General features: G+C 40.6%; 359 protein-coding genes, 1 pseudogene and 1 riboswitch (1 of these 361 cut by a window edge). Of the genes and pseudogenes, 154 read left to right on the top strand and 206 right to left on the bottom strand.

Going from position 1 to position 461,373, the window contains the following annotated elements; genetic code table 11:
• A protein-coding gene (locus QNM16_RS12020) for a M24 family metallopeptidase (RefSeq protein WP_284020707.1) crosses the window boundary here: on the top strand, positions 1 to 696 show its 3' portion. It extends 657 nt beyond the left edge of the window; the window shows 696 of its 1,353 coding nt (coding positions 658-1,353); its start codon lies beyond the left edge, outside the window; the stop codon is at positions 694 to 696.
• A gap of 70 nt (positions 697 to 766) precedes the next feature.
• On the opposite strand, the gene QNM16_RS12015 is transcribed toward QNM16_RS12020, so the two are convergent.
• The 3 genes from QNM16_RS12015 to QNM16_RS12005 are packed head-to-tail and all read right to left on the bottom strand — an operon-like array spanning position 767 to position 2,076.
• Positions 767 to 1,414 carry a DUF6058 family natural product biosynthesis protein gene (locus QNM16_RS12015; protein ID WP_284020706.1) on the bottom strand — a complete coding sequence of 216 codons (648 nt, stop codon included), beginning with the start codon at positions 1,412 to 1,414 and terminating at the stop codon, positions 767 to 769.
• Between the two features lies 1 nt (position 1,415).
• Positions 1,416 to 1,742, bottom strand: a complete 327-nt coding sequence (locus tag QNM16_RS12010; protein ID WP_284020705.1) for an antibiotic biosynthesis monooxygenase family protein — start codon at positions 1,740 to 1,742, stop codon at positions 1,416 to 1,418.
• Between the two features lies 1 nt (position 1,743).
• Positions 1,744 to 2,076: an NIPSNAP family protein gene (locus QNM16_RS12005; RefSeq protein ID WP_284020704.1), complete on the bottom strand. Its 333-nt coding sequence runs from the start codon at positions 2,074 to 2,076 to the stop codon at positions 1,744 to 1,746.
• 84 nt (positions 2,077 to 2,160) lie between these two features.
• Here QNM16_RS12005 and QNM16_RS12000 point away from each other — a divergent pair, with 84 nt between their 5' ends.
• Both QNM16_RS12000 and QNM16_RS11995 read left to right on the top strand, forming a co-directional pair.
• Positions 2,161 to 2,850: an ArsR/SmtB family transcription factor gene (locus QNM16_RS12000; protein ID WP_284020703.1), complete on the top strand. Its 690-nt coding sequence runs from the start codon at positions 2,161 to 2,163 to the stop codon at positions 2,848 to 2,850.
• 190 nt (positions 2,851 to 3,040) lie between these two features.
• The gene (locus tag QNM16_RS11995; RefSeq protein ID WP_284020702.1) at positions 3,041 to 4,108 is read left to right on the top strand and encodes an esterase-like activity of phytase family protein; all 1,068 of its coding nucleotides are present in this window, start codon (positions 3,041 to 3,043) and stop codon (positions 4,106 to 4,108) included.
• A 581-nt stretch (positions 4,109 to 4,689) separates the two neighbouring features.
• On the opposite strand, the gene QNM16_RS11990 is transcribed toward QNM16_RS11995, so the two are convergent.
• The 8 genes from QNM16_RS11990 to QNM16_RS11955 all read right to left on the bottom strand — a co-directional run bounded on the left by QNM16_RS11990 (position 4,690) and on the right by QNM16_RS11955 (position 13,177).
• On the bottom strand, positions 4,690 to 5,505 hold the full coding sequence (locus QNM16_RS11990; RefSeq protein WP_284020701.1) for a DUF4437 domain-containing protein: 816 nt from the start codon (positions 5,503 to 5,505) through the stop codon (positions 4,690 to 4,692).
• Between the two features lie 286 nt (positions 5,506 to 5,791).
• The gene (locus QNM16_RS11985; protein ID WP_284020700.1) at positions 5,792 to 6,301 is read right to left on the bottom strand and encodes a phosphoribosyl-AMP cyclohydrolase; all 510 of its coding nucleotides are present in this window, start codon (positions 6,299 to 6,301) and stop codon (positions 5,792 to 5,794) included.
• A gap of 367 nt (positions 6,302 to 6,668) precedes the next feature.
• Positions 6,669 to 7,652 (bottom strand): acyl-CoA desaturase, encoded by a 984-nt coding sequence (locus QNM16_RS11980; RefSeq protein ID WP_336620309.1) that lies wholly within the window; start codon positions 7,650 to 7,652, stop codon positions 6,669 to 6,671.
• Between the two features lie 73 nt (positions 7,653 to 7,725).
• A complete protein-coding gene (locus QNM16_RS11975; RefSeq protein ID WP_284020698.1) occupies positions 7,726 to 9,798 on the bottom strand; it encodes an EAL domain-containing protein in 2,073 nt (690 codons plus the stop codon).
• A gap of 86 nt (positions 9,799 to 9,884) precedes the next feature.
• A complete protein-coding gene (locus QNM16_RS11970) occupies positions 9,885 to 10,175 on the bottom strand; it encodes a hypothetical protein (RefSeq protein ID WP_284020697.1) in 291 nt (96 codons plus the stop codon).
• Between the two features lie 40 nt (positions 10,176 to 10,215).
• Positions 10,216 to 10,902 carry a tRNA (adenosine(37)-N6)-threonylcarbamoyltransferase complex dimerization subunit type 1 TsaB gene (gene tsaB / locus QNM16_RS11965; RefSeq protein WP_284020696.1) on the bottom strand — a complete coding sequence of 229 codons (687 nt, stop codon included), beginning with the start codon at positions 10,900 to 10,902 and terminating at the stop codon, positions 10,216 to 10,218.
• Complete coding sequence (locus QNM16_RS11960) at positions 10,892 to 12,814, bottom strand: ATP-dependent DNA helicase (protein WP_417709790.1); 1,923 nt, start codon at positions 12,812 to 12,814, stop codon at positions 10,892 to 10,894. The genes tsaB and QNM16_RS11960 overlap by 11 nt, the downstream gene beginning before the upstream one ends.
• Before the next feature lie 132 nt (positions 12,815 to 12,946).
• Positions 12,947 to 13,177, bottom strand: a complete 231-nt coding sequence (locus QNM16_RS11955; protein ID WP_284020695.1) for a hypothetical protein — start codon at positions 13,175 to 13,177, stop codon at positions 12,947 to 12,949.
• Positions 13,178 to 13,522: 345 nt separating this feature from the next.
• On the opposite strand from QNM16_RS11955, the gene hisG reads away from it, so the two are divergent.
• The 13 genes from hisG (at position 13,523) to QNM16_RS11890 (ending at position 25,594) form a co-directional block, all read left to right on the top strand.
• Positions 13,523 to 14,422, top strand: coding sequence for an ATP phosphoribosyltransferase (gene hisG / locus QNM16_RS11950; protein ID WP_284020694.1), 900 nt, complete (start codon positions 13,523 to 13,525; stop codon positions 14,420 to 14,422).
• 3 nt (positions 14,423 to 14,425) lie between these two features.
• Entirely contained in the window at positions 14,426 to 15,721 is a 1,296-nt protein-coding gene (gene hisD / locus QNM16_RS11945; protein ID WP_284020693.1) for a histidinol dehydrogenase, read from the top strand.
• Entirely contained in the window at positions 15,721 to 16,770 is a 1,050-nt protein-coding gene (gene hisC / locus QNM16_RS11940) for a histidinol-phosphate transaminase (RefSeq protein ID WP_284020692.1), read from the top strand. The genes hisD and hisC overlap by 1 nt, the downstream gene beginning before the upstream one ends.
• Before the next feature lie 9 nt (positions 16,771 to 16,779).
• Entirely contained in the window at positions 16,780 to 17,841 is a 1,062-nt protein-coding gene (gene hisB / locus QNM16_RS11935; RefSeq protein ID WP_284020691.1) for a bifunctional histidinol-phosphatase/imidazoleglycerol-phosphate dehydratase HisB, read from the top strand.
• Entirely contained in the window at positions 17,838 to 18,428 is a 591-nt protein-coding gene (gene hisH, locus QNM16_RS11930) for an imidazole glycerol phosphate synthase subunit HisH (RefSeq protein ID WP_284020690.1), read from the top strand. Before hisB ends, hisH begins: the two co-directional genes overlap by 4 nt.
• Before the next feature lie 12 nt (positions 18,429 to 18,440).
• Entirely contained in the window at positions 18,441 to 19,175 is a 735-nt protein-coding gene (locus QNM16_RS11925) for a 1-(5-phosphoribosyl)-5-[(5-phosphoribosylamino)methylideneamino] imidazole-4-carboxamide isomerase (protein WP_284020689.1), read from the top strand.
• The gene (hisF, locus tag QNM16_RS11920; RefSeq protein ID WP_284020688.1) at positions 19,157 to 19,930 is read left to right on the top strand and encodes an imidazole glycerol phosphate synthase subunit HisF; all 774 of its coding nucleotides are present in this window, start codon (positions 19,157 to 19,159) and stop codon (positions 19,928 to 19,930) included. Before QNM16_RS11925 ends, hisF begins: the two co-directional genes overlap by 19 nt.
• The gene (hisIE, locus tag QNM16_RS11915) at positions 19,927 to 20,538 is read left to right on the top strand and encodes a bifunctional phosphoribosyl-AMP cyclohydrolase/phosphoribosyl-ATP diphosphatase HisIE (RefSeq protein ID WP_284020687.1); all 612 of its coding nucleotides are present in this window, start codon (positions 19,927 to 19,929) and stop codon (positions 20,536 to 20,538) included. The genes hisF and hisIE overlap by 4 nt, the downstream gene beginning before the upstream one ends.
• Positions 20,539 to 20,596: 58 nt before the next feature.
• Positions 20,597 to 21,094, top strand: a complete 498-nt coding sequence (locus QNM16_RS11910; protein ID WP_284020686.1) for a hypothetical protein — start codon at positions 20,597 to 20,599, stop codon at positions 21,092 to 21,094.
• A gap of 438 nt (positions 21,095 to 21,532) precedes the next feature.
• The gene (glf, locus tag QNM16_RS11905; protein WP_284020685.1) at positions 21,533 to 22,651 is read left to right on the top strand and encodes a UDP-galactopyranose mutase; all 1,119 of its coding nucleotides are present in this window, start codon (positions 21,533 to 21,535) and stop codon (positions 22,649 to 22,651) included.
• 3 nt (positions 22,652 to 22,654) lie between these two features.
• The gene (locus QNM16_RS11900; protein WP_284020684.1) at positions 22,655 to 23,677 is read left to right on the top strand and encodes a glycosyltransferase; all 1,023 of its coding nucleotides are present in this window, start codon (positions 22,655 to 22,657) and stop codon (positions 23,675 to 23,677) included.
• Between the two features lie 387 nt (positions 23,678 to 24,064).
• On the top strand, positions 24,065 to 24,217 hold the full coding sequence (locus QNM16_RS11895) for a hypothetical protein (RefSeq protein ID WP_155731913.1): 153 nt from the start codon (positions 24,065 to 24,067) through the stop codon (positions 24,215 to 24,217).
• Positions 24,218 to 25,042: 825 nt separating this feature from the next.
• The gene (locus QNM16_RS11890; protein ID WP_237136634.1) at positions 25,043 to 25,594 is read left to right on the top strand and encodes a YkvA family protein; all 552 of its coding nucleotides are present in this window, start codon (positions 25,043 to 25,045) and stop codon (positions 25,592 to 25,594) included.
• Between the two features lie 49 nt (positions 25,595 to 25,643).
• Here QNM16_RS11890 and QNM16_RS11885 read toward each other — a convergent pair whose 3' ends face one another.
• Positions 25,644 to 27,422 carry a M61 family metallopeptidase gene (locus QNM16_RS11885; RefSeq protein ID WP_284020683.1) on the bottom strand — a complete coding sequence of 593 codons (1,779 nt, stop codon included), beginning with the start codon at positions 27,420 to 27,422 and terminating at the stop codon, positions 25,644 to 25,646.
• A gap of 176 nt (positions 27,423 to 27,598) precedes the next feature.
• On the opposite strand from QNM16_RS11885, the gene QNM16_RS11880 reads away from it, so the two are divergent.
• The 8 genes from QNM16_RS11880 to ilvN all read left to right on the top strand — a co-directional run bounded on the left by QNM16_RS11880 (position 27,599) and on the right by ilvN (position 37,439).
• Positions 27,599 to 29,131 carry a diguanylate cyclase gene (locus QNM16_RS11880; RefSeq protein ID WP_284020682.1) on the top strand — a complete coding sequence of 511 codons (1,533 nt, stop codon included), beginning with the start codon at positions 27,599 to 27,601 and terminating at the stop codon, positions 29,129 to 29,131.
• A gap of 14 nt (positions 29,132 to 29,145) precedes the next feature.
• The gene (gene ppnN / locus QNM16_RS11875) at positions 29,146 to 30,489 is read left to right on the top strand and encodes a nucleotide 5'-monophosphate nucleosidase PpnN (RefSeq protein WP_284020681.1); all 1,344 of its coding nucleotides are present in this window, start codon (positions 29,146 to 29,148) and stop codon (positions 30,487 to 30,489) included.
• 112 nt (positions 30,490 to 30,601) lie between these two features.
• A complete protein-coding gene (gene xni, locus QNM16_RS11870) occupies positions 30,602 to 31,369 on the top strand; it encodes a flap endonuclease Xni (protein WP_284020680.1) in 768 nt (255 codons plus the stop codon).
• Between the two features lie 78 nt (positions 31,370 to 31,447).
• Complete coding sequence (locus QNM16_RS11865) at positions 31,448 to 31,843, top strand: DUF3192 domain-containing protein (protein ID WP_237136630.1); 396 nt, start codon at positions 31,448 to 31,450, stop codon at positions 31,841 to 31,843.
• Positions 31,833 to 33,518 carry a hypothetical protein gene (locus tag QNM16_RS11860; protein WP_284020679.1) on the top strand — a complete coding sequence of 562 codons (1,686 nt, stop codon included), beginning with the start codon at positions 31,833 to 31,835 and terminating at the stop codon, positions 33,516 to 33,518. The genes QNM16_RS11865 and QNM16_RS11860 overlap by 11 nt, the downstream gene beginning before the upstream one ends.
• Before the next feature lie 201 nt (positions 33,519 to 33,719).
• Entirely contained in the window at positions 33,720 to 34,727 is a 1,008-nt protein-coding gene (locus QNM16_RS11855; RefSeq protein WP_284020678.1) for an isocitrate dehydrogenase, read from the top strand.
• 493 nt (positions 34,728 to 35,220) lie between these two features.
• Positions 35,221 to 36,942, top strand: coding sequence for an acetolactate synthase 3 large subunit (locus QNM16_RS11850; protein WP_284020677.1), 1,722 nt, complete (start codon positions 35,221 to 35,223; stop codon positions 36,940 to 36,942).
• Positions 36,942 to 37,439: an acetolactate synthase small subunit gene (ilvN, locus tag QNM16_RS11845; protein ID WP_063363718.1), complete on the top strand. Its 498-nt coding sequence runs from the start codon at positions 36,942 to 36,944 to the stop codon at positions 37,437 to 37,439. The genes QNM16_RS11850 and ilvN overlap by 1 nt, the downstream gene beginning before the upstream one ends.
• Positions 37,440 to 37,623: 184 nt before the next feature.
• Here the strand turns inward: ilvN and hupB are convergent, their stop codons facing one another.
• The 14 genes from hupB to QNM16_RS11775 all read right to left on the bottom strand — a co-directional run bounded on the left by hupB (position 37,624) and on the right by QNM16_RS11775 (position 48,495).
• Positions 37,624 to 37,899, bottom strand: a complete 276-nt coding sequence (gene hupB / locus QNM16_RS11840) for a nucleoid-associated protein HU-beta (protein ID WP_023397797.1) — start codon at positions 37,897 to 37,899, stop codon at positions 37,624 to 37,626.
• A 150-nt stretch (positions 37,900 to 38,049) separates the two neighbouring features.
• Entirely contained in the window at positions 38,050 to 38,568 is a 519-nt protein-coding gene (locus QNM16_RS11835; protein ID WP_284020676.1) for a DUF2878 domain-containing protein, read from the bottom strand.
• A complete protein-coding gene (locus QNM16_RS11830; protein WP_284020675.1) occupies positions 38,540 to 39,805 on the bottom strand; it encodes a cyclopropane-fatty-acyl-phospholipid synthase family protein in 1,266 nt (421 codons plus the stop codon). The genes QNM16_RS11835 and QNM16_RS11830 overlap by 29 nt, the downstream gene beginning before the upstream one ends.
• A gap of 1 nt (position 39,806) precedes the next feature.
• Positions 39,807 to 40,532 (bottom strand): DUF1365 domain-containing protein, encoded by a 726-nt coding sequence (locus QNM16_RS11825; protein WP_284020674.1) that lies wholly within the window; start codon positions 40,530 to 40,532, stop codon positions 39,807 to 39,809.
• Positions 40,529 to 41,782 (bottom strand): NAD(P)/FAD-dependent oxidoreductase, encoded by a 1,254-nt coding sequence (locus QNM16_RS11820; protein ID WP_284020673.1) that lies wholly within the window; start codon positions 41,780 to 41,782, stop codon positions 40,529 to 40,531. Before QNM16_RS11820 ends, QNM16_RS11825 begins: the two co-directional genes overlap by 4 nt.
• On the bottom strand, positions 41,779 to 42,492 hold the full coding sequence (locus tag QNM16_RS11815; RefSeq protein ID WP_284020672.1) for an SDR family NAD(P)-dependent oxidoreductase: 714 nt from the start codon (positions 42,490 to 42,492) through the stop codon (positions 41,779 to 41,781). The genes QNM16_RS11820 and QNM16_RS11815 overlap by 4 nt, the downstream gene beginning before the upstream one ends.
• Positions 42,493 to 42,494: 2 nt before the next feature.
• Positions 42,495 to 42,920, bottom strand: coding sequence for a nuclear transport factor 2 family protein (locus tag QNM16_RS11810; RefSeq protein ID WP_336620303.1), 426 nt, complete (start codon positions 42,918 to 42,920; stop codon positions 42,495 to 42,497).
• Positions 42,921 to 42,922: 2 nt separating this feature from the next.
• Positions 42,923 to 44,305, bottom strand: a complete 1,383-nt coding sequence (gene phrB / locus QNM16_RS11805; protein WP_284020671.1) for a deoxyribodipyrimidine photo-lyase — start codon at positions 44,303 to 44,305, stop codon at positions 42,923 to 42,925.
• Complete coding sequence (locus tag QNM16_RS11800; RefSeq protein WP_284020670.1) at positions 44,302 to 45,258, bottom strand: YbgA family protein; 957 nt, start codon at positions 45,256 to 45,258, stop codon at positions 44,302 to 44,304. Before QNM16_RS11800 ends, phrB begins: the two co-directional genes overlap by 4 nt.
• A gap of 14 nt (positions 45,259 to 45,272) precedes the next feature.
• The gene (locus QNM16_RS11795) at positions 45,273 to 45,953 is read right to left on the bottom strand and encodes a ChrR family anti-sigma-E factor (protein ID WP_284020669.1); all 681 of its coding nucleotides are present in this window, start codon (positions 45,951 to 45,953) and stop codon (positions 45,273 to 45,275) included.
• On the bottom strand, positions 45,946 to 46,569 hold the full coding sequence (locus QNM16_RS11790) for a sigma-70 family RNA polymerase sigma factor (RefSeq protein ID WP_284020668.1): 624 nt from the start codon (positions 46,567 to 46,569) through the stop codon (positions 45,946 to 45,948). The genes QNM16_RS11795 and QNM16_RS11790 overlap by 8 nt, the downstream gene beginning before the upstream one ends.
• A 58-nt stretch (positions 46,570 to 46,627) precedes the next feature.
• Positions 46,628 to 47,200, bottom strand: a complete 573-nt coding sequence (locus QNM16_RS11785) for an LON peptidase substrate-binding domain-containing protein (RefSeq protein ID WP_284020667.1) — start codon at positions 47,198 to 47,200, stop codon at positions 46,628 to 46,630.
• A gap of 106 nt (positions 47,201 to 47,306) precedes the next feature.
• Positions 47,307 to 47,612, bottom strand: coding sequence for an MGMT family protein (locus QNM16_RS11780; protein WP_284020666.1), 306 nt, complete (start codon positions 47,610 to 47,612; stop codon positions 47,307 to 47,309).
• On the bottom strand, positions 47,605 to 48,495 hold the full coding sequence (locus QNM16_RS11775) for a LysR family transcriptional regulator (RefSeq protein ID WP_284020665.1): 891 nt from the start codon (positions 48,493 to 48,495) through the stop codon (positions 47,605 to 47,607). Before QNM16_RS11775 ends, QNM16_RS11780 begins: the two co-directional genes overlap by 8 nt.
• A 107-nt stretch (positions 48,496 to 48,602) precedes the next feature.
• Here QNM16_RS11775 and QNM16_RS11770 point away from each other — a divergent pair, with 107 nt between their 5' ends.
• Together QNM16_RS11770 and QNM16_RS11765 are read left to right on the top strand one after the other, a co-directional pair.
• Positions 48,603 to 49,682, top strand: a complete 1,080-nt coding sequence (locus tag QNM16_RS11770; RefSeq protein ID WP_284020664.1) for an efflux RND transporter periplasmic adaptor subunit — start codon at positions 48,603 to 48,605, stop codon at positions 49,680 to 49,682.
• 2 nt (positions 49,683 to 49,684) lie between these two features.
• On the top strand, positions 49,685 to 52,747 hold the full coding sequence (locus QNM16_RS11765; protein ID WP_284020663.1) for an efflux RND transporter permease subunit: 3,063 nt from the start codon (positions 49,685 to 49,687) through the stop codon (positions 52,745 to 52,747).
• Between the two features lie 36 nt (positions 52,748 to 52,783).
• On the opposite strand, the gene rluF is transcribed toward QNM16_RS11765, so the two are convergent.
• From rluF to QNM16_RS11710, 11 genes are all read right to left on the bottom strand, one after another.
• A complete protein-coding gene (rluF, locus tag QNM16_RS11760) occupies positions 52,784 to 53,680 on the bottom strand; it encodes a 23S rRNA pseudouridine(2604) synthase RluF (protein ID WP_284020662.1) in 897 nt (298 codons plus the stop codon).
• 119 nt (positions 53,681 to 53,799) lie between these two features.
• Positions 53,800 to 54,888, bottom strand: coding sequence for an ABC transporter substrate-binding protein (locus QNM16_RS11755; protein WP_284020661.1), 1,089 nt, complete (start codon positions 54,886 to 54,888; stop codon positions 53,800 to 53,802).
• On the bottom strand, positions 54,889 to 55,980 hold the full coding sequence (locus tag QNM16_RS11750; RefSeq protein WP_284020660.1) for a DUF418 domain-containing protein: 1,092 nt from the start codon (positions 55,978 to 55,980) through the stop codon (positions 54,889 to 54,891).
• The gene (locus QNM16_RS11745; RefSeq protein ID WP_284020659.1) at positions 55,980 to 57,197 is read right to left on the bottom strand and encodes an EAL and HDOD domain-containing protein; all 1,218 of its coding nucleotides are present in this window, start codon (positions 57,195 to 57,197) and stop codon (positions 55,980 to 55,982) included. The genes QNM16_RS11750 and QNM16_RS11745 overlap by 1 nt, the downstream gene beginning before the upstream one ends.
• A gap of 142 nt (positions 57,198 to 57,339) precedes the next feature.
• On the bottom strand, positions 57,340 to 58,869 hold the full coding sequence (locus QNM16_RS11740) for a glycogen synthase (protein ID WP_284020658.1): 1,530 nt from the start codon (positions 58,867 to 58,869) through the stop codon (positions 57,340 to 57,342).
• 9 nt (positions 58,870 to 58,878) lie between these two features.
• Complete coding sequence (glgC, locus tag QNM16_RS11735) at positions 58,879 to 60,177, bottom strand: glucose-1-phosphate adenylyltransferase (protein ID WP_284020657.1); 1,299 nt, start codon at positions 60,175 to 60,177, stop codon at positions 58,879 to 58,881.
• A 30-nt stretch (positions 60,178 to 60,207) separates the two neighbouring features.
• Positions 60,208 to 62,691 carry a glycogen/starch/alpha-glucan phosphorylase gene (locus QNM16_RS11730; RefSeq protein ID WP_284020656.1) on the bottom strand — a complete coding sequence of 828 codons (2,484 nt, stop codon included), beginning with the start codon at positions 62,689 to 62,691 and terminating at the stop codon, positions 60,208 to 60,210.
• A complete protein-coding gene (gene glgX, locus QNM16_RS11725) occupies positions 62,684 to 64,735 on the bottom strand; it encodes a glycogen debranching protein GlgX (RefSeq protein WP_284020655.1) in 2,052 nt (683 codons plus the stop codon). The genes QNM16_RS11730 and glgX overlap by 8 nt, the downstream gene beginning before the upstream one ends.
• Before the next feature lie 2 nt (positions 64,736 to 64,737).
• Positions 64,738 to 66,975 carry a 1,4-alpha-glucan branching protein GlgB gene (gene glgB / locus QNM16_RS11720; RefSeq protein ID WP_284020654.1) on the bottom strand — a complete coding sequence of 746 codons (2,238 nt, stop codon included), beginning with the start codon at positions 66,973 to 66,975 and terminating at the stop codon, positions 64,738 to 64,740.
• A complete protein-coding gene (gene malQ, locus QNM16_RS11715) occupies positions 66,972 to 68,963 on the bottom strand; it encodes a 4-alpha-glucanotransferase (RefSeq protein ID WP_284020653.1) in 1,992 nt (663 codons plus the stop codon). Before malQ ends, glgB begins: the two co-directional genes overlap by 4 nt.
• Positions 68,964 to 68,969: 6 nt before the next feature.
• Complete coding sequence (locus QNM16_RS11710) at positions 68,970 to 69,272, bottom strand: isoamylase early set domain-containing protein (RefSeq protein WP_063363692.1); 303 nt, start codon at positions 69,270 to 69,272, stop codon at positions 68,970 to 68,972.
• Between the two features lie 457 nt (positions 69,273 to 69,729).
• Between QNM16_RS11710 and QNM16_RS11705 the strand changes: the two genes are divergently transcribed.
• Complete coding sequence (locus QNM16_RS11705) at positions 69,730 to 71,643, top strand: putative bifunctional diguanylate cyclase/phosphodiesterase (protein WP_284020652.1); 1,914 nt, start codon at positions 69,730 to 69,732, stop codon at positions 71,641 to 71,643.
• On the opposite strand, the gene QNM16_RS11700 is transcribed toward QNM16_RS11705, so the two are convergent.
• Positions 71,640 to 72,068: an Lrp/AsnC family transcriptional regulator gene (locus tag QNM16_RS11700; protein ID WP_046358116.1), complete on the bottom strand. Its 429-nt coding sequence runs from the start codon at positions 72,066 to 72,068 to the stop codon at positions 71,640 to 71,642. The two genes, QNM16_RS11705 and QNM16_RS11700, sit on opposite strands and share 4 nt — an antisense overlap.
• Positions 72,069 to 72,219: 151 nt before the next feature.
• Here QNM16_RS11700 and QNM16_RS11695 point away from each other — a divergent pair, with 151 nt between their 5' ends.
• The 6 genes from QNM16_RS11695 to QNM16_RS11670 all read left to right on the top strand — a co-directional run bounded on the left by QNM16_RS11695 (position 72,220) and on the right by QNM16_RS11670 (position 78,422).
• Positions 72,220 to 73,425 carry an aspartate aminotransferase family protein gene (locus QNM16_RS11695; RefSeq protein ID WP_284020651.1) on the top strand — a complete coding sequence of 402 codons (1,206 nt, stop codon included), beginning with the start codon at positions 72,220 to 72,222 and terminating at the stop codon, positions 73,423 to 73,425.
• A 37-nt stretch (positions 73,426 to 73,462) separates the two neighbouring features.
• Positions 73,463 to 74,488: an arginine N-succinyltransferase gene (gene astA, locus QNM16_RS11690; RefSeq protein ID WP_284020650.1), complete on the top strand. Its 1,026-nt coding sequence runs from the start codon at positions 73,463 to 73,465 to the stop codon at positions 74,486 to 74,488.
• 71 nt (positions 74,489 to 74,559) lie between these two features.
• Positions 74,560 to 75,363, top strand: coding sequence for a DUF1338 domain-containing protein (locus tag QNM16_RS11685; RefSeq protein ID WP_284020649.1), 804 nt, complete (start codon positions 74,560 to 74,562; stop codon positions 75,361 to 75,363).
• 161 nt (positions 75,364 to 75,524) lie between these two features.
• Positions 75,525 to 76,295, top strand: a complete 771-nt coding sequence (locus tag QNM16_RS11680; protein ID WP_284020648.1) for a helix-turn-helix domain-containing protein — start codon at positions 75,525 to 75,527, stop codon at positions 76,293 to 76,295.
• Positions 76,292 to 77,122, top strand: coding sequence for a polyphosphate kinase 2 family protein (locus QNM16_RS11675; protein WP_284020647.1), 831 nt, complete (start codon positions 76,292 to 76,294; stop codon positions 77,120 to 77,122). Before QNM16_RS11680 ends, QNM16_RS11675 begins: the two co-directional genes overlap by 4 nt.
• Position 77,123: 1 nt before the next feature.
• The gene (locus QNM16_RS11670; protein ID WP_284020646.1) at positions 77,124 to 78,422 is read left to right on the top strand and encodes a DUF2252 family protein; all 1,299 of its coding nucleotides are present in this window, start codon (positions 77,124 to 77,126) and stop codon (positions 78,420 to 78,422) included.
• Here QNM16_RS11670 and QNM16_RS11665 read toward each other — a convergent pair.
• Complete coding sequence (locus QNM16_RS11665; protein ID WP_284020645.1) at positions 78,399 to 79,352, bottom strand: ribonuclease Z; 954 nt, start codon at positions 79,350 to 79,352, stop codon at positions 78,399 to 78,401. The two genes, QNM16_RS11670 and QNM16_RS11665, sit on opposite strands and share 24 nt — an antisense overlap.
• A gap of 77 nt (positions 79,353 to 79,429) precedes the next feature.
• Between QNM16_RS11665 and QNM16_RS11660 the strand changes: the two genes are divergently transcribed.
• The 6 genes from QNM16_RS11660 (at position 79,430) to zapE (ending at position 84,635) form a co-directional block, all read left to right on the top strand.
• Positions 79,430 to 79,963: an isochorismatase family protein gene (locus QNM16_RS11660; protein ID WP_284020644.1), complete on the top strand. Its 534-nt coding sequence runs from the start codon at positions 79,430 to 79,432 to the stop codon at positions 79,961 to 79,963.
• A gap of 49 nt (positions 79,964 to 80,012) precedes the next feature.
• A complete protein-coding gene (locus QNM16_RS11655) occupies positions 80,013 to 80,276 on the top strand; it encodes a DUF3081 family protein (RefSeq protein WP_284020643.1) in 264 nt (87 codons plus the stop codon).
• A gap of 52 nt (positions 80,277 to 80,328) precedes the next feature.
• Complete coding sequence (locus QNM16_RS11650) at positions 80,329 to 80,586, top strand: hypothetical protein (protein ID WP_284020642.1); 258 nt, start codon at positions 80,329 to 80,331, stop codon at positions 80,584 to 80,586.
• 209 nt (positions 80,587 to 80,795) lie between these two features.
• On the top strand, positions 80,796 to 82,403 hold the full coding sequence (locus QNM16_RS11645; protein WP_284021222.1) for an AbgT family transporter: 1,608 nt from the start codon (positions 80,796 to 80,798) through the stop codon (positions 82,401 to 82,403).
• Between the two features lie 317 nt (positions 82,404 to 82,720).
• Entirely contained in the window at positions 82,721 to 83,356 is a 636-nt protein-coding gene (locus tag QNM16_RS11640) for a glutathione S-transferase family protein (protein ID WP_284020641.1), read from the top strand.
• Between the two features lie 196 nt (positions 83,357 to 83,552).
• The gene (zapE, locus tag QNM16_RS11635) at positions 83,553 to 84,635 is read left to right on the top strand and encodes a cell division protein ZapE (RefSeq protein ID WP_284020640.1); all 1,083 of its coding nucleotides are present in this window, start codon (positions 83,553 to 83,555) and stop codon (positions 84,633 to 84,635) included.
• 80 nt (positions 84,636 to 84,715) lie between these two features.
• Here the strand turns inward: zapE and QNM16_RS11630 are convergent, their stop codons facing one another.
• Together QNM16_RS11630 and dapA are read right to left on the bottom strand one after the other, a co-directional pair.
• Positions 84,716 to 86,014 (bottom strand): DEAD/DEAH box helicase, encoded by a 1,299-nt coding sequence (locus tag QNM16_RS11630; protein WP_237136590.1) that lies wholly within the window; start codon positions 86,012 to 86,014, stop codon positions 84,716 to 84,718.
• 57 nt (positions 86,015 to 86,071) lie between these two features.
• Complete coding sequence (dapA, locus tag QNM16_RS11625; RefSeq protein ID WP_284020639.1) at positions 86,072 to 86,986, bottom strand: 4-hydroxy-tetrahydrodipicolinate synthase; 915 nt, start codon at positions 86,984 to 86,986, stop codon at positions 86,072 to 86,074.
• A 149-nt stretch (positions 86,987 to 87,135) separates the two neighbouring features.
• Here dapA and QNM16_RS11620 point away from each other — a divergent pair, with 149 nt between their 5' ends.
• A complete protein-coding gene (locus tag QNM16_RS11620; protein ID WP_284020638.1) occupies positions 87,136 to 87,789 on the top strand; it encodes a DUF6058 family natural product biosynthesis protein in 654 nt (217 codons plus the stop codon).
• Positions 87,790 to 87,898: 109 nt separating this feature from the next.
• On the opposite strand, the gene QNM16_RS11615 is transcribed toward QNM16_RS11620, so the two are convergent.
• Positions 87,899 to 88,174, bottom strand: coding sequence for a hypothetical protein (locus QNM16_RS11615; protein WP_284020637.1), 276 nt, complete (start codon positions 88,172 to 88,174; stop codon positions 87,899 to 87,901).
• 190 nt (positions 88,175 to 88,364) lie between these two features.
• On the opposite strand from QNM16_RS11615, the gene QNM16_RS11610 reads away from it, so the two are divergent.
• The gene (locus tag QNM16_RS11610) at positions 88,365 to 88,622 is read left to right on the top strand and encodes a type B 50S ribosomal protein L31 (RefSeq protein WP_063363675.1); all 258 of its coding nucleotides are present in this window, start codon (positions 88,365 to 88,367) and stop codon (positions 88,620 to 88,622) included.
• Between the two features lie 99 nt (positions 88,623 to 88,721).
• A complete protein-coding gene (gene ykgO / locus QNM16_RS11605) occupies positions 88,722 to 88,859 on the top strand; it encodes a type B 50S ribosomal protein L36 (RefSeq protein WP_080672543.1) in 138 nt (45 codons plus the stop codon).
• A gap of 132 nt (positions 88,860 to 88,991) precedes the next feature.
• Here ykgO and QNM16_RS11600 read toward each other — a convergent pair whose 3' ends face one another.
• The gene (locus tag QNM16_RS11600; RefSeq protein ID WP_284020636.1) at positions 88,992 to 93,047 is read right to left on the bottom strand and encodes a rhombosortase-dependent cadherin domain-containing protein; all 4,056 of its coding nucleotides are present in this window, start codon (positions 93,045 to 93,047) and stop codon (positions 88,992 to 88,994) included.
• A 270-nt stretch (positions 93,048 to 93,317) separates the two neighbouring features.
• The gene (locus QNM16_RS11595; RefSeq protein ID WP_284020635.1) at positions 93,318 to 93,704 is read right to left on the bottom strand and encodes a cytochrome b562; all 387 of its coding nucleotides are present in this window, start codon (positions 93,702 to 93,704) and stop codon (positions 93,318 to 93,320) included.
• 109 nt (positions 93,705 to 93,813) lie between these two features.
• Between QNM16_RS11595 and QNM16_RS11590 the strand changes: the two genes are divergently transcribed.
• A complete protein-coding gene (locus QNM16_RS11590; RefSeq protein WP_284020634.1) occupies positions 93,814 to 94,863 on the top strand; it encodes an ABC transporter substrate-binding protein in 1,050 nt (349 codons plus the stop codon).
• A 190-nt stretch (positions 94,864 to 95,053) separates the two neighbouring features.
• A complete protein-coding gene (locus QNM16_RS11585) occupies positions 95,054 to 96,706 on the top strand; it encodes a S8 family serine peptidase (protein WP_284020633.1) in 1,653 nt (550 codons plus the stop codon).
• On the opposite strand, the gene QNM16_RS11580 is transcribed toward QNM16_RS11585, so the two are convergent.
• The 6 genes from QNM16_RS11580 to dnaK form a co-directional block, all read right to left on the bottom strand.
• On the bottom strand, positions 96,703 to 97,533 hold the full coding sequence (locus QNM16_RS11580; protein ID WP_284020632.1) for an EamA family transporter: 831 nt from the start codon (positions 97,531 to 97,533) through the stop codon (positions 96,703 to 96,705). The two genes, QNM16_RS11585 and QNM16_RS11580, sit on opposite strands and share 4 nt — an antisense overlap.
• A 9-nt stretch (positions 97,534 to 97,542) precedes the next feature.
• Complete coding sequence (locus QNM16_RS11575; RefSeq protein ID WP_284020631.1) at positions 97,543 to 98,496, bottom strand: phosphotransferase; 954 nt, start codon at positions 98,494 to 98,496, stop codon at positions 97,543 to 97,545.
• Positions 98,497 to 98,581: 85 nt separating this feature from the next.
• Positions 98,582 to 100,834 carry an acyl-CoA dehydrogenase gene (locus QNM16_RS11570; protein ID WP_284020630.1) on the bottom strand — a complete coding sequence of 751 codons (2,253 nt, stop codon included), beginning with the start codon at positions 100,832 to 100,834 and terminating at the stop codon, positions 98,582 to 98,584.
• A gap of 211 nt (positions 100,835 to 101,045) precedes the next feature.
• On the bottom strand, positions 101,046 to 101,504 hold the full coding sequence (ybaK, locus tag QNM16_RS11565; RefSeq protein ID WP_284020629.1) for a Cys-tRNA(Pro) deacylase: 459 nt from the start codon (positions 101,502 to 101,504) through the stop codon (positions 101,046 to 101,048).
• A gap of 522 nt (positions 101,505 to 102,026) precedes the next feature.
• Positions 102,027 to 103,163, bottom strand: a complete 1,137-nt coding sequence (gene dnaJ, locus QNM16_RS11560; protein WP_039610309.1) for a molecular chaperone DnaJ — start codon at positions 103,161 to 103,163, stop codon at positions 102,027 to 102,029.
• A gap of 119 nt (positions 103,164 to 103,282) precedes the next feature.
• Positions 103,283 to 105,211 (bottom strand): molecular chaperone DnaK, encoded by a 1,929-nt coding sequence (dnaK, locus tag QNM16_RS11555; RefSeq protein ID WP_284020628.1) that lies wholly within the window; start codon positions 105,209 to 105,211, stop codon positions 103,283 to 103,285.
• A 218-nt stretch (positions 105,212 to 105,429) separates the two neighbouring features.
• On the opposite strand from dnaK, the gene QNM16_RS11550 reads away from it, so the two are divergent.
• From QNM16_RS11550 to QNM16_RS11535, 4 genes are read left to right on the top strand one after another with little or no spacing between them, the layout of a single operon-like run.
• Positions 105,430 to 106,239 (top strand): thioesterase family protein, encoded by an 810-nt coding sequence (locus QNM16_RS11550; RefSeq protein WP_284020627.1) that lies wholly within the window; start codon positions 105,430 to 105,432, stop codon positions 106,237 to 106,239.
• Between the two features lie 45 nt (positions 106,240 to 106,284).
• Positions 106,285 to 107,505: a paraquat-inducible protein A gene (locus QNM16_RS11545; RefSeq protein ID WP_336620302.1), complete on the top strand. Its 1,221-nt coding sequence runs from the start codon at positions 106,285 to 106,287 to the stop codon at positions 107,503 to 107,505.
• The gene (gene pqiB, locus QNM16_RS11540) at positions 107,498 to 109,153 is read left to right on the top strand and encodes an intermembrane transport protein PqiB (RefSeq protein WP_284020626.1); all 1,656 of its coding nucleotides are present in this window, start codon (positions 107,498 to 107,500) and stop codon (positions 109,151 to 109,153) included. Before QNM16_RS11545 ends, pqiB begins: the two co-directional genes overlap by 8 nt.
• The gene (locus tag QNM16_RS11535) at positions 109,150 to 109,743 is read left to right on the top strand and encodes a PqiC family protein (protein ID WP_284020625.1); all 594 of its coding nucleotides are present in this window, start codon (positions 109,150 to 109,152) and stop codon (positions 109,741 to 109,743) included. The genes pqiB and QNM16_RS11535 overlap by 4 nt, the downstream gene beginning before the upstream one ends.
• Here QNM16_RS11535 and QNM16_RS11530 read toward each other — a convergent pair.
• Both QNM16_RS11530 and QNM16_RS11525 read right to left on the bottom strand, forming a co-directional pair.
• Positions 109,736 to 110,251 (bottom strand): GNAT family N-acetyltransferase, encoded by a 516-nt coding sequence (locus QNM16_RS11530; RefSeq protein ID WP_284020624.1) that lies wholly within the window; start codon positions 110,249 to 110,251, stop codon positions 109,736 to 109,738. The two genes, QNM16_RS11535 and QNM16_RS11530, sit on opposite strands and share 8 nt — an antisense overlap.
• Before the next feature lie 86 nt (positions 110,252 to 110,337).
• Positions 110,338 to 113,202 (bottom strand): insulinase family protein, encoded by a 2,865-nt coding sequence (locus QNM16_RS11525; protein ID WP_284020623.1) that lies wholly within the window; start codon positions 113,200 to 113,202, stop codon positions 110,338 to 110,340.
• A 340-nt stretch (positions 113,203 to 113,542) separates the two neighbouring features.
• On the opposite strand from QNM16_RS11525, the gene QNM16_RS11520 reads away from it, so the two are divergent.
• Entirely contained in the window at positions 113,543 to 113,731 is a 189-nt protein-coding gene (locus tag QNM16_RS11520; RefSeq protein WP_284020622.1) for a hypothetical protein, read from the top strand.
• Between the two features lie 64 nt (positions 113,732 to 113,795).
• Entirely contained in the window at positions 113,796 to 115,379 is a 1,584-nt protein-coding gene (ushA, locus tag QNM16_RS11515; RefSeq protein ID WP_284020621.1) for a bifunctional UDP-sugar hydrolase/5'-nucleotidase UshA, read from the top strand.
• 53 nt (positions 115,380 to 115,432) lie between these two features.
• On the opposite strand, the gene QNM16_RS11510 is transcribed toward ushA, so the two are convergent.
• Together QNM16_RS11510 and QNM16_RS11505 are read right to left on the bottom strand one after the other, a co-directional pair.
• The gene (locus QNM16_RS11510) at positions 115,433 to 116,356 is read right to left on the bottom strand and encodes a hypothetical protein (protein ID WP_284020620.1); all 924 of its coding nucleotides are present in this window, start codon (positions 116,354 to 116,356) and stop codon (positions 115,433 to 115,435) included.
• A 2-nt stretch (positions 116,357 to 116,358) separates the two neighbouring features.
• Positions 116,359 to 117,243, bottom strand: a complete 885-nt coding sequence (locus QNM16_RS11505) for a type 2 periplasmic-binding domain-containing protein (protein ID WP_284020619.1) — start codon at positions 117,241 to 117,243, stop codon at positions 116,359 to 116,361.
• A 221-nt stretch (positions 117,244 to 117,464) separates the two neighbouring features.
• Between QNM16_RS11505 and QNM16_RS11500 the strand changes: the two genes are divergently transcribed.
• Entirely contained in the window at positions 117,465 to 118,316 is an 852-nt protein-coding gene (locus QNM16_RS11500; protein ID WP_284020618.1) for a S1/P1 nuclease, read from the top strand.
• A 44-nt stretch (positions 118,317 to 118,360) separates the two neighbouring features.
• Positions 118,361 to 121,519 (top strand): TonB-dependent receptor, encoded by a 3,159-nt coding sequence (locus QNM16_RS11495; protein WP_284020617.1) that lies wholly within the window; start codon positions 118,361 to 118,363, stop codon positions 121,517 to 121,519.
• A gap of 223 nt (positions 121,520 to 121,742) precedes the next feature.
• Here QNM16_RS11495 and QNM16_RS11490 read toward each other — a convergent pair whose 3' ends face one another.
• Positions 121,743 to 122,186, bottom strand: coding sequence for a MarR family winged helix-turn-helix transcriptional regulator (locus tag QNM16_RS11490; protein ID WP_284020616.1), 444 nt, complete (start codon positions 122,184 to 122,186; stop codon positions 121,743 to 121,745).
• Between the two features lie 118 nt (positions 122,187 to 122,304).
• On the opposite strand from QNM16_RS11490, the gene hmgA reads away from it, so the two are divergent.
• Together hmgA and maiA are read left to right on the top strand one after the other, a co-directional pair.
• Positions 122,305 to 123,600 carry a homogentisate 1,2-dioxygenase gene (hmgA, locus tag QNM16_RS11485; RefSeq protein WP_284020615.1) on the top strand — a complete coding sequence of 432 codons (1,296 nt, stop codon included), beginning with the start codon at positions 122,305 to 122,307 and terminating at the stop codon, positions 123,598 to 123,600.
• 75 nt (positions 123,601 to 123,675) lie between these two features.
• Positions 123,676 to 124,302 (top strand): maleylacetoacetate isomerase, encoded by a 627-nt coding sequence (maiA, locus tag QNM16_RS11480; RefSeq protein ID WP_284020614.1) that lies wholly within the window; start codon positions 123,676 to 123,678, stop codon positions 124,300 to 124,302.
• Between the two features lie 20 nt (positions 124,303 to 124,322).
• Here the strand turns inward: maiA and QNM16_RS11475 are convergent, their stop codons facing one another.
• Complete coding sequence (locus QNM16_RS11475; protein WP_237136562.1) at positions 124,323 to 124,553, bottom strand: TIGR02647 family protein; 231 nt, start codon at positions 124,551 to 124,553, stop codon at positions 124,323 to 124,325.
• 180 nt (positions 124,554 to 124,733) lie between these two features.
• Between QNM16_RS11475 and QNM16_RS26455 the strand changes: the two genes are divergently transcribed.
• Both QNM16_RS26455 and QNM16_RS11470 read left to right on the top strand, forming a co-directional pair.
• Positions 124,734 to 125,030, top strand: coding sequence for a DUF1496 domain-containing protein (locus QNM16_RS26455; RefSeq protein ID WP_369291499.1), 297 nt, complete (start codon positions 124,734 to 124,736; stop codon positions 125,028 to 125,030).
• Positions 125,031 to 125,055: 25 nt separating this feature from the next.
• Positions 125,056 to 125,307 (top strand): VF530 family protein, encoded by a 252-nt coding sequence (locus tag QNM16_RS11470; RefSeq protein WP_284020613.1) that lies wholly within the window; start codon positions 125,056 to 125,058, stop codon positions 125,305 to 125,307.
• Between the two features lie 27 nt (positions 125,308 to 125,334).
• On the opposite strand, the gene QNM16_RS11465 is transcribed toward QNM16_RS11470, so the two are convergent.
• From QNM16_RS11465 to QNM16_RS11455, 3 genes are all read right to left on the bottom strand, one after another.
• On the bottom strand, positions 125,335 to 126,048 hold the full coding sequence (locus QNM16_RS11465; RefSeq protein ID WP_284020612.1) for a substrate-binding periplasmic protein: 714 nt from the start codon (positions 126,046 to 126,048) through the stop codon (positions 125,335 to 125,337).
• Positions 126,049 to 126,201: 153 nt separating this feature from the next.
• Entirely contained in the window at positions 126,202 to 127,314 is a 1,113-nt protein-coding gene (locus QNM16_RS11460; protein WP_284020611.1) for an arginase family protein, read from the bottom strand.
• A 284-nt stretch (positions 127,315 to 127,598) separates the two neighbouring features.
• Complete coding sequence (locus QNM16_RS11455; RefSeq protein WP_284020610.1) at positions 127,599 to 128,378, bottom strand: DUF2189 domain-containing protein; 780 nt, start codon at positions 128,376 to 128,378, stop codon at positions 127,599 to 127,601.
• 258 nt (positions 128,379 to 128,636) lie between these two features.
• Between QNM16_RS11455 and udp the strand changes: the two genes are divergently transcribed.
• Complete coding sequence (gene udp, locus QNM16_RS11450) at positions 128,637 to 129,401, top strand: uridine phosphorylase (protein ID WP_039610291.1); 765 nt, start codon at positions 128,637 to 128,639, stop codon at positions 129,399 to 129,401.
• Between the two features lie 18 nt (positions 129,402 to 129,419).
• Here the strand turns inward: udp and cdd are convergent, their stop codons facing one another.
• The 3 genes from cdd to ppc all read right to left on the bottom strand — a co-directional run bounded on the left by cdd (position 129,420) and on the right by ppc (position 133,509).
• The gene (gene cdd / locus QNM16_RS11445) at positions 129,420 to 130,274 is read right to left on the bottom strand and encodes a cytidine deaminase (protein ID WP_284020609.1); all 855 of its coding nucleotides are present in this window, start codon (positions 130,272 to 130,274) and stop codon (positions 129,420 to 129,422) included.
• 43 nt (positions 130,275 to 130,317) lie between these two features.
• Positions 130,318 to 130,686: a hypothetical protein gene (locus QNM16_RS11440; RefSeq protein ID WP_284020608.1), complete on the bottom strand. Its 369-nt coding sequence runs from the start codon at positions 130,684 to 130,686 to the stop codon at positions 130,318 to 130,320.
• Positions 130,687 to 130,875: 189 nt separating this feature from the next.
• On the bottom strand, positions 130,876 to 133,509 hold the full coding sequence (gene ppc, locus QNM16_RS11435) for a phosphoenolpyruvate carboxylase (RefSeq protein ID WP_284020607.1): 2,634 nt from the start codon (positions 133,507 to 133,509) through the stop codon (positions 130,876 to 130,878).
• A gap of 201 nt (positions 133,510 to 133,710) precedes the next feature.
• On the opposite strand from ppc, the gene QNM16_RS11430 reads away from it, so the two are divergent.
• On the top strand, positions 133,711 to 134,430 hold the full coding sequence (locus QNM16_RS11430; RefSeq protein WP_284020606.1) for an SDR family NAD(P)-dependent oxidoreductase: 720 nt from the start codon (positions 133,711 to 133,713) through the stop codon (positions 134,428 to 134,430).
• A gap of 4 nt (positions 134,431 to 134,434) precedes the next feature.
• Positions 134,435 to 135,067, top strand: coding sequence for a flavin reductase family protein (locus QNM16_RS11425; protein ID WP_284020605.1), 633 nt, complete (start codon positions 134,435 to 134,437; stop codon positions 135,065 to 135,067).
• Between the two features lie 65 nt (positions 135,068 to 135,132).
• On the opposite strand, the gene QNM16_RS11420 is transcribed toward QNM16_RS11425, so the two are convergent.
• Positions 135,133 to 135,942: a DUF6279 family lipoprotein gene (locus QNM16_RS11420; protein ID WP_284020604.1), complete on the bottom strand. Its 810-nt coding sequence runs from the start codon at positions 135,940 to 135,942 to the stop codon at positions 135,133 to 135,135.
• A 314-nt stretch (positions 135,943 to 136,256) separates the two neighbouring features.
• On the opposite strand from QNM16_RS11420, the gene QNM16_RS11415 reads away from it, so the two are divergent.
• Positions 136,257 to 136,982, top strand: a complete 726-nt coding sequence (locus tag QNM16_RS11415; protein ID WP_284020603.1) for a tetratricopeptide repeat protein — start codon at positions 136,257 to 136,259, stop codon at positions 136,980 to 136,982.
• Positions 136,983 to 136,992: 10 nt separating this feature from the next.
• Here the strand turns inward: QNM16_RS11415 and QNM16_RS11410 are convergent.
• Positions 136,993 to 138,387 (bottom strand): annotated as a pseudogene (locus QNM16_RS11410) (aldehyde dehydrogenase family protein); the annotation flags it as partial.
• 433 nt (positions 138,388 to 138,820) lie between these two features.
• Between QNM16_RS11410 and QNM16_RS11405 the strand changes: the two are divergent.
• Positions 138,821 to 140,818, top strand: coding sequence for a hypothetical protein (locus QNM16_RS11405; protein WP_284020602.1), 1,998 nt, complete (start codon positions 138,821 to 138,823; stop codon positions 140,816 to 140,818).
• A 624-nt stretch (positions 140,819 to 141,442) separates the two neighbouring features.
• On the opposite strand, the gene QNM16_RS11400 is transcribed toward QNM16_RS11405, so the two are convergent.
• The 10 genes from QNM16_RS11400 to QNM16_RS11355 all read right to left on the bottom strand — a co-directional run bounded on the left by QNM16_RS11400 (position 141,443) and on the right by QNM16_RS11355 (position 152,711).
• Positions 141,443 to 142,897, bottom strand: coding sequence for an SLC13 family permease (locus tag QNM16_RS11400; protein WP_284020601.1), 1,455 nt, complete (start codon positions 142,895 to 142,897; stop codon positions 141,443 to 141,445).
• A gap of 170 nt (positions 142,898 to 143,067) precedes the next feature.
• Complete coding sequence (locus tag QNM16_RS11395) at positions 143,068 to 144,585, bottom strand: M28 family metallopeptidase (protein ID WP_284020600.1); 1,518 nt, start codon at positions 144,583 to 144,585, stop codon at positions 143,068 to 143,070.
• A gap of 61 nt (positions 144,586 to 144,646) precedes the next feature.
• On the bottom strand, positions 144,647 to 146,818 hold the full coding sequence (locus QNM16_RS11390; RefSeq protein WP_284020599.1) for a M4 family metallopeptidase: 2,172 nt from the start codon (positions 146,816 to 146,818) through the stop codon (positions 144,647 to 144,649).
• A 383-nt stretch (positions 146,819 to 147,201) separates the two neighbouring features.
• Complete coding sequence (locus QNM16_RS11385) at positions 147,202 to 149,193, bottom strand: TonB-dependent receptor plug domain-containing protein (RefSeq protein WP_284020598.1); 1,992 nt, start codon at positions 149,191 to 149,193, stop codon at positions 147,202 to 147,204.
• A gap of 134 nt (positions 149,194 to 149,327) precedes the next feature.
• The gene (locus tag QNM16_RS11380) at positions 149,328 to 149,588 is read right to left on the bottom strand and encodes a CBU_0592 family membrane protein (RefSeq protein WP_063363753.1); all 261 of its coding nucleotides are present in this window, start codon (positions 149,586 to 149,588) and stop codon (positions 149,328 to 149,330) included.
• A 155-nt stretch (positions 149,589 to 149,743) separates the two neighbouring features.
• Positions 149,744 to 149,995 (bottom strand): hypothetical protein, encoded by a 252-nt coding sequence (locus QNM16_RS11375; RefSeq protein WP_284020597.1) that lies wholly within the window; start codon positions 149,993 to 149,995, stop codon positions 149,744 to 149,746.
• Complete coding sequence (locus tag QNM16_RS11370; RefSeq protein ID WP_284020596.1) at positions 149,996 to 150,400, bottom strand: DUF1761 domain-containing protein; 405 nt, start codon at positions 150,398 to 150,400, stop codon at positions 149,996 to 149,998.
• Positions 150,401 to 150,476: 76 nt separating this feature from the next.
• Complete coding sequence (locus QNM16_RS11365; protein WP_284020595.1) at positions 150,477 to 150,998, bottom strand: response regulator transcription factor; 522 nt, start codon at positions 150,996 to 150,998, stop codon at positions 150,477 to 150,479.
• A complete protein-coding gene (locus QNM16_RS11360) occupies positions 150,995 to 152,230 on the bottom strand; it encodes a sensor histidine kinase (RefSeq protein ID WP_284020594.1) in 1,236 nt (411 codons plus the stop codon). Before QNM16_RS11360 ends, QNM16_RS11365 begins: the two co-directional genes overlap by 4 nt.
• Positions 152,231 to 152,312: 82 nt before the next feature.
• Positions 152,313 to 152,711, bottom strand: coding sequence for a nuclear transport factor 2 family protein (locus QNM16_RS11355; protein WP_284020593.1), 399 nt, complete (start codon positions 152,709 to 152,711; stop codon positions 152,313 to 152,315).
• A 138-nt stretch (positions 152,712 to 152,849) separates the two neighbouring features.
• On the opposite strand from QNM16_RS11355, the gene QNM16_RS11350 reads away from it, so the two are divergent.
• Positions 152,850 to 153,923 carry a ketoacyl-ACP synthase III gene (locus QNM16_RS11350; protein WP_284020592.1) on the top strand — a complete coding sequence of 358 codons (1,074 nt, stop codon included), beginning with the start codon at positions 152,850 to 152,852 and terminating at the stop codon, positions 153,921 to 153,923.
• Between the two features lie 276 nt (positions 153,924 to 154,199).
• Positions 154,200 to 155,675 (top strand): aminoacyl-histidine dipeptidase, encoded by a 1,476-nt coding sequence (locus tag QNM16_RS11345; RefSeq protein ID WP_284021220.1) that lies wholly within the window; start codon positions 154,200 to 154,202, stop codon positions 155,673 to 155,675.
• Between the two features lie 38 nt (positions 155,676 to 155,713).
• Here QNM16_RS11345 and QNM16_RS11340 read toward each other — a convergent pair whose 3' ends face one another.
• Together QNM16_RS11340 and QNM16_RS11335 are read right to left on the bottom strand one after the other, a co-directional pair.
• Positions 155,714 to 157,078 (bottom strand): leucyl aminopeptidase family protein, encoded by a 1,365-nt coding sequence (locus QNM16_RS11340; RefSeq protein WP_284020591.1) that lies wholly within the window; start codon positions 157,076 to 157,078, stop codon positions 155,714 to 155,716.
• A 148-nt stretch (positions 157,079 to 157,226) separates the two neighbouring features.
• Positions 157,227 to 157,592 carry a hypothetical protein gene (locus QNM16_RS11335; protein ID WP_284020590.1) on the bottom strand — a complete coding sequence of 122 codons (366 nt, stop codon included), beginning with the start codon at positions 157,590 to 157,592 and terminating at the stop codon, positions 157,227 to 157,229.
• A 457-nt stretch (positions 157,593 to 158,049) separates the two neighbouring features.
• Here QNM16_RS11335 and QNM16_RS11330 point away from each other — a divergent pair, with 457 nt between their 5' ends.
• Positions 158,050 to 160,671: a TonB-dependent receptor plug domain-containing protein gene (locus QNM16_RS11330; protein ID WP_284020589.1), complete on the top strand. Its 2,622-nt coding sequence runs from the start codon at positions 158,050 to 158,052 to the stop codon at positions 160,669 to 160,671.
• Positions 160,672 to 160,759: 88 nt separating this feature from the next.
• Positions 160,760 to 162,199 (top strand): tetratricopeptide repeat-containing sulfotransferase family protein, encoded by a 1,440-nt coding sequence (locus tag QNM16_RS11325; protein WP_284020588.1) that lies wholly within the window; start codon positions 160,760 to 160,762, stop codon positions 162,197 to 162,199.
• A gap of 20 nt (positions 162,200 to 162,219) precedes the next feature.
• On the opposite strand, the gene QNM16_RS11320 is transcribed toward QNM16_RS11325, so the two are convergent.
• Positions 162,220 to 163,125 (bottom strand): alpha/beta fold hydrolase, encoded by a 906-nt coding sequence (locus QNM16_RS11320; protein ID WP_417709751.1) that lies wholly within the window; start codon positions 163,123 to 163,125, stop codon positions 162,220 to 162,222.
• 123 nt (positions 163,126 to 163,248) lie between these two features.
• Here QNM16_RS11320 and rlmF point away from each other — a divergent pair, with 123 nt between their 5' ends.
• Positions 163,249 to 164,115: a 23S rRNA (adenine(1618)-N(6))-methyltransferase RlmF gene (gene rlmF / locus QNM16_RS11315; protein WP_284021218.1), complete on the top strand. Its 867-nt coding sequence runs from the start codon at positions 163,249 to 163,251 to the stop codon at positions 164,113 to 164,115.
• A gap of 27 nt (positions 164,116 to 164,142) precedes the next feature.
• Here rlmF and QNM16_RS11310 read toward each other — a convergent pair whose 3' ends face one another.
• The 6 genes from QNM16_RS11310 to QNM16_RS11285 all read right to left on the bottom strand — a co-directional run bounded on the left by QNM16_RS11310 (position 164,143) and on the right by QNM16_RS11285 (position 170,812).
• A complete protein-coding gene (locus QNM16_RS11310; RefSeq protein ID WP_284020587.1) occupies positions 164,143 to 166,569 on the bottom strand; it encodes a PAS domain-containing hybrid sensor histidine kinase/response regulator in 2,427 nt (808 codons plus the stop codon).
• A gap of 123 nt (positions 166,570 to 166,692) precedes the next feature.
• Entirely contained in the window at positions 166,693 to 168,021 is a 1,329-nt protein-coding gene (locus QNM16_RS11305; RefSeq protein ID WP_284020586.1) for an ATP-binding protein, read from the bottom strand.
• A gap of 52 nt (positions 168,022 to 168,073) precedes the next feature.
• Complete coding sequence (locus QNM16_RS11300; protein WP_063363620.1) at positions 168,074 to 168,655, bottom strand: thymidine kinase; 582 nt, start codon at positions 168,653 to 168,655, stop codon at positions 168,074 to 168,076.
• Positions 168,656 to 168,718: 63 nt separating this feature from the next.
• A complete protein-coding gene (locus tag QNM16_RS11295) occupies positions 168,719 to 169,441 on the bottom strand; it encodes a substrate-binding periplasmic protein (protein WP_284020585.1) in 723 nt (240 codons plus the stop codon).
• A 237-nt stretch (positions 169,442 to 169,678) separates the two neighbouring features.
• Positions 169,679 to 170,287 carry a superoxide dismutase gene (locus tag QNM16_RS11290; RefSeq protein ID WP_284020584.1) on the bottom strand — a complete coding sequence of 203 codons (609 nt, stop codon included), beginning with the start codon at positions 170,285 to 170,287 and terminating at the stop codon, positions 169,679 to 169,681.
• Positions 170,288 to 170,305: 18 nt separating this feature from the next.
• Positions 170,306 to 170,812 carry a hypothetical protein gene (locus tag QNM16_RS11285; RefSeq protein ID WP_284020583.1) on the bottom strand — a complete coding sequence of 169 codons (507 nt, stop codon included), beginning with the start codon at positions 170,810 to 170,812 and terminating at the stop codon, positions 170,306 to 170,308.
• A gap of 298 nt (positions 170,813 to 171,110) precedes the next feature.
• Between QNM16_RS11285 and bfr (QNM16_RS11280) the strand changes: the two genes are divergently transcribed.
• Entirely contained in the window at positions 171,111 to 171,581 is a 471-nt protein-coding gene (gene bfr, locus QNM16_RS11280; protein WP_039610271.1) for a bacterioferritin, read from the top strand.
• Between the two features lie 12 nt (positions 171,582 to 171,593).
• Positions 171,594 to 172,058 carry a bacterioferritin gene (bfr, locus tag QNM16_RS11275; protein WP_063363616.1) on the top strand — a complete coding sequence of 155 codons (465 nt, stop codon included), beginning with the start codon at positions 171,594 to 171,596 and terminating at the stop codon, positions 172,056 to 172,058.
• Positions 172,059 to 172,114: 56 nt separating this feature from the next.
• Here the strand turns inward: bfr (QNM16_RS11275) and QNM16_RS11270 are convergent, their stop codons facing one another.
• From QNM16_RS11270 to QNM16_RS11240, 7 genes are all read right to left on the bottom strand, one after another.
• Complete coding sequence (locus QNM16_RS11270) at positions 172,115 to 172,309, bottom strand: (2Fe-2S)-binding protein (RefSeq protein WP_023397915.1); 195 nt, start codon at positions 172,307 to 172,309, stop codon at positions 172,115 to 172,117.
• 352 nt (positions 172,310 to 172,661) lie between these two features.
• Positions 172,662 to 188,906, bottom strand: a complete 16,245-nt coding sequence (locus QNM16_RS11265) for a tandem-95 repeat protein (RefSeq protein WP_284020582.1) — start codon at positions 188,904 to 188,906, stop codon at positions 172,662 to 172,664.
• Positions 188,907 to 189,687: 781 nt separating this feature from the next.
• Positions 189,688 to 192,477 carry a response regulator gene (locus tag QNM16_RS11260; RefSeq protein ID WP_284020581.1) on the bottom strand — a complete coding sequence of 930 codons (2,790 nt, stop codon included), beginning with the start codon at positions 192,475 to 192,477 and terminating at the stop codon, positions 189,688 to 189,690.
• A gap of 58 nt (positions 192,478 to 192,535) precedes the next feature.
• Positions 192,536 to 193,426, bottom strand: a complete 891-nt coding sequence (locus QNM16_RS11255) for a cation diffusion facilitator family transporter (RefSeq protein ID WP_284020580.1) — start codon at positions 193,424 to 193,426, stop codon at positions 192,536 to 192,538.
• Positions 193,427 to 193,573: 147 nt separating this feature from the next.
• Positions 193,574 to 194,743 (bottom strand): NERD domain-containing protein, encoded by a 1,170-nt coding sequence (locus QNM16_RS11250; RefSeq protein WP_284020579.1) that lies wholly within the window; start codon positions 194,741 to 194,743, stop codon positions 193,574 to 193,576.
• 51 nt (positions 194,744 to 194,794) lie between these two features.
• Positions 194,795 to 195,784 (bottom strand): WD40 repeat domain-containing protein, encoded by a 990-nt coding sequence (locus tag QNM16_RS11245; RefSeq protein ID WP_284020578.1) that lies wholly within the window; start codon positions 195,782 to 195,784, stop codon positions 194,795 to 194,797.
• A gap of 147 nt (positions 195,785 to 195,931) precedes the next feature.
• Entirely contained in the window at positions 195,932 to 196,930 is a 999-nt protein-coding gene (locus QNM16_RS11240; RefSeq protein ID WP_284020577.1) for a WD40 repeat domain-containing protein, read from the bottom strand.
• Positions 196,931 to 197,734: 804 nt separating this feature from the next.
• On the opposite strand from QNM16_RS11240, the gene QNM16_RS11235 reads away from it, so the two are divergent.
• Positions 197,735 to 199,099 carry a YncE family protein gene (locus QNM16_RS11235; protein WP_284020576.1) on the top strand — a complete coding sequence of 455 codons (1,365 nt, stop codon included), beginning with the start codon at positions 197,735 to 197,737 and terminating at the stop codon, positions 199,097 to 199,099.
• A gap of 284 nt (positions 199,100 to 199,383) precedes the next feature.
• On the opposite strand, the gene QNM16_RS11230 is transcribed toward QNM16_RS11235, so the two are convergent.
• The 3 genes from QNM16_RS11230 to QNM16_RS11220 all read right to left on the bottom strand — a co-directional run bounded on the left by QNM16_RS11230 (position 199,384) and on the right by QNM16_RS11220 (position 203,283).
• On the bottom strand, positions 199,384 to 200,871 hold the full coding sequence (locus tag QNM16_RS11230) for a trehalase family glycosidase (RefSeq protein ID WP_284020575.1): 1,488 nt from the start codon (positions 200,869 to 200,871) through the stop codon (positions 199,384 to 199,386).
• Between the two features lie 14 nt (positions 200,872 to 200,885).
• Positions 200,886 to 202,127, bottom strand: coding sequence for an MFS transporter (locus QNM16_RS11225; RefSeq protein ID WP_284020574.1), 1,242 nt, complete (start codon positions 202,125 to 202,127; stop codon positions 200,886 to 200,888).
• A 148-nt stretch (positions 202,128 to 202,275) separates the two neighbouring features.
• Positions 202,276 to 203,283, bottom strand: a complete 1,008-nt coding sequence (locus QNM16_RS11220) for a LacI family DNA-binding transcriptional regulator (protein WP_284020573.1) — start codon at positions 203,281 to 203,283, stop codon at positions 202,276 to 202,278.
• Between the two features lie 480 nt (positions 203,284 to 203,763).
• Here QNM16_RS11220 and QNM16_RS11215 point away from each other — a divergent pair, with 480 nt between their 5' ends.
• Together QNM16_RS11215 and QNM16_RS11210 are read left to right on the top strand one after the other, a co-directional pair.
• The gene (locus QNM16_RS11215) at positions 203,764 to 205,983 is read left to right on the top strand and encodes a TonB-dependent receptor (RefSeq protein ID WP_284021217.1); all 2,220 of its coding nucleotides are present in this window, start codon (positions 203,764 to 203,766) and stop codon (positions 205,981 to 205,983) included.
• A 257-nt stretch (positions 205,984 to 206,240) separates the two neighbouring features.
• Positions 206,241 to 206,432 carry a hypothetical protein gene (locus QNM16_RS11210; protein WP_284020572.1) on the top strand — a complete coding sequence of 64 codons (192 nt, stop codon included), beginning with the start codon at positions 206,241 to 206,243 and terminating at the stop codon, positions 206,430 to 206,432.
• A gap of 42 nt (positions 206,433 to 206,474) precedes the next feature.
• Here QNM16_RS11210 and QNM16_RS11205 read toward each other — a convergent pair whose 3' ends face one another.
• The 8 genes from QNM16_RS11205 to QNM16_RS11170 all read right to left on the bottom strand — a co-directional run bounded on the left by QNM16_RS11205 (position 206,475) and on the right by QNM16_RS11170 (position 215,519).
• A complete protein-coding gene (locus QNM16_RS11205) occupies positions 206,475 to 208,169 on the bottom strand; it encodes a phospholipase C/P1 nuclease family protein (protein ID WP_284020571.1) in 1,695 nt (564 codons plus the stop codon).
• A gap of 144 nt (positions 208,170 to 208,313) precedes the next feature.
• The gene (locus QNM16_RS11200; RefSeq protein ID WP_284020570.1) at positions 208,314 to 209,006 is read right to left on the bottom strand and encodes an aspartate/glutamate racemase family protein; all 693 of its coding nucleotides are present in this window, start codon (positions 209,004 to 209,006) and stop codon (positions 208,314 to 208,316) included.
• Positions 209,007 to 209,201: 195 nt separating this feature from the next.
• Positions 209,202 to 209,795, bottom strand: a complete 594-nt coding sequence (locus QNM16_RS11195) for a hypothetical protein (protein ID WP_284020569.1) — start codon at positions 209,793 to 209,795, stop codon at positions 209,202 to 209,204.
• A 192-nt stretch (positions 209,796 to 209,987) separates the two neighbouring features.
• Entirely contained in the window at positions 209,988 to 210,596 is a 609-nt protein-coding gene (locus QNM16_RS11190) for a hypothetical protein (protein ID WP_284020568.1), read from the bottom strand.
• A gap of 290 nt (positions 210,597 to 210,886) precedes the next feature.
• Positions 210,887 to 211,906, bottom strand: a complete 1,020-nt coding sequence (gene ltaE, locus QNM16_RS11185) for a low-specificity L-threonine aldolase (RefSeq protein ID WP_284020567.1) — start codon at positions 211,904 to 211,906, stop codon at positions 210,887 to 210,889.
• A gap of 126 nt (positions 211,907 to 212,032) precedes the next feature.
• Entirely contained in the window at positions 212,033 to 212,530 is a 498-nt protein-coding gene (locus QNM16_RS11180) for a cupin domain-containing protein (protein WP_284020566.1), read from the bottom strand.
• 91 nt (positions 212,531 to 212,621) lie between these two features.
• The gene (locus QNM16_RS11175) at positions 212,622 to 213,128 is read right to left on the bottom strand and encodes a DUF2938 domain-containing protein (protein WP_284020565.1); all 507 of its coding nucleotides are present in this window, start codon (positions 213,126 to 213,128) and stop codon (positions 212,622 to 212,624) included.
• A gap of 150 nt (positions 213,129 to 213,278) precedes the next feature.
• Positions 213,279 to 215,519 (bottom strand): response regulator, encoded by a 2,241-nt coding sequence (locus QNM16_RS11170; protein ID WP_284020564.1) that lies wholly within the window; start codon positions 215,517 to 215,519, stop codon positions 213,279 to 213,281.
• Positions 215,520 to 215,965: 446 nt separating this feature from the next.
• Between QNM16_RS11170 and QNM16_RS11165 the strand changes: the two genes are divergently transcribed.
• The 3 genes from QNM16_RS11165 (at position 215,966) to QNM16_RS11155 (ending at position 218,672) form a co-directional block, all read left to right on the top strand.
• Positions 215,966 to 216,400: a hypothetical protein gene (locus QNM16_RS11165; protein WP_284020563.1), complete on the top strand. Its 435-nt coding sequence runs from the start codon at positions 215,966 to 215,968 to the stop codon at positions 216,398 to 216,400.
• A gap of 258 nt (positions 216,401 to 216,658) precedes the next feature.
• Positions 216,659 to 217,090 carry a BLUF domain-containing protein gene (locus tag QNM16_RS11160; RefSeq protein ID WP_284020562.1) on the top strand — a complete coding sequence of 144 codons (432 nt, stop codon included), beginning with the start codon at positions 216,659 to 216,661 and terminating at the stop codon, positions 217,088 to 217,090.
• A gap of 163 nt (positions 217,091 to 217,253) precedes the next feature.
• Positions 217,254 to 218,672 carry an EAL domain-containing protein gene (locus QNM16_RS11155; protein ID WP_284020561.1) on the top strand — a complete coding sequence of 473 codons (1,419 nt, stop codon included), beginning with the start codon at positions 217,254 to 217,256 and terminating at the stop codon, positions 218,670 to 218,672.
• A gap of 66 nt (positions 218,673 to 218,738) precedes the next feature.
• Here the strand turns inward: QNM16_RS11155 and QNM16_RS11150 are convergent, their stop codons facing one another.
• From QNM16_RS11150 to QNM16_RS11140, 3 genes are all read right to left on the bottom strand, one after another.
• Positions 218,739 to 219,899, bottom strand: coding sequence for a tetratricopeptide repeat protein (locus QNM16_RS11150; RefSeq protein ID WP_284020560.1), 1,161 nt, complete (start codon positions 219,897 to 219,899; stop codon positions 218,739 to 218,741).
• Between the two features lie 362 nt (positions 219,900 to 220,261).
• A complete protein-coding gene (locus QNM16_RS11145; protein ID WP_284020559.1) occupies positions 220,262 to 223,063 on the bottom strand; it encodes a tetratricopeptide repeat protein in 2,802 nt (933 codons plus the stop codon).
• A 366-nt stretch (positions 223,064 to 223,429) separates the two neighbouring features.
• Entirely contained in the window at positions 223,430 to 224,320 is an 891-nt protein-coding gene (locus QNM16_RS11140; protein ID WP_284020558.1) for a LysR substrate-binding domain-containing protein, read from the bottom strand.
• A 112-nt stretch (positions 224,321 to 224,432) separates the two neighbouring features.
• Between QNM16_RS11140 and QNM16_RS11135 the strand changes: the two genes are divergently transcribed.
• Complete coding sequence (locus QNM16_RS11135) at positions 224,433 to 224,738, top strand: hypothetical protein (RefSeq protein ID WP_284020557.1); 306 nt, start codon at positions 224,433 to 224,435, stop codon at positions 224,736 to 224,738.
• Between the two features lie 125 nt (positions 224,739 to 224,863).
• Here the strand turns inward: QNM16_RS11135 and QNM16_RS11130 are convergent, their stop codons facing one another.
• A complete protein-coding gene (locus QNM16_RS11130; RefSeq protein ID WP_284020556.1) occupies positions 224,864 to 225,982 on the bottom strand; it encodes a DUF1570 domain-containing protein in 1,119 nt (372 codons plus the stop codon).
• Positions 225,983 to 226,300: 318 nt separating this feature from the next.
• Between QNM16_RS11130 and QNM16_RS11125 the strand changes: the two genes are divergently transcribed.
• From QNM16_RS11125 to QNM16_RS11115, 3 genes are all read left to right on the top strand, one after another.
• Entirely contained in the window at positions 226,301 to 226,447 is a 147-nt protein-coding gene (locus QNM16_RS11125; protein ID WP_284020555.1) for a hypothetical protein, read from the top strand.
• Between the two features lie 128 nt (positions 226,448 to 226,575).
• Positions 226,576 to 226,722 (top strand): hypothetical protein, encoded by a 147-nt coding sequence (locus QNM16_RS11120; protein ID WP_284020554.1) that lies wholly within the window; start codon positions 226,576 to 226,578, stop codon positions 226,720 to 226,722.
• A 506-nt stretch (positions 226,723 to 227,228) separates the two neighbouring features.
• Positions 227,229 to 227,381: a hypothetical protein gene (locus QNM16_RS11115; RefSeq protein ID WP_284020553.1), complete on the top strand. Its 153-nt coding sequence runs from the start codon at positions 227,229 to 227,231 to the stop codon at positions 227,379 to 227,381.
• A gap of 351 nt (positions 227,382 to 227,732) precedes the next feature.
• On the opposite strand, the gene QNM16_RS11110 is transcribed toward QNM16_RS11115, so the two are convergent.
• Positions 227,733 to 228,101, bottom strand: a complete 369-nt coding sequence (locus QNM16_RS11110) for a hypothetical protein (RefSeq protein WP_284020552.1) — start codon at positions 228,099 to 228,101, stop codon at positions 227,733 to 227,735.
• Positions 228,102 to 228,424: 323 nt separating this feature from the next.
• Here QNM16_RS11110 and QNM16_RS11105 point away from each other — a divergent pair, with 323 nt between their 5' ends.
• The 3 genes from QNM16_RS11105 to QNM16_RS11095 all read left to right on the top strand — a co-directional run bounded on the left by QNM16_RS11105 (position 228,425) and on the right by QNM16_RS11095 (position 235,382).
• Positions 228,425 to 230,335, top strand: a complete 1,911-nt coding sequence (locus QNM16_RS11105) for a S9 family peptidase (protein ID WP_284020551.1) — start codon at positions 228,425 to 228,427, stop codon at positions 230,333 to 230,335.
• A gap of 691 nt (positions 230,336 to 231,026) precedes the next feature.
• Entirely contained in the window at positions 231,027 to 231,308 is a 282-nt protein-coding gene (locus QNM16_RS11100; RefSeq protein ID WP_284020550.1) for a GIY-YIG nuclease family protein, read from the top strand.
• A gap of 909 nt (positions 231,309 to 232,217) precedes the next feature.
• Positions 232,218 to 235,382, top strand: a complete 3,165-nt coding sequence (locus QNM16_RS11095) for a DUF3427 domain-containing protein (protein ID WP_284020549.1) — start codon at positions 232,218 to 232,220, stop codon at positions 235,380 to 235,382.
• Position 235,383: 1 nt separating this feature from the next.
• On the opposite strand, the gene QNM16_RS11090 is transcribed toward QNM16_RS11095, so the two are convergent.
• The 6 genes from QNM16_RS11090 to QNM16_RS11065 form a co-directional block, all read right to left on the bottom strand.
• Positions 235,384 to 235,650: a hypothetical protein gene (locus QNM16_RS11090; RefSeq protein ID WP_284020548.1), complete on the bottom strand. Its 267-nt coding sequence runs from the start codon at positions 235,648 to 235,650 to the stop codon at positions 235,384 to 235,386.
• Positions 235,651 to 235,674: 24 nt separating this feature from the next.
• Entirely contained in the window at positions 235,675 to 236,451 is a 777-nt protein-coding gene (locus tag QNM16_RS11085; protein ID WP_284020547.1) for a BRO-N domain-containing protein, read from the bottom strand.
• A gap of 9 nt (positions 236,452 to 236,460) precedes the next feature.
• Positions 236,461 to 238,065: an anti-phage dCTP deaminase gene (locus QNM16_RS11080; RefSeq protein WP_284020546.1), complete on the bottom strand. Its 1,605-nt coding sequence runs from the start codon at positions 238,063 to 238,065 to the stop codon at positions 236,461 to 236,463.
• A gap of 12 nt (positions 238,066 to 238,077) precedes the next feature.
• Positions 238,078 to 241,110, bottom strand: a complete 3,033-nt coding sequence (locus QNM16_RS11075; RefSeq protein ID WP_284020545.1) for a DEAD/DEAH box helicase family protein — start codon at positions 241,108 to 241,110, stop codon at positions 238,078 to 238,080.
• 4 nt (positions 241,111 to 241,114) lie between these two features.
• A complete protein-coding gene (locus QNM16_RS11070) occupies positions 241,115 to 241,717 on the bottom strand; it encodes a class I SAM-dependent methyltransferase (RefSeq protein ID WP_284020544.1) in 603 nt (200 codons plus the stop codon).
• 1,413 nt (positions 241,718 to 243,130) lie between these two features.
• Positions 243,131 to 244,633 (bottom strand): calcium-binding protein, encoded by a 1,503-nt coding sequence (locus tag QNM16_RS11065; RefSeq protein WP_284020543.1) that lies wholly within the window; start codon positions 244,631 to 244,633, stop codon positions 243,131 to 243,133.
• A gap of 419 nt (positions 244,634 to 245,052) precedes the next feature.
• Between QNM16_RS11065 and QNM16_RS11060 the strand changes: the two genes are divergently transcribed.
• Together QNM16_RS11060 and QNM16_RS11055 are read left to right on the top strand one after the other, a co-directional pair.
• Positions 245,053 to 245,997 carry a sensor histidine kinase gene (locus QNM16_RS11060; protein WP_284020542.1) on the top strand — a complete coding sequence of 315 codons (945 nt, stop codon included), beginning with the start codon at positions 245,053 to 245,055 and terminating at the stop codon, positions 245,995 to 245,997.
• On the top strand, positions 245,997 to 246,554 hold the full coding sequence (locus QNM16_RS11055) for a heme NO-binding domain-containing protein (protein ID WP_284020541.1): 558 nt from the start codon (positions 245,997 to 245,999) through the stop codon (positions 246,552 to 246,554). Before QNM16_RS11060 ends, QNM16_RS11055 begins: the two co-directional genes overlap by 1 nt.
• A 5-nt stretch (positions 246,555 to 246,559) precedes the next feature.
• On the opposite strand, the gene QNM16_RS11050 is transcribed toward QNM16_RS11055, so the two are convergent.
• Complete coding sequence (locus QNM16_RS11050; protein ID WP_284020540.1) at positions 246,560 to 247,138, bottom strand: hypothetical protein; 579 nt, start codon at positions 247,136 to 247,138, stop codon at positions 246,560 to 246,562.
• Between the two features lie 1,102 nt (positions 247,139 to 248,240).
• On the opposite strand from QNM16_RS11050, the gene QNM16_RS11045 reads away from it, so the two are divergent.
• On the top strand, positions 248,241 to 248,645 hold the full coding sequence (locus QNM16_RS11045; RefSeq protein ID WP_284020539.1) for a helix-turn-helix domain-containing protein: 405 nt from the start codon (positions 248,241 to 248,243) through the stop codon (positions 248,643 to 248,645).
• 833 nt (positions 248,646 to 249,478) lie between these two features.
• Here QNM16_RS11045 and QNM16_RS11040 read toward each other — a convergent pair.
• From QNM16_RS11040 to QNM16_RS11000, 9 genes are all read right to left on the bottom strand, one after another.
• Positions 249,479 to 252,574 (bottom strand): efflux RND transporter permease subunit, encoded by a 3,096-nt coding sequence (locus tag QNM16_RS11040; protein ID WP_284020538.1) that lies wholly within the window; start codon positions 252,572 to 252,574, stop codon positions 249,479 to 249,481.
• The gene (locus tag QNM16_RS11035; RefSeq protein ID WP_284020537.1) at positions 252,571 to 253,641 is read right to left on the bottom strand and encodes an efflux RND transporter periplasmic adaptor subunit; all 1,071 of its coding nucleotides are present in this window, start codon (positions 253,639 to 253,641) and stop codon (positions 252,571 to 252,573) included. Before QNM16_RS11035 ends, QNM16_RS11040 begins: the two co-directional genes overlap by 4 nt.
• A gap of 267 nt (positions 253,642 to 253,908) precedes the next feature.
• A complete protein-coding gene (locus QNM16_RS11030) occupies positions 253,909 to 254,733 on the bottom strand; it encodes a formyltransferase family protein (RefSeq protein WP_284020536.1) in 825 nt (274 codons plus the stop codon).
• Entirely contained in the window at positions 254,733 to 255,848 is a 1,116-nt protein-coding gene (locus tag QNM16_RS11025; protein WP_284020535.1) for an acyl-CoA dehydrogenase family protein, read from the bottom strand. The genes QNM16_RS11030 and QNM16_RS11025 overlap by 1 nt, the downstream gene beginning before the upstream one ends.
• A complete protein-coding gene (locus tag QNM16_RS11020) occupies positions 255,845 to 256,291 on the bottom strand; it encodes a type II toxin-antitoxin system RatA family toxin (RefSeq protein WP_284020534.1) in 447 nt (148 codons plus the stop codon). The genes QNM16_RS11025 and QNM16_RS11020 overlap by 4 nt, the downstream gene beginning before the upstream one ends.
• A 9-nt stretch (positions 256,292 to 256,300) precedes the next feature.
• Positions 256,301 to 257,524, bottom strand: a complete 1,224-nt coding sequence (locus QNM16_RS11015; protein ID WP_284020533.1) for an aspartate aminotransferase family protein — start codon at positions 257,522 to 257,524, stop codon at positions 256,301 to 256,303.
• A gap of 1 nt (position 257,525) precedes the next feature.
• On the bottom strand, positions 257,526 to 258,539 hold the full coding sequence (locus tag QNM16_RS11010; protein ID WP_284020532.1) for an SDR family oxidoreductase: 1,014 nt from the start codon (positions 258,537 to 258,539) through the stop codon (positions 257,526 to 257,528).
• 304 nt (positions 258,540 to 258,843) lie between these two features.
• Positions 258,844 to 260,730 (bottom strand): M6 family metalloprotease domain-containing protein, encoded by a 1,887-nt coding sequence (locus tag QNM16_RS11005; protein WP_284020531.1) that lies wholly within the window; start codon positions 260,728 to 260,730, stop codon positions 258,844 to 258,846.
• A 74-nt stretch (positions 260,731 to 260,804) separates the two neighbouring features.
• Complete coding sequence (locus tag QNM16_RS11000) at positions 260,805 to 261,851, bottom strand: tetratricopeptide repeat protein (protein ID WP_284020530.1); 1,047 nt, start codon at positions 261,849 to 261,851, stop codon at positions 260,805 to 260,807.
• Positions 261,852 to 262,546: 695 nt separating this feature from the next.
• On the opposite strand from QNM16_RS11000, the gene nudB reads away from it, so the two are divergent.
• Positions 262,547 to 262,975, top strand: coding sequence for a dihydroneopterin triphosphate diphosphatase (gene nudB / locus QNM16_RS10995; RefSeq protein ID WP_284020529.1), 429 nt, complete (start codon positions 262,547 to 262,549; stop codon positions 262,973 to 262,975).
• Between the two features lie 24 nt (positions 262,976 to 262,999).
• On the opposite strand, the gene QNM16_RS10990 is transcribed toward nudB, so the two are convergent.
• Positions 263,000 to 263,620 carry a class I SAM-dependent methyltransferase gene (locus QNM16_RS10990; RefSeq protein WP_284020528.1) on the bottom strand — a complete coding sequence of 207 codons (621 nt, stop codon included), beginning with the start codon at positions 263,618 to 263,620 and terminating at the stop codon, positions 263,000 to 263,002.
• A gap of 202 nt (positions 263,621 to 263,822) precedes the next feature.
• Here QNM16_RS10990 and QNM16_RS10985 point away from each other — a divergent pair, with 202 nt between their 5' ends.
• Together QNM16_RS10985 and QNM16_RS10980 are read left to right on the top strand one after the other, a co-directional pair.
• A complete protein-coding gene (locus QNM16_RS10985) occupies positions 263,823 to 264,776 on the top strand; it encodes an SPFH domain-containing protein (RefSeq protein ID WP_063360469.1) in 954 nt (317 codons plus the stop codon).
• Positions 264,777 to 264,779: 3 nt separating this feature from the next.
• Positions 264,780 to 265,235, top strand: coding sequence for an NfeD family protein (locus tag QNM16_RS10980; protein ID WP_284020527.1), 456 nt, complete (start codon positions 264,780 to 264,782; stop codon positions 265,233 to 265,235).
• Positions 265,236 to 265,474: 239 nt separating this feature from the next.
• Here the strand turns inward: QNM16_RS10980 and QNM16_RS10975 are convergent, their stop codons facing one another.
• The gene (locus tag QNM16_RS10975) at positions 265,475 to 265,795 is read right to left on the bottom strand and encodes a helix-turn-helix transcriptional regulator (protein WP_237139430.1); all 321 of its coding nucleotides are present in this window, start codon (positions 265,793 to 265,795) and stop codon (positions 265,475 to 265,477) included.
• Positions 265,796 to 265,951: 156 nt separating this feature from the next.
• On the opposite strand from QNM16_RS10975, the gene QNM16_RS10970 reads away from it, so the two are divergent.
• The 3 genes from QNM16_RS10970 to QNM16_RS10960 are packed head-to-tail and all read left to right on the top strand — an operon-like array spanning position 265,952 to position 267,014.
• Positions 265,952 to 266,281, top strand: coding sequence for a helix-turn-helix domain-containing protein (locus QNM16_RS10970; RefSeq protein WP_284020526.1), 330 nt, complete (start codon positions 265,952 to 265,954; stop codon positions 266,279 to 266,281).
• Positions 266,271 to 266,399 carry a hypothetical protein gene (locus QNM16_RS10965; RefSeq protein WP_284020525.1) on the top strand — a complete coding sequence of 43 codons (129 nt, stop codon included), beginning with the start codon at positions 266,271 to 266,273 and terminating at the stop codon, positions 266,397 to 266,399. Before QNM16_RS10970 ends, QNM16_RS10965 begins: the two co-directional genes overlap by 11 nt.
• A gap of 9 nt (positions 266,400 to 266,408) precedes the next feature.
• Positions 266,409 to 267,014 carry a hypothetical protein gene (locus tag QNM16_RS10960; protein WP_284020524.1) on the top strand — a complete coding sequence of 202 codons (606 nt, stop codon included), beginning with the start codon at positions 266,409 to 266,411 and terminating at the stop codon, positions 267,012 to 267,014.
• A 325-nt stretch (positions 267,015 to 267,339) separates the two neighbouring features.
• Here QNM16_RS10960 and QNM16_RS10955 read toward each other — a convergent pair whose 3' ends face one another.
• From QNM16_RS10955 to QNM16_RS10940, 4 genes are all read right to left on the bottom strand, one after another.
• Positions 267,340 to 268,257 carry an SDR family NAD(P)-dependent oxidoreductase gene (locus tag QNM16_RS10955; protein ID WP_284020523.1) on the bottom strand — a complete coding sequence of 306 codons (918 nt, stop codon included), beginning with the start codon at positions 268,255 to 268,257 and terminating at the stop codon, positions 267,340 to 267,342.
• Positions 268,258 to 268,378: 121 nt separating this feature from the next.
• The gene (locus QNM16_RS10950) at positions 268,379 to 269,233 is read right to left on the bottom strand and encodes an AraC family transcriptional regulator (RefSeq protein ID WP_284020522.1); all 855 of its coding nucleotides are present in this window, start codon (positions 269,231 to 269,233) and stop codon (positions 268,379 to 268,381) included.
• Positions 269,234 to 269,254: 21 nt separating this feature from the next.
• Positions 269,255 to 269,752 (bottom strand): SRPBCC family protein, encoded by a 498-nt coding sequence (locus QNM16_RS10945; RefSeq protein ID WP_284020521.1) that lies wholly within the window; start codon positions 269,750 to 269,752, stop codon positions 269,255 to 269,257.
• 159 nt (positions 269,753 to 269,911) lie between these two features.
• Positions 269,912 to 271,018, bottom strand: coding sequence for an SGNH/GDSL hydrolase family protein (locus QNM16_RS10940; protein WP_284020520.1), 1,107 nt, complete (start codon positions 271,016 to 271,018; stop codon positions 269,912 to 269,914).
• Positions 271,019 to 271,259: 241 nt separating this feature from the next.
• On the opposite strand from QNM16_RS10940, the gene QNM16_RS10935 reads away from it, so the two are divergent.
• The 3 genes from QNM16_RS10935 (at position 271,260) to QNM16_RS10925 (ending at position 275,434) form a co-directional block, all read left to right on the top strand.
• Complete coding sequence (locus QNM16_RS10935) at positions 271,260 to 271,955, top strand: response regulator transcription factor (protein WP_039610219.1); 696 nt, start codon at positions 271,260 to 271,262, stop codon at positions 271,953 to 271,955.
• Positions 271,942 to 273,279, top strand: coding sequence for a HAMP domain-containing sensor histidine kinase (locus QNM16_RS10930; protein ID WP_284020519.1), 1,338 nt, complete (start codon positions 271,942 to 271,944; stop codon positions 273,277 to 273,279). The genes QNM16_RS10935 and QNM16_RS10930 overlap by 14 nt, the downstream gene beginning before the upstream one ends.
• 139 nt (positions 273,280 to 273,418) lie before the next feature.
• Complete coding sequence (locus tag QNM16_RS10925; RefSeq protein ID WP_284020518.1) at positions 273,419 to 275,434, top strand: TonB-dependent receptor domain-containing protein; 2,016 nt, start codon at positions 273,419 to 273,421, stop codon at positions 275,432 to 275,434.
• 70 nt (positions 275,435 to 275,504) lie between these two features.
• Here QNM16_RS10925 and QNM16_RS10920 read toward each other — a convergent pair whose 3' ends face one another.
• Positions 275,505 to 277,445 carry a RecQ family ATP-dependent DNA helicase gene (locus QNM16_RS10920; protein WP_284020517.1) on the bottom strand — a complete coding sequence of 647 codons (1,941 nt, stop codon included), beginning with the start codon at positions 277,443 to 277,445 and terminating at the stop codon, positions 275,505 to 275,507.
• Between the two features lie 288 nt (positions 277,446 to 277,733).
• Here QNM16_RS10920 and QNM16_RS10915 point away from each other — a divergent pair, with 288 nt between their 5' ends.
• Positions 277,734 to 278,159, top strand: a complete 426-nt coding sequence (locus QNM16_RS10915; protein WP_284020516.1) for a GNAT family N-acetyltransferase — start codon at positions 277,734 to 277,736, stop codon at positions 278,157 to 278,159.
• Positions 278,160 to 278,194: 35 nt separating this feature from the next.
• On the top strand, positions 278,195 to 278,896 hold the full coding sequence (locus QNM16_RS10910) for a hypothetical protein (RefSeq protein WP_284020515.1): 702 nt from the start codon (positions 278,195 to 278,197) through the stop codon (positions 278,894 to 278,896).
• A gap of 191 nt (positions 278,897 to 279,087) precedes the next feature.
• Here the strand turns inward: QNM16_RS10910 and QNM16_RS10905 are convergent, their stop codons facing one another.
• The gene (locus tag QNM16_RS10905) at positions 279,088 to 279,612 is read right to left on the bottom strand and encodes a hypothetical protein (protein WP_284020514.1); all 525 of its coding nucleotides are present in this window, start codon (positions 279,610 to 279,612) and stop codon (positions 279,088 to 279,090) included.
• A 1,481-nt stretch (positions 279,613 to 281,093) separates the two neighbouring features.
• Here QNM16_RS10905 and QNM16_RS10900 point away from each other — a divergent pair.
• The 6 genes from QNM16_RS10900 to QNM16_RS10875 all read left to right on the top strand — a co-directional run bounded on the left by QNM16_RS10900 (position 281,094) and on the right by QNM16_RS10875 (position 288,724).
• The gene (locus tag QNM16_RS10900) at positions 281,094 to 281,645 is read left to right on the top strand and encodes a GGDEF domain-containing protein (protein ID WP_284020513.1); all 552 of its coding nucleotides are present in this window, start codon (positions 281,094 to 281,096) and stop codon (positions 281,643 to 281,645) included.
• A 151-nt stretch (positions 281,646 to 281,796) separates the two neighbouring features.
• Complete coding sequence (locus QNM16_RS10895) at positions 281,797 to 281,970, top strand: hypothetical protein (RefSeq protein WP_284020512.1); 174 nt, start codon at positions 281,797 to 281,799, stop codon at positions 281,968 to 281,970.
• A 231-nt stretch (positions 281,971 to 282,201) separates the two neighbouring features.
• The gene (locus tag QNM16_RS10890) at positions 282,202 to 282,396 is read left to right on the top strand and encodes a hypothetical protein (RefSeq protein ID WP_284020511.1); all 195 of its coding nucleotides are present in this window, start codon (positions 282,202 to 282,204) and stop codon (positions 282,394 to 282,396) included.
• Between the two features lie 209 nt (positions 282,397 to 282,605).
• The gene (locus tag QNM16_RS10885; RefSeq protein ID WP_284020510.1) at positions 282,606 to 285,890 is read left to right on the top strand and encodes a sensor histidine kinase; all 3,285 of its coding nucleotides are present in this window, start codon (positions 282,606 to 282,608) and stop codon (positions 285,888 to 285,890) included.
• Positions 285,891 to 286,090: 200 nt separating this feature from the next.
• Complete coding sequence (locus QNM16_RS10880; protein ID WP_284020509.1) at positions 286,091 to 287,746, top strand: tannase/feruloyl esterase family alpha/beta hydrolase; 1,656 nt, start codon at positions 286,091 to 286,093, stop codon at positions 287,744 to 287,746.
• 621 nt (positions 287,747 to 288,367) lie between these two features.
• Entirely contained in the window at positions 288,368 to 288,724 is a 357-nt protein-coding gene (locus tag QNM16_RS10875; RefSeq protein ID WP_284020508.1) for a ribosome recycling factor family protein, read from the top strand.
• Between the two features lie 79 nt (positions 288,725 to 288,803).
• Here the strand turns inward: QNM16_RS10875 and QNM16_RS10870 are convergent, their stop codons facing one another.
• The 6 genes from QNM16_RS10870 to QNM16_RS10845 form a co-directional block, all read right to left on the bottom strand.
• Positions 288,804 to 289,334 (bottom strand): GNAT family N-acetyltransferase, encoded by a 531-nt coding sequence (locus tag QNM16_RS10870; protein WP_284020507.1) that lies wholly within the window; start codon positions 289,332 to 289,334, stop codon positions 288,804 to 288,806.
• A gap of 220 nt (positions 289,335 to 289,554) precedes the next feature.
• Positions 289,555 to 290,364 carry an alpha/beta hydrolase gene (locus QNM16_RS10865; protein WP_417709971.1) on the bottom strand — a complete coding sequence of 270 codons (810 nt, stop codon included), beginning with the start codon at positions 290,362 to 290,364 and terminating at the stop codon, positions 289,555 to 289,557.
• A 224-nt stretch (positions 290,365 to 290,588) separates the two neighbouring features.
• Positions 290,589 to 291,389, bottom strand: a complete 801-nt coding sequence (locus QNM16_RS10860; protein WP_284020505.1) for an alpha/beta hydrolase — start codon at positions 291,387 to 291,389, stop codon at positions 290,589 to 290,591.
• A gap of 99 nt (positions 291,390 to 291,488) precedes the next feature.
• Positions 291,489 to 292,091, bottom strand: coding sequence for a hypothetical protein (locus QNM16_RS10855; protein WP_284020504.1), 603 nt, complete (start codon positions 292,089 to 292,091; stop codon positions 291,489 to 291,491).
• Between the two features lie 504 nt (positions 292,092 to 292,595).
• A complete protein-coding gene (locus QNM16_RS10850) occupies positions 292,596 to 292,997 on the bottom strand; it encodes a DUF4177 domain-containing protein (protein ID WP_284020503.1) in 402 nt (133 codons plus the stop codon).
• Positions 292,998 to 293,393: 396 nt separating this feature from the next.
• On the bottom strand, positions 293,394 to 294,359 hold the full coding sequence (locus QNM16_RS10845; RefSeq protein WP_284020502.1) for a nucleoside hydrolase: 966 nt from the start codon (positions 294,357 to 294,359) through the stop codon (positions 293,394 to 293,396).
• Positions 294,360 to 294,920: 561 nt separating this feature from the next.
• Positions 294,921 to 295,003, top strand: a riboswitch (cyclic di-GMP riboswitch).
• 231 nt (positions 295,004 to 295,234) lie between these two features.
• Between QNM16_RS10845 and QNM16_RS10840 the strand changes: the two genes are divergently transcribed.
• The 3 genes from QNM16_RS10840 to QNM16_RS10830 are packed head-to-tail and all read left to right on the top strand — an operon-like array spanning position 295,235 to position 301,470.
• Positions 295,235 to 297,031, top strand: a complete 1,797-nt coding sequence (locus tag QNM16_RS10840) for a cellulose binding domain-containing protein (protein ID WP_284020501.1) — start codon at positions 295,235 to 295,237, stop codon at positions 297,029 to 297,031.
• A gap of 12 nt (positions 297,032 to 297,043) precedes the next feature.
• On the top strand, positions 297,044 to 300,214 hold the full coding sequence (locus QNM16_RS10835; RefSeq protein ID WP_284020500.1) for a DUF1592 domain-containing protein: 3,171 nt from the start codon (positions 297,044 to 297,046) through the stop codon (positions 300,212 to 300,214).
• A gap of 29 nt (positions 300,215 to 300,243) precedes the next feature.
• Entirely contained in the window at positions 300,244 to 301,470 is a 1,227-nt protein-coding gene (locus QNM16_RS10830) for a DUF1552 domain-containing protein (protein WP_284020499.1), read from the top strand.
• A gap of 939 nt (positions 301,471 to 302,409) precedes the next feature.
• Here the strand turns inward: QNM16_RS10830 and QNM16_RS10825 are convergent.
• Together QNM16_RS10825 and QNM16_RS10820 are read right to left on the bottom strand one after the other, a co-directional pair.
• Positions 302,410 to 303,117: a zinc ribbon domain-containing protein gene (locus QNM16_RS10825; RefSeq protein WP_284020498.1), complete on the bottom strand. Its 708-nt coding sequence runs from the start codon at positions 303,115 to 303,117 to the stop codon at positions 302,410 to 302,412.
• A 906-nt stretch (positions 303,118 to 304,023) separates the two neighbouring features.
• Positions 304,024 to 304,521, bottom strand: a complete 498-nt coding sequence (locus tag QNM16_RS10820; RefSeq protein WP_284020497.1) for a lipocalin-like domain-containing protein — start codon at positions 304,519 to 304,521, stop codon at positions 304,024 to 304,026.
• Between the two features lie 600 nt (positions 304,522 to 305,121).
• On the opposite strand from QNM16_RS10820, the gene QNM16_RS10815 reads away from it, so the two are divergent.
• Positions 305,122 to 307,704, top strand: a complete 2,583-nt coding sequence (locus tag QNM16_RS10815) for a M1 family metallopeptidase (RefSeq protein WP_284020496.1) — start codon at positions 305,122 to 305,124, stop codon at positions 307,702 to 307,704.
• A gap of 620 nt (positions 307,705 to 308,324) precedes the next feature.
• On the opposite strand, the gene QNM16_RS10810 is transcribed toward QNM16_RS10815, so the two are convergent.
• Positions 308,325 to 308,921, bottom strand: a complete 597-nt coding sequence (locus QNM16_RS10810) for a hypothetical protein (protein ID WP_284020495.1) — start codon at positions 308,919 to 308,921, stop codon at positions 308,325 to 308,327.
• 348 nt (positions 308,922 to 309,269) lie between these two features.
• Between QNM16_RS10810 and QNM16_RS10805 the strand changes: the two genes are divergently transcribed.
• Positions 309,270 to 310,184, top strand: a complete 915-nt coding sequence (locus tag QNM16_RS10805; RefSeq protein WP_284020494.1) for a formylglycine-generating enzyme family protein — start codon at positions 309,270 to 309,272, stop codon at positions 310,182 to 310,184.
• 16 nt (positions 310,185 to 310,200) lie between these two features.
• Here QNM16_RS10805 and QNM16_RS10800 read toward each other — a convergent pair whose 3' ends face one another.
• The 3 genes from QNM16_RS10800 to QNM16_RS10790 form a co-directional block, all read right to left on the bottom strand.
• Positions 310,201 to 312,270, bottom strand: coding sequence for a hypothetical protein (locus tag QNM16_RS10800; RefSeq protein ID WP_284020493.1), 2,070 nt, complete (start codon positions 312,268 to 312,270; stop codon positions 310,201 to 310,203).
• Between the two features lie 20 nt (positions 312,271 to 312,290).
• Positions 312,291 to 313,007, bottom strand: coding sequence for a hypothetical protein (locus tag QNM16_RS10795; RefSeq protein ID WP_284020492.1), 717 nt, complete (start codon positions 313,005 to 313,007; stop codon positions 312,291 to 312,293).
• Between the two features lie 218 nt (positions 313,008 to 313,225).
• Positions 313,226 to 313,861: an ABC transporter substrate-binding protein gene (locus QNM16_RS10790; protein WP_284020491.1), complete on the bottom strand. Its 636-nt coding sequence runs from the start codon at positions 313,859 to 313,861 to the stop codon at positions 313,226 to 313,228.
• A gap of 241 nt (positions 313,862 to 314,102) precedes the next feature.
• Here QNM16_RS10790 and QNM16_RS10785 point away from each other — a divergent pair, with 241 nt between their 5' ends.
• Positions 314,103 to 314,624 carry an acyloxyacyl hydrolase gene (locus QNM16_RS10785; RefSeq protein ID WP_284020490.1) on the top strand — a complete coding sequence of 174 codons (522 nt, stop codon included), beginning with the start codon at positions 314,103 to 314,105 and terminating at the stop codon, positions 314,622 to 314,624.
• 36 nt (positions 314,625 to 314,660) lie between these two features.
• Here the strand turns inward: QNM16_RS10785 and QNM16_RS10780 are convergent, their stop codons facing one another.
• Genes QNM16_RS10780 through QNM16_RS10765 form a run of 4 tightly spaced genes read right to left on the bottom strand, consistent with a single transcriptional unit; the run spans position 314,661 to position 321,435 of the window.
• Positions 314,661 to 315,668, bottom strand: a complete 1,008-nt coding sequence (locus tag QNM16_RS10780) for a zinc-binding dehydrogenase (RefSeq protein WP_046356489.1) — start codon at positions 315,666 to 315,668, stop codon at positions 314,661 to 314,663.
• 38 nt (positions 315,669 to 315,706) lie between these two features.
• Positions 315,707 to 317,125 carry a TolC family protein gene (locus QNM16_RS10775; RefSeq protein WP_284020489.1) on the bottom strand — a complete coding sequence of 473 codons (1,419 nt, stop codon included), beginning with the start codon at positions 317,123 to 317,125 and terminating at the stop codon, positions 315,707 to 315,709.
• 2 nt (positions 317,126 to 317,127) lie between these two features.
• The gene (locus QNM16_RS10770) at positions 317,128 to 320,256 is read right to left on the bottom strand and encodes an efflux RND transporter permease subunit (protein WP_284020488.1); all 3,129 of its coding nucleotides are present in this window, start codon (positions 320,254 to 320,256) and stop codon (positions 317,128 to 317,130) included.
• 9 nt (positions 320,257 to 320,265) lie between these two features.
• Positions 320,266 to 321,435, bottom strand: coding sequence for an efflux RND transporter periplasmic adaptor subunit (locus QNM16_RS10765; protein ID WP_284020487.1), 1,170 nt, complete (start codon positions 321,433 to 321,435; stop codon positions 320,266 to 320,268).
• Between the two features lie 124 nt (positions 321,436 to 321,559).
• Here QNM16_RS10765 and QNM16_RS10760 point away from each other — a divergent pair, with 124 nt between their 5' ends.
• Positions 321,560 to 322,507: a LysR family transcriptional regulator gene (locus tag QNM16_RS10760; RefSeq protein ID WP_063368287.1), complete on the top strand. Its 948-nt coding sequence runs from the start codon at positions 321,560 to 321,562 to the stop codon at positions 322,505 to 322,507.
• A gap of 66 nt (positions 322,508 to 322,573) precedes the next feature.
• Here QNM16_RS10760 and QNM16_RS10755 read toward each other — a convergent pair whose 3' ends face one another.
• The gene (locus tag QNM16_RS10755) at positions 322,574 to 324,634 is read right to left on the bottom strand and encodes a winged helix-turn-helix domain-containing protein (protein WP_284020486.1); all 2,061 of its coding nucleotides are present in this window, start codon (positions 324,632 to 324,634) and stop codon (positions 322,574 to 322,576) included.
• A gap of 171 nt (positions 324,635 to 324,805) precedes the next feature.
• Between QNM16_RS10755 and QNM16_RS10750 the strand changes: the two genes are divergently transcribed.
• On the top strand, positions 324,806 to 326,065 hold the full coding sequence (locus tag QNM16_RS10750) for an alpha/beta hydrolase-fold protein (RefSeq protein WP_284020485.1): 1,260 nt from the start codon (positions 324,806 to 324,808) through the stop codon (positions 326,063 to 326,065).
• A gap of 77 nt (positions 326,066 to 326,142) precedes the next feature.
• On the opposite strand, the gene QNM16_RS10745 is transcribed toward QNM16_RS10750, so the two are convergent.
• Positions 326,143 to 326,316 carry a hypothetical protein gene (locus tag QNM16_RS10745; RefSeq protein ID WP_284020484.1) on the bottom strand — a complete coding sequence of 58 codons (174 nt, stop codon included), beginning with the start codon at positions 326,314 to 326,316 and terminating at the stop codon, positions 326,143 to 326,145.
• 176 nt (positions 326,317 to 326,492) lie between these two features.
• Between QNM16_RS10745 and QNM16_RS10740 the strand changes: the two genes are divergently transcribed.
• A complete protein-coding gene (locus QNM16_RS10740; protein WP_284020483.1) occupies positions 326,493 to 327,683 on the top strand; it encodes a DUF418 domain-containing protein in 1,191 nt (396 codons plus the stop codon).
• A gap of 52 nt (positions 327,684 to 327,735) precedes the next feature.
• On the opposite strand, the gene QNM16_RS10735 is transcribed toward QNM16_RS10740, so the two are convergent.
• The 4 genes from QNM16_RS10735 to QNM16_RS10720 form a co-directional block, all read right to left on the bottom strand.
• Positions 327,736 to 330,507, bottom strand: a complete 2,772-nt coding sequence (locus QNM16_RS10735; protein WP_284020482.1) for an Ig-like domain-containing protein — start codon at positions 330,505 to 330,507, stop codon at positions 327,736 to 327,738.
• Between the two features lie 106 nt (positions 330,508 to 330,613).
• Entirely contained in the window at positions 330,614 to 333,256 is a 2,643-nt protein-coding gene (locus QNM16_RS10730; RefSeq protein WP_284020481.1) for a glycosyl hydrolase family 18 protein, read from the bottom strand.
• Positions 333,257 to 333,280: 24 nt separating this feature from the next.
• On the bottom strand, positions 333,281 to 334,891 hold the full coding sequence (locus tag QNM16_RS10725) for a lytic polysaccharide monooxygenase (protein ID WP_284020480.1): 1,611 nt from the start codon (positions 334,889 to 334,891) through the stop codon (positions 333,281 to 333,283).
• A gap of 66 nt (positions 334,892 to 334,957) precedes the next feature.
• Positions 334,958 to 338,128 (bottom strand): glycosyl hydrolase family 18 protein, encoded by a 3,171-nt coding sequence (locus QNM16_RS10720; protein ID WP_284020479.1) that lies wholly within the window; start codon positions 338,126 to 338,128, stop codon positions 334,958 to 334,960.
• A gap of 717 nt (positions 338,129 to 338,845) precedes the next feature.
• On the opposite strand from QNM16_RS10720, the gene QNM16_RS10715 reads away from it, so the two are divergent.
• Complete coding sequence (locus QNM16_RS10715; protein WP_284020478.1) at positions 338,846 to 339,256, top strand: DM13 domain-containing protein; 411 nt, start codon at positions 338,846 to 338,848, stop codon at positions 339,254 to 339,256.
• Positions 339,257 to 339,302: 46 nt separating this feature from the next.
• Here QNM16_RS10715 and QNM16_RS10710 read toward each other — a convergent pair whose 3' ends face one another.
• From QNM16_RS10710 to ahpC, 6 genes are all read right to left on the bottom strand, one after another.
• Complete coding sequence (locus tag QNM16_RS10710; RefSeq protein ID WP_284020477.1) at positions 339,303 to 340,100, bottom strand: hypothetical protein; 798 nt, start codon at positions 340,098 to 340,100, stop codon at positions 339,303 to 339,305.
• A gap of 495 nt (positions 340,101 to 340,595) precedes the next feature.
• Positions 340,596 to 341,270 (bottom strand): hypothetical protein, encoded by a 675-nt coding sequence (locus QNM16_RS10705; RefSeq protein WP_284020476.1) that lies wholly within the window; start codon positions 341,268 to 341,270, stop codon positions 340,596 to 340,598.
• Positions 341,271 to 341,468: 198 nt separating this feature from the next.
• Positions 341,469 to 342,218 (bottom strand): hypothetical protein, encoded by a 750-nt coding sequence (locus QNM16_RS10700; protein ID WP_284020475.1) that lies wholly within the window; start codon positions 342,216 to 342,218, stop codon positions 341,469 to 341,471.
• Between the two features lie 22 nt (positions 342,219 to 342,240).
• A complete protein-coding gene (locus QNM16_RS10695; RefSeq protein WP_284020474.1) occupies positions 342,241 to 344,073 on the bottom strand; it encodes a motility associated factor glycosyltransferase family protein in 1,833 nt (610 codons plus the stop codon).
• A gap of 306 nt (positions 344,074 to 344,379) precedes the next feature.
• On the bottom strand, positions 344,380 to 345,948 hold the full coding sequence (gene ahpF / locus QNM16_RS10690; RefSeq protein ID WP_284020473.1) for an alkyl hydroperoxide reductase subunit F: 1,569 nt from the start codon (positions 345,946 to 345,948) through the stop codon (positions 344,380 to 344,382).
• Between the two features lie 107 nt (positions 345,949 to 346,055).
• Positions 346,056 to 346,625 (bottom strand): alkyl hydroperoxide reductase subunit C, encoded by a 570-nt coding sequence (ahpC, locus tag QNM16_RS10685; protein ID WP_284020472.1) that lies wholly within the window; start codon positions 346,623 to 346,625, stop codon positions 346,056 to 346,058.
• A 241-nt stretch (positions 346,626 to 346,866) separates the two neighbouring features.
• Between ahpC and QNM16_RS10680 the strand changes: the two genes are divergently transcribed.
• From QNM16_RS10680 to QNM16_RS10660, 5 genes are all read left to right on the top strand, one after another.
• Complete coding sequence (locus QNM16_RS10680) at positions 346,867 to 347,289, top strand: DUF3429 domain-containing protein (protein WP_284020471.1); 423 nt, start codon at positions 346,867 to 346,869, stop codon at positions 347,287 to 347,289.
• Between the two features lie 293 nt (positions 347,290 to 347,582).
• Positions 347,583 to 348,425, top strand: coding sequence for a GGDEF domain-containing protein (locus tag QNM16_RS10675; RefSeq protein ID WP_284020470.1), 843 nt, complete (start codon positions 347,583 to 347,585; stop codon positions 348,423 to 348,425).
• 203 nt (positions 348,426 to 348,628) lie between these two features.
• The gene (locus QNM16_RS10670) at positions 348,629 to 349,714 is read left to right on the top strand and encodes a methyl-accepting chemotaxis protein (protein ID WP_284020469.1); all 1,086 of its coding nucleotides are present in this window, start codon (positions 348,629 to 348,631) and stop codon (positions 349,712 to 349,714) included.
• Positions 349,715 to 349,814: 100 nt separating this feature from the next.
• A complete protein-coding gene (locus QNM16_RS10665) occupies positions 349,815 to 350,597 on the top strand; it encodes a class I SAM-dependent methyltransferase (protein WP_284020468.1) in 783 nt (260 codons plus the stop codon).
• Between the two features lie 177 nt (positions 350,598 to 350,774).
• Positions 350,775 to 351,626 (top strand): EamA family transporter, encoded by an 852-nt coding sequence (locus QNM16_RS10660; protein ID WP_284020467.1) that lies wholly within the window; start codon positions 350,775 to 350,777, stop codon positions 351,624 to 351,626.
• Between the two features lie 35 nt (positions 351,627 to 351,661).
• Here the strand turns inward: QNM16_RS10660 and QNM16_RS10655 are convergent, their stop codons facing one another.
• The gene (locus QNM16_RS10655; RefSeq protein WP_284020466.1) at positions 351,662 to 354,139 is read right to left on the bottom strand and encodes a S9 family peptidase; all 2,478 of its coding nucleotides are present in this window, start codon (positions 354,137 to 354,139) and stop codon (positions 351,662 to 351,664) included.
• Between the two features lie 213 nt (positions 354,140 to 354,352).
• On the opposite strand from QNM16_RS10655, the gene QNM16_RS10650 reads away from it, so the two are divergent.
• The 6 genes from QNM16_RS10650 to QNM16_RS10625 all read left to right on the top strand — a co-directional run bounded on the left by QNM16_RS10650 (position 354,353) and on the right by QNM16_RS10625 (position 363,791).
• Entirely contained in the window at positions 354,353 to 355,366 is a 1,014-nt protein-coding gene (locus QNM16_RS10650) for a LacI family DNA-binding transcriptional regulator (protein ID WP_284020465.1), read from the top strand.
• Positions 355,367 to 356,602, top strand: coding sequence for a glycosyltransferase (locus tag QNM16_RS10645; RefSeq protein ID WP_284020464.1), 1,236 nt, complete (start codon positions 355,367 to 355,369; stop codon positions 356,600 to 356,602).
• Between the two features lie 272 nt (positions 356,603 to 356,874).
• Positions 356,875 to 358,101, top strand: coding sequence for a threonine/serine exporter family protein (locus tag QNM16_RS10640; RefSeq protein ID WP_211035311.1), 1,227 nt, complete (start codon positions 356,875 to 356,877; stop codon positions 358,099 to 358,101).
• Positions 358,102 to 358,695: 594 nt separating this feature from the next.
• Positions 358,696 to 361,263 (top strand): TonB-dependent receptor, encoded by a 2,568-nt coding sequence (locus QNM16_RS10635; protein WP_284020463.1) that lies wholly within the window; start codon positions 358,696 to 358,698, stop codon positions 361,261 to 361,263.
• A 294-nt stretch (positions 361,264 to 361,557) separates the two neighbouring features.
• Positions 361,558 to 362,907, top strand: coding sequence for a TonB family protein (locus QNM16_RS10630; RefSeq protein ID WP_284020462.1), 1,350 nt, complete (start codon positions 361,558 to 361,560; stop codon positions 362,905 to 362,907).
• A gap of 254 nt (positions 362,908 to 363,161) precedes the next feature.
• A complete protein-coding gene (locus tag QNM16_RS10625; RefSeq protein ID WP_284020461.1) occupies positions 363,162 to 363,791 on the top strand; it encodes a GNAT family N-acetyltransferase in 630 nt (209 codons plus the stop codon).
• 385 nt (positions 363,792 to 364,176) lie between these two features.
• On the opposite strand, the gene QNM16_RS10620 is transcribed toward QNM16_RS10625, so the two are convergent.
• The gene (locus QNM16_RS10620) at positions 364,177 to 365,433 is read right to left on the bottom strand and encodes an amidohydrolase family protein (RefSeq protein WP_284020460.1); all 1,257 of its coding nucleotides are present in this window, start codon (positions 365,431 to 365,433) and stop codon (positions 364,177 to 364,179) included.
• Positions 365,434 to 365,455: 22 nt separating this feature from the next.
• Positions 365,456 to 366,049: a GIN domain-containing protein gene (locus QNM16_RS10615; RefSeq protein ID WP_284020459.1), complete on the bottom strand. Its 594-nt coding sequence runs from the start codon at positions 366,047 to 366,049 to the stop codon at positions 365,456 to 365,458.
• A gap of 481 nt (positions 366,050 to 366,530) precedes the next feature.
• Here QNM16_RS10615 and QNM16_RS10610 point away from each other — a divergent pair, with 481 nt between their 5' ends.
• Positions 366,531 to 366,998 carry a hypothetical protein gene (locus QNM16_RS10610; RefSeq protein WP_284020458.1) on the top strand — a complete coding sequence of 156 codons (468 nt, stop codon included), beginning with the start codon at positions 366,531 to 366,533 and terminating at the stop codon, positions 366,996 to 366,998.
• Positions 366,999 to 367,125: 127 nt separating this feature from the next.
• On the opposite strand, the gene QNM16_RS10605 is transcribed toward QNM16_RS10610, so the two are convergent.
• On the bottom strand, positions 367,126 to 368,103 hold the full coding sequence (locus QNM16_RS10605; RefSeq protein ID WP_284020457.1) for a haloalkane dehalogenase: 978 nt from the start codon (positions 368,101 to 368,103) through the stop codon (positions 367,126 to 367,128).
• Positions 368,104 to 368,233: 130 nt separating this feature from the next.
• Between QNM16_RS10605 and QNM16_RS10600 the strand changes: the two genes are divergently transcribed.
• On the top strand, positions 368,234 to 368,839 hold the full coding sequence (locus QNM16_RS10600; protein WP_284020456.1) for a TetR/AcrR family transcriptional regulator: 606 nt from the start codon (positions 368,234 to 368,236) through the stop codon (positions 368,837 to 368,839).
• Between the two features lies 1 nt (position 368,840).
• On the opposite strand, the gene QNM16_RS10595 is transcribed toward QNM16_RS10600, so the two are convergent.
• Positions 368,841 to 369,419, bottom strand: coding sequence for a hypothetical protein (locus tag QNM16_RS10595; RefSeq protein WP_284020455.1), 579 nt, complete (start codon positions 369,417 to 369,419; stop codon positions 368,841 to 368,843).
• Between the two features lie 81 nt (positions 369,420 to 369,500).
• On the bottom strand, positions 369,501 to 371,564 hold the full coding sequence (locus QNM16_RS10590) for a winged helix-turn-helix domain-containing protein (protein ID WP_284020454.1): 2,064 nt from the start codon (positions 371,562 to 371,564) through the stop codon (positions 369,501 to 369,503).
• Positions 371,565 to 371,767: 203 nt separating this feature from the next.
• Here QNM16_RS10590 and QNM16_RS10585 point away from each other — a divergent pair, with 203 nt between their 5' ends.
• On the top strand, positions 371,768 to 374,410 hold the full coding sequence (locus QNM16_RS10585) for a TonB-dependent receptor (RefSeq protein ID WP_284020453.1): 2,643 nt from the start codon (positions 371,768 to 371,770) through the stop codon (positions 374,408 to 374,410).
• Positions 374,411 to 374,669: 259 nt separating this feature from the next.
• The gene (locus QNM16_RS10580; protein WP_284020452.1) at positions 374,670 to 376,733 is read left to right on the top strand and encodes a S9 family peptidase; all 2,064 of its coding nucleotides are present in this window, start codon (positions 374,670 to 374,672) and stop codon (positions 376,731 to 376,733) included.
• Positions 376,734 to 377,000: 267 nt separating this feature from the next.
• Here the strand turns inward: QNM16_RS10580 and QNM16_RS10575 are convergent, their stop codons facing one another.
• Entirely contained in the window at positions 377,001 to 378,260 is a 1,260-nt protein-coding gene (locus tag QNM16_RS10575; protein WP_284020451.1) for an adenylate/guanylate cyclase domain-containing protein, read from the bottom strand.
• 187 nt (positions 378,261 to 378,447) lie between these two features.
• On the opposite strand from QNM16_RS10575, the gene QNM16_RS10570 reads away from it, so the two are divergent.
• Positions 378,448 to 380,325, top strand: coding sequence for a transcriptional regulator (locus tag QNM16_RS10570; RefSeq protein WP_284020450.1), 1,878 nt, complete (start codon positions 378,448 to 378,450; stop codon positions 380,323 to 380,325).
• A 4-nt stretch (positions 380,326 to 380,329) separates the two neighbouring features.
• On the opposite strand, the gene QNM16_RS10565 is transcribed toward QNM16_RS10570, so the two are convergent.
• Both QNM16_RS10565 and QNM16_RS10560 read right to left on the bottom strand, forming a co-directional pair.
• Positions 380,330 to 381,994: an SUMF1/EgtB/PvdO family nonheme iron enzyme gene (locus QNM16_RS10565; RefSeq protein ID WP_284020449.1), complete on the bottom strand. Its 1,665-nt coding sequence runs from the start codon at positions 381,992 to 381,994 to the stop codon at positions 380,330 to 380,332.
• A gap of 234 nt (positions 381,995 to 382,228) precedes the next feature.
• Entirely contained in the window at positions 382,229 to 384,805 is a 2,577-nt protein-coding gene (locus QNM16_RS10560; RefSeq protein WP_284020448.1) for a serine hydrolase, read from the bottom strand.
• 232 nt (positions 384,806 to 385,037) lie between these two features.
• Here QNM16_RS10560 and QNM16_RS10555 point away from each other — a divergent pair, with 232 nt between their 5' ends.
• From QNM16_RS10555 to QNM16_RS10540, 4 genes are all read left to right on the top strand, one after another.
• The gene (locus QNM16_RS10555) at positions 385,038 to 385,778 is read left to right on the top strand and encodes an alpha/beta hydrolase (protein WP_284020447.1); all 741 of its coding nucleotides are present in this window, start codon (positions 385,038 to 385,040) and stop codon (positions 385,776 to 385,778) included.
• A gap of 75 nt (positions 385,779 to 385,853) precedes the next feature.
• Entirely contained in the window at positions 385,854 to 386,360 is a 507-nt protein-coding gene (locus QNM16_RS10550) for a YdcF family protein (RefSeq protein ID WP_284020446.1), read from the top strand.
• A gap of 292 nt (positions 386,361 to 386,652) precedes the next feature.
• Complete coding sequence (locus tag QNM16_RS10545) at positions 386,653 to 387,603, top strand: hypothetical protein (RefSeq protein WP_284020445.1); 951 nt, start codon at positions 386,653 to 386,655, stop codon at positions 387,601 to 387,603.
• A 175-nt stretch (positions 387,604 to 387,778) separates the two neighbouring features.
• Positions 387,779 to 388,288: a hypothetical protein gene (locus tag QNM16_RS10540; RefSeq protein WP_284020444.1), complete on the top strand. Its 510-nt coding sequence runs from the start codon at positions 387,779 to 387,781 to the stop codon at positions 388,286 to 388,288.
• A 198-nt stretch (positions 388,289 to 388,486) separates the two neighbouring features.
• Here the strand turns inward: QNM16_RS10540 and QNM16_RS10535 are convergent, their stop codons facing one another.
• From QNM16_RS10535 to QNM16_RS10525, 3 genes are all read right to left on the bottom strand, one after another.
• Entirely contained in the window at positions 388,487 to 388,849 is a 363-nt protein-coding gene (locus QNM16_RS10535) for a hypothetical protein (RefSeq protein ID WP_284020443.1), read from the bottom strand.
• An 87-nt stretch (positions 388,850 to 388,936) separates the two neighbouring features.
• Positions 388,937 to 389,119 (bottom strand): hypothetical protein, encoded by a 183-nt coding sequence (locus QNM16_RS10530; protein ID WP_284020442.1) that lies wholly within the window; start codon positions 389,117 to 389,119, stop codon positions 388,937 to 388,939.
• A 115-nt stretch (positions 389,120 to 389,234) separates the two neighbouring features.
• A complete protein-coding gene (locus QNM16_RS10525) occupies positions 389,235 to 390,680 on the bottom strand; it encodes a serine hydrolase domain-containing protein (RefSeq protein ID WP_284020441.1) in 1,446 nt (481 codons plus the stop codon).
• Between the two features lie 347 nt (positions 390,681 to 391,027).
• Here QNM16_RS10525 and QNM16_RS10520 point away from each other — a divergent pair, with 347 nt between their 5' ends.
• Both QNM16_RS10520 and QNM16_RS10515 read left to right on the top strand, forming a co-directional pair.
• Positions 391,028 to 393,070 carry a DUF1800 domain-containing protein gene (locus tag QNM16_RS10520; RefSeq protein ID WP_284020440.1) on the top strand — a complete coding sequence of 681 codons (2,043 nt, stop codon included), beginning with the start codon at positions 391,028 to 391,030 and terminating at the stop codon, positions 393,068 to 393,070.
• Between the two features lie 11 nt (positions 393,071 to 393,081).
• Positions 393,082 to 394,434 carry a DUF1501 domain-containing protein gene (locus QNM16_RS10515; RefSeq protein ID WP_284020439.1) on the top strand — a complete coding sequence of 451 codons (1,353 nt, stop codon included), beginning with the start codon at positions 393,082 to 393,084 and terminating at the stop codon, positions 394,432 to 394,434.
• Positions 394,435 to 394,471: 37 nt separating this feature from the next.
• Here the strand turns inward: QNM16_RS10515 and QNM16_RS10510 are convergent, their stop codons facing one another.
• From QNM16_RS10510 to QNM16_RS10500, 3 genes are all read right to left on the bottom strand, one after another.
• Positions 394,472 to 395,377: a histone deacetylase family protein gene (locus tag QNM16_RS10510; protein ID WP_284020438.1), complete on the bottom strand. Its 906-nt coding sequence runs from the start codon at positions 395,375 to 395,377 to the stop codon at positions 394,472 to 394,474.
• A 173-nt stretch (positions 395,378 to 395,550) separates the two neighbouring features.
• Positions 395,551 to 396,009, bottom strand: coding sequence for a hypothetical protein (locus QNM16_RS10505; RefSeq protein ID WP_284020437.1), 459 nt, complete (start codon positions 396,007 to 396,009; stop codon positions 395,551 to 395,553).
• Between the two features lie 229 nt (positions 396,010 to 396,238).
• Positions 396,239 to 396,841 (bottom strand): LysE family translocator, encoded by a 603-nt coding sequence (locus tag QNM16_RS10500; RefSeq protein ID WP_284020436.1) that lies wholly within the window; start codon positions 396,839 to 396,841, stop codon positions 396,239 to 396,241.
• Positions 396,842 to 396,940: 99 nt separating this feature from the next.
• Between QNM16_RS10500 and QNM16_RS10495 the strand changes: the two genes are divergently transcribed.
• Complete coding sequence (locus QNM16_RS10495; protein WP_284020435.1) at positions 396,941 to 397,822, top strand: LysR family transcriptional regulator; 882 nt, start codon at positions 396,941 to 396,943, stop codon at positions 397,820 to 397,822.
• Here QNM16_RS10495 and exaC read toward each other — a convergent pair.
• Entirely contained in the window at positions 397,819 to 399,339 is a 1,521-nt protein-coding gene (exaC, locus tag QNM16_RS10490) for an acetaldehyde dehydrogenase ExaC (protein ID WP_284020434.1), read from the bottom strand. The two genes, QNM16_RS10495 and exaC, sit on opposite strands and share 4 nt — an antisense overlap.
• 153 nt (positions 399,340 to 399,492) lie before the next feature.
• On the opposite strand from exaC, the gene QNM16_RS10485 reads away from it, so the two are divergent.
• On the top strand, positions 399,493 to 400,404 hold the full coding sequence (locus tag QNM16_RS10485) for a helix-turn-helix domain-containing protein (protein ID WP_284020433.1): 912 nt from the start codon (positions 399,493 to 399,495) through the stop codon (positions 400,402 to 400,404).
• On the opposite strand, the gene QNM16_RS10480 is transcribed toward QNM16_RS10485, so the two are convergent.
• Complete coding sequence (locus QNM16_RS10480; protein ID WP_284020432.1) at positions 400,401 to 400,856, bottom strand: flavodoxin family protein; 456 nt, start codon at positions 400,854 to 400,856, stop codon at positions 400,401 to 400,403. The two genes, QNM16_RS10485 and QNM16_RS10480, sit on opposite strands and share 4 nt — an antisense overlap.
• Positions 400,857 to 400,941: 85 nt before the next feature.
• Here QNM16_RS10480 and soxR point away from each other — a divergent pair, with 85 nt between their 5' ends.
• On the top strand, positions 400,942 to 401,424 hold the full coding sequence (gene soxR / locus QNM16_RS10475) for a redox-sensitive transcriptional activator SoxR (RefSeq protein WP_284020431.1): 483 nt from the start codon (positions 400,942 to 400,944) through the stop codon (positions 401,422 to 401,424).
• Between the two features lie 33 nt (positions 401,425 to 401,457).
• Entirely contained in the window at positions 401,458 to 403,239 is a 1,782-nt protein-coding gene (locus QNM16_RS10470; RefSeq protein ID WP_284020430.1) for a DUF885 domain-containing protein, read from the top strand.
• Positions 403,240 to 403,319: 80 nt separating this feature from the next.
• On the opposite strand, the gene QNM16_RS10465 is transcribed toward QNM16_RS10470, so the two are convergent.
• On the bottom strand, positions 403,320 to 403,757 hold the full coding sequence (locus QNM16_RS10465; protein ID WP_284020429.1) for a hypothetical protein: 438 nt from the start codon (positions 403,755 to 403,757) through the stop codon (positions 403,320 to 403,322).
• Positions 403,758 to 403,768: 11 nt separating this feature from the next.
• Positions 403,769 to 405,577: a S8 family serine peptidase gene (locus QNM16_RS10460; RefSeq protein ID WP_284020428.1), complete on the bottom strand. Its 1,809-nt coding sequence runs from the start codon at positions 405,575 to 405,577 to the stop codon at positions 403,769 to 403,771.
• A gap of 293 nt (positions 405,578 to 405,870) precedes the next feature.
• On the opposite strand from QNM16_RS10460, the gene QNM16_RS10455 reads away from it, so the two are divergent.
• Positions 405,871 to 407,340 (top strand): alpha/beta hydrolase, encoded by a 1,470-nt coding sequence (locus tag QNM16_RS10455; RefSeq protein WP_284020427.1) that lies wholly within the window; start codon positions 405,871 to 405,873, stop codon positions 407,338 to 407,340.
• A 110-nt stretch (positions 407,341 to 407,450) separates the two neighbouring features.
• On the opposite strand, the gene QNM16_RS10450 is transcribed toward QNM16_RS10455, so the two are convergent.
• Positions 407,451 to 407,867 carry an MAPEG family protein gene (locus tag QNM16_RS10450; RefSeq protein WP_284020426.1) on the bottom strand — a complete coding sequence of 139 codons (417 nt, stop codon included), beginning with the start codon at positions 407,865 to 407,867 and terminating at the stop codon, positions 407,451 to 407,453.
• 95 nt (positions 407,868 to 407,962) lie between these two features.
• On the opposite strand from QNM16_RS10450, the gene QNM16_RS10445 reads away from it, so the two are divergent.
• On the top strand, positions 407,963 to 408,934 hold the full coding sequence (locus QNM16_RS10445; protein WP_284020425.1) for a GlxA family transcriptional regulator: 972 nt from the start codon (positions 407,963 to 407,965) through the stop codon (positions 408,932 to 408,934).
• A gap of 89 nt (positions 408,935 to 409,023) precedes the next feature.
• A complete protein-coding gene (locus QNM16_RS10440; RefSeq protein ID WP_284020424.1) occupies positions 409,024 to 410,193 on the top strand; it encodes an acetyltransferase domain-containing protein in 1,170 nt (389 codons plus the stop codon).
• A gap of 1 nt (position 410,194) precedes the next feature.
• Here QNM16_RS10440 and QNM16_RS10435 read toward each other — a convergent pair whose 3' ends face one another.
• Together QNM16_RS10435 and QNM16_RS10430 are read right to left on the bottom strand one after the other, a co-directional pair.
• Positions 410,195 to 410,662, bottom strand: a complete 468-nt coding sequence (locus QNM16_RS10435) for a hypothetical protein (RefSeq protein WP_284020423.1) — start codon at positions 410,660 to 410,662, stop codon at positions 410,195 to 410,197.
• A gap of 40 nt (positions 410,663 to 410,702) precedes the next feature.
• Positions 410,703 to 411,503 (bottom strand): PhzF family phenazine biosynthesis protein, encoded by an 801-nt coding sequence (locus tag QNM16_RS10430; RefSeq protein WP_284020422.1) that lies wholly within the window; start codon positions 411,501 to 411,503, stop codon positions 410,703 to 410,705.
• Between the two features lie 181 nt (positions 411,504 to 411,684).
• Between QNM16_RS10430 and QNM16_RS10425 the strand changes: the two genes are divergently transcribed.
• The 5 genes from QNM16_RS10425 to QNM16_RS10405 are packed head-to-tail and all read left to right on the top strand — an operon-like array spanning position 411,685 to position 415,755.
• A complete protein-coding gene (locus QNM16_RS10425; protein ID WP_284020421.1) occupies positions 411,685 to 413,775 on the top strand; it encodes a T6SS phospholipase effector Tle1-like catalytic domain-containing protein in 2,091 nt (696 codons plus the stop codon).
• Complete coding sequence (locus QNM16_RS10420) at positions 413,760 to 414,284, top strand: DUF2931 domain-containing protein (protein ID WP_284020420.1); 525 nt, start codon at positions 413,760 to 413,762, stop codon at positions 414,282 to 414,284. The genes QNM16_RS10425 and QNM16_RS10420 overlap by 16 nt, the downstream gene beginning before the upstream one ends.
• Before the next feature lie 34 nt (positions 414,285 to 414,318).
• Positions 414,319 to 414,843 (top strand): hypothetical protein, encoded by a 525-nt coding sequence (locus tag QNM16_RS10415; protein WP_284020419.1) that lies wholly within the window; start codon positions 414,319 to 414,321, stop codon positions 414,841 to 414,843.
• Positions 414,844 to 414,876: 33 nt separating this feature from the next.
• Complete coding sequence (locus tag QNM16_RS10410) at positions 414,877 to 415,401, top strand: DUF2931 domain-containing protein (RefSeq protein ID WP_284020418.1); 525 nt, start codon at positions 414,877 to 414,879, stop codon at positions 415,399 to 415,401.
• A 27-nt stretch (positions 415,402 to 415,428) separates the two neighbouring features.
• Positions 415,429 to 415,755 (top strand): hypothetical protein, encoded by a 327-nt coding sequence (locus QNM16_RS10405; RefSeq protein WP_284020417.1) that lies wholly within the window; start codon positions 415,429 to 415,431, stop codon positions 415,753 to 415,755.
• 169 nt (positions 415,756 to 415,924) lie between these two features.
• Here the strand turns inward: QNM16_RS10405 and cspE are convergent, their stop codons facing one another.
• The 7 genes from cspE to QNM16_RS10370 all read right to left on the bottom strand — a co-directional run bounded on the left by cspE (position 415,925) and on the right by QNM16_RS10370 (position 422,149).
• Positions 415,925 to 416,134, bottom strand: coding sequence for a transcription antiterminator/RNA stability regulator CspE (cspE, locus tag QNM16_RS10400; RefSeq protein ID WP_023398163.1), 210 nt, complete (start codon positions 416,132 to 416,134; stop codon positions 415,925 to 415,927).
• 322 nt (positions 416,135 to 416,456) lie between these two features.
• Positions 416,457 to 416,756, bottom strand: coding sequence for a hypothetical protein (locus QNM16_RS10395; protein WP_284020416.1), 300 nt, complete (start codon positions 416,754 to 416,756; stop codon positions 416,457 to 416,459).
• 58 nt (positions 416,757 to 416,814) lie between these two features.
• The gene (locus QNM16_RS10390; protein ID WP_284020415.1) at positions 416,815 to 417,252 is read right to left on the bottom strand and encodes an N-acetyltransferase; all 438 of its coding nucleotides are present in this window, start codon (positions 417,250 to 417,252) and stop codon (positions 416,815 to 416,817) included.
• A 55-nt stretch (positions 417,253 to 417,307) separates the two neighbouring features.
• On the bottom strand, positions 417,308 to 417,970 hold the full coding sequence (locus QNM16_RS10385; RefSeq protein WP_284020414.1) for a C39 family peptidase: 663 nt from the start codon (positions 417,968 to 417,970) through the stop codon (positions 417,308 to 417,310).
• A gap of 279 nt (positions 417,971 to 418,249) precedes the next feature.
• Entirely contained in the window at positions 418,250 to 419,878 is a 1,629-nt protein-coding gene (locus QNM16_RS10380; protein WP_284020413.1) for a methyl-accepting chemotaxis protein, read from the bottom strand.
• Positions 419,879 to 420,430: 552 nt separating this feature from the next.
• Positions 420,431 to 420,784 (bottom strand): DUF5329 family protein, encoded by a 354-nt coding sequence (locus QNM16_RS10375; RefSeq protein WP_284020412.1) that lies wholly within the window; start codon positions 420,782 to 420,784, stop codon positions 420,431 to 420,433.
• A gap of 159 nt (positions 420,785 to 420,943) precedes the next feature.
• Positions 420,944 to 422,149: a YncE family protein gene (locus QNM16_RS10370; protein WP_284020411.1), complete on the bottom strand. Its 1,206-nt coding sequence runs from the start codon at positions 422,147 to 422,149 to the stop codon at positions 420,944 to 420,946.
• 591 nt (positions 422,150 to 422,740) lie between these two features.
• On the opposite strand from QNM16_RS10370, the gene QNM16_RS10365 reads away from it, so the two are divergent.
• Both QNM16_RS10365 and QNM16_RS10360 read left to right on the top strand, forming a co-directional pair.
• Complete coding sequence (locus QNM16_RS10365) at positions 422,741 to 423,565, top strand: serine hydrolase domain-containing protein (protein ID WP_284020410.1); 825 nt, start codon at positions 422,741 to 422,743, stop codon at positions 423,563 to 423,565.
• Entirely contained in the window at positions 423,541 to 424,371 is an 831-nt protein-coding gene (locus QNM16_RS10360; protein WP_284020409.1) for a hypothetical protein, read from the top strand. The genes QNM16_RS10365 and QNM16_RS10360 overlap by 25 nt, the downstream gene beginning before the upstream one ends.
• Before the next feature lie 61 nt (positions 424,372 to 424,432).
• Here the strand turns inward: QNM16_RS10360 and QNM16_RS10355 are convergent, their stop codons facing one another.
• Both QNM16_RS10355 and QNM16_RS10350 read right to left on the bottom strand, forming a co-directional pair.
• A complete protein-coding gene (locus QNM16_RS10355) occupies positions 424,433 to 426,967 on the bottom strand; it encodes an ABC transporter permease (protein ID WP_284020408.1) in 2,535 nt (844 codons plus the stop codon).
• The gene (locus QNM16_RS10350) at positions 426,964 to 427,614 is read right to left on the bottom strand and encodes an ABC transporter ATP-binding protein (RefSeq protein ID WP_284020407.1); all 651 of its coding nucleotides are present in this window, start codon (positions 427,612 to 427,614) and stop codon (positions 426,964 to 426,966) included. Before QNM16_RS10350 ends, QNM16_RS10355 begins: the two co-directional genes overlap by 4 nt.
• Positions 427,615 to 427,985: 371 nt before the next feature.
• Here QNM16_RS10350 and QNM16_RS10345 point away from each other — a divergent pair, with 371 nt between their 5' ends.
• The gene (locus QNM16_RS10345; RefSeq protein WP_284020406.1) at positions 427,986 to 428,351 is read left to right on the top strand and encodes a DUF805 domain-containing protein; all 366 of its coding nucleotides are present in this window, start codon (positions 427,986 to 427,988) and stop codon (positions 428,349 to 428,351) included.
• Positions 428,352 to 428,828: 477 nt separating this feature from the next.
• Here QNM16_RS10345 and bamE read toward each other — a convergent pair whose 3' ends face one another.
• Positions 428,829 to 429,194: an outer membrane protein assembly factor BamE domain-containing protein gene (bamE, locus tag QNM16_RS10340; RefSeq protein WP_063362697.1), complete on the bottom strand. Its 366-nt coding sequence runs from the start codon at positions 429,192 to 429,194 to the stop codon at positions 428,829 to 428,831.
• Between the two features lie 364 nt (positions 429,195 to 429,558).
• Between bamE and QNM16_RS10335 the strand changes: the two genes are divergently transcribed.
• The 3 genes from QNM16_RS10335 to QNM16_RS10325 all read left to right on the top strand — a co-directional run bounded on the left by QNM16_RS10335 (position 429,559) and on the right by QNM16_RS10325 (position 433,445).
• Entirely contained in the window at positions 429,559 to 430,551 is a 993-nt protein-coding gene (locus QNM16_RS10335) for a hypothetical protein (RefSeq protein WP_284020405.1), read from the top strand.
• A gap of 217 nt (positions 430,552 to 430,768) precedes the next feature.
• Positions 430,769 to 432,157 carry an ATP-dependent RNA helicase DbpA gene (gene dbpA, locus QNM16_RS10330; protein WP_284020404.1) on the top strand — a complete coding sequence of 463 codons (1,389 nt, stop codon included), beginning with the start codon at positions 430,769 to 430,771 and terminating at the stop codon, positions 432,155 to 432,157.
• A 970-nt stretch (positions 432,158 to 433,127) separates the two neighbouring features.
• Entirely contained in the window at positions 433,128 to 433,445 is a 318-nt protein-coding gene (locus QNM16_RS10325; RefSeq protein ID WP_284020403.1) for a helix-turn-helix domain-containing protein, read from the top strand.
• 20 nt (positions 433,446 to 433,465) lie between these two features.
• Here QNM16_RS10325 and QNM16_RS10320 read toward each other — a convergent pair whose 3' ends face one another.
• Positions 433,466 to 434,362 (bottom strand): response regulator, encoded by an 897-nt coding sequence (locus QNM16_RS10320; protein WP_284020402.1) that lies wholly within the window; start codon positions 434,360 to 434,362, stop codon positions 433,466 to 433,468.
• 220 nt (positions 434,363 to 434,582) lie between these two features.
• On the opposite strand from QNM16_RS10320, the gene QNM16_RS10315 reads away from it, so the two are divergent.
• Positions 434,583 to 435,251 (top strand): chromosome partitioning protein ParA, encoded by a 669-nt coding sequence (locus QNM16_RS10315; RefSeq protein ID WP_284020401.1) that lies wholly within the window; start codon positions 434,583 to 434,585, stop codon positions 435,249 to 435,251.
• Positions 435,252 to 435,308: 57 nt separating this feature from the next.
• Here QNM16_RS10315 and QNM16_RS10310 read toward each other — a convergent pair whose 3' ends face one another.
• The 4 genes from QNM16_RS10310 to QNM16_RS10295 all read right to left on the bottom strand — a co-directional run bounded on the left by QNM16_RS10310 (position 435,309) and on the right by QNM16_RS10295 (position 442,123).
• Positions 435,309 to 438,431, bottom strand: coding sequence for an efflux RND transporter permease subunit (locus QNM16_RS10310; RefSeq protein ID WP_284020400.1), 3,123 nt, complete (start codon positions 438,429 to 438,431; stop codon positions 435,309 to 435,311).
• Positions 438,432 to 438,436: 5 nt separating this feature from the next.
• Positions 438,437 to 439,516 (bottom strand): efflux RND transporter periplasmic adaptor subunit, encoded by a 1,080-nt coding sequence (locus QNM16_RS10305; RefSeq protein ID WP_284020399.1) that lies wholly within the window; start codon positions 439,514 to 439,516, stop codon positions 438,437 to 438,439.
• Between the two features lie 198 nt (positions 439,517 to 439,714).
• A complete protein-coding gene (locus tag QNM16_RS10300) occupies positions 439,715 to 440,920 on the bottom strand; it encodes an alkaline phosphatase family protein (RefSeq protein ID WP_284020398.1) in 1,206 nt (401 codons plus the stop codon).
• Positions 440,921 to 441,082: 162 nt separating this feature from the next.
• Entirely contained in the window at positions 441,083 to 442,123 is a 1,041-nt protein-coding gene (locus QNM16_RS10295) for a S66 family peptidase (protein ID WP_284020397.1), read from the bottom strand.
• Positions 442,124 to 442,442: 319 nt separating this feature from the next.
• Between QNM16_RS10295 and QNM16_RS10290 the strand changes: the two genes are divergently transcribed.
• Positions 442,443 to 445,898, top strand: coding sequence for a PKD domain-containing protein (locus QNM16_RS10290; protein ID WP_284020396.1), 3,456 nt, complete (start codon positions 442,443 to 442,445; stop codon positions 445,896 to 445,898).
• Between the two features lie 107 nt (positions 445,899 to 446,005).
• A complete protein-coding gene (locus QNM16_RS10285; protein ID WP_284020395.1) occupies positions 446,006 to 446,638 on the top strand; it encodes a hypothetical protein in 633 nt (210 codons plus the stop codon).
• A 36-nt stretch (positions 446,639 to 446,674) separates the two neighbouring features.
• Here QNM16_RS10285 and QNM16_RS10280 read toward each other — a convergent pair whose 3' ends face one another.
• From QNM16_RS10280 to QNM16_RS10230, 11 genes are all read right to left on the bottom strand, one after another.
• Positions 446,675 to 447,301: a LysE family translocator gene (locus tag QNM16_RS10280; RefSeq protein ID WP_284020394.1), complete on the bottom strand. Its 627-nt coding sequence runs from the start codon at positions 447,299 to 447,301 to the stop codon at positions 446,675 to 446,677.
• A gap of 493 nt (positions 447,302 to 447,794) precedes the next feature.
• Positions 447,795 to 448,232: a hypothetical protein gene (locus tag QNM16_RS10275; RefSeq protein WP_284020393.1), complete on the bottom strand. Its 438-nt coding sequence runs from the start codon at positions 448,230 to 448,232 to the stop codon at positions 447,795 to 447,797.
• A gap of 1,123 nt (positions 448,233 to 449,355) precedes the next feature.
• The gene (locus QNM16_RS10270) at positions 449,356 to 450,117 is read right to left on the bottom strand and encodes a hypothetical protein (protein ID WP_284020392.1); all 762 of its coding nucleotides are present in this window, start codon (positions 450,115 to 450,117) and stop codon (positions 449,356 to 449,358) included.
• Between the two features lie 365 nt (positions 450,118 to 450,482).
• Positions 450,483 to 452,705, bottom strand: a complete 2,223-nt coding sequence (locus QNM16_RS10265) for a DUF6351 family protein (protein ID WP_284020391.1) — start codon at positions 452,703 to 452,705, stop codon at positions 450,483 to 450,485.
• A 292-nt stretch (positions 452,706 to 452,997) separates the two neighbouring features.
• Positions 452,998 to 453,579, bottom strand: coding sequence for a hypothetical protein (locus QNM16_RS10260; RefSeq protein ID WP_284020390.1), 582 nt, complete (start codon positions 453,577 to 453,579; stop codon positions 452,998 to 453,000).
• Between the two features lie 45 nt (positions 453,580 to 453,624).
• Complete coding sequence (locus QNM16_RS10255; RefSeq protein ID WP_284020389.1) at positions 453,625 to 454,254, bottom strand: hypothetical protein; 630 nt, start codon at positions 454,252 to 454,254, stop codon at positions 453,625 to 453,627.
• Positions 454,255 to 454,472: 218 nt separating this feature from the next.
• Entirely contained in the window at positions 454,473 to 456,965 is a 2,493-nt protein-coding gene (locus QNM16_RS10250; protein ID WP_284020388.1) for a TonB-dependent receptor, read from the bottom strand.
• A gap of 267 nt (positions 456,966 to 457,232) precedes the next feature.
• The gene (locus tag QNM16_RS10245; protein ID WP_284020387.1) at positions 457,233 to 457,934 is read right to left on the bottom strand and encodes a helix-turn-helix transcriptional regulator; all 702 of its coding nucleotides are present in this window, start codon (positions 457,932 to 457,934) and stop codon (positions 457,233 to 457,235) included.
• Between the two features lie 16 nt (positions 457,935 to 457,950).
• A complete protein-coding gene (locus QNM16_RS10240; protein WP_284020386.1) occupies positions 457,951 to 458,265 on the bottom strand; it encodes an antibiotic biosynthesis monooxygenase family protein in 315 nt (104 codons plus the stop codon).
• Positions 458,266 to 458,503: 238 nt separating this feature from the next.
• Positions 458,504 to 459,454, bottom strand: a complete 951-nt coding sequence (locus tag QNM16_RS10235) for a hypothetical protein (RefSeq protein WP_284020385.1) — start codon at positions 459,452 to 459,454, stop codon at positions 458,504 to 458,506.
• Positions 459,455 to 460,089: 635 nt separating this feature from the next.
• The coding region (locus tag QNM16_RS10230; protein ID WP_284020384.1) for a DUF1554 domain-containing protein at positions 460,090 to 461,373 on the bottom strand (1,284 nt) is incomplete at its 5' end.

Genomic DNA, 461,373 nt, shown 5'->3' with positions numbered 1-461,373 from the left:
GAAGCATTCTCGAATAAAGTGATCACCCCTGGGGTCACAACAACAACAGATGTTGAGTGGTATCTTCGTGAACGTTTTGAAGAGTTGCAGTTGCGACCTTGGTTCCAACCTTATGTGAATATTCAGCGTCGTGGTGATAACCCAGCAAAAAATGAAGTGTTTATGGGCAAATACAATCGCGTTATTTTACCCGGAGACATTATTCATACTGATGTTGGCATATGCTATTTAAATCAATGTACGGATACACAAGAGATGGGCTATGTTTTAAAACTTAATGAAACAGACGTGCCAAAAGGACTGAAAAATGCTATGTCGGTAGGCAATCGCTGGCAAGATATCCTCACAGATAACTTTAAAACTGGGCTAACGGGCAATCAGATTTTGGCCGAGACCATCAAAGATAGCCAAGCTGCTAATATTATCAGTAGTACTTACACGCACCCTCTGGGTTTTGTAGGTCATGCTCCGGGCCCAACAATTGGTATGTGGGATAACCAAGGTCCAACCCCAATTCAAGGTGACTGGAAGCTATATCCAAATACAGTTTACGCAATTGAAGGCAACATTAAGGTGCAATTGCCAGAATGGGATAATCAATGGATCCAAGTCAAACTGGAACAAGATGCTGTGTTCGACGGTAAACAAGTTTGGTATTTGGCTGGTAGACAGACCAAATGGCATTTAATTAGATAAGGCTTAACTAAGCCTTTTTCACGAAAAACACAGAGCCACTTTGAGTGGCTTTGTGTTTTATTCATAAACCTCAACGAGATAAACTTTCTAACCGCGCTAACAATTGATGCTGTTGAGACAAGGCACGTTCGTGCGGCGCAAATTGACTCCCCACCTTTTCTAAACAGCGTAGTGCTCGCGACAAATGTGCTTGTTCTGTGACACATAAAGATGCTTTATCCAGTAAAGTACGGATGGTTGTCACCGCCAGCTCTTTACTTAAAATATCAAACGGTAACCCACTTTTCGTACACACACCATAGGTTCCGGCTAAAAAATGAGGCCACTGCTGTGCAATAAATTCATCAAATTCAGTCATGATTTCATTATCATCCAACCAAAACACATCTTCTGATAATTTGTCTTTTGCTTGATAAAATAACCGAGAAAATTCGGCAAATGCTTCTTGCTCTGAATCAAAACTATTGCATTTATGTAACCAACCTGCGTAGGCTTTTGGGTAAAATTTCACAATCTGATGATTATCATGGCAGCCAAAAAAAGAATTGCACGTAAGTGACATATCAAGCCTGTAAGAAGCTTGTGGCATCATAGAAAGTACTTGTAACTGAGTAAACTTTGACACTGGCATACTACTGCTATTCAACAATTCTAATTCAGTATAAAAATGCTCCGTTAAATACTTAATCAGTGCCAAGTTGCAGGCTTTGCTCTGCATTTTAGACCTCATTTGAAGCCGTCATATTGCTCATATCATAATCTCTGATAACGTTAGCAACACGTAATCTAAAATCCACGAATAACTCAGCTTTGCCTAGTGCCTGAGCACGCTTGTGTTCAAATTGTTCTCGCCAGCCCAAGACCGATTCTTTATTATCCCAAAACGATAAAGATAAATAGCGGTTTGGGTAAGAAACATTGACAAAGCGCTCAATCGAAATGAAACCTGCTTGTTTAACAAGCAAGTTTTTAAGCTCAGCCGCAATATCAAAATAGGCATCATTACTCTCAGGTTTTAGAGTGACTTCAAATATAACTGCAACCATCTTACATTCCTCCAATTTGCTTTAATGTACTCTCGACGCCACTGAGAAAGTAGCGTCTTTCGTGTAAAATAAAACTCTCTTGTCGCGCAAATTCAAAGTTTGCTTTAGCTTGTTCATCAGCTCTTAATCTGAAGCGGTATGCTTCGTATTCAGCAAGGCTGGTAAATGCAATCAGGCCATAAGCTCGCTTATTATCCCCTTCGTAAGGCATAAAGTAGCCAATCAGCTCGCCCCCCAACCTAGGAATAATTTCGCTCCAATTCATGGAGTACTGATTAAATTGCGCTAATTTATTTGGGTCGATTTCGTATTCTATAAAACAGGTCATATACATTAGATTTGCTTCCTTTATTGTTTTGAGGCAGTCTAACGCTTTGAAAATGTTATGCTTCGATGCACATCGAACTATTAAGAAGTTATGGAACCAAATATATCTCTCGTCGCCGGGTTAATTGCAGATCCTGCTCGCTCAAAAATGTTGATGGCCCTGATGGGTGGAAAAGCTTTGACTGCAACCGAGCTATCTGTAGAAGCAGAAATCACTGCGCAAACAACCAGTAGTCACCTCGGGAAATTAGTCGACGGCAAGCTATTACAAGTTCGAAAGCAAGGTCGGCATAAGTATTTTCAATTAAAAGGGCAGCACGTTGCTGCGATGCTAGAGCAACTACTGATTATAACTTCCCTATCTAAACCACAAACAGCCACAGGCCCGAGTGATCCTAGACTACAATTTGCAAGAGTGTGTTATGACCATTTAGCCGGTGAATTGGGCGTTAAACTTTATGACGCATTAGTATCTGCGGATATGCTTCAAGATTTTGGAGAACAATCTGTTCTCACAGATAAAGGTAAAGAACACTTCAGTAACTTAGGCGTTGATGTCGCAGCCTTTGAAAAAGCGAAACGACCTATTTGTAAATCCTGCCTAGATTGGAGTGAGAGAAGAAACCACTTAGCTGGCAGTTTAGGAAAGTGGATATTGGATTTCACATTTAAAAAGAAATGGGCAGAAAGAGACTTAGATAGTCGCGCTATTTCATTCTCGGCCAAAGGGCTGAAATCTTTCCGTGAAACATTTTTAATAAATCCTGATGTCCAGAATTAACCCGTATTTACTCTGCAGCATGTAATGGGTGCATTTGCAATCCAGCGACGCGTTGCCCAGAGCCACACGAAAATACACCTAATTCACCATAAAAAGTTTAAATTAACTAATTTTTTATTCGTTTTGTGGTGCAAACTTAACGTTACCCGCGTATATTCCTCGGTTCTATTTCATTTGTTGATAAAACATTATGCGCAATTATTTATTCTTGGCCTTGTTCGCCCCCTTTTTTACTTACTCAAACACGATTGAACTTTCCTATTTAGATGAGTTCATTGTACCTGCTGACTTAAAGGTCGATGGAGACTCTGTAGGTGGCTTATCAAGTATCGAATACGCCAATGGCAAATATCTGATGATAGCGGATGATGCTGACAAACCAAGGTACTTCACTGCAAATATTCAAATAAAAGACAACAAATTTAAAAGTGTAAAGGTTGAAAAGTCTGTCCAACTCATTGATAAAAATAATCCATCCGTTGTCGCAGATCCCGAAAGCCTGAGAGCACTGCCAAATAATAGCGGTATCGCTTGGAGTAGTGAAGGCAGTATAAAATACAACAAAGCACCGGCTGTGTTTTTGCAAACAAGCACTGGTTTGACTCAGTTTGAGCTACCAAGCATGTTTGATATCAATAAATCATCGGGCCCTAGGCATAATGCCGTATTCGAAGGGCTAACAATTGCCCCTTCTGGAAAAGGAATGTGGGTATCAATGGAAGGCCCGCTTAAACAAGATGGTAAAAAAGCAACTATCAAGCATGGCAGTATGCTCCGTATTTCTTATTTTGACTTTGCTTCAAAACAAATGCAAAAACAGTTTGCTTACTTCCTAGAGCCTATGGTTAATCGACCTGAAGCAAAGCCTGATGCATTTCGCACAACTGGCCTTGTCGAAATTTTACAAACCGATGAGCATCAATTTTTGACCATGGAGCGTTCTTACACAGCAGGTATTCCTGATGGCGGAAATAGCGTTAGTATTTTCCTCATTGATATCAAACATGCAACCGACACATCACAACTAGAATCATTAAAAACAGGTAAATATCAAGCTGCGAAAAAAACCTTGGTATTAGATATGGAGTCAATAAAACATCAACTGGGCTCAAAACACATCGATAATATAGAAGGTATGACATTTGGCCCTTTGCTTTCAAATGGAAACCCAAGCTTATTAATGGTATCTGACAATAACTTTAACATTCATGGCAAGCAACTTAGTCAGATTTTATTGTTTGAAGTAAATAATAAATAAATTGAATGCCAAAAATGATTTGCCAGTCAAGAGTGAGCAACATAACTTTGCTGGCAAATCATAAGCAATATGAAAAAACGGATGTAGCTTTAACGCTATGCGAGTTATTACCTTAGTCTTTGCCACTGCTATTGAGTAACCTCTTTCGACATAAAAAGTCATAAACTATGTTCAGCCCGAGTAAAACGAACCCTGCAATAAGACACATCCCGACAAAATCTAAATATCTAAAATTGCAATGCAATTCATGTTGTTGATTAAAGTCAGCACCTATGAGTGTCGGTATTAGAATATCGATTATCTACAGTCCAAAGAACAGACGCCAGAGCTTTTGCGACTTATAACGATAACGAACCCGTTTGTTCCACTCGTTAGATAGTTCTTACACTTCACCCGCACGAAGCACGTCCTAACTCAAGCATTGAGCCATATGTAGCTTATGGTTTTTTCTTTACTCAGTGAAGTAAGTTTTAGGTGAAAATATCAATTTGTGGCATACGCAGCGCACGACTAGAAACCTTCTATCATCTTTTTGGAACAAGTACAGGCTTAGTACCTTGGTTTAACGAAGCGCCTTGCCTTCAATAAACTTCAAATTGACCATTCGCTCGAATGTAAAAAATCGCATCCTCGTTACTGCTATTCGTTATAACGTGCTCAAATTCTGCGGTAGAGCCAATGTAACTCCCTTCGCTAAGGGTAATTTTCGTTTGTTCATTAGACTGATATGCTACTCTGCCAGCAATCAATACAGCCCTAAACTCTTTGGCTTTACTCGATATAACGCCACTAAATTTTGCAGGGAGCTTAATCATCACTCCTCTCGTGGCTGAATAGCTTCCCCACAGGAAAGCGTGCTCTACCCCAGTCGTTTTAATGTGCTTTATCGTTTTTTGATCAGACCAAACAATATTGTTTTTATGCAGGTTAAGAGGTATTTCACCACTATTAAACGCTTGCTTAGAAGGTTTTACCAAGTAAGGACCTGAATCAATTTCAAGATAAATCATATTGGTGTTACCGTTTGCGGCAGTTATGTGCGACTCGCCTGCGGGTTGAGTCCAAAATGACCCTTTCGACATCCACATTTTTTCAGCGCTCGGATCATCATTGTGCAATAACCCGTCAATGACCACGCCACGATACAGGATATTGTGAATATGCGACGGAGACTCAAACCCTTTGTTAAAACGCACCAACATACCTGTAGCAGTATTTTGTGTTCTATCCCCCCATAAATTCACGGCGCCTGGACTCAACTTGCCCCTTAAAGGGTTCAGATACCCCCACTCTAATTTCTCTGTAGTAACTACCTCTGACACACGCGCACTTGCTGAAAGTTCAAGCGATAGCGCCACAATTGAAAAACAAAACAAAATTGAAAAAACTGGTCGCATACATCTATCTTATATTGACTTTGAAGCCACTATCTTATGGTAAACTCCAACCTAGGATAAGCGCATAAAAACTATAAACACTTTCAAAAAAAGGCAGATAATAACCTCACGCACAGCAAATCATTGCTGAGCGCCATGAATAACGATTACTTAGCAAACTTCTATTTTGTATTTTGGTTAAAGCCAAATAGACAACATAAAAAGCTTAAGGTCTATAAGAATTGATGAACAAGATAACTGTCTAATGCCTATATTAAACAGATATTAGACAGTAGTAATCAGCCGTTTATAGCTTGAAAGGAAGTGAAGAATGATGAAGGTTAATCTTTACATTACCTTCTTTATCTTTAATATAGCCAAATGAATACTCTACTTTGATTTCTTCGCCGTTTTTCTTTGTAAAGTAGTAATTACCCATCGACATAGCCGAATCACCATCAGTAATTATCCCTTCGTTTTCCCAACGAACTTTGACATAAGGGGCTAATGCAAAGCCTTTATCTTCCGCCAAATCTTGACCTACAAAGTAAGACAATGCCTCTTTTTGAGTGCCTCTAAATTGATCAACTGACGCCAAAGTCGGCTTAAATAATACCTGACCGTCATTAAATGCATAAAACTGTTCTAAATGCTTCACTGCCGCTTTTTTCGGATTTTTCGCTTGCCCGATTTTTACGATCCCTTCACCCCAGCCTTTTTGCGCAGCTTCTACTTCAACCGTCGTAATTGGCGCAGCTTGCGCACTCAAAGACACTAATGACGCAATTGCCAGAGACAATGTAGCTAACTTAATCATGAAACTCTCCTTTTGAATGTTCTTTATTTTTTATTGCTAGTTAAACCTGATCACAATATGTGCAATCAATTTTAAGGGCTCGTTAAACCTATTACCCTAATGCGAGTATCACCTCCTCGCTCAAAAGGACTACAGTAAAAGGCTCACCCATTGTCGTTAAAAATAAGTTATATAACAATTAACTTTATGTAATATTACAAAGTTTCACGATTAATGGATTCAAATAAAGAAATGGAGAAAAAACTCTACAAAATTATATAAAAAAGATTCATCTTGGTTGATTCGTTATTACGGATGCCAGCAAACAAGCTCTGTGGGATTAAACATCTTGGTCATAAAGCTTGAATTCATTCAATGTAGAAGTTGATTAAGTGTCTTTACGAAGAAACTGAGCAACTTTGCAATCTTCAGGGGTCCGTTCAATCCGATTGTGCATATTGTTAGACACGTTCACTAATTCAGTGCGCACAGGTAGCTGCTTAGGTAATTTGATATTTTTTACGACGCCAAGGTTATGCAAAGCATTTAACACCCACCAACCGGGGTCCGGTTCATCATTGTAAAGTCCTAACATGGCAGATCCTGGGTAAGCATGGTGATTGTTGTGCCACGCTTCTCCCATTGACAAAAACCCTGCCACTCTGATGTTGTGCCCTTGTACTGCAGCTCCTTCAACTTCCCAAGTTTTATCACCTTGGTTGTGCGCAAAATACCCTATCAACCAATGACCTCCAACAGATACGACAATCCTTACTGAAATACCCCATACCAGCCAAGCAAACCCGCCATACATATACAAAGGCACAGCTAAAATTAACTGCTGAAACATCCATGATTTTTCGAGTAATTGATAAAACCGATTTTTAGATACTCTATCCTCTATTTCGAATGTAGGCGGATGATTTAATACAAGATCACAATTTAGCTGCCACCAAGCATCTTTTATTATCGTTGAACCGTGTAATAAATAATCATGACATTTCTTTTGTCTTTGCGCCCAATCTCTCAGATCATGTTGGATCATCATACCAATGGGACCCGCCATACCGACTAACACGCCCAAATATACAAATAGATACTCCATCCATTTAGGACACTCGTATGAACGGTGAATAAGCAATCGATGCATGCCAAGAGAATGCCCTAAGCATAAAGTAATTGCTGTAAGAATTATAAAGATAAAAACTGAAGAAAATGAAATGAAGAAAGGGGCAATCAAAACTGTTAATGCTAAGTGTGTCAAGAACCAAATAGACTTTGCAGGATTCCACTTTACAAAGCCATAATATGCACTTGTGACACTTTGAGAGCTAACCCTTTGCGTATTCAATACAACACCCTGTAATTCCATCATCTTAATACTGTTCTAATTTTTTATGTCATAGTACCTTAAATTTAGGCTTAATATAAAATTAAACAGCTACCTACTCTTCAACAGGCTCGCCTTTATCTTTTGCTGTATTGTCGGTGTGAACTGAATCACCTTTGGTCATATACAAATAAATGGCTTCTTCAATCGGCATCGCTTTGAAATATAAAAAACCCTGTACGCACTCAATGTGAGATTGCTTTACAACTTTCTCTTCGTCGGTGGTTTCTACCCCTTCGGCCACCAGCTTAAAACCTAATTTAGAAATCATCTCAGACAAGTTGGTATATAACGAAATCGATTTACTGTTTAATTGTTCAGGCAATAAGCTGCGATCTAACTTAATGGTTTCAATATTTAGCTTAGATAAAACAGACAGACAAGAATATCCTGTGCCGAAATCATCCATTGCACAGTCAATTTTATTCTTTTTCAAAGCATCAACTATGGTCACGGTTTTATTAAAGTCTTCAATATAACTAGACTCAAGTAGCTCAACTTCAACCTGACCAGGAAACTTAGCAAAAGCCTTAATGATCCGGCGATACCCTCCCGTTAAGAGGTTTTGCGGTGAGATATTAAAGCTGATTTTTGGCTTTAATCCATGTTTCGCAAACTGCTCTAAGTCTATCTCTAGCTGGTCAATGACGTAGTTGTCAATAATGTGTAGTAAGTTATGCTGCTCAAGAGTTTCTAAAAACCATGGACCAGATACAGTTTTATCTTTATTTGTCAGCCTTAATAGGGCCTCAAAACCGACAACCTGCTTGTTATAAGGATTAATTTTAGGCTGATAAAATAACGTCAAAGCGCCTTGATTGAGTGCTTCCGTCACTTCTTTTAAGCTGTGTGCATTTATTTGCTCTTTTCTTTGTGTTTCACTAAAAGAGCCTTCCGCCCCCTCTTCAATCAACCGCCCAGCCGTGTAACGCTTCATCAATACATCGAGCGCTTTACCTGATAAGTTATTGTCTCTATTCGCTTTCAAAAATGGAAAATAAATCAACGCATTAATTAGCACTAAGCCCACTTGCAGTACAATACCTTTCACGCTTTCTGTTAGCAGCCAACCATTTACAAAAATAGGGGTAAACCATGGTATTTCATCGGCATACTCAACTGACACAAAACCACTATAAAATGCAAAATAAGCGATAGAGGCGTTCACTAATGGGCATAGTAAAAACGGTAACAATATGTACGGATTAAATACAATCGGTAACGCATAAATCATTACCTCGCTAATATTAAATAACGCGAGCGGTGAAGAAATGGCTGCAATGCGCTTTTCATGCTGTCCATTTTTCAAAAACATAGCAGCAACAATCAAGCCCCAAAGACATCCCGTACCGCCCAAGATCACAAAGCCAGTGAAAAAGTTATAACTGATTAAATCCGGTAAAACGTAATAACCAGTCAACTCACTAGATACGAGTAACTGATAGGTATTATCCCCATGAACACCTATAAACCACAGCAAGTGAGAAATTATCAATTGCATGGATAACTTTTCAAATACATTCCAATGCGGATTAAGGGCCTTAAGTACCTCAACAATGGCTTCGGCTGCTAAATCAATGTAAGGGAAAAGCAAGAGCACTACACTGGTTACAATGAGGTAAGGTAATATTAAGTTAAGGTGTTTACGTAAAAATAAGCTGATTGAGCTCACGCCAACTAGACGAAACACTCTCAACCGCTCCAAATAAGACAGGAAATAGCAACAAACGACGGGCATCAGTAGAGAATATAAGGCGCCCATACGATGATTGATAGCCAAATCACCGTCAGAAATAGTGATGTATCCTGTAGTCGCAGTAAAGCAAGTAAAGACCAATATTGGACTAGCGATTGAATGGACTTTTAAGTTTTTAGATAAGTAATAACTAAAGGACATCAAGGTTAATACAGGGAATATCCCCCATACCAATACATTAAAGTCTTCTAAAAATTGATGCTCAACCCCCTTCATGGAAATGTTAAGCCACTGATTGATAAGTGTTATAAGCGAGGCAACGATGAAAAACGGAATTAACGCAATATAGCCTTCACGCAGCGAAAGTATCACTGTATTTGAAGAAATTTTAAATGCATATTGGTTAAATTTATTAAGCAACGTTCTTGTCACAACTCTGTTTTTCTTTTTACATTACCCCAATAAATTTAGATTACAATCGGTTCTTGCATTTTTTTACTGAAAATAATTCAACCTGATCAAGCGTATATATCAACACCAATGAGAGATTGAATTTCGGAACGTCTATTTTCGTTTTGTACGGAGGAGTATGCTTGAACAGCTTTACCTGAATTGAAGGTAGGTTGGTCATATATGACCGAACGCTTATCTTGTTGAAACTGCTCGGCCAACTTGATGCCTTGAGGGCTGAACTTTATATCACTAATTGGGTTAGTAATATCATTAGAGCGCGCATTCTCCTGAGTTTTAACAACTTTGGAGTTAAATTGATAAGTGTCCTGATTTTGAACAACTTGATTAATCCGCATTACACGCGCCTATATCTGTGCCTAATATAAGGATAGTGCTTTATTCTCTACCTGGCAACTTCTTCCAAGTAACGGTATCTCGCACATAGTGAGGCTGCGCATCTTGAGCCGCAACTGTATCACCATTGGTAAATCCAATATCTCCAATTGCCAACATAAATTGCGCATTAGGCAGCGAAACTGACTCAATGACAGAAACGTTTAAGCGTTTCGCATCGTCAGAATAAGTCTGCCATCCAGTGCCTACACCTTTTACCCCGTTAAAATCCTCATTGATGGTTTCAGGCTTAATCACAATTTCATCTTGTTTAGCAATTGCATTTCCCTGCTCGTCTGTACCAAAGTGACCAAGGTAAATCTCGCCCATACGCGCATCTATAGCACTTATAACTTCTTTGCAGTCTTGTGTTTGGAGCGCTTCTTGCGCCATGGCTTGTAAGGTAGACACACCATATAATTTTAACCCTGCAGAATATGCAAGGCCTTGTGCTACGGCTACACCTATTCTAACACCAGTAAAGCTACCTGGGCCGCGACCATAAATAATGCCGTCTAAGTCTTTCAAAGAGCAATTTGCTTCAGATAATAACGCATCTACAAGTGGCAGAATTTTCTGACTGTGTTGCTGTGGACACACTTCAAAGTGAGTAAAAGTATTACCTTTGAAGTGAAGGGCAAGACTCAAAGCTTCTGTAGAAGCATCTATGGCTAGCAAATTATGTTTCATGTTTATCGATGTTCTCTAAAAAATTCAATGCCTTCTCCAAATCCCGCGTACGCGTCATAGGTGGAAGACTTTTAATAAACGTTTCGCCGTATTTTCTCGTAACTAAACGATTATCGCAAATAATAAGCACGCCTTTATCAGATCTATCTCGGATTAAGCGCCCTACTCCTTGCTTTAATGCAATGACAGCCTGCGGTAATTGAATATCCTCAAAAGGCTCTTTACCACTGAGCTCTGCATCTTTCATTTTAGCTTGTAGCAGCGGATCATCTGGAGAAGTGAAAGGCAGCTTGTCAATAACAACACAACTTAAAGCATCCCCTCGCACATCTACTCCTTCCCAAAACGAAGCGGTTCCAAGCAAAACAGCGTTACCATGACGAATAAACTGTTCGAGTATTATGCGCTTTGACGACTGCCCTTGCATAAAGACGGGGTACTCAGTCGCAGTGCTGATCCCCTCATACACCAGATGCATGACTCGATAACTAGTGAAAAGTAAAAATGTGCGCCCCTCGGCTGCATTAATAACCGACTTTGCTATTTTAACCAAAGAGTGCGGCATGAGCTCATCTTTGGTCTCAGGTAAATATCGAGGCAAGCACAATAATGCTTGCTTTTGATAATCAAACGGACTGTCAACAATCTTGTGAAAATCCGGTTTTAAACCAAGGCTTGCATTAAAATGGTCAAGTTTATTGTCAACTGACAACGTCGCTGAGGTAAAGACGAAACCAGCCTCTGTTTTTTTAACTAGTTCCTGAAAACGGTTTGACACATCCAATGGAGTGATGTGAATGGTCACAAATCGACGCGTAGTTTCAAACCAATAACTATAGCCTGTTTGAGCAACATCAAACGCCCGCTCCATTTGACCTTTAAACGCCAAAACACGCTCAAATGGGTGCTCAATTTTGTCACTGCGGTCAAGGCAAAGTTTGAGCACTTTATACAAGAAATCTAAATTGCCAATCACTCGGTGCAGCGCCTCACAGATTACTTTATCTTTAAGTGCCTCTCGCCAATCTCCACGAGCGCCATCACCGCCAAATACCAGCCTTAAATCAGCAATACTGGTGGTTAACTTATTGAGCGTTTTCCCCAATTGCAGCATATCAGGCATATCACTAAGATAAATAACACGAATGTCATTAACTAAATCATTTAGCTGCTTTGTACTGATTGACTCACCAAAATAATCACTCGCAATCTCGTTTACCTGATGTGCTTCATCAAAAACATAGGTATCAGCAGTTGGCATCAACTCAGCAAAGCCAGAATCCTTAACTGCCATATCAGCAAAGAATAAATGATGGTTTATCACGACCAAATCAGCGTCCATCGCTTTAAGGCGAGCTTTGCGTATATAGCATTCAGAAAAATCTGGGCACTCTTTCCCTAAGCAGTTATCTGCGGTGGAGCTGACATAGGGTAAAACTTTTGCATCTTCCTCTATACCAACGCAATCAGCGAGGTCACCACTTTGCGTTTCTGTTGCAAACTTCGCAACCATTGCAAGTTGATGCATAACGTCAGGATCGTCTGTTGGCACATGAGCAACATGTTGATTTAAACGATAAGTACACAAATAGTTTGCACGGCCTTTAAGCAGTGCTGTTTTACGCCCTTTGCCAAGCGCTTTTAAAAGGTTTGGCAAATCTCTGTGATACAGCTGTTCTTGAAGGGCTTTTGATCCAGTAGAAATAACAATTTTTTTGGTATTTATTAGTGCAGGAACAAGGTACGCGAATGTTTTACCAGTACCGGTACCAGCTTCTACCACACATTGACCACCGTTTTTGACTATATCGTCAATCGCAACAGCCATTTCAATTTGAGGTTGCCTTGGTTGGTATCCACTAAAATGATTAGCAAGTGGACCGGTCTTTGAGAAGTACTGTTCTATGGACAAAGAAAAATATTACCTGACTAAATAACTCAGGCAATTCTAATTTTAAATCAAAGCGAGAGCAAGGCGCCCTTTCAACTCAGCCCTTGTTTTTATGTTAGATTATTAAATTAACGCGCGCTTTTTTTGCTTAAACTAGGCCCAAGTATCCAGATGTTTTTCATCATCTGAGCTGTTAGTATTTTCATCATCGTCATCAGGAGGCAACTCCCGCTGGTGTTTTAATTCACTATCTACAATATTAGCTTGAGATTTCCCTTTGATCTTTTCAGCTTTGTTATCAAGCACACCGACTATTTTAAACGGCCCATTATGTGCAACTTTTAATCGAACAATAGGTGCCATGTAAGGCTTAAAAACATCCATAAGCTTATCCTCCAACGAAATAAACTACTGAGCTATATACTTATTATCGGCAGCTATAAAGTATTCTTTATTTATTTTCAAAAAGTACTTGCATGCTTTGGCAATTTCATGATTATCTATAAAAAGTTAATCGAATTGCAGAAATATTTACAAACAGGTAAGAACATGCTTTTAAATCTGACAGCAGTACATCATCACCATCATACATCGGGATAGCCTGTCAGGTATTTCGCTGGTGGGTTATTCCTAAAAGGAACCTCCGGCGAATCATTCAACGTATTTAAAATTTATTTCGCCCTGAGGTTCCCTCGGGGTTTTTCGTTTTTGAATATTAGGAAATAAATTATGAATACATCTAATCGCTTACGTATCGCAATCCAAAAGTCAGGCAGATTATCAAAAGACTGCCAATCCTTACTAAAACAACTTGGCGTTAAGCTAAATTTGCGTGAACAACGCTTAATCGCACACTCAACAAATATGCCAATCGATGTACTTCGTGTCCGTGATGACGACATCCCTGGCTTGGTAATGGACGGCGTATGTGACTTAGGTATTGTTGGTGAAAACGTACTGGTCGAAACGCAAGCAGAGCGAGAGCGCGCAGGCCAATCCAACGCGGTTAAAAAACTGTCGAAACTTGATTTTGGTTATTGCAGACTGGCACTTGCTTGGCCACAAGAGCTAGGTGCGCAGTCAAAAGATTGGTTTAACGGTAAACGCATTGCCACCACCTACCCTGAAATTCTTAAGCAATATCTTGTTAAAGAAAATATCGATGCCAGCGTGGTTATGCTGACAGGTTCAGTTGAAGTTGCGCCTCGAGCAGGCCTTGCAGATGCAATTTGCGACCTAGTCTCAACAGGTGCAACGCTCGAAGCAAACGGCTTAATGCAAGGTGATACGATTTTAGAATCAAATGCATGCCTAATCCAAAATGCAAACCTGAATGACGACAGTAAGCTGTCCCTAATCAACAAGTTACTACCGCGTTTAAAAGGCGTGCGCCAAGCCAAAGAAAGTAAATACATCATGCTACACGCACCAAAAGCAAAGCTTGAAGAAGTTTGCGAATTGCTACCAGGTACAGGTCAACCAACGCTGTTATCACTTGCTGGCAGTGAAGACTATGTTGCCCTACACATGGTAAGTAGTGAAACATTATTTTGGGAAACTATGGAAGAGTTAAAAGCACTTGGTGCGAACTCTATCCTCGTCATGCCAATCGAAAAAATGATGGAGTAACTTATGCTAGTTTGGGATCAACTTGACCAACAAGCACAGCAAGCAATACTCACTCGCCCTGCCGTTAGTGCAGGTGCGGGAGTGCAAGCAGCAGTCGAAGACATCATTGACAGCGTGCGTCAAAAAGGCGATCAAGCTTTATTGGAAATGGCCAAGCAGTTTGATAACCGTCAATCGGATAGATTACGAGTGCCTGAAGATGAAATCACACAAAGTGAATTTCAACTAAGCAATGAGCTAAAAAGTGCCATTGATCAAGCTTACAACAATGTACGCGCATTTCACGAGCTGCAACTACCAGTGCCTAAACAACTCGAAACGCAGCCGGGTGTTGTATGCGAGCTAAAATATCAAGCCATTGATGCTGTGGGGATATACGTACCGGGCGGCAGCGCACCTTTACCCTCTTCCGTATTAATGCAAGGTGTCTGCGCACAGCTAAGTGGTGCAAACACTGTGGTACTCGCGACCCCTGTGAAAGGCGAAGAGTCAATCCACCCTGCTATTTTATATGCAGCAAAAAAATGCGGTATAAACATCATCATAGAAAGCGGTGGCGCAGGTGTGATTGCAGCCATGGCACTGGGCACTGAGAGTGTACCAAAAGTGGATAAGGTGTTCGGTCCAGGTAATGCGTATGTCACCATGGCAAAGCAACTGTTATCCCAGTCTGTCCCTGGCTTTGCTATCGACATGCCTGCAGGTCCATCAGAAGTACTGGTCATCGCAGATGAAAACGCTAACCCCGCTTTTGCTGCAGCTGATTTACTATCACAAGCTGAGCACGGCGCTGACTCTCAAGTATTACTGCTAAGTGATAGTGAAGCCTTTATCACTGAAGTAGAAGCTGAAATCGCAAGACAACTGGCTGAATTATCTCGAGCTGAAATCGCAAAACAAGCCATGAACAACAGTGCGCTGGTGTTAGTTGAATCAATCGATAAAGCCTTTGAATTATCTGCTGAATATGGTCCAGAGCACTTAATACTGCAATTAAGAGATGCGCAGTCTCGTGTTGATTTAGTGAAAAACGCAGGCTCTGTCTTTGTCGGCGACTACACGCCCGAGTCCGCTGGCGACTATGCATCAGGAACCAACCACGTACTACCAACGTATGGTTACTCTAAAACTTATTCCAGTTTAAATTTAATGGACTTTTTTAGAACCTATACCGTTCAGTCAATCACTAAACAGGGCTTGTCTGATTTAAGTAAGGCTATCTTGCCGTTAGCAGAAGCCGAAGGACTTGATGCACACGCCAATGCCGTTGCAATTAGATTAAATGGTGGAAAACAATAATGGCTACTTCATTGCTACCAAAAAATATCGAGAGCTTGAAAGCATATAGCTCAGCAAAGAGTGAAAAGCTTACAGGAAATACATGGTTAAATGCCAACGAGAGTCCATTTAGTAAAAGCATTAAGGTTTCTATTGAAGATTTAAATCGCTACCCAGAGCCTCAACCAGAATCCGTAATTAACGCATATAGTGAGTATGCACAATTGTCGCCAGCTCAGGTGTTGATGACCCGAGGTGCCGATGAAGGCATTGAGCTATTAATGCGCACTTTTTGTGAACCAGCCAAAGACACTATCGCCATTTTTACACCAACTTACGGTATGTACAAAGTCTCAGCTGATACGCAAAACATCGCCATTAATACGCTGTCTCAAGATCAATTAAAAGAAGCGCAAATCAGCGAACTAAGCTTACTTATCGGCGACGCTAAACTGGTATTTATTTGTAATCCAAATAACCCAACTGGCAGCTTAACTCCGGTAGATAAAGTTGCAGCGCTAGCCAAAGCACTTGAAAACTCTGCACTAGTCGTCGTGGATGAAGCGTATATTGAGTTTGCGCCAGAGCAAAGTGCTGTGTCTTTGCTTCAAGATTTCAATAATGTCGTGGTGCTAAGAACCCTTTCTAAAGCGTTTGCCCTCGCAGGGCTTAGAACAGGTTTCTTGTTGGCCAATGATGCAGTATTAAACCCTGTACGCAAAGTCATCGCGCCCTACCCGGTATCAACCGCAGTGGCAAAAATAGCAGAACAGGCACTGTCTGTAGATGCAATCACGCAAATGCGCCGACAGGTCAATATTTTAAATAGTAATAAAGCGAAATTAAAAACATGGCTGAGTAACTCACCTAAAGTCACTCAGGTCCTTTGCGGTGAGGGCAATTTTGTCACGCTGCAGTTAAGCGACAAAACACTTATCGAACAAGCAATGAAAGCCGGCACCATTATGCGCCCGTTTACACTATTTGGTGAAGACAACTGGCTCAGAATATCTATCGGCAGCGAGCAAGAATTAGAACAAGTCAAACTTTGGCTAGAGCAAAGCGAGTAAGGAAGTAAAATGAGTACGCCATATCTATTCATCGACCGTGATGGCACATTAATTGAAGAACCAGTCACAGACAAGCAGGTAGATAGCCTAGAAAAATTAGCGCTTCTGCCTAATGTGATCCCAGCCATGCTGGCTTTGCAAAGCGCAGGATACCGTCTTGTCATGGTATCTAACCAAGACGGGTTGGGCACAAACAGCTTCCCTGAAGAAGACTTTGCCGCACCGCACAATAAAATGATGGAAATCTTCTCATCACAAGGCATTAAGTTTGACGAAGTACTGATTTGTCCGCACTTTGACGAAGACAACTGTGATTGCCGCAAGCCAAAAACCGGTCTTCTTACTTCTATTATGCGCTCAGGTAAAGTCGACCTAGCTCGCTCTTATGTGATTGGGGATCGCCAAACAGACATCCAACTTGCGCAAAATCTTTGTATTCAAGGCATCTTGTACGATGGTGATTGGAACAAAATCGTCACCGAGCTGACCACGCAAAACCGTCAAGCCAGCGTGATCAGAAATACCAAAGAGACACAGATCTCCGTTGCAGCAAACCTAGACCAAACTGCCAATGGCGAAATTAATACAGGCCTTGGTTTTTTCGACCACATGCTTGATCAGATCCGTACCCACGCCAATATTGGTCTTGAAATAAAGGCTAAGGGCGATTTACACATAGATGAGCACCACTTAGTCGAAGATGTCGGTATCGCACTTGGTCAAGTATTAAGAGAAGCACTTGGCACTAAATCACAAATCGCACGATACGGCTTTGCCTTGCCGATGGATGAATGTAAGGCGGAGTGCCAATTAGATTTATCCGGCCGTGCATCATTTGTACTCAACGCCAACTTTAGTCGTGAAAATGTTGGTGACTTAGATGTGCAGATGGTCGAACACTTTTTTAAGTCGCTATCAGATAATGCCCAAGTAAGCCTAATACTAAGTGTCTCTGACGGCAACTGCCACCACCAAGTTGAAGGCTTATTCAAGGCATTTTCTCGCGCTTTAAGAATGGCCATAGCCAAAGATACGTCTCAACTTACTGCTAGCTCAAAGGGGTGTTTATGATAGCCATAATTAATACCGGATGTGCCAATATCAACTCTGTACGCTTTGCTTTCGAGCGTTTGGGCGTGACACCTGAAGTGTTATCTGATCCAAATCAGTTAGCTAAGTTTGACCGCGCTGTCCTGCCAGGTGTTGGCCATGCCAATGTGGCCATCAAGCGCTTGAACGAGCAAGGTTGGAAAGAAGCCATTAACGCCTACCAAAGGCCCCTAATGGGCATTTGTTTAGGTATGCAAATGCTTTGTGATTACAGTGAAGAGGGTGATGTCACGGGGCTTGGGATCATCGATGGCAGTATTAAAGCACTGCAAACCGGTGATTTAACGAGTCCACACATGGGTTGGAACAACATCAATGTCACCAAGGCACATCCATTAACACAGGGGCTCAGTAATGACGATCAGGTTTATTTTGTGCACAGCTTTGCCCATGAGCTCAACGACACAACGCTCGCGAGCTGCGAGTACGGACAAGCATTTTCTGCCATCATCGCTAAAGATAACTACGCAGGCATGCAATTTCACCCAGAAAAAAGCGCCAAAGTGGGCGCACAGCTTTTAACTAATTTTATGCAATGGCAAGTTTAATAAGGAACGAACATGATAATTCCAGCACTAGATGTTTTAGATAGCCAAATTGTTCGCCTCTATCAGGGCAAGTACGATACAGCGCAATTTTACCCGTTTGACTTGCAAACCCGCTTGCATGAATACCAAAATGCAGGGGCAATAAAATTACACCTTGTTGATTTAGAAGGCGCACGCGATCCAAGTAAAAAGCAGTGGCAACAAATTCAAGCAGCGACAAGTAAACTGGATACACCATATCAAGTAGGTGGTGGGATCCGCGCTTATGAAGATATAAAGCAATGGCTTAAAGCAGGTACAAACCAAGTGGTTATTGGATCATTAGCCGTTGACCAAAAAGAGCAATTAGCTCAGTGGATCCAAGAGTTTGGTGCGGAACGTTTTGTCATTGCATTAGATGTAAATAAAACAGAAAATGGCTGGTCAGTTGCTACGCACGGCTGGCAAAGCGACTCTAGCGTTTCATTATTTGAGTTAATCGACTTTTATCTGGCATTAGGCGTTTACGACTTCTTGTGTACGGATATAAGTAAAGACGGCACAATGACCGGCCCTTCGTTTGAGCTGTATCAGCAAATTGTGCAATACAGTCCAGCTGCAAAAGTACAAGCTTCTGGCGGTGTAAGCTCATTAGACGACATCAAACAGCTAATTGAAATTGGCGTCGCAGGTATCATCTTAGGTAAATCCTTATTAGATGGCGCATTTAGTGTTGAGGAGGCAATTGCATGTTATCGAAACGCATAATCCCCTGCCTTGATGTGAAGAATGGCCAAGTCGTTAAAGGGGTCAAGTTTAAGCAGCACGAGGTAGTTGGCGATATTATTGAACTCGCTAAGCTATACAGTGAGCAAGGCGCTGACGAACTAGTTTTTTATGAGATCAGTGCCAGCGTAGAAAAACGCTTACTTGATTTAACTTGGGTCAGAGACATCGCCAAAAATATTGACATTCCTTTTTGTGTTGCTGGTGGTATTAAATCAGTAGCAGATGCCGCAAAAGTGTTAGAGCAAGGCGCTGATAAAATTTCAATTAATAGTCCTGCTATTGCAAGGCCTGAACTTATCAAAGAACTACATGATGAGTTCGGCAAGCAATGCGTGGTTGTCGGCGTTGATAGTTTTTATGATGATAAAAGTGGTGAGTATTTAGTGTATCAGCTAACCGGCGACCCGAACGCTGCCAGCCAAACACGCTATAAAACACAGGAATGGATCCAGCGAGTGCAAGATTTAGGTGCTGGTGAAATCGTACTAAATTGTATGAATCAAGATGGTGTTCGCAAAGGCTATGATTTGTCTCAACTAAGGGAAATGAGAGCGCTTTGTGACATCCCGCTTATTGCATCAGGTGGTGCAGGTAAAGAGCAAGATTTTGTGGATGTATTTAAACAAGCTAATGTGGATGGTGCGTTGGCTGCCAGTGTTTTCCACAAACAAGTGATTGAAATACCAAAGCTAAAACAATATTTAAAAGATAATAAGGTAGCGACAAGATTATGAAATTAACGCCGGACAACATCAGCGAAGTTGACTTTGGTAAATCAGAGTTAATTCCAGCCATAGTACAAGATTACGCAACTGGCGTGATCTTGATGCAAGGCTTCATGAACTTGGAAGCGCTACAAGTGACTTTTGAGAAAAAGCTTGTCACTTTTTACTCACGCTCTAAATCTCGACTGTGGACTAAAGGCGAGTCATCAAATAATGTGCTTAAACTTGTTGAAGCGCACACTGACTGCGACAAAGACAGCATTTTAATTCTTGCAAATCCAGCGGGGCCAACTTGCCATTTAGGTACTGAAAGCTGTTTTGAAGATGCCAAACCAGATCTTGCCTTTTTAGGTACTTTAGAAAAAGTCATCAAAGAGCGCAAAAACGCCGACCCTGAGTCGAGCTACACAGCATCACTCTTCGCAAAAGATTTAAGTCGTAGCTGTCAAAAAGTTGGGGAAGAAGGTGTAGAAGTGGCTCTCGCTGCCATGAAGCAAGATAAAGAAGAATTGCTTAACGAATCTGCAGATTTAATTTACCACCTGTTAGTACTTTTACAACGAACTGATCTCAACTTATCTCAAGTTGTCGAGACATTAGCCAAAAGGCATCAATAACCTACCTCATCCCAAATGACCATGGTATGCTTAGGGAAAATTTGAAAAGGAAGCTGCCATGGTTTTTCGCAACCTATTTTACTCTATTGGTTTTATCACGTTAGTTGGCTGTAATACATTGCCAAATGACGTAGAAAAAAAAGTTGAAAACATGACTGACTGTGAAAAAGTCAATGCACTTATCACAGGTGCTGGAGATGGCTTTTCTATATTGAAAGGCAGCGAAATAAACGGCAAATTAATGAAGAGCTGGCGACCTAAAGCGCATTTAATTGAAGATAGTTGCCAAATTAACTTGTATACAAGCGGTAATACAGCCTACGAATGCAATAAAGCGTTTGCAGGTAAAACACAAGCGTTAGTTAGATTCGAACAAGTGAACGAAAAACTTAAAACTTGCTTAAGTCCAGACTGGGAAGAGAAGCAGCACTTTGGTAAAGAAAGTAGCCGTTCGACATTTACCAGTGAACTATCAGAGACAAAAGTCGCAGTCAATTTTGGTACTACTTTAGATAAGCAAAAGCCTTGGGCAGTTAGCTTAGAAATTGTCAAATAATCTGTTGGTAAATCATTATGATTAAAGACAGTCATCATTGAATGCTCAAACGGCCAAAAATATGCCCACCAGTTAGCAGGCGCTCGCAAAAACGCCCGCTAACTCAAACATATTAAATTTTGCAAAATAATAAAGAATACTTACAGCCAAAAACCAATACCGCACTCATAGACATAGTTCCAACAACTCACCCGCTTTTCAATATTGATCTTTTAACACTGCACCTAAAAGTATAAAAGGGCAAAAATGCGCCAATACAAAGCATATAAAAATCTATACTTAACCGTATTAAATCATGAAGATATGAATACAGTTTGCTTATTGCTCGACAGCCATCTTTCAAACTAATAATTTACAACTAATAACGTTTAATGACTCTCGATTATGGTATCATCCGATTTTGCTATCTTCGAAATAAATAAAGCGAGGCTAATTCGAATGAAAGACACTCAATACGACTATCTTATAGTCGGTGCTGGTTTGTTTGGTGCAGTGTTTGCCCGAGAAGCTACGGATCAAGGAAAAAAAGTATTGGTGATTGACAAGCGCAATCATACTGGTGGCAATATTTATTGCGAGAATGTAGAAGGTGTCAACGTACATAAATACGGCGCGCATATTTTTCACACCAGTAATGAAGAGGTTTGGGCTTACGTAAATCGCTTTGTTTCATTTAATCACTATGTGAACTCCCCTGTCGCACGTTATGAAGATAAGCTATATAACTTGCCTTTTAACATGAATACTTTCTATCAATTGTGGGGCGTCACAACACCACAAGAAGCAAAAGATAAAATTGCTGAAGAGCGCGCGCCTTATGCAGACTTAGACCCACAAAATCTTGAGGAACAGGCTTTATTCTTAGGCGGTAAAGACTTATATGAAAAATTGATTAAAGGCTATACTGAAAAGCAATGGGGGCGACCAGCCACTCAGATCCCTTCGTTCATTATTAAGCGGTTACCTTTTAGATTTACTTTCGATAATAACTATTTTAATGACTTATACCAGGGCATCCCAATCGGAGGCTACAATGCGCTCACTGATGCACTGCTTGAAGGTGTCGAAGTAAGAACTGGCGTAAACTATTTTGAAAACGCTCAGCAGTACAATGAACTAGCTGACAAAGTACTCTACACAGGTAAGATCGATGAATTTTTTGATTGTCAATTCGGTCAGTTAGAATATCGAAGTCTACACTTTGAAACTGAAGTGTTAGATCAAGAAAACTATCAAGGCAATGCAGTAGTTAACTACACTGAGCGTGATGTACCTTATACCCGTATTCTTGAACATAAGCATTTTGAATTTGGCACACAAGAAAAAACGGTAGTAACTAAAGAATACCCGCATGAATTTAGTAAAGATAACGAACCTTACTACCCAATCAATGATGAAACAAATAATGCGCTTTTAGCCCGCTATCAAGAACTGGCTAAAACCGAGCCTTACGTTAATAAGTTTATCTTTGGTGGCAGACTAGCAAATTACAAATACTATGACATGGATGACACAATTGAAGCGGCATTAGCACTTACTGCTCAGGAGCTTGTATAAATTATGACTAAGAAGGTATACATAGCTCGAAACTACCGCTCTAAGTTTGATGCAGCAGGCAAAGCCAAAATGGACTGTGAGACCATCTTGGAGAATAACGGCTGGAAGAATATTGGATTTAAGCAAACTTGGATAGCCAATTCTATACTAGGCACATTAATTAGTGCTTTAGGTGTGACTTGGGCTATCTTAAGGTTAAAGTCTGGCAGTACCGTCTGCTTACAGTATCCATTCAATAAGTTTTACGGATATTGCTTGTGGGGCGCAAAGCTTAAAAAGAGTAAAGTTATTACCTTAGTCCACGACCTTAAAAGTTTAAAAGGTAAATACGGACACTCAGACAAAGAAGTCAATTTACTAAAACAATCAGATCAGCTGATTGTACACAATGATAAAATGGCTGCTTGGTTTACAGAGCAAAACTTTAATGCTGAAATAGCGAATATCGAAGCATTTGACTATTTGCACACTGATAACCCAGACGCCAAAAGAACTGAGACTGACTACAATGCAATACGCATTGTGTTTGCTGGTAATATGGGGCCGTTTATATACGAACTCGACGGCCTAGATCGCGGTAATTTCAAATTCGATTTATACGGTGTTGGCTATGATGAGAAAAAAATCAAAAACATCAACGATACCGTGCTGGACTACAAGGGGTGCTTCCCTTCCAATGAAGTTATCGACCATATTGATGGCGATTTTGGCCTTGTTTGGTATGGCAACACGTTAGATTCATGCGATGGTGTTACAGGTAAATATTTAATGTACAACAATCCGCATAAACTCTCGTTATACTTATTATGTGATATGCCAATCATCATTTGGGACAAAGCTGCAATGGCTGACTTTGTTGAAAAGGAAGGCATTGGTTTTAGCATAAGCTCTTTACGTGATATTAAGCAACGCCTTGCAGAGCTCACTCCTGAACAAATAGAACAGATGAAACAAAATGTTCAGCGCGTAAAAGCAGATGTTCAATCAGGTCAGTACCTTTCTCGAGCATTAAACAAGCTGTCGTAAATCTTTTACATCAAAGCTTTTCATTGACTCTTTCTATATTGAAAGAGTCAATAACAATGAGTGACTAACAGACTCTACTACTCTCCTTAATGCTAGTGCCTTACAGGCATAACTTCCCGTATAGCAAAATAGCTCCATAGAATAACGCTTCAGTATTGCTGAACAAGCAAAAGATTAATTTATCCACAAAATAATTAAAATTTGGAATAAGCAGAATATTGATTAATCAAACAAGCATGCTAACTTAAAATTTACACTGATGCGGTAAATGTTGCACTGCGTGACTTATCTGCTTTCGCTTTAGCACACGCTAACTGCACTACAAGCTTAATATGTGCATCCATTTAAGTGTATTTTTTATTTATTAAATTAGGAAAGGAAATAATCATGTTAAAACTAAATAAAAGAAAACTAAAAAATTTGTCGGATGATAAGCAATTAGTAGATAAAAAAATGACGCCGTTTATTGCTGGTGGTGTAACGACTAGTCGCTCCTGGTGTTGGACAACAGGGCTATGTACTGATACTAAATTGTGCTAAATAGAAGCGCCAAATATATAGATAATTTTATTTAAATAATTCCCCAATGCTGAGGAGGAAGAACCTCCTCATTTAAAGAGGTTGCCCTTGATTTACATATCGCCACGACAAGCTACCACCAGCAGCCCAATACAGTATGGCTTGCACCGCAATTAAGCATAAATTCGACGAACAAGTTAATTTGGCAGCCCCCAATGTGTCTGAACGCCCCTTAAAATTCTAATTTCCCCTGTGTTGCCAGCTGTTAATCTAGCAGGGCCATCAGTTGGATTACTTAAGGGTTGCGAAGTAACTACAATTTTCCAACAGAATTCCCTAGACCCAATATACTACCTACCCGCAGAGTCTAATATATGTAGTCGAAAACTTTAATCCACTGTGGCAATTGAAAGGCTCTCTGCGCCAAGCACTCTACCTTCTACACACGGGAGGAGGCAGTAAACCAATGAATAAACATAATATGCTAATTTTCATTTTTCTATCCTTAATTCAATGCTTAACAATTCTTTCTCTCCCTTGAGTAATGGTTCAATTCAATGTGGAAAGTACGCTCCTACACCAAGAACTGACTATTAAATTTTACATTTAACCTAATTCAAAATTAAAAAACAGGACTTTTTTCTCCCAAAATGCTTTTTATTTACTAAGATATTTATATAGTTGAACACTACTCAACCATCTTTTGACTTTTTTTCAATTATTGTTAATTTGAGCTTAAATTAGTGATGAATTAATGGCATAGTGTCGTTACTAAAGTAGGTAATTACATACCTTGTAATACCTGACGGATATAAAAATAATTTTAAAGTGCGTAAGGGAGAAATAATGTCCATCCAAGTAAATTTTGAACTCACAGATATCGACTTAGAGCATTTTCGTTCAATGATGCAATCAGCAATCGAACGCAGTACTCACCTCAGTGAAGAAGAGATTATCACCAAAGCCCGCGAACTTGTTGAACAAATGGAAGGCACTAACGTACCTGAGTTCGTTAGAACAAGAATGATGTCTTTATCAGCTCTTATAGACGCAGTTCAAGATGAAGAATGGCAAATGCCTGAAGATGAAAAGAAAGAAATCATGCTATCTTTAGCCTACTTTGGCGAACCAGAAGATATCGTACCAGACAATGTACCTGTACTAGGTTACATCGATGACGCAATTATGATTGAGCTCGTTCTTCAAGATTTATCTTTAGACCTTAAAGCATACCGTGAGTTCTGTGGCTTTAGAGCAACGGAAGAAGCCAGACGAGGCGACCACGCAAAAGTGAACCGTGAAAGCTGGTTAGCAAGTACACGTGCACAAATACGCTCTTCAATGAGAAGAAACCGTTCAGGATCAAAAGGCTCACGCTTTTTCTCTCGTATCATGTAAAACATAGAGCGAACAGCATAAAGGGGAACAAATTTGTTCCCCTATTTTTTTATCTAGCATTGGGGTGGGTCACGCCTAACCAAGCTTTGTAAAGTTTAGCCTGTCTCGGTGTTGGAGAATATACGGCCCTCACAACTTTACTCCTACTCCCCTGTTCACCTAGCTTGAGCTTTGTAGTCATTAACTTATCGCGGCGAATAAAATCAACTTCAACTGTTTTCCTAGGTTCAAACAAGGCAAGTGTATTCGGCAAGTCTTTACGAACATGATGCTTATTAAATGCAACTATTTTATCACCAGCCGTCAAACCAGCCTGCCACGCACTTCCTCCACGAGCTACATGTGTCAACTCTAACAGTTGACCAACACTTCTAGCAGCGCCATCTATGCTCGCGACGATAACCGTATCATTAGGATAAACATGTTCTAACCCCACTTTTGCGAACAAAGCATCAAAATCGATGAGCGCAGGACTATCTATATACGTAGCCCACCACTCTTTATAATCATGCCCACTCACCTGATTTAAGATCTGTTTAACATCATCACTATTATATGAATTAGGTAGCTTATGTTGCTTATAAAGCTCACTATGAACATCTCTATAGCTCACTTTTCCATCACTTCTATCAATTAAATCAATATCGAGCGCCATAGAAACCAACGCCCCTTCAAGATAAATATTTGTACTAAAATTTTTGCCATGATCGCCAGATTGATTGATCCATTTGTCATAACTGGTGTGTGCCACTGACTGCACCTCTCGCCCAGGTGTTTTCAGGTGCCGATTAAGGGTGCTTGTGAGTGATTTATAAAATTCTTGATTGGTTGTGATGCCTGCACTGAGTAGTAAGTAGTTCTCTAAATAACTGGTTGAGCCTTCAACTAACCACAATAAATCACTATAGTTAATATCTACATAGTCGTAAGGTACCAATCCATCAGGCCGATAATTTTTTACATTCCAAATGTGGATAAACTCATGAGCGGCTGTAGAAATGAAGCCGATATAATCATCCCTAGACGCGAATTTATCTCTGTGACGCTGAATGATCGTAGAATTTAAATGCTCTGTAGCCCCTCTTGCACCGCTAGTTGCATGCACCATAAAAACATATCTTTCATAAGGATAATCATGCCAAATCAAGCTGCCTGTTTTAACGAGCTTTTTTAAGTCCCTAATCATTAGTTCTACGTCGTAATTCCCTTCTCCCCAAATGACCAGTTCATAGTCTCGGCCATCAACCGTATATTTATAAAGTTGATTTATCCCTGTTTCAATTGGCGAGTCGAGTAAGACATCATAATTACTCGCTTTGAAGCTATGTTTAGAATCGGCAAAATCCATTCCAGATACTGAGCGCCACTCGCTAGGAACTTCTAGATTTACTTTTACAGGCTCTTGTCTAAACGAATCGCTAAACATAAAAAAACCCGATGCGTCAATAAAAGCATGCGTGTCGTCTATGTGCCGAGACCTGAGCCCTAATTCATTTGCATATACTTGATAAGAAACGATCACTTCAGTTGGCTTATCAAGATGTATACGCCAAGTATTTTTATCGATTTTATGCCAGTTTAATGCCTTTCCTGACAGGTTGTTGGCAGAAAAAAAACGAATACCATTGGCCATATTCAATATTTCATACCGCCCAGTTCGCCAGTCAGGTAATTGAACGTCGATATAAGATTGCGCTGTTTTGGGAAAACTTACCTCTACTTGCCCAAGGTGATGCTCTGGCTCTGTAATTGATAATGTGTAATTTACATTTGCATAGGATAAATGACTGGCTAAAGCCAAAGTTGTAAAGAATAAATTTCTTGTCATAAGCGATAAAAAAATAAATAGTTTTCTTAAAATTAGCAAAATTCTTTATACTAGAGTTAATAAATTCGTTGAATCGACAAGATAAAAAACCAAGTTGAACCTCAAATTCTCCCACATTTTTCAGTTATTTGATGTAAACTTGCAATTGATATAGTAAATAAAGACGTTGGATTTTTGTGACTGATAAAACTGTACTATTGGAAAAGAAACTTTCTCAGGCCATCTCTGCTAGAAAAGCGCTTGAAGAAGCGAAAAAGACGCAGGTTTCGATGTTATCGGACTTTGCGACGCGCTTATCTTTCAGTTGTAGAGGCCAAGATGTCGCACTAGATAATCAGCTCGCCAAGTTTAGAAGTGCCTTGAACAAGGGCATGGAAATTGAGCAGATCACTCCACTCATTGAAACAGCAATAACACAACTAAAACAACAAGAAGCTGTTTACGAAACCAATGAGCGCGCGCTCACAACACACATTCAGTCCGCAGGTAAACAATTACAAAAACTTAAAGGTCTGCCTGATGACACCCGCCGCAGACTTCGTCATGTACTCGATCACGAGCTTAGCGATGTTAAATCTGTCGCAGAGTTTATTCCATTGCTTGAAAAGATTTTGCAATTTTATATGCAAACCCTTCAAGCAAAGGCAGCCCCAGAATTTAACGCTTCACAAAGTAATCCAGAACTCGCCATAGAGCTTCTATCTTTGACCAATGAGTTAGTGTTCGAAGAAGATGTCTCCGAGCAAATAAAACAAATAAAGCAAAGCCTCTCATCCGATGATACCGTGGACTCTTTGCTAGATAACGCGGTCAATATTATCCGCATATTTGCCAAGTCTATTGCACGCGAGCGACAATCTGCACAAGGCTTTTTAGTTTCGTTAAATCAAACTCTTGAAGAGCTCCACAAATCTATTGTTGAAACAACAAGTCAATCGAAGTCAGTAAACCAAGAAGTCTCTGCTTTAAATAAACGTATCGAAGAGAAAATCGCCACGTTAAATACTCAAACACAGCAAGCAACATCAATCACAGAGCTAAAACAACTTGTTGATAATGAGCTTAAAGAACTGAGTAAAGATTTGATTGAGCGAGAAAGTATCGAGCGCCGTGATAAAGAAGTACTATTGCAAAGCTTTGATAAGATTAATGATCGCATAAACTTACTTGAAACCAAGGTCACTAATTATAAAAAGCGTCTTAACGAACAGAAGTTTAAAAGTTTGCTCGATGGGCTTACTAAGTTGCCTAATCGTGCCGCATTTGATGATAGATATAATCAAGAATTTCACTTGTTCGAAGTTCACAATAGTGACGTGACACTCGTCGTCATAGATGTAGACCATTTCAAGTCAATTAATGACAAATATGGTCATAGCGCCGGTGATAAAACCTTACAAGTAATTGCAAGAGCACTTAAAAAGTCTATTAGAAAAGCTGACTTTATTGCCCGTTATGGCGGCGAAGAGTTTGTTTTATTAATGCCGGGCATGCCGTTAAGCTCGGCTCAAAGCCCACTGGAAAAAATACGTAACACGGTGAAAGCTATTCCTTTTAAATTTAAAGAAAAGGAAGTTCAGATCACAATTTCGCTTGGCGCAACACAGCTTAAAAAAGGCGATACAACGCTATCGGCATTTGACCGTGCGGATAACGCCTTGTATGACGCTAAAAACTCAGGTAGAGATAAACTTTGCATTAGAGAATAACATGGAGAATGCCTATGCATGTACAGCTAAACCCCACTGGAGTTCTTAATTTATTATCGCAACTAGAAGTCGACTTGTTACAACAGTCATCCACTTTTGAAAGGTATCAATTATTTAGAAACTGCGTTTTAGCTGTTCTCAACGTAGGAAGTCATACAGACTCAAGCTATGAAATATACCGCAAGTTTGAGGATTTTAACGTCAAATTGGTTGCGCGCGAGCGCGGTATAAAAATCGAGCTAACAAACCCGCCTGAGTCTGCTTTTGTTGATGGCAAAATTATCAACGGGATCCACGAACACATATTCTCTGTTATTCGCGACATTTTATTCATTTGTCAACGACACCAAGATAGCCTGATTGACCCCAAAGAAATTACCCACATGGTATTTGACATGTTACGAAATGCTGATGCCTTAGAGGTCAATACAGATCCTAATATGGTGGTATGCTGGGGTGGTCACTCGATTAACGAGCAAGAATATAAATACACTAAAGAAGTAGGCTACCAACTCGGCCTGAGAGGGTTAAACATCTGTACAGGTTGCGGGCCAGGCGCGATGAAGGGGCCAATGAAAGGCGCTACAATTGGCCATGCTAAACAACGTATCACCAACAACCGTTATTTGGGCCTTACAGAACCCAGCATCATCGCAGCAGAACCGCCAAACCCAATCGTCAATGAACTGGTCATTTTACCAGATATTGAAAAACGACTGGAAGCGTTTGTTAGAGCTGCACATGCCATTATTATTTTCCCAGGTGGCGCGGGTACATCAGAAGAACTGCTTTATTTACTTGGGATCTTGCTCCACCCTGAAAATAAAAAGCAAGTTTTGCCAGTGATCTTAACGGGCCCCTCCTCTAGCGCGGCCTATTTTGACGAAATAGCAAAATTTGTTGAAAAAACTTTGGGTAAAGAAGCACTCGATAAATTTGAAATCATCATTGATGACCCTGAACGTGTAGCAAAATACATTAAATCTGAAATGCCCAATGTAAGAGAATACAGAAAGTCGGAAGGTGATGCTTACTATTTTAACTGGACACTTAAAATTGAAGAACCCTTTCAAATGCCTTTCGAACCAACGCATGAGAACATGGCCTCACTCAACTTACACCTAAATCAGCCCAAAGAAATACTTGCAGCAAATCTAAGACGCGCTTTTTCAGGGATCGTTGCTGGAAATGTTAAAGACAACGGTGTAAAAGCGATTAAACAATATGGCCCTTATATTCTGTCAGGTGACAAATCACTTATGACAGATATGGATAAGCTGCTACAAGCTTTTGTTAGCCAAGGACGAATGAAATTGCCGGGCAGCAAATACGAGCCCTGCTATAAAATTCAGGCTTAGGTAAAGCATACCTCTAAGCTCATTGAACAAAACCAATATGGGGCGATGAACTCTCATTGCCCCTCTGTTATAATCCCCACACAAGCAACCTATTGTTAATTAAATTATATTTATGGCTCACTTACTTCTGATTGACGCACTTAACCTTATTCGTCGTATTTATGCTGTTGATTGCGAACAAGCTGGGCTGACAGATGAGCAAATCATTAAAAGCTGCACCCAAAGGGTAAAAAATGCGACCCGAAAATTACTAAAAACATCTCAAGCAAGCCACGCTATTGCCGTATTTGATGGCGACAGAAGCTGGCGATATCACCTTTATCCACAATACAAAGCAACTAGAAAGCCCATGCCTAGCGCACTAAAAACCAATTTAGAAATAGTTGCAACAGGTTTTACTGAGCACAATGTCAAAGCATATTTTCCTTTGCAGGATGAAGCGGATGATATTCTTGCTACTTTGGCTTTTAAAGCAGCCAGCCACGGCGTTAGCTCTACTATAGTGTCGACAGATAAAGGTTTTTTACCTTTAATCAGTGAACATATTAGTATTTATGACTATTTTAAGCAGCAAAACATACATGCAGATGATGTAGAGAAAAAGTTTTCCATAGATAAAAATAAACTGCATGATTTTTGGGGCCTAATGGGCGATAAGACCAATGATATTCCCGGCGTAAAAGGAGTTGGCAAAAAGACAGCGATCGATGTGTTAAGTGAATTTGGTTCTGTTGAGAGCGCACTTGAAAGCCAGAGCCTTAATGCAACTGCGAGAAAGAAAATCGAATCTGATATCGATAACTTTATTTTAAGCAAATCACTTGTGGCACTCAGGACTGATATTGAAGTTGGCTTTACTTTAAAAGAACTTAGGCTGTAGTTATTGCGTTAAACTCAAATTACTTGTTATAGATACATGCTTCAGATAACCTTAGCGTGCTGTATTCAGGTGACTTAAATGATAAAAAAAGTTCTACAATATATATTTCTTGGACTCGCCGTTTACGCGGGTATTGTCTATCTTGTTATCAACTTTTATAAAGATGATCCAAGGGCCATGCTCTGGAAAGATAGAGAAGCATTCAATAAAAGGTTTATCAGTAAGCTAAGGCCTGATACAAAAATGAATCTAGAGGCCGTGTTAGATAATTTAGGAAGCCCAGACCTTACTTATGTAAAATCTGATGACGATACCGTATTTCAAATTGTGTATTACAGAACACAACTAATGAAGCCTGATGGCATTACCACACAAGATGAGTGCACCGGTTTGCTGTTTAAAAATGGTCAACTTATTTTGTGGGGTGCAGGTGCCATAGTAGCTTACGAGAAAGCGCTCACCAATGACGAATAATAAAGACGTAACTAAACAACTGTTTGAACTGGTAAATAAAACTGAGCAAATACTGAGGCTATACTATAACAAGCAAAAATGGCCAAGTATTTTCCCAACCCTTGCTGAGTTAGCACAGCTATATACCGAAACATACCAGCACAGCCCAAATGCACTCCATAGCTACCTATCGTTACACTTTAAGCAATTATCTCCAACTACTAACCTTGTCGTGAAAAAGTGCATACTTGTTTGTATGATTGCGCAAGGCCATGGTTACTCCCATAAAATCCGCCAAGAGCTCCTTGTTGCCTGCTTGGCCAGTTTCCTATGTGTCAAGAATGAAAGTGATAAGCTACTTAGTGATCAACCATTAACTGAACAAGGTAAGAAGATATGGAAAGTCAGGTATCAACTTGCTGTAAAAGTGCTGGAGCATGGCGGTTCAATCAATAAGCAAGCCGCAAGAATAATGCCTAGGTTGCACCCGTACTGTGAAACATTAAAGAGCAAACGTAATACACCTTTATATGACAACATCACCTTAATTGTCGCCATAGCGCAAATTATTGCAACGTCACTGATAAAAAAAGCCACACCTAACGTCTTAGCTCAAGCAGTAAAAAAGCTGTATTTGGCAAGCAAAGATGAATTCACTCGCGATACATTAAATAAGCTCGCAACTCAGTTTAATCACTTTCCCGTTGGCTGCACAACTCAGTATCGCGGGCAAACAGCGCTTTTATTGCAAGTTAATGGCAAAAATCAAATAATTTGCACCTTTAAAGATAAAAAAATAGACCGACTAGTTAAAACACAACACCCTCTAAGACTTGAATACAGACCTTTTAAAACTGCAGATAAGCACTTGCTATTTAAAGTGTGGAGTCACATAGAGCCACAAATACTAGAAGCTGATAATGATGCATTTGAATCTACGTATTCAGTAATAGACAAGCTCGGTAAAAACAGTTTTGGTAGCTTTAGAGCGATAGAAAAAACCATTGCGCCTTTTCCATATATTGAACAAGCGCTGCAGCAAGCAGCCAAACAATATAATCGCGAATCACAAAAAGGCGCAAACACACGACACTGCTTAACGATGGTTGGGCTCGACACTGCCAGCTTACTATGCCAACGAGTGCTCATAGAGCAGGTTATTTCTCAATTGAAACACCCTTTTGCTTTGGATATTTGGCATAAGTATCAACAACTCGCTCTGATCCTCGCGACATTAACAAAACAAGCCTATGGACAAGACTATGAAAGTGTTCTTTCTCCAATCAGTGCTGTTATTGCCTTTATGCTCAAACACCATGATATAGACATTAAACGCTTTACTTGTGTTAGTGAGCAAATTGACGATAGCACACCATATTCTCTGGCAAGATTATTTGGCTTCTTAGAATTCAACTCCGCCAAATTGGACGAATATTTTACTCATCATTTTGATAGCAGCGCCCCCCATAACGCATTTATACAGTCTGAAAAGGAAAAGCATAATGCATTAAGTGAAGAAGCGAAGACATTTGTCGCTATAAAGGTACTGGCGATGCAATGCAGCAGCGCATATTTTGAGCCCACTAGTTGGCAACGCCTTGTTTTAGAAAATCAAATAAGTATGTTTGGTTGGCGCGATGAGGCACAGCTGAACGACGCAATACTCGAGCTATCTTTATACAGTGTGATTGAATAATATTTATTCTATAAATATAGAATATAACAGACATAACTATGATTTATGCCTTTTTATCATTCCTTGCTGGAATATCTATGAATAAATTGCTATAAAACGCGCTTAATTTTTCAAGCGAACACACACTTTTTATTTGATTGACTACAATAAACAAGTCCTTCTTTTATGTGTGTACAATTTATTTTGATAAAGGAAAACTAAATGGCTAAGCAAACAGTTACCGTTATTCGTGGTGATGGTATCGGTCCAAGCATCATCGACTCAGCAATTGAAATTTTAAACGCAGCAGGCTGTGACTTCGAATACGAATATGTTGACGCGGGTCTTGCAGCGCTAGAGAAAACGGGTGAACTTCTTCCACCTGAAACCCTAGAAGCAATTGAGCGCAACAAGCTTACATTAAAAGGTCCTTTAACAACGCCAGTAGGTGAAGGTTTCACATCTATCAATGTAACTTTACGTAAGCAGTTTGGCCTTTACGCAAACGTACGCCCAGTTAAGTCTTTCGAAGGCACACAAGCGCGTTATGACAACATTGACATCATTACAGTACGTGAAAACACACAAGGTATGTACTCAGGCTTAGGCCAAGTAACATCAGAGGATGGTACAGAAGCTGAAGCAATGTCTAAAATTACACGTGAAGGTGCAGAAAAGATTGTTACTTTCGCATACGAGCTAGCGCAGCGCGAGGGTCGTAAGAAGGTAACTGCTGTTCATAAAGCAAACATCTTAAAGTCAACTTCAGGCCTATTCCTTAAAGTTGCACGTGAAGTGGGTGAGCGTTTCCCTGACATCGAGTCTGCAGAAATGATCGTTGATGCAACTTGTATGAAACTGGTTATGAACCCAGATGAATTTGACGTTGTAGTTACAACTAACCTATTTGGTGACATCATCTCTGATCTATGTGCAGGTCTAGTTGGTGGCTTAGGTATGGCTCCGGGCGCAAACATTGGTGAAAATGCGGCAATCTTCGAAGCAGTACACGGAAGTGCTCCTGACATCGCGGGTAAAAACCTTGCAAACCCAACGTCTGTTATCCTAGCGTCTATTCAGATGTTAGAGTACTTGGATATGGGTGAAACAGCTGAGCGTATTCGCAGCGCTGTTGCAGATGTGATCAAATCAGGAGATCGCACAACTCGTGACCTTGGTGGTAACCACGGCACAACAGACTTTACAAAAGCTGTAATTGAGCGTCTATAACAACGCTTCTGAATAAGATAGCGCGTTTTGCGCTATCTTCTAGACATACACCCACCTAAACTTCTTACTATCCCCCCTATTCCAATTAATACAATTTGCTCTTAATTCTAACTCGCTGAAAAACAACCTATTTCACAACATAAATGCATATTTAATCATTGCGTTTTAAAAACTAGAAACTCAATAAATTATGCTTATTTACTGGATTTTATAAACTGAAATACTACCTTTCAAATTTATCAACACGAAAAAGGGTTATATTATGCAAACAAAAGCCACACACCCTTGACAGAAACATCGATTGCCCTTTAAATAAACAGTGTTTAAATAATTTAGTAGATTTGAAATGACTTTAATTAAGCTTGTACAAATGGTTCTCGTGGTGGTCTTAGTGTTAAGTCCATAGGGGCCTGTGTGAGTATACGCTTTCATCGACCCCGCAAAATGCGGGGTTTTTTTATGCCAAGATTTGGCTTGGCTGAGGAATGAGGTAATGAATGAGCAATTTAATGGCTCCGAGTTAGTTGTAAAGGCGCTTAAAGATTTAGAGGTAGAGTTCATATTTGGCTATCCAGGTGGGTCTGTGTTGGACTTATATGATGCATTATTCGAGCAAAGCGATGTTGAACATATTCTGGTACGCCACGAACAGGCTGCTACACATATGGCTGATGGGTACTCACGCGCTACCGGAAAAACAGGCGTAGTTTTAGCAACTTCAGGGCCAGGTGCAACAAACTGCATAACAGGTATTGCAACAGCTTACATGGACTCCATCCCTATGGTTGTATTATCAGGCCAAGTTCCCTCCAGTCTAATTGGTGATGATGCATTTCAAGAAACAGATATAGTTGGCTGCTCTAGACCAATTGTAAAACACAGCTTTAACTGTCGAAATGCAGAGGACATTCCCGCGATCTTATCTAAAGCATTTTATTTAGCCAGTAGCGGGCGACCTGGGCCTGTAGTCGTTGAACTGCCAAAAGACGTATTAAATCCTCAAATTAAATTCAACTATGTAATGCCTCAACAGCTAGATATGAGAACTTATAATCCGAGTAAAAAAGGCCATACGAAGCAAATAAAGAAAGCCGTTGAAGCAATTTTACAAGCCAAAAAACTGGTTATTTATTCTGGTGGTGGGATCATCTTGTCAAATACGTCGGGCAAGCTTACTGAGCTTGTGGAAAAGCTTAACGCGCCTATTACAAATACACTTATGGGGTTAGGGGGAGTAAGTGGGAACCATCCAAACTTCATCGGTATGTTAGGCATGCATGGCTCTTTAGAAGCCAACAAAGCAATGGCCAATGCGGACACCATATTAGCTCTAGGGGCAAGATTTGATGACCGAGTAACAAATAACGTTGAAAAGTTTTGTCCCAATGCAAAAATAGTCCACGTTGACGTTGATCCGACATCTATATCTAAAACTATTCAGGCTCATATACCGGTCGTAGGTTGTTTGGACACCGTATTAAGTCAGCTTTTAGAAGGCATAGATCAAAGTAACATAGCTATAGATCGGAGCGCTCAAGAAACTTGGTGGCAAGATATTACATTATGGCGTGAAATGAAGTGCTTAGACTTTGAAACCGAGAAAGATAAAATTAAGCCACAAACCGTTATCCAAAAACTACATGCGATCACAAATGGCAATGCATACATCACTTCAGATGTTGGCCAGCACCAAATGTTCGCGGCGCAATATTACCCGTTTAAAAACCCTCGTCAGTGGATCAATTCTGGCGGTCTCGGCACCATGGGCTTTGGGCTACCTGCTGCAATGGGTGTCAAAGTCGCTTTTCCACAAGATGAAGTAGTATGCGTCACGGGTGACGGCTCTATTCAAATGAACATCCAAGAGTTATCAACTTGCTTGCAATACGGTTTAAACGTAAAAGTTGTCTCGCTCAATAACCGCTCTTTAGGCATGGTAAGACAATGGCAAGACATGCTTTACGATGGGCGCCACTCTAGTTCTTATATGGAATCCTTACCGGATTTTGTGGCTTTAGCCCAAAGCTATGGACATATTGGGATCCGCGTTGATCATCCAGATGAGCTTGATGATGCATTAGAAAAAGCATTTTCGATTGAAGATCGCTTGGTGTTTTTAGACATTCGTGTAGATGAGAGTGAACATGTATATCCAATGCAGATTAAACATGGTGCAGTTGATGAAATGTGGTTGAAAAAAGGGGTGAAAGTATAATGCGACGTATATTAGCAATCTTATTAGAAAACGAGCCAGGCGCCCTATCGAGAATAGTTGGCCTTTTCTCTCAAAGAGCATATAACATAGATAGCTTGACCGTTGGCACAACTGATGACAAAACACTCTCTCGAATCACTATCACAACACATGGAGATGATAGAGTAGTCGAACAGATCACAAAACAAGTTAATAAACTGGTTGATGTTCTGAAAGTGTTCGACTTAACCGAAATCAATCACATCGAGCGCGAGCTTTTAATGGTTAAGGTATTCACTAGGAACGAAGCAATGAGAGCCGCTGTAACACGTGTTAGTGACGTTTTCGGTGCCACCATTGTAGATATGGGAAAGCAAAGCTATACGCTTCAGCTAGCCAGCAGTACGGATAAAATAGAGAGCTTTTTAGATATGTTACGCCACGAAAGCGACTTAATCGAACTTGTCAGATCTGGTGCAGTTGGTATTGGCAGAGGCGACAAAGCGCTTAAGAGCTGAGGACATACTGTTTCGTTTTAGCGCGGGTCATAGTGCCCGTTATAACGACGCAAGTTTTGATTAGAGTTTCTATTAAATTTATACGCCAAATATGAGCGGTATTTAAACTAAAAAAAGAGCCGTTAGGCTCTTTTTTTAGCGTTGGCTTCAAGTAAAACTCAAAGCCAAATGATTCATTGGTTTACTATAAGTTAACCTGATCTTTTAAGCCTTTACCCGCTTTAAAGCTTGGGATATTTGCCGCTGGGATTTGAATCTCAGCACCAGTTTGTGGGTTACGACCAGTACGTGCAGCACGCTCTTTTACAGAGAAAGTACCAAAACCAACTAGTGCTACTGAGTCGCCTTCTTTTAGAGCTTCAGTTACAGCACTAGTTAAAGCGTCTAATGCACGGCCAGCTGCCGTCTTAGAGATATCAGCGTCGTTCGCGATCTTTTCAACTAGTTGAGCTTTGTTCATTTTAAAATTCCTATATTTTTTATTTTCTGCCGGAGCAAATTCTATGTTTATTCATTTTAACCATGAGTGCAAGACAAAATTCAACTATATTCGAAATTAATCAAAGAAATTGTGCTTGTACCGTATGTATTTAGCTAAAAAGGGAACTATTTAGCTCAATACCTCACCATTACGTCTGATATGGGATTGGGCATCTAGCCAACGCAAACATTCGAAACCGACAAACCATATTGCCCCATATACAACCCAGAAAATCCACAGTGGCTCTAAAGTAGACAAAATCTCTACCTTAGAGCCCGCAAAATAACTGCCAGGTGTGCACAACCAAACGATGGGTGCACGATACTTCAATGGCAAATGGAAAAGCTTATTTAGAGACTCTCTAAATGAAAACAATAACGCAAGCCATAACAATAAAAGCCATACTGGAATAACAGCGGGACCATAATCGATAACACCTACGGTTATCGCAACCACCTCAATGGTCATCCCCACGGATAAACCAACTAACACAAACTTTACATCTCTAGTCTTAGCGGGGCTGAGCGCGAACATTAAGGCAACTGTAACAAGCACGACGGGTAGCGACTCTTCTTTTAAGAAAAAAACGGCAAACCAAGCCAACTGAAACAAAACAAAATTAATAACGACAGAATACTTTTTCATCATCACTTACAAACCTTGGCTTTCTCGCAACTAGATGTACTGCACTTGTCGCTCTTTGCTTAAAACCACCTTCGCAATAACACAAGTAAAATTCCCAAAGTCTGTAAAAACGTTGGTCAAACTTTTGTTTGTCTAAAGACGGCCACGCCTTATCAAAACGCTCTCGCCAATCATACAAAGTTTTGGCGTAATGTAAGCCGATGTCTTTTATAGAATGAACGACCAAATCAGTGCTATTGCAAATCTGTTTGCTCATTTCAGTGACAGAAGGTAAACACCCACCCGGGAAAATATACTGCTGAATAAAATCAGAGTTCTTCAAATAATGCTGATAACGCTGGCAAGCAATCGTAATAGCCTGTATGAGCATAATGCCATCTGCTTTAAGTAAACTACTGCATTTTTCAAAAAAGCCTGGTAAGTATTCATGACCTACAGCTTCAATCATTTCAATTGATACAAGCTTGTCGAATTTACCATTTAGCTCTCTGTAGTCATCTTTTAATAGCGTAACTTGCCCCTCTAACCCCAACTCAGCAATTTTTTCACTGACGTAGGCGTGCTGTTCTTCAGAAATCGTCGTTGTCGTCACCTTACAACCATAATGTTGCGCAGCATAAATTGCAAAAGCCCCCCACCCGGTTCCAATTTCAATTACGTGGTCGCTTTTTTGTAAGTCGACTTGCTCGCATATTTCTTTAAGTTTATGCTGCTGAGCCTGCTCTAAGGACGAATCATGAGTAGGATATACAGCGCTTGAATACAGCATTTCTTCACTCAAAAATGAGCTATATAAATCATTACCCAAATCATAATGAGCAACTATATTTTTCTTTGAACCAGACTTTGTATTACGATTTTTGAAGTGTGTGACTTTATTAAATAAGCCAGAGATTAGTGCGAATTTTTTTTCAAATGCATCTAGCACGTCCTGATTAACTACAAAAATCTCTATTAACTTAGTTAAATCAGAACAGCTCCAATGACCGAGTATATAAGATTCGCCAGCACCAACGCTGCCACCCAATGCAAACTTATTATACATTTGGTTGGACTGAACATGTATAACGGTACTGTCGTCGCTACTTTGGTCGCCAAAAGAAAATTCTTGTCCACCATCGATTAATTTTATGTGTCCCCAAGTGATTTGTTCAAACGCTTTTAAAACCAAGGTTCTGCACATCTTTGTTAAAAAGCTGTCACTGCTCTCACTAGTATAGGATTGTGTCGTTTTTTCCATCTTACAAACTTCCAGGATGACTGATAAAAGGAACTCGCTTCAAAAAAAGCTTTAACGCTTGCCAATAAATGCCCTTTAGTATTGAAAAGGTCATCGCCGGGAACTGCTTTAATAAATTACTAATAGAATGCTTTTCTAACGGCACTCTACGCAGTCTTAAAGTCGCGTCAAATAAGAGTTCACGCTCTTTTTTGTTCTCGATATGTACAAAGGCATGTTGCGCTGGTGCTTTGATATGCCAATGATATTCCATATCTAAATTCATGAAAGGTGATACGTGAAAGGTCTTTTCAAAGTTCACTTTTTTTCCAAGAGGCACGAGGTAATAATGTCTCTCATTCCATGGAGTGTTACTGACTTCGGCCAACATGTGAGTATATTCGCCATCTTCCTTGGAAAAAAAATAAAAGTTTACTGGGCTAAAATAATACCCAAAACATCGGCACTGCCCCATTAAATAAACTTTACTGTCAGATGCATCCACACCTAACGCCACACTTTTATCTAATGCACGTTGCTTCAAACTACCAGCAGACCCATCTAAATAATCAGCCTGTTCAAAACGTAGTAGCTTTTTCCCCTTGGTGCCAAATAAAGGATGAATATCATCGAGCTGATTTAATTCATCCAAATCGATACACATCATATACATAGGATATCTGAAGTTATGTTCAGAAACTGCAAAGCGACGATGCCTAACATCTCCTAAATAGATGGCGCTATTCAAAATGCCACTCCCAGCTTTTTGGCAACGTCAACTGCGCTACGAACACCATCTTCATGGAAGCCATTAAACCAATAAGCACCGCAAAAATAAGTACGATTTACACCATCTACTTCAGACTTTCTTTTTTGCGCACGAATACTTTGTGTATTAAATACAGGGTGATAATAAGTAAACTTTTGAATTACTCTCTCTTGATCAATCTGACTATCATTGTTCAACGTCACGCAGTACTGCTGTGAGGATGATAGCCCTTGAAGAATATTCATCTGATAAGTCACACTAGCAGGGCGAGTTTGGCTTTCGTCTAACGCATAATTCCAGCTCGCCCAAGCAGCTCTTCGTTTAGGTAGAAGTGACACGTCAGTGTGCAAAACGACGCTATTTGGCGTATACGGGATTGCACCGAGCACCTCACGTTCAATCTCAGTGGCATCTCCAAGCAGCTTCAGGGCTTGATCTGAGTGGCACGCAAAAACGACTTCGTCGAACTTTTCCGTATTGCCATCTTGAAACGAAATTTCAACATAGTCGTCATGCCGAACAACTGTCTTGATGTCCGTATTTAACTTGATCTTATCTCTGTAAGATTCCGTTAACGGGTCAATATATTGTTTTGAACCGCCCGGAATAACATACCATTGAGGACGACCTGCAACATCCAACAAGCCGTGGTTATAAAAAAACTGGATAAAAAACTGTATTTCAAAATCCAGCATACCTTTTAAACTGGTGGACCAAATTGCAGCGCCCATGGGCAAGATATAGTGCTTTTTGAAAAAATCATCAAACCCATGTGCGTTTAAAAAGTCTCCCAGGTTTATGTAATTAGAGTAATCACCGCTGTGATATAAATCTTTTGATAGCCGATTAAACTTAACAATGCTATACAAAAACCGCCAAAACTTAAGTGACAAAATATTGCGTTTTTGCGCGAATAACGAGAAAAAAGTGTGACCATTATATTCAAAGTCTTTATCTGCCGTTTTCACACTAAAACTCATTTGTGTTGGCTTGCGCCCAACACCTATTTGATCAAGCAGCTTTTCAAATAAAGGATAAGTACGGTCATTAAATACGATAAAGCCGGTGTCGATGCCTTTTGTGCCCTCGGGGGTGTCAACATCGATAGTCGCAGTGTGACCACCTAACCTATCTTCTTTCTCAAATACGGTAATATTGTATTTTTTATTCAGTAAGTAGGCTGCACTGAGTCCAGAGATCCCAGTTCCTATTATTGCAATATTTTTCAACGTTTTATCCTTTTTGCTAACGGCAGCCACCAGTTAAATGGTAGTAATGAAAATAACTTTAAAAACAAAGTAAAGCGCCTTGGAAAATGCACTTCTTTTTTACGTTTTAATACACCTTGATATATTCTCTCTGATGCCTGCTCTACAGTGACTAAACAAGGCATAGGGAAATCGTTTTTATTAGTTAATGGTGTTTCTACAAAACCAGGGTGCACCAAAGTCACATCAATACCTTGGAGTTCAACCTGCATAACACGCGTTAAATAGCTTAATGCCGCTTTTGACGCACCGTAAGCTTGCGCACGGGGCAGCGGCAAAAAGCTCGCGCTAGAACTGACTATAACGAGTTGTCCACCAGACTTAATTTTCGGGATGAAAGCTTCTAAGCAATACCCTGTCGCTATCAGGTTGGCATGAATAACTCGTTCAAACAATGCAGAATTAAAGTTATTCGCATCGTCTATATATTCGCAAACCCCAGCATTTAGAATTATTATATCTTGCGCTTCTATTTTGCTGGCAGCATCGAAAACTTGCTCTTTGTCTGTCATGTCAAACCTTGAAGTGCTGACGCCACTTGATTCGAACTTCGACAGTTTTTCTTGATTCCTTCCGCACGCTATCACCATTGCAGATTTGGCGTAACGATTAACTAAGGCTTCTCCAATTCCAGACGTCGCGCCGGTTATTAGTACACTCTTCGCTTCCATATTTACGACACCGCCCTTTTTTCTAACGTTTTGATCACGCTACCTAGTACAGGTATATTTCGGTAAAGCAAAGCGCCTACATCAAAGTAATCTCTATGATTTATTACTTTAGAACCTTTAAAGGTAAGATGGCTATGGCCCGCGACTATGATATTTTTCTTATTATTAAGTTTGCTGTGGGAAAAATGCATCTCCCAATATAAAAAACCCTTATTATCTACAACATAATGCTCTTTTATATCAAAAGAAATTGAACTTACATTTGCATACAAATTCTCAAAATATTTAGTCAGTGCTTCAATTCCTTCGACTTTATGCAACGGATCTGAAAATACCACACTGTCATCGTAAATGTTTTTTAATAAGTTTAGATTTTTGTCTGAAAGCTGATTATATATATCTACGAAATTGTTAAGGTGCTGTTCCATTTCTATACCTTAAATGCATCAAGCGCCCTGGCTCTTGCTTCTTTATGTTCAACGATTGGTGCCGTATAACACTGCCTACCAACGGCGTTAATATAATCATGTGGAAAATGAATATACTTCGCTGGCACCCATTCTAATTCATGGATATATTTACGAATAAAAGTACCGTCAGGATCAAACTTTTCGCTTTGGGTTATTGGATTAAAGATTCTGAAATATGGTTGGGCATCACAACCTGTGCTTGCAGCCCACTGCCAGCCCCCATTGTTTGCTGCTAAATCGCCATCAATCAACTTGCTCATGAAATATGCTTCACCCTTGCGCCAATCAATAAGCAAATGTTTAGTTAAAAAGCTAGCGACAATCATTCTAAGTCGGTTATGCATCCAACCAGTTTGATTTAGCTGGCGCATAGCCGCATCTACGATTGGATAACCAGTATTGCCTTCACACCAAGCTGTATACGCATTTTCATCATCTAACCATTGTACGGCATTATATTTTTCGTTGAAGTTTTTACTTTTACAAAGTTTAGGAAATATAAACATCAAGTGTCTATAAAACTCTCTCCAAAGCAATTCGTTAATATAAGTAAAAGCTGATAATTTGGTTCTATATAAAACATCGGGTATCCTCTGCTGAATTCTGGCAATTAAGTCAGTGGCAGATATTATCCCTAGAGCCAAATAAGGGCTTAATCCAGATGTACCTTTAATGCTAGGTATATCTCTATATTCACTATATTCGTTTATTTTATCTTCTAAAAACTGTTCAATAACCTGTGAAAGTACAGCATCATCTACAGGCCATTTATCAGATAGTCCATTTGAAGTTAATAAAGTAGGAGTTTGCCACGGAATAGACTCGCCAACTGGGCGAATAAATTCGCTTATTTTAAATATATATTGCGAGTACTGAGCTAACCATGCTTTTTTAAATGGTGTAAAAACCTTAAACATTTCGCCGCCTTTAGTCACAATACTGCCTGGGGAGCAAAGTACATCTCCATCATATAAGTGCAACTGTGCACCCAACGATGCGCAGCTTGTGTCACGGTCTAGCTCATTAATTTCATACTCTCTGTTGGCAAAAATTTGAGTGAAGCTATGCTCGTTTATAAACGCTTCAAGCTTACTCGGTAAAACATCAAAAGACTCTCCATTAATAACATGAAGCTTAATACCCAGCTTTGCTAACTCGTTACCAAGGTAATCTACTCGCCTTTTTACCAAATCAATTTGGATCTCACTTGTATTGTGTAATTGCCATTGTTTTTCACAAACAAAAAACAGCGCCTCAGTGGCGCCGTTGTTAATTGCGTCTTCAAGCGCTTGGTTACCTGATAACCGTAAATCGCGCCTGAACCAAAAAAGTACCTTACTCAAATTGCGAACCTTAATTTTAAATCATGTGGATACGGGTCAAAGTACACCTGCTGTTCCAAGTACGATTTTGGGTGTACACGTAAATGGTGCTTGAGTAGCGTCAAAGGCACATTTAGTGGCACTAACCCCATTCTGTACTCCTCAATTGCTTCCACCATCTCGGATTTTTCAATACCTGATAACTCGTTTTTGAAGTAACCTTGCAAATGTGCAAGTGTATTTGCTTGCGCTTTTCGACTAGCAGGCTTTTTAAGTGCCGCCATTAATCCTGCTATATATTCGTCGGCTACAAGCATTGGCTCTTTCGGATCCCCTTCAGCAAGCAAACGCCCAAGTTTTCTATACGCGGCATAATTATGGCTCATCAAAAGGTATTTATGTTTAGCGTGAAACTCAGTCAACATATGTTTGTTAACCTCGCCTCCAACCAGTTCTTGCCATGATTTGTAAACAAAAACACGCATCACAAAATTTTCACGTAAATGAACGTCATTTAGCCTACCGTTTTCTTCGCATGGTAATAATGGGTTGTGACGCATGATTTCGGCAGCGAACGCACCTATGCCTTCTGCAGTGGCCCCAGTTCCAGTGTCGTTGTAGACTTTGACTCTTTCCATACCACAACTTGGACTTTTGGCACAAAATACAAACCCTGAAAGTTCTTTAGCTTTTGTCTGAGCAATTTTTTTACCATACTCAGTTAACTTTGGACCAACATCATTAGACCCGTCAGGGCGACACACTTTAATGGTGTCACCGAATCGAACCTGGCGTATGGTGTCGCGGGGAATCGGCATACCTATCGCAACTTCAGGGCAAAATTTTACGAATTCCACATGGTTACTGAATTCGTCCATACAAAAATTCGAGCGCTTATGACCTTTGTCGAAACGTACCCTGTCTCCGCCAAGACAGGCGCTTAATCCAATCTGTATAGGTGTCTTAAATTTCATACTCTTCACACTCCCTAATAAATCAGCTTGCCAATTGGATTTAGGAGTTTGCTTAAGCCTTTGTTAAAGTGCAATGCATTGTCAACCAAAGTAAAACACAAGCATCCATCTTCTGTTTTAGGCGTATGATTGTGGCGACCATCGAGCATAATAAAATCTCCCGGTACGTACTTGCCACTTTCATCTTCAAACGTCCCATCTAACAATAATGTTAGTTCAAAACCAGTATGTGTGTGTTCTGGTATTTCCCCACCTGGTTTAATATGCAATAAACTACTACGCATGGGACCTTCATCAAGTTCGAATCGAGCTCGAGAGACTTTTCCGGCGTTCATAAAGCTACCTAGTTTTAGCGCGGCAATTGCTCTTGGTAATTGGACAGACCTATCTTGGTAGTCGAACATGGTTACTTCATGAGGCACAACCTCAGTTTCGACGTCTAGTGATGTAATATCACTGAGCATTGCATCAAATAACAGGTCATCTTCAATCGATGAAACATCTTTAATTTCACTGTCGACATGCGTCTCGCCGTTAAAAAACATATCGGCTTGCTTAGCTTCTATAGCTTCGACTTCTGCTCTACATTTATCACAAAGCTCGACGTGCGCAGCAATAGCAACACTTAAACCGACTGGCAGCTCACCAGCTACGTGCTTATGCATTAGCTGTTTAGAAGGATGATATCTAATCATGCTGCTCTCCCAACTCTACTTTTAACTTCTTCAACGCTAAGCGCAACCTAGATTTCACCGTACCAACAGGAATACCCAAATGCTGAGCTAATTGCTCTTGAGTCATATCTTCAAAATAAACCCCAACAACCACATCTCTTTGTGCTGCTGGTAAATTTTTAATTTTTTCTTTAAGCTGATTAGTCTGTAAGTGATCTTTGAAGCTTTTTTCACAAACTTGTTCGTCATGGAACAGCGGCCAAATTTCTTCACTTAAATTGTCTTCTCTATTGCTTTTTACTTTTCTGAGCGCGTCGAATGACGCGTTTCTCATTATCGTATACACCCAAGTCGTTGCGGCGCCTTTGTCTTGGTGATAAAGCTTCGCCTTTCTCCAAACTGACGTCATAGTGTCTTGAACCAGTTCCATCGCCATGGCTTCTGAACCGAATTGCTTTATTCCAAAGCGCTTGATTTTTGGAGCAAAATAAGAAAATAAATAAGCGTAAGCTTTCTTATCCGCATTATTAGCGACATTGACTAGTGCTTGAGTTAACTGTTCTGAAGGGGTTTCTTGCATCCCTTGGTTTAAACCTTTTTTTGTGCGGCAATCACGCGATTGCTCTAAACTAACCATAATGTAACGCTCTCAGCCAGTAACATAGTAGACTATACGGCAGGCTTTAACATCCAGATCACTCTTGTTCATCAAAAACTTCAAACAAAACGCCAGCAACAGCTTGGTAAGTTTGGCAACTTTGTATTTTTTGCTTTTGAGTCAGTGTTAAAGGCAACAACTCTAACCATCTGGCCGCAACCCAAATCGGATCTGCGTAATTCTTTTTCTTATATAAATCATTAAGCTCGGCATTAACGACAAACAAATCTCTGAGCAAATCAGCTAAGCGTTCGTGATAGGCAAAGTTTCCACTATCTAGTTCCCATAATGGCTCATCAATTGTATGACACCATCCATGCTTTAAATTCATCTCATCCACTGTCACATCTGTTATCACTACTCTATGTTTGGCATAAACATCAATCAACAGTTGTCCGCCATTATCTTGAGAGAAGTCAACAATTTCCACAAATACCCCTTCTCTGGACACTGCTGTGTCTGAGGCTTTATCACCGTGGCACAACACAAAGCCACTTTGCTCTTTCATAGCCACCTTGACCATGTGCAAATAGCGAGGCTCAAAAATACGTAACCGTGTGTATCCCTGCGGTAAAATGTAAACTGGTAAAGGAAAAAGTGCTCGTTTCATATTGACTTAGTAATGATAATCTCTAAGTCTATTTACGCCAACGTAAAACAAACCGATCAACCCTGATCCCGAATTTATCTTCTATACTTGCCAGTTCGTTTGCATCTTAATTCCAAAGATACTTTTTAAGAGATACCCTGCCGTTGAGTGACACCACGCCTTCAGCTTTTAATTTCAACGCTTGAGAATTAAACTTGTCGCTGTCTACAGGAAATGAAATTTTTCCCTGACTATTGATGACTCTATGCCAAGGTAATGAACTGTCATTCGGGAGATGTTTTAATAAATACCCCACCGCACGCGCGTGTCTAGGCGCTCCTGCTAGCTTGGCTATTTGGCCATATGTAGCAACATTCCCTTCAGGAATAGCGCCTATTAGCGTGTATACTTTTTGCTTGAATTCATCATTCACGATATTGCTTACCTAACTCTTTAAATCCTTCCCACAAATATTGCGCGACAGAACCGTGATGCGGTAACTGCCTTCTAAATGCATGAATATCTACTGTAAACTGATCTTGCCTATCCGACACTCTAATTTGCTCAAGTAACCCTTGTTCAAGCTCTTTCTCACAATGATTTAAAGTCACAATCGCAAAACCCAGTCCCTGCAGTAAAAACATTTTTATTGTCGCTATATCATCAAGCTTCATCACACTGCGACTTTTTGAATACTCAAGACGGTCACTATCAAATTCAAAACCACTTTCAGTCATTGCCAAACAAGGATATTGGTTGAGCTCTTCAAATGTAAGCCTATTTGGGATCAACCCTTTTTTAGCAACTAAGCCAAGCTTTACTTCACCAATGGCCACAGACTCCAAATCGCCGGTCGCGTGAAACAAGTTGAACCAAGGCCCAACACCAATATCCGAAAGGCCTTGATTTACTCTATCTAGCGCTACAAAGCGTTTACCGCTGGTTATTTCAAATGCTGTAGAGGGAAATTGCTTGAATGTTCGTTTGATCAGTTCATTACAGCTATAGTCATAACTCATCGCTTCATAGCAGATATTAAATTTAGGCTCATTTCCTTGCGCAAAGTCCGCAGCCATAGACTTTAGATTTTCGTGATGCTCTATCAGCTTTACTGCTTCTTTGTAAAATCGTTGCCCTTGCTCGGTGAGCTTAATTCTATACTCCTCCCTTGTTACCAAAGGAAAACCCAACTCTGTGCTGAGCCTTTTGAGCGCTTGGGTCACTGCGGGTTGAGTTTTAAATAAGCGCTTGGCAGCATCATTGAGGCTTTGGGAATGTGCCACAACATGAAGGACTTCTAAATCCGATAACTTCATAAATTATATTTATTAAAACCCTAATTATTTATAATTTTTATTTTAGTACTATTTTATATATCCTGCACTACATTATCTTAGGAGTCATACATTTCGGAGTAACTTAAGTGTTTAAACGCGTACTCGTACTATCTTCCGCACTTTTACTTGGCGCATGCCAAGATGAAGTTATCCAATCACCAAAACAGGACTTGGTCAGACCCGTAAAACTGCATACGGTCAGTGATCCTGCAGCTGCCACAATTAGGCACTTCCCCGCTGAAGTCGTCGCGAACCAAGGCTCATATCTTGCCTTTAGAGTTAATGGCGAGCTTATCGACTTTCCCATTTTGGCGGGCCAAGAAGTAAAGAAAGGTCAATTACTTGCAAAATTAGACCCCGAAGACTTTGAACTGCAATTCCAACAACGTAAAGCGCAGTATGAGCTAGCCGCATTGCAACTTAACCGAATTGAATCACTTTTTAACAAGTCGACTGCAAGTAAAGCTGAATATGATCAAGCACTCGCTAATAAGCAAGTTACAGAGTCTGCTTATCGTATTGCACAAACTAATTTACAAAATAGCGAGTTACGAGCCCCTTTTGATGGCACAGTCGCTAAGGTTTTCGTCAAAAACTTCGAAAATATTGTCGCTAAACAAAATATTCTTAGACTAGAAACACGCGACAGAATGGACGTGGTCATTCAGGTACCTGAAAAACTCGTTGCAAGAGTCAACAAAGATTTAGACTACCATCCAACCGTTGTTTTTGATGGCTTTCCCGATAAGTCATATTCTTTAACTATTAAAGAGTGGGACACACAGGCAGATCCTGTTACTTTAACGTATAAAGTGGTTTTCTCACTGCCAATTCCTGAAGACTTCAATTTGTTTGCGGGTATGACTGGCCACGTATACATTGACCCAAGCAAAGTCATGAATTTAAAAAGGGAAACGTTATTAGTTCCGAACGAAGCTATATTCTCAGCTCAAGATGAGAAAATAGATAACAACCACTATGTGTGGGTTTATAACGCGCAAACAAATACGGTTAATAAACGTCATATTACCCTAGGAGAGATGAGAGAATCTAGCATAGAGGTGCTTGAAGGACTTCAAGCAGGTGAAATCGTTGTCGCCGCTGGCGTACATCATTTAAAAGAAAACTTAAGAGTTAGACCTTGGACAAAAGAGCGAGGCTTATAATTATGAGCTTAGCAAGTTGGTCCATTGAGAATAAAGTCATTAGTGCGATGTTTGCCGTACTGTTGTTTGCAGCAGGTGGCGTATCCTACTTTGGCCTTGGGCAGTTAGAAGATCCAGAGTTCACCCTAAAAAAAGCCATGGTGATCACCGCTTACCCTGGCGCCTCACCTCAACAAGTTGAAGAGGAAGTGACCTACCCTATTGAAAACGCAATTCAAAGTCTGCCGTACGTTGATTATGTCACTTCGATTTCTTCACCAGGTAAATCTCAGATCTCAGTCGAGATGAAAAGCACCTATCGTAAGGAAGATTTGAAACAAATATGGGATGAGTTAAGACGTAAAATCAATGATTTGACTCCACAGTTACCATCGGGTGTGCAACCGCCAACTATTATGGATGACTTTGCTGACGTATATGGGATGTTATACGGTGTTACTGGTGCAGGATACACTTATGATGAGCTTAAAGATTATGTCGACTTTTTGCGCCGCGAATTAGTATTGGTTGACGGCGTGAGTAAAGTGAGCGTTGCAGGTGAGCAACAAGCGCAAGTCATTGTAGAAATCTCGACACAAAAAATGTCCCAATTGGGTATCTCTCCAAATCATATTTTCTCTTTATTACAAACTCAAAACACCGTGTCAAATGCTGGCAGAATTCGCGTGGGTAATGAATCTATACGACTGCACCCTACTGGTGAGTTTTCTGATGTATCTGAGCTTGAAAATTTACTGATATCCCAACCAGGAGCCAAAGAGCTTATTTATCTTGGTGATGTGGCGACCGTATCGAGAGAATATCAAGAAGTACCTAATCATATTACTCGCTTTAATAATGACAGAGCATTGCTAGTCGGCATTTCGTTCACATCGGGTGTAAATGTCGTTGATGTAGGCGTAGCAATTAAAAAGCGCCTAGCAGAATTAGAATATCAAAAGCCGTATGGCATTGAAGTAAACACCGTATACAATCAGCCTGCTGAAGTTAAAAAATCTGTAGATGGCTTTATTGTTAGTTTATTGGAAGCTGTAGCTATCGTAATCATCGTTCTGCTCATTTTTATGGGCGTAAAAAGCGGTATTTTAATTGGCGGTATACTGCTTTTAACCGTGCTAGGCACTTTCATTTTTATGAAATTGTTTGCCATCGATTTACAAAGAATTTCACTTGGTGCTTTAATAATCGCATTAGGAATGTTAGTTGATAATGCCATCGTGATAACAGAAGGTATTTTAATTAACTTAAAACGCGGTCAAACAAAAGTTAGAGCTGCGGTGAATATTGTCGAGCAAACCAAATGGCCACTGTTGGGGGCAACTATTATTGGTATCACAGCATTTGCGCCTATTGGCTTGAGCTCTGATGCCAGTGGCGAATTCGCAGGGTCATTATTCTGGGTACTATTTATTTCACTCTTACTAAGTTGGGTGACTGCAATTACACTGACGCCTTTCTTCGCCAACATGCTATTTAAAGAAGAAGTTAAATCCGGTGAGATTGAGCAAGAAAATGACCCATATCAAGGCATCATCTTTACAGCATACAAAGCATTACTAAGCTTTAGCTTGCGTAACAGGTGGAGCACTGTGGTCTTTATGGTTGTATTACTTGGCAGTGCAGTTGTCGGCTTTAAATCAGTAAAACAATCTTTTTTCCCTGCCTCTAACACCCCAATGTTTTACGTCGATTATTGGAACTATCAAGGTTCGGATATCCGCACAACATCGGAGAATGTAAAAAAATTAGAGGCCTTCCTTAAGCAACATGATGCTGTAACAGACGTAACAGCGACGATTGGTCAAGGCGCACCAAGATTCATGTTGACTTATAGCCCTGAAAAGCAATACGACGCATATGGACAGCTCATTATTCGGGTGAAAACACGTGAAGATGTGACAGATATGATTGCAAAAGTTCGTGCCTTCAGTGCAGAAAATGAACTCGATGGACAACTTAAAATTAAACGAATGGAAATTGGCCCATCTACGGATGCAAAAATTGAAGCTAGATTCTCAGGTCCTGATCCAGTGGTTTTACGCCAGCTTGCGGCAGAAGCCAAAAACATTTTGGCAAATGATCTGGGTGCGCATAGTATTAAGGATGACTGGCGTCAACGCAGCAAGGTACTGCAACCAGTATTCAATGAGCAAAAAGCACGTCGCCTAGGAATAAGTAAAAGCGATCTAGACCAACTTCTGCTGACGAGTGTATCAGGTAAGCAAGTTGGCCTATACCGTGATGGCACTCAGATGCTGCCTATCGTCGCTCGCTCTCCGGAAGCAGAGAGATACAGTGTTGAAAACTTACAAGACTTACAAGTGTTCAGTCCGGTATTAAATGTCTACGTACCAGTTAGCCAAATCGTAGATAAGTTTGAAGTGGTCTGGGAAGATAGCTTGATCATGCGTCGTGATAGAAAACGCACTATTACTGTCATGGCTGATCATGATGTTATTGGTAACGAAACCCCTGCTAAGTTATTTGGTCGCATAAAAGCAGATATCGAGGCCATTGAGCTACCGGTTGGTTATAAGATGGAATGGGGCGGTGAGTATGAGTCATCCTCTAAAGCGAAAACAGCCATATTTGGCTCACTACCTATTGGCTATCTAAGCATGTTTATGATCACGGTATTACTATTCAACTCGATTAAAAAACCTTTGGTCATTTGGAGTACAGTACCATTGGCAATTATTGGTGTAACGGCCGGATTAGTTGCCTTCCAGGCACCCTTTAGCTTTATGGCTTTACTTGGATTGCTGAGCCTCTCTGGCATGCTAATTAAAAACGGCATTGTACTGATGGACCAAATAAATCTTGAAGTCGACAGTGGTAAGTCTCCTTACCAAGCAGTATTTGACTCTGGCGTGAGTCGTGTAAGACCCGTTTCTATGGCTGCAATCACAACTATACTTGGGATGATCCCTCTGCTATTTGACGTATTTTTTAAATCGATGGCTGTAACAATTATGTTTGGGCTGGGCTTTGCAACAATCCTTACATTAATCGTGATACCTGTTGTTTATTGCTTAGTATTTAAAATCAAAGCACCTAACGCATAATAACTACAAAAAAATGGCCGCAATTGCGGCCATTTTTTATCTCTTGAGTGACAACGTCCCTTTCACACGTTCTGGCTTTTTACCTGATTTTCTGTTTGGTTTGTCTGGGCGAGAATGATTGTTCTTATTTTTACTACGAGGCTTATCAGATAAGCTTCTATTTTGATTAAACGATTCTTTTGCTTTGGCTCTTTTTTTATTATCGACTGATGCTTCCTCCGTTTTTGAAGAACCCTCAATCGACGCGTTGATTTCAGCCATTTCTTTTTCGCTTAAGTGACGCCATTCTCCGGCCCTAAGCCCATTAAGATTGACGTTCATGATCCTAACACGCTTTAACGTTTGTACTTCATAGCCGAAATATTCACACATCCTTCTGATTTGTCTATTAAGGCCCTGAGTTAAGGTAATCGTAAACTTTTTTGGCCCAGTTTTTTTCACAAAACACTTTTTTGTGACGGTGCCAAGGATGGGTACGCCTGAGCGCATGCCATAAATAAACTTATCATCGATAACTTTATCAACTGTGACGATATATTCTTTTTCGTGATTATTACCTGCACGCAAAATCTTATTGACAATATCGCCTTCATTGGTTAAGAAAATCAGACCTTCGGAAGGTCTGTCTAAACGCCCAATAGGAAAGATTCGCTCAGGATAATTGATTGCATTGACAATATTACTTCTAATTTTTCGCTCAGTTGTGCACGTCACTCCAACGGGCTTGTTGTAAGCAATATAAACGCGTTTTGGCTTGGATTTTAATGGCTTGTTATCTACCAAAATAGTGTCTGCATCAGTGACCTTTAAACCCATCTCTGCAATTTGGCCATTCACGGAAACTCTTCCGTCACTGATCAGCGTGTCTGCTTCTCTACGGCTGCAGAATCCAGTCTCACTGATATACTTATTTAGTCTCTTTGGTGTATCCACGCCATTCTCAATGTTCTAAAAAACGCTAATTGTATAATGATTCCAACATAAAATGAATTGGATAGCACAAGTTCAAGTTAGTTTCCGTACTGATAATTAAGATTTTCAAAGAGTCGAGCCTAGTTTTTCTTTTGACGCAACTGATCAGGCGAAAAATCATACGACTTAATTGTCGTGTCCAAGATACTTAGGCTTTTATAATTTACCTTTGACCAATCCGGTGAAGAGGAAATCCAAAGGTACTCATCGACATTCTCACGTGTAATAGCAGATAAGTTAAAGGTAATTGCGCTGTTTTCTTGCCAGTATTTTACGCCGTTGTGAAAGTCAAATATGGAGACAAGCGCCCATCCGCCCATCATAAAATGCCCGCCAACTGACGCTGATAATGAACCTTTATCAATTAAAGCCAAGCTATCAGATAACCAATCAAATCCGCCAATGGCAACCTTGCCCGCATCGTTTTTAACTAATTGGCGGACTGCGGTTTGTGCACCCATCGCCATCAAATCTGACGCACTCCATATAATGTGCGTTTGTGGGTATCGTTTAAACAAACGCTTAGTTTTTGAGTAAGCTTGTTCTTTGGACCAACTAGCATGTACTGTCTGCTGCAAATTTATATCGTGTTGTTTGAAATAATCTGCCGCACCTTGATTTCGCTTATCAGACTCACTACCGTAGTGCCCATTAATGGCTAACCCATTTACTTGCCCTTTATGACCACCGGCAAGTACGCTTTGATGTAATGATTTTGCTAAATCATAGCCTGCTTGGTAGTTATCAAAAAAAACCTCTCCTAACCAGTGCTCAAACCGCTCTTTGGGAATGCCTATTTCTTCTTTTTCGAGCCCTGTTATTGTCTGTTCTAAAGTAATAAACTTAATGCCATAGTTGTTTAACATGGTCAGCGTTTGCTCAGCGCCACCGGGATAGAGCATCAAAATCACATAATCTGGGCTTGCGCGATAATCTAGATATTTTTTCAGCTCCGCAAGCTGTATATGGCGATTGCCATCACCGTAAATAACATCAATATTAATATCGAGTTGTGCAGCCGCCTCTTGCGTTATTTTTTGCACTTTCCCCCAAAAAGGCTCTCCCTCTAAAGACGGATTCACAAACAGCACGGAAAAATTGTTTTTAGCATAAGACGTAAACGAAATCATCAGCGCAAATAGTAGGAACAACACTTTTATCGAAGACATTTAGTACTCTCTTCTATTCAAATAGTTCTGACAGTGAGCAAACACAACTTCCGCGGGCCCTCTTAAAGATTTACATTTAAACCACCACACTACTGCCAATTGTAGAATAGTAAAGCCAATAAATAGTAAAAAATAGTCTGTTTGGGTGAAATAAATTTTCCATGTTGGAAAGACAAATTGAAAAAGCACTACACCCACCAAGGATTGCAACAAGTACAGTGATAATGAGTTACGACCAACATAGGACAAAAGTGACGCGCTCGTATCAAAAAGTTGTTTTCGCTTGAGTACTATACAGATCAAAGCAATACTAAAGGGGATGGCACATAACCAATTCAATAAGTCATAAACTAGGCCATATTGCTCTGCAAGGCTCAAACGTGCTGCAAGCGAGCCCAAAATAGAGAGAGGTATCAGAATGCATATACAAACAAATCTAGACAGATTCGCTTTACTCAGCCAATACATGCGATAAATCAAAACCCCAACAAGCATCAAGCCAAATATGTACCAAAGCGTGATGGTGGGCAGTAAAGCCAACATAGCTAGATAATTTTCTACATTAAACTTCAGTAACCCAAAAGCTGTAAACCCTATCTCGTCTAAATTGATTAGACTCTGCTCTACGCCTGTTTCACCACTTTGTAAAATCAGTAAGATAAGAGTTAAAATAGGGATGAAAATTGCGCAAACGGCGAGCTTAAAAAGTGTAGACGACTTTAACTTAATAACAGAAAGAACCAACAAGCCTGAAAAAGCGTAATTTAATAAAATATCACCTGGCCATACTAAGAAACCATGTATACAACCCAGAAAGCCAAGTACTAATAGTCTATTTTTTATAATTTTAGTGCCATTAGCTCCGTACTTCTCATAAAGCAGACAAATCGATACTCCAAATAAGATACTAAAAATGGTCCTAAACTTTCCATGTGCGAATATATCAACAATATAACTTAGTAAATTATCAGACCATGCGCTGCTTGGAGCCATAGCGCCCGACGTGAAATTAGCCATGTACATGAGATTTGTAAGGGGCAAGCCGAGTAAGGCAATGCCCCTCAAAAAATCAATAGAGTCTACTCTATACATTAATACACATGATCACGATACATATCAGCCCAGTTTACAGCCTGCGCATGAAAATCAGGAAGGTTTTCATCTGAAATATTCAGCATAGTGCACGCCTCCTGCATAGCCCACCAGCTGCCGCTTTCATAAGCTTTTACCGTATTTAAAATATAATACAGGGTGTTAGGCTCTCCAACCAAGGCGTCCCTGAGCACTTCAGGAAAAGGTAGCCGCTCCACAACAACATCCATCGGCTTATCCAAAATAGCGTCCAAAAGAGAAAATAGTCCTGTTAAAAAGCTCATACTGGCTAAGGAAGGGGCAACCTGTCGGCTTAGCAATTCACAAAAACGCGAACGAACAATGCTTAATCGTGTGAGCTCTGTAGGCTTTGTTTCAGCAACATGTGCAGTCATAATAAGGTTTACAAACTTAATAATTCGCTCATGCCCCAAATAAACTAAAGCCTGCTTTAATGACTCTATGCGATTTTTGATGGGGAATACACCTGAATTGATCAGCCTAAGTAGTTTATAAGCCAGTGCAGTATCCTGTGCAAATAACTCTGCTATCCGAGGAATATTCATATTTGGCTTTAATGCTTCAGCATAAATCAGCATCACAATGGCATAATTAATTTCGATGTCATTTTGCGCAATCATTGTCGGCTTTGCAAAAAAATAACCCTGAAAGAAGCTAAAACCCATTTTTTTCGCATGAACAAATTCTTCTTCAGTTTCAACTTTTTCCGCTAAAAGCTTCAAGTTTTTACGCTTTTTAAGTTGGTTTACTAATGGCTCAATCTCCTCTAATGGAGTTTCAACAAGGTCAAACTTGATTAACCTAACCAATTTTAAAAAAGGCTCCCACTCTTTTGAGTAAGTAAAGTCATCAAGTGCCAATCGATAATTACTATGAAAAAGCTGTCTCACTTTTTCATAGTTTTTACTTGTAGGTGGAATAGTTTCCAATAACTCTAGAATAACATCGTCTGCGGGTAAAAATTGTGCAAGCTCTTGATTTAAAGATTCTTCTCCAATATTTATTAATGCTTTTTTCCCTGAAGTTAAGTACCGAGTACCCAAATTCAGCTGATTATCCATAATTAACTTTGCTGTAGCAGCATTTTCAGCGACATTAGGAAAGCTGTTTTTTGTGCCATCACGAAATAATAGCTCATAAGCTACCACATGCTTTTTGCGATTAAAAATGGCCTGTCGAGCCACAAACACTTTCAAATCATCGCTCCTAGCTATACTGTTCCAATAACAGTACTTTAGTTTTATTCTTTTTTATTATTTTAACCCGAATTTCCGATAAATAAAATCCAACAAAAACATTAAAGTACTAGTTTTGTTACTCTAGGATGAGTAGTTTTACCTACTCATATAAATATTCCTTGTACTGAAGTGCGCTTTTTCCCCATGTAAATCGGCTCTGTGATGCCTCTAAAGCAATTTTATTATACTCATCTTTACAACTATTAAATACCTTTATACACGACTTAAATCTTTCGATTAAATTAAATCCTTGCTGCTGTATATTATCTCCACAAAACGTAAAGCCATTGATATTATTTTGCACTGTGTCCGCGAGGCCGCCAACAGAATTGACCAAACATGGTTGCCCCGCTCTCATAGCTAACATTTGACTAATACCACAAGGCTCAAATGAACTTGGCATAAGAAATAGGTCTCCAATAACATACAGCAAATCGCCAACATCTTGCCCATACCCGTTTAAGTAAAGCACATTTTCATGACGAGCCATAACTTGTGCAAACAAATATTCTAATTCGTGATCACCGCTACCGAGAATCACTAACCTTCCATGATGTTCACGCAAATAAAGAGCCAAGTCGTCCATGATCATGTTGCTACCGTTCTTTTGTGTTAGCAAAAATACTTTCTGGTTTGTTAAACGACCAACACTCGTTACTAATGGGCCAGTAATCGAAGACTTTTCCCACGCGAGCAACCTTTGATGCGCAATATAATGCACACTTTTTAGCTCAGTTGATTTCGACATCCAGTTAAAAATATTCGCTTCAGCACAGCGATAAAAGTCGTCTATATCATCCTTTGGCAATGCTTTTGAATATTCACACCCATTTAAAATTCCAATCAGTTTACCTTGGCTAGCAGCTATTTGCATATCATGCTCTAACCCCTCGCCACCAAAAAAACCAGCCTGATGATCACTACTTCTTTGTACCTCTTCACAGTATGTGGGTGATACTAAATGCACTTTATCAGAGAGGCCTATCGCAGCTCTCATAGGATTAAAACAATGAGGGTAAATATGGTCACAAATCTTTTGGCCATCATAACTCAAGGTGGGAAACCAAGCTTCAAGGCTAGACTCATCGCCATTGAATGGCCTGACGCCTTGTAGAGCCAAATTATGCACTGTAAAAACCGTTTTCACTTGCTTAAGAATTGTAAACCTTGGACTAAACTCGCGTAAAACAGCAACACAAGCGGCATGCCAATCATGTAAGTGCAGTACATCAATATCACCTATCAAACCGTGCTCGATGACTTCACATACAGCCGCACAAAAAAATGCGAATTTATTAGCATCTGTATGAAACGGTCGACCTTCATCATTACAGTAAACCGCACCGCCATGTTCCGAAAATAACGAATGAGAAATCACATATTGAGATACACCATCTTCCGATTCTACCAACCACAATACGGCCGTTTCTAAATGTTGTTTAAACGGTACCGCTATATCAGCCACAAACTCTCTATTTAAACGAGCTTCACCATAGTCAGGAACAATCACCGATGTATTGATATCCAAATGAGACAAGGCATAAGGGATGTCACGGATAACATCCGCAACACCACCAACCTTGCAATTTGGCAGCCTATCATTCTCTGCTGCCACCATTACTACATGCATACTTTACCCTTAGGCGCTTTCTAATTTCGATTCGGTCGGTTTCTGACTTGCTTGCAAAGCAGCAAGCATATCTCGGGTCACTAGAACAATGCCCTTATTTGAAACCCTAAACCCGTTACTGCGGTCCTCCTCTGGATCGAAACCTATTCGCATTCCGGTTGGGATCTCACAACTTCTATCAATAATTGCATTTTGAATCTTACAATGCCGGTTTATTTTAACACCTGGCAATACGACTGCACCTTCTATTTCACAATATGAATGCACATGAACATTTGAAAATAATAGAGATTTCCGAACAATTGAACCCGATATGATACACCCACCTGAGACAGTAGAGTCCACCGCCATACCCCGTCTATTTTCATCATCAAAAATAAACTTCGCTGGCGGGAGCTGCTCCTGATAGGTCCAAATAGGCCAAGATGGATCATATAAATCTAACTGTGGCTGAACTGATACCAGCTCCATATTGGCTTCCCAAAATGAGTCGATTGTTCCCACGTCACGCCAATAAGGTTGACCGGGGTGGCTGGGATCTCTAAATGGGAATGCAAACACGTTATGCTCTTCAATGATAGCTGGGATAATATCATGACCAAAATCACGGCCAGAACCTTCTCTTTGCGCATCTCGCTTTAACTGCTCAAATAAGAACTCCGTATTAAACACATAATTACCCATTGAAGCTAAACATGTGCCCGGTTTGCCCGGAATAGAGGTTGGCTCCGCAGGCTTTTCATCAAACCGTCTAACACGCTTACCTTCATCAACAGTCATAACACCAAATGTGTTTGCCGCCTCTTCACAGTCTACTTCGATACAGCACACGGTCATGTCAGCACCTGTTTCAACGTGCTTGGCGATTAATGCACCATAATCCATTCGATACACATGGTCGCCAGATAAAATCATCACATATTTAGGCAATTCATGGCGGATTATATCCATATTCTGAAATACGGCATCCGCCGTACCACAATACCATTCATCGCCATAACGCTGTGATGCAGGCAAAATCTCTACAGATTCTCCTAGTTCTTTTTTAAAATGTCCCCAAGCGCGATTAACATGTCTGATCAACGAGTGAGACTTGTACTGTGTTGCAATTCCAACTCGGCGTATTCCAGAGTTAATGCAATTAGACAATGGAAAATCAATTATTCTGTGCTTACCACCAAAATACACCGCTGGCTTTGCACGCCAATCGGTCAACTCGTGCAACCGACTGCCACGTCCACCTGCAAGGATCAATGCATAAGTGTCTCTTGTCAGGTTACTTATATAACGGTTTGCATAACTCGGCATTTCTTATCTCCATATTATTGTTCGTGGCGGTTACTGCATTGGTTTTAATCGCCAAATCTCTTCACTGTATTGGGAAATAGTACGATCGCTAGAAAAAGTGCCACTAGCTGCTGTATTTAAAATACTCATACGATTCCACAGTGTCTTATTCGTATAACTTTGCGCAGCCCGCTTTTGAGCATCAAAGTAACTTTCAAAATCCTGTGCAACTAACCAAGGGTCATTCGGGCTAGTAATAGATGCAATAATGTCGTTGAATAGGTTGGGTTCAAAAAGGTTAAAGTGGCCACTTTCAAGTAGTTTCATGGCATTTTTTAAGGGCTCAAATTCATCGATAATACTTGTTGGGTCATAATGCTGCCTCACTTGGCAGGCCTGTTCAGCAGTAACACCAAATAAGAAAAAGTTGTCATCCCCAACCTGCTCTCTAATTTCTATATTTGCACCATCTAAAGTCCCGATAGTCACAGCACCATTCATCATGAACTTCATGTTGCCTGTACCACTTGCCTCTTTACCTGCGGTTGAAATTTGTTGTGAAAGATCCGTAGCAGCGCAAATCGTTTCCATCGCTGTGACATTATAATTTGGTAAAAAAGCAACTCTTAAATATGGTTTAGCTGCATTGTCTTTATTGACGACATTTGCAACATTATTAATTAGCTTGATAATCAATTTGGCCATGTAATATCCAGGAGCCGCCTTACCACCAAACAATACGCATCTAGGTACCATATCTTTTACGTCACCTCTGCGGACCTGATCGTATAAAGCAATAACATGTAAAATATTCAATAGTTGCCTTTTGTACTCATGAATACGCTTTACTTGCACATCAAATATCATGCTTGTATCAAACTCTACATTGCATCGCGTTTTAACCAGCTCGGCTAACTTAGCTTTGTTACTTTCTTTAACTTTTTGCCACTGTGTGTGAAATGCAGGTTTATCATAGTATCTTCTGATGGCACTGATCTCTGAGAAATCCGCTTGCCACCCCTCGCCTATTTTATCTGTGATCAGGTCTGCTAAATCAGGGTTGCAATGCGCAAGCCACCTTCTCGGCGTCACACCGTTAGTCTTATTGTTAAACTTGTTAGGCCACAGATTATAAAAGGTGTTAAACAGTCCGGATTTAAGCAACTCGGTGTGCAAAGCGGCTACACCATTGACAGAAAAACTGCCTACAATTGCTAGATAAGCCATTCTGATTTGAGGTTCAGGACCCTCTTCGATTAAAGAAAGTTGCCTTTGCTTTTCTACATCTCCTGGCCACATGAGTGCAACCTCAGCTAAGAAACGCGCATTAATCTCGAAAATGATTTCCATCACTCTTGGTAACAATCGACTAAACAAAGGTACTGACCATTTTTCTAACGCTTCAGGTAGCAAGGTATGATTGGTATACGCCATTGTTGACGTTGTAATTTCCCAAGCATCATCCCACTCCATTTCATACTCATCCAGTAACAAACGCATAAGTTCAGCAACCGCTACACTTGGGTGTGTATCGTTAAGTTGAAAAACGTGATACTGAGCAAAGTCGCTAAAATCACTACCATGCTGCTCTGTCCACTGATGGAGAATATCTTGTAAACTGGCACTAGATAAAAAGTATTGTTGGCGAAGCCTCAGTTCTTTCCCGTTTTCACTGGCATCATTAGGGTAAAGCACCATGGTAATTTGCTCAGCAAGGTTTTTCTTAGCAACGGCTTCTGAGTAACTGCCAGCATTGAATTCTTTGAGGTTAAATTCATCTGTTGCTTCTGATTTCCATAATCTAAGCGTATTTACAACGCCATTACGGTAACCTGGGATAGGAACATCAAAAGGAACAGCTAACACATCCTGAGAATTCACCCACTGATGATGGATCCGGCCATGCTTATCGGTATGTGTTTCGACATTACCGAAAAACTTAACAATCTTCGCTTGCTCTGGCGCGCTTAACTCCCAAGGATGGCCTTCACGTAACCACTTATCAGGCTGCTCGATTTGCACGCCATGCTCAATTGATTGATTGAACATCCCATACTCATAACGAATACCGTAGCCAACTACAGGTAAAGCTAATGATGCACAACTATCTAAAAAACAGGCCGCAAGTCTGCCTAAACCGCCATTACCAAGCCCAGCATCATGCTCAGCAGATTCAAGCTCCTCGAGATTTGTTCCATACTCTTTAAGTGCAGATTTCACTTGTTCTTCAAGGTCTAAATTCAAAATCGCATTGCCAAGGGCTCGTCCCATTAAAAACTCTAAGGACAAGTACGCCGCTTTTTTAGTCTTTTGCTGTGATAAATACTGGTTTGTTGCACGGCAACGGGCTACTAACCTATCTCTTATTGTCAATGCTAACGCTTGAAATAAATAATGCTTTGATTCCCCAACCCGATCACGACCAAGGGTATAATAGAAATGTCGATTTAAATCATCTGCCAATGCGCTCTCATTGAGTTTTGGCGCATCTTGCCAGTGCTTAACAACACACACATTAGACTTTTTATCAGCCATTCGTGTTTTCCTCTAAGTTTGACATAAGTACCCAAGCACTTTGTCCTGTGAGACAAAAAGAGATAGGAAGTACGTCGCTGTCATTTACTTGCTCTGACGTAAACACACATTCCCAGTTACTAGAAAATGGAGGGGGTGGTAACGTAATAGATAAACGCTCAGTGTCCGCATTTAAAAGTACCATGACGGCTTTTGAGGTAAGCTTGTCGGCGAGAATATACATGAGCGTTTTATTCCCTTCATCATGCCAATCATGTTCGCTCATCGGGCGTGTTTCTTTATTTAACCACTCGACCGAAAACCGCTCATCATCAGCGTGAACAAAAAAAGGATGTTGAAAAACACTTAATTGACTTCTCAGCTTCATCAGCTCAGAAATAGAACTAATGAGTGTTTGACTCCCTCCGTATTCGGACCAATTTAACCAACTCACTTCATTATCTTGGCAATAAGCGTTATTGTTCCCGGCTTGACTATGTTTCAATTCTGTACCTGCAGCTATCATCGGCACTCCCTTTGACATGAACAAAGTTATCAGCGCGTTAGTCTGCATCTTGTGGCGTAACTGGACGACTTCTGAGTTATCTACATCACCTTCAAAGCCACAGTTAAAAGAATAATTTTCACTATGGCCATCTCGGTTATTCTCACCATTAGCCTCATTATGCTTTTGCTCATAGCTCACCCAGTCAGCCAAACTATATCCATCATGACTGGTCAAAAAGTTAATTGAGTTGAGTGGACCGCGTTGATTATGCTCAAACAAGTCATTGGAGCCATGGATGCGTTTAGCAAGCTCTGGCAAAGTGCCACTGTCCCCTCGCCAAAATCGCCTTACAATATCTCTATATTTGTCGTTCCACTCGCGCCAAGGTGATGGGAAAGCACCGAGTTGATACCCGCCAGGCCCTACATCCCAAGGCTCTGCAATTAATTTTACAGAGGACAAAACAGGGTCTTGCAATACAGCTTGAAAAAATGCGTGACGGCAAGAAAAACCATCTATTGTGCGGCCAAGTATGGTCGCTAAGTCAAACCTAAACCCATCTACTCCCATCACTTCCACCCAATATCTCAGGCTATCCATAATGAGTTTTAATGTGATCGGGTCGTCTATATTCACTGTATTACCACAACCTGTATCATTGATGTACACTGATTCTGGTGAATTTATCGTTCTATAATAACCGTTATTATTGAGCCCCTTAAAAGACAACATCGGGCCATCAATACCGCCTTCTGCAGTGTGGTTGTACACAACATCTATAATCACTTCGATTTTATGTTCATGAAACTGCCGAACCATATCTACAAATTCAGTCATATCGCCGTTTACGCAATATGCTCTGTGCGGAACAAAAAAGCTTAAGGTGTTATACCCCCAATAATTTTGCAGCCCTTTTGTCGTTAAAAACTGCTCACTCACAAATGCATGAACTGGCAGCAGCTCTATGGCTGTTACACCCAAAGATTTAAGGTGCAGTAAAAATGCAGGATCAGTCAATGCAGCAAACTTTCCCACTTTAGACTTGTCAATCTGTGGGTGAAGTTGCGTAGCCCCCTTCACATGACACTCGTAAATAAACGTATCTTGCCAAGGTGTATTGGGCTTTTTCCCTGTGTAAGCTTGTACTTTGGCAACTTTACATTTAGGCATATCAATAGCGTTATCTAAGCTATTAAATTCACCAACAGGCAGGTGGCAATAATGCCTTTCACTCCAAGTAAAGTCCCCACTAAAGTCTTTCGCATACGGATCTAGCAGTAATTTATTAACGTTAAAGAAGTGGCCATCCAAGTGATTGTATTTGCCGTCTGCTCGATAGCCGTATAGTGCACCAGAAGTGAGTGAGTCAACAAAAATACTCCAGATTCCTCCTTCATGACTATACATTTCAAGACGATTTTTTTCACATCGTCCAAAGCCGTCAAACAAACACAAATAAACCTTCTCTGCATTAGGGGCGTAGACTGAAAAATTAACACCTGTGTCTGTTACCGTACTGCCAAATGGGCAAGTACTGCCTTGTCGGGAGCTAATCATGTTTATGCCGATATATATTTTAAATAGACAGTACTTAACGGCGGTATTGTAATTTCAATACTGTTGTCTAATCCGTGACATGCCACAGCTTTACTCTGAACAAGTTGCTGCTTATGTGCGACAACTTGAACGCCACTGCCGTAAAATTGCTTGTCATCAGAGTTGAACACGACTTGATACACTCCTTCTTTGGGTACTCCTAACCTGAAATGATGAAATACTTGTGGTGTAAAATGGCTGACAACAACCAAAAGCTCAGATTGCTTTTTACCAAACCTTACAAAGCTCAAAATTGATTGCTCAGCATTATCACAATCAATCCACCTAAAGCCAGCAGGTGATCCATCGACTTCATATAAAGAGGGTGTTGAATGGTAGACTGAATTCAACTTTTTAACTGACTCAAAAACCCCTGTGTGTGCTTCACTTTCCAATAATGACCAGTCTAACTGCTTATTGTGATCCCACTCATCTCGAGGTGCTAACTCACTGCCCATAAACAGTAGTTTTTTGCCTGGGTGAGCAAACATAAACCCATAATAAGCGCGTAAATTAGCAAATTGCTGCCAGTCATCACCTGGCATTTTACTTAAAAGAGACCCTTTCCCATGCACAACCTCATCATGGCTTAGAGGTAAGATGTAGTTTTCTGAAAAGGCGTAAGCCATGGAAAACGTCATTTCATGATGATGAAACTTTCTGTGAATTGGATCACGTTGCATAAAGCCTAAGCTGTCATTCATCCAGCCCATGTTCCATTTATAGCCAAATCCTAATCCGCCATGGTCTACACTTTGTGTCACCCCAGGCCAAGCTGTAGATTCTTCTGCAACCATCATGGCATGTGGTGCATTTTTATAGCAAACAGCATTACTTCTCTGTAAGCAATCTATCGCGCCAAGATTTTCTCTGCCACCGTGTTTGTTAGCTATCCATTCCCCATCTTTTCTCGAGTAATCGAGATAAAGCATAGATGCGACAGCATCCACTCTGAGCCCATCTAATTGAAACTCTGACACCCAGTAATTCGCATTAGAGAGTATATAACTCTTAACCTCGGGTCTATCATAGTTAAAAACGCAAGTGTTCCAGTCTGGATGAAATCCTTGACGCTTGTCTGCATGCTCGTATAAATGTGTACCATCAAACCGATTTAACCCATGGGGATCCGTCGGGAAATGACCGGGCACCCAGTCGAGCAACAGACCAATTTCGTGTTTATGGCACATCTCACTAAAATATAAAAAATCGTCTACAGAACCGAAGCGACTGGACGGGGAAAAAAGACCTACAGGTTGATATCCCCAAGAGCCATCAAAGGGAAATTCGCTAATAGGCATTAATTGAATATGCGAAAAGCCTAAATCTTTTACGTAAGGCACAAGATCATCTGCTAACTCTCGATAAGTTAAATAACGATTTTGCTCATCAACTCTTCGCTTCCACGATCCCAAATGCACTTCGTATATAGAAATGGGGGACTCTACATGGTTACGCTTCATGCGCCTTTCGTACATTTCTTCATCATAAGTTGGCGCTTGAAATGTCTGCTGTAAAACACTTGCAGTGCCAGGCGCTTGTTGCATTTTTTTAGCGTAAGGATCTGCTTTTTCAAGCCTTTCACCACTCACTGTCGTGATCGCGAACTTATAACTTGTATCTGCTGATAATCCGGGAATAAACAAATCCCAAACACCACTAGCAGGGTGAAAACGCATATAATGTTGATTAGCTTGCCAAAAGTTAAACTCACCAATAACAGAGACGCTTTTTGCGTTTGGTGCCCAAACACTAAATTGTACGCCTTGAACACCTTCGTGATTTATAAAGCGAGCGCCAAAGTGATCATAGCCATGCTCGAGCGTACCCTCATTAAACAAGTACATAGCCTGTTCATCTAACGCACTATTAAAACTGTATACATCACAAAAATGCAAAGTGCTGTCTTCAAATTCTACTTTGAGGCGATAATTTTCCGCGCTTAGTTCTGCATCAAATACCACAGTGAACAACTGACTGTCTCCAAAACGAGTCATATGCTTTTGCGTTTTACCCAAAACAACCGCAACAGATAATGCGCTTGGAATGAAGACCCGCAAAACTGTATATGTTTTTGGCCCAACCTTAACTACATGTGGCCCTAAAAAGCTAAACGGATCTGAAAATGAGCCAGCTTGTAACGCAGCCACTTGGTCCGTGTAATCCTCTGTCATTTCAACATTTTTATTTACGGTATTCATTGTTGCTTCCTGATTGCATTGAGTTGTTGAATAAAGTCTCTATTAAGTTCAAATATCTCAACAAGCTCATGATTTAATTTGCGGCGCCAATTCGGGTATTCTGTATTTGTACCAGGTATATTTACAGGGAATTCTTGAAGGTCTAGATCATCCAATTGAATGGCAAGCAATTTGCTTGGACTGCTTGCTAATACATGCATAACAGCTTGGTATACCTCCTGACTCGAAGCGGTAATTTCTATATCAGGTAAATCATGCTTATTAATCCAGCTAATTAACCGCGCTTTTTCAATACCTCTAGCTTGTTTTTGATGATGACGCTGATGTTCATCAATCAATGCATAATCAAATTTAATATCAATGTCCGCGGCACTCCACCAGCCATGAAATGGAGGAACATCATGATTAGCGACCATAATCAGCGCATTTTTCCTCAGTTGTTCACTGGCTTTAAACTCACCATTTTGATTTTTCTCAAAATAAAATAGTGTGTTACCAAAAATTGCTGACTCTTCTAACGCCTGAGTTACCTCTGGCGGTACAACCCCAAGGTCCTCACCTATTACAATTGAACTATGTAAGTGTGACTCTATCTTTAAAATGGCCAACAAATATTCAAATGGATAATAAACATAACATCCGAGTTCCTGTCCTTCTTTTGCGAAGCACCACCATAAACGCCTCAGAGACATCACATGATCGATACGCAGCGCACCAACTTGGCTCAAATTGGAACGCACCAAAGATTTAAAATATGCAAAGTTATTATGCTTTACTTTTATCGGATTCAGCGCTGGCATCCCCCAGTTTTGACCCTGTTCAGCCCATGGGTCGGGTGGCGCGCCTATGTTTGCCTGCTCACTAAAGCAAGCGCGATAACTTTCAAACTCAAGTCCGCCGCCTGTACAACCGACAGCCAAATCATTCACCAACCCTATTTCCATTCCTTGCACAATACATAGTGACTGACAATGCTGCAGTTGCTCAGACGCTAACCACTGTAGAAACCATTCAAATTGACTTAGCTCTACATCCCCAAGTATTGATGTTTTTTCTTCTATAAAAGTGTTTAAAGCAGCTTCTTGGCGCGCGCTCTGTTGCCAACAGTTATACAAGCTTTCAAATAAAACGTACTTCACATTGGATGTTTGAGTGTAATCAATAAACTTGCTTGACACTGAACGCCTATGTCCTAAATCTGCAACAGACGAGAACAGCTCAGCACATTCTTGGCCAACTATTTCTTGTACATCATCTAACGCTATGTATAGGGGGTTAATTAAGCAGCGATGAGAAGGACTATAAGGGCTCGCTTCTTCAGGTTTTGCACTGAATAGCAAATGCAATGGATTTAAAAGGATAAAATCCCCGCCAAGTTTGGAAAACTGCGCTATCAATTGCTTTAAATCAGCAAAATCGCCAATGCCATAATTTCTATCACTTTTGAGAGTATAAAGCTGTAATGATACACCAAGCGGCTTTTTACTGCTGTGAGATACATAAGGGTTATAGCATTGCTTTGGTACTGACCAAAGCTCAGTTACTACTTGACCAAATGCACCTTCAATCAATAGATCAAGGTAGCCAATTGGTAACTTACCCAAATTGATTTTTAACGCAACATATCGGTTGTCAGAATGTATGTAGTCTCCAACTTCATCACACTCAGAAAGCTTAACCGTTATATCTATATTTGCAGAAGGTACCTTTATGCTTGCTATTGAATGCTTTAAAGTCTCTACGACTTTAATTACAAATGTGCCAGAGTCACTATCACTCAACGTCACAGGTTCGACAACTCGTGTCCATGGTGCAATATCTAATTCAAAATTGAGACGATCAACGACATGTTGATCATTCGTTTTAATGCCACAGCATTCAATGGCCGTTTGCCTCGTTAACGCATCAAAAACGACATGCTCGCCGTCATATTTAACAAAATCATAGCCGATACCATGGAGGTAATATAGCTGTTGTAGTCCTTCCATTGGCAACTAAGCCAATCTTTGTGTATCAACAATACTATTTTCACTACCAAAACCATTGGCAGCGTATCCATCAGCACTGTTGTCATTGTCCCATTGGTTACCATTTATCAAGTATCGAAAGTGGAATTGCTTATCAGTAGGTAGCCTGTGCTTGAGCTTAAATCTCTGCTCTTTTTTATTGAACCTCATACTAATAGGTTGCCAATCGTTAAATTCTGCAACGAGCTCAACTTTTTTGGCTTCAGGGTGAGAAAATTCAAATGTGATTTCGGCTTCGTTTTTCGTTTTAAAAAAACGTTTTGTTAACATTTTTGGCTCCAAAAACCTAACTTGGTTGGTGTTCCTTGCCACAAAACTATGTCGTATAATGTATGATTACGCGAACATATTTTGTGAGAATAGTTTAGTACATAAATAAAAACTTGTACGCCTCACAACAGTGCAATACAACTTACTTTTGCACCAGAAAAGTACATTTTTGGACAGAAAGCCCTTTGGTTATTAATGCCCAATCATGTTGAGCAATTATTAGGCCAATGACTTAAAAAAGTAGATAAGAATGATTATCGTGTAAAGTGAATTATATTGATAATTGATCTTGCGCAGTGAAGTCTAAGTTATTGTCCCTAAATTAAATTGAAATAATTTTGATAATTGCACTTGTAAACAAAAGCGTGTAAAAGGTTGTCATCCCTGAAGTCAAATTGATGTATACTACAGGAACATGAAGGATCCGGTTTTCGGTTAATTTTGGATTGTCTATATCATGCAGAATGTTTTTAAAAATTTAGCTTATGCTGTTGTTAGCCTTGTAGTAATTGGTATTGCTGCAAATCTAACTTTTGCTAAACATGTCCTGAATGCGCAATCCGGGTTACTTTCGTTGCAAACTCAAATCAGTGATGTTGAACAAGTTGAAAGATCGGCTCCTTGGTATCAGTTTGTCTACTACGACCAACAATTCGTTAGTAAGGACAATCAAACTTTTGTTATCATCGCAAATCAGCAGTCCCAATATGCCATAGCACCGACCTCAAGAGTGTTTAAGCTCGTATGGTCATCCCCTACCTTATTAATGCTTTGCTTAATCGCCGTGCTGTTTTTTATTTCTCAGTTCAAAAGTAACAAAAGAGACAAAGCACAGTTAGAAGCACTCAATGCCATAAATAAAGACCTCAATGCCTTGCTCGATGGACTTGAAATTAAACATAAAGAGCTTCACTCTGGCGGTCCTGTTGCACAAATTTGTTATGCAGTTCAATCACTAAGCGATAATCTTCAACGCATAAAAATACAGTCAGATAGTCACGTTTATCAAGATAAATTGACCAAACTTATAGATCGTCATGCGTACATAGAACATATTAGCGAGCAGCTGACCATTGCAGATAAAAGCAAATCCAAATGCGGATTGTTATTCATTGATTTAGACGGCTTTAAACAGGTTAACGATTCCTTTGGGCACAGTTTCGGTGATGAAATACTTATTCAGGTTTCAGGACGATTGGAGCAAGTGGTCAGGCAGTTTAAGCTCAATGATGCACATCCCGTACATGGGCTAGACCAAAACCTTTCTCGGCTTGGTGGAGACGAGTTCTCGATATTTGTGCCCAATCTTAATGACACCAGTTTCTGTACTGAGATAGCACAAACTATCCTTAGCGAAATTGAACGAGACTTTGTGCTTGGTAACAAACTAGTGAAAATAAGCGCCAGTATCGGGATTGCTGTATTCCCTGATAGTGCCTCTACGCCTAATGCGCTGTTGCAAATGTCAGATGTTGCAATGTATCGTGCTAAAACGGATGGACGCGGTATATTTAGAGTCTATTCACCAGAAATGGGGAATAAAATAAGACGCTACCACTATTTGTTAGAAGAATTGAGACTTGCAATTGCCTCTCAAAATTTTCAACTCTCTTTTCAGCCAATTGTCCATGTTGAAGATTGTTCAATAGATTACTTTGAAGCCCTCACCCGCTGGCACCACCCTATTGAGGGGCTAATACCTCCGTCTGAGTTTATTCCAATTGCCGAAGAATCAAATTTAATTTTAGAGCTTGGCGACTGGATATTACTAGAATCATGCCGACAAATGTCTGCTTGGCACAACGCGGGGATGAAAAAAGTAAAAATCTCAGTAAATGTATCTGGTATTCAGCTTAAACATAGACCTATTTACGACTGGGTTTTAGAAGCGCTTAATAAATCGGGACTGCCTGCAGCTTCCTTAATGATTGAAATCACCGAGTCAACGCTGATAACAGCCAGTGATGAAATTATTGCTCAGCTTGAGCGTTGCCGCAGTGCCGGTGTTACTATTGCGATTGATGATTTTGGCACGGGTTTTAGCTCATTGAGCACACTGGCTGATCTGCCAATCGATGTAATTAAAATAGATAAGCTGTTTATTTCACAAGCGAAAGACAACCCAAAATATTTTAAAATTTTAAACTCTATCAGCGAGCTTGGTGCACAGTTAGGCCTTAAAATCGTTGCTGAGGGTGTAGAGCAACTTGATCAGTTCGAATTAGTCAAGGACATGGGTATTTGTTGTGTCCAAGGCTATCTGGTGAGCCGTCCGGAAACCTCTCGCAATGTCGGCGATAAAGTGCTTAAAGGCAATGTGAACCACATCGCCACTACCGGAACAAGTGTGTGGTTACCCAAGGCAAACTAACGTTGAAATTTAGTTTCCAATATGACAGCTGAATTGGTTCTTTCGACTCCGTCTAAATTACCAATCTCATCCAATAATTGACTTAATTGCTCTAAGCTTTGCGCTTCTACAATGGCAATCATGTCATATTCCCCACTTATCGCGTATAAAGCAGAAATATGTGAGAGCTGTTTAAGGGCAATATTTGTTTTTGCCGTGAGCTTTTGCTTGACCTTAATTGAAACATGGGCAGACACAAGGTTACCCAAATAATCTTGACCAAAATCAATCTTATAACCTTGAATAACACCGCTTTGTTCCAACTTTTGCAATCTCGATTGCACCGTTGTTCGGGACATATCCAATAGTCTTGCTAGCTCAGAAATACTCGCCCTCGCGTTACTGCGCAGTACAGAAATCAATCTTTCATCTTGTTTGCTAATCATTTTGAACAATACCTATGTCATTTTGACGAACATTCTACTCAATTTGTACAAAATTACACTGCAAATTTTCATCGCATCACGCAATAATGTCAGAATAAGAATAGGCACATATATCCGTGCCCAGAAGTTGAAGTTATATGAGGACGACGTCATGCAAGTGAATCGCAAATTATTCGATGAGGTAATGGTACCTAACTACAATCCATCTGCTGTTATACCTGTAAAAGGCAAAGGTGCACGAGTTTGGGACCAAAACGGCGATGAGTACATCGACTTTGCTGGCGGTATCGCAGTAAACTGCCTAGGCCACAGCCATCCTGCTTTGGTCAACGCGTTGAAAGAGCAAGGTGAAAAAATTTGGCATTTATCAAATGTAATGACCAATGAGCCCGCACTTCGTCTAGCTAAAAAGCTGACTGACGCGACATTTGCAAGCAAAGTCTATTTTGCAAACTCAGGCGCTGAAGCAAATGAAGCAGCTTTGAAACTAGCACGTAGATTTGCTTTAGATAACTACAATGAAGAAAAAACGCAGATCATTGCATTTAACAAAGGTTTCCACGGCCGTACCTTCTTCACTGTAACAGTCGGTGGCCAAGCTGCATACTCTGATGGTTTTGGTCCTAAACCACAAGATATCATTCACATTGATTACAATGACTTAGAATCATTTTCAAAAGTAATCTCTGACAAAACATGTGCAGTCATGATGGAGCCTCTTCAAGGTGAAGGCGGCATCATCTCTCCAGATATTGAGTTTGTGCAAGGTGTAAGGGAATTATGTAACAAGCACAATGCACTGCTTATTTTTGATGAAGTACAAACAGGTGTTGGCCGTACAGGTGATTTGTACGCATACCAAGGTTTGAAAGTTACTCCTGACATTTTAACAACAGCAAAAGCGTTAGGTGGCGGCTTCCCAATTGGTGCAATGATCACCACAACTGATATTGCCAAACATTTAAAAATCGGTACTCACGGTTCTACTTACGGTGGTAACCCACTTGCTTGTGCCGTAGCTGAAGCTGCTTTTGATACGGTTAATACTCCTGAAGTATTAAATGGTGTAAAAGAGCGCGAGCAAATGTTCCGTGATGGCCTAAATGAAATTAACGAAAAGTACAATGTATTTAGCGAAGTGCGTGGTAAAGGCCTATTGTTAGGTTGCGTACTAAAAGGCGATTACGAAGGTAAGGCGAGAGATTTCCTAGTCGCAAGTGCACAGCATGGCTTAATGACTTTGGTCGCTGGGACTAATGTAGTTCGTTTCACACCTTCTCTTGTTATTACAGAAGAAGAAATTAAAGCTGGATTAGCACGCTTTGAGCTGGCTGTCGCGGATGTTGTAAACGCTTAACTTTCAAGGGCGACTTGTCGCCCTAAATGATATTTTTATGCAAGTACTTAGACCTATTAGTAGCGAAGATTTTGCTGCTTTAAAAAACATCGCGGTAGAGTCAGGGCATGGCTTCACATCTTTGCCTGTCGACGACAAGCTGTTGACAAGTAAGATACAACGCTCTCAAGAAAGCTTCAGTAAATCATTAAATTCACCAATCGATGAGGGATATTTATTTGTTCTCGAAGATTTAGAAACAGGTGAAATTAGTGGTACTACAGCTATTGAGGCAGCAGTTGGGATGCAGGTACCACTGTATCATTATCATCAAGGCAAAACCGTTCATCATTCTAGCACCTTAAATGTTTACAACACCGTTGAAATTCTGTCGATATGTAATGACTACACAGGTAGTTCAGAGATCTGCACGTTATTCTTGCGTGAGCAATTTAGACGTGGGTTGGCGGGTCGATTCTTGTCACGTATTCGTTTTTTATTTATGGCAGAGCATTCTGAACGCTTTAGCAATAGAGTCATTGCCGAAATGCGTGGCGTCAGTGATGAAAACGGCCACAGCCCCTTTTGGCAGTGGTTACAAGAACATTTTTTTAGCATTGAGTTCCCCAAGGCAGATCACCTAGTGGGTTTAGGTGACAAAGTCTTTATCTCTGAGTTAATGCCAAAATATCCAATCTACGCCAACTTGTTAAGCCCAGAGGCTCAAGCAGTAATTGGCCATGTGCATGAAAAAACAAAGCCAGCACTTCGCTTGCTGCAAAAGGAAGGCTTTGAACACAGGGGATACGTTGATTTATTTGATGCAGGGCCGACTGTCGAAGCTAGATTGGAAAATATTCGAACTGTGCGTGAAACTCAATACGGTACATTGGATATAGTCGAAGAACTCCCATCTAGCGAAACAACCTGGGCGCTTTCAAATGGTCAACTAGAACACTTTAGAGCCACATTTACTACTTCGGTAGTATGGAATGAACAAACTGAAACATTCACGACCACCTCAAAAACCGCAGAAGCTTTACAGTTACAGCAAGGTAATAAAGTCAGTGGATTCGTTTTATAACAATTAAATACGTCGTGCTTTGTCGTCACATTTACAACGCGGCCAAGCCGTTATTTTAAGGAATTGTCATTATGCACAACAATGTAGATAACTTATTTGAGAACCTTTGGGGTAACTATTTAGAAGTGACTCCATCTGCTGTAAGAGTACACGAGCTATTAGGTTCAACTCAAAAAGATGATGTCATCAACGATCATATCGCACTACGTACTTTCAACCATGAAAAAATTGGTCTAGAAAAACTGGCCGAGCATTTCAAAGCCGTTGGTTACAAAGAGTGTGGTGAATATCACTTTGAAGCTAAAAAATTGTACGCTAAACACTATGAGCATAGCGATCCAAGCAAGCCAAAAGTATTCATCTCAGAACTACTTTTAGAAAAGTGCTCAGAAGAGCTTCAAGCAATTGTTGGCCAAATGATTGATAGCATCGATGAAAGTGCCGTTACTGCAGAAAACTTCTTGTACTCTGGTACACATTGGCAAGTGAGCCATGAAACTTATAAAAAGCTACTTGCAGAAAGCGAATATGCGGCTTGGATGTCAGCTTGGGGTTACCGTGCAAATCACTTCACGGTAAACATTAATTACCTAGCAAATTTTGAGACCATAGAAGCTGTAAACCAAGCACTTAAAGATGCTGGTTTCTCTCTAAATACATCAGGTGGTGAAATCAAAGGTTCACCTGAAGTACTGCTTGAGCAATCATCTACACTTGCCGACCATCACCCTGTTGAATTCTCTGACGGCAAGTTCGAAATCCCAAGTTGCTTCTACGAGTTCGCCCTTCGTTACAACAAACCTGATGGTGAATTGTACACGGGTTTCGTAGCGGCTTCTGCAGATAAAATCTTCGAAAGTACCAACGCTAGATAAACACCTTGTGTTGATATGAATTGAAGTAAACTAACTTAAACATCCAAAGCAGCCAATGGCTGCTTTTTTATTGCGCTTAAATAAGTTAAGCGGTAGATTAAATGAGGCAATTTAAAGTCGCTCAAGCATATTTTTGAGTACCCACAAGGAGTGAGGTCACCATGTATACTGTTTTGTCCCCACCACCAACGCTTACCCACTATGTTATCAATTATTGGTATGCAAGTTCTCAAAGCTTATTGCCTCAAGCATTACACAGTGACGGCTGTATTTCGATTTTATTTGTTATATCAGGTAAATCAAAAATGGGCACTACAAGCTTGAATCAAAATGCCTACTTCATCGGCCCACAGACCAAAACAACCATATGGCACTTTGAAAAAGACGTGCAAAATCTCATAGGTGTTAGGCTCACGCCTTTGGGCGCCAAAAATTTCACGGCTATGCCGCTCAAAGAATCTAAAAATTTATGTATCGAATTATTAGACGCAATCCCACTTGATCGGACCTTACTTGATAAAGTTCGCAATGAAGACGCCTCTATTTCAGATAAAATTGAACATATTTCTCATTGGCTTGAACAGCAATTCAAAAAGTTAAATCAACCACTTCCCAGCATTTTAGAAACCATTACCAAAGAAATACAACTATCACCGAGATCAATAAAGCTGGCTGATATTTATGACACCCTACATATTAATAGCCGACGAGCAGAGAGAGCCTTTGATCAAGCGTTAGGCATGACGGCTAAAGAGTATGCAACTCTTGTTGAAGTATCGAAAGCGAGAAGCTTGCTCAAACAAAAACCGACACGCTCTTTGACTGATATTGCCTATGAACTTGAATATGCTGATCAATCTCACTTCACGCGGCAATTTAAAAAAGTGATGAACATAACGCCAAAACAATATAAACAAAGGATATCAATGTGAGCCAAATTGATATAGATAATGAACAAAAAACACAATTTCCCTCTTTAAAACACATCAATGAATATCCAGCTATTGATAATAAAAAATCGTATAAACAGGCACTTAAATATTGGCAAAAAGAGTTACTTCATGTTCAACAGGCCTATTACCATCAAGGGCAAAGAGCTGTTATCGTTTTTGAAGGCTGGGATGCTGCAGGAAAAGGCGGCGCAATACGCCGCGTTACTGAAAAACTCGATCCTCGTGGCTACCAAGTATACCCGATTGCCGCGCCCAGAGAAGATGAGCAAGGCAGGCATTATTTATATCGATTCTTCAATAAACTTCCTAAACAAGGCACTCTGACTATATTTGACCGTTCCTACTACGGAAGAGTGCTAGTAGAACGAATTGAAGGTTATGCGTCAGATGCACAATGGCAACGCGCTTATCGTGAAATCAATGAATTTGAGCAGCTTTTGCTCGACGATAACATTAAAGTCATAAAACTGTTTTTACATATAAGTAGTGACGAGCAACTAAAACGATTCTCTGAACGGTTAAATAACCCTTACAAACGTTGGAAATTAACCGAAGAAGATATCAGAAATAGAAACAAACGCACTGAGTATGAAGCCGCTATCGATGATATGTTTGCAAAAACACATACCTCTGCTGCACCATGGTCGGTCATTGTTGGCGATCATAAATGGTTTGCTCGTGTGGAAGTACTTAAAGCGCTTACTAATGCATTGAGCAAAGGTATGCAGATTGAACCACCTCCAATAGACGCAAATATTGTAGCGCTTGCAGAGCAACAACTCGGAATAAAGCACAAGGGGACGTAAAATGAATCGTGAATACCTACTGACATCTTACTTCGAACGCCATGACGGTATGGTGCCATCTTTAGAGTTAAACAAACATGAAAAAATGGCAGGTAGCGCGTTTCATTTTTTCCGTGGTACCGCACCACTGATGTACAGTGATATATTTGATGGCATAATTGATTTGCCTTCGTCAGTCTATGAAATCCCTGTTACCACGATTATGGGAGATTGTCATACAAGTAACTTCGGGTTTTTGAGTGAAGAAGGCTCGCACGGTGAAACCTTAGTTTTTACACCTAATGACTTTGATGATGCTTGCATAGGCCATGCAATTTGGGACATATTCCGCTTTCTTGTAAGTCTCAATTTAGCACAGCAAAGTGGTGTTGCTTATAGAGAATCAAGCGACTCTATGAACATAAAGCAAAAACCAGTTGTCCTTACTGAGCAGATACCTCAAGCGCAAATGGCTTTCTTACAGCACTATGTTGAAACCTGCCAAGCTTCCATCCGCGGAGAAAATAACAGCCAAAGTGCACTAACACATTTTGATAAAGACCACATACTTCACAAACGTTGGCAAAAAGGCTTGCAAAGACTCGTAGGAGGATCTGCATTCAATGTAAAAAGTACACTAGCAAAAGATGTAGAACTCACAGCGTACCCCCTTAAGTTTAAATCAGATCCACTAAAGTTCGAATCCATTCATAGCGATATTAAAACCAACCTCATTGAGCAGTTCAGGCCTTATGTCGATGACGACATAATAGACTGTGTGGAACGGTTAGATGCAGGCACTGGCAGCAACCATTTGAAGCGTTACTATCTATTGGTCGGGCCCAAAGAACAAAAGGAACCTGAGCTTTATCACATCGTAGAAATTAAACAGCAAGCTTTAGCAGCGCCATTAAACTACTTTAAAGATTTAAGTCCAGTAAACCGCCTCAATCATGCCCATTTAACAGTCAACTGCCAACGGCAGATGCAGCGCAGACCAGACCTAATAATTGATGATGCACTGTGGCAGGGTTTACATTGGCTAGTTCGTTCCCGCCATCATGCACGAGTCGGTATTGATCCAGAGCATATTACCCTTGGCAAACGTGCAGCACAAAAAAATGGTTTCGAGCAATATGCACAAAGCTGCGCACAAGTACTCGCTTATGCGCATATGAGAGGCGACCGGCGTTCAATGAACTATCAAGAACATTGCATAACCGCACTGCCACCACTGTTTACAACACTTATAGAGAAGGCGAATCAATACGCCCAGCAAGTAAATGAAGACTGGGAATTATTCAAGGCACTCAGAAAGTAGCTTTTTAGGAATATCGACAACAAGCCCATCATTGGCCAGAATAAGCTCTCCACAAAAATGTGCGAGAGCTTCTTTTTGTAAATTATCCAACAGCCCTGGGCCATGATAACGGACACTAAAGTGCGTTAAGATCAATAGAGGTAGATTGGTTTTGTTAGCAAACTGTGCAATACGTTTAGCATCACTGTGCCCAGTATGGTGACCAACTTTTTTCAAATCTTTATGAGTAAATGTTGCCTCATGCACCAGCGCGTCGACATCGCCAATAACTTCTTTTAAGAGGCTCGGTCTTTCGTTATCACCGCAAACAAGCACTTTGCGTGGTAGCCAGCTAGAAAAAGCATATTTTTTGGACTCAAGCTTTTGCCCCTGATACTCAGCATCTATTCCTTTTTGCAACTGATTGTAGTGAGGCCCTGTCTCAATTCCATCTTTTTTTAACAAATTAATCTTTAGTTTTTTAGGGATTTTCGTCTCAGTGACTTTAAAACCGAAACTAGGTACTCGGTGTTTTAATTTAATAACCTCTAGGCGACAAAATCCAAGGCTCAAAGAGGTGCTGTTAAGGTCTTCGATTGCACTTGTTTTAAGATCAAAAGGCAACGTTAAGTCAGTCAGTGAAAAAGTGGCATGCAAAAACTCAATCACTTTTTTGGGGGCGACTAAATAGACCGGCTCCCTTCTACCGGACATCGCCATAGAAGCCAATAAACCGGGTAAACCGTAACAATGATCGCCATGGACATGGCTAATACAAATCAAGCTCAGCTGATACAAGGTTAATGTCGATTTTAGTATTTGATGTTGAGTGCCCTCACCACAATCAACCAACACCCACTCTTTTGACTTTTCAAACCTAACGGCCGTTGCTGATACATTACGAAAAGTTGACGGGCTTCCGGACGAAGTCCCCAAAAACTCCAATTGCATAACTAGCTAAAATCCATAATGATAATACTACAACAGCCAGTTTAAGTGATATCTCACGATAGCTAAAGGATTAATCTATGCGCCACAATTCAGAATATCAAATTCTTGTCGTTGACATACAAACACGTTTTCAGCCACACATTCAGCTATATTCCGAAGTTGTGAATACAACGGCAAAACTTTTAACTGCAGCTGAGCTCTTGTCAATACCAGCGCTAATATTTGAGCAATACCCAAAAGGGCTTGGGTATACAGACCCTGCGCTTACTCAATTTCAAATCGAGTGTCATGAAAAGACCACTTTTAGTGCTCTTAATGATACTTTGGCAAAAGAGGCAATCAGCTTAGACCCGGTTGTCACTAAAATTGTTGTTGGCATTGAGGCCCATGTTTGTGTGTATCAAACGGTAAGAGATTTATTAAGATTGCAGCAGCCAGTTATAGTCGTGGCTGATGCAATCAGCTCTAGAAACTCTCAACATAAAACGTGGGCAATTGAGCAATTAAGACATGATGGCGCTGTGATAGTAAGTCTAGAGAGCTTGCTATTTGACATCCTAAAGGATGCAAAACATCCGCAGTTCAAGTCCGTGTCAAAACTGATCCGTTAGTTAGTGCAGCCAGTAAAAATAAATATAAATAAGCAACTTGTATTGAGATATGAAAAACGAGCTCAACAGTAACCTCATTTTGAAGGTATATGAACATATAAGGCAACAAGGTCAAGAGTATGAAGAAGGAAAGCAATTCGAAGGGATAACGGCATTCTCAGACCCTGATGGTTACACAATTTATTTGAAAGGCAGCGGTGTTTTCTTACGCTTCGGTTTTCACAACACATATCAATTCAATTATGACAAAGAATCGCAAAAAGCTGATTTCATGAAAAAGGTTAACTACATAGCGAGTATGCTGGATGACTAGAAACAGAACCAGAAGTAGAAGCAGAGCAAGCTCGAGGTCATCACACACTTACATGGAACAAGTCGTCTCAACTCTGAGACAAAACCCAGAAGCAATCGAAATTATAAAGGCAAACTGCCAACACTATCAGTCACAAGCATATCTTAAAAAAGGACTCAAACGCACCATAGAACACCTGGAGTGGGTACTTGCGGCGGATAACGATATAGAGCGCATTTGCAGTCAAATTATGGCTGATGATCATATCGGCGGAAAACTGAGACAATACCCTTTGTTATTCAAAGGAATAAACTCACCATCGAGAGAATAAATAATTAACAACTAAAACCAACAACGTGAATAGGTTAATATTTACTCATCTAAAACCAAGTACTTACTTACATTGAAAGTACAAGCTGCTCTTTATCACCGATACTTGTAATTTTATCTCATTTTCACCTCGAGTTAACTTTTATAAATGACCGATGAATGAAAAAGTGATAAGGTATGCCGCATTTTTTGGAACCGAGAAAACTTGCTATGTCGAATGCAGTAGAGACGAAAGCGAATAAAAACTCTCAATCGCCAGAACAACAAAGCGGCTTATTCAATCGCTTTTTGGCAACCGTTGAGTTTTTAGGGAACATGCTCCCACACCCAATCACCCTTTTTGCAATGTTATGTGTTGCGATTGTGGTCTTCAGTGGCATCGCCGACTGGATGGGCTTGAGTGCAATTGACCCTCGCCCAGAGGGAGCTATAGGACGTGATGCTGACGGTGTCATTGAAGTTGTAAGCTTAATGAGTGCAGAAGGCTTACAGAAAATTATGACTGGCCTTGTCACTAATTTCACTGGATTCGCCCCACTTGGTACTGTATTAGTTGCATTACTTGGCGTGAGTGTGGCTGAACACTCTGGCATGCTATCAGCTGCTATGCGTGGCATGGTTATGGGCGCTTCTAAACGTCTAGTAACCTTTATGGTGGTTTTTGCAGCAATTTTATCAAACACAGCATCAGAACTCGGTTATGTCGTACTTATCCCACTAGCTGCGATGATATTCCATAGCTTAGGTAGACACCCACTGGCTGGCCTTGCCGCGGCTTTTGCAGGTGTATCCGGTGGTTATAGTGCAAACCTATTACTAGGTACTATCGACCCATTACTAGCAGGTATTACAACCCCTGCGGCTCAAATGATAGATCCAACTTACCATGTAGGGCCAGAAGCGAACTGGTACTTCATGATGATTTCAGTATTCTTAATTGCCATCGTCGGTACTTTGGTTACAGAAAAAATCGTTGAGCCACGCCTTGGTAAATACAATCCAGATGATGCAAGCGTTGACCTATCTGAAAACAACATTGAGCATTTAACAGATAAAGAAAAAAGCGGTTTAAAATGGGCAGGTGTGTCTCTACTAATCGTATGTAGCATTTTAGCACTTACCATCGTACCTGAAGATGGCATTTTGCGTCATCCTGAGACAGGCGCCGTAGCAGGCTCTCCATTCTTGAAAGGGATTGTTGTTCTTATATTTGTTACTTTCGCTATCCCGGGTTTTGTATATGGCCGTGTTGTAGGCACGATGAAAACAGACAGAGATGTGATTGATGCCATGAGTAAGAGTATGAGCTCTATGGGCATGTATATCGTTCTTGTCTTCTTCGCAGCACAATTTGTGGCATTCTTTAAATGGACAAACCTTGGTACTATCCTAGCGATCAACGGTGCAGCATTACTTCAAGCACTGAACCTAACAGGTCCAGAAGTATTTATTTTATTCATCATGATGTGTGCAATGGTTAACTTATGTTTAGGTTCATCTTCAGCGCAGTGGGCTGTAACAGCACCTATCTTTGTGCCAATGTTGATGCTTGTAGGCTATGCACCAGAAACTATTCAAGCTGCATATCGTATCGGTGATTCAGTCACTAACCTGATCACACCTATGATGAGTTACTTCGGCCTTATCTTAGCCGTTGCTACAAAATATAAAAAAGACATGGGTATCGGTACATTGGTCGCTACTATGTTGCCTTACAGTATGTTCTTCTTTGTTGGCTGGGTTGCACTATTCTATATTTGGGTATTCGGTTTTGGCCTACCAGTAGGACCAAACTCACCGATATATTACACCCCTTAATTAATAAAAAGAGCATTTTTGCATCTGCAAAAATGCTCTTTTTATCTTCAAAATTCCCTCAAAAAGTCCCTTAATTATATTTTTCATTATTTTTATCCCCTCTCACTAAATTTATACACAACATTCCTATTTAAGGTAAAATCATTAACGGCAGAGAAACTCAAGGTTAATCTTGTTAACTCACTTTGGGCAATTTAAATTTTTGAATAAAAATACGTCATTGTATTTGTTATTATTCCAATGCTGTCCTAAAGTCCTAAAGGAATAATCTTAAAAGGAGCTTTCTCACCAATAAAAACTTGATGATAAGGCCAGTTATGTACACTTTGTTTTATTACCCTCGTAATGCCAGTCTCGCACCACACTTTGTATTAGAAGCACTAAAAGTACCATATCAACTAGAACTCGTTGACCGTAAAAAGCATGCACAAAAATCAGCACAATATCTAAGGCTCAACCCCACAGGTAGGATCCCTACACTGGTTGATGATGATTTTGTGCTATTTGAAAGCGGAGCAATTTGTTTATACCTCGCAGAAAAGCACCCTGAAAGCCAGCTGATACCCGCTGATCCAGTTCAAAAAGGTGTTTTTTATCAATGGCTAATGTATTTCACAACCACAATCCAATCAGAGTTGATGATTTACTTTTACCCTGAGCGACACACGCAAAGCGCATTGATGTATGACGACATTATTAAAACCCAGCAAACTCGCCTAACCGAAATGTTTACTATCGTAAATAGGCATTTGGCGGGAAAAAGCTATGTGGTTAATGAACAATTCACGATATGCGACTGCTATTTATTTATGCTGTGTATATGGGCGGATGAGCTAAATACCCCTCCTCTACAATTTGAACATTTATCAAAATACTTACGTGAGATGGCAAAGCATCCTGTCATTAAAAAAGTATGTGATACAGAGCAGACAGATTTAAGCCCATATAAATAGGGCTACCATTCTCACTCTCCGCTCATATCTTTAAAATTTAATTAAAAGCCAATTTTACATAATATATTTATTGCGGAAATCGGCTTTTTTCCATTTTAATAAAGTAATATCGGACTTTACTGATTTTCAAATCAACTTACTTCTATTCTGTCTAAGTAAACCGTATCATTATTAAAAATCCCAACTACTACTTTTTATGCACCGCCTTTTAAATAAATATGAACAATTAATAGCAACCAATCATATATCACTCGATCCGGCTCAATTAGATGCCATCAATATATTAGACAAACTGTGTCTTGACGTTGAAGCAGGAAAGCAGTCAATGGGGGTGTATTTATATGGACCTGTCGGGCGAGGCAAATCTATGCTGATGGACATGTTTTTCGATACTATTTTGGTAAAGAAAAAGCAACGGCTGCACTTTCACCACTTTATGCAATTAATCCACCAGCAATTAAGGCAAATCCAAGGAAAAAAAGATCCCTTAAAGGCGATTGCTAAACAGTGGGCCAATCATACCAAAGTACTTTGCTTTGACGAATTTTTTATCAAAGATATTGGCGATGCCATGATACTCGCAGGATTACTAGATGCCTTTTTTAAAGCAGGTATAGTGTTTATAACAACCTCCAACAGCCATCCAACAGAACTATATAAAAATGGATTGCAAAGAGCACGATTTGAGCCGACCATTGATTTAATCATGGCGCATTGCAGTCTTGTTAATGTCAGCGGTGAACTTGATCATCGATTCAGCAACGGCACCCCCACCGACTTTTACTTCGAAAATAACCTCAGTGCGTTTTCTTCTCTGTTTGAGGCACTTGAAGGTTCTTACCAAGATTTAGATATACAGATCCAAAACCGCCCCATCGCTATTTTAGGAGAATGTAAGAATGGCCTATTAATTGAGTTTATGTCTCTATGCTCTTCCCCACGGGCGACACTAGACTATATTCAATTGGCACTAAACTATGATGTTATTTTCATTAGGAATGTCCCTTCTATGGGCGCTTCACCAAACCGCCATTGTGTCACTCAAGGTATCGAAGATAATTATATAAGAGAAAAATCAATGCTGTCAGTACGTACTTTGGACGACGAAGCTAGACGTTTTATTGCACTGGTAGATGAATTTTATGATCGAAAAAAGTTGATTGTGATTGAATCAAAATTTTCGTTGCAAACACTTTATGCTGGTGAGTTATTAGCTTTTGAATTTGAACGGACGAAAAGCCGCTTGGTTGAGATGCAATCTTGGCGCATGCCCGTATAGATTTATCTCTTTGCTCTGAATTCTAAATTACACATTAAAAAACGGGCTAATGAGCCCGCTTTTACATGTGATAAATTTGTCTATTTATCTAACTTTAATTTCACGCCTTTTAAGCGACTTCTTACTGAGCTAATTTTATTGCGGTTTTTAACTCGTGCTTCACCACTCGCTTGATTGCTTGGCCTGTTAGTACGTACCTTACGTCTTTGATGACTTGGCTTTTTGCTCAAATTATCGATCAAGTTTTCACGGCTTGCGACTTCATAACCGGGTAAATAATAGCGCTTAATTTTTTGGCCGATCAAAGTTTCAATGTGAAGTAAAAATTGCTCTTCTTCTCTACTTACAAAGGAAATTGCTTGACCGCTGTTGCCAGCCCTACCAGTACGACCAATACGGTGCACATAGTCCTCAGGAAGATATGGTAGATCGTAGTTAACAACCCGTGGTAACCCTTCAATATCAATCCCTCTTGCTGCTACTTCAGTTGCGACTAAAACGCGAACTTTGCCTTCCTTAAACTCTCTCAAAGCACGGCGTCTTGCGCCTTGCTTTTTGTCACCATGACAAACCGTGGCTGCAATCCCATCCAGCTCCAGCTCTTTTACGATAGTATCAGCATCGTCTTTCATGTTGACAAAGACAAGTACTTGTTGCCAGTTTTTCTTGCCAATCAACTCTGATAAAAGTTCTTTTTTACGCTGCTGTTCAACTGGGTATACCACGTGACGTACGGTTTCAGCAGTCGTATTTTCCGGTGCTGTTTGCACAAGTTTTGGCTCTTTTAATACCTGTTTAGCAAACTGCTTTACTGCTGAAGGAAAAGTCGCTGAAAATAATAGCAATTGCTTTTCTTCTTTAGCCAGTGAAATGACACGCTGCATTTCATCAATAAAGCCCATGTCTAACATACGGTCAGCTTCATCAAGCACTAAATGCTCGATGTTAGCTAGGTCGACACTGCCTAAACGCACCAAATCAAGTAACCTGCCTGGAGTGGCTGCTACGATATCCGCCCCTTGTGCTAATCGCTGAGTTTGGCCGTCGACATTTACGCCGCCGAATACGGCAACAGTGCGCAGTGAAGTATGCTTTGTAAACGCCTCACAGTTATTTGCGATTTGTTCAGCAAGTTCTCTGGTAGGTGCAAGAAATAAAGCGCGAGGTGATTTTGTTGAAGTCCCCTTTAACAGATTATGGATAACTGGCAATGCAAAGGCTGCGGTTTTGCCCGTGCCCGTTTGTGCAGTTGCAAGCACATCATGACCCTTTCTGATCACAGGGATGGCCGCCTGTTGGATCGGAGTGAGCTCTGTGAAGCCAATTTCATCTAAGGCTTTTAATAACGGCTCTGGAAAACTAAACGATTTAAAATTCATAACGGCAAACCTGCGACCAATACTGAAGGGTCGCAGATTATACGTCAATTCTTTGCATTAACAAAGCTTAAGAAGCGTTTCATCCACTAAATTAGCTTTTCCACCAACAATGTACTGCTCTTCTAATGCATTGATGAGTCTCTGCCCTTCAATTTGCTGCTCACGCGTAAGCGGTACATAGGGTAATCTAAATACTGGGTTAACAGCGCCAGTCATAATTAACGCTGTGTTGATGGCAATTGGATTTGGTTCACAAAATAGCCAGCTCATCAAAGGCTGTAAATCTCTATTTAGTGCCTCATCAGGCTTGTCCATCAGCTGTCTAAATAATTTTGGTACCAAGTTTGAGGTAACCGAAATAACGCCGTGAGATTGATATTTATGACGACCATCATGTGCTTCATCATCGTTGCCTGACCAACAAGCAATGCCCTGTGACTCATAATGTGCAATGCGCTCATTACCCGCACACTCTTTCACGCCAATGAAATTCTTATGCTTGGCAATTAGTTCAATAATATCAGGCGTTAAATCTTGTCCAGTTCTTCCTGGGACGTTATATATAAAAGCAGGCCCAATTTCTAAAACACGTTCTAAGTGTTCAAATACCCCTGCAGTTGATGTGCGGCCATAGTATGGATTAATTTGCAGTGCTGCATCCATACCAGACGCAAAACCATACTCAGTGGCTTTAATTGCCTCTCGGGTATTGTTACTACCAGTATTACCAACAATCACCAGCTTATCTGAGAATTTATTGACGCTATGGGCTATCAACATCAGATGCTCTTCCCAGTTCATCAACTGACCTTCACCTGTTGTACCACCGACAATGATGCCGTCTACTCCGGCTGCAATTTGCGCTTCGACAAGTGCGTCATACGCCTGTAAGTCGATTTCGCCTGACATAAGATAAGGGGTTTTGATTGCCGTAATTAAGCTGGCTTTTTTTATCGATTGTATACTTCGCATGTAATTTCTAGCTAGTTGTTTATATACGATATGTTTTATCACAATTGCTCCGGTATGCCGAGGCCAAATATACAGAATTATAAAATTTCTTGCTTATGTGCTAAAAATCATACAAACTAAAAACAACTGTATAAATAACCAGTATTACTATGAGATTATCTAACTACTTAAAATCTAATTTTTATGATGCCAATGAACTATGTAGTTTAATTAAAGTTGAGCCAGAACAATTACAGCAATGGCAAGAGAACAGTATTTTTCCTAACGCGAGCTACAGTATTGATAATCTCATTAAATGTAGCTCATACCTTGGTTTGTATGAATGTGTTGAGGTGACCGACTACTATCCTAGAGGCGCTCTAGATTGGGGCCATATGCTACTTAGGCATGAGGTCGAGCACTCAAGTCATGCTTATGAGCTATTTCAAAATAAATACATTACTACTTTAAAAGCCTGTGCCGATAAAGGCATCGTAAGTGAAGATGATAAGTTTGGTGAGGACTTAATTGAACATATTCAACAAGTGTGGCAGCAATTTTTGTGCAGTAAATACGGTGTGATCAGTCAAAATGGTAGCGTGGAAGAAGTCGTTTTTATCGACCTTGGTCGTGCTTTAGTCGATAGAATAACTGAAGATAGAACCTGTGCAGCTGTGCCAACGGAGCAACGTGCCTTGTTACATGAAGCACTTAAGCTACTCAATAGATCTTTAAGCCATAACGCCGCGCACGAACGCCAAGATTCCCTCAGATATAAATATATAGACAGTGTCATGCAAAAATATGATTTATCAACTTGTTAGTACATACAGCATATTGTCAGCACTTCAGTTTGCTGATTAGAAGCCAAAAAACTAAAAGCCACTTAGATTACTCTAAATGGCTTTTACTGTTTGTGTAAAAGAGGTTTAATTAAGGCTTGTTCACAGTCTCTAGCTGTTCATAATGCGCCCTATAAATCTCAAACCCTTTTAAAACTTTCATTTTGTCTTCACACAAACCGTCGTACCATGTGTCAAATTTGTCATCATCATCTTGCTCACTCAAAACCTGATATTGTGCCAGTAGCTCTATAATGTCACTGTGTTCGCAAGTTAACTCATCCAATTGCTGAGCTAGCGACGAATGATCCCTATTTTGCAGTTCCGCAATGACACTGTTGTCTAATTGTTGTGATTCTTCGCTCACAGTGTAGTCCTCTTTCTCAATCTAGGTTCTAGTTATAACAGTCTGATATTGAAGATCCAGTAACAATTGCCTTATTCGTATAATCAATAGACAAAAAGTGTAAAAAAAATTTCAGATAAGCAATTGAAAACCATTCTCAAATAGAATACCATTTGTGACGTTATCACATTTCGTAAGGTTAAAATTTATTATGAAAGCAAATATCCACCCGGATTATCAAGCTGTTGCATTTCATGACACGGCAGTAGACAAGTACTTCATCGTTGGTTCAACACTTAAATCAGATAGAACTGTTGAAATCGATGGTGTTGAGTATCCATACGTGCCAATTGATGTTTCAAGCGCATCTCACCCGTTCTACACAGGTAAGCAGAAAATCGTTGCAAGCGATGGCCGTGTTGCTAAGTTCAACCGCCGTTTCAAAAACCTTTCTGCTACAACTAAGTAAGCAATGGTTTTTAGTTTACATCGCTGCTCTGTGCAGCGATGTAAACTTCAACAAGCGCGTTGAAGCGTCAAGTTGTAAAAACATATTAAGGAGCATAAGTTGAAAGTTTTAAGTTCATTAAAAAGCGCAAAAAACAGACCTGGTTGTCAAGTAGTTAAGCGCCGCGGACGTGTTTACGTGATTTGTAAAACAAATCCAAGATTTAAAGCTGTTCAGGGTAAGAAGAAGAAACGCTAATTACCTCATAGCTGTATGAGCGCTTTGCTGCGAAAGTGCTCAAAACTATACTTTTCATAGCACTCTCCAATATCACCACCAAAATAAAAGAATAAAAAAAGCGACTTTCGCCGCTTTTCTAAGTAATTCTAATTAACGTCTGCGCCTTCTTAACAAGGCCAAGGGTAAACTTAGCAATGCAAGCAAGCCTAATGAACCTGAATCGCCATCTTGGTCATCATCATCGTCGCCTCTTACATCAATAATGTTAACCGTTATCTCTGTGTACTCTGATACATTGCCAAATGAGTCTTGTGCTCTGACACCAAACCGGATGACATTTTGGAACTCATAATCCAACTCACCTTGAACAACAATATCGCCGTTTCCGGCAATAGTGAAAGGTGCATTACCTATCACCATAAACGATTCAACAGGAGAGATGTCCGAGTCAGGATCTGAGAACTCCAAACGGCCAATAACTGTTCCAAATGCAGTATTCTCTCGAGCTTCGAAAGTTTGATTGCTAGGTATCATTGGTGATCTATCTGGTACCTGATCATCATCAGGATCATCAATTACGTCAACCTTAACCTCTACGAAGTCTGACTCGTTGCCCATTGTATCAACCGCTTTTACACCAAATACAAATGATTGGCTTACTTCAAAGTCAATTTCACCTGTAACTTTAATTTCTCCATTCGGTGTAATTTCAAACGGCACGTCGCCTAGGATAACAAAAGAGTCAACTGGCGACTCATCAGCATCTGGATCTTCAAATTCAATCATGCCTATAACAGTATCAATTGGTGAGTTTTCCATCACCTCAAAATGCTGCTCTTCTTTAATGACAGGCTCGACATCATCGTCACCCACTTCATCCAGCACTTCAACTGTCACTTCTGTGTACTCTGAATAGTTCCCCAACGAGTCCATTGCGCGAACAAAGAAGCTATATTCGCTTTGCATTTCATAGTCTAATTCTGTCGTAACAAACAGCTCACCTGTAGGTTCAATGGTGAACGGTACTTCATCAAGAATCATAAAACTTTCTACTGGTGAAATATCCGGATCAGGATCACTGAATATCAAAATACCTATTGACGCTCCTGACTCATTATTCTCCATAACTTCAAATACCTGACCAGTTTCGATTACTGGCCCCCTGTCAGGTGCCGCTGAAATACTAATATTGAATTCCTGCTGTGTTTGCAGCTCGCCGTCACTGACCGTTAATGTCATCAAACTATCAAACTCAGTAAAAGGTCTACCAGCAAGTACGCCATCAATAAATGACATGCCAGGCACTGAAGGTTCAAGCTGGAGCATTAGTTCATCATTTTCTACATCTTCAACTTTTTCGTTAAAATCTAACTCTGTTAACTCACCAATATAAAGCTCAACATCTTCCAAAGGCTCTATTACTGGTGCATCATTCACAGGATTAACGGATATCGAGACAGCGTATTGCCCTTCAGGTAATGTATCATTTGCTGGCACTGGTTGACTGTTTGCGGTCATGTCCTCGAAGATAAATGAATCTTCGCCAGAAAAATCTTCACTTGGCATATAAACAACATTTGCATAATCTTGTGCCATTATCTGCGCACCTTGTTCGATTACCTGCTCCCCAAGCTTTAAAGCGCCATTATTAGGTAATTGAATTATTTCTATAGAATCAAAAGCACTGTTTAAATTGTCAACAAATGCAGAGCCAACAGCCACTTCTGTGTCTTCATCAGTCGTGAAACTCCTATCCATTGTGTCCGCATTCATGGCCACTTTATAAGTACTTCGACCATGGGTGAACGCAAATAGCTCTCTTCCCTTAATCGCCAGTTTTGCAATATTGGTATTCGCGAGGCCAGAGCCATCAGCCATCCAATTTTGTCCGCCATCAACTGAAACAAACACACCTAAGTCAGTACCTACAAATAATTTCTGCGGATTTTCAGGGTCAATCGCAATTGTCATAGCTGGTATATCTGGTAGACCACTGTCGCTTGCTTGCCAAGTTTGTCCACCATCCGTTGTTTTCCAGACATGGGTCGCACCAAAGTTTGACACCGTTGCGTAAATTGTTTGATTGTTGTCTGGATCAAATGCAATTGAACTTACTGTTACCCCTTGCGCAAGCGTTGAACTTACCCAAGTTGAGGTCTCTGTTGCTTGATCAGCCTGATAGGAAACATAGACAGTACCATTATCTGTACCTGCTGCTACTGCAGTTTCTGTATTTGGTGCTATCGCAATAGAATATACTGAACCGTCAAGTGAGCCCGATGCTGCTGACCAGCTGTCAGCCTGATCCGTTGTTCTCCAAAGCTGATTGCCCCCAATCCATAACACTTGAGGATTTGACGGTGCCATTTCAAAACGTGTAATAAACGGGAATCCGCTATCCCCAGAAATGCCACTGACCGCGCTTGAGAAGCTTTGCCCTCCATCAGTCGATTTTCTCAGCGACAAACGTGTAGTTTCTGCAAACATAATGTTGGGGTTAGTTGGGTCTATCGCAGTCCACCCACCGTCACCTCCAAGTATCTCTACCCAACCATTAAATTCACCATCTTCACCTACTAACGTCCCATTATCTTGTGTACCGCCAAAGTAGCTCGTTCCACTTGGTTTCACCGTCCCATGATAAAACTGTGTTACGGCATAGCCATTATTTAGTGTCGACCAACTAACACGCTGGCTAGAATCTGCATTCGTATTGCCGCACACCTCATCTATGGTTAAACGGCCCCCAAGGGCATTATCTGTTCTTTGTATACCACCATCGTTGGCTACATATAAAGTTGTATTATTTACCCCATCATAATCTGGGTGAAAAACAAACTCGTGATGATCCGCATGGGCATATTGCGGGTTTGTTGGATTAAGCCACCAAATACTTGCAGGTACGAACGTCTGACCACCATCATCTGAACGAAATGTATCTATACCCCCAGTCCAAACCACATCAGGGTTTACTGGATCAACAGCTATGATGTTGTCATACCACCCTTGATTAAATGATTGAGCAGTTCCTCCTGTACACAAGTCCAATAGTCCAAAATAAGGGTTACTGAGTAGCACACTTGTAAATCTGTCAGCTGTGGCCCTTGTCACTGTGGTTGTCCAATTCACCCCCATATCTGTAGATTTATATACAGCATCCATTCCATGGTCGTTGCGATTAGCAGCCAAAGCATAAATAATGTTGTTATCTGACGGTGCTACAGCAATGGTTGTTCTGCCCTGATCTGTCCCAGCAATCACCTGCGTCCAGTTCTCTGCAGCATCGGCACTTCTGTGTACGCCACCAGTATTAAATGAGCCACATGCAGTAAGCAGAATATCTGTGTTGGACTGAGATATTAGTTTCAAGTCTGTACAACCTGCTGAAGAACCTTGTGGTACAAACTTAGTTTCCCAGCTCGCACCGCCATCTGAAGATTTGAGCACACCTGAACGTGTCGCCACATAAAGTGTATTGGCATTATTTGGACTAAAAACAATTTTGTTGACGTAATGAAAATCTGTATTGCTTGAGGTGCTAGAAATTTGTGTCCAAGTAGCACCGGCATCTTCAGATTTGAAAATACCGTCACCACGTAACGCATCAAAGTTGAACAGACCCTCGCCTGTCCCCGCGTATATCGTGTTTGCATTGTTAGGGTCAAAAGTTAACGTAGTCACCGCAAGGTTTGTAGCTAAATCACTCAATGGTGTCCATGATGCACCAGCATCTGTCGTTTTCCACACCCCACCAGCTACCCCTGCTGTATACATAATATCATGGTCAGTTGGGTGGATAATTAGAGTACGCGTTCGGCCACCAATATTACCGGGACCAAGCTCTTGCCACTGACCTAGCTCCTGATTATTACCGTCTGGTGCATTTAATTTGGGAGTAATTTGCGCAACAACAGCATTCTCTGAAATTGAAAAAGCAGTCATTTCCTTAATTTTCTTAAGTGCTTGTGAGTACTTTTCGACAGGTAATGATGATGTCCCTACAGGGAGCCTCTGCTGAACAAAAAACTCTTGTGCTTCTTTAGGCTTGTCATAACGCTTGGGCGATTGCGACTTAGACTGCGCTTTCTTTTCAAGGAATTCAGCTTTACGTTCGTATGGTGTCGATGTCTGCGACTGCAGTGCTATGTACGTTGCTCCGCCTAGCGCAATAGCGACAGCAATACTAACAGGGTGGAGAAGTCTCATTCATTTTTCCCTTTTGATTTAATATTTCAAGAGCCTACCTAGGCTTGGAATCGAGACTTCTTAACTATAACTGCATTATAAAAGGTTACTAAAGCCCAAATGAGCCGCCTTGGGGCATATACAGTGTCCCTTAATAAATATACTTAACATCGTTCTTAGATAGGTTTCCGATAATGAGTGTAGTAACAAACCACAATTTGACAAAAAGTTTTTAAAAGACTCACTTTCATAAGCTACAAGATATGAAAGTGAGCTGAAGTACTAGGTCTTTCAATTGCCAAAAAAAAGTTGCCAAAAACTAGGTGGTTCATGAAGCTTATGGTACTGCGTTCTTAAAGAGTCAATATTTTTTAACGCTTTACGAGCGACTTCGAGTTGACCCTTATCTGCAGATGCCAAGGCTTTTTTAGCCTCATCAATCGTGAGATTTAGACCTTCAATAGATTTTTGTTTCTTATCTTGTTGGAAGCGATGTGTTTTAGCGTGCTCAACTAATAAAATAAACTGTGCAAGATGCTTACGCATAACATCTGCAGATTGAGCCTTCACAGCTAACTTGTATTCAAGGCCCATTTTTTTCATGAGCTGATTTAACTCACTCGGCTGTGCAAAAGCAGAAAAACTAAAAAGCATCCAAATAACAAAAACAAACTTCATAACACCCCCCTGTAAGTTTGAGCTAGTATATATAAATATACGTTGTAAACAAGACACAATTCGAACAATGAAAACAGCCTACTTATCCTCAAAAATATTATTACTTTTCATGGCTTTAATAAGTAGCTTTTTCTCATCACCCACTGACGCGTCACAACAATCGGATAGCCGCCCCATAAAAGTAACATTCGTCAATCCAGGCTCTGGTGGTATGAATCCGACTGGAAATTTTTGGTTAAATGTATCAAAAGTCATGCATGCGGTTGCACAAGATACCAATATTGAACTCACGGTGTTGTACGCTGAACGCAACCATATACTGATGAAAGAGCTTACTAAGCAAGCACTTGAATCGGATGCTGATTACCTTATTTTAGTCGACGAAAAGCGAGCTATAACAGAGGTACTGCTGAATTCGGTAAAATCCCACCCAAATATCCTTTTTCTTTTAAACAGTCCTGATCAACTTGAAATAAACAGACTCAATGCTAAAGGCTTTGGGATTAAAGCAGCCATACTTCCAGATAACTATCAGGCGGGAAAAGAGCTTGCACGTGAACTTGTGTATAGTGTTCAACAAGACGCCCAAGAAAGAGCGTCATTTTCTATGCTGGCATTCTTAGGCGATGTTGTGACGACCGCAGCATTAGAAAGGGAACAAGGATTACTGAGTTTTACCAACCGTATATCAAATGTCAAAGTTGTAGATAAAGTTGACGCTCAATGGTCAAAAAAACGAGCCCATGAACTAGCTAGAGGTTTACTCAGACGATATAGAGGCGTTGAGTTGATATGGTGTGCAAATGATGCAATTGCTTTTGGTGTGAATCAAGCCGCTATTGAGCTTGGTATCAGAGACAAGATAAAAATAGGTGGTATTAATTGGGACAACGGGCACGAGAACAAGCTTGATGTTTCCATTGGTGGGCATGTATTACTCGGCGGGTACCTATTGGTTGAACTAGCTAAATATCAACAAGGGTTAGTTAAATATATTGGTACACAAAAAGTCGCAATATTCAGGCCATACAACCACTCTTTCGAACCAGTTTACAAAGCGATACATGAAAACAACCTAAATCAAATAGATTTCTTACAGTTTGTCAACCAAAAGAAAAATTACAATATTATGACTTTGAACAAAGAATTAAATTTTTAACCTGATTAAAACTTAACCGCACAATATTTATCCACCATAATAACATTAAATGAATATGTATTTCATGTTAAATTTTTTATGTAAAAATATTTTCCTCCAAGTTTTTAAGCGCATTTTTTGCACTATTGACAGATTTTAAAATACCTGTTTTAGTTAAAATGGTTAACAACATGTAACTTGGACAAACAAAATGAAACATAACATTCTAACAAGCAAAAAACATACTTTACTTGCCCTTGGCGTTGCGTCTGCGCTTGGTGCTGCTTCTGCAACAGCAGCAACATCAGAACGTATGATCGTTACTCTAAAAGAACAATCTACAGCTAACACGTTCCCTGTCGCCTTATCAGAAGCTGAATTAACAGACTATAAAGCGCAATCGCTCAGCTTGTTTGCAAGCAATATCAACGCCCAAGCGATTAAAACATTACCAAGCATCAATGCAGTTGTAATGGAGCTGACACCAGAGCAATTAACGTCACTTGAAAAAGATGGTAACGTAGTAACTGTTGAAGTAGATCCAAAGAGATACGTACCAGAACTTATTGATGGCGAAATTGCACCTTTCGCGGAGTCAACACCGTATGGTATCAACATGGTTCAAGCGAAACTAGTAAGTGATGCTGCGGCAGCCAATCGCAAAGTATGTATTATGGATACTGGTTACATGCGCAGCCACGAAGACCTAGTTAGCGCTGGTGTAACAGGTGATGACGGCTATGGCTCAAATGATACTGGTCTTTGGTATAACGATGGTAACGGTCACGGTACTCATGTCGCAGGTACAATCGCAGCACTTGGCGGTAACGGTACTGGTGTTGTTGGTGTAAATGCGTCTGGTAACCTAAAACTGCACATTGTAAAAGTATTCAATGATTCAGGTCGCTGGGCGTATGGTTCAGACTTAATTGAAGCGATTAATCAGTGTGAAGCTGCTGGTGCGCATATTACAAGTATGAGTTTAGGCGGAAGCGGTAGCTCAACTGCAGAGAGAAATGCATTCGACCAAAGTTACCAGCGCGGTATGCTACACATCGCGGCTGCAGGTAACGGCGGTAACAGCGCGCTTAGCTACCCAGCATCTTATGACAATGTAGTCTCTGTAGCTGCTGTAGATAGCTCAGAAAATAAGGCGTCATTCTCACAATACAACAGCCAAGTTGAAATCGCAGGCCCAGGTGTAGGGGTAAACTCAACATGGAACAACGGTGGTTATAGAAGTATCAGTGGTACATCCATGGCAACACCACACGTTTCTGGTGTAGCTGCACTTGTATGGAGTAACTACCCTACTTGTTCAAATGTAGAGATCCGTGCCGCACTTAATGCCAGTGCAAAAGATAAAGGTGCTGCAGGCCGAGACACTTCTTACGGCCACGGTATTGTTCAAGCAAAAGCAGCATATGATTACCTAGCTCAAAGCTGTGGTGGCGGTGGTGACCCAGTTCCAGTAGCTAACTTCTCATTCTCAACGAATGGTTTGACTGCAACATTTACAAACGCTTCAACCGCTGGTACTTACAATTGGACATTTGGCGATGGTAACGGTAGCTCACAAAGCGCACCAACTCACACATATGCTCAAGCAGGTACTTACAACGTAACACTTAAAGTGACTAACTCGGCTGGTGACTTTGACTCTATCGTTAAACAAGTGACAGTAGAAGATGCGGTAACCCCTCCTGGTTGTACAGGCCTCAGTGAGTGGAGTGCTTCAACATTCTACCGTGTAGGAGACAGAGTTTCTTACAACGGCTATGAGTACAAGTCAACTTGGTGGTCACGTGGTGCTCAACCAAATATATTCTCAAACGTGTGGAATAAAGTTGGTAAATGTAACTAAACAGTCAACTGAATAGACGATATTGCACTTGTGCATAAAATAACCCCAACACAGCACCATTGTGTTGGGGTTAATTTTTCTTTAAACAGGTAAACCCCTATTAAACCCGCTCCAATAATGCCAATAGCACGCTTGAGCGCTTCTAACATGCCTGGTTGAATTGATTCTAAAGCGATAAATTGAAAAGTTACGGCCAGCGAAAAACAAAGAGCCGCTGCAATCCAAACGGATGAGTATCGCTTGATTTCTTTAAAAACTATCACAGGTCTATACAAAGTCGCATTCAGTGCCAGTACAATAAAAGTGACATACAGAATATGAAAGTCGACAGGGCTATACATCAAAGCTTGTTTATCAAATACAATGCAAAGACCCCAGCAAATTGAAGTGATAACAATATAGGCACTTCCAGGCTCCTGAATTGTAAAGCGCCCTCCCTGAAGCAAAAATGATGCGACAACAAGAATAGAGATAGCTATAAGCTCTAACTGTGAGAGTGCCTCACCGAACCATAACCAAGCTGCTGCGCCAGAAATTACCGGTGTTAAGCATAACATTGGGAGCATTACTGCTACCTTGCCGAGTGCTAAAGCACGAATGAAACACACACTGCCAACCCCTGCAAGCAAACCACTTAGAGTTGCGGGCACATAATAACTTGGGAGAGGTAGCTCCCTGCTCACAACAAGCCAGTATACTAAATAAACAGGCAACACAATGGCACTGAATATAACGGACATTAGAGGTGCGGAAAAGTGCGCCGATAATCGTTTACGAGTGTAGTCAAATCCAACCCAGCTCAATGCACTTAATAAAGCAAATTCCATATATAATTCTCAGCCTTGGTTTAAAGAGATTGCCGTTTGTTTTCTCATATAGTCATTAATCTTCGGATGGTCTGGTCGCCAGCCTATCAAAAAACGGTGAAAGTCAGCCCATACAAAACACCAACTTTCCTGCCATTGTTGCTGCAGATCACAAAAGTCAATACCAGAGCGTTTTTGCATGAGTGCTTGTTGTAGTCGAGAAAAGTAGTAATCTAACAATTCACTGCATTGGGTTTCTAGCTGTTCACTGTCCAACACAGTCGTAAAAAGTAGCATCACATCGCTGAGGCCATTACCTAAACCAACATGCTGAAAGTCATAGCCAATTACTCGGCTGTCATCAAAAGCAAAGTTTGCTAATTTAGCATCACCATGAATAAGGGTTTGGTATCGGATACGCTTCAATGTTTTGTCAATTTTATGAGCCGATTCTTTCAAAGCTGAGTTAGGCATTTTTTGATATTCATCTGGGCGTGTATCTAAATGCCAATAGTTTCCATAGCCAAAAATATCAAATTCACTAATGTCCTCATCTTCTATCAACCAATTAGCATGGAACGTCGCTAGCCAATCCAGAACTCTTTTAATATGCAAAGTAGACACTGAACTCATATTTTGAAAGCCTAACGGCTCAAAGTCCTCAAGCAAGGTAATAAATCTACCATTAATTTCATGGAGCTCAATCGCTTGCGGTAACAAGCATAAGTCTCGTAAACGTGATGCATAATGCCTGTAAAAATGCTGCTCTTTTACATAACTTTTGATCTTTCTTTGCAGAGAAAATGAAGTTTGTTGAATATTGACATGCTGTAAGTCGTCAGGTACTTGACTAATCTTGATCGCATATTTACGAGTCCCTATTTGGCATTTTTCTAAAGTGCCACAGCCATTCCACAGCGTTTGAGATGTTTGATTTTGTCGATGTTTTAAATGAAGATATTGACTATAAAGAGATGACTGCATAAAAAAATACTCGCTTTTTTGTGCAGTTTATATGAAACGCCCAATTATAGAAATAATTGGGCGTTCGCTTTTTTAAATCGGAACTCTATTGATTTACAGCCGCTTTGAGCTCCTCTGTAGTATTTTTGTCCTCAACTAAATTCAAGTCAAAATCAAATTCATCAACACGAATTGCTTTTTCACGTTTACGATTGTAATCAACTAGCTGTACATATTCTTGCTCATTTATGATACTCGCAACAAAGGCATTATTTAGTGTATCGCTAAATGTAACACCTGATTTGATCTCTCTCTTTTTCAGCGCTTTCTTCACTTTTGCCAGCGAGTCTAAACATGCCATTTTGGCTTTATAAGCCTGCTCATTAATATCATGACCATCACCCGGTGTTGGCTTCACTAAATGAGTCAGCTGCTGCTTAAACAGAGTATCTAGCTGTGCTGCTTTAGCAAGTTCTCTGACCATGTCATCATTAATTTGTGGCATACGATGTGAAAAGTTCATTGTCGCCACACGCATAAAGCGTCTTGCAGCAGTATTTGGGAAGTTATCCAAGAACTTATGTAATGCTTTTTCTGCTTCAACAAGTGCATAACGCGTCGCGTAATGGAAATAAGGAGCAGCTTGCGCTCTATCCTGCTCTGACACCTTTTGCTCATAATACCTAATAGATGCCATAGCTGCGTATACAAAACTCATTACATCGCCAAGTCTCGCAGACAATAGCTCTGCTTGCTTAAGCTTGCCACCCAACACAAGTAGTGAAAAATCTGCGTATACAGCTAGCTTTGACGCCAATTGCTGTGCAGCTTTCTCATACTGCACCACTTCTGGCAAACGTGAGGTCCCAGATGCTAAAAATGGAAATGCACCTAGCTTAAATGCGCGTAAACCATTGCCAATACTATATCCAACCGTTTTTCTTAGAATCTTATTGAACTCTTTGTCAGCATTTGGCTGCTCACTGTGAATTGACTCAACCATAGATTGCAAGTAAGGGTGACAACGCATCACGCCTTGACCAAATATCATCAAGTTACGTGTTAGAATATTTGCACCTTCTACGGTGATAGCTATCGGCTGTGCTACATAACCGCTCGCTAAGGTGTTTTGTGGTCCAGTTTGAATTGCTTTACCAGCTAATATATCCATTGCCGAATCAAGTACATCTCGGCCCAGCTCAGTCATATGGTATTTTGCTATTGCTGTCACAACTGAGGGTTTTAAACCCATTCCAAGACCTTCAGTTGTTAAAACTCGCATAGATTCTTGCAAATATGCCTTTCCCGCGATATCAGCAAGCTTCTCTTGAATGCCTTCAAATTGACCAATTGCTAGACCAAATTGCTCGCGCACCGCCGCGTATTCAGATGCAGATTTTAGTGCCACTTGGCTCGTTGAAACGCCTAAAGCTGGTAGTGAAATGCCTCGGCCAGCACCTAAACAGCTCACGAGCATCTGCCAACCGCGACCTATATTCTTTTGCCCACCGATAATATAGTCCATTGGAATAAACACTTTATTACCACGCGTCGTACCGTTGTAAAAACGAATCCCCATTGGATCGTGTCTATTTCCTAATTCAACGCCTGGGTGAGATTTTGGAATAAGGGCACATGTGATCCCTAAAGATTCTTTGCCGCCTAACAACCCTTTTGGATCGAATACTTTAAACGCTAGGCCAAGTACTGTTGCAATCGGAGCAAGCGTGATATAACGCTTATCCCATGTTACTTCAAGGCCAAGTACTTCTTTGCCTTCATGCATACCCTTGGTAACAATTCCTTGATCTGGAATACCGCCAGCATCAGAGCCTGCCTCAGGGCTTGTCAGCGCAAAACAAGGGATATCACGTCCATTAGCAAGTCGAGGTAAATAGTGCGCCTGCTGCTCAGCCGTGCCATAGTGCAGCAATAATTCGCCTGGACCCAATGAATTTGGCACCATTACTGTTACTGCCACTGCCGACGATTTGGTGGCAATCGTGCCAACAATCGTTGAATTTGCATACGGGCTGAATTCTAAACCGCCATACTGCTTAGGAATGATCAGTGAAAAGAATCGTTCTTTTTTCAAAAATTCTAAAATATGCTCAGGTAAGTGTTTTGAGTTTTGAATATGATTTTCATCAATCATAGCCATCAACTCATTCACAGGACCATATAAAAATGCCTGTTCTTCTGCAGATAGCTTTGCTTCTGTTACTGAACGTAAAGCTGAAAAATCTGGCTTTCCTTGATAGATAGAGCCTTCTAACCAAACATCTCCTGCGTCTAGGGCTTCTTGTTCGGTAACAGAAATGCTAGGTAAAATTTTTCTTAGTTGTGTTCTTAAACTCATATTAAACTCATCCGACCAGATAGATATACCTACATTACGGCATAAAAATCAATTTAGATCAATTGCTCAAATGAATTAATTAACTAATTTTTTACTGCAAATTGCTTTTTTGAGGAAAAACTTTCTGATAATTAATAGCTTACACGTGTACGCTGAATTTATATCATTTTTGCATGAATAGGCATAAAATTGATACGGAGCATTATATATTTCAAAAAACGGCATAATTTGCGCGCGTAATAGCCATAAGTGACTGCGGACAAATCGAAATTTCTAATCCTCGTTTTCCTCCACTGACATAAATTTCATCATAATCTTGCGCAGTTTTATGCACAATCACGGGAATATTTTTTTTGTGAGCAAAAGGACTTATCCCACCAAGCAAGTAACCGGTTGCACTTTGCGCACGATTTTTTTCAGCCATATGTGCTTTTTTACCCGAGACTGACTTTGCAAATAACTTTAAATCTACTTGCTGAGTCGCTGGCGTCACTCCGATGAATAACGTCCCATCTACGTCAATTACTAAGGTTTTAAATACTTTTTTCTCATCCAGTTTCAGCTTAGTTGCAGCTTCTTGTGCATAGTTAGGTGTATTGGGATCATGTTTAAATTTTAATACATCGAACTTCACTTTATTTTTTTTCAGTAGGTTTATCGCAGGTGTCATTATAAGTCCTTATTTATTAGCGAGTTAAAAAGTCAAACCGTGTCGAAATATGAACATTTTTTCTCTTGTTCTCGACAGTGCATATTCGTAGATATTGGATTTCGGAACGCCCCCTTAAAATTATACTAAATTACTCTCGACATTATTATAATGTCGACTAAAGTATTATGTATCAACTTACTGAGTTGTGATTGCGCATTCATTGGCAATCGATGTTATGCCCTAGTTATTTTTACTTAGTGTAGATTGTTGTATGTATGCAAGCTTTTCAAGCATAGTAGGTGTCACTTTTACTGCTTTAACTGCAGTCGTTTTTCTGAGTAACGAATATCATGCCTGGGCAGACAAACTAGCTTGTGACCAAAAGTGTGAAGTATTAGGGTGTAATTCTGGAACACTGATTTCAGGAGAAAACCGACCAGATTTAGTGTGTCGGTGCAACGACGATATGGATTATCTCGTAATATTAGACTGAGAATAAAACGGCGCCAAAGGCGCCGTTTTGATTTAATTCATTGCCAATTACTTGGTTAAATCATCAAAAAACTTTTTCACACCATCAAAGAAGCCCTGTGCTTTAGGACGGTTTTTACTGGTGTCACCACTCATGCTTTCTTCAAGCTCTTTGAGTAACTCTTTTTGGCGCTCGTTTAAATTAACAGGCGTCTCGATAACAACTTTGCAGATTAAGTCGCCTACAGAGCCGCTGCGCACAGACTTAACGCCTTTACCACGCATACGGAACATCTTACCTGTTTGGCTTTCTGAAGGAATCTTGAGATTAGCTCTACCATCAAGAGTTGGTACTTCAATCTCACCGCCTAACGCTGCGGTTGTGAAACTAATTGGTACTTCGCAGTACAAATTATTGCCGTCACGAACAAAAATTGGATGTTCACGAACACTAACCTGAACGTACAAATCACCAGCTGGCGCACCATGCATGCCCGCTTCGCCTTCTCCAGAAAGTCGAATGCGGTCACCAGTATCAACACCCGCAGGAATTTTAACTGATAGTGTCTTAGTCTTCTCTACGCGACCTTGACCATGACAGCTATCACACGGATCTGAGATAACTTGGCCAGTACCTTGACAAGTAGGACAAGTCTGCTGAACGGCAAAAAAACCTTGTCGCATCTGCACTTGACCTGCACCATGACATGTAGAACATGTCTTTGGTTTTGAGCCAGCTTTTGCACCACTGCCATCACATGGTTTACAGCTAACCCATGTAGGTACTTTAATTTCAACATCTTTGCCTTTTACGGCTTCTTCCAAGCTTAAATCTAAGCTATAACGAAGGTCAGCACCACGTTGCTGTCTTGACTGACGACGGCCACCACCGCCACCAAAAATATCACCGAATACGTCCCCGAAGATATCGCCAAAGTCGGCTCCACCACCGAACCCGCCATGGCCTCCACCACCGTTTTGTTCAAACGCTGCATGGCCGTATTGATCATACATCTGGCGTTTCTGACTATCCGTTAGGACCTCGTACGCTTCTTTTACTTCTTTGAACTTAGCTTCTAAAGCTTCATCACCCGCGGTACGATCTGGGTGATACTTCATTGCTAGGCGCTTATAGGCCTTTTTTATATCACGTTCACCGGCGTCTTTTGAAACACCTAATACTTCGTAATAATCACGTTTGGACATAGTTATCACACTACTCTTACAAGACAACTCTCCGATACATAAGATCGGTAGTGAGCCAAAATTTAAAAACACGAAGGGCGCGTCTAGCGAAGTCGCCGCGCGCCCTTAACAGTCAACAATTACTTGTTGTCTTTAACTTCTTCAAACTCAGCATCAACAACATCGTCGTCTGCTTTCGCAGAACCTTGTTGTGCGCCAGCGTCAGCACCAGGACCAGCTTGCTGTGCTTGTGCATTTGCTTGAGCGATTTCCATTAGCTTCTGAGATTTCTCTGCAAGTGCTTGAGTTTTTGCATCAATGTCTTCTTTGCTGTCGCCTTTGATAGCTGCTTCAAGCTCAGTTAAAGCACCTTCAATTGCAGTCTTATCTTCAGCAGGAAGTGCATCGCCAGCTTCTTCAACTTGCTTGCGAGTAGCGTGAACTAAAGCGTCAGCTTGGTTACGTGCACCAACTAACTCTTCAAATTTCTTATCTTCTTCTGCGTTTGCTTCAGCATCACGTACCATTTTCTCTACTTCATCATCGCTTAGACCTGAAGAAGCTTGGATAGTGATCTTTTGCTCTTTACCAGTATCTTTATCTTTAGCAGATACATGTAAGATACCGTCAGCATCAACGTCAAAAGTAACTTCGATTTGCGGTGCACCACGTTGCGCTGGGCGAATACCTTCAAGGTTAAATTGACCAAGAGACTTGTTATCAGTTGAGCGCTTACGCTCACCTTGTAAAACATGAATTGTTACTGCTGACTGGTTATCTTCAGCTGTCGAGAATACCTGTGACTTCTTCGTTGGAATAGTCGTGTTTTTCTCGATTAGCGCAGTCATTACTTGACCCATAGTCTCGATACCTAGAGATAGTGGGATAACATCAAGTAGAAGAACGTCTTTTACGTCACCAGAAAGAACACCACCTTGAACCGCCGCACCAAGCGCAACTGCTTCATCTGGGTTTACATCTTTACGTGCTTCTTTACCAAAGAATTCAGCAACCTTTGACTGAACTAGTGGCATACGCGTTTGACCACCAACAAGGATGATGTCATTAACGTCGTTTACAGACAGGTCAGCATCTGCTAGTGCACGCTTAAGCGGCTCGATAGACTGAGTAACTAAGTCTTCAACTAATGACTCAAGCTTAGCACGCGTTAGTTTAACGTTCATGTGCTTAGGACCAGTTGCATCAGCAGTTACATATGGAAGATTCACTTCAGTTTGCTGTGCAGATGACAGTTCGATCTTAGCTTTTTCAGCTGCTTCTTTAACACGCTGCATTGCAAGAGGATCAACCTTAAGGTCAATGCCTTGCTCTTTCTTAAATTCTTCAACTAGGTAGTTGATAACACGGTTATCAAAGTCTTCACCACCAAGGTGAGTGTCACCGTTTGTTGCTAGTACTTCAAACGTGTGCTCACCGTCTACTTCGTCAATCTCGATGATAGAGATATCGAAAGTACCACCACCAAGGTCATATACAGCAACAACATTGTCGCCTTGCTTTTTATCCATACCGTAAGCTAGTGCAGCAGCTGTTGGCTCGTTGATGATACGCTTAACATCAAGACCAGCAATACGACCAGCATCTTTAGTAGCTTGACGCTGTGAATCGTTGAAGTATGCAGGCACTGTGATAACAGCTTCCGTTACTTCTTCACCTAAATAGTCTTCTGCTGTTTTCTTCATTTTCTTAAGAACTTCAGCAGAAATTTGTGGCGCTGCGCGCTTTTCACCGCGAACTTCAACCCATGCGTCACCATTGTCAGCTTTAACAATGTTGAAAGGCATAATGCTGATGTCACGTTGTACTTCTTCATCTTCAAAGCGACGACCAATTAGTCGCTTAATTGCATAAAGCGTGTTTGTAGGGTTAGTAACTGCCTGACGCTTTGCCGGTTGACCTACTAGTGTTTCACCTTCTTCTGTAAATGCAATAATCGACGGGGTTGTACGATCACCTTCAGCGTTTTCAATAACGCGCGTGTTCTCACCATCTAATACTGCTACACAAGAGTTAGTAGTACCTAAATCGATTCCAATAATTTTACCCATGTGAATCTTCTCCGACCTCAAAAAATTCGTTGTTCTGTTAGATGACTTGATAAATAAGGGCGGTAAATTCTAATTCAACCTTAAACAAGAAAAAAATTTCATTTTTTTTCAATTTTTTTTATTTTTAGGATGAACAGGGCAAAAAGCATACAATAAATCTGTATTTATTTATCTTGAGTATATATTCTAAACTCTACAGAACAAGACATGGACATATTATGGACTTTGAAACCATCATTTCTTCTTTCGCGCTCGATGAGCAACCTTGCAACGTGAATGTCCCAGTAGCTTGGAGCCAAGGTCGTACAGTTTTTGGAGGGCTCAGTGCTGCTCTCATGTTAAAACATATGTTAAGTCAATTGGATGACCAAAACAGAAAACTAATATCGTTTAACTGTAACTTTATAGCACCATTAATTGCAGCAAAGCCTTTTACTATAAGTACAGCGATATTAAGAAACGGAAAAAGCGTAACTCAAATAGAAACGCGTATAGTACAACAAGATTCTGTGTGTTTGGTATCATTGGCCTGTTTTGCAAAGCAGCGCCCATCTCAAATTCGAATAGACTCTCAAAGCAAACCCAAGTTAATTAACTCAAATATAAATAGTGCTAATACGATTCAATATAAAGAGGGAATATTTCCAGCTTTCGTCCAGCATGTTGATTTAAATATGCAAGCAGGCGCACTGCCCTACAGCAGCGCAGAGTCAACTGAACTTCACGGTTGGATGAAGCTCAAACAAGCTCCTACTAATATAGATACAGAGTTATATATACTTGCATTGGCCGATTCATGGCCACCTACACTCCTTCAACTTTGCGATAAACCATCACCCGCTAGCACAGTGTCTTGGTATGTTGAGTTTCTCCAGCCCCTAGAAAAGACCCATCTTAACTGGTTGGGGTATGAAGCCATTACACATCAAGCTAAAGACGGATACAGTATTGAAGATGCTAAAATTTTCTCACAATCAGGTGCTCTGCTTGCACTAAGTCGTCAAACTGTTGCTGTATTTGATAGTTGATATTCTTGAGTGACTGGAACACAATAGAGTATAGATTTAATATTTGTGCCTTTTATTGTGATAACTGCTTGCCAACATTGTGATTATTTAGTGTCTATCGCACATATGGACAAGCACCAGAGGGCTATATGCCCACACTGCGGCAATACCTTAGCAAACTGTAAAAATAATTATAATCACAGTATTAATGCCTTTGGGCTTTCTTCGATATTATTTTTAATTGTCAGTTTGCACCCACATTTTATCTCTTATGCACAACATGGCCTCAAACAATCCATCAGCTTGGTTGAAGCCATGTCATTGCTCGCAACAAATTTTAGTGCTCTGCTTGCAGGGTTACTTGCCTTTACCATTTTATTGATGCCCTTAGCTGCGCTTATACTAATCATGTTAGCTCATTCCCCACTATGGCGTCATCTCAACCCAAGTAACGCTCGAATAATAGTTAGAGCATTAATGTTACTCAAACCGCTTAACTTAGCAGATATATTTTTGGTCGCGGTCCTTATCAGTGCATTTAAGTTAACTGAATTTGCAGAAATAGAGGTTGGCCTAGGGTTCTGGGCATATATACTATTTGTATTATGCTTTATAGAAACGCTGTCCCTACTTAGTAAGGAACAATTATGGGAAAGAGAACAAATCACTTATTGTCCTGATGCAAAAACTTGTGCACCTCGCGCACTTCAGCAGTCATTAAAGAAATGCCACGTCTGTGGACAGCTCAGTAAAGAAACACGCTGCCCTAGATGCACGACAAAACTTAAGTTTCGTAAATCAAATTCGCTAGAAAAAAGCGCTGCCTGGATGGTAACCGCAATGGTACTACTTATCCCCGCACTAGCCTTGCCAATTATGGACACGATTAATTTAGGGCTTCACACCAAAGCCACAATTTATAGTGGTGTTGAGGTAATGTGGGATGCAGGTTCTTACCCAGTTGCCATTCTAATTTTTGTTGCAAGTATATGTATTCCCATTATAAAAGGGGTTGCCCTATTTTACTTAATTTACCAAGTAAAGCATTGCACTAAACCGAAGCTCGCAAGCAAACTATATCGCGCACTAGAATTTATGGGAAAGTGGTCAATGATAGATGTCTTCGTTGTGATATTACTGGTTTCGCTTGTGCAACTTGGCACGGTTTTAAGTGTTGAACCTCAATCAGGTATTGTGTTTTTCACAGCTATGGTATTATGCCAAATAATATCAGTGAACCATTTCGATCCTCGACTACTTTGGGATAATTTGAATAAAAATGAATGAACAAGCTTATATCGAGTCTAAACCAAAGTTTTCTGTCATATGGATAGTGCCTATTATCGCAATTGTGATTACAGGCTGGATGTTATACCAACATCAATCAAATAAAGGGCACACCATTTTCTTAAAAATGGATAATGCAGACGGTATCATAGCGGGTAAAACCGAAATTAAAGTAAGAAGTGTGCAAGTTGGTTTAGTCGAATCTCTAAAGCTACAAATAGAGCAAAACGCTGTAATCGCTACAATACGAATTTTTAAAGATTACGACACACTTTTAACTAAAGATGCCAATTTCTGGGTAGTAAAACCACGTGTCGATGAGTCTGGTATTTCAGGCCTTAACACGCTTCTTTCTGGTGCATACATTGAACTTCTGCCAGGTGAAAGTAACGAGCAAGCCTCTTTATTTACCATGCAAAATCAACCTGCTTTGATCGCTCCAGATATTGAAGGTGTTAGATATAAATTAAAAGCTGCAAATGCAGAAGTATTAGATGTCGGTACAGGTATATTTTTCAGAAACTATAAAGTTGGACAAGTTGAGACTGCGAGTTTTAATGAAAAAACCTTAGAGATGGACTACGGCATTTTCATCAATTCTCCTTATAATGAATTGATATCAAAAAATGCTATTTTTTGGGTAAACTCTGGTATTGAAGTCGACTTATCTACTGAAGGAATTAGAGTCTCGACGGGTTCATTATCAAAACTGATTAAAGGTGGTATTTCAGTTGATTACCCGCCTAATACCCCAGCTGATGAAGTTGCAAAGCAAAACGAGAAATATAAACTTCACAAAAATTTTGCCGTGGCGTTAGAGAGACGATTTGATTTGTTTGATTTATACCTCGTTGAGTTTGAGCAGTCTATCAAGGGGTTAAAACCTGGCGCGCCTGTAGAGTACCGAGGGATGCGAATTGGTACGGTTGAGCAGGTTCCCGCACAAATTGTTCGCAATGGTCAGCCTTTGTACTTTCAACAAGATAACACATCAATCCCCGTTTTAATCAAAGTCGAATACGGAAGAATATACGATGTAGACGAGCAAGCCAAAAAATACTGGCAAAGTAATATTGAAAAATGGATTAGTAATGGCTTAAGAGCCTCATTAAAAAGTGGTAATTTGTTAACTGGTGCGGTATATATAGAGTTAGACTTCTACAGCGCAGCAAAACCGGAAACTATTGCAAAACATTCTGTATACCCAGTTTTACCAAGTGTACCAAGCGGATTTACTGCACTTTCAGAACAAGTTATTGCGTTGCTTAATAAGCTAAATAGATTGCCGTTAGACGACACATTAAGCGAAACTAACAGAACATTGGTTGCTTATAAGCAGCTTGGCAATGAAACAAAGCAACTAATTGAAAATTTAAACAACAAAAAAGTACCGGAAAAAGTGGATAAGAACCTAACTCAATTACAAGGCACGTTAACCCAATTGACTTCAAGCTTGAAGCAATTTGAAAAAACACTATCAACTTACCAGCAAGGTTCAGGTGTTATGGAGCAACTGACAGATACGCTCAGTGAACTCGAGAGTTTGTCAAACACACTCAAACCTGTCACAAAGGGTCTCAATGAGCAACCAAACATGCTTATTTTTGACAAAGACGCACCAGAAGACCCAACGCCAAGGAAACGATGATGAAACTTCCAATTTATCTTGGTTTAATCTCATTGCTATTGATAGGTTGTAGCAGCAATCAAAATACGCATAAGTACTACAAATTTTCAGATCAAAATTTGCAAGTACCTGCAACGCAGAAAACAACAGGTCACCTTTATTTAGAGGATGTGTCCATTCTAGGCGTATCAAACCAGCAGGCCTTTATTCAATACACTAAGCCAAATACTGTTAATATCGCACACTTTCACTTTTGGGCAGAGCACCCTGAAAATATGCTCACACAGTTAACACAAAGCTATTTCCACACATTAGGGCTTACTGTTGTTCCCAGAGCACTCGCAGGGGATGTTGAAAAACCTTTTTTCTCACTCAAATTAGTGTTGAATGAATTCGCAGGCCATTATGATAAAGGCGCTTTGTTAAGTGGAAGTTGGTATTTATATAAGCAGGAACCAGATGAGCTTAAGCTTGTTAAAACCGAACGATTTACAGTGAATAGTCAACTGAATAAAGACGGCTTTGATGCTTTGGTGTCCGCTCACCAAAAGAACTGGATAAAACTTCTTAATACAATTAATCAAGAAGCCTTATCAACTTACCTTAAATAAGTTTATAGGTATATAGTCTGTCTAATTTACCAACCTGACAGTTTATTTCGCCACTCAGCTTAAAACCAAGGCTTTGCAACAGCCTTTGACTTTTCAAATTACTGATATCCGTAATTGCGTGTAAGTCACACAGCAGCATATTGTTTTTAGCCATACTGATAAGACTTTTACAAGCCTCAGATGCAAACCCTTGCCCAGTATATTCATCTAAAAATGCATACCCCAAATCAGGGCCTAGTAAATATGGTCTTTGATAAAAACCTGCGATACCTATCTGTGGCCCTGTCTTCAAACATACAATATAAGGGGCAAAACTTTGGGCTTGATACTGCTTTTGAAAAGAACACTTAATATATTCATGCGCACTTTTACGATCTCTAACCTGCTTATCACCAATATTATCTATAAAGCTCTTTTGATTTAGGAGCTCAATAATAAAATCAGCATCGTCGAGGTTTGCATGTCTGATTTCACACCTATGCGTTTGCGCGACTAACTTATTATGCATATCTACCAACTGTTATTATATTAAAAAGGCAATGGGATTAGACATTGCCTTTATGATAATCATGTACATACAATGTATATGATTATCTATTTATATTTTACCTTTTTATATAGCTCTTTCATCGAGCTTATCTTTGTTTGGTTAGGCAAGTCAGCGAATGCATGCTCTTTGAACTTACTTCCTCTCAACTGAACATTTAAGCGCGGTGCACTTTCATTCATTATCGTCTTTTCAAAATATCGCTTAATGTCATCTTTAGTGACTTTTTCAGCCGCTTGCACTAAACGCTCATGAGAATCAAAAGATAGCTCATCTTTGTACCAATCAGCAAAGTATGGCTCAGCTTCATCTGCAAGATTTTTAGGCTCCTCTTTTAAATTCGCTAATGTAGACGCTTTAATTTGCGCAAACTCTTCTTCTGTTAACTGATTCAATTCTTCAGCATATTCAAGTTTGAAAGCATCAAAACGGGACTGCATTTCTTGTGGACCTTTTACTGGAGTTTGAATAAATAAACCGATTGCAGAATATTCATCAATACTGGTTGAAAAAGCGCCGACAGCATATGCAAGTTGTTCTTCTGTTCGCAGAGTATTAAACGCTTTTTGTCTTAAGTGATTCTTTAAGATCAAAGCAGTCGCCTTTTGCGCATACCCTTTAACTGGGTGTACAGACACATCAACTATCGCAACATCAGCTACGTCAACATCTTTTTGCAATACGACATGCTCATTCAACTTAGGTTGCCAAAAGCCGGCTCTAACGTACTGATCTTGGTCAGCCTGTTTACCAAAACTATGTTCAAGGCGCGAAACAACCTTTTCAATATCAGCCTTATTGTAATTTCCATAACCAAACACGCGCACTAAATTATTTTTAAACAAGTCTAACTGAGCCTGTTTAAAACTATCTATCGTGATCCCTTTAGCAGCATCAATAAGCTCTTCAGCGTCAAAACTGCCCTCTCGAGTTAATTGTCGATAAGCATCAAAAGCTTGATAGTAAGGTATTTGCTTGCCTTTATTCTTCACCGCTCTTATATACCTATCAATGGCTTGATCAAGTTGTTTTTGAGTTGGTGTGACCGTGAAGCCCTTTAAAGCTTCATCAAGTAACTTCAGCTGCTTATCAGTAAAACCGGATAAAGACAAAACAAGACCATTTGAGTTTCTCAAATTGAGCCCCATGCCAGCTACTTGAGCTTCAGTAATTAATTTCGCTTTTTCAATCTCATAAAGATCTACCCAAATACTGGCCGAGACACGCGCAGCGATATTATTGATTGGCAGTTCGCTATTTAAGAAGATTTCAATATTACCTTTAGGTTGCTCGGCAAAGCGCTCACTCGATTTAAGCCAAGCTTGAACTCTATTGCCTTCATATACATGTTCTACATTGTTAGTGGCGGCCGTTTTCAAATCAAAACTCTCTGGTAATAGTCGATTTACACTCGGTAAACTGAGAGCAAACTCACTTGGCTTAGACCATGATGCGACCTCACTTTCAGAAATTGATTCAACTTTGTATTCACCATCATAAAAATGCAATTTACTATCTACAGGTTCATTTTTGCTGATGTACCATACTCGCATAGACTGAGGAGTAAGCTGGTCCAATACCTGTTTTACCGCTTGACGATCAAACTTTGCAAAATGATAGTTCGCATTAACAGCATGCGTCAGTGGGTAATCCTGCATATTCGCGGCTAGTGTGCTGACATAAGAGAATTCATCTCTTTTTTCTAAAAATCTAAACTGATTGTCTAGAGACGTTTTGATTTCTTCAAAATATTTACTATCAACCCCCTGCTCTTTAATCAAGTTTATATACTGCATTACGGTCGCAACAATAACCTCTCGTTGCTCCATGCCTTGATCTGTTAGTTCAATTTCAACATTAAGTACGCCATAGTTTCCGTAGTGATTAGCTGAAGCACTTGCTGATAAAGAAGCAATCAAACCTTTATCTTTAAGAACCTGTGCTGGGCTGCCTTGCATTTCATTACTCAGTAGATAACTCACGAAATAATTTGGTTTGACTGCAAAGTCCGACATATTGTTTTCAATAATAAATTCTACGTTAAGCGACTTAACATCTTTATTCGGCCTGTAATGAATACGCTTTGAGCCGATTTGGTCAAAATCTAATTTTGTTGTTACAACAGGTTCAGGGATTTGCTTGTTTTCTATCCCACTAAAATGCGCTCTTGCTTTTTGTTCCATCTCAGCAAGTGGCATATTTGATACCATGGCTAATTTCATGATGTTTGATGAATAGTACTTGTTATAAAAGGCAACTGTTTCTTCGTGTAAATTGCTGTTTTCTTTATCACCTAGTGTTTCCAAATTACCGATTAAAAAACGATTTGCAGGATGCTCTCCCAATAAACCTCTAGCAAGCTTAAACTGACCAAAAAAATCCATTTCACGGCGCATAGACCACTCTGCATTTACCGCGTTCTTTTCTTTCTCAGTATATTCCGGATAGAGTTTTGCTGATTTGAAAAAGTCAGAGAACCTATCCAGCGCTTCATCAAAAGCATCATTGTTTATTTTAACCATATAATTGGTGACATCTAACCAAGTGTACGCATTGTGAGACCCGCCATTTTTTTGCACAAATGCAGCATACTCTTCTGGGTCAGGGTACTTCTCCGTCCCTAAGAACAACATGTGTTCCAAATAGTGCGCCATACCTTGTTGTGTCATAGGGTCATGCAATAAACCAACGCCAACACTCAATGCGGCAGCAGATTTTTCAGCACTGGGGTCTGACACAAGTACCACATCAATGCCATTGTCGAGTGTCAGTATTTTATATGCCCTATCATCATTTGGACTCACGATTAAATTATCTGCAATAAGTTGACTACTAGAATTGCTAGGAGTTGTAGAGGAGCAAGCTGTTAAAATACCGAGAGAGATAGCACCCAAAGCCAATAATTTTTTCATATACTTTCCATTTAAAGCATGCATTGAGCCCTTAACGACACAGCATACTGGATTAAACAATTATTCATATACTGATATTAAAGTTGCATACACACAAGCGCAAGCTCAGAAAAAGTGTAACTGTTTGTTAAACATAGATAAGACACCTATAAATAATACGTGTTTCCTAAATTTTTAAACTCATTTCGCACTCGTTCAGTTTTAAAAATAGGCAAAAAGGTTAAATTTTATGATTAAAAGTGTTTTTTTTGATTCAAAAACGCACTAAACTGCCTAGAATCGCGCAGTAAGTAAGCTGATGATACAAGGCAAGTAGCATATAAATAACAGGGGCTAAATTATGATTGAAGAGCAAATTTGCGACTTTGGTATACACGCTGGAGAACCATACAGTAAATTACCAGCCTGCTTTTTGAACTGGATGATTGAAACCAACCATAAAAAACAAACTTTCGCTAAAGTTGAACTAAATAGACGAGAAAGAGCCGTGCTCAATTCTCGAAATCACTCTAACACAACAACTTTGTAATGCCATTTTCGTGTAATTGCTTTAAAATACGCGCATAAATAAGTTCAGATTTTAAAAATAATTTATGCGCATAATTATTTCTTTGTTTTTACTCTCGTTTTTAACTGCTTGTCAGCTCATAACAGCCAAGACCGACACTCAATATCTTACAGTTTTACATACAAATGATAACCATGGACGCTTTTGGCATAACGAAAGTGGCGAATATGGCATGGCAGCACGCAAAACACTGATAGATAAACTTCGTAATAAAGCTGAGTCAAAAGGCCATAGTGTTATACTATTGTCAGGTGGTGATATTAACACTGGTGTGCCAGAGTCTGACCTACAAGTTGCTGAGCCTGATTTTAAAGGTATGAGTATTATTGGCTATGATGCTATGGCAATCGGCAATCACGAATTTGACAACCCGTTAAGTGTACTTGATAAACAAATAGCTTGGTCTAATTTTCCACTATTATCTGCAAATATAATAAATAAAAATACCAATCAACCTGCCTATCAAAGTTATGCAATCATAGAAAAAAATAAACTAAAAATAGCTGTTGTAGGCTTAACAACTGTCGACACCGCAAAAATAGCAAACCCTGAGTACATTGGCCACCTAGACTTCATTACTCCAGCTGTCGCTACACAACCATTAGTCGACAAAATCAAAATTAAATATCAGCCAGATGTCATTGTCGCAGTTACTCATATGGGCCATTACCACGATGCTAATCATGGTATCAATGCTCCAGGAGACGTCACACTAGCAAGAAGCCTTAAGCCTAATACACTGGATATGATCATCGGCGGTCATTCACAAGAGCCAATATGTGTCGATAAGAATGGCAACCCAGATGCATCTTTCTCTGCTGGGAAAGCCTGCTGGCCAGATCAACAAAATGGCACTTGGATCATGCAAGCGCACGAATGGGGAAAATATGTTGGTAAAGCCGTTTTCAAAATAGAAAACGGCAACAAAGAACTATTAAGCTACGAGCTTGTGCCTGTAAATTTAAAAGATGCGCAAGGTAATTTCATCGCGACTGAAATAGTAAAAGATCGAGCACTTTACGAATTCTTACTACCTTATCAGCAAAAAGGGGCTGAGAAACTCTCTGACGCAGTAGGTAACATCAATACTTTCCTAGATGGTCGCAGAGACATTGTTAGATTTGAACAAAGTAAACTTGCTGATTTGATAATTAACGCTCAGGCTGAAGCCGTTGGCGCCGACTTCGGTATTATCAGTGGCGGAGGTATTCGCGCAAGCATGAAAGCGGGAGACGTCAATTATAAAGATATTTTGAAGGTTCACCCATTTAAAAATCGTGTCGCCTACATAGATTGGCAAGGCCATGAGTTAGTAGAATATCTAAGTACAGTGGGTAGTTTCCCACCTGATGCTGGTGCTTATCTTCAATACCATAAAATTAACTTTGAAATTAAAAATGCAAAAGCTGTAATACACGCAATCAATGGTAAAAAGTTTGATATTAATGCGACATATAGAATGAGTATCAATAGCTATAATGCAGCTGGCGGCGACGGATATCCTATTTTAACGGAAAAGAAACATTTTCAAATTACTGACAGTACAGATGCACAAGTGTTACGTGCATATATTGAAAAACACTCACCAATAACAGTCGAAAACCTTTAAAATAATCTCAAAATAATCTAAGCATGTCGCATAAAACCTACATGCTTAGATTTTTATTTTCCAATAATTTCAATATCGCCCTCTTGTATCTGGGTCAAAGCGTAGCTATGTAGCTTGGAACGTGATCCCTCACCATGCGCTTTTGGTGGATAATACTTTAACTTTAAGTCTGGAGTGCTTAGCAATAACTCATCTAAAGCAGCACGAATTTCACTTAATGTTTTTTCTAAACTGTTTGAAAAATTTGGTCGCTTTCTAATTGTGTGACCCAGCGCGACTAAGCGATGGAAGTATTTATCAGCCATGTCGAGTAATTCATCAGGCAAGTCTTTATTCTGATTCAATGAAACGTCTGGATACGATTTGCAGTATTCAAGCAAAGCTAAATAAAAGCATAGCGGTTTATTTGCTAACTGTACCGTTGCTTCTTTGTCTGAGCTTAATTGCAAAGTTTTAGAGTATAAGTCTATTTGTAAAGCTATTTTCTTTGGCTGTATATTTTTTTTCTCTGGACGAGACTGAGCTTTGTATTTTTCTCTAGTTATATTTTTTAGTAGTGCAAAATTAAGGACTGCCAATACAAAAGGAAAAATAAGCAAGAAGTTATTATGTCCTTTATTAATTTTTAATAATATGTATGTGTGATTCCCTGGGGCATTCAACTGTTCAACAATTTCTCCTTCAGAAGGTAAAATAGGAGAATTCGAAATCTCCAGCAATTTAACCCGACTATTTTGCTCCTGCAAACTCACATTTATGCTTTTAATATAGTTTTTAAGTGCATCTGGATCGCCTGAGTAATTAAGCATTGGATCTGCCAATGGTAACCTATATTTATCAAGCGAAACCCTTAATTTTACTTCTTGTTGCTCATGATAAATCACATCTTCTATCGTTGACTCTGACATCAAAACAAAAATAGCCAAAAAGAATATTAAATAAGACGTAAACGTGGCTAATTTCTTTAGTTTCCTCATGCTCATTCTCCTAAAAACTCATAAGGAAACTCGCTACATTGCCAGTAACGTTTTACACTATCAAAGTAACTTGAGCCAGAACCTTGAACCACTTGGTTCAACAGACGCTGTAATGAACACGCAAGCTCAGTATTGTCGTTAAGCATTTTTAAATACCATTTACTGCCACTAATATTGCTGCCAGTTGGAGTAATATAATTCTTCGAAAAATATGCCTCGTCATCTTCGTTCCAATACGTTGCAATAATATCCAACTCTCCAGAGGAAAGTTTCTCTCTTAATGTTTTATGAGAAGTCACATACTGAATATCAAGTGCGTCAATATCTATATCGAGCAATTTAAAAGTCTGTTTTGGCAAAATATGACCTGATCGGCTTGTCGGGTAATCGAGTAAACCAATTTTTTTGTCTAAGAAATAGGCTTTTTCAAGTTTTGGCTTTTCTCTGTTTGAAATAAAAAACGCAGTATATTCAGGGTATCCAATCACAGCACGGTAACTGTACGTTGATTCAGCCATCAAAGCCTTCATCACGTTGTCTTTTGACAAAGTCAAATCTGCGAGCCCTTTGGCAATAAAATCAATTTGCTCAGCTAAATTACCACTCCAATATACATTTACTAGCCCATATTGTTTTGCAAGTACAGGATCAGCACACAGCTTTGGAGCAAGTTCATCGGCTAACTTTTTGACTGGTACATGTACATTAAATGACTGGGTATTTGATACAGAGCGTGTTTTACATTGCACATGCTTCTCGAGCAGGTTAGGTAATACCACAGAAGCCGTACTATTTAACTGCTTTGCAAGAAAAAAGCAGGCCAAAATGGATAGAAACAAAACTGTAACAATGGTTGTATTATTGCTTAATTTGAGATTGTAATTCACATCAATTAGATTCTTTTATTCCCTACACGCTTATTAGATCAACTTTATTTACTCATTGCAATAGGTAAATTTACCAATAACAAATAAACTATTGATTTAACTACTTTATTAATAAGAAATTATGAATTCTATTGACTCCTTTTTTTTTCCTGAAAAAACCGGACAATTGACCGCATTGGAATTCACAGTAATTTTTTGATTTACATTTAGTTGAGTGAGTGATGTTTAGAAGTTCAATTCAAGTTTTAGTACTGGGTACATACTTAGTCAGTAGCTCTGTTATTGCTTGGGGCCAAAATGGGCACAGGGTAATTGGCGAACTCGCACAAAATAACCTCACTCCTACTGCAAATTCACATGTGCAAATGATACTAGGCGATGATTCGTTAGCAGAAGTATCAACATGGCCAGATGAAATGCGCTCAAGCCCAGACTCCTTTTGGCGTAAACAATCGGGAAAATGGCACTACATAAATATTGATAATGCTTCGAAAATGCACCGTCATAACAATACCTCTATCCAGTATAAACACGAGGTAAAGCACATTCTTGATGGTATCAACTACTCTGTCAATGTACTTAAAAGCACCTCCTCGAATATAGAAGACAAGCAATTTGCTTTAAAGTTCCTTGTCCATCTAGTTGGTGATGCACATCAACCTTTTCATGCAGGAAGAGCTAAAGATCTTGGTGGCAATAAAATCGAAGTAGAATTTTTTGGAAAGTCTACTAACCTTCATAAAGTTTTCGACACGGAGTTAGTGGAGCACCAAAAGTTATCATACACAGAATTTACTCGCTCAATAACAACCTCGAATAAAAAATTAATTGCTGATTATTTAAATAGCACCCCCTCTGATTGGTTATTAGAATCAAATAAAATTGCAGAGAAAGTATATCAAAGCAATGAAAATGAAATAAGTTGGGGTTATATATATAAACATACGCCAACTATTAAATTACGCCTGCAACAAGGTGGTTATAGATTGGCGGGTTTAATAAACCAAATTTTTGACACTAACTCAAAACCTTTAATCAACGCGCTTGCTAAAAATAAAAGTTTTGAAAAATGATATTTAAACTAACTACTAAACCTAATAACACGGGAAACAACATAATGAAAACGCAACTACGCAAAACGGCACTTTCTCTAGCGGTAATCGCTGGTATCGGTGCTAGTGGTGCTGCATTCGCTAATGAAACTGCTTCATCTGTACGTGGTCAAATTACAGGCCCTCAAGGTAACCCTGCTGCTGGTACAACTATTACCATCATGCACTTACCTACTGGTACAACAAAAGTTTCTACGGTAAATGATGCAGGCTACTTTAGTGCTAAAGGCCTACGCGTTGGTGGTCCATATCAAATTATTGTTGATTCAAATAAATTTGAAGATCAATTACTTGAAAATGTATATTTGTCTCTAGGTGAAGCTTACCCTGTAAATGTTCAACTTCAACCTAAGTCCGATATCGAGCAAATCGTCGTAACAGGTCGCCCAATCAGCCAAATGTCTGGTGGCACAGGCCCAGCGGCAACTTTCACGCTTGAAGATCTTCAAGAAGCACCTGCTATTAACCGTGACCTAAAAGATATTGTACGTGCCGATCCTCGCGTATATGTTGATGAGAGCCGTGGTGCAATTCAATGTGGTGGTGGTAACCCTCGCTTTAACAGCTTAACGCTTGACGGCGTTCGTATGAACGACAACTTCGGTTTAAGCTCTACTGGTTACCCAACAGTTCGTGCTCCTTTTTCTTTCGACTCTATTGAACAGGTAGCTGTTGAGCTTGCACCATTTGATGTTCAATACGGTGGCTTCACGTCTTGTAATATCAATGCGGTTACAAAGTCCGGCTCAAACGAAATTCATGGTGGTCTTTTCTATGACTACACTAATGACTCACTTAAAGGTGACAAGATTGAAGGTGAAGAATACGATGCAGGTAACTTCACAGAAAAACGTTATGGGTTTAACGTTGGTGCACCGCTAATTAAAGACAAATTATTCATCTTTACTTCTTACGAGAAACTGGAAGGTGTTGAACAATTTAACTACAGTGCGCTTGGTAAAACAGTAACTTCAGATGACGTTCAACGCATCACCGAGATCGCGAAAAGTAAGTACAACTATGATGCAGGCTCTATGGTTCCTAGTATGCCTGTTGATGATGAAAAACTTCTAGTTAAAATCGATTGGAATATCAACGACGATCATCGTGCAAACATTGTTTATAACTACAACGATGGTTTTGAGCTTTCTCAATCTGACGAAAGTGGTGGCCAATTGCCTCTAAGCAGCCATTACTACGAGCGCGGTGCTGAGTTTACATCAATCGTTGCATCAGTCTATTCTGATTGGAACGACCAATTCTCTACTGAAGTTCGTGTTGGTAAATCGGACCTAGATGCTCGCCAAAACTCTTTAGATGCGGCTAGTGGATTTGGCGAATTCCAAATTGAAACAGAGAATGATGGAACAGTTTACTTTGGTCCTGATGACTCTCGTCACGCAAATGACCTAGACTGGGATAACTTTACAGTTAAGCTTTCTGGTACCTATTACTTTGACGAGCATACAGTTACTGCTGGTTATGAATACGAAGACCTAAATGTATTTAACCTGTTTATGCAACACGTTCAAGGTGAATTCCGCTTCAAGTCAATTGATGATTTCGAAAAAGGCTTAGCTGACCGTGTTTATTATAATAACGCAGCTGGTACCAATAACCAAAATGATGTTGCGGCTGAGTTCTCTTATCAGCAGCACACATTCTACATTCAAGATGAATACGCGCTTCCAATGATTGACGCCACGTTGACCTTTGGTTTACGTTACGACAAATATACAAGTGATGACTCACCGACTGCGAACCAAAATTTCGAAAACCGTTACGGTTTCTTAAATACGAAGAATATGGATGGCATCGACCTTCTTCAACCACGAGTTGGTTTCAACTGGTATGTTGATGACGCACTAGAGTTACGAGGTGGTTTAGGTTTATATTCAGGCGGCAACCCAAATGTTTGGGTATCTAACGCATATTCAAATGATGGTGTTACTCAGGTAGGTGTAAGTCATAGAGCAAACGCAGATAGAGGTATTGACCCAATGCCTTTATTCGAAACGCCAATGACCAATATCCATGGTGGTACACCTGGTTATGATGTTCCTCAATCTTTATACGATCAAGTAGGTAATCAGCCAGTTGGTAACGGTGATGGTGATGCTAATGCAATCTCACAAGACTTTGAAATTCCATCTGAATGGAAGTTTGCATTAGGTGGTACATATACAACTGAAGACGATTATGTTATCAGTGTGGATTACTTACTAAGCAAAAAGCGTGATTCAGCAATCATTACAGATTTGGGCTTAATAGAGTCTGGTAAATATACTTTTGATGGTAGAGCGCTTCTTACATCAAGACATGAAGACGATCCTCGCGATAATGAGTATTTGCTAACAAATGTTTCTGGAGACGACGGTGAGTCACATACTATCTCAGCAGCACTTTCAAAACGCTATGAGAATGGTATTAGTTTCACACTTTCATATGCTTACACAGATTCGAAAGATGTTAACCCAATGACAAGCTCAACAGCTGGTTCAAACTACGGTAATATCGCAGTTACGAATCCACTTAACCCTGGTCTTGCAACATCTGATTACGAAGTACCTCATCGCTTTACACTACAGCTTGGCTACGACCATGAGTTCTTCGATGGATACGAGACTAAGTTCAACTTATTTGGCCAAGTTAGTAAAGGCCAGCCTTACAGCTATTTATTTAGCAGAAGTGACCGAAACTTTGGCGATGCAAGCTGGAACAGCCAAGGCCGCCAATTATTCTACGTACCTAAAATTGATGACGCTAACGTAGTACTAGATATGAGTGCTGAGGAAATTGCCGAGTTCAATGACTTCATTGCATCGGAAGGTCTAGAGCGTGGTACAACATTAAGCCGTAACTCAGAAAATGCTGACTGGTTTGTTAAATTTGATTTCCGTGTTGGTCAAGAAATTCCTGGCCTAATGGATGGCCATAAAGGCGAAATCTTCTTCGTTATTGATAACTTAACAAACTTATTGAACGATGATTGGGGTGTGATGCGTAAAGGTAGCTTTGTGGGTAACCGCATTGTTAGCGTAGATTACGACCAAAGTACAGATCAATACACGTACTCTGGCTTTAACGCAGGTGCAGTAGAACAATCTATCGAACGTGACCCTTCAGTATGGGAAATGCGCTTTGGTATTAAATACACATTCTAATATCTAACTTAAACACGTTAATTAGATGTCTAGGGCCAGCTTAATACTGGCCCTTTTTTAATTTGTAATTTTGACGGAATAAACACCTTAGCCCGTTTACAGAATCAATGCGAGAAAGATACTCTGAAAAACAACCTTATAAAGCCTAGATTAGCTAAATTAAGGCAATTTATAGATAGCTCTTGGTTATATTGTAAAAATCCAGCACTTTCTAGTTTCCTAGCTAATTTTCAACTGATTTAGATAACTTCTCTATCAGAATTTTGAACGTACGCTTCTCACTTTCGGAAAAATTCGCTAACAAATTTTGCTCCCACTCTAACGCTTTTGGCGTTAGTTGTTTATACAAATCAAATCCCATATCAGTACATTCTATAACTGTTGCACGCTTATCGTCTGGGTGTTGGTTAAGACGAAGGAGTTGCTTCTGTTCTAATTGCTTTATCGCACGTGACACCGTTGATTTATCCATATTAGCTAACTCACAAATCTGCTTCGCTGTTGCAAATTGGATATTTATAACATGCGATAGCACGCGCCATTGAGCTTGTGTTAACCCAGCTTCTTGACTATAGACTTGTGCAAAATCATCACTTACCTTGGTAGACAAGGCGACCAGTTGATAAGGCAAAAATTGGCTAATATCTAAAATCTTTGATTTACTCACAGTGCAAAGCACCTCTCATTTTTGTAATTATTAATTTACAGTACATCTTTATCAGGATGTTTGCAATTACTCTCACATGAGAGTATCTTACAGAAAACATCAATGGAGTCTACGTAAAATGAGTACAGAATTCGACTATTTGACAGGATTTGGTAACGAATTTGAAACTGAAGCCCTACCAGGCGCGTTACCAGTAGGACAGTTTTCACCGCAAAAAGTGAAATACGACCTATACGCAGAGCAATATAATACAACTGCATTTACAGCACCTCGTGCTGAAAACCGCAGAAATTGGTTTTATCGTATTCGCCCATCTGTTTTACAAGGTGAGTACCAACCAATGGACAATGGCTTAGTGAGAACCGGTCCTATTACTGAAGTCCCAACGCCACCGTCAATGCTGCGTTGGAACCCAGTGGAAGTACCTACTGACAAAACAGACTTTATTGATGGTCTAATTACAATGGCTGCTAATGGCAGTGCAAATGGCCAAGTAGGTATTGGCATTCATGTATACGTAGCCAACGCCTCAATGGAAGGTCGATACTTTTATAATGCTGATGGTGAGTTATTATTTGTGCCTCAGCAAGGTGAGCTCGTATTACATACTGAGTGCGGTAAGCTAGCAATTAAACCGGGTGAAATTGCAGTTATCCCACGCGGTCTTAAGTTCCGCGTTGAGCTAATTAGCGAGCAAGTACGAGGTTATATTTGCGAAAACTATGGTCACCCTTATGTTTTACCCGAACGTGGGCCAGTTGGCGCAAATGGTTACACCAACGAGCGTGATTTCCAATACCCTGTCGCAGCATTTGAAGACTTAGAAGGTGACTTTGAACTGGTCGCTAAATTCAATGGCAACCTATTCCGTTGTGATATCGGACATTCTCCACTAGATGTGGTTGCATGGACAGGTAACAGCGCACCGTATAAATATGATCTTTCGCGCTTTAACGTGATGAATACCGTGAGCTTTGACCATCCTGATCCCTCAATCTTCACAGTATTGACCTCTCCTTCAAGCGAAGAAGGCGTTGCCAATGTTGATTTTGTTATCTTTCCACCTCGTTGGATGGTTGCAGAGAACACGTTCCGCCCACCATATTATCACCGTAACATCATGAGTGAATTTATGGGCCTTATTGAAGGTGTGTATGACGCAAAAGAGCATGGCTTTGTGCCTGGTGGCATGAGCTTGCATAACTGCATGTCTCCACATGGTCCTGAAGCTGATGTATTTGAAAAAGCCTCAAATGCAGAACTTGAACCGCAGCGCTATGAGAATACCTTAGCGTTTATGTTTGAATCTCGTTATGTGATTTCTCCAACCAAATACGCATTAGAAGGTAAAGAGCGCCAACCAAATTATTCAGATTGTTGGAAAGGCATCAAAAAGTACTTTAAAGGTGCATAATAAATAAATCTGCTTAAAAAACTATATGTATATTGGCCACTGCAATGTGGCCTTTGTCGTGAATAAGGATTTAAAATGAAACTATATACTTACTTTCGTTCTTCGGCGGCTTATCGCGTTCGCATCGCGCTCAACCTTAAAGGTATTGAGCATCAGCTTGAAGCTGTTAACCTCTTAAAATCTGAACAACAACAAGCGCCTTACACAGATAAAAACCCACAGGGCCTATTACCAGCAATGGAAACAGAGCAAGGTACGATAGCGCAATCTTTGGCAATCTTAGAGTGGCTAGAAGAAACACATCCAGACACACCTCTTTTGCCATCAGATCCGTGGCAAAAGGCACAGGTACGTAATTTCAGTTATGCCATTGCATGCGATATTCATCCTATTGATAACTTGCGTGTTCTTAAATATTTAAGCGGTGAGTTAAACGTAACTGATGAGCAAAAAACAACTTGGTATAAACACTGGATCATTGAGGGCTTCAAAAAGCTAGAACCTACATTAGGTGAAGGACCTTTCTGTTTTGGCGAAAAACCGACATTAGCAGACCTTTGCCTAGTGCCACAGGTATTTAATGCACTGCGCTTCAAAGTCGATATGACGCAGTTTCCAAAAATTGCAGCCATATATGCACACTGTAATACGCTTGATGCATTTATTAAAGCGGCACCCGAGAATCAACCGGATGCAGCTTAATTAAATCAAGTACTGGGGCGTTATTTTAATGCCCCATGAACTTGATCAATATGAGACAATAAATCATGACCCAAATCTGTCAAATAACCCCCATCAGGTCTATCTATTACGCCTTTGGCAAATAGCCGCTCAGCTGCTGCCAAAATGCTTTGATCCGCACTACTATGTATTTTGAGGCCTTGGTGCAAACTACTCCTTGGAAATTTTGCCAATAGTTCTAGTTCCGCCATTAACTGAGTGTCAAATGCCATACTTCCCCCTATTACAATCAAGCTACCATTCGGGCATGACTTGTGCTTACATTTTAATATAATCGGTCAGACGGTTTTGCCGCTGACAATCCTTTTGAACAGCCGTTTTCAGTACTAGGTTGTTACAGTAACATTAGTGCCGATAAACGTACTTCGACCTAATAAACATTAGCCCAGACTATGAGTAATGCCATGTATAAGATCAATTTTTTATCATTTTTAATACTTTTTTTATCTTGTTTGCCAATAAATGCAAAAGAAAATTTGCCGAGGGTATTTATTGACTCACCGCAGCGCATTTGCTGGTTCAATTCATCCCAATACAGCGAAGGAGCATTAATTAAACAGTTTAATGAACTTTATGTTTGCAGTCACAAATATACAAACCAACCTGATAGCCAGCTAGTATGGTTAAAGCTCGATGAAGATGGGCAGCCTAAAAGGCTGGATCTAAAAGGTAAGATAAGAGTACACTAGCGCGTCACGAATTTTAGGTTTAAACATGAGTACACAGCAACCAAATAACCCTCTCCATGGTGTAAAATTACAAGACATAGTCGAAAAGCTTGAAGCTGAACTTGGCTGGGAAGAAATGGCGCGGCACGTTGATATAAACTGCTTCAAAAAAGACCCTTCTGTTAAGTCCAGTTTAAAATTTTTGCGCAAAACCCCCTGGGCAAGAGACAAAGTTGAACAGCTATATTTAGATACTTTTCACAGCTTTGCATGGCCAACTAGCCCTCAGAAAAAGTAACCTTGATTAGTAAGAGGTGACAGCCTCTTACTGACGGTCTAGTTCAAGCTGCTTATAACCGCTCATAATTTTCCTCGTCACATGAGGAGACAAATGTTTATTGCAGGCAAAATATAGTTCTGTATCTAAATTGTGCAAAGTTAAAACCGGCTCTAACAACGCACTATTTGGCTCATTCTGCCGTTTAAATTCAAACTGATTATCGCTCAGAATAACTAAGTCAACAAACTTTCGCCTCGTTGCAAGCAGCTCAAAAACTCGGTCAAAAGAGTTTATCAGTACCAAATTGTAGCCTTCAATAAACCCATTCTTTATTAAAAATTGATGGCTGTAGTTATCTTTGATAACGGCAACTTTGTACTGCTTCGTTTCTTCAATTGTTTCTAGAGCAATTTGCGAAGACTTTAGTGCGTAAAAAGAGGTTGTAAACTTACTAATAGGGAAAATCCAATTGAACTTTTCACTACGAACTTCATTTTTAGCCATCGAGAATATACACGTATTCTCATCCCGCGCAGCGGTATTATATGCCGTCGTCCAACTCTGCACAGAAATTTTATAATCTACTCCAGATTTATCCAAAACAGCTTTAACTTTATCTACCGCACTACCAACTAATTCACCCTCACCGTTGAGGTACTGAAATTTGGGAAAGTTTTCAGTCACTATATTGAGCGTATAATTAGCTTGAACTAACGAGGAAAATAAAAAGCAACAGCATCCAAGCACCCACAAATACAACTCATCTCTCCAATCAGACTAGGAATATTAATACAAACTATAGGTAAGAATTGTTACTCTGTGAAATGTGTAAGAAAAGATATTGGAATTGGGTTTTAACAAGGGTGTTAAAAATGATGAAAGGAGTGTTTACCCCTCTCATCATATACTGACTTATGCTTTGTTCATTGCATCAATCAAAAATGCTGAAATTTTAGCACCTTCTCGTAGAGTCGTTTCAGAGCTAGATTGTCCAGCTAAAGAACTATCCGTAAACGGTGCAATTTCCATCATATCGGCACCTGTGATTGGGAACTCTTCAGCCAGCGCTCTCAAAATCGTAAGCGCTTCTTCAGGTGTCAGGCCGCCAGTTTCAGGTGTGCCAGTTGCCGCAGCAAACTCTTCATCAAGGGCGTCGATGTCAAAGCTAACGTACAATTCATCAACATTATCTGCTTTAAGCTGCTCAATAACACCAGCAACGATTGAATCAGCACCTTTCTCACGAATTTCATGTGCCCAATGTTGCTTCACACCAAAAGTACCTTCCCAATGCTCTTTTGCTTTTCCGCTTGAGCGAATACCAAATTGAATTAGGTGGTGTGGAGCAGGTAAAAACTCAAGAATATGAGTGCACCAAGAGCCAAAACAAAGATCGATACCTAATCTTTCTACCAATAGGTCAGTGTGCGCGTCAAAGTGAATAATAGCTGTACGCTTGCCCTGCTCTCTTTTTGCTTTTAAGTATGCCTTTGTAAGTGGATAGCTGATTGAGTGGTCACCACCAATGCCGAACACTCCTTTATCAGGGTAGTGCTTGTAAAAACCATCACACACATCTTCTGTGATGGAAAGCGGTGCCACAAAGTATTCACTATTCTCGTCTTGATAAAGTGCTTTTTGACAGTTCGAGATAGTGCCTTCATTTAAATACTTATCATGAAGTAAGTGAGGAATAACACGAACATCACCTAAATCGAATGCTGATGTTTGTGGTTGTTGCTCAATTAAAGTACTTCTCAGAAATAGTGGACCCCAGTTTGCACCACGTAAAATACCACCACCACAGTCAGAGCTAATACCTAAAATCGCAGCTTTATGCTCACTAGCATCAATCGTTTGTAGCGAGTCTTTCCAAAGCGCTTCAACACCTTCTGTTTGGCCATATAACTTTTGTCTAAGTGCGTCTTTACGCTCCTTAGCCGTATTTACAGTGAAAACACCATCACCTGGTGGACACAAACAATTTTCTAGTTTTTCAAGGTATTGTGATTTGCTGTTGCTCATAGCGTGCTCCTCAATAATTTGCATAATCATGCTAAATTAACTCTACTTCAAAAACGTATTCCGCTATTGAATTTAGCCCTTTTCTAATTGTGTTCCCCATTAGGCTTATCAAATCAAAATTGAAAAAACACTATAAAATCAAAGGGGTTATTATTAAAAATAATGAGCTAAGAGAAAATTATAATTAGAATAACGCTGATATAACATGGTGGAAATATAAGTCAACCGCTTAGATAAAATTGCGATTTTCTCTAAGCGGTTGAATATTCACAGATGATGTCTAGTTATTCGTATCCTCTGGGTTTTTTAGTTTTTATAATAGCTATGTAGCCATGCCAACTTGCGTAAGATAATAACGGCATAATGATGATAAAGCCTGCTGCGCCAGTTAAAAACCCGATAAAAACAAGCGTTACTATGGTTAAGCCCCACACAATCATCGCTGGGACATTAGTTCCCACAGCATGGATGGAGGACACGACCGCAGTCATTATATCGACACGACGTTCCATCATTATCTGTGGCGTAAATGCTGAAATGGCAAACACTGCCATCATAAGAATGCCGCCAACAATGGAGCCCAATGCCAAAAAGGCAGACAGCTGTTCAAAATTTGGGTTTGGCACATTCGGGTAAAGTGCATGTATTAGTGCCGCCAAGCGCATCCAGACTATCATGATCACCATTAGTAAGATGGCAAAACCCCACTCACCAGCTGGGTTTCTAAACATAGACTTTAAACTGTGCATCAGTGTTGGCTTGTGGCCTTTTTCCAGCTCCCAAGCAACATCATACAACCCAGCGGCAAATGCCGGACCAATTAAGGCAAATGCGACTGAAGCAGGTAAAATCACTAAATGCGTACCTGACTGAAAAACAAGCCACATTATAAATGCAGGAATGATACTAAAAACTAAACCGTAAACTAAGCTAAGAATTGGCGCCCTAACAATATCCTTACAGGCTAATGATAACCAGTGAAACGGGGCGAGTGCTGCTATTTGGTTACTCTCTAAACACCGAGCAAACTCCGGATTTTTATCTACTGAGTGAGATGTTGGCATAAAATTGTCCTCTCTACATTGCTATATTAAGGTTTAGATTAGCGAAGCCCAACATGCAAGCATGGCAATAGTTCACTTATGTTTTTATTGATCAAATCGATATTTTGAGTTTGCTAGTAACAAGTTTACCTATATTGCAACCAAGCTCGATTTTAAAGTAACCAGTTGACGAACTTGCGCCGACACAGCGGACATGTGTCCTGTACTTAAATCTCGCTAACTTTAACCATTACGTTTTAGAACACAGAAAGGTTTTTTATGGAAAAGGTATTTCACTTAGGGTTGACCAAAGCAGATCTTCAAGGTGCAACACTTGCTATCGTGCCTGGTGATCCTGAACGCTCAAAGCGTATTGCACAGCAATTAGATAATGCTATTTGCCTTGCACAAACACGTGAATTTCACATTTACCTTGCGACAATCAAAGAACAACCTGTGGTTGTCTGCTCAACGGGAATAGGCGGACCATCTACTTCAATTGCTGTTGAAGAGCTTGCTCAGCTTGGTATCAAAACTTTCCTACGCATCGGAACAACAGGTGCAATTCAGCCGCAAATTGATGAAGGTGACATTCTTGTTAGTACTGCATCTGTAAGATTAGATGGTGCAAGCCAACACTTTGCGCCGTTAGCCTACCCAGCTGTATCTGACTTCCATAGCACGCAAGCCATGGTGCAAGCATGTGAGTTTGAAGGCGTACCTTATCACACGGGCATTACAGCATCTAGCGACACTTTCTACCCTGGACAAGAGCGCTATGATACCTTCTCTGGTTATGTTTCTAAAGCATTCCAAGGCTCATGTGAAGAGTGGCAAAAGCTTAATGTTATGAATTATGAGATGGAATCGGCAACGCTATTTACTATGTGTGCGGCGCTTGGGCTTAAAGCCGCTTGTGTTGCAGGCGTATTAGTTAACCGTACGAGACAAGAAATTCCTGATGTTGACCACCAGCTAGTTGAAAAACGAGCTGTGTCAGTGGTTATCAAAGCAGCTGAGATACTGCTAACACAAGAAAAGTAGGCTAGCGCCTACTTTTTACTAAAATACGTGGTGTATAAGAGGTAAGTTACCCCTTAAGCTCGTTAATACAGCTTGCGCCACGGATTTTTGATTTTCATTTCCCGCTTTTTCTACAAGTGTAATACTTTCTACATCCGCTTCATTTAATGCTTCGCCAGCCAAAGCTAATTGGCTTAATACGCTATTCATTGGCGATAAGCTTGGGCTATACGCAGCATTTTCTGCATATCGACCATAAAATGCTCGACCATCTTTCAACACAAGCTCAGCAGCAGACAGGTTTTGTGTATAGGGCACATATGCATAGCGAAGGTGTTGCTTAAGTGCTTCAGAAATTGGTAAATCAATATCAATGTCTGATACATCGCTTGCCATCAAAGAAGAGGCGTTGCCTAAATCTCCTGGTCCAAAGTCACAGGGAAGCAGTTCACTTAGAGTATACTTTCCAGTTGGTAGTAATATGCTCAAGTTTCCTGCTGAGCTTAACTCATTCATAAACTGTCGACAAAACCCACACGGCGCTGCGTTAATCGCTATCGAAGTGATCTCATGTGCGCCATTGATCCATGCATTATTTATCGCCGCTTGCTCTGCGTGCACCACTAACGACAATGCTTGATGTTTAAATTCAAGATTTGCACCCAAATAGAGGTTCCCAGTGATTTTATCGAATGCTACTGCACCAACAAAAAACGAGGAAATAGGCGCTTGAGAGAACTTTGCCGCAACAACAAGCAAAGCTTGTTGTAATTGCTCACGATCGCAATTGAGCTTTTTGGTCAGATCCGATACCACAGTTGATGCAATAACACCGTTTGATTGCTTTGCAATATCGTAAATATATTCTTCAGTTTTGCTGTCTATTATTACCATAATTTAATTATTATAGAATATGGCATGCCAGTTTACGCAGGTTTTATGCGTTACTCAACCATTCCTTTGCAGATTTAAAACATTCAAAGTTTTCTGCATGAATGCCGAATCTTTTAACTTTTTGCAAAAATAAATCATGCATGTAACCTTCAAAACCAACTACCCGAGCAATTTGCATATTTGTTAAATAGTGGGCTACTTTTGGCATCACATTTACGATGTCAATTGCCGCGAACTTATGCTCCAGCTCAGAGACATCCACAAGTACTTTTTTACTACCATGTTGCTCCGAGTAAACTTTTGCAGCTTTATAAGCATTCACTACATCCTCAGCTCCGGCTTTACCACGCACTGTCATCAGGATTAGAGAGGTTGTTTGATCATAAGTAATACTGGTAGATAGTGCTGACATAAAGAACTCTATAAAGGAACTGACTAATAAATTTATAAATAGGTTGTGGATTTTAATTTAATGGATGCTGCTGTCAATAAAATAAGATTTAAAAATGAGTAAAAACCAAAAAACCAACCCCAAAGGATTGGTTTTTTATTTCTTTAGGTTATATAAATGTATATCCACATTTATATTAAGACATAAGTACTAGCCTGTATTTCGTAAACCCGCCGCGATACCCATCATAGTGATCATCAATGCACTATCTAAACTTTGATTATCTGTATTACGGGTTCGCTTAAGTAGCTCAACCTGTAATAAGTTAAGCGGATCAGTATAAGGATTTCGTAATGAAATTGATTCCTTTATCCATGGCTGTGCCGATAGCAAGCTTCCTTTTGGTGCAAGGCGTAAAACCTCATCTGTTGTTTCTTTTAACTCAGTTCTAAGCTGCTCACCTATTGGTTGAAGTGCTTCAGGTACGAGCCTTTCATCATAATATTCGGTAAGCCAAAGATCTGCCTTGCAAAAAACCATTTCCAGCATTTCTAATCGGGTTCTAAAGAATGGCCACAGCTCGCTCATTTCTTCAATCAGTGCTTCCCCACCCAAATTAAGCACAGCCTTAATCCCCTCATTGGCTCCCAACCAAGCGGGTAACATTAAGCGATTTTGACTCCATGCAAAAATCCAAGGGATTGCTCTCAAACTTTCTATTCCACCTTTGGGGTTTCGTTTAGCAGGGCGTGAGCCTAAAGGTAATTTTGCAAGCTCAATTTCTGGTGTTGCACTTCTAAAATACGAGACAAAATCGGGGGTGTTTCTCACGTATTTTCTATATCTCTCACAGGATGCTTCACTCAGCACATCCATCGCTTCACGCCATTGTGACTTTGGCTTTGGTGGTGGAAACAAGTTATTGTCTATGATGGCACTGGCGTATAAAGACAAGCTTTGAATAGCAACGGGTGTGAGGCCAAATTTAAAGCGGATCATTTCTCCTTGCTCTGTAACACGTAAACCATGTTTAAGTGAGCCAGGGGGCTGAGAGCGCAATGCTTGACGCGCAGGCGCGCCACCACGACCGATTGTTCCACCACGTCCATGGAATAACTTCATTTTAATGCCATGCTTTTCTCCAAGTTCAATAAGAGATTCCATAGCACGGTATTGTGCCCAACCAGCAGCCATCATACCTGCATCTTTGGCTGAGTCAGAATAACCAATCATCACATACTGTTGATGAGATAAGTGACCCTTGTACCAACTAGAGCTGAATAACTCTGTCATTACTTTATCTGCGCGGTTCAAGTCATCGAGCGTTTCAAATAACGGAGCTACCGGTAAATTAAACCTGACTCCACTCTCTTTTAATAGCAATTGAACAGCCAATACATCTGATGCATATTGCGCCATAGAAATAATATAAATCCCCAAAGCTGCTCGGTCTTGCTGAGCGATCACGTCAAATGTATCGAGTACCTCTTTAACAGAGTCATTCGGGCGCCAATGCTTTGGAATAATGGGCCGCCTAGAACTCAACTCAGACAACAAGAAAGCTTGCTTGTCTTCCTCTGACCACTGCGCATAGTCGCCAACTCCCAAATACCTCGTTAACTCTGAAAGCACCTCGGTATGACGAGCGGAATCCTGACGAATATCAAGTTGACATAAGTTAACACCAAAGCAGTTTAAACGCCTAAGCACATCGAGTAACAAGCCATTGGCAACAACTTCCATTCCCATATCATTCAAAGAATTAAAACAGATCAATAAAGGATCTTGTAATTGCTCTGTGTGTTTAATCTTATCTCTGCATGATGTCGGGATACCTTTGATCTTACTCTCTAGGAAATCTATTGTTTCTCGAACGTCGGCTTTAACATTTTTAAGTAAGTCTCGATATGGTTCACTGGTATTGCCAGTATGAGATAACAGTGTCTCATTTGCGCTACTCATCGAGAGCTCAGCACTGAGCTTATCAAGATCACGATAATACAGATCCAGTGCCATCCAACGACCATGGTCAAGCACACTTTGAGTTACCTTTGCGGTCACATTTGGGTTGCCATCTCTGTCTCCCCCCATCCAAGAAGCGAGCTTTACTGGCGAAAAGTTTTGCGGTAGCACGACACCTAAATGCGCTTGCGCCATTTTTCTCAACTCGCCTACAAACCTTGGTATCGCATGCCATAAGCTGTTTTCAACCACAGCAAAGCCCCATTTGGCTTCCTCTAAAGGAGTAGGTCTTTTATCTCTAATTTCATTAGTATGCCAAGCTTGGCATATCAGCTGTGCTATTCGCGCAAGTACAGTGTCACGCTCAACGCCTGAGCACTCGATATTCTCTAGTTCTTTTAAACAGTCACTTAACTCAACATGTTTGCTGATGATGGTTCTACGAGTGACTTCTGTCGGGTGCGCTGTTAATACCAGTTCTATTTGCAAAGATGAAAGCGCTTTAAGCGCGTGTTCTTGGGTACACTCGCCTTTTTCGATTTTTTCTGCCAGCTCTTTAATAGTAACTTCAATGGCTTCAAATGCACCATTAGGTGATCCTGCCTTAGACGTGGTGTGATATTGTTCTGCAACATTCGCCAAATTAAGAAAATGATTAAAAGCTCTGCAAACAGGCAGTAACTCTTCGTTACTGAGCGCTTTAAGCGTATCGATTAGCAAATATCTAGCTTGGTGATCACCACTTCTGGAGGCTTTGGCAAGATGTCTTATTTTTTCAACTTTTTCCAATAGTTCAGAACCTTGAGCGTGTTCAATGGTTGCCCCTAAACACTCGCCAAGCAGGCTCACATTACGTCGAAGATTTGTATATTGCTGATCCATACACTTTCCTTTGAATACATTTTATTCACACCAATATACTGTTAAAACGACTTAATTGAAAAGACCATTTGATTACACTTTTTTCAATTATATCTATGGCAACCAAAGGGAAGTTTCCAAAGCTCCTGCAAGCCAGTGATCCAAGTTCAGGCACTTTTCGTATTTGTGTTGATAAATATATACGCTTATAGAATCCGTTTTATGTCTCAAAAAACTGTTGTCATCATCGGAGCAAGTGGTGCAATTGGCAAAGCATTAGTCAATCTAAATTTACGTTTAAACAACCAAGTTGTTACTGTGAGCCGAGAAACACTCAGCATCTCTCATCCACTACTAAAAAAATATCAAAGTGATTATTCACAAAAAAGTATAAGTGAGGTCGCGAGCCTGATTTCAAGAGTTTATCCGATGTTGTCCACCATTACTGTATGCAACGGGGCATTACATACACAAACAAACATGCCTGAAAAGCGCATAGAAGCTTTTGACATTGATTATTTCAGTACGCTCTTACACATAAATACCATGACGCCTTTTATGTGGCTGCAAGCATTCACGCCACACCTTCTATCCACACAAACTCCATGTGTGTTCACAGCTTTGAGCGCTCGAATAGGGAGTATTTCTGACAATCAATTAGGCGGATGGTATAGCTACAGAGCATCAAAAGCTTCACTAAATATGCTCTTCAAAACAGCAAGTATTGAACTGCAAAGACGAAAATGTAACGCAAAACTAATGCTGTTTCACCCAGGTACAACAGATTCTGAATTATCTAAACCTTTTCAAAATAATGTACCTGAAGGAAAATTATTTAAACCCGAATTTGTTGCCCAGCAGCTACATTCGTTCCAACTCAACCGAGATTTCAACGGAGCCATCGACTATATCGATTGGCAAGGCCACAACATACAATGGTAAGTTCATGATTTTAAACAACCAAGACATACTCAGTTTGTCTGAAAGGTACCGCGCGCACTTCATTAACAGTCTGTCTGGGTACAAAAGCGCCAATCTAATTGGAACCAAAGATTTAAACGGCAGAGAAAATCTGTCGATTGTGAGCTCAGTCTTTCACTTAGGTGCAAATCCACCACTTATGGGCGTTATATTTAGGCCCCACAGTGTAAGGCGTGACACGTTAGAAAATATCTTGGAAACAGAAACCTATACGATTAATCACGTAAACTCTCTGATTTGGAAGGAAGCACACCAAACGTCTGCACGATATAATGAGGGGCAATCTGAGTTTGACGAAACAGGATTGACACCTTATTACTATGCAGATTTTGAAGCGCCATTTGTAGCGCAAAGCCAAGTAAAAATAGGCTTAAAACTTAGGCAACATCAAACTATCGAATTAAACAAAACAGTACTAGTCATTGGAGAAATTGTGCATGTTGAAGTGGATGATAACGCTGTAAAAGAAGACGGCTTTGTTAACTTAGAGCAATTAGACACAGTTGCAGTCTCTGGTTTGGATTGCTACCACACCGCGAGTAAAATTGACAGGCTAGAATATGCAAAGCCTGACATACCAACGACTTGCAAAACATAACTTGTTTTGTCGATTAATAACCTGCAGTCATTATTTTAGAATGTTTGCAGGTTCTACTATTAACATTAAAGCTCGGTAGACTGAATTTCCCTAAGAATATCGCCAACCTCTATTAATTGCTCTTCAAATTTTTGTTTCTGCTTAACAGTGAGTGTTTCTCGTAAACTGATTAAAAAATCAATTTGAAACAACACACGCTTTTCACTTTGCTTGACTTGATACTCTGCCCTGCTTTTTGGATGATTCACGATGAGCAAACCAAGGCGCTTCAAATCAGTATCTGAAGGTTTGTTTTTCAACAAAATAGTTTCGATTTCTGAGAGCCTTTTTTGATTATTTAAATTTCTGATTTGTCGGTAATACGACATCGATTCACTGTACTTCTTAATAATTTTTAACTGCTTATCACTTAGTCGACCTAGTGACTTTTCAAACCGCTTCTGTGTTCTCTTTTCTCTTTCTTTTATGCTTTGCTGTTCAGCCATTTTTTCCTTGATATTTTCAATAAACTTAACTCGCTGTAATGCATCCAGAGACAATAAAAACTCCACCATTACCGGTTCTAAATCTTGCAAAAACTCGAACCAATGCCTGCTAACTTTATTACTTAGCGAATAAATCTCTGCTCGTTCTGCGCTTTGCCAATCCGTTTGCAATTGAGAATGCCACTGTAAGTAGGTTGATAAGTAATGCATTTGGTGCCAACTTTGCGCTTTTTGAACTTCATCTAAAACCCATTGCTTTTGCGCTTTATTTAAATCGACAAATTCCTCAAGCTGGTTTAGCACCAATTTATCTAAATTCTTGTATAAGGTTTGGTAAAAACACCCTGTCAACATCAGCACGGCTAAAATAACAATAGATACTCTGAACATCACACCTCCAAATACAATTAATTATCATTTACAGTTGACAAAGCAAGCGCAGTAATTGATAATCATTCTCAATGAAGCAAAGATTTTGATTATACGCACAAAGCTTGTTTCATTAAGTGGATTACTATTCGACCCAGTATATTCACAAACTCATTTACTTGCTACATTGCTCATATCGGTGACGGTAGATATGAAAATTAAAAAGCCCGAAAGGGCTTTTTTTATTCCCCTTCATAAACTTATAGTCTAAACTGCGTAATATATTTAGTGCGTAAAGCTCAACACACTTCCCCTGTTCTACAAGGAGAAATTAGATGCGAAAAATAACTCAAACACTTTTATTCTCAGGGTTTCTGCTCAGCTCAACACCAACGTTTGCAGGGTTAGAAGAAGGTATCGCTGCTGCAAATGCTGGGAAATTTGATATTGCCATACAAGAATTCCAATATTTAGTAGATATGGGCTTTGCACCTGGTATGTATGAGCTAGCTAAAATGTACGATGGTGGATATGGCGTGCCGAGAAACCCAAGAAAAGCAGCTGAACTCTTACAACGAGCTGTTAAGCTTGGCAGTGCTGACGCAATGTTTTCTTTGGCAGTCATGTATCAAGAGGGTCGCGGTGTTAAGTTAGACAAACAAAAGGCTGTTGATTTATTTTCACAAGCAGCAAAGAAAAGCTTGCCTGCAGCACAATTTAATCTTGGTGTCATGCATGCAAATGGTGATGGTGTAGTACAAGACTATGTTAAAGCACGTTTTTGGTACGAGCGAGCGGCTGCAAATAACTATACACTCGCAATGTACAATCTAGCTTTGCTGTACTATCAAGGCTTAGGTGTTCAAAAAAATGTTGAGCGTTCGTACATATGGAATTTACTTGCTGAATTTAATGGGTATAAGCAAGCAGCAGAAAGCCGGCAACTGGACGAGCAAAGCTTATCTCGCTCTCAATTAGAACGCGGTCAGCGAATTGCCAATGACATTTATCACAAGATTCAGGCAAAAACATACATTGCAGGTAGTGGTTTTGCTGAATAATTAAAACAGTCTATTTTAAATATAGTCGTGTCAATAAACGTCTTATAGCATGACTATATTTACTAAAAAGTTTACTGCGCCACAGCTTATTACTCGATTGAAAAATCGACTTACAATGGCTAAACGTGATAAATCCTTCTTTGCCATGGTAATAACCCATGCCTGAACTCCCTACACCACCAAAAGGCAAATCTGGAACCGCAACTTGAAAAAGCATGTCATTGATACACAAGGAACCGCTTTGTAGATTCTGCCGAATATCGACCTGAGCGGCATCGTTACTGGTATATAAATAACAAGTAAGAGGCTGTCCTAAGCTTTGCACAATTTCTTTAGCTTCAGCAAGGTTTTTTATTTTGATAAGACTCAATATAGGCCCAAACACTTCTTCTTGCATAATTCGAGCATCTAAGGGTGGCTCGATAACCAAATGCGTACCAAACGCACTAGCTTTTAATGATTCTATTGAATTAGAGTGATAGGTCACTGCGCCCTTGTCTTGGGCATCAATCATCAAACTTTTCAGTCGTTGTGCTTGCGCATCATTCACAATGCCAGTTTTTAATACATTTTGATCTACTTTTAAAAATGCCAGTTTTAACCTTTCAATCAAAGTTTCCCATATTGACTCATCAACAAGCACATAATCAGGCGCAACACATACTTGACCAGCATTCATATTTTTTGCAAACACAATATCCAAAATCACTTTTTCGATGTTTGCATCTTCTAAAACTATTAAAGGGGATTTTCCGCCAAGCTCTAATGTCACCGGCACTAAATTTTGTGCTGCGGCTGCATATACTTTTCTGCCTACACCTGTAGAGCCAGTAAAAAACAAATGATCAAATGCCTGATGGCTAAACTTTATCGCAATACCTGCACCGCCTTCAATCACTATACAATCATCTTGCAAAACACTGAGTACGTCTTTTATGACAGCATTTACTCTGGGCGTGTATTCACTAAGTTTAATCATAACCTTATTACCAGCAGCAATTGCAGTGGCTAGCGGTACCAATGCAAGCTGGATAGGATAGTTCCATGGCGCAATTATACCGACAACCCCTTTAGGAACGTATTCGGTACTCACTTTAGAAGGCCAAAACTCCCAACCTGCGGATCTATTCTCGGGCTTCATCCATGTACTAAGGTGCTTTGATAGATACTTAATATGACTTATAGTTGGTACTATGTCCGCTAAAATTGAGTCATCTTCAGAACGCATGCTAAAGTCAATTTTAGCCGCATCAAGCAAGCGTGCTTGATTTTCAATTATAGACAACCTCAATCTATTTAACTGCATAGTACGCTCTTCATACGAGGGAAACGGCCTTGCTAGATAAGCTGCTTTAAGTGCAATAAATGAGTCTTCAACAGTGTAATTACTCGTTTCTGTCACTTCATCTCCTTTAAAATTCGATAATGCATACTCTTAATTATATGCACTTTTTGGCTCAACGTTTAGCAATATATAAAATTCCCTAATGCTGAGAAAACACTTAATTAATTATTGTCTAAAACCAGCCCCCATTCTAAAGAAAGCCTAAAAGCAACTAAATTTGAAACTCAACGTAGATTAAAAATCAAACACACCAACTCATTAACCTCTCCAAAAACCCTAATTTAAAAAGCAAAATAAAATATCGAACACAAAATCAAGAGGTAATAAAAATAAACACTATCTTAACCATATTAATCGGTTCAAAAAACACCCCACCCCATTAATAAAACAACAAAAATATTAAATATAAATTTTAAATATTAATTTTTTCCTAAACCTATGTGATTAAATACTTTCGATAACAAAGTAATAAAATTAATATAGGAAAGTATTAATGTTTAAATATTCAAAAATTGCACTAGGACTTGCAACTTGTTTTGCTCTAACAGGCTGTTTAAAAGTTGAAGATGATGGTAATACCGAGATTTCAAATCAATTAAACGAACAAAATCAACTATTACAATCTCAAATTGATCTACTTCAAGAGCAGCAAGATAACGCAAAAGCACCAACGGCGATCAGGGGTACTGTTGTTTCTGTATCTGAAGACGTTTCTGCAGCAGATGCTCAAGTCAGCGTGTTTTTTGATAATGCATGGACAGACGCTGTCGCAGTTGCTGAAGATGGTTCATTTAATATTAGTAATCTTCCAGGTCGACGTAATGTTGTCATTAAAGTGGCAAGTGAAAGTGGTGCATTTATGACCCGCTACTTCTCTTTTGAAACAGAAGGCTTTATTGATAATGGAGTTCAAACTTCTGACCTTTACAATTTAGAAGTGTCACAAGGCTACACAAAAGAAATTAGCATTCTAGACTCAGACTCAAATGAACCGATTAAAAATCTGGCGATATGGGCTGATGATGTTCATTCTCTAGATACTTACAGAACTCCGCAACACTTCCAAAACTTTGTTCAAAATAATTTCACAACTAAAGCTACTTTTAACGAAGAAAAAGGCGTTTACGAAATTCAAATGGCGAAAGATTTGCCTGCTGACTTATATTATAATCCTGACCTAAATGGCGACGGTGATGACAATTATCTACCAGAATCATATTATTTCGACACTATCAATGGTGAATTGAAGTTTGCAGATGCAAATTTGATCGAATCAATGGATGTGGTGTACCTTAAAACAGTTAATGATCATGAATTTACTGTCGCACTTACTGTACTAGATGAAGAGGGAAATACACTTGAAGTAAAACGTGTGTATGCCGAAGGTAATGATTTTGGCGAAAAGTACGCGAGCTTCAATGAAGAAACTAAGCAATATGACTTAGAAGCTCACTTTGTGGGTAGCTTAGAGATCGTTATTCCAGGCTTTGAAAAAGATGAACTTGTTTACGGCAGTGAAAACATACGTATCTCGTATGACCTTGCACTTTCTGCATTTGAAGTATACAGTAACTATCGCAGTTCTTCGGTTGAGCTATCAAATAACACTTTAAACCTAGTTGTTAAGTTACAAACTGAGGAGTTGAGTGAAACAACAGTTAGAACCATCACCACTGTTGATGCAAAAGACACTGTTGACAACGACGTACAGCTATACTTAAACGTACCAGTTGAAGTAAACACGGACAACGTTAAAGCTGTTGCTGTAAATCACGTTGTCGAGTCGAAAGATGGCTGGACAACTTTGCAGACTGTAGAAACAGATGTAGAGCATGACGTCAAGCTTGATTTAGACAATACACGCATCACAGTAGCACCTAAAAAAGAAGTAGTCGCTAACCATAGATACCGTGTATCTATTGGTGAAGTTACGAATACAATCTCAGGTAAAAATGAGCAGCTAAACTTTTACGGTGAATATCGCTTACCAGCTGCAAACGCTGTTTTTGATATCAATGAACTCACAGCCGATAACTTTAACTACCACACAAATGGCAAGTTAATTGTCGAGAAAAACTCAGCAGGCGAATCGATCAATTGGGCGTGGGATTATGACGGTAATGTTACCTTCATTTTACCTAAAAACTTACACTTAGTTGAAAAATTCAGCTACTCAGTTGTTAAATATACAAAGAACAATACAGAAACTACTGCCGATGCTAATAATATGCGGGAAGTCATTAACGGTGACTACCATGACTATTCAACAGCGTATTTAGCAAAAATCGCTCAAAACGAAAATCATCACGGTGAGGTCAGAGGCGGCTCTGCACAAGAAAATGGCTATAGAGCACGTATTTGGAGCAATTATGACTTGCGTATGAATGACAACAAAACAGGTTCAAAGAACACAGTTACAATCAACTACAGCTACCAGTTGAAAGGTAGTGAAGATGTGATCACTGGCACTCTTGAATTGCCAATTCAATAAGCTTGAAGTCTTTAAAAGGGCTTGGTGTTGACCAAGCCCTTTTTATTTTTATCAAATTAATATTAGCTTACACATTTAAATAAAAAGCGATCTAACTTCACCTACATCAGTTAAACCAAGCCCTCTCCTGCAAAAAATGCCTGAGCGTGCTCAAAGTACGATTATATTTGCAAAGTATTACAATTCTTCAGCACTGTAATTAACGTGACCAACAGCCATTATCTGTAAGTGGCCTTTGATTGCACTTTTCACCTCAATTTCTAACCAGATATTAGTATACCATTGAGTTATCTGCTGACTTTCACTTACTGTACAACTCCATAGTTTGAGCTGATTTCATACCCAAAATAACAGCATGCACCTGAAACTTTTATTGCAATCCCGCCTATGTTTAAATACCACGACATAATGACGCGATGAGCCGAGCACCAACTTTATTATTAAATAGAAAGGTTAGCCAATAAATTACAAATCAGCCCTTACTCTAAAACAGTTCGACACAAGGCATGGTTTTGAAGGTTGTGAGTAGGCAATCTACACGGATAATTTGTAAATAAGGTAGGAAGTTTAGAAGCTTAAATAAAAAGGCCAAGCTCTTCAAAACTGAACAGCTTGGCAGATAATTTAGAATACAAAAACCCAACGAGCAACTGTCAGTGTTAAGATACTTATCACCGCAATTGCAATTAAGTTCAACACAAACCCCGCCTTAATCATATCCTTAATTTTAATTTCACCAGAGCCAAATACAATCGCATTTGGCGGTGTTGCAACAGGCATCATGAATGCGCAGCTAGCTGCCATTGCGGCTGGGATGATCCATACTAGGGGTGTCCCTGTTACTTGCTCAGCAACAGGCCCGAGCAGCGGCAAAAACCCTGCAGCTGTAGCAGTATTGCTGGTTAACTCGGTTAAAAAAGTAATGAGTGCTGCAACAGCAACAACGCTCAACACAAGAGGGATTGCACTAGCACCCGCTAACAAATTAGCGATATACTCAGCAAGGCCTGAGCCTTTGATTTGGCTGGCTAATGTTAAGCCACCACCAAATAACAATAATATGCCCCACGGCACTTCTTTAGCAGCAGGCCAATCCATCACTTTTTGCTCACCTGAGCTATCTGCAGGTAAGATAAACAACATGATTGATGCTGCAACAGCAATGCCCGTATCTGTTATGTTTAATCCAGTCCACGTCTGCAAGTATGGTCTTAAAAGCCAGCCAAAAACCGCAAACAAAAAGACATACATCACGTTCTTTTCGGCTATCGTCATCTTCCCTTGCTCTTTAAGTTGAGCAGAGAAAACCTCTGTCATTTGAGTATCATTTTGCTGCGGTGCAAGCTTAAATGCAAACTTAGTCAACCAAAGCCAACACAAAACAATCATGCCAAATGTAAAAGGCACAGCGACCATCATCCACTGTCCAAAGCCAATTTCAATCTGATGATTATCCCACAAGTAGGCAACCATCAGAGCATTTGGCGCAGTACCGATAATTGTACCTACCCCACCTAAACTGGCACTATAAGCTATGGCCAGTAGTAAAGCTTTAGCGTAGTTATCACAATGCGCACCATTTTTTTGCAAAACATGGATCACAGATAAAGCGATTGGCAGTAACATCAGCGTCGTTGCTGTGTTATTAATCCACATCGACAGAAAACCGCTTACTAGCATCATTGCCAATACTTGATATTTCGGGTTCGTACCGCTTTTTAACATGGTTTTTAAAGCTATACGTTTATGTAATTGCGACTTTTCCATCGCAATAGAAATGAGAAAGCCACCTAAAAATAGAAATATTAATGGGTGTGCATAGGCAGACGAGGTACTCTTAATATCATTAATATCTGCTAAGGGAACAGCCAACAAAGGCACTAAAGAAGTCACTGGAATTGGAACTACTTCGCTCACCCACCAAACGGCCAGCCACATTGCTAACCCTGCCGTGCGCCACCCCTGCTCAGATAACCCCTCAGGGCTTTGCGTTAAACATGTGAGTAAAAAAAGAAAAGGGCCTAAAAATAACCAAAACTTGTTGTATAAGGAGCTGCCTTTAACCATTGTATCCGTCATTTATCTATTTTTTATAATTATGTCTTCAAAATAAGGAGGCAGTATGAATGAGAGTATGACTTTCTACAAGCAAACAAAGCGCTTATGAAACACGAAAAACACTTCTTAGTTACCTATATATAAAATAGGTAATTTGTGATGCTGCCACATAAAGACAGCATCACACTTAATTAATTTGCACTCACGCTCAAATTAACACCTGAGGCCTGCGTATAACCTCTCAAATCAAAATACCACTGGCCAGACTCTGGAGATGTAATTTCGCACCTTTCCTCATTGCCATACCGATAAGGTCGGCATCGATATTGAGAGGTCGTAGACTGATTGCCAAAATTGACATAAAGATCGGCATCACCCGTACCGCCAGAGATGGTCACAATAAGTGAGCTGTATCCACTTCCTAAAGTCAAGCTTGTACGCCACCATTGCCCTTGGGCCACAGCGATGTCGTTGTAACTTTTCTGAATTGGCGTTGGATCAGTGGGTGGCGGTGCTGAGCCTGCCGTTTTAGCAAGCTCCGCCACATATGCACTGGCTAGCTTGGCAAAGTTTATTGAGTGATTGGCATCAAACTCAGTATCATTTGACGTATGGATCAATCGATTGGACTCTCTCATTCGGGATTCGAAAGGAAAAGAAGCGGGATAACTTTGCTGATACCATGACGCATGATCTGAACACCCATAACCACACCTATCAAAGCCATAATTAACATTGCTGAGATAGGTATCTAGCAACTGGCTCATAAATGTGTTTTGACTGCTGTTTGTGTAGTCTGTAATAAAGACAATGTCATACTGCCCCCCCTTATGCCCAGACATGTCAAACTGCGCCATACCCACAACGTTCTTACCTAAGCTCTTATAATCTTGGGCAATTGCTTTTGATCCCCTCAGCCCTACTTCTTCCGCTGCAAAGCCCATAATTTGAACTGTTCTTTTTGGTTTATAATTACTCGCTACAATGGCTTTAAGTACTTCGCTGAGCACCGCTATACCAGAAGCATTGTCATCTGCTCCAGGCGCTTTTCCACTGCTAGGGTTAGAACCATTAATAGAGTCTAAGTGCCCACCAATAATCACTATTTCATCTTTAAGTTCGTTGCCGGGAATAGTGACAACTACAGATGACTGTGGCCATGAGTGATTGTAAGACTCCACTTTTATATCCGTGCGACTTTGCGCCAAGTCTATCCAGTGCTGCTTCACCCAGTCAGCTGCATCTACTCCAGATTGCTGTGTATAATATCGATTGTAGAATGCCGTCATAGCGCTAACTGTACTCTCCAAACCGGTCGTCGACACCTTACTCATTAGGGCCTGTACAGTATCAACGTTGTCTATTGAGTACGTAAGTTCTGGCTGGTTGTTATGTGCATAGTCTAATATGCGCAGATATTCTAATGCCTCGTTTTTACTTTCATGTAATACAAACCCGCCACAGCGATGATAATTATCATGCATAAAGTGACTAACATGTACATGCTCCGCTTCATTCATCAAAAGTAAATCAACGTATGAATTGTCACTCTTTGATTGAACGTAAGAGCGGCCTTTAACCGAGTTTTCTAGCTGGTAATGATGACTTGCTGTCGCGCCTAATGTAATCCATTTTTTTTCAGATACTTCATTTGATAAACAAGGGAAAGTCAGACACGTCAACAAACATAAATAAGTGTTTGTACGCATAGTTGTTCCTTTGGGCAGTTTAAGTAAAAGGCGACACATTGCCGCCTTTTGTTGATATGTGTTAGTTGGCTTTAATATTTAAACTAACACCACTTGCATTACTATAACCGCGCAAGTCTATGTGCCATGTACCAGATTGTGGATTGGTAAATGTACAGGTCTCACTGTTACCATTTTTGTATGGGCGGCATTGATATGTTGTAGTAGAAGAGGCAGAGCCAAAATTCACATACAGATCAGCATCGCCAGACCCGCCAGAAATCGTCACCGTCAAATTCGAGTAGCCAGCACCGAGTGATTGAGTGTATCTCGCCCACTGACCAGTAGATACTGAAATGTTGCTCTCAGTTCTATCAATCGGAGGAGTTGTGCTTCCTCCATCTGAATAGCTGCCAGTCAGGGAAACTCCTGAGATTTGGTTCCAAGCTTCAACCATCACAAAATAAGTACCTGCTTGTACAGCTGCTATTGAACATGACTCAGCACTTGTAGACGTTGTGCTCTTGCAGTCATATGACTGCAAAGTTGGTCGACTACCAAATTTAACATATAAATCTGCATCACCTGTGCCGCCCGTTGTCACAAACTTGAGGTTGCTTGCATTTGCAGGTACATCCAAGGTGAAAAACTGTTGAGATTTGGCACTGCCACTGATCCCGGTTCTTGCAACGCCATTGGTCAACGCTTCATCTGTTGGCGGTGTGCCACAGCTACTTCCAGAACTTAACTGAGAGTTTACGCCGACCAGTGCAAGCGCTGCTTTCACATCATCGGGGTTGTAACCTAAGTCACATGCAGCATCCATCACGCCGTTACCTGCTAAATCCCAATCAGTGCTTGCTGTCCAGTACATCTGATTTGCCTTAGCCATCACAACAAATGCCTTTTTAGTATCCCACCCTGTTGTCGTTGCAAGGTGGTAAAAAGCTTTGTTAAACACACCCGATGAGTGGTGCACGTCCATACCAGAGGTGAAGTTTGACTGATGGTCAATAGAGCGACCATCTTTTGTCGGGTCGTTCATATATCGCAGTGCACCACTGCCTTTAAAGATATCTTGACCTACCAGCCAGTCATTGCTGCCTTTCATATAATACTCAGCAGCTTCACCGGCCATATCTGAGAATGCCTCGTTCAAACCACCAGATTTGTTACGATAAATCAGTCCTGAATTTTGCTCTGTAAAGCCATGACTTACTTCATGTGCGGACACGTCTAAGCTTACCAATGGGTAAAAACGATCTTTGCCATCACCAAATGTCATCGACCGACCATCCCAAAAAGCATTTTCATAATTATTGCTATAGTGAACGCGCATTTGTAATTGGAAGCTAAGTGGTGCTGTACCAAGCCAATCACTGTACATATTAAATACCACATTACCAAAATAATGCGCATCATTAAGTGGAGAATATGCACCATTTATTTCTTTAACCGTATTCTCAGGACACGTAAAACTGTGCGCACTTGAACCACTGCTTCCGTGATTTAAGTGAATGGTTTTTACATTGGCATTGTTCATGGTGCATGTATTGCCAGACTGGCTAACATTTAAATGGCCATAATCTGTGCCATATTGATACTTGCCTGTTTTTTGGTTGCCCCCTGGACCCGTTGCATTTGCGTGTTGAATGTTGTCATAGGTGACTAAAACTTCACCTGTATTCGCATCAACAATTTGGTAAGGTCTTGAAGGGTGTTCACCATACGTCACATGCGACAACTCATACACTAGGCGCGCTTGGTTGTTGCTATCAATCCAAATAGCTAGTCTATCAGTCTCATGAAACTTGTCTTTTCCCTTTTGCAACGAAGCTATCGACTCAGTTGACATCGTTTTAGCCTGCTCCACTGCCAAGGATGGTTTTGTTGACAACACATCTCCCGCAATGCCATAAACAGCCGCCCCGTGTGCGTGTTTCAAAAGCCCCTGCTTGTCAAATGTCAGACTGACTGTATCGCCTATCACAGGCAAACCTTGGTGTAATTGCTGGTAGCGATAAGTTGTCGCACCGTTTTTGTGTTTGAACGTTTTTAAAAGTTTGAGCGCGTCTGCTGATGAAAGGCCTATTATTTGCTCTGCTGGGGCTGATAAAACGCTCATTGAGCCTGATTTCAGCATCATATTTAAATTGTTTTGTTGGTTTAAATATTGCTTTTGAGCGGCATTCACAGCGCAACTTAATATCGCGAGTGTGGCGAGAGATAATGTCGTTATTTTATGTAGTTTCACTTTATGCTCCTTGATTGTGTGTTTTTACATCCAGATTCTGAATGTGCACCTGTGTTGGATGCATAGTTGAGACTAGCCAAATAAAACAAAAAATAAACCTTTTATTTACACAAATCACACCTTTGCGTTCTATTTTTTTTTAATCAAAATAATCATATAGTTATAAAAAATATTAGATAAGCTACACATTGTGCAATAAAGAAATGTAAACAAAGCACTACATACATAGTTACAAAGTTAGAATAATTACGTGTTATAAAATCTAATATGGGGGTTCTAATTAAATATGTGCGGGGTAATAAACCTGATCTGCGATAAAGTTTTTAATTTAACTTTCCAGTTCTAAGAATATACCGATTTGGTTCCTTTGCTCAAACCAAACATTAAAAGTCATAAGTGTAACGTAGCCTAATTTGACGCCCTTTTTGGGGCACTCTTCCATCGTACCTTCTAGGATCAAACGCATCAGTTGATTTATCAAACAAGTTTTGCACTTGCAATGCTACACCTTGTTTTTCATCAACTTTCCAACTCACGGTTGAACCAAAAAGCCAGTGGCTAGGCTGATGATAAGGAGAGAATTCTGGGTCATCTGGAAGCACCGCTGGAATAACAGTAATACTATCTCGCCAAATGCCGTTGAAAGAGTACTGTATATCACCATGGCGATGATTAAACACTAGTGAACCAAACTTTTTGTAACTCGGATTAAAAGGTAAGTCTATATACTGTGTAAACGTACTAGAAAGCCAAGTATTATCGCTTATATGCAAAGTACCACTAAACTCCAAGCCTTGCATACTGGTTTCAAATACATTATCAAAAGTAAAACGAGATTGCGCTTCATCAACGGGAATTAAATTAATAAAGTCTTCCAGTTCATTATCAAACAAAACTAAATCAATTTGCCAATTATTATTCTTAGCATGCCAAACCAATTCCGTCGTTTTTAGATATTCAGCTTTCAAGCTTGGATTTCCTGATGTCACCTCATCATTGGAATATAGCTCATTGCTTACTGGTACCCTAAATGCCTCACCATATTGTAACTTGAATGTATGCACCGGATTAAACTGATATATCAGCGCCAACCTAGGCGAAAGCTTTCGATCTATATCTACCACATCGTCATAACGCAAACCTGTAAACATGGTAATTGATTCACTCAGTACATATTTTAATTGCGTATACACCGCATAAGAATCAAAACTCGCCTCAAGCGGTTTAAATGGTTCATGATTACTGATCACTTGAAGGCCGCCTAAAAAGTAAGGTTCATCGACAAAGATTTGCCCTGTCTCAGCATTATAATAATTAGTGTACACATCTGCTCGAGACTGCTCTTCCCAAGAGTATTCAGCCCCAAAAATGACATTAAGTGACTCATCGTATGTATACACAGTTTCACTATTTAAAGTTAAATCTCTTGATTGCCAACGAGGCCCGACAAAAAAACCATTTTCTAACTGGAGAACTTCTGCACTGGCAATGAGGCCCGCACTTTTAATATCGTGTTTAATAAAATCCAACCGAGTGGTATTGGTGATCGAATTATGCCATGAAGAATTAACTTCTAATTGCACACCTAGATTTCGACTAGTGTGACGATTATCTTTCGATTCTCCTGATAAGTTAATAAACTCATCTAAGCGAGTCTCTGTATTATGAATGGCAAATCGCCAATTATCCCAATTGAATTCAATCTCAAGAAACCGACCATCAACAGGATCTCTCACCTGAGCTTCAAAATACTTATCTCCGTCATCTCGATATAAAGATGTATTTGCTTGAACTGTTAGGCCATTATCAAATGCTTTATGTAAGCTCACAGCACCTTGATACATTCCATTATCACCGACTGCGGCCATAACCTGATTAGCACCCTTTTTGGTTACTATGTTCATCACACCTAAAAAGGCATTACTTCCGTAAAGTGCAGAACCAGGGCCTCTTATAAACTCAACTCTTTCAATGATTTCTACTGGGATAAATGGTGCATAGACAGAAGCTTTACCGAATGATGCATCATTGAGTCGCTGTCCATTAAGCATGACAAGTACGTTGCCGCTATCGAGGTAAATACCGCGCGCGTGCTCTTTTGGCACCGCGCCGACCCAATCGCCGCGGGTTGACTGCATACCGGGCACAAAATTCATGAGCTCATATACATTAGCAACACCTAATAATTGAATATGTTGACGATTAAAGACGGTGGTACTGGATGGAACTGATGTGGGAGTTTCAACGGTTTTAGTCGCTAGGGTGATGTTAACATCAAGTAGCTCTTCAAAGCTCAATTCAAACAACTCATCTTGAGAAGCGGCTGCACTTAAGCAAAAAGAAAATAAAAAGATCAGCGGAATTGTTTTTTTCATATCGAGCCTGGCTACTGATACCGTAACAAGCTCAATTTAAGCGATTAAAATCACTCAATTTTGCTTACACAGTTACCGTTCATACATCTAAATAATACGCATGAAATGTAACTGTGCAAGTTTTTACTTAAGTTTTATGCCGCTTGTAATCTCTTTGCCTTGAAATACTTATACAAACCGATGAGTGAAGCGACTATCCAGAATAGCTCAATCACAAAGCTTGCAAGGTTGAAGTTATAGCACAAACTGATAAGTAGCAATATTGCACCAGAAAGGTTCATGAGGTTATATTTGAGGCCATCTGGCGTGACTTTTTCAAGCTGTAGCAAAAAGAATGCGCCAACTACTAGAAAAGTACCAGTCATACCAATTACATCAAATAAAATATCAATCATGTTTTTGTCCATATATCTTTGTGGATACTCACCCAAACACGCTGGCCCTTTTCCATGGGTAGGGTGACTTTCAATCGTTGAAACAGCACAAACTTTGTAAGTATCTTAAAAATAGAGACGAGAAAACAGGATAATTGTCCTTATCGATAAGGGTGTTATTTAAAAGTCACCTTATTGCCAACAATTTTCAGTGCGGGTGCCCCCCTAATCAAAGTTTTACGGGAAAATTCCTGCTCACACTCGGGACAATGAGTCTGATTATTGGTGTGATCTACACTAATACGCTCAATAAAACACTTTATTAAGCTGCCCTTTCCGCCTTTTCGGTATTTGAAAAGCTTTGCTTTACAATTTGCGCAAAAGATGTCAACTGTTCTAACAGGGCCTTTTTTGTTCGGTTTTGCCAATTAGTTTAAACTCCCTATCACAAACCCAATTAGCGTGAATTGTAACGTGTGATAGCCAGCATTCACCAGAAATAATTTAAGCGGCCTTTGTTCAAACAAGTAACTCACACCAAAAGAGCTTGCCACAAACAATATACCAATAAATAATCCAAACGACATGGTATCTATTACAGTTGCCCCCTTGTCTACCAAGGTGGCTACTGCAACGGACGCAACAAAACTTAAAAAAAATGAGCCCAAGAAAATGGCTTTATGATTCGCCGCTTTCAAATCAAGTTCAGTTAAACCTGCTCCCTCAAGCCATGTGCGTTGAAACAATAATGGCGAATACCATATCCCACCGAGCAGAAAAGAACTGAGTGCAGCAAGTAGTACCGCAATTATATTGATGTCATATACATACATGAGCACTGCCCCATTGTTTCACTATTTTCAATTTAGTTAAAATCTATCAATAGGGCAATATATGTGTATCAGTAGGTTATTTAGATACAGGTTTTTTCTGTAGTTTTCGCTGCAATGTTCTTCTGTGCATGTTTAGCTGGCGAGCTGTTTCGGAGACATTCCCATCATTTGCCTGCAAGGTTTGTTGTATATGCTCCCACTCTAGCCGCTCTGGTGACATGGTAGATTCAAATGTGTCTGCAATCACCACATCTTCACCCAATAGCTTTTTCGCAATCAACTTAGTATCAGCGGGCTTTGTTAAATAATCATCAGCGCCGAGCTTAATGGCCTCAACCGCAGTAGCAATACTTGCAAAGCCTGTAAGTAAAACTATCTTTGCGCTGGATAATACTTGCCTAATTGCGCCAATGTGCTGTAACCCTGACGAGTGCTCTAGTTTCATGTCTAACAGCACATACTCCGGTAGAAAAGTTTCGCAATGAGAAACTATCTCTTCCTCTCGATTAACTATTTGACACTCAAAGCCCATTTTGGACATTCGCCTTGCCAGCGTATTAGAAAAGGCAATATCATCCTCGATTATCAATAACTTCATAACTCACCCACGATTGGTAATATAGCTGTAGATAACACACCGCCCTCGCTTAAGTTTTCAAGATGCAGCTCACCGTTGACTCTTTCTAAAGTCGCATGAGTTAATAATAAAGCCATCCCAAAACCTGTATCACTTTCAACAACAGACTTACCGAGATCATCTAGTTTTTTCTGTGTGATTCCTCTACCTTGATCTTTGATTGTTAAATACCATTTACCCGCTTCAGAAAACGCGCTCAGCTCGATTTGGTGCTTGTCTGCACGCTCATTAGCTTTCGCTGCATTTACTATTAAATTAAGTAACGAGGGAACCAACATTGGGTCACCATCAATGTCTACACTTGAGGTTTTCTCCGACACCAACAGAGACTGTCCCGGGTATTGCAATGTCATAAGCTCTTCAAGTTGCTCTAAAACAAATTGAGTCGATTGTGACTTTTCTTGACGCTTTAGCTTTAGAAGCTCAGTCTGCTCTCGAAAACTATCTAATTGTTTACGACACTGTTGTATTGGCTCACTCATTTCAGCAACAGCTGGGTGTTTTGGAAAGTCTTCTTGTAACTCTTCTAATAATAGATTCAGGTGCGCAATAGGTGTTGCCAATTGATGAGTGACTTGTGCCGCTGCACTGCCTAAAGCCAAAAGTTGTTCCTGTTGTAATTGCTTCTCTCTGGTTTTTGCAAGTAATGCTTCTCTTTCTCTGATCCTTTTAACTAATAAAGCGACTACACCAACCGTCACAACGACCATAAATACAAAGTTTACGAACATCCCAAGTAAATGCTCTCCCATGTGCATCCCATGATGATGCATAGGCATAGTTACTGCTACGTACAAATATCCATAAGCAGCTAAAGCACTCACTGACACAAATACAACGTACCCAATTGATACGGTTACTGCTGCAATAATACAAGGTAATAACAATAGTGAGACAAAGGCGTTACTCGCACCACCTAAAAAAGAAAGCAAAACAGATAAGAAAACAATGTCAGCCATAAGCTGCAGAGTCATCGCTCTTTCAGATATTTCTCGACTGCGACGGTACATAAGAATGCTGATCAACTGAAACAACGACTCTAACGCAATGACCGAAAAAACAGGTTGATGTGGGATACTTTTATCCAGCAGTAAAATTGCAATCAAAACTAAAACAAGTTGCAACACGATGGCTATGGAGCGGAGTAGTAATAACTGACCAAGCGCGGATTGAGGAGAAAAAGCGATAACCATAAGACGAGCCAAAGATAGAAGATGCGCGTACTTTACCCGAACAACAACCTAACTTAAAGATAATAGGCGTGCTTTTGTAAACTCAATCATATCTCAAAGCAAACTCTGGGCAGGGTGTCCCCTGATGAAATAACAATCGCCAACCCGAGCCTATGTCGCGCCATAATGACATTCTTAATGAAAACTGCAAATTGCTGTATGCATTTTTTCTATACGCTGCATGGTAAGTTAACTGTGCGATTGTTTCAGATAACATCTGCCCTCTGAAATCTTGATTGTAAAATTGAGGCACTTTTTCACAAGGTAACCTTGCCAGAACATGTCTTTTGTCGAAGAGTAAGCCGTTCGCAGATATTTCGTAAAAGTCATCATCCAACAACAAAGATAAGCGTTCTTTAGATTCTCTTACATGAGGTTCAAGTAAAAGCCGCTCTAAAGATACAAGTTCATCAAGTAATTCTTGAGTGATTTTCTGAGTCATAAACAACTGATATCTGACCTGTTTCTCATTTTATTTTAGTCAAATGTGCTAATTCAACAAGGTATTCTTTGAGTAAAAATCAATAGTTTGTTATAACTACGCAATTAACCAAGTGGTCGGATTTGATAAAGAGACACTATGATATATGCCAAAATTACCGGCTGGGGTAAAGCAGTACCACCAGCGTCAATCAGCAATGATGAAATAAGCACGATTGTTGATACCACCGATGAATGGATCACAACGCGTACAGGGATCCGCTCACGACGAGTAAGTCATGTAAGTACAGCTGAGCTAGCCACAATCGCCAGTAAGCATGCGCTTGCATGTGCCGGTATTGATGGCGAAGACATTGACCTTGTTTTGCTTGCAACTTGTACGCCTTCAACCATGGTTGCGAATACCGCTTCCCTCGTGCAAAAAAATATTGGCGCAATCGGTGCTGCGGCATGTGATACAAATGCAGCATGTTCTGGCTTTTTATATGCTTTACAAAATGCAACGGCTCAGATCCAAGCTGGCATGATTAAAAAGGCAGTTGTAGTCGCAGCTGAACGTATGACTTGGTATGTAAACTGGGCTAAAAGAGACAGTGCTGTTTTATTTGGAGATGGCGCAGGCGCAGTTGTTCTTGAAGCGAGCTCTGAGCCGAGTGGTTTAATGGGTACCAAAACTGGGTGTGACACTGAGGACAGAGATATATTGCACATTACCAACTATGGTACGGATTTAAATAAGTATGAAGCCGTTGGTCCATCAGACTTGCTGTTTGAAGGCAGAGAGATATTTAAACGTGCTGTCACCGGAATGAGTTTAGCATGTGACGATGTGCTACAAACAACAAACCTGCAACTTGCAGATATTGATGTGTTGATCCCTCATCAAGCTAACCTGAGAATAATACAAGCTATTCAAAAGAAATTAGATATTGACGACAATAAAGTCATGGTCAATATTGACAATTATGGCAACACATCAGCAGCAACGATTGCGATAGCACTCTGTGAGGCTGTTGAGCAAGGCATGATAAAACCACACGCAAATATCATGTCTGCAGCATTTGGTGCAGGATTAACTTGGGCTGCAAGTTACATCAAATGGGGCGAACGTGTAACTCCTATCTCAACATCTGAATATACCTTCCCGACTTGTGAAAAATCAGGTTTAGAGCTTGTCAGTGATTCTGTTGCAGCCTGTCAAAAAGAGAGTTAATGTGAACCGAGCAGCGGCCAACGCTGCTGCTCGATATAGAAACGAATAACTGATAATATACCTCCCACAGCGTGTTAGACTATATGCCTTGGGCATCTCATCGTCTTATGTAAATAACCTGAAGTGACGTCTTTATACTTATTTTAACGACATTCAAACGTCTTAACTTAATATGAGGTTGCTTTTGCATACCGCACAACGAACGCTGTTATAAAGCAACCAATGTTTGCTATTAAATCAAATTACTGACAACAAGCTAGTTATTAGGGGAATATGGTGTTTAAACCTCATTCAGAGATCAGCCAACTCGAACCACAAATCGTATGGCAATTTTTCGACCAAATTTGCTCAATCCCACACCCATCAAAGCACGAAGAAGCACTTGCACAGTTTATTATTGACTGGGCAACGTCACAAAACTTAGCGACTCGCAGAGATAAAACAGGTAACGTTTTCATCAAAAAACCCGCTACTGAAGGCATGGAAAATAGAAAACCGGTTGTGTTGCAAGCACATATCGACATGGTGCCGCAAAAAAATGATGATACTAATCATGATTTTGTAACAGATCCAATCAGACCTTTCGTCGATGGCGATTGGGTGACAGCTGATGGTACAACGCTTGGAGCTGACAATGGTATTGGTATGGCATCTTGTTTGGCTGTTTTAGCCTCAAATGACATTGCACACGGCCCACTAGAAGTGATTTTAACCGTTGATGAAGAAGCTGGCATGACCGGCGCATTTGGTCTAGAGGCTGGTTGGTTGGAAGGTGAAATTTTACTAAATACCGACTCTGAACAAGAGGGCGAGATCTATATGGGCTGCGCCGGCGGCATTGATGCTAGCCTGACACTCGATATCGAAAGGCAGACTGAAGCAACTGGGCAAGTTTATGTTGAAATCGCACTCAAAGGCCTCAAAGGCGGCCACTCAGGCGTCGACATTCATACAGGGCGTGCAAACGCGAACAAGCTATTAGCTCGTACATTAAAGCACCACCTCAGTGGTATTGATTTTCAAATTGTTGAGTTCAAAGGCGGCTCACTAAGAAATGCAATTCCTCGTGAAGCTTACACTACGATTGCAATTCAAGATGCTGATATTAATCAATTGGCAGAGCGTATTGAGGAAGTACAGACGCTAATGCGTCAAGAGCTTGCTGCAATTGAAACTGGCCTCACTTTTATCACCACACAAGTTGAAGCATCACAAACACCTATGACATCAAAAAGCACACAGCAATTGCTGTCATTGTTAAATGCTTGCCCTAACGGTGTAGTAAGAATGAGCGATGATATTCAGGGAGTAGTAGAAACCTCTTTGAATCTTGGCGTGATCACCACAGAGCAAAACAGCGTGGAAGTTTTATGTCTGATCCGCTCTTTGATTGACTCGGGTAGAACGGACGTTGAAGGTACGCTTGCTTCACTGGCTGAGCTTGCGGACGCAAAAATTGAGTTTTCCGGTGCGTATCCTGGTTGGAAACCTGAACCACAATCAGAACTCATTCATATTTTCAGAGATATGTACGAAGGAATTTACGGCAAAAAACCTGACATCATGGTGATTCATGCTGGGTTGGAGTGTGGCCTTTTCAAAGAACCTTATCCAGACATGGATATGATTTCATTTGGCCCAACTATTAAATTTCCTCATTCTCCAGATGAAAAAGTACATATTGACTCTGTAGGGTTATACTGGGAGCAAATGAAAGCATTGCTTTCAAATATCCCTGTAAAATCTGCATAATAAAAAACGGCTCAATTGAGCCGTTTTTTTAATTTTTACTAAGCAAAACGCTTTTGCAAATAAGAGAATGTAGCCCTCAAGCCTAAACCTTCACCGCCTACTGGACGACCCGGTAAATGACGAACGTTCCACGCCATAACATCAAAGTGAAGCCAAGGTGTGCTTTCTGGTTCAACGAACTCCTTAAGATATAACGCAGCAGTAATAGAGCCACCAAAAGGCGTTGAACCACAGTTTGCGATATCCGCAATATCGCTTTTAAACAAACCTTTATATTGATCAAATAACGGTAGTTGCCATACTGGGTCATTTAACTCTATTCCCTCAGCAATGATATCGTTAGCAATCTTTTGATCTGTACTATAAAAACCCGGTAACTCGGTACCCAAGGCGATTCGACAAGCACCTGTCAGTGTTGCAAAATCAATTAAAAGATCTGGCTTTTCATTCTGTGCTTCAGCCAAAGCATCACACAACACTAAACGCCCTTCAGCATCTGTATTGTCAATTTCCACTGTGATCCCTTTACGCGTAACGATCACATCACCTGGTCTAAACGCATTTTTTGACACTGCATTTTCAACCGCAGGGACTAGTACACGTAATCTTACAGGTAGGTTTGCAGCCATAATCATATGTGCCAACCCAAGAACATGCGCTGCCCCACCCATGTCTTTTTTCATATTTCGCATGCCAGCAGCAGGTTTAAGATCCAAACCACCAGAGTCAAAACACACGCCTTTGCCCACTAATGTGAGCTTGGGTGCATTTTCGTCACCCCAAGTTAAATCTAACAAACGAGGCTTGTTATCACTTGCACGACCAACCATATGAATAGTCGGATAGTTGTGCTCTAGAAGCTCATCACCTATAAGCTGTTTAAATTCACCACCAAACTGCTCGCTGAGTTCAATAAATGTTTCTGCCAAATGCTGAGGCATCATGTCGGCAGCTGGCGTGTTCACCAAATCACGAACCAAATATATACCCGTAGTGATATCCGATACTTTTTTAAACAGGCTCTCTTGTGATATGGCTAGCTTTGCTTGAATAGGGGCGGTTTTTTTGTACGCACTGTATTTATATGCCCCAAGGACGTAACTGGTAGCAGCTCTTTCAACTAATTCTTCACTACCAACAAACTGATATAGGCCTTTTGGTAATTGTTTAGCAAGATCACCAGCTAGCCATTGATCATCAAGTGATTCAACTACGCAGACAACACTTGATAATGCTCCACTTTCCAAATCCGGGACCAACAATACATTTTGCCCCTCTTGACGTGTTGACAATACAAAACTTTTAGTCGTTTGTGCATTTTCTAACAACCAGCTTTCAAGTTGTGACTCTGTAGTTAAATGGACTGGTGTTCCTTCCTGGGAATGAACGAGTAAAGTACTCATACGTGCCTCTTATTCTAAGTTGTATTGACTCAAGGATATCAATAACTGAGACACAATTCACCGTCATAAGGGTAAGTTTTTTCTATAATTATGGAGGCTTGGTGTAAAGTATTGAATAAGCGTGGCATTGAATAACGCTCGATAACTTTTATTTTCTTTTTTCTTCTTTTTTCACCGCAAATGAACTCGGTAGTACTTCTACCCCAAACTTATTACCCAATGCGATAATTAAAGGTATAGTAATGGGAGCAAATGGCAAAATAGCAAAAATGCCAAGTCCTAGCCCCTTTAAAACGTCGACAAACTGTTTATTGGCTACTCTTAACTCTGATTTTGAAGCATTTCCTAGCGTGTAGCGCTTGTAAATATCAAGCATCTCTTCCGTTTCTTGCTTTTCTTGAGCAAGTGCCCCTTTCAGCGCAATCAACGAGCGTTTGATCCTTAACCTTTGCCTTTTTCTGCTTATCCGTACCACCCGAATAGGTGCCTTGTGCACGACTTTTATTAACCGCATTGATATCCAAAATCAGCTTATTTACCATCATTCTAGCAAAGTTCTCTACAAAAATCGTGTAGATATTTGGTCCAAAATAGCCTCGTTTAAAGATAACAAAAACAACAAAACAACCCATTAACCTTTTTAACATCACCACTATAGCCAATCTTGGCAATTTCAATTTTCTTAATAAAACCATTGCAGTGAAAGTGTGCAACAGATTTATATTTTATTCTACATGAGCCTTAGTACCTATATAAATAACATAAAATTACTACATCCTAGCTAAATTTAGTATAGAACCTCAAAAATTTATAAATAAATGCAATTAAATCAATCAAAAGATTGAACTTAAAAAATTGAGTGCTATTTTTATAAACGTGTTAACTATTTGATTAACTTAAAATGAAATCATGTGGCTACACATTGCAATTTGGTTTACAAAAAATAAGTTTAGAATAACTGGGGAAACAGGATGAAACTACAGAGATGCAAACTAAGAAAAGCGATTCAATTTGCTATTTCTACTACTGCAGCGACCACTGCCATACTTGCATTTAGCGCCCAAGCAGATGCAAGAGAAGAGGGTGCAAACAAAGATATAGAGAAAATTGCCGTGGTTGGTTCAAGAGCGGCGCCTAGATCAATTGGCGAGTCGCCGGTACCAATTGATATTATAGGTGGTGATGAACTCAGTAAAGCTGGTGGTGATGATATGCTTGAGCTTTTAAAAGGTTCTGTGCCCTCACTCAATGTCCATGCTAACCCAATTAGTGATGCGGCGAGTTTAGTACGTCCCGCTAACCTTAGAGGACTTCCCGCGGACTCAACTCTAATTTTACTTAACGGCAAACGCAGACATCGCTCATCTGTCATCGCTTTTTTAGGTGGTGGCATTAATGACGGTGCGCAAGGCCCTGATATATCGGTGATACCAAGTGTTGCACTCAAACAAGTGGAAGTACTTCGTGATGGCGCAGCGGCACAATATGGGTCCGATGCGATCGCAGGCGTTATGAACTTTGTGCTAAAAGACGCGTCAGAAGGCGGTAGTTTTTCTGTAAAACAGGGCGAGTATTACGAAGGTGATGGCGATACAACGACATTTGAAGGTAATATTGGTCTCCCATTTACCGATCAGGGGTTTGCAAACTTAAGCTTTCAATACAAAGAAGCTGATGCAACCAGTAGAAGCGTGCAACGACCTGACGCACAAGCATATATTGACGCTAATGTAGAAGGTGTAAGAGATCCAGCGCAAATTTGGGGAGCACCTGAGATAAAAGATGACATTACCCTTTTTGGTAATGTTGGTCTCGAGTTGAGTAACAGTTCTGAGTTTTATATGTTTGGTAACTATTCAGAGCGCGATGTAAAGGGTGGGTTCTATTATCGTAACCCACAAACTCGCCCCCAAGTATATTCTAACGATGGAGGAGATACTTTACTTGTTGCTGACCTCGATGGTTTAGACACAGGAATTGGCTGCCCTACAGTAAATTTGAAAGATGCCGACGGTAATCGCATCCATAATGTTGCAAACATACTCGCTTATCAACAAATCGCAGCCGATACCGAACTCGGTAGAAACTGTTTTGCTTTCAATGAAATTTTACCTGGTGGTTTCACTCCAAACTTTGGCGGTAACATTACCGATACATCTCTTACGATTGGAACAAAAGGTGAATTCACAGAAGGCTTTATGGAAGGCGGCTACTACGATATAAGTGGCTCCGTTGGTCGAAATGAATCCCGTTATTTCATCACCAATACGGTAAATGCCTCCCTAGGCGCCGAAACACCGATGGAGTTCAGTCCAGGTAAATATATCCAACTAGAGAAAAATTTCAATTTGGATGTATCTAAAGAGTTTGATTTTGGTTTGGCGTATGAAGTAAATGTAGCAACAGGCCTAGAGTGGCACGAAGAGACTTTCGAAGTCATCGCTGGTGATGAAGCGTCATTTATTGCCGGACCGCTAACTCAGCAAGGGTTTGGTATTGGCTCGAACGGTTTCCCAGGTTTCCAACCTGCAGCTGCAGGCGAATTTTCTCGCCGTAACTATGCTGCATATGTGGACGTAGAAACCCCATTCACTGAAGAGTTTTTAATGGGTTGGGCACTCAGATTTGAAGATTACGATTCATTCGGCTCTACAACCAACTTTAAAATCATGGGTCAATATCAACTGACCGATGACCTATCAGTACGAGGCTCTGTGAGTACCGGCTTCAGAGCACCAACCGTTGGCCAAGCTAATGTGAGTAACGTACAAACAAACCTGAGCAGCGGTGTACTGGTTGATTCAGCCCTACTACCGCCTACAAACCCTGTATCAGAGATCTTAGGCGGTACGGAATTACAACCTGAAGAGTCTGAAAGTTACACACTCGGTTTTGTATACCAAACAGGCGACTTATTCTTAACCATCGACTACTACAATATTCAGGTAGAGGATAGGCTCAGTCAATCTGAAAAAATTAATCTAACACCAACACAAAAAGAAGCACTTAAAGCCGATGGTGTCCCTAATGTAGATAGCATCGCACAGGTGTCTTTCTTCACAAATGACTTCGACACAACAACACAAGGTGTTGATGTAGTTGCGAACTACTCTATGGACTTGTTAGGCGGCTTTGCAACTTTCAGCATGGCCTATAACTGGAATGAAACTGAAGTAGACAAGTTTTCTGCTATCACAGGTGCTTTCAAAGTAAAACGTTTGGAGAATGATTTACCTCAACATAGAGCAACTTATACATGGACTCAGCAGTGGGAAGACTTCTCAGGCTTTATTCGTTATAACTACTTTGGCGAATATCAAGGCGTACATGTAGACTATGATGCGACTGCAATCATGGCAGATCCAAACTTTACATTTGATGCTGAGTTGACATATTACGCGACAGAAAACATTAGCCTTACAGTTGGTGCAAATAATATATTTGACCAAGATGCTGAAAAAGTCATTAATTTCGCTGAAGAAGGCGCAACTGAACTTACGCCATCAAACACATGGGGCGGTGTCTATTATGAAACATCACCATTTGGCATTAATGGTGGATTCTATTACGTCAAAGCAACTTATACGTTCTAAACTTTTACTGTAACCCAGAGCAAAAGAGGAATTAGCAATAGCTATTTCCTCTTTTTATTTTTATTATTAAAATAAACTGCTGATTAACATGTTACTTTTAGATCGCGCAACAGAACTACTGCTAGAAAACAGGCTCAGAGAAGCCGAGTTTATGTTTAAGCAAGTGCTTAAACAAAACCCCACCAATGGCAAAGCCCTATTTGGCTTAGGTCGTATATGTATGCGTTTAGAACAATATGATAACGCAATATACTATCTAAAAAGGGCGTGCGAGCATCTACCTAAAATGCTCGACCCTTTATATGCTTTGGCTGATGCATTTATTGCCGTTGGATCGCCCGTTGACGCAAAAACCGTTCTTGAATACGCCTTGAGTGTTGCCAGACATAACGCCCAAATACACTATCACCTTGGTCAGTTCTATTTAGATCATGGTTTTATAGATAACGCTTATCAAGTTTTTAAAAAAGGGCTTGAATGTCCAGAGTCTGGTGTTTCTGTATTTATGATTTTTGAGCTCTTGCAATTGGCCTCTTCCTCTGAGATCCCAGATTTAATGGCACGTTTAGAGAGATTTGATGGTAAGTTTGAGCACCCAAAATTTCAAATTGTTACCTACCACGCCTTTGCAACTGCACATCAAGCACTGGGCGACAATAAAGAAGCATTTGAATATTATAAAAAAGCCAATGAACTACAGCTGACACAATGCGAATTTAGAACAGCAGATATGCTGCCATTCTATAACCGTTTATTAGCCACTTGTGATGAGGACTTTTTCTCAAAACCAACAGATAAAGTAAAATCAACGTTCACACCTGTGTTCATAGTTGGATTGCCCAGAACGGGGTCTACACTGCTTGAGCAAATCCTGACACAACATAGCCAAGTCGGCACAATTGGCGAAAGTATAGTGCTCAGTGACAAAATAGTGCCATACCTTGAAATGCGAACTGAACGCCCTTTTCCAGATTGTATTTATGAACCATCCACTTCAATGCTTGATTACTGCCGCAGTGTTTACGTAGATGAAATCAAGAAAAGCAGAGTTCAAGAAGAAGCTGTTATCAACAAGCTTCCGGCAAACTTTCAGAACATTGGGTTGATTTACAGAATATTCCCAAACGCCAGAATCATCCATTTAACACGTGATTTTATGGCTAATGCTTGGTCGGTTTACAGTAACCATTTTGCAGAAAATGAACCCTACTTTTGTTCTCTGCCCGAGTTCAAGCTTTACTCTGAAATTGAACAACAAGTGATGTTCCACTTTTCATCACATCTAAAAAGAAATGTATTCAATGTTAGCTATGAGAAGCTAATTGATGATCCAGAGCGCACCATTCAGAAAATTCTTAACTTTATTTATCTAAAGTATGAACCCGAATGTATGGAGTTTTATAAAAGTCGCAGCAAGGTCTCAACACTGAGTAAAACTCAAGTACGGCAGCCAATCCATAACCGATCATTAAACCGCTGGCAAGCCTTTGAAAAAGAGATAGAAAAAGAGCTCACGCAGCCTGAATAAAGTACCGGCTGCTATTAGCTTTAGCTGTTATAACGCTGAAACCAATTGAGAACATCTTTAAATTGGTCTTGCAAGGCATTTGGATGAGTGAGCATATCGATATGGCCATAGTTATGAGTGTGACCATATCTTTTTCCATAAATATTTAATTTCTGAACGCCCCCTCCTGACTCTTTCATAAACATTTCAATATCGATTGGCTGAGCCAAAGCCTTGTCACTTACTCCCGCTATATGCAGCGTAGGTGGAAGGGATAGTCCACACAAAGCTTGGCCATAATCAAAGTTATCATCGCTATCTACCCAAGGGCTAATTTTTGCCCATTGTGCGCTTTGCGCGTGTGACTTTATTGTCTCGCTATCGGCGCCCCAACGAAGCTTTTTCGCCGGTAAAAAGCCATGTTTTTTTACGTAATAATGTGCAAGCCAAAACCACATCAGGTTTGCTTTGAGCAATTTTTCAGGGTGATTATTGTGTAGGCTTCGCTTAGAGCCAAAATAGGCGCAAGCTCGTACATGGTTGATTTCATCTGGATAGCGGGCAAACACACTATTCAAGATAACTCCGCCCCAAGAGTGCGCAACCCAATAGTGCGGCCGCTCACCGAATTTTTTTGTTATGTACTCGAGTACCGCTGGTACTTCTTCTGTAATTGACTCAGTCTGACCATAGTCATGTCCTGACGCGATGGCGGGTACGCTTTCACCTCTTCCACGCAAATCCAACACAAAGCACCTATACCCTTGTGCTGCGAGATAAGGCGCAAAGCCTTTATTTGAATTTGTATAAAAAATTTTGCCATTTTCTATTGCACCATGCAGACATAAAACAATAGGCCCTTGTTTATCTGGGTTATGAATATATCTAAGATGCAATGAAGCATTTTTATCAAATATTGGTACTTGTATCGACTCTTGCTTTATCATGATATGCACAGGCTATTTTTAACTCATCGTACCAGCTAAATTACTTAAAAGTAAACCCATTAGAGACGGCATTAAAATTAAGGTATAATTCTGCAAAGAAATTTTGTGATATACATTCCAAACATGCACCCTAGAAATAAACACGCCAACGGCTACGACTTAGCAGGTCTCTCGGACGTAGTCCCTGAGCTAGCAAATTACCTTGTAAAAAAGCCAAACGACCAAACCACAATTGACTTCTCTGACGCTCAAGCCGTTTTATTACTAAATAAAGCGCTGCTACTCAAACACTACGGGATCAAATATTGGGACTTACCGCCACAATTCTTATGCCCGCCAGTGCCTGGAAGAGCAGACTATATTCATGCCCTTGCTGATTTACTGGCAGAAGAAAATGAAGGCGAGATCCCCTCGGGGAAAAATATAAAATGTTTGGATATCGGAACAGGTGCTAACTTAATCTATCCGATTTTAGGACATGCGGAATATAAATGGCAATTTGTCGGCAGTGATATTAACCCAATTGCAGTTAAAGTAGCTGAGAATATCGCCAAGGCAAACAAGCTGGCTGTCAAAATAAAGCATCAAGCTGACAGCAACTCAATATTTCAAGGCATCATCACAAAAGATAGCTATTTTGATATCACTATGTGTAACCCACCATTCCATGCAAGTGAGCAGGCAGCGCAGCAAGGTACTCAAAGAAAGTGGAAAAACCTAGGAATCACAAAAACAGCTAAGCAACTTAATTTTAGTGGCCATGCACCAGAACTTTGGTGTGACGGAGGCGAGCTTTCCTTTATTACAAATATGATAAAAGAAAGTACTCAGTTTAAAGAACAAGTGGGATGGTTCACAACCCTAGTATCAAAAAAGGACAACCTGCCATCATTAACAAAGTGTTTGAAACAACAAAAAGTTAAAAACCATAAAGTCGTTAATATGCTGCAAGGTAATAAGCAAAGCCGATTTATCGCATGGCAGTTTTGATTAACTGCATGCGACTCTTTTATCGCCCTACTTGTCATTGAGAATATGTTGCAGGACGCCAAACAACGCTCTCATGTCGATTGGCTTTCCGACATGAGATACAAAGCCCTGTGCAAGGTACTTTTGTACATCACTCTTCATCACGTTCGCCGTTAGGGCAACTATGGGTAAATTTGGCTGTTGGGTATTAATGGCTATTTGCGCTTCGATACCGTCCATTTCTGGCATATGAATATCCATTAAAACCAAATCAAACTTACCTTGTTGGCAAGCCTCAGTTGCCAGTTTTCCATTTTCAACAATGACTAACTCTGCTTGCGTCTCTTTAAGCATCACTTTAACCAGCATCTGGTTAATTTTATTATCCTCTGCAATTAGCACTTTTTTTCCTGTTAAATCTGGGGGAGATAACGATTTACAGGGTAATGAGCTCGGTGTTTGACTTGTTTTTTCAAGGGGCAACATAACACGAATATTGGTGCCTTTTTCTTGTTCACTCTTTAACTTTATTTCCCCTCCCATCAACCGCACTAAACTTGTGGTGATCGACATACCTAAACCAGTCCCACCGTACTTTCTTGTTGTCGATGTATCTGCTTGTGAGAATCGATCAAAAATACAACTTTGCACTTCCTCACTCATTCCAATCCCTGTGTCATTGATTTCCAGAACAACCGCTGATTTTTGTTTGTAAATTCCATCCATCACACCAATTTTTACTGACCCTTCATCCGTGAACTTAACAGCATTGGAGGCCAAGTTTAGGATTACCTGCTTAACCCTGACCAAATCCCCAAGCCACCTGTCATCAAACGTCTCATCAATTGCTACATTGAACTCAATGCCTTTTTTGCTGATCAACGCATCCAAGTCATATTTTACCGACTCGACAATATCTGCAAATGAAATTGGTGCGCTTTCTAGTTCCAGCTTATTCGACTCTATTTTTGAATAATCTAAAATATCATTGATAATTGTCAGTAAACTTTGTGCTGAAAATGACGCGTTCGCAAGCGTTTTTCTAAAATCTGAATTTAATTCTGCTCCTTGAAGCAGCTGCAAACCGCCTAAAATCGCATTCATGGGTGTGCGGATCTCATGACTCATATTGGCAAGAAAATCACTTTTGGCCTTAACTGAGTTTTCTGCAGCTAACTTTGCTGCAGCGAGTTTTTCAATCACTGCCACCTTGTCGGTTACATCATAGTTAACACCAATGACTTTAACTGGTTTGCCAAACTCATCTTTGATTACTTCCGCACTCGCTTTCATCGTTCTTATGCTGCCATCAGGGTGCACAACTCTAAATTCGGGCTCATAAACTCCTTCTCCTTTTACTGCCGCCTCTAATTTTGAACGAGCATAGTCAAGGTCTTGTGGGTGCACACTATTTTCCCAAGCTTCATAAACGCCAGAGAACTGCCCTTGGGAAACGCCATACAGCTTAAACATCCAGTCATCCCAAATTAACTCATTGGAAATAAGATCCCATTCCCAAACCCCAATCTCAGCAGAATCGTTAGCAAGTTGCATTCGAATAGCAAATGAGTCAGCTTCTTCTTTTGCCCTTTGAATTTGCGCCTCAACCTTTTTTTGCTGAGTCACGTCTTGAACAACAGACCAGATGAAATCCTCATCATCACTGTCCGTAATTTTTATCCCTGACAATAGCACCGGGAATACATTTCCCGATTTATGAATATACTCCTTAGCATAGGGGCCATAGCGCCCTTTCATTTTCAAATCATCTAACTGTTTGTACTCTTGTTGTTCATACTTTTTCGGCGTCAGTTGCCAGTAATCCATTTGATTTAACTCCTCCACAGAGTAACCAGTAATGTTACTGAATTCCTGATTTACATAATCAAAACTGCCATCTTTCATAAAATTAATGGCAATTCCTACTGGCGCCAGATTAACAAAGTGCTCGAATTTTTCTTTTTCTCTTTGATATGCTTTTTTGTACCGTTTGATATCAGAATGGGCTGCATCAAGCTTTTGTTGGACCTGCACAATTTCAGTGATATCTCGACCAATCGCAAGAATAAGGTCCTCACCATGGAACTGAACCGCAGTGAGTGAAACTAAGCATGGAAAAGTTGACCCATCAGGGCGAGAATGAGTCCATTGAAATAACTGCGCACCGTCATTTTGGGTTTTATCGATATATTGCTTCGCCAAATGCTCGGATGATTGACCACAAGGCTGATACATAGGTGAAATATCAGCGGGTGTAAGTTGCAAAAACGCGCGATGGCTGTTGACACCATGCATTTCTAGAGCAGCATCATTACACTCAATAAACTTACCTGAGTTCAGGTTAATTATTGACAGCGCATCGCCAGATACATCAAATAGCTTTTTATACTTGTCACGCTCAAACCTGATTTGCTCTAGCTCATATTTCAAGCTTTCAAGCTCACTTTCCAAATCTGTATATGTTTTTCGAGACATACCATCTCCAGATATGTAGCTGCCTTGTAAGTTTCAACTCACCAGCTATAAATATAGGAAAGAATAAAGATAAATACACCCGAAAAAACAAGCTCCAACGTGCATTATACAAGCAACAAAAGCTTAATTACTTGTATTGTGAGGAAGTCGAACTTCAAAGCAACTGCCAGCTCCTACCTGTGATGTAGCAATGAGCTCGCCATCTTGATTTTGTACCATCATTAAAGCGATTGTTAATCCCAGCCCCACATTCGCTCCAACGGGTTTAGTTGTATAAAATGGGTCAAAAATTTGACTCAGCTTTTGCTCCGCGATCCCTACTCCCTTATCTTCAAAATATACACTCATTGACTGCTCGTGATTTCGTATGCTTATTTTTATATCACAAAGTGCAGAGCCAGACTCTTTCGCATTTAAATATAAACTATTGAATACCTGCAATAATTGTTCACGACAGCAACTTAATTTAGGTAAGTTGTCATCCATATTTTCAAGTACAACTTGTCTATCTATGTCAGCACTAAAACTGGTTACAATCTCATTTAAGTCGTAAAGATTGGCCTGTTCATCTGAAGTACCATTAAAAACAGACAAGGCAGCCACAATGCGCTCAATTCTATTTAAATCAACCGCATTGTCTTCAAGTAATTCAAAAATATCTTTAAAGTCATTGTCCAAATCTTCATCATGTGCCACTTCTACTTTATTCAATACCGCATTAATGTAATCTTGCAGCACTGAAAAATTACACTTTAACGCACCAAGTGGGTTATTAATTTCATGCGCCATTCCTGCGGCTAAGTACCCTATTGAGGCCATTTTCTCAGACTGAAGCAAAGATGCCTGCTGGGCTACAATTTGATCTTGTGCTGCTTGAAGTGAGGTATTCGCACTTAATAACTCAGCTGTTCGCTCTGCGACCTTCACTTCTAAGTTTTCATTTAGATCTTGTAAAGCACTCGCCAATTCTGACTGCTTCTTAATATCTTGAAAAGCTCTCAGCGCACTGGTCATCGTTATGTATAAACGAGATTTTGTTAGGTCGACTTTGTTCTTATAATCATTAATATCATACTTAAGCATGACCTCGTGCTCAGGTATGGTGCTGGGCTGACCGGTTCTTAATATGATCCTCACATCATGATCGTTCAACTCATTTCTGATATAATGCACACATTCAAGCCCAGCCTGATCTGTCTCCATAATCACATCGAGTAATATCACACTGACATCTTGCTCTGAATGCATACATTCTATCGCTTGTGCTTTTGAGTATGCATGTAAAAAGTACAAACCTCGATCTTGATAACTGAATTTTGATAAAGCCATTTTTGTCACTTCATGAACTTCAGGCTCATCATCAACGACGAGAACTTTCCACGGAGGACGTTGTGGTTTTTGTTGCACTTGCGAAGACTCGCTGGCTAGAAAAGAAAATGTAGAGTTTGGCATGGCTACCAATTATAAGTATTGATAGCCTTAAGCATGGCAAAAAAAGCTAAATTTACAACCTATTAAGCTCAGTTTTATAGTGTTTTCTACACACAGATACGTACCGGTCGTTCCCACCAATTTCTACTTGATCACCATCAGCAATAGCATTACCCTGTTCGTCTAACCGCAATACGTGATTCGCTTTGCGGCCACAGTGACATACCGTTTTAAGTTCTATCAATTTGTCAGCCCATGCCAATAAATATTGCGCACCTTCAAATAGCTCACCTCTAAAGTCAGTTCTGAGCCCATAACACAACACTGGGACGCCCAACATATCAACGACGTCTGTTAGTTCAGAGACTTGTTCTTTTGATAGGAACTGACTTTCATCAACTAGAATACAGTCGAGTTTGTTCTTTTCGTGTTCAAGCTTAACCAGTTCAAACACATTTGTAGCCGGCTCGAAAGTGCTTGCATCGGCCTCAAGACCAATGCGCGAGGCTACTTTGCCAACACCTGATCTATTATCTATGGCGGCTGTTAAAATAAATGGCGTCATACCGCGTTCACGGTAATTAAAAGCTGATTGCAATAACGTTGTCGATTTACCCGCGTTCATTGCAGAGTAATAAAAATAAAGTTGTGCCATAGTTGCAAGTGTCTGATTTAAAGTGCACGTAAGTCTACAGAAACTTAACTGAGCTGACCACAATCAATATCTAGGTATTTTATGATTTACTGGGTTATTCACATAATCTAAGTAATATTCATGTAAGGGCATGGCTCCTAACCCCTCCCATAAAGCACGGGATACTTCTGGATTTTGCTTCAAAAAATCTTTTGACAGAGCTAAATACCCATAACTAATGTCTACTGGTGGAAATACCGGCTCAAGTAAATCACTGTATGGGAAGCCTGAGATTTGTTCATCGTAAATTTGACATAAGCCCAACGCACCATCTACTAAGCCCTTCAAGACAAGTTGATAGGCATCATCTTGTGAGTCTGTTTGAATCACACGATACAAATCTTGTTGGAGCGCTCTTAACACTGCATAACCACGTGGCACCGCAAGACTAATTGGAAAGTTTTTGTTTGCGACGTCTTGCCCTAAACCTTGCTTACCTACCAAGCAGGTACCTAACATGCTAATCGCTAATGTTTCGTCCACCTTGCCCTGTTCATTAATGGGAAAATTCAAAAAATGAGCTCGTTCAGCACGATAAGAGGCCACTACGGCATCTACTTTATTTTTTTGAACTTCATTCAAACATCTCTGCCATGGCTTACGAACAAATTTAAACCGTACATTACGTACTTTACTCTCTAATCCTCGTAAAATCTCAATAGTCGCACCGGGGCGGTAGTTAGGCACTTCAAAGCCACTACCAAGAAAAAACGGGGGGATGTTTTTATCTTCATAACACAGGGTCATGAAAGTGGTTGCATGCGATAAGGAAGACCATGATATGAGAAGAAAAAATGCTAAAAAACGCATATGGCTCGCAACTAGTTGAAGGATTAAGCAATGAACAGACATGCCTGACACTCTTTATACTATAGCCTACTCGCCGCGCTCTGCCTTTAAATCAAAAAATTCGTTTTGTATTTATGAGTATATAAACAAGTGCCTTGAGTATAACCACTCAAGGCACAGCAAACTGAAGCTTAATTACTTCGCGTCTAAATAACGCTTTTCAACTTCTGCCCAGTTAATAACATTGTAAAACGCCGCGATGTATTCAGGACGACGATTTTGATACTTCAGGTAATATGCATGTTCCCACACATCCAAACCTAAAATTGGCGTCTGATTGCTCATAAGCGGGCTATCTTGGTTCAGTGAGCTTGTCACTTTTAACTCACCATCAGCGTCAACAACTAACCACGCCCAACCACTACCAAAACGACTGACTGCAGCAGCTGTAAATAATTCTTTGAATGCATCAAAACTACCAAACGTATCAGCAATTGCTTTAGACAGCTCACCTTCGTGTAGTTCTCCACTATCTGGAGACATAATAGTCCAGAATAGGCTATGGTTATGGTGACCACCAACATGATCTCTCACCGCACCTTTTAGGTTTTCAGGCAGTGATTCGATATTTACAAGTAAGTCCTCAACACCACGATCAGCAAACTCCGTGCCCTCTAAAGCCGCATTCGCTTTATTGACATAAGTCTGGTGGTGAAGTGTGTGGTGAATTTCCATTGTTCTTGTATCAATATGCGGCTCTAGCGCATCATACGCGTACGGTAATTGTGGCAATGTAAAAGCCATGATTTTTCCTCATTTACTTTAATGGACGATATGTGGACGGTTAAAACCACCTTCCATTGCTATGTTAACTTGTTCAATTAACTCAGGAAGGTGGGGATGACAGGACGCAAAGTTAATCAACTCCTGCCGCGTTTTATGTAAGTGGTGACAAGCAATCTCAACAATTTCAATTGAAGCATTTTCGACTAAATGAAGGATCGCAGTATGCACTTCTATCAACTGTTGGCACGCTCGCTCTGGCTTGGACAGTGCTAAAAAGCAATCAGCTAAATTATGAGCAGCAACGACTAAGGCTGGGCAGCAATGCTCAATTGCCGTTAATTGCTCAACACTTGCTTCACTTTTTACGAAGCGTTCAAGTAAGTGACCTGCCAAATTTAAAGCGCTTTGATACTTGTCTCTAGCTGAGTCAAAGTGACCATGCTGAAAAGCATGGTTGCCCGTTTTTATCGCATATTGCCATGGTGCTAAGGCGTACTCCAATGGAGTATCAATTGAAGATTCTGGTTGCTCAATTAGGGCCATTACGCTCCCCTTAGATTGCTTTACACCTGACAACTATAAACAAAACCAACACCTTAATGCAAATTGTTTTTATTTGCATTATTGCCATGATTTAACCATGGTTATTACTTTATTTACTGCTCGCATCACATCTCAACGATAAGATTGTATAAATTACAACCTGAGTTAAAAGCATAAAAGACAACGATAATGAGAATAAGAATCAATTGTTAAACCTATGATTTTAAAGGGTTTTTTGTTGACATTTCCGAGCATATAGATAGAATAGCCTTCATAGTCAGAGTTTGAGGAACATCCTATGAAGGGTAAACAAAAAATCATCGATGCATTTAACGCGCTACTGGCAAATGAACTAGCTGCAATTGACCAGTACTTCATTCACTCTCGCATGTACGAAGACATGGGTCTTGATAAATTGTATGAGCGTTTGAATCATGAAATGGAAGAAGAAACAACGCATGCTGATTGGCTAATTAAACGCATTTTATTTCTAGAAGGCGTGCCAAACATGACCAAACGTCGCGATTTATTAATTGGTCAAGACGTAAAATCGATGATGGAAAACGACCTGACACTTGAGCTTGAAGTGGTTGCATGTGTTAAAGACGCAATCAAAGCCTGCGAAGAAGAGCAGGATTATCAATCTCGTGCAGTACTTGAAAAGCTACTATTCGACACTGAAGAAGACCACGTTTACTGGCTTGAACAGCAAATCGGTCTAATTGATAAGATCGGTATTCAAAACTACCTGCAATCTCAACTTGCATAGGAAGACTAAAATATGAAAGGTAATAGAGAAGTTATTGTCGCGCTAAATAAGGTACTTGCAAACGAGTTGGTTGGTATTAACCAGTATTTTCTTCATGCGCGTATGTTTAAAGACTTTGGCTTTATGAAATTAGATAAAGCAGATTACAAAGTATCTATCCAAAAAATGAAAAATGCCGACAGACTTATCGAGCGTATTTTATTTTTAGAAGGCCTACCAAACTTACAAGATTTAGGTCGATTAAATATTGGCGAGAATGTGCCAGAAATGATTGCTGCCAACCATGCTTTTGAAGAAGTCTCTTTAAAAGATTTACAAGCAGCTATCGCTTTGTGTGAAGAAAAGCAAGACTATATCAGCCGTGAAGCTTTGGACAACATCCAAAGCGAGCAAGAAGAGCAAATAGACTGGCTAGAGACACAACAACAACTACTTAAAACAATGGGCCAAGAAAACTACTTACAATCACAAATGTAAATTACACCCATTAAAAAAGGGCGCTTAATTAAGCGCCCTTTTTTGTATTCAATTCTTTATGCAACTTGCTCTGTCACATCAACAATGTCAATAAGCTTTTCATTCAAAATCTTTTTAGTGCAGTTACAGCATTTACCGCATTGCGTGCCAACACCTAGCTCTTTGCTGAGGTCTCTCATAGAGCGAGCACCGTCATCTATCGTCTGCGCTATTTTTTTGTCTGTTATTCCGTGGCAGATACAAATATACATGAATGAAAACCAATCTCAATTACATCAACTGAATCTAGTTTAATCTAAACAAAAATAGTTATCAACTAACTTACGCATAAAAATGAGAATAGTTACTAATAGCATTGATCAATAAAGAGTTTTATTTCATTATTTGGTACATGCATGGATGCATAATTGACATTACCGCCTAAATTTAGGACAAAAACACCACTATTTTTCTCTATCCACTCTAATTAAATTACTTTATTACTACTTAAATTGCGGCTTTCACAATAAATCGCATATCCTAAAATCCTCAGTTTCCATTCACTTTGGAAAAAACACGCAAAAAAAAGCCTGCTATAAAGCAGGCTTTTCGTTTAAAAGTGATTTAAAAGCGCACTTCAACGCCAGCGGCAACCTCTGAAATACGGTTCGCGCTTAGACGGTAATAACTATAAGTTAACACCGCAGACACGTTATCCGTGAGTTCATAGCCAATGGCACTGCCAATATAAGCACTGGTGCCTTTTTGCTCGTATTCGGTGTAACTGCGAGTATTGGTTTTACTTTCAATACTGTAATCCCACCCGTAAGCGCCTAAGAACAGCTCTGCGTGCAACTTGTTATGCTTAAATACCTCCAAGCCAGTTTGCAAAGCAAAGCCTTCAGGTAGCACAGGTGCAACACGAGAAACCGTTTTTTGCCAGCTATCTGGGCTCACTGTGCTATCACTGAAGTTGACTCTGCCCTGCCCTAAATCGATGTAACGCATACCAATATTCCAGCTTGGCATAAGTTGGAAAAACGCGCCTACCGAGAGCGATTGACTGCTGTCATCGATATTAGTGATTTGTGTGCTTGTAGGTAACGCACTGAAATCAGCGCGGGCTTCAGCCTGTCCTAATGTGCCTTGAACACGCCATTGCTGTGCAGCGGCACTCGAACTCATAACACATGCCGTTGTGATAAGCGCATAAGCAGGCAACTTGCTTGAGCGACGACGTATAACCAGAGCCGAAATCATCACAACTAACAAACCGCCTAAGCTACCAGATGATGAATTCTGCGCTGATACACTCTGGTGCGCCGTTACCGACACTTTAACAATACCTTCGCTTGTAGCGCCTTTATCGTCTTTCACCACGTATGTCACCACATCTTCACCAGTAAAGCCTAGCAGTGGCTCATAACTGAGTGTACCGTCACTATTGATAGTGGCTTTACCATGGTTTGCTTGCGCACTGACTAATGCCAACACATCTCCATCTGGGTCTGTATCATTTGATAAAACATCAATGATAAGGCTAGATTTATCCGTTGTGTTTGCTGAATCAGGCGCAGTTACTGGCGCATTATTAACAACCAACTCTATGGTTACTGTGCTACTTGCTGTGCCACCTTTACCATCAGCAATACTATATGTAATGCTCGCTGTACCGACAAAGTTCATTGGCGGTGTATATTTTAGCTGGTTATCGATCACTTCTACTTCACCAAAATCTACACTTGCGCCGGTAATTGTCAGCACATCGCCATCTGCATCTGTATCGTTATTCAATACATCGATAAAGACAGGTTCAGACACACCAATTACAAGTGAATCAGCTTGCGCTAGAGGCAGTATATTGTCGCTTGCGAGTACCGCAATACCGCCTGGGTCAACAATGCTGCGGTTGGCAATACCGTCATCATCATTCGGACCGCCATCGACTATCTTCAACTGAACACACCAATCGCCTTCATTTAAACCATCTCGCCACTCACTGCTACCTGGAGGTGGACAGTAGCCTGGCTCTCCTGCTGCGGATAAGATTTTGTCTTGATCAGTAACGGCAAAGTTTATCCACTCGCCGTTGCGATATTTACGATAAATCGCATTCACAGGGATCGGTTTACGCTGCGGGATTACAATCCCATACACGTCTCCCTCTTTTGGCAAACCAGTCGCAATAAAGTCAAATAGGCCGCCAATGTTTGTTGCTTCAGCATCAGCAGGTAGTTCACTTTCTAGCAGCTGTGCGCCACCTGTACTGTTTTGAGCAACCGTCACCCCTTTACGTAAGCAAACACCCGGCTCACCTTCAACGAGGAATTGATTTGGATCTTTGATTTGTCCAGGAATAACATTACAGTCACTGCTTGCATCTAGGTAATCAGGAATACCGTCATTGTCAGTATCTGCAAAACCCTCTTGCGAGTCAGGGATCAAATCACCATCACTGTCTTCAGTACCTAACTCTGGTAGGCTTTCAACCACTTCAAGATACACATCTACAGTCGAAGATAAACTTGGCACACCATCATCACTTGCTGTAACGCTTAACTTGTAAATGCCAGCACTTAAACCCTTAGGGTCAAGCTCAAACACATCTGCCGCCGTGCTCAGATTGCCCAGCTGCTGATCTTCTGCCACCCAGCTATATGTCACTGCATCTAACGGGTTTGCATCAGTCGCACTTGCTTTGACTTGCACTAAGCCACCACTTTGAACAACCAAAGAGCGAGATTCGCCACTTTGTACTGTTTCAAACGACAATGCTGGTGCAACATTCTCTTCAACAATCGTCACCGTACTGGCAAATTTTGCCCCTCGGTTTAGTGTATCAGCAAGGGTAATCACTATGGTTTCATTACCCTCTACTACACCATCACCAAACACATTAAAGCTAATTACTCCTTCATTGCCCTCGTTAATAATGACCTCACCATCAATTAAATCATGGTCGTTGCCATCAGCCGTGCCTGAAATAGTATAAGGTACAGTCACCGGGTAAGAAGGTGCTTCACCATTTAAGAATACCTTAACCGTATGTGTGTGCTCTTCAGCAATTTGGCTATCTTTGCTCAAAGAAATAAGCGGATTAACTGTTAGAGTTTGCTTTTTAACGATTGACTGTGCATTGCTGTCAGTGGCTTTCCAATAAACATGGTGTAAGCCTGGTGCAAATACAGTTTTACCATCCACCAGCGAAACCGCAATAGGATTGCCATTACCATCTGTTGCTGTCGCACTACCTAAGTCAACCTTAGTAAATAACCCTGTTGCATCAACGACCTTGTCCTGCGGCGTAGTCAAGGTTAATTGGCCTGCAGAACCAGCAGCATTATTAACAATATCTACCGTTGCAGTTGCGCTTGACTGTTCACCTTGCGGATCAGCAATCATATAAGTGATCACGGCAGTATCTTGAACTGTGGCCTGAGGTTGATAAACCAATTGGCCATTTTCAATCGTCACACTACCAATTGATGCACTTGCACCAACTAAGCTCAGTACATCGCCTGCATCAACATCTGTGTCATTTGTCAGTACATTTAGCGTGTATGAAGATGACACTGTGTTAAATGTAAACGCGTCATTTTGCGCAACTGGCGCATCATTCAATGGATTAACTGAAATAGCCACTTGTGCAGCAACTGAGTCTTCAGCACCATCATTTACGGCATAGCTAAAGCTATCAGAGCCATTAAAGTTTGCACCGGGAACATAAGTAAATAACTGCCCTTGAATGGTTAATGACCCGAAACTTGGCTGCTCAGTAATACTAATACTTAAGCTATCTTGATCTGCATCTGATACAGGCGCACTGAAACTGACTGTAGAGTCTTCATTTACAAAGACATCCATCCCCTGTGCAACTGGCTTCGCGTTTACATAGCCAACTTCAATGGCAAATGGGCTTAGAGAAGCTGTCAACTCTCCGTCTGATACTGTGATCACAATATCTGTATACGAGCCCACATCATCGCGGCCTGGTGTACCACTGAGAGTACCTGATTGCGCGTCAAAGCTTGCCCAAACTGGCAGATTAGACACACTGAAAGTAAGCGAATCTTCATCTAAATCGGTTACTTGTGGTGTAAATGAATAAGCAACGTCTTGATCAACATTAGTAGCTGGGGCTCCCGATATTTCAGGGGCATCGTTCGCTGCATCTACCGTAATAGTAACCTGCGCGGGCTCCGACTCAACTTGACCATCAAAAGCAATAAACTGCAGACTATCTTGGCCATTGAAGTTTGCATTAGGCGCATAAGTCCATGTATTTACACTCTGTTGTGTCAATGAGCCAGATGCGGTGCTGCTAACAATTTGATAGCTCAGTTCATCACCATCAATATCAGTAGCAGCAAGTGTGATCAATAATGACCCATCTTCTGCTAAAGACACGCTTTGACTTTGTGCAACCGGTGCATCATTCAGCGGCTTCACTGTCATCGTGACAGTTGCTTCATTAGAAAGCGCACCTGCCGCATCTCTTACTGTATAGGTAAATGTATCATCACCGTTAAAGTTGGTATTTGGTACGTACACAATGGCGCCAGTATCTGTCACACGCACTTGACCATTTAGCGGTTGCTTAACAACGCTAACACTTGACAGATCTAAGGTATCGTTCTCATCAACGTCACTGTCATTACCTAATACATTGACTTCATGTGAACCTTCTTCAAACAACTCCGCCATATTATCTAGCGCAACTGGTGCGTCATTAACAGGCGTAATATCAACTGTCACTGTTGCCGACTCAGAACTCAACTGTTCGCTGTCTACCAATGTATAAGTAAAGCTAAAGCGACCATTGGCATCTTGCTTTGGTGTTATCTCTAATGTGCCATCAGCAAGTACTGCAACATCGGCCATATCGTAAACACCTGCGCCCGCGCCTTTATCCTCTAGCATGACATTTGCAGCGTTAAAGCCTTGATCTTCAACATCAGAGTCATTAGCAAGAATATTAAGCGTCGCCACTTCATCTTCTGTCATGGCCAATGTATCGTTACCCACGACAGGACGATCGTTCACTGCACCAATATTCACAGTCACGATTGCAGGCTCTGAGATCAGGCCGTCACTATCCGCTATCGTATAGCTAAATACATCGCTGCCGATGGCATCTGCATTTGGTGTGTAGACTAAGCTTCCAGTCTGTTGGTCTAGGGTGACAAAACCTTTCGTCGGGGTAGCCGTTAATGCAATAGCACCTGTTGGGTTAATGTCTTCAACATCTTCAGACTTGCCACGAAGATCTATACTGTTACTCGCTGTATCTTCAGTAACCAATAACTCAAATGATTTGGCAACTGGTTTATCGTTTACAGGCGTGATATCTATGATCAGCGTCGCTGCAGCTGATGTGTTACCCGCTAAATCCTTCACCGTGTAAGTTAAGCTATCTTGACCTGTGGCATTGAGGTTTGGTGTATAAGTAATAATGCCATTTTCAATGCTATAACTACCCAGCTTAGGCTCAACAATAACCGCCGCAGACGAAGCAACCATGTCATTTTCAGCATCACTGTCATTAGTTAATAACTTGACTATGATTTGCGTGTCTTCGAGTGTTTGAGCAAAGTCATCTACTACTACCGGCGCATCAGCTTGCGCGTTCATATTTAAAGACACAGTGCGAAGCTCAGAACGAGCGCCACTAGCATCTTCAATTTGATAGCCAAAGCTATCGCTGTGGTTTTCACTGCCATCATGACTGTATGTAAAGCTACCATCGTCATTCAGTACAAGCGCACCAAATTGCGGCTCATTGACAATAATGGCTTTTAACACATCACCACTATCAATATCGTCATCCGTAGCGGTATCAATCAAACCTTGCGCTTTAGCAACAATGAGTTGCTCTGCTTCATTTAGGTCAAATGCCAAGTTCTGTGCCACAGGCGCATCGTTGGTATTAACAACTTCAACGCTAAATGCAGGCAACGTAAACGTTTCGCGGCCATCATTCACTGTGATTTGAATGTTATCGTATGTACCGACATGCTCATCTGTTGGCGTACCACTCAATTTACCTGTTTGAGCATCAAATGTTGCCCATGGTAGGGTTTGGTTAATGGTAAATACGTGCTCATTGTCTGTATCTGGGTCATTAAGAAGTGGTTCAAACACAAACTCTGAATCTTCATTAATTGTCGATGCTGGCGTGCCTGACAATGTTGGCGCGACGTTATATGCTTTGATAACGCTTGCAGTAATGGCCTCAGCAGCATTATGTGCGTCATCTAGAACAACAACATTTAAGAACAACTTGCCTTCAGCCAAGCTAGATACATCAATACCCGAAATCACTTGCGTTGTACCAGTAATTGCAATTGGCGAAGTACTGCCTACTGAATTACTGCCATCACTGATATGATAGGTGATCAAGCCAGAACCTTCCAAGCCTCTTAAGGTGAAGCTCAAGGCGGTGTCATTGTCCTCATTGATCTCTGCTTGATCAATGGTAACGCTTTGACCTGTCGGTACGCTTGTATCAGTCGTAATAGACAATGACTTAGCTTCTGAGTTGGTATTACCCGCAGCGTCTTGTATGCTGCCAGCGCTAATAACTAGTTGTATTTCACCGTCTACATTATCACTCGGTTTGAGTTTAGCCTGATAAGTGGTTGGGCTAAGTGCTTTAAAGTCAGACAGTTTACCGTTCACCACACTAAATTGTGCTGACGAAAGCGCCTCAACAGCTTCATTAAGCGTAATAGTGAGGAGCGCTTCTTCGCCTAGCTTAAGTGCCATATCATTAGACGTTAAGCTCAGTATTTCTGGAGATACTGTGTCTAGCGTTGCTGTATGTGACGCAACTGATGTATTACCAGCAACATCGGTCAAAGTAACATTCAGTGTTAAATCACCATCTTTTAAGCTGGCAAAGTCTGTAAATGTCACTTTTTGATTTGCTTGCTCAATGGTGCCTGACTCAGAGATTGTGCCGCCACCTGAGCTAGTCAACGTATAACGATAAGTCGCGCCAACTTCTGCACCAACAAAGCTAAAGCTCGCTTGCGCTTGGTTTTGAATATTATAAGTGCCACTGCTTAAATTCACAGATTGTACGCTTGGCGCTTTAGTATCCACAGTCAATGTTTTGGTTGTGCTGTCTACCGCATTAAGTGCCGCATCAGTAAATGCCCCGCTTGAAACCGAGACAATAACATCGACACTGACGTCATTTAACGGAATGTATTTGGCTGTATAGCGGTTGTTGCCAAGAGATGTGAAGGCCTCAAAATGACCAGATGATGCACTGATGTCCTCTAGGGCAAAGCCTGTAACAGCCTCACTCACGGTAAATTCAACCACACGCCCTTCGGTGCCTAACACACCATCAGCTACAGTAATGTCTACCGTTGGCTTTTGATTATCTAAGGTGATGGTTTCAACGGCTTCATAAGAGTCGTTTCCAAAATCATCAGATAAAACAAACGTGAAGGTATAAATACCGTCTGCCAAATCATCAAGCTGCGCATGCATGCTTTTAACAGTCTTGTTTAGATAAATCGGCTCAGAAGAACTAGGTCTGCTATCATCGCTACCACCAATTCCTCCATCTACATTAGACAAGGTCCACTCAAAGCCATCTGCATCACCTTCGTAACTCACTGTGAAGAATGCGTTAGTCAAGCTTTCAGCGTTATATACATCACTATTAAATGTAACACTTGGTCTCCCAGGCGCCTTTGTATCAATATCAAACTCAATCGGCGATGTTAACGTGTTGCCGTTACCTGCAATGTCTGTAAAGCTATTGGCATTTACGCTGACAGAGCCTGTTTGCTCAACACTGCGAGATGGCGTAAATTCAACCTGATATACTGTGTCACTCAGGTTTTTAAACCTTGATAAACGACCGCCATTTTCATTAAGACTACTGATATTAAAATCAGCACTGGGCTCACTTAATGTAATGGTGATAATCGCTTTATCGTCTGCATCCAGTCGCGTGTCATTCGCAGTAATCGACACAACGCTCGGCGCTGTTCTATCCATAGTTGCAGAGGTTGTTTTTGCCTCTGAGCGATTGCCCGCTTTATCAGTTGCGACCACTGAAAGTGTTAACTCACCGTCTTTGAGCTCGTCAAGCTGACTAACCGTGACAGTTTTGCCTGTGAGGTTATTCGCTAATACTTCCCCACCTGATACCACACCGCCGCCGCTGCTTCTGAGCTCATAGCTATAGCTTGAGCCAGCTTCTAAGCCCAATAGTGTAAACTTAACTTCATTGTCACCGGCAAGGTAAGTCTGCTTTTCAAAACGAATGCTGTGGTTCTCATTCGCAACAGAGTCAATGTCGAGTGTAAACGATGCAGATTGGCCTAGGTTACCCGCGATATCAAAATAACGACCTGCATTAATCTTAAACTCTTCTTGGCCAATATTCCCAGCTGCTGGGGTATATATCGCGGAGTAGCTGGTGCTACTGTGCTTAACAACAGGCCCCAATGTCCCTTTATTGTTTTGTAAGCTGATCATATCGCGTGTAAATGACGCCACAGGCTCACTAAATGAGAACAACAATCTAACAGGCTCATTGGCACCTGCCAACGACTGAGATGCCTCAATCACAACAGACGGACTTACTACATCCAGTTTGGCAGTGCGCACTACAGACTCTGATGTATTGCCATGTATGTCCTCAGCTTGCAATGTCAGCTTAAACTCTGTCTCGTTTGTAAATTGAGCGCTATTCATTCCAAACTGCTCAATTGACCAAGCTATCTGATTAGCCACTGTAGCAGAGCCATCAAAACTTTGTGTGCCCACTTGAATCGAGGCATTTAACTTGTCACCAACAGGAATAGCGCCTGCGAATTGACCATTGATTTGATAGTTGACAAGCTCACTGGCATTGATATAACCATCTTCCCCCCTCCAAGAGAACTCTGTTGGTGTTGAGAAAGCTGACGTATCTACTTTGAACTCTATATCAGGAAACAGTGATGAATTTCCAGCGCTGCTAACAGCATAAGTAGATAAGTAGTGAGTACCATCTTTGAGACCATTGGGTACTTGATATGACCATGAGCCATCGGAACTAACAGGTACCAATTCAATTAAAGGAGTTTCGCCTGGAGTAACTAAAGAAATTCGAACAGTAACGAACCCTTTTGCAACGCCCTCAATAACTGGTTTATCAGTTGTAACCGTTGGTATCGAACCTGATATGCTCGCATTGGATAAACGCGCGTAGTCACCCGAGGCTATTGGCGGCGCACTATGTTCAATAGTGACAGTAAGCGGTGCTGATGGAAGGCTGTTAATTTCTCCCTTTCTCGCTAAAGCTGTAATAATGTGAGTACCTTCACTTAAATCATCTCTAACTCGAACGCTCCACGCACCACCAGCATTTACCAGGCCACTGCCAATAATGCCATCAATACTACTTGTTAGCTCTACAACTAAACCGGATGGGCCTGTTCCTTCGAAAGTTGGCTGCCTTGAGCTTGTGATATTGTCATCGTTAAATTCACCTGAATCTCTAATTGCTACTAAATCCGGCATCGAAGGTGCCTCTACCGGCAAGTTATCTTCAAGGTTCAGGGTAAAGACTTGCTTCACTTCCCAGATATCGTCTTTGGCTACAACACAGATTTCAAGGTCACCGGCATCAAACAAATCATCAGCTTTCAGTGCATTACCATCAAGGTAAATACCAGCAAATACATCTGTCGTACATATGCCATCAATAACCTCATATAGTCCAAAGGTGACGCTTTGTGCATCAAACTCAGGCGCTTCAATGGTGGTAAAGGCATTTTCATACAGTAATGCAGATAGATTGATGTCAGTTTGGCTCAATGACACAGCTGGTTTAGTATCCACCAAGGACACAATGAATGGTTCACTTGGTTGAACACCATCTTCACCACCATCGATCAGCCGTAGTTTAAACGCCCCTGCTCTAATGCCATTTTCGACAATATACTCAAGCTTGCTACCCGCTTCGTTGTCCATCAGGTCAAGCTGACTAAAACTGCTACCTACTTGTAAATCAGTTTCCACTAAACCTGAACCGCCATCTGAGTGAGTAAGGCGCAGTAAGCCACTTTCAGGCAACTCTACAATTTCGTAAAAAATACCCGCATCGTTGTCATCAGGATCAGTCGCTTTGAGGCGATCTATTGTGATCTGTGTATGGCCTTCGCGCTCAGGCAAAACATATATCGGCTTATTAACTACACGTGTTGGCGCAGTGTTAGCGTCTGTGATATTTAAATCAAAGTTGCTCGTAAGCGGCTCATCATCGGTGTTACTTTGTAAAGAGTAGCTGTATTGAGGTTTGCCTTCATAGCCATCTTTTGGTGTAAAGGTCAGCGCAGCAATTAAGCGATTTACATCTTCAACAGTACCCGTGATGGTAACTTCTTTACCGTATTCAGCACTGTCAGGGTCGCCAAAGTCAATGCTTGCAGTACCAAGGTCAAAGTCTTCTGGTAGGCTAAACACACCCGGTAAGCCGTCTGCAGTTGTATTTACACTAAAGGTAACTTCATCTGCATCATCGTCTTTTAGGACAAAGTCTTTAAAAAACTGTGCAGATTTGGCCGCATTAATCGGCGTCACCGCCCAATTTGTTGGCTCGTCTTTTGTGATTGCAACATTTGTTTCACCCGCATTATCACCTTCAACGCTTACTATTAACTGGTTAGTGCCTGTGATTTCTATTTCAGGTGCTTTATTAACTGCAAATGGGACTTCATATTGCTGATACACTTCCCACTGGCCATTAACCATATGCTGAATAACTACGTTTGAGCCGCCATTATCAGCCGAGGTTACTTCAACAATATAAGGCGTTTCTTTGCCTAAAACAACGTTACTGGTATTGGCATTAAAGGATTGCGGATCAGTTCGCGTTTGAGTGCCATCATTCAACATAGCAAAACTGTCAATATGCATGCCGTTTAGATCAGTTTCGACCATACTACGAATAGAATGAACTCCAATCACGTTACCTAAGGCGTCTTGCTTTTGTTCAAGCTCAACTTCAGTAATAAACCGTGATTTGGTAGAACTGATATTACTACCATTACCAAGATCATAAACAACGTTTGCAGAGCTTTCGTCATGTTTATAGACGACCGTTGCATTCCACAGTAATGTATTTTCATTGCCTTGTGTCAAAAATTGGTCGGTAAAGTACTGCTCGCCTGACATATTTACTGAGTAATAGGCCGTGTCGTTTTCAGCATTCACGACTAAAGATAGGCGCTTGATAGGCAGATATACGGTGTTCCCCGTTCCCGGTTTGGATACTGCGTTTAAATCTCGGTCAATAGTTCGGTACTCAGCCCAGCCAAGCTCATCACCATTTTGTTGGAATTTATAAATTACATGATCAGCTACCTCTAGCAAATCTCGATGAAACATCACATACGGAGTATCGTTTTCATCTAGTGCCAGCGCAAACGCACTGCTTTTAATTGGGCCACCTAAAGAGTCATCATTCTCAAATCCCGTGTGTAAAGGATATGTCGTTGCAGCGTCTGCTTCAGCATCGTAATGGATCATCGACAAACTTTTCTCGTCGTTTGAACCATGCTGAATATGAACTAGATACGCACTGCCATCGTCTGCAAACTCAAGTTGTGGAGATATCGATTGGAATTCTCCCGAAGACATACCAAGAAATTGCTCATCAGCTACATTCTGCCATTGACCATCTACAAGCTTAAGCCAGGAGAGCTTTGTAGCTGTTTGTGCATCTTCAGTATATATAACATGTATCTCACCAGATGGGCTTGTCCTAATCAATAACTCATCAGCGTTCAACATCTCATCTGTCAGCGGGATTTCTGAGGTCGTAATATTACTGCCCTGCGCACCAAACTCAATTGGATCGTCAACCAGTTTTACGCTTACCGGTAAAATGAACGTCGCAGAGCTTGAGTATCGCTGGCTATGTTCAGAGCCTTCTCGCAAGCTCGCGTCAACCAAAATTGAAAAATCAAGTGGCGATTCAGAGCCATCGTGCGCAAAGTAGAATGCTCCATTCAAAATGTCAGCCAGAGGTCGCGGTGCGCTCAACTCTTGTTCTGTCAACTTTTCGCTATCAACAATGGTGCCATCACCATTGGCGTCATGGTAAATGTCTCCAGAGTGCAGAGATTGCGTATCGAATAAGAACGTCAAGTCATCCCATATATCACCTTGATAATCGATAGACGGAAATAGGTTTACCCTTATACGCTCTTCACCACCTTCACGCACATTCATTGGTTCCAAAGTAAAAAATGACGAAAGCTCGGTATACGAAATAATGTTTAAGTCAAATTCGCCGTTGGTCTCAGTGTCACCTGACGAACCTTGTACTGTGTACGTGTATTTAGGCGTGCCTTCGTATTGACTATTAGGTGTGAATATCAGCGCCGCAAGTACACGATTGATGTCTTCAATCTGACCGCTGAGCCTTACCCCTTTACCATTTTGAGTAAATTCAACAATGGCCGCACCTTTATCAAAATCGGCAGGTAAACTAAACGTCCCCGGTAGATTTGCGTCGTCTGTGGTTAGGGTAAATACCGCTTCTTCTGAGTCTGGATCTTGGACTTGTAAGCCAGCAAGAATATTCGACGGTGTGTTGGCGCTTATCTTTGAAGTGCTCCAATCCATGGCACCTACATCGCCGATTTTATATAAACGACTTAATTGCTCAGTGCTATCTTTAACTTTATAAAATAATTGATTGTCACCTGAAAACTTCAGTTCTCCTGAAGTAGGATCAGATCCGAAAGGTAATTCAAATTCGTGGTATATCTCCCACGCTTTATCCACTACGTGATACACCACAACTCTGGTCGTTGAACTTCCCCATTTGGAAGTCACTTCCGCCGCATAGGCAGTATCACTACCCAAAGCAACGACACTACCGTGATTACTGATTTTTAACCTGTCTACTTGATAAGTATCGCTACCATCATATGCTCGGGCAAAATAATCGACAAATGTATATTGCCAAAATTCAGTGAGTGAGGTTAATGAATGTACTCCAGAAACACTATTAACTGCCTTCGCCTGTGATATATAGGCAGAAGAAGACATATAACTTTCCCCATCTGCCGTTTTGACTTTTCCGCCCAATTCATTGTCAATTATATGAATTAAACCACCTTGGTCCTCTACGATCTTGCCAATCAAAGTAGCTGAAGCCATGTTCATTTGTGCTGCGGCAGCGTAGTGAATAGTACCGTTTTCAATAGCTAGCGATAAACTTTTTAATTCAGCAGCATGTAGCTGGCCTTCATCACTATATCGAAAATCATCAAACAACTTATCACTGAATGCATAAACTGATTGCCACTTTGTTGGTGTGCTATTATCGTTCAGTTTGAAAATGCTCGCTTCTGTGACGGTATTACTCTCTGAAAGCGTATTAGGTACCATCACATAAGGTAAGCCATGCTCGTCAAGGACAAACCCAAACACATCACTGAGTAAAGTAACATCTTGAAGACTTTGATAATGATAATCTCGCGCACCAGAGTTAGTGTTATATTTAGCGACTGACAAAGCACTCTTATTTATTGCGCCATCAGCGCTATTGGCTTCAGCTTTGGAGATAAAAGCGAGATATAAAGAGCCATTATTATCAAAACGCATTTGCAGTGAAGTACTGCTATGCGCTCCTAACGTATTAATTATGTCTACTTGCTGCCACTGCTTATCTACAAACTTCTTTATTGTTACCTGTTGTGATGCTTGATTAAAGTAGGCAGCAAATATTTCACCCTCAGCTGACTCTTCGACGACAAGTTCACTGGCGCTTAGCATTTCATCGGTCAAAGGGATCTCTGTTGCACCAATTTGGCCTTTTTGACCAATCACTGGCGCATCATCGACAAGCTCTACTTTCACAGGCAGCGTCAATGTGCCAGATAACTTGTGCGAGCTTTTAAAGTTGGATCCCTCAATCAAGCTCATATTGATTGTGACAGAAAAATCAAGTGGAGACTCTGAGCCATTATGTACAAAGTAATAATGACTGTTTTGCATATCACTGTATTGCCAAGGTTGGTTTAGCTGTGCGCCGGTAAGCTTTTCATGTTCATGTAGCTCTCCATTACCATCATAATCGTAATATACAGCCACAGGACCCAAAGAACCGGCATCTAGCGTAAAACGAAAGTCCTCAACGACATCTGCATTAATTGCATCAAATTGAAATAAATCCTCAGTAAGACGCATTTTATCGCCTTCTTTGATATTTAATGTTGAGGCTGTAATTAAAGACTCAAGCCCAACGAGCGACTGAATATCTATATTTAAACTACCCGAAATAGTCGAACCATCTGGCAGTTCTTGTACCGTATAAATATAGGTCGGTGTGCCTTGATAATCGGCATTTGGGGTAAAGATAAGCGCAGCGAGAATTCGGTTGATGTCTACTACTGACCCCTTAATTGATACGCCCTTTCCGTTTTCAGTAAATTCAATCTCTGCATCGCCTAGGTTAAAGCCATCAGGTAAAGTATATAGTCCTGGAACAGCAAGATCTTCAGTGCTTACCACAAAAGACAGTAACTCAGTATCGCTATCATGTAGTTTAATTTTTTCGAATGGTTTTTGCGGCGAGTTAGCACTTATTGCCTCCATTAATTCAATGTCAGCTAACCCCGCTATCGATGATGTATGAACAACGCTGTTATCTTGTGCATCTTGGGTTAGTACTATCAACCCACCATCAGGCGTTGTAACCACTTCAAACTCTTTAGCTGCGACAAATGGCAAATTGTATTCGTAAATACTCTTCCACTTCTCATCAACCAATCGATTTACAACTACTTTTGAGACTTCACCAGCCTGCTCTAAGTCAACAAAAAGTACTTGCTGCTCACCCAAAGTAACCTGATGAATATTTCCATTATTAGGCAGTGTGAGTGGTCCTGTCACAACTTTTTTACTTTCATCATTGCTAACATACTGATAGTAGATTTCGGTCTCGCTATTTTCACTATTGTGTGAACGCTTTGCGATTAAAGAGTGCATACCCGCTGGTGTATCGTCGTTACCAATATGCTGTGCTAATTGACTAAAGTATGAATAATTATTATCTGTTTTTAAGCCACCTAAATCAGTATTAAAATAATCGTTAGTGTAAGCCTCAGAAGAACTAAACTGTCCTATAGCACTTATACTTGGTGAACCAGGAGGAGATTCTTGCGCAGTGTAAAATAAAGAGTCACTATTTTGATTATAAACAAGAGAGAGGTCAGAAATGACAAAATAGTGACCCATTTCTCTACCTAATAAAGGAAGTTCAAAGCCTTCTTGCCTAGCCCAACTTAATTGGCTACCTGATCCGTCAAGTTTGTATAAGTTATATTTTGACGTGTTATTACCGTCAAATGCGAGAACTAATAACGCGCCGTTTTTATCTATGACAAAATCATAGCCTTCGTAAGTTGGACCAACACCTGAAACAAAAATATCATTGCCACCAGAAGGCACTAACGGATTATCATGTTCAGTTAAAATAATGTGTTCTACGCTACTTGAAGTTTGCTTCAAACGCCAAAAGTGAATCGTAGGACTTTCATACATATCTACATTTCTGTATGAAACATAAGCTGTTCCATCAGCATGAAACTTCAATTTAGGTGCTACCCTTGTATCCCAACTAAACTCAATTAAATCTGAATATATTTCAACCCAAGCTCCATTGTCATAACGACTCCAAATGAGTTTTTTGGTTTCCTCTTCAAAGTAAACAACATGAGGAATGCCCGCAGGGTCAATTTGAATTACACGCTCAGTCGCTGCTTGCATCTCAGAATTAAGAGACAGTTCAATTTGACTGGCTTTGGGTGAAGACGAAATTATTTGGGGAGGTTGGTCGGCTTCAATCACGCTCACAGGTAATTTTATAACCTTTGATTCTGAGCCTGCTGGCGTTTGACCTGATAGTAAAACTGATAGTTGAAAATCTTGAGCAGGCTCACTACCACTATGTAAAAAATAGACATGTTGATTGTTTAACTCTGACAACTTAATGTTCAATGAATTATTGTTGTTTGACAGAAGCTCGTCTTCAGTTAATTCACCATCTTTATTTGAATCTAAATAAAAGGCGCCATATCCAGTGTTGTCGAATCGTTCAGTTGCACCCAGCCCACCACGTCGATCATAAATGCCAATGTTAAATTCATCTAAATTGACTCCACTACCATCAGCAGCTTGAAACAGGTCAGCATTAACTAAAAATTTATCACCATTTACAACTGACGATGCCGACACTGTAAAGTAATCATCAAATTCGAGACCAGCCTGTAAATCAATTATGGTATAGTGACTCGCTTTAGATCCTCTATCGTCTTCAACTTCTACGTTTATAGTTCGTGATGCCCCCGTAGGCCAAGCAACACTGTTAAAATATTTTATGCTTTTTATGAATGTTTCTATGCTAGAAGGGCTTGCATCTAAGCTTATGACTTCAATTGCATGCTTGGTAACAACTTCACTTGACGAAGCATTAGTAGAGAGTAAATCACCTAACTTTGAAGTGTCATATTCTAAGTATTCATTCTCTCCATTTGAAGGGCTCTGAATAGCGACTTTTACTCTTTGTATTTTTCCTTCGTCCTCAACATTAGCATTTTTACCAATAAAAACAGGAGATTGCCTATCAAATAGAACCGTACTGTTGCCAAATGAGTCCGTTGAATCCAATATTAATTTGGGAGCTGTATTGCATTGTTCTGAAGTTGGAATCATTTGGCATAAATCAAAGGCCTCGACCCCAAAGCTCATAACCCCCGCATTCAGAGCAACGCCACCAAACAATGCGGCTTGAATATGCCGACTGAGCTTACTTTTTTTATTAATTGATTTACTACTAATAGACATCAAACTACCTATTTAAAAATTACAATTCATTATTTGTTTACATGTGTAGGGCAAATTAAAGGCCTGTAGCTAATTACCGCTTTACTTTAATGAGGCTAAATAAGGTGTGATTAATGAAAACAGCGATATAAATAAAGACGACATACTTATTGATGTGCATTTATTAAATAATTACGTTTAATAAATAGACACCAAGAAAAATTTAAAACTAGATTTATACTGCTTATAGAACTTATCAGATCACTCTTTTTATAAATTTTTTAGCAATGGCTTGCCCGCACATAAAATTAGCTAGATTATATACTCAAATGAAGACTCTTTAAAATTTAATAACAATTAAATCAATAAGATAAAAAACGCACGAACACATATAAATTTACATATAAATTACTTTTAGAAACAAATAACAAACTGTTCTATTGCCAATTTATGAAATAAAATTGGTGCAATGTACCGATATTAATATGTAAGTTCTATTACACTTTATTACATGGTATTTGATCAGAAAAAAGCTTATGTACAACACTAAAAAACCGAAGAAAGAATCAAAAAATAAACACTTTAGATAAAATAAAAATCCATTTTTTAACTAAATTTAACTTTAATAGTAATGAAAGAATAAATAGCAATACTGAGCAGGGTGTAATAAACATGGCATTAGTTGAGTGATAGAAAACTTAATATTACCTCTCTAGATTTAGGGGGAATAGGCAGAGAATAACCCAAGTATGAGCATGCCTAAAAGCAATATATTCAAACATGCTGCATTGGGAAGTTCAGCTTAGGGATCCAAAGTACCCTGGAAATCCTGTGCTTGCCATTTAATCAAGCAATGATAAAGCTCAGACGATTCAATAGGCTTAGCGACAAAGTCATCCATGCCGACTTGTAAGCACTTGGCTTTGTCTTCACTGAATGCATTAGCGGTAATCGCAATAATGTAAGGTGCGCCGTATGCTTCAGGTGTTGAACGAATAGCGCGCGTGCACTCGAACCCGTCCATATTCGGCATTTGGCAATCCATAAGCACAACGTCATATTTTTGCGCTTTTAACGCTTCCAGTGCCTCTACACCATCCTGTGCTTTTACGACTTGGCCACCTGTTTTAGCCAACATTTGCATCGCCACAATCTGGTTAATCGGATTATCTTCTACTAATAACAGTCGAATGCCTTCTAAATTGGGGATACCGACATTCTCTTGCACCGAACGCTCTATTCGACCGCCTTGTTTTGCTGGGATCACAACAGAAAACTCACTGCCCTTGTGCTCTTGAGAAGTAAAAGTCAGCTCTCCTTCCATCAGTGAAACCAAACGCTTACAAATCGTCAAACCAAGTCCTGTTCCACCATATTTGCGTGTTGTAGACAAGTCAGCTTGTGTAAACTCATCGAATAAGTCTTTTTGCGCAGCTTCTGAAATGCCAACGCCAGTATCCTTGATACTGCAAGTTAATTGCTCGTTGTGATAATTAAGCTCAAAGCGAATAAAGCCTTCCTCAGTGAATTTACCAGCATTACTCAATAAGTTATTGATAACCTGTCCAACACGCAAATCATCAATGACAAGTACTTCAGGAACTGTATCCAATATCACATAAGTAAATTCAACTTTAGGATTTTTTATGGACTGTTCAAACGATGCTGAAAGATCCTTAACAAACTTTTTAATATCAGTATCTTGTTTTGAGAGGTGTAATGCCCCTGCTTCAATTTTAGAGTAATCTAAAATGTCATTCAGTATCAATAACAGTTTATGGGCTGATTGATAAATAATGTCTAACTGTTCTTTTGCTTTGGCATCTTGTTCTGACTGTATGAGTGCCTCTGACATGCCAATAATGCCATTGAGCGGTGTTCTTATTTCATGGCTCATATTGGCCAGAAATTGGCTTTTTGCCGAGCTTGCTCTGTTAGCACTTTCTAGTGCGCTGATAAGCTCCTCAGTTTTTTGGCGTACTTCCAACTCTAAGGTTTTATTAAAGTCTTGTAGTCTTCTATTGAGCTGTGCATTTTCATCATTTGCCGTATTTAATTTGGTAAAACTCATCGATAGCTTAAATGCCAACTGTGAAAACTGCTGCTGTAAAATAATGACCTCTAAACAACTACCATCCGTACTGTTGTTCACTTCAGACATTTTTTTACTTGGGTCAAATGAGTTAATACTATGACTTAAATCGACGATGGGTTTAGTGAACACCCGCGTCATTCTATTCACTAAAAAGCTGCTAATCGCAATAATAAATAGAGCCAGAATAAACGACTGTATCCAAGCGGACGCGACTGCTAAGTTCACATGCTTGCGCTCAATTAAGCTAATTACTCGCCACTGAAAGATATTCGATTGCATACTTTGCTTATAGTACACATCTCGATTGTTGCTGATGAAGATTTGGTCTGTTGTTTCAGTCAGTTCTTGTAGCTGCTTATCTGCAATATTATCCAAAATGTTAAAGTCAGACTTTAAAGAGCTATAAACAATATTGTTTTCATGATCGACAATCAGTAGATGCCCTTTTTGCGCAAGCACCTTCGGAATAAATTGCTCAAATGACTCAAAATAAAGGGAGCTCTCAACGATCCCTTGAAACTCCCCCTCCTCATACAAGGGGGCAGATACAGCCACTACAGGGTCATTACCAAACCCTCGACCTTGAAATATCCCAGACACATAACCATTAGGGTAGTAAGGCGCTTGAAGGAAGTATTCACGGTCAGCAACTGATGGGACTTCGCCTACCAAACTGACTTGCAACGCTTTAGGATAGAAGTGCGTCACCATCGCGCTGTGATCAGCCACAATAGCCGTTCTAAAATTAGGATAAGTCTCAACTAGTCGCCTAATCACCTGCTGTTTATCTACACCGGATTGAATGTCCTGAGCCGCGACCATAATCGCTCGCCGATAGCTCTCAAGATAATCATCAATTTGCTTTAATGCGCTGCCTGAGGCATCTTGCAGCTGAGCAGTGACTTCATACTCTATGCGTTTGTAATGACTGTTTGTAAGCACTATTGTTGTGATCAGCACCACCAATATAATCAATTGGCTGATCATGTAGTTAAGAATTTGATAGAGAGATTTAGCTTGCCATACGCGTTTAAATAGAAACAGCGAAATTAAATCCACAATCGCAAGGTAAACCGCAGCATTAATCAGATATTTAGCAAGAGCGGTGAAAATCACTAATAACGTCAGCCCTAATACAAATTTGCCGACAATAAATAAAATGGGCACACCAAAAAGGACCCAGTAACCTAGGCCTCGAATGAACAAGGGCTTGTTGGCACGAATACAAAATATTTGTAACCATGCTATTTCAAACAGGAATACAAGAGAAGCCCAGCAATGCCCCCACCGGTACAACAAAAAAAGCGCCCCAATGGCAACAGCGATCAAAGCATAGCGCCAGCCCAAGGCTAGTAAGCACAAGATAACAAACAGCTGTCCAAACAAAAACTCTGAGCTGTCTAGAAACCAAATTGGAAGCAGGTTAGCAACTCCGCCAACTATTCCTAAAAAAAGTGCAATAATTACCTTGGGTAATTTAACGAATTGATGTAGCAATACCAGCTCCTCTTTATATTCTATTAAAAAATAAAGGAAAGCTGGTTATTTGCCAAGTTTAATGGTGGGGACAATTGTGACTTTCTATTTGTAACACACATTTCTCGACTGAAAATAGCTGCTTTAAGCGCGCCTCAACTTGAAAACGACACGCATCATCGTGCATTTCTATGGTGCAATGATGCTTTAAAACGATATGCGCACCAACTATCAGTTCATCATCTGTGTTGGATACAGTCACATTATGTACGCTTTCAACATGTTCAGTATCAACAATCGCTTGTTCAAGTTTGTCTACATTAGGCAGTGCACTCTCTTTGCTAAGGAGTCCAGTCAAGCATGTTTTAATCACCTTAAAACCGGTAAATAACACAAAGCTTGAAATCAACATACTTGAGAGCACATCAATAATATTCAAACCCGTCAAATGAATAAGTATGCCTGCTACGAACGTAGAGACTGTTGATAATAAATCAAAAAAGGAGTGTAAAAATACCGCGTAGACATTAATACTGTCTTTTCTGCCTTTATACAAAACCCAAGCAGCCACACCATGAAACAAGAAACCCACTCCTGCAATGGTCGACATCAAAAATGTATTCACTTCGTGAACATGGCCTTGGCTATGTAATTCGATCCGCTCCGTCGCTTCGAGCAAAATAATCACAGCAATAGAAACGTACAAAATACCGTTGATGAGTCCACCTGTGTATTCTGCTTTTTTGTAACCTTCATTAAAGTTTTTTGCGAGTTTTACCGCAATACTCGATGCGATTAATGCGATAAGCAACGAGCTGTTATGGACAAACAAGTGTCCTGCGTCTGCAAGCACGGCTAGAGAATTGGCAAAATATGCACCAATTAGTTGGATAACCATAAACGTGCAAGTCAATGCAAGCGCAATAAGTAAGCGCTTCCGAGAAGCCTCATGAGTTGTAAGATCGGTCATTCGAAACTTGAGAAACCTTTGTAACTATAAATTAGAGGGTGCCTTATGATAAAGGCCGATAATTGTAACTCTATTTCATTTCAGACGCATCAAAAATAACAATATTTAGCAAATAAATAGACTATTTATTTCATATAAAAGCATGAGCTAACTAACCACTTCCTGCCCAGAGGCGACCATGTGGCTGGCAGAGTACAAACGCTGCTCAAAATAACGAAGTTGCTCATAATTATATAAAAATTGCGTATAGCGCATGACTTCAAGTGCGACTTGCGAATTTTCAAAGCAATTTGCGGGACGCCCAGGGTAAAAACGACAACCATTATTAAAAGCGACCATGTGCCTGACACCACTTTTGGCTCCAATGCAATCTGCAAGTTTGGCAGCACGTACTTTTGATGAGTTAAGCGGATTTAAAAAAAACTGGGCACTTCCCTCCGCTGTCGAATGCCACATTTCATTGTGTAAGTTTGCTTCAATTTCACCAATATGTTGAGAGCAAACAAATACAAAGACACCAAATGGCGATAGAACCACACCATCAATATCCAACTCTTCAAGCAGTGGACTCATACTTCGGTGCACTATTATGTATTTCTTTTTATCCAACTTACTACTAAGTACATCATAGGTCTTTTTAAAGCTTCTCTTCTTTAACGAGTAGCTAGTGCTATAGCCCTTAGTGAGAAACCGCTTGGCGAGTTCAATTAAAATATAACCACACAATATGATACTTAACCAAAAACCAAAACGGGTAAAATGGTCTGGCTCTTTTTCAATTTCGTCATTAAACGTGTTAGGAAATGCCTGTGAAGGGAGTTCGATAGAATTCAAAGAAGCAACAGATTCACTGATAACAGGCTGTTTCTTTAAAACCTGTGCACGTCCAGTTTGATCACTTAACTTACTTTGCTGAGCTAACTGCGCCTCAAAATTCTGCTTTTGCTCCGCGACCAGCTCTGCACACCTCACTGCACTTTGAAAGGTTTGTTCCCCATCATGGCAGATAATAGGTTTTTCATAAAAAGCTTGCCACTTCGCATAAACTTGAGGGTCACTGAATTGACTAGTACCAAATATGGGAAGGTTGATGTGGTTTTCAGTCACATTGACAATTTGAGTTGGAGACTGGCAATACTGCTCCATGCGCTCTGTTAGGCGGAAAATTCGCGCGTGCTCTGTATCTGATACCTTGGTTGAGCTTTTCAACAGCACCAGTTCTGTGGCGTAGCGCTCACATTGACTGACATCGAGCTGCGCTGGCAGACCACTCGCCCACCCCGAAACTAAGAGTAAAAACAAAATCCATCTGTTCATTTGACTGTACCTAAGTTAAATCTACCTCACCTGGCAAACCTCAAAGCCGTGCTATTTTCGGTTAGCCAACATATTTAGCGCCCACTCTTCCAATAGGCCATCACTGCTCAAAGTCACCAATTTTTCTTTGCTTGGCGCGTACATATCAATAATTGTTGCACCTGAATTAACTGTATTGATCTGCCATGTTCCCAGCTCATTGCCACTTTTAGTATCCCAAATCGTCAGTTGAGATTTAGAAGATGATGTTGCCAATAAGCCACTTTTCTCGATGAATAACGCTTTTCTAAACACTTTGAAACGTGCCATATACTTGAGTTCACTCTTATCTGCACCGTCAATCAAAGATGCAATTACTTGATTATCTAAAGCATCAGATACAAAGAACTCAGAGAAATCTTTTCTGACAGCCAAGCTAGTTACTCTGTGATTAAACTCCTTTGTAAATACCGGCTCTGGCGAACCAAAGCGCCATAGCGCTAATTTTCCGTCTTGCGCCGCAGTCATAAATAACTCGCCTTTGTCATCCCATTCCACATGCATTACAGGACGGCTGTGCGGGGCAAATTGATTATTAACTTGAGTATGAAGATGTGCCATGTTGACAGTACCATCAGACATAGCAACGATAATTTTGTCCATTGAGGGTGATAACGCAACTGACGTAATGTGCGCGTACCCACTCACTCCGGAAAAGCTCACTTTAGTGACAAGCTTTTTAGTGGCTAAAGACCAAAATTTAAGTTGATTATCCCCTACGACAATCAGCATATTGTTATCTTTAGATAGAACGACCTCTCTAGAGAGCTCTGGCATTTTGTTTTGTGGCACAGTAAACAAAGCTTCCATGGAGCGACTGTCCCAAACGGTCAGCACATTCGCACTATCTATAGTGACTAGTTTGCTGCCATCTTGTGAAAAGTGTCCAATTAGTACACCTTTATCTCCAAGCTGGCTGATTGTACCTTGACTGAGTTCTACTTCATCATCACACCCAACTAATAACAGCACAACAAGCAATGGGATTAGTCTTAACAACATGGTTCTGGTTCTCTAAATTCAAGGGCAATAAATAATCTGTGCAAATAGTATAGCCTTTGTTTTATTTGTACAGTTTATTGTCCCCTATTGTTGACGCAGCATCCTGTGTTGCGCGAATTCTAGGCAAAATAAGCAAAGTTTACGCCATCAATCAGGTGAGTTTATTAAGGTATTGATTTCCCAATATTCAACAATTCCATCACTACTGAGTGTCACAAGTTTATTTGCTCTATCTATGTGCATATCTAAGATCATTGCCGTTGAAGTTACCGCCTGTATGGCAAAAGCGTCAATTTCTTGCCCAGTTCTTACATTCCATAATGTCCACCAAAATTTACTTGAGCCGGTTGCCAAATAATCGCCATCTGGGGATATCGCCGAAGCCCTAAACCAGCGAAACCTTTCACGGTAGGAAAGCTTTATTGAATTACCCTGCGCTGAAAAAGGCTTAAGCACCCATTGCTCATTAAGTGCATCAGAAATAAACAGCAAATTTTGCTCTAAGTTATAAGAGAAGCTTGTCACACGTTTAGACAATTTATGCTCAAATTTAGGCTGCAAAGTCCTTGCATCAGAAATATTAACCAAGCCATCATGTCCAGCACTTAACAAGAGTTGACGTTGTGGACCAAGCGTTAGAAAACTAACCCTCGCATCATGGTGTTTAACACGCTTAGTCAGCCTGTTTTTAAAATCAATAACATTAACACTGCCGTCAGTCATACCCACGAGCAAAGTCATTGGATTATCGTAAATGGCCACTTTTGATGTTTTAGCATACTCTGACTCACCGACAACCTTAAACTGACCGAGTTCTTCTTGTTTAACCAAATCCCAAACGACCACATACGTCATATAGCTGGCTGCCAATAACCTTTTATCTGCTGACATAGCGATATCTATGACCGGAGTATCACTAAGTGTGAACTGCGCCACAACACCATCGCCCTTGGCATCTGCTACGAATATTTGATTTTGAGATACAAAAGCAAGGAAATCTCCACGAGCTGAAAAGACGCCATGATCTATTGGCGCTTGACTCACTTGATAAAAACCCGGCTGTGGGTTTTTATCAACCTTGTCACACCCAGCTAATACAACAATCAATGCATACACGACAAATATGTTGATACTATTCTTAAACATAGGTGCTCTCCCCATACTGCTTCTTCCTTTGTTCGCCTAAGCTCAATCCTTTCTAAACATTAAGTTTTACCCTATTATTATATTATCGGACATAACTCCTATTTATTTAGAAAAATTAAACGACATCACAAGATAAAAGTACTATAATGTAAAAGTAGTAGTGAGTAGTTCAACCAAAGTGAGATGCAGTTGTGATGGTTGTATTTATGGCTTTCAATCCGAGGTAGTCATGTGTAGTGCACCTAAAGCAAGGGTCGCAAAAGGAAAGGTTGTAGATTACCAGAGCTCAATTAATCAGAGTTTAAGCCCAAAGAAACGAGCTGAATTTGCCAAAAAAGCGAACGCAGCCTATGAAAAGCGCCACCCCAACGAGGATTTAAAAGTGACTTCTAAAGATCAAAAGAAAAATAAAAAAACAAAATCAATAGTACATAAAATTGAGGTTATTTTGGTTCTAGTAGTGTTCGTCGCTATTGCAATTAGAGTCCTGTTTTTATCTGAATAAACCAATTTATATGGCACATTCGTGCTTACCTCAACCACCCTCCACTTTGCCACACTCGCTGTAATTCAATTTTAAGCACAAGAAATAATTACACTTTTTCATCAGTTCCCTCTGTAATTCAGCAGTTCATATTTTAGTACTGAGCAAGGTACAAATTTAAGATTAATGCAAATTCTTCCTTGCACAAGAATCACGTTATAGTATAACATAATCACAAATTGTTATTTTATAACATTCCATTTGCAGGCGTCTCTATTAACATTTCCTGCTAATTTACTACTCTAATAATTGAAAGAAATATGAAACACACACACAAATTACTCTCAGTTGCGGTCGCAACAGCATTGCTAGCAGCTTGTGGTGACACAAAAACAACAATCGTAGAACACGCTCCTGTTGAAGAAGTAGTCGAGCAAGACAAGGGTCATGACGATCACGGCCATGAAGGACACGATCATGATCATGATTCAGTAAGTGAAGCCGGTCGCTTATTAATCACTTCCCCTGGCATAAACTCAGTACATGTTTTGGATATTAAGCACAAAGAAGTTGCTGGTGAACTTACATCAAGTAATTATGCTAATAGAGTTTACGCAACAGAAAATAGCCGTTACGCAGTTCTTGTTCAGTCTGAACAAGGCCGTGTTGAATTCATCGATGGCGGCATTTGGCAAGAAGACCATGGCGACCACATGCACCCTTATGAAGAAGAGCCAAAGCTTAGCGACGTTTCTTTTGACCATGTGAAACCTGCTCATGTTACAAATGGCGAAAGCAGCACTGCAATTTTCTTCGATGGTAGTGGTGAAGACGCGGTCAACGCAGAAGTGGTTGTATTTTCTGAGACCTACATCAGTGGTGACAAAGACAAAGTAGCTGAAATTCACTACGACACAAACATGCATGGTGCAGCGCAATCACGTGGTGAATATACTTTTAGTACTATTCGTGACCCACAAACAGAGTCAACTTTACCAACGCAAATTGGCCTTTATCATAAGCATGGTGACCATTTTGACCAGGAAAAGGTATTTGATGTAACTTGCCCTGCACTTCACGGTAGTGCACAAAACCACGAGCATGTGTCTTTTGCATGTGGTGATGGTGTTGTCGTTATCGCAGAAGAAAACGGTGAATTTGTTGCCACTAAAATTGTTAACCCTGACAGCTTCGCTGAAAACCAACGTATTGGTTTACTAATTGGTCACGAAAACAGTCATCAATTTATTGGTGTTGCAGGTACTGAGTTAGTTGTTGTTGATGCAGAGCATGGCGAGATTGAAAAGATTGATTGGTCAGCGACAGAAAACTACAGATTTGCAGGTGGTAGCTTCAACTATGATGGCTCTCATGCTGCAGTATTAGACACTGCTGGTGTACTCACTATTTTTGAACAACACGCAGAAGGTGATGAGCATCATTGGGAAGTGGCACATTCAGTAAAAGTGCATGAGCATGAGCTATCAGCTATCCCTGAAGGTGCCGTTTTTAGCATTGCATTCTCAGGCGCTGAAAACATTGCTTATGTGACTGACTCAAATGCACAGCACGTATTAGGTTATGACCTTGAAACGGCAGAAGTAAAAGTTGAAATTGAACTAGATTTCACACCAGAAAGACTAGTTTGGTTAGGTATTGAAAAAGGAGGCGAACACACACACTAATACTCCCGGGTATAATGTGTATGTCTCTTGATTGTGAGCCAAAGCGCCTTTTTTAAGGCGCTTTTTTCTCTCTACCATCCTATAGTTTCGTCTAAACCAAACTCCATTTTCATATCTAACGAATCAATAACTTGAGCTTATTTTATCTATGCAATTGGTTTAGCGATGTTAAGAGATAAAAAAGTAAAGTACTTTTTATAAGTGTATTTATCAAGTTGAACACTAAGGTTTTCATAGGTAAGCCCACAAAAGATACTTACCTATAGGAAGGATACAAAAAACTATTAATGTCCAAACAACTTATATAATCGACAAGCTACGCCATTAGTCCAGCCAAAGCCTTGTTGAACAATATATTCTCCACCTTGGGCCGTTTTATTCAAATCAATGACATTGTATTTTTCTAGCAAACACTTATTAATAGCAAAGTTTGACTCTAGTGTATTCAACCAGCTTTTCCCAACCTGCTCTGCTTCGCAATCAAAACCATAGTTTAATAAGCCTTTTACACCAAACCACTGAAGCGGTGCCCAACCGTTTGGACTATCCCATTGCTGAGAGGTTTCGTTAAGTGTGGTAACAAGCCCACCAACTTTGTAAAAATCGGACATGATTTTCTTAGACATGCGCAGCGCATGACTGGCGTCTTTAACTAAGTTAAAAAATAGCGCTGTAGCCCCAGCCATCGTTTGCACGTCTCGCTGAGCATTGTTAGCAATATCATAATCAACATACCAGCTTGCTTGCTCATCCCACATATACTGACCTATCAGATCTGCGCGTGATTTTGCTTTTTTGTCCATTCTTTTAAATTCAGTATGGCGATTTAAAGCTAGATAACAGCGAGCTAATTGCGATTCTAAAAAATATAGCAAAGCATTTAAGTCGATCGGTACCATATCTGTTGTGGCGATGGTTTTTAAGTCACTTGGCTCTCTTAACCAACGGCTACTAAAATCCCACCCAGACTCACAAGCAGCACGTATATTTCGATAAAATGCGAGCTTTTGCTCTGCACTAAGGTGTTTGGCATCTTCCAAATCCTCTCGATATGACTCAGGCCTTGGTAGAGCTTCATTATCCCAATAGCGATTAAGTACACCGCCACAAGGCATCATCACAACACGGGCATGGGTATTCCCTTTAGACGATAACTTCTCTTGCCCTCTCATCCAAAAGTCATACTCACGACTTAACGCTGATGTCACTCTATTTAACCACTGTGGATCTGTATGCTTTGTATCCCAAAGCAAATCAACCATTAATGCAGTCACAGGTGGTTGGGAGCGGGTTGCGTAGTAGCTGCGATTACCATTTGGTATATGCCCCAACGAATTAATTAAACTACAAAAATTATCCAGCATATTCTCTACAAGCGCTTCTCGACCAGAGTCCATCAGGCCAAGTGCTGTAAAATAACTATCCCAATAATAAATTTCGTTAAATCGTCCACCAGGCACAACATATGGCTTAGGCAATGCCAAAAGCGAGCTTGCGTCTTTCTCACCAGCTTCCCTCGTTAACCTACTCCAAAGCTGTTCAATGTAATCAGGGACAGACTCAATCGTATCGAGTGTTTCTAGCTCTGGCGCTGGTGCGAAATCGAAATGAAGGTTAACAAAGGCCTTTAAATCTTTAGGTTGTAACTCTTCATAAAAGTCACATACGGCCTGCCAAGATGGCTTTGGAATAGCATCAGCAAACGTTTTACTGTCAGTGAAAATACCTGACAATTGTACGTCTTTAAACAAGCGACTATGCTCAAACTTCATTATTAATCCTCGACTTAAACTGCTGACGAGCACGCTACTTGTTGAGCACGCTTTTTAAATAGAAATAAGGTAACTGTGATAATTGCCATTGGAATTAATGACATATAAAAGGCATGCTGACCGCTCATGTATTCAAATACAAAGCCTGTAATTAATGAGCCCGTCGTCCCGCCAAGGGCTGAGAAAACGACTATAAGCCCTGTCATCGCAGCGTGACGGTGTTTCTCAAGGCTGCTTAACATAATTGAATTGATCACTGGATAAATAGGCGCCATAAGCAACCCTATTAATGGCATTAGGTACGCGGCGGTAGGCGCATTAAATACGCTCGTGACTTGGGTTTGTGGCAAGTCTTTGGTCATCGGTAAAGTCAATAAAACCAATACGGCCATACCTGCAAGGCAGATATTTAAAAAGAGATACCAATCTACTTTTTTCAGGATTTGGCCCGCAGCCAAACGGCCAATCGCCAAGCTAGCCGCAAAAATACTGCTTAGCTGAACGCTCACATCAACGGGTAAATTGAGTACTTGGTTATTAAAGGTGGGTAGCCATGTGCCAACACCTTGTTCAATCAACACATACAAAAACGCGCTAATCACAAATACCAAGACAAGTGGCTGATAAGTTAAGCGCAACATATTAAAGAAATCGCTTTTCGCACTGCCGTGACTGAGTATCTGATTTGCCGGTTTATCAATTTTGGCAAACCACACTAGGCACATAGTGATGATTGATAGTGCACATAGTAAGTAGTAGACATTCAACCAATTATTCGAGGCAATATCCTCACTCAAAAATGCAGCAAATACCCAATAGCCGCTAAGTACGCCCACCATGAATACACCTTCAATGGTGTTTAATAAACTCGAGTGTGACTTAGTCGAGTCGGTGACTTGGCCAATTAAGGCATAAACAGATACTTTGACAATCGCGAATGCGCAGCCAACAGCTGCAAATAATGCTTTGAGCGCCCAAAAACTGCCAGCGATAGGCGTGACCAAGCACATGATGGTGACCAAAGATAAGCCGCCTAACAGTGCAAATTTATAACCTATTCGAGGAATAAATGAAGCAACCAAAAAGGAGACAATTGCAATGGGTAAATCTTTAAACCCCTCTAAAGACGCAGCTTGCGCTTTAGACACACCAAACGTGTTGATTGCTTGCAAAATAACGGTACCAACGCTATTGAGCAATATTGCAAATAAAAAGTAGCAGGCTCCCATAGCCAAAATAGTTCGCATATTGTGCATTGAAAGACTCGTAAATACTGTAAGTTTAAATCAGTCTAGCGCTCATATACGAATAATGCAATCGTTTGCATTTTAAAATGTAATAACGGCTGTTAATCATTTCTGCCACTCTTTATCTGGATTTTCACACTTGATTGACACCAATGCACTAGCTAGATTGGCGTTCAATCAATGTGATTTCCAATTGACTAGAAGCAACCTGCTCCCCGTCTAACTGAGCAAGTAACTTACTCACCAAGAGCTCACCGGCTTGCTTAGTATCCTGTCTAACCGTCGTTAGCGACGGAAAACTAATATCTGCCATTGCAATATCATCAAACCCCACGACATGTACGTCATTTGGAATACTCACATACCGTTCTTTTAGTGCTTTCATCGCACCTAAAGCGACCATATCACTACAGGCAAAAATACCATCAAAATCAAGTCCATCATTGCGTAATTTATGATTTATCGCCTCATAGGCGGCTTGGCTGGTAATGTCTATTTTCAACAGCTGGCATTGCTCTGTTAGCCCCGCGCTCTTAATTGCTGTACAAAAGCCGTTATATCGCTCACCCAACTCAGCATGCTCAGGCTCCCCTAAAAACAACGGCGCTTTGCACCCTTTTGACATCAAATGTTCCGCCGCAATCTTCCCTCCTAGGAAATTATCACTGCCCACAATGACATAATCCGCCTTGGTTTTTGGGTCGCCCCACACAACCAATGGCATACCCGCTTTGGATGCGGCTTCTATTAACGCCTGCTGCTTGCCTTGACCTACCACAATGACTCCGTCTGCTCGGCGTCCATCGATAAAGTATCCGTGCCAATCTTCTCCGGCCATAAATGAATTAGACAATAACAGCTCGTACCCTTGACGATTAACCGCCAGATTAATATCACTCACCACTTTGAGTAAAAACGGGTCATCAATAGACTGCTCTGTTTCTGAATCAAGATTAATCAACACCGCGATAACTTTGGTTTTTTGCAATCGAAGTCGGCTCGCTGCGGCATTTAAACTAAAGTTATGCTCTTTTGCGAGCTGCTGAATTCGCTCACGTGTTTCTAACTTGATTAAAGGATTATCATTTAGAGCCCGTGACGCTGTCGACGTTGAAACACCAGCCAGCTTAGCCAGATCTGCCAGTTTTAGTTTTTTTTGTTGCATAGCCCATCCACTACATCAAAGCGCATTTTACAATGCTTTGGCATGACTTTATGGGCTGATACCCACAATACTGTTCAAGCCATTAGATTAAACTAACCAAGCGCATTCATCCACAGAGAAAGGCTGGTCGCCTCAGTTATTTTCGTTTAAAGATGTTTCTTTATTAACCCTTTGTTTTTGTTATCTCCACCTACAGCCCTTAAGTTATAAAAAAGCATTCACATGCGGCATAAGGTAAACCCAAGGTAAAAAAATATCGCAACACCCTATTGCAAACGTTTGCATAAAGTTCTATTTTAGAATAACGCCCAGTGCAAACCAATTAAAAATACGCTGAATTACAAAATAACTTAGTTCAGTTTTGTGGCGAAAAGCGATGCCGGCGCGCAAGTCGGCCATTATGACAACACATATGACACAACCAAGGGAGCAGCTCCTGTGAACCTAGGCAAGAAGTATTCTGCACTTGCAGCAGCGGTTATGGCCGCAATTACATATTCAAATGTAGCCAACGCTGAGCAACAAAATAAAGCCAAAGACAAGGTCGAGACCATTGTTATTTCTGGTACACCAGGTGGTATGGGGATCCGTAAAGTAGATGCCGCATACGCCGTTACTAATGTTGATGAATCTCTCATTGAACGACTCGCACCAAAGAGTACAGCTGATTTATTCAAGGCCATCCCTGGAGTTTGGGTAGAAAGTTCTGGCGGTGAGTCTGGTGCTAACATCAATGTTAGAGGGTTCACTTCAAGTGGGGATGCCCCATTTTTAACAGTCAGCCTTGATGGTTCGCCGGTTTACCCAGCTCCAACATTGTCATTTTTAGAAAATTCGTCTATTTTCCGCCTTGATGAAACCATCTCAATGATGGAAGGGCTTAGAGGCGGACCAAACCCAGTATTGTCTAACGGACAACCGGGATTAACAACCAACTTCCGACTTAAACGTGGACAAGCAGACACTGAAGGCACCTTTAAATACACGACTTCAGATTATGGCCTGCAACGTATCGATGGCGTCTTAAGTGGTGAAGTCAGCGAAGACTTATATTATATGGTGGGCGGCTACATCAAGCGCTCATCAGGGATCCGTGATGCGGGTTTCACCTCTGAAAAAGGCCATCAATTTACCATTAAACTCACCAAAGAATTAGAGAATGGTGAAATCAACGTCTACACTCGCCAAACAGATGATACAGGTGCATGGTATCTTCCTACGCCACTCAATGAAGCTGGAGTTGATGCTGAATATACGCAGTTAGGCACATTAAATCGTCAAGCTACTGTTTCTGCAGGAAACGGCCAAGTTGATATTGATTTAGCCGAAGGTCGAGGCTGGGACGGCCATGTCTCTGGCGGTAGTATTTCTCTTGAGCTTGGTAATGACTGGCATTTTATCGACCGCTTTAGTTTAACCCAAGGTAAAGCAAATACTTATGGTCTAGTTCCTGCTGGTAATGCTATGAATTTATCAGAAGTTGCTGACAATGGCGTAAGCGCAATAGGTGTTGCAACGGGTAAAGAATATGGCGCCGACACGCGTGTTCAGGACTATGGCCGTTGGGTAGTACTCAAAGATATTGAAGCCTTTACCAATGACTTAGCACTGAGCAAAGATTTCGGCGTAATTAACAGTGCCTTTGGTATTTACACCGCAACGACCTCGGCCAAAGATTGGTGGAGCCTAGGTAATACCGCATACCATGTTTTAGAACAAGGCGGTGAAATGCTGACAGGCATTGCGTGTAACGATTCATTTGAAGGGTGTGGCTTTAACTACGACATCAACAGCAATGGCGATGCGACGACCCTTGCCTTTTATACGACCCATAGTTACACAGCCACTGATAACTTAACTTTTGATTTAGGCCTTCGTAATGAACGCCATCAAGTAGATTATACCGTTGATGAAGGTTTAGACGGCGTGATCACTAAATCAGTTGACTACAGTGCACGCAAAACATCATGGACAGTTGGTACTGATTACAAATTGGATGATCAAAGTGGCGTTTTTGTACGTTTCAACAAAGGCTTTAAAATGCCTTACTTTGACGATTTCAGAGACAACTTTGATGATTATTCTGCAGGTGATGAGCTGATAAAAGAAGTTGCACAAAGTGAAGTCGGCTACAAGTTCATGGGTGAAAACATGGACTTCTTCGCAACGCTTTTTGCAAATGAAGTCAAGGGCGAGTCGTTCTCGATTCGTCCAGATTTACCTGCACAGCGCTTTACCACTGAAGCACATGGTATTGAAATAGATTTTAACTACAACCATGAGTCAGGTTTCAGCGTCAACTTAAATGGTACCTTGCAAAACAGTGAAGTAGCACAAAGCCCAGATGCCACACTAACGGGCAACAAGTCACAACGTATCCCTGATTGGCAATTACGTATTACACCAAGTTATGAATTTGAGCTTGGCGATATGTTCGCAACAGTTTACGGCACTATCTCAGCAGTGGACTCACGTTACAGCGACATTCAAAACACGCCAAGTGCTGTGTTAGATGGCTATGAAAAGATCGATATAGGTTTAACACTTGAGCCAATGGAACAAGTACAAGTGCAAGTTGCCATCGATAACTTAACTGATGAACAAGGCCTAACTGAAGGTGATCCGCGCAACCCTGCGGCTGCCAATGGACGTTATATTTTGCCTCGCAGCATAAAGCTCAGCGTTGCCTATAACTTCTAATCCCAAATTAAGTCCATGTTGAGTGGACACACAGAAAACTAACGACCAAAGCCCAACGAGGATCACCTTTATGTTGGGCTTTTTTCCCTCTACTAACTACACTTAAAAGTACTTAATGCGCTTTTTTACATAATGCATTCATTCATCTTGTAACAAAGTGGTAAGTAATACTCTTTGCAAATTTTAATGGTGTTCACTTGTTAGCAATATTATAAAGATGCTCAATACTATGCTTCGCAAGTGCTGGAGTGAAATTAATGAACATTGAAGACATACAAAAAGGTGAATGGTTAGAATATCAAGACCACCCTGTTGAGGTTTTAATTGTCGATAGACGTAATCAAGTCGTGACGGTTTGGGATGAGCGAAGTCAAAGGAAGATAGATTTACATGCTGATTTACTCAAAGACGATCCACAGTGCCACTGTGATTCATTTCTCTACTATTAATTAAATGCCCAAAGCGTAATCACAGCTTTGGGCTCACTCAAATTATTGTTTAACTAACAGCCACTGCGCATTTTCATTGCTTGCATTTCCTTTACGAGATAAATGCACTTGCCCAGACTCAATATCAGCCCAGACATATTGCTGCCAAAAGTCGTTCTTCAAATTTACGCGGGTACCATACGTTTCAATATTAAAAGAGGCCTTGTCGGGGGACGTCCAAAGTTTAGCATCACCGGTAAAGTTGTTTTTATAACTTAAGAACAACTCTGCATTTTGCCTTGTCCTAAAATAAGACTCACCTCCCTCACCTTTGACCAAAATAAAGTCGATTGGCGTTGCCTGTTCAATATATAAAAGCGCATTTTTCACTTCTCCGTTTTGTGAGCCGATGGCTTTACCGTTACTGGCATTATGGATATGAACAACCTCACCAGTATCTGCGTCAAGCTGATTTGGCTGCCAATCCTCTGGTGGCGTTTTCCATGTTAAAGATTTCCATTTCCAATTATATGGCATATTAATCAATGCATCGTTGACATCACTGTAACCCGCTTCGGCTTCAATATTATACAAGCAGTGCCTACGTTCTTCTTCTAGTTGTGCGACGCGGGCCAGCTGATCTGTGGTACCGACTTTAAGTTCAGTCATACAGTCGATTAAGGACTTTCCTTTGCCCTGCTCGCCCGGTGCCAATACATAAGTATGGTCACGCTTTGCTTCATCATCATACCAATTGAGCATGGCTTGCTCATCAAATGATAGCCAATTATCCACCAGCTGCTGCGCCTCCAACTTCGCTTTTGCTTTGCGCTCTTCTTGCGGTATGGCCATGGTTCGGATAAATGCAGCCCAGAGATCTTTACTGGCCTCTAAAGATACCAAAGCAACCGGCTTTATATTGCTTGGCTTATAAGCCTGCCAGCCGCTTTGCCCTCTAGATTCAGGTTTCCAAATTACATCACCGCTTTGGTAGTTAATTGCTTCTTTTGTATCATGGGTATGTTGTTCAGCCCCTTCAGAGCAAAGGTAGGCTTTGACTTGCCAAATTTTTTCATAATTATCAACCGCTAAGCGTACCGTATGCTCAGGACTGAATGAATCTTGAAACAAGTGAACAGCTCGACCGAATAAAAAATAATTGTGATCAACTTCAACCGCTTTGGCATAACCGCCGCCATCCCACACCTTGATTTTTTTAGACTCGGCAGTTGCGGCATTAACAAAATGATTTATAAACCGGATTTGCGCACGCTTTGCTGCGTTTACACCACCAATCCCACCAATGTCGTCATAACGACGCATAAAGTGGTCTTGCTGCAAATCCGCTGGCTCTTGCGCGACGGCATTGAAGCAATTTGGCCCTGTCGGATCAGCGCTGGCATTCGTGACATTAAAGCCGGCAATATCAACCCATCTTTCACCCACAATGGCTGCGAAGATAGCATCATAACCAGACCAATAAGTCCCATCATCGTTTGTGTTAGATAAGATCCTTTCAACTTCATGTTGTGCTACATTTAGTTCAATAGATTTCGCTAAGCCATTATTCCAGTTTAACCTTGGGTCTTGGCTATCGCTGACTCGCGTATCTTGCCCCATCAACTCCAATGCAGAGGTGCGTGTTAGCCATTCATGACCAATTGGCATCACGCCAGCACCACCTAATTGAGTAAATGCCAACGCTGAAGAACTCGTGATCATAGCTGCCACAACACATGAAAGATATTTTAATTTCATAATTACTCCTTTTAAAACTAGTAAATTTTTACACAAAATTAAAATAAAAGCTCTAATTTTTGAATTTTATATTACCCCAAATCAATTAAAGTATATAAAACATTCCAAGCCACACCATAAGTTTCTATAAAGTATGTATATTTATTATTTTAGTGAAGCAGAGACGGCACTGTTTGCATGCAAAATAGCTGTATCATAAAGAGGAATATCTGTATCATTTTCGTTAACGAGTAAGGCAATTTCTGTACATCCCAAGATGATTGCCTCAGCCCCTTTCGACTGAAGTTTTGCAATAACGCCTAAGTACGCTCGTTTGGATTCTGGCTTAATATCACCTACGCACAGTTCGTTATAAATGATATCGTGAACAACTTGTTGGTCACCAACATCGGGCACAATTACATCAATATCAAATTTATTGTTAAGCCTGTCCTTATAAAATGACTCAGACATAGTAAATTGCGTGCCAAGCAACCCAACCTTGCGCTTTCCATCTTGTCTTAATTGTTCTCCAGTTGGGTCCGCAATATGGATGAGGGGAATGCCGACTCCAGACTGTACTTCATCAAAAATTAAATGCATGGTATTTGTGCAAATGAGGATGAAATCAGCCCCTGCACGTTCAATATCCCGAGCATCTTGGGTGAGCATTTCAGCCATCGAGCCCCACTCATTAGCTTGTTGCAACTCCGCTATAGGGGCAAAGTCAATGCTTTTCATCACGATTTTAGCAGAGTGCAAACCACCCAACTTTGATTTAATACCCTGATTAATATACTTATAATAGTTAGCTGTTGACTCCCAGCTCATTCCACCGAGTAAACCAATTGTTTTCATGTTTTGTCCTTTTGCATATGGCATATTAAGTACTTTGAAAAGCACATTAAAAATATTATTACCATATGTACACATTTGATGAAATACACTTCAACCAAGAATAAAAACATCAATCTATGTTCAGAGTTTTATAGATGCTTTAGTCATACCAAAGGCCGTATTCCTCAAACACGACGACACCAATAAACAGCTTTACTAAAAAGAGTAGCGATAAGTAACACCTAGTTGATCAATATCTGCACTATCAAAATAGCTCAGTGCAACGCTTGAGGCGCCATAATGTGCTTGTATACCAAGCTCAGCCCAAGCACCGTCATTATTTTTTGCACCTTTAGGGTCGAAGTACTCATACCCTAAGCGCGCATATCCAGAGAAATATTGATTAAAACGGTGCTCATACTCAGTAAAAAGACGATAAAAATCACCTTCTAATTTTCTGTGGCTCATGTCCCAATCCATTTCTCCGAAACCTGCACCAAACGAAAATCTTCCCTTGTTTGTTTCATAGGCAATATAACCAAGCTCAAATAAGTTTTCGTCTAGGTCTAGATCAAATTTACTGACGCTCCCTTCTAAACTATCTCTTTGACGTTTTACTTTTATACTTGTGTAGATACCATTCTCAAATTCATAGCCAAAACCCAACTGGATCCCATCAGGTTCTACTTTTGACTTATCTCCAAAGTCACTTTGTGTATAACCAAATTCGATGAATGTTTTGTTTAATTCAGTCGCTTGTACATTTAACCCAATAACTGACAATACCATTACAGATAGCTTATTTTTCATTACGTTACTCCTTCATCTAACACTTGCAAAAATGGTATAGGAGATAAAGCAAAGGGTCTGTATCAAAATGTCTCAATCATTATCAAGGTATAGAATTGAGCATCTTCTCGATTTGACGACGAGTATCGCAGTTGTTGAAATAACAAATGGACCAGCTTTTTAAACCAGTCCCAGAGAGAATGATTTTATTAATTAGAAAGAATAACGGTAGACAAAACCGACTTGCTCAACAACTTCGCCCTGAGAAAACTCCCATGAGAAGCTTGATGCGCCCCAATGTGCTCTAATACCAACTTCCGTCCAAAGACCATCTTCACTATTTGCACCTTCACCATCAACAGACTCGTAACCAAGCTTGGCAAAAGCAGAGAAATACTGGTTAAAACGGTGATCATATTCAGTATAAACACGGTAAAGGTCCGCATCATTGCTGCTATCTTCAACGCTCAATTCTAAAGCACCAACAAAAGCACCTATAGAAAAGCGGCCATTTTGAGCTTCGTGCGCTACGTAACCCAGCTCAATTAAGTTTTCATCAAGCTCTACGTCTTGGCCGAACAAGTCGACTAAAAACGTTTCTCGATGTCTTTTTGTATGCAAGCCCGCATAGATACCATTTTCAAATTCATAACTTAAACTCAGCTGATGGCCCACCAAATCTAAGTCAGTTTTATCAAAATATTTTTCATCTTTAAAATCGGACTTTGAGTATCCAATTTCTAAGTACGTTTTACTTAACTCTGTTGCTTGAACATTAAGGCTAAAAGCTGCCAGTGCTGACAATATAAATGTTTTTTTCATTGTGTATGCCTCCATAAAATAATATGGAAAACTTTAATAAAGACTGTACCTAAATACCGTTTTAAACTGTTGTAAAGCACATCATTAATAAGACAAAAATTTGTATTTATCAGACACCTTGTTTACATTCATTTACATTAAAGTGAGCAGGTAAACATCTAACAACACACAGAATTATAAAATTTAATGCTAAGTATCAAGTAGTTATAGAGATTTAATAATAAAAAGCCTTATCAATTTACTTGATAAGGCAATAGAATACGCAGCTTCACAGCCTTCAACGCTGTTAATTAGCTTACTAGTAGGTAGGTTTTTGCTGCATCAATAAATACGTCTATTTTTTCTTTATTTATACCTGAGTGAGTCACAAAGCGCATACCTTGATAACCTGGAGTAATATTAATTCCTTTACTGAACATCACCTCAGTAAACGCTTGAATATCCACACTACTGTCTACATCTAAAAATACAAGGTTAGTATCCACCTCATATCCAGTGCTATCAAAGCCTGGGAGTTCGTTAATACGCTGTGCTAAATATCGCGCGTTTTCATGGTCCTCAGCTAATCTATCTACATTATTTTTAAGTACATAGATCCCTGCAGCAGCCAAGATACCTGCTTGGCGCATCCCTCCACCTAGCATTTTTCTCAAGCGCCTCGCTTTCTCAATAAAGTCACGCTCTCCCATTAATAAAGAACCAACAGGCGCCCCCAGCCCTTTTGACAAACAAACGGTCATGGAGTCAAAGTGTTGGCTGATCTCTTTTACATCAACATTTAATGCAACTGCAGCGTTATACACTCTGGCACCGTCTAAGTGCAGTTTTAACGCATACTTTTTCGTTATTGCTCTGGCCTCTTTTAAGTAATCAAGGCTTAATACTTTGCCACCAATAGTGTTTTCTAAACTCAGCATTTTTGTCCGAGCAAAGTGAAAATTATCTGGTTTGATTGCAGCAACCACTTTATCTAAGCAAATACTCCCATCCGGCAAATTCTCAATAGGTTGAGGCTGTACCGACCCAAGTACAGCAGCCCCACCCGCTTCATACTTATAGTTGTGCGCATTTTGGCCGCATACATATTCATCGCCTCTGTCACAATGCGCAAGAATTGCCAATAAATTCGCCTGCGTTCCAGAGCTTACAAATAAAGATGCTTCAAAACCATGTTTGACTGAGCTATATTGCTCTAGCTCATTCACCGTAGGGTCATCACCATATACATCATCACCAACCATGGCATTACTCATTAATCGCCTCATATTTTTACAAGGCTGTGTCACTGTATCTGAGCGAAGATCAATCATGCAGCTTCCTTAATTAGGGTCTAAGTTTTGTGATATATTAAATGAAGAATATATCACGCTAAGCAGACAAATAAATCGCTAAAACACCTCTAGGTATAATAAATACAGCCATGCAATATGTATCGTTTAGAGTGGATTTGGAAGTGGCTTTTTGCCTTCAACAATGCCAAATTCCTGATTTAGAACCGGACAGGAAAGTTGTCTATCTCCATTCGCTACTTGATAGCCTTCAACCTGTTCCAGCTCTTTCCCTTCCATCTTAATCATATTTTCAATGCCTGCAGGGGTGTATAAGATCAATACTTTTACTTCTTCCTTTGTTTCATTTCGAAACCCCCGCATTATGCCTGCTGGGCATAAAATAAATGTTCCAGGTGTTGCTTGATAGCTCCGCTGAGCATCAAAGAAAGTTAAAGTCCCACTTATAACTAAAAATGATTCCTGCTCATTGGCATGTGTATGAAATGGGCCGCCTTGTCCTGGCTGTATAAGCGACTCAATTAATGAAAACTGTCCCTCAGTTTGCTCTCCGCCAATCATTATCCGATACAAATTACCAGCAGATGCAAGGTAATGTCCGCTATTAGGGTAATTGACGATAATGCCGCCTTTATCTTTTTTCATTATTTAATCCTTTTTACAAAAAATGTATTTAAAACAGAAAATATAGTTAAAATTTATTAATATCAGTCTATTAGGTACTAGTTAGCCTCAATTAATAAACCATGCTGATAAAAAATAAAGATAGGCTTAAACCAACACCAAATGACACATGTGCCATAAGGCTTTTCATGCGCATACTATTTGGCTCTGCTGTTTTCCTTGCTGCGATCCCCATACCAAAGCAAGGTTGCATAATAAAATATGGAAAAATAACAGTGAGTGAGCCAAATACAATAGCGCCAATATGATTTAGAAGTGGATTATGCATCCACAAAGAAGGCAAGACGAGTATGAGCGCAAAAACGATACCAATTACATAATGCGCAACCCACCCAATTACGCTTTCATGTTGTTTTGGCTCAGCTTTTACTATATTCATATGTAACACCTGACCATTTAGCAAATACGCCAGCCATCGTCCTACCAAAGCATAATTTAAGGGCTGCACGTTAAAAACGCGTTTTAAAAACATACTCCAAATATCCATAAATAAAGTAGCACCAACTCCCAAAAGCAACGAAAAACCAACAAGATGAAATAAACTGTCTCCCATGTACATATGAACCTCCAAATAGCCAAAAATCAAAATGATTGGAAAACTATGCCACTTAAAGTCGACTTGAGGTCAAGAAGAAAAATAGAAAAATAATAAGAAATAAAACAGAATCAGGTTATTAAGAAGTTAAACTGCATGAAGTGAAAATATGCTTTAAATTGCATTTTCAGGAGAAAGAAACTGAGATAATGACTGGGTTAGTTCTTCAAGCAATATTGGCTTGGTAATGTAGTCATTCCTCCCTGCCTCAATGCAGGCTTCCCGGTCTCCTTTCATCGCATTTGCAGTTAATGCCAAAACAGGGATTGCCATTAATTTCTTGCCTGCCTTTCCTTCTCGAATCAGTTTTGTCGCTTCAAAACCATCCATATAAGGCATCTGACAATCCATCAACACCAATTGATATGGATTTTCAAACTCTGAGAGTTTATCAAGCGCTTCTTGACCATTATTTGCCATCTCCACGCTAAGCCCCAAAGAAGCCAACATTTTTTTGGCCACCAGCTGATTCACTGGATTATCTTCAACAAGCAACACCCATTCACCTGAGAAAACACTGAGTGCCTCCTCCGTACTTTGGACATTAGCCCGCCCTGTACTCAATGACTGTAAAAAGTTTTCATAGTCATTTTGTGTGAAAGGTTTAGTGAAACGATGTGTAAAACCCAGCTCTTGATAGTGAACACTACTTTTCAGGTCATTGAGTAACGTTAAAATAATAGCGGTGATCGGTCTATCAATTTTAAGCTTTTTCAGCCATCGCTCCGCTTTTTTACCAGCCACTAATTGACTGATAACAACAAGATCTGTCTCGTCTTTTATACTCAATTTTAATTCTTCAAAACTCGTTACCACATCGACAGACTTTGCTTGTTTGCTCATCATGTTTTTCAAAATGTTGGCTGTAGTAAGACAACTTTCGGCAATAATGATTGAATTTAGTCGCGTAGAAAGTGGCGTCAACTCACGGGAGGTCGGCTTGAGCAATACTTCAAAATTAAAAGTGCTTCCCACCCCTAGTTTGCTTTGGACTGAAACATTTCCTCCCATTAGCTGGCATAGAGTTTTAACAATAGCTAAACCAAGACCTGTGCCACCAAAACGTCTAGTTGTAGTAGCATCAACCTGCGAAAAAGACTGAAATAGCTTTTGCTGTTTTTCTTGCTCAATACCTATACCGGTATCAGTCACTTCGCCTATCAACCTGACTTGATCAGCTTTTGATTCAGTACTGAGCGTAACAACTACTTCCCCTTCGCTTGTAAACTTCAAAGAATTACCGATCAAATTGCCCAGCACTTGTTTAAACCTGACAGGGTCACCAACCAGCCACCGTTCATCAACATGTTCAGTATTGAGGACCAACTCTATACCTTTGCTATGTGCAGCATGTGCATGCGTTTGCACCAGTGCCGCACTTTGCGATATCACATCAAACTCGACCTTTTCAATCTCTAGTCGACCAGCTTCTATTTTAGAGAAGTCTAAAATATCGTTGATCACAACCATCAAAGAATCTGCGCTCGACTTTGCTGTCATTACATAATTACGTTGAGCTTCGCTAAGCCCCTCTTTTTCTATTAAGTCCAACATACCGATCACACCATTCATTGGTGTGCGGATCTCATGGCTCATATTTGCTAAAAACTCAGATTTATGACGAGATGCCTCCTCTGCTCTTTTTTTCGCTATCGCCAATTCATGATTTGTATTTAACAGCGCTTGCTGCGCCTGCTTGTTTGCAAAGTTATGTAATTCACCGACCATAATCGCAAAGCCAAAATTAAATATTAATTGCGCCACCATGATCGTTATAAAAAACAGCTGTATATAAACACTAGTGTCCGTCAGAATATTCATCGCACCATCACTAATTGGCGCACTAATCCTAAATATACCAGCAGTATTTAAGCAGCCTAACCCCAAGACAACGAGTGCTCCAGATACTTCAAACCTATTCCTGCGATGCTCAAGCATCACTTTAACCATCCAAATAGATGTACATAGAATAGTAAAAACAGCCAGTTTTAAGCGATATGCGTAAGAGTCGTGCCAAAAAGTAAAAACCGTTATCAGCACAAGGAAGCCACACAAATATGCGCTCAGTCTTTTCCATGGTGGTCGCTTATCAACTGCGTAATACAAACCAACCAACATCATTAGCAAAGAAAGTTGCCCACATAAATTGGATGCTATGTGTTTAAAAAAGTAAGGCAAGGCACTTTGTGCAGCAAACAAACCAAAATTCGCCACGAGTAACCATGGGCCGATTGCCCAAAATACGGTTGCTTTGATATCTCGGTTTGCCATCCATAAAAAAGTAAGCGCAGTTGCAGAGGCAACAATCCCCACAGCACACATTAAAAGTATTGTCTGGGTAGATAGCACAAGCATTAACGCCCCACTTTTTATATTCAGTCGAAGTTGTTACTACTCAAAAAGTAGGAGAAAGGTTTGTTAAAGTAAAGATGCTTCAAAGAGAACTTCAATAAATACGTTATGTTAGATATCAAAATACGCTTTTAACGCACAAGAGTGTCATCGACGCTATAGCGGTGCTTAACAGAATAACTAATTAGTTACTTTTTCTATCGCGTAAATAATGATATTTTCAGATCTATTGTTTAAAAAGCAACTCTACTTCCCCCAAAAAACAGCTATCATAAATATAACTATATTCATATTAAATCAATGTCTTACATAAATAATAAGGGAGTCACTCTAGACTTAACTTGTCGTAGGTTGATGCACTATGAATCGTTAAGATAGATCTAACGAATAGATTATGAAGTGCCTAATATCTATTGACGCGTATTAAATTCATTAAAAAGGATATTTTTATGAAACTATCAAAAAACTTATTGTTAATCGCAGCATTGTCGTTGTCTTCTATAGCACATGCAGGGTCGCAGTTTGGTGTTGATATTATTACAGAAATTAACCCAAGCTTACCGGACCGAAAATCAACCTATGTCACAATCACAGATAGGTATAGCCAGAACCCAGACGCACGCTTCAGTTTTGATATTCTATATGATGGTGTAAATGTACGTTGGACAGATAACAACAGGGATCAAGGTCGTTGCACAATTTTTCATGATGTGGATAGAGACAACTCAACTCGTCCTGAAGATCAACTGAGTAAGCGCCTATACAACAAAACTAAGTTAGTTTTGTCCAATTTACAGATAGGTGACACACTGATTTTCAGACAATTGGTAAGTGATACACAACCAACTTGTTTTATCACTTTTAAACGCAGTTATGGCCAATAATCTATATCTATGAAGGGGCTGAAGCCCCTTCTTTCAAGTCTCAGAATTACCAAAAACACCTAAAAATGACGGATAAAGTTGCCTAGACGAAAACTACAGCCCTTTTAACGTATCCAAAGCTCAACAGCACAACTGTGAAGCAAATCCAAAAGTACGAACACGTCATTATTCATTTTTACAAATTTAATTTCAAAATTAGCATGCAAAAATCCTTTACATAACTATCTTTAAATGTGACTTAGTAACCATGCTTGTATTATGGAATTAATTGAGCTTATCTACATTAGCACTGTCACAACACCATTGAGCGATCAAGAGCTGGAGTCTCTTCGAAGACAATGCGCTTGTGCGAATCAATTAAAAAGTATCTCAGGTATGCTGTTATACGATACACATCATTTTATGCAGGTCATTGAAGGTGAAAAAGTCAAGGTAGAACAACTGTTTGAACACATCAAACAAGACAAAAGACATACCGATGTCGAAGCGCTCATTTGCAACCCCATTGAAAAACGCAATTTTAGAAAATGGGCGATGGGACTAATTGACTTAGACAAAAGCCCATCATATCGTAAGGTGCGAGAGTCACGCCCCCACCGAAGGCTGCCTTTGAGCTATAAGCTCCTAAAATCATTCCGCAACCACGAATTTGAAATTGAAGAGCACATCAAACGTTCTTTTGGCAACTAACACCATATTAATATTGCAGTTTTAGCACAAGTCTATCGCATTTCTACAGCCTTCGTGTAATTGACTGTAATATAAAAAGTTGGCAAACAATGGAAAAACACATATTTCATCCATTTTTCTGTTTTTTAATCCGTAATGCATATTTCTCAACTATTTATCTTTTATGGACAATATATATTTAAGCATCGCAATCGTCATTGCCGTACTGAGCCTTATTGCTCTCACAAGAACAAATCAGCTGCGTAAGAAGGATTTAAAGGTCTTAAATGAACTCAAAAAAGCAAAAGACGCACTAAGCAAATCCGTTTTATATCACGGCACCAGTGACATACCTAACTACCTATTTTTTATGCAAAAGCTCATGAAGGTAGATAGAAAGTTCTCTAAGTTTCATGTGTCGTTAATCAAGCTAGGTAAAACCCCTGTCTTTGACTCCATAGAAAGTAATCAAGAAACATTACAGCAGCTATTCAAAGAGGTTGGGAAGTCTTGTCAACCTTTTGCTTTAGCACTACATGACTCAGATTTTATGGTGATGGCGTTTGTTACCCACGATACAGGCTCTGATCAAAAAGAAGCCGAAGAGAAACAGAAAGAGATTCTAGAAAAGCTACCAAAGCAAGTATGGGTGAACAACACACAAGTGCCGATTGATTACGCGATCTCTTCAATGAGCCTAACTGGGCAGTCTTCACTTTATGGTATAGACAAAGTGCAAAGAAGATTAACTTTTTCAATGAAGTACGCTTTGGAGTCACCGACAGGAACGTTTTTCCACAATGAAAAACTTTATCAAGCTGAAATGTACAGAAAACATGTGCTATTAAAGCTGATGAACAGTATTTCTTTTAATCCTGATGACTTTTATCTTGTGTTTCAACCGATATTCAAAACAACAAATATCGATCAGCCCAAACGCTATGAAGCACTTGTTCGCTGGAGAAATACGAAAAACTTAGGCCCTAAGGCATTCATGCCTATGATTGAGGACAAACCTGAGTTACACAGCGAACTCACAAAGATTGTCATCAATCAAATCTACACAATGCTCAAAATAAAGCTGGACGCTCATGAGAAGCTAAAGCCAATACATATGAATATTTCTGCTCACCTCTTAGAGGATGACGGCTTACTAGATTATTTGAAAACAGTGATTAGAGATACACCATCAATTGCAGCCTTTATTACATTCGAATTAATTGAAGGTGGTGAATTGAAACTCAGTGATAATGCACTCAACACATTGCGAAAAATGTCTAATCTTGGTTTTAGTTTTGCGATAGATGATTTTGGTAAAGGTGAAAATAGCCACGAGTTATTAACAAGCCGCTATTTTAACTCTGTCAAAATTGATAAAAATTTCATTGCTAATGTGCAAGATAAGGCCGCTCAAGCACCAAGGCTAGATTCTATAATAAAAACAGCACAGCAAAGCAGAAAAACGGTGATCGTTGAAGGTGTCGAAAATAGATTCCAATACGAATATATGAAAAGATTTCCCAATGTGTATATTCAAGGGTACTTTGCATCTGTACCACTTACAATGAATGAGTTTTTATCACAAGAGCAAGAAGCCGCATAAACTACTTTAGTAATACCTAAAAATTTAAAGCCAGTTTACATAAACTGAAATAAACATGAGCTGGCTTTATTTTTCATCCATTTTTAACCAAAATAAACTCCCGTCTACAGAACACCAAGCTTTCAGGCCACCTTTTTTGACATACTCTTCAAAGCTATCAGATTTATTCTGGGTATCTGAAAGAGGGCTTCTTACAGCTATATTTACCACCTCAGGAAAGAGCCTTTTAGTTTCTAACTTTAAAGCGATGGTGTCAGCGTTATTTCCATATTGAGCATAGTTACTTAAAAGGCGCGAAGCACTGGCTGCAAAATCATTGCAACCAAATTGCAGTAAAACTCGATTTAAACTTTCCCAATCATTTTGTCTTATGTAGCAGTTATATAATTGGTAACGATTATTATAATAGTCGCTCGGTGCCAACTGAATCAGTTTCTCAAGCTCAATTTTAGCTGACTCAAAATCTTCTAAGTTGTAGTGAATTTGCGCTTTCCTAGCCTTCAATATGAGATAAGGCTGAACTTCATCTAAACACTCCAATTCCCGTGAGTATTGCTCGATAAAACTTGCCGTGATCAACTCCCGTTCAATGACAGTTATCAGATCATGAATAAGCTTAAGTGTTGAAGTGCTGTCACTATTCAAAATCTCATTAAGATGATTTTCAATTGTTTTACGATTAAAACTAGGCTGAGAATTCAATTCATCAGCATCCGCTATACACTCTTCAGAAAAGCGCATTTCGTACGCTGTTTTGCTAATTGAAGACTCCAAATTTTGAAAAGCGAATATCGCTGAGTCAGCAAAATCTCCACATGCATTAAACACATTTTGTGCGCTCAAGTAGCTTTTAAAACCAACAAGCAGACCTGTTAACTCATTCAATTGATGTTGTTGTATATCACTTAATGTGTTTTTTTGTATGAAATTGAGCGCTTGCAGCATACCTGAGCAATAATTCGGTAAGGGCCCATCAGCTCGAAGAGCATGTACAAGTAAGTCCTTGGTAAGATTACACTCCTCAGGTAAAGAAAAATCCCCACGCAATACTCTATCCATACATGCGTGATAAAACCGCAGTAAAGAACTGTAACGTAGAGTAAGATCGGTGCTTTCCTCACCTATGAGTTTAGTGATCCATAAACTTGGTAATACTGTTTGTGGCGTTAAACCTAAACCAATAATATATCCCTCGATATAAAATGGATCAGGCTGTTTGTCTAACAAAGAAGACAGCTCATCTATAACGTTCTTAATGCTTTACAATCCTTAAAGCCACTTAACTTTATGTTTTTTTAATATCATACATGACTGAATATCTTATTTACACAAAAAAATAACGTACTATTAAGAAAACAACTAATATATGAACTTTTGACGATGAAAAGGTACTGTAAATGTGAAGGTACTTTATTATCTCACCAAAAATAATTCGTTAAATCAACAAGCAGTAATAATTGCCTTTTTCAATATAATATCAAACTTTATGCTAGTTTATATAAACTGGACATTATTAGACTAATAAAAGTAAAAGCGCTGCAAAGATTTTAATTGCTCTTTTACCTTAACCTCCCAAGCCAGAGCCACTCTTACTTGCCACTACTTTCAAATGCTTTTAACTCAGAGACTGCACCTTGGTGACCACCAGATGCAGCAGCCCTTAACCATTTTTTAGCCTCATCGGAATATACATTACTGTTTTGTTTTTTTAGTAAAATAGCCAGCTTATACATACTATCAAGTTCAGATTCATTTGCTGCCAGTTTTAACCATTTAACAGCTTGGCGAACAGAGTCAATATTGCTCTCACGCTTAGAGTAATAATCACCGAGTAACATATAGCTTTTCACATACTGCTTATCAGCGGCACGCTGGAGCCAAAGAAGTCCCCGCTTTTCATGCTTTAATTGTAAGTTTAACGCACCTAAATTAAACATTGCATCTACCAAGCCAAGCTTTGCAGAGCGTTTAAAATAACCAATGGCTAAGCCTGTATTTGCTTCAACACCTAATCCATCTCGATAAATAACCCCTAAAGCATTCAGCGCAACGTCATCATTTTGCTCCGCGGCCTGCATAAAATAATGCCTTGCCTTGCTAAAGTCATTATCTACATTTATGCCTAAGTAAAAATGCTCACCTACAAATGACGCGACATTAAATTGTTTCGCTTTAGCTAACAAAGAGATTGCTTCAATGGCTTTGTGCTCACTTTTGTCAACGCCTTTACCTAACCAATAGAATTCAGCAATTTTATTTAGTGCATTCACTTCACCTAACATAACCGCAGTGTTATACCAATCGAATGCAAGCGGCATATTTGGAGGCTCAATTATGCCATTTTCATACAACCTAGCTACTTCGAGTGCCGCAATAGCATTACCAGCCTTGGCAGCATCTTGTAGCAAAGTAAGCGCATCTAAAAAGGTCTTATCAGGTACTTGTTGTGTAAATATCATCTCAGCCTGCTTGACTACACATTGCCTACAAGCATGACCTCGACGCGCTTCAAGTAAGTCAAATGCAGCCTCAGCATCACCTTGCAGCTCTATAATACAGCGGCTGTATTGTAGTGTGGCTCTATCAGTGCCAAGTTCTACTGCTTTTTTATATAGTCGGCACGCGTCCTCAATAGATTCATTGGTTCCTCGGGCGAAGTATATGTCTCCAAGGTTTACCATTGCAGCCACATTGTTACCATTTACGGCTTGCTTATAAAGCTGTATTGCTCTGCTAATATCTTTTTTTACCACTACTCCATTTAAGAGAAATGTTGCTAGATTATTCTCACCTTCCCCTGAACCTAAGTTTGCAGCTTTGCGATAAAATGACGCTGCTATCTCAAAATTTTGTTTAACGAACTCGCCTTGCTCATATAAAAAACCCAATTTAGCAAATGCATCTCCAAGACCAAGTGCACCCGCTTGTAAATAATACCGTTTTGCTTTTTCAAAACTCAGGGGCTGACCAAAGTCACCATTTATAAAGATATCCCCCAACTGTTCACAAGCAGTCATATTTTCTTCATTGGCAAGCTTTTTCAGCATCGAGACAATCGGCAGGTCTTGCTCTTTATTGATGCGCATGCCGCTTACTAGGTTTGAAATACAACTAGGTTGACCAAGCTTTGCCCCCTCATAATAATAAGGTTTCGCTAAAATCCAACTTTCATTAAGCGCAACTTCTGCGGCATAACAAAAGCTAGGCGCAAAGCCTGCACGTGCAGATATTAAATAAAACTTAAATGCCAACTCGTTGTTCTGCGCTTTTAAATCACCATAAAAATAAGCATTCGCTACATTAAAAGCAGAAAATTGATTTCCTAAATTCGCAGCTTTCTCAAACAAAGTTAGAGCAAGAACTCTGTCTTTTTTAACACCAACCCCCGAGCTATACAAAGTGCCTAGATTATGCATGGACTGAGGATCCTCATGCTTTACACCTTGTTGATACAAAGATATCGCTTTAATATAATCCTGCTTTACACCTTTTCCCGATTCATACAAGCTACCTAAATTGCCAAAGCTTAATCTACTGCCCGACTTAATAGCTTGCTCAAAATAAGAATGCGCAAGCCCATAATCAACTAGAACGCCATCCCCATTGTTGTACATCATACCCAGATTGTTGAGCGCATCAGCAGAGCCATTCTTTGCAGCGATACCATACCACTGCACCGCTAACTCTGCGTCGAGTTTCGTTCGATGATATAGATAACCAAGTTCGAAGGCGCACTCTTTGTAGCCCCTCAGGTAACTTATCCGAAAATATTCAGCGGCTTTTTCTAAATCTTTAAGTTGTTCGGATTCTCGGTAAACAACTCCTAACCCACACAACGCTTTAATATCTCCCTGATATGCTGCACTAGCAAATAATTGCTGCGCTGTTTCATACCCTTTCTCTTCTCTCCAATGCCGAATAAAAATGTATCCTAACTCGGTCGCTGCGGATAACTCCCCTAGCTCAATAGCTTTAGCATACAAGTCCATGGCTTTTTTCAGGTCCGTTTTTACACCATGACCACCAAAGCGGTACCATTTGGCCAAAAATAAAATGGCAGGTGAATAATCTCTTGCTACGGCCTTATTTGCCCACTCTAAGGCGCTTCCAGCAACATATTCTTTGCCTCTCCCTTGTAAAATGCTTTTTGCGATTGCTAACTGAGCTGGGCCGTATTGATAGTCAGCCAGCTCCTGTAATAATGCGAACTCAAATTCAAAGTCCTTTAACCTTGAGGCTTCTTGTGACAGCAGAAGATAGCTTTGTGCTCTGATTACATCTGTGGATATTTCATCCTGATAAAAAAGTGAAAGGTGGATATCGCTGCTATTTTGTGAAGATTTACACCCAAATAAGAGCGTGAGAAAAACAAATATAGTTAAAAGCTTCATAGAAAATCTGATTTTGAAGAGTCTACTCGGAGACTGCAAAAATCCAGTCACTATCAATAATTTTAGACAAAGTTCATATAATTGGTATTAAATTGTAATCAAGCACCTATTCACTACCTGATACACAAGGAATTGTGATCCGATTTCCGTTCCAATGACACTAAAAGCTCTCTCTACTCACACTGAACATGCCTCATAGCCCAAGCCTTCACCAAACATTAATCATAGAGAATGCCTGCACTAACGCGAAAAAAGTCAAATTCGTTAGGGCAATCTAAACCTCAACTAACAACACACAGCCAAAACCGGCTCTATCAAACCAACGTAATATCACTTCGGCCCCGTTTAAAAAAGCTGATATAAGAGTCATGCAGGTGCAATACCATTGAGTTCAGCAATAATCCAATCTCGAAAAGCTTGTAGTTTTGGCCATTCAAAGTGATTAGCAGGTGCAACAAGATAGTAGCTGTACTCACAAGGCCAAGAAAAATCTGGATAGATTTCCAGCTGCCCCATTTCTACAGATTGTGCCACCATACGTTTTCGCAGCAAAGAAAAGCCCTGACCGGCAACTGTCGCTTGCTGAACCAATGCTGCATTATCAATTTTTAAATTGCTCAAGGTATGGCCTTCAAGGCCAAGCTGCTTACTTAATTCACGCCACGCAAGTTTATTATCACGCCCTTCATCGTAAATAAAATTTAGCTCAGCTAATTGCGGCCGGATGGGTTGGTTCTGGTCAATCACGCCAGGGCGATAAGCAATTACCAGGTCATCTTGTGCTATCAACTCACTTTTTAATCCAGGGTATTCACCCAGTCCAAAGCGGATCCCTATATCTATATCTTCTTGCTTAAAATCAGCAAGTTGTTCAGTAGGATCAATTCGTAATTGATAATCTGGCAAAGCAGTATTGAAACTTGTCAGCCTCGGGAGTAACCAGCAAGTTGCAAATGAAGGTAAGACAGACAAATTAATGTTATTAGGATTCGGATCAGATTTAAGAGTCGATAACCCTACTTCTATCTGGCCAAAACCTTTATGTAAAAATGGTAGCAAGTCTTGCCCTTGTTGCGTTAATAAAACACGCCGTGTTTGCCTTTCAAATAATGTGCAACCCAGCTGCTGCTCTAAAATTCTGATCTGCTGACTAACAGCTGCTTGTGTCACAAATAAAGCTTCTGCGGCCTGTTTAAAACTACCTAATTGAGCCGCTGTTTTAAAATACCAAAGACCTTTCAGTGGTGGTGCTTTCATCGTCTTTTATACTTAAGAAAAGCTTAACTATGGTTCACAATTTCTCATTTGTCAGTTTTATGAATGCACTTAATACTTAAGTCGAAAATCAGAGACAAAGGGAGTCTTTATCGTGAAATACGCAATTATACTGGCATTTTTATTGGTAGCTTTTTCATCAAGTGCTGAACAGCTAGAAGTAGATAGGATATTTACGGATGCAGGTTACCCATATAAAAACTTAATTATAAAAGCAGAAAGAGTAGAGCTCATTTATTCAGAAGAGCAAAACAAAACGACCTGTCGAGTACAAGTGCATGATAAAGGTCAACTACATCAAAGTGAGCAATTAGAAGTCAGCTCATACTCATTTTCAAAGCAACCAGTCACAAGCTGCCTTGGAAGGAAACGTGCCAGAGATATTTTAAGTTTGCTTTAAAGTACGCCAGCAACTAACCCATAACCTATCTAAGCGAAAGGCTTTTAACACAAATCAAGATTTAAAAGCCTTTGACCTTTTTAACACAAGTAAAATTTTTTAATCCACTTTTTCGACTTCTACCATCAAAGCCGATGAGGCTTGATATCGCGGTTAATAAATGAAGAAAATGTGTGATTCAGTGCTGGGTAATAATTGTTAAATATTGAACGAACTTGAGTGCTATCAAGTATTTCACAAGGCTCTGACTGCTCTTGCAACATCAGCTGTTTTAAACTCATTTTCCCAGTATCTGAAGACATTAAAAAATGCACAAATGCCCAGCTACTCCTATATAAAGTATCTGGCTTAAATGAACGCCATTTCGCTTCTGCCTCTATCAATTGAAGCGGACTCATGATTTGCCCTTGCAATAATCCATTGCGAGAAATATGCTCAGAAGATGAAACTATACCAACCTGCATTGACACATCTATAAACTCAAAATACTCCGCCAACCCTTCATTCAACCAACGCGGTGAAAAGCCCATAACGGCATGATTAATTGCATGAACTGCCTCATGGACAGCCGTACGCATGGTTGCGTCATATGACCGTTGCTCTATTAGAGCGGTATTTCTGATGCCAAAATAAACCCCGACATTTCCAGTAGGGTCTCCCCCAAAGCTTTTCACAGCGCGTTCATAGGCCCCCCTTGAGGGCAACACAATAATTTTCAGTTTTACTTTACGCATTGCACTTAAACCCAAAATAGCAGTGTAACCCCTAAATACTGACTTGAGTTTAGTCCTAAGCTTACTTCTAAATTGATTTGATATTACTTCACCTGAAATGTGTAACTCAAAATAATCAAGTGCACGGCCACTGCGGGGTTGGTAGATAGCCGCATCTTGGTTTGGCTTTTTATCGGAATAATTCCTAACACCTTTACTGTCAATCCAAGTATAAATCCCATTTTCTTGCCGGTAAGTGACAACGCGTCCGATATCAGTTTGACAAGAACCAAAGCGCCTTAAATTATCTAAATGTGCCACAGGGCTATGCCGTGTAATGTCTGGTTTAGGATTAGCTGATTGTATTTGCACAGAGCTTGTTGTTTGCAAAGCACCATCCGCCGCAGTATCTTGTGCAGCGCTTGAAAGGGAGTCGATGAGCCAAAATTGACGACCATCGAAAAATAAATATAACAGTACAGGCAAAAAGACAGCACAGGCCTTCAAAATAACGCCCTTCCATGTACTCATCGTATTTTTCATTCCTTTAGATTTTATGCTTACATGCACACTCAATATTAAGTGATTTAAACCATCAAAGCCAATGGCCAACCTTATTATTGAACTTGGCATTATCAGAAATATAAAAATAACTCTCTGTTCAAAAGACAATTATGTCCACTGGATGGTGTTTTATATAAATGGGCTTCAACAGTTGAACAGGGTAGCTATAATCTAAAAGTTACCCTTTCACACCTTAAAAGAACAAAAAATTAACCTATTGAATATTTTGTTAACCTTTGTTATTTTCACAAGGCTACAATAAAAACATTAATAAAGGAGTTAAAAATGAAAGTTAAGTTAAACAAAAAGCCGCTAAAACAACTATCAAAAAACAAGACTGAATTACCAGCAGAAGCAACCCCTCAGGTAGCTGGTGGTACTTCTGAATCTCATTTTGGTAATTCATGTGAAACTTGCCCTATCATAGTATAGTTATAGGGCTATAAATTAAGGTTAAGTCATTCATACTTGGCCTTGAAAATAAGCGTAAAGCCTTTTCATTTTTTAAGCTTTACTATTTTCACCTAACTACAATAAAAACATTAATAAAGGAATTAAAAATGAAAGTTAAGTTAAACAAAAAACCACTAAAACAACTATCAAAAAACAAGGCTGCATTACCGGCAGATGCAACACCTCAAGTAGCAGGTGGTACTTACCTTACTTTTTGGAATACTTCGTGTGACACTTGCCCTATCATAGTATAGTTATAAAGCTATAGGTTAAGGCTAGGTAGTTCATACTTAGCCTTTAAAATAAAGTAAAGCCTTTTCACTTACTCAGCTTTCCTTTTAAACCTTCTATATTATTATCTATGTAAGCCTTCATAGCCATATCTCATTTAGTCCTGAATAAACAGCACTGAATTTCAAACTACTCCTCATCTATTCATCAAGTGTTTCACTCCTTTAAATTTTCGCCTACATACTCACCCGACATTAAGTTAATTAATTTATCAATGCCATGGATACAATCTTATCTCTTAACTTTGCATAGTAATAAAGGTAAAAGTAACGCTATATTCAAAAGAAAAACCAACCCAATGAGTGGCATTTGACATGAGTGGGGGTAACAGCAAAGAAACAGGCTAGATGTAATCCAAAGGTCGCTTTTAAAAACTTTTAACAACCTAGGAATTAACCTGTTGTACATCTTGTTAACTTTTGCTATTTTCATGGAGCTTGAATAAGAAATATAAATAAAGGAGTTAATAATGAAAGTTAAGTTAAACAAAAAGCCGCTAAAACAACTATCACAAAACAAGGCAGCATTACCTGCAGAAGCAACACCTCAAGTAGCGGGTGGTACTTACCAACGAACTTCCATCGAGGGTACTTCATGTAATACTTGCCCTATCATAGTATAGTTATAAGACTATGTATTTAGGCTAAGTGGTTCGCGCTTGGCCTTTTAAATTAGAATCAAGCCTCATCACTAATTCAGCTTTCCTTTTAAACCTTGTTTCTATATATCCGTTCAAAGCAGCATCCTGATTTAATGAGCTGATTGCATTTTCATAATACTTATAATTAGAATACGAATTAGCAATTTAAAGCGAAGGAAATTACTTGATAAAGTTATATTAAAATAAGATTGCGGTACGTGTTACGCATCAAAAAAATCATTGATCAAACTTGAGTAAGTAACAGGGAAAATATACAAACCTCTATAAAATATAACAGACTCGAAGCTGTAAAACATAACTAACTGTAAGCACTTATTTCATCAGTACTTGCTGTTCTTTTCTTTTATGCCAAACTCGGCATACCACTAAGGTAAACACACCGCTTGCATAAGTGATTAATAACGGAATCTGCGTCGCTGCATCTTCAGCATACATGAACATATTAGATAAAACCCACGCAGCTACAGAACCAACAGCTAGCCAAATAGTTGCACATATCAATTTATATTGAGGCGCAGTGACATAACCCGTAAGCACAACATTGGCTGCAGCTATGGCCCCAATTATTGGCTTTTTCCATAGACCCAAAAGTTCTGCTACAAACCCTGCAACTGTTGCCGACACAATAAACACGCCAATCACAATGAGCACAGACAGAAGAAAACGCACTATCAGAATCATATTAGCTCCATACGGGTTACATAAATATATGTATTGTTTAACTAAAAATAGTTATTCAAACTTGTAATTTCAAATTTCCATAGCATTAGCTTGCTCATTTATGCACACGTCGCTTCACTGCTCTAAATAGACAGCGAAGCCCAAATAGCTTCAGACCGGGATACACGCTGTACTATTCAATCTATATTTAGAGGTTGCTAATTATTTTTTTAATATTTTTACAGGTATTTAAAGCATTTTGTCGTATTTCAACAAAAAGACGTGTTATATAAATACCACTACTCAAGATTGAGCACGTTAAAAGAATTAAAATAAGGAAAATTATGCTTAAAAGATCACTCATCGCATGCGCGTTAGTTGCTGGTTTAACTGCATGCAACCTAACAGGCCAACAAACAACTACACAAGTCACCACACCATCAGTCGCAAACTTTAAGACCTATTCGGCAGAAACTTTTTTTGACACCACCCGAATCATGGGGAGTGCTTTCAGGGCAGATGCTCAGAAAATTCTTATCAGCTCAGACGAATCAGGAGTATTAAACCTATATGAAATTGATGTTAAGTCTGGTGAAAAGACCCAGTTAACTCAGTCTTCAGAGACAACATATCCACATAGATACTTCCCTAATGATAATCGTATTTTATTTACTCGTGATAATCAGGGTAATGAGCGGTTTCACTTATTCGTTAGAAATGAAGATGGCCAAGTTAAAGATTTAACTCCAGGCGAAAAAGTCAGAGCGAGATTTGTTGGTTTTTCTCAAGACGGCAACCACTTTTATGTCCTCAGCAATAAGCGTGATGAGCGGTTTATGGACCTCTATAGTTTCGATGCCAAAACATATGAAAGCAAGCTTATATACAAAAACGATCAAAACTTAGAAGTACAAAGGTTGAGTAAGACATCTCGCTTCATTGCTTTATCTAAAAATCAGGGGAATAAAGATACAGATCTATTTTTACTCGACTTGAAAAAGCCTAGCGCGCCGTTAGTAGAGGTATCAAATGTGTCTCACGAAGCTCAGTTTGCAGCCGCTGCTTTCTCAAAAGATGATAAATACCTTTATTACGGCACCGATGCTCATGGCGAGTTTTATCAAAAATGGCGCTACGAAATAGCCACACAAAAGCATACTCCCTATATTGAAAAAAATTGGGATATCAGGTTTTTATATTTTTCTGACTCAGATAGATATCGTGTTGTGGGTGTGAATGAAGACTCAAGTATGAAAGTAACTGTGACAGATTTAAAAACAGGTAAAGATATAAAGCTTCCCAAGCTACCTGCCGGCAGCATTAAGGCTGTTGACTTCTCCGCCGATGAAAAACTCATGTCTTTTCACTTAAACTCTGATACGTCGCCTAACAACTTATTTGTTTGGGAAGTCGGCAGCTATTCGGTAAAACAGCTTACCTCAACACTCAGTGATAAAATTAATCCAGAACACCTAGTCGAAAGTACCATTGCGAGGTTTAACAGCTTTGATGGACTTGAAGTACCGGGCGTGCTTTATAAGCCCAAATTAGCCAGCGCTACAAATAAAGTCCCCGCCATGATTTTTGTTCATGGTGGCCCTGGGGGACAAAGCAGAACAGGTTATAGTGCTCGGACACAACATTTAGTAAACCAAGGTTATGCCGTGTTTGCTGTCAATAACCGAGGCAGTTCGGGATATGGTAAAACCTTCTTCCATCTAGATGATAAACGTCATGGTGAAGATGACCTACAAGACATCGTTTGGGGTAAGAAATATTTACAAGAGTTGGATTGGGTTGACCCCGAGCGTATTGGCATCATGGGTGGTAGCTACGGCGGATACATGACGGCCGCAGCACTGGCGTTTGAACCCGAGGAGTTTAAAGTTGGGATCAACATTTTTGGTGTGACTAACTGGGTAAGAACGCTGGAGTCTATACCACCTTGGTGGGAATCTTTCAGAAAAGCATTGTACGAAGAGCTTGGTGACCCGGCCGTTGACAGTGAAAGACTGCACCGCATCTCGCCTCTTTTCCATGCTAAAAACATCACTAAACCGCTGCTAGTCGTACAAGGTGCGAATGACCCTCGCGTACTACAAGTAGAAAGTGACGAGTTAGTAGAAGCTGTTCGCAGCAACAATGTGCCTGTAGAATACGTTTTATTTGAAGATGAAGGCCACGGTTTTACTAAAAAGGAAAACCGCATTGAAGCATCTCAAGCTTACCTAGATTTCTTAAAACAACACCTATAATTTTTTAGGCTAATTGTAACTATTTAGGCATTTAAGATGGTAAAGCCTGCATATTAATGCGGGCTTTACTGTTTTGAATATGGAGCACTGATAAGCCCATAGCCTTTAACCAAACTACGTCATCCTGAAGTTGATTCTGGGCCCATACCAACTTCAAATATGGATTGCGGGGCAAGCCCGCAGTGACAAGGGTAAGTAAAGCGCTGATTCCTTAAACTCTCTAAGCACAACTAAACACGCAGCAATTTACTAAAACCAACAACGCTCCCACTAACCCCGTCACCCTGAACTCGCTTCAGGGCCCATAAGCCCCTCAAATACGGATTGCGGGGCAAGCCCGCAATGACAAGGGTAAGTAAAGCGCTGATTCTTTAGAATCTCTATGTACAAACAACCAAGCAAGCAGTAAGTCACGAAAACCCACAACACCAAACCCAACCCCGTCATCCTGAACTTGATTCAGGACCCATACCAACCTCAAATATGGATTGAGTGGCAAGCCGCAATGACGATAAAAAGAACGTGCAACCTATTTACCTCCCCTAGACTACAGCCAAGTTATCAGCACCAATCCCACAACACTAAACCAAGCTGCGTCACCCTAAACTTACTTCAGAGCCAATTTCTCATTCAAATAGAAAGAAATTTATACACACAAACAAGTATGCTCAACATTTTCAAGGAGTGAAATATGCAACCAAGTGTTTACATACTTGCATCGAAACCATATGGAACCATTTATATTGGAGTGACAAAGGATTTAAAAACGCGTGTATATCAGCATAAAAATAATTTAACCAAAAGCTTTACGAGCCAATACAATGTGCATCATTTAGTTTATTTTGAATGCTACGACTCAATCACAACAGCCATCGCACGCGAAAAGCAACTTAAAAATTGGAAAAGAGCATGGAAAATCCAATTAATAGAATCGTTTAACCCTAAGTGGCAAGACCTTTATCACAAAATATAATCGACTGTATTTCCCTTTATACTCACTAAAACCAACAACACGATCCCCAACCCAGTCACCCTGAACTCGCTTCAGGGCCCAATCCCCTCTTAAACATGGATTGCGAGGCAAGCCCGCAACGACGAGGGTAAGAAAGTGCAACCTATTAAAACCAACAACACGATCCCCAATCCCGTCACCCTGAACTCGCTTCAGGGCCCATAACCCCCTCAAACATGGATTGCGGGGCAAGCCCGCAACGACGAGGGTAAGAAAGTGCAACCTATTAAAACCAACAACACGATCCCCAGTCCCGTCACCCTGAACTCGCTTCAGGGTCCATAACCCCCTCAAACATGGATTGCGGGACAAGCCCGCAACGACGAGGGTAAGAAAGTGCAACCTATTAAAACCAACAACACGATCCCCAACCCAGTCACCCTGAACTCGCTTCAGGGCCCATATCCCCCTCAAATATGGATTGCGGGGCAAGCCCGCAATGACAAGGGTAAGAAAGTGCAACATGTTATAGCCAACAACACTATCCCCACTCCCGTCACCCTGAACTCGCTTCAGGGTCCATAACTCCCTCAAACATGGATTGCGGGACAAGCCCGCAACGACGAGGTTAAGTAAAGCGCCGACTCTTTAAACTCTCTAAACACAACTAAACATGCAGCCATTCCCTAAAACCAACAACACAATCCCCAATCCCGTCACCCTGAACTCGCTTCAGGGCCCATAGCCCCCTCAAACATGGATTGCGGGGCAAGCCCGCAACGACGAGGGTATAAAAGTGCACCGCATTAACCTCATCTAAGCGACAAGCGAAAAAGTACTCGCACAAACACTCTCCTGGTCCAACACATCAAAAAACGGTAAGATAATAGCGCTATCAATTAGTTAGAATAAAAACAACAGGATTTGGCCGTGCAGCAAATTGGCATTTATGAGCAGCTTATTACCCAAGTGGTAGAGCAAAACTTAAACCGCGAACAGTTTTATATTGGTGAACGTCAGCTTGAATCAAGCGAAGCCTCTGTGTGGCTATCACGCTTTCTCTCAAAACTGGTTGCCCATGCCATTGATGCTATCCCAAATAGTGATGACAACCGCATCACCAAGCAAATTGAACTGGCCAACAAACTGGTGTTTTGGTTAAAAGATCACATCAGAGATGATCAATTGATCAACGAAAACCTTATTGATTCACAAGGTCGCATCCTCACCGCCCTATTTGATAAGCAAAACCCAATCTCTAGCGACCTACCAAGTTATAGCAAAGACATATTTCCACAAACGGGACTGAGCCAAAGCGAGTTATTTTCTGGTGCAAACGCAGGTATTTCTCTTGAGAGCGAAATCAAAAGAGAGATCTTATCCAGCGACACCATTTACTGGTTGGTGTCATTTATACGCTGGACAGGCCTACGTATTTTTAAAGAAGAACTAAAGCGCTATGTTGAGAGTGGTAAACAATTAAAGGTAATCACCACTTCTTACATGGGCGCGACAGAGCAACGAGCCATCGACTTTTTAGCCAGCTTGCCAAACACCCAAGTAAAAATCAGCTACAACAATGATAGCCAACGCCTACATGCCAAATCCTATCTGTTTTTGCGAGATAACGGTTTTCACACCGGCTATATTGGCTCCTCCAACTTATCAAAAGCCGCATTATCTAATGGATTAGAGTGGAACTTAAAAGTCACTAATCAAGAGATCCCGCATATTATTCAAAAAGCACTGAGCACCTTTGAAACTTATTGGGAGTCTGATGAATTTGAACGCTACACAGGTAAAGCGCCTTGCCAAAATAAATTAACGCAAGCGCTTAATGTCGCAAAGAGTCAGCAAGCTGATGCCTCACACTTTTATTTAGATATTCAGCCAAAATCGCATCAAAAAGCCATGCTTGATAAGCTCTGTGCTGAGCGAAGTGTACACGGTCGATATAAAAACCTAGTCGTTGCAGCTACAGGCACTGGTAAAACCTTGATCTCAGCGTTTGACTTTGCGCGATTTTTAAAGCAGAAACCACAAGCTAAATTACTCTTTGTTGCCCATCGAGAAGAGATACTAAAACAAGCGCGCTCAGCATATCGTGCTGTGCTCAAAAACAACCAATTTGGTGAGCTATGGGTCGGACAACACAAGCCAAGTAGCTTTAATCACCTGTTTGCGTCAATCCAAACGCTCAATAATCAATTAGAGTCACTTAACCTCACCGCCAATTTTTATGATTACATTGTCATTGATGAAGTACATCATATCGCAGCAAACAGCTACCGAGGTGTGATCAATCATTTTGCACCCAGCATCTTACTCGGTTTAACTGCTACGCCCGAAAGGCAAGACGGTGGCAACATTCTAAGTGATTTTGATGATGTCATAGCGGCAGAACTACGATTACCTGAAGCCATCAATAATCGCTATTTGATCCCATTTCAATACTTTGCCATTGATGATGATACAGACCTCAGCCGTGTTTCTTGGCAACGTGGCCGCTACGATATTGGTGCGCTTACACACGTATTCACGCAAAACAACCATCGAGCCTTAAAAATCATGCAAAGCCTAGCGGATATCGTCGCGAATGTGCACGTCATCAAGGCATTGGCATTTTGTGTTAGTAAGCAACATGCCATATTTATGGCCGAGCAATTTAACTTAAAAGGCATTAGCAGTGATGTACTAACCAGTGACAATGCCACTGAAAGACACGATAAACAGCAAGCCCTCAGACAAGGCGATATTCAAATACTATGTGTGGTGGATATTTTTAACGAGGGTGTGGATATTCCAGAAGTCGACACCCTACTATTTTTACGTCCAACAGAAAGCTTAACTTTGTTTTTGCAACAGCTAGGCCGTGGCCTACGCTTAACCCAAGACAAAGAATGCTGTACCGTTTTGGACTTTGTGGGTAATGCACGACCTGAATATGACTTTGCCAGCAAGTTTAGAGCGCTGGTCGGTAAAACCAATACCTCAATCAGCCAAGAGATTGAAAGCGGGTTTGCACATCTGCCTTTAGGTTGTCGCATTGAATTACAAAAGCAAAGTAAAGACATCATTCTTAAAAATATTAAAGGTGCCATAAACAACAAGCGTCGACTACAAGCACTGCTCAACCGCTATCATCAAGACACCAACTTACCGCTCACACTCGCTAACTTCTTACAAGTTAACCCAAGTGTGACTTTAGAAGATGTATATAAGCTCTCTCAAGGTAAACTGGGGGGGTGGCATTGGCTAACCAGTCAAAGTGACTCAATGACGGAGCTTGAGCAAGCTCAAATACAAGCCTACTACCGCGCTATCAATACCCAGTTAATTACATGCAACTCACTCAGTTACCTGCAGTTTTTACAGTCTTTATGTAACCATGACTTTGATTTTACTGAACTTAAAAACATCCCCAATAGCACTGTATTTGCTTTAATGACACACTACAACTTTTGGGAAAAATCAGGTAAGCAAACAGGACACCAAGACATTACCACCAGCTTAAAAGCACTTGCCAATAAGCAACTACAAGCTGAGCTCAGCGACGTGCTCAACATCTTAATAGACCGTATTCATCACCAAGAGCAATCACTGTCGGGCTTACCCAATACCGCTTTACAATTACATAGCAGATATTCTCGTGAGCAGATACTCGCGGCGATTGGCGCAAGCACCTTTGAGAAAAAGTCACCAGCACGTGAAGGCGTGTTAGAGCTTAAAAGCCACAATATCGAGCTGTTATTTGTGACCCTCACTAAATGCGAGAAAACCTATTCCCCAACCACACTATATAAAGACTTTGCCATCAGCCCCACCCGCTTTCATTGGCAGTCACAAAACAGCGCAAGGCCGGAGCGAGGTAAAGGCTTGAGCTATATTACCCAGCAAAAAACTGGCAAACGCATCTACTTATTTATGCGAGAGCAAAACAAAGACGAAAATGGTCGCACCATGGGCTTCGTCAATTTCGGTGAGGTGCAATATGTGACGCATACAGGCAGTCAGCCAATGGACATTACGTGGGACTTGCTTCACCCCATGCCAAGTGAGTTATGGCATGAGGCTGGGAAGCTGGCGGTTGGGTGAATTACATACTCCCTTTACTTTTTGGAGCCTGTAACTTTTTAATCTGCTTGAGCTCTCTCAATATACCTTCAAAGTCACTTATCGCTAGTTTGACTTTTAATTCATTTACTTCTGTAAATTCTTCCTCATATTGAAAAGGGTCATTATGATATTGGTGATACACATTTGGGTTAGGTGTAACGCCCATCACTTGAAGTTTTAATACTCTAAATCGCTCATCTAATTGCTCGACATAGCTTTGCAGATGGTTTTTTCTAACTATAGGCATTTGCTCTCCTTATAAGCATTAGTATTACGCACCTTTAATATATGAGATTGCTTTATCTACTACTCCAATTTCAAATAATGCACCTATTCTTGTTCCATTTGGACATGGTAACTTGGGCTTTGGCTGCCTAAAGTTTAAGTTTTCACACCACGCTACAGCTTCCAAGATTTTCTCATCGTCAAAGAAAATATCTAGCTGCTTTAACCTTTCACTGACTGAGGTATATGAACAATGAGGTTCTTTATTTTCTAGCTTTTCAAGTTTTTCACACACCCCATCAACTTTACTTTTGACTTCTATAACTTGAGATTCTAGCTCTTCTTGCCTATTTATTGTGTCTGCTAGCACTCGTGAATTCTGAGCCAGTAACTCTGCCATCTGAGCTAATGAAGAACCTTTACTACTTTCTGGAGGCGGGTAACAGCCATGGCTTGACAATGAAGGAATCACTTTATGAAACAACCACTTTTGAAACTTTTTACCAGCCTTACTGACATCGCCTGACAAAACTCTATATAAACCAGGTTCCGTTACAAAAATTTCATTTTCGCCTTCAAAAGTTGGATAGATTTTTGGGCGCAAAATAAATTCATCTTTTTCGAGAACTCTCATTTGTTTTTTAAGAATTCCCGCCATGCTCTTTACCGTAAAATGTTCATCGATTTTACGATTTTCCCGATTTAAAGTTATCAGTATGTCTTGCAAAGAAACATAAAGAGTATCTTCAAACATCAAGGTTCTTATATGGTTGTCACCCGTATCACCTTCGTAGCATATTTTGACTAGTTCTCCTGCTTTCAATTTAACCTCCTAGTTGATGGAAACTGTGCTATTGCATTTTGGATATGTGGAACACCCCCAAAACTGTCGACCTCTTTGCTTTCCTCTTGATGCAACTCTTTTTACCATTATTGAGCCACACTTCTCACACAAGGGATCTTTCGAGTGATCTTTTTTCTTACTAACAATATAAGTTCTGTAATATTCCGCATACTTGCTTTCTGCTAACTCAATCGCGACTTGAGATTTATATGTTCTTGGAGATTTTCCAGAGCGACTCCATTGGATTGTGCATCCTTTTAACTTACGTTTCGACTTTTCACCGCTTCCAAGAGACATCGAAAATAAGTCTAAATACCTTCTTGGTCCGACACCAACAAAAGGTTCAAATTTAACTTTTTTCAAGCCATTGTCTTTTGACTCAACAGATATAGAATCACTGTGTAATTTTGTCGCATAGCTTTTAGGGTAAGGCTCAATAAATTTAACAGTATCAACACCTGCGGCAACTATATGTTTTGCGCAGTTATGGCAAGGAAATGTAGTAGTAAACAATAAACTTTTAGATATACCAACACCGTTTCTGGCAGCGCAAAGCAGAGCCTCCATCTCTGCATGTACAACTCGACCATACTCTGTTAGGTCTAGCAGGCCAGTATCCTTTAGCAACCTTTTACCTCTTTCCAGCTTATCTTCTTTCGATTCGTCTAACGCCTCGCTCTCCAGAGCAGCCATGACATTTAAAACAATCTCATTCCGCCGCTCTTCATTTGGGTCAATTTTTCTGACGATGTCTCGATCATCATCCCAATCGTCACTTTTTGGCCAATACTGCCCTCCGCCATACTTAGGAACATCATTCGCTCCAAGAGACAATATATCAAACTCTTTACTTGTAATGACTGCACCGACTTGGCGAGATAGGTCTCCAGACCTAACGGAAGCCATGTACGCTAAAAACATCGAATGTTCGAAAGGAGTTGGAGTAATTAAAGGGTTTCCAAATACCAAGTCTGTAAAACGGCCGATCGAGTCGTCCCATGACTGATTATCCAAATCTATAAAGACATCTGCATTTTGAAAGACATCTCTAGTATTTTGACCATACTTATTTTCTTCCGCATGATCCTTTTCGATCAACTCATCAACTATCGATAAGTTATCTATTCCAAGACCCGATTGAAGGTGCTTTCTTCTAGTTTCTTTACTGGCAGTAATTCCAGTCAAATAGAAGCTTTGTCCATATACTTTTTTAAGAGTGATAATTTCATCAGGGTGCTTAATTGACCTCACAATATAAGCTATCTTATTTTTGCTCTTACCTTTTCGATTTTTACTAATTTCGGATATTGCTGATAAAGCAAAAAAATCATTCCTTTCATACTCCTGTCGGAGCTTTGAACAGCGCTCCATGCCAATAGAAATACGTAAATGTTGACTGTTATTATCTAATTTATTGTTAAAGAACGTGTTAGCAATTGTACTTAAATGGACAACATGAACATCAAACTGATATTGAGTCAAATATGTTGTCATTTTGGAAATTACAATATCAAGATCAATACCTACAGGGGCAACCAAACCAAAAACTAAATCTCCTGCTTCTTCTTTAAATTCAAAGTTTTTATCAAACATATAACTTCTCCTCTAACTTTTTCTCAACCGCGCAAACGTCACAAACTCATCACTGGCTTCCATGACTGCATACTCTGGATTTCTTGCCACAAGTAGGTAAGTTATTTCACCTTGCGCATTTATCTGTTTTTGTACATCGCGTAATAAAAATTGCTCATCGCCTGCGCTATCAAAGCGCTCTATGGCGATGGTGGTATTGGTGATCGAGCCTGCGTTATCGGGTGTGATGCGCTCAAGTAGGAGTAGATCTCCGTCTAAAATCGGGTGCTTTCCGCCGTTCATGGAATTGCCGCTGGCGTGCGCCAAAAAGTGTTTTTGAGGGTCGACTTTACCGCAGCCTTCAGGGGCTGGCAGGGTTGTCATATCACTGGTGTCGCCCGTTTTAAAATGACCGCACGCGATTTTTAAATTTGGGAAATATGGCAGCTGAACAATATCGGCTTCATCCGCTGAATTATCATGAGGAGGGGCACTTTCCACTGAGGTTAATTCAGCGCCTATTGAGCTGTCGTTTTTACCCTCAACCTCTTGATGACTGGTGCTGTTAGCTTGCTGCTGTTCAATGGCGGCTAACTTCTCACTTTTGCTTTTGAGATAATGAGCTAGTCGATATTGGCTTAGCTCAAGTATGCAGTCATAAAGCTGTGCTACATCTTGCTCATTAACCTCGATATTGAGCTTAAACAACGCATCCTCAATGGGTGTATTTGCAGGTTGTTCAACCACAAACCAATGATGATCTTTGCGCTTGTGCACTGGTTTTACAATGTCGGTAAACGCATTTATCGGATTGATTAACCAATACTTAAACCAAGCTGCACTGCCTTTGGTTTTACTTTGATCTTTTTTTGCAATGTCTAAAGCACGCAGCTGTGGGTAGCGCATCAGCACATCATAACTTTTATCGGCCAAAGCCTTTAAGCTGGTGGGATTTGAAACCCCGTCCAATGCAACAAACGCTTCCAGCAAAATAGCTTTAAAGCATTTGGTCATGGGTGTTTGCTCAACGCCTTTATGTAAGAATGCTTGGAAAGGTGCAAGCCAATGTGAGGTGATGTTTTTGCTGAGTCCTGCGTTTGCTACCAGCTCAAACCAACTGCCCTGCTGTTTGGCTTTTTTAATATCGCCATATTCATGGAAAAACTCACTGGCACTGGGGCCATGACCGAGTAGTTCGGCTAGGTTTTGATAGTCTTCAAGTGCATTGGTGCGCTGCGCTTTAGCAAGTTTTTGCCAAAAGTCCGTAATGGCCAAATCGTAATTAATAAAACAGCCATCGGGTAATGTGCTGTTCTGCGCGTTGTGCTTTAGTTTTGTCGCCAATTCCTTGGGTGAATGTGCGCCAAGCAAAGCATAGGGTTTGTTTAAAAAGCTGTGGTGATTACCAATAAAATCCATCACCACTAAATGGGTTTTATCCTTATGCGTTCTCAGCCCTCTGCCAAGCTGCTGCAAAAACAAAATTTTAGACTCGCTGGGCCTGAGCATCATCACGGTATCTATGCTTGGAATATCAGTGCCTTCGTTGAATAAATCGACACTGAATATGACCTGTAGCTTGCCAGATTCCAACTGAGCGAGCGCTTCACAGCGTTTTACTTTTGAGTCACCGTGTACGGACGCTGCACGGTTCCCCGCCTGATTAAAGTACTCAGCCATATGATCCGCATGCACTCTGGAAATACAAAACGCCAGCGTGCGCGTTTGTGCAAGCTTGTTGTAGTGCTGTAGTGCATGCTTGGCTCTTTGCTCTGTGGCAAAGTGATTATCTAAGCTCTTTGGGTCAAACTTGCCATTTCGCCATGGTATGGCGGTGTAGTCTACGCTTTCATCCCAAATACCGTAGTAATGGAATGGCGCAAGCGTTTTCGCATCGATGCCTTGCACCATGTTACGCTCATACACGAGGTTATTGTCACACAAGCCCAAAATATCCGCTTGGTCGGTGCGCTCTGGCGTCGCGGTTAAGCCCAGCAAAAACTGCGGGGTAAAATACGACAAAACATTGCGATACATTTTACTGCTCGCATGATGAAATTCATCAATGATGATGTAATCAAAGTGCGCCGCAGAGAAATTAGCTAAATTACTGGTTTTACCAAGTGTTTGTACTGATGCAAACAAGCAATTTGACTCGATGTTTTTAGACTTTGCGTTGTAAAAACCAACTGTGCAGCCAAGTAGATGGGTAAAGGTTTTAGCCGCTTGTGTGAGGATCTCGTCACGATGTGCAACAAACAAGATTTTCTTAGCCTTTACCTGCTGTACATCCAGTGCCGCGAGCCAGGTTTTTCCCATGCCTGTTGCCAGTACCACAAGGCCCCGTTTATAGCCATTGGCTCTGGTTTGGGTGAGCTTTTTCAATGCAGCTTCCTGCTCTGGCCTTGGAGGGAACACCTCAGGTGGCTCTTCATTGGTATCTGCACTCACAGCGCGAAACTCAGGTTTAACTCTGCGCTGTTGATACGCGTCAATCCACTGATCAGTTAGGTTAGTCACTTGTGGATGGTTGAATACTGCCTCAAACGCCCGTTTAAATTCAAAAAAAGCATCATCGTTAGTGCTTGGTGACACAGGAAAATAGTCATGCCGAAAAGCCCATTCGAGTCCGCTTGTCAGTGCCACTTTACTAATATTATTCGAGCCAACAAACGCGCTGCCCTCATATACCTGACCGTTTTCACCCTGTGTTTTGGTGAAAATATATGACTTCATATGAAAGCTATCTTGAGGTTTAGTCTCAAATACCCTGAGCTCAGCACCCAAACTTTGTAGAGATATAAGCGCTTTTAGTGCCTGCGGACAGGTATACCCTAAATAATCAGAGGTAAGTAGTTTTAGGCTGGTGTCATTATTTAACGCGGTATACAGGGCATCAAACAGTAAATTAAGCCCTGAACGCTGAATAAAAGAGACGGAAATCTCTATTTCATCAGCGTGCTCGATGGCTTGCAGCAGCGCAGGAAGGAGCGGGTCATCTCCTCCGGTATAGAGTTGTTTTTGGGTGTTTAGTTGATGTGCTCTTCCTTGGTTAAAACTATTCACTTAATTAATCCTTCCTAAGTAAACAATTTAACCAAAGTTCGTTCTCTCGCCCGGGCCGCCTATCTTCTGTCACCCATACTTTAATGGCATCCAGTGAGGGTAACCCCTCAAGTAACTGCCCGAGACCTTTTTCATCGAGATCTGAAAAGTGCCGCTCGCCGTGCATTCGTTCACCTTGCCCATGTTTAAATGAGGCATACATGACCCCTTTAGGCTTGAGTGCTTGTTCTAGATTTTGCATAACGCTTGATAAGTGGCGATGTTCAACATGCAATAAACTGGCACACGCCCAAATACCATCGAACTCTGCGACGTGATCGAATGATTCAAAGCGTGCGTGCTGCACTGGTTGGTTTAGCAGGTTGGAAGCAATTTCGACGAACTCAGGACAAGCATCCATCGCGCTTACCTGAAAACCTTGCTTTTTGAATGCCAATGCATCACGTCCACTGCCACATCCTGCATCGAGAATATGCAGCTGCGAATTGGGTTTATCTTGCAGTGCTTGTAAAAAAGGCGTGTACAGTGGCTGCATATCTACATTCAGAGTAGCATCTGCAAATTCTTGGGCATGTTGACTGTAATAATGGAAAGTAGACTCGGACATCGCTCACCTTAAAAAATAATACTCTGCGGTGGCACGTATAGACAATGACTGACTTTGATAGGTCCTGCTATACGCGATTCAAAAGTCCTTTAACCGCTTACTTCTAACTAATTGCTATTAACAAATAACTTTGTATTAATTAATTTATAGCTTGCCATCATTTAACACGATTTCCCACACTATTTATAGTGTTTTAGCTCGGATATTCGGGATTTTTTTGAATTTAATGTGACAAGAACAGCATTTAAAATTTAGAAAACTTTCCAATATAACCTTTTTATTCTGTCGACATCCATTACATGCAATTACATCTATTTTGTTATTTGCATTTATGATTTGTTTGATGTGTTGAGTTTTCGGGTGAGAATAGCAGATATGGGCCCTGAATAGAATTTAGGGTGGCGTAGGGTTAGAACTGAGTGATAAATTTTAGACATGTATAACTCCCAACCTCGTCATTACGGGCTTGCCCCGCAATCCATTCTTTTATGCACCTTGACTGATCGGTGCTTTTAATTGAACAACACATGGATCCTGACATTCGTCAGGATGACGCAGTTTGGACTCAGCTTAAATCTAAACATTCGTCATTGTGGGCTTGCCCCGCAACCCATTCTTTTAAACAACCTAAATGGTTGGTGCTTTGAGTGAATCAAAATGGATCCTGACTTTCGTCAGGATGACGCGGTTGTAGCTCTGATTCGCTCTACACATCCGTCATTGCGGGCTTGTCCCGCAATCTATTCTTTTAAACAATCTGAATAGTCGGCGCTTTGAGTGAACAGAAAATAGATCCTGACTTTCGTCAGGATGACGGGATTTGAAACCTGCTTTCTATCTAAACATGTGTCATTGTGAACTTGCCCCGCAATCCATTCTTTTAAACAACCTGAATGTTGGCCCTATGAGTGAACAACATATGGATCCTGACGTTCGTAAGGATGACGGGATTTGAAATCTGCTTTCAATCTAAACATTTGTCATTGTGAGCTTTTACCCCGCAATCTATTTATTTAAACAATCTGAATGGTTGGCACTTTGGGTGAATCAAAATGGTTCCTGACGTTCGTCAGGATGACGCGGTTAGGGTTCTGTTTAAATCTAAACATTTGTCATTGTGGGCTTGCCCCGCAATCCATTCTTTTAAACAACTTGAATGTTGGCCCTTTGAGTGAACAACATATGGATCCTGACGCTCGTCAGGATGACGCAGTTGGGGCTCAGCTTCAATCTAAACACCCGTCATTGCGGGCTTGCCCCACAATCCATTTGCTTTATAAAACTTAGTTGATACACAACCGCACGTACTCAACATAGCTCCTACACTCAATACTCAATCCAGCAGCAATAACCCCACCACCAAAAAAGCCCACAAACGTGGGCTTTGGTTGATAACCTAATTACCAGATCAGGTTAGTCACATGAAATTGTATTACCGTCTTTATTGTAGCATTGCTGGCTTTGGCCGATTTGCCATACACAGTTATAAGCCACATTGTCTTCCATACAGTGAGTATATGTACCATACATGCCATTGCCTGGGTTAAATGACACTTTCCACTCGTAATATGACCAAGGCGTGGTCGCGCGGTTATCTAACCAGCGGTAAAACACCGATGATGACACTATGTCATACAAAGCATGCGGCTTTTGGTTTTCTTTATAACTACGCCAGCCATTTTTAAAGCCTGAGTACGAGTTATCCATTTCTACTACGGCATCAGCGGCATCAAAATAGGGGTTATCAAAGTTACTGCGCTTATCCACTTTTGACAGCAAGCCTTGGTAGTCATCTACCCAAGTCGTGCCTTCGCATTTGTCCAGAAAGACCATACCTTTGTCATTGCCCTGACCACATGAACCTTGTGGAGCACTGTCGCCAGTCCAAATGTAGTCGCCGTTTTTACCGCCTTCAATTTTGGCATCATATCCCGTTGAAAGCGCGATGATCACATCGTTTCCTTTACCCCCTTCTTGATCGGAGAACTCGCCGTTGGTCACGAGGATATCGTCGCCGTCATTACCCCATGCTTTGTGCCAACGCTTGTTGTTTGAATTGCCGTCGCCATCTTCAAACAACGCATCATCGCCGTCACCACCATGCAAGCGGTCTTCACGGCCTTCGTTACCCGCAAGGTAATCGTCGCCGTCATCACCATGTAAAGTATCGCTGCCTCTGCCGCCGCTTAGCACATCATGGCCGTTGCCGCCGTACAGCTTATCAGCGCCATCTTTACTGTGGTCACAGTGCGGTGCATCGTAAATATCACCGCCATTGGCGTTTTCAAGCACACACCCACCGCCGATGTAATCATTATCATTGCCGCCGTACAGTCTATCTTCACCTTGACCACCCATGATGAGGTCGCCGCCGTTGTCACCTAAAATTGTATCGTTGTTGTACGAGCCCAGTAATTTGTCATGGCCACTACCGCCGCGGATAGAGTCATTTCCATAACCGCCATCCACTTCATCATCGCCATTGTCACCTAAAATGGTGTCGTTGCCGCTGTTACCAAAAATCGTATCGTTATTATTTCCACCGCGAATATAGTCGTTCTGACGACCTGTGGTGATGTGGTCGTTACCATCGCCGCCATACACCTTTTGAATGACATTGACATCCTTGCCATTGTAGGTGTCATTGCCACTGTGAAGCACAGCATAAACCTCGTCAATTTGGCTCAAATAAAAGCTATCGCAGCTACTACTGTTGCCCACTCTTCGAGTGACCTTCAAATTATCGCCAGACACACTCAGCGTGAACTTCTCGCTGCTATTCGTGCCATTAATTTTTAGTGTATCGCCGTCAATATAAGCGCTTGCGCCGTCACTTAAACCGCCGCAGCCCGCCATCGCATAATTTGACAAACCAAATGCCAAAGCTGCGCAGAGTGTACTTTTTTTAAACATCATTTTATTTTCCTCAATATGATTGATATAGAGGCATTTTTAATCCTTTACCTGCCTACCCAAGAGGAAGCTAAAAAGCAAATAAGTAAGAAAAGTGAAGGCAACCACTCCCAACTTCATTTGGCGCAAACGGCATATATTTTGGCAGCATCTGCCAGTACCAGTTTGCAAAACAGCTTCGCTTTTCGCAAATTGAGACTCACAGCCTTTGCGTATTGAGTTTTCGCATTTTGAGAATTAATTTCGCCTTTTTAGGTCTTTGCAATATGCAAAAAATGCTTTTACATTCTTCTTCAAACTGAGGCTAGCATTTTCTTACTCATTGTTTTTCCAACGTAAAAAATACAAAATTACTATTTATAGCTAAATTGGAGCTATTCTTGCTTTGATGTTAGTAAATGTAACGACTAGATTGGATTTGCATGACAACACTAGAAGCAAGTAAAACCATCGCGCTACTTGAGAAAAAGCTTCAACGTGCGCTAGCAGGTAAAGCACACGCTGAAGATTTGCTCGAGTCCAGAGCGCGAAGCTTGTACAAAGCGAATGAAGAACTCTGCGAAGCACTTGAGGCGCTCAAAAAGCAAGAGGTGCAATTAATTCAACAAGAGAAGATGGCCTCTCTAGGGCAGCTTTCTGCGGGGGTCGCACATGAACTCAACACCCCTACTGGCTATGCCAAATCGAATATTGAAACGCTTAAAATGTATCTCATTACTTTACTTGCGTATCAGGACGACCTTGAAAAAATGGCACCAGACGAGCAAGCAATGTTAGCGCTCAAATCCAGCTACGACGTGGCCATTATTCAAGATGATATCCCAGATTTGATGGATGAATCCTTGTGTGGCCTCAATAAGATTGCGTCAATTGTCACTGAGCTTCGCAACTACACACATATCGACAACGAGGAAATGGTACCAGAGGATCTCAACCTAGTCCTTGATCAAGCAATCAATTTGGCACAGAGCAGCTTTAAACATCACGCGACCTTGAACACCCAGCTTGGCAAGTTACCCAAGCTTGTATGTAGTGGTAACAAGTTATGCCAAGTGTTTTTAAACTTATTAATCAATGCCGGTCAAGCAATTGAGAAGCTTGGCAAAATTGACATCATCAGCAGCTTTGATGAGCGCAATATTTACGTCACTATTGCCGATGATGGCATGGGGATATCAGCGCAAAACCTACGTAATATATTTGACCCATTTTTTACCACTAAGCCGGTCGGTAAAGGCACAGGATTGGGCCTATCGATTTCTTACAAAATCATTCAGCAACACAAAGGAAAAATCGCCGTTGAAAGTACAGAGGGTAAAGGTACGCGCTTTACCATTAGTCTGCCATTTAAACCGGAGTTTGCTTAATGAAAGGTCATATTTTTATCTTACTTGAAGAGTTTGTCACTGAAGTAGCTGGCGAAGAAGTGTTATATGACGCTTTCGAAGCCTGCTCGTTTGATACTAACACCGCATTTGTACGGACAGAAAATTACCCTGATGAGCACCTTATTGAATTGGTCGATATCGTTATTAATAAAATCGGTATTACACTCGCACAAGCGCATTTTAGTTTTGGTAAATGGCTTTACCCAAGGTTGTCAGGGTTACTACCTAAGCATTTCACTGATTACACACACCCTGCCTATGTATTGCAACAACTAGATGACTTACATCATATAGAACTTAAAAAGCTCTACCCAGATGCGCTGCCGCCAACATTTCAATACAACACGCTTTCCTTGTTTGAAGCACAGCTTATTTATACTTCAGCACGCAGAATGTTCGATCTGGTTGAAGGTGTATTGGCTGGTATGGCCGATTACTACGGTGTACAAATAACCGTAACAAAACAATTAAACTGGCAGGATAATCAAAACTGCGCTAAATATTCGATTACCTATGCAAACGGCGTAGAACTATGAAGAAACTACTTAGAGTCATCTCTTACCTTCTCCTTATGGCGACAATAAAGTTGGGATACAGGGTGTGATAACATAGTTATTGTGACAAGAAAGTAGCTGAGCATGGCGTTTAGACGATAAAGAGGGCTAAGTACATCTGTCTCAATATATCCTCTTAAAATGAACTGTAAAAAGTGTATCGTAATTAGAACTGTATAGAGATAAAATATGCTTCGAGTAACACGAGAAAATGAACAGCCTCTAAGTGCATGCAGTGCGTATAGAGATATAAAAAACATGAGCCCAAAGCCCATTTTCATCAAATAGAATAGCTTTCTTCTAAATAAATAATCTACATCAAGATCAATAATTGCGTGATTCATCGGATTGTCCGCAAATTGCATTATATAAAGAATACTGAAAGTGATCCCCCAAGAAACAAGGTTTTTATCGGTCTCGGTTTTCAGCTCTATAGTTCGATCATAGAAAATTGCTGCACCATGGCATTTCACTTCATAAATTAAATAGAAAAGTGCCATCGTCATAAAAAACTGAAAGCTTCGAAATGGAATAACGTTGTAGTTTTCAGCTATAAACTTAAACACAGACCACTCTCAAAACTTTTATTAGTCAAACCCTGATTGTGCATATTGCTAAAAGCCCATTTAAAAAGGGATGAAGATGTAAAAACCACAATAAAGTACACTAGTGCTGACTTAGAAACAACACAACTATTCAAAGCCTAAAGTGTTATCTCCAAGTGAAGCTATTAACAAGAAATGAGAGACGACAAGGAGCGAAAGCATGTTTGATGGTAAGTGAAAGTTCGAATTATGTAAGAAACCTATTACATGACATAGCAAAAGTTTTAGCCATAAACTTTTAGCTTACCTCGTTGACTTTCCTTCTCAATACTCTAGTTCGGCAGTATGGATATGATAGAAGTACAAGCGTCAGAAAAATGTAATGTAATGCACCAAAGAACCGGTATATAGGAATAAATACATTGATATCAAAAAAGCCTCTAAGCACAAGCTCTATAAAATTAGTGGTTATGGTAGTGAGCAGGATATAAATGCAATATCTCGTAGGTGAAGAAAATACACATCTGCAAAGAGAATGAAGCGTATAAATACACAGTATACAGGTAAAACCAAAGCATATCTTGAAAAAATAAAATAACTTCCGCCTTAACATTGTCTCCATTTCTACATCTAGCAATGCACTATTAATTGGCTCATCTGTAAATTGCAGTATAAAAATAACAAAAAAAGTAATACTCCAAGACAAAAAACGCTTGTCAGGGTAGTGCTTCAATTTGTATGGCTTAGCGAATAATTTAATAACCCTCTTTAAGCGGCCATCATAAATAAAATATATTGCAGTAAAGAAAAGAGAAAGCTGAAAGCCACGATGGACAATGACATTAAATAATACTGAGTCTACTGAATATGGCAAAGCTCACCCCAACTATGCCTCTTTAATCAATTTAAGTGTAACTTCGTGTTAAACAAAATAAGAGGAATAAATCTATGCTTTGTAAGATTTTACCTTTTTTACATCCAACCATCCAGTGATTAACTATTTTTTTGCAATTATTTTGAGCTTACCACCAAATTATTGTTAACAAAGTGCTTTTGTACTTAACAACTATTCATTTATGTGACAAAGTAACAAAAAAGCCAACTCACTCAATAAGGATTTGATATGTTAAATATAGGCCAAGTAACTAAAAGAACGGGAATTAATGCTTCTGCACTAAGGTATTATGAATCTAAAGGCCTCATCAAACCTGCTGGCAGGAACGGCTTAAGAAGGTATTACTCGGATAATATTATCGAACAGTTATCAGTTATTGCACTTGGTCAAACGGCAGGATTCACCTTGGACGAAATCGCCTCTTTTTTTAATGGTAAAGATATTGAAATAGACAGAAATATGTTGATTCAAAAATCTCAGGATATTTCTCATAAAATCAAACAACTACAGACTATTGAAGCTGAGCTAATTAAAGTAGCAAACTGTCCAAATTCTAATCATTTGGATTGCCATAACTTTAATCGATTAATGAAAAATGCATTTAACACACCAAAAACATCTAACAAAGTTTAAAATTTTGATAACTTAAATGATGAGTTATATGTTCAACAAAAAAAAGTATGACACTGAGAATAAATAAAAAGCCATTAATCACTATCCACTAACAGCAGAACTATCCCTGTAATGCAAACACCTAATGTTGCTGGTGGTAATAACCCATTCCCAAACACAGTATTTGAAAAAGGGTGTCGTTGGTTCACTCACATGATAGTACATATATGTAACAATCCAAGATAAGTAAGCCCAAGTCATAAGCTCACACATATAATTACGTAAGCTTTTTAATATATTTTTATGCACTCATAAAGTGTACTTAACAAAAAAAATAAGAAAATTATATACTCTCTATCATTTCAGCCTATTCGTTTTTACTACAAACTTTTTAATCAAATTCAAATACAATAAAAAGAAGATGCCATAAAGTTAGTCATTTATAAAAAGCCATTTAAACACTTATCAAACGATACTTACTCAATGAACAATTGACACAAAAATAGATAATGGTTCCCACCTTCTCCGCTACAGGTGGCATACAAAACAATATGCCGAAACATGTTATAACCCTCCATAGGCTATAGCTTTTTCTGTGTTTTTTTGCAGCTTTCAATTGAATGTAATAGCGGCTTGCATAGTTAATTTAGCTTGATAATTTGGAAAAGTATGGAGTATAAAAAGTCACATCCATGTGACTCTGCTTGCTTGGAAGGTATTATTCAAGGTCGTAACTTGAATACAGCAATTTTAATCAGAGAATATGCAAATAAAATGGAGGAAAAATTTTTATTTTAAGATATAGGGAGATATGACCAGTATACATACTGGCCATATAGTATTAATCTTATGACCTAAGTCGTTAAACGCTTAACCCTTGCAATAAACGAAGTCGTGCGCTTTTTTTGCATTAACCAATAACAACTCGGCACAAAGAAAAACGATAAAACGGTCGTTAACACAGTTCCACCCGCTATCGCGATTGCAAACGGTGGCCAGAAACTCCCTCCCGCTAAAATTAACGGTAAAAACCCGCCTACAGTTGTAATCGTTGTTGAAGTGATATGCCGCGCACATGTCATCACACCTGTTACAATTTCATCGACAGTACTCGCTTCATTAGCCCTGAGTTCAGATAAAATCACAATGGCTGCATTAATCGCCAGTCCCATTAGACCAAGTAAGCCTATGATCACGGTAAATCCAAATGGGAAACCCGCGATGTATACACTTAAAATCCCTAACATGGCAGACTGAAATGCAGTGATGAGGATCAGCCCTGTTGTAGTAAAAGAATTAAAAGTCAGTACCAACACAGTAATAAGCAGAACAAAAATCACCCCAACTTTCCCCAGCAGACTTCCCACTGCTTGATCTCGCTGCTGAGACTCACCACCGATCTCTAAACGATAACCAACAGGTAAAGTAAACTGCTCCTTTTCGAGTTGAAGTTGAAGGTCTTTCAGCACCTTCGCGGGTAGTACATCCGCTTGTAAAAATGCTTCAACCACATTTAAGCGCTCGCCATTACGGCGATGAATAGTACTTTGCTCAGGCACAATATGACTTGTAGCAAATGCTGACAATAATAAAGACTGGTTGCCCATGATCTCAACATTAGCAAGGCCATCCAGCCCATCGCGATATTGATTATCAAATCTTAAGTTAACAGGCACCGTTTCAGTATCCTCCAATACGCTTGCGACAGTCACGCCTTGAGACTGAGCTTGCAATTGCGTAGCAACACGTTGAGCTTGTGCACCTGCATGAATAAGTTGCGACTCTTGCGCCAATAACTCAACCTTCGCAGCACCCGACTGCAATGTTGTACGCGTATGTGTGACTTCAGGGTGTGCAATAACGGTTTGCTTAACCCGCTGGCCCAATTCCGCTAAATTATCGAGATCAGGGCCAAATATCCTAATTTCTATCGGCGCATTGAATGGCGGGCCTTGCTCCAGCTTCCTGACCAAGGTTTGTGCCTCAGGAAACGCGCGATCGAGTTCCACTTGTAAAGTTCGAATAAGCTCATTGGCACGCTCAAAGTCTGTCACTTTGACCATGGCCTGAGCGTAGTTTCGCGCGCCTTTATCTCTTTGCATCAAGTTGTAATAAAAAATCGGAATATTACGTCCGACCATCCAATCTAAACGCTCTATCCCCTCGTGTTTTAAAATATGCGCATCCATTCTTTTCACCAATGCTTTGGTCGCATGTATGCTGGCATTGTCGGACAAGCGAACTTCAATATGGAACATATCTCTATCCGCGGGCGGGAAAAACTGCTCCGTCAATTTGCCAGCAGAAATAAAACCAATCACCGGGAGTACCATGACACACAGCGCTGTTAACAATGGCTTATTCAAAGAGCGACTGAGTAACTGTTCAAAGACCTGACTAAGCCCTTTTAGCCTGATGCCTTGTGTTAAAAAGCCTGAACTATTTTGCGCATCGACTTGTACATATTTACCTGCAAATACGGCAATCAAGGTATGTGAAATAAGATAGGAACCTATCAATGCGAAGATAACACTCAGCGCAATACCACCAACAAATTCACCAGATGGACCTGGCATGAGCACAATTGGCATAAATGCCAAAATGGTGGTCAATGTTGAGCTCAATAGTGGTAACCAAAAATGGTGCACCGCTTTTGACACCGCTTTAATCACAGCTAAACCTTGCTGGCGGTATCTCTGTATGGCATCTGTAATCACAATGGCGTTATCAACCATAATACCCAACGCTACCACTAACCCAGTTACCGAGATCTGATGAATAGGCAAGCCATATATATTCATACAGGCCAAAGTAAACATCACGGTCAAAGGTAGTGCCATGCCAACAATAATGGCAGCTCTGAGGCCCAGAGTGACAAACAGTACTGCCAAAATCAGTACAAAGCCGAGCAATATGTTATCTAATAAACTGCCTAATCTATCCTCTGTGTAACCTTTTTGGTCAAACAGGCTATGCATTTGGATATTGTTTGGCAATGTTTTACTAAATTCGTTTAACAATGCATCAATCTGATCTGAAAACTTATCAATGCGCACATCAGGCAGCATACGAATACCTAGATACGCGCCGGGCAACCCATCTACCCAAGCAATCTCTTGCTGCGGTTCAACCAGCATACGCTCAACTGTGGCAATATCACTAAGCTGTATTTGCCCGTAGCGGCTGTCACTTTGAATAGGAATAGCCGCAATACGCGGAATGGACTTGAACTCACCACTCAATTCAACCTGCATTTGAATTTGCGCATTGCTTATCATCCCCGCAGAGACTTTCGCATCCGCATTTTTTACCGCATGCGCTACTTGCTCGAATGATAAGCCCGCTAATTTTAATTTAGCTGGGTCAAGTGTGACTCTCACTTCCTCATTTGCCACACCAAATAAATGAACCACCTCAACACCGCTTTGGTTACGTAGTTGATTGCGAAGCTCTTTGGTGTAGCGATTCACCGCGATTTGTTTGGCCTGCTGCAAAGATAAAGACTCGGTTTCATCCGGCTCTATAGTAAGTGCCACAATTTTTGTATAGGCATAGCCTCTATCGTCTTCGAGTAAAGGTGACGAGGCCTCTTCTGGCAATTCTATTTGCACGTCAGCAAGCAAATCTCGCATTCTAGACCACACGGGCGTGCTGTCTGTCACGGCATCTTCAAGTTCAATACTTAATACGCTGATCCCCGCGCGTGACATTGCAATAAGGTTTTTGATCTCGGACTGTTGCTTTAATTTTTGCTCTATTTTTTCTGTGATCTGGGCTTCAACTCGGGCAGCAGACGCGCCCGGTAAATACGTAGTTACAAAGGCAAAACGATTGATAATACGGGGGTCTTCTGTGCGCGGTAAACTGCTTAGAGCGGCAAAGCCAGACACTAGTAGCAGTGCAATGAGTAACACCTGAAATCGAACGTTTTTGAGCAAAAATGCTATCATTGCTGCTCACCTCGAGTCGCAACCGACTGGACGATATCTACTTTAATATTTGCAGCAACTTTATGTGTACCGTTGGCTAAAATCTTAGTGCCATTTTCCAAGTCGCCATCTATAAACGCATATTGCCCATCGCTATGTAACACCTCAACCGCTGTCGGTTGTAAATGTCCTTGCTCTATTTGATATATCTGCCAAGTACCGCGAGTTCCATTGGTGAGTGCACTCATTGGCACCCAGTATCCTAATTTCTCACGCTTTTTCGCTATGATCATCGAAGCCATCTGACCAGAAAAAACAACGGCATCGCTTGGTAAAGCAAAACGTAATTGTACAGTTCTTGAAATTGGATCTAAATTGGTGCCGCCTGAGCGCTTTTGCGCTTGATACACACTACCACCAATCGTAATAGGCATCATCGGCTGTATATTTGACAACAAATTTTGCGGCACGCCAATGCGCACTTCTGAATTGCTCTGCTCTAATACTCGCAACGCAATTTGACCGGGCCCCACAACCTCGCCTATCGACACCTCACGCATAGCAATCACACCATCAAAAGGCGCCTTGAGGTGTGCTTTATCTAGCCTTACATCCATGCCTTTTAATTTTACATTGAGCACCTGAATTTCAGCTTTTAATACCGCAATTTGAGAGCGGTTTTGGTCTAGTTGCTGCTGGGCAGAGTAGTTCGACTTACTCAGCTTTAATAACCGTTCGCTGTCTTGCTGTGCCAGTGTCAATTGGGCTTTGATCTTGTCTAGATTGGCAAGTAGCTCTAGTTTTTCAATTTCAAGTAACTGGGTATTTTGTTTAGCAAGTATCTGCCCTTTTTTGATAGTGTCGCCTTGATCTGCATATAAAGCCTCCAATACACCACTAAATTCAAAGCCAATCTCAGCCTCTTGATGTTTAACGACTTGCCCTGTTACCTGACGAAACTGATGGAAGCCAGTTGCTTGCTGCAAGCTATAGGCTGCGACAGGAAGCCCTTCTTTCTCAGCACCTTGGTTATCTGCCCATGCCCAATGCGCATTCATTAACAGCATTAAGCCCAATAAAACTCTCATAATGGTTCCTTGCGAATTTCTATACTTTATATACTTGCTAAACCAGCCTAGAGTTTAGTGCATTGTGTCATATGTTTGTAAACTCAAATATAAAGCATTTAAAACACCTAGAGCGGCCTATTAGGTCCGCTCATCTAATGTTGTCGTACAATAGAAATTAGAATAAATTATCTAAAGCCGTATTCATTGTACCCTTGTTTGATTTTTATACTAGAAATACTAAAAAAAAATTCAATTTTATTTTTAATTAAGTCTCTGTTAATCCAATCATTGTGTACTTTTCTTACCTATGTTGCGTACAACCCAACGCCACTGTATCAAAGGCAAAGTTGTTTTCAGTTCACGCAAATGTATTCGTGTCGGATATGAGAAGTAACTACTTTGCTGAGATTGAACCCTCGCCTCCACTTGTTGGCACTTCAACAACTCTAATACTTGCCCGTATAAAGTCGGAAAACAGTTACTCACTTGTCTATCTATCTCCAATAAACATGTCGCACCATTCACCTTTATCGCACTTTGAGCGATCACAGGCCCAGCATCAATCTCTTTATTTTCAACCCAATGTGCAGAGATACCATAATTTTCTTCATTATAAAGATAGCTAAACATGATCGGGAACAAACCTCGGCATTTTGGCAAATATGCAGGATGAAAATTAACCACGCCTTGTGTTGCAGAATTAATTATCTCGTCATGTAAAATTTGGTCAAAATAGTAAATACTCAAAAAGTCAATATTTTGGTTTCTAACAAGCTCAACCACATCGGCAGAGTTTATGTCTTTCACCTTAATATAGTTAATACCCAGCTCGTTACAGCGCTGTTCAATACTGGGCAACACATCCACACCAAAGCATTTCAACAACGGGCGTATCAGGGATAAAAACACCATTTTTACAAAGAGATACTCTGTGAATCCATACCCTCTAAAGCGCATATTTTTATACGCTTGCGCTAAAAATCCGCCATTTTTTTTAGAGTACGGATCACTGGTTATCACCAGCTTTATCTCATCCTTGTGCGTCTCTAACACCTGAAGGATGGCAGGTTGTGTCGCCATATTTTCAATATTGCACAGCGCTATACGCATTACACCACCTCCAACTCTTGACCATCAAAGTACTGATTCAAAGGCCCATACATGGCATGCTTGGCAGGTGGATGAAAATTAAATGCATGTATAATCTGCGCTATCGCCGCAAAATATCCATTGTTAATGTAATTAATTCCCCCCACTAAACTCAGTGTGCTTTGCGTTACATTCGCTAAAACATCTTGCAAGTGATAGCGCACGCTTAAAACTTGTGCCAAGGTATCTTGAGTTTGCTCATTCATATCTGCAGCGATTGCTTTGAGCGATAATGCACATGCTTCTAATTGAATATGAGCCTGCGCCTTATCTGTACCTTGCAATCTGCCAAGCTCACCAGCACGCTCAACTAAACCACATACCATACCTAAGTATGACGCACAGGTAATGAGTTCAAACCACACAAATCCGGCAACATGTGACTGATAAGCAGACTTTTCATCTACATTCACTAACATTGAATGAGGCACAAACACGTTTTCTAAAACGACAGCTTCACTTTGGCTAGCTTGTAAAAAAGGTGCTTGCCAAAACTTTTCAACCGAGATCCCCTCACACGCTTTGTGAATCATGGCAACAGCAAAGTAAGGCTCTCCGTCTTTAGGTTCAACTTGAACACTAGCAGTCAACAAATCCATGCAGTGCGCTAAACTACACGGCTTTTTAACGCCTGAAATCACATAACCTTTATCTACTTCTTTTGCGACAATTGAGCTTTTTAAGATACTTTTACCTATTTGGCCTTCGCTAAAAGCAGAAGACACCAATAAGTTTGAACGAGAGATCCCTTCTAACATCAAAGACTCAAGTCCATTACCCACTTTCGCCATTTCTTGCAAAGTCGCAATCGAAAACTGATGCATACCAACAGCAATTGCAAGCGATGGTGATGCGCCACCAATGGCCATTTGCAATTGCACAGCTTGCCATGCATCCAAGCCTTTTCCACCATACTTTTGCTTCACCAAAGTAGGTGCACCACCTGTATCTCTGAATATATTGATGGCTTGGCTTTTCTCATCTTCTAGCGCGTCAAAGGGGGTTTCGGCCAAATAATTTGCCAATTCTGGCAACGTATCGCGCAGCAAATGCTGCGCGTTTTGGAATGTACTCATGCAACTGCCTCTTGCTGGCTGGCGAATAACTCGCTCAACATTTGCTCAACATTTTGCTTGATAGCAGATTCCGCAATTGGCTCTAAGATATCCGCAAGCGTTGGGATCCCCATGCAAAAACGCGCATCAAACGTTACTGTGCATTGACCTTCAGAAAGGGCTTCAATAGACCAGAACCCTTCAAAGATATCTGCATCCCCTTCTATTTGCGTAAATTCAATCTTCAAGTCACTTTTGTTGAAAATATCGCGTTCGCGCCACGACATTTTTCCATCATGAAAATGCACCAACCAAGTTGATTCAGACTCAGCCTCATTAATCTCAGTCACATCAACAGAGATCACCGCCTGACAATGACTTTCAAACGATTTGAAGTCGGCAATTTTCTCAAATGCTTCTACCGCTGATGCATTAACTGTTTGGGTATATTTTACGTCTCTCATGGTATTTCCTTAAATCTTGTCAATTGCGTTTTCAAACGCGGTATATAGCTGTGTTAACTGTTCATCAGCTAAAAAAGCACACGGGGTTAAACGTACCGTAGACGCATTACTTAATGAGTGGCTCGTCAGGATGTTGTGATGTAAAAGTGACAGAGTCAGCTGGCCTGCACGAGCTGGGGTTCCAACATCAATACCGATCAAAAGCCCCTCTCCGCGCACGATGATTTGCTGCGAAGCACTGTTGTTATGTGCCGCCGCAATGCTTTTTAATTTGCTCACAATGTTCTGCCCAATCTTGGACACCCGTTCTGCAACCTGTTCTTTAAGCAGCACATCAATCGTTGCTTCAGCCGCAGCCAGCGCGATAGGAGAGCCACCAAAGGTGCTTGAGTGCAGCATAAAGTCTTTGTTTAAGGGTGCAAAAGCGGATTCTGTAGCAACCACAGCAGCGCACGGCACCACGCCACCACTGAGGCCTTTGCCAACCAACATGACATCCGGCACTATGTTGTGTTTATCAATGGCCCACATACTGCCAGTTCGCGCAAGCCCAGACTGGATTTCATCACAGATAAATAGGCCTTTTGATTGCTCACACAACTGCTTGGCTGTATGTAAAAATTCATAGCTCAGGGCATAAACACCGCCCTCACCTTGAACAGGCTCAGCGATAAAAGCAACTGGATCTTTGTGTTTAGCAAACGCCGCTTTTAGTGCTACAACATTGTCTCGTTCGACAAACTCAACATTGTCAAACAAAGGCGCAAATGGCGTGCGAAATTCATCACGATGTGTTACAGACAAAGCCCCCAGTGACTTTCCATGATAACTGCCCGTCACGGCAATAATATGCTTACAGCCATTGGCTCTGGCGAGCTTCAACCCCAGCTCTGTAGATTCCGCACCAGAATTAGTGAAAAAGGCATATTGAATAGGATCAGGGCAAATATCCACCAGCTTTTTACTGGCAGAAGCCAAATTTGGGCTCACAAGCGTGCGTGAACTCATTGGCATAATGTCTATTTGTGACTTAACCGCCGCCACGACTTGTGGATGTTTGTGGCCCAAAATAAAGACCCCAAACCCACCAAAATCTAAATAGGTTTTACCATTTTCGTCGACAATTTCAGCACAATGAGCACTTTGCTCTATAGGTAAGCTCATCATGCTAGATAAACGCGCTTTTGAGCGGTTACTATGCGCCTTAAGTAGTTCGAGTGTTTCCTCTCTCACGTCACTGTGCTCCCGAAAGCTCAGTGATCAAAGGGTGCTGATGATCATAAGCAACCAAGTTTTTAGCGAGTGTATGGCGTACATCATAGTTGTAACACTCGCCAGCAACCTCAGCTAGATGCGGTACATCAGATTGAAAACCTTCTGACATATCAAGATACTTTAAATAAATAGAGGTTTCTTCAAACATACGTTTAAAACGTTTTGGTAACGCAGGCATAAACACAGGCTTAACTAGCCTTTCAAATGTGGTCGGGCTCATCAACTTAGGGGCTTTAAAACGCACATCGTAACGTGATGTGATATCATCATCTTCACCTAGTGTAAGCAAATCGCCTAATGTTTTAGCTAAAGTGCCCGCAGTTAACCAAAACTCACCTGACAACTTTTTATCCACTATCGTCAAAATACATTTAGCGACAATATCTCGTGGGATCACATCAACCAATGTGTTCGCATCTCCAGGGACAATAGGGATAACTTCCTTAGTTGCCAGCTTAAGCATGTTATGTAGCCCTTGCTTTTTAGGCATCAAACCCAGTGTACTGTCACCAATAATCACGGATGGGCGAACAACCGTGATGTTGTCACTGAGGCAAGCTTCTGCTTCGCGCTTGCTTTGCTCATAATTATTAAAATCATGACCATTTCGACCTTTTACAAATGCAGTGCTTATATGAATAAGCGGCACGTTTAGTTGCTCAGATAATTGGATGGCGTGTTTAAGACCCGCCACATTTATCCCAGCTAATACATCTGGATCGGCGGTAAAATCTGTCAGTGCAGCACTGTGCACGATACAGTCTATACCTTCAAGTTGAGCTATTTGCTCATCACTTAAGCCAAAATTGGCTTTACGGATATCACCCTGAATTTGCTGACTTACCCCTTGAGGCAACTCACTAAAAGATCGTTGATTTACTAGAATAACAATCTCATCATTTGGTGATAAAAGCTCTATCATTGAGAGCCCCACGACCCCAGTCGCGCCAGTCAATAAAAATCTACGAGACATAATTACTCCTTAATCATTTTGTGTGTAAAAAGCACGCTATATACTGCAAAGTCCCCTTTACAGGTAATAATGATAATGATTTTCAATTTCAGATCAAACAAATATTTTACTAAATTTTAACTTACGAGATTCGTTTATATAAATCACATCGCATAAAACAGCTCGTTGCGATGATGTAAGAGAGGTTTAACAGGGAAATGTGCACAAAATATTGATGAAAAGTTTTTGTTGATCAGGATGTACAAAGTGGACCCAAGGCTAAGCACCTGATCCACTTGTGATTGTGAGCTTTTACACTAAGGAATTACTTATTAACAATTAAAGTGTAGTCACCTGCGCCTGAATATGAATACACAACTATGCGATAGTATCCACTAGCAGCATTATACGAAATTGACTCCACTGATGTAGGTGTTTCGGAGATGGCTACCTGTGTCCATCGTCCCCCTTGCCAGCGCTCAAGTTTCAAGTCAAAATCTGCATTGTTTGGACCTGTTAAATCAAGGGATATAGTGCCACCAGCGTACTGGAACCAACTGCCATTCGGTTGAATTTGCTGCGCTTTATCACTAAGCGTCCCGCGATAAGTTTCACCTTTAGGCGGCTCAATAACTGATGATTCTATGGTAAACGAAATGGTTTTAGCAGGCGCTGAAATACCAGAAATAGATAGCCCAGAATCGGTGCCGTTCCACCAAAGTGAATTAGTCCCTTTTGAAGACAAACTATTTGGATATAAATTACTAAACTCCCCATTTGCCATGAATAAGTCGGTACCGTCACCTCTATTACGGTTATTTTCAGGGTCACGATTGCCATCAGCATGTTCCATTTGGATATAAGGGTACCACTCATTAGAGTTGCTACCTCTTGAATCAACATGCCATATTGCTAAGCCTTGACCGGGCTGTTCAGAGTTTTGGCCTGATTGGTGAATAGCTTCAATATAAAATGCTTCGTTACGATTATTTGGATTGGTCCACTTATATGATGAATGATCGCCTGATGTATGCGCGAGCACACCTTTTGGCGCATTCTGGTCGACCGCAGGGTTTAACTCAGTCACGGTATCCCATCCAGCAATTGCTCTGAAGTGTGCAACAGGCGGAGTCGGTTTAAATTTATTCGTCGTACCAATAGCTCCAAATCCCATGACACCATAGCTGGCGACAGAGCCATGGGAACTGCCATCGTAATCATACAGATCAGGCCAATTTGTGATCAAGTGACCTGATTCATGTACAAACGTACCAATAGATAAACTGGCGCGCATATCTGTAATTTGATATCGGTCAGTGCACACACCATCAGCACAAAATCTTGGACTCAGTCTAGCCATATGAGGCCAAAGCCCTTTTGACCACGAACTATCAGAATTACCCGCGTAAAAAATATTGAGGCCGCGTATCTGATTGCTGCTATTAGTAGACAAGGTTGAAAAATCAAACCCCTGTTGGTATTCAAGCCAATCTAATGCTTCTTTAATCAACTCTTGAGAACGTACAGTCGAACTTAAACTTGAGTCTGCATAATAAGCTTTATTTTTTTTTGCTGTGTAATATGCAGTAACGGTATTGGTGTAATCTAACTTGTTGTCAGATACCTCAAGAAAGTAACCTCGAACAGATTGGGCATTGCCAAATTCAGTGTAGTTTTGATCGTTCAAAAAGCGTTCAACCTGAGACTTTGTGATGCTACCGCGCTCATCAGGAAAATCAATAATGATGGTTAAGCCTTTGATCTGACCAGTTACTTGAGTCTCAATGTTGGCACTTTGTGTACTCAATAAAAGCGGGCTTTCAATCGCTGGCAATAACTCATTTTGCTTCTGATTAACCAAGGTTTGAATGGCTTTTTCCGATAAGCCTGCCTCGGTACGAATGTCAAAGTGTGCAACACGTTCACCAGTATGTACTTTATCAGAGACAAGAATACCGAGAGACTCAAGTTCAGTGCCTGCTTTATTTACTGAAGCATATGCCAAACCACCTAAGCTTTTATCGTAAACAACTAACCTACCATCATGTGCTCTTTGCTCTGCATAGTAGGTATTACCATGTAGAGTAATGGATACAACCTCTCCATTTGGTTGAGTATATTGATATGTCTCATTATGGTATGGAATAGCGGCGTAAGATAAGGTGGGTGCGATTAACGATGACAATATCGCTACGTGTTTAATTAACTTCATTATAGTTTCCTTTACATTTTTTCCGAAATAGGAAACTAAATTATCAATCAAAATTTAACCAATAACAAATTATATTAACGATTGAAGTAGTGCTTTTTTGCAATTATTCTGGTTGTACAGAGTCGCTCCAGTTTAACACGGGTGCCATTGGGTTCTTGTACTGTTTTGATATCCGGTGTTTTTTTAAGTTGACTTTGCAGTGTAACGTGCAATCTGTCGTTTTGAAACAAACTCGAATAATAAGACAAAGATGGCCCTAATTCACTCTTAAGCAATAGTGGGATTGTATCAATTAACGCTGAAACTCTTTTTTCAGATAACGGCGTGTCATAATTTAGGTGCTCATTGAGATACGTTTGCCACATGAAAAAAAACTTAAACATGTCTTGCCCGCTCTGCTTCACTTCTAATGCAACAGATGCGCGATAGCGTTCAAAACTCGGCCAATCACCTAAATATATTTGTGTATTTAGCAAATTAAGTCCGGTACCAGCCGCATAACCCGATTGCCCAACCTCTGAATGAAAGCGAAACGCTCTAATATACATAAGTTGAGCATGACGATATTTCTTTTGATCAAAATAAATATTGCCCAAGTTATTTTTTATATTGGCAACAATTTCCCTATCTTCGGCGAGCATCAGAGATTCATTCAAAATATTTTGCGCTTTTTCTGGCTGCCCACTGTATCGAAATACTACAGCCATATTGTTCGCCACTCTGGCAAACTCTTTTGGATCAGCGGCATAAGATATAGCACACTCATTTAAAGTCTCTGCATAGGCATAATCATGTATTCGCCTGTGATATATTGCAGCAGCTGTTGCTATATCAAGTTCAGCCCCCTCAACAGTCCCTATCCATTGGTCGCTTTCAAGCACTGTCATAATGTGTTGGACAACTTCGGCATCAATGACTCGGACACCCGCTTCTAAGCCAACCAAATATAACTCAAGTAGCCCTCTACTTGGTTTTTTAGGTAGTCTAGATTGAACAGTGCGAAAAACTTGCGCGGCTTGCTGTGGATTTTTGCTATTGAGTTCTTTTAATTGATTGAGAGTCATGAACATTTCGCTTGGCGACATCACAACGACCACAGATAACCAAAATGCTATAAACATAATGTCAGTATTTTATTTCAACTCCGTCTAAGCATGGTATAGAACATAACGAAATCCAAGTTAAGTTAAGAATTTCCCCAATTATGCTGCTCAGCTCTACTCTAAAAATAGTTAGAGTTCGATAAATCAGATATTCCAACCTTTCAAAGAAAACGACCAATAAAGACACAATTATTTAACAAACAAAAATTAACTCACATCGCACCTCAAATTAAGACAAATAAAAAACGTTAAAATTCATTAGGTTAAAAATCACTTATTTTACCCAATAAAGGCACGAAGTGTAAATTAACTCAGTGCGAAATTTCTACTTACATGTAATTATTGGGTTTTTGATTTGCATATGAAAAAACGCATAAACATAAAATATTTATAAACAAAATACACAAACTAGATACAAATTAAAATTTTTACTCCAAAATAGTTTACATTTTAAATACATCATTGTAGGATGATGTTGTTCCTTTGGAGACACCGCTTCTCGAAGCGGCTCCTAGAACTCCCGAGAAGTAGAGCTTACTGATAAGGATGTTGGTTTATTGGGTATTTCCTTTGCAAAACTTATTGCTATTGGAGATTGGGCAGGCGTTTTGCCTGCCTTTTTTTTGCTTTTTTAACTGTGAGATGCCTAAAACCTCCCGCTGGTTCGTATCAATTGGTATACTAATTTGGTACTTACATCTATGGAAAATATAATGTTACGCCAACCGTTATCTGTTCTTGTCGTTATATACAATGAAAATAAGCAATTTCTAATTTTACAAAGAAAAGATGATCCCGAATTTTGGCAGTCTGTAACAGGAGGTATAGATAGAGGAGAAGAGCCACTCACCACAGCATATAGAGAGTTAAAAGAAGAGACAGGTATCGATGCCCATGCCTTAGGCATCAAAATTAAGCAACATAATACGATTAACCAGTATGAGATCAGGCCTCAATGGCGACACCGCTATGAAAGTAACGCCAAAATAAACTCGGAACATGTGTTTAGTGTTTGCGTCCCAAATAATTTGAAAGTCACTTTATGCGATGAAGAGCACACAGATTTTGTTTGGTTGAACCAACAAAACGCTGCCGACACAGTCTGGTCGGCAAGTAATAAAAAAGAAATCCTTGCTATCTAAAGAGTCAATTCCGCCAAACCATAATCAAATTGGTTTAAATAACAGAGTTTGCCACTTCGTATGTAATCGGCCTTGCGCGTCAGGCTCTTGGTCGGTGGCAAGTTCTAATTCAAAATCGGCACTAGTTGCCATAATTGATAACGTATCGACTTCTATATTCGTTAATCCACGCTCTTTCATATGTACACTATCAGCGCAATGTCTCAACTTTACTATCAATAGTCCTTTGGGTTTAAGCAACTGTCGAATTGTTAAAAGTGCTTGTACACAAGCGCTGTCATCTAGATAATTAAAAACTGAGCTCACCAAAATTACATCAAATGCTTCAAACTTCTTTTTCACCTCATACAAGCATGGCAACTCATCTCTAAGCCATACAATGGGTAAATCTCTGGTGTAAGCTTGACCTAACCTATTGATTGAACTGACGGGTTCAATGGCAACGACTTCGGCACATTGGCTATGCTCGACTATGAACTTTGCATCCCTGCCCGCACCAGCGCCGATATCCAGAAATTGTAACTTTTGCTGGTTAAGATAAGGTGTTAGATGAGTTAGCCAATTTGCATGCAACGATTCGAAACTGTCTGACTGATAGAGCTTTGCTAACTTAAGTGCATTCTGCTCGTAGTACTGCGCGGTCAATGTCGATACCTCAAAAAATATGTTGTGCTGTAGTATCTAGGATAGGTAATTTTTATAACAAAATAATGACAAACAAAGTGCGTACACTTGTTATTTTCTGCAGAAAAATAAGTATAACTACATTAGCCTAAACAGTTAAATTTAACTCTTACCGACATCGTGTTATGGTATAGATAAGACTATTAATAAGGAATGTAACTTTATGGATCCAGTCACGACAATACTGAACTTTTTGTTCACCATCGAAGCAGTACTGCTGATTTTTGTCATTTTTATCTTAAAAGGTTCAATTAAATTTGTACCACAAAATCGCGCTTGGATAATTGAGCGTTTTGGTAAATATCAATCAACTAAAGAAGCCGGTTTAAATTTTATTATCCCTTTTATCGATCAAGTTGCCGCCGATAGAAGCTTAAAAGAACAAGCGACCGATGTCCCTTCTCAATCAGCGATCACCCGCGACAACATCTCGCTTGTGGTTGACGGGGTACTCTACTTCAGAGTCCTTGATCCATACAAAGCAACGTATGGTGTTGATGACTATGTTTTTGCGGTTACTCAATTAGCACAGACAACCATGCGTAGTGAGCTAGGTAAAATGGAGCTGGACAAGACGTTTGAAGAACGTGACATGCTCAATACCAATATTGTTACAGCTATCAATGCAGCGTCTGAACCTTGGGGTATTCAAGTCCTTCGTTATGAGATTAAAGATATTGTGCCGCCAAATTCTGTGATGGAAGCCATGGAAGCGCAAATGAAAGCTGAACGTGTAAAGCGTGCGCAAATTTTAGAATCTGAAGGTGACCGTCAAGCCGAAATCAATGTTGCTGAGGGTAAAAAACAAGCACAAGTATTAGCCGCAGAGGCTGAAAAAGCCGAGCAAATTCTCAAAGCAGAAGGTGAAGCAAAAGCCATCATAGCCGTTGCAGAAGCACAAGCTGATGCACTTAAAAAAGTCGGTGAGGCAGCCAATACTGAAGAAGGTCAAAAAGCGATTCAACTCGACTTAGCTACCAAGGCAATCTCTGCGAAAGAAGCCATCGCGAAAGAGTCTTCCGTCGTGTTACTTCCTGACAATGGAACTGATGCAAGCTCTCTTGTAGCGCAAGGTATGTCTATAATTAACACATTAAATAGCAAGAAAAATGGGTAAGTTATGACGTTTATAACTGACAATCTACCCCAAGCACTGATCATCTTTGGCCTAGTTGCACTTTGCATTGAAGTCATTGTCTTGGGGTTTGCAACCTTTGTGCTGTTTTTCTTAGGTTTGTCCCTTATCACCAGTGGCGTATTCATGTACTTTGGGCTCGTTGAGCCAAGTTTGTTAAATGCCGCATGGATAAATGGTGTGCTGACAGCCTTGCTTGCTGGTGTGTTATGGAAACCACTAAAAGCAATGCAGTCACAACAAGATAGCAAAAAAGTAGACAGTGACTTTGCAGATATTAGTTTTACGCTAGAGCAAGACTTGAATAGTGAAAGCCCAGTCTTTTATCAATATTCAGGTATTCAATGGCAATTGAAAAGTAAAACGGAAATTGAAAAAGGCGTGCAAGTGAAAGTCATCGAAAAGTCTGTCGGCGTTCTTTGGGTCGCACCTGCTGAATAATATTACGCTACTGAATAACGCAAAAAACATCGCCCACTTATTGTGGGCGTTTTTATTTAACAGCTAAGCACTCAATCACCAGCAGCGCATTGTCTCGAAATTTAGTTTATCTAAACCCGTAAACACATAATGCTGTGGACTTTACCAAGCCACAGCATTATCTCGACCATAAATTATCTTCTGGGCTTATTTTTAATAATTATTTTCTCAGCTCTATTTTGAGACTATTTAAGATAATTCTAACTCGCTTTAGGTAAACTCATAATCCCGGATAAATCACACTCAACATAAAAGTCACAGCCAAAAACGAGAATAAGCTCATAAGCAAGATCTAAAGTCATAATCGTTTTACCACTCTCAAAATTGCTGATAGTCGCCTGATCGACACCCAGAATATTACCCAGCTGCCTTTGCGTTAAGTTTTTACTTTTTCTTAATCGACGAATTGATTTTTGCATATTAGTTTTAAACTGCGAAACACGCATTTGCCTAACAGGCCTGTTGTGTATAAAGCTTTTATTCGTTTTGGTGTTAGATTCGATAACATATTCAAGGGCCATGATGATTTCCTTTCAAACCTTATAAAATAATGAATAAACATAATTTAACAGAACCCGTGTTCCAGAATCTGGACAACTTACTTACAACCATCGATTGTTGATAAAACAAACACAGAAAGTTAATATGCATTTAATTGTTGAAGTGGCGTTTAGGTTATGGATGAAATTGACCCGTTTAAATTCGGGGAAAAGCTGAGGCACTTTGTAAGGAAAGAACTCATTGCAAAACAAGGCTCTGTTTCAAAAGGCTGCAAAAAAGCGGGTGTGTCACGCAGTACAATGAATAACTACTTGAATGGGACGTCTGAGTTTCCTCAAAGCGTGTTAACTAAGTTACACAATAGCTGTAAAATAAATGTATATGGTTTTTTGGCCTCCATGGCTGGTGTTGCTGGAAAATACAATAACGCTTGTAACGAAAAAGAACCCGAATTAGAGGCCTCTGATGAAAAACATGAAAATAAACCACAAACACATGATCAATAATAAAGATCAACTCAAGCAGGTTTGTGCTGGCAGAAACCTTGGTAAAGGCACTAAACCCAAACAGCAAAACATGGCCATGTATTATCTGGCAGTGACGATTGTTACAGATGAACTCTAGGGAGGTTGAATGAAACCATTTACCAAACTAATGCTTATCTTTATCGCACTTAGTTTTGTTGTTTACAGTATGAAAGCGCCAATTTATGAATCAATGATATATATTGCGTGCTTGGCTTTCGCTTTTTTTAAAACCATTCACTTGCCAAAGATGAGTGTATTTCTTCTGTATATTTTAATGTTTGTCCTAGTAGAGCTTGTCGGAACTATTTTATTGGATAGCTTTGTATACGGACAGTATACAGGCTTTACAGAAAACACTTGGTATTTTACATTCGGATTAATTATAGATTTATTTATCTGTTTATATTGCAGAAAGTCAGCAATTTACTTTTTAAGAGAAGAGCCTAATCTATTTGATATGGCGAACAGCTTGTTTTATGTTTTTATGCTTTTTTTATTTGTAGACTTATATGCGTTAGTAGAAAACTTCGTGCGCAATTTAGAGCGATTAGGGTTCCCGGAAGAGGAAGTGCGCCACCTTTGGGACATTACGCATATGTATTACAATATTAAAATCTATAAATCTATTTTAATTAGCTTGGCTGCTACTTGTTTGTTTGCCAGTGTGTATGCTCACCGTTCAGAAGAGGAGTACTCAGCTGAAAAAGAGTGAAAATAACTAAAAAACACGATTAGCTCTTATTTTATTTCTGAGTTGATGATTATTTTAGTAGAAAACAGCTTCACATTAAGCCTACCGAATAATCCACTACAAAGGCGCAGCTTTTGCGCCTTCATAAACGCATAAAGGACTGACTATGCAAGACGCAAAACTAAAACAACTAAATCAAGCTAATTAATGATAAAGAGCTACCGAAACAGATCTGTGCAAGTATATTAAAATTCAAAGGCTCTGGCCCTAGACAGCAACGCATTGACGAATACTTCCCAACTAAATAATCATCAACACATCGCCCGCTTATTGTGGGCGTTTTAGTTTATTTAACTGTAAATCGCTCTATCGCCAGTAGTGCATTGTCTTGAAATTGTGGGTTATCTAGATCAGCAAACACATGATGCTGTGCACTGAGCGCGCCGGTTAGTCCTTTTTTACTGGCGTAAAACCGGCCTGACTCTAAATTTGCATCAAATATAGCCGTCAAGTAGCGCGCTGCGCCGGTCTCAACTCGGTGCACTTTGCCAAGCCACAACATGACTTGCATCATGCCTTTCATGGCATATTGTTTGATAAACGGTAGTGTGTTAAACCCTTCAGTGCCTTTGGTCGCACCTGGGCTCATGGTTACAAACCTAACATGAGGATGACGCCTCGCCATTGCCGACATCCATAGTGCCCCCATATATTTGATTGGGCCATAATGCGCTGTGGCATCTTGGTTTTTTGCAAACGCGGAGCCATCACAGATACTCATAAACTCCTCAACAGATGAAGTGCTTAAGTTAGGTCTCGGCATGCCCATTTCGGGTACTCCTCTGGCAGCCTCAGAGCCTGCATAAACGGCAACTTGTGTCAGCTTACCACTCTTTAAAAGCCTCTCTGTCAGCACACTATGGCCAAGTAAGTTCACCGCGAAGATTTCTGTCACGCCAGAGTTATTAATAGCTGAAAAACGCTTACCCCCTGTACCACCAGCGTTCATAATGAGCGCATCTACACTCTGCGGTAAATCATGCACAGCGCGCTCAACAGAAGCGATGTCACTGACGTCTATTTCGAGCACCTCAAAAATATTACGCCCTGTGATTTGCTCAAGTTCTTGTTGCGCAGCAGCGGCTTTGTGTTTATTTCGACAGCCTAAATAAACCACTTCGACCTCTGGGCGTGCTGCTAGCTGTAAAGCCGCTTCTTTACCCAAGCCTGCGTTTGCACCTGTAATTAAAACACGCTTAATCATAATAACCCCTTTTCATTTAAGAACGTCAAAATTCAATGTGGCTAGATTAAATGAAGCGCGAAAAGCGTTTTTGATATTTTTTGCTGTATTTAAAATTCAGGCATAAAAAAAGCCTGATAAATCAGGCCTTGGGTTTTATTGGAATATTCAAGTAAATCTTATTGTTTGGATCTGCATCATTAAAGTTTGCTGGCAGTAATTCAAAGTCAGGCTTATCGGCATACTCATACTTACTTTTTGGCAACCAACTGCCCCAAATATAACGCAAGGTTTCTTCCAATTTTGCAATCGGCCCTATGTGGGTAAAACGCGCGTAGGTTTGTGCAGCTAATTCACGGGTTATCAAGCCCTCTGGAACATCGTCAAAGTTTTCAACTTGTGCTGAGCAAATATAAACAAACCGAGTTACCTCTTCCGACTCTTCATAATTTTCATAAATGCCAAAAAAGTCACTGCCAACACGATTAGGGATTTTATCCCGATAGGGTCTAAACCCTGACCATAACTTAGGTAGGCTTAAGTCTCCATCATCATACTGAGTGGCAATACCGACGATTTTCATCGCAGCTTGCTCAATTATCTCAGGCTCCATACTTAAGTTGTTTTGTAAAAAAGCGAGGTCCTCTTGGCTTACCGGCTTTTTATACAACAACCTAAACGGCTCATTTATTTTGCGATACTGCGCTGGCGTCATATCAAATAATGCCTTAAACGCGCGAGTAAATGCCTCTTGTGATTCAAACTGGCACTCTATGGCCAAGTCTAAAATGCCAACATCGTCTGTGAGTAATCGTTTTGCAGCAAGCGTTAAACGCCTTTTGCGTAAGTATTCTTTTGGTGTATCTCCAACCAAAGCTTTAAACACCCTACTGTAATGGTAAGTTGAATAATGAGCGGACGTCGCTATTTCATGCACGCTTATCTTGTCGTATAGGTGCGCTTCTATGTACTCAATACTTTTAAAAAATCGGTCCATCTCATACCTCGTTAATAATAATTACGCTTGTGACGTATTTGCTTTGAGCACATGTGACTCAGCATATACTTTAAGACCTTTGAGTAGTTTGCCAAACGCCACGGGAAATACCAGCCTTAACAATGGGTAAAATGGATAGGCAAATAATTTAAGCACAGGGGAAGCAACCCAAATTACTTCTGCTTGGTTCGGACCAAGTGCACGCACAGACATGGATACATGGTTTTGCTTAATTGGCACAATTTTAGGGTTATTTACGGGCAACACATCAAATGCCAATTGCTTTTTTTGCTCATTAAAGTCGGTGATAACTTCTTTGACTTTCGCGCCATTAGGATCGGCGTTTAAATCACAAATACGCCCTTCCATCGGTGCACCTGTTTTGCTATTGCCACGACCCATTGCCACAGAGTTAGGAATAGGTCCCATCCATAAGTGGGCTTTATCAAACTCATGGGCAATCAAATGCCAAACTTGCTCTGCGGATTTATTGATGATGATTTTTTTAGTTACTTTCATAAGTACACCTGTGTATGTTGCGTTGATAGGTGTACTTTAAAAAATACCGACTGTGTTTTTTTGATATTTCTTGCTGTATCGACTCACTAAAATAGCAAAAACAAAAAACCTACCCGTTATGCAAAAGGTAGGCTTATGTAAAATTGCTTTAAATCGCCTTTAATCTAACAAGTCATTCGTATTGATAAACGCTGACAGTTTATTAGCGATATCCGTATGTTCTGCCTCAGTCGGATGCCAAATACACCCCTCTAATGGCGATGAAAAAGTGTGCGAGTACAACTTATCAATCCCCTGCTCTTCAAGCTTGGCTTTTGCCTCTAATGTAGCAGGAATAATGAAGTCATAGGGATAAGCGGGTCTTGGCATAAATATAATGGGTGCATTCGGGTAACGATAACGTACCTTATTGACGAACTCGACCATGGTGGAGATCCAGTCGGCTTTGACTTCTTCAATAGTTGCCCACGGTTCATGAGGCTGCGGATCTGTACTGAAATCGTTCGTGCCCACCTCAATCACAACCAAATCAGGATGTGTATCTTCATAAGCTTTATTATCGCCAAATACCGCTGAGACTTTGTCTAAATAAGTACGAAGGTCATGATGCGGATCGTTACCGCTCCAATTGCGAATTAAGCCCAACCCTGAATATGATACTTGTGTGAAGCTGGCTTCAAGCATAGATGCTGTCAAATAAGGAAAAGCCACTCTAGCATTACTGCTATCAACTATCTCCTGCCAAGTGCACTGGCGTTTAGTAGACTCACTGCCAAAACCAGCACTAATTGAGTCTCCGACAAATAAAATATGTGGTTGCTGCTGCCAAATCCCCTCTAAACGGCCATCCGTTGAAAAACTGAGTATTTTGGTATTGTTACCATAGTTTTCCCAACGTTTGACGATTTCAATCTCGACCATTTTGGCTTCTTGCTGTGTAAAAACAACATGCTCTTCAAAATTGCCATTTGCATTGGTCACAATTTTTTTATGTAGCTGACCGTCCACCAATACATCAAACTGATCGCCATAGCCTGCTAATGTCACCTTCAGTGATTTGCCTACCAACTTGGTTTTGAGTTGCGTGCCCGGCCAGTTAAACTCAACCTGACCTTTACTATAATGCTTGCTGACTCGCCCTTCATAAACAATGGCATGGTGCGTCGCTTGATAGCTTTTTGCAAACGCGGTGCTGGACAACAGCGCACTGCTGCAACTGAGAAAAACCACCAACAGTGATAACTTAATAGATATTAACCTTAACATGTGTCATTCCTTAATTTAGTTTGTATCCGAGACTGTATTTCAACATTACATATCAACATGCAATGCACACAGTGCCCGCCAAATTAGTCACGCATTAAGTACCACCCTCAAATACAGCCTATTTCATTTGAAAAAAACTCATACAGCAAACATCTGTTCACAATTCGATCTAGTCACTATTGTATGCACAAGTGCAATAATCTTAAAATACAATCATTCTCATTTTAGAAGACACAGATCTGTGAACAACCGTATTTTAGTCGTAGAAGACGACATTACTCTCAACCAGCAAGTGTGCGCCCTACTTAATAACAGAGGCTATCAGGTAGACTGTCTTCATGATGGAGAACAAGGACTTAGCCAAGCACTCGCAGTAGATTACGACCTCATTATCTTAGATATTCGCTTGCCGAGCATGGAAGGCTATGAAATTTTGGCCCAGTTAAGAAAAATTAAACACACGCCTGTGTTGATTTTATCCGCCTGTGGTGCTGAGCAAGAACGTATAAAGGGCTTAAGCTTGGGCGCGGATGACTATTTATCTAAGCCCTTTAACCTTGATGAACTGGTATTACGCATCGAAGCCATTTTACGACGTGTTCATGCGAGCCACACACAAGCGCAAACGCCCTTTGAAATTACGTTGTCTGACCTACATTTAGACAGACAAAAACAGCTTGCTGCGTATAACACAGAGCCGCTAGACATCACCGCCATTCAATTTAAATTGTTATGGCAGTTAGCACACAACCATAAAGAGACACTCAGTAAAGCGTTTTTATATCAAAGCGTGCTTGAACGTCAGTTCAGCCGATATGACCGCAGTTTAGATATGCACTTAAGCCGCTTGCGTAAAAAGCTCGTTGCAGTTGGGCTCAGCCCAGAGTCTATTACCACAGTGCATGGCAAAGGGTATCGTTTGCATGTTCAATCTTAGGGCATCATATTTTTTACGCCTGTGTGCGTTGGTCATTGCAGGCTCTATTTTACTCTTTGCCGTGATTGACTACTTGGTTAACCACACTGAATTTCGAATGAGCCAAATTAAAGTAACACATCAGCAAGAACTTATTGCACTGGGAAAACAAGCCGAGCAACTGTATTTGTCAGGTGACATGGCTGCACTCAGTGCATATGTAAACAACATAGAGCGAGACCATGATACTTGGGCAGCGGTGGTACAGCGCGAACTGACGCCGCTGGCAGGCACGCAGCTTCAACAGTACTACTTAGATGAGTTTACCCTTGGTCGTGATGTAAGATGGAAAATCCACTTATACTTCGCTCGTAACCCTGTTATGGACATTCCGTTTGCAGATGACAAAACCCACTTTTTGATCCAGTTACCCAGTCATATGCGCCCGGGTAATTATTGGCAAATTGCTTATATTTTGCTGCAATTTTGTGTGCCATTTTTAGTTTTAACGGGCATTTGCTGGCTGTTATATCGCGCCATTATGAAACCACTCAAGCAACTAGAGCAAAGTACCCGCGCTTTTGCCGATGGAGACTTAGATAGCCGTATTGGCGACAAAATCTCTAGTCGCGATGCCGAGTTTACGCAAATTGCAGCCACCTTTGACAAAATGGCTAACTGCACCGCCAACACCATTCGCGCACAAAGGCAGTTTATTGCTGATTTTTCTCATGAAATTCGCACACCGATCGCGCGTATTGAAACCGCGCTGGAGTGCCATAAATCAGGCTTAGATCAACAAGATATGCTCAATCGCGTGACCAAAAACACCCATACCATGCGAGAGCTTGCGGAGAACACCTTAACACTCACTTGGCTCGAAAATGAACGCTTTTGCCCTCATACAGATACTGAAAACATCCCTTTTGATTTGGTCGACTTAATTGACTGTATTGCTGAAGAGGTGAAGTTCGAAGCCCCTCATTTACAAATTAACCTCGAATTGCCCGACTCCAAAACACTCAATAGTGATGCCAGAGTGCTTGGTCAAGTCATTGAGAATGTATTAAGAAATGCCAGTCGCTTTGCAAAGAACACCATCTTAGTGACGCTTGACAACACCACCATTCAAATCATTGATGATGGACCCGGTGTGTCAGACAATGAACTGACTGATATTTTCAAACCCTTCTATCGCAGCCACGGCTATTCACATACGCAGCCCGATAGTGATTCATTCGGTTTGGGGCTTGCTCTTTGCAAACGCCAAATGGAGCGACTCAACGGGCAGATATACGCACAAAACAATTCAGATTCAGGGCTGTGTATCGTCATAGCCCTTTAACGCTGGTTTTTTAGTCCCAATTACATGCCAATTGTCACTGTAAATGTAACAGTTGTAAAAGTGCTTTGTTTTGGGACAGAACCATGAATAATACACGCGTATTGATAACTATTTTCATTTAAGATAAAGGAACACACCAATGCAGTTTGGTTTTTCTCGCACATCTATCGCCCTTGCTGTCGCAGCAGCAACTTTCGCGTCTCCCGCTACTTTGGCAGACAATCAGCAGCAAAAGATTGAAATCATCGAAGTTCATGGAAAAGTCTCTGACGCCGATATGATCATTGACCAAACTGATCTAACCCAGTTACAAGCCAACGACTTATCTGACATTTTTAGATCTTTACCACAAGTGTCTGTAGGTGGATCAAACCCAGTCGCACAGAAAATTTATGTGCGCGGCCTTGAAGACACCATGCTTAATGTCAGTATTGATGGCGCATTACAAGCAGGCTACTTATTCCACCACCAAGGTCGTTTATCTATTGAGCCTGAGCTTTTGAAGCAAGTTGATGTTGTTGCTGGTGCGGGTGATGCAACTTCGGGGTCAGGTGCACTTGGTGGCGCACTGAGATTTAAAACCAAAAGTGCTTCAGACTTACTTGCCCCAGATGAACAGTTTGGCGCGTTGTTCAAGCTTGGCTATTACGGCAATAGTGAAGGCTTTAAAGCCAGCTCGACATTATATGGTCGTGTGACTGACGATATAGATGCACTTGTGTCACTTATCAAACGCGACACTGAAAACATGGAAGACGGTAATGGCGACGAGATCCCTTATTCGCAATCAGAGCAGGAGGTTGGGTTTGCGAAAATAAGTGGTGACTTAACCAGCACACAATCGTTTAGCTTAAGCCATGATGTCCGCCATGATGATGGCACGCGATTGCTTCGCGCACACTGGCACCCAAGCCGCAAGAACTTTGCATTACCACAAGAAAGTGAACGTACTACAAGTACATTAAACTACTTCTATGCGCCACAAGATGACCTCATTGATATCGCTTTTTCTGCATATCAAACAAAGAACTCTATCACGCATGCTCATCCTGAAGGTGAAAATAGAGCCGGTGTTGTTGTCCAAAACACTTATTTTGCAGAGTATGACTCACAAGGGTTTGATCTAAAAAATACGGCACTATTTGAAACACACAAAATTGTTGCAGGCTTCGACTACAGAAGTGATGAGGCAATTTTGGAAGATGTCGGTTCTAACTATGAGCTATCAGGGGTAGAAGAAGGCAAAGTGCTGGGTTTATATATCCAAGATTACTTCCAAGTGACGGATCAATTCCAGATCAGTACAGGTGTAAGATACGACAAATATGAACTAACAGACGATAACGGGTTTGATTTTGACTCAAGCGGCTTTAGTCCTAACCTGAACTTAACTTATGAGATAACGCCTGAATTATCAGTAAACACTGGGTATGCTAAGGCTGTTCGTGGCCAAAAAGTAAAAGAGTTGTTTGTACTTGGCTACTATGACAACGATGAAAACCTACGTAAAGAAGTGGCTGAAAACATCGAAGTGGGCTTCAAATATCTGGGTGACAACCTCGTTGTCCAAGCTGATGTCTTTATGTCGACTATTGATGATGCTGTGTCTACTGCTAAAAACATTGAAAGCCAACCTGCAAACTTCCTAAGCAATGTCGGTGATTTAGAAAACAGAGGCATAAACATCAATGCGCGTTACAGCTTTGACCGTGTATCTGTGTCTTTAGCGTTCAACAGCAGCCGCCCAGAATGGAAAACGCACGTTAATCCGGCACTTGCTGGCTCCGCGATTTCGGATCAAGATTGGTCAATCGGCACGTCTGTCGGTGATACACTGACACTCGGTGCAGATTACTCACTGACAGATTCTCTTGAGTTGGCTTGGCAAGCTCGCTTAGTTCAGAGATTGGATGATTCAGGTACTTATGTTTGGGATAACACAGAGCTGCCTGAAAAGGTAGGTTACGGTGTACATGATTTAAAAGCGACTTGGTACATCACAAACGACGAAAATGTGAAGCTAGATATCGCCATTAAGAACATCTTTGATAAGTTCTACTACGACCACGCAACTTACGCAGCCATCGGCCCAATTGACACCGGTGTTGCAGAGCCTGGCCGTGATATTCGTGCCACCATCACATGGCAACTATAATAAAATTCTAGTCAGCTGAACAAAGAGGCCCACAAGGCCTCTTTTTTCGTGCTAGGCGATTGTAACCAAACTAGACTAGTCCAAGCTGAGAAAGCTTGCTCTCAACCTGCTTATATCTCAAAGCACTGCAACTACCAAAACCAGACCTCTGTCTAAACTTATTGGCTGTCGACATCGGCGTTGTCATGCCAGTTAAAAAACGCACCATTACTGGGGCTGTCGCTTCAATGCCAGCTTGGTTGAGGTAATTTTTTAACCCATTGATGTCATCTCTTAATTGCTGATCACTTGGAAAAAGCGGCTCTCGACTAAATTGCAGTTGCGCAGAGCTACCTCGACACACACTACAGTGCCCGCAGCTTTGCGGCACTTGCTGATCGTCAAAGTATCTGGCGAGGTTATTAGACAAACAGTTTTGCAACTCAAAAAAGCGCAGCATGGCTGCAATGCGCTTTACTTCCCCAAGCTCCTTATCAGAAAAATAATCACTCAACTGGTTGGCGAGCTCAGGGGCGTTCAAGGCAGTCTCATCCACTTGGTAGACTTGCATCATGCGCTTTGATTCGAGCAAGATCATGCCTTGCTCATGTAGATAATCCAATGCTGCTACCACGCGGCCTCGCTCTAGCCCTTGATTGACTAAAGCGGCCATATCAACCGTCCCCCACACTTTTTTAAAGTCGGTGTTTGACACTATCTGCTGAATAAACGCTTGGCGATTTGCATCGAAAGAGTTCAGTACTTTGTTTTCTGTATGCAGCCATTTAAAACGAAAATCAGCATAGAATGCATATTTGGCTTCGAGCACCCCAAACAACTCCAGTTGTACAAGTGCCGTTTTTAGCGCAAGCAGACGAATATTTGTCGCCTTTGATACGCTCAGCTCTTGCATTTCCCAAAGCCCTTGCGACATCGACGTGCGGATTTCATCAAGTAGTGATTCAATATTGCCAAGCTCAGGTGTGTCTGCATACACAAAGTTCTCAAGGGTTGAAACCCCGTCTAAATTTGCTAGTGTGATGCAAGTTGAGGGCTGTCCATCCCGCCCTGCACGGCCAATTTCTTGGCTGTAGTTTTCAATAGACTTAGGTAAGTCATAATGAATAACAAAGCGAATATCTGACTTATCAATCCCCATACCAAATGCGATGGTGGCCACGATGATACGTTTTTCATTGCGCATAAATTGCTGTTGTATCTGCTGCCTAACGTCATCTTTTAATCCTGCATGGTAGGCAACTGCATCTTGCCCTGCTGCTTGTAGCTGTTTTGCAACTTCTTCTGCCGTTTGCTGCAAAGTGACATAAATAATACCGCTGTCCTGTGTCTGGCTTAGAAACGATAAAATCGTCGGCAGCTTCTCACTCTCGGTGCAGGCCTGAATACTCAAATCTAAATTGGCGCGATAAAACCCTGTTTGCACAATATGCTGCTCATCTATGGCGAATCGATGCGCCATATCTCGTTTTACTTTTTTTGTTGCGGTTGCCGTTAATAGCAGCACCAAAGGAATATTCAGCTCATTGCGAATTTGCGGTAACTTCAAATAATCGGGTCTAAAGTTATGACCCCACTCTGAAATACAGTGCGCCTCATCGACCACCAGCATTGAAATTGGCACTTGCTTTATAAAGCCCCGGAAGCGCTCATTTTTAAAACGCTCAACAGACACCATCAAAATTTTGATGTGGCCATCTCTCACACCTTGCATCACACTTTGTGATTGCTCATAAGTTTGCGTCGAGTCTAAACTTGCAGCAGGGATCCCCTTTTTATTTAAAAACTCAATTTGATCTTGCATCAAAGCAAGCAGTGGAGAAACCACTAACGTGAGATTGGGCAAATGTAATGCTGTTAGCTGATAGCACAAGGATTTTCCCGAGCCCGTTGGAAATATCGCCAAGCTAGACTGGCCACCAATTAAGTGCTCAATGGTTTGTGCTTGGCCTGCCCTAAAAGCACTAAATCCAAAATACTGTTCTAGCGTCTGATGTATATCTGCTTGATGCATAAAGTGTCTCGTTGTGATGTGTGAGCATAAGCGTTGGCCATCTTATTTAGCCAAACAGCAGATCAAATGCTAATTCACGCCCATGAAAATTATGTATTGTATGATACCAGCTATTTGGGCACCTTTGCTTCACATATGACGAGTTTCATTTATTTTGTACTAGGTGCAGACAATGAGTGCTATTTATCGCTTTCTATTTGAACAACACAGCCCCAATCGCCTATTATTTTGTGCGTAATACATCCAAACACGTATTATCGAAGTCCATGTTTTTATAAGGAGTATTTAATGGCACATGTGCGCCAAGCAACCATCACTGACGTTAATGAGATTAATAAACTCTCGGTCTTTTTAGGCTACTCAAATACGACCTCTGACGAAGCTCAGCAGCGGCTGAAATATTTACTTGAATCAACCAATGATGATGTTTGGGTCTGCGAGGTAAATGGACATATTGCTGGGTGGCTTCACGGCTTTAAAGCGCACCGACTAGCCTCTGATATGTTTTATGAAATAGGCGGTTTAGTCGTTGACCCAAAAATCAGGAAACAAGGGGTAGGTAAACTACTTGTTGAGCAAGCTTATCAGTATGCTCAACAGCTTAATGTAGAGCTTAGAGTTAGATGTAACAATAAGCGTGTTGAAACTCATGAATTTTATAACCGACTCGGCTTTACCCAAGCAAAGCAACAGAGTGTATTTAGTAAACGCTAGAGCCTGTTTGGCCATATAAATGTACGTGTAATGCAATGAAAGATACATTTTTATCAATGCACATTAAACTGTCGGTAATAAAAGCACAGGGAGCCAATGAAATGTCTTTGCCAAATCAACAACCTCAATACAAATCAACCACAAGTAAATTAAGAAAACTTGCGGTATTTTCCAGCTTTTTACTGCTTTTTGGCTGTAATACGACCAGTTTAACGAGCGAGTCAAGCGCGCTTGAAACTGCAAATAATGACTGCATTGGCAAGGTAGAGCAGCATACAGGCCTTAAGCCCCTACCAGATGAACAGCTTCCGTCAGGTGTGGTTATGCCTCAGCAACAAGGTGGCTTATGCAAGGGGCAAGTATTCGTCACTACCCAAGAGATCACCATATGGCGTGCATGGAATAGTGAGTACAGTGGTTCAAAACTTGGAAAGTGGTGGACCTTCGACAAACCTCGAGGCTCTATCTCTCAATATCGACGAGACAATGTGATCTGCCCGAGCTACTCCCCTTTAGATATGCTCGTCAGTTGTAAAATAAAAGTCGGCACGCGGGTCATCGTGGGCCCCGGGCAGAGTGCAAAATGCAGTGATTACTTTAGCTACCCTGCATCAAAAACAAACCAGATATATTTAGCTGATGCCGAAAATACAACATTAGTTTGTCAATCTTATGATGGCCGATTTTCTTGGCGAGAAGCGCCGCAAAAAGTGGTCAAATCCGCGGAATCTCTATAATAAGAAGCACAAACAGATTACCACTTTATTGAAACAATCTAATGCTGGCCTTTATCGATAAAGCGCCTTCTTTTAATAGCAAAGACTAAAGCTATTAAACTCTAAAAGTAAAAACTTCAACAGAACTATACTTTTTATAGCCAAAGTATAGCTCTGTTGTTCGTCAATAATAAATCACATATCCTTTATTTTTATATACGAAATGGACAAGCGCCAATAACTCTATCGGCAAATAAGTCAACAATAGGTAAGTACCCATTATATCTGGCCCATAAACCAGCATCATTTGTGATATAGCCATCACTCACAATTAAGTCGATACGCGCATATAACTCATTTACGTCTGGGTTAACTAAGCAGCGAGTATGCATATTAAAGCTTTCAGCAAGCCTTTTGAAGCGGTCCAAAGTCATGGTTGAGCTAGGTGCAACTTGATAACTACAAATAACAGCAATTGAGCTATCAAAGAAGTCAACAATTGGATAATACTTAAATTGTTTTCCCCAATTAGCTGCACTACCAGTGATAACTCCCTGGCTTAGCGCCCAATCTATTCTGCGAATAGCATTTGACTCACTTGGTTTAGCTGCACAACGGCTATGTAAAACATTGTCAAAATAAGCTTGATAGCGATATGCAGGTGTATCTGTGGCAGCTTTTACAGATAAAGACGAAAACGCTATAGCAGCTAGAGCAAGCAATGTTGATAGTTTCATATTTATAACTCATTTAAATTAAATTGTGTGAAGGATTCGCACCTAAGTCCAAGACGCACTTGATGCACTCTTAAAGTATTTTATTGGCGATGTTGGTCTATTCAGTGATGACTGAAGCCTAGAGGAAGACTAACCGTCCCCCCCCTTTCCTGAACAGGCATATCCGAGTTTTTGACCTTTAAACATATAGCTCTCTACAGAAGTTGTATTAGATGTACTCTCAATATAAGATCACTACAACATCCAATTCTTTATTACTTTCCAGCAACAAAAGCATCACCACAATGCTATAAAAAACAACTTTATTAAAAACGTTTACCCACATCATAACTTGGTCATTTCTTAAGCACATTCATTTTTACATAGATAAAATACGAAAAACAAAAAATAGTCAGGGCACTTTCAAAAACACAAAAAAAGCAATAAATTAAAAAATAAAAGCATTAAATTCAGTCGATTAATAAATAATAAATGTGAGATACTCAACTATTCCCAATACTCAAACCGAGTAAATTTAAAAGCTGCAATATTGCAGAATATAGACTGGTTATATAAGCACATGAGTTATTTTTGTAATACACGCTTAACTCATTGCATTTACTTGAACTTATTAAAAATTTGTAACTAAAAAAACAAAACCCCCAATTAACGCAATAAAACAAATCACACTAAATGCTCTAGGTTTAATAAGAAATAACTATAAAAAAAGCTGAGTTTGGGTAATTTATTGAGCATAACCGCTCCACCCAAGGTAACATCAATACTAAGCATCGTAGTAAAGACCATTCGTATACTGTATACACCCGCACTCTAATCTCGCTATCAATCCACTCTAGTTTCAAGCTTCCCCATAGATTTTGTTCTTAACAACATAAGTTACAGCACAAAATTAATTAAAAGTGAGCTTGCGCTTGAAAGGTAGCTTATTACACTACGCCATGACTTAAATGCAAAAAGAGGTACATTGTTGATGATTTAAAATTGTGATTTACACTTACAATTGAAAATATTTTATTTTTGAAGGTATTCCTATTCTTAAGCTAAAAGAACGCTTTGGTGCACTGACTAAAGCACAGCCAATTCTTATCAATCGATATCCAACTTACGCCGCTTATTTACTTGTAGTAACCGCTGCGTTTTTACTCTATTACCCAGTTCGTTATGCTATTAATAATAGCTACGGCTTAGCTATTGCCGTAGTGATTGTTATTGCAGCGCTACTGTTTACAGCTGTACGTTTATTCCAAGGGCGTCTTAGCGTATTAAAGTGCATTGTTTTAAGCGCAGTCTTAGGAAGTACACTTATCTATTTTTCCTTCCAATCCCCCATTATTGCCGTCATTTGGTTACCAGCCTTTCTTGTTGGCGTATTCATGGTCTTTCCGTTTAAGATGGCCTGTTTTACCAATAGTAGTTGTTGGGCTGTTATTACATATCTTACATTTATGAATTTACATATCGAGATAGCGTTAAGATCTGCAATGTCATCCGGTTTAGTAATGTTATTAACAGCTGTTATCGTTAGGACGTATAACGAAGCTATTCAAGCCGCGGAAAATGTAGCAACAAAAGATCCTTTGACAGGCGCCCTCAACCGGCGAACTCTCATAGAGAATATTGAACTTGAATCAGAGCGAGTAACTAGGTACGGCCAAACTTGTTCTATTATCATGATAGATTTAGATAACTTCAAAACTCTGAATGACAAATTAGGACATGGTATCGGGGATGAAATGTTAGTTAACTTCGTAAAATTGGTTCAACAATATACCCGTAAGAATGACAAGCTGTTTAGGCTAGGAGGAGATGAGTTTATGCTGCTCATACCCGGTATGGACGCGCGTACTGCCGAAACTTTCATTGCTCGTATACAAAACCTAGTCCCATCCCAACTCTCTGTCGACAGCGTTGCTCTTGGCATGAGCTTCGGAGTATGTGAAGTAACAGCTGACACCGCAATTGAACAATTACTTGAACTTGCAGATCAAGCTCTTTATCAGAATAAAGCTAAAAGAAAAGAGCAAAAAATTTAAATATGAAACTTTATGATATTAATACTTTTATTTTGTATGTAAAACATATTTCTGGATTATTCACCCTTTTAAATAAAACTTTTCATTTACTTTTCAAAATCAAATCAATAACATTAATTTTGCAATTTTACTTGAATAAGGAAAAATAATAATGAAAGTTCAACTAGTAAAGAAAAACCTAAAAAACCTTAATAAGAGCAACGAATTAAATCACAATGCAACACCACAAATTGGTGGGGGTGCTGAACCTTCAATCTATCCAGTATGTCGTCCGTCGAACCCTGTCATTTGTTGGACAGGACGTAACGGTTGCGTAACAAAATAGTAAGTTGCTGATTCAAAAGTAGTAAACTTAAAAGGTACCATAGGAGCTCATTTTACAAAGTTCGCAGCAGGGTGGTACTTTTATTTGAATAGTTCGATTATGAATTGAATTTAAACGCTTTATAAATTTAAGCAAATAAAAATTTATACCGCAAAGATATAAATAATCAATACCAGTCTAAATACCCCCCTAAAACTAATATGTCAAAAACAGTATTTTAAGGAAAAAAATATGAAACTTAAAAAGAAACAAATTAAATTATTAAACAAAGAACAAAAAACACTTGAAGCAAAACAAACTCAAAACGTTGCAGGTGCTTACAACAGTATGCGCTGTTACACAGGGCTAGTGCCTTGTGGTACTACGACCTGCCCGTCACAATATCCTGAGTGTGAGACGGTACTATGTAACTCTTATTCGTGTTAAAACGACTCGTAAACACGCTTTCAAACGATTGCGTGTTTAACACCTTAATAAATTATCCAACATCAATACTTTCCGATTCCCTTATTAGCTTAATATGGTAATATCGTGCTACTTTCAAAGGATTGCAACGTAGCTAAATTTGCTGCACAAAGCTCAAGGCCATAACTATAATATGGTCATATTATAAACTCTCTTTGGGAAGTATATTATTGTTCCGATTCATTGCTTGCCTATTGTGTATTTTTGCTGCTTTTTCAGCAGCTGCACATAATGACTCACCTCATAATGCAATATACGAGCTAACAGTTGAACCTTCTCAGTCAGTACAGTGGCTAGACACAGCAAATTTAATTTTGCCACAGGGCCAACCCACATTAAAAAAGTCAGCACAGCGAGACTTAGACAAAAGTATAAAAATAAGCTGGGAAAAAACCGGAAACTTTACAGCCCAATTCATCGATAAATTCACATCAGAGTCTTTAAGGGCTGATTTTGAACCTGTTCACAATAAAAAAGCCCCTCCCCTTTGGACTCAAGTGAAGCCCGCGCAATTTGAGCTAAATGCATTGTCTGATATCAGGCACTTTTCTACCCGCCAGGGTCTGCCAACCGGTGCCGTTTATAAAACCATCCAAGATAAAACAGGGGCTTTATGGCTCGCCACCAATGGAGAAGGACTATGTCACTATATTGGTGATCATTTTAGGTGCTTTAACGATAGTCATGGCTTAATCAATAATCGAGTTTGGGACATTGCAAAGACCAATTCCAATAAATTAGCGCTTGCTACAGACAAAGGCCTTAATCTTTTTGATGGTCATAGCTTTCAAGTGCTAAAAATTGATGGAAAGCCCTTTTTGGATAAAGTAAATAATGTTGAAGTAATAAATGAAACGCTCTTTTTCTCAACGCAAAATGCCCTATACCAATATGACAACAATCTGCCGAAAAAACTAATCAGCTATGCGCACACAGAACAAATTTTTAATTTAACCGTTAATGAGCAGACACTCTGGATTGCATCGAGTTCAGGGTTACTCAAACTAGAGCAGGGAAAATTATCGCGATACCAGTTTAATAACCAATGCCAAGGTATAACTACTGCAGTAACAAGAGCAAAGCAACACGTTTACTTTGCACTTAAAAGCGGTCAGGTATGCCGCTTAGATAAATCAACACATAGCGTTGATATCTTGTCTGGAATACAAACACCAAACGTTACAGCTCTTATGTTCGACAATAAGCATGAGACATTGTGGCTAGGTGACGATAGCTGGGGTGTATTTAAATTAAGGAATAATCAAGCTTACAACTACAACAAACAAAATGGTCTCAGCGATAAGCACATACGTGGTTTAATGAAAGACGCTCAAGGGCATATTTGGGTATCTACATATGGTGGTGGTATTAATAGAATCCGCGAGGCGGGATTCAAGTTACTTTCAAAGCGTAGTGGCTTACTCAATGAGCGTGTCAGTGCTTTGACAAATATCAATGAGCAGTTATGGCTCGGCCAATATGGCACTGGTGTACAAATACTCGACAACGGAGAATGGTTAACACCTGTCGCATCTCTTTTTAATCGTTATATTCACAGTATTGCAAAAGATGACCAAGGCCGTGTTTGGCTGGGCAGTCGTCAAGGCATAATTGTATTAACTCAGAGCAAAAGTACCCACATTTGGCATGAGCAAGGCTTATCTGCCGATATAGTTCACCAAATAATAGCAGCACCTGATGGCTGTATGTACATAGCAACACAAAGCGGCCTGTACCGTAGCTGTAACGGGAAACTGCAATTTCTTAAACTTGCACGAGCTGAATATGTGATAGATGTTTTTGTTGATAATGTGCAACGTGTCTGGTTTGTAACCAATGGCGGCGGTACCTACTTTTTAGCAAACGATATAGTATATAAATTCACTGAATCCGGCGGTTTTCCCAGCAATTGGGCATACAGTATCGAACAAGATGACAACCAAATTATCTATCTTGGCACAAGGTCAGGTGTACTCGCACTCAAAGAAGATAATAGCCGGTGGCTTGGCCGTCATATCAGCCAGCAAGAAGGTCTGAGTAGCAATATTGTACTTGGTTTAAAGTACCATCAGGACGCCCTTTGGATTGGTACTGAGCGGGGTAATAATCGACTTAAAACAACCCAACTTTTTATGCCTGATGCCCCATTAGAGTTGGATGCTTTTGTCTATGACAATGGCTACATTGCCGTCGATGCAACCTTGAATACAGCAGCTTTGCTTGAGAATACATTCTATTGGGGCTCTGGTAGCGGACTTACATACTTTAACCCAGACAATTTTGACATAAATCCCAATTTAAAAAGCACATTACTCGAAGTGACATCGTTAGGCATAGGTGGCAACCACTCTTACCCGCCGTTAATTCATCCACAAGAGAGTAACTTCCAGTTTTCTTCAGACACTTTGCAAATCACCTTTAAGTTTAGCCATAATGATTGGGCTTCCCCTGAACGAGTTATGTATCAGACTCGTTTGCTCGGCAGTAGTGAAATATGGAGTGAACCGACAAGTTTAAGCGAAATTACATACAATCATCTTTCACCCGGAGACTACGAATTTCAAGTAAGAGCAACAGCGCGAGGTCAGCATGGCCAACCTGTTAGCTACTCTTTCACATTGCTCGCGCCCTGGTGGCAAACATGGCCTGCCTATTCAATCATGTTAATTACAGCCCTACTTTGCATGTACCTAGCAATGAAGTGGCAGTTTAATATTTTAGCCACTCAACAAAGAGTAAAAGACAGAGCTGAGTTTTCTGAAGCACTACTAGCAAGGAAAAAACAGCTCTTAGCTGAAGTTTCCCATGAGATCCGCACCCCATTAAGCGTGTTAAAAATGTCCATCGAAGGGCTGGAATATAACCTGTTAGAAGACACTGAAAAGACATATGAACTGTTGCATAGACGCATAGGAGACATCAATAAACTCGTCGCAGATATTGACCAATTAGCAATGACAGAGCTAGAGGAGCGCCCACTAAACAGAGCTTATCACCCAGTAAAACCTTGGTTAGTTTCATGGTGTAATGATGCAAAAGATCGGGTAAATCAACGTCCAGACTCTCAATTTCAGTTTGATATTAAGTTATCTGATCAATTATTCATGCACGCCGATTTGGATAGGCTGACACAAGTACTCTCAAATATCTTATCGAACAGTTTAAGATACAGCGCTGCACCGGCAACTATCCAGCTTCGAGCATACATAAAAGCAGGTCAATTAAATATTTCAATCAGAGACAGTGCGCCAGGTGTTTCTGACTCCGAGCTTAAAGATATTTTTAAACGTATGTATCAAAGCGAACAAAATAAGACCTTATACAAAGGCGGCACAGGGCTCGGCCTTGCTATATGCCAAGACTTAATAACACGCCATGGCGGTATTATCAGCGCCAATCATAGTGAAATAGGGGGCGTTAGGATCAAGATAACCTTACCTATTTTGGAAGTGTAGCCATACTTCACCAAGTATGAACTCCCTTTAAACTACTGAGACATATTGAGCTGGATAAGCAACACACTTGTCAGCTTTGATAGACTAGTTACAACAACTAAATGGCCACAAATATCTTGAGTTTCTAAAGTCTATACAAGACAATGGATGTAATTGATAACTATTATCAATTACAAACCTTTAAAAGGAGATAAATGGGTATGAAGATTAAATTTAGTTTAACCAGTAAGGTATCCTACCCACTGGTTTTTATGTGTGTTAGTAGCGTTTCAACTCAATTAATGGCACAAACTGAACCACAACTAAGTGCAGAGGAGCGCGCCTGCATGTCATTGCGTTTCGATGATTTTTCGAAACTAGAAAGAGGCGAAGCTGCAACTAATGTGATCGAGTCAAGCTTTGTGAAAGGGTATCAAATGAATGCCACTGAGTCTGAATGGGCCTACAAACACAGCAGACTTATGGGCGCACCAATTCCTAGATCTCAGACACAATTGCCAGATCATTGCCTAGTCAAAGGATACGTATCGCCCACAATCCGATTTGAACTTCGCTTGCCAGCAAGAGCTGTTTGGAACCAAAAATATCTACTCAACGCCTGTATGGGTTTTTGTGGCGATGTTAGCCCCTACCCTCCAATGGCTGGAATAGTAAGGCACTACGCCACCATGAGCCATGATGGCGGCCATACCGCATATGGCTTTGACGGTAAATGGGCCAGAAACAACCAGCAATTGAAAATAGACTTTGCTTATCGCGCCAACCATGTGGTCGCTGTTGCAGCAAAAGCCATCATAGAAAAGTTTTATCATACACAGCCACAATATTCGTTCATAACAGGCTGCTCAAAGGGCGGGCACGCCGGTGTCATGGCAGCTAAGCGCTACCCCAATGATTTTGATGGCGTGATAGCACGAGGCCCAACGGTAAACTATACCGATGTAAATTTGGTCAACTGCATGGATAATGCCCGAGCTGTTTTAAATGACAGAAATGAACCAATTTTATCATCACAAGAAATCCCGATGATAGCCAGCGCAGTTATGAGCGCATGCGATCATAAAGACGGATTAGTAGATGGTGTGATCAGTGATCCAAGACTTTGTGATTTTGACCCACAAACTCTCGCCTGTGAAGCAGGTAAAGTAAGCAATTGTTTATCAAAACAGCAAGTCGAAGCTGTAAAAGCTTTATATGCACCATCCAAAAACGCACAAGACGATATAATTTATGGTGGTTTACCTTATGGTTCTGAGCCTGAATGGGTAGGCTGGGTCACGCCATTGCTCCCTCAACTTCAGCCATTTGCCTATTATGCAGCAACTGAATACTTAAAGTACCTCGCATATCCAGAAGCGCTAGATGTCGACTATGACTGGTGGGATTTCTCTTATCAAGATGAAAAAGAAAACCTAAAAGAAATTAGCCAAATAATAGATGCTGACGACCCCGATTTGCGACAGTTCAAAGAGAGTGGTGGTAAAATGATTGTGCTACATGGCTGGTCTGATGCGGCAATTCCAGCATATGCCACTATTGATTGGTACGAGAATGTAGAAACATTTATGCATGGTCACCATCAGGAAGTCAGAGACTTTGCTCGACTTTTTTTACTGCCTGGCGTGGTTCACTGCGGCATAGACGGACCGGGTAACTCAACCTATGATGCGATAGGTGCACTCGAAGCTTGGTTAATTGGCGGCGTAGCCCCTGACTCTTTACTCACCCAAAAAGAAAATGATCAAGGTGAAGTCATCAAAGAACAACCAGCTTATCCCTATCCAATACAAGCTGTTTATAAGGGCAAGGGTGACCCAACAAAAGCAACTAGCTTTCACGCAGGGTTTCTAAAATAACCAATATAAAGAATTAGCGATATTTCAATATCGCTAATTCTTATAAATTATATTATAAATCACCTACACCTGCATTTAAAAACCAAAAACCCACTTAAAATAAAAGCAGTATTGACAACCAAGAAAAATATATATAACTTTAAATTGGAGATAATTAAAAGGATATAATATAAATATTAAAATAAAGAAAAATCACTTAAAAATCTAAATAAAAACCAATCTTTAGCGTTAGAAGCAACACCTAAAATCGCAGCTGCTGGTACACACAGAACCGCGAACGTGTGTAGGCTTTCGATACATGACGCAAAAGAGACGTGTGCTTAATAATATAGTGAAAGGGCCGCTTTATGCGGTCTTTTTAATTTATTACACCTAAGTTTAGTGCATACCCAAGTGATGCATTAAGGGTGGTAATTACTCGATAAACCCGCATTGCATATTCATATAATTACCCAGCATACATAACGTTCAACTTCACTCACTTTAAAAAAATCAATATAAACAACCACTTAAATATTACCGCACCGCACGACATCATATTGAATGTACAATTAGCATTGCCAGAGCTAATCTCTGCTAATTTTGTTATAATTCCTATTCGTTTTGCCTTAAGAACCCTCTATGTTTGATATCCAATTAAATAGCTTTGTACGCCGAGTCAATCATGCAAATGAACTAAAAGGCATCATTAAGGCTACCGGAGCGCAACTTAATCGAAAAGGCCGCTCAAGAAACTGGCGGCTACAGGGAAATTGGTCACAATGTGAGCTAATCATTCAAAGCATACGACAGCAGGATGAACCCAGCTGGCACTGGGTACTTGAGGCATTAAACAAATTGAAACCCAAACCAAGTATTGCTGATTTAGTGGCTGAAATAAATGCAAATCCTAATATTACGTTACAGCAATTAATAATAAAAACAGACTGCTCCCTTATAGAAGCTAGAAAAGCGTTCGACCTAGTGGCTTGGGAGTAACTATCACCAAATCAACCATATTCCAAATTAAGTTCCCTTGAAGTAGCCTACCCAATTATTAAACTAAAGCGCTTTATGATTATTTTGCCAACAAGCCATATATAGCGGAGTCAGATACGATACCGCCTATCTCCCAGCGCTGCTTTAACAGCCCTTCTTGTTCAAAGCCAAGCCTTTCCAACGCTTTTCCTGATGCAGTATTGTCAGGATCAATTTCAGCTTCTAATCTGCGCAAGTTCAACTGATTAAATGCATATTCAACCAAAGCAGACGAAGCTTCAAAAACAATCCCTTTGCCCCATGACTCACGCTTTATGCCAAAACCCAGCTCTGCACGCCTTGATTCTTTATCATAGTTAAACAGCATTACCTTACCCTGAAGTTGCTTTGTTTCTTTGCAATAAATACCCAAAGTAAGGGATGATAAATTTCGCATAGCATCGGCACTTGTAGAGATAAACTGACGGGCCTGCTCAATTGAATTCCAAGGCGGTGTATTCCAGTATTTCATGACTTCAGGATCTGAAAAAATCTCTAATAAGCCGGCTGCGTCTTTGTCATCTAACTTTTTTAACTCTAATCGCTCAGTTTTAATGTGCGTATTCAGCATATAACTCTCTATCCTTCGCTTGTATGAAGCTAGTATCTGCATTAGCAGGTGGCCTCGCTTCAATAAATTAAACAAGCTGATTATAAACAATCATATTAAGATTAAATATAAAAGAGATGAAAGCCATTAAAGATTATTAGAAATAATCATGGTTAATACTAAAATATAAAAACCATTAATAAAACACCTATTAACAAGCAATTAGTAATAGCGCATTAAATTATAACTTATCATTCCTAAACTGATAATAACTCTGTAAAGCTGAAGGAACAGAAATATATGGATTTTCAACATGTCCTGCTCCCTCACTATAACTGTGTTGGGTGTAGAAGTTTGCTGGTCCATATGAATCGATGGCATTGAGTAAGCCTTTAAACGAGCCTGTGATAATATCATTCTCAGCACCGCCTATACTTAGATACAAAAATAACGGGGCACCCTCTACGTTTTTCAACCCTTTTTCAAACTCTCGAACAACCACAGAGTCGTCATACCAAGCTGCAGGGCTAAAAGCAAAGTATCCGGAAAACAGCTCAGGCTTGGTAATAAGCGTATATAAAACAAAGCTACCACCAGCAGAAAAGCCGGTAAGGACTCGGTTATCACTCACTTTATAATTAGCCTCAACATATGATATTACCTCTGTTTCAATGAAGGCTAAAAACAAGTCTGCTCGACCAAAAATTTCAGGTGAATTATCACTTGGAGGTCTTTTTTCAATTGCCACATCTTTTCTAGCAAATGGAGGGACTAGGTCTCTGTTGCGTGAGTCTGTCCAAAATAAATTTGGAATTGCCACGATAATTGAGTCTTCAACTTTACCTGCTTGGGCTAGCTGGATGAGAGATTCATCCCACCGAGATAAATTGAAATTTCCATCAGACTTTATGATTAATGGATACGTTTTATTTTCGTCATAGCTTTTTGGTAATCTGATAAAAATTTTTCTTTGTTCTGATAGCACCTCAGAATAAAGAGTATGATCTATAAAAGCAGATGTATACTCTTGCGTATAGCGCTGATAGCCCATGAAAGCCAATATAACGACTAATACTAGCAAACTTACCAGAAACAGCTTATTTCTAAATACTGTCAAAATTTATCCTTTTTATCTCTCTTGTTGGAGACTTATAAAACCCTAGTTGCACAACGTATAGGCCTATTAACCTTGCAGATTTAGCTGTATTGGAAGGTGAACTTCACATTATTCCAGACGCAAATGTGTAAACCAAAATCTAAAACCGCATAATCGCTCTATAACCCCTGCTTTTGCTGATATTGATATAACCCTGTAAGCGCATTAAACAGCCCAGCTGCCATTGTAAAGTCATGAGCGTCGTCATTAAACTCATCTAGCCTCAAGTCTAAATCTAGATTGCGATTTCTCAGAATTGTTTGTGATAATGAGTCATAAACTGCTCGCATTTCTCCACCTTCACTACCAATGTTCATATAGAGATAATTTTTAATAGGCTGCTTAGAGGTCACATATTTTTGCGTCGCCTTAGCTGTTTCTCGTGCCCCCCACCAAACCGCAGGACTAAACGCCAAATGGCCTTGAAAAAGCTTTGGCCGGGACTGAAAACTATGAATAACTAATAAACCAGCGATTGAGTGACCTGCTAAAACATTAAAACTATTTGTACGATAAGCTTTATTAACCTGTGGAATAAGCTCTTTTTCTAAAAAGTCTAGAAATTTATCGCCGCCTCCACCTGCTCCCACAGGTCCTCGCGGATCTTTATTTATCGTTGGTGCAAAGTCTCCAATACGATCATGGCTCGTTATACCGACAATAATATGCTCATGTGCCCCATTGGATAAATAGAGTCTATTGGACATACCATTTACCAATTCGCCATTAAGATCACCATCAAGCAGATAAATTACTGGGTATGTTTTTGTAGTGTCTGCCTCATATGATGCTGGTAATGCAATAGTAATATTTGGAGGCTCAGCTAGATTTTGGGATTTAGGAAGTTGTAAGATTTTAAAATTAGATGCATAAATAGTAGTTGAAACAAGAAAAAGAAATGCTGAGATAAGAGTTTTCAAAATACAAAGTTCCTTTTGAAGTGATAGTGAATTTTAAATAGTATCCTCTAGATAAAAGTATCTAGTTATTTTTTTAAAAAAAACACCACATAATTGTAATTAAGAGCATGCAAATAGCGGCTTATGATGTCCACCGGAGCGAGTGTCCTCATATAAACATTCATCATAAACAGAGCAATAACAATAGGCTAAAACTAGCTGGTAATCTGCATCATAGTTTTTTGGTATCTTAATGCCGTCACTCCACGTTATGGTGAGAAGTTTGGCATCATCACCATCTTTAATAATATCATTAGGTACAATTAAAGAGCTCCATTTTACATCAACCTTCATCTGTTCATTAAGCTTCAACGCCTCCCAAACATGCAAGCTTCCTAAATAGCCGTCAACTTCCTTATCTTGAATAAAAGCCTTTGCAATTTTTATTTTAGCAGGCCCCAAGCCAGCATTGTAAACATTCCAAGTTATACTTGTGCCATCACTATTTTGAGCATGCCATGCCGAAAGTAAAGGTTTTACAGATTGCTTATTATGATTTTGAGAAAAATAAACAGTAATTAATCCGATGATGACAGCAAGTGAAGCAGCAATAACAGAGATCAGCTCTAATTTAGAAGCTGGCTGTTTCTGTCTCTGCGTTGAATGATCAGCTTTATTGTTCGCCACTACTACTACAACTTTCAAACCATCTTCATTTTTCAATTTTGATACCTTATATTATTTATGCACATAAAATAATTAATTAGTACTTACTAAAATTACAATTTTGTATAAATTGAACACGTAAAATTAAATCAATTACTCACATTAACACTTCCTACATATTATGATAAAAATAACAACAAGAAAAGATGGAAATAAAACAGAAAATCTAAATTTAGGAAAACGGAGGAAACACTAAAGATTAAACTACCTGAATAAAAATACTCACCGCCCCTTATTCTCCCTTAAAATAGCTGCAGCATTTCTGGAAATATAACAGCGTTTTTTAGCTCAGTATTACATGCAAAGCAAACAGGTTTAAGTGTGAAGCTTAATAAAGGATAACAATGATTACCAATAAAGTCAGATGAAAGATTAGACCTTACTACTGCATATCCAAGCGATACAAGACCAAAGCATGGCTAAAGAGTAAGCTACTTTAGAGTAGCTTACAAAGAGAATAGAAAAGCCACTTAAACAAGTAGATCTCAGCATGACGTCAAGCTATTCTGCTAACTCTCTTTCATAAATAGCAATCATTTGCTCCGAACCACCGGTTGAATCAGTTGGGATCACCATTTGCTTAAAACGCCACCCACCAATTGCCCCTTCATTCAGCGCTTGATCCACATTTGAAATGCCTTTTTTAAACCAACCATGATTAAATTTAATTGAAACTGTTTTATATTCATAATTCTTCATTTTTGTCGTCTCCTTATAGTCCAGATCATGAATATCTACTTCTAGCGCAGACGCCAACGATTTTTTAGACTGCAAAGATATAGTTGCTTCTTTTTCTATTCGCTGAATAGTTCTCAAATTTAAGCCAGCAGCAATCGCCAGCTCTTCTTGAGACCAAGACTTTTGATGCCTTAGCCTAATTATCAAATCTGCATTTACTTTCATTAGATACTTATAACCTGAATGTTTGATACAAGGTAAAACATAAATTAGTTTCGTCCCTTAATTAACGAAAGATATACGACATCATTCTGAAAACTATACGACAGTTTTACAAAATTGAGATGCTTTTATATTACACCCTTTCGCTTGTAACAAGGTCAAATTTAGACTGTTAAGTAACTTTATAAAATAAAATACCAACTTTTATTCATACTTAACAATAGGTTAAAACTGCCCAACATCTCAGAGACCTTTAGGTTTATTTTACTTAAGCCGAACAAACCAATTAGATAATGTAATTAAATCAAAATACCCGTCCAAAGATTATCAAACGCGCATACTCATGATGTTGGTGGAATTTAAACAAGAAGCTACTGTATTAGTTGCTCCTGAATTCAACTAATCCGTTTCATCACTACAAATAACATCGAAGTAACGTTGGTTGAATACTTGGGGATCTACATTAATTGCGATGGTTTGTTTAGGCCTTGCAGCCCATTCATCAATTGAGAAAACACGATCTGAACTTTTAAATAAAGTATGTCCTTTTGCTGGCCCGTCAGTAATTACTCGTATACGCCCCTGTTTAGTGGTGAATATTTGAGGTGCTACCAAATACATGATTGCTGAAGAGTCATGAACATAAAACCCATCTAAACCAAGGTCATCATTGTAAAATTTTGCATAGAACCTTGTAATGTCATAAATAAACTGCCCATACTTAGCACTGCTTACTCTCAGCTTCTCTAAATACGCATTTGACATAAAGGTTTGCTGTGTAACATCCAACCCAACAAGGGTGACTGGCCAATCAGCATTAATAACGATGTCAGCAGCCATAGGATCGCCATATACATTCGCTTCAGCAAACGGTGTCAAATTCCCAGTATGGCCATTATGTCCAAAGGCACCGCCCATAATGATGACTTCTTTCACTAACTTGCCAATTTCAGGTGCTTTTTTAATTGCCATCGCCAAATTTGTTAGCCGACCTACAGCAACTAACGTGATCTCTCCCGGCTGATTTTTTATTGTTTCGATAAGGTAGTCATGTGCAATAAGCGGTGATATCTGCGTGTCTATTATTTTAGGTATTTTAATATCTCCCAACCCATTCTCACCATGCACTAGGGTGGCGGGCTCTGTTCTCACTTGATCTAGTGGTATGTTAACCCCTTTAGCAATTTCAGCAGACATACCAAACTTTTGTTTTAAATAAAGCGCATTTCGCGTGGTATTTTCTATGCTTGCATTGCCAAAAGTAGTCGTAATACCAACCAATTCAATATCCGAACAGGCATGCGCCAAAAGTAGTGCCATCGCGTCATCAATGCCCGGATCTGTATCAAATATTATTTTTTTCATTTCACCCCTCACAACTTTGGAACGATACAAAAATATAATACATCACCAACAAACATTTAACTAACATTTGATCGCTTTTAAACCGAAAGATAGTCCAGCTTGTGCTTTTATTGCAAGTTAAGCACTAGTCAATTCACGGTAATATGCCCCCTAATTAAGTATTTAGCTACCTCTGCGAGACTTTGAAGCCTAACCATGCTCGATGAGTTGATCTTAGATTTGAATATTATTGGCGGATGAGGCAACTGAAGAGTCTTTAACGTTAATGATGCCAAAAAAGACACAATGCTGACTGTGGGTTGCAAGCAGCTTTACCTCCTCCTGATAACATTACTGAATGTATCTATTCGCTTTATAGGCATGCACAATCCCCCTCATTTTAAATTGCGCACACAAAAATACTACTTTAGTGCAAGACTATAATTTATATGAACTTATTAGAAAAAACCTGAGGCTTTTGTATGACTTTACAAAGCATTTTAAGGTGAAATGTGCAAATACTGTGAAAGTTGCAGTTGTGGCTTTGCGGTTATGACGGTTTTAAGCTAAGTTCCTTTGACAGGCTTAAAATAGCAAACCTTTTGAAAGAAAGGGACGCAAAGCTTCCGGTCTAAGGTGAAAACTAAGATAGCGGGGTTGCTGAATGCCAATGCTTAAAATGGTGACAATGTGCATACTGTTGTTTTGTATGCGCATTGCGTAGCCTATCGGTATTCACGTCTTTGACATGTCATGTCATACCTCCAATCCTTTGTCTTTCCTCATACCCGATTTTTGCATCAGCTATTGCCGCCTGTGAATTCTGGTCGAATGCCTGTTCAATGAAGAACAGCAGGGAAATAACATGTCAAATGGCAATGTTTCGGGGAATTTTCATGAGACAACATAGATACAACAGCAAGCAGCACCGATTTTTAAAAATCGGCCTCTGTTTAATGGTTTTGGGACACCCAATACACAGCTTAGCTGCACAATGCGAGTTCAATGTAAAAAATGAATGGCAAAGTGGCTATACCGCAGAGGTCACCGTGTTTAACAATACTAACTCGGCCATAAACGGCTGGGAAGTTGGATTAGAGTTTAACCAAGGCGAATCGATTAACAATGCTTGGCGCGCCCAATTGAGTGGCAATAGTCCATATCAATTTAGCAACCTTAATTGGAACAGCACCATTCAGCCGGGCTCATCCAAAGCGTTTGGTTTTAACGTCAAAAAGAGCGATGGGCAAACCGTTACCACACCAAGATTATTTGGTATTTGTGAAGGAGGCTCACAAAATAATGATGTTACGGTAGTAGCGTCAGCGTCTAACAACCAAGGGACAGCACCCGCGACAATCAACTTTACCAGCGAGGCGACTAATTTACCGTCAGATAATGTGAGCTACCACTGGGATTTTGGTGATGGACAGACCTCCAATGAAATAAATCCTCAGCATACCTTTGATCAAGCTGGCGCTTACTCTGTTTTGTTGACCATCAAAGACGGAACAAACGATTACCCTGCGGCACCCATAGCAGTTACCATTAGTGAAGCTCAGCCTGAGTCTGCACAATGTACTTTTGAAGTTGAACAAGAGTGGATCTCAGGATTTCGTGGCAAAGTCACTATCACAAATACTGAAAGTGTTGCTATTTCCAATTGGAAAGTACTCATGGCATTTTCAGATAACACCAAGTTGACGGGCGTTTGGCATGCTAGACACAGTGGTAATAACCCGTATGAAATCATCAATGAAAATTACAACAGCACCATTAATCCAGGTCAAAGTTTAAATTTTGGCTTCAACGCCCAAAAAGCACAGGAAAATGATACACCTGCAATTCCTTCTCTTGGCGGTTTATGCTCATTAGACGGTGATATTAATCACGCACCATTAGCAGTTGCATCGACCTCTACCACATCAGGAGATTACCCACTAACGATAAACTTTAAAGGCGATGAATCTTCTGATTTAGACGGTGATGCACTCACGTTTAGCTGGGACTTTGGCAACGGGCAGGCTTCAAGCGAGCCAAACCCTACTTATGTTTATGAAGAAGAAGGCACATTTACCGTCACGTTGACGGTCAACGACGGTGTTATAAGCACAGTCAGCGACCCAGTCACTATTCAAGTTTCCGAACCTGAAGCGCCCCCCATTAGCGCACCATTTGTATTAGACCCTCAAAGCTCTCATCTTTACTTTGTATCGACCAAAAAACAGCACCTCGTTGAATCACACACATTTAACAATATCAGTGGCAGTATTACACCTGAAGGGGTAGCAAGGTTAGCGATTGACCTGAGTAGTGTAGATACCGCTAACGACACCCGTGATGGCAGAATGAAAGAATTTTTATTCGATACTGAGTCATTCCCAACCGCCGAAGCCCTACTTGCTATTGATTATGCTGCGCTCGTTGCACTTCCTATTGGTAGCACTGAAATGCAATCCATCTCAACCACACTCAACCTCACTGGCGTTATAAAAGAAGTGAACGCTGATGTCGTTATTCGACGTCTTGGAAACAATAAAATTATGGTGCAAACCTTAACACCAATTGTGCTAGACGCCACAGACTTTGGTTTAGAGTCTGGAATTGAAACGCTCAGAACATTGGCAAACTTATCGGTGATCAGTTACGCAGTGCCCGTGAGTTTTAACCTTGTTTTTGAAGCGCAGCAATAGGAGGGAAAGAAGATGAAACGCAATAATTTAACACGCTTTTCTACCTTGAATGATACCTGGCCTAACACGCCTAAATTCGCTAAGTTCGCTGCCTGTTTAAGCCTACTAACCAGTGCCTCTTTTGTTCAAGCTGCACAGTGTTCCCTCACGATTCCAGACAATTGGAACAATGGTTTTAAAACAGAGATTGTCATTGATAACCCGTCCGATCAGGATCTCAATAATTGGTCCATCGAGCTTACATGGGATCAAGGTATTTCACTGCAAAACAGCTGGAATGGTGATTTCAACTGCCATGATACGGGCTGTACCATTTCGTCACAAAGCCATACCATACACGCCAATCAGTCATTTGGTTTAGGCTTTGTCGCCAATAAAAACGGCTTAACTGGTGATGTCACCATGACCTTAAGTGGTGATATTTGCACAAATTCAGAGCCCACTACGCCACCGGATGATGTAACTGAAACAGGTTTATGGCAACTTGATAACACAACGTCTTTACTGAGTTATGTATCAGTAAAAAAAGATCATGTTGCAGAGTTAAATCAGTTTGTTACACAAACCAATGATTCCCCCGCCCTATCTGGTAGTATTGACGCCGAAGGTAACGTAAAACTGGCCGTTGATCTAAGTACCATTTCGACTGGTGTGGATATTAGAAACAGTCGCATTTTAGACTTACTCTTTGAGACAGATTTACTACCTGTCGCTTATTTCAGTGCACAAATAGACAATGCATTGTTAAGTAATTTAGAAATTGGCCAGCCAGTTATTCAAAATGTGACTGGTGAAATGAGCTTACATGGCATCAACCATCAGATGACGCTTGATGTGCTGGTTGTCAAACTTGCTTCCGGTAAAGTCAATGTCAGCACGCTTTCACCTATGATCATAGACAGCAAAAGCTTTGAAATGGACTACGGCATAGAAGCTTTGCGTATTGTTGCCAATCTATCAAGCATCGGAGAATCGGTACCTGTCTATTTCAACCTGACTTATTTGACTTCCGAGCAAGACAGCTTTGAGCCAGTTGCGATGCCAGAAAAACCAGCAGCTCCCACAGAGCTCATCGCGAGTGTGCTGTCAATCGATGCCAAGGCGCAATTGAATTGGCGTGATAACAGCAATAACGAAACCGACTATCTGGTGCGCTTTAAAAGCTTGGATGGACGCTGGCAAACGGCTGCTGAGCTGGCATCAAACTCAAGCTTTTATGAATCAGGGCTACCTGAATCAGGCGAGTTCGATTACAAGGTCATTGCACTCAACAATTCAGTACCTTCAGAACCAAGTAATATTGAGCGTATCGTTGTCACTCAAACAGATCCTGTTGCCCGAGGTATGCAACTATATCAAACAGGATGTGCAGGTTGTCACGGCTCAGAAGCAGGCGGCTTAGGATCATTCCCAGCGCTTGATACTGAAAGAGATATACAAACCATGATTGATACCATTGTCACCACCATGCCTTATGGCACACCAAGTGCGTGTGATGAGCAATGTGCAGCAGATATCGCGGCGTACCTGCAAACTCTTTGGCCTGCACCTTTGACTTGTGATATTGGTGTTGCACCTGTGGCATACGGGGCAAGACAGCTGAAGATTTTAACTCAAACTGAGTACCAAAATACGGTCGAAGACTTGCTCGGTGTTAATTTTGAGGTATCTGATGGCTTATCACCAGACTCTCAAATTGGCTTTTTCATCAACAATACCCACGCTAGCGTGCAACCTTCTAACTACAGCAATTACTTGTTAGTAGCTGAAGAACTTTCACAATGGGCCGCTGAGAATAACTTTTCACCTGCGCTAAACTGCGATGCAGTTAATGAAGACTGTGCAAATCGCTTAGTGGATGAACTTGCACCGCAAATATTCCGTCGCCCATTAACGCAAGACGAAGCACAAAACTACAGATTGATAGCAACGGGCTTTTTCCACAGTGGAGATATTGAAGCAGGTATGAAACTCGCCTTAGAAGGATTACTGTCTTCACCGCAGTTTATTTATCGCCACGAATTAGGCGAACCTAATCCTGATAACTCAGAGCTAGATGCGGACGCCTTCGAGTTGACGTCATGGGAAATGGCGACTTTCTTGTCATACACATTCACAGGCTCAACACCTGACCAACAACTCTGGCAAGCAGCTGCGCGTGATGAGCTTCGTGATGAAGCCAACATCATTGCACACGCTAACCGTCTAGCTGACAGCTCTAAGTCTGTGCTTGGTGACTTTGTAGGCAGTTGGCTTGGCACAGGTAATTTAGAAGTAGCAACCAAAGATCAAACCGTCTACCCGGGTTTTGCACAATTGGTCCCGGCTATGAAAGCAGAAATGAACGAGACCTTCTCGTACATCATGACCCAACCTGATGAGAAGTTCAGTTCGCTTTATACGGCAAACTTCACGTTCGTCAATCAGTTACTTGCAGAGCACTACAATATTGCAGGTGTAACTGGCGAAGAGTTACAAAAAGTCGATACAACTGAACGAGGTGGCATCTTAGCCAATGGGGCATTTATGGCGCGCTGGGCTGAGGTTGCCGAGTCCCATCCTATTTTGCGCTCAGTACGCGTTCGCCGCCGTATGCTGTGTCAAGATCAACCCGATCCACCAGCAGGTACTTTTGAAGCCAGAGAGCAAAGACTGGCAGAACTCTCTGATATGTTGCAAGACCCGTCAACCACTAACAAGCTTAAGTATCACAGCTTAACAGAAGGTCAGCCTTGCTCTGCTTGTCACGAAAAATATATCAACCCAATGGGATTCGGCATGGAAGACTTTGACGCTGTGGGCAAAATCAGAAGTGCGGATAACAATGGTAATACCATAGATGCATCCGGGACCCTCTTCGCCCCTGAAAAATACGCTGAAGTCAGTGAGTCCATCCCATTTAATGGTGCGAAACAATTAGGTACCGTGATAGCAGACCTATCATCAGCCCAAAGTTGCTTGCCACAGCAAATGTTCCGCTACGTAATGGGTGTTGGTCACGACTCGCTCGACCCAACCAGCGACGAAGACAGACGTCTATCTGAAACAGAAAAAGTTGGTTACATGTGCGAAATAGACACACTCACAGATGCCATGATGCAAAACAGCCCAAGAGCCATGTTAGAGAAGTTTGGTTCATTGAAGTCTGTACGGTATCGCAAAGCTTGGTCCAGAAATGAATAGTGCGGGTCACAATACAGAAGGTTAATAAAATGAAAGATGAACATTTAAATAACATGATGATGTCGCGCCGTAGACTATTAAAAGTGTTTATGGCATCGGGGATTTCTACCGCCCTGATCCGCACTTCACCATTGGTATCGGGCTTGTTGTTTGCCAGAGATGCAGATGCGCAAACCGCTGGGCTGCCAAATAAAACCGTGTCCATTTATATACCAGGAGGGTCCATATCGTCTCTTTGGAACCCGGCTGGTAGCGGTGAAAATATGCAACTGGGCGTGATGTCCGCAGGCTATGAAACGGTTAAAACCGAATGTAACTTTATGGTCAACATGTCACATTCCAACGCTGGACACGGGCGTATGCCAATCTTACTGGCACAAAACTGGGGCAGCGATAGCTATGACGTAACAATGGGCAATGCGCTTGGGCCTAACTTGCCGTTTCGTTATCTTAACTTGGGTGTGCATAGTAATGGTCAAGGACAGTTAACCAAAGACAATCGCAACCACTTGCCGTTCCAAGAAAACCCGTTCACCGTTTTTAAAATGGTGTTTGGCAGTGCACAAGGTAGCAATAGTAAAACGCCTATCATGAATGCGCATATGTCAGCGGCCAATGCGATTAAAAACCGATTGGCCGGCTATGAAATACAAAGGATGAATGACCACCTCGATGCGATTTCAGATACTCAGCGCCGACTCGATGATCTATACGGTGGCGTATCTTGTGGCATAGCACCTGATAACACTGAGTTTCCTTTGACCTTTGATACCTTCAGTCAACAAGCTCGTTTGCAAGCAGATATTGCCGTAGCTGCCCTGCAATGTAACTTGACCAGCTCGGTATCATTGGCATTTGGTAACCATCAAGCGGAATTCCGTATTCCTGAATTGAATTTCCAAGGCCACTATCACAATGCAATTCATGGCGGGAGTAACGGCCAGCCAAACTATCCGTACTACACTGAGATGCGTAGCCACTTGGGTAGTCTAAGCGCGTATTTAATCCAAAAGCTAAAAGCGGCAGGCATACTGGATAGCACCGTCGTACTAGAAACATCAGACATGGGACACGCAGATAAACATTCTGCCAACCCATGTTCGTACCTTATTGCCGGCGGTGGCGCTCGTATAAACCGTGGTGTAGTCAGTAATATGGGGTCAGGTTACAACCAACATGATGTGCTACATACAGCAGCTAAAGCGTGCGGTGTTGACCTCGGATTTGGTAAGGAGATCCCTGGGATTATTGTTTAATAGGTGATGACTTTATAAGCCCCTTTTTTAGGGGCTTATTTACCTAGCATCGAATGTTCAATTAATTAATCCTGTCAGAGTAATATTGCTTCTGAAATTCAACTCAATAGTATTAGCCTCAGTATTTTATGTACCTTTTTTATTTATCCTATTGTACACCTGAAAAAGAATAAACTTTTATTTCAAAGCCATCATAGTTCTTTATATATATCATGAATATGTTGTGTTTTAGCAGTTACTTCAGCAAAGCTATCTTTATTAAAAAAAATTTAAAGCTATGCCCATTATTTTTTATAATGTAAAAAGCACCTATCTGAAATAGGCTTTCCAACCTAATTTTTGCACCACTCGTTATTTCTCTTTTTTATTGCCAGATTCATAATAAGAAAATTGAACATCTACAATACCATCCCCCCTGACACCTTTTACAAAAAAGAGATTTCCTGCTGCCTTACATCGTCCCTAGTGATTAACTTTAACTAGGAAAGGAGAGTTGTTTTTTATCGAAAACATTAGTTAAAAATATGCTAAGTATCGTGTGGATTATACACTTCAACACCTTTTCCATTTATAACCCAACCGGCCTTTCCTTTTTGGGTGATTTTAACAGCCATAAAATCTTTACTATACCGAATGTCCTTAACTTGAAACGTTTTGGTGGGAATAACTTCAAACACTATGGTGCAAGATCCAATGTTCTGATAGCCACACTCCCAATCGTTAAATGCAGGCAACAACTCGCTGATCTTTACAACTTTGCTTCTGTTTTCATAAATTTCAGCCTGCCAAAAAAAAGTGGTAGTTATAATAGTTATCAATAATATAAAAATGTTTATCTTTATTTATATTCTTAAAACCTAATTACAAAGTTGAGATATAAGTAAAAAAAACAAGCTAAAAGCCATTTTTTATCCCGCTGTATACATAGTTCTATAACTATTAATCAAAGCATTTTTGATAGGCTTTAGTTATTGCTTTGAAAGCACCATTTAACGTGAAGTTAAAATAGACTCGCTGTTCTGCGCTCCATTGTAGCTCCAATAAAGCTGTTTCTGATGATTTTAATTTAGTTATAATTTTACTATCGTTTTGAAAATGCAAAAACTTAGCGCCGGAGTTTTGAATTAACGTTATATCTTCAATATTATCATCCCATTTGACGCTAGCTTTGATCACACCTGTTCGCGTTTTTTGTAAAGTCGGGGCTGTATTAAAAGCAATATATGACCATTTACTTTCCGCGTTACACCCAACTCCAATCCATGCTTCAACATCTGAGTAAGGAAATGACAACCTTTTATTTGATTTTGTAATGGGAGACGTTGCATACGCAGACCACCTCCCAGTCATTAAATCCCTTGAGGTTGATGTATTCCATGCTGGCTTTTTATAGATCGTTTTATCTCGTAATTCTATATAAGCTACTTTGGAAGCATTAATAAAAGAGCTTAAAGTAGCTACTACATCTAGTTTATTTACGCCTGAAATTGGAACTTGGCTTAATATATAAATTACAATAACTATAACGATGAGACCTGACCATTTAAAAAAAGAGGTTCCTTTAGATATCTTAGCACCACATTTAGAACAGCTTTTAACTTTTGCACTAATTGTTTCACCACATTTCTTGCATTTTACAAGTAGCATGTGCTCCCCCTTAGTTTGCATAGATACATAGTTACTCCTACACACTACTCGTTTCAATCTCATCACTTACTAGTTATATAAAAGTGACTGAAACGCCAACCAGAACCATAATTTTATCAAATAACCAAAAGGTTAAGGCGTGTATAACTAAACATATCATAGATATTATTAGCTTAGATACCCATAAAGAGTTCAGGGTATTAAGTAACACTATCAAATAGACAAGAAATACCTCAGCATTTTTTCCGAGTGATAGCCTAAGTTGGCGATAGTCAAAGAAAGGCTTCAATCCACAACTAACTTATCGATAACAGCAAAAACACGCATTGGCCGCTCCACCTTAAAAGAGCATCAAATTTCTGGGGTTTAGTTTTTATATTATTTAGTTAAGTAAATAATATAGTTTCTGACTATTCCTTTATAAATACTGACGAGAAAGGTTTTTTGATCAATTTATTTATGTGTATTTCTTTTATAATACTGAGAAATTCCTTATACACTCACTTAACCGACACAAAATAGAAAAACTCTCACAGTGTCAAACTGACTAAATATTTTTTTTGAAATTTTTATTTTTCAACCAAAGGGAGATAATAAAACAAAGACTGATAAACAAACACGTTGTAGAAATTTTAAAGATAAGTTGTATACCTGAATTGGGGCACCCCCACATGCAAGTAGACATAAGCCCCGCTATTGAGGCTGCTAGTATTATCATATTAAATATTACAGCTAAGAAATACTTCATGGTCTACCTACATTTATGATTTTTAATCAAAAGGACAAAAACCACGTACAAACCACTTTCTGTACTCCTAACAAGTAACCATAGTGCCGCGTTAAGCATTACGGTGTAAATCAGCTGTATCACCCGCTTTGATATATTTTATATCGTGATTTTAATGCTTATTTAATGCGTTTGAAAGTTGCACGCAAATATCCATCTTGCTCCCCTAAACCCAGCTTAACCAGCGGGTAGGCGCCTTCTTGGGTCATAGTATCTCCCATTATTGTTATTTTAAAAGTAATGGATACCCCCTCATAATTTGGAATGCTTGAATATTCAATATGCTCAGTCAGTATATTATTCTCGTAGCTATAGCGACCCAACGAGCCACCAAAATTATCAAACGCAACCACTTTTTGTTCTTTCGTTAGTTGATAAGAGTTAAACCTTGGCCGATTAGTACCGATACTTGAAAACGCAAAATGGCTATCCGTAAATATTTTAATCATTTCACGACTTTTACCATCAAAGGTAGTGTATTTCTGGTCACCTATAACAAGTGTTTCTAACTCTAACTGCCACTCACCTTCAAGGGTATCTGTTTGACTGTTATGACTTGAAGTTTGACACCCGCTCAGTAAGCCTCCGGCTAGTACTAAAGTAAATAAAATTCTCATAATTCATATATCCATATTATTTTATACCACGGTTGTCAGTATTTAATTACAAGACAACATCATAATTCACCCACGGTGTTAGTCTCACTTAATATAATGGAGAGGAAAAAGCCAAAATCATAATTTAGTTTGTTAAATAGCTAAACAAATACGACTTGCATAATCAAACATAACATACCTTTTATCGCCTAGTTACCCACAAAAAGTCTGAACAAGCACAAGAGGCCGCTAAACCGACCAAAGAATGAATGGAGGAAGCGATTGAACAAACCAGATAGCAAAATAAAATTGAATCAATAAACAAAAATGGACAGGCACACTTTTGAGGCTTTCTCCAAGCTTAAATCAATTGCTATACATTAGCGCTAATTAACATGCTATCTAGCGTAAACACTTTGAAAGATTCTGTTACATATATTCTATTTATCACTCAAAGCACTCCCATAACACCAAAACCAAATAAACCAGATTTAAAACATATAGTTAGAATATAAAAACACCAAACATGTGACTTCCCTTTAAACCTTAAAAGAATAATTAACTTTTAACTTGTTACAGCTTGTGTAAACAATTAGTAATAACAACAAAAAAGGACAATTAATGTTTAAGCGCACTCTATTATCAACTACCATTTTTCTTTCTCTTACTGCTTCAGCAAATATGAGCGAAGACTACCGATTAGCTAAGGTTGCAAAACCAATACAGCAACATGTTAGTTTAGATGTAGACCCTGCAAAAGAGCGTTTTTCAGGGCAAACCACCATTGACATTCAAGTTTTAAAAGACACGCAATTTATTGAATTGAATGGACTTGATTACGCCATTGAATTTGCCAAACTACTCGGCGATAAGCCATGCGATCTAAAAGATACAATGTTGAAGACAGGTAAAGTGAAACTTGCTTGTGACACAATTATCCCAAAAGGGAAATACACCCTAAAAATTGCATTCGATGCGCCTTATAATCGTCAAAGTGTTGGCCTTTATAAGTCAATAGATAGAGGTGTGCCATACCTCTTTACACAATTCCAAATGAGTGATGCAAGGCGTGCCTTTCCCGTATTTGATGAGCCAGAATTTAAGATCCCTTTTCAACTCACCATTACCGCGCCATCTTCACAAAAAGTGTATGCCAATACGCCCGTCATTAAAACCGATTCAAACGATGGAAAAACAACGCACTACTTTGATAAAACGCCCCCTCTGTCATCTTATTTAGTCGCGCTGGCAGTCGGGCCTTTTGAACACGTCCCCGTTGAAAAAATGTCGGTGCCGGGCAATATTGTGACGCCACATGGTAAAATTGGTATTGCACACTCTGCGGTTAAAGAAACACCCAAAATTCTTAACGCACTAGAGCAGTACTTTGACATTCCGTATGCATATAAAAAGCTAGATCAGGTTGCTTTACCAGAATTTCCGTATGGCGCGATGGAAAACGCAGGATTGATTACCTACCGCGAAGAAATTCTCCTTGTTGATCCTATTACTCAGCCCCGCAATGATTTCAATACCCATTTATACGTTATTGCACATGAACTTGCACACCAATGGTACGGTAACTTAGTGACCTTGAAATGGTGGAATGACATGTGGCTGAATGAAGCATTCGCAACTTGGATCGGTGGCAAAGTGGTCACCAAGTTATACCCCGAGCTTGAACGTGACTTGTTATTGCCACAGCATAATGCCATGGTACGAGATGCCATGATCACCACAAAGCCTATTCGTAAGCCCATCAACAGCTCAGACGATATTATGGATGGACTGGGCCTTGCTTACTCTAAAGGTAGTGCGGTACTTACTATGGTTGAAGAGTGGATAGGCCATGAAGTCTTTCAACAAGGCATGCGTAATTACATAAAAAAGTATGCCTATAAAAATGCAGAAGCAAAAGATTTATGGTCTGAGCTTGAAGCGGTCTCTAAAAAGGATGTCCCGGGTGTTTTAGACTCTTTTGTCTCTCAATCATCGTTTCCTCTAATCGATTTTACTCAGTCAGGCAAAACACTCACGCTCACTCAGACTCGATTTTTACCTAAAGGTCAACAAGCCAAAGCGCAGCTTTGGAAAGTACCTGTCTCTATCAAATATGGTGATAACAAAGGAAATGTAGCCACTAAAAGAGTCCTACTCACTGAGCAAACTCAATCAGTTACACTCGATTTTACACCGACCTGGGTGTACCCTAATGACAATGCCATTGGCTACTATTTGTGGTCCATGCCAGAAGCACAATATCAAGCAGTGTTGACACAAGCTGACAAAGCATTAAACACACGCGAAAAGCTTTCTTTAATAGAAACAGCCAAGCAACTTATGGATGCAGGTAAAATTAATGCCTACACCCTACTCGCTTCTCTTAACACATTCACCAATGATGCTCACCCGAAGGTTACCGCCAATGCGTTAGAGGGAATTGTAAGTAATATGCGCACCTTCAAGACAGATAAAAACCAATCTCAGTGGCAGTCTTTAATTTCTCAAAAAGTGTCCGATGCTATCGAGCGATATGGCTTTGAAAAACAAGCTGGCGAGTCTGACACTGTTTCTGAATTAAGAGCAATGGTGTTCAGACTGGCTGCTTTTGAAGTGCAAGATACTAACATCATCGCTGAAGCACAAAAGCAAACAGTTCAGTTCTTAAAAGATCCCAGTAAAGTAGACCCATACTTAGCGAAAACTTACCTTGAAATTGCGGCTTACTTTGGCGATCAGGCACTACTTAATCAATTTAAATCAACAATAGAACAAACAGCCACCCCAAGTGTTCGCGTTAAACTGTTATCGGCCCTCGGTTACTTTAATCAAAAGGATCTTCAGTCCCAAGTACAAAGCTACCTGTTAACGGATAAATTAACGGCATCAGATACGCCTGCCGTACTTAGAGGGTTAAGCTATCGCCCAGAACGAAAAGCAAAAATGAACCAGTGGATTTTTGAAAACTTTGAGCAAGTCGCAAAGCGCGTCCCGCCTTATGTGGTTTCTTATTTACCTTACATTTCAATGCCAAAATGCCAAGAGCAAGGCTTTAAAGATATTAAGTCATTCTATGAATCAAAAATTGAAGCATTTCCTGGGATGGGTAAAAGCTTACCAACCGCAGAGCTCAGACTAAACACGTGTCTATCTTTACAAAAAAGAGAGCTCGCCTCAGCTGAGCGGTTCTTAAAACAACTATAAACCTCATTTTGAGTAATAGGGCTGCCCTATTACTCAATGCAACTTATACAAACTGTTTCTAAGTATGAGTCAGTTACATATCCATCTAAATATGATTGAGTTTTATCAAGGTGATGAACACCGCAGCATGACAGATTTGTATGGAAGAGGCAGGGTGATTAAAAGGTTAACCTCTGAGGACTAAGCTGGTCAATCATTTAAACTTAAGGCTCCCAACCTAGTTGGGAGTTACACTCTTAAACTAACAAAAGTCCGTAAAGACGCATGTTTCAAACAAACCAGTATGTTGAGGAACACAATTGCCAGCATTATTTTGAGTGAATCTTTTACCGTGACCACCAACAATTTTGGGTGTCAGGTTCTGGTTTAGAGATGATGCTTTAGATAAGTTTTTGATATTTTCCTTATTTGACTTAAATTGCACTTTCCTTACTTATGATTGATTAAACCCCCATTCATGGGACCTTAAACGCAACACCCCTGCAAACATTTTGCAACACCACCGTATTCTATGTAATTTATCAACACTCAATATTACTTAGGCTTCCCCTAATTCAAGTTACACGAGCGCCGCTGATATTGAAACCTAGAATAAACTTTAAATTGCGTTTAATCTCAGGTCACCTTGTACGTCTGGCAGACATTGCTCTTCTATTTAACTCCTTAACCAAAGGGCTTATAGTGCACAGCTTAGACTTAACTTTTGGTTCAAACATTAACTCTGACTCGATCCCACCATCGTTTTTTATTTGAACTCGTATTAAACTCCGATTTCTCATGACGTGCCTCACTTTGATAATATCTTTTAGCTCTACCCGTTGTTGTTTGTCGTTTGTTACGAATAGCAAAGCATCCCCTTCGTCATAAACTAGATCAGCAGTGTCCCTAAAACACAACTTAAAAAAGACTAAGCCAAAAGCCACAACGAAAACAGGTGTTATGATGAACTGAAGTGCCTCATAGACGAATACTGATGAGAAAAAAATAGCTGGAGAGATTGCAAAAAGCATACAAAAAATAATGCGAAAAATAGCATTGCTGTAAATTGAGTCTGCAGAAAGTTTCCTTTGGTGGGTGACTGGCTCTCGCTTTTCTTTTTCTAAAATTAACCTATCGATTTCCTTTGCAATATCAGGGTGTTTCTCCCGATCTACAGCCTCTGCTGATAGATACAAATCATCAAGAGAATATGTTGTGAAATCGATTTTTCGAGTCATATGCTCCACCCTTTGTAATAAATATTCAAAATGATTAAGCACCTAGCTCTTTCAAACAAAAACGCACATTTAAACTAAACATGACAATATACAATTATTTCTAAATTAGCAACAAACTAAACCTTGCCTTCTAAACACAATTCAAAGGCAAGACCGCATTACCTTTTAGCGCTTCAGAATTCCAAAATATTTGCATACACAGAGCACGTATCGCCTTGGACCAATCACAACCTCTTTAATTTAAAAATCTAAGCCTCAAACCTAATACTTTATAACGATTCACTTTCTCACTTGCCCTGCCCCTGATATCCTAGCGCATAAATTAATCATACTAAGGATAAGTAATTAATGATTAAAACCTGCTTTGCAAAAACCGCTTCAGGTTTACTGCCCTATCGGACTAACCAACTCATACTCGTTCCTTTCGCCAGCATATTGCTGAGTGGCTGTGAGGATCTTGGCCAGCGCATCGACAAAATCACGGGAGAGCAAGACAAACAAGTTCAGGCTTTGATTGCGCGCACCAAAGCCCAAATGATTTTTGTTGAAGGCGGCAGCTTCATGATGGGAGATGGCGGTGGGCCCGACAATTTTCCTTGGACCATCGCGACAGATAACAAACCCGCACACAAGGTCACATTAACCAGCTACTCGATGGGCGCATACGAAGTCAGTTATGGGGATTTTGATTTATACACCGCGGTCAATAATCTGCCAAAAGTGATGTGGAACGAATGGGATAAAAAAGAAATCTGGCGAGGCCCCAAATATCCAGCCGGCGTGAGCTGGTATGGCGCAAAGAACTACTGTCTGTGGTTAGCTAAGCTTACAAATTTACCCTTTGATTTACCGACTGAAGCACAGTGGGAGTTTGCTGCACGTAACCGAGGGGAGAATGTGCCTTTTGCCACTGATACAGGAGTACTAGACCTTAGTGTTAACTTTTCACCTTCGGTTAGCGATGAAAGCTCTGCAATTAGTGGCTCCTATCCGCCTAATTCCCTTGGTTTTTATGATTTAAGTGGCAATATGATCGAGTGGGTTAATGACTGGTGGGCAGAGGATTATTTCCAACATTCTCCTGAACATAACCCCAAAGGACCCAGCACAGGCGATAAAAAGGTCATGAGAGGCGGAATGTTTTTAGAATCGCCAAGAGGCAGTAATGTTTTTACACGTCAGGAACTAGACGAACTCAATGTAGCCTACAGAGCAAGCGGCTTTAGATGTGCCTTACATCAATCACAACCTCTAGATGATTAGGCACACCTTGAAATTGCTATGCTGTTGCGCTGAATGGTTCTGACTTCACCATTGCTACCTCAACAGAGCCCTCTTTAGCACTGAATGGCAGCTGGCGCTGCCATGCATCAAACTGGGTCTGTTGAGAGAAATCTAAAATACTATTTAATTGCTCTAGCCCCTCTTGCTCGGAACAATTTGTCCCCCCTTCACCCATATGCCGCAATACCTTGTTGAGTTCATGCCTACACAATATATGTTTTAAAATAACCAAGATGGCATTTTCTCTCTGCTCATTGAACCCTGACCAACTGTAGGAGTCTGTATCAAAATAACTCGCCAGATTACTATTAGCCAAGGCATTTAAAAAAGCGCCTTTGGCCTCTGGCGGTGTAAACTTCAATATCTCAGGCTTCGCAATTATCTGATTAGCCAACTTTTTCACTTTAACGTGCTGTACTATTTGATTTCGCCACGCCATATCAACTTGTAAACTGGACCTATATAGAAACTCGACCGCATTTTTTCCAGTATAAATCTGCAGCATAACCGCCTTGTACAACACCTTAAACGCCAAGGGCTGAATAAAGGTCAAATAATCATAATCTTCATTTTTCAGCTGGTGATATACAAATTGTACTAATGTTAACAACTCATCCACGCCTACTTCACATACAAACTCTCCACCTGCACCAACGCCCCATACGAGACTTGCTTTTGCTTTAATCTTAAACTTGCCATCTTCGTAGCCAATATAAAAGCCCCATTGGGCACCAGCGCCCAAAGAGCCTTGCGCTTTGCCACCTATCTTTGCAAGATCACAAAATGCTGGACGCTTTTTCTTTTCTGGATTGTCCCACTGTAAGGCGCCTGCCAATTCACACCCGCCGGATACGCCAGTCAAAGCCTCTGCACCGCCTTTGACTGGCTCAAACATGCGGTCAGCTTTACGCATTTGCTTTTTCTCCTGCTCACTTAAACCGTTCACCATCATTTTGCCTTGCTTGAGCGAACAGCCCAAATTCACTGATGCTTGTAATTTTGCCCCAGCATAGCCAAACACGGATACGGTTGCACCTAGCCTCATCGCCCCCAAATTAACTTCGCGCTCTTGGGTACTGTTTTTGAGCGGCATCATAAATATCATTTCATATCCGCGCTTACTGGGTAAATAGCCACTGAGCTCCGCTTTTGCCTCCCCCACGGCAAAGTCTGATTTAAAATCGCCTTGCAAAGCAAACACGCCATCTTTGGGATTAAATGCTGCGGCAATACTGGCACCATGTGTATAGCGCATCAACCTTGCTTCTGCGCTCGCATCAAAGTAATCGCTTTTTTCAAACCCTTTTATACTGAGGTTTTTGTTTAACTCTTTAGCCCAATCGCCCCACACTGCGGTGTAGTCATCAAGTAGCTTGTGATCAGACTTAAAACTGGTCTTTAACTTACTTAAGTCATTCTTTAGGGCTTGAGCGAGTTTATCTTTATCAAGCTCTCCTTTTTCATTGCTAAAACGTCGGCCATCGCGAATATCGGTTTTAATTTTATATTTGCGAGTGTGGTTCGCGACTTTATCACTGCGTACATAGGTATATTTATTACCTTTATAACCTATCACTTCTATGATGCTATTCGCGCTTGGCCCGCTCACTAAAGGCTTTAATGCACTGTTGAGCTCATCTTTGGCTTTAACCAGACTTTCGCTTGGCCCTTGACCAACAACATCTTGACTCTGCCCAGCGATACACTGCTTTAAGTTTTCAATTAAGGGGTTCAGCTCGGCTCTTTGTGCATCTAAAATATCCGCCAGTGACTGGGTGACGGCGACAAAGCTATGATCCGCGGGAATATAAATAATATCTACAATTTGTTGCTGCTCATTTGACTCAACAACCGAAAATTGAATGCGATGACTTGCGCCATCCGCATTGGCGGTGAGCTGATACTGGCCTTCAATAAGCGGCAAGGCAAACGTGTACTCATACCCCATATCAGGCTGATACTCACCATCAATGCGTTCTAACTCTGCGTGCAGTGTTCCGGATGTTGGCCCTTGCCAACTAACTTCAACAGAATTACTGTTATAAAACTGACCTTTAACTCGCATATCATAGCCAGTATGTACTTTTATGGTGTCACCGGGTTTAGGTGCTTTTTAGCGGTAATTTGTGGGTAGTTAAAGCCATATATTCGGCCAGTGTCGAGTGTCCCTGTGTATAGGTCCACCACACTTTCAACGGTTTCACCGGGTCGCATCACATGGTGCGCAAAACGCTTTTTAGTTTGCGCACTTTGCTTTAAAACTAAGGTTTGCGCGTCTTTTGGCTGACTTATGATCACCGAGGGGGCAATGGTATCTTCATTTTTCGGTTGATTTTCAATGTGCTCTTTTGGCAGTGCGCCAGCGGCGACCGCCGCTGCATCTGATTTAAACATCGCGCTTGTCGGCTTGGCCGGCGCACCTGTTACAGCTTGGGTTGATACGCTCACGGGCGGTTTTTTAATAAACGCATACGTATCCGCTGATTGACTTTGTAACGCGGTACTAATTCGCTGTGTGCTGTTTTTGTTAACACAATACAACTGTTTGTCTGCGTGCAAATCAAATCCGGTATGCCAGTATCTTGCTGAACATACCGGTACACGTATGTAGTTTGAATAGTGTGGCTTAAGCCCAGCTAAAATATCACTGGGTACACCCCGCATGGGTAATTCACAATAAGGGTTTGGCGGCGCAGGTTCGGCGCACAATACTGGGTTGTCTTGCGCTGGTATAAAGGGGGATAAATGTTGCTTGTCTTGTTCGAGTTGCCCCAAAAAATGCTGCTGTTTTAACAACGTCATAAAAATGCTTCCTTGTAAATTTGCTGCCAAAAAACCTATATGGCTTGGCAGTGTAAAGCACAAAAAAACCTTTTCATAGAGAGGCAACTAGGGCAAAAACACCGACAATTTGCCCCTTTGCAATAATTGTTCAAACCTACGCTTCCCTACTACTTAATTCGTAAGGCCTGCACACCTTGTTGCGCAAGTTTGTTAACCTTTAAGGTGCAACAATCTTTTTAAATATTATTTGCTTGTGCTTGTCTTAGCTCATGATTTAACTGCTCAAAACCAATTTCACTGATTTTTAATACCAAGCTTTGACGCTTAACACTTAACTGCGAAACATGGCGAGAGATCACATCATATACGCGCCACTGACCTTGCGTATCTTGTTTAAACTTAAAGATCAGTTGCGAGTGTTCGCTATTGGGCTTATTGATATCAATGGCCGCCTCTGCAAACTTTCGGCCCTGATTAGTTTGTAAAGACTGCAACGACATATCAGCACCTTTATAATCCACCAGCACTTGGGCATACATATTTACCAGTTGTGACTCAATCAGCCTTGTAAACTCAGCGGTTTGCTGTCTATCTAAACCGCGAACATGCTTACCTAGTAATTTTAAAGAAGAAAACTCCAAATCTAAATGCGGTGCAAGCTGTGCGTTAACGACTTGCATGGCAAACGTATCTCGTTCGTTGACAGGCAACAGAGCCAGTTGCTCAGTGGCTTGTTTAAACTGTAAGCTCAAGTCTTGTGCTAATACATCTAGCTGACTCGCAGGTTGATTATCACTTTGACTGTGTGCAGAAAAACTTAGGCCGAATATCAATACTGCCATTAAGGCAAATGCTGAAAACCAAGTGCGCATTGTGTTGCTCTCTTTTGTTGTTAAGGTGCGATTAAGGTAAGTGTACACCTCCTTTACAGTTAAAAAAGTCAACAAAATAGCAATTGATTGATGCCAATAATGCACAAATTAAAAATTAACAGAAAAACCAAACACTTATATTAATGATGCTAAATCAGCACCAATAAATTGCTTTTTAGTTTCTATTTAGACATAAAAATAACGCGCACAATAACGCAAATTCTCTATTGAACCACGCGTTATGAAACACTTATCAGGCTTACTTTTATCTTTGGTTATGTCGGGATCAGCCTTGGCTAGCTCACCTCATGGTTACGGAGTACATTATATTCATGGAGAAGGTGATGTACGAGGCGTAAAGCTTGCCTATCAGTACCATACAAAATCATGGCTGCCCGACAATTGGCATCATGTTGATATGTATTTTGAGTCAAGCGTCAACTTTTGGCGTTTTGGTGACAGCGGCAAGTACGACCAAAACTTTGTCTTAGCCATGTCTCCGGTGATCCGATACCCAGTCATGACACTCTATAACAGGCCTTTGTCTATCGAGTTTGGCATTGGCTTAGCACTACTTGAAGATACTGAGTTTGCAGGAAAAAATGTCAGTACCCATTACCAGTTTGAAGACCGGTTAGGGCTCGTTTACAACTTAGGAGAAGCCAATATCGCGATGCGATATATTCATTATTCTAATGCTGGCTTTAAAAGCCCAAACCCGGGATTGGACTTTTTATCTCTTTCTTACTCATCCAAATTTTAAACGTAAAAAAAGCCACAACCTAGGTTGTGGCTTTTTTTATACATGTTCGATTTTAATCACTGGCCGCTTTTGACACGACGCGGTGAGCAAGCAAGATAAAGTATCCTTCACGGCCTGCGCGCTAAATTCAATGAGTTCTATATCAGGTACTTTGATCTGACCTGATTTCACATCAGCTAGGAGCTTTTGCCCCATAAAGCATAAGTGCTGCTGTGCACAGAGGTTATTTGCTAGCCAAGCACCACCAATTGACACAACACCAATGTTTGGCGACTTCTCAAACAACAACTCTTGAGGGATTTCACTAAACCCGTTCAAACAGGCTATGCGGCCACAAAAACGTAAGTGCTCTAAATCTGTCACAAACGAGTCGCCGCCAGAGGTGTTTAAAATGCAATCAAAACCCTCTGGACCAATCTCGCGCTTAATTTGGTCGCACACGTTTTCTGACTCACAGTCAAAAGCAAAGTCAGCCCCTAACTTACGCAGTCGTTTATGATGCTCTTTTTGTGCAAAAGCAAAGACTTGCGCGCCCTTTTGCTTTGCGTATTGAATGGCAAAATGCGACACGGCACCCTGTGCGCTATTGATGGCGAGAGAGTCACCCTCTTGTAACTTTAACTTTTCAATGGCGAGTAAAGCAGCCATACCAGCATTCGGTAAGATCACCGCCACTTCTGGGCTAATATCGGCTGGCAATTCAGAAACTGCGTGATTAGGTACCACCGCAAATTCTTTTAACATGCCTTTTTGAGCCAAGTTCGCATTAAACAACACTCGGGTGCCCGCTTTTGGAAATACCCCTTTACCAGCTTGGATCACAGTACCAACGGCATCCAACCCCAAAATATGCGGGTATTCCCATTGGCTAAACCCATCTCTTGCCATTTTTGCATCTAAATGATTGAGCGCAACATATTCAATGGCCACAAGTAATTCATTACTGCCTGGCTCAGGCATGGCGTGTTCGCTCATTACTAAGTCAAAGTCGAGCCCGTGCGAACGTAATTCAAGGGCTTTCATCTTCGTGTTTTCAATAGACATAGTATGTTGTATCTCCAAAAGTGGCGCTGTTGCAAGTATTAAATACTTGCAACCAAAGCCTTAGACCATTGTCCGTTTAGTTCACCATATACACTTACCGACGAGCTAAGTAGCATATTTCTCATGGCCATTTGCGATTGTTGCGCTATTAAAACATCTTGTCGCGCATCCAACAACTCAAGATAGCCCAATTGCCCTTCTTTATACCCTGCGGTTGCTTGCTGATAAGCACTTTCGGCTGCAATCACTTGCTCATGTGCATAATTTAGTTGCACTTTAGCTTGTGACAAGGCACGTAATGAATACTCTGCCTGTGCCAAAATATGGGTTAAGGTTTGGCGGTAGTCATAGTAGCTCGCCTCGCTCAGTGCAGCTTGTCTATCTAACTGTGCCAATAATTGTGGGTAGCTAAACAAAGACCAGCTCAACGTGGGGGCTACCTGCCAGCTAGATTGGGTATCATTGAAATTAACTCCTGTTGGGTTGAGCACCCCAGCAAATGCCGAAAAACTAATGTCTGGATATAGCGCTCGCTCCGCACTTTGCGACAGGTAGCTTTGCTGTTTAAGCTTGGCAATTGCACTTTGTACATCACCGCGTTGCAGCAATGCATCTGATGCCGAGTTTACGTTAATGGCAATCGCTAACGCTTCATAGCGGCTCTGCTCTAATGCATGCAAACCTAGTTTATCAGTCGACTTGTTGGTCAACACTGCCAATGTCTGCTCGACTTGAGCCAACTCTGTGGCAATGTGCGGTAAGCGTTGCTTGTGCTCAAAATATTGCGACTTGGTGCGATTGAGCTCCAGCTCTGTTGCCACGCCTTCTTTGACACGGATCTCAGTAATGGCTATGGATTCTTCCAGTGCTGTCAGTTGCGCTTGAGTCAAGGCCTGAGTTTGCTTCAGCGCCTGCCATTGCAGGTAACTCTGGATGGTCGTTGTGACTAGCTCTCCAGCCAGAGCTTGATACTGGCCTTGCTGCGCCTCTGCAGCGGATGCTGCTGCATCCGCCAACTTGGCAATACGACCCGATACATCCAGATCCCATCTAAATGCACCGCCACTATTTAGTGATTCATTAATTGAGCCTTGCAGTCCATTAGTAAGCACTGTGGTAACGCGCTGGCCGGTAAGATTAATATTACCTTGTGGTAGGCGAGCGCGCTGAGCTTCACTTAACCCCGCCATTGCAGCGCGCAAACGCGCTGCAGAGGCTTTGAGGTTTTGGTTGGCAGACACCACATCCACCACCAGCTGATCTAAGTGCGTGTCCTCAAGTTGCTGCCACCAATTGGCTTCATCCGAACGCGCTACTGTGTTGAGTACCGCTGTGCCGTCAACTTGCGAGTTAAATGCCTGCTGACTTGCAACCACATCTTGCTCGTAGGAAGTGCTTGTACATCCTACCATTGCAGCAACAGCCAGACTTAAAATAGACAGTTTAATAATGCGCATGTTTATTGCTCCTTTGGCGTTACTAGACGATAAAACACAGGTGTAAATAGTAAGCCAAACACAGTTACCCCTATCATGCCGAAAAATACTGCGTTACCCATGGCTTGACGCATTTCTGCCCCCGCGCCTGATGCCAATACCAGCGGGATAACACCTGCGGTAAACGCTATTGAGGTCATCAAAATTGGACGTAATCTTAGTCGACATGCTTCAATTATGGCCTCTAAATGTGTCGCACCTTGTACGTGCTTGTCTCTGGCAAACTCGACCATCAAGATGGCGTTTTTCGATGCCAATGCCACCAATACAATCAAGGCAATTTGCGTAAAGATATTGTTGTCACCACCTAGCATATACACACCAGCAAGTGCCGAGAATATCGTCATTGGTACGATTAAAATAATCGCCAGTGGTAAACGCAAGCTCTCGTACTGGGCTGCCAGTACCATAAAGACTAAAACCACAACCAATGGGAACACATACACCATAGTATTACCTGCCAAAATCTGCTGGTACGTGACTTCAGTCCACTCGTACGCCATGCCTTCAGGTAAGGTATTTGCCAATACTTTTTCAATGGCTTGCTGTGCTTGATCTGAGCTGTAACCCGGCGCTGGGCTGCCGTTTAACTCTGCTGTCACATAACCGTTGTAGTGCATCACACGATCAGGGCCTGTGGTTGCCTCAACGGTAACAACTGAACCCAGTGGCACCATATTGCCCGCGGCATTACGCACTTTCAGGTTATTAATTTGCTCTTTTTTCGCTCTAAATTCGGCATCAGCTTGCGCTTTCACTTGGTAAGTACGGCCAAATAAGTTGAAGTCATTGACATAAACAGAGCCTAAATATACTTGTAAAGCATCAAATACTTCCTGTAATGGAATACCTTGGATGAGCGCTTGCTCGCGGTCGATATTAATGTCCATTTGCGGCACTTGTACTCTAAAGCTGGAGTAAAGGCCGGTCAGTGCTGGATCTTGCTGCGCCGCACCTATGGTCGATTGTAACGCTGCAAACAATGCTTCAAACCCTTGGTTGCCTCTGTCTTGAATTTGCAGTTTAAAACCACCGGTTGTGCCCAAGCCTAAAATTGGCGGCGGTGGGAATACCGCAACAAATGCCTCATCAATGGCTGCAAAGCGCATGTTCAGCTGCATCGCAATTGCCTGCGCTGACAAGCTTGGATCGTTTCTGTCTGCAAAATCATCTAGTGGCGTAAACACAATGCCGCTGTTGGTGCTATTGGTAAACCCGTTTACAGATAAGCCTGGGAATGCAACCGTGTGCGCAACACCCGGCACTTGCAGTGCAATTTCTTGCATCTGTTTAATGACTTCTTCAGTGCGGTCTAAGCTTGCTGCATCTGGTAATTGCGCCACGGCAACTAGGTATTGCTTGTCCTGCTGCGGAATAAAGCCACCCGGTACAGACAGGAATAAACCAATGGTTGAGCCAACAAGTGCAAGGTAAACCACACCGACAACCACACTCATGCGAATAAGCTTTTTAACGATGGCTTCGTAGCCTTTTGCACCTTTATCAAATAAGCGGTTGAATGGCTTGAATAACCATGCACCAAATAGCTTATCGAGAATGCGTGTTAATCTGTCTTTTGGCGCATCGTGCGATTTTAATAAAATAGCAGATAGCGCAGGTGACAGCGTCAGTGAGTTAAATGCTGAGATCAGCGTCGAAATCGTAATTGTAAGCGCAAATTGCTTATAGAACTGACCCGATAAGCCCGTAATAAATGCCGTTGGAATAAATACTGCGCACAATACAAATGCAATCGCGATAATTGGGCCAGTCACTTCCGTCATGGCAATTTTAGTGGCTTCGTATGGACTATGACCATCTGCAATATTACGCTCTACGTTTTCCACAACCACGATGGCATCATCCACAACAATACCGATTGCGAGTACTAGACCAAATAAAGATAAGGTATTAATTGAGACGCCTAACATTTGCATCACGGCAAACGTACCAATCAAAGATACCGGCACCGCAATCAATGGAATAATAGAGGCGCGCCATGTTTGCAAGAACACTACAACCACCACCACAACTAATAAGATGGCTTCCATTAAGGTCATGATAACCGCGTCGATTGAACCGCGAACAAAAACAGTTGGGTCGTAAGCGATTTCATAAGTCATCCCTGCTGGGAATGTTTTCTCAAGACGTGCCATGGTTTCACGCACATCATCAGACAATTCAATGGCGTTAGTGCCCGGACGCTGGAAAATCGGCATTGCAAGGGCTGGTTGGTTATCAAGCATTGCACGCAGTGCATAGTTTTCTTGGCCAAGTTCAACGCGAGCAATGTCTTTTAAGCGAGTCAGTGCGCCATTGTCGCCTACTTTAATGATCACACTTTCAAACTCTTCAATGCTCTCTAAACGGCCTTTTACATTTAACAAAATTTGAAATTGGTTTTCTTCAGGTGTTGGCTGTGCACCCAATGAACCCGCTGCAACTTGTTGGTTTTGTGTACGCAGTGCATTAACCACATCTGACGCCGTTAAGTTACGTGCAGCCAAAGCGTCTGGGTCTAGCCAAACACGCATTGAATACTTTGCACCACCAAATAGCTGCAAATCACCCACACCCGGTAAACGTTTGAGCTCATCTTTGATGTATAAGTCAGCGTAGTTTGCCATGTAAGCAGTATCTTGCTCACCATTGGGTGATACCAAGTGCACAACTAATGCAAGGTTGGGTGATGACTTTTGCGCAGTGACACCTAAGCGCTGCACCTCTTGCGGCAAACGCGGTAATGCATTGTTCACACGGTTTTGCACCTGTACCTGCGCTTGGTCAAGATCAGTACCTAGCGCAAACGTGACAGTTAACGTTAAACGCCCATCACTGGTGGCTTGCGAGCCGTGATACAACATATTCTCAAGACCATTGAGCTCTTGCTCAAGTGGCGTTGCCACAGTCTCTGCAATGACTTTTGGGTTAGCACCTGGGTATGTCGCGTTAACAACAACCGTAGGCGGCACAACTTCTGGGTATTCACTGACCGGCAGTTGAAACAATGAGATAGCACCTGTGATGATAAAAATCATCGACAGCATGGCCGCAAAAATGGGCCTATTGATAAAAAAGTGGGAAAATTTCATAACGCTCTCTTAGTTTGCCGCACTGAGTAATAAAGAAGTGTCAGACTGTTTTAAAACAAACTGAGTATTTTCAAAGGCTAAACTGACAGAATTCGGGGTAATTGGCATACCTGGGCCGACACGCGCAGGACCATTAACAGCAATGCGATCGCCCTCTTCTAAGCCCGACTTAATGGCACGAAACGCACCGTAGCGCTCGCCAAGCTCAACCAATCTGTACTGCAAAACATTGTTTTCGTCGATGGTCAGGACAAAACGGTTTTTAAGATCTGTACCAATTGCACGCTCAGGCACAATGGCCATTTGCTGTGCATTTTGTGCACCGATTGAAACGCGAGCAAATGCGCCCGGCTTTAAGTGATGCTGCTTTGCATCGAATACTGCACGCACTCGTAATGTGCCAGTGTTGGGGTTAATTTCGTTATCGATAAAATCAAGTTTACCCGCTACTTGCTTAGTTTCGCCCAAGCGCTGAAGCTGTACAGTGATCTGATCTTGTACAGATACACCGGAAAATTGACGGCTCCATGTACGCTCATCCACATCAAAATATGCGTAAATTTCATCGTCAGAAACAATCGTCGTTAGCTCAGTTTCACCCGCTTTAACATAGTTACCTGTGGTGACAACCGCGCGAGAAATAGTGCCGCTGATAGGCGCGGATACTTGGCTGAACTCTAAATCTAACTGCGCGTTTTGCAGACGTGCCTCAATGGCATTTTTGTTTGCAATCGCACTGCGAAGGGTTGCACTGCGCTGCTCTGCTTCTTCTGTAGAAATGGCATTTTGTGCAACCAAACGATTTGCACGCTCTGCTTCACCTCGCGCTTGCTCTAAGCTTGCCTCAGCACTTTTTAACTGGGCGTTTAAAGTATCAATCTGAGCTTGGAAAGGTCTTGGATCAAGGCTAAATAATAACTGACCTTTGTTGACTCGTTCACCTTCGGTGAATGCCATACGTTCAATTTGACCGGATACACGCGGCTTGAGTAAAACGCGTTCAGGCGCTTCTAAACGCGTGGTAAATGTGTGCCAAGATTGAACTTGTTCAAGCTCAACGCTTGCTACGTCTATGGTTAAAGGTGGCGGCTGTTGTCCTTGCTGTGCATTGGATTGACCACATCCACTTAAAACAAGGGCAAGGGCCACAGCACTGAGTGTAAAACCTAACTTTTTCATTTGTTGCTCCGCAGAAAATTAATATGCGGACATCGTACGCCTGTTATTAATGACGAAAAATAGTAGTTTTTTAAAAACATTAATGCCAAAATGGCACCAATAGCCATTTATAGTGATGCCAAATATGGATACAACCAGTCGATTGATCATGTTATTAGAAGTCGTTGAGCAAGGCTCTTTTTCAAAAGCTGCCGAAGTCAGAAACATAGATCGCTCAGTTATATCTAAACAAATCAGTAAATTAGAAGAGGAGCTTGGTGTACGTCTACTCAACCGGACTACCCGTTCGTTTTCATTAACTGCCGCTGGCGCTGAAATGGTTAAAAAAGCTGCTGAGCTGAGAGTGCTGCTGCAAGACACAGTGCAAATGGCTGAGAACTATCACCAAGAAGCCCGAGGTTTATTGCGTATCACCTCATCAAGTTACATCGGTAAATACTACCTACTGCCGGTGATCAATGATTTCCAAAAACGTTTTCCGCAAGTCACCATAGAGCTAAGATTAGATGACCGCGTCATCGATATGGTATCTGAAGGCTTTGATCTGGCGTTTCGCGTTGGTGAACCAAGAGACTCCTCATTGATCGCACGTAAAGTGGCACGAAACCGTATGTTGATTTTAGCTACACCTCAGTTTATTGAGACCTATGGTGAGCCAAAAGAAATGTCTGATCTCGCTGAGCTGCCAGCTGCAGCTTACTCAAGTAATCACATCCGCTTTGAATCAATCAGTTACATTGATGACAAAGGTAAACCTCAAGAGCAGCCTATTACGCCGGTATTTAAATCTAACGATGGTGAGGCACTACTTGAAAAGGTGCTTTCACATACTGCGTTTTGCACCGCGCCTGCCTTTTTCTTTGCCGATCATATCGATCACGCGCAGCTAGTACCTATGCTGACACATGTGAATTTACCTGACTACAGCGCCATGTATGCAGTCTACCCACACCGAGATTTACCGGTCAGGACGCGATTATTTTTAGATGCTGCACGGCACTATATTGGCGAAGCAGTACCTCGTTGGGAGCATAATATCCCGGGCCTAGATAAGATGTATCTACCGAAATAAGCTCAATTGATTTATCACAAGTTCACCTTAAAAAGGCTCACTTGTGATAAATCAATCTAAACCATGCTATTCAATCAATACAATTTCTTTTTTCTGAGAGATGCGCTTTACAAACAACAACTGAGTGTCACTGATATCTGAAATCGACGTAATACCGTTATCGACTTGCTTAAGCGCTTGAAAGGTATGCTCTTTTAAATTATAGCGCCACAACATATTGCCTTTTGTCAGCCCAAATAAACGACCATCTCGCTCAACAAAGCCGTCCTTATGCGTATGCTGATTTAATAGCGCCAAAGCCACCACTTGGCCCTGATTCAAATGCCAAAATTGACCATTTGAATCTTGATAAACCAGCTCATGAGGCTTCAATAGCACTGCATCTTGTATTGCCACTTTAAGCAAATTCTCTATTTCCCCCTCTTCATTTCGAGTTGATAGATGTACTATTGCTTCTTCCTCATAAGCAAATAAAGTATGCGTAAGTAGGTTCGACTGATATACCCCTACGAACCTTTGCTCAGATAACAAGCTTTTATAATTTCCAGCTAAGTCATAGAGGTACAGCCCTTGGTTAGTCGCAACATATAACTTATTTTCATCAGCGCGCCACTCCACAGACAATGGATATTCAGCACCATTAAATTGTGTCAATAGCCTTGGCTCTCCTCCACTCGACAACCAAACTTGTTTTCTTCCTGAACGCTCGGAGATAAATGCAAGGTGTTCCGTGTTTTGACTCCATTTCCCTTGTTCTTCTCGCCTTGTAGAGCGAACACTGGGTTTTGACTCACCCAGCACTTGGCCATCAACATAAGGCATAGTAATTAAGTCAGAATCGTAAGTACCGTAAGTGCCCACTATCACATTGCTATGTGGGTGGAAATTAATACTGTAAATATCCTGATAAAGGGGTAAGGTGATAGGCTTTACATTGCCATCAAAGTCCAGTTCAAACAAGGATTTACCACTACCATAAAGCAGCCTTTGAGAACCAGAGTCAAAATTGGGATAAATACGTGAACTACCATCAAATGACGCGGGAAAATCAATGATATTTTGTGCCACAAGCTCACCAGAGGGTTTTAGCAAGCTCAATACTTGCCCTCCTTCTTTGTTAAACCCTATCACGGCCAATAATTGATGAGTGGGTGAATACCTTAATACATATAAATGTAATTTTTTATCTTCAAAGAGCGTGGCGACTTGATGGTTATTTATATTGTGCAACGCAACACGTAACTGGTTGCTTTGCAAATCAAGTGTGGCAAATGAATCTGCAGTTAACCACTGTGGGTGATACATTTTGGTCGGCTTACATGCTTTTAGTACATGAGGTGTTTGCGGACTTTTCAAGGCTTCAGCAAAATTGATTGCCACCAAATCCCAGCAGTTTTTTACAGTGTGATCGTATTCAATGGGCGCGTGCTCACATGCTCGGTTTTGCAAAAAGCCCAGCTTTTCTCCATCTGGTGAAAATGTAAACCCCGTGAATTTAGCCCCGCTCAGTGTGAGCTTCATTGATTGCTCATTTGCAAGATCTTTGGCCCACAGCTCACTCTCACAACTCTCCAAGTGACGGTAAAATACCAAGTATTTACCATCAGGTGAAAATACTCCCGCGCCCTCTTGTACATCACTGGCAGTCAAAGAAGTCAGTTGAGTAAACTCGAGCGTCTCACTCTGCGGCTTTGCAAAATAAAACACACCAATCAAGCTGAGCATAAACAATACGATTGCCAAAAAAAGTACAGGCTTTGTGTCTTTCTTTGCATGTGTGTGCGCCTTTATTTCTGGCTCGGTTTGTTGCTCGCTCCATAAAACTTCAGCTTCTAAGCTATAGCCTTGCTTTGAGTGCGTTTTAATGATGGCCTGCGCTTTACCGTCATCGCCAAGTGCCTTTCGCAGTTCAGCAATAGCACGCTGTAGCGAATTAGGTGACACAACGACGCTTTTCCAAACCTCGTCAATCATCTCATCATGGCTGACCACTTGCCCCTGTCTTTTGGCCAAGCAATATAAAACCGCAATCACTTTAGGCGGCAAGACCTGCGGTTGGTTTCTATAGGTGATTTGATTTCTCGCGGTATCAATAACTCGCTCGTTTATTATTATTTTTTGTCGCACGTATTTTAGCCTAGCTTTTCTTATCAGTGCTCACGCATACCCATAGTAAAACACAAATAAGCAATAATTTCATAAAGATATCATGATAATTTCAGGTCGATTTCATGTTTCCCTTGCTCAGTTTGTCACATTGTAGCCTCAAATATCACAATAATAATTCAGGAGCGTAACATGCAATTTGTATGGTACATATTATTTTTCATCGCAACTTTTTGTACACAAGCTAGCGTAAAACCAATCACAGAAACACCACTTATCGTTGGCAAAACGCTCAGTATTTCCTCCAAATATATAAAGGAAACACCGAACTTTGATGTGTATTTACCCTCAGACTATAAAACCACATCTGAAAAACGTACCTACCCACTGGTTGTTACGCTCGATGGCTGGCTAGTCTCTGAGGCAACAAATGGTATTTTAAGCCACCTCGGCGACACCGCTTCCATGCCGCAAGCCATTATCGTATCCATTCACTCACATAATAGGTTTGCATGGGGACCTGAATTGTATGTAAGTAACAGCGGTTGGCAGGGGGAAAAGTCAGACCGCTTAGAAGGCTTTTCACAAGGGCGCTCGCAGGACATGATTAACTACTTGCAAAAAGAGCTATTTCCATTTTTAAAAAGTCAGTACCGCATCAATGATTTCCGTATTTTCATCGGTGCATCGCCCACTGCGGCATTTGGTTTGCATACCTTAAATGCCGCGCCTAATCTATTCAACGCGCATTTCCTATTTGCTGCAACCGATGTACTGGGATTGGGCTATACACCTGATACCACCATGATTGATGCAATCGCTAAAAGCTTCGAGAAGAACCCCGACAGAACCGGTTACCTCTATGCCGCGTCAGCAAAGCGAGAAGCTGAGAGAAACCCAGTTAGGTACACGCTTGCCAAACAACTTCGAGAAGCGCTCGCCCCTTATTCAAAAACATTTAAGTTAAAAGTCGAACACATTGATGATTATGGCCACTACCCCATGATAGTGCCCGGATTATTAAACGCCATCGGCTTTGTATTTCCGCGTAAAGACTGGGATATAGGCGCTAAGTTCATCGAGTTCACAAATAACGGGAATCAAACACTGACAGATATCCTCTCGCATTATCAAATACTTAGCAAACAAGTGGGCTTTGATGTCTACCCCAACTTAAACCTAAACAACAATGCAGCCTGTATTCGTGCTATCGCTCAGCGCTTACGAGGTCAAGGCCGCTATGGCGAAGCTGATGCGTTATTTAATTATTGGATATCACACTCGCCAAGCTCTGCGTCAGCTGTCGCTGGACTTGCCGTCAGTAAAGAGCTACAAGGTGAAGCAAGCGAGGCACTGACACTCTATCGTAAAGCGTTAACGCTAACTGAGCCTGAAAATACCAGAAGAAAGGAATGGTTGACGGATAAGATAGAAACACTGACAAAAAAGTAAATTCTGCCCCTCAAATAATGAGTTTGTAACCCATGAGGACCTGTTCCGTCAGGTCCTATTTACTGACATTTAAACGCTTAATTACACTTATAGCCATTAATTGAAACAGGGCAAGAATAGTTCGGATCAGAAATTGGCCCACATCCCATCGCAGAAATACCACCTGCTATTTGGCGTGTTTTTCCTTGATTTAATGAAGCCATTGTCTGAGAAAGGTTTTTTACGCTCTTTTTGTTCATTTTTAATTTCATTGTTATTTCCTTTACTTTGTTGAGCCACGATTGGCAAAACCAGTGTGTCGCTAATTAGTACAAACAGGCACTAGACAATCGTCTAATAAACAAACAAGTTCACAAAAACGTCATATAGTCATACTCTTCTTTTATAGAGATAATATAACATTTACCGATTGATAAAGGACGCTATCATGGTCATGCCACACACACCTATACCAAGTTATGGTCGGATACCGCTCATAGACACTATCCGCGGGTTTGCCTTATGCGGCATCATCTTTGCTAATTTAATGAGTTTTTTTGGATTTTATTCATTAAATTATGCTCAAATAAGCCAGCTTCCTTTTGCTGACAGAGCCACGTTATTTGTCATTGATTGGCTGGTTGAGGGTAAATTTTATACCGTGTTCGCCATATTGTTTGGCGCAGGATTTACGCTACTACACGGGCAAAAGCAAGGTGCTGATTTTGCTTCATATTGGCGCAGGAGAATGGGTGTTTTATTGTTCATTGGCCTCATCCACATGTTTTTTATCTGGCATGGTGATATTCTTGTTTTGTATAGCCTTTTAGGTATGACACTGCCTTGGTTTATGCGCTTGTCTGCACCGCGCTTACTTTTTATCGCCCTCACGCTCCTGTTGATACCTTTACTCATTCACCTTATGGCCATAATCAGCAAAGACGCTGACTTTTGGTCGGCTCTAAAATGGATTGCGCTAGGCTTAAAATCAAATCTCGGTTATGAACATACCAGCTTGCTGAGCATGCGCACCTCAACCGAATTTATGGACGTGTTTGTTGCAAACATTTATAGCGCTATCCCAAGACCTATGTCTTATCTTATTACGGGAAGGCCTTTTCAAGTTCTAGGACAATTTTTGCTTGGGATTTACTTTGTCAAAACGTTTATGAAACAGGGTCGTATCAACATGACTATTTCGTGGCAGACAATTGCTTTTTTAGCGACTACAGGGCTTTTACTGAATTTAGTGTACGCCGTTATCAAAGCCATGACAGGCAGCCCATTTTCTCTTAACTTAATTGGTCTTATACAAGGTGTGTGTTACCACCTAGGCTGCCTATTCTTAGCATTAACTTACCTTGCTTGCCTCGTCAAATTCATCGATAAATGCCACCGCAAGGTTGCACTTGGGCTTAATACATTGGGACGTATGTCACTGACTATATACTTAATGCAAACCACGCTCTGCGTCATGCTGTTTTATGGGTATGGCTTAGCACTGATGAATACTTTGCCGTTTTACTTGATCGGTGTATTTGGTGCTGTCATTTTAGCTGCGCAAGTATCTTTTGGGCTGTGGTGGCTTAATCAATTTCGACAAGGTCCAGTAGAAATGATGTGGAGAAAAGCGTTGTAAATTGATAAAAAAGGGCCAGTAAGCCGGCCCTTTGGTCGATTTCAAGAGGAGTTTATTTACACTCGCCTAGGTGTTTCCATACTGCCCAACGGCTAGAATATTGCGCTGGGTTTTGATTACGCGTCCACCATTTCGCTTGATATAACTGTCCATCAAGGCTGGCTTGCTTACCAGAGGTATACACACTACTTGCCTGCCATGCTGGCACATCACAGCTCGGTTTACTGCCATTCACTTTAAAGCGATTTGTCGAAGACTGTGTACTCAAGCCTTGTGCATCCGTTGCAATGGCAAATACACTGTAACTACCCGCCGATGTAGTCTTAAAGTTTGCAGTGTATGGCGCTACACTTGATACTGCCACTTGCTTGCCATTCACAAAGTAAGCAATTTGCTTTAAATCATTGTCTTTATCACTGGCGACAACTGACAGTGCAACTTGCTCACCAACATTAAATGTACTGCCATTCGCAGGGCTTGTTAAGCGCACGCTTGGGGCCTCTGGTGTTGGCTCTGGCTCAACATTTGTTACCGTAATGGTACGACTTACAGTCGCGGATTGTGCCTCATCATTATCATATGCAACCGCAGATAATTGATAGGTACCTACTTCAAGTGGCTGATAGTTAAATGCATAAGGAGTGCGCGTTAGCTCAGTTAGCGCTTGACCATTGACACTCACTGCAACTTTAGCAATCTCACCATCGCTGTCATTGGCAGCAAATCGTACCGACACTGACTCACCTAATTCAATCGCTACATTACTTGATGGTGATGTAACTGAAAGACTTGGCGCTTGGTTTGGCTTATCAGCCACACCGCCACACTCTAGCCCTTTTTTCCAAACGCCCCAAGAGCCTGAGTTGCTGGCTGGGCTTTGGTCTCGGTTCCACCACTTCGCCTCATATTCAAAACCATCAAATGCGACTTTGTTACCTTGCGTGTACACTTTGCCACCTTGCCAAGGTGCTGTTTGACATTGGCTTGGATCGATCAGGCTAAATGACACGGGTGTAGCGTCTGTTGATAGACCTTCATCATCGGTCACTTTGGCTGTTACCGTATATACACCTGTTTTATCTGCTCTAAACTGGGTCTCGAACGGCGCTTGAAGATCGGTATTATACAGTGCTCCATTGACAAAGAATTCGACCTTCTCGACTGCACCATACTCATCTTTAGCATCGGCTTTAAACTTAACATTACTGCCAATGAGGTAGCGTCCGTTACTTTCTGGGCTGGTAATTGAGATAGTAGGCGCTTTATTTTCAGTACAAGCAAAAACACCTACCGCTTTAAACGCTTCTCCCACGGCCTTAGTATCGTAGCCCAAGTCAGCCGCAGCATCTGTCACGCCGCAGGCAAGCGATTCAAACTTACCATTGTAAACCCAGAAGTTTTTATTAGCATGAAGCATCACTTCATAGGCTTTCTTAACCCCCCAACCCTCGCTATTTGCAAGTAAATAGAAAGCCCGATTGAATACACCCGAGCTGTGGTGAACACCCATGCCTATTTCAAATTTGCTGGCGTGACCGATAGAACGGCCATCTCGCTCTGGATTCTCCATATAACGAAGCGCCGTTCTATTTTTAAAGATACTCGCGCCAATCAGCCAGTCAACTTCACAAGTGCCATCTGGCTTTTGGTTCATAAAGCACTCAAGTGCTTCAGAGGTCATATCTGAAAATGATTCATTCACGCCACCAGACATATTGCTATAAACCAATTTAGAGTTTTGATGCGTCACACCATGACCGATTTCATGGGCAACAACCCCTAAAGACGTAAATGGATAAACGCCGTAGTTATCTAAATCACCATCACCAAAAGTGACCTCTTTACCATTCCAAAACGCGTTCAAATAATCTTTACGATAATGGATTCGCATAACAAGGTCGCCCGATAATGCTCGGCTATCGAACCAATCATTAAACATGTCAATGGTTGCTTGGCCATAAAACATCGCGTCGTTAAGGGGTGAATAAGCACCATTTACGTGCTTATGGGTATTTTCGTGACATGGGAACTGATACGTTTGCGTATTGGTTGTGCCATGTTCCATATCGATAACACGAATATCTGTATGAGACATTTCACAATTTCCATTTCCCAGCTCCTTTGCGTGGAACTTTGGCATATCATCACCATAATAATGCTTGCCAATTTTCTCATTACCGCCCGGACCCATGCCAATTTTTGAGTGATTAAGCGTTTCAATGCGCGACAACACTTCACCGGAATGTGCATCAATTGCAAACTCTGGACGCATTGGTGCATGCTCAGTTTCAGCAAATAAGGTCACTAAATAAGCGAGTTTTGCCTTCCCCTGGTGGGGGTAAATGACTAGCTCAACGTGTTCGTCTGATGTTGCAAGCAGCTCAGTAATTTGCTCTTTTGCAAACTCAATAGCTTGTTTATCAGAAATACTTGCTTTAACCGTAGCAAGCGAGATATTTGGAACAACAGAGCCACTGATTGAAGTAATTTCACCCTCAGGTTGAAACCAGACACTTAAAAAGTTTTGTTCATTATGATGAGTGACAATTTCACCGCCATACACGCGCACACCTTTATAATACTGGCTGCGGCGCATGTGGCGTCCGTCTTGTGTTGTTTGGTGAGTGATAAACTCTAAATCTTGTTGTTCGTCATTTGAAGTCGCTCTAAAAAAGCTTTGATGCTGTGACAGCTGCGATTTTATGTTTGCTTTCAATTGTTCATTATTGTGCAGGCTCACAGGCTCGCTGGCAAATGCAGCGAACGTTGAAAAAACACCAACACTTGCCGCGACCAGTAGCGCTATTTTTTTTGCTTTTAACATGGATATTTACTCTGTACTTGTTGTTATAGTAAGAAGGTGCATCCATGCACCAGAATGAACTCGGTCTGAGTGAGCTCGGTTCGAACGAGCTCAGTTAATTAACCTGTTATAGCTTGCGCCATACAGAGTTGCTGCCCGGAGTTTGACCGCGTGTCCACCAGCGAGCTTGGTAGGTTTCACCATTGTGAACTACTTTATCGCCACCGGTGTAAACTAGGTCACTGCGCCAATCGCGCACTTTGCCATCATCAGGAATGATCTCAGCCCATACGCCGCCGTTACTTGGCACCGCACCTCGGGTCCACCAACGCGCTTTATACTGAACACCTTTGTACCAAACTGTGTTGCCACCGGTGTACACCTTGTTTGCATCCCAAGTTGTCTTGCCATCATCTGGCGTCGGCTCTGGATCCGTTTCCACATTCTTAATCGTCACATTAAACTGACGCGTTACGCTGTGCTCGCCATCAGATACCACAACGGTACCTGTGAGTGTCTCAGTTTGTGTTACTTCACCCGCTTTGACGGTGACAGTGCTACCTGTGCCCACTATCGTGTGACCCGGTAATTGCCATACAAAGCTCAGTGCTTTCCCTTCAGGATCCGTTGCTGATACGCTGATAGACTTACTAGTGTTTTCATCGAGGGATATCGCTGAAATTGTCCCAACTACTGGCGCTTTGTTTTCTACAACAGGTGCTTTAACAATGACTTTTACTGTGCGGTTAACCGTGTTTGCGCCATCACTGACAGCCAAGTTCACGGTGAATACAGAATCACTTGTGACACTTGGTGCAGTCACGATAACGCTGTCATTTTCACTTTGCAGATTCAAGGCCGCATCACCTTGCCAAGAGAAACTAAGTGCTTTTCCTTCAGGATCGATAGCTTGAGCCGTTAGAACATGAATATCGCCCGCATTTAACGTAATCTGGCTCGTCAGTGTCACAACAGGTGCTTTATTCACTGGCGTTGGGTTTGTTACTTTACCTGCAAGGCCTTCGTGCATTGCATTTAAGATGTCGCCATTGTCTGCATCGATTTCCCACGCAAATAGACCCGCTAAATTATGCTCACGTACATAGCGACCTTTTGCGCGCACAGAGCGAGGGCTGTCATAGGTAACCAAGGTGCCTTTTTGGCGATTCCAAACATATGCTGCTTCAGCTTGCTCATCGTACCCTACTTCAAAACCATTAATACCTTGCTCATCATGACCAATCATGTGTGCTTTTAGTCCCTTGTAGTCGATAACGCCTGCTTCCCAAACACCTTGCGACGTCGAACCGCGTAATTTACCATTTGCTGGCGCAGTCATTGGGTTATCAGCAATTTGTGCATTTTGTGGGTATACGCCTTCCCAGCCACGGCCATACATTGCTGTACCTACGACCAACTTTTCACTTGGCACACCTTGGGCCAAGAGCAATTTAATGGCATTGTCTAGCGTATATGCAGGCCCTTTTCGCGCTTCACCTTTGTCGTCAACACCCGTGCCGTTACATTCATCCGTAGACATATGCGAGCCACAGTAAATAGCAGTCTGGTGACCTGTTACATTGTTCCAACCACCTGCAAAGTCATACGTCATGGCAAAAATGTAATCCATGTATTGCGCGGCTTGCTGGTAATTAACGTCTTCAATTTTATCGTAACCAGTACCAATTGCTGAAGTCAGTTCAAACTCACGACCCATCTCAATCTCGAGTTCATCCAACATCTCACGAAGCTCTTTCATCAGGATGATGTAGACTTCGCCATCTTTGTCTGAACCTAAATCTGGGTTTGCACCGTCACCGCCAGGGAATTCCCAGTCAATATCGATACCGTCGTAGAATTTCCATGTCTTGAGGAATTCACGCATTGAATTCACAAAGGTGTCACGGTTTGCTTTCACATCAAAGTCAAAGAACGGGTCTGAAAGTGTCCAACCGCCCACAGAAGGTAGAATTTTCAGATCGGGGTTACGCTGCTTCAATGCCATTAGCTGTGCATATGTACCGCGAATTGGATCTTTAGAACTGATCCCCGGTAATGCTTTTTGCACCGCAGCCCAAGGGTCATGGATCACCACTTCGTAGTCTTTTGAACTACCACAGGCTAACTTAAGCGCTCTCAAACTATTGCCGTTTTCGATCTCTGCCAGCGAGTCATTTGGACCACATACTGGAATAAAACCATAAAGTAGGTGAGTTAAGTTATCCGCAGGAATTTGTGTCACATCGAACTTACGGCCATAAATGCCCCACTCAACAAAATAAGCACCGACAACCGTGTTTGGATCTGTATCGAACTTTTTATTGTTTGGATTCACATTCAGTTTAAGTGGCTCTAAGTGACCACCGTCTGTATCAGCTATCACAATTGGCTTGGACGCAGACATTGAACAGCCAGATGCATCGCACAATGCGATTCTTAATTCGTGACGACCGGACTTGTGGTACGGAAAACGGATCGTGCCACCGGTTGTGCCTTCTGCCAAAGTGCCTTCATTCACCACTTCATTGTCAAAATAAACTTTATAGCTGTCGCCGCCTTTACCTGACCATGCATTCCATTCAATTTGGATATCCACCACGTCTTTTGCTTGGATCAGTTGCTTGTATGACCCTCGGCCATAAATATTCACGTCAACAAACGAGTAATTTTGTGGTTTCCAGTTAATGCTTGGTGTTGATGGCGCAGCCACAACAGCGGCACTTGCAAGCGCAGCACCGACAGCTGCAGCAGTAGTTAAATATTTAAACATTTTTGAATTACCTCTATGATATTTTTATAGTTTTTTCCAAACGGAATGTTGGTCGGGTTGCTGATTACGCGTCCACCAGCGAGCTTGATAGCGTGCACCGTTAAAAGTCACGATTTCACCGCCACGGTAGGCTTTGCTTGACTGCCATGATGTGTTGCCTGCATCTGAATCATCACCACTTGGTATTAACTCCCATGCATGGCTCGACGTTGGTAGTTGGCCGCGAACCCACCATTTAGCACGGTAAGTTTTGCCTTGATAAACCACGGTATCGCCAGCTGTGTAGATTTTACCGGGCTCCCAAGTATCGCCTGTTGGCTTGTCTGGCGTGCCCGGATCGGTATCGATGTTTTTAACATTCACAACCAGTGGGACTGTTTTGCTTAAACTGCCATCTGACACAGTCACTTTGCCGTCAAAGCGTGTATCCGCATCCACTTTTGGTGCAGTGATAGTGATGGTTGAACCAGAACCTGTGAAGCTCAATGCACTAGGTAGCTGCCAGTCAAAATTGAGCGTTGGCTGCTCGTCATCAAATGCATGGACATGCAAATGTTTGCTCTGCTCCTCATCAATGGTGATGGGGTCTGGCGTGTGCACTGTTGGCGCTGTATTTTTCGGCTTTGAGATCACCGATAGGTTGTAGCTATATGATTTATCAGATAAAAAGACTTGGTTGCTCGAAACCGCCTCAGAATTAAATTCAATATTACCCGAGCTGTCTTTCACACCGATACGCACAATATCGGCAAATTGCGTACTGAGATTTAAAGCAAACTGGCTTTGCCAGAGTGTTTCATTGGCCGAAGTGACATCGAAACGCTCTTGAATAAGTTCACTACCATTACCGTTGAATACTCTGACCCACACAGTATCTCCAGCACTTGCCTCTTGACCTTGCTTGACAAAATAATCGATTGGGAACCAAGTATCTGGCGTAGGTGTTGGCTCAGTACCGCGCACAATGGTCACATCACTACAGTTATAGAAGCCTTCACCCACCACATCATCACGCTGCCAGCGGCTGTATAAAATTGCATCTCCTGAAAACTTTTCTGGGATCGCAACTTCCATCTCGTAATAGCGCTTGCCATCTGGTGCCATGAAAAACGCAATATTGCCATGCTCTTGCACCAGCTCTAAGTCACTCCAAGCAAGTGGTTTTTGCTTAAAGTCAGTACCCGGTTTGGTTAAATAAAACTGCCAAAAACTTGGGTTATGTGGTGTCGTTGCACGGTAGCGAATTTTCACTTTGCCATTGGCGTTCGGGGTTATCTCCGTTGCCTGCCATTGCGTTGACGGAATGTTCATTCCCGCTTTTTGGCTATCACCTGCGCCACACAATGTGCCATCTGGGATATTTGCTTCAACAGCTGCTTGGTTGCGAAAATCTGCTGTATTTGCTGCAAACTCATGCTTTTGAATAAATTGCACGTGTTCTGACTTCAGATATGCTGCACGACATGCAGCGTTGGGGATTTTTGAGCCATCTTTTGGCCACCAAAATCCACCTTGCTCCTGACAGATTGCTTGCCTCGCTTTGGGAAAGTCCATATAGCCATGCGCGTTCACTTTACCAATGACGCCCACACCTATGGCTACGCCCAGCGCGCATAAGGTTACTTGTTGTCTCATAGTTTTCTCATTTATTGATTGTAAGAGTGATCCGCAGATCACTCCGGTTGGGAATAAAAGTGGCCGTTACAGGCTACACACTTTCTGCCATGCGCCACCGTTACTTGGTGTGCCATTTGTCCACCACTTGGCTTTGTAAACAGCGCCGTTATGAATCATCATGTCGCCGCCGACAGCATGACTTGGATCACCTGCCCAGTTGGTGCGAGGCCAGTTTGGGTACGTGTTGATGTTTTCAATTTTTACGCCTTCACACTGCTGCCCATTTGGTGGATTTTTATCACCGTCACCTGGGTTTGGAATGTGTTTTTTAGCAACTGGCAGCTCTGGATATTCAGAGGCAAATGCATACTGCTTACCGTCTTTTTCAACAATAAAGTTCACAGGGCCTGTGATAGGCATGTAGTACATAACCTGCGCGTTAACAGTCTCGCCCGGGGCAAAAGACTCAAGCTGACCACCCCACTCATTTTTAAATGTGATTGAAAAACGGTGGAATTCATTTTCAAAACCGCCGATGTTATTACCAGTAGAATTTGACGCATCATGCTCTACACGCATACCCAATTTTTTGCGCGCATTCCAATTTGACTTGAAAATAGCTGAGGTAGAGGTTGGTACGTTGAACGTAATCGTTGCACCCGTCAGGTCAATCTCAGAGTTATTAGTAAAGGCAAAGGTTGGACGAATTGGGTAGTTTTGGTCACCCACCGGGAAGTCTTTCGCTTCAAATGCAATATTCACCGCTTCGCTTGGTACCGCAAAGGCACTATCACCAACATGATTGTCATAGGCCACACCACTTTGATTGAAGGTGTTGTATGCCAGCGCTGTCATTGTTGAGCCCATAAAGTACTCGCCTTTATCAGCGTGATAATCAAAGTCACCAGCAAGCTCCCAGAACATGACTCCGCCCAGACCCTTATCAACGACATAGTCTAATTTGGTTTTCATAGACTCTGTGTCTTCCATCGATAGGAATACTTTTTTCTCGGCGTTATACAGCCATGGTGCAACTGCAACGTCATCGTAATGACGTACATAGTCACCGCGCAAAACATCATCTGCATCGGTTTCAGGAGTTAAGCCATAAACTTCTAAGTAACTTGGGTTGATCCCATGCTCAAGGTTTTTCGCATGCCAAAGTGGGTTAGAACCGGCAGCCACTTCTTGACCGTTTTCAATGTCATGCCACAGGTTATCAATACCAATTGCGCCGTTACCACATTTGTTCTTTTCACCAATACCTGTGCCTTTTGGACAATCGCTTTGGTTTGGCAAAGGAGCACGGCCCCACAAGCCATTTTCACCACCGCGTACATCTTTGAAACCACGAGTGTAGTATGGAATACCAATGTTTATACGACCTGCAGGTAATGCACCGCGGAAATAGTTCACCGCCCAGTCGGTATTCAAATAACCAATGCCACCGAACTCTTTAGTGCCGTAGACATTCCACACCTTAAGCTCTGTATCTTTACCCGTATCATAGAGCGGCGCATTGTGACCAACATGATCGTTCCACGCACCGTGCAAGTCGTACGACATGATATTCACAAAATCTAAGTACTGGGCAGTTTGGAAGGTTTCCATACCGCGCAATAAATAGCCTGATGACGGAGACGCAATGGTCAACATATAGTGTTTGTCGTCTTGCTCACCCGCTTTATCAAGCGCTTCACGTAATTCTTTCATCAGCACTTGATAAGATTTATTTAACCCTGCACGTCTTGCGTTACTTACAGGAAAATCTTCTGGATGACCGGAGTCTTTCATTGATGATGGGTATTCGTAATCAACGTCTAAGCCATCAAAACCATAGGTTCTTAAGAACTCAACCGAGCTTTTCACAAATTGAGCAATACCTGCATGGTTAACACTGCCATCTGCATTAGTGGTCATCGTATAGAAACCACCATTATTCACTCGCTTTCCAGTTTCGTCGAAATAACCGCCAGTTTCAGCCCAACCACCGACTGAGATCATGGTTTTTACATGTGGATATTGCTTTTTATATTTATTCAGGAGGTTGAAATGCCCTTTGTACGGCAGGCTAGGGTCCATTTCAGCACCAGCAATACCCGGCCAAGTCATATTAGTGGCCGCATTACCGTCTGCATTGGGGTTACCAATGCTTATTTCATTTTTATCATTGACGTGTGCAAACGCGTAATTGATATGTGTGATCTTGTCCCATGGAATGTCTTTAACAAGGTAACTAGGCTGATCGTTTTTGCCATGACGCCAACTTGTGAAGTAACCAATCACACGTCTTGGGTGATCTGCCCCCATTTTTTCACGCCCTTCACTGTCATAAATATCACAGTAAGACGGCGTTACACCGGGCGTTTGGTATAAACCAGCAGGGCGGCAATCATCATGTGAACTCTGACCATCATCTTTCGCTTTCACCGTAAAGGTTCGGCTTATTTTTTCTGATTCTAGGCCGTGTTCATCTTTCGCGACTAAGACGAATGTCTGCGGACCTTTTGCAGTGGCTGTCCATGCATATTCAAACTCATTTTGAGATGTGTTCACTACTTCGACGCCATTCACAGAGAGTGATTGAGTCAAACCATCCGACTCTTTATCATTTGCTATCAAAGTAAATACAATCTGACTACCCACTTCTAGTTCACTTGGCAATTGTGCTGCTAAGCGTGCGATCGGTGCTGTATTTTGATCTTTAGGGGGCAACGCCTCAACACTTACTTTGCGACTGACTGATTTTGCAGTAGCACCATCGTCATCTAACGCAACACCATGGAACTCATGCTTACCCTGTTTCGCTTGCCAAGAAAAGCTATATGGTGCTTGACTTAGCACTTTTACCAATGCATCGTTGTGATATACCGCAACATGCTTCACTTCACCATCGCTGTCGTTAGCTGAGAAATCAATGATGACTTGTTCATTTTCAGCCACGGTGATATCTGCGATTGGTTTGAGCAATTTAATTGAAGGCGCTTGGTTGATGGGCTCTGCACTACTGCACTCGCCTAGCTTCGTCCACTCTTGCCATTGGCCAGACTTTAGTTTTGGTGAAGAACGGTTCCACCAATTTGCTTTATATGCAACGTTATCTTGTTGCACCTTATTGCCGCCAACATAAATTTTACCTGCTTCCCAACTCGTTAGGCTGTCACAGTTTACCTCGGCAAAAGCCGATGCACTGATCAAACCCATGGTTATAGCACTGAGCTTGAGTACCTTATTTGAGGATTTAGACACGCTCATTTGATTATTTCCTAATTTGTATGATTTTTGTTTATAAAATTACATTAAGTAACATATTTACCTAATGTAATACTGAGCAGCGGCGATTGTACCGATCCAAAAACACATCACAAGGGATTAGTTGAAATTAAAAACAACAAACCAAATAACTAGAAAAATGATTGTTTTAGATAAAATCATGAATTACGTAACGTATTGATATTGATTGTTTTGTTGATAAATAAACAACAAACAACCAAAATAAAATGTTAACTAAATTAACATTGATTTTGTTTACTTTTATTTACAATAAAGCGAGGACAAACCAGAAGATAAACCATTTTTATTATTAAGAAATATATTTCTAATACTTTTATTTGTACTATAAGTAACCTAATCGGCACGGTGATATTTGACAAATGAAAATAAAAAAAGAAAAAACAATCATTAAATAAAGAATACTTTAGTATTTTCATGTAATTAATTAAGCACCTTCTTTTTGTACTTACCAATATAACCCACCTCCTAAATGTCAATCATGATTTGTTATTATAAACTTTGGTTTTTTTGAATGTTTTTTCTCTAACAAAACCATTAACACAAATAAAACATGTAACCGTTTGACTCTTAGATTGGTCAAGCTAAGGTTAAGTTACATTCCTCTACTAGAGCATATATAAGATGCGATTTTTGTTTAAAATTTTGTTTACTACGTTTATTTTTTGTTCCGGATTTGCATTGGGAGTATACTCTCTGCCCATCATGATGGCCCCACCAGCCCCTACACAAACAGCACTCTCGACTGTGGCCAATCAGGCAAAATACACTGCGATGTTTAATAAAAACCTGAAAGGCTCAGACTTTTTACATTTCGGAGAGGGTAACGTTTTTATAGGACAACAAAGTATTGGGTTTGAAGGTCGCCTAGCCCCTGGACCTGATTATCGCTTATACCTATCACCAACGTTTGTGGAAGATGAGGCTGAATTTGCAAAGCACAAAAGCACGATGCAATTTGTTTCTACAGTTACGTCATTTAATGGCTTCATTGTTGATGTGCCAACAGGCATTGATATAGAGAAGTTTTCGACTGTGGTAGTGTGGTGTGAAACTTTTGGTGAGTTTATCACTGCTACAAATTATCGCTAAAACAGCGTCCTAAAGAAAGGGGCCAAAGCGAGCCCCTTTCCTCTACTTAGTATTTACCTAGATGGTCTTCACACCCTTCTGCAGTATAAGCTTCAATGCCTTTAAAATAAGCCCGAATAGCGTGCGTATAGTCTTTACCCCGCTTCGCATAGCCATAAAACTCATAAGAAGATGTTTCAATTCTATCCAATAAGAGGTGTTCTTTTTTATTTTCGAAATAGTGCTGTAATGTTATACGTAATCGACCGAAGTCATTTTGACCCAAATAACTCGTCTTATAGGTTCCTTTACCCATAAAGTTTATATGCTTGTACATACTATCGTACTTTGAATTAGACACTACAACTAAACGCTTTCCAGCTTTTACACAAACATTATAATACTCTGTATAGGCACCACCTTGTCCAAATGGAACGCTCTCTACATACAGAACTCCACGATGCATACGATTGCCGTCAATTGGATCTAAACCATTTGTAGGGAATGGCTCAAAATCATCAGGTCTAGCGGCGTTCGTATCACTAGGATCTAATGAATCGCCAGCTCCGAATGAATCGCCTGCACCGAATGAATCACCTGCACCGAATGAATCACCTGCACCGAATGAATCACCTGCACCGAATGAATCACCTGCACCGAATGAATCACCTGCACCGAATGAATCACCTGCACCGAATGAATCACCTGCAGTAAATTGGCTGTTAAGCTCATTGCCTTCAAACCCTTCACTCATATGAACAGGTTGATTTTCTCCTGTAAAATAATCTATGGTTTGAGATACAGCTTTGCCTGAGTGGGCTGCTACCATAACAATTGGTAAGACCGTTTTTATGTTAAACTTCATTAAAATCCCTTAATGTTTGTTTTCATCGAATGGTTTATTGGTTTTTAGGAACATCCTGAATCTATGTTTTTTCATCATCAAACAAATAGTCTAAGAGGCTTTCTCAAGTCCCCTTTAAACCCAGTTTTATCCGCAAAATAAATTCAAGACAATTCACCTCGTACTCGAAGTCAATAAAACTCGGAGCACTTATTTAAGTGACAAATATTCGAACCAAATGTATATACACATGTTATAACGATATACGCATCAGCTACATTATAATATATGTGCATAGTACCTACACACTTGTCACTTGGGTACTCACAAAGTGTCGCCGATCATGTCATTTAATAAAAATTAAATGACAGCACCAGCTTTACATACCCATCATCTATGCCATTAATACTATTTTCATTGTAAATAATTCTTAGAATAAGATTTTTTAAGCGTATAAATGAAACTTCTAAAAATTACAAACAAATAAAAAGGGGACTAAGCAATCCCCTTTCGCACTTAGTATTTACCTAAGTGATCTTCACACCCTTCTGCTATATAGGCTTCAATGCCTTTAAAGTAAGCTCTAATATAGTGAGAGTTATCTTTGCCACGCTTAGCATGACCGTAGAACTCATAAGAAGATGTTTCAATTCTATCTAACAAAAGGTGCTCTTTTTTGTTTTCGTAATAGTGCTGTAATGTTATGCGCAAGCGACCGAAATCATTTTGTCCCAAATAACTTGTCTTGTAGGTCCCCTTCCCCATAAAGTTTATATTTTTGTGTATATTGTCATATTTTGAGTTAGACACCACAACCAAACGCTTTCCAGCTTTAACACAAACATTATAGTGTTCTGTGTACACCTCAATACCTTGCCCAATAGGGATACTTTCAACGTACAGGACACCACGGTGCATACGATTACCGTCAATTGGGTCTAAACCATTCGTAGGAAATGGCTCAAAACCATCAGGTCTAGCGGCGTTAGTGTCACTCGGTTCTAACGAATCACCTACACCAAAGGAATCACCTGCGGCAAACTGAGTGTTAAGTTCGTTGCTTTCAACCCCTTCACTCACATGAACCGATTGATTTTCATCTGTCAAATAATCTAGAGGTTGAGAAACAGCTTTGCCAGAATGGGCAACTGCCATAACAATTGGTAAGACCGTTTTCATATTAAACTTCATTATATTCCCTTAATATGTCTTTATCTTGATGGCTTATTGACTCTCTACATGCATAGAAACAACATTATTTTATTAAAATAATACACCATATTTCTCTTGGTAAACTGCCTTTATTCTATCGGTTATAATTGACGGCACTTTTGAAAATCAGCCTAAGCACTCAAAGCCCAAAGGGCTCTGAGTGCATTATTTCCATTGTTAGAACCTTGATCCTAATGTATATTCACACCCTTCAGCTATATACATGTCGGCACCTTTATAATATCCACGTAAAGCACCTGCATGTTCACCATTAATTAACGAATAGCCATCGAACTCATACTTGCCACCTGGATATTTAAATAGCACCATTGACTCTGTCATTTGATGAAAGTCAAAAGATAATTCCAGCTCTAAGTACCCATAGTCTGAACCATAGATGCTAGTTGGTTTATAAGCTCCCTGGAGCATGTAGCGATTTTGTAGAGCCATAAAATCAAACTGAGAATGAGCACCAGCTACTACACGATCATTAGACTTAATACATACCCGCATATACTCATGGAAGTTTCCATCATTATTTGTATCTTGCTCAAGATAAAGAACACCATGATGGATATAACCATAAGTATCAGAGTTAAGCTCACCAGTTGGGAAAGCTTCAAAGTCAGCAGGACGGTCTCCAGAACCGAATGAGTCCCCAGCACCGAATGAGTCCCCAGCACCGAATGAATCTCCAGCACCGAATGAATCTCCAGCACCGAATGAATCTCCAGCACCAAATGAATCTCCAGCACCGAATGAATCTCCAGCACCGAACTGTTCCATTATTTGTTGGCTTTCAAAACCAGAGCTAATATTAGCTGGTTTATCATCACCAGTATAATAATCAATTGTTTTGGAGATAGCTTGACCCGAGTGTGCAGCCACTAGCACAATTGGTAAAGCTGCTTTTAGATTAAACTTCATATAATTCCCTTAATATACATTGCTATTGGATTGTTAATTTATATATTAAATCATCTAGTAAACTATTTAGCTCATTGCGCGCTCGCGCCTCATAGCTGTTCCATTTTTGCAATGGTAAATGATTTAAGTGGCTTGCTATTGTTGCAACGACATACTTTAAGCTGCCTGAAAGCAATATTTTACATATGGCAGAGTCAGAATCTGTTTTTAAAGAAAGTACAAACTGACTTATACACTTTATAATCGCCACTATATTTGGAGCATCGAGCACACGACTTTTTAATTCCTGTAATTTTTCGCCTGCATGTGCAAAGTTTTGCCCAGAGTCTATCGATGACAAAGTGTGTTGATTTGTATAATCAAAAACTGCTGACATTAAATGTGATTTAGCTTTATTACAGGGCTCAATTTCAGTGAGCATTACAGGTTTTGTCCCGCGAATGAAAGCACCATCACTTGCATTTAAAACCGTCACTTGAGGATTCAGTCCGAGCAGCTTTTCTTGGGCTCCCCTCGCCTCATTAAAGATACGAGATGTATGAACAAAGTCGCGAAAGTTTCCTTTTACACTCATTTCATCAGCAAACTTCGCTTGAGAAAGTTGACTGTCGGGCTCATAGTATCCTGACAATTTACTATGATGATTCTTGCTATCAACATAGCCATAATCACAACCTAGTAATACCAAGTTTTTAAACCCCATACGGATGAAAGCGGAGACAGCCATATTTGTGACTGTTGGGTTACAATGGAGCAGTGGCTCAACAGTTTGTTTAGCAGCTTTTGCAAACTCAGTTCCCAAATCATTTGCTTTAGCAAATACAATTTTACGGTCAAATTGTGACATAAGTTTGGGATATACTGTGCTGAGTGCAATTAACACAATATCCTTATTTCTGGGGTCATTGAGCTCACCTTCCTTTAAATAATAATTCGCTACAGATCTCTCCATTTCTATATGAAAGTCAGGCGAAATATCTGCTTTGAGTAATGCACCCATTGATGTACCACAAGAAACTATCACGGCTGATTCAGTAATCGTTGATAATTTAGCTATATCGTTATCAAGTGACGGTCCATTGCCAACTATATAGATAGGATAATTTGAAAAATGAGAAAAAACATTTTTATGCCCCTGAACCGACGCAGTTAAACGGTTTTCCTGAGTGTGTTTCCAACCGATTAACTCATCTTCCAAGTAACCCCACATACTGGCGAAACTATTTCGCCATTGTTTAAAGTTACCAAAGACGCTATCCATAAGAGGCGAGTTATAATGTCGGAATACGCTCATATCTGACAGTAAATATGCTCCCAAAACGTCGATAAGACCTCTCATGTCATGCAAAAATTGCGTATAACTGTTCACTTGGATAAAATTTAAAGACCCGCCTCGATTATCACACTCATTTTGTAAGCTGGAGAAGCAAATGTATTGAGAAGCAAGAGCGTATTGTATTGGATCTGATTCAACTATAACTATGTCAGTATAACGAATCTTTGACATCAATTTAGTTACGTGATGACCGGAGCCTAAACCCAATACAACTAATGTACCTCGTTGCGGTTTTGAATTACTATTGCGGCCCATTTCATCTGCAATACTATTTAAATTATTAATGCATTTTTGGTGCGAAAATTCTGTCGCTGTGCTTGATGAAAAACTCAGACTTAAATGAGTTGGGTGTCGAAGAAATAACTCTACTTGCTGATGGCAACTTCGCTTTGCATGTGCACCATAAAATTCAAATTCAAATTGAGCTGTATCATCCTGTTTAACCGACTCAATAGTTTTAATGAAATCACTTGGTAAACACCTTTTTAATAAATCAAGATTCTTATTAAATAGTTCCATATAGAAAAGTAATTCCAAATAATTATAACATAATAATTTTTCCATCATTAAACAACAAGGTCAACCAAAACCAAATGAAAACCATTAAAACCAATACTTTAAAACTAGTTTTAATAGTTAACTTGATAAAGTTTCGAACAATAAATAGAAACTTATATCATTAAATAAACATTTTAAAATGGCAAAATATTACTCATTTAATCAACTTTGTATAAAAAAAGCCACGCAAAAGCGTGGCTGGAGAAACATTGCATGGGTATATTGCAATGAATAAAGTCAGCTGAGCTTGTCAGCTATAAAGGGAAACTATGCAGCAGTCGCTGTACCTTCTTCACGAATTAAATACTCAAAAGCACCTAAACTTGCTGTCGCACCACTGCCCAAAGCAATAACAATTTGCTTGTAAGGGGCAGTCGTCACATCGCCTGCAGCAAATACGCCCGGCATATTAGTTGACCCTTTATTATCTATTTCTATTTCACCGAATTGCGTTAAATTTACTTCACTGCCTTTTAGCCATTCCGAATTAGGCACTAATCCAATTTGTACAAACACACCTGCTATATTCAAACTATGCGCTTCGTCTGTGTTTCGGTCACGATAGTTCAAGCCAGTCACCTTATTTGAATCACCGTTAATTTCGGTTGTTTGCGCATTGGTGTGAATCGTGATATTTGGCAAACTGTTGGCTTTATCAATAAGCACTTGATCCGCTTTTAACTCATTTGCAAACTCAAGCACAGTGACATGCTCAACGATGTTAGCTAAGTCAATGGCCGCCTCAATTCCTGAGTTACCGCCACCAATTACTGCTACTGCCTTACCTTTAAACAGTGGTCCATCACAGTGAGGACAATAAGCAACGCCACGGCCTTTGTATTCTTGCTCGCCAGGCACATTCACATTTCGCCATCTTGCTCCCGTCGAGATAACAATTGATTTGGCTTGTAATGTCGCGCCATTTTCTAATTCGATGTCTAAAAATTCATTGCGAGCGATTTTAGCAACTCTATTACCGTCCATGACATCAACATCATACTGCTTAACATGCTGCTCTAGCTGCGAGACTAATTTCGGGCCTTCTGTCTCTTGAACAGAAATAAAGTTTTCAATACTCATGGTGTCCGCAACTTGACCACCAAAGCGCTCTGCGACAACGCCTGTATTTAGCCCCTTCCGCGCAGAATATACCGCCGCGGATGCTCCCGCTGGACCTCCGCCAATAACGAGTACATCAAAAGGGGCTTTTTTATTAATTTTTTCAACCGACTTTTGTGCTGAGTTGCTATCAATTTTTTTCAATATATCTGATAAGCCAACGGCCCCTTGGCTAAATAGTTCACCATTAAGGTATACGCTTGGCACGGCCATAATATTGCGCTGCTCGACTTCCTCTTGAAATAAAGCGCCATCGATCATCGTTGTTGTGATCAAAGGGTTGCTTGCAGCTAACACATTCAATGCTTGGACAACTTGCGGACAAGTTTGGCAGCTAAGCGAAACATAAACTTCAAAGTTTAAAGGCGTGTCGATACCGCATATGGTTTCCAATTCATCCGCGTCTAACTTGGTTTCATGTCCACCACTGTGTAATAAAGCTAACACTAGGCTGGTAAACTCATGGCCCATTGGGACGCCTGCAAAGCTGATTTGGGTATTCGCATCAGTAGAGCTGACAACTAAAGATGGTCGTCTCGCATTCATATCATAGTTTTCAACCACCGATATTTCGTTACTCAATGAAGCTAGGTCCTGAGCCAGCGAGTTCAACTCATTGGACTTTTTGCTGTTATCTAACGCCACTCTTAGCTCTATTGGCGATTTAATATTTTCAAAGTGCTCTTTTAATTGACCTTTAATTTGCGCGTCTAACATTTATGTAATTCCTCATTGAAACGCAATGCTCATGCTTGCTTGATTATTAACTGGCGGTCGAAAATGCTTACCTACCCACAAATGTAGGTAGGTAAATCCGAGGTAAGTTAGATTTTACCAACTAAGTCTAGTGATGGTGCTAGCGTCTCTTCACCTGGCTGCCAAGATGCTGGACATACTTCACCATCATGCGTTGCGATGTACTGTGCAGCTTGTACCTTACGCAGTAGCTCATTCGCGCTGCGACCTATACCTAGGTCATGCGTTTCAACTACTTTAATTTCACCTTCAGGGTTAATCACAAAAGTACCGCGCAGTGCTAGACCTTCTTCTTCAATCATTACGCCGAAGTTGCGAGTAATTTTGCCTGTTGGGTCACCAATCATTGGGAATTCAATCTTTTTGATTGTGTCTGAAGCATCATGCCAAGCTTTGTGTGTGAAGTGTGTATCTGTTGATACTGAGTAAACTTCAACACCCATGTCCTGAAGTTGTGCGTAGTGATCTGCTAAATCACCTAATTCAGTTGGGCATACAAAAGTGAAATCTGCTGGGTAAAAGAAAACGATACTCCATTTACCTAATAAATCTTGCTCAGAAACTGATACAAAATCACCCTTGTGGTATGCTGTCGCGTTGAAAGGTAAAAGCTTAGTGTTAATCAATGAAGTGCTCATGGCTATCCTCTTTGTCAGTTGTATTTAGTGTTTGCGAGTGTGCTCGCCTTGCTTGACTACAAAGATATAGATTCAGAGCTTTTAAATAAAATTGATTAAAACTATCATTGCTATCGATTATTTTGATTAAATAAACTCAATAGCATTGTAAACCTTAGGTATAATCTACTCGTAACAATGAGTATTAGCAGTTAACGCACTGTGCGATTAACTTTAAAATCCAAACTAACTAAGAGTTTTTATGCATCCATATTTCAACCACATCCAATTAGGCTACTTTGGCTTTATCCCATTTTTACTTTGCATTGCATCAACTTTGATGTTGGGTAGCTCAGAGACGCTAGTAAGCATATTTAGTTTTTACAGTATGGGGATCTTGGCATTTATGGCTGGTACATTGTGGCGTGCTGGTGAGCAACCAAAAGTTCACGCAATATTGGCTGTTTTAGTTGTTATTCCATTTCCAGTATTGGCTTTAGTATCCCTAACCGCACAACTAGTTTATTTGAGTGCAAGTTACTGGTTAGTGCTGTGGTTTGAAAAAAGCATGCCAAAATGGCAAGAAGCTCACAGAGACTATAAGCAAATGAGGTTTGTTCTCACGTCTGTTGTATTCGTTTCTCATCTATTTATGATTGCTCAAGCCATTGAATTAACAAGATAGAATAAACTGTTTTGACAAAAGGCACGTCGATATTTCAACTATTCCTTTAACGACATGTAAAATTGCTACACGTTTATGGTGTTATCGATTAACATATTCGAATAATATAAGAAGTATCGACATGCTCTCTTTCACTAAATCAAGAATATAACTTATAACGGCAAGAATTATTTATTGAATAATTTACAACTAAACAATTCAAATATATGAATCAATACGGTAAATTAGTTTTCAAACAAGCAGAACAACAATAAAACTGCTATAAGTTAAAGGGGAGCGTTAGGAGTGCATATATGATTCAAAAGCTGCTTTACGGCTTCATCGGGGTGTTTGTTGTCACATTCTACCTTTGGATGATGGAACAGCCAGGCGATCTACTGGACTCAACCGAAGAGCTCTTCTGGTTCGCTATCGCGTTTGCCATGATTGTTTACTCCGCGCCTCACCTCAAAAACAACATCTTGATATTTGCTTGGTCTATATACTGTGTAGGACTTTTACTTGATTTACTGGATGATTTCATCGCTGTAGATATTTTACCCGTCATCGCACTTGATACCTCTTTAAAACAATTTGGCTTTTTACTTATCTGCTACTCCCTCTATACCATGATAGTTAGACAGCAAGAAGCTATCTCCCAGCTCAATAAAGAAATCCATCAAAGAAAGCGCTTGGAAGAAAAACTCAAGTTTGACGCAACCCATGATGAGTTAACACAGATTGGCAATCGACGAGCATGCTTCACCCACTTTGAAACCCTTTGTGAGCAATATCAAACGCTATTTTATTTCGACCTCGATGACTTTAAGTGTGCTAATGATAAATTTGGGCACAGTTGTGGAGATCTTATCTTAAAGAAAGTGGCCAAATCTTTAAGTGATCTGTTCGGTGAAGATAATTGCTTCAGAATTGGTGGAGACGAATTTGTCGCGTTTGGTACATTTGACACTGAAAATGACGAACAGCTTCGCAAAAAACTCCTCGAAGAAGTTTTTGAATATGGCGTTGGTATCAGTATTGGATTTACTGCCACTGACACCGATGTTCCGCCCGATAAACTACTGCACTTGGCAGATGCATCTATGTATAGCAACAAAAACCTTAAATCCGTGCGGTCAAAACCGCGAGTAAGTTAAGGCTTGAGTGAATATAGCGCTTTTGCAATAAAACTTTTCCAAAATAAAACCCTTTGATTTATCATTGAAAAAGTAGCAGCTATAAAGTTATTTATAGTAGATGCTAGCCAATGCATGGCTCAGCAGATACGCATTAAAAGAATAAAGCCAAGCTACAAATTTCTAAATACTCAGTGCGCTCACATTACAAAGGGGATTGAATCGTGTTCAACAACTTATTTTCCAGCTCAGATCTGAAATCACAACTATCACAAGTAAAAACAGAATTGGCGCAACAACGCCAAGAAAATGAACGTCTGAGTGAAGAAAATGCTCGATTACAATCCGAACTGATTGAAGCTCAACAACAGTTAAATGACAATACAGACAACCAACTCTTACAATGTGCCTTGTCTGGTATGAATCAGATAGAAGGCATACGTGAAACGGTTTTGCAGAGTTTTCAAAATATAGAGCAAGATAGTAATGCTATTTCACAAGTCAACCAATCATTTGAAACATCTGAAAAGTCACTTTCTAACATACTGACAGGAATGGGACAGTTATCCGATAATATGTCTAGTATGACGGATAATATTTCTGGACTGTCTCATATGGCCGACAACATTCATACTTTTGTAGCGACAATATCCAAGATTTCAGATCAAACAAACCTGCTTGCTCTCAATGCTGCTATTGAGGCTGCTCGTGCAGGCGAAGCAGGTAGAGGCTTTAGCGTTGTTGCTGATGAAGTACGTGCGCTTGCAAACAACACCAGTGCATCCGCCAATGAAGTATCTGATCTAGTTACTAAAATCATAGACACTACACAATTAACGGTAAAAGATGTCTCCGTCATTCAAGAGTCGAACAAAACTCTGTCGAACAGCATAGAACACTTGAATGATGAGTACGGTCATATCGTCACTAGCTGCAGTTCTATGAAAACAACCATTTCAAATGCGACCAAGCAAACTTTTATTCAAACCGTGAAGCTTGACCATGTAGTTTGGAAAAGTGAAGTGTATGCCGTCATTATGGGCAGCAGCAATAAATCAGTATCGGACTTTGCAGATCACACTTCATGCCGTTTAGGAAAATGGTTCTCTGGAGATGGTTCCAAACAATACTCAGATAACTCAGCCTACAGACGCTTAGAAAGCCCCCATAAAGAAGTACACAGATCAGGCGTTGAGGCGATTAAAAAATTCAATAATGGCGACAAACAAGGTGCTGTGCAGCAACTCAATAAAATGGAACAAGCCAGTGTAGATGTGATGCATTTACTTGATGAATTGAGAAACGCTTAAGGCGCTTGCGTATTCCCCCTCTAAAAGTCGCTAACAGTTAGCGACTTCGAGATAAAAATCTTGATATAATTCGCAGCTTTGAAATAGTCAGTGTTTACTCATGCAATTAAAATCAAATTGGCGAATCTTAACTGTCGGTGATGGAGATTTAAGTTTCTCCTACTCAATCAAGAAATACTTAAACCCAAAGCTTATTGTTGCAAGCATTTATGACAGTGAAGTTGAGTTGCGCGCAAAATACCAAAACCATGCGCTGGATAAACTGAGAAATACCGACACTCAAGTACTGACCGAATTTGACGCAACAAATAGCGCTTCTTGGGCAAGGTTAGCTGGGCAAACATTTGATATTGTTATCTTTCAATTTCCATTAATTCCTGCATTTTCATCTCATGAAGCGTTTAAGCAAAGTGCGCTAAGTATCAATACCCTGAACAGAAGACTGCTAAGGCACTTCTTGAATTACTCGCAATCAGTGGCATTAGATGCAACAGGACCAATGCTCAGTGTTATTACTTCAAAAGATGTTAAGCCATACTGCGAATGGAATTTAGAGGAAACGCTTCATCAAGGGCTAAACATTGATTATCTAGGACAAACTGAGTTTGATATCAGCCAATTTCCTGAGTACAAGATCCGTAATGTTGATAGGGATAAACACGTCAAAGATACCCGTGGGATTAGCTACTTTTGGTCACCAAAACCCCTTGATTGTTTAACGTTGGCGAAACCAGATTACCTCAAGCCATCTCATTGCTCAATGTGTCGTGTTGGGCCATTCCTAACAGAGCAAGATAGGCAAGCACACCTTAATTCAAAAAAACACAAGCAAATGTCAAAACATGAAGATGCATGGCAGACATTTTTAAAGCTGCCGCAGTGATGCGGCCCTTTTTAGATACACAAAAAACACAACAAAAACACCTAAATAAAACAAAAAAACACTGTAATTACATAAAAGCTCAAAGCACATCCAAGCAAAGAATAATGTATACAAAATGATTGAGAGATAGCTCGTAACCCTTTAAACTAGCGCCCTTCTCATATCGGTAGGTCAAATATGCAACTTCTAGATAAACGCTTTTTATATGCAATTGCATGCCTTTTACTAGCCATGATCACTATTCAGTCTGGCGCATCAATCGCAAAGCAACTTTTTCCTCATGTGGGACCAGAAGGGACCACTGCATATCGTTTAGGCTTTTCGGCATTGATACTTTGCTTAATTTTTAAGCCTTGGCGGAAATTACCGAAGAACTGGCGACCTGTTATTCTATATGGCCTATGTCTCGGCATTATGAACTTAACATTTTATTATGCTATCGCACGTATTCCCCTTGGAATTGGGGTGGCACTTGAGTTTACCGGACCACTTGCAGTCGCGTTATTTTCTTCCAAACGCAAAAGAGACTACTTGTGGGTACTACTGGCTATTGCAGGTATTTTTTTACTTTTACCCAATATGAACGAAGTCGATGGTCTTGACCCCATTGGTGTGCTACTTGCACTTATCGCTGGCGCATGTTGGGCTGGGTATATCATTTTTGGCAAGAAAACGGGGGGGCAGAGTTCAGGTGGAATGGCTGTCGCTCTGGGAATGAGTATCGCCGCGTTTGCAGTTGTTCCCTATGGTGTTATCTCTCAAGGAAGTGCGCTATTGGACTGGTCGCTGATCCCCTTAGGGCTTGCCATTGGTATATTATCAAGCGCCCTGCCTTACAGTTTAGAAATGGTAGCCCTACGCAACATGCCTGCGCAAGGGTTTAGTATCATGATGAGCTTAGAGCCAGCTATCGCCGCCTTGGCAGGACTGCTTATTTTGGGGGAGCTTCTTTCATTCTGGCAATGGGTTGCAATCTTTTTAGTCATAGGGGCATCACTTGGCAGCTCGATAACCACTAAAGAGCGTTAATGTAAGTCGGATTTGGCCCTACTCAGGGCCTTTAGCTAACCCCAAGGCGAAGGATATTCGAAGCCAGCTTCTTGCTCACTGGGTAATTCAAAACGCAGCGCTTCAGGCACTTGATCCAATTCCTCAACCTCTGGCAAAGGTTCAAAATGCAGCTTCAACCACTGCTGTTGCTCATATAACATATGCAGTAAATCTTTGTCATCGCTAAAGGTATGATCACTATTGGGAAGCAACACAAGCCTTGCTGTTTTTCCAAGATCGTTCAACGCACTAAACATTCTTTCTGACTGCACAGGATAGCTGCCAATTTGACGATCTTGATAGCCATGCATCAATAAAACAGAGCTTTTCATATTTTGAGCAAAATACAATGGAGAGTTTGCCAAATACTTATCTTGCTGAGCCCACAAACTCTGCGCTTCATCACCAAATATGAATGGCGCTAGTGTTAAGTTATATGTGCCACTTCTGGCAATCCCCGTGACGAACATGTCAGTTTGCGTTAGTAATTTCATGACATTCGTTGCTGCTAGTCCATGGCCACCGATAGCAATTTTACTTTTATCTGCAATACCTTGTGATACCAATGTATCAATGATCACTTTAGCAGTATCACGCAGCTGTTTATCTAATTGCTGACCTTGTAGCTTTGCGCTTAAAACAGGCATGTTTTTTAAATTTAAAACAGCATAACCTTCATGAACAAATGGGACGCCATTCATTGCATTAAGCTCAGGAAATAAATAAGGGGAATCTATTTCTTGGTTGGCTTTATTTTGTTCACCATTATTAAGCCAAATCACCAATGGGATGCGCCCTAAGCTTGGGTCAAAGCTATTAGGTAAGTAAAAGTCACCTTTGATCACTTTACCAGCGCCCACTTTAAACTGCATTTCCTCTTTGCGGATCGGCTGCATGCTTGGATATGGATGGGCATACTTTGTCAGCTGCTCCACAACATCAAACGTAAGATTGCGAGAAAAGTAATTCGCCGGGTTTTCTTTGGACTCTTTACGTGTAACAAACTGCATACCATCGTCTGCCAACACGGCAATCACCTGCTCAAAATAGGGTGTGCTAGATTGCCAGATGGGCGTTATAAGATTGCCGCGAGCATCAAATCTTGCAAGGTAAGGAACATCCACACCATCTCGCTTTTTAGTGCCCTTTAAAAACAAATATCGTCCACCTGCCACTTTAACGACAGGAACGCCTAATTCATTTTTTGTCATGACAAGTTCGCGCTGCTCACCTGTCCCCATGTCATCAAACAGACTTAACCTAACCTTCGCACGCTCTGGTGTCAATGGAGAAAAAGAGTAGTAGGATTTTTTACCTTGATCAGACTCAATCACCATCAACGCCAATTGGTTATCGCCCCAAATGATTTCAGACACGCGCCCTTCTACGTCTGTATATAGTCGAGGATCGCGCCTAAAAGGTGCTGAGATGCTATATAAGCTCTCATTGTCATCATCTGGCTCTGACTGTGCCCAAACTAACGTAGCCCCTTTATCCGCACGCCATTGAAAGCCTCTTTTAAGAGTAGAGTCTATAAATGGCTGAGACAGTATGTCTTGCTCGGATAGTGTACTTTTTGGACGAAATACCTCGTACAAAGGTACGCCTCGCATACCCCAGATCTGCCAGACGCTGAAACTTTGGTTATCAAAATCTTGTTCTGACATATCTGCCAAATTTTGCACATCTATCATGGCCACGATTAAATTTGTAGAGTCTGGCGATGACTTAAACTCGCTAAAATATGCTGGCTGCCCAATTGCCACAGCTTTGCCATTTAATGGGACTTTATACAACTGTCCTAGTGCAAACTGCATAAATTGAGACTGCTTCGCTGCACTAAATCCCTCGTCGTCTACCTTTGCTATTTTGGCCGTTGAAGTAACGACCAATGGCCCTGTGCCAGTATCAGGTGTCACTTCATGACGGACCTTGTTGTGTGACAAATTCACTCTGAAATTGGCAATAAGACCTGAGCCATCAGCAAGCCACTCAAACGGTTTGTTAATTGCGAAGCCATTAAGCGCAAAGCTCGATAAGCTTTTTGGTTTACGGCGCTTAATATCATAAATCCAAAGGTGCGCACTTGTTGTAGTTTCAAGCACAAACGCGAGATATCGGCCATTTGCACTCCAAGTGGGGTGGACAATATTTCCTTGTGGAATACCCGTAACATTCAGCACTGCACCAGTATCGATGTGCTTAAAAGATAGAGATGAATATCTTGGCAAATCAGTATGCAAATTAGTGGCTGTATTGAAATGCACACCGAGAAGATTAGACGTTGACGTATTTGAATGTGCACCTGTTTGCTCAGTAAGTAACGCCATCCAACTACCTTGTGAATTCACTAGGGCTTCTGGAACACTATGATGTTGTATTAACTCAGCCATCTCAGCTGAAGGTTGCTTGTAAGTAGATGCATCAGCGTACCCGATACTGCTTAACATACATGCGCTAACAAATAGAATTAATGCCCTGATAATTATCACTTCTGTAGTCCTAGTCAAATAGCCACAACGGGACATCATATCTTTATTTTTGGCCCAGTGCAGTATTTTAGAGACATTTTACAGTCAAAAAGCTGTTTTTTAGACTATTGTTTTATACAAAAGCACCACAATTGAATTGTAAGTTGCAGAGTCGAAGTTGATAGGTTTAAACTATGCAACCGTCATCAGCACAACGTATGCGATCAGGCACTTATGAACAACGACAAAAAACCAGAAAAAATAACAATTTTTGATGTTGCCAAAGAAGCGCAAGTTTCCAAATCTACTGTTTCTCTCGTATTAACTCACTCCGACAAAGTAAGTGACAAAAGTAAAGAAAAAGTACTTAAAGCCATTGAGAAACTTGGCTATGTTTACAACCGTGATGCAGCAGCATTACGCAGCAAACGCTCTAATTTAGTAGCTGTAGTTATCAATGACTTAACCAACCCCTACTCGGCACAACTAGCCGTTGGTTTAGAAAAACATATTTATGCACTTGGTATGGTCCCAATGCTCGTCAATACTGGTGAGGATTTCAAACGCCAGCAACAAGTGGTCAACACACTAAAAGAATATAACGTCTCCGCTTTTGTCATTGTGCCAGCGCCCGGCACGACTAAAGAGTGGGTAAATCAACTGGTATCAACTGGGTTTCCTGTCATCAATATCATGCGTGAAATACAATTTGCTGATGCGCCTTGTATTTTGCCTGACAATCAAAAAGGTACCCATTTAGCCACAGAGCATTTACTAGAAAAAGGGTTGTCTTCCCTCGCCTTTTTAGGCGGTACAGACGAAATATCTGATTATCATGAACGTGTTAGTGGCTTTCGCTCTGCAATATCCGCACATGCGTCACCGGTAAAGTCATATGAAATTAAAGCACCGACTAACCGCCAAGGTGGCAGAGATGCATTTCACGACATCATAAATCAAGCACCTGATATTCAAGCTGTTGTTTGTTTTAGTGATGTCATCGCTTACGGCGTAATGGAAGCCATGAGAGAGCATAACTTGGTACCCGGAAAAGACGTGAAGGTAATTGGCTTTGACGACCTAGCTGATTCACGCCTTATGCGCCCAGCCCTCTCTTCAGTGCGCATTGACGCCAACGACATAGGCAAAAGAACTTGCCAAGCACTGAGTGAAATTCTAAACAAATCACAACCGCCAGTCAGAACACTGGTCGATATATCCTTACAAATACGAGAATCATCTTCTTAAATGAATAAAGTTTTAGTTATTGGCTATGTATGGCCAGAGCCGAATTCTTCGGCTGCGGGCATGCATATGCTCTCTTTGCTTCAATTTTTTACATCGCAAGGCTGGCAAGTTGAATTTGCAAGCCCTGCACAGCAAACGGACCATATGATTGATTTGTCAAACTATGGCATATCCAGTAAGCAAATAGCCCTCAACTGCAGTAGCTTCGATAACTATGTAGAAACGCTAGCTCCTGATATCGTCATGTTTGACCGCTTTATGATGGAAGAGCAATTTGGCTGGCGTATTGATAAATTTGCGCCGCAAGCCATGAAAATTTTAGACACCGAAGACTTACAGTGTTTAAGAGGTACAAGACACGCGGCTATAAAAGCCGGTATTGACTTCCACTTAGACTCTCTTTTAGATAGTGAGTTGGCGAAAAGAGAAATAGCAGCGATACTTCGCTGTGATTTATCCCTAATCATCTCAGACTATGAATATGACTTGTTGCAATCAACTTTTAACATCAGCCCTGCACTTTTAGTTCACCTGCCGTTTTTAGTCGATCTAGATTCGCTGCCCTGCGAGCTGCCATCATTTGAAACACGACAACACTTCATGACAATTGGTAATTTTCGTCATGCGCCTAATTGGGACTCTGTTCTTTACTTGCAAAAGCTTTGGCCAGCAATTAAAAAACGCCTACCTGACGCGCAATTACATATTTATGGCTCTTACCCGCCTAAAAAAGCAACTGATTTAAACAACCCTAAAACTGGTTTTTTAGTCAAAGGCTGGGCAGATGATGCAATTGAGGTGATGAAAAACAGTCGCGTCTGTTTGTCTCCTGTCAGATTTGGCGCAGGTATTAAGGGCAAGTTATTGGAAGCCATGTTAACTCAAACTCCCTGCGTCACCACGAAAATTGGTGCAGAAGGCATGCATGGTGACTTACCATGGCATGGCGCGATAACAACCTGTGATGAAACGTTTATTGAAGCTGCTGTTTCGTTATATACAAATCAACAAGACTTTCATCAAGCGCAAAAAAATGGCCTTAAAATTCTGCATGACAGATATGACAAGAAAGAGTTAAGTACCCGTTTAATAAACAAAATTGCTGAAATCCAAAAAAATCTAGTACCTCATCGAACACAGAATTTCTTCGGTCAAATGCTCAAACACCATACACTGCGCAGCACACAATACATGTCACAGTGGATCGAAGAAAAAAACGCAAATAAAATGCGTTGAAAATAAGGCAAAACTGGTTAGAATGCGCGGCGTAACTTATTATTAGCTTTATAGAAATGGGATAAGAGTAATGTCTTTACTATTTCTTAGACTGAGTACGCCGCGAAAAAGCGTCAAACAAGGCATTTTTACCTACGTTTTTTTGCTCCGAGTATTCAAAATTACAACATAATTTAACTGTATCATAAGTTACGTAATTTGGGATTTAAGTGACCAACACTTAAATGTATGGGCTTGCCCTCAACCTCTCAACTATTTTAGGTATTACACAGTTGAATTCAGCTACGTTTACACAAAAGCGCAAGTTTATTGTTAAACTTGGCAAAATGCTTCATCAATATGGTACCCCCGCTTTTCGTTTGGAAGCGCACTTGATGGAAGTTGCCACTCACCTCGGTTTAAAGTCTTCATTTGTGATGTCTCCAACCTCTGTTACTTTTGTAATTTGGACTGATGGACATGAAGAAGAGTACACCCATGTAGCCAGAGTTGAACCAGGCGACCATGATTTAGGCTCACTTGCCAATACCGATGACGTCGTAAATAAAATGCTGGCCGGCGAACTCACAATCGTTGAAGCTGATGAAAGCCTTGAGCAGATCCAAAACGCTGACTCCCCTTATTCTAGGTGGCAAATGGCACTTGCTTTTGCGGTCTCGGGAGGCGCGTTTGCTATGCTAATGGGTTCCAGCTGGAGTGATGTAATATGGTCTGGGATAATCTCTATCTTGGTATATTTATTTATCCTTTGGTCTGAGCACTCTAAGCGCGTCACCCATATGCTAGAACCTATGGTGGCCATCGCTTCAGCATTTGCTGCGTGTGCCGTCTCGGCCTACCTTGATCCTCAACTCAATATCCGATTAGTGGTGCTATCCGCAATCATTGTGTTTATCCCAGGTTTGGCGTTAGCGTTAGGGTTTGCTGAGCTCTCTGCACGTCACTTGGTATCTGGTACCGCTAGGGTTATGGATGCCTTTATGCTGTTATTCAAACTCTATTTTGGTGCCTTTTTAGGAATTAGCATTGGCTTTTATGTGTTTGGACAAGTTGATTTTGTTCAACCCGATCCGCTGCCAAAGTGGACGGCTTGGTTAGCAGTATTCTTACTTTGCGTTAGCCTTGTTGTTATATTCAAAACCAAATTAAAACATGTGCCTTGGTGCATTACATCTGGGTTTATTGCTTATGCTGTTTCAGTCAGCGCAGCTATTTATTTTGATTATGCCTTAGGCACGTTTGCTGGTGCATTTGCCGTTGGCATTTTCAGTAATATTTTTAACCGCGTAGAGAACGCGCCAGCTTCAATCGTCACCATGAAAGGCTTGATTGTATTAGTACCTGGCTCTAAAACATACATTGGCCTCAATTCTTTAATTGAAGGACAAAGCTTTGTGATGGCGGATCATATTGGCCAGCAGACCTTTTTGATCTTTATGTCCCTAGTCGCAGGTTTAATCTTTGCCAATGTGGCCCTGCCTCCTAAAAAGAGTTTGTAGCACAATATAACTCAACACAGCCCCTTATCTCATGAAGGGGCTGTAGTTTGTTTAGGCCGCTTCAATTTTCACACATTTATTGACATATCCAATGCACTTCTGCGCTTGTCGTGCTCCCAATTCTTCTACTCAAACAGTCCATTATGTGCTGATTTTAATTTATGTATAATGCATCGCTAAGCCCCTTTAGATTGTTATTTACAGCTTTATCAGGCGAGCATACTAAACAGTTAACGTGCAAAAAGTCGACCCTACTCCTGTGCCAAACGCAATTCATAAGTCATGGTGCTAAGTTGCCCATTTCCAATAAAGGTTAAATTTCTTAACCACAAAACCTCATTAGTTGTGAATGTTAATAAATTTAAATTTTAAATATAAAAAATAAAATTACTTATCTATCCAAAAAACATGGGGAATTAAAAATTATAAGCAGATAAATCATAAACTAAGAAAAATAACAAATTGAAAAATTATTGTTTCATAACTAATCACACCCTTTCAAGATTTAACAAGCAGACATGTTGTTAAATTTCAACTGCACAAAGTTACATTTAAGTGATTACGTTCAAAAATTCATCCAAGGGGATTGGTATCATGTTCAACAATAAAAACAAGTTGTCGCTGGCAATAAGCTCAGCTTTAATGACTTCTACTTTGTATTTTTCACCTTATGCGTTTGCACAAAATGACAGCGCTGTTTCAAATCAAAAAGAAGTGGAAGTCATTCAAGTTCGTGGTATCCGCGGCAGTGTTGTTAAATCGCTCAATACCAAGCGTTATGCAGATGCAATCGTAGATGCTGTGACAGCAGAAGACATTGGTAAGTTTCCCGACCAAAACGTTGCAGAATCACTTCAACGGATCACAGGGGTTTCTCTTACTAGAAGCTTTGGTGAAGGTGAGCGAGTAAGTATTCGAGGCACAAGTGAAAGCCAAAACCGAACATTGTTAAATGGTCAAGCCGTCGGTTCAACGGACTGGTGGACAAACTCAGCTGCGAGTCGTGGCTTTAACTATACAATGCTACCATCAGAGATTGTATCTGGTCTTGAGGTGTATAAATCACCTGAAGCAGACATTGATGAAGGCTCAATCGGTGGCACAATCATTGTCAGAACAAGAAAACCGCTCGATTTAGAAGCGAACAAAATAGCTGGCTCATTGTTAGCCCAACATAGTGAGGTTTCTGGCGAAACAGATCCGCAAGCGTCCATCATGTATAACTTCAAAAACGATGATGAAACATTTGGCGCACTTGTGTCGTTAATTCGACAAGAGCGAAATCTGCGCCGTGATGGTATTGAAGCTTGGAGCTGGACAGACAGAAACATCACCATGGCAGATGGTACCGTGCATGAAGATGTATACAGCCCGGGCGGTGGTGGCTCTGCAATGTTCTCCCAAGAACGTGTTAGAACAGGTATCACACTTGCGCTTCAATATCGCCCAAGTGACGCGACAGATATTTCATTTAATGTATTAGATTCAACGCTGGATGCCGATAATGAAAACCAAAACTTTCTATGGTTACCTGAGCGTGGCGGCGCGCAATATACAGACATCACAATCATTGATCAAAATAAGGTCGGAAAAATGGTTGTCGGTGGTACCATGGGGTTATCTCCAGACAGTACAAATATCCTAAATGAAACAAAAGTAAGAAACTCAAAGCTAAAAACCAAAGCGTATGACTTAAAAGTCGAGCATGAAGGCGAGCTTTGGCAATCCACTTATCAACTAGGTTATACCGAAGGCTCTGGTGGTTCACAAGCTGACCGCTCTGTAGGCTGGGTTGGTAACTACGTACATTCTTTTGATACCTCGCAAGTAGAAGATGTTAAAACTTCTTATGGTGCAGATCCGAAAGATGGCACAAAATGGAACCTCGGCTTTTTGCGTTACGACAACAATGATGCAAAAGATGACGAAAGCTATTTCCAAGCCGACTTTAAACGCCCTATTGATGTTGCTGTATTCAGCGAAATTAAAATGGGTGTTAAATACCGGGATCATAGCCGTTTTAATACCAAAAACACCACAGATGCACGTACTGACCTCAACTGGAGCTTAGCTGATTACTCACTTGTGATGCCAAGCGACTACCTATCTGGTTTGGGTTCATCTGGTACATTACGATCTTATGCCATTACTGACTCAGATAGAGTTCGCCAAGATGGTGATGCTCTTAACTGGAACTATAGAGTTTTAAAAGCCAGTACTTTTGACATTAAAGAAAAAATACTAGCAGGTTATGTTAAAACAACCATAGATGCAGATGGCATGCGTGGTAACTTAGGTGTAAGGCTTGTGCACACCAAGCAAGAGTCTTCTGCATTTGCAGGTGCAACAGGTCTTGAAACGTGGACCACACAAGACAAAGACTATTTTGATGTACTACCAAGCATTAACCTCGCCGTTGACTTAAGTGATGATCTACTTATGCGCTTTAGTGCAGCGAGAGTAATGTCTCGTCCAGACTATGCCAGTATGACAGCTTCAACCTCATATAACGTTGAAACTCAAACAGGCACAGGCGGTAACCCAGATATAGATCCATTCCGTGCAACACAATTCGATACTGGTATTGAGTGGTACTTCAACGAAGCGGGACTGTTCTCGGCAGTATTTTTCTATAAAGATATTCAATCATTCTTAGACAGTACGCCTGCATTAGAGATACATGAAAATACCCCAATTAGGATCAGTCGTCCTTCAAATGGTCGCGCAGGACGAATTCAAGGATTAGAGTTTGGCTATCAACAAGAGTTGCTTGAAGGTGTTGGTATTTCTGCCAACTACACCTATGTAGACGGTGAAGCCAAAGATAAAGATGGTAACGACGTGACTATTCCTGGTAACTCTGAGCACACAGTCAATTTAAGTGCATATTATGAAAACGACTCGCTCAGCGGTCGTATTTCATATAACCACCGCTCAGGATATGACTCAGGTAATGATTGGCCTGGTTACATTGACGCCTACGGTCAAATTGATGCAAACCTAACTTATAACATCAATGAAAACTTAGCCGTCGTCTTAGAAGCTATCAATTTAACCGATGAACATACATTTAGCTATCAAGAGGAAGGTGTTGAGCAGGCACTTACTGGTGTCTATGCAGATGGTAGACGCTTCGTGGCTGGTGTTCGATTTAACTTTTAAATAAAAAAGCAGACTTGTAAAAGACTAAGCGCTTGCACAAGTTCTGCACCTTGTTCGTTGTAAACACAGCGGCATATGGCAAGGAAAGCCTCTCCCTGCCCAGGAGATTTAAGCTGAAGCCTACGAATGTAGGCCTTCAGCTTTTCTTTTTAAACACCTTGTACTATGAGATATGGTAATTGTTTGTAAAAGCTGTAGAATCGGTCATTTAGGTACATAAATTAATATAGTAAATACGTAACATAACGCCTGATGTAGGTTGGGTAATTATCACAAGGTGCCACTTTAATCAGCATGAAGCATGTCAGGCCTATTGAACTAATCATATTAATTTTGGCGCTGTTCGCAACAAGCAGTCGTGCGGATCTTTTTACTGCAACACACTATTACCAGCAACAAAACTATGTCAAAGCTTACGACGAGTTTTATCAACTGGCTCAACTCGGTAACGGCGACGCCATTTATAATTTAGCCGTGATGTCACTCCATGGTCAAGGCACTGAAAAGAACCTCTCAATTTCACATGCTTGGTTTTCAATCGCTGCCGAATACGGTATTGCAGAGGCACTCAAAACAGCGCATCTAATTTCGTCTCAGTACGCAGACAAACAGGTGCTAGAGCAAGCCCTGCAACAAAGAAAAAGCCAATTTGGCTATCAATACTTAAGTGAGAAGTACCAGCCAGATTTCAGCAAGACAAGCACACAGCTCCCCTCATCCGAACGTACTTTTGATAAGCAACCTGATTATCCAGAGCAAGCAGCAAGACAAGGGATAGAAGGCTGGGTTTGGCTTGAATTTGATATTGATGCAACCGGTGTTGTTAAAAACATCATTGTTATTGATGATTATCCTAAGAATATCTTCGCTTCATCTTTAATTAATGCGGTTAAAGTTTGGCGCTACAAGCCCGGAAAAGCCAAAAAGAATCACTCGCTGATTTATCACTTCACAACCTATAAAGGTAAAGAATACAAGCGTACTTTGGCGTTTCAGCAGCAAGATTATAAAGCTCAGATCAGACGTCATATTGATGCAGCCGAGCAAGGTAACGCGCTTGTTCAGTATTACATCGCAAACTGGTTAAGCTCTAACGAATACAACGCCAGTCGATTACTTAAATACCACTGGCGAGACGACAATGACTACTTAACTATATTGCTTGCTGCTGCAAAAAATAACTTGCCTATTGCACAATACAAGCTCGCCGTTGAACTACTCACTAACTCAGATGACAAAACACAGTTTGATGTGGCGTTAAATTGGCTAAAACGCAGTGCCCTACACTTCTCACCTGCCCAGTACAAATTAGCAACTTTGTACAGTGATAAACATAGTCAATTGTTTGCCCCTTATGAGGCAACGAAATGGTTTAAACGCTCAGCATCTAACGATAAAAGAGCAATAAAAGCGCTGAGTTTGCATTTATATAAACACCCAAGTGATGATGAAAACCTAGCCCAGTGGCTCAAGATGGCACTTGAGCACGATGAAAGTGACCCTGAATTACTTTTACTACAAGCCAAACTTACTCATAGCACTAACAAAAAAAAGTCAATTGAAATAGCTCAGAGCGCACTTAAGCAAGCCCAAAAAAGGCACTGGGATACAAGTCAGATTGAACAATTCCTTGGTCAACTCTAGGTTGTAGACGCTTATATCTGAACCAGCGTTTTGCGCATAGGGTTGAGCTTTAACTAACTGGTAGTAAGCTGCGAACTTGAGAAATGCACATTAACATCAGTTTGTCGAAAGCCAACTTTAAAACAACACGCGATTGCCCAAAAGAGCTTAGGAAAAACCTGCTGTAGAGGTCTTATTTGTTTCAATCTCATGGAAAAACTAATCTTGTCTTTTATGCTCTTGCATAAGGTAACCTCATACTAGTATGTTAATTTATGCATTTTAATTTTTCAGTAGACAATATTCAAAATATACACGAAACAGCTAGACTGGTTGTCGCTACATTTAATGAAAGAGAGCCACTGGCTGAAGCAAATAATGCGCCACCAAAGGAGTTTGCTGAGTTTATCTTGGGTCTAACACAGCATTGTGCTGACAACGGATTGGGATTTATCGCCAGAGAGTTAACAACGAACAAAATTATTGGCGCTATTTTGACTTCAGATCTGGCCGAGACCCTGAATAAAATTGATACCGATGACAAAGAGCCAAGTAATCCAATTGCGACTTTGATCACAGCACTCAATAATAGCTATTTTAAAGGTGAAACTTTACTAAATAATATTTATTTAAGTATAAAGTTTGTCGCAACGGACGATAGGTTTAAAGGGAATGGAGTCGCAGACAAATTGATATCTGAGTGCATTAGCGAGGCCAAGAATAAGGGGTTCAAATATGCACAAGCTGAAGCTAATGGAAATGTTTCTCAACATATCTTTAAAAATAAATTGGGGTTTGAAGAAAAAGCTTTTATAAAATACAGAGAGTTTACTTTAGGTGATGAAAAGCCGTTTTCTGAAATTACAGAGCATGAAGGTATTAAGCTACTTATAAAACGGATTTAACGTTCAAATTTGCATTAACAACATACACGTTGGGAATAAGTTCGTGATCCTTGCTTATTCATAACCTCGTTTGGTGAACGACAGCTTTTTGTTAGTATTTTAGATTAGACGAGCTTTAATTAACGGCCCAAACGGCATATCGCCGCACTTCGATAAACAGCAAAAAGCGGACGTCGATAAATCATATAATAATAAACGCTGCTCAATCCCATAATAACCGCTTGGTCACCGAAAATGAAAAATAATGAAAATAGAAGAGCCCAAGCCCTCCCGCATTAGTGCTCACTTATGTTAAATAGTTTGTAGGAAATTGAAGCTTTTATACATCTGTATGTTCATAAAATCTGCTAGATACCATCAATTACTAAATGCCTGTTTCTGCAGCTTAGTTAATGGAATAACCAATACGACCGTTGATTATGACGGTGTCGATTTTCTCTATATCAGTAATATTATCCCATGGGCGACCATTGATTATAAGGATATCAGCAAGTTTTCCCTGTTCAATGGTCCCAAGTTGCGTTGATTTTTTAAGGGCAATTGCGCCATTTTTTGTCGCGGCAATAACAGCTTGAGTATCACTTAAACCCGCATCAACTAAACGCTTTAACTCTATATGATAACTATATTGACCATGCTCTTTTACCGGTGAATCAGTGCCAACCCCTAAGATGACATTAGACTGTGCCAGGTGAGGAATATTTAAATGACCCTTCGGCTCTCGACCGAGCGTGGGAACATAAGTCACTTGATTGTTAGCAACAACATCAAGCGTCTCTTGGCGAATGATGTTTCCATGCCGAATACCGTGTTCAACACTGGTCACTCCTGTGTTAATCGCTTCAATTGTTTCGTTTTGACCACCGGTATGCGCCGCCACCCAAAGACCGTTTTTTTCTGCAAGCGAAGTAATAGTAGCTAGTGTTTCCCGAGACATTCGAGGCATTTCAATATCATTAACACTGTCGGTGTGACCTTGATAAACAACCTTAATACCGTCAATCCCTTGTAAAATTAACTGTTCGATTTTTGCTGTGATTTGCTGTGGAGAATCTGACTGAAAAGTCATTTGTTTTAAAACCCAAGATGGAATGTCTTTACGTTGAGTGGGATGACCACCTGCAACAGTAAAAATTGGACCCGCGATAAATAATCGAGGACCAGCTAACTTATCTTGAGACAATGATTTTTTTAAATCAAAGATAGCTGGCGCTATGTCTCCTAAAGATCGATAACTGGTTACGCCAGCTTGAATTAGGTCTTGTCTTACACTGGGTAAAAAACGAAGTTGATCCCAAATTGTATTTAGCATGTTGTCATGCTTGGATTGTTCCTTACCCCCAAAGAAGTGGCCATGTAAATCAATTAGGCCAGGCATAATTGACTTTCCCGTGGCGTCAATTACCAAGGCTTTTTCCGGAACATTGCAGCTTTCACCAATACAAGCGATTCTACCACCGGTTACTAATACTCCTGGGTTGCTTCTTGCAAACTCTGAGGTGGCATCAAATAAAGTCCCACCTTGTATCCACATATTTTGTTGTGGTTTTTCCCAAGTGTACAGGTTGTTGTTATACGCTAACACCAACGCTAAACCAACACTAATTAATAATGCGAACAGATATACTGAGCACTTCTTCATAACTTTTCTCCGGTTATTAATCCTAGTTAAATTTTAATTGGGTATTGTTCAAAGTACCTCTGGAGACATTCGAGCGCAGTTGCTGCTGGTTAGCCACTCCCCGAATATCAAGGTCACCAGTGTCATTCATTTCTATGTTTGAGTTTTCTACCTGAACGACAAGATTCGCGTTGGCAGTGTCGTTAGTTTGTACGCTGAGTTGCTTTGCTGCTAAGGATAAACTTGTTATATCGCCAGGCCCTGTGGTCACAATAGTGATGTGCTCTGCGATTAATTGGTTTTCGCCTGTTAAAGTAGCAGAACCTGAGGTTTTAATGTTTCTTAATTGTTTGTATGTCACATAAACTTTTACCGACTCACCACTTTGGTAGCCCTGTGTAGTCACGGTTAAAGTGCCATTTTCACTGTGTGTAATGACATCTTCTATGGGCATACCACGGGCAAGTACTTGGATCTTTTGATGATCGGATTGAGCGATAAAGACTTCAGCAAGTCCACCAACAATAATACTGTCAAAATCTTTGACTTCTTTTATTTCTTGCTGGTAAGCAAAGTTGGCACAGCCTGACAAAATAGTGGTGAACAAGATTAAAATAATAGTTAGTGAATGATTCATACTAGCCCTTAGCGCTTTATTAATGTGAGCATTATTAATAAAGCGCTAGATGTAAGTTATGGACAAATGTCATGAAAAAACATGACATTTGTCATTTATCAAAAAAAAATAGTTTACGAGTTGGAGCTGTAATTAAGAAAGGTGCCAATCATATTAGTTAAATCAGTGGTATTTTGGTACCGAATTTAATGCGTTTTTGCGATACAGCTTTCAACTCAGAACCATTTATTTTTATCTACTCCAGGCCTCTTTTGGCACAAAGCAACCATTCATAGTCAGTTTATATTCCCTCTTAAAACTCAGTTATGGTATATAAAATTTATAAAGATTTGATATTAATAACTTAATGGTCTAATGAAGGCGTTTTTTGTATTAACATCTACTTGTAGCTATACATTAAAAACAATACGATTGCGGTTTTTAAAAGTTATAATGATAGATGATTCGATTAATTAAATGCGCTGTATTTGTTGGCCTTTACATGTTCATGAACTCTGCCTCTGCTGGAGTGGTTCGTGTGCAAGATTATTCCCTTTCTAAAACCCAAACTAATTTACTCAAAGACTTGATAGCAACCTCTTCAGCACTCACTAAGCAGCCTGATACAATTTATGTAAAGCATAAGTCGCGCAGTGACTTGAAATCGATGGTGTTCAATAAAACAATCTTGAAAACGCCATTTTCTTTTACAGATGAATCTCATCGGCTTAACTTGGAAGGGTTTCGTATCTCAGAAATTGATGTTAGAAATGATAACTCACTGTATAGCATCAGTTTGGTATCGAGTAAGTCTCCAAATTGGTCAATTTTTGTAGAGTTTGATGACTTGGCGCTTTACGACTATCGATTACAAGGTTTTTTACTTTCTCTAATAGGACAGCACCAGACATATTATATTCAGATTGCGAAAGACTACAGCGTACTTAAAACTACGATTGACCTTCATTAATCAACGGGATCAGATACGTTGCTTTTAGCATTTTAAGCTAACAATCATTCATATAAGTGAATCTACTCGATGTGCGCTATATTTGTGCAGTGTCGGACCTGCACAAATAGGCTATTAATCAATGATTCTAATCAAGCCGTCTTAACCAATCGGCAATTGCAAGACCAATACTCTTGGGTTGGTCTTCTTGAATATAATGCAAACCAACTCCGACATAAGCGGTTTCAATATTTTCAATTCGCTCGACATACCAAGGGATCAATGCGTTAGGTGTAATAGAACCGGGGGATGCATAAAGCAATAAAACTGGCATATCCGTTTTTGACATAAATCGTTCGATCCCTTTCATGACTCTGTGAGTATGACGAGGGGAGCCTGCGATAGGTATTTGTCTGGGCCATGCAAGTAAAGGTTTTCTGTCAGCTTTATCAACATAAGGCGCGCGATACTCTAACATCGCTTCTTCACCCAGAGTTCTATTTACCAAAGACGGTAGCATTTGCTCAATTAGGATATTTTGTTCAATAACAAGTTGGTGACCAATTACAGGGTCATTAATCGCTTCAAAAAAAGGCCCCATATTTGGCCCCAACGCATCAAAGCTATCAGCAGGCATGAGAGGTGGCAAAGCCCCTTCCATAAATGCCAATGCTGCGACCCGCTCTGGATTTTTACGAGCATAATGCCACGCAATAGCCGCGCCCCAGTCATGCCCAACTAAAATAATTTCATCAAGTTCTAGCTCATCAATAAAGCGGCTGAAATAACGAAATTGCTGTTTAAAGTTATACTCTATGTCTGGCTTTCCTGAATGCCCCATACCAATTAAATCTACCGCCACAGCCTGGTGAGACTTTGCAACATACGGCATCACGTTGCGCCACAAGTAAGACGAAGTCGGGTTACCATGCACGAAAACTACAGCTTTACCTTCCCCCAGCTCTAAGTAAGACATAAAAGAATGCTTTACATCTACACTTTTACGCTCAATCTGCAGTGTTTCATCAATGGCAGGAGCTGGTAACTTATCACTTGCTGAATATGCTTGGAGCCCATTTGTGCAACTCAAATACATTAATAGCACTAAAAAAAACCGTTTTATCATCTTATATCTCCTTTAACCTTTGTTATTGGTTTGACTAAAAACAAGTAATGTACACATGTGTACAATATATGAGTTAGTTTTTATTTGTCCACTGGTGTACAATAAATTTCAAGTTGTACGTGGAGGGATTATGGGTAGAAATAAGGCTTTTAACCGTGACCAAGCTGTTGATACGGTCATGCATTTAATTTGGAGTCAGGGATATCAAAACTGCTCTGTAAAAGCAGTATCAGAAATGTTAGGTATTACTCGCTCTAGCTTCTATCATTCCTTTGGCTCAATGGAATCTCTCTTTATAGAAGTGCTCAAACGTTACTATGTTCACTCTCCTTTTTGTGCCTTTGACCAAATCAATGAGCAAAGTGATATCTTGAAAGAAATTTGTACTGTCTTTCAGAATATTTGCGTTGCGAGAGTGACAGACAAAGAAGCAAAAGGATGCTTGATGATCAACAGTATTATTGAGCTCGTGGGCAGCAATGACATTCTTTCCCCTCCATTATCAAGTAGCGTAGATGCAGTATTAACTCGATTCAAACGTCTTCTAAATGCAGCAAACATGCAGGGAAATTTCAGCGATAATGACATTGACCAAAAGGCACTTGCGCTCTTAAATTTGCTTATTGGGATCAACGTGTCTGGCAAGTTTATAAAAGACTATGAGCAGCTTTGGTCTTCCACTCGACTCTCGCTGCAAAGCCTTGGAGTTTATAATACCGATTACAATATGACTTAACTTACCGAATTTGGGCGGGCGTATATGTCACTGTAAGATTACAATATTGGCACAAAGTGCTCTGTGCTGCGACATAATGTTCACCTTGTATTTGCAGGCCCAAGTCCGCAAAAGAGGCTTGCCAATGCTTCATATCTAATGCATAACGATTACGCAAAGACGCTTCGATGTCTGGTAGTTTTGACCTTGTGATGTCCTGCGCTGAAAAGTGTATCTGACCTAAATAAGTATGCTTGCCTGACGTGCTTATAAAGTTATGCTCAGTTTCGCCCATTTTATTAACAGATATGTACTGCTCACTGACCTTCCACCCTGTGAACATATAACTTCCCGCTGGGAGTTCAATAGCGAAAAGACCCGCTTCATTCACACTCGTGCTCAAAGATAAAAAGTACTTTTTCCCAGTTTTAATATTTTTAAAATGGACCTGATAATCAGCGTAATTGCCTTCATACGCCATACTGCCCCATACAATACCATTTTCACTGGATATCTGATTGCTCAGCTCTATACTAGGCGAAGCACAACCACTAATTAGCACTATGCTCAATAACGCGATAACACATTTTATTCTTTTCATAAGTACACCATTACGTTAAAAGCGTACTCTTACACTGCACTTTTAGTTAGCTAATTGCAACAAATAACTCCAAAAACGTATCTAATCCGTTAAAAACTCATGAAGAACAATATCCATTTCCAAATTTTCTATTCGATTAATTATAATATATTCACCGTCACTGGTTGCACTTAACCCCAACTCCACATTTACATCATATAAATAAAGCCCAACATCAGAAACAAACTCATTAGTCTGCTCTGTTATATTGTAGTTAAACAATGATAATTGATGCCCTTGCCTCACTACATAATAAATACCATCTTTGTATATTGCAGGGCGATATAATTCTAACGAATAAGAAAGATGATGAAGCGGCACCTCTCCCTGCAATACTTCATATAAATACACACCAATATCATTTATATATGAGCCAAAGCTTTCATTTTTATTAATTAATGCCGTATAGGGCTGCTCTAGTTCAGGAAGAAGCGTATTACTCGCGCTAGCTATATCATGTTTCCAAAACTGAGAGCGCTTCTCCTCTATTGTTTTAAAATACAATGATTTTCCGTCATTTGACCAATATATATTCTGCAGAGTTTGATTCTCCTTAATCACAGAACGAGGGATTTTCGAAAAGGTATTGATTATAAAGAGTGTATTAGACTCGCTCAGCATGGCTAAATATTCTCCATTAGGAGAAAAAAGCAGCAGCTTAGGTTTATCCTTTTTCAGTAAACTTGTTAAAAGACTCGGGCTCGACTTAAAACGGTGCTTTAGCCATACTTCAACATGTGTGATTTGAGGGTCAGCATGTGATGTCGTTGAGACATATGCTACCTGCATTCCATCACTTGAAATCGTGGCCTGTGTATCAATTCTTGAGTTTGAAGAGACTGCTGTAAACGTATTAGATGTGATAGAAAACTCATAGAGATTAACTTCGGCACTCCCCTCTGTATGGGCAATTAAGCCGGTTTCACTGTTAATGGCAATTTCAGATATTTCACCATAAGGCTTATACAAGGTGCTGGTCTGCTGACCAGGTGAATGTAACTTTAACTCGCTACCAGCACTCAACCAACTTCCGTCAATTAAGCCAAAATACGGCTCATCACCTACCTCAACTAGCCCTGTCTTCCTAATCACACCGTCTTTACCAATAGTCCCTTGTAACCATTGCATATCTTGCTTATAAATAATTTGGTCACCGCGGGTACGATAAGCCTCAGCTTGAGCAATGGTCTCTTTTTTTGATAATGATAAATTATTAATATCGTCCATATTAATATTATATTTCACTATCCCCTTTCTGCCTTGGCTCATCTCGTTTACAAAGAGCTGGCCAGATTTATTTAATATCACTTTTTGAGGAACTTGTGCGCTATCACACTCCAATAGTGAAACATCACGATTTAAACGCCACAATTCAATGGCATTATGAACGGACAAGCCTCTTACTTCACAACTAAACGGGCTATATCGATAATATAACAACCACTTTCCATCTTCAGACCAATTCGGTGCTTGCTCACTATAACCGGATGATTTAATTGTATGAGAAGAGTTTGTTTGGAGATCGTGCACAACCAAATCATATTGACTTTGACCAGTTACAATTTGACTGTAAGCCAAAAAACGGCCATTAGGAGAAAAGCTTAAATAAGCTTCAGCACCCGGAGAAGAAGTTATTCTAGAGATATATTTAATTTTTGGTGTAGATTTAAATATATTAAAATCAAACAAAGCGATAAAAGTAATAATAAAACCAATACAGACCCCCAAAACAAGCCAGTTAATTGGTATATTCTTTTGCGGAGAATTTGCTCTTTGGGCTAATGTTGGTGCACTTGCAACAATTGCAATACACTGATAACCAAGTCGAGGCACTGTTTTTATAAAAGTAGGCTCTTTAGACGTATCATTGAGCGTTTTCCTAATTTGTGCCACGAGTTGGCTGACAGAGTTGTCACTAACCACAAGATTTGGCCATAGTTGATTAATTATCTCATCTCTGCTGACAGGTTCAGGAGATTTTTCAATTAACAGCCTTATCAATGCAAGCTGCTTGTGCTCAAGTGGCAGCCATATTCCGTCGACTTTGACACTCATTTTTTGGGTATCTATCAAAACGTCATTTAACAGAAAGCGTTCAAACTGCATTTACTGATCCAATCCAAAAAACGAGCCTAAGCAACATGGCCCTGCACATAACGACTATTCCATTATGATCATACTATGTTATGATGGGGACAAATTTTTTTACCTAAACGCAACTTTACAGTACTTTCTGTTGCACTTAAATAGAAATATAAAAGCAAAGTTTCCCGAACGTTAATTGAGAATAGGAGTAGGAAACAATGGTCATGAAACGTATTTTTCATTTGTTTCTTCCCCTTTCGCTTTTATATATGTCCTTTGCCCACAGTAAAGCTGATCAAGAAGCCCAAAGCCAACCGCACAGTCAAAAGCCCTCAGAAATAGTTGAAAACGACCTGTCTCGAATAGAAATTCGCGCCTTTCATGACAGCGTTGTCAAATCCTTGAATATAAAACGATTTAGTGACCAAGTTTCAGACAGCATTAGTGCTCAAGAGATTGGTAAGTTCCCAGACAAAAATGTTGCGGAAGCCTTACAAAGGATCACTGGTATTTCGCTCTCAAGAGTACAAGGGGAAGGTGAACGGATTGGTGTCAGAGGAACAACCCCAGAACAAAATCGCACATACCTAAATGGACAATACCTAGCTTCAGCAGACTGGTGGATATCGTCACTACCCAGTAGAGGCTTCAATTTCACCCTACTACCCGCTGATATCGTTTCGAGTTTAGAGGTTTATAAAACACCAAAAGCAAATCAAGATGAAGGCTCGCTGGGTGGTGCAATAAATATTACAACCCTAGACCCTCTTTTTTCAGATCCTGGCGTGTTATCCGTCACATCACAGCTGCAATACAATGATTTGTCACAGCAGCACGATCCACAATTATCAGCCGTATATAGTTGGATAAATGAAGATAGTGATTTTGCTTTACTCTTTACGATAAATCATCACAGCAGGAGTTTGCGCAGAGACGGTCTAGAATCTTGGGGTTGGCATGAAAGAAGTTACAACCTAGACGACTCTGGCCAGTTAGTATCAAATACTCAAGCTAATCAACCAAGCGACTTACAAAATATATGGTCGCCGGGTGGCGGAGGCTCGGCGGTTTTCCAACAAGACAGAGCACTCAGCAGTTTTACCACCAGTGCCACCTATCATATTGATGAACTATGGACTTTGAGGGGCCACCTTCTGCACTCTCAACTCAATGCTGATAATTCAAACCAAAATTTTTTATGGCAGCCAGGAAAGGCATTAGATGCAGGTAGTGCTATAAGCGATTATAAAATCATAGATAACACACTTGCTCATGCGTCTCTTACACCTGCGCAAAGGCAACCATTCAACACCAGTATGGAAGCAATTTGGCGAAAAGCACAAATACAAACCCAAAGTATCCACCTCGACTTGCTCTATACCGGCCCATGGTGGCAGGCTCAATATCAAGTGGGCTATACCCATGGTAGCGGCGGGACAAGTGAAGATAACACGGCTCAATTTGCTGCAAATACTCATTACAGCTTTGATACTAGGGAAAATAAAAATATTAAAACCCAGTATGACATATCGCCGCTAGACCCACAAAAATGGTTTATCAGTGAAGCACGCAATGATAGTCAAGATGGTAACGATACTGGCTACTTTTTACAGAAAGACTTTACTAGGGATCTCTCATTTCAACATTTTCATACCTTGAAGTTTGGCGGCAAATACAAACGCCATAAGCGTGATTTTATTCGCATGCGTTCACAAAATGGTGGGCTTACTGGCTTGGCAGGCCAACTCAATACCACATTGGCTGATTATCCAAATGAGTTTATTAGTGGCTATTTAGACGGTATCGGAAGCAGCGATACTTTAAAAGCGTATAGCTTTGCTGATATCAATGCATTATCACGTGACTTCTCAACCTTAGACTTCGTTCAAACAGAAGAAAAAACCAGCCGTTTCACAATTGAAGAAGAAACCCTTGCTGGTTATGCCATGGTTGAGTTTGCTGACGAAGGCTATAAAGCCAATTTAGGGCTAAGAATTGTCTCTACTTGGCAAAAAGCAGGTGCGTATGAGCGCACAGCTTCTTCACCAACAGACAGTTATGACTGGCAATCTACATCAAAACATTACACCGACCTATTACCTAGCCTTAACATCCAATTTGATTTAACTGAGCACCTTATTTCTAGATTTGCAGTTGCACGTGTTATGTCTCGAGCACAATTCCATCATTTAATGCCCTCCACTAATTACAATGTTACTCAAGCGCAGGGCCAAGGTGGCAATCCAGAGCTTAACCCTTACAGAGCAACTCAATATGATTTTGGTTTAGAGTGGTATTTTGCTGACTCAGCACTGGCATCTATTGCAATATTCAATAAAGATGTAGAGTCTTTTATTGAATTTAATCGAGCGCTTGAATTGCATGAAGGAGTGCTCATGTCCATTGATAGACCGGTTAATGGTGCAGGGGGTGTGATCAGAGGGGTTGAGCTTAGTTACCAGCAAGCAATCGCATATGGCTTTGGGATCATTGCAAATTACACTTTTGTTGATGGAGACCGTAATACCCAATTAAACGGTAATTATGACTGGGTGCCTGGAACCTCTAAACACAGCACAAACCTCACAGCATATTATGAAAATAGCTTAGTCAGCCTTCGCCTTGCCTATAACTATAGAACGCAATTCGCCACAGGCATTGGCGAAACAAAAATGGATGATTATGGGCAGCTTGACGGCAGTATTACAGTCTCAATCAACGATGACTTAGATTTTATTTTCGAATTCTTAAACCTAAACAATGAGATCATATATACATTCGATCGTAATGAATATGCCCCAACCGCTATTTACCAAAATGGTCGCCGCTTCTATTTAGGAGCAAGATACCGTTTCTCTGCAAATTAGTGTCGCAGTAACAATTAGCTAATTACCTACTTTGCTTTTTGGTAACTCTGCTTTTTGACTTAGCGACGCTCTAAGGTCAATTGAATGAGTGTTTTACTCATTCACCTATTATGCTTATTTATTCAAGTTAGTGATTAGTCGCATACCACAGACGATTAATCGCAAACAGTGGTTTTCTGTAGGACTCATCGTAAAATAGCGTGAATTTTTTTACCCGACGTTTTACGTCCCTCACAATCCTTTTTTCAAGGCTAGTAAAATGAAATTGATCAAATCCTCAATTGCACTGGCAGTTGGCTTGGTAAGTACAAGCGCACTCGCTGGCGCTCACTCTGATACCATTACCATAGAAGACATTCCAAAAATCCAAAAAGTGGTTAGTGCACAAATCAGCCCTGACGGTGATTCTGTTGCATTCACACGCTCTGTACCCCGCGAATTGTACATAGATAAAAATGGTAAAAACTTTAACGAGCTACACCTAGTTGATGATGAGGGTATTGAGCGTCCTTTTATTACTGGTCAAGTCAATATCAAAAGCATTGCATGGTCAGCCGATGGCCAGTTTATCTACTTCCTTACTAAGAAAAAAACAGATAAATTCACGACTCTTTACCGTATCGCTGTAAACGGTGGTGAAGCGCAAAAAGTATTTGCATTAAAAGATACATCAATTTCTAAATATCGATTAAGCCCAGATGGCAAGCAAGTTGCTGTCTTAGCTATGCCAGCCAAAGATAGCTCAGAAAAAGAACTGAAGAAACTTGGCTTTATGGCAGAGGTTTATGAGCTTGGTTTGAAAAACAAACAGCTTCATATTATCGATTTACAGCCAAGTGAAAAAGCACTCACACCTGATGTCGTTCCAGTTCAAGGGTATGTAAGCGATGTGAATTGGTCTGATGATGCCAGTAAATTGCTTGTCAAAACTCAGCCAACCGCGCTCATTGATGACCAATATATGAAGTCAAAATGGCATATTATGGATGCCAAAACAAAGCAGATAACTACGTCTTTCCAAACTGAAGGAAAGCTAGGTGAAGCGGAATTTTCTCACGATGGAAAATACATTGCGATCTTAGGTGCAGAAGACAAGCATGACCCAGCTAAGGGTAGACTTTTCTTAGCCAACGCAAAGACTGGCGAAATCGAAGAGTGGATCCCGAACTTTATGGGCCATATTGGTGACTTTGAGTGGTCTAATCGTAAAAATACGCTTAATTTTGTGGGCCATGTTGGTGCAGAGAGCTTCGTGGGGCAAATTAAAGTTGGCTCGAAGAAGTACAAAAAAGTCATCAAAGATGGCAAGCTTATCGCCGGAAAGCTATCAGTTTCAGACTCAGATAAAACCATAGCACTTACTGCAAACACGGCAAAGCACCCTAACGAAGTCTATATGCTACGCTCAAAGCGTACGACTCGCTTGTCAAACTCAAACTCATGGCTTGATCACAAACGCTTTGCAAAGCAAGAAGCGTTGACATTTAAAGCCAGAGACGGGGTCGAAATCGGTGGTGTTCTTATATATCCATTAGACTACCAAGAAGGTAAACGTTACCCATTGATCATGTCTGTTCATGGTGGTCCTGAATCACACGATAAAAATGGTTGGCTGACAAGCTATTCAGATCCAGGTCAAATGGGTGCTGCACGTGGCTATGCGGTATTCTACCCTAACTACCGTGGCTCAACCGGAAAAGGCGTAGATTACTCGAAACTAGGCCAAGGTGATTACGCAGGTAAAGAGTTCGATGATTTAGTCGATATGAAAAAATACCTCGTTGACCTTGGACTTGTAGATACCAAGAAAGTGGGTATTACTGGAGGCTCATACGGTGGTTATGCTTCTGCTTGGGGCGCAACAAAATTAACAGAGCATTTTGCTGCAAGCGTCATGTTTGTTGGTGTGACTAACCAATTATCGAAATTTGGTACTACTGATATTTCAAATGAGATGTTTTTAGTACACGCTCGCTCATACCCTTGGCAGAAGTGGCAATGGTATCTTGAGCGCAGTCCTATTTACTGGGCTGGTCAATCTAAAACACCATTGTTAATTATGCACGGTAAAGATGATCCTCGCGTACACCCTGCACAATCCATGGAATTGTATAGATATATGAAGGTACAAGGTAAAGATGTGCGTTTAGTCTATTACCCTGGAGAAGGTCATGGCAACCGCAAAGTTGCAGCGCAGTATGATTACAGCATTCGCCTGATGCGTTGGATGGATAATTACCTAATTCATGGCAACAAAGACATGCCAGATTACAAGATAGATCATGCAGCTAAACTAAAAGCAGCAAAAGAAGCAAATAAGTAAGTCACTTCCATGTCAAAAAGAGTAAAACAAAGGATTTACGTTTTACTCTTTTATTTTGATTCCTCAAAAATATGCTCGCCCTGAATTTATTGCCCAGTGTCTGACCTATGACCCCTTCCATGCGCTTCAAAGCACGAGATAGTGTAGCTCCCGCTCAAAGAGGCAAAATAAATAGGACAAGCTTATTTTTGAGTTGTCCCCATACTAAAATAAAACCCAGCAATTTAAAACCAAAACCTTTTCATTTTAAAAACAAAAAATACACATTCATATCTGAGGGTCAAAAAATACTTCTATGGGCTCAGTTCGCCCTTTTAAGCTCACTTCCGCGGCTTTTTGTAAATCTTGTTGCTGAGATTGTTCGACACTAACCTTGCTGATAAGCAGAGCCTTCTTTAATTCTTTCGTTTTGCTTTCTATTCTGGCGGCAACGTTAACGGTGTCGCCAATTACTGTGTAATCCATACAGCTCACACTGCCAACATTGCCTGCAATTGCATCTCCACTGTGTATTCCTATCCCTATTTCTAAACTAGGTAATCCCTCTTTGATAAACTCTTTATTGAGGGTTTCCAATGCTTCTAACATTTCTTTAGCGGCATTAATTGCATTACAGGCACTATTTCCTTCACCTTGAGGTGTACCAAACACAGCCATAATGGCATCACCGATAAATTTATCTATCATGCCATCATACTTAAATACAATTGCACTCATCGCTGAAAAGTATCGATTTAATAAGCCTGTGATCACTTCTGGTTCATGTGTTTCGCACATGCTGGTAAAGCGCCGAATATCAGCCATTAATACCGTCACATTGCGCCGTTCTCCACCAGGTTCTATATCAACTTTGCCAGTTTCAACTGCACTCACTAATTTCTTTGGTAAATAACGCAGTAGCCTTTCCCTGTGTCTAAGCCTAGTGTAAGTACTTGTGATATAACTAGAAATCGACCATGCCAACAAGCCCGAAAATAGAATAATTATCTGCTCATGCATCTCAATCGCTCTGGCTGTATCACTGTGCTCTAGGATCACCGTACCCGTTGCCAAGCAACATAAGGTGGAATAGTAAATTATTAACTTACCTTGACGGAATGCACTCATCACATTGAACAAGATAAGTGCGCTTATCAGCATCAATTCAAACTCCGTATTATGCATATCATGTAAAAAGTGGCCAATCTCCGATAGAAACTCCATCTCAAGGGTGATCAGCAAAATAATAAGATAATCAAATAAGATAGAAATGTACTTTAACCACGGTTTGTAGCCTTCACTTTTTGCCCACCGAGCGACACAAAAACACCAAACCGCAGTCAGTGCCATAGTGCCCAGATCCACGACAATTAACGTCCAATCTATGCCTCTATTTAGCAAACCTATCAAAAGCTCCAATAAAAAGAGTGACATTAACCCAACAAATCGGATCTGATTAATGTGGTACTCCATTTCCATTTCTCTTTGCTGATAGCAATCAGTCAGGAGTACATCAAAAGACTCATCAATATCCTTTAGCCATTTCATAAATATCTGCCATCACCTAATTACAATATTTCAAAGCACTGTCTCAGTGCCCAACTTTAACTAAGTGTAGCTTGGCTTTTTCTTGTTACATGCGTAATCAAAAACTTACTTCTAGCCTAAATCATTCACAAACCTCATCGACTAGGCTACTATTGCAGCCATAACAATGGAGTGTCGACCACCAATCATGCAGTATTTTCTAGACTTCGAATTCGATCCAACGCAAAAGCGCCTATTCAAAAATAGTCATGAGATCCCCTTAACCCCCACTCAAAGTAGGTTACTTGCGTTGTTAATCGAATCGCGTCAAGAGGTACTCAGTAAAGAAGATATATTGGATCATGTTTGGCAAGGTCGAGTCGTTTCTGAGCAGGTCGTATTTCAAAATATCAGTCAGCTTAGGGCGATGATTTCTGATGCAGCCATAAAAACGTTTCCAAAGCGTGGCTATCAATGGCAGCTAGAAATAACCTCGCAGGCTAAAACCAGTAATGTAGAGGTTACATCGCAGTCAACTAAACACAAATACTTGCAAAGGTTTATCCTCTCGTGTGTATTCACCACTTTATTCGTTATAGGCCTTGTTAGCAGCTATTGGCTATGGCCACATCAAGATAACAACCTGGATGTTCAAACAAGTACACATCAACACATTTTATTAGTTCCTTTTTCGCCTAGATTTGAAGGGCATTTAACTTCCCAAACAAATCAACTCAATGACACCTTATCTGCCAGCTACGCAGTTCTCGGTGAACAACACAGTTCGGCACAAGCCCTATTCAACTCTCCCTACATAGAGCACCAAAAGCTATTGGGAGCAACATCAAATAAGCTTTTATTGAGCGGGTTTATCTACTCAAAAGAGGTGTCTAACACACCTATGTACTTACTTGAATATCGTTTACAAAGCCACCTCAGGCACTGGCAAGGTTATATTTACGCCCCCAGCGTCAGCGAACTTAAAGATCAGCTGCAATTAAATATTGATGGGTTACTTAAATCCGATTATTTTCAAGTTCACTCTGATACTTTCACGACAGCAGAGCTTGAAAAGCTATACAGCCAATCACCTGATAATTTGGATATATTGAAACATTTAGTCGAACGCCTGCTTGATGAATACAACCACAATGTTGCGAGCGCGCATATTGAGCAAATGATAAGTCTCAGCGAACAACAAAATCATCCGCTGTACAAAGCATATAGCCAATGGCTTAAAGGCCAATTACTAATGGCGTTAAATCAATATGCTCAATCTAAACAGCACTTGGAACGCGCCAGTGCACTAATGGATGACGCGAACTTTAACGCCTTAAATAGTGAGATCAGTAAATCATTGTCTGATGTGGTTGCACACGAGCAAGACTTTACATTGATACAAAAGCACTTGTATAAATCAGCTAGTCAAGCTCGACTAGCCAATCGCCCAGTACAAGAGATCAGGGCCTACACACTTTTATCAATCAAAGCGTTTAAACTCAAATTAGAAAAAGAACAGTACGACTATCTTTATCAAGCAAAAACCTTGTTAGCCGACCACCAGCTTGATGGTAGTCATTACATGCTCATATTCTATCACTTCGCACTATTTGCAAAAGAGCTAGAGCAAAAGCAACATTATTACTTAAAAGTATTAGAGCAGCCCATCACGCCTGAAAACTACTGGGTTTACTTCTCCGTCAGTGAACAGCTAGCTAACATCTACCTTGAACAAAACGAGTCGGATTTGGCGATAAAACTAGCTGAAAATATTGATGAGCCCGCCAGAAGGGACATGTTATTCGCACAGATTTATCACCAAATGGGACAAATTGATGTTGCCAAGCAGCACGCGCAATCAAGCTTTAATATCGCAAGAATGCAACACATAGACTGGGTTGGACTAGCAATGGCGGTTAAGTTATTGGAGCTAAACGCCCAACTTAATGAGGATACAGATTCTCTGATTTATCGCCACTATATTAGAGATACCGCCTCACCAAGGTGGCAACAAGCGCGGCGAGATAAACTCATAAAATTAGGGGTTATCAATAACCCCTATGAACAAGATAAAAGTAGAATTTAGCCGTCTAACGCATCGCGATATCGAACCAATTCACTGCGAAGATGGCCGTCTCTCCTTGGATGGTTAGAGTCTGTTGTCCTTGTTCAAATTTTACTTTGATATCTTTGATAGTACGCCAGCCACGCTCGCCTGATAGCACAGAGGTTGTGATCGGATCCCCATTGAGCATCAAGGTATAATTTTGTGTCGGTCCAGAGTGAAACAAGCGAATTGTCATCAAATAGTCCCCTGCTGTCTGTGCCTCGAGGATGTAACTTGCCTTACTTGTTCCAAGAGAGCCGATGATTTTATCGCCTTCTGGCTCAAAGCTAGAGTTCACAACCGTTGCCCCCGGCGCAAAGTTAAATGCTTCCCCTTCAATGCGCGAGGGAATAGCATGAGGCTGCTTAGAATAGCTGTCAAAGACGGGACTTGGTAAGCTCTTCGAGCTGCCATTTAACGCAACAACAGAGTACCTGCCATTGTGCGAAAGCGCGGTATCATCAATAAAACTTGTCTGCTTATGGCTCAGTTTTACCAATGTGATAGTCTGGTTGGTTAGTGGGTCTTGCCTCAATAACTCGTACCCTGTTACACCAGATTTTTGCTCAGCTTGCCAAGCAATTTTCACTTTATCTTTGCTAAGGCGACTCAGCTTCACATCATTCACCTGTTTTGGATAATGTGGGTTTTCTTTCTTGTGTTTATTTCTGGCATTTTTTTGCGCTTCATTTAATTGCTTAACAAACCAAGGGGTACCTGCAGCTGCCTCTAACGCTTTTCCCTTCGTATCTTTTACTAATCGGAAGCCTTCCAGCGCCGCGAAAAAGTCCTCATACATCATCATTCGTCGGCTCGAACCAAATGCAGGCCAGTGCCAACTGCCACCACGAGCGACAAAAACCTCACAGTCTTTTTTAGTTACCGCACTACCATCAACAGGCGCCCCTTCATAGCTATCTTGATAACAATCTGCTAATCGCTCGACCACATTGCCTTCCATATCATATAAGCCAAACCCATTGGGTTTATACAGGCCAACCGTTGAGATCATCACTTCATTGTCATTACACGCATTGATCGCGTCTTGAGCATAGGGCGCGTCATACAACTTCCCAGACAAGGAGTAAGCGTGTATGTCAGCAATATTTGCATATCGGCACGCATCGGATGATCTGGTTTCATCGCCAAAAAAGTACTTTGACTTGGTTCCTGCTCTTACCGCGTATTCCCACTCAGCTTCTGTCGGTAATCGATATTGATCGCCCGACGCCTTTGATAACCACTTTGCATAGTTGATTGCATCAGTACGGGACACACAGACCACTGGGTGAAATTCACTGAGTACATAAATATTATCGTCCCATGTCCCATCACGTTCACCACTGCCAAACCACTGAGGGCCAATACGGTGGACACAGCCTTTGGTAGATTCATAGCCAGTCGCCTCTATAAATTTTCGATATTCGGCTACGGTCACTTCATATTTCCCCATTTGAAATGCAGGTACAGTGACTTTGCGAATAGGTAACTCATCTTCTCTTCCCTCTGTACTACCCATGGTAAAAGTACCTTTGGGAATACTCACCATGGGCGGCTCTATATAAGTCGTTTCCTTACTTTGTACAGGCAGAATTGTGGCTAACGACACCAGCGTAGCCGCACTAAAAACGAACGGATGTGAACTCATAATTGCTCCTTAGAAAAAGTTCGAAGCCACTATGAACCAACAGCATTTATCACGTCTTAAAACTTATCTATTAAATATAAAAATAGAGTTCTGATAGGATTAGCATATTGAAAAATAAGGATATATTTTAAAAAGTCGGAAGTTGAGAATAGATTAAAAGTCGCTGGTGAAAACGATGAATGTGTGGCACGTCAAAACATGCCACGCATCATTATAAGTGATTTTACTTTTTAGCTATTTATACTGCACACCAAATCTATACAGATCAGCCGCGAGATTATCCAAATGAGGCTGGATAATTTCTTTGCCGCGTATAAAGTCCTCACCATTTGTCAGCATGATGACGCCTGTTTTTGTCAGCGCATTATAAATCATTAACGTATTCGTGCCCGGATCACCGCCATTGTGACCAAAGAACGTCCCGTCCCAATACCAAAAAACGCCCTGTTGATAAGGTATGTTAAACACATCACTTTGCGCACCGATTAACTGTTTTACACTCTCAGCATTTAAAATCTGAGTACCTTGATAACTACCTTGATTTGCCACCGCAGCCAACAATTTACTTAAATCATGACTACTAATATTTAGTTCACCATCATATAAAGTGGCGTAGCCATACTCAGGCAGAGCGTGCGCAGTTCCAGCTTCATCTATGTTGTATTGCAATGCTTTTGGGTTATCCGCTGATAACTTAGTGTGATCCCACTGAGTGTTGTTCATGCCCAGAGGCTCAAAAATAGACTCACTCATATACTCTGCTAAATTCAACGCTGCTTTTTTCTCCACGGCATGTGCAGCAAGCGCAGTCCCCATATTAGAGTAAGACATGACTTCACCAGCTTGCCCGTACTCACCATCAAGGTAAACACCACTGCCTACATAGCGGCCTTGCTCTGAGAAATAGTCTTGCTCTAGCAACTGCTCTAAACTCGTCGTTACCGGAATATCCTCCTCGCAAAACGATAGTCCAAACAAAGTTGCTAATGGAAGTTGGTCTTCATACTTATAATAAGTGCAGAAAAACCTATCGCTGTCTTTTATACCTGATGTATGGGTCACCAAATGACGTAGCGTCATGGTAGATGACGGACTTTGGGGGTTATTCGGATCAAACGACAGATTCATCTCTGTCAATTTATCATCTAAGCTCAATGCCCCCTCTTCGACTAATTGCATAATAGCCACCCCAGTCACCGCTTTGCTGATGGACGCAACGTTATAAGGCGTATTCACCGTTGCAGGTATGTTCTGCTCCAAATTAGCAAAACCTTCAGCATGCTCAAAAACAACTTTATCGTTTTTGATAACGGCCACCGAAATACTTGGCAAACTGGTTTTGGTAACGACTTCACGAACGGCTTGCTGCAGTTTATCGGCCGACTTGGCATGTGAGCTGACGACATTCTGCTGCTGCATTACATACTCAATGGGAGTGTCTGTCATATATTTGTGGTCAACGGTTGCGTAAGCATAAGTTTCAATATCCGGTTCGATGCCTACACCTTCAACGACTTCACCCGCCTGATTTTTATATACCTCATGGCTTAATGTCAGCTCCCATCCATTTGGTAATTGATGCGTTAATGTGTCAGAAACACTGCCATTGGTCGCCTCACCAATTAATTGACTGTGTGGCAAGGACTGCAATGCCATAGCCAGTACTTCGCCACCACTGATGGTATGCTCACCGATCAACACATAAATTTGCTTGGTGAAGTTCAACTCGGTATTTGAGGTCACATCCAGATCGATCGCTTCCCCTTTAAACGCTTCATTACTGATCTGTTTAGTACCAAATGTGTAGTCCGAATCAGTGAAGTAACCAGCTATTTTTTGCGATACCTTGTCAAAACCGCCTTGGTTATATCTTAAATCAATGATAATTGAATCAGCATCGTGTAGTTGTTCAAGCGTATGTGTCATGATCAAATCTGTATTATCTAAATCTTGCTCCACCCTCGATAAGATATTGTCTGCTACATCATCCATAATCATCCCTGAGACTCTATCAATACGGATATAGCCAAGCTCAGGTGAAATATGACCAAAGCGAATAGCATCCGTTCCTTCAAAGCTATGTACCTGACCGTCCGACATTAAGTGCTTTAAGACGCTCAGCTCTTTGGCTTGTAACTGTGCCAAATTATCATTGATATCACCATCACCATTCCAAATCCCTTCTTTGATCCAGCTATCAATTTTACTGCCATCCGCTTGCTCTCCTTGTGGCCCTTCGAGGCTAAGATGTCCATCGCCAAATTCGGTGAAAATTTCATCCATTATTATCATAAATTCAGCATGGGAAGTGGATGCTGTTACCTTTGGCTTATAAGTATCGTAAACCGCTTGCCAATTAATATCCCGTAATTCAAAAAAGCCATAATACTCATCGAGCGACAGCCATACATAATCAAAAATTTCTGGTAGTGTCATATCCGTTGTCAGGTTATCCGCGCCACACTGTGAAGGCAGCGCGTCGAGTTTGACAAGCTCAACCTTGGAAGACGCAGGGCTGTTAAAGGTCAATTGATCTTTTTCGTCATTCAGTGATAAGTAATCAGCAAGTGGCTTGGTAAATTGGGCACTTTCTTCATCTGCTTTAATACATGTATTGCTATTAAAGTTGTATGTCACCAGACCATTTGATGATAAATCCCATACCTCACCCGTTCCTTTGATTTCCCATAGCCCGTTAAAGCTTTCAATCATCGCGGGCTTTTCTGGTGCAATGACAACCACATCATTATCTTTATCGCATCCTGACAGCAGGATGGCCGTGGTTATAATACTCAGCGTTAATCGTTTCACATTTTATCCTTAAGGGTAATTAATAACGCATACAGCATATGAAACATGTATCCGAAAAAGTGTTTTTATCTGGGACAATGATGTAGAGGGAAGTTAAAAGACACGTACACATTTATACGATTTTTGAAAATTTTACATAGTGTAGATATCGAGTGCAGCTGTCTATTCACCGCAATTATATTGGCGCCCTAACAAATTGACGATATTTTAGCCAAGAAAATTTTAAGGAGAAATGATGAGACAGACAATAGCACTTATTGCGCTTTGCTTTGCATTTAATAGCGCTGCAAACAACGATATTACATTTACTTCTAGCGATGATTTCACCATCCACGGGAGCTACTTTAGTGGTAAAAAAGACAGTAATAAAGCCTTACTTATGCTGCACCAATGTAATTTTAATCGTTCCATGTACAACGACATTGGTAACCAATTATCCCAACAAGGGATCCATGCTTTAAGCATAGATTTCAGAGGCTACGGCGATAGTAAAAATAGTCAATTTGATATAAGTAGCATTAGAAAGCTAACTGGTCAGTCACGCACTGATGCATGGAGAGATATGGTGAAACATTGGCCACAAGACGTGCAACTAGCCTATGAATATTTAAGACGTAAAGTATCAAACACTGGAAAGATTGGCGTTATAGGCGCAAGCTGCGGCGGTACACAGGCCATAACCCTTGCGGATAAAAACAACATTGATGCTATTGCCTTTTTTTCATCTGCCCAAACCTATGACAATATTCAAAAATATGTAGAAAACTTATCCGACAAACCGACCTTGATCATCGCTGCAGACAACGATGGTAGGACTTATTCAAGCGCCAACATCCTGTTCAAAGAAGCAAAACACGCTAATAGCAAACTGCTCACTTATAAAGGCAAGTTGCACGGCTATCCCCTGTTTGATCGAGACCCAAATCTAAATAGGGTTATCAGTCGATGGTTTGAGCAACAGCTTGTAAAATAAGGTAAGCTAATGCACATATACAATTACTAAGCACTATTTATGTGCTTAGCTACAGCGTTTTTTTACAGGCTAAAAATGGAAAAAGTAATCATCGTCTTAGGGCATAAAAATGATAATCAAGGTAACTTATCACCTCTTTCAATCGCAAGATGTGAACTTGCTCTTGATATATTTAAACAACAACAGAATGCGAGATTAATTTGTACAGGGGGCTATGGAGACAACTTCAACCAAACCGCAATCGCTCACTCAAATATCAACAAACAATATTTGATAAGCAAAGGTATACAAGCAGAACATTTTTTACCAAGCGCTTTGAGCCGCTTCACGATTGAAGATGCAACCCTATCTTACCCAGTATTGAAACAGCTTAATTCGCCTCAGGTCGATATAATTAGTTCTGATTTTCATATACCAAGAGTCCAACTCATCTTTGACAAAGTTATGCCATCAATTTCCAAAAACTATTTATCAGCCCCCAGCCCAATTTCAGTTCAAGAGCTCAGTAAACTGAAAAAGCATGAAGTATTCGCAATTAAAAGAGATAAGGAAGCGCTAATCACAGAAACAAACAATACTTAATTGAGCGCTGGTAACACTCCTTTTTACAAAAAGTGCACATGTCTTTATAAATAAATTTATATGCACTTTTATTTCATTAACAAACAAAATCATTTACTAAAATATTCCTTATTAACTACTAGTCACAAAAAAATTAAAGTGTGTAGGATTAATATCTAAGAGGATGCCCCCTTTTTAGCTTGTGCTATGTCAAAAAACTCTTCATTGGTACTTTTTTTACTCAAATTTTTATCATAAAGTGCTCGCGACAATAGCTGTACAAACTTTAGACATTTCAAAATGGAGGGAAACCATGTCTAACAAGTTTAAACTTGCTGTACTCACTACATCACTACTTAGTGCATCTGCATTTGCAAATATCAGTGTTGGAAATGTTGCATTTGACAACCATACCGTGATCCCAAATCCGGGATCTGCAAATTTTAATATTCATTATTATTTATTCGGCTCTCAGATCTTTAATCCTGGCGGACAAGTTGAATTCTTTTTAACAAAAGATGGCGGTGCAACCGGATATTATGTCGGCAGAGAAGCCCCCGATTTAAACTGCGGCACCAATGGCTGCCGCCCAATTAATGTGCAAAATACTTTTAAAGTAAGCCCATTCAATCTCGACGGCACAACAAAAGAGTATTTAAGTAGCTTATGTATGCCAACAGACTTCCAAGTGGTCGCGAGGTTTAATAACTCAGTCTCAGTAAGCCATAACTCTGCGACTTTTGGCACCATTGGTCAACCAGACTGGCTATTTCACTCAGGCTCGATGACGCCTGCAAATGTTTCTGTCGGTTATGGTGGAAACTTGAAAGTTAACTTTGTGGTTAAAAATGATGGATGTCCTAATTCTCCTGTATTGCCAAAAGTAGGAATATTCTTAGCCGATTTGAATAACAACCCATTAGTTTATTTTGGCGCTATACAGGTTATTAACGATGTAGGTTCACAACACGAAGTATTGCTTCCTCTGAAAAACATCAATTTAGCGAAAGGGACTTATCGTATTATTTTGATGGCAGATGTTGAGCAAAAAGTCCCTGAAACCAATGAAAACAATAACTTTGGTGCATTTACTTTAAGAGTGAATGATCCTGCTACACCAGCAGATATTCATTATTATCAGAAAAATGCAAACCTAGATAACTCTTATGAACAACTCGGTTATCAACTTGAATCGCTTACCCATAGTATGACCTCAGAACAAACGCTTGAAGTGCTAAAAGAGCAACCTTTGAAATCAAACTAGCTTGCTGCTTGCTTATCACAAATAACTCAGGGTAACCCCCTGAGTTCATACAACACAGCCACACAACCATATTTGCATCGCATTATTATAAAATTCTCCTAACTTGTTATTTCTGGAAAAAACCATCGTTTTTTAAAATGACTCACACAAAAATAGCATCAATAAGGAAGATAAAATGAAAAAAGTATTCGCACTATGCGTTGGCTTATCTGCAATATCTTTGACTGCACAAGCAGCCCCAGCTCAGTGGCAGGGCTTTTTTAAAGGCCAATGTGAACTACTTGCACCTGGCAAAGGAGCTCTATATGCATTTCCAATGTCACTTGAAGTTGGCAGTCCTATTGATAACCGGGCTGACTGGATTGTTACATACGGTGAAGGCGCGCAAGCAAGACCTCGTAATTACACTTTAGTGACGGTTGATGAAGCAAAAGGACATTTCGAAATTGACGAAAACAACGGCATTATCATCGACCAATACTTATTCGATAATAAGTTTGTAAGCTTGTTTGAGTTTGGTGATACCAAACTGAACGCAGAGTATGAATTGCACAGTGATGGCTCTTTAGATGTTGAAATTATTAGCTATACAGCAGACAAGATCCGCGAAGAGCAAATTGGGCCTTATCTAGTGTCTAATTATGGTGGTAAACGTATCCAAAAATGTAAGCTATTTAAGTGGTAACAACGTAGCAATACTTGAATGGACTCCCTTTACCAGTTCTACTCGCCTACTCGGGCAGAGCTGGCAAAACCAAGAACTTGCCCGTCACTTGGTTTTGAAGTGCGATCTGCTTGGTAAGAAAAATAATAATAACTACTTACCAAGCAGTATCCACACCCAAAAGCAATTAAGATAAAAAACTACGGTTATCCGTCACCCTTACTTGTCTTCATTTACATATTCAAAGCGCCATAAAAAATAACATGTAAAATAGACAAAAATAGCGATGCCCGGACTAAATAATAAGCTTGGGTAAACTAACACCGAACCCTCTACGGTGAACGATAAAAACACAAAAAAAGCAATAACAGAGGGTAACGGTAAACCTATTGCACCATGCCCCGACAAAACGACAAAAGACCAACCAAAAAGTAAGAGGGAAACAATAACCAGGCTAAATCCCTTAAGTAGCCTCTGAGTTTTTGCATAACGTCTGGCAATAAAGAATGCACAGACCATAGGTATGTAATCATGGATTAGTAAAAATAAATCGACTCCATTTTGCGTGATTATATTACTCATGTTTCTATTTCTCTTCGAGCTGTGCCTGACTCATTTTCTTCTGCCATTTATAAAAATATAGATAAGCAAATAGCGGGATATTTAGGGTTATAAACGCAGGATAAAAAGCAACCCACCTCTGTCCCCAGTAAAGGATAAAGAGATTTTCGATAGCAAAGGAAGGTCAATCGCACCATGACCGCCTAAAGTAGCAGAATTTATGACTGGTATTATAATGATTAAAGTTGCTACTCCAGCTAAAAGCAGCAACTCTTTTGTAAAAGCAGACAAAGCACTTCCTAATTCGCAAAACTGCATTAATATGCAAAATAATAGAAACACTTTAACAAGAAAACTGGGAACTTAATAATATTTAATTCCCAAAATATTAATTTTACAAAATACTTTAAAGACTATTCTTTACAAATCGATATTGCCCACCCCAAATTAATGCCTGAATCTCGCCTTTATTATTTCGCTCAATATCCACCGTTGAACCATCGCGCACGTCAATCAATGCTTTCTCACTCGTCGCTATCAAACGGTTAGTGCGATCTCTTGATGGGTCATATGCCAATATATACTGTTCATCAAAAGTCAGGTCAAATCGATACTGGCTATCTTTATCATAAATATACTTGCCAACCATTTGCTTTAACTGCGCACTTGAAAAGGTATACTTTTCCACTTTTTTAGCGCTAGAAAAGTCCCAGCCAAAATGCTCGCTGATGGCAAGTTGTAATTCCCTCATCACCGGACTTGCTGCATCACCATTGGTCATAATAATAAATGCATCGCCTTTATCAGCATACGCTTTAAATACATTGGTAAACCCTTTGTTTTTACCACCATGCTCAAACGCAAGGCCTTGCTGATAATTTTTTAATATTGGCCCAAGCCCCCAGTCGTTGTCATGGAAAACAAGCATGTCTTTAACCAACTTAGGTGTAATGGGGCCAACCGCTTTACCTACTCGAGCACTTTGTATCGCTTTAACATACAGAGCTAAATCGCTCGGCGTCGTCCACAAGCCCGCAGCTGCCTGCTCAGGGTATACGTGCCAATCTCCTACAACCTGCTTCCCGTTAACATCAAATGCTGCACTGGCTTTTGACCATAAGTGCTTAGGAAGCGGCTGTGCAAACGTACTGTTTGTCATTCCAAGCGGTTTCAAAATCTGCTCAGATGTATAATCAGAAAATGACTGTCCTGTCACATTTTCAACAAGCAGATCTAATACAGTATACCCGCCACCAGAATACCTAAACCCTTCACCGGGTTGTTTATCGACTATCACTTTACCTGTGTTTCCCTGTCCATTTAACACCCCAATATCGGAGGGCACTTTACCGCCGCGTTGATATCCCGGAAAGCCATGCTGAGTTAAACCTGCACTGTGTGTTAAAAGCTGACGCACTGTCACTTTGGCTGATTTAGTAAATTCATTGCTTGGCACTTGCCAGCCTTTTAAGTACTGATTTACATCCGCATCTAATTTTATTTTCCCTTCATGAACCAATTTTAAAACAGCCAAAGCCGCAACAGGTTTACTGATAGAACCAGCTTGAAACAAAGTTTCAGTCGTCACTTTGCGATTAGTCTGTTTGTCAGCTAGTCCAAAGCCTTCTGCCCAAACAACTTGACCATTTTTAACCACAGCAACACTCAACCCAGGTAAGTTATACTTGCGCATTTCTTTTTCTATGGTGCTTGAAACGTATTGCTCACCTTTTACTTGAACAAGTGGAAGTAGATCGAGTTCAATATTTGGGCTTCCTTGCTCGCTTGCTAAGCCTATCTTTGGCGCAATAAAGATACCTGCGATTAGTGTAGCGATAACGGTTTTTTTCATTCTTATAATCCTTGTTTTATGATGTTCTATACAATAATAAATTATCATAATTTCATATAGATACTGAATGTGACTTTGATAAAGTTAACGAGGAAAATCACTGAGCCACTCACAAGATAATAAGGATAGGGTTACCACTGTGACAACCCTATTTTTTAAAGAATAAGGTAACAACATGTATCACTTTAATGTATACCAAATTTGTTCATAGATATTCCTCTTTAATTCAGAAACATGGCGAAAAGCCAATCCTTTTAGCGTAAAAAAACACCAAAAATTAATGAAAAGATATTGTTAAAATAAATGAGCGTGCTATAAAAGGGTTAGAGTTTATTGAGGCAATCACAATGAAAATGCGTGTTCTGTTTTTACTTGTAACTTTAGTTTTATCCGCATGCGGCGGTGGTGGTTCCGAGTCAAATACTCCCACAACATCTCCACAGCCGCCAACCAGTAATGAAAACACTAACAACGCCAATACAGCAAACAGCAGCACTCCTACATCACCAAGCAATGAACCAAGTGATGATACGGCTGACCAAAATTCCTCTGACGATTTAGCCGATGCGCAAAATATAAGTACATCACCCGTTGTGGACATTCGCTTACCAGGCGATGTTGTCAGAAAGGGCAGTGTTATAACCATAGATAGTGTCATTGAAGGGTCTACAGAAGGGCTATCGTTCGCTTGGGTACAAATTAGCGGTCCGACCGTCACTCTTGCCGGCGCAGATTCTGCCAGTTTAACCGTGACATTGCCTAGTGCTAACTCTATCAGTAATGAAAGCTATACCTTTGCGCTGACGGTCACTGATAACGCTGGCATGAGCACATATACTGAAACAAGCATTGAGTCTGTCAATGCAATGACCGAGTTACAAGCATCGGCATTAATGCAACAAGCGACACTTGGCGCAACTTATGCGGAAATCCAGTCGGCTTCAGGCATGAGTGAAAGTGAATGGCTTGACCAACAAATTGCGTTAACGCCTACTCTGCATACGCCTTTACTAGAAAACTACCCGGATAGAGATAACCCAAGCCACATAAACAGAATAGACGCTTGGTGGAAAGCGAGTTTAAATGCGCCTGATCAACTCAGGCAAAGAGTGGCATTTGCGCTCAGTGAAATTTTTGTGGTTTCTGATGCCAATACAGCTTTACGAGGCGAGCCTGAGGGCATGGTCGCTTACTATGACATGCTGTTAAAACATGCATTTGGTAATTTTAGAACCCTACTAGAGTCAGTCACTTTATCTCCTGCTATGGGCGTGTATTTAAGTCACTTAGGGAATGAAAAAGCAAACGCAGAGCTTAACATTCGTCCTGATGAAAACTATGCACGAGAAGTCATGCAGCTATTCACAATTGGTTTGAATGAACTCAATTTAGATGGCACTGTTAAATTAGATGCTGATGGCAACACCATACCAACCTATTCACAAACTGAAATAGCCGGCTTTGCCAAAGTATTCACTGGCTGGACATTTGCTTACTCGGCAAGGTGGGACAGGCCCAGTCGAAACTATACCCTGCCTATGCACGCTTTTGCCGACTATCACTCAATGGAAGAAAAGCCTCTGCTCGGTGGTGAGATTATCCCAAAAAACACCGGTCCCCATGAGTCCATGCAACTTGCGCTAGATAACTTATTTGCACACAGTAATGTCGCCCCCTTTATTAGTAAGCAACTAATCCAAAGGCTTGTAAAATCAAACCCAACACAAGCATATATTGCTCGAGTGGCGACTATATTTAATGACAACGGCGAAGGGGTAAAAGGTGACCTAGGTGCCGTCATCAAAGCAATTTTACTGGATGAAGAGGCCAGAAAATACTCGTCTGTACAGCTACATAGCGGCAAAATTAAAGAGCCAATTCTCGTAAAACTACACTTATGGCGGGTGTTAAATGCACGCTCGGAACTTAATCGTTATTATACTTGGAACTTAACAACAGCATATGGCCAAGGGCCTTTATTATCACCCTCTGTATTTAACTTTTTTAGACCAGACCACCAGCCAAATGAGCTTCAAGCCTTAGGACTCGTTGCTCCTGAGCTGCAAATTGCTACCGACTCCAACATGATATCCACTATCAACGGACACTATGGCGACTTAGTGTGGCGAATGGCTGAGCGTAAAACAACACTCAATCCCAATACAATCTACATGTATGCCCAAGCAGACATTGAAATGCTGACAAACAATGGATTACAACCTTTATTGGACTACTACGACCTAGTTTACTTTGCAGGCTCCATGTCGGATACCACACGAACAGCACTCGTAGACTTAGATAGCTATTTTATGAACAGAGATGCGTCACTTCGAGTGGCCCAGCTACTGTACATGATTTCATTGTCACCTGACTTCAATTACCAAAACTAGGAGCGCCTGCCATGTCGTATTTTAATCATCAGTCAAGACGCGCTTTTTTATCTATGTGCCTCAAAGGCGGGGCTTCTGTTGCCGCTCTCACTAGTTTGCAGTTACAAGCTATCAGTAGCTCTATGAACAACACCGAGCTTGCTGATTACAAAGCGCTTGTTTGTATTTTTTTGCACGGAGGGAGTGACTCACTCAATATGCTAGTGCCCTTAACCGGTGATCAAAGGCTACATTACGAACAAAGCAGACAAAATCTAGCTATTACCGAGCCAATGACTTTGAATACACTGACACAATTTGAGGGCGGTGTTGGCTTGCACCCAAGTATGAGCGCTATATCCTCCACTTTTGATGCCGGTCAGCTCGGCTTTGTTGGCGGTGTTGGCACACTTATCACCCCGACAACACTTGCTGACTATCGAAACAAAGCGGTGCCTTTACCAAATCATTTGTTTTCACATAACGACCAACAAGCCACATGGATGAATGGACGTGAGAAAGTGTCTTTAAATACGGGTTGGGGCGCGCGGATGCTGGAGCGATTAAACCAGCACAACAGTTTTACTAGTAACATCTCACTTGCTGGAGCAAACCCATGGCAAGCAGGTATCGACACCACCCCCTATGCACTCAATAAAAGCGGAGTAATGAAAATAAACTCGCTGACAGGTTACCAACCACAAGTCGACCATGTTAAAAGCATCATGGATAGATTGCTAAGTACCCAAACAAATTCACTGCAAGACGCATATGCCAGCAGACTTTCCAGCTCCATTAGCAATGTGCAGCATATGAACACCTTATTAGAACAAGCGCCCGTATTAACCACACAATTTAGCGATAACAGTTTATCGGAGCAGTTAGCCGCTGTCGCCAAGTCTCTAAGCATCAGCGATCAAACAGGCAACAAACGGCAAATATTTTTTGTCTCATTAGGTGGCTTTGATACCCATGATGAACAAGTAACACGTCAACCTGCCCTGCTCGCCACACTTGCAACAGCACTATCTGAGTTTAATAGCGCACTTACTGAGCTTTCTCTACAAAATAGCGTTACAACTTTTACGATGTCTGATTTTGGCCGCACATTGACTTCAAATGGAGATGGCACTGATCATGGCTGGGCCAGTAATCAACTTATTATGGGTGGTGCGGTTAACGGCCAAGATTTACATGGCACCATGCTTTCACAGCAAGTCGACAGTAATATAGATGTTGGCGGTGGCAGACTTATACCCCAATTTTCCAACGAACAGTATTTTGCCCCCATAGCGAAATGGTTTGGATTAAATGACTCAGAGATTAATGATATTTTTCCAAACTTAGGGAATTTTGATACGTACGCTTTGAATTTATTTAAATAATTTTAAGACCCCAAAAATTAGGCCCGAGCATAACTAGCTATATTCTTGCGGCCTGCTCAATGACAATAGCATGACGTTTTGCCAAACGCTCATGGTCTTTGTCATATCCTCCACCTATCACAGTTGCTACTGGTACGCCTTTTTGATTACATGCGTTGAGTACCATACGATCTCGTCTCTCAAGCCCTTGCCAGCTAATATCCAATTTGCCCAAAGTATCCTCTTGCCAAACATCAACGCCCGCATCATATAGCACAAGATCAGGATTTAACTGCTCCAGCAAATCATGGATTGTTGCTTCTATAACTCGCAGATATTCATGATCGCTTACATTAGGGTCTAACCCAATGTCTAAATCACTCTGTTGCTTTCTAAAAGGAAAGTTCTTTTCGCAATGTATTGAGCAGGTAAATACAAAGGGGTTGTGTGTAAGCATCGCGGCAGTGCCATCTCCTTGATGCACATCGCAATCAAAAATAAGTACATTGTGAACCCGTTTTTCTTTGATTAACCGCTCTGCTGTATAAGCCAAATCATTCACCATGCAATACCCAGACCCAAAATCGTAATGTGCATGGTGCGTTCCACCCGCCAAGTGACACGCAACGCCGTTTTCAAGAGCAAGCGATGCCGTAAGGTAAGTACCCAATGGGGCTGTAAATGTTCTCGCCATCAACTCTTTTGACCAAGGGATCCCTATTCGTCTCATTGCCTTTGGGCAAAGTTCATTATGGTACAAGTCTCGAACATACTGCTCACAATGTACTAACTCTAAGTCCGAATAGTTGCCAACTGGGCCTTGATGCAAGTTTTGATCAATGAGCCCTTGTTGCTCTAGATAACTTTTTAATCTTGCAAATTTACTCACCACAAAACGGTGTTTGGGATCAAAACTGAAAGAATAATTAGGATGGTAAACTAAAGGTAAATTCGGGTTATACATGGGAAAATTCTTATGTTACAAAATAAAACACACCAACAGGCATGCAGCATAATACGATAAAAATGCTTTAAGCGTTATATTAAGTGCTCGGTACTAAAAATATCTTGATAGTCTCGTAAAGACCACTTGAACCTAAAATGGGCTATAACAAGCAAGTTGCAGCATTCGCTTTATTACTTTTTATGTTTAGGGATTACATATGATGGAAATAAACTCGATGGGGGCTTAAGTTCCAAAGCATCATCAAACTTGTCGTATTCTCGTAGCTGCCAACCATCATTACTCTTCGATAAATAGTGTATAGTGCCATCATCACTGTAATAAAACCATAATCTGTCTTGCTTATCCCATGCCCAATATAGGGAGAATGTGCTTCTCATAGACGTATTTTCATTTTTGTATACTGTCTGCCCCAAGGCATTTTCCACCTCAATATGCCAATAATTAAACGATGCAGATACCCGAGCGATAAACTGTTCAGAGCTAGAAGTATTCAAAGAGCGCCTATTCTCTTCCATGTTGGGAGCCGGTGCAAAAATACTATAAACAAGTAATAATAAGGCTGGTATCATCAAAACCAACACTTTAAAGCGCTCTATTTGAAACACTTTATAAACTAACAAGACACTCATATGATAGACGCAATTCGACAATGACAAAATGCAAAATATCACCAGTAAGATAAAAGATAAGCCAGCATTAGCACTAAAAATTTGATGCCAAAAAGTAGCAACAAATACGATGATAATGTTAATACTAAAAATCAAATATGGGGCAGCTTTAACTTTTCTCACGGCTTATCTCAAAGTCCTTGGCAAATTAGTTTTAGTCAAACAAAGTTATCACAGAATAGCTACACCGCTAAAGATTTCTGCCTCCTAGCTCATACAATACCATCACACACATACCCGCTAGCACCAGCGCCGCTACCTTGTTAAGCCAACGCACATACTTGTCATTCAAAATATGATGAGACACTTGCTTACCAAATACTGCCCACAACAATAAAGAAACAAAACACACCAAGGAGTAAATGAGTACAAACACAAGCAATTTGCTGGTTTGGCTAGGCTCAATGAACAAACTATTGCCCGCGATAGCAGCCAACCACGCTTTTGGATTCAGCCACATCAACATCAAACCTGCCCACCACCCTGAGCGCATCGCTGTCGCTTGGCCTACACACGGTTCAGAATTAAACAGTTGCAAAGCAAGATACATCATAAAACCACAGCTAATCACTGTAGAACTATATACTAACCACTTATGTTGCTGCACCACCAAACCAAGCCCCAGCCCTGTTGCTAAAAGCAACAGACTAAACCCAATTGTTGCGCCTAAAATAAACGGCAGCGTGGCTTGGACACCACGATTCATCCCACCTGAAAAAATAATCAAATTCACCGGACCCGGTGTAATCGACATAGAAAATGCATATAGGCCCATTGCCAATATCATCAACATTGCTCACTCCATCGCTGTATAAAATTTGAGTGTATACCCCTGTTTTAAATTTTATTAGATGGTATAAATTAATATCACTGTTCTAAAAACTTACTCAATATGATTGACGAACTCAAAAGCATTGCCATTTTTTCAACGGTTGTAGAGCAAGGTTCTTTTCGCGGTGCGGCGCGCGCGCTTAACTTGTCGCCCTCAGTGATCAGCTATCACATTACTTTGCTCGAAACAAAGCTCGATACGGCTTTACTGTACCGCTCAACCAGAAAGCTCTCGTTAACAGAGCAAGGGCAGCAGTTATTCAAAATGAGTACAAACATGTTAAAAACCGTTGAGCAAGGCCTATCTGATATCAGTGCCCAGCAAGATACGTTATCTGGCAAAGTCACCGTCAGTTTGCCGACTGTACTTATACGCTCCCACTATACCCGCGTATTAGCAGAGTTTTGCCAGCAACATCCGAGGTTAGAGGTCAACTTTCACTTTAGCGATGTGTATGAGAACTTGATAGAGAAAGGGATCGATATTGCGATTCGCCTTGGCGACCTACCAAATAGCGAATTAAAAAGTAAAAAACTAGGAAATATAAAGCGAAAGCTCACCTGCTCACCCTTATTTTTAAAAAATAACACGCTCCCAAAGACACCAAAAGATCTTGAAAACATGCCATGGATAAGGCTTGCCAGCTTACCCAATAAGCGTACGATCACACACTCAGAGTTGGGTAAACAAGACATTCATTTTGGCTATCAAGTCACAGCGAATTCGGTTGAGGGCATGACACAATTATGTATGGAAGGGCTAGGTATTGCGACACCTGCGGACTTTCTTGTTGAGCAAGCCCTTAGAGAAAATAAATTGATTGAGTTACTGCCCGAATGGCAAGTAACCCCTATACCGGCCTATGCTATTTGGCCTAATAACGTAACAAAAAAGAGCGCAACCATGGCCATGGTTGCGCATCTTGCTAAGGCTATAACTTAGAAGAATCCAAGCGGACTTTCGCTATAGCTGACTAGAAGGTTCTTAGTTTGCTGGTAATGATCCAGCGCTTTTTTATGTGTTTCACGGCCAATGCCCGAGCGCTTGTAGCCACCAAAAGCGGCATGGGCCGGATACATGTGATAGCAATTAGTCCATACCCTACCCGCTTCTATTTTTCTACCGAAGTGATAAGCACGGTTCATGTTACGGGTCCACACACCCGCTCCTAGGCCAAATTCACTGCTATTAGCCATTGCGAGTACTTCCGCTTCATCTTTAAAAGTACACAAGGAGATCACAGGGCCAAATATCTCTTCTTGAAATACTCGCATAGTATTGTGACCTTTTAACAACGTTGGCTGAATATAATAGCCTTCATTATATTCTGTACTGAGTTTTTCCGGTTCACCGCCAAGAAGTACCTCAGCACCTTCTTGCTTACCAATTTCGATGTAGCTTAAAATTTTATCGAATTGTGCTTGAGAAGCCTGTGCGCCTACCATGGTGTCTGTGTCCAAAGGATTGCCACGTTTTATCTGCTGCGTGCGCTCTATCACTTTTGCAATGAACTCATCGTAGATGTCTTCTTGCACAAATAATCGAGACGGGCATGTACATACTTCACCTTGATTGAAGTAAGCCAATACAGCCCCTTCGACACATTTACTCAAAAATTCATCATCTTTTTCCATTACATCACTGAAGTAAATATTGGGAGACTTGCCGCCAAGTTCAACTGTTGATGGAATGATATTATCCGCCGCACATTTCAAAATATGTGACCCCACAGGCGTTGAGCCGGTAAACGCTATTTTGGCAATGCGATCACTGGTCGCCAGAGCTTCTCCGGCTTCTTTACCAAAGCCATTTACCACGTTTACAACACCCGCAGGGAGCAGATCCTCTATCAATTCCATCAATAGTAAAATCGATACAGGTGTCTGCTCAGCAGGCTTTAACACCACGCAATTGCCCGCAGCAAGCGCCGGCGCAAGTTTCCAAGCAGCCATTAGCAATGGAAAATTCCACGGAATGATTTGCCCAACAACCCCTAACGGCTCATGGAAATGGTACGCCACAGTATGCTCGTCAATTTCTCCAATACTGCCTTCTTGCGCACGGATACACCCTGCAAAATAACGAAAGTGGTCCGCAGCTAAGGGCACATCTGCCGCCAACGTTTCACGCACAGCTTTACCGTTGTCCCACGTTTCGGCCACGGCGAGGTATTCAAGATTGGCTTCTATACGATCGGCAATTTTAAGCAAAATATTACTACGCTCTGTCACTGACGTTGTGCCCCAAGACTCTTTAGCACTGTGAGCCGCATCCAAAGCTAATTCAATATCTTTTTGCCCAGATCTGGCGACATGACAGAAAACAGCACCGTTGACTGGGCTGATATTATCAAAATAATGCCCCTCGACAGGTTGGGTCCATTTTCCGCCAATATAGTTATCATAAACGGATTTAAAATTAACGATTGCATCTGATGTATTTGGATTTGCATAAATCATAAATGCCTCTTCAACTTAGTTGTTATGTGACTGCGGCACTCTCTCAATGAGGAGGCCACTTGTTGTTATTCTGTTGACATTAATTTAAAGGCGGATTAAAAACTTAACTCTGCGTATAAAATGTTTGCGCTTGAGTCCAAACAAGGAATAAAAATGCTAGAACAACTCCATAAAAAAAGGCAAAAAGTCAATTCACTGGTTGAGAATCGCGTTCATTTTGCAGGCGATGACGTTGAGCTCAGTATTTATGATACCTATGAAAATGCAGAACATATTCGATTGTTTTCTAATAATGTGCTGTTTTGTGGCATGCTCACAGGAAAAAAAGTCATGCATGTAGAAAGCTGTGACTATCATCATGCGTTTTTACCCAATGAAAGCTTCGTATTGGCGCCTGAACAAGCAGTACATATCGACTTTCCCACCGCCTGTATGGATCAGCCGACGACCTGCTTGGCCATTGATATCAGTAAAGACAAAATAGCCTCTGTCGCAGAGCAATTAAACCAACTTGAGAAGAACTCAGAATCACAGTTTAATTACATGCCAGAACTTGTTCATAACGAGCACAACTCGCAAACACAGCAACTGCTCATGCGTTTAATGCATTTATTTTGCGAAAATACGCCACAAAGAGACTTTTATATCGATCTTGCGTTAAACGAGTTAGTTGCTCGTCTACTGCAGCAGCAGAGCCGCGACCTCTTGTTTAAGCAAGTCGCGAAGCATGAGTTAACAACGGGGGTCCATGCGGCGGTTGAATATATGCAAAGAAATCTGGATGAACAGCTCAACGTCGATGAGTTATGTAAAATAGCCTGCATGAGCCGAAGTAAATTCTTTAACCAGTTCAAAAAGCGCATTGGTACGACTCCGCAAAATTGGTTAAATGGTCAAAGAATGATGTCGGCACGCAAGCGTTTGGAGCGCGGTGAAAGCGTGACAAGCATTGCTTTCACCTTAGGGTTTAATCACCCAAGTCAATTAAGTCGAGGGTTTAAGAAAACCTTCAAACAGACACCAAAACAATATCAAACTAAATTTCTTCAAACGAAAACAGATTAACCCTCATAGGGGTATTGCTTGTGATATTGACCTTTGAGTGTCATGCCTAAGTATTCAAATGTTTTTTGCAGCATCTCAGTAAAAGGCTGCGGCGCAGCTTCGTGAATTGACGTGGATAATATTGAAAACTGTTTACTTCTAAGCTCACGTAACTCAGGTTTGAGCTGTTCATCATCCATAAATTCTGTGATCCTATCAATAAATGCCTTCATTCTCGGTGTTACCGCGTACCAGTAGACGGGCGAGGCAAAAATCACATGATCAAACTGTAAAATGCGTCTAAATAAACTGCGAAAGTCATCATCTTTATTTTTGTGATCATAACTATAATCGTGGATCACATAGTCATCCAAAAATAGTGTTTGCGCATCAAACTCCGTAGCTAACTCTCCAACCGCATTACCAGTATTGCCCATTTTTTTAGCGCTAGAATAAACAATGATTGTGTTCAAAATGATTCTCCTTTTGTAAATTTGTTGATAGGCTAAAACCTCAACTTAACCTTAGGTAAAGCGTTATTTTAAAAAAGGGGCAATAATGACAACACCAACAACCCGAGACGAGCCGCGCTTAAGTGTAGGGCAAGTAGCAAAACGCGCAGATGTGGCGGTCTCAGCGCTACACTTTTATGAGACCAAAGGCTTAATACGAAGCTGGCGCAACGCAGGTAACCAAAGAAGATTTAAAAAAGATGTGCTGCGGCGTATTGCGGTAATAAAAGCTGCGCAAAAAATGGGCATTTCACTGTTAGAGATCCAAGAAACCTTGTCTAAATTGCCAGAAAGCCGCACGCCAACCAAGGAAGATTGGGCCAGTATGTCACGATTTTGGCAAGCCAAACTTGATGAAAAAATAGCGTATATGACACGCGTTCGCGACATGGTGGACGGATGCATAGGCTGTGGCTGCTTATCTATGAAGTCTTGTCCTATATATAACCCAGATGACATTGTGGCGAAAGAGTGCAACGGTGCAGTGATCTTAGATCAGCCAGAACGAGCGCGCGCTGCGAAAAATTGATATGATAAGGAAAATTAAAATAGGAACAAGCGAATGAAAAAAACAGCGCTCACAATGGCTGTTGCAGCGGCTCTGGCTCTAGTTGGCTGCACAACAACAAGTACTCCTTCACAGTCTACAACTCCGGTTGTTGCACAAGCATCACAAAATCAAGCGTTTACTGATTTTTCAGCACAGCTTATCGAAGACATGTGGCGCCAGTACCCAGAACATTCTTTATATGTTGGGTACGGCAAGTATGATCATATTATGACCATCCCTAATGCAGAATCACGCGCAAGCAGTGTTGCTTTCTCAAAAGCGAAATTAAGTGAACTGCGTGGTTTTGATCTAAATAGTTTGAGTGACAATCAAAAATCAGACTATTTCTTAATTGAAAATAGCCTTGAAAAAAGAATTTGGGAAGTTGAAAAGTTTAAAGATTGGCAATGGAACCCATCTAATTACAACATCTCCTATGGTTTCGCGACCATTTTAAATAGCCGCTTTAAATCAGACGCAGAAAAATACAAAACAGTATTAGAGCGCTTGAAGTATGTTCCAGATTTTTATCAAGCAGCAAAAAACAACATAGATACGCCTACTCTTGAGTACACTCAACTCGCTATCGCGCAAAACCAAGGCGCATTTGCTGTATTAAAAGATGACCTATTAGATAAAGTCGATGCGTCGAACGCCCTTACTGCCGATGAAAAAGCGCTGTTTAAGACCCGTTTTGTCAACGCCAAAACTGCGATTAATGGTTACATCGACTTTCTGACTCAATTAGAAAAAGAGTTAACTGCCAATGGTAACGCACGCAGCTTCAGAATTGGTGAAGAGCTGTATGAAGAGAAGTTTGCCTTTGATATTCAATCTGGTTACACAGCTAAAACCATGTACGAAAAAGCATTGGCTGACAAAGCACGCGTAACACAAGAGATGGTAAAGCTGACTGACCAATTGTGGCCAAAATACTTTCCAAATAAAGCACGTCCATCGGACGACGCGCAAGCTATTTCTCAGCTTATCAAGCATTTATCTGTCAATCATGTGCCAAAAGAGCAGTTTGTTGATGAGATTAAGCGTCAGATCCCGCTACTTGAAAAGTTTGTTATGGAAAAGGACTTGATCTCACTTGACCCTGAAAAGCCGTTAGTTGTGCGCGAAACACCTGAGTTTATGCGCGGTTTCGCAATGGCATCTATTTCAGCGCCAGGTCCATACGACGCAAAAGAAAATACCTATTACAATGTAGAGCCGCTTGAGCTGAGAACAGAAGAGCAAGCAAGCTCTATTTTACGTGAGTATAACCACTGGATCTTGCAAATCCTCAACATCCACGAGGCAGTACCGGGCCACTATACTCAGCTTGTTTATGCTAATAAGTCACCATCACTAATTAAAACAATTTTAAGAAATGGTGCCATGATTGAAGGCTGGGCTGTCTATACAGAACGCATGATGCTTGAAGAAGGCTATGGTGATCATGAACCTGAAATGTGGTTGATGTACTACAAATGGAACTTACGCGTTATTTGTAACACCATTTTAGACTATGCGATTCAGGTTAAAGGGATCAGCCGTGATGAGGGTCTGAACCTACTGATGAATGGTGCGTTCCAAGAACGTGCTGAAGCTGAAGGTAAGTGGCGCAGAGCGACTCTGAGTCAAGTTCAGTTAACGAGCTACTACAGTGGCTATCGTGAAATTTACGATTTACGTGAAAAGCAAAAAGAAAAGCTTGGTAAAGACTTTGACTTAAAAGTGTTCCATGAAGAGTTTTTAAGCTATGGTAGCGCACCGGTTAAGTACATTAGCCAACTAATGCAATAATAGCTAGTCATAAAAAAGCCCCAATTCGGGGCTTTAGTTAAAGCATTAAAATAAAGCCACTCGAGTGGCTTTATTCATTCTTATTCTGCTTCTAATCCTTCAAGATTAAAACCAATTTGAGTATTAACCACACCATTTAAGCGCGCTACTTGCGCTTTAAAAGTATGCAAAGCGACGTTTGCATCCGCTTGGAAAATAGCGCGATTACCACGAACATAAATCAGGTTTAGCTGATTTGCTTGCGCAAATTCTTGAGCATCGATTAAAGACTCAAGCTCAACAACTAGCTCACCTGTTAATATGATCGTCTCATCAGTTTTGATATCGACAAGTGCTGCACCTGTCACCAATTCTTTATCACTCTTTGCTGCAACAAGTATGTAATCTTTGCCATTGACGTTCACAGTTACACCAGAGTCGCTGGTTACTGGCGTCGCCTCATGAACTGTTTGGGCGCTCGCTTGTACTGCATATAAACTGCCAACCATAGCGAGTAAAGGGATTAATTTAGATTTCATTTTACGACTCCTTATTTACGTCCAAAAAAGCGAATATCCCAAGATTTAAGAACACCATTTTCTGTATTGTTGCGGTGCACCATATTCACGTTTGGCTCACCAGACGTACGCGGATCAAAAATGTATGCTTCGTCTTCTGAAGCGGTATCAATAACACGCAAAGTCCATTCACCCTTCGCTTGCTCTCCATAGAAATGGTGAGATAGCATCTGAGTATTTTGCATACCATTGTTACCCAAAATAGTACCAGTTCTTGGTGTCATCACAACACTGCGTGTACCAGAAGGAGAAATCAGTTCAATTGCTAAGTCACGTGTACTTGTATGGTCAATATTCACGCGAATTTGAACCGCATCCACAGTTAGCTCTTGGTCGTTATTAAATGTACTTTGTGCACCACTTAAATGACCATCAGGGATTTCTGCTTCAGCTGTTACTAACACTCGATCAGTCTTAACAAACTCGCCTAAGTTTTTGTCGTAGAATCGCGCTAAATTAACAGCAGCGTCGACATCAACCGCGCCAAATCCATAGAAGTTATGGTACTGATAACCCGCAGCATTTGTCTGCCATTTATCAATTGCTTGATAGCTTACCTGCTTACCTTCCGAGTCTTTGAACGATAATGCAACACCAGGGTGTTCCGCATCGATACGACGTGAAGTGGTCGCAAGAATATTTCTTACATCCAACCATGAAAGCGCAGGGTTTGCAGACATAATGACTGCAATTGCACCTGCTACGTTTGGCGCTGCCGCAGAGGTACCATTCGATCTTGCACTGTAATCACAATTTGGATCAAGTGGATGACCGCCGTGTAAGTCATTGCGAAGCCAAAGTGGGTTATAACCTGCCTCACAACCAGATACATCTGTTGTGATAATAGCAGGTGAAGATGTACCATACTGGCCACCAGGCGCTGAAACAAACACACTAGAGCCGACTGTCGAATAAGATGAGAGCTCACCATCTGCATTGTATGCTGAAGCAACCAAATTCCAGAAACTTGTATCCATACGCTCAAGGTTTACGTTTTGAAGTGGTAAACCATGATTTCTGTTTTCGAACCACAAATAGCCACGTCCAAGTTCACTATCTGTAAATGTTTGCCTTTCGTAACCATTACCTGCTGATTTAACAAAAATTGCACCACGTCCGCCATGTGTTGTACGCGTGATTTCTTCCTGAGCATCTTCGTATGTTTTTAACCAAGGTGACTCTTCATAATCAAAGCTTCTTGGTGATGAAAGTGTACGACCATAACTTTGGTTAAACACACGAGGAAAGTCAAAAGACTGCTTAGCAAAACCATCTGAATACATGCCATGAGACTGAAGCCAGTTCGCCGTAGTTTGGTTACCAGAAACCAAATAGTTAAAGCCCACTAATCCCGCTCTTGGTGCAACACCTCGTCCACCGATACCATTAAAAGCGCTTGAAGCAATGATTCCAGCAACTGCAGTACCATGTCTGTCTGTTGGGCTACCCGGTGCTAAGTCAGGACTGTTATTTGTGAAGTTCCAAGAACCAGGGCGAGCATTATCGATTAAGTCTGGGTGCTTTACTTCGACACCACCATCAATAACGGCAGCTGTAACACCTGCGCCCATGATACCCATAGCGTGTGTCAAAGACACATTCATATCTTCGCCAGCTTTACCACCTCTATCAGAGAAAGCGGCTTGGCCTGTATTTTTAAGGTGCCATTGCTGATCAACTAGAGGATCGCCTGGCATCAGCGGATACTCGATATTTGCAATTGCGTTGGCAGAAAACGACGCTGCTACAACCAATGCTAGTTTTGTTATTTTTATATTCATAAATCGCTACTTACTTTTTGTTTTAATTTGTACCCAAAAAATTCGTATCTAATATAAACATAAAAAACACCCAAAAATAACACTTTAAGCACAAAAAAATTACCAAAATGACATTTTAATGAAATTTAGAGAAGCATTGAATAACATCTATTATTCAGTAAATTACACTTTTAAAATAAATAGTCACCGCTTGTAATGTTAAATTAATTTACAAAATAAATAATCTATAAAATCTTTTAAATATCTGAATTTACAACACGTCTTTACAAGCAGTATGTCAACAAGGAATGCCTATGAAACACTTATCAAACCTTATTGGTTGCCTTGCTTTATCTGCTTCAGCCGTTGCAAATGCATCAATATTTCCAGATCCACAAGTCCTACTTACTCACTACCTTCAAGGAAAACCAACTAATGGTAACCCTTCCTTAGAAGCATCAATGGGATATTTCAAACACCATGACGCAGCGCTCAGAGAAATGCTTAACAGTGGCTCTGCAGACATCGCAAGAATTGTCACTGGTGCAAGTTATTGCTTTGCGGCAGTAGCAAGTAAACCGCCAGCTAGCCAATTACCAAAACTGTACAGCCAAGATGGCCAATGTAACGAAGTAAATACCGCACAGGCACAGAGAAGCTGGTATTACACTGATGCTCAGTGCACTACGGCCATAGAATATAAAAATGAGTCAAACACCGAGTTTTGCTTAAGAGAATTTGACTACAAAGCACAGCGCTACGGTAGCAGCAAAGATTTGAACTTTGTCCAGGATGCGTGGATGCCAGGCTACACAGCGACCTTACCTATCACCACAAAACCACAAGACTTTGCTGAGATCCCTCTTGTGCAACGTACCACGTATAAAACCACCTTTAACGAGCGCGGTACGTGTCACTTAGAAATGCGTGTTTACAAAAATGCCAATAACCATAATGCCACGCCCATAATGATGATCCACGGAGGTGGCTGGTTAGAAAGGCTTAACACAGCTCGAACTGCAGAGGCACAATTAGCACAGTTCACAGATGCAGGATTTGTGGTTTACATGCCATATTATCGCTTGGTTGAAGACCGAGAAGCAGGCCCTGCCTGTAACCAAGTTAATATTGAGGACAGTAAACAAGATATTCGCGACGCATTTTTGTGGGTGCAAGCAAATAATGTAAACTACACCACCAGCAACAAATCAGTGCGAATTACGGGACAATCTGCAGGTGGCCATATGGCCGTTTGGTTATCTCAGCAATTCCCTAATAAAGTCGATAAAATCGCCCCCATGTTCCCTGTTGCCGATTTTGCTCATCAGTTAAAAGAAGTACAAGACGGTACTTATGTACATGGTTACATTGAACGCATGATCGCCATTTTATCAGGCAAAGCTCACTGGCAAGATTTAACGGGTAATGAGCCAGTGGTGGTAAACAATAGCTTATTACAAGCCATTGAGCAGGCGCCGACTCAAGCACCAGAGATGTTTATCAGCCATGGTATGGCTGACACCATAGTATCGCCAAGTCAGTCATTGAGACTATGTAATTCACTAGCAGGTAATATAGCTACAGGTCCTGCGCAAGCAAATACGCTGGTGTTTGAAAAGCAATATGCTCAAGTTCAATGCCGCGACGGCAGCGAGCTGCACTTACTAGAAAAAGCCGAGCATCATTTTGATGGGTGTGGTTTAGGCCTATGTGACGTCGGTGGACCAGATGGTTTAGTGGCAACGCAAGCCTTGATGACCAATATGATTGAGTGGTTAAAGTAACCCAAGCCATTAAAGTACTCTCGCTGAGCCACAACAGTTAATTTGTGGCAAACTATGATACCAACCAAAGCAAGGCACAGCCTTGCTTTTTTAGTTTTCAAGCTAGGCATTTATCCTGTGAAAGTCATACTTGCAAACCAAGCGAGCCACCCGCCAAACAAACTGATACTTGAAAGTGCAAATGCCATTGTTCGCCTCTTTATATTGGTTGAACGAATATGCTCATAGCAGTGCCAATAACGCGCAGCAACAAACATAAACGCAACAAGATACCAACCTGTGCCTGCCACAGATTCAATATGTAACAGCGCTAATAGACAGATGAACAAAACAGGTTGCTGATACTGGTTATCATAGCTATTGCCGTACAGCCGAGTGCGTTCTGCCATCTGATCTTTAAGCACAAAATTGACCGCTTGCAGTGATAATTCGCCGCGCCGGACTGCCTTTATGCGTAAGCAGGCCGTTGCAAGCCATAACCATAAAAATAAAAGTACCAAAGCGATAATGGGGAACTGGATCCACATACAAATTTCCTTACTCAATGAATGTGCAACCACTTTACAGAAGCGCTACAGCCCTCTAAAGTGTCACTAATGACAAGATACAAGGTGAAAGCGACATGAAAGTTGCAATGTTATGTCAACAAGGTGTAATGGCAAGCGCGTTAACAGGGATCATTGATGTTTTAAATGTCGCTAATCAGGTGATGCAGACCCACTTTTATCAATGGCAAATTGTCTCTTTAAATGAGCAAAGCATTGTCAGCAGCCAAGGCTTGTCGTTTAAGGTTGACTGTCAACTCAAGGACTTACAATACTTTGATGTGTTGATCATCATTGGTAGTCAATACCAAGGCGACAAACGCCTTTGGCAGGAGTGCCAAAAGCTAAATAGTTATGCCCCGCTGCTAAGTGAAAAATTAAAGCCCCTTACCTCACCCACACTGATTGCTGGTTGCTGTGGCGTTGCCTATGCCGCAGCGCTAGGCCTATTAGACAAACAGCGGATCACCGCAAGCTGGTGGCTAGAAGCTTTTTTCAACCGTCACTTCCCACATTTAGAACTAGACACCTCGCCCATTTATCTTTGCGACCAAAAGCTATATACCGCTGGCGCCGCTCATAGCTATATGTACGTTATGCTGGCGCTTATAAAACAACAAGTCGGCGCAGATACGGCTAAAAAAGTCATGAGTTGGCTTGCTATACCTGAGCCACAACTTCGCCAAACTGCCTTTATGATGAGCAGCGCCCTAGATGCGCATCAAGATAGTGCTGTGCAATCTGTACAATGCCATGTAAAAAAACAGCTCAGTGCGCAATTCACTCTCAAGGCACTCGCTGAGTTGGCATGTATGTCTGAGCGCACACTCATTCGACGCTTTAAGTCCTCGGTCGGCATGACACCATTTGACTATATTCGCTTGCTTAGATTGGAGAGAACCAAAGAGCTACTTGTCTATTCAAATAAACACTTTGGGGATATTGCCCAGAACGTAGGCTACCAAGACCCGCAAGCACTGGCAAAACAGTTTAAACGGCATTTTGGCAAATCCGTTGCTGCTTTTCGTGAGCAACTTGCGTATATCTAAAAAAATATATCTTTTTTATCAAGCAACTGGCCATAGTCTTATTTTACAACTAGATTTTAATTAACATTAAATTCACAAAAGAATAAGCCGTGGCTAAAACTGACCGTCTCTACTCTCTTGATATTCTGAGAGGCTTTATTATTGTGCTCATGGCGCTGGATCATACTCGGCGCTACTGGGCAGAAACCCCCTTTTCACCCACAGATCTTGATCAGACGACACTGGCATGGTTTTTAACCCGCTGGGTAACCCACTTTTGCGCCCCTTTGTTTATATTTTTAACTGGCATAGGCGCTTACTTATATGCAGACAAAGTGCGCTCAACTACAAAAGTACGTAACTATCTGCTCAGCCGAGGGCTTTGGTTGATTTTTTTAGAGCTTACCGTGATCAACTTTAGTTGGCAGTTTGGTTATGACGTGGTGTTTTTACAAGTGATCTGGGCCATTGGCTGGTCAATGATTATTTTGGCTGCACTGATTTACTTGCCTCTGACATGGATTTGCATTATGTCAATTGTGGTGATCGGTGCACATAACGCCTTACCAGATCAAACCATCATAAACTGGTTTGGACAAGACTTTGCGTGGCTATGGCATATTTTACATAGCCCGACGACATTGACCTTTTCGACGCAAGTTGACGTACTTGCCCTTTACCCCTTGATCCCTTGGTTTTCCGTCATGTCTTTAGGGTACTGCTGCGGATATTTGTTTCAGCTCAGTGCGCAATATAGATACAAGGTCTTTGCACTGTTTGGTACTTTCGCTGTGGTACTGTTTGTATTGCTCAAATTGGGCAATATTTATGGGGAGCCGAATTTATTTACACCTGAAGCGTCTTTCGCAGAGTCCGTCATGTCTTTACTGAATAACAGCAAATATCCACCGTCGCTCGTTTATCTGTTAATGACTTTAGGTCCGGGTTTACTGATTTTGGCCTGTTTAGAGTATTTACAAAATCGCGGCTTTAAACTGACCTTATTAGATGGGTTTAAAATTTTAGGCGGCGTTCCGCTATTTTATTACCTGCTACACATTCCTGCGATAAACCTCAGCGCGCAAGCTTATAGCTGGCTTGTCTATGGGCAAACAATACACTTTTTCAGCACACCAGAGGAGTGGCCAAGTCGCTATGAACCCAGTTTAATACTTGCTTATATCGCATGGCTTGGGATCACCTTGGCTTTATACGTGCCTTGCAAACATTACTTGGCTATTAAGCGAACCCATCACAGTCCGCTACTCAAATACCTGTAACCTAGTTCAGTGCCGACTTATTGGGTGCCTGCGCACATGTCGGCACCCACTTGATGGCAAAGCACGTTATAACCCCGCAGGTAAACCAAATTATGGTAGCGACAAAAGAATACACCGTTACCATATCAACATAAACTAGGCTAAAGCCAATGCCAACTATCCCCCGTAAGGTGCATAACACGCCAATGGCCCACAGTGCGATATAAGTCAGTGGTAAGCGCTTAATGAGCCCTGCGCCTGCAAGTGCATATGCACCACATAAAGCAAACAAAAACGAGATGCCTACCGTGGCAATTGGCGCAAACAAGGTACCATTTTTAGCAGACTCCACCACCTCTTTTGGCGCTAATTGCGCTCGATAGCAGGCCTCCCCAAGCCAGATACATGACATATGCGCAATCACTGTCACAGCCGCCATCAGCGCAACAAAAATTAAACCCCATATCGCAAACTTCTGCTTTTTATCCATTCACTACTCCAAATAAAGCACGTTTAAATAAGACGTTAGGCTAAACCCAAATATGGCCTTGTAAGTACAATACAGCTTCACCGGTAATGGTGACTCGCTCAGTACTAAAATCAACCTCACACACCAAATCTCCCCCCCTTTTTGAGGCTTGATAGGCTTTGAGTACTTGCTTATCAAAACGCTTTGACCAAAACGGCGCAAGACCGGTATGAATTGAGCCGGTAACCGGATCTTCCTCGCCCCCATTCGCGGGCCAAAAATACCGAGAAACAAAATCATGTTCAGAACCCGGCGCACTCACTACCACATCCAAAGGCGCCAGTTGCTTTAATTGTGCCGCGTCATAAGCCACTTGATGCACATCGACTTCATTGTCGTAAATTACAAAATACGCTTGGCGATTTTTAAGTACTTGGCTTGGCGTAATTGATAAGCCCGTTAGCAGCGTACTTGGCACGTTTGATATAGGCTCAGGCATTTGCATCGGGAAGTTCATAACTAACTTCGACTCAGCCGTTTGCGTTACAGTTAAGCTACCTACCGTTTGCGTGGTAAATTCGACACGCTCAGAGACGCCAAGGTGATTAAACAAAACAAATGCGCTGGCAAGGGTTGCATGGCCACAAAACGCAATTTCAGTTAACGGAGAGAACCAACGGATCTGATAGCTATTTGGCGTATTTTTAACTAAGAAGGCGGTTTCTGAGAGATTATTTTCAGCAGCAATACGCTGCATGAGTTCATCACTTATCCAAGCTTCTAATGGCACAACCGCGGCAGAATTACCTTTAAATTGCGTATTTGTGAATGCATCAACCACAAAGATGGGTAACTGGGTCATGATGGCTATCTCCTTGATAATACATAGACCATGACTGTACCTGAATCCGCCGTATAAAAATACACCTGCGGATAAAACTTCCGCACCCAAAAACCAGAAGTTAACAAATATTATAAAATATTTACAGCCGTCCCCAACAGGTGATAGCATAATACTAAATCATTAGCTAACAAGGATTGTTATGTATGCGCAAAGTCGCGTTGATACGCAATCAGAAATAGAAGATCTGATCACAAAACTAGAAGCCTTTGACAAGCCTAAAGGCGAACAGGTGACCGAGCTCTATTCAGCCACCAAACTACCCGGAGATATTCGCCAAGCGCTTAAGCCCCATGCCAGCAGTTGGGTTGTGATCAAAACCCCAGAAACATGGCGTGAACTTAGAAGCACCCATGATACTCAACTGGTTTTAAAAGAAAAAAAAGGTCATGTATTAATTGCCCATGCCAAGCACGCCAACACCAAAGATGAACTCATTGTACTGAAAAAAGCTACCGCGATGCCCAGAGCACAAGCACTGCAAGGCAGCGCTGGAGCACTCAGTTATCATGACACGTCGGCTACACCAGATACACAGGCCCATGTGCCCGTCGATTACACTCAGTCACCCGATTTAAACGATCAACGCCTTATTGTGACGATTGAAGGAAAAATCCCCGTCAGTATTGTGATGCGCGGGGCCCCAACCGTTTTGTCTCGAAGCAATAATGGCCTTGCACAAGATCAACTGCTTTTTCCGCGCTTAGAAGATGACACCCATTACAGTCTCAGCGCCAAAATACTCGGCGTCCCTGAGCAAGTATTGATCCCCAATATGGCATTCAAGGACTTTAAAAACCGAGATAAATTAAAAGCCCTCAATATAGGTAAACGCGGTGGTGTGCAGCTACTTGATCACCAAGTCACCAGCGAAGGCCATGTCAAACTTCGCCTTCTCAGTGAACCACCGAGCTTTGGGCTCTTTTTTGATGGCACCGGCAATAACCGCACCAATGATAATAAAGTGATTGGTGATGACAAAGAGCCAACCAATGTCACCAAGTTATATGAGTTGTACCCAAGAAATGAAGCATTTATTAGAAGGTTATACATTGAAGGCATTGGTACCCGAGACAATAAAAGTGATATCACCATGGACTTAGCCTTAGCACTTAGTTTTGATGACAAGGTGAAGCGTGGACTAGATGATCTAAAGAAATATACAAATACTGTTTTATCAGGCCTAGTTAAACTTGTACATATTGACGTCTTTGGCTTTAGCCGCGGAGCCACCGCAGCGCGCTGCTTTGTCAATCAAGTCCATGAGATCACCCGCGATAACCCAAATTATTGGGGCGGTATTACCCCCATGATACGGTTTTTGGGGCCTTTTGATACCGTGTCTTCCATTGGAGGGGATGGAGACGATCACCACAACGAGTATTATGCCAAGCAAAAACTAGACTATCCGGTCAATTTAGATATTAACGAGCACTCTGCCGGTTTTGTCTACCACCCCGTTGCCTATGATGAGCGCCGCGACAGCTTTCCCTTACATAGCTTAAAAACACCAGATGGCAATACCGCCAGCAATATACAAGAGATTACGCTGCCCGGTGCCCATGCAGATGTCGGCGGAGGCTACAGCCACCACAGCACCACCATAAAATACCCAAGGCAATATATAGAGGGGCACCCATCACACCCACATCATGATGCCCGCCTCGCCGCAAAAAAAGCGGAGCTCGAGCAAAAATATCATTGGCCAGGCATAGACATTACCTTTGTAAAAATGGGCACGGGATTAAACCAAAATAAACGTCTTAAAAAACGGCCTGAGAATACCGTGATTACCACCTATAAGCCCCGTTGGTACCGTCAAGTTAATAACCAACTGCCCCACTATGCACTGCACGCCATGTATGCAGAGGCTGTAAAATATGGCGTGCCATTTTTACCCATTGATACGCTTTCGAGCATTTATCAAAGAAATGGAAAACGCACTTATCAATATGAATTACCCGATGAGTTAAAATCGACGGTCGAGGCTGCTATGCGCGGCGGAGTCAACAGCCAAGATTGGCAGTGGCTATATCAATATTATATTCACCATAGTCATAAGTATGCCGGCTTTGTCGACACCATTGCGTACTCGGTGGAAGATGAAGCAGAATTTGTCGCCGACAATGGTATTCGGGAAATCTTTTATAACACCCCAAGCAACTGCGTATCCAGTCAGGGGCGTTGGCAGGTTTATAACATAGGAGTCAATCCACAGTGGCGAAAAGAATAATTATCTTCATTGGTGTCTTTTTCATACTTATTGGCTGCAGTTCAAGTTATCAAGTAGAAGAAATGAGCGTAGGGGTTGCCGCTGAAAAGGGGCCAATTCTTATGGTAGGGGAAGTCACATTTGATGAGACATGGAGTGTGCCAGCCGGTGCAATAGGGTGTTGCTGGAAAGACTCTGGAGCATTGTCTTTTGTATATGATACCCCCTTTCCGAATACCGTCGTTATTGCTTGGTACGACTTGAGTACTGAACTCTTTTGGGTAGGCGAAGCACAAATAGATAACAAAACAGGATATGAGTTTATACAAAAAATGAAGCCTGTAATTGTTCGTTCTACAGGAGAATACTTTGATGACAGCACCCCCTACCTCATTGTCGGAATAAAGCGAAACGGCTTAATTAAAGTATGGATATCAAACTCATCATCGGAAGCTATTGGCCGACAAATTCTAGAAATAGGCTCAGGTATGGCACAAATTAAGGAACTTCCACCTGAAGACGAACGTTAGAGATAAAAAGTAAACTCCAAGGAAGGGGCATAGAGTGGCTGAAAGAATAATTATCTCAATTGGTATCTTGTTATTAATCATGGGCTGCAGTTCACGTTATCAAGTCAAAGAAATGAGTGTTGGAATCGCCGCAGAAGATAAATCTGACTTAATGGTCGGCACCGTACTATTTGATGACGCTTGGTCTGTACCTGCTGGTTCTATAGGGTGTTGCTGGAAAAATGCAGGTGCCCTGTCATTTGTAGATGGAGTCAACTTTCCAAGCAAAGTCGTTGTCGCATGGTATGACATGGAAACCGACCTATTCAGGGTAGGCGAGGCAACAATAGATAACAAAGCTGGCTACGAGTTTATAAAAGAGATGAAGCCTTTTATAGACCGCAGAACTGGTCAGTATAAAGACAGAAAATTACCCTACCTCATCGTGGGCATGAAGCGAGACGGCTTGATAAAAGTGTGGATATCGAATGCACCGGGCAATTACCTCGGCCGGCAAATTCTAGAAATAGGCTCAGGCATGGCACAAATTAAGGAACTTCCACCTGAAGAACAACGTTAGAGATAAAAGTAAACTCCAAGGGAGGGGCATAGAGTGGCGAAAAGGCTTTTTATGTTATCTATTTTAATAGTCATTAATACTGCTTGTTCAATAACAAGAGATATTGATGAATTAGCTGTCGTTGTCAGTGCACAAAATGGCTCTGACTTTATGGTAGGAGCCGTTCAGTTTGATGATAGTTGGTCAGCACCCGCAGGGTCAGTTGGTTGCTGTTGGAAAGATGGTGGAAAAATGTCATTTACTTATGATATCCCATTTCCCAAAAAAGTTGAGGTCGCATGGTATGACATGGATACCGACCTATTCAGGGTAGGCGAGGCAACAATAGATAACAAAGCTGGATACGAGTTTATACAAGATTTAAAGCCATTTATTAACCGTAGAACTGGTCAGTATAAAGACAGAAAATTACCCTACCTCATCGTGGGCATGAAACGGAATGGCCTAATTAAAGTATGGATTTCAAATGCACCAGCTGATGTTCTCGGCAGGCAGATTCTAGAAATAGGTTCAGGCATGGCACAAATTAAAGAGCTTCCGCCTGAAGACGAACGTTAACGATAAACACCAAGGAAGGAGCCTACATTGGCGACAAGAATAATTATCTTGATTAGTGCTTTTAGTTTATTCATGGGTTGCAGTTCAAGTTATCAAGTCGAGGAAATGAGCGTAGGGATTGGAGCAGAAAAAGGCCCAATACTCATATACGAGTTTATAAAAGAGATGAAGCCTTTTATAGACCGCAGAACTGGTCAGTATAAAGACAGAAAATTACCCTACCTCATCGTGGGTATAAAACGAATTAAAGTATGGATTTCAAATGCACCAGCAGATGTTCTCGGCCGGCAAATTCTAGAAATAGGCTCAGGTATGGCACAAATTAAGGAACTTCCACCTGAAAATGAGCGTTAAAGTAAATCGATATATTGGGCCAATATATGCAAATAGAATGGCTAAGAAGCTGACAGTAAAAATGATTTAAATTGAAAGGAATAAAACTAATAAAAAGTGTAAAGCAAGAAAATAGAAGAGAGTGTGAGATAGCAAGGTGCAGCTTGATGCCGCACCTAGACATAACTGATTAAAGTACAGTTACGTTTTCAGCCTGAGGACCTTTAGCGCCCTGAGTTACTGTGAAGCTTACTTTTTGACCTTCAGTCAAAGTACGGAAACCTTCAGACTGGATAGCTCTGAAGTGAACAAAAACGTCGTCGTTACCGTTTTCTTGTGCAATGAAGCCAAAACCTTTTGACTCGTTAAACCATTTTACAGTGCCTGTTACTTGAGACATAAATTACCTATTTATATAAAAATTAAAAAAAATGTGTACAGTATCGGAAGTAAAGTGAGTGGCTAAAATTAGGTTTTATGACAAAAACAGAAACTTAAGCAAACAACAACAAATAAATCAAATATCTTCATACGCTGCGTAGGATACACTGAAATTCTGTTTTGTCGAGCTTTTTTACAAAAAGTGTTCAAAAAACACTCACCCCATCTGATTTAATGGCACTTTCTTTTATTTGAAGTAAGACCTGAGGAATAAACAAATTGCGCTGACGGCTTAAACTGGTTTTATATGCTTGCCAATAAGTTAGGGGTTTTACCTCAACCTATGGGCTTTCATCTGCTTGTTGACGCCTTTTTGCTCTGAATGGTCCGTATTTATCACGCTCTTTTTGCGCACACACTTTGAAATAAGGACTAGGTTGATACAACTTACGTTCAGCAAAGCGTGTCAAAATATCACAAAGTAACCCAGTCAAAGACAAACATGGCAAACTAATTACAACTGCCAACTCAAAGGCCAACCCGGCCGATATCGAAATTGTGATTATTAATACCAGTAATGAAAATGCAACGGCAACATTTAATTTCCATGTTGCTTTTAAGCATTGAAATTTAGACTTCATGCTATTTACCACTCATTTTAAAATGAATATGTCCTTGTTAAATAAAAAGCAAACCTCATCATGCGGTCTGCCTATCTTGCCAACTCATAATATATTGCGCTTGCCCTGTAAGCGGATCTTCGTCTTGTGCAATAATTTCAAAACCTTGCTGCTGATAAAATGCCACGCTCGCTACATTGCGCTGATATACAGACAGATCCAAGGTATTGCATCGGGACTTTGCATCAGCAATGAGCTGCTTACCTACCCCTTGGCCTTGTTTTTCTGGTAAAACAAAAATTGCCGCAAGGGTGTTTTTTACCAAAGCATAAAAACCGATGATTTGTTGATTATCCAAATACACATAATTATCTGAGCTGGGCAAATACACCTGCCGCATAGTATCGAGGTGATCACGCCAAAAGCTCTCTGGCACAAAATGATGTGCTTGTTGAGACGCAGCAAGCCACACCATCAGTACAGGTTCAATATCGGATGCCAGACCTTTTCTAATCATACGACTCCTCATTGCAAGCTCATTGATATCAAAATCACAAATGATGTCTATCTTCTCAAAGCTCGATATTTATTTTTTTACGCTCAGTATTAAACGCAACCGCATAATAACGAAGCCGTGGGTGCTCTACATTCCATAAGTTTAAGAACTCTTCGTAAGTTTGCACAACACGCCTCGCCCCCTTTGCATCATTCAAATAAACTAACCGTTTAGCCTCATCATAACCTACAACGACTCGGTAATGACTTTGCGATTTTGGCAACTCCCAATACTGAAATACAATAACAGGGATGCCGCTGGCAATGTAAGCCTTAATATGATTAAACAACTGCGCGCGTTTTTCATCAATGCTCTCAGCCAAATCTTGTGATTTATCGACTGTGATGCTACGTGTTTTACCAAAACGCTGCAAAAAACCTTTTAAATAAGTAACCTTGGTTCCCGGATAATCTGCCCAGTTGCGAGGATAATTGTTCAGTACACCAGAGCGAATGAACACCGGCATATCTCCATACTGATTCAAGATAGACTCAGCAATATCGTATTGGGTGTAATCCTTTATGCCCCAGTACTTAAAAATCATTTCTATGGTTGCAGGCCCGCATAACTTTTTCCCCTGCTCAACCAAAGGGACATTCAGTACAATTTTTTGCGAATTCTTCGCTTCTGCCACAAAGCAAAGACTTATCAAAACAAAGACAATGGTCGCTCTTATCACATTCTTCCCTTGATTTAATCAATTTAAGTAAATAATTAGAAATTTAGAACAATAAAACCAATAAATAATTTATTATTAAACTAATTAAAAATACCCTCTCCACCTAAGTTTAATTAGATTTAAAAGCAAACAAACATGTAAGCCATTCAGTGATTAATGGGTGCATATAATAAAAAAGCGAACCATACTATGGCTCGCTTTAAAAATACTAGTCTATTAACTTAAAATTTTTTAAATTAATTGGCTTTTTACACTCCGCTAATCCGCTTGCGGTTTAACTTATAGCTTAAACTGTTCAACACTTGCTTTTAAACCATGAGCCAGTTCACTTATTTCATGACACGCTTGTGAGGTTTGATTTGCGCCTTCGGTCATTTCAACTGCGGCAACATTGATATTTTCAATATTTCGATTCAATTCTTCAGAGACAACCGATTGCTCATTACATGCTGCTGCTATTTGCGTACTCATCGCGGCAATACTGTCAATTTCCTGCTCGATTTGCGTGATCGTATCGCTGACTGTTTCAGTTTGCTGTACGCACACATCAATGCCTTTTTGACACGTTCTAGTCGCCTCGCCCGTTTCTTTCGATTTAGACTGCAAATCACTCACTATCTCAACAATCTGAGTTGTAGAGTCTTGTGTACGCTGTGCTAAAGAGCGGACTTCATCCGCAACCACCGCAAAGCCACGCCCTTGTGCACCCGCTCGCGCCGCTTCAATCGCGGCATTTAATGCAAGTAAGTTAGTTTGCTCGGCGATTTCACGAATAACATCCACCACAACATTGATGTTTTGTGAGTTCTTTTCTAGATTATGGGCTAAATCTCCTGCATGAGACACAGTATCTGCAACGCTAGAAATCTGCACAATGTTACTTTTCAGTGCAGCACTGCCTTCACGAGACTTAACATTGGCTTGATTGGCAGACTCAGCGCCCATTTCTGTACTTTTTGCCACTTCAGATACCGCAGCCTGCATCTGCGTCATTGCTGATGCAACTGACTGTAACTCATTTTGCTGATTCTGCATGCCTGTGGCATTTTGAGCCGAGATCATATTCACTTCTTCTACGGCTGTTGTCAGTTGGATAGCGCTGTCATTTATCTTCACAACAAGGCTATTTAACTGTTCACGCATTTTCTCCAAAGACATTAGCAAAGCGCCAAGTTCATTATTGCCCACTGAGCGTATATCAATACGTGAACTTAGGTCGCCATTGGCAATACTGCCAGCAAGGTCTTTCGCCTTTTCTAGTGGCTTTCTAATTGCGCCGCTTAGGACAAAGCAAATGAGCGCTATCATCACCGCCGAAACCAACGTACAAATGATAATAACCGTGATCACTGTTTTTACTGCGCGTACAGCCGATGTTTCGGCCATGCCCACATTATCGCTATTAATTTTGTTCAGCTTGCTCAGTTCATCCATAGCTTCTGAGTAGAAGTTATAGCTGTTTAAAACAATTGAGTTAGCTTCACTTACTTGGCCACTTTTTACCAGTCTATCAAAGCTTGATGTTGCCGATGCATACTTGCGCCATGCACGTTCAAAAGCTTGAAACTGTATACGTTCTTGGTCTGAAACCCTTAAACTACTGTATGCTTGGATCTTATTATCTAGACCAGATTTCAAACCACCTAAATCCACTATCCATTCATTGATATCTGGGTGCTCTGAATTTGTGACAATCAAAAACTCATCTTTTCGAATGGTTGCCATCTCAATTTGCAGATCTTTTACTATCTCAACCGATGGAATGCTGGTTTGTACAATCAGTTCAAGGTCATCATTGATCCCCTTTAAACCATTGTAGGTCATCAGGCTCACCCCGAAAAAAACCATAAAAATAGACGCAAAGCTCAACCCAATTTGCTTTGAAATAGACAAGTCTTTAAGTGCCATATGCTGTTTATACATCCCTAAGTTAATGATTACCGTAAAGCACAAAAACCAGTAGAGAGCGTTAAGATTTTGCTCTTTACTGGTTGTGAGATATTTGAATAAATATGAGTGTTAACCTCCAGGTGTATGTACCAGAGGTAACGTATGAGACTTAGCTTATAAGTCCGCAAAGTAATACAGCTCTTTGCTGACGAATTGAAGTGCCCTTTTATTAAAATACTTTTGCATACAAGTGCTTAATTAAGGGCACATTATAATTTAAGCAAAGCAAAGTTGGAATAATTTAATTATTAACATTTATAGACTTATGTTATTAAATTACTATAAAACATAAAAAACTGATCATAAAAGGATCAGAAAGATTAACTGAGAAAAGTAATTTTTAGCTTCCCATATATAACTTGTTGCATTATAAATAGTTGTAATAGGTACAGTTACAATACCATTGCACCTATTTCAGAAAATAAAAAAACACATAAAAATAATAAAAAAGAATTATAAATTAAGATAGAATAACCCTTCACTGTATAAGTTATCGCTTTTTGCTCTGTACTATTTTTTTTGCTTTCTAAACGCCTTGAGCTCCAAAAGTAACCATTCACTACTCTTTATTGGTTTATTATTACTACAATGAATAAGGTACGGCTTACCAGACAAACTACTTTTGGAGGCCGTTAAACTTATAAAATCTTCCGCCGACTCAATATCATCTTGATAGTAATGATACTTTTTACTAATGTGCTGCTTAGCATCACGTGCCGTATGTAGTGAGCCATTGCGCTCATACTGGCAATTAGACGTTTCAATGAAGGTCAATAAATGCTGTATTTCAGCCGCTGTTGAGGCAATGCTTTTCAACGAATATGTCGCGCTCCACAACATAAATATTACTAAATAAAGTTTCATTACTTTCCTAAATATTCACATACCTAATTAAAATAAATATTATGGCACTTTGCATAAATATGAACACTTAGACGTTATAAAAAGCTAAATAGTTGCACCTAATATAAAATAAAAAGCGCAGCCAATTGGCCGCGCTTAGTTGAGGCTATAAAACTTAATCTATTGAACGCTGACTATACCTGTTTTTGTGTTGTAGATAATGCGACCGGCTTCACCGGACGCATAGCCGTAATAGCAAATGCCTTTACTTGCTTTAACCACTTTATATTCGCCATCAGCAGTAGAGAAATACCATTTTGTACTGCCATCAGCTTTTTTACGGCCTTTACCGCTGCGGTTTAACACATATTGATGATCTAACATGTTATTCCACATCCGCGCACAGCGATTAGCATTGGGGTTTTTAGTGAACTTATTGTGTTTATTCAACTTGTCTTTTGACTCAACAGGAAAACCTTCTGCGTTAAAGTTAAAAGTACCATCTTTGAATCCAGCCAAGTTGGCGATTTTGTCCTCGACCGCCTCACCTCGCCAATACTGGTTGGCTTTATTAACTTCTTGCTGCAACGCATTTGCAATAACGGGCAAGGTGTTTCCACACCCTTGTACATAAGTTAAATCAGCAATATGCTCTGGCCCATCCATCAGCAATGTTGCTTGTGCAGTTTGCGCATCTAGCGTGTAAATTTTAGCATTTTCGCCGCTGTTTCTCGCAGAGACATAAATCACGCCGTTTTCATCCACTGCAAGACCTGAAGCCCAATTTAAATTGTGCTCACCTATTTCTGTAAGCGACATAGTTGCTTCGTCTAGTACATATAACGCTTTACCGTTCAGTACATATATCAAATTACCATCTGCCGAATAAGCAATGTCACCATGATCGAAGTCATCATAGCTTGCACTGTCTGACTTCATTTTTCCAAGCACTGTTTTTTGGCCTGTTATCAGATCAAATCGATACATGTAAGTTTGGCTCGTGGCCAGAAGAAAATCACCGGATGGGGAAACTGCTGAACGTTTTATGGGGTAGCTTGTCGTGTCGGCCACTTCACGTTGCTGCATGGTTTGCATATCAAACTCATACAATTTCGAGGCATTTGTTTCGCTGTCTAATCGTTGCATTGCATACAACTTTGCACCAGACCCGGCTAAGTTGCTTGAAGCGAAAGATGCTCCGGGTACCTCGCGACTAATTTTAGAACTCGTATCGATATGAAAAACTGCGCTCTGCCCATCTGCTGCGAACCTGTCAATTGCAAAAAGTCCCTCTAAACAGGCGTTATCGTCAGCTAATACAGAAAAACTGGCTGTAAGTGCGAGTGCTGCACCCAACTTAGTTACTATGTTCTGTGTTTTTGTCATGAATACACCATTGTTTATTTAAGTTAACCGTACTCATGCAATAATCACACCGGAGAAATAATATCTTTTCCACTTCTTTGTTAATTATAGGTATTTTATTTCACTCTCATTTATATTTGCTTACTTCACTGAAAATAAGCTGAACGACCATGTAATAACAAAATTATGTCAGTACAGAAAACAACCTAAAAACTTGTAAATGCCCTAAGTTAAAACCTCTAAATTATTGAATAAATTACTTATATATTTCTATCATCTCATTTTTAGCGTATTGCTCACTGATTCTCGACATGATTAAACATTTTTTCATTTTGCAAATTGCAATTCGCAAAGTGAAAAGATTCCTAAAATGCAAAATAACAAACCCAAATACTTTCCTATTCATTCTTTTGCCAACTCAGGTGGTTCATCAAGATTGAGATAATTGCATTAATTTTAATCGTACCTTTATCGTCTACAGTTCGAGTGGCGCACCTTTTTTATAACAAACGTCACCATTACCCAATATCAATAATTAAGGATAACCATGAAAAAAATCACATTGCTGCAAGCTTAATAGCAGGCTTCTCACTTAGTAGTTATACGTTTGCTTTGGATCAATCTGATATACAGAAAATCTCCCAGCAAATTGAGCATCGCTTAGCTGGAGGAGAAACCACAGGTTTATCTATAGCAGTGGTGAAAGACAATACACCTGTCATGTTGCAAGGCTTTGGTCTAGCAAATACAGAAACACAACAAGCTGTCACACCTGATACCCAATTTCGCATTGCCTCCATTACTAAAACGTTTGTCACACTCGCTGTACTTAAATTAGTAAACCAAGGAAAACTCTCTCTAGATGACATTGTTTATAAGCACTTACCTGACTTTAAACCAAAAACGCTTCCCAATAATAATAACGTAATAACGGTGCGCGACCTCTTAACCCACCAAAGTGGCATCCCAACAGGCTGGTTCCGAGGTGATGAGCCAACAACAAGTCCTAATAAAGACCTTAATTCATTAGCGGCTTTATTAAGTGACGACTATCTTGCTTGGAATAGGGGCACTATTTCTGCCTACAATAATAATGCGTTTGGGTTAGCCGGATTGCTGGTTTCAAGAATAAGTGCTCAAAGCTGGCAGGATTACTTGCAAACTGAATTCTTCACGCCGCTGGCGATGAACAATACTTTGAGTCATTTACCAAATGGTCCACTACCAGTGCAAATGGCGCAAAGCTACAGTGGCACTGTTCAAGAACCTAAATTCGCTTCTTTACTGACGCCAGCTGGCGGTATTATTTCAACTGGTAATGATATGCGCGCTACATGCAAGCAATACTCGACAGCTGGAACTATGATAGCCATGCAATCGTGCCCTCCTCGCTCATTACAAGAGTTCGCAATGTGCAAAATGCGCATATCCAGTTAGACGGTGACCACGAAATGGGACTAGGCTTCTTCATTGACCATTTTAATGGCCACATTGCAATTAGTCATGATGGCAGTTACCAAGGCTACGAAAGCATGATGTATATCGTGCCAGAGCTCAACTTTGGCGTATTTGTCACAACAAATAATAGAGACGGGGGCGATACGGTTTTCGATATCGCCGAAATGGTGACAAACATAGTCACTCAGTCTGCAACAGGGCCATCTTTAGAAAATAAAAACACTCAAACATCTGCTTCTCAGCCACCCCAATCGAAAACGCTAGAAGCTGGTTTTTATGCTGGTAGACGTAACATAATCATTGATAAAACACCCAGCGGAGAGTTCGTTATTTTCACTCCAGGACAAGCTATTAAACAGCTCAAACAAGTTGATTCTGACAGTTACCAAATTATCGGTGAAAAAGGCGATATAAGGATCAAGCTGACTCAAGCAATTGATGGGTTTCGCTTTACCTACAACGGTAGAGACTCAGCCAATGTTTTTAGCAAACTCGTTACAACAAAACTGACTCCTGAGCTAGAAAAGTTTTTGGGCTATTACAAAGTTGAAACCACCAAGCCAAAGATAGGCGATATTGAATTACAATACTCACCTGAGCTTCAAGCGCTGCTAGCCATTTCTGTCAAACATGGGTTTGTACGCGCTTTGAAAGTTGTTGACGAAAACCTACTTCAAGTTCAAGGATATGGGCGCGGGACTGGCACCGTATTTGATTTTCAAGAACCAAACAAACTAAATGCACTGGGCTATCAATTTAAAAAAATCTCGACTGAGATGCAGTAATTGCTAGCGTCTAAATAAAAGGACCTCGTGGTCCTTTTATTATCTTATCTCAGAACAATTTTTATCCACGCTGTTCAAGTAAGGTCACCACATTTTGCTTGAGTTGCTTGCGGCTTAAGAAAATCCCACCCAGTGCAATCACCGCAACGATAGTAATGGCCTCAACTAGAAGCATGAAGTCATTGGGCCTATAGGGCAAACCAAATCCAGCCTGATAAATTTGACCGATAAACAAATATATCGATGCTAATGCACATGCAACCGGGATCATTGTCAGAATGGTCCATTCAACAATGAGCATATTGCGACTTTGCCGACTATCTAAGCCAAAACTTAGCAACAAACCATTCTTTAACTTATCTCGTTGAAGATGAGTTTGAATCGAGGCAATAACGAGCAAGTTACTCATCAAAGCAATAAAAACACCATATGCCAAAGTCAGATAGATAAATGTCTGAACTGTGCTGCGTACTCGTGCAATTAACTCTTCAACACGTAACATACGAATGCTCGGGTGAGCTTGCCAAATTTCTCCAAGCTGCTGTAAGCCTTGCTCTGGTAAGTCGACGCTCCCCATATAGAAAACCTGCTCGTCCGCCACAGGCAGACTGTCTTGATGTACAACAAACCAAAATGTGATCATATCTGAACCTGAACGGTAGTGATGTACCGAAGCAATTTTAAACTGCTGACTTTGGTTACCAACTTGCATTGTGAGCACATCCTCAAGCTCTAAATTAAGCTCATCAAACACTTCTTGCTCCATAGAGATAGCTGGCAAATCATTTTGCTTTTTACTTTGCCACTGGCCAGAAACAATATTTATGTTTTGCGGCTGATTAGCTTGCCAATGTAGATTGATATTGCGCTCTAAACGAGATTTAGAGTCGCTACTTGGCGCATCAATTTCACTTAACAATAGGTTATTAACATGCGTAACTCTGGCGCTTTGAAACGCTTTAAACTGCTTTACTTCACCGCGCTGCTGTAAAGTAAATTCTGTAAGTGCTTGCTTTTGCTCCGCCGTTGCCTGAGTCACAAATATATTCCCTTGATCTGCGAACAATGCTCTATCAAGCACATCACTAACATCTTGACCAACTCGAAGACACAATAGTAATAATGTGGCACTTAAACCTAACGCCAGAATTTGCACAATTTTGACACGCATTCGTTGCTTCATCAGCAAAAGTACAAATGCAAAAATGCCCCCTTTTCCAGACAGTAACTTGTTGGCGGCACTTAACCCGCCCCATGCCAAAACCAGCAATAATACTAAACAGACCGCAAGACCAGATAGCAGTAGCCCGGTCAACACCCAGTTATCCGTATTTAAAACCACTACAACCAAAAGAGACAGTAATGGACATAAGCCGCTGACTATGAAAGTGATTGAGTTATTCTCTCGCTTTTCTAATAGATCTCGTACATTACTCTTGATCAGAGTTACCAAACTCGGAACTGTGAGCAGAAAATAGAGTAACATACTGATAAATAGCGCGTTACCAATCCCCATCCAATCCCACATAAGCTCAAATGTGGCCAAAAAGTGTTGCTGAATGGCATACTCCAGAGCAGCCGTGAGGGCAATGGCTATCATCAGCGCAGGAATAAAACTAATGAACAAAATGCTTGCCATTAAAATCAGTACAATAAATGGAATTTGCTGACGCTTAACACCAGTTGCCAACATCACTGCCAACACATTTTGAAGCGGCTCTACATGACTTTTTTTGCTAAGCCATAGACAAAGGCAAGTCAGTAAGACAATGACAAAACTGATCAACCCCATAAAGTTCTGAACTCTTTTCCACGCATGTGCCATCGGGTAGTTGTTCAGTAATTTACTAACCATGTTTAAATCAGCACTGTTGTCCTGTAAGCGCTGAAGGTAATCCTTTTTAAAGTCCAAGGGGTGATTAATTAATACTTGGCGCTCAAGCGGGATCATGTCCATATGCTCAATACTTTTTTGAGACACAATGGCACGTTTATCACTGCTATATCCTTGAATGATTCTGTCAGGCTCATTGAGCAATAGCGCACTCACCATCAATGTGTTGTGACCAAGGGAAACAGTATCACCAACCTTAACATTCAGTGCACGAGCTAGATGAGGCTCAAGCCAGATCTCTCCTAATTTTGGCCCGGTAGACTCTAAAGATGGCGTAAAACTTGGTGTGTAAGACACTGTCACATTCCCATTGAGAGGATAGCTTTGATCTACCGCTTTGAGTTTAGTATGGCTAAAAGCGGCTTGTGCACTTAATGTCACTTCATAACTATTAATAAAACTACTTTTAGCTGCATGCGCTTGCATCCATTGCTTTTCATGATCATGCCAGTCTCTGGTAACGGTTAACTGCGTATCTGCGCCTAACATCGTCTGCAAGTTATGGTTTAAATACCTATCAACGCCTTGACCAAATAAGCTGGTTAGACTCAGATACAAAAATAAAAGAGCCAAACTTAGCAATGTAATTAGATGCTTACCTTGCAAGATTTGCGATATAAATACTTTAATGAATAACTTGCTGGCAGGCATTAATTGACAGCTTGAACTGTCTAATTGATTTTCAGCATATGACTCACTCATAGCTTTAATTCCCCATTTTCAAGCTTGTATGTTTTATCTAATTTTGAAGCAAGATTGAGGTCATGAGTCACCACCACCATGGTAGTGCCTGACACTTTTGCACCATGGAGCATAAGATCAAAAACCTGTTCTGCGGTTTTATGATCTAGATTCCCTGTCGGTTCATCCGCAAACAAAATTTGAGGCTCATTACAGAGCGCTCGGGCAATCGCCACACGTTGTTGCTCGCCGCCACTCAACTTAGTAACAGGCTGTTTGGCTTGCGCCTCTAAATTTACTAGTTTTAGTTTCTCTAACGCGCGCTGTTGTGCTGTACTTTCACCCCGTAACATCAAAGGCAGTGCCACATTTTGTAGCGCATTTAGCTCAGGTAATAGATGGAAGTGCTGAAAAATAAAACCAGATACACCTGTCACACCACTCAGTACCTCAAGGTTTTTGTGATAACTGATTTTACCTTTTTGTAATGTCTCCAATCCAGCAAGCAATGAAAGAAGCGTTGACTTCCCTGAACCAGAGGCACCTACAATAGCAATATGCTCGCCTGCCTCAATTGACATTGAAATATTTTTTAGTAAATGCAGTGGTTCTCCATTTACCAAATTAATCGTATGCTCCAAATCGATGACATCCAACTTAACACCCATGTTTGTTCCTTATTGCGCTTAAACTATTTTATGACCTAAGTGTTTATTAAGTTGCGTGAAATGCATGTGAAGAATTTAAAGCGCGCCTGAGTGTAATTTTAAATATTTATGTAATTAAAAAGTACAGTTCCATATAGAGATAAAACACTAATTTTAAAATGATTTAATTGTTATTTTTATGATTTTTCGCATAAATAATTAATTTTCTGCAATTAGCTCTTGTGGCAATCGTATGATTGATTTACTTTTATACGCAGGGAAACAACATAGCTATTTTGTATCGAGATACAAACTGCTGCTTACGGACATTTCAGCACCAAAGGCAATCGAATTCCCAGACTAGGAAATTACAATTAATAAAGGAACCAAAAATGGAATGGTATATATCCGTCTTAAAAAACTACGCGGTATTTGAAGGAAGATCGAGAAGAAAAGAATATTGGATGTTCTTTTTATTTAACTTTATTGCCTCTTTTATATTTGGCTTTTTTGATGGACTATTTGGTACATCATTCTTAAGTATCATTTATGCATTAGTTATTCTTGTACCAAGCATTGCTCTTAGCATTAGGCGTTTACATGACACAGGACGTTCTGGCTGGTGGCTGCTAATAGCATTTGTGCCGGTGATTGGTGCACTCGCACTGTTAGTATTTGCAGTATTAGAAGGTGACGAAGGTGAAAACCAATATGGTCCAAACCCTAAAGGCTTAAGTAAAGATGAAGCTGTAGCCTGATAAAATATTCACGCGTCATAAATTCATTGATTTGTGACGCTTCCACTTTGCAAGTACTCCTTTGTTATCTCTTTGTTTAAATTCAACAATAGTTTTTATAAATAAGCAGACCTAAAAACTAATCTAACAGCTCATTTTTATAGAATCCAACTCAACAACACTTTGACTGAAGAAAGTAAAAAATTAAACCAACAATTTTGAAGCCGTTAATACCAACCAAGATTCAGATAGATAAAAATTAAATATTAATAAATTTTTTGAAATAAAGGGAAAAACACTTTCTGATAGATTGATTGAGTAGCAACCACTCATTAAATACAAATCTAGCAGTTAAGAACACTTACGTACATTAAACTATTTACGGGTTTCATTACTCATTAATGAACAAGCACTCAATTTAAACTGATGGTTTTTATAGAAAAAACGCCATTTGGAACGCTAGCTACCAAATGGCGTAAACATTGACTATCAATCAGATTAGAAACGAGAAGAGCCGCTTTCAATCTCTCTAAATGACATGCCACTCATAATACCATCTTTACCAAAGCGGATAGTTACATGCTTGCTAGTGCCCTTTGAACCACCAGCATAAGCGCCAGCAACTGGAACATAGTTTAATCCACTGCTTTTATTTTCATGAAAATAATATTGCCACGCAGTTTCACCATCAACCAAGTCGTCCATGCCACTTGGATCACCTATGGCTTTTCTTACATCTTCTTGAGTCGTTTCACCTTTTTTAAACGATTTAACCACTTCCATGTCAAAATCTTTTCCGCTTTGTGTACTGCTGCAAGCTGCTAGAATAAATGTGGTAAATATTATGATCAGTAAGTTTTTCATTTATCTTCCTTTTAATGTTCGTCCTATACTCGTAAGTCTGTTTTAAATAGTAAGACTAAAGAGCAGCAGCATTATCTGTCCATTTAATGATCATTTCAATACCTTTTACCTATATAAAACAGCTTTTAATTGAAGTTTTTTCATGAGGTATTAACCTAGAAAATCAAACCGTTCTAAAAAATTAAATTATTAATACTAATAAATGGGATGATGCAACCCAAGTGAATTCATAACTATGTATTACTAAAATATTCACGTCATTTGAGAAGTTAGAACCCTTACTTTTATTTTATATTTTGTTTATATAAAAGGTACTGATAGACTCTCCTTAAAAAGAATTATAAAAATAGCCTTATCGAATGTAATGATGAAATTATCAAACAGCTCAAAATTGCCCTTCATTTTTTTAACAGCCATGTCCTCCTTATGGTTCTTCTACTTCAACACTCAAAACCTGTGGAATGATTATGGCAAAGAAAAATGGGAGTGGTTATTTCTCATTGATGTGTTGATTGCGATACCAGTTATTTGTTTTATATGTGTAAAAGATAAAAAAGAGGCACTTCTCAAAGCCCTTATATTAATTTGCTTAGCAGTACTAATTGGTAGCTACATTATTCCAGATGAACATAAAGTACTGTGGTCATATTTAGAACAAAGTCGATATTTGGTGCTCGCCATTGTTCTGCTTTTTGAGCTTGCTGCGGTATTTAGTGTTTACTGGGCGATAAACATCGCACTAAAAAAAGGGCAAGACCCTGATCTATCAATAGAGCAGTCCGTCTCGCGTTATCTTGGCACTGGGAAATTTGCGCAATTTTTATGCTTTGAAATACGTATGTGGACATTTGCACTCGTGCCAAAACGGATTCACTCAAAAACCTATCAAGGCAATGCTCACTTTAGTTATCATCAAAAAGATGGAACTCACAGTAACTTGCTAGGGTTTATTATTTTAATTGCAATTGAAATTCCCATTGTGCACTTACTACTGCACTTTATTTGGTCTCCAATGGCTGCAAATATTGTTAGCTTACTGACTATCTTCAGTTTAGTGTTCTTTATCGCTGAGTATCGGGCCATAGCGAAAAGGCCAATCTCTTTGACTGAAGATACTTTGATAGTTAGGTATGGTTTATATAATCCAATTGTCATACCACTTAATAACATCTTGGACATTAAGAAGAACCATCAACCTATCACTCGCGGAAAAAATCTTAAGCGCTTTAACTATTCAGGTGTACCTAATATAGAAATAATACTCAATAAGCCTAAAGGAACCATTAAAAGCCTGTTTATTGGGGTAGACGACCCAACCAACTTCATAGCAAGTATTAACAGCAGGTTGGCGTCCTAAACTAGTTTATTGGGCGACCGAAAAGGCTTGTCAAAATAAGTCCATTCAGTCGCTCTATGAGCCAACATATGGCATTGCAATATGGCTCGGCGAGTAAACCAACCCAGTCAAATAAGCGTGAAAAGAACAAATTAAACCTGCCAACTCCGCTAAAGATACTCACAGTCAAGTGCACGTGTTATAATTCGCTTTTATTCCACAATAGATGATTCCTGCTTTGTCTCAGTCGCTTTTTACTAGTTTGCCACTTTCAAACGCCCTATTAGATAACCTTAACTCTCTTGGCTACACAGCCATGACAGACATACAAGCCCAAACACTGCCCAAAATTTTAGCTGGTAAAGACCTAATTGGTCAGGGTAAAACAGGCTCGGGTAAAACAGCTGCATTTTCTTTAGGCCTATTACATAACCTCAATGTTAAACGCTTTCGCGTACAAGCTCTGGTCGTTTGCCCAACCAGAGAGTTGGCAGATCAGGTTGCCGTTGAAATACGCAAGCTTGCAAGGGCGATTCACAATATCAAGGTTTTAGCATTATGTGGTGGCGCACCTATGGGGCCTCAAATTGGTTCTTTGGAACACGGTGCTCATATCGTGGTTGGTACACCAGGACGCATAGCAGAACATTTACGTAAAGGCCGCCTATCACTGGATGAAGTGAATACATTTGTATTGGATGAAGCAGATAGAATGCTAGAGATGGGTTTTGAAGACGCAATTCAATGCATTCTTGATCATTGCCCAAGCAATAGACAAAACCTATTATTTAGCGCGACCTATCCACCACGCATTGAGCAACTTGCAACGCATATTATGAACAATGCGGAAAAAGTTACCGTTGAAGCAACTCACGACCATAGCTCAATTGAACAATTTTTCTATGAAGTGCCTGACAACGAAGCAAGGCTTATTGCAACAGAAAAACTACTGTTAAAGTTTCAACCCGCATCGGCGGTTGTGTTTTGTAATACCAAAGCTGAATGTCAATCTGTATGTGATAACCTCAAGCAACTGGGTTTTGATAGCGCGGCACTGCATGGCGATTTAGACCAAAAAGACCGAGACCGAACTCTTGTTCGATTTGCCAATAAAAGTCTAACGATTTTAGTCGCAACAGATGTTGCAGCTAGAGGCATTGATGTTGACCATGTTGATATGGTTTTAAACTATCACATAGCACATGATCCTGAAGTGCACGTACACCGTGTTGGCCGTACTGGTCGCGCTGGTAATACTGGCGTAGCATGCTCCGTTATGAGCTATAAAGAGTCTCATAAAGTCAATGCACTAGAAGACTATCTTGGGCAAACCATTGAACCAACTCCACTGCCCAATGACGATGTGTTCAGTAACCAAATAGCCAGAGCCCCTATGGTGACGCTACAGATTGATGGCGGTAAAAAATCCAAGTTGCGCCCAGGTGATATCTTAGGCGCACTGACCTCAGATAAATCAATCCAAGGTTCGCAGATTGGTAAGATAAAAGTTACAGCGATTACCTCTTATGTGGCTATTGAGCGAAAGGTGGCCAATAAAGCCTTGAAGATTATTTCAGAAGGGAAAATGAAGGGTCGTCAATTTAGAGCAAGAAAAGTTACGATATAAATTTTCTAAAGTTAAATTTTACGATGTAAATTAATAATGATTTACATCGCATCCTCTTATAAATTAGTCAATTAGAAACCCCTTACCTTACTTAATTTACTTTTATATTATCCTAAATGGGGAAGCTATAAATATTTGAACACCTAAAATAGCAAAATCAACCCCTGCTCTTATGCAAGTTTTGCAATTGAAAACCTCCAGCACCTGCTCATAAAATAAAAGCAAATATGTAGTAGAGAGTCTCATGGTTTTAGATTCAACTTATTTTTGGCTTTTTATAAGTGTCGCAGGTGCATTGAATGCGCTAGTTTTGAGTATCTATTTTTTTATTAATAAATCTTCCAATCGCGCCCACAAACTGTTATCTCTTTTTATTTTTATGATATTCATAAGGATAAGTAAGTCTATATGTTTTTTCTTTTACCCCGAAGCAAGCAAAACCTATTTACAGATGGGGTTAACGGCAAATTTTCTATCTGGACCTATATTATTACTATATATAAAACAATCTTTTAAGCAAAAAACAGCTAAAAACCTTAATTGGAAAGCGCATTTAATACCACCCACAAGCCTCGCTATCATAGTCGGCGTACTGTGGCCGTATGAGCATTATTCAGCTCTTTGGAATATACACATATCGACTGTTATTATTTATTGCTGGTTTGCCTATTTAATAGCCTCATTGATATCCATATACCCTACTATCATAAATAATGACCTTGAGCTATTTAAAACGAGGAGTACACAATTTCCAATTGTTATCTTGTGCACATCTATTGGCCTTTGGCTCGCTGATGTATTTACAAGTTATACCTCATATACCATAGGCATCTTGTGTTTTCTGCTGCCATTATATTTAAGTCTTACCTTACTTATTTCTAAACTTCATAACACCAAGCCCACAAAATATGCCAGTAAAAAGATTTCTCAAGTAAAGGCGAGTCCTGTATTAAAAGCTTTAGAAAAACTCATGATTGATGATGAGCTATATAAATACCCTAATCTGTCACTATCTCAAGTGGCTGATAAGCTTAATATATCCGTACCGCACCTATCACAAATCTTGAACGATAACTTAGGTGTCTCATTTACCTCATACATCAATCATCACAGGATAGAGCTGGCAAAAAACTTACTAACTGAACACAAAAAAATGAGCCTAAAGCAAGTATCAGCGCTATGTGGGTATAATAACCAGTCTACTTTTTATATTGCTTTTAAAAAATTCACCGACACCACGCCTGCGAAGTATAGAAAAGCGTCAGTGGCAAGTGCTGAGAATGCCTAACCTTTATAACTTAAGGTAAGCTAAACGCCGACAATAAGCATTTTGCCTTGTGCCATTCCTTCTCTCTCACAACTTAAGTCAATTCGGCTATCGAGGGGGTATTTATAAAGTAACTCTAGTTTTGGATGATGGGTATAAACACATTTACAGCTTCTGACAAACAAACTCATTTTACTTTGATTATCTAAAAATGCGTACGCTGTTTTACCAAGCGCCTCTTTGCAGGCTTTCATAATATGCGCATTTATCTGATTCATATGAATGGCTCTTTGCGCCTCATCTTCAGGGATCACTTCTATGCTACTGGCTAATACACAAGTCGCGTATACATCCAATACACAGATAACGCGAACCTTTTGACTCCCTCGCTCTGCATAGACCACCATAACACAGGGTAATTTACTTTCATCCAATGATTGAGCGCGGATAGGTTTGAGGGTAAGCGACTCACTGATATTCTTTTGCATTAAACGCTCTAAGAAATCTGTTTTTGGTAGTGCCAATCCCTCTTTTATTGGCACCTCTTGTTCTACCATCAATTCTTTGGTTTCTAAATCTTTGACCAACGGCATGATAGCTTTTCTAAGGTCGCTGTCAGCGAAGGGCTTAGATAAAAAGAAGGCACAGCCCATAGACTTAGCGTAATTGATTTGCTCTTCTTCATCTACTGTAGATACCATACCAACAGGGATCTCAGGATGTGTTGTGCCAACCACCTGTAGCAACTCAATGCCCGTTTTATCAGGCATATGCCAATCTGTTAATATTATCTGAGGTTGCCATAACTCTATGCGCTCAAGTGCATCATCAACACTATTGGAACAAGAAATAAATAACTTGCGATACGTAAACTGTTGAAGTGCACGCCTGATAATTTCACATGTTGCATGGCTATCATCCACTATCAGAACTTTCACTTTTACCTCAATATTAAATTTTCATATTCAGTATAGGCAGAATTTTGCAGTAAAACTAAACTTATCCTATTGATAATCAATGATGCGATGAAAAGCCGACATGCTGCCGATAGAAGTTTACCAATATATTGCCTTAAATTTCGGCCTGCTTATTTTAGCGGCATGGTTTTATATTCTGTTAATGATATTAAGAGAGTTTAGAAAATTCGCAGGCGTATTCATGGGGAATCAAGCAAACAGCCCCGAGTCAAATGAAGTAGTCGCTTTATGTAAAGACTCGGTAGAGCGGGCAACACAATTTAATAACCAACATGAACAAACCATCACTGAACTTCTTCATGTGCAAGCTAACCTTGAAAACCAGCTAGCCCAGATCCGTGCCTCAACTGCAGACCACATCACCAAAGAAGAGCAGGCATCAATCAATGAACTCAATAAAAAATTATCGCGTTCTCAAAAGCTGATTAAACGACTCAAAGGAGATTTGGATATCAGTGGTAAAAAGCTCAAATATGCAAAAACAAAGTTAGAAGATCAATTTCAATCGGTGGGGAGCCTCAAACAAGAAAACACCGATTTACAAAAGGAAATCGAACAATTAAAAACGCAGGTGAATTCAGCACAAGTCAGTGAACAAACTCCGAATGAGCAAGAAATTCAAGCCTTGGTACAACAATATGAACGACAAATAGCTGAACAAAACCAGCTTATTGATCAGCTATCAGTAGATTTGCCAGAGCCGTCGGGTGACACAAATTCCAAAGCACTCGAAGCTGAATTACAACAAGCCAAGCAAAAAATTAAGCACCTAACCAAAGAAAACAAATTTATTGAAAGTCGCTATCTTGAAGCAGTAAAGCAATCTGAGGCCAATGATGGAAATACTTAGCAAGACTAGGGGATTGTACTCTCATTAAAAAAGGAGCCGAAGCTCCTTTTTGTATCACTACCTTACTCGCTTATTACTTAGCACACTGACCAACAGAGCTGGTAAGAAAGTTAAACTAAGCAACATCGAGAACACAATACCGCACAGTACAATGATACCTACACCGCGGTATAACTCTGTGCCATCACCTGGAATAAAGACCAGTGGTGCAAGACCAAATAATGTGGTCGCTGTCGACATCAAAATTGGCTTTAATCGCGTCGCTACGGCTTGTTTAACTGCCGTGACAACCTCCATCCCTTGGTCAACAATCAACTTACGGGTTTGATCAACAATTAAGATTGGGTTGTTTACCACCGTACCTAATAAAATCAAGAAACCCAACATAGTGATCATGTCAAAAGGTTGATGGAATGGCGTCATACCAAAGTTAGCTAATAGCGCATTGACGCCGTTAACCGAGATCAAACCTAGTAAGCCGCCAGCCATGCCTAGCGGCACGGTTGCCAGAATAAACAACGGGTAGCGCCAGTGTGTGAAAATAGCCACCAGCAGTAAGTAGCTCAGTACCAGTGCAACAACAAAGTTACTCGATAGCGATGCTTGAGTTGCTTCTAGCTGATCCGCTGCACCACTGATAGACAGCTTAGTCCCCTGGGCAATTTTGCCTTGCTGCCATAACGCAGGCAGTAACTCGGTACGGACTATTTCTTCAGCGGTTTCCAATGCCACATCTCTTGGCGGAATAATATAAACAGTCACGGTTCTTTTGCCGTCTACTCGACGCAAACTATCACTGTTTTTACTCTCAACCAAATCAGCTAACGCGCTTAAAGGCAGTACATCACCCGATGGTGTCACAATTGGGGACGTCGCTAATTGCTCAATGGTCTGCTGCTCTTTTTGATGGCTAAAGATAAACATATCTATTTTGTCATCATTCAAAATAAACTCATCAACATAAGCACCATCACTGAGTGATGAAATCGTGTAGCCAAATTCATTGGGGCTTATACCAAGCTCAGCCAGTCTTTGCCATTTCGGTTTAATCTCAATCAAAGGCTGATCCAAGCTTAGTGCCCGTGGATCTGAGTTAATTTGAGGGTTATCAAACGTAACTTGAGCCTGCTCGTAAACAGCTTCGGCTGCACGGTATAAGTCGGTCAAATTACTGCCCGCGATATCTACCGCAACTGCTCGTGTACCACCATCATTACTAGAGATAATCGAGCCTCTTGCCGAGAACGCACGCATATTGTCATAGCTTCTAAACTTAGCTGTAATAGCATCCATCATCGCTTGGATATTGTCAGGGTCGGTAGGTGCACTTAAAAACCATATACGGCCAATTGACACAGACATAGAGTAATATGCCAATGGCGGCATGTCCGTTTCGCCGTTATCAAATGCGTCACTCGGCGCGTTGATATGACCGTTAAAATACACTCTCAACTCATCACCTATCTCTTTCATTTCAGATAGGTTGTAGCTAGGCGGCGCAATCATCATAGAAAACGCTTTTGGCTCTTCACCTTCCGGCAAATATTCAGCTGCTGGCATCAAGGCATAAGCCGCACCTAAAATGATAACAACGAAGCCAACGGTAATACCGGTCGCGCGCGCTTTAGATGCAACACAAAACGACACCAAAGCCAACCAGCGCTTTGATAAGGTAACCGTTTTCATTTCCTCTTTACGATTAGGTAAGTTAGCAAGTGTCGTCGGAACAATGAAAATAGCCACTAACATTGAAGCGATAATCGCTGAAGACACCGCTATGGCAATATCTGAGTAAAGCTGCCCAGCTTCTTGCTCCACAAATAAAATCGGTGCAAACACCAGTACAGTAGTCGCAGTGGAGGCCAGTACCGCAGGCCAAACTTCTTTAACCCCTTTAATGGCCGCATGTAACTTACTAGTACCTCGTTTATTCGCTTGTACTATGGCTTCGAGTACCACAATGGTGTTATCTACCGTCATGCCAATTGCAAATGCCACACCTGCCAATGAGATCACATTGATAGTACGATCGAACAAGGTTAAACCAAGAAATGCTGCAACAGTACAGATAGGAATACCAATCACACCGACCAAAGTAGCCCGCCCTGAACGCAGGAATAAAAACATCACCAAGGTCGCAAGCAATGCACCCAAAGCTAGGTTAGTCCATACATTTTTAAGTGAGCTTTCAACGTATTGAACATCGTCACTCATCAAGATAAGTTCTAGACCATTTTGCGCCAACAGCTCCTGATTAATTTGCTCAATCACAGGTAACATCTGTTGTTTGATATCAATCACATTTGAGCCGCTTTCACGACGTACAGATAACCTAAGCGTACGCTCACCGTCAGAATAGGAAATGCCACGAAGTTCAAAGTGATCGAGTGAAATAACCGCCACATCTTTAAGCTTAGTGGTGATCCCTCCTTGCTCTGAGATGATTAAATCTTCAAGTTCATTGAGCTGCTCAAAACGACCCACCATACGCAACAAATATCGGCTCGGGCCGCTTTCAATATCGCCCGCTGAAGCATCGCGGTTGCGCGCTCGAATTGCGCTTCTTAAATCAGTCACACTCAAGCCACGCTGTGCTAACCTGCTTGGATCAACATTAATCTGGATCTGTCTTGCAGCGCCGCCTCCCACGCCCACTTCAGAGACGCCTTGCACACTTTCCATTCTAGGTCTGACGAAGTCTTCTGCAAAATCACGCAACATATCTACGTCAAGATCAAGTGGGTTACCTGTCTGTGGTTTGAGTACAAAATGCATGAATGCGTTAGAAGAGAACGAGCTAGAATAAAGTCGTGGTTGATCTACGTTTTCGGGATAGCCAGGTACCTGGCTCAAAGCATTATTGACTCTAATTAGCGCATCGTTAACATCAACACCAAATGGAAATTCAAGCTGTATTCTTGCCGAGCCCATTTGCGAATAAGACACCATACGCTTTAAGTTAGACAGGCTTCTTAAGTATCTCTCCTGCTCTACAAGGATTTCTTTTTCAACATCTTGAGGTGTAGCACCTGGCCAACCAGTCTGAACTGTAATGGTTCGAACTTCTAGATCAGGGATCATCTGTACAGGAATTTTAAGCGCGGTTACCAAACCCAGAATACATATGATTAAAGAGATGACGGCAACCAATGTGCCACGCTTTACGGCGCTTTCAATCATATCGACTAACCCTTATTCACAGAAATTTCACTGCCATTTTTAAGCAGCTGCACAGCTGTTGTAATAATGGGTGAGGTTAATACACTGCTGTTTCCTGATACGACAGAGATCAGCACTTGCTCACCACGTTGCTCTAATATTCTTACCGTATGCCTTTGCGCCCGACCTTGTTTATCAACAAATACACTCAGTGCACCATCTGGATGATATTTAAGGGCCGACTTTGGCACCCAAACAGCCTGAGTGCCGGTATTAGGTAATTCAAATTCAGCTTGCGCAGACATACCTGCGACAAACCCAGCTTGTGGTGGCACAGCTATATGTACCACAAAGCTACGGGTCCCAGCATTAATCACAGGGACAACCGCCTGAACTTGACCTTTAACCAGCTTACTTTGATCGTGGTCGGGGATAATATTAAGCGATTGAATTTGATTGTTTGAAAAGGCGCTGATGTACTCTTGCGGCACAGCGACGTTAAGCCTTAAATCCTCTGCGGATACTAAGGTAAAAGTATGTGTCTGAGTGGTTACCCACTCACCTAAATCCACATTACGCTTCATCACTACGCCCTCGAATGGCGCGAACAGCGTTTGTCTTCTCAATGTCTCTTTGTTAACAGCCAAGTTTGCTTTCGTTTTTGCAAGCTCAGCTTTGGCGGCAGCCACACTAGCACGTCGCTCAGCCAATAAGGTTGGCGCAACAAACTGTTTTTTAGACAGCGATTCAACTTCTTCTAGCTGTCGTTTTGCCTCCAATAATGCAACATGTGCAGCCGACACAGACGCTTCACTTTGTTCCAACTCGAGTTTCGCTAAAGTTGGGTCAAGTCGCAGTAACGCCTGACCACGTTTAACTACATCACCCACTTCCACCATTAATTCATTTACTACGCCTGCTTCTAGGCTAGCAAGGGTTGCATTTTGGGATGCCTCAACAGTACCACTCAACGCTAATTTATTTTTATATTGAAGATCCTTGGCTTGAAAAACCGCGACTTCTACTGGCGCGCTCCAAGTTGGTGCTGACCACGCCGCAAATACGGACATAGCAACAACGGATACAAACGCAGGCATACAACGCATTTTTACACCTCAAATGATAATTGTTTTTAAACAAGATACACTGAATAAGTTTGTCCAACGCGCAAATTGCGACAAACTCACTAATCTAACGGACGATAATCTAATTATGGTTTTAGAGTGTAATACTCATGTTACAAAAACCCGCTACACGCATATAAATTATCGACGTGTTATATACGTTTACGGTTGATAAAAAGCTTATTTCAGTGCTGACACTAATGTCTTTCCATCTCCATCCACCTTGGACATCAATTTCAATCCTAAAATACTGGCAACGGTGGGGTAAATATCTAAATTATTGACTTCTGGAAGTTTAACCCCTTTTTTAAACGCAGGTCCTATTGCAACAAAGGTCGCGGCCAAATCTTTTGAGTAAGGGTATCCGTGCGCACCAACGTAATCGATTTTCTCATGGGTACCAAATGCATACGGTGGAAATGCTTCAATGATGATGTCTGCCGTTGTATCATCAATTTTGACGCCCCTTGACGCCAAAACCGTATTATTTAGCACTTCAAAACGCTCTTTACTTTGCTCACTCAACGACAACTTTAAGCCCGCAATATCTACTTCAGAATTTGGTTTTTTGTATAAGTGTGTACGAGTGCCGCCATTTTTAACGTCAAATTGTTCTAAATCGAATCCAAGCTTTTCTAAAATAATGGTTTTTTCGGGGTCAACAGACACCATACCATGATCAGATACCAGCACCAGATTTACGTCATGATCCACCTCAGATTTAAGCCTACTCCACAACTGCCCTATTAGCTTATCTACCTCTTGTACAGCTTGATAAGTTTCTGCTGCATCAGGGCCAAAATCATGTCCCATATCATCAACCAGTGAAAAGTACCCAGCCACAAACCTTGGCCTTTGTGACTTTTCAAGCTTTAACCATTCGATAATTTGGTCTATGCGCTTTTGATAGCTGCCTTTTTTTGCGTAACGCATATAATAACTGGGTGTTCTGCCATTAAAACGCGCCCCAGACTCTGGCCAAAAATAGGTTGCTGCTTTGACCCCCTGCATCTCAGCTAAGTTCCAAAGCGGTATCCCACTGAGCCAAGTACTGTCTTTGGTACCTTGGCCCATTTTGTAACATTCTTGACGACGCTTATCACAAAAGTAATTGTCTATAATACCGTGATTTGACGGCAATAAACCGGTGACGATTGAAATATGATTGGGAAATGTTTTCGTCGGATAAACGGGACGCATATGACTTGCCCGTACGCCATTTTTAGCTATCATCGCAATGTTTTTTGCATCGTGCTTTTCAATATAATCCCAACGAAAACCATCAAGAGAAAATAGCACAACACTTTGCTCGCTTTCTTGCGCTAAAGTATTAAAAGAAATAAATAGTGATAAAATAACAGCCAGTATTTTTTTTGAATAGGTCATCCAAAACCTCAAAATAAAAATTTTTGTTATTTTATCTTTTTAAAATGACAAATTAAAAAGGCATGAGGTAAAAAGCGCACATTTGAGACATATAAACAATATGCGCATTAAGACTAAAAAAATCGCTAATATATTTTTATCTATACTCTTTAAATATGATGATTAAATGAGCTTTTGAGTTATCTCGCCCATGCCTTTAATGAGCTTAACATTGGCCATTGCGCCGTTAATAATAGTCAAATTAGGTGCTTGATGGCTAATATCGACATCATATAAAACCGGTATTTCAAGATCTCCTAGCGCTTGGTTTAACGCCATAAGGTCATCATAGCCGTCACCCCGCTTACCCTCTGCTGCAATATTACGCCCGATTAAAATGCCAGTGGCATGTTTGAATGCACCTTTGAGCTTTAAACTTTGCAATGCACGAAAATACTGTGTTGCAGTTAGCTCGCCATTTTCGAAGTAATAAATCGCCGGCTCAAATTCATTTATCAACCGGTTATAGGGTGCAAAATAGTCTGTGCCATACAGTACCATATGTGTATCTAAACACCCGCCCACTAAACGTCCTGAAAACTCAAGAGCAGAAACGTTAAAGCGATTTGTATTAAGTACTTTCCAACAACTTGGCTCTGTTAAATGAAATACGGCGTTAGGTTCTTGACTATAATCCGCATACTGTGGCTCATAATGTGTTGCGGCGTTCTGCTTAAACTCTGAACCTATTGAGGTTGCCAAATGGGTAAATACATTTGCAGTTAAATCATCAGTCTGATTCAAAGCTAACTGCATCAAGTTCGTACAGTGGCAAGTTGCCCAGCCAAGCTTAGAGCTGATAGCACTCAAAACCGTACTAATATCAGAAAACCCCATTAACCATTTCGGCTTAGCTTTTTCCAATTGCTGCCAATCCAGATGCGGTAATAGTTCCATCGCCACTTCACCACCCCACGGAGCCATAATCACATCAATACTGTCATCAAGTAAAAACGCCATAAGTTCCGCCACGCGCAGCTCAGTAGATGCACTCACATGTAGTTGATTGTCACGCAAACATTGCCCCTCTACTACGTGGAACCCGCGTTTAGATAAATCATTTAACACAATGTCTAATCGAGTATGGCATGCTTTGGGTACACCTGAAGAAAAAGCAGTAATGGCAATTCTGTTGCCGGGTTTTATTGGCTCTGGGTACAACATCAAAGTTCCTGTTTTTATTTCTTATATTTATCAAATAGCTTATCGCTATTTATAACATAACATATTGAATTTAAAACTAATCAAATCAGTTCTTAAAGTCAATTACAATCACATCACTATAAAAGTTTGCAATGCTAATGAACGCTTACTCCGCGTGCTTGTAAAATGATTCAATACCCCTGTCCGCAAACAGTATACTTTTTAGCTCAAGTTCACTAAATAACCTGTAAGAATTCCGCACGTTGACTATGCTTATTGAACCCAATAAATATTCTCAAAACCTGCACAGTTTGTATCGTGTGTTGCGGAGGAAAAAACCATGTTTTATTCACGTAAAAGGATGCACCTCATACTAACTTGGGTGCTAGGTGTTAGTATTGCTGGCTGTGGAGGAGGAGGTTCTGATAGTGGCTCACCATCAACGCCTTCTACACCATCAACTCCTAGCACGCCACAAAACGCCGCGCCCTCGGTTACTATTAGTGGTGAAAACTCTATTCAAGAAAAGCAAGAAATCTCCCTCACGGCGCAAGCAACTGATAGCGATGGCACTGTTGATTCATTTTCATGGCAAATCGTTGCCGGTCCCTCGACGACGCTATCAAATTCCGCAACCAATACAGTGACATTTATCACGCCGGATATTTCAGAAGACTCAACAATGACACTGCGAGTTACAGTGGCGGATGATGACGGTGCAACCACAAGTGCAGACTTTAACCTAAACGTCACTAGAATAGTAAAGTCCGTAACCATCACTGGGTTAGTCACTGACGAGCCAATCCCCAATGCTGCCCTCACTATATTTGTTGGCGATCAGAGTTTTGAGTTATCCGCTGATGAGACTGGAACCTATAACTATCAGCTTGATGTGGATGAATCCATGGTAGACGACTTGGTTAGGATCAGAGCAAAAGGCGGAAGCGCTCAATCTGAGGTAGAGTTTTACTCACAGCTACCGAGCTTTTCATCAATCGAAGTACAGGCTGGCGACGATGGTGTCCTAAACAAAGACGACAACTTTGGCGTTAACATCACCAATGTGACGACTTCTGAATATGCATTGATCACTCGAGAAGCGGGCACTCCGCAAAGCGAAACATCACTAAACAATGCCCTTGTAGGTATTGATGCCGACGAAAAACTTACGCTTGCGGCTTTGATTAAGATTGTAGTCGATGGTGAAGGAGATAATGCCTTTAGTTTGCCTGAAGGGGTTAATTCAACATTTGAGTTGGTATCAACACCTACAGCAGTGACCGAGCTCACCGATACCATTAATGACAAAAATCCATCCCTCATAGCGAGTACTAAAAATAGCATTAAAGAGGATAGTGACTTAGTAGATAGCGGCCAATCGGACCTTATTGGTAGCTTTTTAATAGGCTCACCTAAATATTTCTCTTCTTTATTTTTTGAAGCGACATTTAATCAAGACAATACTGGAACATTTGCAGATTATACAAGTGGTAACATGACTTGGTCACAAGATGACAAAGGAAAAGTCACGCTTACTTTTGGTGAAGGCATACGAAGTAAAATCTATTCTTGTAAAAATTCAGAAAACACCTATTTTGCTTGCTATTACAAATTCAAAAGCGGCGCGTTCACGATTTATGATGAAAATACCTCCGCTAAAGCCATCAGTATTGAATTTATGGGAGATGAGTACACAGCTGATCTTGATGGCAATGAAACGCTAATCAACAGTAATGTTGAAATGTCCTATGAACGCTCCATGATCGACAAAGCAAAAACAATCACGCCAACTGCAACCAACTTTAGTGGCGTCTGGTATATCAGTGAGCTATTTAATAATTCCAGCGATAAATTTGCGAGTAAAGTAACTTTTAATCAAGATGGTAGTGGTAGTGCCCAGACTTTAGAAAGCACAACTCGCAGCTTCACTTGGTCACTGGATGAAAACGTTTTAAAAATTACACTGAGCGCAACCGACAGCCTGTCAGCTCAGACACTCACATACTGGCTCACTAAAAATATTGATGCGGGGCATCAATTCTGGGCTACCACTGATATTACTGGTGATGGAGAATATCGAAGACGAGCTGGATTACTCATGCCGGAGCAATCAATTACACTGGAAAGTAGCGATGTTTTGGGCCGCTTGAATAGCTATCTTGGAGAAGACCTCTCTCAGAACTATTTTGTTGATAACTATATCAACGGGACCACTTACAGCTTCCTTTCAAAGACAAGTCAGACTTGGCAATTTTCTGGACGCACACTCGATATTATGGACTATCGCTACGGTACACTAACTAATTATACTATCGTACGCCAATGTCCAGAAAACACATCACCTGACATGTGTCGTCTCAATAATCATCAGAAAATAGAAATGATCCGTCGCAGCGGTGACACTTGGTACGCACGGCAAAGTTACCCTATTCTAAATGGTGCTGAATCTAAGTTCTCCACACTTACAAAATTTGTGAAATCTAGTTCAACGCTAGATAAGTTTGAGTATGTTTGGTTAAACAATCGTTATATGTACTTCGTACAAGACATGCAGGTTCAAACCAATCATTTTACCACTCAAACAAATGAAGATGGCATTATAAAAAGGACTGTAACGACCAATAACATGGATACGGCTGACTACTCTATCTCAGACGGAAAACTCATAATAGATCAAATGGGCTCCGTTGGTATTACAGAGATTCAAAGTTTCGATAGAGATTACCTTAAAGTGTGTGCATATGTGCAAGGCACAAACTGTGATTTAGGCGAAGTCAGAAACCTTTATTTTGACAATAACGTCGCTTCTAGAAATATATATACACTCCCAGCCTCAATGCAATATGCAATCAATGGTGCTTGGTATCAACCTAGCTCACCTAACTTTGTCATCATTATTAGAGATGACACTTGGGTGCACATGGAGCTCAAAACCGACAATGACCCACAAGGCTTTGCTGGTTTGGAAATTGGATACGTTAACTGGGATGAAGCAACTGGTGACTTGTTTGTCAGTAAAGTAGTAGATACCAATGGCGTATACGGATTTGATGATAACTTGGCACACAAAGCAACCGTAAATGGAAATACAATGACACTAGAGGTTGAGGGCGAATCCCCTATCACCTTTGAACGCTTGCTGGATGACAATGACCCTCGAGTAGGCGGTTTTGTAGAATACCCTCTCACAACCGATCGAGTATGGGTGTCAGTATTTTTACCAGATAATAAGTTTTTTGAAGCAGAGTATGACCCCGCAAACTCAGATGGACCAGGGATCAACTATGGCTCATACGTTTATAATAACGATACGGGTTTAGCAACGCTCACTTTTGAAGTTAACCAACTTAACACCGACGATGCTTCATTCTTTATGTATCAAGCGGGACCCGACGTCATTCATTGGAAAGACATGGAAGAAGTTGGTGCAGTCGTTCGCACCAAGTCAAATAGCGATCAACCTTACTTTAACGGTCTTAAAATCCATTTCGAACGTTTTGCTCTGATTAATGGTGACACCACCCACTACATTGACTTTAAAGGAGATAGTACAGCTGACTTTGTCAGTGACGGACAAACACGCTCATTCACATGGAAAGTCGTACTTGGTCAAATTCATCTTACGGCAATCACCCCAAGTGCTGGTTTGCAAGTAGAAGCATACGTGATAACACCAACAAGTATACTTGATGATGGTTGGAACGTAGATGTTATTAAGCTAGAACACCCACTTGATTCTACTGACAATGACAGTACAGATAACCATACTAGATTTAGCGGCAGTATGCGACGTTAAATAAAATCCCCCTAGTGAAAGCGCGGCCAAATGTGTCGCGCTTTTTTATGTAGTACAGGTATGCATTTTGCTTAGTTATCACTAATTGCAATGGATGGTTGATTACTATGAAACTGACACCTGAAGAGCTCAAACTACTTCATGAAGTAGAAACAAACCACTTTGATGAACAAGACAGCTTAGTGCAGCATAAGCACAGCATAGAACAGCTAAAAAAGCGCATTTACCAATTATGGTTAGTGGAGCCACTGGCACTTTATTTGGCGCATAATCAATACTTCGCAAAAAAGTCATATATTGACAGTATATTATTAGGGCAAGAGGCGTATCACAATGATATATACGAGCATAAAATTTCAACGCTATTGACGCTTATCAATAAGCTTCCAGACATTGTTGATAAAAGTAGATACCCGAGAAACTGGCGTTTTTATCCATCGCCATCAATTACATTTTCTCTGACTTATCCAAAAATTATTTGCTCAGTTCAAAGTCTATCATTGTCAGGGGCCTGTGTTGCCTCATTCCCTTTAAGTGGTGCTGAACATGTGAAATACTTTGCAAAAAAACATGCATACCTAGAGCTGTCTGACGACTTGCATATCCATGTCTATGTAGAACGAGCAATAGCACGTAACCAAGACTATATTGCGCTGCAGTTTAATCATCACACAAGGGAAAACCCGATGTTAAAGCTGCTTATACTCACTCATTATTTAAACTCAAGAATCACAAAGTAATTGCGGCACTTCCCTGCCGCTAATTAGGTTTGGGATTTAAAAAGTCTGATAAAGCACTCTCAAAGCTAATAACATAAACGCAATACCTAAGACTTTAGATATAACGCCTTGCTTTGACCCCAAGTCAAAACGCTTTGTCGCTGATGATGCTGCAACTGACACTAATACAAACCATATTGCATCTATAATAAATACCGTAAAACACATCAAAAAGGCGAGTGTAAATGTCATCGCATCTGGATCAATGAACTGAGAGAAAAGTGCAACAAAGAATATTGCAGTTTTAGGGTTCACAAACGCTACTGTGAAACCTTCTCTCGCAGCAGATAACCAATCTGTTGTCGTTTTATTTATTACTTCACTTCCATTTAGCTCTGACGGCTTACAAGTCAATATTTTAAAACCAAGATAAGCCAAGTATGCAGCACCAAAATATAATAGTAGTGTATAAACAGTCGGAAACTGTGCAATCAAACTTGCGAGACCAAGTACTGAAAGCGCCGCATAGCTGCCAACACCAAAGGCATGGGCAATACTTGCAGATATTCCGGCAGCAGGACCACTGTTCATACTATGCTTGAGCACCACTGCCAAACTTGGCCCTGGTGACATCGCACCCAATGTACAAATAAGTGCTAAACTCAACCATGCTGATAATTCCATATTTACCTCCGCAGAATTTCAGCCGCGAGTTTACCTAAAATAGTCATGCATTGTGAACAACAATTTACGCTTAGTGGTCACATAAGTAATAAGCTATATCTTGGTCGTTGCCTGATAAAAACTAAGTGACTACCCATTACGGTCACCATAGTGCTACTATATCGATTAAACAATCGTGTTATAAGTATCTAATTAATAAGTAGTCAACCTTAAAAAGCTTACTGACAACAATCGAATATACAGACAATATTTCCTAGCCGATAAAAAGCAAAGTGCAGATTGGTTTCGCATTAACTTTGTTAGCAGGCTCTTAATGAAATAGCCTATATCTAAATAGCTACCCCTTTGTTTTCTAGTTAAAAAAATTACATTAACAGCCCAACATTGATAAAAAGTTGACTAGGAAACGATTAAAACCTAGTGCGATTGCTCCCTGAAAGCGTTTTATTTAATTGTATATAGAGCATAAAAATCAGTATCTCCCTATTTAAGACTATTCATTAGCCTTAATTGTAAGACCTTGAAAATGACCCACCAAATGTTGCTGGCACGCACTTCCAAACAACTCTAGCGGTATACTTGCTATTTTCGGTTCATTTTGATTTTTATAAGCTATTTCAATGTGGTTATGCTCTATTTTTATAATTTCAATATCGCTATATTGAATGATTTCTCTAACTCCAAGTGGCGCTAACTTCAGCTCTGCAAATGTTGAAAAAAGTTTTACCGGCTTGTGTCTCACATAGATTGAGTAGTTAATAGTATAAGTTATGCCAAATAAAATTAAGTAACCAAGTATATTAACTCCACTTAACAAACCAGCAATACCAAAGATAATCGAAAACCCGCCAATAAATGGCATTATGGTGGTCCCCCAAAACAACTTTTTTTTATACACATGCAGAGGTAACTGTTTTACTTTTTCATTCATGTTAAATCCCTTTCTACTTACATAACCACACCATCAAGAGCTGAACACATCACTGATATTTTGATGGCATCGTACAAGACTTATTGAGCAATAAATTAAACTATTCGGATAGTTTGAAAAACGCTATTTGCTATAAATACTGGCCCTAATGTGGCCTAGTAGCTTATGAGAATTAAAGCTGACTGGTCAATTTACTTTTTTTCATTGTTTTTACATTTTGCACGTTCGATATCAATAGACATGTAGCTACTTTTCTAGATGGAAATAACTAAACACAGCTTAAAAGTCGAGCTTAACATGACAATGTTTTTCCTTTTGGGAAAAAAATACCTAAAATTAAGATTTATACCGGCTAAAAATAGACTTTATTTTAAGGCATGTACTTTGCTGTTTTAGATGTTTATGTACTAGGAAGATAAGTAATAATTTTACATTTTAGTTTATCACAAATAACCTGCCTCAGAGCTATGAATAAGTCGGTATCAGACAGTAATGTACAAAAAAACCAACGACAAGCAAGTCGTTAAGAGTTCGCAACTTTTTGGACAACTAGGGAGTCATTATTCCATACATCGAAGTAAATCCTGAATTTGCACAAAAAATAGTGAAAGATGTAGCTTCCCTCCCCCTACAAGTTTTTCAATGATTCATCTACCTATCACGACTGGAAAACTAATACACTTGAGTTTGATGGTATAGCGAAAAGGTAACTAAATTAAGAGTAAGAATATACATGAGTATGAAAGCTCGCTGTTTGTCAAACACGTACCCATATAAGTAGCTGATGACTTTCAATCACCCACTATCCATAGGCTTTCAAGCCAAATCTGGCATGCTAAAGATTAACAAATAGAGCTATATATAACAGTCACTGCAAGCTTCAATATAATATAAGTATAAAAAACTAAAATATAGTAAGTAGCCAATCTAAACTGGTTTCAATACAATCAAATTAAAATTAACATAATCTCAATGGAGCAATTTAAACTATTGGTAGCCATAAACTAAGACCAAAATGGTAGCTGTATGCTTTATGACATTTTAGATAACGAAAACTACCATTTTACCCTGCCATACACAGGGCAATATATACTATTCAGTTAATAAGGCATCAGCATTCATATTAACTAGACAGCCTCACCTCAAAAGCATCTGAGTATCGCTCTTGTATCGCTCTTGCACGACTACCATTTACATATGCTTCAGGGACTGGGCTATATCTAATTCTTTCTATGTATACCTCACCCTCACATGTCTGCTTTGTATTCAGAGTATCTTGCTCAAAGCCCTCTAAAGCAGATAAGTCTATTTTTAAGTTTCCGTCATCTTCTATGTCACGAAAATTTTCGACGATACTTTGCTCGTTTCCTTCTTTGTTTTTGCACCTAACGGTCAATACAACGTCTAGTCGAGTATCAGTCGCAGTATCAGCAGTCCAATTAACTTCTATAGTATCTTTTTTATAAAATGACTGATTTTTTTGTGGCGTGATTATATTAAAAGGAGCAGGGAGTGTAAGGTTTGTTTTAATTACGTCGTTCGTTTCTGACCTAGAAAAAGTCACCGTAAAGTCAGTATCTTTACCCGCTACATTAAACGTTGCACGATAATCAATATCTAATAAACTATCGTCTATTTTTAAATCTTTAGTAACGCCAGATGCCGTCGCTTGCAGCTTGTCATTATCCGATAATTTAATATTATTCCCATTTCGAGAGCTAACATTCAATTCAGCAATAACGCGGCTGTCTTCACCTTGTGAGGTCACATATATGTCAGCCCAAATAGCATCTGTTTTCACACTGCTAGACTCTGTCGTTTCAGTTGAACAACCTGCCAGCGCTAGAATTGAGAAAGGAATTACTGAGAGTGTTTTAAAGTTCATAATTGTACCTATGGTTCCATGGTGCAATCTATGATAGGCGTAATTAAGCTATACTCAAATAGTAAATAACACTTTAATACAATTTAATACAATACTTTTAATAAGTAATTATCAAAAATGAAGGCCAAGAATAAATGCTAAATTGAACATCCTTGTTCAGGTAAAAATCTAGTTCACTTTATTGGAACAATATGAATATAAAATGGATTTTTATTTATAGCAATACAAAAATAAAAATACCTTGTTTTTTCTATCACCGAAATAAAAAAACAAATAAAAGCAAAAGGTTATAAAGATATAAAACATCACCAACAAACCAGAAAAAAGAACTTAAACTTTAAAAAGACACCGTTATAAAGTTGTAATTAAGGTAAGTTCGATTGTTTATTCACCATGCGTAATTCAACGCCTTGTTGGCGAAACTTCTCATCCAAATATTCTGTGATATGGGCATTAGGTAGTCCTATATCTCTCCCACCATAGTCGCAAACACCTTGAGGGAAAATACGTTGTAGTGTTGAAAGATGCTCAGCTATGTTTACTTTTCCATATATACCTTGTTCTACGGCTTTTTTTACGGAGATCAGTGGACACTTAAACATAGTGCCGGCCCAATGGCCTCCGGCTTCAATTCTACTTGTGCTAAACATTGGAAAACGGCTTTGGCAAATACCCTCTTTACGATTATTCCATTGTCCATCGAAAACGCCTTCTCCTACTCCATAAATACTGCCGTCTTTATTAAAACATGTATCTTTCAAGGATTCTGGCTTGGCAGTTATTGTAGTCAGTGTTTCTTCAGATTTTAGCTTTGACAACCATTTATCCATCATGTCAAATGCTTGTTTTGTCGGATCAAAATCTTTATGCGCAACCCATATCACATGATTTCTGCTATGCCCTTTTGCATCCTGAATACGAAGCCGGCTATAAAATGATGCTGACATATGGTGCATATCAAGTTCATTCTCTAAATAATGTCTCGCATCTATCACTGGGAGGTCAATATTTCCAATAAACACTTGCCCAGATTTGTAGGCTTGATTCATTGCTTTAATAGAGCCGACATGTCTTGGGGCAACTTCATCAATTGGTGTGGTAATATTGTGATTCCCCCACAATGTAAGCCAAATGGGCAGCTTGTGGCCAAACGGTAAAACTATTTCCTCCTGTCGCATCTGTTGCTGCGGCTTCCAACTACCAATATGTGCGTTTAAATGTAAGAATTCATCAAGTGTTATCTTTTCAGCTTTAAGTGCATTAAGTCCATACTGCACACCTACATTGTCCCAAGTACTTAAACCAAACCCATTTTCATCAATACCAAAAACATGCGACATATCTTGCCAATAACTCCATTTTGTTTCATCAACAACATGTTTTGCGTAGTGCTCTCTGATAAACCCTTGCTGTGGGTTGTTGATGAAAGCTGACAGTCCAAAATACCCATTAATGCACTCGCTGCTTCCCTTTGGAAAACTGGGCGTAAACCCCGACATCAGCTGATTTATCGGCTGTAAAAACCCGCCTTTTTGAGGGAAACCATTGATCGCATTCATCCCCTCAATAAGTCGCCGCTTTTCCCAATCTCGCCATGTGCTTTTATCCGCAGCCCTAAATGTAAAATAGTTATTTAACAAATCACAATCTAACGCATAAGTCGTCTGCGTTATCATATCTGGGTAACTATACAGAGGTATCAGTCCGTCGAGAATTCCATGGCTATTTTGCGCGATCAAATATTGCGCTAACCCACCACCAGAACCACCCACGCCAACAGTGTAAAGGGGGTTGCCATATAAACTCGTGAACTGTTTTTTAACGCGCCGAGCGGTATCTTCAGCTAACAACATATTATAGGTATAACTGGTTTTATTCCCGCTAGAGCTAATGACTGCGTATCCGTCAAGTAACTGCTGTGCTTGTCGCGTCATAACCCTAGAAGCTTTTTGTCTCCCTTGCCTAAAGCCAATTCCTGAACCACCATTAAACTGATAAATAAGGCGCTTATTCCACTTACTTTTGGCTCGTCTATTATCCACTTCCGTATTTTTTATCGGCATAATTAAAGTATAAATAAAGCGGTTGATTGTCCCTTGCTCGACTCTAAATAATGGTAATTCGGTATGCTTCGCCGTTTTCACATCCGTGACCTTAGAAGCAATATAACTGCTACCTTTTTTGCTCAATGTATAGTAATCAATGCGTGTTTTTACGCCGCAATCTTTACTGTAGCCGATAACTTTATCGCTATCATAAACCGGAACCCCAAGCGCTTCGTAATTATCCACTTCGGGTTGGCCTAACTTTGAGTCTCGTGACATGCAGTAAAAGGGATACTGATTTGGGCCAGAGTATAAGCTCTCGGAAGGACCGATTGCACCAATTTCTATTGGGAACGAAAAATGTTCAGTCGGTCTTATGGCTTGAGAAATGTGACCTTTAAAATCAAGTAGATAATTATTTTTAGATTTGGCTGTGTTTTGAACAGCAAAGTGGCGATCTTCATTTGTAACATCTTGGTATAACCAAAGCATAAAGCCAGCACCAACCAGCAATAAAAAGATCAATATGAGCTTTTTTATCATATACACCTCTATGACTATGCCGTTACTTTAAGTTTAGAGTTGGTCTGACAATTACGTTGTTATATGTTTGTTATTTAAAGTAAACTGAAAAAGATTAATAAATAAAACATGACATTACAGGTTAGCTCTTAAGGAGAAACTTATTTTTAGTTTCAAAGGTAGCTTGACCAAAAGAAGCAAAGTTAACATTGCAAGCTGCCCAGTAAAAAGCCTCCAAAAAGCAAATATTTTATTTATAAAAGGCAGCCCTCCATTCAATTGATGCAGTATCGTTATTGTACTCCATCGGTTTTTAATTTTTTTCTTTAGGCATGTAAGTACCAGCCAATATATTTTCTTGCAATGATGTTAGCTTGTCTCTTTCCATTGCAATTGTGTCTATAAGGACTTGCTTTTCTGATGCTGTTAAACCTTCAGATTGATAAACGTCTTTTTCTAGTAGGCTGAGCATATCCGCACGAACACCTGCTTCTTTATACTTCAGAAAATCGATTCCGAGACTGCTAAATAGTAAGGCTTCATTTACCTCGTCGATCTCAATATCAACTTTTATCGCGATATCTTTTATTTCAATAACAGATTCTTCAAACAGCTGAATTTTTTGGTTTTTCGCACTTTGGCTCTTATCTACTCGCTCTCTGGCATTAGGCAAGACTTGTTCATAATAGTTTCTCTTTGTTTGCTCACTGATGTCATCAAAATTGACATTTAAAGACAATGCCATTAAGTGTTCAGGGACGCTGTTGTTTGGTTTCTCCGTCAAGACGCTTTGCATTACAGAGGCAAAATTGGCGTGCTGTGTCAGTTGGTTACGCATTGAATGTTGTTGAGCCTTTTCAAAAGGCATATGTTTTAACGCTGAAATACTGCTCATGGATATCCTTATTAAGTGGTCATATTAATTGCTACGACGTTGTGATTATGGTTTAAAGTCTATGTCGTCAAAGCGTTTTTTAATTTCGCCTTTATGATCTGTATTTTGCTCTAAATAGGTGCCTGCAAGCATTTCTTCCCGTTGTAACTCCAACACTTCTCGCCTTTCATTCAATACGCTTTTAAGCTTTTCTTTATCACTGGTGAGTAATGTTTTAGAAGTGTTGATGTCTTGTTCCATGAGGTTGAGCATATCAATACGTACACCCATTTCTTTATACTGTAAAAAATCAATACCTAGACTTCCAAATAAGAGCGCTTCATTGATTTCATGTTGTTCAATTTCGACCTCAATGGGTATGTCCATAATTTCGATTGTGGTTTCTTGATACAGTTGTATTTCTTTTAACCTGTCATCTTCTAGCTCTGGGTCAACACGTTCTTTAGCTATCTCAAGGGCAAGTTGATAATACTCATGAGCTTGGTCCGATATTTCATCATAGTTTCGATTGAGAGAAATCGGCATAATGAGATCAGGCTCGGTGACTTCGGGCTTGGCATTTATTGTTTTTTCCATTAGTGACGCGAATTCAGCATGCTTTTCTATGCTACTTTGCACTTTGCTATCTTGGCTTTGAAATATTCTATTGTGATTGAATGCTGCAATTAAGTTCATTGGCGTGTCCTTATCCGGCAATGTCTGTTTAACTCACAATTTATAAGCAACTTATAGGCCAATAGAATCACAAAATAGACAATGAAAAAGTGGATTTTTGCTGAAGTTGAGTGCGCTTAAAACCTGTATTAAAAGTAACAGGCATAAAATTCAATTTCTCTGAATAAAAGGAAATAAAAAAGGCGGCAAATTGCCGCCTCTACATCATCATGTTTTATTTAGAACTGATAGTTAAACGTCAGTTTAGCATTACGTTCATTACCTGGTAATCCACCTAAGAACATCGCTTTACTATAGTATGTTTCATCCGCTAAGTTTTCAATATTCAGTTGGAAATGGTAGTTGTCAAAGTAATAAGCTGCCGCCATGTCCCAACGTGTATAGCCATCAACAACCGCTGTTGGTAAGCCAAAACCAGCACTACTTACTGTACGCTCGCTCACATAATTCATACCAAGACTTAATTCTAAATCTCCTCCCATAATTTGAGGTAGCATGTGTGTGATCCAAGCACCAGCCATTTTTTCAGGTAAGCCTTTCTTATCGACTTCTCTATCTGCAGGATCTTTTTGGCTATTCATCACAGAGATAGCATCTTGGTATGTACCGTTAAGATTTAGTTTCCAAGCGTCATTGAGTACTAGGTTTAAGTCAACTTCAACGCCTTTGGTTGTTTCATTATTGTCGTAAAAATAACGTGGCACATCAACGTTGTAGTCTGTTGAACCTACTTCAGAATTAAATTCAGTATTACTATACCTTAGATTAGTGCGCTTTGTTTCAAAGAAAACAACAGATCCAAGTAAATCTTCTTCAAATGCTGTAAATCTAAAACCTAAATCAAATGACTCTGATTCAGAGTCTGGCTGGTTGGTTTTTTTAGGGATGTTAGTACCATCAATAAAGTCACTTTCATCTTCTAACTTCGAAAGCACACCATAAGCTGTTCTGCCTTTAGAGGCATTAATGAAAGCCGAAAACTGAGGCGTAATTTGGTAGTTTAAACCCACATTGTAGGTCGTACCTGAGTCCTTAGAATCAAGCTCTTTAACTTCCTCATCAGTTCCCAAGTCTTCATATGTTTGCTTAATTTCAGTGTAAGCAGCACCAACTCGAGCAGTCAATGCATCTGTCAAATAAAGTACTTCTTGCGCACTAATACCATAAGCAGTTAATGACTTTTCGTAGTTACTCTTTACAAATGGGTCGTAGTCCATAAAGCTACCAGTTGGCCAAACCGGATTTCTAATATCAAGTATATATGGCAGATTATTACTGCGGCTATCACCGTCTTTATCGTAAGCATGCCACTGTTTAAACGACATCTTTCTATCTTCGTAGTTAACACTTACTAAATGCTCACCACTAATATCACCATAGCTCCAGCCAAGCTGTAAGTCAGCGAAGTATTGCCATGTTTGCTCATCTGAAACAGCACGACGATATTCTTGACGGCGTGCTGAATATGGGTGCAATTCACCGTCTTCAGTCACTACAGGAGCACGAGGATCGGCATTGACAATTGAACCATGTGTTCGATTTGAACGGTCCCAATAAACATAGTTGTATGCACCAGTTTGACGAGTCAAATCAGAATCATATTGGCGCCACAATACTTGCTGAGTCAATGTTGACTCTTCGCCCAAATGCCAGTCATGACGAAGCTTAAAGCGTAGCTCTTGCCCTTCGTTTGGTGTAGAAAGCGGTGATATGAGGCTCGAATCCCCTAAGTCAATTGGATTTAAACCATCCGTTGTTGAAATAGATGCCGCTAACTGCTCTCTCTGTGCGTCGGATAATTGAATACCTAGGTACTCTTTTTTACCGTCTTTGTTGATGATGAATTTAGGATCATTAGGTACGTCTGCACCAGTAAGTTTTCTTGGCTCACCATCAATGCTATCCCAATTAACGATACGTACTGGGTCACCTACAGAGTCTACCTGTACTGCATCATCAATGTATGCCGCAGAAAATAATAAAGCGTGATCTTTTGATGCCTCAAACTTTAGGCTTGCGTACACTTCATCACGATCTTGCTGTAAATCACGGTAGCCATCACTACGCTCGTGGTTAAGTACCACACGGTATGCTAAATCATCTGTAATTGCATTTGTCGCATCTAACATAAGTCCGTAGGTATTCCAGCTGCCTACTTTTGTACTGATCTCATAAGCTTCTTCGAATTGAGGCTTTTTCTCAATAAGGTTGACCACACCGCCAGCAGCACCAATACCATATAAACCAGTAGCAGGACCTTTTAAAACTTCCATACTCTCGATGTTAGTCATAGAGCGAGTTGGGTTGTAGTTATTACCAAGGCTTGCACCGCCGTACATGCCATCGTACGTATAATTTACGCCTAAACCACGAATAGCAAGATTGTCACCAATGCCATAGTTGTTACCAGCTTGAACGAAACCACTCACGTTTCTGATCGCATCTTGCAGCGTATTTGCTGTTTGTGAATCAAGTAAGTCTTTATCAACAATAACCACTGCTGCAGGTGTTTGCATCAACGCCATGTTTGATTTAGTTGCCGTGCCTGATTCTAAAATCAGGGCGTTATGTTTGTTATAAACGCTGATGCGTTCAATATCGTCTTGAGCTTTGTCAGCAGCTTGAGCTGATGCAACAACACCACCTAGTAAAGCAACTTTAACCGCAGTTGCAAGAACACTTTTAGAATTCAGTGAACGAGAGAATTGCATATTACACTCCATACATCGCAATATGATTGTTTATTCGCAGAGAGCGCGCATACTAACAGCGATAGCAAATGATAACAACTCTCATTTGCGTTTAATAAAAGTTGCCAAAGTTAATTCTTGTTACGAATAAAATTAAATGTATTTATAATGTTTACAATGGGTGGGCATTTGTTCTTAATAGTGTGTATTTGGTTGAATAAATAATTCTCAATGTTATATATGTATATTCGGTTAAATAACTCGCTACTGGTCATAGGAGATTGAAATCTAGTTATTTTTATTGTCGCATGCGGCTGACTTAACTAGATCTATGTAATGCAATACGCTCTTTTCTTCTTCCTGTTCAAAATGTGTATGAAGTGCGATTAGCGAAACAATTCTGTCTAACCTAAATTCTCTGTAAGCATTTCTCAGCAAACAGTATGAAATCACAGTCCATTTTCCTCCCCAGTAAACCAGACCTAACGGCTCAATGGTTCTTTCACTTACATCACCTTTTACATCTTGGTAAGTCATCAATAGGTGGTTTTTGTTTTCAATGGCTTCTCGTAGTACCTTATTATGCGCTTGGCACCTGTCGTCATGTTTATAGCCCAGCGCATAGTAGGGAAGATCATCATTTATCTGTTTCATTTTGGTAGGTAAAACAGCTTCAATTTTAGTGATAGCGGACTGGGCATGCTGTGCTTGCTCTGGATCAGAGAATGCTTCGAGCATTCGGCTGCCAATTAGCAATGCTTGAAGCTCCTGTACAGAGAACATCATGGGTGGTAAGTCACACTCACTGATCAAATAACCTATCCCCGCCTCACCTTCTATAGGTACGCCAGACGTTTGTAAATTTTGAATGTCGCGGTAGATTGTGCGCTCAGAAACATTTAACCTTTCAGCCAATTGCTTTGCCGTCACAGCAACTTTACGACCTTTGAGCAAATTGACTAATTGAAATAATCGCTCTGATTTATGCACAATCTTCCTCCTTTAATTAAGCATCACAGCTTTTAGTCACTACATTATGGTGGCTGATCCCAACAGATTCTTTATCAACCAACGCACAATATGCTTTGCAAGCTGGTGCCTCTTCAAATACAGCTTGCATTTTTTTATTATCTTCTAAAGTTTCCCAATAGCTGATATCGACAAATGTATCAGTATCCGCTTGGTGCGCCAACGAACGGTATAAAAAGCCGGGTTGCTTGGCTACAAACTCTTCAAAGTCTGCACTTTTTTCCAGTATTTGCTCTGTTGATACGCCTTCCATTAATTTAAAAGTAACGATTTCAATTATATTCTGTTTCATGTGTATAGCTCCTTTTGTTTATTGGCTTAATTAAAGCAAAAGGTGCAGACAGGGAGTGTCAGTAGTAAGTAATTGAGAATAATCATAGTGGATACTTATTCATCCTCAATAGTGCTTGCAATACGTATGGACAATATAAGTAAAAGCTTGACAGCGCTGAATCAAGACAAGTCTAAATGGCACACAAGCATTTAACGTAAGTGCTGGCTATTTATTTCGACGACCACTCTTTACTTGATTATCTACTCGGATAAAGTGTGCCATTTTCATAGATGGTTTTCAGCCAGCTTTCGTAAAACTGCTGCGCATATACTAACTCTTGTTCAGTCATTTTCGGATATTGCTTTTGCTCAAACCACGCATGACGATTGTACACTTCGTCATCTTCAGTAATTTCCATAAGTAGCTTACTCAAAGCATAAGCCTGCGCAAAGCTGTTTTTCTCTAGCTGCTGTGAGTAATGCATGCTTGATAAAGTCATCATCGCTTTTTCACTTCCATGTTGCGCTGCTTGGTTTAGAAACGCCCACTTTTTTTCTTTGAATCGCGATCGTTGTGCAATATATTCATCTCGATGTTCTCGATTAAAGCCTTGTGTCTTCATATAATACTCAGCCGCTAAGCTACCGAAAGCCTCTTGTGCTGCAACAAAGCCACTATGTGCTGCCTCTTCAAGATACCTTGCATAAGATTGCTTTTGCGCCTTTGTGATCCCTTCGCAATAGTGAAACTGTCTAATTACATTATCAGCGGCCGTGCCTGCATCACTGTATGATGCGATTTCCTCTAGCTTAGTTTGTAGCGCATCACTATCCTGTGGCGCCAAAACACAAAACTTAAAGTTCATCGCAATTATATATTTTGCTTCTAAGCTCCCTTTTTGTGCTTTGGCTTCTAATACATTCAAGTGCTCATAAAATACACCAGATAAACGCCAAATAGGCCGAGACACCACTTTAAGCTGCCCAGTGTGCTGTGCCGTCGTCATTTCAACCTCTTTGCTCGCTGGTATTGTCGGTACCACACTTGTTTCAGCCAAAACTTTTGAAGTTAATATTGGCCCCTCAAGTTCAGTCGAACTCTTCGCTTTATCCCCCCCTAAAATAGGGTCGATAAATACCCACATTTCAACAAAAGCTAAGCTGAATATACCTGCCAATAATAGCCACCGAGCCTTATTCAAGTTCATGATTGAGCCTTCTATATCAAGCACACAAAATCATTTTGAAAAATGAATGCTTGTTGTCATCTTTTAAATTGTTCGTCTAGCGAGTAAACGATATCTAAACAAGGGAATTTCAAGGTATGATAAAAGGCTTGTGAAATATCACAAGCCTTTGCAAGGAAATTAAATGATTCTTACTTTTGCTTTTTTATGCAAAAAATCAGATTTAAAGTGATAAAACACAGCAATACACCATAAAAAAATAAAAATAGGTGTCATCAAAATTCACTCACTGTGCCCTCATAAATTTAAACGCTTAGAATTTAAAAAAATAACACTATAAATTGATATATAGATAAAATTTTAATACCGTATTCATCAATTTTATAACATTACAATGCTTTGACAAGGAAGATTTAAAGCGTACTCGCATTTCACGATATTACTTGCAGATGTATCCCTATAAATATCGTTTATGCTAGAGTGAGTCTTGGTATATTGAGGAATAAATTTATAGATAGAGTAATTATTAGCATAGATGTTCAACCCGATTAACCTTTGTCGTGATTGCTGCCTACTACATGCCAATTTTTCAGCTAATATTCGGAATTACCAAACAAAAGACCTACTCACTGAGTAGGCCTTTTATAATACTAGAGTTACTGCTGAACACAGTACAGTCTAGCTTGTTGATCACACCCTATATTCACATCACTTCTCCAAGTAGAAGAAGTAGAATCAACTAAACCCGTTTGTGCACCTGCAAACGAATACGCATCCCAAGAGCCTGACCCCGTATGAAAATCACCACAGGCTTGCCAGTGGGTAGTACCTCCAAGCGTATTCGTATTGGTCCATGCTGAGCCACTTACAGTATCACCGTTTTGATCCATATTAATCGGTGAATTTAATCTATTCAGAGCTAGAAATGAAGCAAAAGGATAAGCAACTACAGTACCATCAATTTTATAGTATGTATTTTGTGTACTTATAACATTTGAAGCATTGCGTGTTGAGGTGCTAATTAATGCTTTATAGGTTCCCGATGGAAGAATACTACTCTCATTTGCTGCGGTCTGACACTTTTGATCTGCGCCATTTGCACCACCTAAATTACCGTCAAATGTTTGTTTAGTCGCAAAAATTAATTTGTTATTTGTACCTTGCTGCCCTTCAACAAAAAGAGCCCAATATTCTGGATGCATAGTTGGTACAATATTCTGGTCACTGCTTATATCTTGCAATGCAATATACATGTGTCCATTTAAGAAATATCTAGCTACTTCACCAGCTTTATAAGAATGTGCAAAAGCCCACTCAAGTTTGGCTGGATCAAATCGAACTACATTTGTTGTGGCAGTCTCTACATCCGTTTTATTGGCTTTTAAGTTCAGAGAAGTTTCTACGGTTGTTTTATCAGCTTTGCCCGACAATGCTGTATTTACCGCAGCTTGGTCCGCTTTACTTGCTAAAACAGTGTCCATAGTGGTCTTATCGGCTTTAGCTGATAACGCAGTATTTACCGCTGCTTGGTCCGCTTTACTTGCTAAAGCAGTGTCCATAGTTGTCTTATCAGCTTTAGCTGATAACGCAGTATTTACCGCTGCTTGGTCCGCTTTACTTGCTAAAGCAGTGTCCATAGTTGTCTTATCTGCTTTAGCTGACAACGCAGTATTTACCGCTGCTTGGTCCGCTTTACTTGCTAAAGCAGTGTCCATAGTTGTCTTATCAGCTTTAGCTGACAAAGCAGTATTTACCGCTGCTTGGTCCGCTTTACTTGCTAAAGCAGTGTCCATAGTTGTCTTATCAGCTTTAGCTGACAACGCAGTATTTACCGCTGCTTGGTCCGCTTTACTTGCTAAAGCAGTGTCCATAGTTGTCTTATCAGCTTTAGCTGATAACGCAGTATTTACCGCTGCTTGGTCCGCTTTACTTGCTAAAGC

Source organism: Pseudoalteromonas umbrosa, from assembly GCF_030125375.1.
GTDB lineage: Bacteria > Pseudomonadota > Gammaproteobacteria > Enterobacterales > Alteromonadaceae > Pseudoalteromonas > Pseudoalteromonas umbrosa.
This window is presented reverse-complemented; position numbering and strand designations above follow the sequence as displayed.

What these genes read in the sequence shown, in the direction of transcription:
- QNM16_RS10830 (WP_284020499.1), top strand. Translation starts at nt 300,244, where the DNA reads ATGAAAGATGAACATTTAAATAACATGATGATGTCGCGCCGTAGACTA.
- QNM16_RS10650 (WP_284020465.1), top strand. Translation starts at nt 354,353, where the DNA reads ATGAACAACGACAAAAAACCAGAAAAAATAACAATTTTTGATGTTGCC.
- QNM16_RS11110 (WP_284020552.1), bottom strand. Translation starts at nt 228,101, where the DNA reads ATGATTCTGATAGTGCGTTTTCTTCTGTCTGTGCTCATTGTGATTGGC.
- QNM16_RS10970 (WP_284020526.1), top strand. Translation starts at nt 265,952, where the DNA reads ATGGATGAAATTGACCCGTTTAAATTCGGGGAAAAGCTGAGGCACTTT.
- QNM16_RS11900 (WP_284020684.1), top strand. Translation starts at nt 22,655, where the DNA reads ATGACTAAGAAGGTATACATAGCTCGAAACTACCGCTCTAAGTTTGAT.
- QNM16_RS10605 (WP_284020457.1), bottom strand. Translation starts at nt 368,103, where the DNA reads ATGATAAAACGGTTTTTTTTAGTGCTATTAATGTATTTGAGTTGCACA.
- QNM16_RS11195 (WP_284020569.1), bottom strand. Translation starts at nt 209,795, where the DNA reads ATGAAAAATAAGCTATCTGTAATGGTATTGTCAGTTATTGGGTTAAAT.
- QNM16_RS10780 (WP_046356489.1), bottom strand. Translation starts at nt 315,668, where the DNA reads ATGTCTATTGAAAACACGAAGATGAAAGCCCTTGAATTACGTTCGCAC.
- ahpF (WP_284020473.1), bottom strand. Translation starts at nt 345,948, where the DNA reads ATGTTAGACGCGCAAATTAAAGGTCAATTAAAAGAGCACTTTGAAAAT.
- QNM16_RS10805 (WP_284020494.1), top strand. Translation starts at nt 309,270, where the DNA reads ATGATTAAAACCTGCTTTGCAAAAACCGCTTCAGGTTTACTGCCCTAT.
- pqiB (WP_284020626.1), top strand. Translation starts at nt 107,498, where the DNA reads ATGAATGAACAAGCTTATATCGAGTCTAAACCAAAGTTTTCTGTCATA.
- QNM16_RS10820 (WP_284020497.1), bottom strand. Translation starts at nt 304,521, where the DNA reads ATGAGAATTTTATTTACTTTAGTACTAGCCGGAGGCTTACTGAGCGGG.
- QNM16_RS11255 (WP_284020580.1), bottom strand. Translation starts at nt 193,426, where the DNA reads ATGACCGATCTTACAACTCATGAGGCTTCTCGGAAGCGCTTACTTATT.
- QNM16_RS11055 (WP_284020541.1), top strand. Translation starts at nt 245,997, where the DNA reads ATGAAAGGTCATATTTTTATCTTACTTGAAGAGTTTGTCACTGAAGTA.
- QNM16_RS11590 (WP_284020634.1), top strand. Translation starts at nt 93,814, where the DNA reads ATGGCTTTAATAAGTAGCTTTTTCTCATCACCCACTGACGCGTCACAA.
- QNM16_RS10895 (WP_284020512.1), top strand. Translation starts at nt 281,797, where the DNA reads ATGAAAGTTCAACTAGTAAAGAAAAACCTAAAAAACCTTAATAAGAGC.
- QNM16_RS10465 (WP_284020429.1), bottom strand. Translation starts at nt 403,757, where the DNA reads ATGAAATCTAAATTAATCCCTTTACTCGCTATGGTTGGCAGTTTATAT.
- QNM16_RS10920 (WP_284020517.1), bottom strand. Translation starts at nt 277,445, where the DNA reads ATGCATCAAGCAGATATACATCAGACGCTAGAACAGTATTTTGGATTT.
- QNM16_RS11385 (WP_284020598.1), bottom strand. Translation starts at nt 149,193, where the DNA reads ATGAAAAAAACAATTCCGCTGATCTTTTTATTTTCTTTTTGCTTAAGT.
- QNM16_RS10345 (WP_284020406.1), top strand. Translation starts at nt 427,986, where the DNA reads ATGGAATGGTATATATCCGTCTTAAAAAACTACGCGGTATTTGAAGGA.
- QNM16_RS11885 (WP_284020683.1), bottom strand. Translation starts at nt 27,422, where the DNA reads ATGACAAGAAATTTATTCTTTACAACTTTGGCTTTAGCCAGTCATTTA.
- QNM16_RS11460 (WP_284020611.1), bottom strand. Translation starts at nt 127,314, where the DNA reads ATGAGCAACAGCAAATCACAATACCTTGAAAAACTAGAAAATTGTTTG.
- ppc (WP_284020607.1), bottom strand. Translation starts at nt 133,509, where the DNA reads ATGGATCAGCAATATACAAATCTTCGACGTAATGTGAGCCTGCTTGGC.
- QNM16_RS10785 (WP_284020490.1), top strand. Translation starts at nt 314,103, where the DNA reads ATGAAACACTTATCAGGCTTACTTTTATCTTTGGTTATGTCGGGATCA.
- QNM16_RS10810 (WP_284020495.1), bottom strand. Translation starts at nt 308,921, where the DNA reads ATGACTCGAAAAATCGATTTCACAACATATTCTCTTGATGATTTGTAT.
- QNM16_RS10575 (WP_284020451.1), bottom strand. Translation starts at nt 378,260, where the DNA reads ATGAAATGGCTAAAGGATATTGATGAGTCTTTTGATGTACTCCTGACT.
- QNM16_RS11585 (WP_284020633.1), top strand. Translation starts at nt 95,054, where the DNA reads ATGAAACATAACATTCTAACAAGCAAAAAACATACTTTACTTGCCCTT.
- QNM16_RS11835 (WP_284020676.1), bottom strand. Translation starts at nt 38,568, where the DNA reads ATGATGAAAAAGTATTCTGTCGTTATTAATTTTGTTTTGTTTCAGTTG.
- QNM16_RS10770 (WP_284020488.1), bottom strand. Translation starts at nt 320,256, where the DNA reads ATGAAATTTTCCCACTTTTTTATCAATAGGCCCATTTTTGCGGCCATG.
- QNM16_RS11130 (WP_284020556.1), bottom strand. Translation starts at nt 225,982, where the DNA reads ATGAGTACATGGAAGGGCGTTATTTTGAAGGCCTGTGCTGTCTTTTTG.
- QNM16_RS10240 (WP_284020386.1), bottom strand. Translation starts at nt 458,265, where the DNA reads ATGAAACAGAATATAATTGAAATCGTTACTTTTAAATTAATGGAAGGC.
- QNM16_RS11680 (WP_284020648.1), top strand. Translation starts at nt 75,525, where the DNA reads ATGTATACTGTTTTGTCCCCACCACCAACGCTTACCCACTATGTTATC.
- QNM16_RS11610 (WP_063363675.1), top strand. Translation starts at nt 88,365, where the DNA reads ATGAAAGCAAATATCCACCCGGATTATCAAGCTGTTGCATTTCATGAC.
- QNM16_RS10675 (WP_284020470.1), top strand. Translation starts at nt 347,583, where the DNA reads ATGATTCAAAAGCTGCTTTACGGCTTCATCGGGGTGTTTGTTGTCACA.
- QNM16_RS10510 (WP_284020438.1), bottom strand. Translation starts at nt 395,377, where the DNA reads ATGTATAACCCGAATTTACCTTTAGTTTACCATCCTAATTATTCTTTC.
- QNM16_RS10835 (WP_284020500.1), top strand. Translation starts at nt 297,044, where the DNA reads ATGAAACGCAATAATTTAACACGCTTTTCTACCTTGAATGATACCTGG.
- QNM16_RS11330 (WP_284020589.1), top strand. Translation starts at nt 158,050, where the DNA reads ATGAAACTACAGAGATGCAAACTAAGAAAAGCGATTCAATTTGCTATT.
- QNM16_RS10305 (WP_284020399.1), bottom strand. Translation starts at nt 439,516, where the DNA reads ATGCGTTGTATGCCTGCGTTTGTATCCGTTGTTGCTATGTCCGTATTT.
- xni (WP_284020680.1), top strand. Translation starts at nt 30,602, where the DNA reads ATGGCTCACTTACTTCTGATTGACGCACTTAACCTTATTCGTCGTATT.
- QNM16_RS11320 (WP_417709751.1), bottom strand. Translation starts at nt 163,125, where the DNA reads ATGATAAAGCAAGAGTCGATACAAGTACCAATATTTGATAAAAATGCT.
- QNM16_RS10295 (WP_284020397.1), bottom strand. Translation starts at nt 442,123, where the DNA reads ATGTTGTACCCAGAGCCAATAAAACCCGGCAACAGAATTGCCATTACT.
- QNM16_RS10965 (WP_284020525.1), top strand. Translation starts at nt 266,271, where the DNA reads ATGATCAATAATAAAGATCAACTCAAGCAGGTTTGTGCTGGCAGAAAC.
- hupB (WP_023397797.1), bottom strand. Translation starts at nt 37,899, where the DNA reads ATGAACAAAGCTCAACTAGTTGAAAAGATCGCGAACGACGCTGATATC.
- QNM16_RS10635 (WP_284020463.1), top strand. Translation starts at nt 358,696, where the DNA reads ATGTTCAACAATAAAAACAAGTTGTCGCTGGCAATAAGCTCAGCTTTA.
- QNM16_RS11325 (WP_284020588.1), top strand. Translation starts at nt 160,760, where the DNA reads ATGTTACTTTTAGATCGCGCAACAGAACTACTGCTAGAAAACAGGCTC.
- QNM16_RS11855 (WP_284020678.1), top strand. Translation starts at nt 33,720, where the DNA reads ATGGCTAAGCAAACAGTTACCGTTATTCGTGGTGATGGTATCGGTCCA.
- QNM16_RS10745 (WP_284020484.1), bottom strand. Translation starts at nt 326,316, where the DNA reads ATGAAATTAAAAATGAACAAAAAGAGCGTAAAAAACCTTTCTCAGACA.
- QNM16_RS11785 (WP_284020667.1), bottom strand. Translation starts at nt 47,200, where the DNA reads ATGAAACGAGCACTTTTTCCTTTACCAGTTTACATTTTACCGCAGGGA.
- QNM16_RS10865 (WP_417709971.1), bottom strand. Translation starts at nt 290,364, where the DNA reads ATGGGCTATCAGCGCTATACGCAAGAGTATACATCTGCTTTTATAGAT.
- QNM16_RS11530 (WP_284020624.1), bottom strand. Translation starts at nt 110,251, where the DNA reads ATGCATAATAAGTTAGTCGCGCAAACGCATAGGTGTGAAATCAGACAT.
- QNM16_RS10760 (WP_063368287.1), top strand. Translation starts at nt 321,560, where the DNA reads ATGGATACAACCAGTCGATTGATCATGTTATTAGAAGTCGTTGAGCAA.
- QNM16_RS10335 (WP_284020405.1), top strand. Translation starts at nt 429,559, where the DNA reads ATGATGAAATTATCAAACAGCTCAAAATTGCCCTTCATTTTTTTAACA.
- QNM16_RS11335 (WP_284020590.1), bottom strand. Translation starts at nt 157,592, where the DNA reads ATGCGGTTAATAAAAGTCGTGCACAAGGCACCTATTCGGGTGGTACGG.
- QNM16_RS11270 (WP_023397915.1), bottom strand. Translation starts at nt 172,309, where the DNA reads ATGTATATTTGTATCTGCCACGGAATAACAGACAAAAAAATAGCGCAG.
- QNM16_RS10495 (WP_284020435.1), top strand. Translation starts at nt 396,941, where the DNA reads ATGATTGACGAACTCAAAAGCATTGCCATTTTTTCAACGGTTGTAGAG.
- QNM16_RS11090 (WP_284020548.1), bottom strand. Translation starts at nt 235,650, where the DNA reads ATGCCTATAGTTAGAAAAAACCATCTGCAAAGCTATGTCGAGCAATTA.
- QNM16_RS11250 (WP_284020579.1), bottom strand. Translation starts at nt 194,743, where the DNA reads ATGAACAGATGGATTTTGTTTTTACTCTTAGTTTCGGGGTGGGCGAGT.
- QNM16_RS10950 (WP_284020522.1), bottom strand. Translation starts at nt 269,233, where the DNA reads ATGGACCGATTTTTTAAAAGTATTGAGTACATAGAAGCGCACCTATAC.
- QNM16_RS11830 (WP_284020675.1), bottom strand. Translation starts at nt 39,805, where the DNA reads ATGGAAAAAACGACACAATCCTATACTAGTGAGAGCAGTGACAGCTTT.
- QNM16_RS10425 (WP_284020421.1), top strand. Translation starts at nt 411,685, where the DNA reads ATGTATGCGCAAAGTCGCGTTGATACGCAATCAGAAATAGAAGATCTG.
- QNM16_RS10660 (WP_284020467.1), top strand. Translation starts at nt 350,775, where the DNA reads ATGCAACTTCTAGATAAACGCTTTTTATATGCAATTGCATGCCTTTTA.
- QNM16_RS11265 (WP_284020582.1), bottom strand. Translation starts at nt 188,906, where the DNA reads ATGTCTATTAGTAGTAAATCAATTAATAAAAAAAGTAAGCTCAGTCGG.
- soxR (WP_284020431.1), top strand. Translation starts at nt 400,942, where the DNA reads ATGACAACACCAACAACCCGAGACGAGCCGCGCTTAAGTGTAGGGCAA.
- QNM16_RS10985 (WP_063360469.1), top strand. Translation starts at nt 263,823, where the DNA reads ATGGATCCAGTCACGACAATACTGAACTTTTTGTTCACCATCGAAGCA.
- QNM16_RS10665 (WP_284020468.1), top strand. Translation starts at nt 349,815, where the DNA reads ATGCAATTAAAATCAAATTGGCGAATCTTAACTGTCGGTGATGGAGAT.
- QNM16_RS11005 (WP_284020531.1), bottom strand. Translation starts at nt 260,730, where the DNA reads ATGAAGTTAATTAAACACGTAGCGATATTGTCATCGTTAATCGCACCC.
- QNM16_RS10850 (WP_284020503.1), bottom strand. Translation starts at nt 292,997, where the DNA reads ATGAAAGTAAATGCAGATTTGATAATTAGGCTAAGGCATCAAAAGTCT.
- QNM16_RS11350 (WP_284020592.1), top strand. Translation starts at nt 152,850, where the DNA reads ATGATATATGCCAAAATTACCGGCTGGGGTAAAGCAGTACCACCAGCG.
- QNM16_RS11245 (WP_284020578.1), bottom strand. Translation starts at nt 195,784, where the DNA reads ATGTTGTTAAGACTAATCCCATTGCTTGTTGTGCTGTTATTAGTTGGG.
- QNM16_RS11230 (WP_284020575.1), bottom strand. Translation starts at nt 200,871, where the DNA reads ATGAAGTTTGAGCATAGTCGCTTGTTTAAAGACGTACAATTGTCAGGT.
- QNM16_RS11370 (WP_284020596.1), bottom strand. Translation starts at nt 150,400, where the DNA reads ATGTATGTATATGACATCAATATAATTGCGGTACTACTTGCTGCACTC.
- QNM16_RS10585 (WP_284020453.1), top strand. Translation starts at nt 371,768, where the DNA reads ATGAAACGTATTTTTCATTTGTTTCTTCCCCTTTCGCTTTTATATATG.
- QNM16_RS10270 (WP_284020392.1), bottom strand. Translation starts at nt 450,117, where the DNA reads ATGAACTTTAAAACACTCTCAGTAATTCCTTTCTCAATTCTAGCGCTG.
- QNM16_RS11895 (WP_155731913.1), top strand. Translation starts at nt 24,065, where the DNA reads ATGTTAAAACTAAATAAAAGAAAACTAAAAAATTTGTCGGATGATAAG.
- QNM16_RS11890 (WP_237136634.1), top strand. Translation starts at nt 25,043, where the DNA reads ATGTCCATCCAAGTAAATTTTGAACTCACAGATATCGACTTAGAGCAT.
- QNM16_RS10255 (WP_284020389.1), bottom strand. Translation starts at nt 454,254, where the DNA reads ATGAACTTAATTGCAGCATTCAATCACAATAGAATATTTCAAAGCCAA.
- QNM16_RS11525 (WP_284020623.1), bottom strand. Translation starts at nt 113,202, where the DNA reads ATGAAAAAATTATTGGCTTTGGGTGCTATCTCTCTCGGTATTTTAACA.
- hisH (WP_284020690.1), top strand. Translation starts at nt 17,838, where the DNA reads ATGATAGCCATAATTAATACCGGATGTGCCAATATCAACTCTGTACGC.
- QNM16_RS11910 (WP_284020686.1), top strand. Translation starts at nt 20,597, where the DNA reads ATGGTTTTTCGCAACCTATTTTACTCTATTGGTTTTATCACGTTAGTT.
- QNM16_RS11210 (WP_284020572.1), top strand. Translation starts at nt 206,241, where the DNA reads ATGAACATTGAAGACATACAAAAAGGTGAATGGTTAGAATATCAAGAC.
- QNM16_RS11290 (WP_284020584.1), bottom strand. Translation starts at nt 170,287, where the DNA reads ATGGCTTTTACATTGCCACAATTACCGTACGCGTATGATGCGCTAGAG.
- QNM16_RS12005 (WP_284020704.1), bottom strand. Translation starts at nt 2,076, where the DNA reads ATGTATATGACCTGTTTTATAGAATACGAAATCGACCCAAATAAATTA.
- QNM16_RS11060 (WP_284020542.1), top strand. Translation starts at nt 245,053, where the DNA reads ATGACAACACTAGAAGCAAGTAAAACCATCGCGCTACTTGAGAAAAAG.
- QNM16_RS11630 (WP_237136590.1), bottom strand. Translation starts at nt 86,014, where the DNA reads ATGAATTTTAAATCGTTTAGTTTTCCAGAGCCGTTATTAAAAGCCTTA.
- QNM16_RS11860 (WP_284020679.1), top strand. Translation starts at nt 31,833, where the DNA reads ATGACGAATAATAAAGACGTAACTAAACAACTGTTTGAACTGGTAAAT.
- QNM16_RS11765 (WP_284020663.1), top strand. Translation starts at nt 49,685, where the DNA reads ATGAGCTTAGCAAGTTGGTCCATTGAGAATAAAGTCATTAGTGCGATG.
- QNM16_RS11700 (WP_046358116.1), bottom strand. Translation starts at nt 72,068, where the DNA reads ATGATTAGCAAACAAGATGAAAGATTGATTTCTGTACTGCGCAGTAAC.
- QNM16_RS10580 (WP_284020452.1), top strand. Translation starts at nt 374,670, where the DNA reads ATGAAATTGATCAAATCCTCAATTGCACTGGCAGTTGGCTTGGTAAGT.
- QNM16_RS11710 (WP_063363692.1), bottom strand. Translation starts at nt 69,272, where the DNA reads ATGTTAACAAAACGTTTTTTTAAAACGAAAAACGAAGCCGAAATCACA.
- udp (WP_039610291.1), top strand. Translation starts at nt 128,637, where the DNA reads ATGGAAAAGGTATTTCACTTAGGGTTGACCAAAGCAGATCTTCAAGGT.
- QNM16_RS10620 (WP_284020460.1), bottom strand. Translation starts at nt 365,433, where the DNA reads ATGAAGAAGTGCTCAGTATATCTGTTCGCATTATTAATTAGTGTTGGT.
- QNM16_RS10590 (WP_284020454.1), bottom strand. Translation starts at nt 371,564, where the DNA reads ATGCAGTTTGAACGCTTTCTGTTAAATGACGTTTTGATAGATACCCAA.
- QNM16_RS11660 (WP_284020644.1), top strand. Translation starts at nt 79,430, where the DNA reads ATGCGCCACAATTCAGAATATCAAATTCTTGTCGTTGACATACAAACA.
- QNM16_RS10710 (WP_284020477.1), bottom strand. Translation starts at nt 340,100, where the DNA reads ATGAAGTTTAACATAAAAACGGTCTTACCAATTGTTATGGTAGCAGCC.
- QNM16_RS11865 (WP_237136630.1), top strand. Translation starts at nt 31,448, where the DNA reads ATGATAAAAAAAGTTCTACAATATATATTTCTTGGACTCGCCGTTTAC.
- glf (WP_284020685.1), top strand. Translation starts at nt 21,533, where the DNA reads ATGAAAGACACTCAATACGACTATCTTATAGTCGGTGCTGGTTTGTTT.
- QNM16_RS11025 (WP_284020535.1), bottom strand. Translation starts at nt 255,848, where the DNA reads ATGAGTACATTCCAAAACGCGCAGCATTTGCTGCGCGATACGTTGCCA.
- QNM16_RS11655 (WP_284020643.1), top strand. Translation starts at nt 80,013, where the DNA reads ATGAAAAACGAGCTCAACAGTAACCTCATTTTGAAGGTATATGAACAT.
- QNM16_RS10960 (WP_284020524.1), top strand. Translation starts at nt 266,409, where the DNA reads ATGAAACCATTTACCAAACTAATGCTTATCTTTATCGCACTTAGTTTT.
- QNM16_RS10300 (WP_284020398.1), bottom strand. Translation starts at nt 440,920, where the DNA reads ATGACCTATTCAAAAAAAATACTGGCTGTTATTTTATCACTATTTATT.
- QNM16_RS10310 (WP_284020400.1), bottom strand. Translation starts at nt 438,431, where the DNA reads ATGATTGAAAGCGCCGTAAAGCGTGGCACATTGGTTGCCGTCATCTCT.
- QNM16_RS12010 (WP_284020705.1), bottom strand. Translation starts at nt 1,742, where the DNA reads ATGGTTGCAGTTATATTTGAAGTCACTCTAAAACCTGAGAGTAATGAT.
- QNM16_RS10940 (WP_284020520.1), bottom strand. Translation starts at nt 271,018, where the DNA reads ATGTTAAGGTTAATATCTATTAAGTTATCACTGTTGGTGGTTTTTCTC.
- QNM16_RS10705 (WP_284020476.1), bottom strand. Translation starts at nt 341,270, where the DNA reads ATGAAGTTTAATATGAAAACGGTCTTACCAATTGTTATGGCAGTTGCC.
- QNM16_RS10795 (WP_284020492.1), bottom strand. Translation starts at nt 313,007, where the DNA reads ATGACGTTGTTAAAACAGCAGCATTTTTTGGGGCAACTCGAACAAGAC.
- QNM16_RS11510 (WP_284020620.1), bottom strand. Translation starts at nt 116,356, where the DNA reads ATGAGGAAACTAAAGAAATTAGCCACGTTTACGTCTTATTTAATATTC.
- QNM16_RS10735 (WP_284020482.1), bottom strand. Translation starts at nt 330,507, where the DNA reads ATGTTAAAAGCAAAAAAAATAGCGCTACTGGTCGCGGCAAGTGTTGGT.
- dnaK (WP_284020628.1), bottom strand. Translation starts at nt 105,211, where the DNA reads ATGGGTAAAATTATTGGAATCGATTTAGGTACTACTAACTCTTGTGTA.
- QNM16_RS11645 (WP_284021222.1), top strand. Translation starts at nt 80,796, where the DNA reads ATGTCGAATGCAGTAGAGACGAAAGCGAATAAAAACTCTCAATCGCCA.
- QNM16_RS10505 (WP_284020437.1), bottom strand. Translation starts at nt 396,009, where the DNA reads ATGAGTGTCTTGTTAGTTTATAAAGTGTTTCAAATAGAGCGCTTTAAA.
- QNM16_RS10910 (WP_284020515.1), top strand. Translation starts at nt 278,195, where the DNA reads ATGAAAGATACATTTTTATCAATGCACATTAAACTGTCGGTAATAAAA.
- QNM16_RS10740 (WP_284020483.1), top strand. Translation starts at nt 326,493, where the DNA reads ATGGTCATGCCACACACACCTATACCAAGTTATGGTCGGATACCGCTC.
- glgC (WP_284020657.1), bottom strand. Translation starts at nt 60,177, where the DNA reads ATGCCGAGTTATGCAAACCGTTATATAAGTAACCTGACAAGAGACACT.
- QNM16_RS10540 (WP_284020444.1), top strand. Translation starts at nt 387,779, where the DNA reads ATGAAAAAAGTATTCGCACTATGCGTTGGCTTATCTGCAATATCTTTG.
- hisD (WP_284020693.1), top strand. Translation starts at nt 14,426, where the DNA reads ATGCTAGTTTGGGATCAACTTGACCAACAAGCACAGCAAGCAATACTC.
- QNM16_RS11360 (WP_284020594.1), bottom strand. Translation starts at nt 152,230, where the DNA reads ATGGTTATCGCTTTTTCTCCTCAATCCGCGCTTGGTCAGTTATTACTA.
- QNM16_RS11380 (WP_063363753.1), bottom strand. Translation starts at nt 149,588, where the DNA reads ATGATTGATATTTTATTTGATGTAATTGGTATGACTGGTACTTTTCTA.
- exaC (WP_284020434.1), bottom strand. Translation starts at nt 399,339, where the DNA reads ATGATTTATGCAAATCCAAATACATCAGATGCAATCGTTAATTTTAAA.
- QNM16_RS11205 (WP_284020571.1), bottom strand. Translation starts at nt 208,169, where the DNA reads ATGAAATTAAAATATCTTTCATGTGTTGTGGCAGCTATGATCACGAGT.
- QNM16_RS10815 (WP_284020496.1), top strand. Translation starts at nt 305,122, where the DNA reads ATGTTTAAGCGCACTCTATTATCAACTACCATTTTTCTTTCTCTTACT.
- QNM16_RS10870 (WP_284020507.1), bottom strand. Translation starts at nt 289,334, where the DNA reads ATGCTGAATACGCACATTAAAACTGAGCGATTAGAGTTAAAAAAGTTA.
- bfr (WP_063363616.1), top strand. Translation starts at nt 171,594, where the DNA reads ATGAAAGGTAATAGAGAAGTTATTGTCGCGCTAAATAAGGTACTTGCA.
- QNM16_RS11775 (WP_284020665.1), bottom strand. Translation starts at nt 48,495, where the DNA reads ATGAAGTTATCGGATTTAGAAGTCCTTCATGTTGTGGCACATTCCCAA.
- QNM16_RS10765 (WP_284020487.1), bottom strand. Translation starts at nt 321,435, where the DNA reads ATGAAAAAGTTAGGTTTTACACTCAGTGCTGTGGCCCTTGCCCTTGTT.
- QNM16_RS11215 (WP_284021217.1), top strand. Translation starts at nt 203,764, where the DNA reads ATGGCCGCAATTACATATTCAAATGTAGCCAACGCTGAGCAACAAAAT.
- QNM16_RS11000 (WP_284020530.1), bottom strand. Translation starts at nt 261,851, where the DNA reads ATGTTTATAGCATTTTGGTTATCTGTGGTCGTTGTGATGTCGCCAAGC.
- QNM16_RS11500 (WP_284020618.1), top strand. Translation starts at nt 117,465, where the DNA reads ATGTTTAGAAGTTCAATTCAAGTTTTAGTACTGGGTACATACTTAGTC.
- QNM16_RS11730 (WP_284020656.1), bottom strand. Translation starts at nt 62,691, where the DNA reads ATGGCTGATAAAAAGTCTAATGTGTGTGTTGTTAAGCACTGGCAAGAT.
- QNM16_RS11180 (WP_284020566.1), bottom strand. Translation starts at nt 212,530, where the DNA reads ATGAAAAAAGATAAAGGCGGCATTATCGTCAATTACCCTAATAGCGGA.
- QNM16_RS11850 (WP_284020677.1), top strand. Translation starts at nt 35,221, where the DNA reads ATGAATGAGCAATTTAATGGCTCCGAGTTAGTTGTAAAGGCGCTTAAA.
- QNM16_RS11340 (WP_284020591.1), bottom strand. Translation starts at nt 157,078, where the DNA reads ATGAGTACTTTACTCGTTCATTCCCAGGAAGGAACACCAGTCCATTTA.
- QNM16_RS11755 (WP_284020661.1), bottom strand. Translation starts at nt 54,888, where the DNA reads ATGTCTTCGATAAAAGTGTTGTTCCTACTATTTGCGCTGATGATTTCG.
- QNM16_RS11235 (WP_284020576.1), top strand. Translation starts at nt 197,735, where the DNA reads ATGAAACACACACACAAATTACTCTCAGTTGCGGTCGCAACAGCATTG.
- QNM16_RS11365 (WP_284020595.1), bottom strand. Translation starts at nt 150,998, where the DNA reads ATGAAGTTATTGATAATCGAGGATGATATTGCCTTTTCTAATACGCTG.
- maiA (WP_284020614.1), top strand. Translation starts at nt 123,676, where the DNA reads ATGAAACTATATACTTACTTTCGTTCTTCGGCGGCTTATCGCGTTCGC.
- rlmF (WP_284021218.1), top strand. Translation starts at nt 163,249, where the DNA reads ATGCACCCTAGAAATAAACACGCCAACGGCTACGACTTAGCAGGTCTC.
- QNM16_RS10570 (WP_284020450.1), top strand. Translation starts at nt 378,448, where the DNA reads ATGCAGTATTTTCTAGACTTCGAATTCGATCCAACGCAAAAGCGCCTA.
- ppnN (WP_284020681.1), top strand. Translation starts at nt 29,146, where the DNA reads ATGCATGTACAGCTAAACCCCACTGGAGTTCTTAATTTATTATCGCAA.
- QNM16_RS10875 (WP_284020508.1), top strand. Translation starts at nt 288,368, where the DNA reads ATGTTTGATATCCAATTAAATAGCTTTGTACGCCGAGTCAATCATGCA.
- QNM16_RS10695 (WP_284020474.1), bottom strand. Translation starts at nt 344,073, where the DNA reads ATGGAACTATTTAATAAGAATCTTGATTTATTAAAAAGGTGTTTACCA.
- QNM16_RS11800 (WP_284020670.1), bottom strand. Translation starts at nt 45,258, where the DNA reads ATGAAATTTAAGACACCTATACAGATTGGATTAAGCGCCTGTCTTGGC.
- QNM16_RS10525 (WP_284020441.1), bottom strand. Translation starts at nt 390,680, where the DNA reads ATGAAAAAAACCGTTATCGCTACACTAATCGCAGGTATCTTTATTGCG.
- QNM16_RS11395 (WP_284020600.1), bottom strand. Translation starts at nt 144,585, where the DNA reads ATGCGTACAAACACTTATTTATGTTTGTTGACGTGTCTGACTTTCCCT.
- ltaE (WP_284020567.1), bottom strand. Translation starts at nt 211,906, where the DNA reads ATGATTGATCTTCGCTCAGATACAGTGACACAGCCTTGTAAAAATATG.
- QNM16_RS11065 (WP_284020543.1), bottom strand. Translation starts at nt 244,633, where the DNA reads ATGATGTTTAAAAAAAGTACACTCTGCGCAGCTTTGGCATTTGGTTTG.
- hisF (WP_284020688.1), top strand. Translation starts at nt 19,157, where the DNA reads ATGTTATCGAAACGCATAATCCCCTGCCTTGATGTGAAGAATGGCCAA.
- malQ (WP_284020653.1), bottom strand. Translation starts at nt 68,963, where the DNA reads ATGGAAGGACTACAACAGCTATATTACCTCCATGGTATCGGCTATGAT.
- QNM16_RS11495 (WP_284020617.1), top strand. Translation starts at nt 118,361, where the DNA reads ATGAAAACGCAACTACGCAAAACGGCACTTTCTCTAGCGGTAATCGCT.
- ahpC (WP_284020472.1), bottom strand. Translation starts at nt 346,625, where the DNA reads ATGAGCACTTCATTGATTAACACTAAGCTTTTACCTTTCAACGCGACA.
- QNM16_RS10445 (WP_284020425.1), top strand. Translation starts at nt 407,963, where the DNA reads ATGAAAGTTGCAATGTTATGTCAACAAGGTGTAATGGCAAGCGCGTTA.
- QNM16_RS10720 (WP_284020479.1), bottom strand. Translation starts at nt 338,128, where the DNA reads ATGAGCGTGTCTAAATCCTCAAATAAGGTACTCAAGCTCAGTGCTATA.
- hisG (WP_284020694.1), top strand. Translation starts at nt 13,523, where the DNA reads ATGAATACATCTAATCGCTTACGTATCGCAATCCAAAAGTCAGGCAGA.
- QNM16_RS10515 (WP_284020439.1), top strand. Translation starts at nt 393,082, where the DNA reads ATGTCGTATTTTAATCATCAGTCAAGACGCGCTTTTTTATCTATGTGC.
- QNM16_RS10265 (WP_284020391.1), bottom strand. Translation starts at nt 452,705, where the DNA reads ATGATAAAAAAGCTCATATTGATCTTTTTATTGCTGGTTGGTGCTGGC.
- QNM16_RS10980 (WP_284020527.1), top strand. Translation starts at nt 264,780, where the DNA reads ATGACGTTTATAACTGACAATCTACCCCAAGCACTGATCATCTTTGGC.
- QNM16_RS10460 (WP_284020428.1), bottom strand. Translation starts at nt 405,577, where the DNA reads ATGAATATAAAAATAACAAAACTAGCATTGGTTGTAGCAGCGTCGTTT.
- QNM16_RS11430 (WP_284020606.1), top strand. Translation starts at nt 133,711, where the DNA reads ATGTCTCAAAAAACTGTTGTCATCATCGGAGCAAGTGGTGCAATTGGC.
- QNM16_RS10610 (WP_284020458.1), top strand. Translation starts at nt 366,531, where the DNA reads ATGTTCATGAACTCTGCCTCTGCTGGAGTGGTTCGTGTGCAAGATTAT.
- QNM16_RS10235 (WP_284020385.1), bottom strand. Translation starts at nt 459,454, where the DNA reads ATGAACTTGAATAAGGCTCGGTGGCTATTATTGGCAGGTATATTCAGC.
- QNM16_RS10930 (WP_284020519.1), top strand. Translation starts at nt 271,942, where the DNA reads ATGTTCAATCTTAGGGCATCATATTTTTTACGCCTGTGTGCGTTGGTC.
- QNM16_RS11580 (WP_284020632.1), bottom strand. Translation starts at nt 97,533, where the DNA reads ATGGAATTTGCTTTATTAAGTGCATTGAGCTGGGTTGGATTTGACTAC.
- QNM16_RS11125 (WP_284020555.1), top strand. Translation starts at nt 226,301, where the DNA reads ATGAAAGTTAAGTTAAACAAAAAGCCGCTAAAACAACTATCAAAAAAC.
- QNM16_RS11980 (WP_336620309.1), bottom strand. Translation starts at nt 7,652, where the DNA reads ATGGAATTACAGGGTGTTGTATTGAATACGCAAAGGGTTAGCTCTCAA.
- QNM16_RS11790 (WP_284020668.1), bottom strand. Translation starts at nt 46,569, where the DNA reads ATGGTTAGTTTAGAGCAATCGCGTGATTGCCGCACAAAAAAAGGTTTA.
- QNM16_RS11405 (WP_284020602.1), top strand. Translation starts at nt 138,821, where the DNA reads ATGTTTAAATATTCAAAAATTGCACTAGGACTTGCAACTTGTTTTGCT.
- zapE (WP_284020640.1), top strand. Translation starts at nt 83,553, where the DNA reads ATGCACCGCCTTTTAAATAAATATGAACAATTAATAGCAACCAATCAT.
- QNM16_RS11225 (WP_284020574.1), bottom strand. Translation starts at nt 202,127, where the DNA reads ATGCACAATATGCGAACTATTTTGGCTATGGGAGCCTGCTACTTTTTA.
- QNM16_RS11010 (WP_284020532.1), bottom strand. Translation starts at nt 258,539, where the DNA reads ATGTCTCGTAGATTTTTATTGACTGGCGCGACTGGGGTCGTGGGGCTC.
- QNM16_RS10565 (WP_284020449.1), bottom strand. Translation starts at nt 381,994, where the DNA reads ATGAGTTCACATCCGTTCGTTTTTAGTGCGGCTACGCTGGTGTCGTTA.
- QNM16_RS11550 (WP_284020627.1), top strand. Translation starts at nt 105,430, where the DNA reads ATGGACTTTGAAACCATCATTTCTTCTTTCGCGCTCGATGAGCAACCT.
- QNM16_RS11925 (WP_284020689.1), top strand. Translation starts at nt 18,441, where the DNA reads ATGATAATTCCAGCACTAGATGTTTTAGATAGCCAAATTGTTCGCCTC.
- QNM16_RS11070 (WP_284020544.1), bottom strand. Translation starts at nt 241,717, where the DNA reads ATGTCCGAGTCTACTTTCCATTATTACAGTCAACATGCCCAAGAATTT.
- QNM16_RS11665 (WP_284020645.1), bottom strand. Translation starts at nt 79,352, where the DNA reads ATGCAATTGGAGTTTTTGGGGACTTCGTCCGGAAGCCCGTCAACTTTT.
- QNM16_RS11815 (WP_284020672.1), bottom strand. Translation starts at nt 42,492, where the DNA reads ATGGAAGCGAAGAGTGTACTAATAACCGGCGCGACGTCTGGAATTGGA.
- QNM16_RS11475 (WP_237136562.1), bottom strand. Translation starts at nt 124,553, where the DNA reads ATGGCATTTGACACTCAGTTAATGGCGGAACTAGAACTATTGGCAAAA.
- dnaJ (WP_039610309.1), bottom strand. Translation starts at nt 103,163, where the DNA reads ATGTCCAAACGTGATTATTACGAAGTATTAGGTGTTTCAAAAGACGCC.
- QNM16_RS10945 (WP_284020521.1), bottom strand. Translation starts at nt 269,752, where the DNA reads ATGAAAGTAACTAAAAAAATCATCATCAATAAATCCGCAGAGCAAGTT.
- cdd (WP_284020609.1), bottom strand. Translation starts at nt 130,274, where the DNA reads ATGGTAATAATAGACAGCAAAACTGAAGAATATATTTACGATATTGCA.
- QNM16_RS10355 (WP_284020408.1), bottom strand. Translation starts at nt 426,967, where the DNA reads ATGAGTGAGTCATATGCTGAAAATCAATTAGACAGTTCAAGCTGTCAA.
- QNM16_RS11570 (WP_284020630.1), bottom strand. Translation starts at nt 100,834, where the DNA reads ATGAGTTTAAGAACACAACTAAGAAAAATTTTACCTAGCATTTCTGTT.
- QNM16_RS10545 (WP_284020445.1), top strand. Translation starts at nt 386,653, where the DNA reads ATGTCTAACAAGTTTAAACTTGCTGTACTCACTACATCACTACTTAGT.
- tsaB (WP_284020696.1), bottom strand. Translation starts at nt 10,902, where the DNA reads ATGAAACATAATTTGCTAGCCATAGATGCTTCTACAGAAGCTTTGAGT.
- astA (WP_284020650.1), top strand. Translation starts at nt 73,463, where the DNA reads ATGCAAGTACTTAGACCTATTAGTAGCGAAGATTTTGCTGCTTTAAAA.
- dapA (WP_284020639.1), bottom strand. Translation starts at nt 86,986, where the DNA reads ATGCGAAGTATACAATCGATAAAAAAAGCCAGCTTAATTACGGCAATC.
- QNM16_RS11995 (WP_284020702.1), top strand. Translation starts at nt 3,041, where the DNA reads ATGCGCAATTATTTATTCTTGGCCTTGTTCGCCCCCTTTTTTACTTAC.
- QNM16_RS11030 (WP_284020536.1), bottom strand. Translation starts at nt 254,733, where the DNA reads ATGCGTATAGCGCTGTGCAATATTGAAAATATGGCGACACAACCTGCC.
- QNM16_RS11740 (WP_284020658.1), bottom strand. Translation starts at nt 58,869, where the DNA reads ATGCATGTAGTAATGGTGGCAGCAGAGAATGATAGGCTGCCAAATTGC.
- QNM16_RS11415 (WP_284020603.1), top strand. Translation starts at nt 136,257, where the DNA reads ATGCGAAAAATAACTCAAACACTTTTATTCTCAGGGTTTCTGCTCAGC.
- QNM16_RS10250 (WP_284020388.1), bottom strand. Translation starts at nt 456,965, where the DNA reads ATGCAATTCTCTCGTTCACTGAATTCTAAAAGTGTTCTTGCAACTGCG.
- QNM16_RS10315 (WP_284020401.1), top strand. Translation starts at nt 434,583, where the DNA reads ATGGGGAATCAAGCAAACAGCCCCGAGTCAAATGAAGTAGTCGCTTTA.
- QNM16_RS10730 (WP_284020481.1), bottom strand. Translation starts at nt 333,256, where the DNA reads ATGTTTAAATATTTAACTACTGCTGCAGCTGTCGGTGCTGCGCTTGCA.
- QNM16_RS11400 (WP_284020601.1), bottom strand. Translation starts at nt 142,897, where the DNA reads ATGACGGATACAATGGTTAAAGGCAGCTCCTTATACAACAAGTTTTGG.
- QNM16_RS10450 (WP_284020426.1), bottom strand. Translation starts at nt 407,867, where the DNA reads ATGTGGATCCAGTTCCCCATTATCGCTTTGGTACTTTTATTTTTATGG.
- QNM16_RS11080 (WP_284020546.1), bottom strand. Translation starts at nt 238,065, where the DNA reads ATGTTTGATAAAAACTTTGAATTTAAAGAAGAAGCAGGAGATTTAGTT.
- QNM16_RS11295 (WP_284020585.1), bottom strand. Translation starts at nt 169,441, where the DNA reads ATGACCCTGTGTTATGAAGATAAAAACATCCCCCCGTTTTTTCTTGGT.
- QNM16_RS11040 (WP_284020538.1), bottom strand. Translation starts at nt 252,574, where the DNA reads ATGATAGCATTTTTGCTCAAAAACGTTCGATTTCAGGTGTTACTCATT.
- bfr (WP_039610271.1), top strand. Translation starts at nt 171,111, where the DNA reads ATGAAGGGTAAACAAAAAATCATCGATGCATTTAACGCGCTACTGGCA.
- QNM16_RS11595 (WP_284020635.1), bottom strand. Translation starts at nt 93,704, where the DNA reads ATGAAGTTTGTTTTTGTTATTTGGATGCTTTTTAGTTTTTCTGCTTTT.
- QNM16_RS10845 (WP_284020502.1), bottom strand. Translation starts at nt 294,359, where the DNA reads ATGAAAAAAATAATATTTGATACAGATCCGGGCATTGATGACGCGATG.
- QNM16_RS10615 (WP_284020459.1), bottom strand. Translation starts at nt 366,049, where the DNA reads ATGAATCATTCACTAACTATTATTTTAATCTTGTTCACCACTATTTTG.
- QNM16_RS11355 (WP_284020593.1), bottom strand. Translation starts at nt 152,711, where the DNA reads ATGACTCAGAAAATCACTCAAGAATTACTTGATGAACTTGTATCTTTA.
- QNM16_RS11170 (WP_284020564.1), bottom strand. Translation starts at nt 215,519, where the DNA reads ATGCTTGTGCTATCTACCCAGACAATACTTTTAATGTGTGCTGTGGGG.
- QNM16_RS11120 (WP_284020554.1), top strand. Translation starts at nt 226,576, where the DNA reads ATGAAAGTTAAGTTAAACAAAAAACCACTAAAACAACTATCAAAAAAC.
- QNM16_RS11970 (WP_284020697.1), bottom strand. Translation starts at nt 10,175, where the DNA reads ATGCGGATTAATCAAGTTGTTCAAAATCAGGACACTTATCAATTTAAC.
- QNM16_RS10370 (WP_284020411.1), bottom strand. Translation starts at nt 422,149, where the DNA reads ATGACAAAAACACAGAACATAGTAACTAAGTTGGGTGCAGCACTCGCA.
- QNM16_RS11105 (WP_284020551.1), top strand. Translation starts at nt 228,425, where the DNA reads ATGCTTAAAAGATCACTCATCGCATGCGCGTTAGTTGCTGGTTTAACT.
- QNM16_RS11990 (WP_284020701.1), bottom strand. Translation starts at nt 5,505, where the DNA reads ATGCGACCAGTTTTTTCAATTTTGTTTTGTTTTTCAATTGTGGCGCTA.
- QNM16_RS11140 (WP_284020558.1), bottom strand. Translation starts at nt 224,320, where the DNA reads ATGAAAGCACCACCACTGAAAGGTCTTTGGTATTTTAAAACAGCGGCT.
- QNM16_RS10680 (WP_284020471.1), top strand. Translation starts at nt 346,867, where the DNA reads ATGCATCCATATTTCAACCACATCCAATTAGGCTACTTTGGCTTTATC.
- glgB (WP_284020654.1), bottom strand. Translation starts at nt 66,975, where the DNA reads ATGAATACCGTAAATAAAAATGTTGAAATGACAGAGGATTACACGGAC.
- hmgA (WP_284020615.1), top strand. Translation starts at nt 122,305, where the DNA reads ATGAGTACAGAATTCGACTATTTGACAGGATTTGGTAACGAATTTGAA.
- QNM16_RS10600 (WP_284020456.1), top strand. Translation starts at nt 368,234, where the DNA reads ATGGGTAGAAATAAGGCTTTTAACCGTGACCAAGCTGTTGATACGGTC.
- QNM16_RS10455 (WP_284020427.1), top strand. Translation starts at nt 405,871, where the DNA reads ATGAAACACTTATCAAACCTTATTGGTTGCCTTGCTTTATCTGCTTCA.
- QNM16_RS10700 (WP_284020475.1), bottom strand. Translation starts at nt 342,218, where the DNA reads ATGAAGTTTAATCTAAAAGCAGCTTTACCAATTGTGCTAGTGGCTGCA.
- QNM16_RS10325 (WP_284020403.1), top strand. Translation starts at nt 433,128, where the DNA reads ATGATTGATGATGAGCTATATAAATACCCTAATCTGTCACTATCTCAA.
- QNM16_RS11705 (WP_284020652.1), top strand. Translation starts at nt 69,730, where the DNA reads ATGCAGAATGTTTTTAAAAATTTAGCTTATGCTGTTGTTAGCCTTGTA.
- QNM16_RS11240 (WP_284020577.1), bottom strand. Translation starts at nt 196,930, where the DNA reads ATGTTTAAGAATAGTATCAACATATTTGTCGTGTATGCATTGATTGTT.
- QNM16_RS11455 (WP_284020610.1), bottom strand. Translation starts at nt 128,378, where the DNA reads ATGCCAACATCTCACTCAGTAGATAAAAATCCGGAGTTTGCTCGGTGT.
- ushA (WP_284020621.1), top strand. Translation starts at nt 113,796, where the DNA reads ATGCGCATAATTATTTCTTTGTTTTTACTCTCGTTTTTAACTGCTTGT.
- QNM16_RS11165 (WP_284020563.1), top strand. Translation starts at nt 215,966, where the DNA reads ATGAAACTATCAAAAAACTTATTGTTAATCGCAGCATTGTCGTTGTCT.
- QNM16_RS11285 (WP_284020583.1), bottom strand. Translation starts at nt 170,812, where the DNA reads ATGGCCCTAATTGAGCAACCAGAATCTTCAATTGATACTCCATTGGAG.
- QNM16_RS10725 (WP_284020480.1), bottom strand. Translation starts at nt 334,891, where the DNA reads ATGAGACAACAAGTAACCTTATGCGCGCTGGGCGTAGCCATAGGTGTG.
- QNM16_RS10380 (WP_284020413.1), bottom strand. Translation starts at nt 419,878, where the DNA reads ATGGCACTTAAAGACTTGTCTATTTCAAAGCAAATTGGGTTGAGCTTT.
- QNM16_RS11440 (WP_284020608.1), bottom strand. Translation starts at nt 130,686, where the DNA reads ATGTCAGCACTATCTACCAGTATTACTTATGATCAAACAACCTCTCTA.
- QNM16_RS26455 (WP_369291499.1), top strand. Translation starts at nt 124,734, where the DNA reads ATGAGTAATGCCATGTATAAGATCAATTTTTTATCATTTTTAATACTT.
- QNM16_RS10280 (WP_284020394.1), bottom strand. Translation starts at nt 447,301, where the DNA reads ATGGAATTATCAGCATGGTTGAGTTTAGCACTTATTTGTACATTGGGT.
- QNM16_RS10435 (WP_284020423.1), bottom strand. Translation starts at nt 410,662, where the DNA reads ATGGATAAAAAGCAGAAGTTTGCGATATGGGGTTTAATTTTTGTTGCG.
- nudB (WP_284020529.1), top strand. Translation starts at nt 262,547, where the DNA reads ATGTTACGCCAACCGTTATCTGTTCTTGTCGTTATATACAATGAAAAT.
- QNM16_RS11470 (WP_284020613.1), top strand. Translation starts at nt 125,056, where the DNA reads ATGAGTACACAGCAACCAAATAACCCTCTCCATGGTGTAAAATTACAA.
- hisIE (WP_284020687.1), top strand. Translation starts at nt 19,927, where the DNA reads ATGAAATTAACGCCGGACAACATCAGCGAAGTTGACTTTGGTAAATCA.
- QNM16_RS11985 (WP_284020700.1), bottom strand. Translation starts at nt 6,301, where the DNA reads ATGATTAAGTTAGCTACATTGTCTCTGGCAATTGCGTCATTAGTGTCT.
- QNM16_RS10630 (WP_284020462.1), top strand. Translation starts at nt 361,558, where the DNA reads ATGAAGCATGTCAGGCCTATTGAACTAATCATATTAATTTTGGCGCTG.
- QNM16_RS11160 (WP_284020562.1), top strand. Translation starts at nt 216,659, where the DNA reads ATGGAATTAATTGAGCTTATCTACATTAGCACTGTCACAACACCATTG.
- QNM16_RS10535 (WP_284020443.1), bottom strand. Translation starts at nt 388,849, where the DNA reads ATGAGTAATATAATCACGCAAAATGGAGTCGATTTATTTTTACTAATC.
- ybaK (WP_284020629.1), bottom strand. Translation starts at nt 101,504, where the DNA reads ATGACACCTGCGATAAACCTACTGAAAAAAAATAAAGTGAAGTTCGAT.
- QNM16_RS10750 (WP_284020485.1), top strand. Translation starts at nt 324,806, where the DNA reads ATGCAATTTGTATGGTACATATTATTTTTCATCGCAACTTTTTGTACA.
- QNM16_RS11575 (WP_284020631.1), bottom strand. Translation starts at nt 98,496, where the DNA reads ATGCAGTCATCTCTTTATAGTCAATATCTTCATTTAAAACATCGACAA.
- QNM16_RS11520 (WP_284020622.1), top strand. Translation starts at nt 113,543, where the DNA reads ATGATTGAAGAGCAAATTTGCGACTTTGGTATACACGCTGGAGAACCA.
- QNM16_RS10430 (WP_284020422.1), bottom strand. Translation starts at nt 411,503, where the DNA reads ATGACCCAGTTACCCATCTTTGTGGTTGATGCATTCACAAATACGCAA.
- QNM16_RS10485 (WP_284020433.1), top strand. Translation starts at nt 399,493, where the DNA reads ATGCTAGAACAACTCCATAAAAAAAGGCAAAAAGTCAATTCACTGGTT.
- QNM16_RS10260 (WP_284020390.1), bottom strand. Translation starts at nt 453,579, where the DNA reads ATGAGCAGTATTTCAGCGTTAAAACATATGCCTTTTGAAAAGGCTCAA.
- QNM16_RS10840 (WP_284020501.1), top strand. Translation starts at nt 295,235, where the DNA reads ATGAGACAACATAGATACAACAGCAAGCAGCACCGATTTTTAAAAATC.
- QNM16_RS10375 (WP_284020412.1), bottom strand. Translation starts at nt 420,784, where the DNA reads ATGAAACTTTATTTAGTAATATTTATGTTGTGGAGCGCGACATATTCG.
- QNM16_RS10925 (WP_284020518.1), top strand. Translation starts at nt 273,419, where the DNA reads ATGCAGTTTGGTTTTTCTCGCACATCTATCGCCCTTGCTGTCGCAGCA.
- QNM16_RS10390 (WP_284020415.1), bottom strand. Translation starts at nt 417,252, where the DNA reads ATGATTAGAAAAGGTCTGGCATCCGATATTGAACCTGTACTGATGGTG.
- QNM16_RS10625 (WP_284020461.1), top strand. Translation starts at nt 363,162, where the DNA reads ATGCATTTTAATTTTTCAGTAGACAATATTCAAAATATACACGAAACA.
- QNM16_RS10775 (WP_284020489.1), bottom strand. Translation starts at nt 317,125, where the DNA reads ATGCGCATTATTAAACTGTCTATTTTAAGTCTGGCTGTTGCTGCAATG.
- QNM16_RS10645 (WP_284020464.1), top strand. Translation starts at nt 355,367, where the DNA reads ATGAATAAAGTTTTAGTTATTGGCTATGTATGGCCAGAGCCGAATTCT.
- QNM16_RS11200 (WP_284020570.1), bottom strand. Translation starts at nt 209,006, where the DNA reads ATGAAAACAATTGGTTTACTCGGTGGAATGAGCTGGGAGTCAACAGCT.
- QNM16_RS10470 (WP_284020430.1), top strand. Translation starts at nt 401,458, where the DNA reads ATGAAAAAAACAGCGCTCACAATGGCTGTTGCAGCGGCTCTGGCTCTA.
- glgX (WP_284020655.1), bottom strand. Translation starts at nt 64,735, where the DNA reads ATGATTAGCTCCCGACAAGGCAGTACTTGCCCATTTGGCAGTACGGTA.
- QNM16_RS10825 (WP_284020498.1), bottom strand. Translation starts at nt 303,117, where the DNA reads ATGCTACTTGTAAAATGCAAGAAATGTGGTGAAACAATTAGTGCAAAA.
- QNM16_RS12015 (WP_284020706.1), bottom strand. Translation starts at nt 1,414, where the DNA reads ATGCAGAGCAAAGCCTGCAACTTGGCACTGATTAAGTATTTAACGGAG.
- QNM16_RS11670 (WP_284020646.1), top strand. Translation starts at nt 77,124, where the DNA reads ATGAATCGTGAATACCTACTGACATCTTACTTCGAACGCCATGACGGT.
- QNM16_RS10790 (WP_284020491.1), bottom strand. Translation starts at nt 313,861, where the DNA reads ATGCGCACTTGGTTTTCAGCATTTGCCTTAATGGCAGTATTGATATTC.
- QNM16_RS10555 (WP_284020447.1), top strand. Translation starts at nt 385,038, where the DNA reads ATGATGAGACAGACAATAGCACTTATTGCGCTTTGCTTTGCATTTAAT.
- QNM16_RS11695 (WP_284020651.1), top strand. Translation starts at nt 72,220, where the DNA reads ATGCAAGTGAATCGCAAATTATTCGATGAGGTAATGGTACCTAACTAC.
- QNM16_RS11810 (WP_336620303.1), bottom strand. Translation starts at nt 42,920, where the DNA reads ATGGAACAGCACCTTAACAATTTCGTAGATATATATAATCAGCTTTCA.
- QNM16_RS10955 (WP_284020523.1), bottom strand. Translation starts at nt 268,257, where the DNA reads ATGATTAAGCGTGTTTTAATTACAGGTGCAAACGCAGGCTTGGGTAAA.
- QNM16_RS11750 (WP_284020660.1), bottom strand. Translation starts at nt 55,980, where the DNA reads ATGTATAGAGTAGACTCTATTGATTTTTTGAGGGGCATTGCCTTACTC.
- QNM16_RS11310 (WP_284020587.1), bottom strand. Translation starts at nt 166,569, where the DNA reads ATGTCTCGAAAAACATATACAGATTTGGAAAGTGAGCTTGAAAGCTTG.
- QNM16_RS11955 (WP_284020695.1), bottom strand. Translation starts at nt 13,177, where the DNA reads ATGGATGTTTTTAAGCCTTACATGGCACCTATTGTTCGATTAAAAGTT.
- QNM16_RS11650 (WP_284020642.1), top strand. Translation starts at nt 80,329, where the DNA reads ATGGAACAAGTCGTCTCAACTCTGAGACAAAACCCAGAAGCAATCGAA.
- QNM16_RS11305 (WP_284020586.1), bottom strand. Translation starts at nt 168,021, where the DNA reads ATGCCAAACTCTACATTTTCTTTTCTAGCCAGCGAGTCTTCGCAAGTG.
- QNM16_RS10285 (WP_284020395.1), top strand. Translation starts at nt 446,006, where the DNA reads ATGAAACTGACACCTGAAGAGCTCAAACTACTTCATGAAGTAGAAACA.
- QNM16_RS10900 (WP_284020513.1), top strand. Translation starts at nt 281,094, where the DNA reads ATGTCATCCGGTTTAGTAATGTTATTAACAGCTGTTATCGTTAGGACG.
- QNM16_RS10275 (WP_284020393.1), bottom strand. Translation starts at nt 448,232, where the DNA reads ATGAATGAAAAAGTAAAACAGTTACCTCTGCATGTGTATAAAAAAAAG.
- QNM16_RS11535 (WP_284020625.1), top strand. Translation starts at nt 109,150, where the DNA reads ATGATGAAACTTCCAATTTATCTTGGTTTAATCTCATTGCTATTGATA.
- bamE (WP_063362697.1), bottom strand. Translation starts at nt 429,194, where the DNA reads ATGAAAAACTTACTGATCATAATATTTACCACATTTATTCTAGCAGCT.
- QNM16_RS10500 (WP_284020436.1), bottom strand. Translation starts at nt 396,841, where the DNA reads ATGTTGATGATATTGGCAATGGGCCTATATGCATTTTCTATGTCGATT.
- QNM16_RS11600 (WP_284020636.1), bottom strand. Translation starts at nt 93,047, where the DNA reads ATGAGACTTCTCCACCCTGTTAGTATTGCTGTCGCTATTGCGCTAGGC.
- QNM16_RS11795 (WP_284020669.1), bottom strand. Translation starts at nt 45,953, where the DNA reads ATGATTAGATATCATCCTTCTAAACAGCTAATGCATAAGCACGTAGCT.
- ilvN (WP_063363718.1), top strand. Translation starts at nt 36,942, where the DNA reads ATGCGACGTATATTAGCAATCTTATTAGAAAACGAGCCAGGCGCCCTA.
- QNM16_RS11640 (WP_284020641.1), top strand. Translation starts at nt 82,721, where the DNA reads ATGTACACTTTGTTTTATTACCCTCGTAATGCCAGTCTCGCACCACAC.
- QNM16_RS10550 (WP_284020446.1), top strand. Translation starts at nt 385,854, where the DNA reads ATGGAAAAAGTAATCATCGTCTTAGGGCATAAAAATGATAATCAAGGT.
- QNM16_RS11620 (WP_284020638.1), top strand. Translation starts at nt 87,136, where the DNA reads ATGAGATTATCTAACTACTTAAAATCTAATTTTTATGATGCCAATGAA.
- QNM16_RS10350 (WP_284020407.1), bottom strand. Translation starts at nt 427,614, where the DNA reads ATGGGTGTTAAGTTGGATGTCATCGATTTGGAGCATACGATTAATTTG.
- QNM16_RS11145 (WP_284020559.1), bottom strand. Translation starts at nt 223,063, where the DNA reads ATGAAGCTTTTAACTATATTTGTTTTTCTCACGCTCTTATTTGGGTGT.
- hisB (WP_284020691.1), top strand. Translation starts at nt 16,780, where the DNA reads ATGAGTACGCCATATCTATTCATCGACCGTGATGGCACATTAATTGAA.
- QNM16_RS10905 (WP_284020514.1), bottom strand. Translation starts at nt 279,612, where the DNA reads ATGAAACTATCAACATTGCTTGCTCTAGCTGCTATAGCGTTTTCGTCT.
- QNM16_RS11045 (WP_284020539.1), top strand. Translation starts at nt 248,241, where the DNA reads ATGTTAAATATAGGCCAAGTAACTAAAAGAACGGGAATTAATGCTTCT.
- QNM16_RS11175 (WP_284020565.1), bottom strand. Translation starts at nt 213,128, where the DNA reads ATGTACATGGGAGACAGTTTATTTCATCTTGTTGGTTTTTCGTTGCTT.
- QNM16_RS11300 (WP_063363620.1), bottom strand. Translation starts at nt 168,655, where the DNA reads ATGGCACAACTTTATTTTTATTACTCTGCAATGAACGCGGGTAAATCG.
- cspE (WP_023398163.1), bottom strand. Translation starts at nt 416,134, where the DNA reads ATGTCTCAAGTAACAGGCACTGTAAAATGGTTTAACGAGTCAAAAGGT.
- QNM16_RS10890 (WP_284020511.1), top strand. Translation starts at nt 282,202, where the DNA reads ATGAAACTTAAAAAGAAACAAATTAAATTATTAAACAAAGAACAAAAA.
- QNM16_RS10520 (WP_284020440.1), top strand. Translation starts at nt 391,028, where the DNA reads ATGAAAATGCGTGTTCTGTTTTTACTTGTAACTTTAGTTTTATCCGCA.
- QNM16_RS11020 (WP_284020534.1), bottom strand. Translation starts at nt 256,291, where the DNA reads ATGAGAGACGTAAAATATACCCAAACAGTTAATGCATCAGCGGTAGAA.
- QNM16_RS10395 (WP_284020416.1), bottom strand. Translation starts at nt 416,756, where the DNA reads ATGAAGTCTAAATTTCAATGCTTAAAAGCAACATGGAAATTAAATGTT.
- QNM16_RS11685 (WP_284020649.1), top strand. Translation starts at nt 74,560, where the DNA reads ATGCACAACAATGTAGATAACTTATTTGAGAACCTTTGGGGTAACTAT.
- QNM16_RS10290 (WP_284020396.1), top strand. Translation starts at nt 442,443, where the DNA reads ATGTTTTATTCACGTAAAAGGATGCACCTCATACTAACTTGGGTGCTA.
- QNM16_RS11035 (WP_284020537.1), bottom strand. Translation starts at nt 253,641, where the DNA reads ATGAGAGTTTTATTGGGCTTAATGCTGTTAATGAATGCGCATTGGGCA.
- QNM16_RS11425 (WP_284020605.1), top strand. Translation starts at nt 134,435, where the DNA reads ATGATTTTAAACAACCAAGACATACTCAGTTTGTCTGAAAGGTACCGC.
- QNM16_RS11155 (WP_284020561.1), top strand. Translation starts at nt 217,254, where the DNA reads ATGGACAATATATATTTAAGCATCGCAATCGTCATTGCCGTACTGAGC.
- QNM16_RS10800 (WP_284020493.1), bottom strand. Translation starts at nt 312,270, where the DNA reads ATGCGAGTTAAAGGTCAGTTTTATAACAGTAATTCTGTTGAAGTTAGT.
- QNM16_RS11115 (WP_284020553.1), top strand. Translation starts at nt 227,229, where the DNA reads ATGAAAGTTAAGTTAAACAAAAAGCCGCTAAAACAACTATCACAAAAC.
- QNM16_RS11190 (WP_284020568.1), bottom strand. Translation starts at nt 210,596, where the DNA reads ATGAAAAAAACATTTATATTGTCAGCACTGGCAGCTTTTAGCCTTAAT.
- QNM16_RS12000 (WP_284020703.1), top strand. Translation starts at nt 2,161, where the DNA reads ATGGAACCAAATATATCTCTCGTCGCCGGGTTAATTGCAGATCCTGCT.
- QNM16_RS11100 (WP_284020550.1), top strand. Translation starts at nt 231,027, where the DNA reads ATGCAACCAAGTGTTTACATACTTGCATCGAAACCATATGGAACCATT.
- QNM16_RS10595 (WP_284020455.1), bottom strand. Translation starts at nt 369,419, where the DNA reads ATGAAAAGAATAAAATGTGTTATCGCGTTATTGAGCATAGTGCTAATT.
- hisC (WP_284020692.1), top strand. Translation starts at nt 15,721, where the DNA reads ATGGCTACTTCATTGCTACCAAAAAATATCGAGAGCTTGAAAGCATAT.
- QNM16_RS10880 (WP_284020509.1), top strand. Translation starts at nt 286,091, where the DNA reads ATGAAGATTAAATTTAGTTTAACCAGTAAGGTATCCTACCCACTGGTT.
- QNM16_RS10975 (WP_237139430.1), bottom strand. Translation starts at nt 265,795, where the DNA reads ATGGCCCTTGAATATGTTATCGAATCTAACACCAAAACGAATAAAAGC.
- QNM16_RS10915 (WP_284020516.1), top strand. Translation starts at nt 277,734, where the DNA reads ATGGCACATGTGCGCCAAGCAACCATCACTGACGTTAATGAGATTAAT.
- QNM16_RS11420 (WP_284020604.1), bottom strand. Translation starts at nt 135,942, where the DNA reads ATGTTCAGAGTATCTATTGTTATTTTAGCCGTGCTGATGTTGACAGGG.
- QNM16_RS11220 (WP_284020573.1), bottom strand. Translation starts at nt 203,283, where the DNA reads ATGCAACAAAAAAAACTAAAACTGGCAGATCTGGCTAAGCTGGCTGGT.